Source organism: Streptomyces lacaronensis, from assembly GCF_047337785.1.
GTDB classification, from domain to species: domain Bacteria; phylum Actinomycetota; class Actinomycetes; order Streptomycetales; family Streptomycetaceae; genus Streptomyces; species Streptomyces lycopersici.
Window position 1 is genome coordinate 11,330,816 of sequence record NZ_JBLHDK010000003.1, and the last position, 455,627, is coordinate 11,786,442.

The following is a 455,627-nucleotide window of genomic DNA, read 5'->3' on the forward strand; positions in this document are numbered from 1 at the left end:
TCGTTGTTGGCCAGTGCCTGCTCCAGTCCGGCGCAGGCCGTCGAGGACTGTGCCGCGCCCTCGGTACTGGCGTTGCTGGTGGCGGCCAGCACCCCGGCGCCGGTGCCCGCCAGCGCCAGCGAACCGATCAGCAGGCCAAGCTTCTTCTTGCCGCTGAGCGTCCTTTTGCGTGTCATGTCGACTCCTTTTCGAGCTGTCCGCCATGCCATACGGGCGGATGCGGGAGTCGTCTCAGAGCCGGACGGAAATTTTTCGGGGAAATGTGGTTGAGAATTGAACGGCGGCGGGTTCTCCGGGCTCGACCTTAAAAGGGCCTTAAGGCTTCATGAAGCCTTAAGGCCCTTTCCGGCGGTGAGCCGATTTCATCAGTCCAGCCGCTGGTGCAGGAAGCCCAGCGTGCTCTGCCAGGCGGATGCCGCGGATTCCGCGTGATAGGAGGGGCGCTCGTCATTGAAGAAGGCGTGACCCGCGGGGTGGAGCCGGAAATCCGGCTCCACGCCGGACTCCTCCCGCATGACCCGGCGCAGCCGCTCCAGACCGTCCAGCGGAATGGTGTTGTCGTTCTCCCCGAAATGGCCGAGGACGTCGGCCCGCAGTCCCGAGAAGTCCGGCAGCTCGCCCTGGATGACGCCGTAGAAGGGCACCGCCGCGCTGACCCGGGAATCGGCGGCGGCCAGATACAGCACGAAGCCGCCGCCCATGCAGAAGCCGACCGCCCCCACGGTGGCGGAGGTGACCTCGGGCCGGCCGAGGAGATGGTCCACCGCCCCGGAGAGCAGCTCGACTCCGCGTCCCACCGGCAGTTCCTGCATCATCCGGTACGCCTCGTCGGCGTCATGGGCGACGCTGCCCCCGTACAGATCGGGCGCCAGCGCGACGAAGCCCTCGCGGGCCAGCCGGTCGGTGACATCGGCGATGTGATGGTCCAGGCCCCACCACTCCTGAATGACGATCAGCCCGGGGCCCCGCCCGGACGGCGGCAGCGCGAGGTAGCCGTGCGCGGTGGCTCCAGCGCTGGGGAAGGTGACGTTCTGGCGGGCGGGGGAGCCGGTCGGCTTCGGGGCCTCGGGCATGGCGGATCGCTCCTGTCGTACCGATCGTCGGTGGCCCCACCCATCGTAGGGACGGCCCGCGCCACCAGGGCGCGGCGCGCTGCCGCCACGGGCGCTCCTAGAGGATTCCGCTCGTGGCGCGGCGGTGGGTGGAGCGGCGGTCGTCGATCTCGGCCCAGCGGTCGCCGTAGATGTTCTCGGTGATGCCCCGGTCCCGTACGAAGTCATGCGGGAAGCCCAGTGGCACCGCGCTGACCTCGTCCAGCCGTGCCACCGCGGCGGCGTCGAGCCGGACGTCGACGGATCCGAGGGCGTCGGCGAGCTGGGACTCCCGGGTGACGCCGACGATCGGGATCACGGTGCCGGGGCGGCCGCGCAGCCAGGCCAGCGCGACCTGGGCCGGGGTCCAGCCGCCCTGTTCGGCGATCTCCAGTACCGCGGTGATGGTGGCCTCCTCGTTGTGTTCCGTGCGGTCGTCCCAGGTGCTGTGGGTGGTCAGTCGTCCCGGCTCGCCACGGCGGTACTTACCGGTGAGCTTGCCGCCCGCGAGCGGGCCCCACGCCAGCACGGCCTGGTCGAAGGCGCGCGCCTGGGGGAGGAGTTCGCGCTCGGGGGTGCGCTCCAGCAGGTTGTAGCGCAGCTGTGAGCCCGCGAAGCAGGTCCAGCCGCGCAGTTCGGCGAGCGTGCCGGCCTGGGCGATCTCCCAGGCGGGCCAGTCGGACACCCCGAGGTACAGCACCTTTCCGGCCCGCACCAGATCGTCGAGCGCCCGCATCACCTCCTCGACGGGGGTGAAGTTGTCCCGGGCGTGCACCCACAGGACATCGAGGCGGTCGGTGCGCAGCCGCTCCAGGCTGTCCTCCACCGAACGCACCAGGTTCTTGCGGTGATTGCCCGCCGCGTTCACATCGCCCTCGCGGGTCACGCAGGTGTACTTGCTGGCCAGGACGAAGCCCTCCCGGCGGCCCCCCAGCAGCTCGCCGAGGATGGCTTCCGAACTGCCGCCGGTGTAGTTGTTGGCGGTGTCGATGAAGTTGCCGCCCGCGTCCGCGTAGAGGTCCAGCAGCCGCCGGCTGGTCTCCTTGGCGGCCCCCCAGCCCCAGTCCTCGCCGAAGGTCATGGTCCCCAGGCTCAGCTCGCTCACCCGGAGGCCGGTCCTGCCGAACAGTGTGCAGCGCACGGTGATCCCCTTGCGTCGGTCGTGTCATGACGTGCGCCGACGCTAGGAGTTGAAGAGCGCTCCAGGGCAAATCGCCGGGTGTGGCGGCGACCGCCGCCACACCCGGCGAGGCGGGTCACGACACGGCCGAGGCGCGGATGTCGTGTCCGTCCGCGGTCAGACAGCGGCCCGTGGTCAGGTCGTAGCGCCAGCCGTGCAGGGTGCAGGTGAGCACCTCGCCCTCGATCTGCCCGAACCGGCCGAGGTCGGCGCGCAGATGGGGGCAGCGCCGCTGCACCCGCCAGCCGTCCAGTTCGATGTCCTGGCCGTCGTCCTGGCAGGAGTCGTAGTAGTTCTCCACGTACTCGATGCGCTCCATCGACAGGCACTTGAAGAACACATACAGGAATTCGTTGTACGGCCCGACCCGGGCGGCGGTGAACCGCATCGACAGCAGCAGACTGTTGGACCAGTCCACCTCGCGCCGCTCGATGTTGGTGGCCACCAGATCGGCCGCGGTGGACAGCGTGTAACGGCAGCGCTCACCGTCCCAGAGGCGGACCTCCCGCGCCGGGAAGTCGATCACGATCGGCACCTCGCCCACATCCAGCCGCGCCGGGCCGCCGACGCCCGCGCAGATCCGGTCGGCCCTGGTCAGCAGCGGCTCCCACCACTGCTTCAGCTCGGTCAGCAGCCGCTCGCGCGGCAGTGCGGGGGACCGTGAGGCGCGTTCGGCGGCGAGCGCGGGCCGCTGCCGACGGGCGAACTCCCGCAAGTACGCGGGCTTCTCGCCGAAGATGTGCTCGATCTCCGCCTCGGTGCAGCGGTGGGTGAGCTTGCACGCGGTGTCCTCCGGCTCCGCCACCGTTCCCGGCAGCAGCAGATGCGCCGCCACCCGCGGGCGCGCCCGGCCCAGCTGGCGCAGGAACTCCAGCTGGTCCACGAAGATGCTTTCCCCGTCCTGGCCGGTGCCGTTGTGCTCGAAGAGCTCGTCGTCGAGGAAACACGGCGGACCCGCGTTGGGGAACACATGCTTGGCTTCCACCGCGTCGATGTAGCGCAGCGCCCGGTCGAACTGCCCCTGCCGCTTGCGCGCGGCGAACTCCTTCCTGGCGGAGAGCGGCAGCTGGTACACCATCGGGTACCAGATCGCCCCGGAGAACTGGACGAAGTACGCGTCCACCTCGCCGAACGCCCGGATCGCCGCGATGTCCAGCGGATGGGCGTCGTTCTGGTTGAGCAGCACGGTCCGGCCGTCGTCCAGTGAGAGCGCGGAGTCGCCGATCGGGCCGTCCCCGGGGCCGGTCAGCGCGGTGATCATGATGCGCAGACCGTCGCGCTCGACCGGGGTACCGGAGGGGGCGCGGAGGAAGTTGGTGAAACCGAGCGCGCTCAGCTCGCGTTCCAGCTCATCGGTGGCGAAGGCCGGAAGCAGCACGGTGATGTCCTTGCGCACGTTCCGGCGCAGGTTTTCCGCGTCGAAGTGGTCGCGGTGCAGATGGGAGACATACAGATAGTCCGCCGCGCGCCCGTAGTGTGCCCAGTCCAGATCGGTGTTGTCCGGGAACGGAAACCAGGAGCCGAAGAAGGCGGGGTTGACCCATGGATCGCAGAGCACCGACCCCGCCGCGGTCTCGATGAACAGCCCAGCATGCCCAAGTCCGGTCACGCGCATACCACAGCACCTCAACCCGGTCGGTGATGTCCGATATCTCCACCGTGTCGGGATTCATGGCCGTGTGCATCCGCGGCTGCGCTTGCCGGGTGGTGCGATCCGCCACCCGGGTCATGTCGGTGTCTTCGCCGTGAGACGGTGGGCCCGAGGGTCGTCCGCCGCTCCGGCGCGGATCCCGGAAGGCGCCCTCCACGCGGGCGAAGGGTGCGGATGAGGGGGTCTGGGTGGTGCGGATCACGTTGGTCACGCCCGCCGTCAACGCGGCGCTGCGGCAGGTGCGGTTCGACGACGCCCCGCCGGACGCGGCCGGGTTGCGCCGGGCCACGGCGGCGGCCGCTGCGCTGCCCCACCACGACATGGCGTTCACCGCGCCCTCCGAGCGGTGCCGCGGTACCGCCGCGGCCCTGGGGCTCGACGCCGCCGTGACGCCGGAGCTGGGCGATCTCGATGTGGGCCGCTGGCGGGGCCGTTCGCTGGACGAGGTGGGGCAGGAGGCGCCGGAGGAGGTCGCCGCGTGGCTGTCCGACCCGGCCGCGGCGCCGCACGGCGGCGAAACGCTGCTGGAACTGGTGGAGCGGATCGGGGGCTGGCTGGAGGCGCGGCGGGAAGGTCCGGCTCCGGCGGCACCGGTCGCACCGCCCGCCCCCGCCGGTGAGACGCACCGGGGGAGTCCGCCCCCGGCCGCGCCGCCCCCACCGCCCGCCCCCGCCCGTGAGGCGCGGCTGCTCGCCGTCGTGGAACCGGCCGTGGTCCGGGCCGCGCTCGTCCACGCCCTAGGCCTGCCCGCGCCCGCCTTCTGGCGGCTGGACGTCGCCCCGCTGACCGCGACGGAGCTCGGCGGTCGCGCGGGCCGGTGGAATCTGCGCTGCGGACGCCCGCTGGCGGGGAGGCGCGCCGTAACGAGGGGATGCGCGCCGTGACGAGGGAGGCGCGCCGTGACGAGGGGAGCGCGCCGTAACGAAATGATCTCTCCGATGGCGTGTCACCACCGGATGCGCTGTCGTGTCCTGATGGCCCCCACCACCAGGCTCCGCCCCGCCACCGCCACCCTCTGTGCCGCCGCGCTGGCGCTGCTCACCGCATGTGGCGGTGGCGGTGGCGACGATGAGACCAAGGGCGGCGACGGGGCCGGGAAGAGCACGGCCGCACCCGTCGTCACCCCCACCGCGACCGCTCCCGTCCCCCGGGGCAAGGGCAGCGCCCTGGCGGACGACCTCAATGGCGACGGCCGCCCCGAGCTCGGAATCCCGATCGCCTCCGACGACGAGGGGCTCGGCGGCCTGCGCCGTATCGCCTATGTGTACGGCTCGGCGAAGGGCCCCGACCCCGCCGTCCGCACCGTGCTCGGCCGGGACGACCTTTCCCTGCCCGCCGGCGCAGGGTGGCAGGGCACCGCGGGCGAGATGGACTCCGCGACCACCGCCGACCTCGACGGCGACGGCTACGCCGATGTGATCGCCACCGCCACCAAGGAGCGCGACCCGGCCAGTAGCGAGCGCGTGCACATCACCACCCGGACGCTGCCCTACATCGCCTGGGGCGGCCCCGACGGGCCACGCCGGGGAACCCCCGCCACCCCGGTGCGGCTGGCCGACGCCGACGACGGCCTGGAGAACTCGCGGCCCCTGGCGACGGGCGACTTCAACGGGGACGGGCACCACGATCTGGCCGCCGTGCGCCAGAGCGGCAAGGACTTCCATGTCCTGTACGGACCGTTCGGCCGCGACGGCGAGGCGGCCCGTACCGAGACGTACGCCAACCCCCTCGGCCCCAGCGGCCAGATCGCGGAGCTGTACGCCGACGCCATCGACGGCGACCGGCCGACCGATCTGGTGGTGCATGAGCAGGGCGACGACGACCAGACGAAGTCCGCGCTGCTCACGGCGGGCCCGGACGGCCTCGCCACCACCGGCCGCACCCTCCGCAAGGGCAACGCGATCGCCTTCGGTGACTTCGACGGCGACGGGAAGCGGGATGTGGCGGTCGCCGACACCGGCAGCCGCAATGACGAACCGGGCTATGAGACCGAACCCGCGGACGTCAGCCAGTCGGTGAGCGTGTACACCAAACGCACGGCCGGCTCGGTCCCCGAGCCGATCAGGATCCCCGCCCTGGGTGGCGATGTGCTCGCCGCCGCCGACACCGACGGGGACGGCACCGACGAACTGGCCGTCTCGCTGCGCACCGGCGGCACCGAACTGCTGACGATCCGCCCGGACGCCCCCGGAGAGATCGCCCATCGCCGCACCCTCGACCGCACCGTCCCGTCGCGCGTGGACGGCCGCGCGGTGCCGAAGAAGCGGCGCGCCGTCCGGCTCTACGGCGCCGGGGACTTCGACCACGACGGCAAGGACGAGGTCGTGCTGGCCTGGGGGCCGGACCCGCTCTTCGCGCTCTACGGGGAGAAGCCGCAACGGTTCTGGGTGACCGACGGCACCGACGACAAGGTGGTGTTCACCAGCGCGCCTTATGGCAAGGACACCTCATGAGGCCGCAAGGAACCCTACTGTGGGCGTCAGTCGGCTGGGGAGGGGGAGGCGGATGACGGCCGGGGGAACCTCCGGTGAGGACGAGCGGGGGAGTGGTCCGGAATCGCCCCGAGGGACCGTGATCGGCGGCCGGTACGAGCTGCGCGGGCGCATGGGCAGCGGCGGCATGAACCTGGTCTGGGACGCCTACGATATGACGCTCGGTCGCCCCGTCGTCGTCAAGGAGCTGTGGCCGGGCCTTGATCCGGACCCGGAAGCGTACCGGCGGCGGGTCGAACGGTTGCGCCGTCTGGTCCGCGTCCTCGCCGCGACCGTGCATCAGCACCTGGCCGCCGTCTACGACCTGGGCGAGAGCGACGGCCGGGTCTGGATCGTCATGGAGCGCGTCGGTCGGCGTTCGCTGGCGGATCGGCTCGGCGATCGGGGCGGGCGGTTCACCGTGCCCGAGACGGCCCGGACCGGCCTGGAGGTGCTGCGCGGATTACGCGCGCTGTACGCGGTGGGCGTGGCCCATGGGGACGTCAAACCGCAGAACATCCTCTTCCGCCCGGATGGCACCGCGGTGCTGGTGGACCATCTCGGCCTGGTCTTCGCGGACGAGGGCAGCATGCCTGGCACCCCCGGCTACATGGCACCGGAACGCCTCACGTCCCTTTCCTCTTCCTCTCCGGCGACCGGAGAAGCGATGCTGAGGGCCGACCTGTGGTCACTGGGGGCGACCCTGTACCAGGCCGTCGAGGGCCGCGCACCGTTCGAGAGGGCGTCGGCGTTCGAGGTGATGCACGCGGTGCTCAACGACCCGCCGCCGCCCATGAGATACGCGGGTCCGCTCCGGCCGCTGATCGAGGGTCTGCTGGTCAAGGATCCCGAAGGACGGCTGACGGCCGAGCAGGCCGAGGCGCTGCTGCACGATGTGGCCCGGGGCGAGCCCATGTCCGCCCCCAGGGTCGAGGCAATGCCCCTTCCGGCCCCTGCGGGGGCAGCGATGCGGTCGGCCCCCCGGGCGAGCGGCGCGGGCAGCGGAATCCTCGCCCCTGTCGCGGCCGTGCTGGGGGTCCTGCTCGCCGTGACGGGGGCGGTGGCCCTGCCCTCAGTGAGCCCGGGCTCCTGGGACGACGTTCCGGGATGGGTGGGGCCCGGGTGTCTCGGCCTGCTGTGGCTGGGGCTCGCGGCGCGCGGCTTCGCGTCGGCCAGACAGCGGGACCGGCGGGCGCGCTGGCTCGACGCCCTGCGCCCGGACGCGGCGGAGGCGGCTGCCCGCCCAGCCGGGCCCTGGCAGGCGCTGCGCGAGGGATATCTGGCGTCCCTGGCGATCCCTCGGACCCCGGCCCGGCGGGCGCGACGTCCGGTCGAGCGAGAGATGGAGCGGGACATGGCCGACTTCCTCACCGCGCTCGGTCCGCCTCCGCCACGGTCGGCCGGCCAGGACCCCGCACCCCGCCCGGACCGCCCGGGGGAGGCCCCGTGACCGAGAACACGAGTGAGAACCCCGCGCCGGGCAGCCCGCCGGAGACGGCGGTGCCCTGGGGCGACCGGCTGCCGGTGGAACAGGCCAAGGAGTGGGAGGCGGTCAGGCCCGGCACGGTGGAGTGGATGCTCACCGAGCTCCAGCGGGAGCGTGAGCACCGCCGCCGCATGGACTGGGTCCACACGGGGCTGCAGGCGTTCGGCTCGCTCCTGGGCGCGGGCACGGTCGTGGCGTACATCTGGGTGGCCACGTACTTCCTCGCCCACGACGCCGCCACCCAGGGCGCGGCCATCCTCGGCGGCGGCACGGCCGCCCTGGTCGGGGGGTTCCTCGGCAAGCGCTACGGCGACCGGCGCTGATCCCGGGAGCCGCGGTCCGCCCCACCGGGATCCGTGGCTCCGGCCGTGGAGTGAGCAGGACGTCGCTTCCTTACGTATGAGGGGGTGGGCCTTCGCCGTCCGGGGCCCCCGGCTGGATCGACGTAAGGAGACAGGGTGGTGAAGCACATGCGGCGCGGCGTGCGCCGGGTCGTGCGGTTCGCGGCTGTCGGGGCACTGGTCTGTGGCGGGGTGATGGTCTCTCAGGCCGGGCCGGGCGGATCGGCCCACGGGACGACCGGAAGCGACGGTCCGAGAGCCCTGAGCGCGGACCGGACGGACGATGTGGGCGGACGGCTGGTGTCCGCACTCGGCGCCTCCCGTACGGCGGGCAACTGGATCGGCGCCGACGGCCGCCCGGTGGTCGCGGTGACGGACGATACGGCGGCGGACGAGGTCAGCCGGGCCGGGGCCACCGCCAAACGGGTGCGCTACAGCATGGCGGACCTGGACTCCGCGACCGAGAAGCTGCGCTCGGCGCCCCGGGTGGCGGGCACCGCCTGGATGGTGGACCCCAAGTCCAACCAGGTGGTGCTGGTCGGCGACAGCACCGTCTCCACCGCCCGCTGGTCGCAGATGAAGGACCTCGCCGCGGAGGTGGGCGGCGAGGTGCGCGCGCAGCGGACGGAGGGCTCCTTCACCACCAGAACCGCCGGTGCCTCGCCCATGTTCACCAACGGCAGCCGCTGCTCGGCCGGTTTCAACGTCACCAACGGCCAGACCGGTTTCATCCTGACGGCGGGACACTGCGGCCCCAACGGCACCCCTTGGTTCACCGACGGCACCGGCTCGACCCGCATCGGCACAACCGTCCAGAGCAGCTTCCCCGGCAATGACTTCTCGCTGGTGCGCTACGACAACGCCTCACTCGACCAGCGCAGCGTGGTCAACGTCGGTGGCGGCCAGACGGTGCGGGTCACCGGTGTGGCCGATCCGGTCGTGGGCCAGGAGGTGTTCCGCAGCGGCAGCACCACCGGAGTGCGCTCGGGCAAGGTGACCGGGCTCAACGCGACGGTCAACTACCCCGAGGGCACGGTCACCGGGCTTGTCCAGACCACCGTGTGCGCCGAGCCCGGCGACAGCGGGGGGCCGCTCTTCGCGCAGGGCGTGGCGCTCGGCGTCACCTCCGGCGGCAGCGGCGACTGCGACCGTGGCGGGGTGACCTTCTTCCAGCCCGTGACCAAGGCGCTGACCGCGCTCGGGGTGTCCATCCCGGGCGCCAAGGCCCAGAGTCCCGACCCGGCCATCGCCTCCGGCACATCCGGGAGCTCAGGGGTCGACGACGGCGTGTCGACGCTCGACGACGTCGTGGCGTACGCCCAGGGCTTCGGACCCGGTCTGGTGGTCATCGTGGTGGGGTTCGTGGGACTGCTGTCGACGCTGACCATCCGGCCCCGGCGGCGCCGCTACCGCGGCTACTCCACCGGCTGGGGGTGAGCCGCCCCGGTGGCCTCCCGGGGCGGTGGCAGCGGGCAGACCGCGATGCCCCGCTCGAGGAGGCTGCCCATGACGAGGAGACCGCCGAGCGCACACACGCTCGTGGCCATCCGGTACGGGGTCCGGCGCCGCACCAGATGGCGGACGACCCGGCCGTCGGAGCCGATCGCCAGGGCGCGCACCGTGCGCCGCGGGCGGGGGCGGAGCCGGGTGGCGACGGGCACCGCCGCCCTTCTGAGCGGGGCGGGCGCGCGGTGCAGCAGATCGAGGGCAGGCTCCCGTGGCGCGGCTATGGCCACCCAGATGACACCGTCGGGGCCACGGGTGAGATTGTCCGGGAAGCCCGGCAGATCGCGGAGGAGAAGGTCCCGTGTCCCGGCCCGGCGGCCGGTCAGCCACAGCCGGCTGATCCGGTAGGCACCGCTCTCGACCACGGCCACATACGACTCGTCGGCGGCGAGGGCGACCCCGTTGGCGAACCGCAGCCCGTCCAGCACCACCTCCGGGCGGCCGCCCGGCCGCAGCCGGAGCAGCTGCCCGGTGGCGGTGTTCTCCAGGATGTCGCCGAGCCAGTCCTCCAGGCCGTGGCGGCGGCTGGACACGGTGAAGTACACCGTGCCGTCCGCCGCCGTGGCGACATTGCTGCAGAACCGCAGCGGCCTGCCGGCCACCTCGTCGGCCACCACCCGTACGGACCCGTCGTCCGGCCCGACCCGCAGCAGCCCGCGCCGCGCGTCGCAGACCAGCAGCCCGCCGTCGGGGCAGGGGACGAGCCCCAGCGGCCGGCCACCGGTGTACGCGAGCACCTCGGAGCGGACCAGCTCATGGTCCGGCGACAGCGTCAGCCGCCGGACGGCCCCGTCCGCGGTCCCGGTGAGGATCCGGCCCTCCGCGTCGACGGCGACATGTTCGGGCCCGTGCGCCTCCGGCGCCAGCACCCGCGGACAGGGCAGCGGTTCGGCCGGTACGCGGGACCGTGTCCGCGTACCGGCTCGCTCGCGCGGCATGGGCTCATACCGCCTTACGGGCCCTGGCGGCCCTGATGCACCGCCGCATCTCCTCGGCGTAGGGCAGCACCACACAGGCGCCGATGCCGAGCCCGATGGCCGCCAGATAGCGCACGGGCAGCGGATTGTCCTTGGGCAGCAGCTTCCAGTCCTCGGGCCGGTCCCCGCCGCGCAGCGCCGCCCGGACCTGGTCCCAGTGCAGACAGCAGGTGAACGCCATCGCCGACAGCGGCAGCACCTCCAGGAAGCTGTGGATGTGCTGCTCCACCGGGCGCACCTCGCGCTCCCCGGTGGCCAGGCTCACATCCCACAGCGCGGTGGCACCATGGGCGACGGCCGCTCCGCCCATCACCGACAGCACCAGCGGATTGACCCGGGCCAGCAGCCCCATCGCCACGGGGACACCGGCCTCCGTCATCATCAGGGCGTGGATCGCCGACTCCTTCGTGCCCGACGTCTCCTCGATCCTGGTCCGGCGGTGCATCAGCCAGTCCGCCACCGCCGGGACGAACCACAGCGGCATCACCCCGTACATCAGGAACCGCCGGTTGGCGTCCTCGACGTCCACGGCATCGCGCGGCACCTCCAGATCGCGTGGCCGCCGCCACCGCCGCCACGCACGGGTCACCGGGATACGGGAAAGAGTCATCTCGCCTCCAGCACGACGTCGGAGAAGCCGGGTGCCCTCTTCGTATCGCGGACAAACTGCCGCGGGAGGCTTCCACCCGTCCGGCGTGGCGCCGCTCGGCGTGTGGCCCGGCGGCTCACTCGCCGGCCCCTCAGCCGTCACCGGCCTCGAGGGCGACGATGCGCTGGGCGCCGTCCGCCGCGCCGGGATGACGGCTGGTGAGGTCCAGCCGCAGCCGTGAGGTGCGCACCGGGTCGAAGGTGATGACGGTCGGGGTGTCGGAGGCGGTGGCCCAGGCGATGGACGCCCCGCGCACCGGGACGTACGCGTGGCCGTTCCACGCGGACACCTCGACCGAGGCCGGCAGGGTGTGCGTGGCGTCCACGGTGAAGGACACCTCGACACGGCGCAGCCGCCGCCTTCCGCTCCAGGTCACCGAGACCCAGTCGGCCTTCCGGGCGCCGTCGAAGGCGGGGAGCAGCGCCGTGGCGGGCTTGCGGAAGGCGTTGGACCAGCCGGTGGCCGGATCGCCGTCCAGCATCGCCGAGGGCAGGGTCGTCGGCGCGCCGGAGTAGCTCGCGTCGGCCAGTGGGTGGTGCGGAGCACCGGGGCCGGGGTCGGGCGCGAACGGCGTGGGGCGGGTGACCGGCTCCGAGGTCCCGCCGGTGGCGCGGACGGTGGCGGTGGCGGTGCGCAGCCCCGCCGAGCGGGCGGTGACGGTCAGCGGCCCGGCCTCGGTGCCGGCGCGGACGATGGCCAGGGCCTTGCCGTGGAAGGCGGTGCGGGTGCTCGCCTGGTAGCGCTCGGCGCTCTCCTGACGGCCGTTGTCGACCCCGGCCAGGGAGCCTCCGGTGACCTTGAAGGCGATCAGATGATCGGCGTCCGGCACCACCACACCCTCGGCGTCGACGACTTCGGCGGTCAGGAAGCACAGTGAGCGGCCATCGGCCTCGACGGTCTTCCGGTCGGGGGTGAGCCGTACGGCGTGCGGACGTCCCGCCGTGCGCAGCACATCGGTGGCCACCACCCGGCCACCGCGCCGGGCCACGGCCTTCAACTCGCCGGGTGCGAACGGCACCTTCCAGGTGAGGTGGAGCTTTCCGGCGCTGCCGCCCGGGCTGGTGTAGCTGCCGGGGTAGGGGCCGGAGGTGACGGTCTTGTCGTCGCCGGTCGGCTCGGTGGTCTCCAGGTAGGTACGGCCATCCGTGGTCTTCTTGGTGTCGAACTCACGGACGCCCAGCGATCGGCCGCCCAGGAACAGCTCCACGGTGGCGACGTTGGAGTAGGCCCACACCTCCACGGTCTCTCCCGGCCGGTGGCCGGTCCAGTCCATGGGGACCAGATGGACCATCGGTTCGCTGGTCCACTGGCTCTTGAAGAGGTGGTACATGTCCTTGGGGAAGCCCGCGGTGTCCACGGCGCCGAAGAACGACGCCTTCACCGGGAACACGTCGTACGGCGTGGGCTCGCCGATGTAGTCGATGCCCGACCACAGGAACTGCCCGGCGAAGAACCTCCGGTCCCGGTCCTTCTTCAGCCCGTACTCGCCGCTCATCGTCCAGGAGGCGAGGTTGTTGTCGTAAGCGGAGGTCTGGCGCCTGCCGGGGGTGTGGTTCTCGCCCGTGTTCAGGTGCTCGGGCTCCTGATAGGCGCCGCGGGTGGAGGTTTCCGAGGAGGATTCGGACTCGAAGAGGAACAGCCGCGGGTACCGGGCGTGCAGGGCGTCCACCGAGGCGGCGGTGTTGTAGTTCAGGCCCAGCCCGTCCAGCTTGGCCAGCATCAGATCGGCGGGGGAGCCCTCGGCGGGCAGCGCGCGGTACTTGTCCGAGCCGATCACCACGGGCCTGGTGTCATCGGCCGCTCGCACGGCGTCGATGAGCCGCTGGGCCATCCCCAGCCCCGGGGCGCTGGTGGAGTCGGGGATCTCATTGCCGATGGACCACATGACGACGGCGGGGGAGTTGCGGGCGGCGCGCACCATCTCGGTGATGTCCGCCTCGCAGTGCTCGTCGAAGAAGCGCCCGTAGTCATAGGTGTTCTTGCCGGTGCGCCAGCAGTCGAACGCCTCCACCAGCATCACGATGCCGAGCCGCTCGCAGACCTCGATCAGCTCGGGCGCGGGCGGATTGTGGGAGGTGCGCACGGCGTTGACGCCCACGCTCTTCATGATGGTCAGTTGGCGCAGCAGGGCGTCGGCGTTGACGGCGGCGCCGAGCGCGCCCAGGTCATGGTGGAGATCGACGCCCCGGAGCTTGGCGTATCGGCCGTTCAGTGAGAATCCGCGCTCGGGGTCGAAGGTGGCATGGCGGAGCCCGAAGGGGGTGCGGTACCGGTCGGTGGTGTCCTGGCCCACCCGAAGTTCGGTCTCCAGGACATAGCGCCGCGGGGTGTCGAACGACCACAGCCGCGGCCGGTCGATCCGCAGCTCCTGGGTGGCGGTACGGGTGTCACCCGCCCCGACGGTGAGGGTGGAGTGTGCCTGGACCACCATGTGCCCGTCGGGGTCCTTGACCGTGGAGACCACGGTCACCGGCTTCCGGCCGTCCGACTCATTGACCACGAGGGTCCGCGCCCGCACGGTGGCGTGTCCGGCGCGCAGGGTGGTGGCCAGGCCGGGGGTGGTGAGGTACGTGCCCCACCGGGCCACATGGACCGGGTCGGTGACCTGGAGCCGGGCGTGGCGGTAGATGCCGCTGCCGGAGTACCAGCGGCTGCTGGGAAGCCGGTTGCGCACCTTGACGGCGAGGACGTTGGGGGTGGCGCCGTCGGTGTGGGCCACTTCGGTGAGGTCGAGGGCGAAACCGGTGTATCCATAGGGGTGCTCGCCGATGAGCCGTCCGTTGCAGTACACGGACGAGTCCATGTAGACACCGTCGAATTCGACGAAGATCCGCTTGCCCTCGAGGGCGCGCGGCAGGGTGAAGGTGGTGCGGTACCAGCCGAGGCCGCCGGGCAGGAAGCCGGTGCCACCGCTGGTGCCGTGGTCGGTGGTGGGAGTGAGTTCGATGCTCCAGTCGTGCGGAACCGCGACCTCGCGCCAGGCCGAGTCGTCGTACGCCGGGTCATGAGCGTGTCCGTACGCGCCGGTCGGGTCGGTGATGTCGCCGGGGTTGACGAGGGTGAACCGCCAGCCGTCCGTGAGCGGGACGGTCCGGCCTCCCATGGCGCGGGACGCGGTGGCGGACTGGGCGGGAGCGGCCGTGACGAGTGCCCCGGCCATCGGGGCGGCGGTGCCTGCGATCAGTAACGATCTGCGAGTGACCGCCATCGCGATCCCCTTTTCTTCGATTGTGTGGTGTGCAACGGCTTGTTGTGCAAGGGCTTGCGTGGTTGCTCGGGCCGTTGATCGACCACAACAGCCCGTTGCGCACCAGATTCTGACAGTTTCAAACAGGGAACTGTCAAGGGTCCCGCACGGGCTTGCGGAATGGGCTCAGCGCCCCAGCGCGCTGCTGTCGAGGTGGCGGAGCAGATCCGCGGGATCGCGGTAGATCTCGTCCGCACCGGCCTCCGACAGCGTCTCCGGGGGAATGCCACCGGACTGGAGCGCGATACAGCGCACCCCGGCCTTCACACACGCCACGACGTCCCACACGGTGTCACCGACGAAGACCGCGTCCCGGGCAGGCACCCCGGCCTGTGCCAGGGCCTGCTCGACCGGATCCGGCGCGGGCTTGCCCTCCTCGACGTCGTCCGAGCTGAGCACGGCCCCGATGGCCTCGTCGGCGCCGATCGTGGCACGCATCGCGGCGAGTTCGTCCTGCGAGGCGGAGCTGGCCAGCACCAGGAACCAGCCACGGTCGGCCAGGGTGCGCAGCAGGTCCGAGGCGCCGTCGAGGGCGGGCAGCCGGGGGAAGTACTCCGCGTACAGGCTCTTGTGGGCGGTGCTGATCCGCTCGTCCCCCGACCGGTTCCGGTCCTCCGGCAGCAGGCGGTCCATGAGCTGGTCGGAACTCATGCCGATGGTGTGGTGGATCTCCCGCATGCCCACCGTGTGCCCCGCCTGCCGCATCGCCTCCCACCAGGCGACGGTGTGCAGATAGTTGGTGTCCACGAGCGTGCCGTCAACATCGAACAGCGCGGCCCGGCGGCCACGGGCGTCCTGGTCCGAGGTGCGTTCGCTGCTCATCGTGTCTGCCCTCCCGGGGGAGTCGTACGAACGACGAGGTGGCCCCCGCCCGCGGCGGGGGCCACCTCGTCGGAAAGGGGACTGGCCGGCACTCAGTAGTCGTAGTGATGGTGGTGCCGGTGATGGTCAGGCTCCTCGACCACCGGGGGCGCCACGGCGCCCGGCTCGACAATGCGCCGGCGCTTGTAGACACTCACATACGCGCATGTGCCGATGACGCCGACTGCCATCAGGATCAGCCCGACCAGGTGGACATTGAAGCCGTTGGCGTTCCAGTCGGTGGCGAAGGTGAGAATCCCTCCCACCGCGATCATCAAAATGCAACCGCCGAGGCCCATCAGTTCTGCCTCCGTACATGAGTTCGCTGTCGTGGGCTGGTTTTCACCGAGTACCCAGGCCCGCCGGGGCCAATCTCACGCCCCGCCGTCCTCGCGCTCCACGGCGGCCACCGTCTCCTCCAGCGCCTGGCGGTCCGCACGCGCCTTCGCCCGGTCCTTGGCCGAGGCGTCGGTGACATCGAGGAAGACCTGGTCGGCGTGCGGCCAGAGCTCCGCCATCGCCGTCTTGACGCGCACCAGGACCTTCTCGACCTCCTCGCTGTCGAGTCCGGGAACGAGATCGACCCGGGCCGCCACCAGCGTCGAGTCATTGCCCAGACGCATCGTCAGCAGCGTGGCCACGGTGTCGATCTCCGGCTGCCCCTCGAGGAACCGGCGGAGCTCCCGGCGCTGGGCCGGGTCGATCGACTCGCCGATGAGCCGCCCGCGCGACTCCCTGGCCAGCCGGTAGGCCACATAGACCAGCAGCGCCCCGATCAGGAAGGAGGCCGTGGCCTCGTAGGCCGCCTGGCCGGTCACCATGTGCAGCCACATGCCGAGCAGGGCGAACACCACGCCGAGACAGGCGGTGGAGTCCTCGGCCAGAACGGTGCGCAGCGTGGGGTCGTCGCCCCTGCGCAGCTCGGCCGTCATGCCGCGGTCCGCTTCTCGGGCGTGCCCGCGCACCTGGACCAGCGCCCTGACCAGCGACGAGCCCTCGGCGATGAGCGCCACGCCCAGGACCGCGAGGCCCACCAGATAGCCGCTGTGGTCCTCGGAGCTGCCCGCGCTCAGCGCCTCGGCACCCTGGAAGAAGGAGAAGCAGCCGCCCATGACGAAGATGCCGACGGCGGCCAGCAGCGCCCAGAAGTAGCGATCCTTGCCGTAGCCGAAGGGGTGCTGTTCATCGGGGGCCCGCTTGCTGCGTTTGAGGGAGGCGAGCAGAAACACCTCGTTGAGGCTGTCCGCGACGGAGTGAGCGGCCTCCGAGAGCAGCGCGGGGGAGCCGGCGAAGATTCCGCCGACGGCCTTGGCCAGCGCGATCACCACATTGGCGCCGAGCGCGACGAAGACGGTGACGGCGGTCCTGGAGTCCTGGCCCTGCCGCGCGCCGGATCCGTCGGGCCCGTGGCCCCCGTCCGGCCCGTTCGGCGCGTCTGGTGCGTCCCGCGCGTCCGGTGCGAGCGAGGTCTCCGGCGGGTCCGGCGTACGCGGCGTACGCGGTGTTCCGTGCCGGTCGGGGGAGTGCCTGATGGAACGGCTCATCGGCGGGAAACTCCGTAGGCGGGAAGTCCGTGCCGTCCTGGTGGCCCTCTCCGCCGGGGCGGCCGGACGGCCTGTCCCCTTCCCGTGTGTCCCGATGTCGGGACCTCAATCGTGACACGCCCGCCCGGGGAAGCGCGCCCCGCCGGATCCATCCGGTCCACGGGGCGCGCTCGGATGGGGTCAGCCGGCCGGGGCGTTCGGGGACGCGGGCACCTTCGGCAGGTCGCTGAAGATGTCGAGCCCCATGGCGGCGGCGATCAGCAGACCGATCACGCCCAGCGCCACCGCTCCCCAGGCCACCGCGGTCACCCAGGGCGCCCCGGCCGTGACGGGCCGCCGCTGCCGCAGCAGCACCACGGCGGCGATCACCACGGCGGCCAGTGCGAAGAGCCCGTTGACGAGGGCCGTGGTGTGCCACGGAGTGCCGTACACCGCGGAGATCTGATCGGCGGCCGACCCGGACTGGGCCTTGATCTGGCCGGTCAGCTGCTTGCGCTCCTGGAGCATGGTGCCGAGCCAGGTGCCGGAGAGCGAGGCGAGCCCGAGGCCCGCGGCGACGACCGAGGCGGCGCCGGGGACGATGCCCGGTGTGGTGGCCGGGGGAGGGGTCGCGATGTCGTCGGCGGGGTCTGATGCTTCCAGCAGGTCCGGGGTCTCCTCCGGGTCCGGGGTTTCCCGCTGGTCCGAAACAGCGTTCGGGACACCCTCCGCCGTGGCTTCCTCGGCTTCTGCGGGCTGCGCTGCGGTGTCGGTCGGTTGGTCGGTCTTGGTGGTGTCCATGTGCCGCAACCGTACGGACCGAAGATGAAAACTCACTGAGAAAGCGATGTCCTTCGGCCGGCGGCACCGGCCGGGTGGTGGCCGACCGCGCCACATACCCTGACCGAAGGGTCTCACCGATGGCCGGGACCCCCCTCGAGTACGACGGGAGCACCCCGTGGTCTCCTCCACCTCTGGCGGCGCCGCCCCCGACGGCGGGGCACGGCACCGGCTGCGCGCATGGCTGCTGGAGGGCCTGACCGACATCGCCAAGCGCCAGCCCGGCCCGCACGCCGAGCCGGAGGGAGCACACCAGGGCCGGCCGTGGTGGCGGGTGATGTGCCTGACTGGTCTGGACTACTTCTCCACCCTCGGCTACCAGCCCGGGATCGCCGCCCTGGCGGCCGGGCTGCTCTCCCCGCTGGCCACCGTGGTGTTGGTGGTGGTGACCCTGGTGGGCGCGCTGCCGGTGTACCGCAGAGTGGCCGGGGAGAGCCCGCACGGCCAGGGCTCGATCGCGATGCTGGAGCGGCTGCTCACCTTCTGGAAGGGCAAGCTGTTCGTCCTCACCCTGCTGGGCTTCGCGGCCACCGACTTCCTCATCACCATCACCCTCTCCGCCGCCGACGCCACCGCCCACCTGGTGGAGAACCCGCATCTCACCGCGACTCTGCGCGGCCACGAGGTGGTCGTCACCCTGATCCTGGTGGGAATGCTCGGCGCGGTGTTCCTCAAGGGGTTCACCGAGGCCATCGGGATCGCGGTGGCGCTGGTCGCCGCCTATCTACTGCTCAACGCCGTCGTGGTGACGGTCGGGCTGTGGCATGTGTTCACCGCGCCCCATGTGATTCCCGACTGGTCCCAGGCGCTGGTCGCCGAGCGCGGCAGTCCGCTGGCGATGGTCGGCGTGGCGCTGGTGATCTTCCCGAAGCTGGCCCTCGGCCTGTCCGGGTTCGAGACGGGCGTGGCCGTCATGCCGCATATCGAGGGCAAGCCGGGTGACACCGAGGAGCGGCCCGCCGGACGCGTCCAGGGCGCCCGGAAGCTGCTGACCACCGCCGCGGTGATCATGAGCGTCTTCCTCATCACCTCCAGCTTCATCACCACCCTGCTGATCCCGCAGCGGGCGTTCGAACCGGGCGGCGAGGCCAATGGGCGCGCCCTGGCCTATCTCGCCCATGAGTACCTGGGCTCGGCGTTCGGCAGCGTCTATGACGCCTCCACCATCGCCATCCTCTGGTTCGCCGGCGCCTCGGCCATGGCCGGACTGCTCAATCTGATGCCCCGCTATCTGCCGCGCTACGGCATGGCGCCCCACTGGGCGCGCGCGGTCCGTCCCATGGTGCTGGTGTTCATCGCCATCGCGTTCCTGGTGACCTGGCTCTTCAAGGCGGATGTGGACGCCCAGGGCGGCGCCTACGCCACCGGGGTGCTCGTGCTCATCACCTCGGCCGCCATCGCCGTCACCATCGCCGCCCGGCGCGCCCGGCAGCGCGGCTGGACCATCGGCTTCGGTGCCATCTCGCTGATCTTCCTGTACACCACCGCGGTCAACGTCATCGAGCGGCCCGACGGCGTCAAGATCGGCGCCTGCTTCATCGCGGGCATCATGGCCGTATCGCTGCTGTCCCGGGTGGCGAGGGCGTTCGAACTACGGGTCACCAGCGTGACGTTCGACGCCCTGGCCGAGCGATTCGTCCGGGACACCGCCCACCGCAGGATCCGTTTCATCGCCAACAAACCGGAACGCCGCGACCTGGCCGAGTACCGCGAGAAGCAGCACCAGATCCGGGGGGACAACGACATCCCGCCCGCGGACGACATCATCTTCGTCGAGGTCACGGTGGCCGACCCGTCCGAGTTCGAGAGCGAGCTGCGGGTGTGCGGCGAGGTGGTGCACGGCCGCTACCGCGTGCTGACCCTGCAGAGCGCCACCATCCCCAACGCGCTGGCGGCGCTGCTGCTGCGGGTCCGGGACCTGACCGGGCAGCGCCCGCACATCTACTTCGAGTGGACGGAGGGCCATCCGCTGGCCCACTTCCTGCGCTTCTTCCTCTTCGGTCAGGGAGAGGTCGCCCCCGTCACCCGTGAGGTGCTCCGCGAGGCCGAGCCCGACCGCGGCCGCCGCCCCCACGTCCACGTCGGCTGAACGGATCCCGCCGAGCCGGTGGCGGCGGCCATGTCAAGGCCCTGTCGGGTCTGTCAGGGCGCCACCGGCTCCGGCTCAGGGTCCACGGCGGGCAGGCTGTCCATGAACGAGCTCACCGAGAACACCGCCCGCCCCGGCCCCGGCGGGCCGTATCCGGGCGGCGAGGACAGCCCGAAGTCCTCGAGCGTCGCCCGGTAGGTCTCCAGCAGCCGGATGTGGTACTCCAGCGGGGCGCCCTGCGGATTCTCCTTGCCCAGCGGTGTCGTCGGCTCGGGGCACCAGGTGGTGAACCGGGGCACGACCCCGTGCGACATGAAGAACCGCAGCCCCTCGGCGGTGGAGTCGATCGCCTCGGCCACGGACGCGAAGCCGAGCGGCTGGGCCATCTCCACGCCCGCCACGAAGTTGGGGATCACATTCCGGGCGCCGAACACCTCGGCCGAGTCCAGGATCCGGCGGTGCCACTCGTCCCGGCCGATGTAGCGCTCCTTGCCCGGGCAGTACAGCTCGAACAGCCGCCGGTCCCACACCTCGAAGTTGGGGTGGTAGATCCGCACCCCGTAGTCGTGGAACCGCTGGACGTCTTCCTTGGGCAGCGCCTGCGCCACCACCTTGCCGATCCACCGGCCCGGGAAGCGCTCCTCGATGGCCTTCGCGTACTGACCGTAGAAGTCGGCCTCGTCACGGCCGCCCACATGCGAGGTGATGGCACCGCCGGTGAGGGTGTACGCCTGCGAGGTGCGGGCGGTGTCATGGCGGTCGATGATCTCCAGCGCCTCCAGCACCTCCTCGACCGGCTTCACCCCGGTGTACGGGCGGCCCGCCGCCTTGTGCTGACGCCAGTTGTGGTTGATGTCGCAGTACTGGCACTCCTCCTTGGCTCCGAAGTACTGGCACACCCGGAAGACCGTCAGATAGACCAGATAGCCCCACTGGATGGTCGGCGCGACCTCCATCACCGACTTGCCGTTCGACAGGGTGTGGCGGTAGTAGTCCGGCATCGGCGGCAGCCCCACATCGGCGATGCGCGCACCGTCCAGATACAGCCCCAGCGCACCGTCCTCCCCGGCCCGGACCACATACGGCGACGCGGGGTTGACGCGGACGGACACCACGGTGCGGCGGAGCTCGTACGGCCCGCCGGTGAGCACGATCTCCTCGGGCGGCCGGTTGAGGGCCGCGGCCCCCAGCTCCGGCAGGGTGCGGTGGTCGAACGAGAAGATGAAGTACGACTTCGGCTTGACGTCGCCGTCCTCGTTGCCGCTGAGCGCGGATTCGTCGAAGGCCATGCCGCCGCGCAGCAGGTCCTCCTTGAGCACGGCCTCCCGGGGCACCTGGGGGAAACGCCCCATCAGCCCCTCGATCAGCGCGGTTCGTCTCTCACTCGACATCTGCTGCACCATCCCCCTGGCTCCGTACGGATGCGGTGTGGTTCCCCCGCGGGTCTCTGTGCCGCTGAACACCATAGATCAGGGCGGATGTTCGACTCCAGGGCGCACGCCCCGAGCCCCCCGCGTGTCCGCCCCCACGCCCGCCCGAGTCCGTCCGATGGGCGCTTCGGGGCCGGCCGACCTACGGTGGAAGGGCCATGGCTGTCAACCGGCTCGGCATGGTCGTCCACCAGGCCCGCCCCACCGCCGTCGCGGCGGCCCGCACCGCCCGCGCATGGGCCGCTGCCCATGGCATCTCCTGCTTCGAGCTGGACGTCTGGCGCGGCGACCAGCCCCGGCGCAGCGCCCAGGAGGAGTCGGAGGCGGCCGGCCACCCCGATCTGATCGTCACCTTCGGCGGCGACGGCACCTTTCTGCGCGGTGCCCGGCTCGCCGCCAGGAACGGGGCCGCGGCGCTGGGGGTGAACGTGGGGCGGGTCGGCTTCCTCACCGAGATCAGCGTCGACCAGGTGGAGGACGCGCTGAACGCCGTCCACGAGGGCCGGGCCACGATCGAGGAGCGCATGCTGCTCACCCTGCGGGCGTCCCGGCCGCTGGAGATGCCCGAGGGCATGGAGGCGCTGCTGCGCTACGGGCGGGGTCCCGTACCGCCCCCGCCCAAGGTCCGCCCCGGCCGCGGCGGCCCCGAGGAGGCAGGCTGGGGCATTCCGCTGGACGTCAACGCCGTCAACGACGTGGTCTTCGAAAAGCTCGCCCGCGATCGCCAGGCCGGTCTCGGCGTGTATGTGTCCGCGCAGCTGCTCGCCTCGTACTCGGCCGACGCGATCATCGTGGCCACCCCGACCGGCTCCACCGCCTACAGCTTCGCCGCCGGCGGGCCGGTGGTCTCCCCCTACCTGGACGCGGTGGTCTTCACCCCGGTCGCCCCGCACATCGCCTTCGACCGCACGGTGGTGGCCGCGGTGGACGAACCCGTCGCCGTACGGGTGCTGCCGACCTCGGGGCAGGTGGCGGTGAGCCTCGACGGGCAGCTGCGCGGGGTGCTGGAACCGGGTGACTGGGTGGCGGCCTACCGGGCACCGGTCCGGCTGCGGCTGGTACGGCTCGCGCCGACGCAGTTCTACCACCGGCTGCGGGACCGCTTCCGGCTGGCCGACTCGCCCGCCGCCGACGTGGCCCCGCCGTTCTACCGCCCCAGCTCCCCGATCCCGCCGGACCTGGCACATCTGCGGCTGCCCCCGGTGCCCGACGACCCACCGGAGCCGGGGCCGGACGGCCCACGCTGAAGATGCGGGGCGCACCCCCCGGTGCCAGGCTGAGGGGTGTGACAGCTCACGCGTTTCACAGCGACTTCGCGCTGCGTGTCAACGGTGCCGACCGCGCCCTCACCCTCGACCACCGGGTGACCCTGCTGGACGCCCTCCGCGAACACCTGGCGCTGACCGGGGTCAAGAAGGGGTGCGACCACGGACAGTGCGGGGCCTGCACCGTCCTGATCGACGGGGAGCGCGTCAACAGCTGTCTGGTGTTCGCCGTGGCCGCCCAGGGCCGGGACATCACCACCATCGAGGGCGTGGCGGGGCTCGCCGCCCCCGAGGAACTCCACCCGTTGCAGCGGGCGTTCCTGGACCACGACGGCTTCCAGTGCGGCTACTGCACACCCGGCCAGATCTGTTCCGCCATCGGCGCGCTCAGCGAGGCCGCGCGCGGCTGGCCCAGCCATGTGACGGAGGACATGGCGGCCGGGGTCGGCGCGCCGGATGAGCTGGACGCCGACGAGATCCGGGAGCGGATGAGCGGCAACCTGTGCCGCTGCGGGGCGTACCCCGGCATCGTGGCCGCCATCCGCGAGGTCGCCGGGGCCGACGGCGGCGCGGCGCCCACCCGGGCCGGTGCGGCGGGAGGGGCACGATGAAGCCCTTCGGCTACGAGCGCGCCACCGATCCCCAGGCCGCCGCCACGCTCGTGGCCGACTCCACGGAGGCGGTGTACCTGGCCGGGGGCACCAACCTGGTGGACCTGATGAAGCTCGGGGTGACCGAGCCCGCCCTGCTCGTCGACATCACCGGGCTCCCGTACGACACCGTCGAGCACCGACCGGACGGCGGTGTGCTCATCGGCGCGCTGGTCCCGGGCAGCCGCCTCGCCGGGGACCCGGGCATCCGCGAGCGGTTCCCGGCGCTGGCCGAAGCGCTGCTGTCGGGGGCCTCCGGGCAGCTGAGGACCGTGGCCACCACCGGTGGCAATCTGCTCCAGCGGACCCGCTGCGTGTACTTCCAGGACGTGACCAAACCCTGCAACAAGCGGCGGCCGGAGACCGGCTGTTCGGCCGTCCAGGGCCTCCACCGCGACCTGGCCGTGCTCGGCACCTCCGACTTCTGCGTGGCCAACCACCCCTCGGACATGGCGGTGGCGATGGCCGCGCTCGACGCGGTCGTCCATCTGCGGCGGGTGAACGGCAGCCCCCGTGCGGTGCCGCTCAACGACTTCTATCTGCTGCCCGGTGACACCCCGCACCGCGAGACGGTGTTGCAGCCCGGCGACCTGATCACCGGTGTCGAGCTGCCACCGCCCCCCGGGGGCGCCGCCATGTCCTACCGCAAGGTCCGCGACCGCTGGTCCTACGCGTTCGCGCTGGTGTCGGTGGCCGCCGTCGTGGCCACCGAGGACGACGGCACACTGCGGGAGATCCGGCTGGGGCTCGGCGGAGTGGGCACCCGCCCCTGGCGGGCCCGCGAGGCCGAGCGGCTGCTGACCGGGCGGCAGCCGGCCGAGGAGCGCCTGCGGGAGGCGGCCCGTGCCGAGTTCGCCCCGGCGCGCCCGCTGCCGCAGAACGCGTTCAAGATCGACCTAGCCGTGGACGTCATCACCGCGGCCGTGCGCGACCTCGTGGGAGGGCAGCGGCGATGACCACGCTCCAGCGGACCGTGGGCGCGGAGGTGACCCGCGTCGAAGGACGCGAGAAGGTCACCGGTGCCGCGCTCTACGCGTACGAGTACCCGGTGCCGGACGCCCTGTACGCGTGGGCGGTGCAGTCCACCATTCCACGTGGCAGGGTGCGCGCCGTCGACACCGTCGGGGCGCTGTCCCTGCCGGGCGTGGTGGCCGTGCTCGACAGCCGTAATGTGGCCCGGCTGCGCCCGACCGACACCCCCGAACTCGCCGTTCTGCAGTCCCCGGAGGTGGCCTACCGCGGGCAGATCGTGGCGGCCGTGGTGGCGGACACCTTCGAGACGGCCCGTCAGGCGGCGGCCGCCGTACGGGTCGAGTACGACGTGGACGACCACGACGCCGAGCTGATGGACGGCGATCCGCGCATCTTCGTCCCCGAGACGGTCAACGGCGGCTATCCGGGGCACACGGAGACCGGCGATGTGGACGCCGCCCTCGACGCGGCGCCGGTAGTCCTCGACGCCACGTACACCACACCCCCCGAGCACACGGCCACGATGGAACCGCATGCCACCATCGCCGTCTGGGACGGGGACACGCTCACCCTCTACAACGGGGACCAGGGCCCCTGGATGACGGCCGCCAGGGTGGCCGAGCTGTTCGGCCTGCCCGAGGGCGCCGTCCGGATCGTGGCCGACCACACCGGCGGCGGCTTCGGCTCCAAGGCGATTCCCCGGCCGCCCACGGTGCTCGCCGCGCTGGCCGCCCGCGCCGTGGGCCGCCCGGTCAAGGTGGCGGCCACCCGGCAGCAGATGTTCACCATGGTCTCGTACCGCACGCCCACCCTCCAGCGCATCCGGCTCGGCGCCGAACGGGACGGCAGGCTCACCGCCATCTGGCACGACGCGCTCCAGCAGAGCTCCACGCTGACCCCGTACTGCGAGCAGACGGTCACCTGTACCCGCGTCATGTACGCCGCGCGCCACCGCCGGACCACCCATCGCCTGGCGCAGCTGGATGTGCCGACGCCGTCGTGGATGCGGGCCCCCGGCGAGGCGCCCGGAATGTTCGCGCTGGAGAGCGCGATGGACGAGCTGGCCGTGGCGCTGGGCATGGACCCCATCGATCTGCGGGTGGCCAACGAGCCGTCCGTGGACCCCGGGACCGGCCACCCCTTCAGCAGCCGCAATCTGGTGGCCTGTCTGCGGGAGGGCGCGGCGCGCTTCGGCTGGGCGGACCGCGACCCCGCGCCGGGGGCCCGCCGGGAGGGGCACTGGCTGCTCGGCACCGGAGTGGCGGCGTGCAACTACCCCGCCCTCACCTGGCCCTCCACCGCGACCGCCCGCGCCGAGCCCGGCGGAGGCTTCACCGTACGGATCGCCGCGGCCGACATCGGCACCGGCGCCCGCACCGCGCTGACCCAGGTGGCGGCGGACGAGCTCGGGGTGGGGATCGACCGGGTCACCCTCGACATCGGCCGCAGCGCCTACGGCCAGGCACCGTGGGCCGGCGGCTCGATGGGCCTCAGCTCCTGGGGATGGGCGGTGTCCAAGGCGTGCCGGGCGCTGACCAAGCGGCTCGACGAGGTCTCCGGCACGATCCCGCCCGGCGGACTGGAGGAGCGCGCGGACACCGCCGAGGACGTCGAGGCGCGCCGGGCGTTCTCGCGCCACGCCTACGGCGCCCAGTTCGCGGAGGTGCGGGTGGACGCCGTCACCGGCCAGGTGCGGGTGGACCGGCTGCTGGGGATGTTCGCCGCCGGACGTGTCATCAACCCCCGGACGGCGGGCTCGCAGCTGCGCGGCGGCATGTGCATGGGGCTGTCGATGGCGCTGCACGAAAGCCTGGAGACGGACCCGCGGTTCGGCGACTTCGCCAACCACGACCTCGCCACGTATCACATCGCGGCCAACGCGGATGTGCGCGATGTCCAGGCGCACTGGCTCGAGGAGAACGACGACGAGCTCAACCCGATGGGCAGCAAGGGCATCGGGGAGCTGGGCATCGTCGGCACGGCGGCGGCGATCGCCAACGCGGTGTACCACGCCACGGGGGTGCGGGTCCGCGATCTGCCGATCACGGTGGAGCGGGTGCGCGCGGGGCTCTCCGCGGGCCTGCCCGCCGGGTTCTCCGCCGGGCCGTCCGCCCGCTGAGCGGCCGCCCGGGAGCCGTCGCGGTTCCCGGCTCCGTGACGGCTCGCGGGGTGTCCCGCGGTGACGGCGCGGGACACCCGGTCGCGTGGGATCAGCCGTTGTCGGCTGCCCCACCGGCGCCGTCCGCGCCCGCGCCGTCCCCGGCGGCCCCGGAGCCGTCAGCGGCGCCGCCGTCCGCCGCGCCACCGTCGTCCGCCGCGCCGCCGCCTCCGGCCGCACCGCCGTCGCCGATCTTCGCACCGACCGCCTCCAGCGCGGTCGTCACCGGCTGGAAGAAGGTCTCACCGCCGGAGGTGCAGTCACCGCTGCCGCCGGAGGTCAGGCCGATGGCCTGGCCGTCCGCGCTGAACAGCGGGCCGCCGCTGTCGCCGGGCTCCGCGCAGACATCGGTCTGGATGAGCCCGCTGACCGTGCCCTCGGGGTAGTTGACCGTCGCGTCGAGACCGGTGACCGAGCCGTCGTTGAGCCCGGTGGTGCTGCCCATGCGCTGCACCTGCTGGCCCACCGTGGCCTCGCCCGCCCCGACGATGTCCACGGTCTGGTCGCCGGTGTTCACCGTGCTGGGGGCCTCGGTGTTGGCGTCGTCGTAGGTGACCAGCGCGAAGTCCCCGTCACCGGGGAAGGTGGCGTCCTGCACGGTGCCGATCGCCGCGCCGTTCTGCGAGTCCGACCACTGCTCGGCGGCGACGCCGCAGTGACCGGCGGTGAGGAACGCCGGGGCGCCGCTGTCCGTGGTGACGTTGAAACCGAGCGAGCAGCGCGCACCGCCGCCGAAGATGGCGTCGCCGCCCGCGACGAAGGGCTTGAACTCGCCCGTGGACTTCTTCAGGGTGGCCATGCCGTCGCCCAGCGACTTCACGGTGGACTCGAGGGTGTCCCACTTCGCCCCGGTGACCGTGGAGTCAGCGGTGACCCGCAGCTCATTGGTCTTGGGGTCCACCGACCAGGAGGTGCCCGGGATGGTCGCCTTGGTCTTGAGGGTCTTCGCGGCGGTCTGCAGCGCCTTGGTGCTGTTGTCGACCTCTCTGGCCACCGCCCCGGCGCTCTTGACCTGGACGTTCACATTGTTGTTGTCGCCGACGACATTGACGATGACCTGCTGCTTGTCCTTGTCGTAGTAGGCCCCGCCGAACGCCTCGCCCAGCTGCGAGGCGAGCTCCGCGGCGATGTCCGCCGCCGACGCGGCGTCCACTTTCTTGGGCTGCGCCGCCTCGGTCTTGTCGTCCTGTGAGGCGTTGGCGTTGGGCAGGATGATCGCGGCTGCCGCCACGGCGGCGGCCCCGGCCCCCGCGAACACGATCTTTCGCTTGGGTACCCGTTTATGGCTCAACTCATGACCTCCTGTTGGGGGGTTACGGGATCCGCTCATCCACGACGAGCACGACCCGGCAGTGGATACGGGCGGCGCGCGCGTTGTGTTCAGAGTGATTTAGGAGATCTTTACGGGGCCGTCTCCAGCCGCCCGGTTCCCGGCGGCCCCTGCGCGGTGACCGGGGCGGCGATCAGCTCGTGCCACTCGGGCGCCCGGTGGCAGGCCGCCGTGCGGCCCCGGCCCACCGGGGCGGGTACGGGCGCGGTGCGGCAGGCGTCGGTGACGAACGGGCAGCGGTGGGCGAAGACACAGCCCTCCCGCGCCGCCCAGACGGGCGGTTCGGCCGACGGGCGCAGCGCCGCCGCGCCCGGCCCGCCCTCGGCGCGTACGCTCGGAGCTGAGGCGATGAGCAGCGCGGTGTACGGATGCAGGGGTCGGCCGAACACCTCCCGTACGGGGCCGTGTTCCACCACCCGGCCGCGGTAGAGCACCGCCACCCGGTCGGCGATGCCCGCCAGTGAGCTGAGGTCGTGCGAGATGACCACGACGGCCATTCCGCGCTCGGTGCGCAGCCGGTCCAGCAGCCGCAGCACCCGGTTGCGGTTGGAGGCGTCCAGGGCGCTCACCGGCTCATCGGCGATCAGCAGCCGGGGCCGGGTGACGATCGCCCGCGCGAGCAGCACCCGCTGGCGCTGACCACCCGAGATCGCGCCCGGCAGCCGATCGCCGAGCCGCGCCGCGTCCAGGCCCACCGTCTCCAGCGCCTCGGCCACGCGGGCGGCGATGTCCGTGTCGCCGAGGTCCCCCGCCACGGCGAGCGGTTCGGCCACGGCCCGCCGGACCGTCAGCTCCGGGTCCAGCGCCCGCAGCGGATCCTGGAACGCGTAACTCAGCTGCCCCGAACGGCGGAACGCGCGCAGCGCGCGCCCCCGCAGCCCGGAGATCTCGCGCCCGTCGAAGACCACCCGCCCCGAGCGCGGAGGGACGAGCCCCACGGCCGTACGGGCCAGTGTGGTCTTGCCGGATCCGGTCTCCCCGATGACCCCGACGATCTCCCCCTCGCCCACGGACAGCTCAACCCCGTCCAGCACCGGCCGCGCACCCCGCCGGCCGAAGGCCACGGTCAGCCCGGAGAGCTCCAGCAGCTCGCTCATACCGCCACCTCCCGGATGGAGCGCCCACCGGCCCGCGACAGATCGAGCTCCTCGACGCGGACACACCGCACCCGCCGCCCGTCCGCGGTCTCCCGCAGCGGCACCGGACCGCTGAGGCACTCGGATGCGGCGAACGCGCAGCGGTCGGCGAACCGGCAGCCCGGCAGCCGCGCGCCCACCTCGGGCGGCGCGCCGGGGATCACCTCCAGCTCGCGCCGCTCCCAGTCGCCGACCGTGGCCACGCGCAACAGCGCCTCGGTGTACGGATGCAGCGGGTCGTTCAGCACCCGCTCGGCCGGGCCGTCCTCGACCAACTCCCCGGCGTAGGCCACCAGAACGCGGTCGCACACCTCGGCGATCACCGCCAGGTCGTGGCTGACCAGCAGCAGCGCCAGATCCTGCTCGGCGCGCATCCGGGCCAGCAGCTCCAGGACCTCGGCCTGGACCACCACATCCAGCGCGGTGGTGGCCTCGTCGGCCACCAGCAGATCCGGTGCGCAGGCCACCGCCACGGCGATCAGCACACGCTGGAGCATTCCGCCGGACAGCTCGTGCGGATGGCGCCGGGCCACCTCGGCGGGGTCGTGCAGCCCGACCGCGTCGAACAGCTCGACGGCCCGCGCATCGGCCCGTGCCCGGTCCAGCCCGAGCTTCACCCGCAGCACCTCGGTCAGCTGACGCCCCACGGTCAGCGAGGGGTTGAGATACGAGGCGGGGTCCTGGAAGACGGCGCCCACCCGGGTGCCCCGTACGCGGTCCCACTCCCGGCGGGACAGCCCGGTCAGCGCCTCACCGGCCAGCGCGATCTCGCCCTCGGACACCGCACAGCCGGCGGGCAGGAGTCCGAGCACCGACCGGCAGATGAGGGTCTTGCCGCTGCCGGACTCGCCGACCAGGCCGACGGCCTCACCGCGTCCCACGGTGAAGGACACATCGCGTACGGCCGTCAGCCGCCCGGACGAGACGGTGACGCCGAGCCCCTGGACCGACAGTGCGGCTGACGGGCCGGTGGGCGCGCCGGGCGTGGCGCGGTCAGACGACGGGGAGTGTGGCATCGGCCCGCTCCTTGGTGGTGTCGGGGGATTCGGCGGTGGCGGCGGGGGAGCCGGTGGCCGGGTCCGGAGCGCCGCCGGGCAGCAACTCGCCCGCCCCGGCGTCCCGTACGGCGTCGGCCAGCAGATTGAGCGCACCGGCGGTGAGGACGATCAGCGCGGCCGGGAACACCGGCGCCCAGATCTGCTGGGTGAGGAAGCCAAGATCGGTGGCGAGCATGCCTCCCCAGGTGGCGGCGGGCGGTTGCACACCGACCCCGAGGAAGGTCAGCGAGGAGACCACCAGCAGACAGGTGGCCAGCGCGTGGGCGGCCGTGACGATGACCGTGGGCAGGACCTTGCTCCAGATGTGGGTGCGCAGCACCCGCCCCACCGAGGCGCCGAACAGCTCGGCCGACTCCACGTACTGGGCGTGCCGCAGACTCAAGCCGGCGGCGCGGGTCATCCGGAAGAACAGCGGGGCGTAGAGCACCCCGAGCGCCAGCATGGCCTGGTGCATCCCGTTGCCCAGCGCGCCCACCACCGCGATGGCGAACACGGTGAACGGCAGCGTCATCAGCGCGTCGACGGCGCGCTGCGCGAGCCACTCGCCCACTCGCCCCATCCACAGCGAGGCCAGCCCGGTCGGCACCCCGACCGCCATCGCGGCGGCCACCGCCTCCACGGCGCCCGCCACCGAGCGGCCACTGCCCTCCAGCAGCCGGCTGAGCACATCGCGGCCCAGGTAGTCGGTGCCCAGAAGATGGCCGGGGCCTGGCCCGCGCAGCATGTTCCGGGGGTTCTGGGCCAGCGGGTCATGGGGCGCGAGCCAGCCGCCGAACACCGCCAGCAGCGCGATGGCCAGCAGCACCAGCAGCGCCACCTTCGCGGAGGCCGGCCGCCACGCCCGTCGCAACGTCCTCATCGGCGCGTCACCTCCCGGCGCCGGGCGGCCGGATTCAGCGCGAGCAGCGCCGCGTTGACGGCCACATTGACCACCAGCACCACCGCGATGGTCACCAGCAGCGTCCCTTGGATCACCGGGATGTCGTGCTGCTCGGCCGACTGCAGGGTGAGCTGGGCGAGCCCGGGCAGCGCGAAGATCTGCTGGGTGACCACCGCACCGCCGAGCAGCATCGGCACGCTCATTCCGAGCGCCGTCAGCGCGGGTCCCGCGGCGTTGCGCAGGGCGTGGCCGAACACCACCCGCCGGGCGGGCAGTCCGCGCATCACCGCGCCCGTCACATAGTTCTCCCGCAACGTCCCCACCAGCGAGGTGCGCAGCTGACGGGCGATGGCGGCCGCTGCCTCCAGGCTCAGCGCGAACGCGGGCAGCACGGTGTACCGCAGCCACTGCGCGGGGTCCATGTCCAGCGGCACATAGCCACCGGACGGCAGCCACCCCAGCTTCAGCGAGAACACCGTGACCAGCGCGATGGCCACGACGAAACCGGGCAGGGTGCCGAGCAGCGCGCAGAGCGCGGTCACGGCGCGGTCCAGCCGTCCGCCCGCCCTGAGCGCGGCGGCGACACCGGCGGCCCCGCCCAGCACCACGGCCATCAGCAGCGCGAGCCCGGCGATGGACAGATCCACCGGAATGGCCTGCCGGATGCTCGTCGCCACCGGGACCGTGGTGAACCACGAGCGGCCCAGGTCGCCGGTGAAGGCATGCCCCAGCCAGGACACATACTGCTCCCACAGCGGCCGGTCGAGGCCGAACTGATGGTTCATCCGGGCGATGTCGGCGGGCGTCGCCGTCTCGCCGAGCACGGCCGCCGCCGGATTGGCCCCGGAGAGCGCGCCGAGACCGAAGGTCAGCGCGGAGGACAGCAGGAACACCGTGCCCGCCGTGGCGAGGACCCGGCCGAGCGAGCGCGGGAGACGAGCCGGGCGTACGGCCTTGCCTCGCGTACGCGCGAGGTGTGCGGCGAGCGCGGTCATCCGGCCGTCACCCCCTCGAACCGCTGCACCACCGGCAGCGAGGGGATGGCGGAGACGGAGGACGTACGGGCGAGGGCGCGCGGCACCGTGTAGAGGAACACGTTCGGCATCGTGCGCACCGCCACCGCGGTGGCCGCCCGCAGCACCTCCGGATAGCGCGGCGACTCCAGCGGCGTGCGGCGCACCGCGGCCACGGCCGCGTCCAGTTCGGGCGTGGTACGGCGGGAGGGGTTCATCAGCCCCTCCGCGCCGAAGAGCACCTGCATCGCCTGCACCGGGGACTCCCGCCCGGCGAACTGGTCGATGTACAGGGCGCGCGAGTGCTGGACGTACACCACCTGCGACGCCCGCGCCTCGGGGATGACCTCGATCCGGGCCCGGAACCCGACCCGGTTCAGCTGCGCCTGCAACTGCTCGGGCGCGCCCTGCGGCTGCGCGGTGGTGATGGTCACCTCGACACCGCCGTGATACCCGGCCTCCTTCAGCAGTGCGCGCGCCCGCTCCGGATCGTGCCGGTACACCGCGCCGAGCGACGGGTCGAAGCCGGTGTAGCCGGGCGGGAAGGGCTGGTGATCCACCTCGCCATGGCCGAACTGCTCGCTGTCCAGCAGGGCTTGGCGGTCCACGGCGTACTTCAGGGCCTTGAGGACGGCCGGGTCGTCGAAGGGCTTCATGGAGGTGTTCACATCCAGGACGCGCACCACCATCGACGGAATGAGCTGCACCGTGAACCCGGCCTCACGCGCCGCCTCGACCTGGCTGAACGGGATCTGGGCCACATTGAGCCGCCCGGACTGGAGCGCGGCGAGCGCCGTGGTCTCATCGGGCTTGGGAAACGCCTCGAAGCGCTCGACGGCGATGTGCTCGGCGTTCCAGTAGCCGGGGTCGCGGCGCAGGCTCGCCATGGAGTTCTGGGTGTACGACACCAGCCGGAACGGGCCGTGGCCGACCGGTCTGGTGGCCAGCCGGGCCTCGTCCTTCCCGAACGCGCTGGGGCTGACCACCATGCCGGTCTTCCCGGCCAGCAGCGCGGGCAACTGGTAGTCGGCCTCGGTGAGTTCGAGGACCACGGTGTGCGGGTCGGTGGCCCGCACCGTGTCGATGGTGGTCAGCTGGGAGGCGATCAGGGACTTGGGGTGGCTCTTACCGCGTTCGAGGCTCTTCCTGACGGCCTCGGCGTTCACCGGTGTGCCGTCGGAGAACCGCAGTCCCCGGCGGAGGGTGAAGGTGAGCCGCCGGCCGTCGTGGGAGTAGCGCCAGGAGGAGGCGAGCGCGGGTTTGGCGCCGCCCTCGGCATCGAGTTGGGTGAGCCCGGAGTAGACGAGCGACAGCAGATGGACGTCCCAGCCCTTGGAGGAGAACACCGGGTCCCAGGTGGAGGGCAGGTCCCAGCCCCAGCGCAGGGTCTCGCCCCCGCCGCCCGCGCCGGTGGTCGCCACCCCGCCGCAGGCGGCCAGCAGCAGGGAGCCACCCGCCCCCAGGGCCAGCCCGAGCATGGAGCGCCGGTCCGGTGCGGGGGTCGGAGCGGGGCCCGGTGGCGGATCGGGCGGACGGCGGACGGGAGGTGGCGGGGTGGCGGGAGTCATGGCTGGACGTCGCCTTTCGTGGTGTCAACTCCCCCCGGCCGCAGGCGGATTTACGGCCGTGCACGGCCGCACCCGCCAGCGAGGGCACGCGGACGGGCAGCGGTCGGGAAGGCCGGAAGCGGTGGGCCCGGGAGGAAACGAGGAAAACCAGGGGGGGGACGAGCGACACAAGGCGCTCGGGACGCGGCGGACCGTGGCGGATCGCGGATCGCGGAACGGGAAAGGGGCGATCAGCGACAGATGGCGCTGGCGGTGCGCCGGAAGTCCACGTATCGGCACACCACACCGGGGTGCGTCGTCAGCATGTCCCCATGGTGAGGGGCGGGGACCGGTGAAGTCAATGGACACCTTTCGGTGTCTCATTCGCCAAGACGGCTACGACCTGGGGATTTTCGACTCCGCGGTGGCGATGAGCGCCGGATGGGTGGCCGCCTCGCCCGGGTGCAGCCACAGCGGTCCGCCCGCCGTGTCGACCCGTACGGCCGCGGGCGGGGGAGTGGTTCCGCCGGTCAGCAGGGACAGATCGGGCCCGGTCAGGCTGCGGTACTTCGCCAGGGCCTCCCCGGGGCCGATCGGTGCCGCCTCCCAGAGCTGACGGGGAGCCACCGTGCGCAGCGCCGCCAGGTACTCGGGCACGCTCCGCCACCCCGGCGCGGCCACGCGTCCGCCGGGGCCGGAGAACACCAGCGTGGGCAGCGCGTAGCGCACCCCGTCGTCGGTTTCCTTCACCCCTGTGCCATGCGGCCCCGAGGCGTGGAAGGCATGCGCCTCCGGGATGGGGTCGCGGGCCTCGGCGTGGTCCCGCCGGACGGCCGCCACCACCTCCGGATCGCCCAGCTCGGCTTCCAGCCGCCCCACATCGACACCGTCCAGGCCGGTCAGGGCGCTTCGCACCCGCTCCGCCGTATCGGCCGGAGTGCCCAGCACGAACGTGGTCTCGCGCAGCCGCCGCAGCACCCGCTCCGCGGCCGTCGCGCCCTGTCGCTCGGCCGCCTTCGCGGCGAGCGAGGCGGGCCGGCTGGTGGCCGCCACCCAGTGCAGCCGGTGGGCGTAGGGCGCCCGGGTATGGCGGGCGATATCGGCGATGTAGCGGCCGTACCAGGCGGTCTCGGCGGCCGGATCCGGTGCCGGGTCGTCGTCCTCGTCGAAGAGGATGCCGAACACCCGGCGCCAGCGGGCCCGCCCCGCGGTGAGCGCCCGCAGCAGCCGGAACGCGGGCTCGGAGCCCCACGCCCACGGGCAGGCCGGATCGGTGTACTCCACGATCTCGACGGCCCCGTCGCCGTCCGCCCCGGGGTGCCGGAGGCGGTCAGGGCGTACGGACGTCATGCGGCCAGCCGTTCGCGGACCAGATCGCTCAGGGCGGTGGAGGTCAGCACCTGGCGCACATGCGCCTCCATCCCGCGCCACACCCCGGGCAGTCCGGCCGCCGGACCGCGGTAGCCGAGGTCGTCCAGCCGCTCCCCGCGCAGCGTCAGGAACGCCCCGTCCACCGCCAGCACGATGTCCGCGAGGCTGGTCTCGGCGGGGTCGCGGGCGAGCCAGTAGCCACCCTCGCAGCCGCGCTGGCTGCGCACCAGACCGGCCTGGCGCAGATCGCGGAAGACCGCCTTGAGGAACCGGAAGGGGATGTCCTGGGAGGTCGCTATCGCCTCACACGTGAGCGGCCTGCCGGTGTCCGCGGCCAGCTCCGCCAGCGCCCGGACCGCGTAGTCCGCCTTCGCCGAGATCTGCATACGGCCATTATGCAGCGTGGATTTCACGGTGTTGTGCCTGGTGAGCGAAAGGACATCTGTTGACATCCATTGCCGGGGCTTTCTACGGTCAGTGGCATGACGACGCCCGGCGGCGACCCCGCGCAGCAGCACGACGCGTTCCATCCGCATCTGAACGCCACCGCCCCCGACGGTCCGTTGCGGTCGCGTCTGCACCACATCCGCACCGAGGACGTCGACCCCGGCACCGCCCAGACCGAGGGCATGCGGCGGTTCGCCGCGATCAGCGGCCAGTCGGTGGGGTCCGAGCGGCTCTGGATGGGCCAGACCCATGTGGCGCCGGACACCGCCTCCGCCAACCACCACCACGGCGAGTCCGAGACGGCCATCTTCGTGGTGCGGGGCCACCCCGAGTTCGTCTTCGCCGAGGAGCGGGACGGACACGTCGAGGAGGTCAGGCTGCGCACCCGGCCGGGCGACTACATCTTCGTACCGCCCTATGTGCCGCACCGGGAGGAGAACCCGGACCCCGACGACGAGGCGGTGGTGGTCATCGCCCGCAGCACCCAGGAGGCCGTCGTGGTCAACCTGCCCCAGCTGTATGTGCTGGAGCGCGGGGAGTAACCGGCCGCGCGCACGGATGGCCGCATCGGACCGGCCGGCCGTGCATCCGCCCCGAGCTCGTGGGTAATCGCCTCTGCTGTGCCCCCTCCATCGACGAAAGGAGCGGCATCGTGAGCGACGACCGGCGACCGGAGGAGCGCGAGGAGCGGGGCGGGATCCCCAGGGACCTCCCCGACCAGCAGGCGCAGGACGGGCCCGACCACCTGGATGTGCCGGGCGCCGGCCATGAGCCGGACGATGTGGACGACCTCCCCGAGACGGATGAGTCCGGCACCGGACGGGAGGGGAGGCCGCAGACCGGGAGTGTGCACCCCGAGCAGCCCGTCCCGGACGAGCCCTCGGGGTGAACGCCCCGGGTGCGACGGGGGCGGGTCAGGTACCGGCGGGGCGGGCGCGGACATGGATGCGCTCGCCCTGCGCCCCGAACAGGGAAAGGAACTCCACCGGCTGGTCCCCGGCGTTGGCGAAGCCATGGGGGGTGCGGGTGTCGAATTCGGCGGCCTCACCGGCCGTGAGCACCAGATCGTGCTCACCCAGCGCCAGCCGTAGCCGCCCGGAGAGCACATAGAGCCACTCATAGCCCTCGTGCACCCGCTGCTCCAGCGGTTCATCTCCCCTGCCCTGCGACCGGGGCGGCATGATCTGCTTGTACGCGTGCAGCCCGCCCAGATAGCGGGTCAGCGGGACGAACGTCTGGCCGTGCCGGGAGAACGGCCGTGGATGGACGCGGGGATCCCCGGTGGCCGGCGCCCCCACCAGCTCGTCCAGCTGCACTCCGTACGCCTTGGCCAGCGGCAGCAGCAGCTCCAGAGTCGGCTTGCGCTGCCCCGACTCCAGCCGCGACAGGGTGCTCAGCGAGATGCCCGTCGTCTCGCTGAGCTGGGAGAGGGTGGTGCCACGGGTGCGCCGCAGCGCGCGCAGCCGGGGTCCTACGGCGGTCAGCACCTCGGTGAGGTCTTCGTCAGCCATATCTTCATTTGCCACCCCGGCAAAGAAGTTTGTCAAGTGGCCACGGCCGGACGCACTCTCTTGACCCGACGAAGGGAGCGCATCCGACATGACCACCAAGCCGCATGACATCTCGCCCGACACCACGCACGGGGAGTTCTGGGACACCTTCTACAGCGCCGAGGACCGCGTCTGGAGCGGCAGGCCCAACGCCGCCCTGGTGCGCGAGGTCACCGGGCTGGCCCCCGGCCACGCACTGGATCTGGGCTGCGGCGAGGGCGCCGACGCCATCTGGCTCGCCCGGCAGGGCTGGCGGGTCACCGCCGTCGACGTCTCCCGGGTGGCCTTGGACCGCGGCGCCGGACACGCGGCGTCGGAAGGTGTCGGCGACCGCATCGAATGGCAGCCGCACGACCTGTCCGAGTCCTTCCCGGCCGGCACCTTCGACCTGGTCTCCACCTACTTCCTCCACTCCTGGCTCGAGCTGCCCCGGGAGCGGATCCTGCGCAGCGCCGCGGACGCCGTCGCACCGGGCGGCGTGCTGCTGATCACCGGACACGCCGGATTCCCGTCCTGGGCGAAGGACCCCGATCCGGACATCCACTTCCCCACCCCCGAGGAGGTGCTCGCCGGGCTCGACCTCGCGGAGGGGGAGTGGGACGTCCTGGTCAGCGAGGCCCACGAGGAGAAGATGACCGACCCCGAAGGAAAGCCGGCCACCCGCGTCGACAACACCGTGAAGGTCCGCCGCCGCTGACGGGGAGTTCCGGCCGCCGACGGGGAAGCGTCCCGCCGAACTCAGGAAGCGCCCCGCCGCCCTCAGGAACCGGCTGACGAACCGGTGCGCCGGAACGCCCAGTCCATGCGTGGCTCCACCAGAGCGCGCAGGACCCGTCGCACCGGTTCCGTGCACAGTGCGGTGATCATGAGCACCGCGGCCGCCGTGACGGTGAGCTCCCCGAGCGGGGTGTGCAGCCACGGATGGTCGTACCAGTCCCAGAACCGGGACGACTTGATGATGAAGCCGTGCAGCAGATAGCCGTACAGCGTGCCCGAGCCGAGCGCGGTGAACCAGGTCCGGCGCCCCGGCACCCAGGCCAGGAAGCAGGCCGTCAGCACCAGCGCCAGACCGAAGAGGGCGGGAGTGGTGAGCAGACCGGCCCAGGACGGTACGCCGTCCAGCTTGGCGACGCTCTTGCGGTGGTAGAACCACTCCGCGTCCATCCAGGGCGCCACCGCGTACGCCGTGCACAGGGCGAAGGCCGCCACCGGAAGGGCGACCAGCCGGGCCCGCCGGGTCCTCAGCCGGGTGAAGTGGTCCGGGCGCAGGGTGAGCCCGACCACGAAGAACGGGAGGAACGCCAGCACCCGCTGGAGACCGAGATCCCCGCCGGCCTCCGGTGAGATCGAGGCCAGCGCGGCGACCGCCAGCGCGACCGGCACCGGATGGCGCAACGCGAGCCACAGCGGGGTGGTGACCCGCCAGATGAACAGCGCGGCCAGGAACCACATCACATACCAGGGGTCGAGCAGGCTGATCGGATAGCCCGGATCGTCCTGCGCCCAGCGGTAGAAGAGCGTGTACGCCACCTCGAAGACCAGGTACGGCACGACGACGCCCGTGAGCAGCCGCTTCACCCGCCCCGGCGCCATGTCGAAACTCCGCGAGAAGTAGCCCGATATGAGGGCGAACGCGGGCATGTGGAACGCGTACACCGTCAGGTAGATCGCGGTGGCCGCCCGGCTGCCGTAGGTGAGCGGCTCCCATGCGTGGCCGCACGCCACCAGCACGATGGTGAGGTACTTCGCGTTGTCGAAGTACGGGTCGCGCGTCCGGCCTCTGGACGCGCCGCCATCGCGCGGCCGTGGCGCGGTCGGTGGTGCGGTCACACGGGCGGCGGTCTCCTGCTGCACAGATTCTCCCGGACACCTTTGATCGAGCCGACAGTCGAATCCTGGTCGTCTGCCCCGCTCTGCTCCTCTCATGCGGCCCAGGACTCGCATCCCAGTACGTGCGGCCCGGCCGCGGCGTTCACCGGCGGGCGGCATGTCCCGGGGATCCCCTGCCGGCCTCGGTCTTCCTCCTCAGGACACGGGGAGCCGGCCGAGCGAGGTGAGCTCGGCGTGTGCGGAGGCGAACAGCAGGGCGACGGCCAGGGCGCCCGGGTCGGGGACGCCGCGCGAGTGGTCGCCGGTGTAGCTGGCGCGCCCGCGGCGGGCGCGTAGATCGGTCGTGGAGCGGGCGCCCCGGTGGGCCGCCACCGCGGCCACATGGAGCGCGTGCGCGGGGTCGGCGGTGGGTTCGCAGGAGGCGAGGGCCCGCGCGGCGGGGACGAGGGCGTCCACCATCGTCTTGTCGCCCACCTCGGCCTCGCCGACCCGCTGGATCGCGGCCGCGCCGGCGGCGGTGCCGAGGGCCAGCGCCGCGGTTCCGGGTGGGTCGGCCGCCATCCCCAGCGCGTCCGCGAGCTCCTGGAAGAGCAGCCCGAACAGGGGACCGCTGGTGCCGCCCACGTCGTCGAGGAAGACCCGCGCGGCGGCGTCCAGCGGCGCGTCCGGGCCCCGCCGGTCCCGCTCGCCGTTCCCCGCGCCCGCCGCCAGGGCGTCCAGCGCGCGGCGGACACCGTCCATCCCGGTGACCAGATTGGCGCCGAAGTCCCCGTCGCCCGCCTTCTGGTCGAGCGCGGTGAGCTCGGGCTCCACGGAGCGTACGGTGGCGGCGAACCGTGTCATCCAGTCCATGACGGCGGTGTGGGTGAGGCCCTTGGGGCCGGGCTGGTCGGGCATGAGCGGGGCAACTCCTCGGGGCGGTGGCGGGGTCACGGGGGCCGGACGGATCACAGGGGCCAGGCGGGGGTGCGGGCGGGGGCGTCCCACAGCCGCAGCGCCTCCGCGTCGGTGGCGAACAGGGTCAGCGAGAAGCCCCGCATGTCCAGGGCGCTCACGAAGGTGCCGGTCAGGGACCGGTCGAGGCCGACACCGCGGTCGTCCAGGGCCTTGGCGACCGCGTGGCGGATGCCGTACAGCTCCAGCGAGGTGATCGAGCCCAGCCCGTTGACCAGGGCGAGAACCCGTGTCCCGGCGCTGTCGGGCAGCGCGGCCAGCAACTGGTCGGTCATGGTCTCGACCAGCTTGCCGAGCGGGGCGTGCGGGGTGGTTCCCTCGGCCCGCTCGCCGTGGATGCCGACCCCGAACTCCAGGACGTTGTCGGGCAGGGTGAAGGCCGGTGTCCCGGACTGGGGCGTGGTGTGGGCGGCCGCGGCGACGGCGAGGCTGCGGGCCCGCCGGGTCACATCGGTGCCGAGCGCCACCAGGTCCTCAAGACCGCGCCCCTCGTCGGCGGCGGCGCCGAGGATCTTCTCGACGATCAGGGTGGCACCGGTGCCGCGGCGGCCGACCGCGATGTCGTCGGAGTCGGTGGCGAGGTCGTCGTCGATGAGGAGACGGGTGCAGCGGATGCCCTCATGGGCGAGGCGCTCGGCGGCGATGCCGAAGTTGATGCGGTCGCCGGTGTAGTTCTTGACGATGTGCAGCACCCCGTCGGCCCGGGCGACGGCCCGGCTGGCCTCGAAGATCTGCCGGTTGTGGGGCGAGGCGAAGATCCGGCCGGGGCAGGCGGCGTCCAGCATCCCCGTACCGAGGAAGCCGGAGTGCAGCGGTTCATGGCCGGAGCCGCCGCCCGAGACCAGCCCGACGCGGCGGGTGGGTGCGGTGTGGCGGGTGCGGAAGTATCCGTGGTCGGGGTTGTAGGCGACGAGATCGGCATGGGCGGCGGCGAAGCCCGCGAGCGCGTCGGGAACGAGAGACTCGGGCGAGTCGCGGAAGTACTGGGGCATGGTCTCGGCTCCCTGGGCGAGTGGGGCGGACGGGGTGGACTCGGCGGTCGAGCGCCGTCTCGGCGGTACGAGGGCTCAGGCACAGATAGTCGCCGCGACCCGGCGGCGGGGTGCTCAGGCTGGACAGCAGCGGGACCCCAACGGCCTACTGGCATACGCCGGTCGGGTACTGACGGGGGCCGGGGAGGGCTCGGCTCGTGTGCCGACGCGGCGGTGGAGAGCGAATCGTGTGCCGAGGCGGAGGGGCGGGGTAGGGATCGCCGGACATCCGGCACCACCCACAAGGAGCCACCCATGTCCCTCGATGACTTCGAGCGCCACCCCCTGCTGTTCGGCCCCAGCCCGATCCACCCGCTGGACCGGCTGAGCGAGCGTCTCGGCGGGGCGCGCGTCTGGGCCAAGCGCGAGGACTGCAACAGCGGACTGGCCTTCGGCGGCAACAAGACCCGCAAGCTGGAGTACCTCGTCCCCGACGCGCTCCGGAAGGGCGCTGACACCCTGGTGAGCATCGGCGGTGTGCAGTCCAACCACACCCGCCAGGTCGCCGCGGTGGCGGCGAGGCTGGGGCTGCGGGCCGTCCTGGTGCAGGAGAGCTGGGTGGACTGGCCCGACTCGGTCAACGACAAGGTGGGCAACATCCTGCTCTCCCGGATCATGGGCGCGCGGGTGAAGCTGGTCGACGCCGGATTCGGCATCGGCTTCAAGGACAGCTGGACCCGGGCCCTGGAGGACGTCCGTGCCGCGGGCGGCACGCCGTATCCGATCCCCGCCGGGGCCTCCGACCATCCGCTGGGCGGTCTGGGCTTCGCCAACTGGGCGCGGGAGGTCCGGGAACAGGAGCGGGAGCTGGGGGTCTTCTTCGACACCATCGTGGTGTGCAGCGTCACCGGCTCCACCCAGGCGGGCATGATCGCGGGCTTCGCGGGCCAGGACCGCCCCCGCCGGGTCCTGGGCATCGACGCCTCCGCCAAGCCCGCCGAGACCCGTGCCCAGGTGGAGAAGATCGCACGCGAGACCGCCGGGCTGATCGGCCTCGGCCGGGAGCTGCGCGATGAGGAGATCACCGTGCTGGAGGGCTGGGCCGGGAACCTCTACGGCGTCCCGGTCGACTCCACCCTCGAGGCGATCCGGCTCACCGGAAGCCTCGAAGGGGTGATCCTCGACCCGGTCTACGAGGGCAAGTCCATGGCCGGGCTCATCGACCTCGTCCGCGACGGCGACATACCCAAGGACTCCAACGTGCTCTACGCCCACCTCGGCGGCCAGCCCGCGCTCAACGCCTACAGCGGCGCCTTCCGCTGAGAAGTCCGCGTAGAAGTCCGCAGAGAAGGAGGAACGGGGGCGATGGACGGCCTCCGCCGGGGTACCCGATCCACGCCAACCCCGTGGCCTTCCCATCCCCGTAAGACCAGGGAGCCAGGGTGACGGATATGAACACCGGGAACGACCGGCACGCCGGAGAGGCCGCGCCCTCCTACGGCCCGCTGTCGGGCTGCGTGGCGCTGGTGACCGGCGCGTCCAGCGGCATCGGAGCGGCCACCGCCGTGGCGCTGGCCCGGCAGGGCGCCGATCTCGCACTGGTGGCCCGCCGTACCGAACGGCTGGAGGACCTGGCCGCCACCGTGCGGAAGGAGGGCCGCTCCGGTGCCGTCCTCACCGCCGATCTGCGGGACACGGCGCAGGCCCGCCGGTGTGTCGAGGACGCCGTCGAGCAGTGCGGACGGCTCGATGTGCTGGTGAACAACGCCGGCTCCGTGGTGCCCGGCAAGGTCGAGGAGAGCGACCCCGAGGGCTGGGAGCGGATGCTCGACCTCAACGTCAGGACCGTGCTGCACACCTCCCAGCAGGCGCTGCCGCATCTGCTGCGGACGGCGTCCGACGGCCCGCGCGGGGTGGCGGACGTGGTGAACGTCAGCTCGGTGGCCGGCCGGCTGGCACGTCCCGGCAACGGCGTCTACTCGGCCACCAAACACGCGGTGGGCGCCATGAGCGAGGCCATGCGCCAGGAGGTGACCGCCCGCGGTGTCCGGGTGGGGCTGATCGAGCCGGGCATGGTCGCCACGGAGCTGACGGCCGACAGCGCGATCGCCGCCGCCGGGCGCGGCATGCCGCGCGAGTCCTGGCTGCACCCCGAGGACATCGCCCGTGCGATCGCCTTCATGGTCACCCAGCCCGCGCACGCCGCCATCAACGAGATCATGGTGCGCCCCACCGCCCAGGAACACTGACCGCACCGCCCCGACCGCCCCGTCGCGCCGTGCGTGACGGGGCGGAGGCGCACCGCCCCGACCCTCGCGGAGGAAGCCCGCGCAAGGGATTTACAACGTTGGAAATTCTCTCTAGCGTTGCGCCACGCAGGGCCCGGGCCCCTCTCCCCCTTCACCACTCCTCCCGAGGGAGCGTGCATGACCACGCCGTACCGAAGACACCTCCTGCCCACCCTGCTGACCCTCCTGGCCGTCCTGGGCTCGCTCCTGACCGTCCAGGCACCCCCGGCCGCGGCCGCCTCCGGGACCCTGCTGCGCGACGGCACCGGCCTCTACCCCCGCGCCCTGCGCCTCCAGCACAACGGCGCCGCCAACGGCCGCGTCCTCGCTTCGGTGGTCACCTTCCGCGGCTCGGACGGGCTCGGTGCCATCTACGAGAGCACCGACGACGGCGCCACCTTCCGGCAGGTGGGCGAGGTGGCCGACCCCGAGGCGTCCGGTGGACAGGGCGAATGCTGCGCCACCCTGTACGAACTGCCGCGGGCCGTCGGCGCCATGCCCGCGGGGACCCTGCTGTGGGCGGCCTCCATCGGCCAGGACGAGCCGGATCGCCGGATGGCCATCCGGGTCTTCCGCAGCAACGACCAGGGCCGCACCTGGTCCTATCTGTCCACCGTGGCCACCGCCCCGAACACCAAGGGACTGTGGGAGCCGGAGTTCTCCATCGACTCCGGCGGACGGCTGGTGGCCCACTACTCGGACGAGACCGATCCCGCGCACAGCCAGAAGCTGGTCGCCGCCCGAAGCGCCAACGGGATCACCTGGACGGGCCACCACGCCACCGTGGCCAGCAACCTCGCCTCCGACCGGCCCGGAATGCCCATCGTGCGCAAACTGCCCGACGGCCAGTACTTCATGGCGTACGAGATCTGCGCCGCCCAGGGGCAGTACTCATGCGTGGTCCACTACCGGACCTCGTGGAACGGCTGGGACTGGGGCGACCCCGCTCACCTCGGCTACCGTCCCGAGACCGCCGACGGGAAGTACTTCACCCACACGCCGAATCTCGCCTGGGCCCCTGAGCCGGGAAATCCCCGGGGCAAGCTGTTCCTCGTCGGCCAGGTCCTGAACAACGCCGACGGCACCACCGCCACCGGCAGCGGTGCCACCGTCTGGACCAACAGCAATGGCGGCACCGGAGCCTGGCGTTCGATCCCGGCGCCGGTGCGGGTGGATTCCCAGGTGGTCGACTGGTGCCCCAACTACAGCTCGGCGCTGCTGCCCTCGGCGGACGGCAGCCGAGTGCTGGAGATCGCCACGGACTACGTGGGCACCGTGTGCAAGCCGTTCTACGCCACCGGGGGGAGCTGACCCGGCGGAACGCCCGCTGAGCGGTGCGGTGAACAGCGCGGCGCTCAGCGGCGCGGTGTTCACCGGGCCGCGGATCCCCCGTCCGGCCGTTCGGGGCCGGCGCCCAGCATGGTGCGTACGACCGTCTCCACCAGGGCGTCGGCCTCGGCACGCGTCGGTGTGCCGAGCCGTTCGTCCAGCAGCAGTGTGCTCAGCCCGTGGGCGAGGGCCCAGATCCCGATCCGCAGCGGCTCGCGCCGTTCCGGTTCCGCGACGGCCGCGATGCGCTCCGCCACGATGGCGATCGCGGCGTCGGAGGCGGCGATGGTGTCGGGGTGGCTGCTGCACGCCTGCCCGAACATCAGGCGGTACACCCCGGGGTGGTCCAGCGCGTAGTCGACCGCCGCGCACGCCATGGCGATGACCTCGGCGCCGGGCTCCTCCCCGGGGGCGACCGCGGCGAGGCGTTCGCCCAGCTCCGTGAAGCCCCGGGTGGCGAGGGCGGCGAGCAGCGCCTCCTTGTCGCGGTAGTGGCGGTAGGGGGCGTTCGGGGAGACCCCGGCGTGCCGGGCGACCGCCCGCAGCGACAGCTCGCCCGGGCCCTCGCTGTTGAGGAGCGCCAGAGCGGAGTCCAGCAGGGCCGCTCGCAGATCCCCGTGGTGGTATCCCGAGCCAGTGGATGTTGACAGTGTCCACACCTCCATCCTTCAATGTGGACATCGTACACATCGATGCGGGCCGGTCCGTGGGGACGCGGCCCGCGCACAGGAGTGCCCGATGACCGAACGACTCGCCCCGCCCGCCCAACGCCCCTGGCTGTGCCTGTGGGGCGGCGCCGCGGCGTCCTTGCTGTCCGTCGGCGGCCGGTTCGACGTGCCCCTGGCCGCATGGGTGGCGCCGCTGTTACTCCTCCGCTTCCTGCGCCACACCCGCCCGCTCGTGGCCCTGCCCGCGGTGTTCGCCGTCACGGTGGCGTCGGCCGCGGTGTGGATGGCCGAACTCGCCGTACCCATCACCTGGCTCACCTTGCTGGGCGATGTGGCCTTCGGAGTGGCCTACGGTCTGCCGTATGTGGCCGACCGGCTGCTCGGCCCGCGCGCCGGCACCCTCGGCCGGGTGCTGCTGTTCCCCGCAGCCGCCATGTCCGTGGAATTCCTCCTCGGCACGTACGGCCCGTTCGGCACCGCGTACGGCATGCGGGCCGCGTCCCAGCACGCGAGCACCGCGCTGCTGCAGATCACCGCGCTGACCGGGCCGTACGTCATCGCCTTCGTCATCGGCGCGGGAGCGACGATCGGCAATCTGGTCTGGGAGCGCGGGCCGCACCGGCCCGCGCCGCGCTGGGCCGCCGTCTACGCCACGGCCGTCGCGCTGATCGTCGTCGGTGGACAGCTCCGCACGATGTCCACGGACACGGGCGGCGACACCGTCAAAGTGGCCGGCGTCAATCCGAGCCACGCGGCCATCGACGCCGAGACGGCGGTGCACGGCGCCTCCCGGCTCGCCGTCACCGACCCGCGCCGCGTCGACCGGGCCGATGTGCGCCGGGCCATGCGACCGCTCCTGAACGACCTCTTCCGCCAGACCGCCCGGGCGGCTGCGGCCGGAGCGCGGATCGTCGTCTGGTCGGAGAACGCCGCGCGGGTGGCCGACGAGGACCACCGCGCGTATCTGCGGCAGGCATCGGCGACAGCGGACGCGCACAACGTCTATCTCCTGGTGGCCGACCTGACCTATCTGCCGGACGCGCCCCACGGCAGGGACGAGACCCATCTCTTCGGCCCCGACGGCAGGAAGCTGTGGGACTACCAGAAGGCCCGGCCCATCCCCGGGCTCGAGATCTACACACCCGGCGACGGCCACGTGCCCGTCGTCGACACCCCGTACGGCCGGCTGGCGAACGTCATCTGCTACGACGCCGACTTCCCGGCGGGCAATCACATCGACGCCGACATCGTCTTCGTCCCCGGCGGCGACTGGCCCGAGATGGGGCGCACCCACACCGCCATGGCCGGGCTGCGCGCGATCGAGAACGGCTACGCGCTGGTCCGGCAGGACTTCAACGGCCAGTCCAGCGCCTACGACGCCACCGGACGGCTGCTGTCCACGCAGGACACCACGGCCGACGCGGGCGTCTGGTACGCCGACATTCCCATCCACGGCTCGCGCACCCCGTACTCCCGCACGGGCGACATCGTCTCCTGGGCGGTGCTCGCCGGCACCGTGGCCGCGGCGGTGGTCCTCGCCGGGCGCGTACGTCGCCACCCCGCTCCGCCATCCGGGTCAGCCTCCTCCGCGCGGGCGTCCGCCGTTGGCCCGGGCAGGTGACGGACACCGGCCGGGCCATGACCCGAACGCCGTACGGCGGTGGCCGGGGGAGCGGACCCGGGACACCTGCCGCGACGTGACCACCCCACCCCGTACGGCCGTCGCACCGCACCCCAAGCCACGCCGCTGACCTGCGCCGACGGTCGCGGCAATGGCGGGGTCGCGGGGCAACGCACGGACGGAAGGCGGGCGTCCGGAGCCACCTTCCGAGGCGCCGGACGCCCGCCATCCGGCCGACGGCACGGGCCGGGTGGGTGCTCGACCTGCCCCGCCCCGGATGACAGCGTGGCCGACATGGAGCACAGCCCAGGACCGCAAAACGTGCGCGCGAGGCTGCTGCTGGCCAGCGCCACCATGCTCTTCGTCGAGCTGGCGCTGATCCGGTGGACCGGCGCCAATATCGTCCATCTGAGCTATTTCTCGAACTTCATCCTCTTGGGCTCGTTCCTCGGGATCGGCCTGGGATTCCTGCTGCCCGCCGACCGTGGGCAGTGGCTGACCCGCTGGGCGCCCGTCCCGCTCGCCGTTCTCGTCGTCCTGGTGCGCGAGTTCCCCGTGCAGGTGCGGCAGACCAGCGGCGAGGTCATCTACTTCACCGCCGTGAAGACGACCGGTCTGCCCCAGTGGGTGACCCTGCCGGTGCTCTTCGGGCTCACCGCGCTGATCATGATGGCCATCGGGAAGATGACGGCCGATCAGTTCCGTCGGCTGCCGTCGCTCGAGGCGTACCGCTTCGACCTGCTGGGCTCGCTCACCGGCTCGGTGTCCTTCGCGCTGCTGTCCTGGCTGCGCGCACCATCGGTGGTGTGGGGAGTGATCGCCGCGGCGGCGCTGCTGACCCTCGGCGGCCTCCGCAACACCATCAGATATTCGGTGCCGCTCGCGCTGATGGTGGCCATCCTGGCGCTGGAGACGGCGGCCAGCGGCATCTCCTGGTCCCCGTACTACAAGATCGAGGTCACCAGGCCGACCTCCGGCAGCCGGGACTACAAGATCTCCGCCAATGGCGTACCGCACCAGTCCATCGCCCCGCTGAAGGTGCTCGGACGCCCCGACTCCCCGTACGAGCAGCCCTACCGCGAGACCCCGCGCAACTCCCACCGCCGGGTGCTCGTCATCGGGGCGGGCAACGGCAACGACGTGGCGATGGCGCTCGCCCACGGCGCCCAGCGGGTGGACGCGGTGGAGATCGACCCCCGACTGCAGGAGATCGGCGCGTCACTGCACCCGGCCCGGCCCTACGACAACCCCCGGGTGCACGTGCACATCAACGACGGCCGGGCCTTCCTGGAGCGCACCAAGACCCGCTACGACCTGGTCGTCCTCGCCCTGCCGGACTCCCTGACCCTGGTGTCGGGCGCGAGCAACCTGCGCCTGGAGAGCTATCTGTTCACCCGGCAGGCGTTCGAGGCGGCACACCGCCACCTCGCCCCCGGCGGTGCGTTCGCCATGTACAACTACTACCGGCAGAACTGGCTCATCGACCGGTTCGGCTCCTCGCTCACCTCCGTCTTCGGGCACGCTCCCTGCATCACCCACTACGGAGGCAAGAAGGCGGCCATCCTGGTGGCCGGTGTCACCTCCGGCGACCAGTCCTGCACCGCCTCCGCGTGGCGCCCCTCCGGCCCGGTGCCCCCGGCCGCCGGTGACGACCACCCCTTCCCGTATCTGCTGCACCGCACCATCCCCACCCTCTACATCGGGGTCCTGGGCGCGATCCTGCTGGTGACGCTGGTGTCGGTACGGCTGACCGGGGTCCGGCTGAGGCGCACCGCCCGCTACGTGGACATGTTCCTGCTCGGCGCGGCGTTCATGCTGCTGGAGACCAAGAACGTGATCGGGTTCGCCCTCTACTTCGGCACCACCTGGCTGGTCAACGCGATGGTCTTCGCGGGGGTGCTGCTCGCGGTGCTGTGCGCGGTGGAGGTCCGGCGCAGGCTGCGCCGGGTCAATCAGCTGGTGCTGCGACTGATGCTGTTCGCCAGCCTCGCCGTCGCCTGGCTGGTCCCGTCCGATGTGGTGCTGGGGCTGCCCTTCGCCCCCCGGCTGGCCGCCGCGATCGCGCTGGCCTTCGCCCCCATCTTCTGCGCCAACCTCATCTTCTCCGACCGGCTGGCGGCGGCCGCCGACCCCACGTCGGCGTTCGGCGCCAACCTGCTGGGCTCCCTGTTCGGCGGTACCCTCGAGTATCTGGCCCTGCTCACGGGCTATCAGGCGCTGCTGCTGGTGGTGGCGTTGCTGTACGCGGGTGCCTGTGTGGCCATGCGCTTCACCCGCCGTGGCCCCGGTGACGTCGCCACCCAGGAACCCCTCACCGTGCAGACGGCGCCACGCCCCTGAGCGCCCCTTTCCCAGCCGCCCCCGGCCGCCTTCCGGCCGGGGGCGGCCGCGTGCGTGACGCGGGCCGCCGGATTCCTGGCGCGGGCCACCGCGGTCACTCGAACATGACGTAGTCCGGGCGTGGCCGCAGGGCCAGCACCTCCTCCGGGGTCATCAGCCGACTCCCCTCGGTGTCCTCCTCGTAGAAGAGCTTGAAGCCGGTGCGCACGCCCTCGGGCTGATTCCTGACCAGCTGCCGCCAGGTGTCCCGCTTCATCCCCGGCGAACCTATGCCGTCCGCGCTCTTGATGAACACCACCCCGGGCTGTGGGCGCAAGCCGGACTGGTCGCTGACGACGGACACGGCCACCTGGTGGAAGACGAGCGGCTTCTGCGGCAGATCGTGTTCGTCGACGAGCCCGGACAGATAGCGGGCCACATCGGTGAGCTCCTTGCCGCTGGTGTGGCCGTAGGTGTCTCCCGGCACCTCACCCGGACCCATCTCCCACTCGGGGTCCAGGGCTATGCCGACATCGGGGTGTACCAGCCATTCGCGCAGCGCCTTGACCTCGCCGAGGACCGAGGCCCGGCCCGGCTGGATGTTCAGCAGCAGCAGGGCGCGGTGGCGCTTGGCCGCGTCGTGGAAGCGGCGGATCGTGTCGGAGGAGGTGCGTGAGCGGTAGGTGCCGTCGGGGCCCGCGGTGCTGTTGGCGACGGTCGCGAGGAGTTCGAGCACCGGCTGTGGTTCACGGTCCGCGGCGTAGGCACGGGCGGTCTTCTCGATCTGTCGCACCCGGTCGTCGAGGTCCCCGACGCCGAGCCGGCCGAGCGCGGCGGCCCCGGGCAGCCCGCAGTAGCCCACCAGCCGGTAGCGGGACAGCTCCCGGCCGCCCCGCGGCAGCTCGGGCCGCGGTTTCGGAGTGGGGGAGGGAGAGGGCTTGGACGGCGTGGCGGACGGGGAGCGCCGCGCCTTCGTGGACCCCTGCGGGTCCGCTCCGGAGGTGGAGCCGGCCGACTCCTCGCCGCAGCCGGCGAGCAGGCCGAGCCCGGCCGCCGCGGCCACCGAGAGCATGCCGCGCCGGCTCGGTGGCGGGGACCCCGACCCGCCGCCGTCGCCGTGCCGTAGGGCGTCCTGCCCGGCCGATGCCCCGTCGGCCGTCGGCTTTCCGGATGTGCTGTGAGCCACGTTCCCTCCGTCCGCGGTGCCGGGCCGATGGACCGGGCACCGGTCTGTTGTGCGGGCCGATGGGTTGTCCGTGCCAGGCAGCCTGTCCGGTATGACGAAGGCGAAACGGAATAGTGTCCACCGGGCGGAGGGCATGCGTCGCTTTCAGGCCGGGCAGGCGCACAGTGGCTGGGTACGGGACGTTCGTACAAGGTCGGCGAGGTCGCCGACCGGCTCCAACACGTTCTGGAATACGTCCCCTTGGCGCTCCTCGGGGTCGAGTCAGCCGACTGGTCCGGGCGGGCTCAGACGGCGGATCGGCGCGCCCTGAAGGTAGGCGCTGATGTCCTCCACCACATCGCCGTAGAACCGCTCGTAGTTGCCCCGGGTGACATAGCCGAGATGCGGGGTGGCCAGCAGATTGGGCAGCGTACGGAACGGATCGCCCGGCGGCAGCGGCTCCCGCTCGAACACATCGACGCCCGCGCCCGCGATCCAGCCGTCCCGCAGCGCCTGCGCGAGCGCGGTCTGGTCCACGATGGCGGCGCGGGAGGTGTTCACCAGGAGTGCCGTGGGACGCATCCGCCTCAGCTCCGGCGCGCCCAGCAGCCCCCGGGTGCGGTCGCTGAGCACCAGATGCACCGAGACGATGTCGCTGGTCTCCAGCAGCTCCTCCTTCGAGTCCGCCGCCCGGACCTCCTCCGCCTCCGCGCGCCCGGCCGTCAGGTTCTCGCTCCAGGCCGCCACCTCCATGCCGAAGGCCCGGCCGACCCGCGCCACCTGGGCGCCGATCCTGCCGAGCCCCAGCAGCCCCAGACGGCGGCCGTACAGCTCGGTGCCGACGGTGCTCTGCCACGGTCCGCCGTCCCGCAGCGCCGTGCTCTCCGGCACCAGATGGCGGGCGAGCCCCAGGATCAGCGCCCAGGTGAGCTCAGCGGGCGGTTGCGAGCCGCTGCCCGTGCCGCACACGGTGACGCCATGGCGGGCGGCGGCCTCCAGGTCCACCGACGCATTGCGCATTCCGGTGGTGACCAGCAGCTTCAGCCGTGGCAGCCGGGGAAACAGCGACGCGGGGAAGGGCGTGCGCTCCCGCATGATGACCACGATCTCGCAGTCCCCGATCGCCTCGGCGACCGCGTCCTCACCGGCGATGTGCTCATGGATTGGCACCACGTCCACCGCGTCCAGCACCCCCGACCAGTCGGCCGCCGACAGCGCCACGTCCTGATAGTCGTCGAGCACGGCGCAGCGCAACTTCATGGGACTACCTCGACTACCTCGGTTTCCTCGGACAGGTACGGTGTTTCTACCACCCATGTGATGGCACCCCGGAAACGGGGGCCTGACACGTCGTCACCGCGTTTGCGGCGCCACCCTTCCGGATGACATCGGACGCACGGGCGCGGTGCCACAGACGTGTTTTTTCACCGAAAGTTGGCCTCTCATGGGGTGCTGAGACATGTGTGGTTGTTTTGCGTAGTGGCACACAGGGCACCGCACACCACTGACAGCAGGCATAATCGCTGCTGCGATGGGCGCAGACGCCCAGAAAGGGGACGAAGTGAAGTGAACGCGTTGAGCGCGGACAGCAGTGTCGGTTCGACCATCGAGGTCTTGGAGGCCGAACTCCCTCAGCTGCAGAAGCAACAGGAGGCACTCAAGGGTGATTTGGAGGCCGTCACCAAGCGGCTGGAGGCGGTCAGCACCGCCCTGAGCAGTCTTCAGTCCCTCTCCACCTCCGCGGTGCCCGAGCAGGGCGGCAACGGAGCCCCGGTGGCGGAGCCCGTGGCCCAGCCGGCCGCGGAACCGGCCACCGAGGCCACGGCCGAGGCCGCCGCGCCGGAGTCCGCCGAGGACACGGCCACCACCGGCCGTACCTCCGCCGCCACCCGCAAGGCGGCCATCGGCCGTCAGCGCAGTGGCGGCAAGGCGGGCAAGGCCCCGGCCACCGGACGGGGCACCAAGGCGGCGGCCAAGAAGACCGCCGCCAAGAAGACCGCCGCGAAGGCCGCGGCGAAGGCTCCCAAGTCCGCCAAGGCCACGGTGAAGGCCACCAAGGCCACGGCCAAGAGCACCAAGGCCGCGGAGAAGCCGGCGGAGAAGGCCACCAAGGAGACGGCCACCACCTCCGAGCGCTCCACCGGGCTCGCCGACAGCGTGCTGACCGCGCTGCGCAAGGCCGGCCGCCCCATGCGGGCCTCCGAGGTCAACGAGGCCCTGGGCCGTGAGGAGTCCCGCACCAATGTGAACTCGGTGCGCAACACCCTCGAGCGGCTGCGCTCCTCGGACCGGGCCCAGCGCTCCGGCCGTGGCCTGTACGAGGCCACGGCCACCAGCTGAGGGGTGCCGTCAGTTCACCGCCACCCATGTGTAGCGGTGTTCGGGACGGCCGGTGTCCCCGTACTTGAGCGTGAGGCTGATACGGCCCGCATGCTCGAGGTACTTCAGATAGCGCTGGGCCGTGGAGCGGCTGATGCCGGTGCGCTCCGCCACTTCATGGGCGGAGAGCGGGTGGTCGGCCTGGTCCAGGACCCGGCGTATGAGGTCGACGGTGGGCGCGGAGTGGCCCTTGGGGAGGGCGGGACCGGAGGTGTCGGCGGCCGCGAAGGCGCCGAAGATCCGGTCCACCCTCTCCTGACCGGTCTCGCCGCGCCCGCCGACGCCCTCGAGGGTGCGGCGCAGTCCCGCGTAGCCGTCCAGCTTGGCCCGCAGCCCGGCGAAGCTGAACGGCTTGACCAGGTACTGGAGTGCGCCATGGCGCATGGCGGCCCGCACGGTGGCCACATCACACGCCGCCGTCACCATGATGACGTCGGCGTGGTGGCCGAGCTGGCGCATCCGGCGCACCAGGGTCAGCCCGGTCTCGTCCGGCAGGTAGTGGTCGAGCAGGACGAGGTCGACCGGGGTGCGTTCGAGGGTCGCGAGGGCCTGGGCGGCGGTATGGGCGCGGGCGGTGACCCGGTAGCCGGGCACCTGGGCCACATACGCAGCGTTGATCTCGGCGACGTGGAAGTCGTCGTCCACGACAAGAACGTCGATCATCGTGACTCTCCTGCTGCGGTGAACTCATGAGTGGGTGTGTCGTCCCCGGTGAGGGCCTCGGGCAGGACGACGGTGAACACCGCCCCGCCACCCGCCCGGGCGGTGACCCGGGCCATTCCTCCGTATCGCTCGGCCAGCCGCCGTACCAGGGCCAGCCCGATGCCCCGGCCGCGCGGCGACACCGCGGCGGACCCGTCGTGGGCTTCGGGGCCGTCCGGGGAGCCGGGAGGGGCGGGCCGCTTGGTGGACCAGCCCTCGGTGAAGATTTGTTCGCGCATCCCGGGTGGCACCCCCGGACCGGTGTCGCTCACCCGCAGCACGGCGGTGGTGCCCTCGGCCCTGAGCTCGACCTCGATCAGCGGAGTGGGCGAGCGGTGTGCGGCCACCGCGTCCAGCGCGTTGTCGATGAGGTTGCCGAGCACGGTCGCCAGATCGCGCGGATCGACCACCCGCCCCGGCAGCAGCGTCGCGGGGGAGATGCGCAGGGCGACCCCGCGCTCGGCCACGATGGCCGACTTGCCGACCAGCAGCGCCGACAGCATCGGATCGTGCACCCGTTCGGAGATCTGCTCGGCCGAGGCGCGCCGGGCGTTGGTCAGCTCGGCCACGAACTGCGCCGCCCGCTCGTGCAGTCCGAGCTCCAGCAGCCCCAGCAGGGTGTGCAGTCGGTTGGCGTGTTCGTGGTCCTGGGCGCGCAGCGCGTCCAGCAGCCCGCGCGTGCTGTCCAGCTCGCGGCCCAGCAACTCCAGCTCGGTGCGGTCCCGCAGTGTCGCCACCGCCCCGCCGTCCTTGGTCGGCATGCGATTGGCCACCAGCACCCGGCCGCCGCTGACGGTCAGCAGATCCGCCCCGTCCACCCGCCCCGCCAGCACATCGGTGGTACGGCCCGGGGGCAGTGACTCCTCCAGGGTGCGGCCGGTGGCGTCCGGGTGGATCCCCAGCAGCCGTCCGGCCTCGTCGTTGACCAGGCGGATCCGGCCCTGCCGGTCGAAGGCCACCACCCCTTCGCGGATGCCGTGCAGCATCGCCTCCCGCTCGTCGAGCAGCGCCGAGATGTCGGCGAACGCCACACCGTGGGTACGGCGGCGCAGTTGGCGCGAGACGGCGATCGCCGCGAGGACACCCACCGCGAGCGCCGCTCCCGCGTACAGCAGCAGCCGGGGCACCGCCGCCAGCAGCTGGTCGCGCACGCTGCCGTAGCCGATGCCCACCGACACCGCCCCGATGATCCGGCCGTCCTCGGCCCGCAGCGGCACCTTGGCGCGGGCCGAGCGGCCGAGCGTCCCCACGTCGATCTGGAGGACCTCCCGGCCGGAGAGGGCCTCGCGCGGATCGGTGGAGACGTGTTCGCCGATCCGGGCGGTGGTGGTGTGCGACCAGCGCACCCCCCGGGAGTCCATCACCACGATGTACAGCGCCCCGGTGGACCGGCGGATCCGCTCCGCCGCCCGCTGCACCGGACCCGACGGGGTGGGCTTGGTGGCGGCGAGGTCGCGGGCGATGTCCGGATCGGCCGCGGTGGTCTGGGCGATGGCGAGCGCCTGGTGCATCGCCTGGTTGTCGATCTCGGAGCTGAGCGGGGCCAGGAAGAGCGCGGTCGCCAGCACCATCACCCCGGCGGTGATGGACAGCTGCGCGGCGAGCACCTGACCGGAGACACGCCGGGGCCATCGGATACGCATGATGGGCCCCCTGTCTCCCGTCTCGAGGTCCCGTGTGGTCCCGTACGCGAGCGGTAGTACTTCGTCCGTTTATGGTGCTGTGAAGGCACCGTAAAGGCGCCCGGGGCGTATGCCCAGTCTCCGTAGCGTTTTCGTTGCGCGGGCGCGAGCAAAACGAGCAGAACGCGGTTTGTGAGCGCAAGGGCGCGTTGTGCTCACAAGACTGCCGCTGTGGCGCGGGTCACTCCTACCCTCCCGGCCATGAGCAGCCACACCAGCCCCGCCATCGAGCTGCGGGGAACGAGCAAGGCGTTCCGGACACCGTCCGGGGCCCTCCACACCGCGGTGAGGGATCTGGACCTGACCGTCGGGCACGGTGAGTTCGTCGCCGTCGTCGGACCCACCGGCTGCGGCAAGTCCACGACACTGACGCTGGTCAGCGGGTTGGAGGAGCCCACTGAGGGCGATGTGCTGGTGGCCGGTGAGCCGGTCCGTGGCATCGCCTCCAACGTGGGCTTCGTCTTCCAGCAGGACGCGGTTTTCCCCTGGCGCAGCGTGCTGTCGAATGTGATGGCCGGTCCGCGCTTCCGCGGTGTGCCCAAGGCGGAGGCGAAGGAGCGGGCCCGTGAGTGGCTGGCCCGGGTCGGCCTCTCCTCCTTCGAGGACCGCTATCCCCACCAGCTCTCGGGCGGCCAGCGCAAGCGCGTGGCGCTCGCGTCCACCTTCGTCAACGACCCCGAGATCCTGCTGATGGACGAGCCGTTCTCGGCGCTCGACGTACAGACCCGCGCGCTGATGTCGGACGAACTCCTGGAGCTGTGGGCGGGGACCGGCGCGTGCGTCGTCTTCGTCACCCACGACCTGGAGGAGTCCATCGCCTTGGCCGACAAGGTCGTGGTGATGACGGCCGGACCGGCCACCGTCAAGGAGGTCTTCGAGATCGACCTGCCCCGGCCCCGCAAGGTGGAGTCGGTGCGGCTGGAGCCGCGGTTCGTGGAGATCTACCGGGAGATCTGGTCCTCGCTCGGCGAAGAGGTCCGCATCACCCGCGAGAGGGGTGCCGTCGATGCCTGAGACCATCTCCGCCACGGCCGCCCCCGCCGTCGGCAAGACACCCGGTACCGAACGTTCCAGGGCCCGGGCGCGCGCCGCCCGCAACCGCGCCATCCTCGTCCAGTCCACCCGGGCCCTGGTGCTCCTCGGTGTCATCGGGCTGTGGGAATGGCTGGCCCGCGCCTCCGTCATCGACCCCTTCAACTTCTCGATGCCCTCGAAGATCTGGGAGCAGCTCAAGCAGTGGGCGCTGCACGGCACCGCGCAGGGCTCACTGTGGGAGCAGATCTGGTACACGCTCTACGAGGCGCTCCTGGGCTGGGGCATCGGCGTCGTGGCCGGTGTGGTCCTGGGGATCGCGTTCGGCCGGATCGCCTTCCTCGCCGATGTGCTCGGCCCGTACATCAAGGTGCTCAACGCGCTGCCGCGCATCGTCCTCGCGCCCATCTTCCTCATCTGGTTCGGCCTCGGTCCGGCCTCCAAGGTGGCCTCGGCCGTCGTCCTGGTCTTCTTCCCCGTCTTCTTCAACGCCTTCCAGGGCGCCCGGGAGGTCGACCGCAATCTGGTGGCCAACTCCCGGATCCTCGGCGCGAGCAACCGCCAGGTCACCCTCCAAGTGGTGATTCCCTCCGCAACCTCATGGATCTTCACCAGCCTCCATGTCAGCTTCGGCTTCGCCCTCATCGGCGCCATCGTCGGCGAGTACATCGGTGCCACCAAGGGGCTCGGCCTGCTGGTGTCCTCCTCGCAGGGCACCTTCAACGCCGCCGGTGTGTACGCCGCGATGGTGATCCTCGCCGTGGTGGCCCTGCTCGCCGAGGGGCTGCTGACCTTCCTGGAGAAGCGGCTCTTCCGCTGGAAGCCCGCCCAGCCCGGCGAGGACCGCTGAGCCCCGCCTCCCTCTTCCGGGGTCCCGCTTCAGCCTTCCGGGGTCCCGCCTTCAGCCCCGCCTCCCCCTTCCCGGCTCCCGCTTCAGCCCCGCCCTCCTTCTCCCCGCTCATCACCGCTCACAAGGACGTGACCTCATGCGCAGCAGTGCCAAGTTCTCCGCGGCCGCCGTCGCCGCGGCGCTCGCTCTCACCACCCTCACCGCCTGCGGCGGCGACTCCAGCGCCTCCGGCGGCGAGGACGGCAAGGTCAAGATCATGGTGGGTGGCCTGGACAAGGTCATCTACATGCCCGCGATGCTCACCCAGCGGCTCGGCTACTTCAAGGCGGAGGGCCTCAAGGTCCAGCTGCTCACCGAGCCCGCCGGGGTGCAGGCCACCACCTCGCTGGTCGCGGGCGATGTCCAGGGCGTCGTCGGCTTCTACGACCACACCCTCGATCTGCAGGTCAAGGGCAAGCAGGTGGAGTCCGTCGTCCAGCTCGCCCAGGCCCCCGGGGAGGTCGAGGTGGTCTCCAACAAGGCGGCGGGCGAGCTGAAGTCGCCCGAGGACTTCAAGGGCAAGAAGCTCGGTGTCACCGGGCTGGGCTCCTCCACGGACTTCCTGACCAAGTACCTCGCGGTCGACAGCGGAGTGAAGACCAGCGAGTTCACCCCGGTGGCGGTCGGCGCGGGGCAGACCTTCATCTCGGCCCTCAAGCAGGGTTCCATCCAGGGCGGTATGACCACCGATCCGACGGTCGCCCAGATCGTCGAGCAGAAGATCGGCAAGGTCCTGATCGACATGCGCACACCGGAGGGCTCCAAGCAGGCCCTCGGGGGCCTGTACCCCTCCTCCTCGCTGTACATGAACGCCGACTGGGTGAACGGCCACAAGGACACGGTCCAGAAGCTGGCCAACGCCTTCGTGAAGACCCTCAAGTGGATGTCCACCCACTCGGCCGAGGACATCGCCGCCAAGATGCCGAGCGACTACGCGCAGGGCGGCGCCAAGCTTTACGCGGAGGCCATCAAGAGCACCCTGCCGATGTTCACCAAGGACGGGGTGATGCCGGCGGACGGCCCGGCGACTGTCGAGCGCGTGCTCAAGGCGTTCAACCCCAATCTGAAGAACGCCACGGTGGATCTGAAGAAGACCTACACGACTGAGTTCGTCAAGAAGGCGGGCTAGGGGCCAGGGGTTTCCGGCGGATCGTGAGGCCTGCGGCGGGCTGCTCCCCTCCCCGCCCCTTCCCGATACTGAGGCTCCGCCCCAGACCCCGGGCCGGGGCTCCGCCCCAGACCCCGGGCCGGGGCTCCGCCCCAGACCCCGGGCCGGGGCTCCGCCCCAGACCCCGGGCCGGGGCTCCGCCCCAGACCCCGGGCCGGGGCTCCGCCCCAGACCCCGGGCCGGGGCTCCGCCCCAGACCCCGGGCCGGGGCTCCGCCCCTGGGCCCCGGGGTCCAGGGGGCGGAACCCTGCCACGCGGCGGAGCCGCATATCGATGCCGCGGGAAAGGGCGGGGTGGGGAAAGACCGCCGGAGACCCCGTAGGTCCCGGGGCCGGTTGCGCGGATTGACAGTGCCGTGCCCGTGGCGGGCGGATGTTTTCTCCCTGGTTCACGAAGACGCGCCGGGTGGCCGGGCGGAAGGCTGTGCGGCGTCACTCCGCATCCCTTCCGAGGAGGAACACCGCATGACCCGACACGGAAGCAGACGCGTCACCGCGCTGCTGGCCTGTACCGCGGCCCTCACCGGTGCCGCCCTCAGCACCGGCGGGGCCGCTCAGGCGGCGGCCCCGGCAAAGGTGTCGACGGCGACCACCTGCACCGACCCCAAGACCGGCGTCCCGCTCACCGCCACCATCGAGGGGGACAAGAACGCCAATGCCATCTGGGGCACACCGGGCAGCGTCGTCAACGCCTTCTCCGGGGACGACTGGGTCTTCTCCGACCTGATCAGCACCTCCGCCGTGGTCTGCCTCGGTGACGGCTCGGACAACTTCAACCCCAGCGACCCGACCAATGTGTCGGTGGGGACGTACTTCGGCGTGAGCGGCCAGAACGGCAACGACAACATCACGGGGGGCACCGGCAACGACTACCTCTTCGGCGACAGCCCCGACAACGCGTCCCACTCCGGCAACGACACCCTGATCGGCGGTCCCGGCTACGACGTGGCCAACGGCGGCCCGGGGATCGACCGGTGTGACGCCGAGGTCGAGATCAACTGCGAGCTCTGAGGACGGGCGGCCGCGGGGGCGGCCGCGGGGGGGTGCCTCTATGTCTTTCGTCAAGCGAGGCGGGGGGTTCTGGGTTCGTAGAAGGTGCCGTCGCGGAGCATGGCGAACAGCACGCTGATGCGGTGGCGGGCCAGGCGGAGGAGGGCTTGTGTGTGGGTCTTTCCTCGGGCCCGGCACCGGTCGTAGTAGGAACGGGAGGCGGGATCGTGCAGGGCGGCGAACGCGGACAGGAACATGGCCCGTTTGAGCTGTCGGTTGCCGCCTCTGGGCGCGTGTTCGCCGTGGATCGAGGTGCCCGACGACTTCGTTGTCGGGGCGAGGCCGGCGTAGGAGGCCAGGTGGGCGGCGGTGGGGAAGCTGGTGCCGTCGCCGACGGTGACCAGCAAGGTGGCGGCGGTCCTGACCGCGACCCCCGGCATCGAGGTCAGGACCTGGGAAAGAGGGTGCTCCTCCAGGAGGGCCGCAATCTGCGCTTCCAGAGCTTGCCGCTGTTCGTGAACGGCGGCGAGCGAGCGGGCCAGCGAGGGGATCACGACGTCGAGGGTGCCCGTGCCGGGGACGGTGACGGTCTGCTCGTCGAGTGCGTCGAAGACTTCGTCGATCAGGCGCTGGGCCATGCGTGGGGCCTTGGGCCGGATCACCTCGATCAGTCTGCGTCGACCGGCCTTTCGCAGGGCGGACGGGGATCCGTAGCGTTCCAGCAGCCAGGTCACAGCATGGTGGTCCAGGCGGGGTCCGAGGACGCGCTCCAGGCTGGGGTGGAACTGGGTGAGCAGGCCGCGTATCCGGTTGGAGGTGCGGGTGGCCTCGGCTGCCAGGTCCTGGTCGAAGCCGACCAGCACGGTCAGTTCGGCGGTGATCTCGTCGGTCACCTGAAGCGAGCGCAGGGTGTGCGGCATGGTGCGGGCTGCGTCCGCGATCACCGCGGCGTCCTTGGCGTCGGTCTTTGCCTCTCCCGGGTAGAGGTCGGCGATTCGCCGCATGGACAGGCCCGGCAGGTAGGCGACCTGGCAGCCGGTGTCCCGGGCGACCGTCAGGGGCAGGGCTCCGATCGAGGCGGGCTGGTCCACGATCACCAGCACGGTGCCGAACTTCGCGGCCAGCTTGTCGAAGACGGCCCGCAGCTTGGGCTCGCTGTTGGGCAGCTGCTTGTCGAAGACCTTCTTGCCGGCCGGGGTGAGGCCGTGCCCGTGGTGGGCGCTCTTGCCGACGTCCAGGCCGAGGAAGACGCCCACGTCGTCGATGTCGTCCAACCCATCCTCCCAAAGCGGGGTTCGTGCGGTGCTGGCCAGGGCTTCGGGGCCGTACGCGCGCATCCACGTTATGCAGACCTGCCGCCCGCAAGCGGCCTGGCGTTGCGCCAGGCCGGGCGGTAGTCGGACCTCTCATCAGCGTCTCCAACGGCACCCCTCGGGTCCGGTGACACCACCCCCCAGGTCATCCCTTCGACAGGGGGGAACAGTCATGCCGGGCCCGGAGGCCAGCGGTCCCCTTGCAGGACCACGAAGAAGATAACGGGGGGCTCGTAGGCCGCCGGGGGATTCCCGGGCGGCCTACGTCCCGTCAACGCGCCTGCCTCATGCCATCCAGGCGCCGGAGGCGGCCCTGGCGACCACGGTGCTCAGAATGCGGACGCCACGGGCGGATCCCGGGTCGACGTCGGTGAGCCGGCGCACCCGCTGGAGACGGTAGTCCAGGGTCCGCGGATGGATGTTCAGCGCGGCGGCGGTGTTCCTGCGGTGCATGTCATGGGCGTAGTACGTCTCCAGGGTGGCGAGCAGCTCGGGTCCGCGGGCGAGGGTCCGGGCCATGCCGGACAGCCAGCCGTCGATGTCGCGGTCCTCGGCGACGGCCAGTTCGACGAAGACATCGGCCAGGGTGTGCGGGCGGCGGGGCACGGGCTGGAGCGGAGCCGCCAGACTGATGCGCCGGGCACGGGCGTACGCATCGGCCAGCGCGCGGACACCGCCCCTACTGGTGCCGACCGCACAGGGCCGCGCCACCGCCTCGCCCGCGTCGCGCACGAAGGCGAGCGCCCGGTCCCGCGCCGCCCGGTCGCCTGTCGGCCCGGCCGTATCAGGGGCGCGGTCCTGACCGGCGGGCACCAGGGCCACCAGCTCCTCCGCCCTGGGCCAGGCGATCGGCATCCGGTGGCGGGTCAGGAGGGCCTCGACGATCGCCTCGCGCCCTCCGGCGGCCGGGGCCGGACGTCCGGGGACGCGGACGACCACCACCTCGTACGACGCGGCCGGGCTCATGCCGACGGCGCGGGCGAGGCCCGGGGCCAGTGAGTCGTCGGCGAGAAGGGCCGTGGTGAGGGCGCGCACCCGGGCGACGAAGGGGAGGCGGCGCTTCTGCTCGGCCGCGTGGCCGCGGGTGTAGGCGTCGATGCCGCGGGTGCCCTGCGTGGTGAACCAGACCATGACCCGCATCAGTTCATCGGTGTTCTCCGTGCCGGACGCCTCCTGGATCTCCCGGAGCATGAGGTTGGTGTGCAGACCGAGGACCCGCCGCCGGGACGCGGCGGACATCCCCGTCCTGGCCCGCGACGCGCCCATCGACGCTATGTGGTCGAGGTCCTCCTGGGTGAGGGGGGTTCCCTCGGGGGCTAAGTCCAGGGTGCGGCGTCTGAGCCAGACCGCGTAGTCCAGCGCCTCGGCTCGTCGCCGGCCGTCGTGCTCCACGAACCGGTACTCGGGGATCTCCTGTCCGTAGACCTCCACTTCGTGGCGCGCGTCGTCCAGGGTGCGCCGGGCCAGCTCGGCGAAGAGATGACTTCCCATCGGGCGGTGCCTCCGTCAGTCGTTCGGGAACTCCCGCGGGACCGCACGGGGACAACTCCCGCGCGGAGGCGGTGCTCCACGCGGCGTTCCCGAGATCGGATGGGTCGGGGCCGAGCATGCCACCACTCGCCGTCGGACGGTCGGCACGGACGGCATCGGGCGCGCGGAAATTCACCTCGCGGCCGTCCGATCGACTCACCCCGCGGCCGTCCGGGCGGCTCACCCCGCGGCCGTTCCCGCGACCGCGTCGGTCAGCCGGACGGCTGCGTCGTCGGCGAACAGCCCGCGGCCCGCCGCTACACGGCGCTCCCGCCACGCGGAGGGCTCGGTGAGCGCGTCGAGCAGCCGCACCAGCTCCCACGAGTCCCGCGCGTGGTCCGAGAGCCCCAGCGCGGCCATCCGCCGGACGCCCTCGCGGCCATGGCCCGGGATGGGGCGGTAGCCGATCACGGGCACCCCGGTGGCCAGCGCCTCCAGCGCGGTCTGACCGGCCGCGTTGTCCACCACTGCCCGTACGGCGGCCAGCAGACCCGGCATGTCCGGCTCCCAGCCGAGGGCCGCCACCTCCGGGTGGCGCGACAGCTCGGCGCGCAGCCGCTCGTCCCGACCGCACAGTACCACCGGCAGATACCCCGCCCCCGACACCAGCCGTGCGGTGTCCGCCACGCGTGTGCCCGCGCCCCACGCCCCCACGGACAGCAGCACCGGCGGCCGCCCGGGCGCGAGCGCGCCCAAGCGCCGTCGCCACCGCGCCGCCCCCCGCGCCGGGCCGAAGAAGCGCGCCGCCACCACCGGCCCGGTGGCCACCGACGGGCGGCCCAGCGCCCGACGCACCGTGTCCGCGGCGTCCGGTGTGACACACAGATGCAGATCGTTGCCCGGGTGCAGCCACTGGCGGTGCACCGCGAAATCGGTCACCACCACCGCGCTGGGCACCCCCAGTGCCCCGCGCGCCCGCAGCCTGCCGGTCAGCTGCGCGGCCAGATGGAACACCGGGACGACGACGTCCGGCCGCTCCCGCTCCACCAGCGCCAGCAGCCGGTCCTCGGCGAGCGCGGCCAGCGGGGCGCTGCCCGGCCGGGGGCCCCTGCCGGGGCGGAAGAACGCCCGGTAGACGCCCTCGTACAGCACCGGGGCGCGGCGGATGGTCGTCCGATAGAACGAACGCAGCCCCGCCCCGGTCCGGTGCGGCAACAACTCCAGCACATCCACCCGGCCGGCCCCCTGACCACGGTCCTCCAGCCTGCGGACCAGCTCGGCGGCGACCGCGTCATGTCCGGCTCCCATCCCGGCGCTGACAACGAGAAAGCGTGCCGGCAGCGGGTGCATGACCACCTCCGATGGTGCGAGGCGCGGCTCCTCATGGCTCACTGGAGGTATCCGCTCCGCATGCCGTCAAACCGCGCGCTCGACGGCCGGGGACCCAGGACCAGCGGCCGGTCGGCGGCGAGACAGGGAGATGCCATGATCCGCCCCCTCCCGGACACACCCCTGGATCGCGGCCGGGTGCGGGACACCGGGCATCCGGCAGACACCGGGACGAGGGTCGCGCTGGTGACCGGCGCCTCCTCGGGCATCGGGGCCGCCATCGCCGACCGGATCGCGGCCGAGGGCGGATGGCGGCTGCTGGTCAGCGGCCGCCACCGGGAACGGCTCGACCGTGTGGCCGCCAGGACGTCGGCCCTCGCCCTCCCCGTCGATCTGGCCGCGCCGGAGGGCCCGGAGGCGCTTGTCAGGGACGCTCTCCATGCCGCCGGACGGGTGGATCTGCTGGTCGCGGGGGCGGGCGTGGGCTGGGCGGGACCCTTCGCCACCATGCCGCCCGCCGCCATCGACCAGGTGGTACGCGTCGATCTGCTCGCCGCGATGCGCCTGGTCCGCATGGTCGTCCCCCGGATGGAGGCCGAGCGGCGCGGGCACATCGTGCTGATCGGCTCGGTGGCCGGGACCGTCGGGGTGCGCGGCGAGGCGGTGTACTCCGCGGCCAAGGCCGCGCTCGGCGTCTTCGCCGACGCCCTGCGCCACGAGCTGGGCCGGGCCGGTGTGCGCGTCACCCATGTGGTCCCCGGTGTGGTGGACACCCCGTTCTTCGCCCGGCGCGGCGCCCCGTACACCCGTCGGCTGCCCCGTCCGCTGCCGCCCGAGCGGATCGCCGACGCGGTCTGGGACGCGGTCGAGCACGGGCGGGACGAGGTGTACGTACCGGCCTGGATGCGGCTGCCGGCGGTGGTCCGGGCCCTGACCCCCCGGCTGTACCACCGGTTGGCCACACGCTTCGGGTGATCCCCGGTGAGCGCCCTGACCGTCGTACTGGCCCTGCTGTCCGCCCTGGGCAACGGCGCGGCCTCGGTACTGCAGCGGCGGGCCGCGATGGATCAGGCCCGGGAGGAGGGGGGCGACGGCGGGCCGGTGCGGAACCTGCTGCGGCTGGCGCGGCTGCTGCGCCGCCCGTTCTGGCTGGCCGGTCTCGCGGCGATGATCGTGTCGGCGGTGGCACAGGTGGGCGCGCTGGCGGTCGGGCGGCTCTCGGTGGTCCAGCCGCTGCTGGTCAGCGAGCTGCTGTTCACCCTGGTGGTCGGCAGTGTGGTGTTCCGCCACCGCCCGGACGGCCGGACCTGGCTGTCGTTCGTGATGCTCGCCGCCGGGCTCGCGCTCTTCCTGGTGGCGGCCGACCCCTCCAGCGGCTCGCCCACGGCACTGGGCGGCCGCTGGATGCCCGTGGGAGTGGTGGTGGCCATCGTCGTGGGCGCCCTGATCGCGGTGGCCCGGGTGCTGCGCGGGGCCGCGCGCGCCGTCGCCCTGGGCAGCGCCACCGCCGCCTGCTTCGCCTGCACCGCGGCGCTGATCAAGGAGCTGACCGGGCGGTTCGCCGGTGGGGTGGTGGCGGTGCTCACCGACTGGCCGCTGTACGCGGTGTGCGCCGTGGGACTGCTGAGCTTCCTGCTGCTGCAGAGCACCCTGCGCGCGGGCACCCTGGCCGCCTCGCAGCCCGCGCTCACCCTCGGCGACGCCCTGGTCAGCATCGCGCTGGGCTGGGTGCTGTTCGGCGAGCGCGTCGAGCTGGGGCTGCGCATCGTGCCCGAAATGGCCGGGATCCTGCTGATGGCGGCGGGAATCGTGGGCCTGACGCGCTCGCCCGCCATGTCCGGCGCCTGGGACCAGGCCGTCCCCGAACCGCCGCGGAACACCGGCACACCACTCCCCGGCGGGCGGAGCGGACCCGGCGGCGAGGGAACACCATGAGCGTGCGCCACCCCTCCGGTGTCCTGGTGCGCAACGCCGCGCTGCTCGTGGCGGCCGCGCACATCGCACCCGCCGGTACCTGGCTGTCCGGGCCCCGGCGCGCCCTGTTCCCCGCCCTGGCGGGCCGTGGCCGGCGTGACCATGTGGCCCTCACCTTCGACGACGGTCCCGATCCACGCACCACCCCGCGCTTCCTCCAGGTGCTCGACGCGCTCGGTGTCCACGCCACCTTCTTCGTCCTGGGGGACGGCGTGACGCGCTTCCCGCACACCACCCTGGAGATCGTCCGCCGGGGCCATGAACTCGCCGTCCACGGCTGGACCCACAGCCGCCCCTGGCTGCCCACGGTGTCCCGGGACGCCCACGAGGTGGCCCGGGCCGCCCGAGCGATCCGGCTGGCCACCGGCGCGGTGCCGCGGTGGTACCGGCCGCCCTACGGCATCCTCACCGGCGGCCGCTGGCTGGCGGCGGCCCGGGCCGGACTCACCCCGGTCCTCTGGTCGGCCTGGGGGCGCGACTGGACCGAGGACGCCACCCCGGGGTCGGTGACCGCCGCCGTACGGCGCGATCTGCGCGGCGGGGCCACCGTTCTGCTGCACGACACCGACCGCGCCGCGGCCACGGGCTGCTGGCGCGCCACACTGGCCGCGCTGCCCGCTGTGGTGGCGGAGTGCCGGGCCGCGGGGCTGGAGGTGGGGCCGCTGGCCGAGCACGGGGTACGCCGATGAGCTCAGCCGTCGCGCAGGCGGGCCATCTTCCGGGGGTCCACGATCCGGTCGAAGTCCTCGGCGCCTATGTGGCCGCTGGCGATGGCCGCCTCGCGCAGGGTCGTTCCCTCGGCGGCGGCCTTACGGGCGATCTCGGCGGCCTTGTCGTGGCCGATCCGCGGGGACAGCGCGGTGACCAGCATCAGCGAGCGGGCCAGATACTCGTCGATCCGCTCGCGGTTCAGCTCGATGCCCTCGACGCAGTACGCGCGCAGCTTCTCGCAGGCGTCGGCGAGGATGCGGGCGGAGTGCAGGAAGCCACTGATGACCAGCGGTCGTGCCGCGTTGAGCTGGAAGTTGCCCCGGGTGCCCGCGTGTGCCACGGCGGCGTCGTCGGAGAGGACCTGGACGCACACCATCATCATGGCCTCGCACTGCGTCGGGTTGACCTTGCCGGGCATGCTGGAGCTGCCGGGCTCGTTCGCGGGCAGCGTCAGCTCCCCGATCCCGCCGTGCGGGCCGGAGGCGAGCCAGCGGATATCGTCGGCGATCTTCATCAGGGGGACGGCGAGCCCCCGCAGCCCGGCGGAGGCGGCCACCATGGTGTCCACACCGCTCTGCGCCGCGAAGAAGTTGGACGCCACCTTGAACGGATGGCCGGTGGCCACGGCGATCTCCCGGGCCACCGCCGGTCCGAAGCCCTCGGGGGCGCCCAGACCGGTGCCGACCGCCGTGCCACCGATGGCGAGCTGGTACAGATCCGGCAGCGTGGCCCGCAGCCGCTCCAGCGCGTCGGAGAGCTGGGCGGCGTAGCCGGACCACTCCTGCCCCACGGAGAGGGGCACCGCGTCCCGCAGGTGGGTGCGGCCGGTCTTGACGATGTCGTACCAGGTCCGGGACTTGGCGGCGATGGCCTCCTGGAGCAGGCTGACCTGCGGCAGCAGCGGGTCGTGCAGGACGCGCACCGCGGCGATGTGCATGGCCGTGGGGAAGGTGTCGTTGGAGGACTGGCCCAGATTGACGTGGTCATTGGGGTGCACCGGCTCCTTGCTGCCCACGACGCCGCCGACCAGCTGGATCGCGCGATTGCTGATGACCTCGTTGACGTTCATGTTGGTCTGGGTGCCGGAGCCGGCCTGCCACACATACAGCGGGAAGTGGTCGTCCAGCGCGCCGGAGACCACCTCGTCGGCCACATGCGCGATCAGATCCGCCTGCCACCCCGCCAGCCGCCCCTCCCGGCCGTTGACCAGCGCGGCGGCCTTCTTCACATAGCCGTACGCGTGGTAGACCGCCTTGGGCATGCGGTCGTCACCGATCGCGAAGTGGACCAGGGCCCGCTGGGTCTGGGCGCCCCAGTACCGGTCGGCCGGGACCTCGACGGTCCCCAGCGCGTCCGTCTCCCGCCGGGTGCCGGTGGCGTCGATGCGGGTGGGCAGGTCCCGCCGCACCCTCGGGGTGCCCTGGGCGCCCCGGCGCCGGTGGGGCGTGTTCATCGCGTGCTCTCCCTGACGGATGGCAGCCCATCCATACGCACACTCCGCATCACGGCTGTGGCCCTCCCCGCCAGTGTCGCTCCGCACCGCCCCGGCCGCATCCGGCCGGGGCGGCCGCTCGGGTCGCATCCGGCCGTTGGGTGGGTGTCCTGCCGTCCTGCCCCTCTCCCTCGGCTACATCGCCTTCGCCGTCCGCGCCGGGGCCGTCACCGTCACCTGAGTCATCTGACCCCGGCCATCAGCCCAGCCCTCCGGGACCTCAGATCCGGGTGCGCAGCCGGATGAGGGTGCCGTCCGCGTCGGCCTGCATCTGCACCACGTCGCACAGCATGCGGACGCCCCACAGCCCGAACCCGGGCTCGGAGTCGGCCGGCGGGGCGAAGCCCCACAGCGCGTCCGGGTACCAGTGGCCGGGCCCGGAGATCTCGCAGACCAGATCGCCGTCGTGGACCCAGGTGCTCAGCCGCGCCGGGGCCCCGCCGTGCCGGATCGCGGTGGTGGACACCTCGCTCACGGCCGCGACCATGTTGCGCAGCGCGTCATGGCCCATGCCGTGCCGGCTCGCCCGCTCGGCCACGAAGGTGCGCACGGCGTCCAGATCGGTCGAGACGATCGACACGGACTCGGCCGTGCGCGGGGCGGACGGCAGGGGGCGCCGGTCGCAGGTGGCGCTGAACGGGCCGGGGTCGGTATAGGCGTCGCTCTTCTCCGGCCCGTGGCCGTCGATGATCTCGGGGTGGGTCTGGCGCGCGTAGGCGAGGATCTCGGGGTGCAGCAGACGCCGGTCGTAGCAGCAGATGGCGCGGGCGCCGGAGTGGGCGAAGGCCGCGTTGACGATCGACTCGTAACGCGCCCACTCCACCACCTCGAGCGGGGTGCGGCCCTGCCACACCGGTTCGGCGATCACCCGGACCCGGCGCGGCTTCTCGGCCCTCACGAAGGAGTCATAGGCGGCGATGGTCTTGACCGGGTGCTGGTACCAGCTGAGCGCCTCCTCGAACTGCACCGCCTTGGCATCCTGCCCGAGCGCGTCCCGCAGCGCGTCGATGTTGGAGGTGGCCGCGACGACGGCCACGGCGTCGTCCGCCTCCAGGCCTTCGCGGAGGAACGGGACGCAGATATCGACCACTTCCTCCTCGTCGCGGTAGAGGAATCCGCGGTGCATCATCGCATCGCGGTGGTCCGCGACGGGGCTGCTCGGGCTGGTCATCGGGCCTCCCTGGGGCTCGGCCGGCGAAAACACGCGGTGCGTCATCGAATTTCCGGACGGTATAGCGCAGTCTGCCACTTCCCCGGCCCGGTGCGCAGCCCGTTCCGGCCATACATGGACGGCGTCCTGACGGTGCATTAGCATCCTCGGGCGTGACAGAGCTGAAGAACATCAACGCAAATGGACTTGATTTCGGGTATTTCGAAGCGGGCCCGGCCGACGCCCCATTGGCGCTCTGCTTGCACGGTTTCCCGGACTCCGCGCACTCCTGGCGCCATCTGCTTCCCGCGCTCGCGGACGCGGGCTACCACGCGGTGGCGCCCTTCATGAGGGGCTACGCGCCCAGCGGCGTACCCGCCGACGGCGCCTACCAGGTGGGTGCGATCGCCGCGGACGCCAACGCGCTCCACGAGGCGTTCGGCGGTGACGGCGACGCCGTGCTCATCGGCCACGACTGGGGCGCCATCGCCGCGTACGGCGCCACCGGCAGCGCCCTCGAGCGCTGGCGGCGCGCGGTCACGATGTCGGTGCCCCCGCTGGGCGGGGTGCTGGCCGACTTCTTCAACTATGACTACGGCCAGTTCAAGCGCTCCTTCTACATCTTCCTGTTCCAGACGCCGCTGGCCGAGGCCGGGGCGGCGGCGCACGACATGGCCCTGATCGACGGTCTGTGGCGCGACTGGTCGCCCGGGTACAAGGACGCCGCCGAGGACATCGCGCACGTCAAGGAGAGCCTGCGGGACCCGGCCCACCTCGCCGCCGCGATCGGCTACTACCGGGCGCTGTTCGACCCGTCGCGCCATGTGGAGGCGTACGCGGCCGAGCAGGAGGCCGTCACCCGGACCGGGGAGGTCCCCATCCTCTATCTGCACGGTACCGACGACGGCTGCATCGGCGCCGATGTCGTCCAGGGGGCCCCGGACCACCTGCCCGCCGGCTCGCGGATGGAACTGGTCGACGGCGCCGGGCACTTCCTCCACCTGGAGCGGCCCGAGCGGGTCAACCGGGAGGTTCTGGCCTGGCTCGCCGGGTGACCGGGCGGCCCTGGGCGCGCCCCATGCCGCCATATGGCGTGTGACCAGGGCTTTTCCAACGCGGAACGCGACGCGGCCGCAGCGGGACCCCGACCGGGGCGGACCCGGTCGAGCCGCCGCGGCCGTCGCTTTACCGCCGGTATACCGCCGCTGATCCGCCCTCTTCCATGCTGGACGCATCGCTACAGCCGCCCGGTGGGGACGCGTCTGGAGAGGGCCTGTGAACGTCGACCAGCAGCATCAGCCTCATGTCGAGGACGAACCCCTCTACGCCTGGAGCACCTTTCAGCTCTGCGGCGGGGTGGAGGGGTCCGGCCCGAGCGGCACCTGCCGGGCCGAACGCACCGCCCGTGCCTGCCTCGAAGCGGCACTCCAGGCCACCGCGGCCCACTCCGGGGCGTACTCCTGGGGCCAGCTCAGCCGGGTGTCCGCGGATGTCGACCAGCCCTTCCACCTGTGGGCGCGGGATCCGGTCGCCTGGGCCGAACCGGGGCCGAGGAAGACGGTCACGTGGCGTCCGGGCGCGGCTCCGCACCCGCAGTGATCCGGAACCGTCGGCGGTGAGGCGAGGCAGTGCTAGTGGTAAGGGAATCACGATGAAGAGCAGCGGACCCGGCATCGGGCTCAGGACGAGGGAGTGGCGGCCGGCCGACCACGGACGTCTTGCGGTCAGCGAGGCGAACCCGGCCCGGGTCTACAACTATCTCGTCGGCGGCAAGGACAATTACCTCGCCGATTACGAGCAGGCTCAGCGATTTCTCGGTGTCGCACCGGAAGTCCGCGATACCGCGCTCTCCAATCGGAGATTTCTGCACCGCGCCGTCCGTCATCTCGCCGCCAATGGAATCAGCCAATTCCTGGATATCGGCGCGGGATTGCCGGCGACCCCGAACGTGCATGAAATCGCCCAGGCCGTGAATCCCCGGGCCCGGGTGGTCTACGCCGACAACGACCCCATTGTGGCGAGCCACGGCCAGGCCCGGCTCTCCGTCTCCGGCACCACGATGGTCAAGGCCGACATCCGCTCGCCCGAGGACCTCCTGGGCCATGAGGAGCTGCGGCGGCTGCTCGACCCCGCACAGCCGGTCGCCGTCCTGCTGACGCTCGTCCTCGACTACATCGAGGACCTGGCGAACCCCGTCGGCATCGTCCGCCGGCTCATGGACTGGGCCGCGCCGGGCAGCTGTCTGGTTCTCTCCCACACCACCGGTGACTTCACGCTCGACACCGACCGGGACTGGGGGGTCATCAGCTTCGAGGACCCGGTGTCCCTGGTCGCCCGCGACCATGCCGGGATCATGGAGTTCTTCGCCGGGCTCGACCTGCTCGCCCCGGGCCTGGTGCAACTGCCCTCGTGGCGTCCGGGCATCGGCGCCGAGTCCGACCCGAGCCGGGTGTGGGCCTACGGCGGGGTGGCCCGCAAGTCATAGCCCCCCAGGCCCTTTACTCCACGTACGCGCCGGACCCGCCTCAGCGCGGGCCGGGGCCGATCTGCAGGGTCATACAGGCGGGGAAGAGCCCGCTCCAGGTGTGCCCGCGCCAACTCTCGTACGTACCGGGGCGCTTCCACACCGGCAGGGCCTGGTCCATATGGGCCCGGCCCTCGGGGAACCTGCCCTGCTCCATATAGGTGATCCCGATCTCGTAGAGGGCGAAGCCCTCATGGTGGATGTTGCCCGTGCGGCGGGCGTACTCCAGGCTCTCCTTGAAACAGGTCAGGGCGTCCTCGGGGCGGCCCAGGCCCCGGTGGGCCCGGCCGAGGTTGCCCAGGCCGATCACCTCGGCCGGCAGATCCCCGGCCTCCCGGGCGAGGGTGAGCTGCCGCTCCTGCACCGTGATGGCCTCCTCGTACAGGCCCAGTTCGCACAGCGCGTCCGCGAGATTGCACGCGGTGCGCAACTCGCCCTCCCGATGGTCCAGTTCGCGCCAGATCTCCAGCGCCGACTCCAGGGTGGTCCGTACCTGGTCATAGCTGTGCTGCAGCCAGTACGCGGCGGAGAGGCCGTCCAGCGCCCACGCCTCGCTCTCCGGGTCGCCCAGGCGGCGCGCGGTCTCGACGGCCAGCTCGTTGATCGTCTGGAGATCCTGGGCGTGGGCCCGGGGGAAGAGGAACCACTGGAGCGCCCGCACCAGCCGCAGCCCCAGGCGCGCGATCGCCTCGGGCTGGGCGGGCTCGGCCGCGTGGGCGACGGCGGCCAGCAGATTGGGCAGCTCGTCCTTCAGCCAGCTCTCCGCCTCGTCCTGGCCGCCCAGCGGCACCGCCGGGCCCTCGGCCGGGTGCCGGGGCCAGGGGCGGAGCGGGTCGAGCAGGGTGACCGCCTGCTGGGCGGTGGCCGCGTAGCAGGTCAGCGCCCGCTCCAGCGCCGCCGTGCGCTCCACCTCGGGCTCCTCCTCCGCCTGCTCCGACGCGAACAGCCGCAGCAGATCGTGCATGTGGTAGCGGACGGAGTCCCGGCTCTCCAGGAGCTGGGCGTCGACCAGCCGCTCCAGCGCGTTCTCGGTGCGGTCGGCGGGCAGGTCCAGCAGCGCGGCGGCCACCGGCAGGCTCACGTCGTGCCCGTGCACCACGCTGAGCAGCCGGAAGGCGCGGACCGCGTCCAGGTCGTCGGAGCGACGGCCGAGCAGGAAGCCCTCGTAGCTCACCTGGAAGCTGACACGGACGGCCAGATCGCCGAAGCGCAGCTCGTCCAGTCGGCCCCGGGCGTCGGTCAGCTTGGTCACGAGGGTGCGCAGCGGCCACGCGGGGCGGGCGGCCAGCCGGGCACCGGCGATCCGCAGCGCCAGCGGCAGCCAGCCGCACAGCCGGGTGATCTCCTCCGCCTCCGCCGGCTCGGCCCGCACCCGCTCCGCGCCCACGACCCGCTCCAGCAGCGCCACCGCCTGGTCCTGCGGGAGCACGTCCAGATGCAGATGGGTGGCGCCCTCCAGGGTGGTCAGCATCTCCCGGCTGGTGACCAGGGCGGCGCAGCCCGGCCCGGCGGGGATCAGCGGCCGCACCTGGTCCACACCGGCGGCGTTGTCGAGGATCACCAGCAGTCTCCGGCCCGCCGCCAGCGAACGGAACTGCGCGGACGCCTCGTCGGCGTCGCTCGGCACGTTGGAGCCGTCCACGCCGAGGGCGCGCAGGAACCGGCCGAGCACCTCACCGGGGTCCAGGGCCGACTGTCCGGCGGTGGCCCCGTACAGATCCACGTAGAGCTGCCCGTCGGGGAAGCGGTCGGCGAGCTGGTGAGCGGCGTGGATGGCCAGGGTCGACTTGCCGACCCCGCCGGTGCCGTCGATGGCCGCGAGCACCACCGACCGGCCGCCCTCGCCCGCCTCCGGGTCCCCGGCCGCGTCCATCAGCGCCTGGATCACCGCGATCTCGCCGTGGCGCCCGGTGAACGCGGGGCTGGCGGGCGGCAGTTGGCGGGGTCCCCGGTGGGCCTTACGGGCAGCGGCGGCGGGGTCGGGCCGGTCCGCCTCCGGGGCGGGCGCGGCCATCAGGGAGGCGTCGGCGTTCAGGATCCGCTCGTGGAGGTCGCACAGCGGCGGAGTCGGCTCGACCCCCAGCTCCTCGCTCAGCAGCCGGTGCAGATCGCGAAAGGCGGCCAGGGCATCGGCCTGCCGCCCGGACCGGTACAGCGCCAGCATCAGCCGGCCGCGCAACTCCTCGCGGAACGGATACTCGGCGGTCAGCGCCTCCAGCTCACCCAGGACGGCCGTATGGCGCCCGCACCGCAGGTCCGCGTCGATCCGGGCGTCCACGGCCTGTAGCCGGCACTCCTCGAGCCGGGTGGCCTCCGCCGTCACCGCCGGGGCCGGGGGCACATCGGCGAACGGGGTGCCGCGCCACATCGCCAGCGCCTCGCGCAGCCGCTCCGCCGCCGTCTCGGGCGCCTCCCGGTCGAGCGCCCGCCGCCCCTCCTCGACCAGTTGCTCGAAGCGGTGGGCGTCGAACTCGGCGGCCTCCACCGCCAGCCGGTAGCCCTGTGCCTTGTAGCCCTGCTTCTCGGTGATCAGGGTCTGCCCGGCCTCGTCGCCCAGGGTCTGGCGGAGCCGGGAGACATAGGTCTGCAGCAGCTTGGTGGCGCTCTGGGGCGCCCGGTCCTCGCCCCAGAGCTCGTCCAGGAGCCGTTCGGTGGAGACGGTCTGGTTGGCGTGGCACAGCAGCACCGCGAGCAGCGTCCGCCACTTGGCCGGCCCCAGGGAGGCCCACCCCTCGCCGGTGCGCAGCTCAAGCGCCCCCAGGACCCGGTATCGCACCCGTCCCCTTCCATCGGCTCGTCAACTGACCACTCCGCAATGGTTATACCTCCGATGTGGCTACTGCCGTGCATCGTTCCATCCGCCGGGAACAACCCCGCGCCGGGTACGGGCTCGCACGGATGGCCGAAAATCACCGCACCGGCGGCCGTGGCGGAACGGCCGGGGTCAGAACGGCCGGTCGCCCTCGATGGCGACGCGCTCGGCGACCCGGCGGTGCGGGGCGTAGTCGTTGACCGCGTAGTGCTGTGTGGCGCGGTTGTCCCAGAACGCGATGTCGCCCGGCTGCCAGTGGAAGCGCACCTGGTACTCCGGGACGTGCGCCTGCCGGCACAGGAAGCTCAGCAGCCGGTCGCTCTCCTCGCGCTCCATCCCGGTGATCCGGGTGGTGAAGGAGGTGTTGACGAACAGCATCCGCCGGCCGGTCTCCGGATGGGTGCGCACCACCGGATGCTCCACCGGCGGGAACATCTCCTGAAACGGGGCCAGCCGCTCCGGTCCGTAGAAGCGGACGAAGCCGGGGATGACGTCGTGGACGGCGGTGGCGCCGTCGACGCGCTCCTTCACCTCCGCCGGGAGGTTGTCGTACGCCGCCGCCATGTCGGCCCACATGGTGTCCCCGCCCACCGGCGGCACCTCGCGCAGCTGGAGCACGGCGCCGAGCGCGGGCCGGGTGCGGAAGGTGACGTCGGTGTGCCAGACGTTCTCGAAGGTCGGCGTGGCGCCGGAGGCCTTGTCGAAGCGGACCACATCCTCGCTGGATCCGGCGGCGAGCAGCGGATTGGTCTCCAACTCGCCCCAGTTACGGGCGAATCCGCGCTGCTGCTCCGAGGTGAGGTGCTGACCGCGGAAGAAGAGCACCTTCCACTCCAGCAGGGCCCGGTTCAGCTCCTCGCGCAGCGCGGGCTCCAGCGGCCGGGACAGGTTCAGGCCGCGGATCTCGGCGCCGATGACGCGTCCGAGGGGCACGATCTCGAACCGCTCGTACGGACGCTCCTCCCACCCCTCGGGCAGCCGTCGCAGAACGCGCGCGCCCTCGTACATGCCGTCCGGCGGGATGGTGGCCTCGCGCAGAGTCGTGGGTGGAGTGTCGACGACGGTCATGGCGTCTCCTCATGCGTGACAGCGGGCAGGGGGCAGGCGGGGGTGGGGAGGTGCCCTCGTGCCGCAGGGGAGACCACGGGAGTGTCGTCCTGAGCGTCGCGATGTCCGGATCGTCAGGAGGATGACCGGCGATCGCGAGAGGAATGACCGGCGTGGCTTCGGGGGCGCGGGGGCGGTGGCCGCGGGACGCGGAGAGTCCCGGTCAGAGGCCCGAGCGCTCACACCCGGTCCGGTCCGGGGCGCGTAGAAGTCCCGTCGCGTCGAACCGATGCCTGATCATGGCGGCAATTGTGGAATCCGGGCTGGTGAGATGTCAACGGGGAGTGTGGTGGGTGTGCACGGGCTCACCCGGCGGGGCGCTCAGCGGCTGAGGCGGACGCCAAGGCGGTGCGGGCGCGCTCGACCAGGGCCCGGCCGGCCGGACCGCTCGGGCCGTCCGCCCGCCAGGCGAAGGCCAGCCGCCCCCGCAGGGCCGGCCGCTCGATGCGGACCGACCGCAGCCGGTCCGACCGCGCCTCGGCGAACGCACCGGGCAGGATCGCCGCACCCAGCCCCCGCTCGGCGAGCTGCGCCAGCACCTCCGGATCGCTGGCCTCGAAGGCGATGTGCGGGGTGAAACCGGCGGCCGCGCACGCCTCGTCGATCCGGGTGCGCAGCCCCGTGCCGCGCGGCAGGCTGATCAGCGCACGGCCCCGCAGGGTGTCCGGCGAGATGGCCGAGTGCGCGGCGAGCTCATGGTCGGGGCCGACCGCGGCCACGATCGGCTGATCCGTGATCACCTCCAGCTCGATACCGGCCGGGGCCGTGGCGCCCACGCTGACGATCGCCGCGTCGAGCCGTCCCGCGCGCAGACCCTCCAGCAGCTCGTCCGAGGTGGCCTCGGTGAGGGTGATCTCCACCGCCGGATGGGCGTCGTGGAACTCCGCCAGCAGTCCCGGCAGATCCACGCTGTGCGAGGTGACCGTCCCGACCGCCACATGCCCGCGCAGCAGCCCGGTCAGCTCGTCCACCGCGAGCCGGGCGCCCTCCACCGCCGCGAGCGCGGCCCGCGCGTACGGGAGCACCGCCGCGCCCGCCTCGGTCAGCCGCACCGAGCGGCCCGAGCGGTCCAGCAGCTGCTCGCCCAGCTCGCGCTCCAGCCGGCGGATCTGTGCGCTGACCCCCGGCTGGGCCACATGCACCCTCTCCGCGGCCCGGGTGAAGTTCCGCTCCTCGGCCACCGCCACGAAGTACTCAAGCTGCCGTAGCTCCATAAGCGCTGATTCTAGCAACCAGACCAACCATCTCTTGGACTTCTGGCCGCGCCCGCCGGAGGGTGGAGGCGGAGATAAGGAGTCGACCATGACCGAGACCCGTGCCCGCGCCACCACCCCCGAGGATCTGGCCCGGCTGTTCGTGGAGCGTGCCAACGCCGGGGACGCCGAGGGGCTGGCCGAGCTGTACGAGCCCGACGCGGTGCTCGCCTACCCGCCGGGTGCCACCACCGTCGGGCGCGGGGCGATCCGCGCCGTCTGCGAGCGGATGCTGTCGCACGCCCCGCGCCCCTTCCAGGTGGAGGAGGCGCTGCCGACCGTCCGCCACGGCGATCTGGCCCTCACCTCGACCCGCCCCGCCGACAACACCGGCGGCCGGGTGCAGGTGGCCCGCCGCCAGCCGGACGGCACCTGGCTGCGCGTCATCGACCGCCCCGAGATACGCCCCGAGGACCGTCCCGAGATCCGTCCCGAGGTCCCCTCCGGGGCCCGCCCCGAGGCCGGAGCCGAGTGATGCGTGTGCTCATCGCCGGGGGCGGGATCGGCGGGCCGGCCACCGCCCTGAGCCTGCACGCCGCCGGGGTCGAGACGGCGGTCGTGGAGAGCGCCCGCGAGATCCGGCCGCTCGGCGTCGGGATCAATCTGCTGCCGCACGCGGTGCGCGAACTCATCGAACTGGGCCTCGGCGACGAGCTGGCCGCCATCGGCGTGGCCACGGCCGAGAACGTGTACTGCGACCGGTTCGGCAGGCGGATCTTCACCGAGCCGCGGGGCCTGGCCCAGGGCTACCGCTGGCCGCAGTACTCGGTCCACCGCGGGGAGCTCCAGCGGCTGCTCCTCGCGGCGGTCCGCGAGCGCCTGGGCGCGGACGCGGTCCGCACCGGGGCGCGGGTGGTGGGATTCGACGACTCGGGGCAGCGGGGCAGTGTGCGCGTACGCGTGCTCGACCGGGCGACGGGGACGGTCGGGGAGACGGCCGCGCGGGCGCTGATCGGCGCCGATGGGCTGCACTCCGCGGTCCGCGCCGCGCTGCACCCGCAGGACGGCCCGCTGTTGTGGTCGGGCATCCGGATGTGGCGGGGCACCACACGAGCCGAGCCATTTCTGACCGGGCGGTCGATGGTGATCGTGCGCGACGGGGACGCCGAGCTGGTCGCGTATCCGATCGGCGGCGGCCGGGTCAATTGGGTCTGCCAGGTGCGGATGTCCGAACCCGGGCCGCTCACCGGCGACGCGGCCTGGAACCGGGCGGGGTGGCTCGCCGATGTGCTGCCGTACTTCGAGGACTGGCGGCTCGGCTGGCTCGATGTGCCCGGTCTGCTGACCGGCTGCGACGAGATCCTGGAATACCCGATGGTCGACCGGGAGCCGCTGCCGTGGTGGGGGAGCGGCCGGGTGACCCTGCTCGGCGACGCCGCACATCCGATGTATCCGGTGGGGGCCAACGGCGCGTCCCAGGCCGTCGTGGACGCCCGCGTCCTCGCCCGCGAACTCGCGCGGGCGGACGATGTGCCCACCGCGCTGGCCCGCTACGAGACCGAGCGCCGCGAGGCGACGGCGGCCGTCGTACGGGCGAACCGGGCCATGAACCGGGCCGGTGCCCGGACCCCCGAGGAGCTCGCCCGCGTCACCGACACCTACCGGGACACCACGGGAGGCGATGTGCGCACGCTCAACGCCCGCCCCTCCCTGAGCTGCCGGTGATCCCTCCGACCGGGCGGGAGCGGTACGCCACCTGGGCCGGGCGGGGCCGCATATCCACGGCGCCGACCCGGCCCGGCCGTTGGCCCGGACACCAGCGTTGGCGCCCGTCTGACACCGCGCTTAGCGTGGACATCAGAGAGCGGTCTTCACGAGACGGTCCGATGCGATCGATGTGCCGGACCACTCCTGGTGCGGGAGGTCGGGAATGGACTCCGTCTCCTTCCTTCTGGTGGCCGTCATCCTCACGGCACTGGCCTTCGACTTCACCAACGGCTTCCACGACACGGCCAATTCGATGGCCACGTCCATCGCCACGGGGGCGCTGTCGCCCCGGCTCGCCGTCCTCGTCGCCGCGGTGCTCAACCTGGCCGGGGCGTTCCTCTCCACGGAAGTGGCCAAGACGATCTCAGGCGGCATCGTCAAGGATGCCAAGGTCTCCCTGGCCATGATTTTCGCGGGGCTGATCGGGGCGATCCTGTGGAACATGATCACCTGGCTCGCCGGGCTGCCGTCGAGCTCCTCGCACGCCCTGTTCGGCGGGCTGATCGGCGCGGTGTGGGTGGGCGCCGGGGGATCCGCCGTGCGCTTCACCGCGATCGTCCAGAAGATCATGATTCCGGCGGTCGCCTCACCGGTGGTGGCCTGTGTGGTGGCCATGCTGGCGACCTATCTCGCGTATGTGATCACCCACCGCGCGGCCGCCCCCGTGGCGCGGAAGGGCTTCCGGGCGGGCCAGGTGGGATCCGCGTCCCTGGTGGCCCTCGCCCACGGCACCAACGACGCGCAGAAGACGATGGGAGTCATCACCCTCACCCTCATCGCCGGTGGTGTGCTCGGCCATGGCTCGGGGCCACCGTGGTGGGTGGTGCTCAGCGCCGGTCTGGCGATCTCACTCGGCACCTATGTCGGCGGGTGGCGGATCATCCGGACCATGGGCAAGGGGCTGACCGACATCCAGCCCCCGCAGGGCTTCGCCGCCGAGACCAGCGCCACCGCGGTGATTCTGGCCTCCTCGCACCTGGGCTTCCCGCTGTCCACCACCCAGGTGTGCACGGGCAGCATCCTGGGCGCCGGGCTCGGCCGCAGGCTGGCCCATGTGCGCTGGGGGATCGCCGGGCGGATCGCGGTGTCCTGGCTGCTGACCCTGCCCGCGGCGGCGGCCGTGGGAGGGGTGGCGGCCTGGGTGGCGGGCCAGGGCAACACGGGGGTGGCCCTGGTGGCGGGCGTCGCCGTCGCGGCGGCGGTCGCCTTCTACGCGCTCTCGCGGCGGCGCCCGGTGAACCCGGACAACGTCAACGAGCCGCGTGTCCCCGAGCCCGCCGGGCGCACCCTGGACACGACCGTCTGACCGGCTGCGACCCCGAGAAGGAGGTGATCCGTTTGGGCACTACCTGGGGCACGATCGGCGGGGTCTTCGGGGTCAGCCTCGGGGTCACCGTCCTGGTGGTGGTGTTGTTCTCCCTGGGCGTCACCGCCTGGGCCCGCGCCGGTGGCGGCACCCCGCGCCACGGGGCTCGCCGGGGCCGTCCCGACACGGTGGCGGCGGCCGCGGCGGTGGTGTGCTTCGCCGCGTGCCTGGCGATCGCCGCCTATGGAATCGAGCTGATCATTCCCGGCTGACTCCGCTTGCGACAATGGAACGCCACCGAGCACCGCCCCGCACCGCGGTGCTCCTGTCCACTCGGGAGACCACGCACGGTGTCAGATACGACCGAACCCCCCTCCGCCGGCCCGGCCGCCGCGGACCGCCCCGCCCTGCGGGCCGACTGCGCCAGCTGCTTCGGGCTGTGCTGTGTCGCGCTGCCCTTCGCGGCCTCCACGGACTTCGCGATCAGCAAGGACGCGGGGGAGCCCTGCCGCAACCTCCGGGCCGATTTCCGCTGCGGTATCCACTCCCGGCTGCGCGAGGAGGGCTTCCCGGGCTGCACGGTCTACGACTGCTTCGGCGCCGGGCACAAGGTCTCCCAGCTCACCTTCGAGGGCCGCGACTGGCGGCGGCACCCCGGGACGGCCTCCGAGATGTTCGCCGCCTTCCCCGTCATGCGCCACCTGCACGAGCTGCTCTGGTACCTCACCGAGGCGCTGGCCCTGCCGGCCGCCCGGCCCGTCCACGGTGCGTTGCGCGAGGCGCTGCGGGAGACCGAGCGTCTCACCCTCGGCAGCGCCTCCGAGCTGCGGGAACTCGATGTGGCGGCCCACCGCGACCGGGTCAATCAGCTGCTGCTGCGCACGAGCGAGCTGGTGCGGGCCCGGATCCCGGGCAAGAAGAAGAACCGCAGGGGAGCCGATCTCATCGGCGCGGACCTGAGGGGAGCCGATCTGCGGGGCGCCAACCTCCGAGGCGCCCGTCTCATCGCGGCGAACCTCACCCGGGCCGACATGACGGCGGCCGATCTGATCGGGGCCGACGTCCGGGACGCCGATCTGAGCGCGGCCGACCTGCGGGGAGCCGTCTTCCTCACCCAGGCCCAGCTGAACGCGGCCAAGGGCGACGGCGCCACCCGGCTGCCCCCGTCCCTCACCCGCCCCGCGCACTGGTGACCCCGCCTCGCCGGCGCGCGGTGTGCGACCCTGGCTGCCATGTCCGACACCGCCGACGCGCCCGTGATCCGCAGCGATGAGCCCGGATCGTTCGCCCGGAGTGTGCTGGCCGAGCGCCATCCCGCACTGATCGAGAAGGTGCGCGACGCCTTCCCGTACGGCCCCGGGCAGCACCGCGCCCTCGACGCGCTGCGCGACAACGCCGCCGAGGGCACCATCGCCCCGCTCCCGCCCACCGCGTACGACCACGACCGGTGGGCGGTATGGGGCCGGGAGCACTTCGGCCGGTCCTGGTTCGACGTCCCGTTCCTGTGGGCGGAGAGCTACTTCTACCGCCGGCTCCTGGAGGCCGTGGGCTACTTCGCGGACGGACCCTGGCGGGGCGTCGACCCGTTCCGCCCCTTCAAACAGGCCGAGCTGGACACCCCCGAGGCCGAGGCCGAACTGGCCACGCTCGACGACATCCTGCGCAAACCCGCCGGGGAGCAGGCGGACGCGCTGGTGCACGGCTCACTCTGGGGCAACCGCGCGGACCTGGGCTTCCGCATCTCCTCATCGGCCGCGGACGCGCCTGGCGCCGACACTCCGCCGCTGGTCGCGGACGACTCGGAGGCACTGTGGTCGCTGCTGCCCGCCGGCTCCCCGGCCACGCTGTGCGTGGTGGCGGACAACGCCGGGCGGGAACTGCTCCCCGACCTCGTCCTCATCGACCATGTGCTCCACCACGGGCGCGCCGAGCGGGTGGTGCTCCAGGTGAAGCCGTATCCGTACTACGTCTCCGACGCCACCACCGAGGATGTCGTCGACTGTCTGCGCCGTCTGGTGCGGGCGGAGGGCGCCGCGGCCGGAACCGGCGGACGGCTCTGGGCCGCCATGGGCGACGGGCGGCTCACGGTGCGGGCGCACGACTTCTTCCGCGCCCCCCTGCCGTACGAGGAGATGCCCGGCGATCTGCGGAGCGAGTTCGCCGGGGCCACGCTCACCGTCATGAAGGGCGACCTGAACTACCGCCGCCTCGTCGGCGACCGGCTGTGGCCCCCGACCACCTCCTTCGCCGACCGCACCGGGTACTTCCCCGGCCCGGTGGCCGCGCTGCGCACCCTGAAGTCGGATGTCGTCGTCGGGCTCGACGAGCGGACCGTGGCCGCGCTGGACACGCACGAGGACCACTGGCGCACCAGCGGGGCCCATGCGCTGATCCAGGTACGGCGGTGAGGCGCGCTCCCCTCGGCCCGGGAGAGCCGAGGGGAGCGCGGTGGGCCGGGGACCGTGGTCCTCAGCCCCTGCCCCTGCGTCAGCCGCCGATGGCGTTGATGCAGGTGCTGCCGATGCTGACGTCACCGGTCGGGGCGGCCGCGGACGTGACGGCGGTGGTGCCGGTGGCGGTGTCGCAGTCGGTGCTCTGGAAGATGAAGCTGGACAGGTTGAAGGTGGTGGGAACGTCGCCGCTTCTGTCGGCGCTGCCGCCGTAGCCGTTGGCGGCGGCGGTGCCGGTGCCGAGGAGCGCCAGGGTGCCGGCGGTCGCGGCCAGCAGGGCGGCCTTCTTCGCGATCTGCATGGATTCCTCCGTGTCGGGTCGCAGAGCGAGGTGTCTGACGATCAGATTTAACGAAAGATGCCGGGGGCAGTCGGGTAAGCGCACCGGAGAGTGCCCTGTTCGGCGTACCGGGCAATCGGGTTGAAACATGCGCGCTCCCCTCGGCCCGGGAGAGCCGAGGGGAGCGCGGTGGGCCGGGGACCGTGGTCGTCGGCCTCTGTCCCGGCGTTATCCGCCGATGACGTTGGCGCAGGTGCTGCCGATGTTGAGCTCACCGGTCGGGGCGGCCGCGGACGTGACGGCGGTGGTACCGGTGCGGGTGTCGCAGTCGTTGCTCTGGAAGATGAAGCTGCTGACGTCGAAGCTGGTGGGAACGTCGCCGCTTCTGTCCGAGCCGTGGCCGTTGGCGGCGGCGGTGCCGGTGCCGAGGAGCGCCAGGGTGCCGGCGGTCGCGGCCAGCAGGGCGGCCTTCTTCGCGATCTGCATGGATTCCTCCGTGTCGGGTCGCAGAGTGAATAAACTGACGGTCCGATTTAACGGAGAGTCCTGGGGGAATGCGCTCAGCACACCGGAGAATGGGCCATCCGGCGCACGTAATCGCCCTCCGGTGTCAGTTGAGGCGGGGTGCCGTCCTCAGCATGTCCCCTCCGAGCGGTCCCACAGGGGTTGTCGGTCGCGGATGGCAGTATCGGGCGGGTACGCGGTCCGCCCCCGGAAAGTGAGCCCTCGCATGGTGCCGTCCCCCCGTGAGCTCGCCGATCTGCCCTTCGCGGACCATCTGCGGCCGTTCGACGGGAACTTGGCGGAAGGGGGCGACTACGACACCGTTCATCTGGACGGCGACGCCTTCGACGGGGCGGTGTGCGACCACGCCCGGTTCCTCGAGTCAGCGTTCTCCTCGGTGACCTTCACCGGGGGCCGCGGCTGCGGGGCCCGGTTCAATGAGGTGTGGCTGGACGGGGTGCGATGGGTGGGCACCGATCTGGCGGACACCGACTGGCTGGACGGCGAGCTGGGCGGCTGTGTGCTGGCCGGTCTCGAGATGTTCTCCGCGCGGCTGCACCGGGTGACCTTCCACCGATGCAAGCTGGAATCGGTGAACCTCCGCACCGCCACCCTGCGGAACGTCACCTTCGTGGACTGTCTGCTGCGCGATGTGGACCTCGGCGCCGCGGGGCTGACGGAGGTGGCGTTTCCCGGGACGGCGCTGGAGGGCGTGCGGTTCGGCAAGGCGCGGATGGCGAGGGTCGATCTGCGAGGTGCCACCCGGCTGGAGATCGCCGACGGTTATGACGCGCTGGGCGGCGCCACCATCGGCAGCGGGCAGTTGATGGAGCTCGCGCCGATGCTCGCCGACGCCCTGGGGATCACGGTACGGGACGGTGGGGCCGCACGGTGAGGCACGGTGAGCCCCCCGTCCCACGGTGACCGAGGTTCACTGGGGGACCAGCCAGGGCTGCTGCGGAAGCGGGCTGCCCGTCTCGATCAGCGACTTCAGATTGGACAACACCGCGGCCCAGCCACCGGCCGCCGCGGTCCGCTCGGCCTCGTCGGCCAGGTTCTCATGGGTCACGGTCAGCCGGACGATGTCGCCGTGCGGCTGGATGTCGAAGGTGACCTGGGAGGGCTCGGCGGTGACATCGGCGTCGGGCGCGGCCCAGGTGGTCACCAGCCGGGTGGGCGGTGAGCTCTCCACGACCGTGCCGACGACATCGGCGGTGCCGGAGCCGTCCGTCCGCTGATGCTCCCACGGGGAGCCGACCTGCCAGTCCGACACATTGCTGTGGCCCCAGTACTCGGCCGTGAGGTCGGCGTCGGTCAGCGCGTGCCAGACCTTCTCCGGTGTGCTCTCGATATAGATGACGTACACGAACGCCGGCTTGTCGGCCATCGCTTCCTCCGCTTGTCGCTTCACCAGGCTCAGCGCCCGCAGTCGCGGGCGCTCGAACTTGTCGATCCAGCGCTCCTGGATCTCATTGAGGGGGACGGGGTTGAGGTAGTGGAGTTTTTCGCGGCCCCGCCGGACCGTGCTGACCAGATTGGCGGCCTCGAGGACGGCCAGATGCTGGGTCGCCGACTGGCGGGTCATCTCCAGCCGCCGGCACAGCTCGCCCAGCGTCTGGCCGTTGTGCTCATGCAGCCGGTCCAGCAGATACCGCCGGGTCTGGTCGGCCAGCGCCTTGAAGACCTTGTCCATCTCTGAGCTCACACCGAACGTTATGCAGGTGATTGCCTGCATGTCAATGCGGGCGGTGCGACCGCCCCCGTTCCCGGTGATTTCGCGCTATCGCCTGCGGATCGCGCCGTGGATGAACGCCGCCTGCCCGGCGTGCTGCAGATCGTCCGAGACCACGCTGACCAGCCGGACGCCGAGGGTCACCGCCGGGGTCCACCGCTCGTCCACGATCCGGTCGAGATCGGAGTCGCGCAGGCCCCGCACGAACGCCAGGGTGTTCTCGTGGACGGCGTCGTAGTACCCGGTGAGCAGCTCGGCGTCCGCCCGCACCGCCGCCACGTCCCTGCTCCGGTGGCCGTAGCCGGTGGCCTCGGGCGGGAACGGCAGACCGAACCGCTCGGCCCAGCCCTCGGACGTCCACAGCTGCTCGGTGCCCGCGGCGTCGGCGATGTGGTCGTCCTGGACCCGGGTCAGATGCCACACCAGCCAGGCGATCGAATTGGCCCCGCTGTCGAGCCGTACGGCCAACTCGTCCTCCGAGAGCCCGTCCACGGCCGACCGCACCTCCTCGCGTACCCGCTCGAACGCGTCGGCCAGCAGATCAGCGCTGTTCATTCGCGGCTCCCTCGCTCGTGGTTACCCCGGCCATGGTCGCACCCCGCGGCCCCGGCCGCGGGGTGCCGACTCGCCGGACGCGGCTCACACGGGCGGGACGAGGGTGAAGTAGCGGTCGAGCACCGCCTGGTCGCCGGTCACCTTGTCGAGCCGGTCCGCGGGCAGCCGCTGCCACAGGAACAGCATCAGGTCCGACGCGGTCCCGGCCAGCTCGACATCGCCGGACGCCACGTCGGTGTCCTCGGCCGCGGCGCCGGTGGTGAGCCGTACGTCGTCGCCGTCGAAGCGGACCGTCCACCGGCCCGGACCGTCGGTCCGGCGGAACCGGAAGCGCTCGCCCGCCCCGGGCGGGGCCTCCCGCCACGCCCGCCGGGCCGGGGCCATCACCTCGAAGGTCTGGGCCACGGCGTCCACCGCGAGGTCGGGCTCCACCGGCCGGGCCCGCCCGCCGACCGCCCGCTCGGCGTCCCAGCGGTGCAGGGCCGCCTCGATGGTCTGCATCCGCAGCCAGAAACCCGCGGTCCGCTCCGCTGACCACGTCCACACCGCCAGCCCCGGATCCTCGCTCCGGAACAGCGCCTCGAGCCGTGCGGCCCCCTCGGCGAACCAGTCGACGAGACTCACCGGCATCGGCCCGTGATGCGGCCCGCCCGTGGGCGCCGGCCAGCCCTCGCGGTCCTCGGGAAGCTCGAAGAGGGTGGGGTCCGTGATGTCCGGCTGCCGGTCGAGCCGCTCCCGGATGACGCGGGCGACCAGGCGATGCACCCCGCCCAGGTGCAGCACCAGATCCGACATGGTCCAGTCGGGGCAGGAGGGGATCAGCGGCGCGTCCGCCCCGTCGGCGACGCCCCGGGCCGCCTGCTCGAACGCCACGATCTCACGGTGGAAATGGGCTGAATAGTCCATGGGCCGCACTCTGCCAGGCCGCGACCACCTCTGCCATACACCGCCCGGCCACTCGGTACGCCTTCGCTGTCGGCAGACCGAATCGGCCCCCGGCGAAGCGGCACGGGCCCGGCGCGCCGCCAACATCACCGGCAAGGTCCTGGTCTGTGTGGGGTCCGTGGCCCGCCCGGGGCTCGGCTACCACCGGCCCTCCGCCGAGCGGGCTTGGCGGGCCATGCTCGACCTGTTCGACGAGGTGTTCCCGGCCATGGTGTGAACAGCGCACGGCCCCTATCGTGAAATGCCATGAGAGACCAACTGCGCTTACCCCCGGCAAAGTTGGCCGCGGCCGCCACGGTCACCGCCGTTCTTCTCGCCGGATGCGGCGGCTCCGACGAGGACTCCGGCGCCGGGGGCGGGCCGGAGAAGAAGACGATCACGGTCGCCGGACTGCCGCTCGCGGATGTGGCCGCCCTGCACATCGCCATGGACCGCGAGCTCTTCGAGAAGGAAGGGCTGAACGTCCGCGTCCAGCCAGTCCAGCAGAGCGTCCAGGCGCTGCCCGCGCTCGCTCACGGCCAGGTGGACGTCATCGGCGGCGCCAACTTCGTGACGTTCCTCCAGGCCCGTGAGAAGGGCACCTTGGCGACCCGGGTGCTGGCCGAGGGCGCGCGCAACGCCCCGCACATGATGGAGGTGCTGGTGCCCGCCGACTCCAAGATCAAGGAGCCGCGGGACCTCGAGGGCAAGAAGGTCGCGGTCAACATCCTCAACAACATCCAGTCGCTCACTCTCAACGCCGCCCTCGGCAAGGCCGGAGCCGGCCGGCCCGAGTACCGGCAGGTGCCGTTCCCGCAGATGGGCTCGGTGCTGGAGCGGGGCCAGGTGGACGCCGTGCACGCCGCCGAGCCCTTCGCCACCGCGCTCAAGCGCGAGCTGAAGGCCCGTACGGTGGTCGACGGCAACGCGGCACCCGTCGCCGGACTGCCGCTCAGCGGCTATGTCACCACCGACAGCTTCATCGACAAGTACCCCAAGACCGCCGCCGCCTTCCAGCGAGCCATCTCCGCCGCCCAGGCCGTGGCCGCCAAGGACCGTGGCGCCGTGGAGAAGGCGCTGCCCGGCTATACGAAGATCAAGCCGGCCGAGGCCGCCGCCATCGGCCTGCCCGACTACCCGGCCACCTCCAGCGCCGCCCAGCTGAAGCGGCTCATCTCCCTGATGCGGACGCAGAAGCTGCTCTCCAAGGACCTCGACCCCGCCGCCGTCCTCTACCAGCCCGCCGAGTGAGCCCCGCGACGGCCGGGCGGGCCGGGCGGAAGCGCACCGGGCGGACCAGGAGCGCGCTGCTCGGCGCCGTCGGCGTGCTCGTGGCCTTCGCCGCCTGCGAGGCCCTGGGCCGCTCCGGGATGGTGCGGAGCGCCTTTCTGCCGCCCGCCTCCGAGGTGCTGGTACGGGCCGTCGAACTCGGCGGCGACACCGCCTTCCTGAACGGCGTCGGCGCCACCCTGGAGGCATGGGCCACCGGGCTCGCCCTCGCCTGCGCCCTCGCGATCCCCCTCGGGCTGCTGCTGGGCAGTGTGCCGGTGGCCGCGCAGGCCACGCGGGTGCTGATCGAATTCCTGCGCCCGGTGCCGTCGGTGGCCCTCATCCCCCTGGTGTCGCTGCTGCTCGGCGCCGGAAGCGAGACCACGGTCGCCCTCGTCACCTACGCGTGTGTCTGGCCCGTGCTGTTCAACACCGTCTACGGGCTCGGCGAGACCGATCCACTGGCCAAGGACACGCTGCGCGCCTTCGGCTTCGGGCGGGTCGCCGTCCTGTTGATGGCCGGTCTGCCCTCGGCCGCCCCGTTCATCGCCGCCGGGGTGCGCATCGCGGCGGCCACCGCCCTGATCCTCGCCGTGGCCAGCGAGATCCTCGCCGGATTCGGCGAGGGTCTTGGCACCTTCATCGCCCAGGCGGGCATGGCCACCGACGGCACCCGCGATGTGCTGGCCGGAGTGGTGTGGGCGGGAACGCTCGGCCTCCTCATCAATCTGGCGCTCACCGCGGTCGAACGGCGGCTGTTCCCCTGGGCGCCCGAGCACCGCGGGAGCCGTGCGTGACCGCGCCGGCCACCCCGCTCGGGGCCGCGCGGCGGCTGCCCCGGACCCTCGCGCTGCGGCTCGGTGTCCCGGTGGTGGCGGTGGTGCTGTGGCAACTCGCCGCGCGGGCCCGCGGCAGCGTGTTCTTCCCGACGCCCGCCCGGATCGTCGACCACGGCTACCACCTGTGGTTCTCCGGCCCCGCCGAGCGGGCGTTCCTCACCGACGCGGCGGTCCGCGATCTGCTGCCCAGCCTCGGCCGGGTGCTCGCCGGATTCGCCCTCGCCGCGGCCGGTGGCATCGTGCTGGGGCTCGCTCTGGGCCGCTCGCGCACCGTGTACGCGCTGTGCGATCCGGTCCTGCAGTTCGCCCGCGCCGTGCCCCCGCCCGCGCTGGTGCCCGTCTTCGTCGTGGTCTTCGACCTCGGCACGCCGATGCAGCTCGCCTCCATCGTCTTCGGCGCCATCTGGCCCGTACTGATCAACACGGCCGAGGGGGTCCGCGGCATCGACCCACTGCGGCTGGACGTCGCCGCCACCGTGCGGATGCGGCCGGCCGAGCGGATCGTGCTGCTCTATCTGCCCGCCGCGCTTCCGCGCATCTTCGCCGGGCTGCGGCTGAGCCTGTCGCTCTCGCTCATCCTGATGGTGTTCTCGGAGCTGCTGCCCGGCACCGCCGACGGCATAGGCTTCTCGCTCACCGACGCGCAGACCCGCTCCGATCTGCTCACGGTGTGGGCGGTGATGGTGCTGCTCGGCGCGCTCGGGCATCTGCTCAACAGCGCGCTGCTCGCCGTCGAGCGCCTGGCTCTCGGCAGACACCGCGCGGCGCACCGCACCTGACCACCCGTACGCAGGACACGCCCCATCCAGCAGAGGCAGGACACGCCCCCACACCCAGCAGAGGAGGTGGCCCCATGGCCGGGCCCACCGCCCACCCCCCGACCACCACGGTCCGAGAGGCGGTGCTGGCACTGTGCCGCGCCACCGGGATGACGACCGTCTTCGGCAACCCCGGCTCCACCGAACTGCGGATGTTCCGCGACTGGCCCGAGGACTTCCGCTATGTGCTCGGTCTGCACGAGTCCACCGCCGTCGCCATGGCCGCGGGCCACGCCCTGGGCACCGGGCGCGCGGCGCTGGTCAGCCTGCACTCCGCCGGGGGAGTGGGCCACTCCCTGGGAGCGGTGTTCAACGCCTACCGGGACCGGGTGCCGGTGGTGATCATCGCGGGGCAGCAGTCCCGTGCGCTGCTCCCGCTGCGGCCCTTCCTCGGCGCCGACGAACCGGCCCGGTTCCCGCGCCCTTATGTGAAGTTCAGCAGGCAGCCGGAGCGGGCCGCCGATGTGCCCGCCGCGCTCGCCGAGGCCCACCGCGTCGCCATGAGCCACCCCCGGGGCCCGGTCTTCCTCTCCGTACCGGAGGACGACTGGGACCGCCCCGCCGAGCCGGTCGCCCCGCGCACCGTGCACGGCGGCTACACCGCCGACCCCGCCGCGCTCACCGGCCTCGCCCGAGCACTCGACGCCTCGGCGCGCCCCGCGCTGGTCGTCGGGCCGGGCGTGGACGACGAGCGCGCCGTGCGGGAAGTGGCCGAACTGGCCGAGCGGCTGCGGGCCGCGGTGTGGATCAGCCCGCTCTCCGGACGCTCCGGCTTCGACGAACGCCACCCGCTCTTCCAGGGGTTTCTGCCACCCGTCGCCGACCAGCTGGCGGAGCGGCTGGCCGCCCATGACGTGGTGGTCGCGCTCGGCGCCCCGCTGTTCACCTACCACGTGCACAGCGAGGCCCCGCCGCTCGCCGACGGCACCGAGCTGTACCACCTCGACTGCGACCCGGCACAGGCGGCGTGGCTCCCGGTGGGCACCAGCATCGTCACCACCCTCCGCCCCGCCCTGCGCACCCTCACCGAACTCGTCCGGCCCGCCGACCGGCCCGCGCCACCGCCGCGGCCCGCCCCCGAGCCGCTACCGGCCACTTCGGCGGAGGAGATCTCCCCCGAGCTGGTGATGGACCTGCTGCGCGAGCGGCTGCCCCGGGACACCGTGCTGGTGGAGGAGACCCCCAGCCACCGCGACGCCCTCCACGCCCGCCTCCCCATCAGCGGCGAGGGCCGCTTCCTCACCACCGGCAGCGGCGCGCTGGGCTGGGGGCTGCCGCTCGCGGTCGGCCGCGCCCTCGCGGACGGCGAACGTGTGGTGTGCGTCGTCGGCGACGGCTCGGCGCTCTACTCGGTGCAGGCCCTGTGGACCGCGGCCCGGCACCGCGCCCCGGTGAGCTACGTCCTGCTCGACAACGGCGGCTACAGCGCGGTCAAGGCGCTGGGCCACCGCATCGGCATCGCGCCCGTGCCGGGCACCGACATCGGCGGCGTCGACTTCGCCGCGCTCGCCGGGTCCTTCGGCTGCCCGGCCGAACGTGTGGAGCACCCCGGCCACCTCCCCAAGGCCCTCGACCGGGCCCTCGCCCTCGGCCGCGACGACGGCCCGCTGCTGCTCCAGGTCCACGTCCCCGCCGACGACTCCCCGGCGTACGAGCCCTGGGCCCGGTGAGGCGGGCATGCTGCGGATCGACCGACTCAGCCATCGCTACGGCGACGGCCCCGATGTGCTCCAGGACATCGAACTCACCGTCCCCGACGGGCAGTTGCTCACCCTTGTCGGCCCGTCCGGCTGTGGCAAGTCCACCCTGCTGCGCTGCGTCGCGGGCCTCCTCCGCCCCTCCGCCGGGCGGATCACCCTGGACGGGGAGGTGGTGGACGGCGTCCCGGACCGGCTCGGAGTGGTCTTCCAGGACTACAGCCGCTCGCTCTTCCCCTGGCTCTCGGTGCGGGAGAACGTCGCCCTTCCGCTGCGGCGGCGCGGACTGCCCCGCGCGGAACGCCACGCGGCGGCGGTGGCCATGCTGGAGCAGGTGGGCCTGGCCGACGCCGCCCGCCGCCACCCCTGGCAGCTGTCCGGCGGCATGCAGCAGCGTGTCGCGCTCGCCCGCGCCCTGGCCGCCCGGCCCGCGCTGCTGCTGATGGACGAGCCGTTCGGCGCGCTGGACGCCCAGACCCGGGAGGATCTGGAGGATCTGCTGCTGCGGCTGCACCGGGCCGAGGGAATGACGATTCTGCTGGTCACCCATGACATCGACGAGAGCGTCTATGTGGCGGACCGGGTGGTGGTGCTGGCTCCGGGGCCGGGCCGGGTGCGGGCGGACCTGCCGGTGGCGCTGCCCGCCGAACGCGACCAGATCGCCACCCGGGGGCTGCCGGAGTTCATCGCGCTGCGGACGGAGGTGGGGCGCGCGGTCCGCCAGGGCGCGGCCACGACCCCACCTCCTGGCGGCTAACGCAACGTCAGCCAGTCCACGGCGGCCACCCGGTGGCCACCCGTGGCGACGAGATAGACGTCATGGGAGCCGGTCACCGTACGGGGGAGACGCACCGAACGCTCCCGCCACTCGTCCGTGCCACCGGTCCCGCGCACCGGAAGCGTGGCCGCCACCGGTCCTTCGGGTGAGTCCAGGCGCAGTCGCAGGGCGCAGTCCCCGCAGCCGCCGGACGCCAGCCGCACCGTCAGCGTGTCCGCGCCCGCGCCGAACCGCGCGCCCCGGAAGCCGATCGCGTCCCCCGTTCCGAGGACCGAGGTGGCCGCCTCGCCGCGCTCGACGCCCCGGACCACCCCGGCGCGCTCCGCCTGGAGAGTGGCGGTCGCGTCGGGGCCGTCGGCGTAGAGCCGGATCTCGTTCACCGCCCACGGGTTCTCGCCCGGCTGCGTCAGCTCGATCCGCAGATAGCGGGCGGTGCGCTGCCCGAAGACCGCGTCCTGAGTGAAGGAGCGGCCGCTGACCCGGGCCACCGGCGTCCCCCAGTGCTCACCGTCGCCGCTGACCGAGACGGTGAAGCCGGAGGGGTGTCCGGTGGCGTCAAGACCCGCGTCGATCGCCAGCCGGCCGAAGGTCTTCGCGGTGCCGAGATCCACGGTGAGGGACTGACCGGCGGCCTGGGGAGCGTCCCCCTTCCACTGGGTGGTCTGCACCCCGTCCACGGCGGCCGAGGCATCGGCGCCCCCCGAGGCGGTCGCCTTCCAGCCGTCGTTGCGGACCCGGGTCTCACAGCCCGCCAGCCGGCAGCCGGACGACCAGATGGGCTCGCCGTACTCGTACGCGCCCTGGTCCGGTCCGTCGCCCCGGACCTCGCCGGTCACCCCGTCGACCTTCTCGCCCGCGTCGATGGCGGGGGAGTCCGCGCGCGGCCAGAGTTCGCCGTTGCGCGCGTCGGTGTAGCGCGGATCGGTGGGCGGCAGCAGGTTGTTCCGTACGACGGGGGCGGGGTCGCCGGGGCCGGAGATCTCCATCGGTGTGAGCGCCACGTCGTTGCTCACATACGTCCCCGTGGCGTCGGTCGCACCGCTCAGCCGGACGGCGGCGGTGGAAACGCCCGTGCCGTACGAGGAGTTGTGGTCGCGGTTGCCGAGGCTGACACTGCTGTGGCCGTTGAAGAAGGTGCCACGGGTGCCGGTGTTGTACGCCACGTTGTGGTGCAGCAGGAAGTTGCCGGAGGAGTTGTCGATGTAGTAGCCGACCTGGCCGTCCGCGTCATGCACGGTGTTGTGGTCGACGCTGGTGCCCTTGGCGTCCAGATTGCAGCACACATAGAACGGGCTGCCGTCGCGTGAGGTGCGCATCGCCTCGGAGAGGTCGTTGTAGGCGATCCGGTTGTCGTGGAAGGGCACACCGTTCAGCTGCCAGGCGGTGTCGATACTCGCGCGGCCGGTGCGGCGGATGGTGTTGTGGGTGACGGTCTGGCCATTGCCGTTGACCTCGATACCGGGGGTGTAGCTGCCCATCCAGCCCACGTCGTGGATGTAGTTGCCGGTGACGGTGTTGCCACTGCCGCGCAGCAGCACACCCGTGCCCGCGGAGTAGCCGATGTCGCTGTCGCGCAGGGTGTTGCCCTGGCCGAGGATCTGGACACCGGAGTTCAGCACCCGCGAGGCGACGATGTGGCCCTCGCCGGGCGGTATGGCCAGTTCGTCGTCGCGTGGCATGGGGAGCGTGGAGAACTCCGAGATGTAGCGGGCCCGGAGCCCTTCGACCAGCACACCGGTGCTGTCGGTGCCGGTGCGCAGCGAGGTGCCCCACAGATCGAGGCCGCGGACGGTGACATGGGAGCTGTGCGAGAGGTCCACGCCCCAGCTCTGGTACTTCGCGGTCACGGTGTGGCCCGCGACACCGCCCTTGGGCGGGACCAGATAGAGGCGGCCCGCGTCCTTGTCGTAGTACCACTCACCGGGCTGGTCCAGCGTGGCCTTGGCGCCGACCAGGTAGTAGTTGCGGTAGTTCTGGTCGCCCATGCACAGCGGGGTGCAGCGGTAATTGCCGCCCTTGAAGTCGAGGGCGCCGTCCGACGTGGCGGTCACGGTGCCGGTCTGCTGGCTCCACGGGTTGGAACCGGCCCACAGATGGACGGTGGCGCCGGTGAAGTCGCCGTCCGGCAGATCCGGGTCGTCGATGTGCTGATCGGTGGAGGAGCGCTCGGCCACCGCCCAGGACGGATTGAGCGGATCGGAGCCGGAGTTGGGCCAGCGGCCCTCCATGGCGCGCTCGCCGTCCAGGAACAGCGCGTTCTCGCTGCGGTCGAGCGGGAGGTCCACATCGGCGGCCACCAGACCGCCGCCCGCGTCCTTCCACCCGGTCACAGCCCGCGTCCCGTCCACGGTGACCGGCCCGTCCCCGTACGCCGCCAGGGTGACCGGGGCGTCGGCGCGGCCCGAGGGCGGGGCGACCCGCTCACGGTAGTTCCCGCGGTGGATCAGACAGGTGTCCCCGGGCCCGACCTGCTCGGTGCAGCGGCCGATGGTGCGGAACGGATGGCGTGAGCTGCCGCTGTCGTGGTCGGCGCCCCAGGTGGCGACGTGATACGTACGCCCCTGCTGCCCCTGCCCGCCCTGCGCCGTCGCGGTGCCCGGTAATGCCGCGGTGAAGACGGCCATCGCCGCGGCGACGGCCAGGGATATGCGCCTGAGCGTGGATCTCATCTACCGCCTCCAGTGTTCAGGGTCGACCGAAACTTAGGAGAAACATCGGATGAGGTCAACGGATGGAGGCGAATTCAAGGTTAGGATTGCAGAGATTCTGCGAGACAGATCCGATGTCTCTTTCCGTAAGTCGACTTATTGACACCCTCGCTCGCGTCGTAGCGGGGGCCGGGCATGGAGATGGCGGCGGCGGTCACCGGCGCTCCGCGCGCGGGACGGCCTGGTTACTGCCATTCGCCGGGGCGTACTACAAGGCCAAGGACCGGCTCATGTGAGTCACTGTGTGGTCAGCCGTCCTCGGGGAGATACGGGCCGGTGAGCGTGACGCCGGCCCGTACCAGGGCGTGGGCCAGCTCATCGCCCGGGGGCTGCTCGCTGACCAGCACGTCGATGCGGCTGAGCGGGCAGATCAGGGCCAGCGCCCGGCGCTCGAACTTGGCCGAGTCCGCCAGCACCACGACCCGGGACGCGGAGTCCATCATCTCCTGGATCATCTGGGCCTCCGGGATGTTGGACACCGAAAGTCCCGAGGCGCTGACCCCGCCCACCGCGATCAGGGCGGTGTCCGCGCTCACCCCGGCGGTGTCGGGGAAGCGGATCGGGCCGATGGTGACCAGCGCGGTGGTCCGGCAGCCGCCGCCGAGGACGAACAGATCGCGCAGGGACTGAACCGGGACCATCCCCGGCACCCGCAGATTGTTGGTGACGATCGTCAGCCCCCGGTGGCCGCCGAGCGCGGCCACCGCCGAGAGCACCGTGGTGCCGCCGTTGACGAGCAGCGTCTCATTGTCCCGCACCAGACGGGCGGCGGCGGTTCCGATGGCCTCCTTGGCCTCCCGGCGCTCGTTCATCCGGCCCGTCACCGGGCTGTCCGCCGTGGCCAGTTCGCCCCCGGGCACGGCCCCGCCATGGGTGCGCGCCACCAGCCCGCGCGCCGCCAGATGGTCCAGGTCCCGCCGTACGGTGTCGACCGAGACGGCGAACTCCTTCGCCAGCTTCTGATCTGCGCCCTGGACCATCTCTCGGACTTCGCCGAGCTGCTGGCCCCGGACCCCGGGACGGTGAGCTTCGCGGATGTGGTCCGGGCCAAGGACGCCGTGATCCGGGCCGTCGCGCCCAGCGTGACCGCCGTACTCCTCGACGCCCACTACGGCATCGGCCATCTGACGGCGAGTGGCGCCCTGCCCCGCGACGTCGGTCTGATGGCCAGCATCGAGGACGAGGACTACAGCATCCCCGAGGGGCCGCGCCGCACCCGGCACCGCGAGGGGTGGTCCACCCGGCAGATCAAACTGGCCGGTACCGATGTCGCCAAGCTGCTGTGGTGGTACCGCCCGGACGGCGACCCGGCCACCGCCGAACACCAGCGCCAGGTGGTGCGCGACCTGGTCGCCGAATGTGCCGAGCTGAGCCTGCCCCTGGTCGTGGAGCCCATCTGGTATCCGCTGCCCGGGGAGGACCCCGGCTCGGCGGAGTGGAAGGAGCGGCGGGTCGAGGGCATCATCCGCTCCGCCGTGGACGCCGACCGGCTGGGCGTCGACATGCTCAAGGTGGAGTTCCCGGGCTACGTGGACACCGAGCAGGGGCGGGAGCGTGCCGCGGCCGCCTGCAAGGAGCTGGACTCCTCGGTACGGGTCCCCTGGGTGATCCTCTCCGCGGGGGTGGGCTACGAGGACTTCCGTACCCAGGTGCGGATCTCGGCGCAGGCCGGGGCGTGCGGCTATCTGGCGGGGAGGTCGATCTGGCGGGACGCGGTGTCCACCCATGACCCCGAGGGGCGCGCCAGGGGTATCGAGCAGGCCAGGGGCCGTTTGGACGAACTGAACGCGGTCATCCGTGAGCACGGCAGGCCGTTCCTGCCCGGACGCTCCCTCGGGCAGGCGCTGGACCGCCTGCCCGAGGGATGGTTCCACGACTGGCACCCGGCCGTCTGACGCCCGTCGCGGCCCCGTGACGGGGGCGGTGGGCGGCCCTGACCCGCCCACCACCCCGCGGTTCGCCCAGGCCCCCGCCGGGCTGACCACGCTGCCGGACGGCACCCGGCTGTCCGATGCCGTGGCCGCCGACCCCGGCGCCTGGCTGGGCCCCGAGCACACCGGGGCGTACGGAGCGGACACCGCGCTGCTGGTCAAGCTGCTGGACGCCGGGCAGCGGCTGCCGCTGCACAGCCACCCCGACCGCGCCTTCGCCCGGGCCCATCTGGGCAGCGCCCACGGCAAGACCGAGGCGTGGTTCGTGGTGGACGCGGCCCCGGGCGCGGAGATCCGCATGGGTTTCACCCGCGATGTCACCGCGGACGAGCTGGCGGGCTGGGTGGAGCGCGGAGATACGGAGGCGCTGCACGACGCCGTGCACCGGGTGCCGGTGGCCGCGGGGGACGCGCTGCTGTGCCCCGCCGGGATGCCCCATGCCATCGGAGCGGGCGTGCTGCTGGTGGAGCTTCAGGAGCCCACCGACTTCTCCGTCCTGCTGGAGTGGGAGGGCTATGCGATCGACGGCGCCACCGAGGGCCATCTGGGACTGGGCTTCGGCCGCGCACTGGCCGCCGTGGACCGCGTGGGTGTCGACGCCGCCGCGCTCGCCCGGCTGCGCGGACCCGGCGCGGGTGTGGTCTCCGGCGCCAGTGTGCTGCCACCGGAGGCCGGGAGCTCCTTCCGGGCCGAGCTGTGCCGGGGCGAGCCGACGGCCGCGCTGGACCCGGGCCTCTCGGTACTGGTGGTCCTCGACGGCGCCGGGACGCTCGGCCATGAGCGGGGACGTCCGCTGGCCGTGAGGGCTGGGCAGACCGTGCTGATTCCGTACGCCGCGGGGCACACCGAGCTGTCCGGGCCGGTGAGCGTCCTGCGCTGCCGCCCGCCCGCGCCCGGCACGGCCGGCTGATCGGCGTTCTCCCAAGGGCCCGGCCTCCGGCCGGGCTCTTCAGTCAGTTGCCTTATTTAATTCACGCGTTTTAGAGTGGCCGCGACAGCTCACAGGAACCACGGAGACTGGAGGCCACGGTGACCGACGCACGCACCGTCCGCTCCGCCGGGACCCGCGAGGCCATCATGGCCGCGGCGGAGCGGCTCTACGCCGAGCACGGCCTGGTCGCGGTGTCGAACCGGCAGATCAGCGAGGCGGCCGGGCAGGGCAATGTCGCCGCGGTCGGCTATCACTTCGGCACCAGGGCGGATCTGGTGCGCGCCATCATGCGCAAGCACTCCGAGGCGATCGAGGAGATCCGGCAGCGGATGGTGGAGGAGACCCGCGGCAGCGAGGAGGTCCGGGACTGGGTCGCCTGCCTGGTGTGCCCCGCCACCGAGCACCTGGCCACCCTGGGCGTCCCCTCCTGGTACGCCCGGTTCGCCGTCCAGGTGATGACCGACCCCGTGCTGCGGGCGATCGTCACCGACGAGGCCCTCACCCGGGAGCCGTTGCGGGAGACCCTCTACGGCCTGGGCGGCTGCCTGGACGCGCTGCCCGCCGAGGTGCGGGCCGAACGCGGCGACATGGCCCGCCAGTTGATCACCCACGCCTGTGCCGAACGGGAGCGTGCCCTCGCCGAGGGGACCAGTACGCGCCAGCCGTCCTGGGACGACACGGCCGGCGCGCTCACCGACGCCATCACCGGTCTGCTGCTCGCCCCCGTCACCCGTCGTTCCCCAGCCAAGGAGGCCCGGACATGAAGATCACCGTCGACGAGGAGAAGTGCTGCGGCGCGGGCCAGTGTGTGCTCATCGCGCCCGAGGTGTTCGACCAGCGCGAGGAGGACGGCATCGTCGTGCTGCTCGACGCCGAGCCCGCCGACGGACACCATACGGCCGTCCGGGAGGCCGCGAGCGTCTGCCCGGCCGCCGCGATCCGGCTGAGCGAGTCTCCGGACTGATCAACGCGGGCCCGCTCCCGACCGACCCTCGGAGGAAGACCATGACCACCTCGCCCGTGGCCGACGACGCGTCGGCCGAGATCCCCGACTTCCCCCAGCCGCGCGCCGCGGTCTGCCCCTTCGACCCGTCCCCGGAGCTGCGCGGGCTGGCGAGCTGGGGCCCGCTGACCCGGGTCCGCTCCTGGAACGACAGCACCCCCTGGGTGGTGACCGGCCACGCCGAGCAGAAGACCCTGCTCTCCGACCCCCGGCTCAGCGCCGACTTCTCCCACCCCGGCTTCCCGAGCCCCGTTCCCCACACCGGCGGCGAACGGCCATCCACCGACCTGAGCTTCGTCGGCATGGACGATCCGGAGCATGCCCGGCTGCGCCGCATGGTCAGCGGCGCCTTCACCATCAAGCGGGTCGAGGCGATGCGCCCGGTCGTGCGGGAGATGGTGGACGACTTCATCACCCGCATGCTGGCCGGACCGAAACCGGCCGACCTGGTCCAGGCGCTCGCGCTGCCGCTTCCGTCGCTGGTCATCTCCGAGCTGCTGGGCGTCCCGTACGCGGACCATGAATTCTTCCAGACCAACAGCAAGGTTCTCGTCTCCGCCGTGGCCACGCCCGAGGAGCGGGCCGCCGCGCACACCAACCTGTACGGGTATCTGGACCAGTTGGTGGGGGAGAAGCTCGCCCGGCCCGGTGACGATCTGCTCTCCGGGCTCGCCCAACAGATCACGGCGGGCGAGCTGACCCGCCGTGAGGCCGCCGCGATGGGTGTGCTGCTGCTCCTCGGCGGCCACGAGACCACGGCCAACATGATCACCATGGGGACGCTGCTGCTGCTCCAGCACCCCGAACAGCTCGCCCGCGTCCGCGAGGCCGACGACCCCAAGGTGATCGTCTCCGCGGTGGAGGAACTCCTGCGCTACCTCAGCGTCGTCCACCTCGGGCGCCGCCGGACGGCACTGGAGGACATCGAGATCGCCGGCCGGACCATCCGGGCGGGTGAGGGGGTGATCCTCCTCGGCGAACTGGCCAACCGGGACCCGGCCGTCTTCCCGGACCCGGACCGGCTGGACATCGGCCGGGACGCCCGCCACCACCAGGCGTTCGGCGCGGGCACCCACCACTGTCTCGGTCAGCCGCTGGCCCGGATGGAGCTCCAGGTGGTCTACCCCACCCTGTTCCGCCGCGTCCCCACCCTGCGGATGGCGGCGGAGGTGGCGGATATCCCGTTCAAGTACGACGCGGTGATCTACGGGGTGTACGAACTCCCCGTCACCTGGTAGCCGTTCCGGCTTCGGGCTTGAGCAGCGGCGGAACGGCCGGGACCTCCGGCGCGGCGCCGATGTCCCCGGGCGTCAGCATGAACTCCTCGGGGTAGGCGTCGCGCCGGGTGCGCCGTGCGGGCTCGCTGGTGCGCCACATGTACAGGCACCGTGCGCACTGGAGCACCTCCCAGACGCCGGGGACGGGGGAGCCGGTGATGTGCTCGATCGTCTCGTGGGCACAGCGCGGGCACAGGGAGGCCGGGCGCGGGGGAGTGGTGTCGGACATCCGAAGTCCTTCCATGAGGTGGGGTGGGGTGGTGTGCTCAGCGGGCGGAGGTGAGCTGCCGCAGCCGGGCCAGCCACTCGGCCGTCTCGGGCAGATCGCGCACCTGGGTCCCGTAGTTGCCGCGGTTGTCGGGGGCGACGGGGGTGGTGGCGTCGATGACGAGCTTGTCGGTGATACCGGGCGTGATGGCCTGCGGGGCCAGCTCCAGCACCGACAGATTGGGGATCCGCACCAGATCGCCCGCCGGGTTCATCTTCGTGGACAGCGCCCACATCACCTGGGGGAGGTCGAACGGGTCGACGTCCTCGTCCACCACGATCACGGTGGCGGCGTAGCCGAGGCCGTGCGGCGTGGTCAGCACCCGCATGCCGACGGCCTTGGCGAAGCCGCCGTAGCGCTTCTTGGTGGACACGATGACCACCAGCCCGTGGGTGTACATCGCGTTGACCGCCTGGACCTCGGGGAAGTCGCGGCGCAGCTGCTTGTACAGCGGCACACAGGTGCTGGCCGCGATCAGATAGTCCACCTCGGTCCACGGCATGCCGAGGTAGAGATGCTCGAAGATCGGGGCCGTGCGGTAGGAGATCCGGTCGACCCGGATGACCGGCATGTTCCGGCCGCCGGAGTAGTGGCCGGTGAACTCGCCGAACGGCCCCTCGATCTCCCGCTTGCGGCCCTCGACGACGCCCTCGATGACCACTTCACTGCCCCACGGCACGGGCAGCCCGGTGAGCGGGGCCCGGGAGACCGGGGCGGGGGCGCCGCGCAGGGCGCCGGCCAGCTCGTACTCGTTCTGCTCGTACTCCATCGGGGTGGAGGCCACGATGGAGATCACCGGCTCGTTGCCGAGCGCGATGGCCACGGGCAGGTCTTCGCCCCGCTCCTCGGCGGTGTGCAGATGCTGGGCGATGTCATGCATCGGCACCGGCTGGATGGCGAGCGTGCGCCTGCCCTTGACCTCGATGCGGTAGATGCCGACGTTCTGCTTGCCGCTGTGCTCGGGGTCGGCGGGGTCCTTGGAGATCACGGCCGCCTTGTCGATGTAGAAGCCGCCGTCGCCGTCGTTGAGCCGGATCAGCGGAAGCACCCGGAAGATATCGGCGTCCTCGCCCTCCAGGGTGTTCTCGGCCCACACCGGGTTCTCGCGCCACTCGGGGGCGACCGGGAAGGTGTCCCAGCGGCGGATGAACTCCTCCACCTGCTCCTTGGTGCCGGTCTCCTTGGGCAGCCCGAGCGCGAGCGCGTGATTGGCCCAGGAGCCGTGCACATTGAGCGCGATCCGCGCGTCGGTGAAGCCCTTGACGCGGTCGAAATACAGGGCGGGGGCGTGTCCGCCCAGGCGCGGGGCGGCGTTCGCGGCGGCGGCGATGTCCGGCTCGGGCATCACCTCGTCGTCGATGTGCAGCAGCTGCCCCTCCTTCCGGAGGGCGTCGAGGAAGCCGCGGAAGTCGTCGTAGGCCATGAGAACTCCAAGTGGGGGAGGGGCGGGGGGAATCAGGCGGCGGTGGGCTTCGGGCCGCGGGCGGCGCGCATGCCCGCCCACCGCTTGGCGGCGGGCGCGGGCAGGTCGAACTGGTCGAGGAGGCGGGCCGTGAGGTGGTCGACGATGTCGTCCACCGACCGGGGGTGGTTGTAGAAGGCGGGCATGGGCGGGACCATCCGCACGCCCATCCGGGAGAGCGCCAGCATGTTCTCGAGGTGGATCTCGCTGAGCGGGGTCTCCCTCGGTACGAGGACGAGCCGGCGCCGCTCCTTGAGGACCACGTCCGCGGCGCGGCCCACCAGCCCGTCGGCGTAGCCGGCGCGGATCCCGGCGAGGGTCTTCATCGAGCACGGCGCGATGATCATGCCGTCGGTGCGGAAGGAGCCGGAGGAGATGGTGGCGCCCTGGTCCTCGGGGGAGTGGGTCACATCGGCGAGCCCGGCCACCTCACGGGCGGACTTGCCGGTCTCCAGTTCGATCGTGGTACGCGCCCAGCGGCTGAGGACCAGATGGGTCTCCACCTCGGGCAGCTCGGCCAGCGTCTCCAGCAGCCGGACGCCGAACACGGCCCCCGTTGCTCCTGTCATGCCCACGATCAATCGCACGGCGGCGCGCTCCCTCGGCTGCTCTCGGCGGAATGCTCTCGGTGAAGGGGGAAGCGGTGACCGCAGGGACTCTTTCGGTCACCCGTTCACCACAACGCACTCCACGCTAGATGCGGACCAGGGCACACCAGTCGTACACTGAAGACGCGCTATGGACAGAAACGGACACCGTGATGTCACCGAGGTTCCGTTCCGGCCCTCCGTGGGAGCCCCGCCGGGAGCGGCCGTCCTGGACTTCCCCGGACTCGCCGCCCGCGCCCGGAGCCATGGCCTCGATGTCCACGCCCCGATGCGGCTCGCCTTCCACCAGCTGATCACCGTGCGCTCCGGGACGCTGCGCTGCTCGGTGGACTTCACCGAACACGAGCTGACCGAGGGCGGCTGGATGTGGGTGCGCCCCGGGCAGATCCACCAGTTCCGGTCCGCCCTCGGCGCGGCGGACGGCGCCGCCGTGCTCTTCCCGCCCGGCTATCTCGGCGCCGCCACCGCCGCGGTCGCCCGGCTGGACCGGCCCGCGTCCCGGTCCCCCCTCGTAGTGCCCGAGGGCGCCGATGCCGAGGCCGTCCGTGGCGTCCTGGACCTGCTGGAGAGCGAGTACCGGACGGTGTCCGGGCCGCTGGAGGCGCATGTCGAGGTGGTGCGCCACCTCGTCGCCGTCCTCGTGCTGCGGCTGGCCCATCTGCCCGGCGTCCAGAGCGGGGACACGGCGGGCAGCGAGGCGTTCCGCCGCTTCCAGCGGGCCGTGGAGCGCGACTACACCCGCAGCCACCGGGTGGAGGACTACGCGGACCGGCTGGGCTACAGCGTCCGCACGCTGACCCGGGCCACCCGCGCCACCGTGGGTTGCGGTGCCAAGCGGTTCATCGACGACCGGGTGCTGCTCGAGGCCAAGCGGCTGCTGGTGCACACCGATCTGTCCGCCACGGCCATCGGCGAGCGGCTGGGCTTCCCGGACGCCACTGTCTTCACCAAGTTCTTCCGGCGGCGCTCGGGCGAGACCCCGGCCGGGTTCCGTGTCCGCGCCTCGGGCGCGCGGCGCTGACGGCCCGAGCGCCACAGGGGATGTTGACGGCCCGAGCGCCATATGTGATGGGGAGACGCACCGCGCGCCCGCCCGGCGGGGAGCCGGACGGGCGCGCGACGGGGGACCGGTGGCGGAGGCTCAGTCCGCCGAGAGCGCGGGGTCGCTCATCCCCGCTCGGCCGGTCTCCACATGCCCCGCCAGCCGGCGCAGATAGCCGCTGTCGTGGTCGGAGGCCACCGACAGGTCGTACCACTGGTGGCTGCCCCCGGTCCGCGCGGTGTGCACCACCCGCGCGCCCGGCCGGAGCCGGTAGTTCGCAGGCTTCTCCTTGTGGTAGCCGTCCGTGACGGTGAGCCGCACCGTCGTGTCGCCCTGGTTGACGAGGGCCAGCTCGACCTCACCGGTCGCCCGGTCGTGACGGGCGCTCACCTCGGGGCCCTCCCCGGTGGCGTGGCCGGTGAAGTGGCGCAGGAAACCGGCCGGACCGTGCACCTGGAGGTCATAGGCGCCGTTGTCCGCCGAGGAGCGCTGCCAGCTGCCGGACAGCCGCTTGCCCGCCTCGACGGTGTAGCCCCACGGCCCGCCCCCATGGCTCGCGGAGGTCACGTGGAAGTGCGCGGCGGTGCCCTTGCCGTGGTGGACGAAGTCCACCCGCAGACCGCCGTCGGCGCCGGTCGTGGCATCGGCCGACAGGTCGTACGGCAGCGGCCTGGCAGGGCGCAGCCCGGACTCCTGCCGGGGCAGCGAGGGGTTCGCCGGGAGCGCCGGTACGTAGTCCGGGTGCCGCTCGTTGTCCTTGGGCCGGTAGCCGCTGGTGTTCGGCAGGGCCGGGAACTTCACATCGGTCCGGGAGAAGTCGAAGGCCTCGGTCAGGTCACCGCACACCGCCCGCCGCCACGGCGAGATGTTGGGCTCCTCGACGCCGAAGCGCCGCTCCATGAGGCGGATGACCGAGGTGTGGTCCAGCGTCTGCGAGCACACCCAGCCGCCCTTGCTCCACGGCGACACCACCAGCATCGGCACCCGCTGCCCCAGCCCGTACGGGCCCGCGGGCTGCGAGGAGGAGCCGGGGTACAGCTCCCCGGTGGTCTCCACGGTCGAGGCGCCCCGCTTGGCGGCGGGCGCGTACGGCGGCACCACGTGGTCGAAGAAGCCGTCGTTCTCGTCGTAGGTGATGAGCAGCGCGGTCTTGCTCCACACCTCGGGGTTGGAGGTGAGCGCGTCCAGTACCTGGGCGACGTACCAGGCGCCGTAGTTGGCGGGCCAGTTGGGGTGCTCGGTGAAGGCTTCGGGGGCCGCGATCCAGGAGATCTGCGGCAGCTTCCCGGCCTTCACATCGGCCCGCAGGACGTCGAAGAAGCCGTCGCCGTTCTTGGCGTCGGTACCGGTGCGGGCCTTGTCGTACAGCGGGTCGCCGGGCTTGGCGCCGCGGTACTGGTTGAAGTACAGCAGCGAGTTGTCGCCGTAGTTGCCGCGGTAGGCGTCGTCGATCCAGCCCCAGCCGCCCTCGGCGTCGAGCCCGTCGCCGATGTCCTGGTAGATCTTCCAGGAGATCCCGGCCTTCTCCAGGCGCTCGGGGTAGGTGGTCCAGCCGTAGCCGGCCTCCGCGTTGTCCAGCACCGGGCCGCCGCCCTTGCCGTCATTCCCGGTGTAACCGGACCACAGGTAGTAGCGGTTGGGGTCCGTGGAGCCGATGAACGAGCAGTGATAGGCGTCGCAGATGGTGAAGGCGTCGGCCAGCGCGTAGTGGAACGGAATGTCCTCGCGGGTCAGATACGCCATGGTGGTGGCCGACTTCGAGGGCACCCACTTGTCGTACGCGCCGTCGTTGAACGCCACATGGCCGTCGCCCCAGCCGTGCGGCAGGTCCTGAAGGAATTGCAGCCCGAGGTCGTTCACCTCGGGACGGAAGGGCAGGACTTCCTTGGAGCCGTCGGACTGGTGCCACACCGGCTTGCCGCTCGGCAGCCGCACCGGCCGCGGATCGCCGAATCCCCGTACCCCGCGCAGGGTGCCGAAGTAGTGGTCGAAGGAACGGTTCTCCTGCATCAGCACGACGATGTGCTCGATGTCCCGCAGGCTTCCGGTCCGGCGGTTCGCCGGAATCTCCGCGGCGCGCGCGATGCTGGCGGAGAGGAGGGACATGGCCGTGCCGGTACCGGCAAGTTGCATGAATCTTCGACGGTCTATGGAGGTCATGACGCTCCGGTCTCCTGTGGCGTTCGAAGGGAAGCGGGGGGAACGGTGCAGTCTCTTCCGCCAAGACGGTACGGACAACGGCAGATGGGCGAAACGGCGGGAAAGCCTCCGTAAATCTTGATCGTGGGCCGAATCCTTGTCGCGGGCCCTCCCACATGCCCATACGGCCACGAACCGGACCGGTGTGACGTACGACGCACCGGGTGGACCGGCATCCATGGAGACGAACTCCGTTTCGCTGTGCCGAGGAAGGGCACGCGGACAGTGTGCTTCGGACCGGAGGCACGCCACGGGAGCAGCCCGGCTGCGGAAGGCGTGTTCACGGTCGCCCGAGTTGTCCGGATTGCCAGAACCTGTGGTGACACCGACGACAGCCGAAGGGAGACCGCCCATGACGTCCGCACGAGCGCACCCCCGCACACACCCCAAGCACACCCACGACGACGCCCCCGACACCTCTGCCGACTTCCGCCGGATCGCCGACCTGCCGGACGGTCAGGAGAAGGAGGCCCTGCGACAGGATGTCGTCCGGGCCTGGATGCCGATGGCCGAGCGCATCGCCTCACAGTTCCGCAACCGCGGCGAAAGCCCCGAGGATCTGCGGCAGGTCGCCATGGTCGGCCTCGTCAAGGCGGTCAAGCGCTATGAGCCGGACCGGGGTTCGGCCTTCGAGAGCTACGCCGTCCCGACCGTGGTCGGGGAGGTCAAGCGGCACTTCCGCGACCACATGTGGGGCCTGCACGTCCCGCGCCGGGTCCAGGAGCTGCGCAACCGGGTCCGCACCGCCATCCAGGAGCTGACCCGCTCTCCGGACGACCGTTCGCCCAGCGTCAAGGACATCGCCCGGCACACCGGTATGACCGAGGAGGACGTCCTCGTCGGCATGGAGGCGCTCGACAGCTTCCGCACGCTGTCGCTGGACGCCGCACTGCGTGGCGCCGACGACGGCTACGCACTGGTGGACACCCTCGGCTCCACCGAGTCCTCCTACGAGCGGGTGGTTCAGCGCGAATCCCTCAAGCCGTGCCTGCGCAGGCTTCCCCCGCGCGAGCGGGAGATCCTCTACCTGCGGTTCTTCTGCGACGAGACCCAGAGCCGGATCGCCGATCGGCTCGGCATCTCCCAGATGCATGTCTCCCGGCTCATCAGCCGCACCTGCGCCCGTCTGGGTCAGGAGGTCGGCGCCCGTGCCGCGTGACGCCCATGCCCCCGGCGGCCACGGCCGCGTGCCCGGACGCGGTGTGCGGGGCGCGCCTCAGCCGCCGCCGCGTCAGCCGCCCGGCCCCGCCCCCCGCTGCTCGGCGCATACGACGCACAGCTCCGCGTGGGGCAGGGCCAGCGCCCGCTCCCGGCCCTGAGGCCGGCCGCACCGCGTGCAGATCCCGAAGGATCCGCCGCGCAGCTGGTCCAGCGCCGCGACGGTCCGCTCCAGCAGGGCCGCGTCCGTCTCCGCCCGCGAGTGCAGTTCCCTGAGGGTCACGGCCTTGGCCCCCGTGTCCGCGGCGTCGAGATCGCAGTCCGCGCGCAGCGCCGCCGCGGTCTCCTCGTTCCGGGCGAACTGCGAGCCGCACGCTCCGCCTGCTCCGACAGCCGGGCCGTGGCCTCCTCCAGGTCCCCGGGCCGCAGCGGGCTCTCGCCCGTCTCCGCTCCGTTCATCCGCCGCACCTCCCTGTGCGTCCGCCCCTCCGGGTCCCCACCCCGGCCACGGTCACTCATGGCGACGCACGCCTATCGTTGAGGTATGCACGACACGGCGGTGAGGCTGTTCCTCTGCGGCGATGTGATGCTCGCCCGCGGTGTCGACCAGATACTGCCGCATCCGGGCGATCCGGAGCTCCACGAGCCCTACATCCGCGATTCCCGGGCCTATGTGGAGCTGGCCGAGGAGGCCAACGGCCCGATCCCGCGCCCGGTGGACTTCTCCTGGCCCTGGGGCGACGCCCTGGCGGTGCTGGACGAGGAGGCGCCCGAGGTGCGGGTGGTCAACCTGGAGACGAGCGTCACCCGCAGTGATGAGTTCGCCCCGGGCAAGGACGTCCACTACCGGATGAGCCCGGACAACCTCCCCTGTCTGACCGCGATCCGGCCCGATGTCTGCGTCCTGGCCAACAACCATGTGCTCGACGGCGGCCGGCGTGGGCTCGACGAGACGCTCGACTCCCTGGCCGCCGCCGGGCTCCGGGTGGCCGGAGCGGGCCGTGACGCGGCCGCGGCGCGGCGCCCCGCCGCCGTCCCGGCCGGGGACCACCGCCGGGTGCTGGTCTTCTCGTTCGGCGCCGCCTCCAGCGGTATCCCGGGCCGGTGGGCCGCGGCCGAGAACCGGTCCGGGGTCGACTTCCTGCCCGAGCTGTCGGACGCCTGCGCGTACGCGATCACCGTCCGCGTACGGCGGCTGAAGCGCCCCGGCGACCTCGCCGTCGCCTCGGTCCACTGGGGCGGCAACTGGGGGTACGGCATCTCACCGGATCAGATCCACTTCGCCCACGCCCTGATCGACGGCGGTGTGGACCTCGTCCACGGCCACTCCTCCCACCACCCCCGCCCCCTCGAGGTGTACCGCGGCAAGCTGGTCCTCTACGGCTGCGGCGACATGGTCGACGACTACGAGGGCATCGGCGGCTATGAGCGGTACCGCGACGATCTGCGGCTGCTCTACTTCCCCGAGCTGGACCCGGACACCGGCCGCCTGGTGAGCCTGCGCATGGTGCCCCTGCGGTCACGGCGGATGCGGCTGGAGCGCACCGGCCACGACGACGCCGCATGGCTGGGCGCAACCCTCGACCGGGTCGGGGCCTTCCTCGGCTCGCACATCGACGTCGGGCCCGACGACGTCCTCACCCTGCGCGGGGCATGACCCCGCCGGGTCAGACGATCTTCCAGCGCACCAGTCCGCCCAGCACCAGCGCCCCGGGGATCAGCGGCAGCCACACCGTGATGAAGCGGTACGCCAGCACCGTGGACGTGGCCGACTCGACCGGCGCCCCCGCCGCCACCAGCGCGATGACCAGCGCCGCGTCGACCGAGCCGATACCACCGGGGGCGGGTACGACGGCGGCCACCGCCGTGGCGGCCAGATACGCGAGCATCACATGCGCCGGCCGCACCTCGAGCTCCAGCGCCAGCGCGACCGCCACCAGCCCCGTCGCCTGGAGCAGCGGAAACGCCAGCGAACCACCCCACAGCGCCAGCGCCCTGGACGGCCGCATGTGCAGCGAACGGGCGTCGGCCAGCGCGGTGCGCAGGAACGTCACCACGAGCCGGCGCACCGGACGGATCAGGGCCACCCCGGCCACCAGCACCCCGGCCGCCGCCACCACCCCGGCCACCACCCTCCCGCTCACCGGCTCCGGGAGCAGCGGGCCAAGCCGCAGCGCCTCGGGAAACGCCACGAGCAGCACCAGCAGCAACCCCACCCGGGCCGTGGCCTCCGCCAGGAAGTACAGGGCGAGCGCCGCCGAGGAGCGGGCGGGCGGCAGCCCGCAGCCCGTCATGAACCGGATGTTGACCGCGCCGGCGCCGATCCCCGACGGCAGCAGATGATTGGCCGCCCCCGCGGCGAACTGGGTGGCGAACAGCCGCCTGGCCGGCAGCCGCTCCAGTACCGTGCCCTGCCGGGCGAACGACACCGCCACCCAGCCGAGCCCGGTGGTCGCCACCGCCGTCAGCAGCCAGTACGGATTGGCGGTGAACATCTGACGGGCGCCGGAGCCGATCAGCGAGCGGTGCTGGACCACCCAGACGGCCACGACGAGCAGCGGCAACAGACACAGCATCTGGCGCAGCGGCAGCCGCCGGTACAGGGACCGGCGCTCCGTCCGCTCCGCGGGCCGGTCCAGGGGCTGCCCCGCGGGGCGCGGCATCGCTTCAGGCATCGGTCCGGACACTCCTGTCGGTCATGGGATACGTGCCGGATAAGGCTCTTGGCTCAGCATCGTCGCGGAGCGCGCGCCGCGCAGCGGGAGCGCGATCAGCAGGCCGAGGCAGATCCACACATAGGTGTTGCTGCCGAGGAAGCCGTCCACCCCGGTGGAGTCGAACCGCCACAGCCACACCACACTGCTGCACAGCAGCACGTACACCACCGCACCGACCTGGAGCAGCAGCCTGCGCCGGGCCGGTGGCTCGTCCGGCCGCAGCCCGCTGTCGACCAGCACCGCCAGGGCCGGAATCAGCCACACCAGATGGTGCACCCAGGTGATGGGGCTGATCAGACAGGCGGTCACCCCGGTCAGCGCGAAGCCCGCCCGCTCGTCCCCGACGGCCACCGCGGAGCGCACCCGGCGCGCCCAGACGGCCAGCACGGCGAGCACCCCGACCGCCCACACCACCCCGCTCGGCGGCACCGGATCGGCCAGCCGGGCCAGCACCCCTTCCCACGACTGGTTGGAGACGTAGGAGAGCACCCCGATCCGGTCGGTGTCCCACAGCGCCTCGGTCCAGTAGACCCGCGAGGCCCCCGGCGCCACCGCCAGGGCCAGCAGGGTGGCGGCCGCCGCGGTGCCCGCGGCGGTCGCGGCCGCGCGCCACCGCCGGGTGATCAGCAGATAGCCGATGAAGATCGCCGGAGTGAGCTTGATGGCGGCGGCGAGCCCGATACCGCAGCCGGCGAACCGGCCACGCCCCGTGGACAGCAGCCAGGCGTCGAAGAACACCAGCGCCAGCAGCAGCAGATTGACCTGCCCGAAGCTGAAGGTGTCCCGCACCGGCTCCAGCAGGACGAACAGACAGGCCGACACCACGAAGGCGAACCACTTGTTCCAGCCGTGCCGCCGGACGATCGGCCCGATCAGCCAGGTCAGCAGGGTCGCCGAGGCGGCCACGTTGAGCACCATGCTCAGGGTGATCGCGGCCGGCCAGGTGAACAGGGCCATCGGCAGCATGCACAGCGCCGCGAAGGGCGGATAGGTGAAGCCGTAGTCCGCCCCGTCCGCGCCGGGGATGGTGAAGTCGTAGATGCGGCCGTCCCGCATCCAGTGGCCGACGGCGTCGTAGTAGACGTTGAGGTCGAACCAGTGCCGGTGCAGCGGGACGAAGGCCAGGAACAGCGCCACCGCCACCATGAGGGCGAGCGCCAGCACCAGCCGTCCGCGTGAGGTGGTGGGCCCCGTCATGCCGAACGCTCCGATCGGTGGCCGCCGGGGACGGCGGGCAGCGCGTCGCCGGTGGCGAACCCCGGCGCGTGCCGTACGCACCACAGCGCGCACACCGCCAGCGCACCCCCGCACACGGCGTACGTCAGCTGTCGCGAATCCGGCGCGAACCCATTGGGCAGCACGGCCAGCGCGAGCACCCCGCTCCCGGCCACCACCGCCTTGCGCACCGTTCCGCCCGGACCGGCCGCGGCGACCACGAACAGCCCCCACAGCACATACCAGGGCCGGATCGCCGGGCCCAGTACGGCCACCGCGATCAGGCTCAGCCCCAGCGCGTACACCGGCCGGGGGCGGGGCGGGCGCAGCCAGGCGGCCCCGATGGCCACGGCGGTGGCCAGCAGCCCCAGACCGTGCCACGCGGGCGCGGCCAGTGGCGCCAGACCGCTGCCGACGGCCTCCAGCAGGGCGCCGGTGGCGCGGCCGAGCGTGCTGGTCAGCGCCCAGTTGTCCGGTGAGGCCGGGGTGGTGAGCGCGGAGATCCAGCCGTAGCCGGTGCCGGTCACGGCCGTCGCCACCCCCGTGGTGGCCAGGGACAGCGCGGCGGTGGCCGCCACGGCGCCGACGCGGCGCCCGCGGCCCTCCACCCGGCGCGCCCACAGTGTGGCGACCGCCAGCAGCCCCAGCGCCGCCGGGGCCTTGACCAGGGCGGCGAGCGTGACCAGCACCGCGCCACAGGCCGGCCATCGGCCCGTCGCGGCCACCAGCCCGGCCCCGAGCAGCCCGAGCATCACGGCATCATTGTGCGCCCCGCCCACCAGATGCAGCAGCAGGAGCGGGTTGAGGCCGCCCAGCCACAGGGCGGCGCTCGGGTCGTTACCGCAGCGGCGGGCCAGAACGGGCAGCGCGAGCACCATCAGCGCCACCCCGAGCAGCGCGATCAGCCGCAGCCCGATCACCCCGAGCGACGGCTCGGCGCGCGAGGCGTGGGCGATGGCGGATTCGAAGGCCAGCGAGACCGGGCCGTACGGCGTCGGGGTGTGCTGCCACACCGGCGCCACCTCGTCCGCCAGCGGCCCGCCGAGGCGGATGGGGCCGTGGGTGTAGACGTCGATGCGGGCGTGCACCATCGCGCCCTGGGCGAGATAGCTGTACACATCCCGGCTGAACAGCGGCGGACCGGGCAGCAGGGGAGCCGCCCAGGTGGCGAGGGTGATCAGCAGCGAGCGGGGGCCGGGCGGCTTCGGCCCGCGCACCTCGCGCCCCAGCAGCCACCACGCCGCGATCAGCAGCACCAGCCCGAAATAGGTGCTGATCAGCCCGAGCGCCTCTCTTCCGGAGTCAGGGGTGAGGGCGTCCCCCACCGGTAGCGCTCCCGCCGTCGCGCCACCCGCTGCCAGGGCCACCGACCCGGCGAGCCCGAGGAGCCGGCAGTGGCCAGGAGCGACGGCGACACGTTGGAGGAGAAGGCGACGGACCAGCACCCGGCCAGCCTCGCGAGAGCGCATGGCCGGAAATTGACGCCGCGGTCACCGCAGACTGGCCGAGAGGTGTCGGCCGGGCCACACCGCCTGGGGAGCGGGCAGGATCGATGCCCACGGTGCCCGGTCAACCACGAGTTGACGCAGTTTGCGCAGCTCGCACGGGCTGTTCCAGCCGAGCACCCCGACCACCCGGCCCCGGTGTCCATAGGCGACGACGAAGTGGCCACCCTCCAGCTCGCCGTGGAGCACGGCCAGTTCGGCGTCGGCGGGAAAGATGCCGTACGCCTGGATATGAGCGTCGTACTGATCGGTCCAGAAGTACGGCACGGGGGCGAACGGCTGGTTCTCGCCGAGCACATTGTGGGCGACGGCCCGCGCCTGTTCCGTGGCGTTCAGCCGGTGTTCCAGCCGCATCCGGCAGCCGAAGTGGTTGTTGTGCCACGAGGCGACATCACCGGCCGCGTAGACGCCGGGCGCCGCACGGCAGGTGGGATCGCATTCGACACCGTTGCGCAGTTCGAGGCCGGATCCGGCCAGCCAGCCGATCGCCGGGGCGGCACCGATGGCGACCACCACGACATCGGCGTCCAGCAGTGTGCCGTCGGTGAGTTCGAGACCGGTCACCCGGCCACCGGATTCGAAGAACCGCCGCACTCCGGTGCCACAGCGCATGGACACCCCGTTCTTCTTGTGCAACCGCCCGACCAGAGCGGCTATCCGGTCGCCGAACTGCCGCCGCATCGGCACCGGCCGGGGGTCGATCATCGTGACGTCCAGCCGCATCCTGCGGGCCGCCGCCGCGGCCTCCGAGCCGAGGAAGCCCGCGCCGACCACCGCCACCTTCACATCGGGTTCGCGGCGCAGATCGGCGCGCAGGGCGAGGGCGTCGTCGAGGGTGCGCAGCAGATGCACCCCGGCCAGATGGTGGGCGCCAGGCAGGCTGTTGGGGGTGACACCGGTGGCGATGACCAGGGCGTCGTAGGAGACGCCGGCGCCGCCGTCCAGCACCACCCGGCGGGCGTCGGTGTCCAGACCGGCGGCGGATCTGCCGAACAGCAGCCGCGCGTCGAGGGTGGACAGCTCCTCGTTGGTGCGCAGCTTGATCCGGTCCGGCTCCCAGGTGCCCGCCAGGATCTGCTTGGACAACGGCGGCCGGTTGTAGGGAGTGTGAGGCTCGTCGCCGATGAGGGTGAGCCTTCCGTCGTACCCCTCGGTGCGCAGTGTGACGGCCGCGGTGAGCCCCGCGACCGAGGCACCCACGATCACGACGTTCCGCGGTGCGCTCACTGGTCGGCCAGTGCGATCGCCAGGGCGGGGCAGACGGCGGCCGCGTGACGGACGTCGTCGTGCAACTCCGCCGGCGGGCGGTCGTCGAGGAGTACGGCGAGACCGTCCTCGTCCCGCTGGTCGAACACGTCCTGGGCGGCGAGGACGCACTGCCCCGAGGCGACGCATTTGTCCTGATGCAAGGTCACCTGCATGGCGTTCTCCGGCGCTGGGGATCAACGGAAGGCGGTTACCAGACGAATGTTCGGTAACGGGCGGAAGGGAGGCTAGTTCTCCCGCGTATCCAGCACAACACGCTGCGCAAGAAGCTGGCCACGGAGCGAGACATATGAGCCTGGCATGTGCGCCCCGAACAGGCCGACCGGCCGGTCCGGGAAGATTGTGCAAAAGACCAGGTCACACCCGGGTCCACGGGCCGGGGACCGCTTTTGCGCGGGATGGGGCATCAGCGGCTCACATGGCGGAAATACGCAGGTTACGAAAGTTCCGCATTGCTCACGTACGGTTCGAAGAGCCCACGATTTCCACCACACGGAGGATCCTTGCGCGCGCGCCGCACACCGCCCGACTGGCTGACGCACCCCCTGCGCGGGGTACGGGCGCTACGGGGCCCCGTGCCCTGGGCGGCGGTGGTCCGCGGAGCCCTCGGCGTGGGACCGGTGGTGGCCCTCGGCGTGGCGTCGGGACACACCCCGTTCGGGATGCTCGCCGGGCTGGGGGCGATGTTCGCCCATATCAACGACCGCCCCGCCACCCGTGCCACCCGCGTCGTGCGCATCGGCCTGCCCGCCCTCGCCGGGGCCCTCGGGCTGCTGACCGGGGCCTGGCTCGGCACGCTGGGCCTCGGGATCTGGATCGCGCTCGCCCTCGCCGCCGTCGGACTGGTCTCCGGCGCGATGAGCGCCATCGGCCCGGTCTGCTCCTCCGCCGGGGTGCAGCTGATGGTGCTCGCCGTCGTCGGCGCGGGCATGCCCCTCCCGGTGTCCCCGCCGGCCCGGGCGGGCCTGTTGCTCATCGGCGCCGCATGGGTGATCGCCATGGCCGCGCTGCTGCCACGCGCCATCCCCTCGCGCCAGGCCGCGCCCTCCGGTGAACGGGAGGCGGTGGCCGCCGTGTACGACGCCCTGGCCGACCTGATGACCGCGGTCGGCACCGACGACGGCCAGGCCGCCCGGCGCAAGCTGACCGCCGCCTACGACGCGGCATACGAAGCCCTCTACGCCCATCGGCTCCCCCTGCACCGCGTCGATACGGAGGAGCGGCGGTCGCGCGACCGGCTGGCGGTGGCCGGGGCGCTCAGCGAGGGCATCCTGACCCTCCTGTGGGAGGACGAACCCGTACCCCAGCGCATCGCGCGCACCCCCGCCCAACTGGCCCGCTCGGTACGGACCGGACTGCCACCGGGCCGGCTGCCCGCCCCGGTGCCCGACACCGCGGGCAATATGGCCATGCACCGGGCCGTGCTGCTCGCCGCCCGGGTCTTCGACGGCGAACCGGCGCCGCCCGTCGGCGCGGTGGTCCCCGGCCACCGGCAGCGGCTGCGCCGCGCGCTCGGTCCGGCGGGCCGGGAGTACGCCGCCCGGGTGGCCCTGTGCGTGGGCGTCAGCACCGCCCTCGCCCAGCAACTGCCGGGCGCGCACTGGTACTGGCTGCCCGCCACGGCCGCGTTCCTGGTCAAGCCCGACATGGGCCCGCTGGTCTCGCGGGCCCTCTCCCGCGCCCTCGGCACCGCCGTGGGCGTGGCCGTCTTCGGCGCCCTCGCCACGCTGCTCGCCCCCGGCGCGCGCGCCCCCGGCATCTGGCCGGTGGCCGTCGCGGCGGTCTGCTCCGCGCTGATCCCCGTCTCCGTACGCCACTTCGCCCTGCAGACCGCCGTGCTCACCCCGCTGCTGCTCTCCCTGGTCTACCTCGGCGGCGACACCGACCCCGGGTTCACCCGGCTCGCCGACACGCTGCTGGCCTGCGGTGTGGTGCTGGCCGCCGGGGCGCTGCCCGGGCTCGGCGGCCCGCGCGCCCAGGTGTCGGTGCGGCTGTCGCTCGCGGTCCGCGCCACCCGCGACCACCTCGACCGGGTGCTCACCGCCGAGGCGCCGTACGCCACCCGGCTGCGGCTGCGCCGCGAGGCCTACCGCGCGCTCGCCGACGCCCGCCGCGCGGTGGAGGTGGCCAGTGCCGAACACCCGCCGTTCGGCCGGGACCTGGCGGCCTGGGCGCCGGTTGTGCTGGCCCTGGAGAAGATCGTGGACGCGGTCACGGCCTGCGGCGTGCGGCTCGACCAGGGCGCCCCACAGCCCGATCCCGCCCTCGCCGCCCGGCTGCGGGCCGCGCTGTCCGACCTGGCCGACGCCGTCGCCACCCGCCGTCCCCCGACGGACCTCGTCCTGCCCGCGGGGGCGGCGGTGGGCGACTGCGCGACCATCGCCGATGTCACCGCCGGGCTGCGCACGGTGCGCGACCTGGCGGCCCGTTGACCTCGTTCACCTCACCGGCGGCCGCCGGTTGCCGGTCACCTCACCGGCGGCCGCCGACCGCTCACCTCCCCGGCGGCGGATTGCCCGGCGCGCAGAGCGGCACACCGTCCTGCCACGCACCGCCCTTGAGATAGATGTTGCTGATCCATCCCTGGCGGTCGGAGAGATAGCTCCAGGCGTCGTTGGTGTAGCCCTCGGACGTCACCTGCTCCGCGTGGACCTGGCACCGGACCCGCACCTGGCTCGGACCCTGAAGCGTGGTCACGGCCGGTGAGCCCTGCGCGGGGTCCCGGTGGACCCGTACGTCATCGCCCCAGGTGTTACGGAAGTCGACGTTGTCGCCGTAGCCCCCGCCCTGGTCGGTGTCGCATTCGGGAATGCCCTCCAGCCAGGCGCCGCCCCGGATGTAGATGTTGGACACCCACGCGTTGCGGTCCGGCAGATGGGCCCAGGCGTTGTTGGTGACACCGTCCGCGGTGACCTCCTCGCCCCGCGCCTGGCAGTCGACGCGCACCGTCGTCGGCTTCGCCAGCGCGTCCGTCGCCTGGGCCTTGGAGGACGGACCGCTGCGCAACGTGACATCGGAGCCCCACGTCTGGCGCTGCGATCCGGCGCCGTCACCGGGCGGACCGCCCTGGCCCGGGTCCCCCTCACACTCCGGGACACCCGGAATCCACTCCGGCCCCTTCACATAGATGTTGCTGACCCAACTGCCTCCGTCGTCCGGCAGATGCGACCACACATCGCTGGTGTAGCCCTCGGAGGTGACCCGCTCGGCCCGCCGCTGGCAGTCGACGCGGATCCCCGTCGGGCCGGGGAAGGTGGAGTGCACAGCCGACCCGATGGACGGTTCGGTGTGGGTGCGCACATTGGTGCCCCAGGTGGATTGGGGCGCGTCACCACCGCCGCCACCACCCGCGCCACTGATCCGCACGGCACCGGTGTAGTCGTCATGGCTGCGCAGCGGGGCCACCCGGATCTTCTCATCGGACTGCGGGGCCTCGGCGATCTGCCCGTTGCCCAGATAGATCGCGGTGTGGTGGATATTGCCCGCGGTGCCGAAGAACACCAGATCGCCGGGGCGCAGCGCGCCCTCGCCCTGCCCAGCCGTCATCCGAACCGGCCACGAGGCGTTGTACATCTGCTCCGCCGTGCGGTCGCCCAGCACGTCATAGCCGGTGGCCTTGTAGAACGCGTAGCGGACGAAGCCCGAGCAGTCGAAGCCCTTGCGGTTCGGGTCGTTTCTGCTCCGCTCCGGGTCCGAGGAGTCCACATGGCCGAAGGTGGCCCCCGGCGGATTCGCCCCGTGGCCGCCGCCCCAGGTGTACCAGGTGTCGGCCCCGATCACCGCGCACGCCTCCTTGATGGCCGCGGCGCCCGTCGCGTCGGTGTCGCCGTGCGGTGCGCAGGACTTGTCGTTCGGGTCGTTCGGCGGCGCCGGGGGGTCGTCCGGCCGCCCCTGTGGGGGCGGTGGAGTGTCCGGCGGGTTGGTGTCACCGGTCCCGGGGGCCGGTGGCGGCCCCGGTGGCACGGTGTTCCGTTCCGCCTGGTGCGTCAGCGCGGATTCCACCGCCTGGGTGCCGGTGGAGCCGGCGCCGCGCGCGTAGTCGCCGTGCGGCCCCTCGCTGTCCGCGGCCCGTTTGGCGATGTCCACCCAGTCCCCGGGCAGGGTCTGACCGGGGCGGTTGCAGAACTGGTCGTCCGTGCGGCAGATGTCGTGGTACCGGCCGTCACCGAGGAAGCCGGAGAAGGTCTCCGGCACCGTGGCCCGCTGCAACAGCCCGCCGTCGGCCGCCTGGGCCTCCGCCGTGCCGAAGTCCGGCGTCACGGTCCGCATCTGACCGCTCTGCGCCATCCCGGCCTGGCCGTTGCTCCGGCTGGGATCGGCGACGTTCACCACGGCGGCCACGGCCTCCTGATTGGCCTGGAGCAGCGGATCCTGCATCGCTTGCTTCATCAGATGGGCACCCATGGAGTACCCGAGCAGGATGAGGTTGGTGCCCTTGCCGCAGGTGGTGTTGTACCAGCTCACCTCCTGGGCGAGCTTCTCCTTCCCCAGCCTCAGCGACTCGTTGTAGCCCGGCTCCCAGGGCCAGTACTGCAACGCGTTCGCGGGGTAGGAGAGATTGCGGATGTCCACGGTGTCGTCCGACCGCGGATTGCCGTCCGGATCACGATCGGCGGTGCCGATGCCCTTGTCCTTCAGAGCGTCGGTGATCCCGCCGATGTACTGGCTGTTGACCGGGCTGCCCCAGGGAGCACCCGGCCCGGCCGAGGCGTCCGCGCCATAGGCGGAGATGATCACCCACGGCTTGCAGACGGTCGGCTGAGGCGGCGCCGGATCGGCGTGGGCCTGCTGCGGGATCCCGAGCAGCGCGCCCAGCAGGGCTCCGACACCGAGGATCCCTTGGACAACGCGCCCTGTTCTGTGTCCCATTCTTCTGTGTCCCATTGACGGTCTCCCCCAGTTCGCGCTCGTCTCACGCTCGTTGAGAGTGCTCGCTGCGCACGCTCTCAGCGGCATAAAGGGGCCGTAAAGCGGCGGCGGACCGGGGTTTCAGAATGGGTCGTCGTTCTTCACGCCGGGGTCATCGATCTCACCGTGCTGTCATCGGGACGTTCCCGGCGATGAGTTGGCGGGCGCGGTGGCTCCTTTAGCGGGCGGCATCACGCGGACCGGGGCCGCGGGGCGTTCCAGAGGTGGTGCATGGCGTACGAGCGCCAGGGCCGCCAGCCCTCGGAGTCCTCCAGATGGGCCCCGGCGCCGCGGGCCCCGGCCCGTACGGCGACATCCGACTCCAGCAGCACATCGGGGTCGCTCAGCGCGCGCATCCTGATGTAACCGGACGTCCAGGGGCCGATGCCGCGCAGCCCCAGCAGCTCCTTCTCGGTCCGGTCGCGGTCGGCGCCCGCGTCCAGCCGCACGGTGCCGTCCGCGAGCGCGCCGGCGAGCGTGCGCAGCGTGGCGCGGCGGCTCTCCGGCATGCCGAGCTCGGCGAGCGGCGCCTCGGCGAGATCCTCCGCACGCGGGAAGAGATGGCTGAGCCCGCCGTCGGGCCGCTCCAGGGGCTTGCCGTACGCGGCGATCAGCCCATCGCCCAGCACCCGCCCGGCGGCCACCGAGACCTGCTGGCCGAGCACGGCGCGAAGGGCGAGCTCATGCGGGTCGGCGGTGCCCGGCGAACGCAGCCCCGGCCGCGCGGCCACCAGGGGCGCGAGCGCGGCATCGGCGCCGAGGCGCTCGGCGACCGCGTACGGATCGGCGTCCAGGTCGAACAGGCGCCGGATCCGCTGGATGGCGGTGGTCAGATCACGCAGCTCGGTCAGGCGCAGCCGGCACTCCAGCCAGCCGTCGCCGGGCCGCTCGTCGACCTCGACGATGGCGCAGGCGTGCGGCAGCCGCAGGGTGCGGCGGTAGGTCCGGGCGCCCGGCGCGCCCACCATCTCCTCCAGGCCGGTGAGGGCACGCCGGGCCAGATAGTCGAAGACCTGCGTGGTGTCGTACGGACCGCGGTAGGCGAGCCGCAGCGGCACCCCGGCCGTTGCGCCGTTGGTCCCGCCGTTGGTCCCCAGCACTCCGCCGGGTGCCCCCGCGGGCCCGGACAGGGAGGACTTCCCCGGCCGGGCGGCGCGCAGTTCGGTGGGGGTGGCGGCGTAGATCTCGCGCAGGGTGTCATTGAACTGCCGGACGCTGGCGAACCCGGCCGCGAACGCGATCTCCGAGGCCCGCAGGGCGGTGGTCTGCAGCAGGATCCGCGCGGTATGGGCGCGCTGGGCGCGGGCGAGCGCCACCGGCCCGGCGCCGAGCTCGGTGGTCAGCTGCCGCTGCACCTGCCGGGCGCTGTACCCGAGCCGCGAGGCGAGCCCGGACACCCCCTCCCGGTCCACCACCCCGTCCCCGATCATCCGCATGGCGCGGCCGACGGCGTCCGCGCGCGCGTTCCAGTCGGCGGAGCCGGGCACGGCATCCGGCCGACAGCGGCGGCAGGCCCGGAACCCCGCGCCCTGCGCGGCTGCCGAGGTCGGGAAGAACCGGACGTTCTTGCGCCGGGGCGTGGTGGCGGGGCAGCTCGGCCGACAGTAGATCCCAGTCGTGGTGACACCGAAGAAGAACTCGCCGTCGAACCGCGCGTCGCGGCTGCACACCGCCTCGTACCTGCTGTCGTCGCTCATCACACCTCCACTGTGCGCCCTGGACGGGGGGCGCGCTGGCGGAAATCGGACATGGCGCTCGTGGCGGCGCGCGGCGGCGCGGCGGCCGGGGCAAGAGCGGGGCAGGGCCGGGGACGGGACGGGGCAACCGCGCAGCCGTGGGGGAGGGGCGTGCGCGGGCCGGTGCCGCGGGGTGTGCGGCGAGCGGCAGGGGCTTCGCCACCAGGCCCCGGGGTCTGGGGCGGAGCCCCAGTTGAGGGAAGGGGCGGGGAGGGGATCAGCCCGCCGCAGGTGTCACGATCCGTCGGACATTCCCCGGCGGAAGCCGAGGACGATGACGTTGGGCAGATCGCGGTGGTCGTGATGAGCCTGGGCGATCCCCGCGAGGGAGGACCGGCCCAGTGCCTGGTAGGCACCGGCCAGCAGATCGCGGCCCAGCGCCGCCGGAGGTCCCCCGTGAGCCTGGCCGAACCCGCGGGGTCGTCGAGCAAGGGGTAGAGGGCCTGGGCGAACCGGAAGCCACCGGACGCGCGGTGCACGGGCCGCTCCGGCGCGGTCTCGCCGGTCACGAGCGCACCGGCACCGTCCAGGGTGGCGAACCGCCCGGGGCCGGCCGGCCCGGCCGCGCTGTCGTACGCGTGCACGTAGCCGCCGCCGGTCTCGTCGCGTATCGCCTCCAGCGGGGTGTGCGCGCTGGTGTCGATGTCACCGCCGTCACGGGTGTAGCAGGAGGCCACTCCGTCACAGGTCGATCCGTCGTCGGACCACAACCCGTGGTGCGGCCCGTCCGACTCGCCGTGCGGAAAGGTCGCCGTGCGGAAAGGTCAGGAACTCGGGCGGGACCCGGCCGGGGTCAACTCCGGCGCACTCGACTCCAGTGCACTCGACGACGGTTGTACGGAGTCGGGCCGCCGATGGTAAATTCGGCGACGTGACTGCCGGGTCGGCCATGGGCCACGCACGAGTGAGGCGCCCGGCCTCGGCGTGAGCCCGAGGCGGGCCAGAGGCCCGCCCCTTCCTCCGTGTCCTTCCTCCCGGCGCCCGAACGTGGCGCCTGTTCCAGCGGATTCCACGATGCGGAGACACCACCACAGATGCCACACCACGCCCAGCCCCAGCACGACTCCGAGCCCCCGGCCACCGCCGTCCAGCTGAATCACACCGCCGTCTACGCCCACGACCGGCAGTTGTCCGCCGAGTTCATCGCCGCGATTCTGGGGGTGGAGGTCGGAGCGCCGTTCGGCCCGTTTCTGCCCGTCGATCTCGGCAACGGCGTGACGCTCGACTACTACGAGAAGCGCGACGAGCCCATCCAGCCGCAGCACTACGCGTTCCTCGTGCCCGATGAGCGGTTCGACGCGATGATCGCACGTCTGGAAGCGGTCGGCGTCACCTACTACGCCGACCCCAACCACACCGATCCCGGCCGGATCAACCGTCTCTTCGGTGGCCGTGGCGCGTACTTCGACGATCCCGGCGGCCACAACATGGAGATCATCACCCGTCCCTACATCCGCCCCTAGCCAACCGCTCAGCAATCCGCCCGTAGGCCAGTCGAACCCGTCTGCCGCCGGGCGGCGTCCACTTCCCGCCGCCGTCCATCAGGCGTTTTCCCGCGGATGAGCGAGTGCCACCCCTGGCCGGGCCATGATCCGATGCCCCCTAGACTGTCTCGCAATCCTCACGTTGATCGGAGCACGACATGCGTCGCCTTGCCCTTGCCCTCCTGGCATGTTCAGCCCTCACACTCGCCGGGTGCGCGCAGGACTTTGACCGGGGCCCTGATGGGACAGTCAGCGACAAGGTCAAGGACGGAAAGAAGTTCTACCTGGTCGTCGATCCGGCCAAGGGCGGCGAGGGGAAGAAGTTCCGGGTCAGCAAGTACGACTACCACGACTGCAACCGTGGCTCGAAGTACCCCAAGTGCGTTGACGACTAAGGGCGATTGAGCCTGAGTGTACTCATCGTCGGCCCCGGCCGTCCGCGGTAGGGGCCGACGATGCCTTGGTTTCAGACGTCGGCCGGGGTGGCCGCGTCCGTCGCCGTCTGCCGCAGCGCGTGGCGGCAGGCCGCGATCGCTGGGTGGCGGCCGCGGCCCCGGCGTACCGCGGTGAAGACACGGCGGGTGCGTTGCCCGCGGGGCAGCTGTCCGCGTGGCCCTGCTCGACGAGGCGGAGATGGATCAGGAGGTCCGTGGTCTCGAACCGCGCACCGGGCTCGAAACCGGCGTTCCGACACAGGGTCATGGCCCAGTGGCGGGCGGCCGTGCCCTCGGGCTCCATGGCCCAGCCATGACCGGCGAGCGAGCGCAACGACGCCGTGGGGCCGCCCCTGGGGCCCGGCCCGCCGTTGTTCCGCCCACCGGCCGGTGCGGGCAGTGCGAGGTGGAGGGGGTCGTCGAGCAGATCCTCCTGCTCCACTGCCGTTCGCGCAGCAGGCTCAGCATGCCGGGCACCAGGGCGAGGGGGCCGTCTGGACCGAGGCGATGCGCAGGGTGCCGGTCAGATCGGTGAGGGAGGTGGCGATGTCCGCCTCGGCGTGCTCCAAGCGCTCCAGCACCGCCTCGGTATGGGCGACGAGGATCTCCGCCTGCTCGGTGAGCCGCACCCGCCGGCCCACCGGCTCCAGCAGCCGGACACCGGCCTCCGCCTCCAGCTGGGACAGCTGCTGGGAGATGGACGAGGGGCCGTAGGAGAGGGCGGACGCGACGGCCGCGAGGGTGCCGCGGAGCTTGAGTTCACGCAGCAGACGCAGTCGGTGCAGGTCGAACACGGGGTCCCGCTCTCCTTGTTGTGAAGGGCTCGCCATTCGTCAGCCCTCCTGATGAATATAGATGGGAAACATTCGCTGGACCGACGCGAGGTGCGGGCCGCACGCTGGCTACGTGCCCGCATACGTTTCCTCCTCCGCCGAGCCGCCGTGGTTCGCCCGCCCCGCCGCCCGGGCCTGGACCTGTCCGCCCGCCCCCACCGAGGTACGGGATTTCCACGCCGCCCTGTCCGGTTACGCCCCCACCTCGCTGACCGAACTCCCGTCAGTGGCCGCCGAATTGAGGGTCGGGCGGGTCTTCGTCAAGGACGAGTCGTGCCGTTTGGGCCTGCCCGCCTTCAAGGCCCTGGGCGCGTCCTGGGCCGTGCACCGCGCCCTCGACGCGCGGGCCGCGCGCGGCGATGCCACAGTGCCTGTCACCCTGGTGAGTGCCACCGACGGCAACCACGGCCGCGCCGTGGCCCGGACGGCACGTCTGCTCGGCCACCGCGCCCGGATCCTCGTGCCACGAGGTGTCCATCCGGAGGCCGTGGCGGCCATCGCCGCGGAGGGGGCGGAGGTCTCCCGGGTCATGGGCGCGTACGACGAGGCCGTGCGCCAGGCGGCCGGGGCGGCCGCCGCACCGGGCGCGCTCCTGGTCCAGGACACCGCCTGGCCCGGCTATGAACGGATACCGGGCTGGATCGTGGAGGGCTACTCCACCCTCTGCGCCGAAATCGACGAGCAACTCGCGGCCGCCGGAGCGGGGACGCCCGGCCTCATCGCCATCCCGGTGGGCGTGGGGTCGCTGGCCCACGCCGTGGTCACCCACTACCGCGGTCGCCCGGCCGGGCCGCCCACGGCGCTGCTGTCGGTGGAACCCATGGCCGCCCCGTGCGTCATCGAAAGCCTCATGCGTGGCGAACCGGTCAGCGTCACCACCGGCGAGACCATCATGGCCGGACTGAACTGCGGCACTCCCTCCAGCATCGCCTGGCCCCATCTGCGCGACGGGCTCGACGCGGCCATCGCCGTCCCCGACGCCGCGAGCGCCCGTGCGGTCGGCGATCTCGCCCGGCTCGGCATCTCCAGCGGCCCCTGCGGCGCCGCCTCGCTCGCCGGACTGCGCGCCGCGCTCACCGGCGACGGCGCCGACGAGCGCCGCGCCGCACTGGGCCTCGGTCCCGCCTCAACCGTGGTGCTGCTGAGCACGGAGGGCGGCGCGGCCAACCCCGCCACCACCACCGCGGACAACTGACAACCCATTCGCGTCCGACCACCCAGTGGAGAACGAACATGACCGGCCCCACCCCCGACACGATCAACGTCAACGGCCACCGACTCCGGCAGTCGCTGATGGACCTCGCCGAGATCGGCGCGTACGACGACGAGCACACCGGTCTGCGCGGGGTGAACCGGCCGGCCCTCACCGACTCCGACGCCGCCGGGCGGCGTCAGGTCATCGCATGGATGGAGCAGGCCGGGCTGACGGTCCGGATCGACGGCGCCTACGGCGAACTGCGCGCCACCGTCGGCCACTTGGCCGTCCGCCCGGACCTGACCGACATCGTCCCGGCCCGCGCCGAGCTCACCGTCGACCTGCGCAACCCCGACGATGCCCGGATGGCCCGCGCCGAGGACGATCTCGCGGCCTTCCTGCGCGCACCCTGGAGGACGGCACGCCGGGGCTCACGCTCACCACCCGGCGCATGGCCAAGACCGCGTACGTCCCCTTCGACGAGCGCGTCCAGAAGGTCATCGCGCAGGCCGCCGACGACCACGGCCTGGAACACATCTCCCTGCTCTCCGGCGCCGGACACGACGCCCAGGAGATCGCCGCGCTCTGCCCCACGGCCATGATCTTCGTACGTGGTGAGTACGACGGCATCAGCCACAACCGCCGCGAGCACTCCACCCCCGAAGCGTGCGCCCACGGCGTCGACGTCCTCGCCACCACCCTCCTTCGACTGGCCATGCGAGGCCCGTCCTGACGGGCGCGCCGGTCAGGCGAGCATCGTGGCGAAGCGCCGCGCGAAGAGATAGGCGTCGCCGGGCCAGCGGGCGGAGAGGTAGGTGCCGTCCTGGACGACGAACGCGGGGGTGTCATCGGTGGCCGTGCCGCGCCGCCGCAGCTCGATGGGCCCGCGTTCGAACTGGGCGGGATCGTCCAGGGCGGCGACGACCTCGTCCTGGACGTAGGCCGGGTAGGTGCGGTAGTAGCGGCCACGCCGCCAGGCCGTGAGGTAGTACGCGGTCCGCTCCATGTAGCCGGGCAGACAGGTGGTGCGCCGGTCGGCGAGGACACTGCGGCCGGTGGCCGGGTCGCGGGTGCGGGCCAGGGCGAGCACGCCGTGGCATATGGCGCCCACCGGGCGGTCCAGCCGCCAGAACTCCGCGATCTTCTCGCGCAGGAGCTCGGAGCCGAGGTACTGGCGCATCCCGGGCGCGTGGCCGCCGGGCATGATCAGCCCGTCGTACGCCTCGGGCCGGAGGTCCGCCCACGCCACGGGGTGGCGGAAGGCGGTCTCGCCGGTCAGCTGCTCGTAGAACTCCTTGGGTTCGGGCTCCGCGCCGAGTTGCCCGAAGAGCACTCCGGTGAGCAGCAGCGGATCGGCGGCGGGTGGACCGTCGCCGTGTTCGGTGGCGAACACCACCTCATGGCCGAGGTCGGTCAGCAGCTTCCAGGGCACGGCCACCTCGGTGACGTCGAAGTCCCGGTCGGGCAGGGGGAGGAGGATACGCACGAGGACTGCCTACCACAGCACCGGCGCCCCGCCCCGGCGCGTCTTCGTGCCGGGGCAGGGGGTCCGGGTCGGGTGCTGGATCACTTCCAGATGGAGTCGACCCACTCCGGGTGGTCGATGAATGGGTTCCGGTTGTGCTGGAAGCTGTCGTAGATGACCTCGTTGCGGTTCTTCTCGAAGTCGTCGGGCGGGTCCTCGGCGCTCCACTTCTTCAGCACGGAGAGACGGCCGATGTTGGGCGCGGAGCCGTTGTCGACCTTGTCGTTGGGCTCGAGGTCGGGGAAGCCGTCGTCTCCGTCGTAGCGGACGGCCATATAGAGGATCATCCGGGCGATATCGCCCTTGACCTGGTCACGCGGTTCGAAGGAATCGTCGTCGGTGCGGTTGCCCGGGGCGTCGGGCACCTCCTCGCCGCCGTCGTCGAAGTCCTTGTTGCCGCGGGTGCTGTTCACCTTCACATTGGCCGGGCGCAGATGGTGCAGATCGGTGCCGGGCCCGGTGGCGGTGCCGAAGTCGCCGTGCGACTTCGCCCAGACGTGCTCGCGGTTCCAGTCGTCGGGGTCGCCGCCGCTTGCGTCCTTGGCCTGGGAGCGGCCGGAGTAGAGGAGGATGACGTTCGACGGGTTGTCCGGGTCCTCGTCCGTGGACTTCAGCGCGTCCCACACCTCGTCGTAGGACAGCTTGGTCTGCTCGCTGATGATCGTGTGCAGCGCCGCCTTGAGCTCCGGGCCGCTCTTGCCCGTCGCGTCCTGGTAGTAGTCGTCGGGGGCCTGCACGGCCGTGGGCCGGGTGGTGTCCGCCGTGGCCGGTGTGTTGGCGGCGGCGACCGAAGGGGCGGCCACACCGGCCGCGGCCACGACGGCCAGCAGGGGAAGGCGCCGTGACCGGCGCGCGCGATGAGTGGACATGATGTGGGGGGTGTCCTCTCCGAGACGAGTACCCGGGCTGCCAACTGGCGCCGCGAGTACGGACGTTCAAGCACAAGCTCTCGGAGACTCGCATGTGTGACGCCCGAACGCGTGTACGCGATGTGCCCGTTCCGCGTGAATTCGGTGAACGCCCTGGGGCCACGGAGAGGACCGACCGACGGGTCTGCCGTCGGGCCGGATCAGCGGAGCTGGCAGTATCGGCGTATGGCTGAACAGATCATCGCCGCGTGTGACGGGGCATCGAAGGGAAACCCCGGGCCCGCGGCCTGGGCATGGGTCATCGCGGGCACCGACGGCGAGGTGGAGCGCTGGGAGGCCGGGCCGCTGGGCACCGCGACCAACAATGTCGCCGAGCTGACCGCGCTGCGAGAGCTGCTGGAGTCCACCGACGCGGGTGTGCCGCTGGAGGTGCGCATGGACTCCCAGTACGCGATGAAGGCGGTCACCACATGGCTGCCCGGGTGGCGGAAGAAGGGGTGGAAGACCGCCTCGGGGTCGCCGGTGGCCAACCGCGAGCTGGTGATGCGCATCGATGAGCTGCTGGACGGCCGTACGGTGGAGTTCGTCTACGTTCCGGCGCACCAGGTCGACGGCGACCCGTTCAACGCGGCCGCCGACCGGGCGGCCAGCCACACGGCCCGTACCCAGCAGCCCGTGGGCACCTCGCTCGGCTCCGCCCTGCCACCGCCCGAGGCCCGGACGGGGACGCGCTCGGCCGGTCGTGGTGGCACGGCGCGCCCGCGTACGGCGGCGGCACAGGGGCGGGGGAGCGGCACCGGCTCGAAGAGGGGCACCGGCTCCAAGGGGTCCATCAAGGCGAAGTTCCCCGGCCGGTGCCGCTGCGGTACGCCCTACGCCAAGGGCGAGAGCATCAGCAAGAACCCCGACGGCTGGGGCCATCCGTCCTGCGCCACCTGAGCCACGAGGTGGATCAGGTGGCGAGAGGGTGGATCAGGGCGGGGAGAAGAGCGCGGGGAAGCGGGGTGCGAGCCAGGGCTTGCGGCCCCATGTGAGGACGCGGCCCCTGGCGACGGCGCTCCACGGTCCGAGGCGGCCCAGCGCCATGAGGAGGAAGGCCACGGGCTCGGTGAGGATGGTGCAGTCCGGGCGGCTCGGCGGGCGCGGTGTGACGGTCACCGCGCCGTCGGTGAAGGTGGCGCCGAAGCAGGCGCCACCCCTCAGGTGGATGGCGTAGCGGGCGGTGAGCCCGGCGGCGGCGGTGGTGTCGAGCACCCGTGGCATGGCCGTGGTGAGAAAGGGCAGGGTCAGCTCGACCCGGGCCCGGTTGAGCATATGCGGGCTGCCCAGTGCGCGGGCGAGGTCATAGCCGTGGCCGAGCATATGGGTCAGCAGATACGACCCCAGTACCTCCAGGCTCATCGGGCCCATCGGCGTGACCAGTCCGCCGTGTGACCCGTGTGACGCATTTGACTCGTGCGACGCATTAGACGTGGGCCGGGCCGCCGCCCGGAGGAAGGCGTCGGCCTGCTCCACGATCATGGTGGCCAGCGGCTCGGCCCGGCGCTCGGCGAACGCGGCGAGCGCGCGCTGGTTCGCCTCCGCCAGCCCCTGCGGTGTGCCGTCCCCGTAGCCGCGTTCCTTCCCGTCCGCGAGGTGTGCCATCAGCTCATTGGCCTGCGCCAGATGCGCCGCCGCCTCCCCGACCGTCCACCGCGACCCGGGCACCGGAGCCCCGGTGTCGGACGCGCCGCGCAGCGTGGCGGCGATGTCGGCCGCGGTGGCACGAATCGCCTCGTCCAGCCCCGTGGGCCACGTGCCGCCGCTGCTCTGCCCGTTCACCGATTCCACGCGCCCTCCCTGCACCTGGCCGGGAAGATCCCCCGGGGCACGTACGGTGCCACGTGTCCCACGGTCGCCGGTATCGCATCGCGGGTTACGGTGTCAGTACGATCCTGCCGAACACCTCGCCGGTGTCCATCTTCCGGTGGGCCAGTGCGGCTTGCTCCAACGGCAACAGCTCGTGCACCACCGTACGCAGTTCGCCGCGGCTCGCGGCGGCGAACTGCCCGGTCCGCACGGCACGTCGATCGGGCTCGGCCACGGTGGCGGCGCTGAAGGCGGCGAACGACATCGACTTCTGGAACGCCGCCATCATCGTCATGCCGAAGTCCTCCGGTGGCATGCCTCCGACCGCGCCGACGGCCACCATGCGACCGTTCGGATTGAGCTTGGCGAAGAAGGACGGCAGGTCCGCACCGGCGATGACGTCGATGATGACGTCGTAGCCGGAGGGAGCGTCGTCGCCGCCCTCACCGGAGCGGTCCAGCACATGGGTGGCGCCGAGCTTGCGCAGCCGATCGCCACGCTCGGCCGACGACGTCGTGACCGCCACCGCCCCGGCACCGCCACGCGCCGCGAGCTGGACCGTCATGATGCCGAGGCTGCCGGCCGCGCCCCGCACCAGCACCGACTCGCCGGGAGCGAAGTGGGCATGGGACAGGCCGAAGTGGGCCACGATTCCGGAGCTCCCCAGCGTCACCGAGTCGACGGCGGAGAGGCCCGCGGGGAGGGGGAGGATCTCCTCGACCGCGGCGATCGCCTGTTCGGCATAGCCGCCGTTTACGCCGGTGAACGCCCACACGCGCTGACCGACCCATGACGTATCGACGCCGTCGCCGACCGCGGTCACGGTGCCCGCCACCTCGCTGCCGGGGATATGGCCTTCCCTGAAGCCGTAGCCGGTGAGGGTCCCGCGGCGGATCACGGCATCGGAGCCGCCGACACCGATCGCCTCATTGGCGATCAGCACCTGACCGGCGGCGGGGGTCGGAACGGGGAGGTCGATCACTGCCAGACCTTCGGGAGGTCCGAACGCCTGGATCGCGACTGCCTTCAAGGTCGTCTCCTTGCTCTGGGATGGACGGGGGTCGGTGGGATCCACCGGATCGGTGATCGACGTAATCGATCGGAACCGGCCCGAGGGACGCTAACGGACGCACCCGTCCACTTTGGCTAAAGTGAGAGCGGTGACCGACCGTTTGCCTCACACCCTGCGCTCCGACGCCTCGGACAACCGGGAGCGCATCATCGACGCGGCCCGCGCGCTGTTCGCCACCGAAGGGCTGAAGGTGCCGATGCGGGAGATCGCCCGGCACGCCGGGGTCGGCCCCGCCACGCTGTACCGCCGTTTTCCGACCAAGCAGATGCTGGCCACCGAGGCCTTCACGGACGAGATGCGCGCATGCCGCGCCATCGTCGACAAGGGGCGTGCCGAGCCGGATCCGTGGCGCGGCTTCTGCCTCGTGATCGAGAAGACCTGTGAGCTGCACGCCCGCAGCCGGGGCTTCACCGAAGCCTTCATGTCGACCTTCCCCGATGCGATGGACTTCGTCGCGGAGCGCGAATACACGCTGAGGTCGATCGCCGAACTGGCCCATCGCGCAAAGGACACCGGCCATCTGCGCCCCGACTTCGTCCTGGACGATCTGGTCCTGATGCTCATGGCGAACAGGGGCATCCACACCACGTCGAAGGCCGCCCGGGTCGCGGCGTCCCGGCGCTTCGCCGCGTTCGTGATCCAGGCCTTCCAAGCCTCGCCGCAGCACTCACCGCTGCCGCCGGTGGCACGCTTGGCACCCGCGGCACCCGCAGCACCCGCGGCACCAGGCAAGATCACATGAGGACACGACTCAGGGCCTACCGGCCCGCGTAGTGTGCCGGCGGTCGGCCGCCGCAAGACCGAGGAATCTGGAGGGCCGGGCCTGGGCCTGTGGGACAGGGCGCTTGATGCCGCGGGGGTCGGCGATCCCCATCTGCGCGAGGACTACGCGCGCGGCAGCGGAAACTGGTCGCGGGCTACCGGCGCGGGCCCGTCGCGGAGCGCCGGGCCTGCGCGGAGTGGGTGAAGGAGGTACGTGACGGCCTGGCCGGTGGGGAAAGCGACCATGCCGCCGTACGGCCGCTGCTGCACACCGTCTCGGCGTATCCCGGGATGCGCGGCCGGGTCGAGGACTTCCTCGACGCGGCCGCCATGGAGCTGGAGTTCACCGGATTCGCCACCGAAGCGGACTACCAGCGCTACGTCGACGCCTATGCGCTCCCGGCGTTCATGCTGATCGCGGGTCTGATCGCCAGGGAGGATCCGGCAACCCCCGTCACCCGCGTTGAACACCACACCTCGTCAGGAAGCGCGCGCCTCGCTGGGCTCACCCGCGTCGGCGGTCGCGTCCGTGGTGACAGCGGAATAGAAGACGGACCTCTTCTGCTTGGTGCGGTGTGCTTGCCCCTTGGCGACAAGCGATTCGAGAGTGCCGCGCACGACCGTGGGCTTGATCTCGCGCTTCGGAAAAGCCTGGTTCAGCGCCGAGGTCACCTCGGCCGCGGAGCGGGGCTCGCCGTGCTGGGCGAGGTCATCACGCACAAGCTCCCGAAGCGTGGGCACTCCCGTTTCCCGCACCCGCTGACGACGCGGACGGCTCCCGCCCGACTCCGCCCCCTTCCGCCTGTCACCGGCCGCGGCCTTCTTCCTCGTTTTGCGCGTGGCGGACACCGCCGCGACCTCTCGTTTCGCGGACGAACCATCCCCGGAGCCACTGACGCCACCGTCCTCCGTCGCGCCACCGGCCGCATCGCCACCAAGGGTCTGCCGCATGCCGAGCAGCAGCGCCCGGTTGTCTTCCAGCGTCGCCAACTGTCCTTGCAGTGCCGCGATTTGAGAGCTGAGGCGCTCGTGCTCGGCGGAGTTGCGTTCCAGATCGGCCGCGACCTGAGCCGCGTACTGGGACTTCAAGTTGGTGCTCTCGGCAGGAGTGTCCACTACGAGCTCCCTCATCTGGGCCCATTGCACGTTGGTGGTGGATGGTACATCCGGGTGAATGCCACGTGGGGCTGATCCCGTCGCTGAGCTGGGTCTGTGGTCACTGGCCGAGCACAGTCTGACGTCCCGTCCGCGGGCGCCCGCGTTGCGACGACACACCTCCGGGCCGAGCGCGGTCACACTCGCAACCGGCACACGGCGTGTGCCGCATAGGGCAGACTGCGTGCGGCATCATGATCACTCGCCGTTCCCGCACCGGCTCGGTGATCGGCGCGCCAACCGGCCGAGTACGTGAAAGGAACCACGGATGACCTTGGACGCACGACCGATACGCACCGGCGCGGACTCAACGGCGGGCGCGGTGGCGGATGACCTCCCGGCCACGATGCGCGCCGCGCGGTTCGACACGGCAGCGGGCACGTTGACGGTCGAGGATGTGTCCGTGCCGCGGCCCGGAGTGGGCGAGGTCGTGGTCAAGGTGGCCGCGTGTGGCATCTGCCAGTCGGACCTGAGCCAGCTCGACGGCCATATCCCGCCCCTGCTGCCGGTGGTCACCCCCGGACACGAGGCGTCGGGCGTGGTGGCGGCGGTCGGCGACGGCGCCGGGCACTGGAAGGCGGGGGACCGGGTGGTCCTGGGCGCGGGGAAGGCATGCGGGACGTGCCCCGCCTGCCGGTTCGGCGGTGGCACGAACACCTGTGAGAACCTCCAGGTGATGGCCTTCCACTACGACGGGGCCTGGGCCGAGTACGTCCTGACCGACGCCACCACGCTCATCGCCGTGCCCGACTCCGTACCCCTGGAACACGCCGCCGTGCTCGCCGACGCCGTCTCCACCCCGTACGGCGCCATCGACACCGCCCAGCTGCGGTCCGCCGAATCCGTGGGCATCTGGGGGCTGGGAGGTCTGGGCACCCACCTCGTGCAGCTCACCCGCGTCTGCGGAGCCTCCCCGATCGTCGCCCTCGACCCCCTGCCCGCCGCCCGCGAGCGCGCCCTCGCCCTGGGCGCCGACTTCGCGCTCGACCCGACGGACGGTGACACCAGGGCCACGCTGAAGGAGATCACGGGCGGCAAGGGACTGGACGTCGCCTTCGACTGCGTCGGCCGTACGCCCTCCTTCACCCAGGCGGAGCGTGCCCTCGGCCACCGGGGCCGCCTGGTGCTCGTCGGCATCTCGCCGGACCCTCTGGCCGTGGGCCCGGAGCTCCACTTCGTGCGCAACCGCCATACCGTGATCGGACACACCGGATATCGCATGGAGCATCTGGAGGATCTGGTCGAGCTGACCGCCCGGGGGCGTCTGGACATCTCCGGGTCGGTCAGCGCGATCCTGCCCCTGGAGGAAGTGAACGAGGGCATCCGGCGGTTGCGTGAGCGGGAGGGCAACCCGATCCGCATCCTGCTGCGGCCCTGAGCGCGAGGCAGCGGGCCAACGGCCGGGCTCCGCGGTGGCCGAAGGCCGCGGACCCCGCTCAGGTCCCGGCCGCCCGGGCGGTCTGGTCGACCCGTTCGCGTACCCGGGCCAGGAATGCCCGCACCTCGGCGGCGGGCAGTGGGATCGCGGAGGAGCGGGGGCGCTCGAAGCTGTCCACCGCGGCCTCGATGAGCGGCCGGAACTCCTCCTCGGCCAGGGCGACCTCCCGCGCCGCGGCGCGCTTGGCCAGCCAGCGGCCGGTACGGCAGAACACCACCGAGCGGCAGCCGTTGAGCACACGGTTGTCCGCGAGGTGACCTTCTCCGTCGCTGTGCTCTCGGACGGAGGCCCGGATCGCGGTGAGCAGATCCGGGCGGCCCGGTGCGGCGATCACCTCCCGGGCCGGGCGGCCGAAGAGTGTCAGCCCGGTCTGATGGGCGACGGAGCGGTCGATGGCGTACCAGAACGCCGGGGACCGCGCCGCGTCGAAGCCGGCCCGGTTGGGCAGCAGCGGGCCGGTGTTGAGGTCCAGGAGGTACCCGGCCGCACCGGAGGGATGGCGGACGAAATCCGTTCCGTAGACCACCAGTTCCAGCCCCGCCGCCGGGCAGGGCAGACGCGGGTGGGCGAGGGCCCCGGCCAGGTCGGGCAGGGCCGATCCGGGCAGCGACGGCTCCACGACGACCGTCACATCGACGTCGCTGCGCCCATGCCGGTAGTCCCCGAGCGCGAGGGAACCGACCGCGAGGACACTCACCAGACGGGGCCCGCACACCGTGCGGGTGCGCCGGACGAGTTCTTCCAGATAGGGCCGCAGTTCGGTGGGAAGGGACCGCGGCTCCTCGCGCGTGTGGGCCACGTGCCCAGTATCCCCGGTGTGAGACGCGTGGACGGCCGTGGCTCGGTACCGCCGCTGGCCGTGTGTGCCGGGTACTTCATGGTCATCCTGGACGTCACGGTCATCGACGTGGCCGTGCCCGTGATCGGCCGGGAGCTGTCGGCCTCGCTCACCGGCATCCAGTGGATCACCGACGGGCCGTGCCACCGGCGTGGCGCTCGGTGGCACCCTGCTCGCCATGGCCGCCGACTACAGCGAGGGGCTGCGCGCCAGCATGGCCATCGGCGCCCTCGCCCATCTGACCGCCGCGGGGCTGGCATGGTTCCGCGTACCGCCCAGGCCCGGGAGCGAGGCACCTGACGCGGAGGCCCACGCGGGCCGATACACGTCACCGACCTCCTACTCGGCTCCCCCGGCAAAGCCATAATGAAGCCCGCGGCCCGGGACCGGCAGTCCCGCGGGCAGCCGGGAACCGGAGAGTTCGGGCACGGCGACGGCGTCCCAGTCCACGCCACCGTCCGCGAGGTGCGGGCCGAGGCCGACCGAGCCCACCTCCGCGCCGTCCACATAGGCGGTCAGGGTGGGTTCGCCGCCGATGCCGCCCTCGGACAGGGTGAACCACTTGTCGCAGGCCCAGCGGATCTCATCGGCGTCGGACGCGACGATGGTCGCGCTGTGCCGCACCGATCCGCTCCATGCCTCGTCCTCCATGACGTAGAAGCTGTACGCGTGCTCCGCCGCGGGCTTGTCACCGACACCGAGAAGCACGGCCAACTCGTCGAGCCCCGCCCCCGTGTGGCGGGTGGGACCGGCCGCGCGTATCCGGGCGTACAGCTTCTCCGCCTCGATGTGCCGCCGTTCGACGGTGCTCTCGTCCTCCCCGTACCACTTCATCACGTCGGGGTTCATGTCCAGACACGCCTCCCAGTAGGAGATCTGCTGGGCAAGGCGCCCGGTCAGCAGGGTCAGAGCCTCGACATCATCGGGGCGTGCCGCCACGGCGGCGCGCAGCCACCGCTCTTCGGGCCAGGTCGGTTCGCCGTCCCCGGGCTCGGCCGGGTCCGCTGCCGTCAGGCACAGCAACCGCCCCAGCCGGAGCGCGGCCTGGGCATCGCCCGCGGCCGCCGTGGTCCGCAGCCGTATGAGGGTCTCGTCGGTGGTCGTCATGAGACGACGCTACGCGCCACCACCGCGCGGTGAACGGGTTGTGCCCGGAGAGTCAGACCATGGCCGGCAATCCGGGCAGCAGCTTCTCGAGCGTGATGGGGAAGTCCCGCACGCGCACTCCGGTGGCGTTGAACACCGCGTTGGCCACCGCCGCCCCGGATCCGCAGATGCCCAATTCACCGATGCCCTTCGCGCCGAGGTCATTGGCCTTGTCGTCGTACCCCTCGAGGACGACGGCCTCGATGTCGGCGGGGATGTCGCCGTGGACCGGCACCAGATACCCCGCGAAGTCCCGGTTGACGAAGGCGCCGGATCGCGGGTCGACGACCGCCTCTTCCTCGAGGGCCGCGCCGACACCCCAGATCATGCCGCCGATCAGTTGCGAGCGGGCCGTCTTCGGGTTGAACACACGGCCCACCGAGAACACGCTGAGCATCCGCCGCAGACGGATCTCGGCGGTGTCCGCGTCGACACCCACTTCGGCGAAATGGGCCCCGTAAGTGTTGATCGAGTAGTCCGAGTAGTTCGGATCGTCGCCCATGAAGCGGGTCTGGCCCTCCGCCTCCACACCGTCGGGATGGTGGCGCGCGACGATCTCGCGCAGCGCCTCGGACGCGTCACCGATGGCCACGTCGCCGTCGGAGAACACCGCCGCTGAGGGATCCTGGCCGTGCAGCGGGGAGCGTGTGTCGCCGCAGGCCGCGTCCAGCAGCTTCGTGCGCAGGGCCGCGCACGCCCGGTGCACCGCGGTGGACGAATTGGTGGCGCCCCACGAGCCGCCGGACCCCCAGCTGGAGGGATGATCCGAACGCCCGAGGTCGACCCGAACCCGTTCCAGCGGGAGGCCGAGTCCCTCGGCCCCGACCTGGGTGAGGATGGTGTAGGTGCCCGTGCCGATGTCGGTCATGTCCGTCTGGATCACGGCGGTGCCGTCCGGCTCCAACCGCACCCGCACCGTCGTCGGCCCCTGGAAGTGCCCCCGGATGGCGGCCGACATGCCGTAGCCGATCAGCCACCGTCCCTCGCGCACACTCGCGGGTGTGGCCGGGCGGTTCTCCCAGCCGAACCGGCGCGCGCCTTCGCGCAGGCACTCCACCAGGTGCCGGTCGCTGTACGGTACGTTCCGCTCGGGATCCACGGTGGGCTCGTTGCGGATCCGCAGCTCGACCGGGTCCATCCCGAGCGCCTCGGCCAGCTCGTCCATCGCCGACTCGACGGAGAGCATGCCCGGTGCCTCGCCCGGCGCGCGGACGTCCGTCCCGCGCGGCAGGTCGAGCGCCGTCAGCCGGTGGCTGGTCAGCCGGTGGGGCGCGGCGTAGAGGCTGCGCACGGTGGCGGCGGTCTGCTCGGCGTACTCGACGTCGGGGTTGGTGTGCATGGTGACGTCGTGGGCGATCGCGGCCAGCCGTCCATCGTGTCCCGCGCCCAGCCGGACCCGCTGGTTCGACGTGGGGCGCATGCCCACGAGCTGGAAGACCTGCTGGCGGGTCAGCGTGACCTTGACCGGCTGGCCCAGTGTGCGGGCGGCGAGCGCCGCCAGGATCGTCTCGGAGTGGATGCCCAGCTTGGAGCCGAAGCCACCGCCGACGAAGGGGGTGACGACGTGCACCCGCTCCGGGTCCATCATCAGCGTGCCGGCGACCGAGTCCCGCGCCGCGTCGGTGATCTGGCAGCTGACGTAGACGACCAGATCCTCGCCGCGCGGTGCCACCATGGACGCGTTCGGTTCGATCGGCATCGAGAACTCGTACGGGGTCGTGTACCGCTGGTCGACCTTGACCTCCGCGCCGGCGAACCCGGCGTCGAAATCGCCGACCGCGGTGTCGGTGGGGAGACCGGCGTTGACCGTCTTGGGGATGTAGGTGTCGTCCTCGAACTCGCCGAAGTCGAAACGGCCCCGCCCGGCGCGGTATTCCACCTCGACCAGGTCGGCCGCGTCCCGGGCCTGCTCGAAGGTCTCGGCGACGACCAATGCCACCGGCTCTCCGTAGAAGTGGATGTCCGGGCCGGTCAACACCGGCTGGGCGCGCCAGTATTCGAAGGAAATGGACTCGTCGCGGGGGCCCTGCGCCGGGGCGTTGAGGTGGGTCATCACCAGCTGGACACCGGGCGCGCCTTCCGCGTCCTCGGTGTCGATGCGGGTGATGCGGCCCTTGCCGATCGTCGCGCCGACGATGAAGCCGTAGAGGGGCTGACCGGCCTCCCAGTGCTCGTAGGCGTAGGCGGCCCGGCCGGTGGCCTTCAGCGGGCCGTCGACGCGGTTCACAGCTTGCCCGATCATCTCGCCTCCTCAGCTCGCCCCGGCCGCTTGCGCCAGCGTGCGGCACAGCGTGCGCTTGGCCAGCTCGATCTTGAAGTCGTTGTCACCCCGCCCGACCGCGCCGCGCAGCGCCGCCTCGGCGGCGGCGCGATAGGTGTCCATCGTGGCCGGACGGTCGGTCAGCGCGTCCTCCGCCTCGACGGACCGCCACGGCTTGTGTGCCACCCCGCCGAACGCCACCCGCGCCTCCCGGATCGTTCCCTGGTCGGCCGAGACGACGGCCGCCACCGAGACCAGCGCGAACTCGTACGACGCCCGGTCGCGCACCTTGCGGTAGATCTGCCGGCCCGGCAGGGGCGGGGGCAGCAGAACGCCCGTGATCATCTCGTCGTCACCCAGCACGTTCTCGATGTGCGGCGTATCGCCCGGCAGCCGGTAGAAGTCCGTGATGGCGACGCGCCGCACCGACCCATCGGCCCGGAGCAGCTCGATCTCCGCGTCGAGCGCGGTCATCGCGACGGCCATGTCCGAGGGGTGGGTGGCGATGCAGGACTCGCTCGCGCCGAGGATGGCGTGGATCCGGTTGAAGCCGCCGATCGCCGCGCATCCCGATCCGGGGTTGCGCTTGTTGCAGTCCGCGGCCGTGTCGTAGAAGTAGGGACAGCGTGTGCGCTGCACCAGATTTCCCCCGGTGGACGCCTTGTTGCGCAGCTGCCCCGAGGCGCCCGACACCAGCGCCTCCGACAGCACCGGATAGCGGGTGCGCACGCGGGGATCGGCCGCCACATCGGAGTTCCGCGCCTGGGCGCCGATGCGCAGTCCACCGTCCGGCAGCTCCTCGATGTCCCGCAGCGGAAGCCGGCTGATGTCCACCAGATGGCTGGGGTATTCGATGTCGAGCTTCATCAGGTCGAGCAGATTGGTGCCGCCGCTGATGAACTTCGCGCCCGGCTGGGCGGCCGCGGCGACGGCGGCCCGTGTGTCCGTCGCCCGCTCATAGGTGAAGGACCTCATGTGGCGCCTCCCTCCGCGCTGCCGCGGATGGCCGCGACGATGTTCGGATAGGCGGCGCACCGGCAGATGTTGCCGCTCATCCGCTCGCGGATCTCGTCGTCGGTCAACGCGACCCGGGGCGAGGACACGTCGGTGGTGACATGGCTGGGCCAGCCCGCCTGCACCTCGGCGAGCATGCCGACGGCCGAACAGATCTGGCCGGGGGTGCAGTAGCCGCACTGGAAGCCGTCGCACTCGACGAAGGCCCGTTGCATGGGGTGCAGATGGTCGGGATCGCCCAAGCCCTCGATCGTCATGATCGCGTCGTCCTCGTGCATCACGGCGAGTGTCAGGCAGGAGAGGACGCGCCGGCCGTTGATCAGTACCGTGCAGGCGCCGCACTGCCCGTGATCACACCCCTTCTTGGTCCCGCTCAGGCGCAGATGTTCGCGCAGCGCGTCGAGCAGCGAGGTCCGCGGATCCACCTCGAGCTGCCGCACCTGATCGTTGATGTTCAGCTTGATCGCCGAGGGTGGGGCCATCTCGCCCTGGCTCCGCCTCATGGCGTGCGTATCCGAAGCGCTCATCACGGCCCGCCTTCCTCGCTAGGTGCAGGTGTCAGCCCGGATATGCGGCGCGACTGCCCGTCACGCTCCCTCTCTCCAGCCTCTCGCAAGAAGGCGGACGTCGCACCGCGAGAAGGTTGGTGACGATGTGTTGTTCGTTGATGACTGACCGTGTGTCGGCGTCGTGGTGTGCGACGGCCGTCCGCGGCCCGGCGACCGCAGGTGTAATGCGGGTGCCTCTCGGGCACCCGCGCCCCGGAAGGATCACGCCTGTCAAGAGAGCGGGCCCGGTCCGGACACCTGGCCGGGACTGCGGAACGGAAGGCCATGAGCAGCGGTTTCATGGGTCCGGGGGACTTCGGTCCAGACCCGTTCGAGGAATTCATGACACGGTTCCTCGGCGGCGGACCGCGCCCCGGCCTCCGCCATATCGACATCGGCCGCCTGATGAGCGACCCCGCCCGGCGACTCGTCGCCGACGCGGCCACCTACGCCGCCGAGCACGGCAGTGCCGATCTGGACACCAAGCATCTGCTGCGTGCGGCGCTGGCCGCCGAGCCGACCCGGGGGCTGCTGGCGGGGGCGGGTGCCGACACCGACGCGCTGGCCGCGGAGATCGACCGGATGAGCGGCGAGGGCCCGCGGCGCACCCAGCTGTCCGTCACCCCCGCGGTCAAGCGCGCCCTGCTGGACGCACATGAACTGGCCCGTGCGAACGGAGCCTCCTACATCGGCCCCGAGCATGTGCTCGGGGCGCTGGCCGCCAACCACGACTCCACGGCCGGCCGCATCCTCAACTCCCTGCCCTTCGACCCCGCGGCGGGCCGGGGCGGACCGCGGAGCGCACCGGGCCGGCCGTCGGTGAGCAGGGCATCCGGGCAGCAGTCCGGCCGACCGCAGAACACGCCCACCCTCGACAAGTTCAGCCGCGATCTGACCGACCTCGCCCACGCGGGGCGGATCGACCCCGTCATCGGCCGCGAGGAGGAGATCGAGCAGACCGTCGAGGTGCTGTCCCGCCGGGGCAAGAACAACCCCGTACTGATCGGCGACGCCGGTGTCGGCAAGACCGCCATCGTGGAAGGGCTCGCCCAGCGGGTGGCCGAGGGAGACGTCCCCGACATCCTCCTGGGCCGCCGGGTGGTCGCCCTGGACATGTCCGCGGTCGTCGCCGGCACCCGCTACCGAGGTGATTTCGAGGAACGGCTGAGCGGCATCATCGACGAGATCCGCACCCACTCCGAGGAGCTGATCGTCTTCATCGACGAGCTGCACACCGTGGTCGGCGCGGGCGCGAGCGGCGCCGAGGGCGGTTCCATGGACGCGGGCAACATGCTCAAGCCCGCCCTGGCCCGTGGCGAACTCCATGTCATCGGCGCCACCACGCTGGAGGAGTACCGCCGCCACATCGAGAAGGACGCGGCGCTGGCCCGGCGCTTCCAGCCCATCCTGGTCCCGGAGCCCTCAGCCGCCGACGCGGTGGAGATCCTGCGCGGTCTGCGCGACCGCTACGAGGCCCATCACCAGGTCCGTTTCACCGATGAGGCGCTGCTCGCGGCCGTGGAGCTGTCCGACCGCTACCTCACCGACCGGTTCCTGCCCGACAAGGCCATCGACCTGGTGGACCAGGCCGGCGCCCGGGTGCGGCTGCGCTCGCGCACCAAGGGCACCGATACCCGCACCCTGGAGCGCGAGGTCGAGCAGCTGACCCGGGACAAGGACCAGGCGGTGGCCGCGGAGGAGTACGAGCGGGCCACCGAACTGCGCGACCGCATAGGCGAGTTGAAGCGCCACATCGGGGCCGACGGCGGCACCGAGCCCGACGACGGGCAGGGCCTGGAGGTCACCGCCGAGGACATCGCCGAGGTGGTCTCCCGCCAGACCGGGATCCCCGTCAGCAGCCTCACCCAGGAGGAGAAGCAGCGCCTGCTCGGCCTGGAGGAGCACCTGTCCGAGCGGGTGATCGGACAGGACGAGGCCGTGCGTGCCGTCGCCGAGGCGGTGCTGCGCTCCCGCGCCGGTCTCGCCGACCCCGGCCGCCCCATCGGCAGCTTCCTCTTCCTCGGCCCGACCGGCGTCGGCAAGACCGAACTCGCACGGGCGCTGGCCGAGGCGCTGTTCGGCAGCGAGGACCTGATGGTCCGGCTGGACATGAGCGAGTACCAGGAGCGGCACACCGTCAGCCGGCTGGTCGGCGCCCCGCCCGGATACGTCGGCCACGAGGAGGCCGGGCAGCTCACCGAGGCGGTGCGCCGCCGCCCCTATGCGCTGCTCCTGTTCGACGAGATCGAGAAGGCGCATCCGGACGTGTTCAACACACTGCTCCAGGTGCTCGACGACGGCCGGCTCACCGACGCCCACGGCCGTACGGTCGACTTCCGCAACACGGTCGTCGTGATGACCAGCAACCTCGGCTCCGAGGCCATCGGCGGGCGCGGCGCCCTCGGCTTCGGGGCCACGGACGCCGAGACGGACGAGCAGGCCCGGCGCGAGCGCGTCCTGCGACCGCTGCGCGAGCACTTCCGCCCCGAGTTCCTCAACCGCGTCGACGAGATCGTGGTCTTCCGGCAGCTCACGGACGAGCATCTGCGCCAGATCACCGATCTTCTGCTGGAGGAGACCCGCCGTCGGCTGCACGCTCAGGACGTCACCGTGGAGTTCGCCCCGGAGGCCGTCGACTGGATCGCGCGGCACGGCCATGAACCCGCGTACGGTGCCCGGCCGCTGCGCCGCACCATCCAGCGGGAGGTGGACAACCGTCTGTCGCGACTGCTGCTGGACGGTGAGATCTCGTCCGGCGACCGGGCCCGGGTGGAGGTCGCGGACGGACAGCTGGTGTTCCACACCGACACCACCTCGAACGCCGGGCAACTATGACGCTCACGGTGTGCCGCGAACGCCGGGCCGTGCCCGGCCGCTCTTCCGCCGTATGGTGGGAAGAGTCCACCGGGGACGGCGCCTCGAACGGGGTGTCGGGCCGGGGGAGCTGGCGCGCCGCAGGCGGAAAGGAGCGCATCGGACATGGACCAGCAGAACCCGCACCCTGACCGCGCCCCCGGGCCTGCCGGGTCTCCTGAGGCCCCCGGAAGTCCCGGATCTCCTGGATCTCCCGCTCTTCGGCCGAGCGTGGGCGTGCCCCCGGGCGAGACCCCACCGGCCGAGGGCGGCCTGTCGGAAGCGGGCCCCCGCGAGACGTACAACCCCACGAAGGGCTGGTCGAAGGGGCCCACGATCGTCATTTGGCTCTTCGTGGCGCTGTTCGTGACCTTCTGCATCGCGTTCGCGGTCGCCGTGCTGGGGTGATCCGGGACGAGCCGGGGTGAATGCGACCGGCGGCTCACGTCGCCGCATGCCACGGCCCCCGGGGGCGAAGCCCTCGGGGGCCGTCGGAGATCTTTCCGATCTCTCCGTCAGCGGATCAGCTGCCGAAGCGGGCCTTCAGGAGCTGCTTGCCCAGCTCGGCTCCCTTGCGGCTGTCCGCCTGGGCCTTGCGGAACAGCTTCGCGACCTCGGTGTCCTTGTCCCGTTCCGCGTCCTGGATGTAGGTCTCCATACGCAGCGCGTTGCTCAGGCATGCCTCGACGTACCAGACGAGGTTGTAGTCCTTGTCCTTCGTGCCGGTGACCTCGCCGGTCTCGGCGGTGTGGGTCATGGTGTCTCTCTCCTTTCCACTGACTGGCGGCCGAGTGCCCCTGATGGCCCGGGTGATGCATGGATCGGCTGCGCTCGCGCCGCTGATCGCGGGTGATGTTCGCCCTTCGGAGTGGCTGGGAACACAGGGGTGGACGCGAAGGAGGCCAGGCTGATGCACGACGACCACGAAGCGCCCGGAAACGGCGGCCGTGAGGCCCGGTCCGGCCGTGTGGAGAGCCGCGAGGAGCGGGCCGACCGGAAGTGGGCCGAGTTGCTCCAGGAGGTCAGGGTGACGCAGACGGGCGTGCAGATTCTGTTCGCGTTCCTGCTCACGGTGGCCTTCACCCCCCGCTTCCACGACCTGGGCCAGGTGGACCGGGCCATCTATGTCGTGACCATCCTTCTGGGGGCGGCGGCCACCGGCGCGTTGATCGCACCCGTCTCCTTGCACCGGATCGTCACCGGACGCCGGCTGAAGCCGGAAACGGTGGACTGGGCCTCCCGCTTCACCCTGGCCGGGCTGGTGCTGTTGCTGTGCACGGTGGCGTCGGCGCTGCTGCTGATCCTGCGTGTCGTCGTGGCCGATGCCACCGCGTTCTGGCTGGCGGCCGCGGCCCTGCTCTGGTTCGTGATCTGCTGGTTCGTACCCGCGGCGTGGCTTTTCCACCGCTCGCGCAAGGAGCGCTGAGCAACGGTTTTCTCCGCAGGTGGGAGGGCACTCGTCCGGCATGGATCACACACAGGCTCCGATTCTGGAGGCCCTGGCTCGCTACCACGAGAGTGGGGCCCTCCCGTTCACGCCGCCCGGGCACAAGCAGGGCAGGGGCGCCGACCCGGAGGTCGTCAAGATCCTGGGGGACGAGGTGTTCCGCGCCGACCTCCTCGCCTTCGGCGGCCTTGACGACCGGCTGGGATCGGGCCGTGTGCTGGAGCTCGCGGAGGAGCTGATGGCGGACGCGGTGCGCGCCGAGCACACCTTCTTCTCGACCTGCGGCAGCTCGCTCTCCGTCAAGGCGGCGATGCTGGCGGTGGCCGGCCCGCACGAGACCCTGCTGGTGGGCCGGGACGCGCATAAATCGGTGGTCGCCGGCCTGATCATCTCCGGTGTCCGGCCGATCTGGGTGGAACCCGAATGGGACGGTGCCCGCCATATCGCGCATCCGCCGTCGGCCGCGTCGTTCGAGCGGACATTCGAAGAGCACCCGGAGGCCAGGGGAGCCCTGGTGACCAGCCCCACTCCGTACGGATCCTGCGCCGACCTGGCGGGGATCGCCGAGGTCTGCCATCGGCGTGGCCGTCCGCTGATCGTCGACGAGGCGTGGGGAGCACATCTGCCGTTCTGCTCCGAGCTGCCGAGCTGGGCCATGGACGCGGGTGCCGACGTCTGCGTGACCAGCATCCACAAGATGGGCAGCGGTCTGGAGCAGGGCTCGGTGTTCCATCTCCGGGGCGACTTGATCGAGCCGGCCTTCCTGAAGTCCTGCGCCGGTCTGCTCGGCACCACCAGTCCGTCCGTGCTCCTCTACGCGGGAATGGACGGGTGGCGTCGGCAGATGGCGCTGCACGGCGAGCGACTGCTCGGCGCGGCTCTGCGCCGGGCGCATGCGGTGCGCGACGAGATCGCGGCCATTGACGGACTGCACGTGGACGGGCCCGCGGACTACGCGGGTCCCGGTCTGGGCAGTGACTTCGATCCGTTTCCGGTCGTCATCGACCTGACCGGTCTCGGGGTCAGTGGCTATCGCGCGGCCGACTGGCTCCGGGAACAGCACGACGTCAACGCCCATCTGGCCGACCACCGGCGGATCAGCACCCAGCTCACCCACGCCGACGACCCCTCGACGACCGGAGCGCTGCTGACGGCGCTGCGCGAGCTGGCCGACCACGCGGGGGATCTGCGGCCCTCCCCCGAGGTGGCCGTGCCGACGCCGGACGAGTTGCGGATGGAACAGTCCTGTCTGCCGCGGGACGCCTACTTCGGCGCCACGGAGGATCTGCCCATGGCCCGTGCGGCGGGCCGGGTGGCGGCCGAGATGATCACCCCCTACCCGCCGGGCATACCGGCCGTGCTGCCCGGCGAGGTGCTGAAGCGGCCGGTCCTGGACTATCTGCGCTCCGGGCTGAAGGCCGGGATGAACCTCCCCGACGCGGCCGACCCCCGGCTGGACACCATTCGCGTCCTGGTCAAGGGGCCCGGAGCCGACTGACGCGCGGGCGCCGACCGGTGGGCGGGCACGGGTCAGCTCGAGGCGGGGTCGACCAGGACGTAGTCGGAGGGGAGCGGCCGGTCCCCGAGGCGGGCGCGGAGGATCTCCCATGGCAACCGGATCCACGGCCACGGGACATCCGCCGGGGCGAGGCGCGGGCTGAGCGGGTGGCATGGTCCGGTGACGTTGCCCGCGCCGCGATTGCGGCAGGTGGTAAGGGGAACCCGGCCCACGAAGGCGAAGCCGAAGGCCACCACGACACAGGCGGACGGAGCAGAAGGAACGGTGAGCGACACGCACCCCGCGACGACGACCCGGCCGCTGCCCTTGCCCACGGCGCGGGGAGAGGTGTCCGGCGCGCTCGTCGACGCCCTCGTACGCGAGCCCGGCGGGGCGACGCTGCCCGGCGGCCGGTCGCTCCGGGCGGCCGACCCGTACGGCGACGATCTGCAGCTCGCGCTCTATGTGTGCTACGAACTCCACTACCAGGGCTTCTCCGGTGTCGACGACGCATGGGAGTGGGATCCCGAACTGCTCCGGACGCGGCAGACGCTGGAGCGGCGCTTCCTGGACGCGCTGCGCTCCGACGCCACCACGCACGACGACCCGGGCGCCGCCGTGTCCGGGCTGCTGGTGGAGCCCGCCGACGGGACGGGAGTGTCGCACTTTCTCCGGGACGAGGGCGAGCTGTGGCAGATGCGTGAGTACATCGCGCAGCGGTCGCTCTACCAGCTCAAGGAGGCCGACCCGCATGTGTGGGTCCTGCCACGGCTGCGGGGCCGGGCCAAGGCGGCGATGGCGGCCGTGGAGTACGACGAGTTCGGGGCCGGGCACGGAGACCGGGTGCACGCGGAACTGTTCGCCGCTCTGATGGCCGACCTGGGTCTGGACCCGACGTACAACCACTACCTGGACGCCACGTCGGCGCGGATGCTGGCGGTGGTCAACATGATGTCGCTGCTGGGACTGCGCAGGGCGCTGCGCGGCGCCCTGGTGGGCCACTTCGCCACCGTCGAGATCACCTCCTCGCCCGCCTCCGACCGGCTGGCCCGGGCCCTGCGACGGCTGGGCGCGGGCGAGGCGGCGGTGTTCTTCTACACCGAGCACGTGGAGGCCGACGCCGTACACGAGCAGGTCGTACGCCATGAGGTGATCGACGACCTCCTGAAGCGCGAACCCGGGCTCGCCGCGGACGTGGCGTTCGGCGTCGATGCCACCGTTTTCCTGGAGGACCGCTTCGCCGACGAGGTCCTGGACACCTGGCGGAAGGGCCGGTCCTCACTCCGCGTCCCGCTGTGACCCCGGCCGCCCCACCTCCTCGGACTCCGGCCCGGGTGCCACAGCCCGGGAGGTGCGGCCCGGCAGGGCGAGCAGTGCCACGGCCGCGCCGGTCAGGGCGGCCGCCACGCCGACGCTCATCGTGACGGACTGGGCGTCGGTGAAGGCCGAGCGGGCCGCCTCGGCCAGTGCCTCGCCGTCCGCGCGGCCCCGGGCGTGCGACAGGGTGGCGCCGAGCGAGGACACCGCGTCCTCGGGCAGACCGTCCGGCAGCTTGCCCCGGTAGACGGTGGCGAGCAGGCTGCCCAGCCCGGCCACGCCCAGGGCACTGTTGGATTGCATCCAGCACTGTAGGAGCGGTGGAGCGGTGACCGCAAAGGGGTAGGCTGCGGGCTCGTGAGCGCGAAGCCGGACGGGAACAAGGGGACGGACGCGGACCAGGGGAAGAAGCTGCTGGACAGCGCACCGGGAGCGGTGTGGTTCCGCGCCGGGAAGACCTCCCGCCCACGGCCTCAGCTGTCACATGAGCGAATCATCGCCACCGCCGTCGAGCTGCTGGACCGCGACGGTGTGCGGAAGCTGAGCATGCGCCGGCTCGCCGAGCGGCTCGGCGCCCACGCGACCAGCCTCTACTGGCACGTGGCCACCAAGGACGACGTCCTGGACCTCGCTCTCGACGCGGTCTTCGCCGAACTCGACCTCCCCGAGCGGCACAGCGCCTCATGGCAGGACGACATCGAGGCGTTCATGACCGGCCTGCGCTCGGCCCTGCTTCGCCACCCATGGGCCGGCGCCCTGGCCAACTCCCGCCCGCTCATGGGGCCCAACGCCCTGCGCTGTTCGGAGTTCGCCTACACCGCGCTCACCACCGGCGGCTTCGAAGGGGTCCACCTGTCGTCCGCCGCGGCCACCATCACCCACTATGTGATCGGCTCCGCCTCCTCCGAAACCGTGTGGCAGCAGCGTTCCGACGAGGCGGCGACCCGCTCGGCCGTGGACGCCCACATCCGCGCCCACATCGACGAATACCCCACCCTCGCCGGACACTTCCCGCTCCTGGAGGAGGACGACTGGGACTCCCACTTCCACCGCGGTATGCGCCTGCTGCTGGCCGGTCTGGCGTCCCCCGAAGCCCAGGAGCGGCCATGACCGCCTCGGCTGCGACGCTGATCGAGGCGGCCCGGCGCCTCGCCCACGAGGTGCTGGCGCCCGGCGCCGAGGCCGCCGACCGCGAGGGTGTTTCCCCAGCCGCGATCGGCGAGGTCAAGAGGTCCGGGGTGCTCGGGGTGAGTGGCCCGGCGGCGTACGGCGGGGCGCAGGCGCCGGACGCGGTGGCCCGCGAGATCGCCGAAATCCTGGCCGGGGCGTGCTGCTCCACCTACTTCGTCCAGGCCCAGCACCACAGCCCGGTCAGGATGCTCGCCGCCTCCGACTCCCCGGCACGCGAGCGGCTGCTGCGGCCGCTGTGCGACGGCACGCTGCTGTCCGGTATCGCCTTCTCCCATCTGCGGGCCTTCCCCCGCACACCGGTGCGGGTCACCCGGGTCCCGGGCGGCAGGCGCTTCGACGGCCGGGTGCCGTGGTACACCGGCTGGGGCCTGAACGATGTGATGCTGCTCGCCGGGGTCACCGACGACGGCGATGCGCTGTTCGCCGTCGCGGACGCCCGTGAGCGGCCCGGTCTGCGGCCCACACCGCGGCTCGAGCTCGCCGCGCTGACCGGCACCCGCACGGTCGGCCTGGAGCTGGACGGCCTGGTGGTGCCCGAGGAGGCGGTGGTCTGGAGCCGCCCCTACGAGGAGTGGGCGGTCGCGGACCGGCCGAAGAACACCAACCCCAACCCGGCCGTGTTCGGCGTGGCCGGCGCCGCCCTGGACCTGCTGGAGGCCGCCGGGGACGCGGAGGCGAAGGAGACGGCGCAGGTGCTGGGCGAGCGGCTGCGCGAGGTGCGCCGGGAGGCGTACGCGCTGGTGGACGAGGTTCCCCCGGGCGAACGCCTGGCGGACCGGCTCGCGGTGAAGACCCGGGCCTACGACGTGCTGCGCGCCGCCACCACCGCGGCGATCGTGGCGGGCGGCGGCCGGGCCTTCGGCCTTGGCAGCCCCGCCCAGCGGCTGGCCCGGGAGGGCCTGTTCCTGGTGGTGCAGGGCCAGACCGCCGACGTCCGCAGCGCCCACTTGCGGGCCCTGCGCGGCTGACCCGCCCCTCTACTCCAGGCCGGAGGCGCCGGGGATCCCCCGGGTGGCCGTGTCGTCGAGGTTCCGGCCCAGCAGCCGCGGGATCTCCGTGCCATGCCGCAAGGTACCCGCTTCGAGGGAGCGCCGGGCACCGGTGTCCAGCTCGTGCCACGGCAGCGGATCCGCGACCAGGACTCCCAGGTCGAGCGTCACCCGGTGGCCGTGGACGTCCCACAGGAGCAGATGAGTGGCGATCCGGCCGTCCCGCCACACCCCGACCAGGGCGTCGATGCGCACCCGGCGGACGCGTACGAGGCCCCGCACCGTCAGCCGGCCACCGCCCGCCGTCACCCGCGGTGGCCGCGGCACCGTGAACACCGCCACCGCGAGCAGGGCCCACAGATCGGCCCGCGCCACGGTGAGCCCGCCCGAGGCCCAGTCGAGCACCGTCGTCACCCCGGCGAACGCCGGCGCGAACCACACCGCCCACCGCGCCTCCGCACGCCGTCGGCGGCCACGGGCGTCCGGGCGGGCCGGCCCATCAGCCGTTCCATACCGGCACGCCAGGCCGGGCGCAGGGCGGGTGGGGCGCACCCTGACGCTCCCCTTACGCGGCCCTCACCACCTTCGGCGGGACTCTTGCGCCCGGCCGCCGTGTCTCACGCCGCGAGCTCCTTGCGGATGCGGTTCAGCATGAAGGCGGAGGACTCCCGCGCCCGTTCCTCCCAGGCGAAGACGCAGGACGTGGCGACACCGTCGAAGTTCAGCTCGCGGAGGGTGCCGAAGAAGGTGTCCCAGTCGACCTCGCCCTGGCCGATGTCCAGGTGCTGGTGGATACGGGCCGGCGTGCCGGGCGGGTTGAGGATGTAACGCAGCCCGGAGGAGCCCTTGTGGTTGAAGGAGTCCGCGATGTGCACATGCTGGAGCTTGTCGCCCGCGTAGGCCATCATCGCCGCGATGTCCGCCGTCGGCTCGGCGCCGGAGAGGTGGAAGGTGTGCGGAGCGCAGTAGAGGTAGTTCACCCACGGCTTGTTGATGGCGCGGACCAGGTTGACCGCGGGGGCGTTCTCCTCGCAGAAGTCGTCCGGGTGGGCCTCGAGGTTGAGGGCGATGCCCTCGCGTTCGAAGAGCGGCAGCAACTCCTCCAGCGAGCGCCAGAAGGCGGCCTCGCTCTCGGCGGCGCGCTCGGGGCGGCCGTTGAACTCCGAGTTCATCAGCGGGCATTCGAGGTCGGCGGTGATCTCGATCATCCGCTTCCAGTAGCGGACGGCGGTCTGCCGCTCGGTCTCGTCGGGCGAGGACCACTTGTACAGCGGCAGCACGGAGGAGAGCTGGACACCGTGCGTGCGCAGGGCCCGCTTCAGCTCCGCGACGCGCTCGTCATCCGCCCGAGGGTGGAGGAAGAACGGCATGAAGTCGTCGCGCGGGGACAACTCGATGTATTCGTAGCCGAGTTCGGCGACCGTGCGCACCATCTCTTCGAGCGGCAGCGCGCGGAGCATATAGGGGTCGAGTGCGATTTTCACGAGGTGGCTCCGTAGAACGCGGGTCGGGGCTTCATGTCGACGGTGATGACCTGTCCGCCCGACTCCAGGGACTGGACGGCGGCATCGGTGATGACGGTGGCGGCGTAGCCGTCCCACGAGGACGGACCGGTGGGTTCGGTGCCCGCCGCGACCGAGGCGATCCACTCGCGGAACTCGGTGTCGAAGGCATCGCCGAACCGGCCCTTCCAGTCCTGGAGTACGCCGGTGCCGTGCCGACCGGCGGCGCGGATGCCGACGGCCGCCGGGTCCGGCAGCCTGACCAGGCCGTCCTCGCCCACGGTCTCGCACTGGATGTCGTAGCCGTACTGGCAGTTGACGAAGACCTCCAGGTCGATGCGGACACCGTTCGCCGTCTCGAAGAGCATGATCTGAGGGTCCTTGAGATGGCTGAACCGCTTGCCGGTGGCGCGCGGGGTGATCACCTGGACGGAGCTGATCTCGTCGTCGAGCAGCCAGCGCAGTACGTCGATCTCGTGCACGGCCGTGTCCTGGGCCGCCATCGCGGAGACGTAGGAGTCCGGCACGGTCGGGTTGCGGTGTGCGCAGTGCACGATGAGCGGAGTGCCGACGGCGCCCGAGGTGAGCACGTCCTTCATCTGGCGGTATCCGGCGTCGAAGCGGCGCATGAAACCGACCTGCACGAGGTGGCGGCCGTGGGCGCGCTCGGCCTCCACGATGCGCAGACAGTCCTCGGCGGTGGTGGCGAGCGGCTTCTCGCAGAACACCGGCTTGCCCACCGCGATGGCGTCGAGAACGTGTTCCGCGTGGGTGGGGCCCCAGGAGGTGACGAGGACGGCGTCCACGTCGGGGGAGTGGATCAGGTCGCTGCCGGTGGGCGGCGTCGCGGCGCCGATACGGGAGGCCACCTCGGTGGCGCGGGCCCGGTCGATGTCGGTCACGGCGGTGACCGCGGCACCGGTGATGACCTCGGTGAGCCGCCGGATGTGGTCCTGGCCGATCATTCCGGCGCCGATCACACCTATACGTACGGTCATGCTGGATTCCCTGTGAATATGAGGAGAGCGGGTCAGAAGAAGCGCGTCCGGAGCTCGGCCCCGAGCACTGCGAGCTGGTGACCATGCCCTCGGTGACCGCCGTCCCTGACGTCCATGGCCGCCTCCTACCGGTCGAGGGTGGGGCGTCGGGTTCCGGTGAGGCCGCAGCCGGCCAGGTGCTCACGGGTGCTGACGGCGATGGGGAGTGGCACATCGGGCGCGCACGGGTACAGATCCTGCTCGACGATGACGAACAACTCGGCGTCGAGAGCGGCGAGTTCACCCACCACATCGGCCGGGTTCGGCACCCCCGCGGGCGGGGAGACGCACACGCCCCGCTTCACGGCCTCACCGAAGGAGAGGTTCTCGGCGGCCACCTGGGCGAGCACGGCGGGATCCATCTGCTTGATGTGGACGTAGCCGACGCGCTCGCCGAAGCGGCGGATCAGATCGAGGTTGTCACCGCCGCCGTAGGCCACGTGTCCGGTGTCCAGACAGAGGTTGGCGTATCGGCCGTCGGACTCGTTCAGCAGCCGTTCGATCTCCGGCTGGGTCTGGATATGGCTGTCGGCGTGCGGGTGGATCACCAGACGTATGTCGTACTCGTCCAGCAGGAGCTTGCCCAGCCGGTCGGCCGACCGGCCGAAGCCCGCCCACTGCTCGGCGGTCAGCTCGGGCGGCTCGGTGTACTCACCGGTCTTCTCGTCCCGGAACATGGGCGGGATCAGGACCAGGTGGTGCGCCCCCGCGGCGGCGGTCAGCTCGGCCACTCCACGCACATGGGCGAGCATCTCGTCCCAGGCGTCGGGGCGGTGCAGCGCTCCGAACGCGGTGCCGCCGGAGACCCGCAGACCGCGCGCGTCGAGCTCGGCCTCAAGCCGCCGCGGGTCGGTGGGCAGGTAGCCGTACGGGCCGAGCTCCAGCCACTGGTAGCCGGCCGCGGCCAGCTCGTCGAGGAAGCGGGTGTACGCCACCTGCTGATCGTCCTCGGGGAACCAGACGCCCCAGGAGTCGGGGGCGGAGCCCAGGCACAGGTTGCCCGCGGTGGTGCGGAGAGGGGATGGCGCCGTTGCCATGGCGTTGTCCTTCTGCGGAGGGGGGGAGGACGGGGTCGCGGATCGGGGAGAACAGGGCTGGCTGGCGCGCTCTACTAGCGCGCTCTAGGCGAGTACGATGGCCGCTGTCCGAATGTCATGTCAATAGCTTGTTGCCGGGGGATTTCACGACTGCCCGTAAGGTGGGGCCGCGTCGGAGGGTGGTCACAGGTGGAAACATCGGGCAGGCAGCGGCCCACCATGGCGGACGTCGCTGAGAAGGCGGGCGTGTCCCGGGCACTGGTCTCGATCGTCTTCCGCGATCAGCCGGGGGCGAGCCCGCGGACCCGCGACCGGGTGCTGCGCGTCGCCGACGAGATCGGCTACCGGCCCGACAGCGCTGCCCGGCTGCTGGCCCGTGGCCGCAGCCGCACGCTCGGCGTGATGTTCACCGTGCGCCAGCCCTTCCACGCCGACCTCGTCGAGGGCATCTACCCCGAGGCCGAGCGGCTCGGCTACGACGTCCTGCTCTCCGCGACCGCCCAGGGGCGTGGCGAGGACAAGGCCGTCGAGGCGCTGCTCGGCCACCGCTGCGAGGCGGTGATCCTGCTCGGCACCGACGCACAGCCCGTGGACCTCGACGCACTGGGACATCGCACGGTCGCCGTCTCCGTCGGCCGCCGGGTGCCCCACGCCCGCGTCGACAGCGTGCACACGGCCGAGGGCAAGGGTGTACGGCAGGCCATGGAGCACCTCGTCGGACTGGGCCACCGCGGGATCGTGCACATCGACGGCGGCCGCGGACCGGGCTCGGCCGAGCGCCGCCGCGCCTACCGGGCCGCGATGCGCCGCCATGGCCTGGAGCGGGAGCTACGGGTGATCCCGGGCGAGCATACCGAGCAGTCGGGCATCGACGCGGGGCGGTTGCTGCTGGCCGAGCGCGATCACGGCCGGCCCCTGCCAACGGCGGTCCTCGCGGGCAACGACCGTTGTGCGATGGGGCTGTTGATGACCCTGGCGCAGGCGGGCGTCGAGGTTCCGCGCGATCTGTCGGTCGTGGGCTACGACGACAGCCACCTCTCCCATCTGATGCCGATCGGCCTGACCACGGTCCGCCAGGACGCGGTGGTCATGGCCGAGTACGCGGTGCGGTTCGCCGTGGAGCGGCTGGAGAACGCGGTCTCGGAGCCGAGGGAGGCGGTGCTGGACCCGAAGCTGACGGTACGGGGTACCAGCGGACCGCCCCCGGGTGGGTGAACGCGAGGCGGGCTGGCCGAAGTCGGTGATCAGCTCGTGGAACAGGTCGTGCACGGCATGGGCGGGCTCGTCGGTCCGCGGCCCCGCCTTCACCGTGCGCTGCGCGCCCCGGGACACCATCATGTTCCAGGTGGCCATCGCCATCGGCGGCGAGATCGTCCGCCCCGGAGACGTGGTGCGCGCGGACGCCGACGGGGTCGTGGTGGTGCGCCGCGAAGATCTGACGGACGTCATGGCCAAGTCCCAGGCGCGGCAGGTCTACAGCTTCTCGAAAGGATCGTGGTTCGCGAGCAGCTTCTCCACCCGCGCCTGATCGACCCGGCTGACGATCTGCCCGGCCTCCTGCCGGTCCCGGATCACCTTGGCCAGGGTGAAGGCGGAGGTCACCAGGTAGAGCACGGAGATGGCGAGGAAACCGCGTACCCAGGCGTCGGCGCTCAGCTGGAAGATGCCGACGGCGGTGGCGGCCATGGCGACGGCGAAGGACGCGATCGCCTGACCGTAGAACGCGGCCGTGCTCTGCTGCTTGACCGGAGTCTCACTCATGCGGACAAGGATGGGCGGATGCGGTCGGCTCCGCATCCGTCCGGATACTCAGGTACGTACTCAGACATCGGGCGCCGTCAATGGGGTTGGCGCAGCCCCTCGATGAGGAGTGCGACCAGTCGGCGTGCGTCATAGCCGGGGTCGTGCTCGGCGCCGATGCAGAGGTTGCCGACGCCGCGCATGAGCTCGTACGCCTTCAGGCCGGGTCGGATCTCACCGGCGTCGGCCGCCGCGTCGAGCAGCTGGGTGCACACGGGCAGGAGGCGGTCGATGAAGTACGAGTGCAGCGTGTCGAAGCTCGTGTTGTCGGACCGCAGCACGGCGGCGAGGCCATGCTTGGTGACCAGGAAGTCGACAAAGAGATTGATCCACTGACCCAGCGCGGCATGCGGGGTCGCGCCGCTCGCCAGCAGGGCCGGACCGGCCTCGGCGCAGGCCTCGACCTGGTGCCGGTAGACGGCGATGATCAGGTCTGCCCGGGTCGGGAAGTGGCGGTAGATCGTGCCCACCCCGACACCGGCCTTGGCCGCGATGTCGCGCACCGGCGCCTCCACGCCCGAGGTGACGAAGACCGAGGCGGCCGCGTCGAGCAGGGTCTCCTGGTTGCGCCGGGCGTCCGCCCGCTTGGAACGGGCCGAGGGCCCCGCGCCCTTGTCGCCGTCGTTCACCGCGCCGCTCCCTCCACTGCCGGACTTGCCAACCGGAACAGCGTTCCGTATCTTTACCGGAGCCAGGTTCCGTTTGCTTATGATGCCAGAGCAGGGACCCGGCGACCAAACCGCGCATTGCCGCCGCGCAATGCCGTCACGCTTCCCCGCAGTGGAGGAACACGGTCATGCAGTACCGCACCTTGGGCCGCACCGGTGTGCAGGTCAGCTCGCTCGCGCTCGGCGCGATGAACTTCGGGAGCATCGGGCGCACCACCCAGGACGAGGCCACCGCCCTCGTCGACGCCGCTCTCGAGGCCGGGATCAACCTCATCGACACCGCCGACATGTACAGCGCCGGCGAGTCGGAGGAGATGGTCGGCAAGGCCATCGCCGGCCGCCGCGACGACATCGTGCTGGCCACGAAGGCGGGCATGCCCATGGGCGACGGGCCCAACCACCGGGGCAGCTCACGCCGCTGGCTGGTCACCGAGCTGGACAACAGCCTGCGCCGGCTCGGCGTCGACCACGTCGATCTCTACCAGATCCACCGGTGGGACCCGGCTACCAGCGACGAGGAGACGCTGTCGGCGCTCACCGACCTCCAGCACGCGGGGAAGATCCGCTACTTCGGCTCCTCGACCTTCCCCGCCTACCGCGTCGTCCAGGCCCAGTGGGCCGCCCGCGAGCACCGCCTGAGCCGCTATGTCACCGAACAGCCCAGCTACTCGGTCCTGCAGCGCGGAATCGAGCGCGACGTACTGCCCGTCACCGAGGAGTACGGGCTCGGCGTGCTGGTGTGGAGCCCGCTGGCCTCGGGCTGGCTGTCGGGCGCCATCCGCGCGGGCCGGTCCGTCACCACCAGCCGCTCGGCGATGATGCCGGAGCGCTTCGATGTCACCACCCCCGCCAACCGGGCCAGGCTCGACGCCGTCGAGCAGCTGGCCAAGGTCGCCGACGAGGCCGGTCTGACCATGATCCAGCTCGCGCTCGGATTCGTCACCGCGCATCCCGCCGTGACCAGCGCGCTCATCGGCCCCCGCACACTGGACCATCTGCACGCGCAGCTGGCCGCCGCCGACACCGTGCTCCCCGCCGATCTGCTCGACGCGATCGACGCGATCGTGGCCCCCGGCACCGACCTCGCCGCGCACGAGAAGCACGACACTCCGCCCGCGCTGCTCGACCCGTCACTGCGGCGCCGCTGACGGGTCCGGCGCCACCTCCGTCCGGGCCCGGGTGAGCGCGGCGACCGCTTCCCGTGCATCGTCCGCGTGGAACCGGAGCGTACGGGCGACGCCCCGCCGCCCGAGGGGCCGTACGAACGGCACCGGCTCCGTCAGCTCCACCGTCACCGTGGTCTGGCCGCCCACCGCGAGGTCGAGCACCCCGTCCGGGCCCAGCCGCACCAGCCGTCCGTCCGGATAGCGCCGGTCGACCCGGGCGGCGGCGATGGTGGCGGCCGGAACCCGCAGGTCGAACAGTGTGCCGTAGCGGATGCGCAGCGAGCCGTCGGACCCCACGACATGCGGCCGGACCACACAGGCCGCGTGCAGGGCGAGGACCAGCACCACCCCGTACACATCGATGACGAGCAGAACCGCGTGCACCACCGGCCAGGGGATCACCAGGGCCAGCCCCACCGTCTCGATGACCGACACGAAGATCATCCCGTACATCATGGCCGTCTGGGGCCCGGTGTAGGCGACGGCCAGCGCCCCCTCGGGGACCTGGTGGCGGCGGCGCAGCACCCACAGCCCGAGGCTGTGCAAGGCCCGCGCCTCATGCCGGACGAGCCGGCGGGCGACCAGCGGGATCATGGCCTCCGCCACGCCTTTCGCCCACATCGCCGCCCGTGCGAACGGCCGGTTCATGACGCCCTCCCGCCCCGTCGGACGGTCAGCTGCTCCATCACCCGGCGCACCACCTCGGCCTGGGCGGGCGAGTAGTCGTCGAGCAGCGCCTGCTCGAAGCCGGTCGCCGTCGGGCCGCTGTCCGGGATGGCCGCCAGCACCTCGTCCGGTACGGCGGCGGACACCTCCTCGGCCAGCGGCGCGATCCGGGGATCGTCCGCCGTGGCCTCCTCCAGTTCATCCAGCCGCTCGTACAGCGGGAGCACGGCGGGGTCCCCGGCCAGCGGCCGCAACGCCGCGTACACCGCCTCCCCGCCGATCATCCCCTCGAGCAGCACCAGGTGCTCGCGGTCCTTGGCGGCGGTCGGCGAGGAGGTGGCGGGCGCCACCTTCAGGAGCTCCACGAGCGCGGGGGAGAGCGCTGCGTCCGCTGTGAGCGGGCCGTCCAGCAGCGCCGCCAGCACCTTGCGGCGCTGCTGGATCTCGCGTTCCTGACGGGCGAGATCGGCGTCCAGCTCGCCCAGCACCTCGGCCAGCTCACGCCCGGCGTCGTCCGCGAGGACGTCCCGCACCTCGTCCAGGGCGAGCCCGAGCTCGGTCAGCCGCCGGATCCGGGCCAGCAGAACCGCGTCCCGGAGGGTGTAGACCCGGTATCCGTTGGCGCGCCGCTTGGGCTCGGGCAGCAGACCGATGTGGTGGTAGTGCCGCACGGTCCGGGATGTGACACCGACGAGCGTGGCGATTTCTCCGATGCGCATGTGGCCAGTAGAAACCCTGCCGCTGCGACAAGGTCAAGCGCGTCCGCCCGGCGGTCCCTCGACGGCGCCGACATCGGGGCGGCCGCGGTAGAGCGGGGCGCCACGGTAGTCACGGCCACCGTTGTCCGGGATGACGGTGCCGGTGCCGATCAGGGGTGAGCCCGGCCGGGGAGCGAAGCCCAGCGCGGTGCCCAGTCGCGGTCCGCTGTCGGCCGTGCCGCACGGCCCGGACACCTCCGGGTTCACCAGCAGCGGGTCGCCCGTGCGCGCGGTGCGGTCGGTGGCGGGGACGGGCAGCGGGGCACCGCCGTAGAAGTTGTTGGCGTAAGCGATGGTCGGGCTGGTGGTCAGGCTCGCGTCGGCGACCTCCGAGGAGAAGGCGTTGTCGCGCAGAAGTGGTCCAGCCGCCGCGCGTTGTCGCCCGAGACATGGATACCGCGCAGATCCCGCAGATTCTCGCCCGGAGTCCCGGTCGCGGGCGCCTCGTTGCTGATGTCCAGATCGCGGATCTCCCAGTACTCCTGGTTGAACAGCCGCACCGCGTCATCGACGGTGCCCTCCCCGCGGACGCGCGGCTTGGGCCCCGTGCCATAGCCGCCGATGACGATCGGACGGTTCCTCTCGCCCGAACCCTTCGGCCACAGTTGGCCCTTCCAGGAGCCACCGGCGTTCAGCAGGATCCGGTCCCCGGCCCGGAAGGTGGTCCGGCCGACGCGGTCGAGGCTGCGCCAGGCCCCGGCGGCGCTGGTGCCCGGCGCCCCGTCGTCCCCGGAGCGGGAGTCGACGTAGTAGGTGGTGCCCTTGGCCGCCGGGACGGTCCGCGTGGTCGGTGCGGTGTGTGCGGCGGCGGGGTGCGCGACCAGCGTGGCCACGCCGAGGGCGGCGGCCGCGAGAAGGCCGAGCGGCCGTCGGCCGCGTCTGACGGATCGTCGTCCAGATGTCATTCGTCGAAGAGAAAGCGCTGTCACACGGGGTGTCAAGAGTCCGCCCCACCGGTCGCGGCCCTCCGGCGGCGACCCGTGTAGGGGGCAACGGGACGGTAGCGTAAGGAGGTCCACATACGGCCAGGTGCGGCGAGAGCGCATATCCGGGAACAGTGAGGGAGCCTTATGCGGCACGAGATCAGCCCCGAGCCCATTCTTGAGGTCGGGCTCGGCTTCATGGCGTCGAAGGCGCTGCTCACCGCGGTGGAACTGGATCTCTTCTCCCGGCTCGCCGAAGGCCCCCGCACCGGCGGTGACCTGGCCGAGGCGCTCGGACTGCACCCGCGCGGCGCCGCCGACTTCCTCGACGCGCTGGTGGCCCTCGGATTCCTGGAGCGATCCGAGGGCGTGTACCGCAACAGCCCGTCCGCCGACACCTTTCTCGACCGTGGGAAGGCCACCTATGCGGGCGGCATCCTGGAGATGGCCAACAGCCGGCTGTATCCCTTCTGGGGGTCGCTCACCGAGGCGCTGCAAACCGGGAAACCGCAGAACGAGCACAAGCACGGCGGCGAGGTGTTCGACGCCATTTACCACGACCAGGAGGGTCTTGAGCGATTCCTGCACGGAATGACCGGGCTCAGCATGGGCAAGGCGATGGTGATAGCCCAGCGGTTCCCCTGGGCCGACTACCGGACCGTGCTGGACGTCGGCGGAGCGGTGGGCTGCGTCCCGGTGGCGGTGGCCCAGCGCCACCCCCATATGAGCGGCGGTGTCTTCGAACTGCCCCGGGTGCGGCCCGTGTTCGAGAAGTACGTGGCGTCCTTCGGCCTGGAGAACCGGCTCAGCTTCCACGGCGGCGACTTCTTCACCGATGACCTGCCCGGCGCCGATGTGATCGTACTGGGCCAGATCCTGCACGGCTGGGGCCTGGAGGAGAAGCGGCTGCTGCTGAAGAAGGCGTACGACGCGCTGCCCGACGGGGGAGCGGTCCTCGTCTACGACGCCATCATCGACGACGACCGCAAGGAGAACACCTTTGGTCTGCTGGCCAGCCTGAGCATGCTCATCGAGACCCGGTCCGGCTTCGAGTACACCGCCGCCGACGGCCGCGCCTGGCTGGCGGAGACGGGGTTCAGCGGCAGCCGGATCGAACCGCTGACGGACGGCTACTCCATGCTGGTGGGCATCAAATAGCGGTCACCTGACCGCCCCGCCCGGCGCCGGGACCGACCCGGCGCCGGGCCTGAGCCACTAGAAGCGGTAGCGCAGAATCCGGCCCACATCGCGGAAACCGGGCAGACGTGCCATCACCCGCATGCTCATCCGGCCGGAGGCCGGCATCTTCTCCACCCCCGGCATGTCCACGCTGCGCACCGCGTCGAGGCAGGTCAGCCCCGGATGCCAGCTCTCGACCTCATGAGGGTCGTCCAGACCCCAGTGGAGGGTGGCGCCCGCGTTGCGCACCGCGGGGACCATCTTCTGGAGCCGGATGCCCAGCGGCCCGTAGACGTCGAAGAGCAGCTGGCCGCTGGGGAACCGCTCGGTGATCCGCTGGATCAGCCGCTTGCCCTCCTCCTTGCGCAGATACATCGTCAGCCCCTCGGCGACGACCACGGTGGGCCGGTCGTCCGGCACCTCGCGCAGCCACGCCTCATCGGTCACCGAGGCGCCGACCATCTCGTAGGTCCCCGACGGCTCGGGAAGCAGCCGCCGGCGCAGATCGATCACCTCGGGGTAGTCGATGTCGAGCCAGCGCACCGACGACGGCGGGTCGAGGCGCTGTACCCGGGTGTCGAGACCGCATGCGAGATGGAGCACGGTCGCCTTCTGATGCTCGGCCAGGAACTCCATGGCCCAGTCGTCGAGCTGTTTCGCCCGCAGGGCGATGCCGACCGCCGTCGTGTCCGTCATCCCCGTCTTGCCGAAGTCGTAGGCCACGCGCTCCACGGCCTCCCGGGCCGCGTGGTCGTGCAGGATGGAGTCCGGTGAACGGCTGTCCACCGCCCTGCCGTACAGCGTGGCGAGCAAGGTCTCCTGAGCGCCGCTGAGAGTGATCTTTTCGCGATCCATGGTTCCTCGTCGATGTGGGGGTACCGGACGGACCATTCCGTACGGTTGCGTAGGGAATGGGCAGAACCCGTGTCCGTACGGTCCCACGTTCCCCCCGGCAAAAGCGACCGGCCTCTGGGCCATTCGAGTTCATCCGGCCAACATCGGGTGGATGAGCGCCGGTGAGCGTCAGTGGCCCTCGCCGTCGTCCCGCGTCAGCCACAGATCGGGTCCGAAGACCTCGTAGTGGATCGCCGAGGGATGCACACCCCGCTCCAGCAGCTGGGTCCGCACCGACCGCATGAAGGGCATCGGCCCGCACAGATACGCCTGGACGCCGTCCGGGATCTCGATGCCGGACAGATCGACGAGGCCGGTGCGCTCGGCCGGCCAGTCGCCTTCGGGCCGCTCGTACCACGTGTGGACGGTGCCCCGCGCCAGCTTGGTGACCAGCCGTTCCTGGTCGGCGCGCAGCGCGTGGTCGGCGGGGGAGCGGTCGGCGTGGACGGCGATGACCGGGGCCTGGTGTCCACCGGCCGTCAGCTCCTCCAGCATGGCCACCATCGGGGTGCAGCCGATCCCGGCGGAGGCGAGCAGCAGCGGTGTGTCCGTGGCGTCGAGCACGACGTCGCCGTAGGGCGCGGAGACGCTGAGCTCGTCGCCCTCGTGGACATGGTCGTGGAGATGGCCGGAGACCTCACCGGCCGGGCCCTCGCCCGCGTGCTCGCGCTTGACGGCGAAGGAGCGCACCGTGGCGCCGGGGCCGTTGGTCAGGCTGTACTGGCGGATCTGCCGCGCCCCGTCGGCCAGCTCCACCTGCACCGAGACGTACTGGCCCGCCTTGAACGCCGGGGCGGGACGGCCGTCCGCCGGCCGGATCCGGAAGCTGACCACATCCGCTGTCTCCCGGACCCGCTCGACCACCTCCCACTGCCGCCAGGTCCCGCCGGCCAGCACGCCCTGCTCCGCGTACAGCCGCCGCTCGATCTCGATCAGCGCGTTGGCCATCAGCCAGTAGACCTCGTCCCAGGCGGCGGTCACCTCCTCGGTGGCCGCGTCGCCGAGCACCTCCGCGATGGCGGCGGACAGATGACGGTGCACCACCGGATACTGCGCGGCGCCCACCCCGAGCGAGGCGTGCTTGTGGGCGATCCGGCTCAGCAGGGCGTCGGGGCGGGTGCCCGGCCGCTCCACCAGGGCGGTGGCGAACGCGGCGATGGCGCCCGCGAGCGCCTGCCGCTGAGTGCCCGCGGCCTGGTTGGCCCGGTTGAACAGATTCCGCAGCAGTTCGGGGTGGGCCTCGAAGAGCTTCCGGTAGAACAGCTCGGTGACGGTGCCGATGGCCTCACCGACGGCGGGAAGCGTGGCGCGGACGGTCTCGGCGGACTTCTGGGAGAGCATGAGCGGGCCTAACTGGTATCTCAGATTCGCATTCAACGGCATGGGTGAACCGGGCATGGTGACCTCCGTGTCAGCACGGCTCGGCGGGTCGGGATCCGGGCTCCGTGATCTGGACGACGCCCTCACGGGGCGTGACCCGGGCGACGCCCTCACGGGGACAGCCCGGGTGCGCGCCCGACCAGCCCCAGCAGCACCGGGCCCGTCGGGGACGCCACCAGATCGTCGACCGTGAGGGGATCGAGCGAGGCGAGGAACGCCTCCTGTGCCCGGCGCAGCGCCATCCGCAGCCGGCAGCCCTGCCGCAGCGGACACGGCACATCCCCCTCGCAGTCGACGACATCGCCGACCCCCTCGAACTCCCGGACCAGCTGGCCGACCGAGGCGGTGCGCCCGGCGGCGGTGAGCGTCAGCCCGCCGCCCCGTCCGCGCCGTGTCTCGATCAGGCCCAGGTGCTGCAGCCGGGCCGCCACCTTGGCCAGATGGCTGTAGGGCACCTGCATCTCCCCGGCGACCTGCCGGGCGGTGCAGGGCTCGGCGCCGGTGACCGCCAGCCGCATGATCGTGCGGAGCGCCAGGTCCGTTGACTTCGTCAGCCGCATGGCGGCAGATTACGTTAATACGAATCTGAGATGCAATTTATGGGGTGGGTGCGGCGCCGGTCAGGCCTCGCCGGGCGGCCGCCCGCGCAGCGCCCGCGTCACCGACCAGGCGACGGACACCATGGGCACGGCCACCACCGCCCCGACCACCCCCGCCACGATGGATCCGGCGATGACCGAAATCGCCACCACCACCGGATGGAGCCGCACCGCCCAGCTCATCACCAGCGGATGCAGCACATGGCCCTCGAACTGGCCGACCGCCACGATCAGCAACAGCACCACGCCCGCGATGGCCGGACCCCGCCCGGCCAGGGCCACCACCGTCGCCACCGCCAGCGCGATCGGCGAACCGATCAGCGGGACGAACGTCGCGAAGAAGACCAGCAGCGTCAGCGGCAGGGCCAGCGGCACCCGCAGCAGGAAGAGGGCGATGCCGACCAGCGTCGCGTTGGAGGCCGCCACGACGATGATGCCCCGGGTGTATCCGGCGAAGGTGGTCCACGCCGCCCGCGCCGCCCGGTCCCACGGGGACCGGGCGCGCTCGGGGAGCTGGCCCCGGAACCACTGCCACATCCGGTCGCCGGAGTGGATGAAGAAGATCGAACAGAACAGGGCCAGGAACACCGCCGTGCCCGCCTCCACGACCCGCCCCGCACTGCTGAGCGCCCTGCTGATCAGCGCCGCGCGATGCCGTGACACAAAGGCGGTGACCTTGTCGTGGGCCCCCGACAGCACACCGTGCCGCACATGGAACGGCGGCCCCTCCAGCCACCGCTCGATCCGCCCGATCCCGCCGCGCAGCTCACCCACCAGCCGGCCCGCCTCCGCGGCCGCCGCGTTGCCCACCAGCGCCAGCAGCCCCAACACCGCGAACAGCGTGCCGAACACCGCCAGCGCCACCGCCAGCGGCCTGGGACACACCCGCGCCAGCAGATCGGCCAGCGGCCGCAGCAAGGCGGTGGCCACCAGCGCCAGGAACACCGCGATCGCGACGAGCTCGAACCGGCCCAGCACCGTGAACGCCAGGTAGACGGCCACCCCGATGACCATCAGACGCCATGCGTACGCGGCGGTCAGCCGCAGACCGGGATGGACCCGTCCGTCCTCGTCCCCCGCCCGGCGCACCGCCGCCGTCAGGGCCGCGGAGCCGGAGCGGCGGGCCCGCGCCATCGCCCGCGAGGCCCGCCCGGCCGGTCCGCCGGCCACGCCACGCCGAGGGCGTGCGCCCCGCCCTCCCGGTCGCTCGGGCGGGGGAGGAGAGTCGCTGCTCACGTCGGCGCCACCGCCTTCTGCGTCCCGGTCCTGCGCGGCGGAAGAGGATGGTGATTCATCCCGCTACGTACAGATTCAATCAGGGTGGCCGTCCGGGCGCCGGACACCTCTCCCCGGCGCGGCGGCCCGTCCTCCCCCGGCGCGGCGGCCGTCCTCGCCCCCTGCCGTTCCGCATCCGTGCCCGCCTAAGATCGCCCTGGTCACCCGCTCGCCAAGGCACTCTGCAAGGAGCCGCTCGTGACATACGACATCACCGCCATCCGCGCACAGTTCCCCGCGCTGAAGGCCGGGTCGGCCCACTTCGACGGCCCGGGAGGCACCCAGACCCCGCTCCCCGTCATCGAGGCCGTCTCCGACGCGCTGGCCAACCCCCTGGCCAACCGCGGCCACCTCACGGCGGGGGAGCGCAACGCCGAGGCCCTGGTCCAGTCGGCCCGGCAGGCCATGGCCGATCTGCTCGGCGCCGACCCGGCCGGGATCGTCTTCGGGCGCAGTGCCACCGCCCTCATCTACGACTTCTCCCGCACCCTCGCCAAGACCTGGTCGCCGGGCGACGAGGTGGTGGTGTCCCGGCTGGACCACGACTCCAACATCCGCCCCTGGGTCCAGGCCGCCGAGGCCGCCGGGGCCACCGTGCGCTGGGCCGACTTCGACCCCGCCACCGGCGAGCTGACCCCCGAAGACATCGGCGCCCAGCTCGGTGACCGCACCCGGCTGGTGGCGGTCACCGCCGCCTCGAACCTGATCGGCACCCGCCCGGACATCCCGGAGATCTCCCGGCGGGTGCACGCGGCCGGGGCGCTGCTCCACGTGGACGGCGTCCACTACGCCGCCCACGCCCATGTCGACATCCGGCGGCTCGGAGCCGACTTCTTCGTCTGCTCCCCCTACAAGTTCCTCGGCCCCCACCTCGGCGTGCTGGCAGCCGGCCCCGAGCTCCTGGAGACCCTGACCCCGGACAAGCTGCTCCCCTCGACGAACGCCGTTCCCGAGCGCTTCGAATTCGGCACCCTGCCCTATGAATTCCTCGCCGGGACCCGCGCCGCCGTCGACTTCCTCGCCACCCTGGACCCCGGCGCCGAAGGCAGCCGCAGGGAGCGGCTGGCGTCGTCGTTCGCGGCCCTCGAGGAGCACGAGGCCACGCTGCGCGGGCGCATCGACGAGGGTCTGGCCGCCCTCGACCCGCTCACCATCCACTCCCGGGCCGTGGACCGCACCCCGACCGTGCTGCTGACCATCGACGGCCACGACACCACCGACGCCTACCGCTACCTCGCCGGGCGTGGCGTCGACGCCCCCTCCGGTTCGTTCTACGCGGTGGAGGCATCCCGCAGGCTGGGCCTGGGCGACACCGGCGGACTGCGCATCGGCCTGGCCCCCTACACCAGCACCGAGGACGTGGACCGGCTGCTGGAGGCGCTCTCGGACTTCCTGCGCGCTCCGGCCCCGCGCGGCTGACTCACCACCCGGCGCTCACCAACCCGGCGCTCAGGGTCCGGTCTCACTTCCCGGCGGCGTCCCCTCCGAGGAGCCCCGCCACGAGTCCGCGGGCATGCGCGGCGTCGAGCCCGGCGGGGCGGAAGAGGATGCGGTACATCAGAGGCGCCACGACATGGTCGACGACCGTCTCGACGCCGGGGGTGTCCTCCCCGCGTCCGGCCGCGCGGGTCAGGATGACATCGACCTGGTCGGCGGCGTAGGCCGAGCACTGGCCGGCGTTGCTGCCGTCCGGGTCGCCGAGCAGGGCGTCGCGGATGTAGGCACGTCCGGCCGGAGAGGCCATCTCGTCGAGGAACTGCTCGGCCCAGGCCGTCAGATCGGACTCCAGGCCGCCGTGGTCCTGGGGCGTGGTGTCGGGCCGCAGACGCTCGACCGCCACGTCCGACAGCAGTTGGGTGAGGTCTCCCCAGCGGCGGTAGATCGTGGAGGGGGTGACGCCCGCGCGCTGGGCGATCAGCGGCACCGTGAGACCGTCGCGGCCCACCTCCGCCTCCAGTTCGCGCACGGCGGTGTGCACCGATGCCTGGACCCGGGCGCTGCGCCCCCCGGGGCGCACCATCTGCCTGCTCATTCATCCCACTTTAAAGCAAATCTGTTGCTTCTGGGGAGGCGGTGCGCCCCGGGGCCGCTCAGTGGACGCGTCAGGCCGCGGGTGCCAGTTCGCGGACCGGCCGCGTCCGCTCGTAGGCGTGACCGACCCGCAGGAGCACGCCCTCCCCGAGCGGCCGCCCGAGCAACTGCATGCCGATCGGCAGGCCGGCCGTGTCATGGCCGACCGGGACGGACAGCGACGGCACTCCGGTGAGGTTGGCGGGGGCCGAGAGGCGCACATAGGCGTCGGAGACGGCTTCGACGGTGCCGTCCGGCCAGGTGATCGTCTCCTGACCGGACGGCACCGCGGTCGCCGGGACCGTCGGGGCGGCGATCACGTCGACGTCCTCCAGCATGCGCGCCCACTCCCGCCGCATCAGGGTCCGGGAGCGCTGGGCGCGCAGATAGTCCCCGGCGGGCATCAGCTCGCCCGCCTCCAGCAGGATGCGCACATCCGCCTGGTACAGCTCCGGTGCCGCGCGCAGGGTGCGCTCGTGGTACGCCGTGGCCTCCGGCACCATCAGGCCCCACTGAGTGGCCTGGATGTAGCGGGTCATGGGGATCTCGACCTCGACGAGGCGGGCGCCGAGGGCCTCGAGGCGCTCGACGGCCCGCCGGACCGCGGCCGCCACCTCCGCGTCGACGTGCTCGAAGTAGTAGTTGCGCGGCACGCCGACGCGCAGTCCCGTCAGATCCTCGGCCGCGCCCGGCCGGTAGTCCCGCGCGGGGACGGCCAGGGAGGCGGGGTCGCGGGGGTCGTGCCCGGCGAGGACCGCCAGGACCAGGGCCTGGTCCTCGACGGTGCGGGTGAGGGGGCCGACGTGGTCCAGCGACCACGACAGGGAGGTGACGCCGTGGCGGGGGACGAGGCCGTACGTGGGCTTGAGGCCGACGACCCCGTTGAGCGCGGCGGGGACGCGGATGGATCCGCCGGTGTCGGTGCCCAGGGCGAAGGCCGCGGTGCCCGCGGCGACGGCCACGGCGGATCCGCCACTGGAGCCGCCCGCGACCCGGCCGGTGTCCCAGGCGTTGCGGGTCTGCGGAGTGGTCAGCCCGTAGGCGAACTCATGGGTGTGGGTCTTGCCGACCAGGACCGCGCCGGACGCGCTCAGCCGGGCGGCGACCGTGCTGTCCGCCTGCGCGCGGTGGTCGGCGCGGACCCGGGAGCTCGCGGTGGTGGCCACACCCGCGACGTCGATCAGGTCTTTCAGACCCATCGGGATGCCGTGCAGCGGGCCGCGGAGACGGCCGGCTGCGGCGTCGTCCGCGGCCTCGCGCGCCGCCCGGCGCGCCCGCTCCGCCGTCACCGTGGCGTAGGCGTTCAGCTGGGGTTCCAGCCGCTCGACGCGGTCCAGGACGGAGTCCACCAGCTCGACGGGGGACAGCAGGCCGGCCCGGATCGCGTCGGCGGCCGCGGTGAGGGACAGCTCATACGGCCGCATCGTGCCGCTCCTCTCCCGCGCGGTAGGCGGGGGCCGGCGGGGTGTCGCCGAAGTCCAGCTCGCGCAGGACGGCGACGACGGCGTGGACGTGGTTGGCGGTGGCCGCCGCGGCGGTGTGGCGCTCGGCCGGCAGCGGGAGCCCGGCGCGTGCGGCCCAGCGGGCCGCCTCCGGAGGGGTGAGTTCTGCGGCGGACAAGGTGTCTCCCTCTACGAGGTCTCATCGAGATAAAAGCTAAGCGTTTGCGTTAGTCGACTGTAGGGCCTACGGTGCCTTAAGGCAAACAGATTGCGTTTAGAGAGAGCGGGCCATGCACACACCCCAGGCCATCGACATCCCCTTCTGGACCGTGGGCGACATCGCCGTCCACCGCGTCGACGAGGTGCTCCTGCCGCCGCGGACCGGGCCATGGCTGCTGCCCGACGCCACCACGGACGTGGTCTCGCGACAGGACTGGCTGCGCCCCGACTTCGCCGACCAGGACGGCACCCTGCGCATCGCCAGCCACAGCTTCGCCTTCGAGGTGGGCGGGGCGCGGGTCCTGGTCGACACCGGCATCGGCAACGGCAAGACGCGGGCCAACCCGGCCTGGCACGGTCTGCGGACCGACTACCTGGAGCGCCTGACCGCCGCCGGGTTCCCTCGGGAATCCATCGACCTGGTGATCCTCACCCATCTGCACACCGACCACGTCGGCTGGAACACCCACGAGGTGGACGGCGCATGGGTGCCCACCTTTCCCCACGCGCGCTACCTCACCTCCCGCACCGAGCGGGAGTTCTGGGCGGCCTACGACATGGACGAGCCGCGCACCCAGATGTTCCTCGACTCCGTGATCCCGGTCGAGGACGCGGGACGGCTCGACCTGGTCGACGTCCCGGACGAGGGCACCGAGGTCATCCCCGGACTGCGGCTGATCCCCACCCCCGGGCACACCCCCGGCCATATCGCCCTCCAGCTCGACGGCCGCGACGAGCGGGCGGTGATCACCGGCGACTGCGTCCACCACCCCGTCCAGCTCGCCCACCCCGTCATCGGCTCGTGTGTCGACATCGCCCCCCGGCAGTCCGAGGCCACCCGCCACAAGCTCTTCGGCGCCCTCGCCGACACGGGCACCCTCCTGCTCGGCACCCACTTCCCGCCGCCCACCGCCGGTCATGTCATCACCCACGAGAACGCCTACCGGCTCTCGCCCGTGCTCCCCGGCGCGCGCTGACGCGCCCTCCGCGGGTGGTGGTGTTCGCCTGGATGTTCCCGTAGGGGAGGTATTGGGGCCGGGGCGGTGCGACGGGCAGGCTCGTGGGTGCTGTGCCTGTTCCGTATGGGGAGGGGTCTGATGTGGCCGGTGTGTTGCCGCGTGGCGATCGGCTGCCGTCGTTGACGGGGCTTCGCTTTCTGCTGGCCGGAGTGGTGTTGGCGGGCCATGTGCTGACGCTGGGCAGATTCTTCGAGGACCAGGGGGTCTATGAGGCCGCCGACGCCTCGTCCATGGCGAGCGCGGCGGCGGTCTCCTCGTTCTTCCTGCTCAGCGGTTTCGTATTGGCGTGGAACGCCTCTCCGGCCGACACCGCCGTCCGGTTCTGGCGCCGCCGGCTGGTGAAGATCTTCCCCAACCATGTGGTGACCTGGTCGCTGATGCTGGGCCTGCTCATGGCCACGGGTACCGCCGCGCTGCTTCCGGTGCCGGACCCGGGGCTGGGGGAGGCGGTCCGGAATCTGCTGCTGGTGCACGCCTGGGTGCCGGACATGGCCGATTTCAGCAGCGTCAATCCGGTGACCTGGTCCATCTCCTGCGAGGCGTTCTTCTACCTCCTCTTCCCCCTGCTGATCCGGCCGGTGCGCGCGCTCCCGGAACGGCTGCTCTGGCCGGTGATCGCCCTGGTGGCGGCGCTGGTGGTGACCATGCCGCTGGCGGCGATGGCCGTCACCGACGAGGCGGCTCCCGGGAGTTGGTCGCCGCTCTCGACGGAGCGCTGGTGGCTGATCTACTTCTTCCCGCCGGTGCGGCTCCTGGAGTTCATCCTCGGACTGCTGCTCGCCCGGGCGGTCCGGCTCGACCGCTGGCCGACGCTGCGTCCGCGGTGGCCGCTGCTCGCCCTGGCGGGGGTCTTCGCGGCGCGGACGGAGCTGCCGGAGGAGTACCTGTGGGGAGCCGCGACCTGTCTGCCGATGGCCGCCCTCATCCCGGCCATCGCCGCCCGCGACATCGAAGGGCGGGAGAGCCTGCTCGGGCGCCGTGGCCTGGTGCTGCTCGGCGAGGCGTCGTTCGCGCTGTACATGGTCCACTTCCCGCTGCTGTACGAGATCCGGGTGCTGCTGGACCGGCGGACGTTCGACACGGTGACCGCCGCGCTGTTGTCCGTGGCGGTGTCGGCGTTCTGTGTGGCGGTGTCGCTGCTGCTGTGGCGCGGTGTCGAGGTGCCGATGATGCGCCACTTCGCCCGCCCCCGCGGCCGTTCCGTACCGACCGCCGGTACCGCGCCCGGCGACCAGACCGCGCCGCTGCGCCAGCAGGACCCCGCGCCATGACTCGGGTAGCCCGTTCGCATCGCTCAGCCTGACGACGTGGCGACGCGCACGCGGTGGCTTTCGCCGTCGGAGAGGAAGGACGCCAGTTCCCGGCCCTCCTCTCCGACGGCCGTACGGTCCGCCGGGGAGAGGCGGCCCAGCGGGGTGACGCACACGGTGGCGGCGTCGACCCTCCAGGTCGCGGCGACCCGGCCGTCCACCAGCACCACCCGCTCCCCGGCGACCGACAGGCCGCGGTGGGCGTCGTCGATGATCCGGCCGCGGTCGTGGTAGCCGAGGATCGCGTTGTCGAACGCGGGCAGGAACCGCACCGGCGCGGGGGTATCGGGATCGGGGCGTGGCGCGTCGGGGAGGTCGAACAGCACCCGGCCGCGTTCATCGCGGAAGGTGACCAGTTGCTCCCGTATCGCCGCCACCGCGGCCGGGAGCCCGGCCAGGCCGCACCAGGCGCGCAGATCGGCCGAGGCCGCGGGGCCGAAGGCGGCCAGATAGCGCCGTACGAGTGCCTGCCCGACCGGGTCGGAGCCGTCGGGGGCGGGCGGGTCCACGTGTCGGCCCAGCCAGGAGGAGAGCAGGACGTTGCGTACCCCTCCCCGGGAACGCCACAGCCCGCGCGGCGGCGTCTGCACCACCGGGACGAGGGCGGCGATCAGCATCTCGCCCAGTGCCCGCGGCGCCGGGGCGGGCCAGCGGTCGGCCAGCGCCCGCACCAGCTCGGCCATCGAGCGGGGCTCGCCGTCGGACATCACCGCCCGGCCCGCGGCGGCGAGTTCGTCGAGGTCCATCCCCTCCAGCTCACGGCGGTAGGTCCCGAGCACCCGCTGGCGCAGCATGGCGTCGTGGCGGGCCCGCCAGGCCACGATGTCATCGGCGGTGAGGAGATGGACGGTGCGGCGCATGAGGTGGGCGCGCACCACGCTTCGCCCGGTCAGCAGGTCGGAGAGGACGCCCGGGTCGAAGGCGCGCAGCCGTGACCAGAGCCCGGTGAACGGCTCCTGCGGTTCCTGCGCCTGCATGCCACACAGATGCGCGACGGTGTCGCGGACCGGTAGGCCGGCGCGATCGAGCAGCAACTGCCGGGCGAGCGTGGCACGGCCCAGCGCCCGGTTGCCGAGAACGGTCATCGTGCCACCGCGGCGCGTTCGTCGGCCGATCGCCGCCGTAGCGCCGGGCGTTGGACGGACGGCGGGGCGCAGGACACATCGAGCGGGCCGAGGTCGGTTCCGGGCGCCACGATCCGGTCGATCCGGTCGAGGGTCTGATGCCGGGGTACCCACCTCATCCGCGCGTTCCGCACCGTGGGCCCGCCCTTGCGGTAGCCGGCGGTGAGCAGGCCCATCGCCGGCGGACTCCACACCAGTACGCCCATGCCGTAGCGCCGGCGGACCGGCAGGACCTCCCGCTCGATGGCGCGGTTGAGGATGGAGTACGGGGGCTGCTCGGTGCGGAAGCGGTGCAGTCCGCGCCGGTCGGCGACCCACTGCGCCTCGACGATCTCCGAGGCCGGGAGGCTGGAGGACCCTATGGCGCGCACCCTGCCGCCGCGCACCGGATCGGTCCGGGCGGAGAGCGTCTTCAGTGCCTTGCCCACGATGTCCTCGGACTTCCCGTGGGGTCCGTACACATCGGCGGTGTCGATGAAGGTGATCCCCGAGTCCAGCGCCCGGTGGATGATCCGGACACAGTCGTCGTGATCGGGGTTGCCCGCCTGGCCGAACATCATGGTGCCCAGGCAGCAGAGGCTGACCCGGATACCGGTCCGCCCCAGCTCACGCGTTTTCACAGTCGCGCCGTTCCCTTCGGTTCCTTGGTCCTTGGGTTGCGGAACCGTGCCGGTGACGGCCGCCATCGGCACGGTTCCGAGGAGATCCGGTCGGCGGTCAGCCGGCCTTCCGCCCGTCGAGCGACTCGCGGATGATGTCCGCGTGCCCGGCGTGCTGGGCGGTCTCGGCGATGACGTGTATCAGCACCCGGCGCACGCTGTGCACCGCCCCCGGCTCGTTCCAGGGCGCCTCCGGCAGCGGATGCGTCGCCGACAGATCGGGGACGGCGGTGATGATCTCCTCGCTCCGGGCGGCGACCTCCTCATAGCGCTTGAGGATCCCGGCCAGCGTCTCACCGGGCAGCATCTGGAAGTTGTTCTGGTTGTCGATCGCCCACTGCGGGATCTCATGTGCGGTACCGGCCGCGAGGTCGGCCCAGGTGACACCGTCGGGCAGGTCGAAACGCAGCGCCGAAGGGCCTTCGAGCACGAAGCGCAGCCATCCTTCCTCGATGGCCGCGACGTGCTTGATCAGCCCGCCCAGGCACAGCGTGCTGGCCGTCGGACGCTCTCCGGCCTGCTCGTCGCCGAGCCCGCGCACCGTGTTGGTGAGGGCAGATCGCGCGGCGGCGAGCTCGGCGAGCAGATCGGCCCGCTCGCTGTCGAGCTCGGAGGAGGGCATGGTGATGGCGGTCACGGTGATCGGGTCCTTCTGGTCGTACTGGTTGCTCTGACGCAGACAACGGTCGCAGGGGAAGCGGACAGGTTGTGGCCGCTACTCGGAGCAGAATGGGAGTCATGCCGAAGACCTCAGCGCGACTGCTCTCACTGCTCTCGCTGCTCCAGGCGCGCCGGGACTGGCCGGGGCAGCTGCTGGCCGAGCGGCTGGACGTCAGCCCGCGCACCGTGCGCCGCGATGTCGACCGTCTGCGCGAGCTCGGCTACCCCATCGTGGCCGCCAAGGGCCCCGACGGGGGCTATCGGCTCGGCGCCGGTACGGAGCTGCCGCCGCTGCTGTTCGACGACGACCAGGCCGTGGCCCTCACCGTGGCGCTGCAGACCGCCACCGCCACCGGGGCGGGGATCGAGGAAGCGGCGGCCCGTGCGCTGAGCACCGTCCGGCAGGTGATGCCCGCACGGCTGCGCCACCGCGTCGACGCCCTCCAGGTCACCGCCGTCGACGACGGGGGCGTGCGGCCGAATCCGCAGGTCGGCACGCAGGCGCTCATGACCCTCGGCGCGGCCGTCCGCGCCCGCGAGGCGCTGCGCTTCGACTACGCCCCCGTGTCCGCACCGGGTGCCTCCGACGCCGACCCCGCCGCCACTCCGCCGCGCCGGGTGGAGCCACACCACCTCGTCACCCGGGGCGGGCGCTGGTATCTCGTCGCCTGGGACCTCGACCGCGACGACTGGCGCACCTTCCGGGTCGACCGGATCACCCCGCGCACCCCAACGGGCCCCCGCTTCACCCCGCGCGATGTGCCCGGAGGGGATGTGGCCGCCTTTGTCGCGAGCAGGTTCCAGGGCTCCGACGGCTCGGGCGGCTGGCCGTGCCGAGGCGAGGTCATCCTCGCCCTGCCCGCCTCCGTCGTGTCCACCTACACCCGGGACGGAGTCGTCGAGGAACTCGGCCCGGACCGCTGCCGACTCGTCCTGGGCGCGTGGTCATGGCCCGGACTGGCCGCCACCATCGGCAGGTTCGACGCCGGCATCGAGGTCATCGGGCCGCCCGAGCTGAGGGAAGCCTTCGCGCACCTGGCCCGCCGCTTCGCCGACGCGGCGGCGGGCGGACCCGCCGAGCCCACCACGCCACCCCGGAGCCGCTGAGCGACGCGCGCCGCACCTCGTGCCTCAGGGCGCGGCGTCGAGGTCCACCTCGAGGCTCTCGGTCTCGGACCAGAACCCGTCGTCCGCGTCCTGAAGCCGGGACGCCGCGTGCCTCAGATGGAGCAGCGCCGCATCGCGGGCGGCATCCGGGTCGCGGGCCTCGATGGCGGCCAGGATGGCGTGGTGCTCCTGCCGGACCGCTTCGAGGAAGTCGCCGCGGCGCGCCTCGTTCGCACGCGTGACGCGGATTCCGCCGCGCAGCACCTCGCCGAGGTAGCGCAGCGTGGAGAGCATCACCGCGTTTCCGGTCGATTCGGCGATGGAGCGGTGGAAGACGAGATCCTCGTCCACGCCGTCGCCACCGGCCGCCACCGCCGTGTCGATGGCCTCCAGGGCCTGCCGCATCCGGGCGAGGTCGGCCGGGGCGGCCCGGGTGGCCGCGAGGTACGCCGCCTCGCCCTCGATGGGGCGCCGCACCTCCACGATCTGCCGCACCTTGGACTTGGTGTCCTCGGCGGTCTCCGCCTCCAGATCCAGTGGCCGGGTGCGGCGCGGCATCACGAACACGCCGAGCCCCTGACGGGGTTCGACCAGGCCCGCGTTGCGCAACCGGGACACGGCCTCGCGTACGACGGTCCGGCTGACGCCCAGCTGCTTGACCAGCTCCACTTCGGTCGGGAGCTTGTCGCCCTCGGCCAGCCGTCCGGACTCGATCTCTTCCGAGAGTATCGCCGCGACCCGATCCGCGAGCCGCACGGGACCGCTCACCTTGGAGAACATGGTCTTCAGTTTATCGGCCCCGTCCCGGTCGCCCGGCCGCTACGGAGTGTCCGGCGGACCACGCGACTCCGCCGCGTGGCAGGGGCTTCGCCCCTGGACCCCGGAGTTTGGGGCGGAGCCCCCCACGCGGCGGAGCCGCAGATCGATGCTGCCGGGAAGGGACGGGGCGGGGACAGCCCACCGCAGGCGTCGAGATCCGCCGGACACCGCTAAAGGTGCGCACCGTCCACGACCGCGTCGGCGTGGTCTTCGGCGTAGGCGCGTACCACCGAGGCGAAATCCGGGTCGGGGGCCAGCCCGAGCGCGGCGGCGCGTGCGTTGTCGAACACGGCGGGCCATGAGCCGACGATGGCCTCCACATCGGGGTCGGGCGCGATCGTCACCAAGTCGGCGACGGCGTCACCGGCCATCTGCCGCAGCGTGTTCAGCATGTCGGCGACCGAGACCGTGAGCGCCGGAAGGTTGACCGGCACCCCGCCGTCGATCCGGCCCGGCCCGGCGCCGCGCTCGGCCTCCGCGACGCGGAGGAGGCCCTCGACGGTGCGCCGTGGCGAGGCCAGGGCCACCCTCAGCTCGGGGTGGACCGGGCAGATGGCCGGGAGGCCCGCGAGCGGCTCGCGGATGATGCCGGACAGAAAGCCGGAGGCGGCCGCGTTCGGTTTGCCCGGCCGTACCGACACGGTCATCAGCCGGGCGACGCGCCCGTCCAGGAATCCGCGGCGGGTGTAGTCCGCGATCAGCTGCTCGCAGACGAGCTTCTGGATCCCGTAGCTCGACCGCGGTGTGGGCAGGGTGGACTCGCTGACCACCGGTGGCAGCGGCAGCGCGGGATCGGAACCGTAGACGGCGACGCTGCTGGAGAACACCACCCGTGGCATCGGACCGCCGGCGGCCGACTGGGCCCGCGCGGCCTCCAGCACCGCGCGTGTGGTGTCCACATTGGCGCTCATACCGAGGTCGAAGTCGGCCTCGCACTCGGCCGATACCGCGGAGGCGAGATGGATCAGCACATCCACCGGCTCCGCGAACACCTCGTCAAGGCGCTCGGCCAGATCGCCCTGGACGATGTCCACGAGGGGGTCGTCCGCCGCCGAACCAGGCGGCGGCGCCACGCGGTCGGCGAGCACCAGCCGGTCGATCGGCGCACCGCGGAACGTCCGTGACGTGAGCAGTGCGGCGGCGACCCGCCGGCCCAGGAAGCCGAAGCCACCCGTGATGACGATCCTCATGCGTTGTCTCCTCGGGAGTCGTGGCGCCAGCCGAGCCCCTCGCTCGTACCGGCGCGGGGGAGGTACTCACAGCCGATCCACCCGTCGAAGCCCAGGTCGTCGATGACGCCGAACAGATGGCGGACGTTCAGCTCGCCCCGGTCGGGCTCATGGCGATCGGGTACGCCCGCGATCTGCAGATGGCCGACCCGGCCGGTCGGCAGGTCACGGCGCAGGGTCGTGGTGAGGTCGCCCTCGACGATCTGGCAGTGGTAGAGGTCGAGCTGCACCTTGAGGTTCGGGGCCCCCACCTCCCGTACCACGGTGTGCGCTTCGGACTGCCGGTTCAGGAAGTAGCCGGGCATGTCACGGCCGTTGATCGGCTCGATCAGGATGTCGACGCCCGCCGCGGCGGCCCGTTCCGCGGCCCAGGCGAGGTTGGCCAGATAGGTGTCGCGGTGCTTGGCCGGATCGCCCGGTCCCACCAGCCCGGCCATCACATGCACTCGCGGGCAGCCGAGCTCCGCCGCGTATTCCAGGGCCCGGCCGATCCCGGAGCGCACCTCCGCCTCGCGGCCGGGCAGCGCCGCGATACCGCGCTCGCCGGACTCCCAGGCGCCGGGGGGCGCGTTGAAGAGCACCTGCCTCAGGCCGTGGTCGTCGAGCACGCGGCGCAGCTCGGTGGCGTCGTACGCGTAGGGGAAGAGGTACTCGACGGCCTCGAAGCCGTCCGCCGACGCGGCGGCGAAGCGGTCGAGGAAGTCGTGTTCGGTGTACATCATGGACAGGTTCGCGGCGAACCTCGGCATGCTGGCTCCTGCGTTCGGGCCGGGACGTCCCGGTCAGCGGTTGACGACCTGCTTCTTGGTGGTGAGCACCGCGGCGGCGCCCACGACCAGGGTGAACGCCAGGACGTGCATCGGGATCGACGCCGAGCCGGTGGCGTCCTTGAGCGCGCCGATCATGTAGGGGCTGACGAAACCGGCGAGGTTGCCCACCGAGTTGATGATGGCGAGGCCCGCCGCGGCCGCGGTGCCGCCCAGGAACGCGGTGGGGAGCGACCAGAACAGCGGGGCGCAGGTCAGCACCCCGGCCGCGGCCACGGACAGCGCGGTCAGGGACAGCGCGGTCGATCCGTTCCACACGGCGGACAGTGAGAACCCGACGGCGCCCATGAGGCTCGGGACGACCAGGTGCCAGCGTCGCTCACGGCGCTTGTCCGCCGAGCGGCCGAACAGGTTCATCGCGACGAGCGCTGCCACGAACGGCACGGCGCTGAGCACACCGATCGCCACGTTGCCCTCGATGCCGGTGGACTCGACGAACGTGGGCATCCAGAAGGTCAGGGCGTACTGGCCCATCACGAAGCAGAAGTAGATGAGGCACATCAGCCACACCCCGGGCTCACGGAAGGCGTCCGGGACCCGGCCGTGCACCATCCGGTGCGCGCTGGGCCGACATGAACATCGCGATCACCCGGGCCCGGCGGTGCGAGGGGAACCAGTAGGTGCAGTAGAGGATCACCCCGGGGTAGAACCCCGCCTCCGCGGCGCCGAGCAGAAACCTCAGCACATGGAAGGTCGTCTCGTTGGTGACGAACATGAACGCCGCCGAGACCAGGCCCCAGCTGATCATGATGCGGGCGATCCAGGTGCGGGCCCCGACGCGTTGCAGCATCAGGTTCGAGGGCACCTCGAGGAGGAAGTAGCCGATGAAGAACAGGCCCGCCCCCAGGCCGTACGCGGCCTCGCTGAACCCGAGGTCATCGGACATCTGGAGCTTCGCGAAGCCGACGTTGACCCGGTCGAGGTAGGAGGCCACGTAAGCCAGGATGAGGAAGGGGACGATGCGGCGTACGACCTTGCGGTAGACGCTGTTCTCGCGGGCGAGCGCGGGCGTCTCGGCCGCCACTGCGGGCATGGGCATGACGGAATCCTTTTGCGGCTCAGGGATTCTGCGACGGGGACGGGGAAGGGGGCGGGGACGGGGGAGCGGCAGGTCACCAAGCGGCGCCGAACGTGGTCCTCAGTTCGTCGATCGCGTCGGTGGTGAGAGGCCCCGGTCGACGGTCGGTCAGGAGCCAGAGCCGTGCCGTCTCCTCGAGTTCTTCGAGGACGGCGAGGGCGGCGGCCGCGTTCGGACCCCAGACCACGGGGCCGAGCCGGTCGAGCAGGACGGCCCTGATCGGCGTGTGGCTCGCCAGGTGGTCGGCGATCCGGGCGGTCACCAGGTCGGCCACGCGCGGGTCGCCGGGCCGGTGGTAGGGGATGAGCGGAACGTGCCCCACCTTCATCACGAAGTACGGCGTGATGGGCGGGAGTACGTCGTCCTGGCTCCACACCCCCGCCAGGGTGAGCGCGACCAGGTGGGTGGAGTGGGTGTGGATGATGAACCGGGCCGTGGGGTCGGCCGCGTAGATACGTCGGTGGAGGGTCAGGGTCTTGCTCGCGCGGTCGCCCGTGCGCTGCTCACCCTGGGCGTCGACCAGCGCGAGGCGGTCGCGCTCGAGGAAGCCCAGGGCGGCGTCGGTGGGCGTGATCAGATGGCCGTCGCCGATCCGGGCGCTGATGTTCCCGGCGCCGGCGTGCACATAGCCCCGGTTGAACAGGCTGGTGCCCACCCGGACGATCTCGTCGCGTGCCTCGTCCACGGCGGTGTCGAGGAGCTCGGTCATGAGACCTCCCGGTCGAGCAGGGCGAAGGAGTCGGTGAAGAACCCGGGACCACCGAAGTTGCCGGACTTCAGCGTGATGTGGAGCGTGTCCCCGCCGGGCAGCGCCGCCGCGCACCAGGGCACACCGGGGTCGATCTGAGGCCCGATGCGCAGTCCGGTGATGCCGAGCGCCCGGACGACCGCTCCCGAGGTCTCGCCGCCCGCGACGACCAGTTGACGCACACCTCGCTCCACCAGGCCCTCGGCCACACGGGCCAGGGCCCGCTCCAGCAGCTCGCCGGCCTCGGCGGCACCGAGCCGGGTCTGGACGGCGCGGACCGCCTCGGGCGCCTCGGTGGAGTAGAAGAGGACGGGCCCGTCGTCCAGACGCGCCTCGGCGAAGGCGAGCGCCTCGCCGGACACGTCCTCACCGGCCGCGACCCGAAGCGGATCCACGCTGAACGCGGGACCGCCGGTGCGCAGGAACTCCTGGACCTGCTGGTTGGTGGCGGCGGAGACCGACCCGGAGATGACGGCCCGGTGGCCGCCGGGCGCCGGCAGCCGTGCGGCGGCGTGGGACGGTGTGAACCCCCAGTTCGCGGGCAGCCCGATGGCCAGGCCCGAACCGGCGGTCACCAGGGGCATCCCCTGGACCGCCGCGCCGAGGCGCACCAGGTCGTCGTTGGAGACCGCGTCGACGATGGCGATTCCGGTCCGCTGCTCGCGCAGTTCGTCGATCCGGGCCCGGATCGACGTGGCATCGCGGCCGACCACCGTGTGGTCGATCAGGCCGACCGCTCGTGTGGTCTGCGCGCCGAGGACCGAGACCAGATCGGGGTCGGTCATCGGGGTGAGCGGGTGATGGCGCATACCGCTCGCGCTGAGCAGTACGTCGCCGACGAAGAGATGCCCCTTGAAGACCGTGCGCCCGTTGTCGGGGAACGCGGGCGTGGCGATGGTGAAGTCGGTGCCGAGCGCGTCCATCAGGGCCTCGGTGACCGGCCCGATATTGCCGGCGGGTGTCGAGTCGAAGGTGGAGCAGTACTTGAAGTAGATCTGCTCGGCACCCGCGGACCGCAGCCAGGCGAGGGCCCGCAGCGACGCGTCGACGGCGTCGGCGGCCGGAGTCGTCCGTGACTTGAGCGCGATGACCACGGCGTCCGCGTCCACCGGCCGCTCGGCGCCGGGCGGCGGTACGTCGATCAGCTGGACCACGCGCATGCCCGCCCGCACCAGGTTGTTGGCCAGGTCGGTGGCGCCGGTGAAGTCGTCGGCGACGCAGCCGAGTCGGATGCCCATGTCAGGCCCCCACCGGCTGGGGCAGATCGATCCCGGGGAAGATCTTGATGACCGCGCTGTCGTCCTCGGCGCCCAGGCCGGACGCCGACGCCTGGAGGAACATCTGGTGAGCGGTGGCGGCCAGGGGGAGTGGGAACCGCTCCGGACGTGCGGCATCGAGGACGAGCCCCAGGTCCTTGACGAAGATGTCGACCGCGGAGAGGGGCGTGTAATCACCGGCGAGCACATGCGCCATCCGGTTCTCGAACATCCACGAGTTGCCCGCGCTGTGTGTGATCACCTCGTAGAGCGCCTCGGCCGGGACACCGGCCTTCAGACCCAGCGCCATCGCCTCGGCCGCCGCGGCGATGTGCACGCCCGCGAGCAGCTGGTTCACGATCTTGACCTTCGAGCCGAGCCCTGCCTGCTCGCCCAGCCGGTAGACCGTGCTGCTCATGGCCTCCAGCACCGGGTCGGCGACCGCGTACGCCGCGGCGGGGCCCGACGTCATCATGGTCAGCTCGCCGGCCGCCGCACGCGCGGCGCCACCGGAGATGGGGGCGTCCAGGTAGAGCGCACCGCGCTCGGCCAGACGTCCCCCGAGCTCCGCCGACCAGCCCGGGTCGACCGTGGAGCACATCACGAAGACGGCCCCCGGGCGGAGCCGGTCGGCGGCCCCGTCGGCGCCGAACAGCACCGACTCGACCTGTGCCGCGTTGACCACGACACCGACCACGACGTCCGCCGCGGCCGCCAGGCCGCCGGGGGAGGCGTACGCCGTCCCTCCGTCGCGGGCGAAGCCCTCGGCCACCTCCGTCCGCAGATCGTGGACCCCGACGTCGTAGCCCGCCGTCCGCAGACTGCGCGCCATGCCGAGTCCCATGGCCCCGAGCCCCACCACGCCCACGCGCGGTCGCGCCGGCCTGTCCTGGTCGCTCATGCCCCTCCTCGTCCTTGCCGTGTGTATGGGGGAGCGCCGCCGCTTGCCGTGGTGTCCGGAGCGCGATCGGCCCCGGCCGGCTGCGGCGATCGGGTCATATGATGACCTGAAGACAAGGCTCCCGCATACCGTGACGTCCGTCACATGGGATGAGATGTCGGGTGGATGGGCGCATGCCATGTGTCCGACCGCCCGCCTCACGGAAAGGTGACCGCGGGAGCGATGTGCCGGGTTCGGCATCTTCTGGGGATGAATGAGTTATATCCCGGAGGGAGATGCCAGGCATAAGCACATCGGGATTTCCGAGCGCGCTGTGCGGTGGCTAGCGTGAACCCCGACGCCGCCAATGGTGGATTCGAGTAAGCGGGTGGATCGGGGGAGTGGGATGCGGCTGCTCGTGAAGCGGTCATCCGATCAGGTCAAAGGGCAGATCGCCGTTCCGACCTCGAAATACCACGCGCATCGCGCCCTGGTCCTGGCGTCGCTCGCCCCCGGGACCAGCCGCATCGTAGGGCTGTCGAACGCGCAGCACATCCGGCACACCATCACCGCGCTGCGTGGCCTCGGTACACGTATCGACGTGGACGGGGACGACTTCCTCGTGCACGGGGGTCCGTACCGGCCGCTGCGATCGCGGGTCTCGGTGGGCAGCGCTGGTACGGCGCTGTATTTCCTCACCGGGCTCGCCTCTCTCGCGAGCGCGCCGGTGACCATCGTGGGGCAGAAGTCCTTCCCCCGGCGTCTGATGGGCCCGCTGCTGCAGGCCCTGTCCGATCTCGGTATCGACCTCGATTCGCCCACCGGCGGCCCGCCGATTTCCGTACGGCCGCGCCGCCCGAAGGGGGGCCGTACGCGTATCGAGGGCATTCTTTCGCAGTGGATTTCCGGATTGCTCATGGTGGCGCCGTTCGCGACCGGGCCGAGCACCATCACCGTGGAGGGCGAGTTCAACGAACGCTCCCATGTGGATCTGACGGTCCGGATGATGCGGCGGTTCGGGCTGCGGGTCGATGTCTCCGGGATGGGGCGGCGGTTCGACATCGAGCCCGGCCAATGCCCCACCCCGGCAACCGTGGTGCTGCCTCCCGATGTCGGCGCGGCGGCGTTCGGCCTGGCCGCGGCGGCGCTGCACCCGGCCGATGTGCTGTTCCGGGGGCTGCCCGCGCTCCCCGTGGACCAGGTGGACCACCCCGAGGCGGATCTGCTGAACACCGTCGCCGGGATGGGCCTGCCGATGACGGCCGACCCGGCGACCGGCATGGTGCGCGTCCGCCACGACGGGATCAGACTGCGCCCCGCGCGGGTCGACTGCCGGGCGGCGCCCGACATCCTGCCCGCGCTGGCCGTGCTCGGGGCGCTGGCGGCAGGCACCACCGTGTTGGACAACGTGGCCCATGTCAGGCTCAAGGAGTCGGACCGGGTGGAGGCGATGCTGCAACTCACCAGGATGGGCGCCCGGATCGAGCAGCGCGGTCAGCGACTGCTCTGCCACGGTGTCGAGCGGCTCACCGGGGCCGAGCTGTCCTCGTTCAACGACCACCGCGTGCTGATGTCGCTGGCCGTCGCGGGCACGGCGGCCGACGGTGAGACCCGGCTCACCTACCCGAACGCCTACCGCGGCTCCTATCCGCGCTTCCTCGAGGAGATGAACGGCATCGGCCTGAGCATGTCGGTGGAACGGGACCGGGCGCCGGACCGGAGCCGCACCCGGACCCCCGCCCTCGCTGCCCCCGCGAAGTGATCACCCGTCGGACCGTGAGCCGCGCGCGGAACCGGTGTCGTCGTGCGGCCGGTCCGGAAGGTCGGTGGCGCACAGGCGCAGGACCCGCTCCCGCAGCCATCGGTGGGCGGGATCGACGGTGTTCCTGGGATGCCAGTACATCGACTCGACGAGCCGGGGCAGCGGCACGTCGAGCGCCACGGTCCGAAGACCGATACTCGGGCCGAGCTGGTCGAACAGGCGCCGCTGTATCACCGCGACCATGCGGGTGCCGGGGAGCAGACATGCCGCGTTGGTGAAGTTGTCGGTGGCGGCGACGGCCCGGAGGGGCAGACCGAGTCGAGCGAGTACGGTGTCGGCGATCGTGGGCTGCGGGCCCCCGATCTGGACGTACGGCAGGGTGCAGAGCTGATCGGAGGTCAGGACGGCACCGACCTCGGGGTGGTCCTGGTCCACCACGGCCACGAACTCATCGGTGAACAACGTGGCGCTGGAGAACGTCTCCAGCTCCTTGTCCTGGATCATGGGCGGCCAGATGACCAGATCGCACTGGCCTCTGCGGAGCTGGTCGACCATGCCGTGGTTCAGCGGGGCGACCTTGATCTGCACATGGGGGTAGGCGGTGTCGATCTCCCGCAGCAGCGGCCGCAGCAGAACGATGGCCACATAGTCGCTCGCGGTCACGGTGAACATCCGGCGGTCGGTGGTCGGGTCGAAGGCCGCGTTGGCACCCACCACCTCCCTGATCGCCTCCAGCATCTCCGTGACCGGCTGGACCAGCGACTCCGCGAAGGGAGTCAGCACCATGCGACGGCCGTCCCTGACCAGCAGCGGCTCATTGAAGTGGCGGCGGAGCTTGGCGAGCGAGGTGCTCATCGAGGGCTGGGTGACCTCGACGCGCTCCGCCGCCTTGGTCACACTCCGTTCCATCAGCAGGGCGTGCAGCGGGACCAGGAGGTCCATGTTGAAGTTGCTGAGGGACGGTGGCATCGCTCTGAGTCCTCGTCATGATCGGGCCTGGAACGGGCAGCCGAGGCGAGTCCTGTCCGATCAGGAATCCGGTTCGCGGCGCGTGACGACGGAACCGTACTACGGATGGCACCCCGGCGCAGACGCAGGCGCCGGGGTGCCATTCCGTGCGGAGGTGACGACGCGTCAGGACATCAGGTTGACAGGACCAGCTTGGCCTTGTGGCCGCTGACCGACCGCACCCCGATGCTGAGGTTGTTGAGCCTGACGGTGCCGCCGGGCTGGTGCTGCCGCTCAGGCGCGCGCCGCCCGAAGTGGTGGCCGCCATCTTCACGGACCGGGAGCTGATGTGGGTGATCTGCAGCTTCCCAAACCCGACCCCGGGATGTGGCGGCGGGCGCGTGGCCGGACCGGGTTCCGGTCACCCCCATGCGATCCGGGCGGCGACCGGCAGGTGGTCGCTGCCGGTGGCGGGCAGGGTGCGGATGTCGCCGACGGTTGCCGAGCGGGCCATGACCTGATCGATCCGGGCCAGCGGGAAACCCGCGGGGAAGCTGAAGGCGAAGCCCCGCTCCGCCACGTTCAACCGCGAGGTCAGCGGGGCCAGCCCACGGTCGTCGACCGTGCCGTTGAGATCGCCCAGCAGGATCACCCGATCGCGCTTCTCGGCGGCGATGGCCTCGCCCAGCAGACCGGCGCTCTCATCACGCCAGGAGGACGCGAGGCCGCTGGCCCGGATGCGCACCGACGGCAGGTGTGCGACATACGCCGCGATCTCGCCCCGCGGAGTGCGGACGGTGGTCCGCAGTCCGCGATTCCACCCCTCCGCGATCCCCTGGGGTTTGATGTCCAACGGCCGGGCATCGGCGAGCGGATGCTTGGACCAGAGCCCGACGGTGCCCCGGACGGCGTGGTACGGGTAGTCCGGGGCGAGGGTCCTCTCGTAGACCGGCAGCGCGCTGGGCACCAGCTCCTCCAGCGCGATGAGATCGGGCTCGACGCCGGCCAGGGCGCGGGCCGTACCCGCCGGATCGGCGTTCTCATCGCTGACGTTGTGCTGCACCACCACCAGGTCACGCGGGCCGGGCTCCGCCCCGGGCAGGAACAGTTCGCCGAAGAGATACGTCCACGCCGCCACCGGCAGCAGCAGCGCCACCAGCGCGAGAGCCGAACGGCGCAGCAGCGCCAGACCGAGCAGCACCACGACCACCACGCCGAGCCACGGCAGAAACGCCTCCAGCAAACTGCCCACGTGGCCCACGGAGTTGGGCACCGCCCGGTGGAACGCCAGCAGCCCGGCCGTCAGCACCGCCAGTGCGGCGAGCACCCGCCCCCGCGTCCAGGGCGACCCGCTCCGCGCGCCCCCCGTCGCGTCACCCCACGGGGCCCACCGCACCACCCAGCGCCCGGCCCGCCGGGCCATCCCCGCCCGCACCGGCGCCGTCGTACCGCTGTCCACCTGCTCCACCATGGCTTCCCATCCGTGGCTTCCCATCCGTGTGATTCCGCCCCTCAAGACGGGCCACCAGGCGCATCGGTTTCCGTTCCCGGGGGTGGCGGGGCACGGGCCACCGGATATTCCGGTGACGGTGGCCCACCCGCTCCCTAGGATCGGGCCCTGTGCTCTCCCGTCCGTCCTTCATCGGCGACGAAGCGATCGCGCATGCCATTGCCGCGCACTGGCTGCCGGAAGTCGCCGAGGTCGCGTATCTGCCCTGGGGTTTCGGCGCGCACCACTGGCGGGTGGCCGGTGGCGGCACGACCCTGTTCGTGACGCTGGACCAGCTGGAGCCGCGGCACACCGAGGCGACGCTGGAGGCCGCCTACGCGGGAGCGGCGGCACTGGCCGCGGCCGGTGTGGACGTGGTGTGCGCGCCGTTGCCCGCCCGGTCGTCCGGCCGGTTCACCGTCGGCGTCGAGGCGGGCGCGCTGAGCGTGACGCCGTGGCTGGACGGGCGCAGTCCCACCGAGGAGGAGGCGAGCCGGCCCCGGCACGTCCGCGAGGTCGAAGCCGCGCTGGCCACGCTGCACCGCGTCACACCGCCACCCGGTCTGCGGCACTGGACTCCCCAGGTCGGCCCCGGGTTCGCGGGCGAGCTACGGGCCCGGACCGCGCGGCCCTGGACGTCCGGCCCGCTGGCGGAGGAGGCGCGGGCCGCGATCGCCGCACACGATGCCGCGATCATCCGCTGGACGGACCGCTACCTCGAACTCGCGGACCTCGCCCACTCCCGCCGGGACCCGTGGGTGACAACCCACGGCGAGCCGCACAACGACAACCAGGTCGTGGGCGGGTGCGGGCTGAAGCTCGTCGACTGGGAGTCGCTGGCCCTCGCGCCACGCGAGCGGGACTACGCCGATCTGCTCGCGGCCGGTGCGGGTGACCGTCTGCGCCCCGACCCGGCGATGGTCGAGCTGTTCGCGCTCGACTGGCGCCTCTCCGAGATCGCCGAGTACGCGCGCTGGTTCGCCGCCCCGCACACCGGCACGGACGACGACCACACCGCCCTGGAAGGGCTGTACGAGGAACTGGGGCAGGTCACCGCGCCAGGGCGGCCCGGGCCACCCTGACCGCCTGCCCGGCGTAGCCGCGGCCGAACAGCACGGTGTGCACCAGCAGCGGGAAGAGCTGGTGCGGTCCGACGCGGTCGGCCCAGCCCTCGGCGAGCGGCGCCACCTCCTGGTAGCCGTCCAGCACCTGACCGAGATGCGGGCAGCCGAACAGGTGGAGCATCGCCAGATCGGTCTCCCGGTGGCCCCCGTGCGCGGCCGGGTCGATCAGCCACGCCTGCCCGTCGGCGCCCCACAGGACGTTGCCGTTCCACAGGTCGCCGTGCAGCCGGGAGGGTGGCTCGGCGGGTCCGGCCAGCTCGGGCAGACGCTCACATGCGCGTTCGATCACCTCGGCCTCGCCGTGGCGCACCGTGCCGTCGTCGACGGCGCGCCGCAGATAGGGCAGCACCCGGTGTTCGGCGTACCAGCGCGGCCAGTCGGCGCCCGTGACGTTGCGCATCGGGGCCATGCCGATGTACGCGTCGGTGGGGCCGTCGGGCGGCGGGGCGCCGAAGGCGGGCGCGCCGACGGCGTGCAGGGCGGCCAGGTCGCGGCCGAACCGGGCCGCCGCCCGGGCGCTCGGCCGGCCGACCGGCACCTGGTCGGTGACCAGCCAGTGGCGGTCGTGGCCGTGCACCGCCGGGACGCGGACCGTACCGGCGTCGGCCAGCCAGCGCAGCCCCGCCGCCTCGGCCTCCACCGCCCCGGGATCGTCCCCCCGCTTGACCATCACCGTCCGCCCGCCGTCGAGGGTGACTTCGGTGAGCATGGCGGACAGCGGCCGTCGGCGGGTCGCCGGACGGCCGGTGAGGCGGGCCGCCGCGGCACCGGGATCCTCGCCCGTCCCGGCCTCGGCACGGGCGTTCATGAACCGAGGCGCTCGCGCACCCAGGCCAGCAGGCCGGGCACCGAGGCTTCGATCATGGCCAGCACCTCGCCGAACCCCTCCGGGCCGCCGTAGTACGGATCGGGTACGTCCAGGTCACCGGTGGCATCCGGGTCGAAGGACCGCAACATCCTGACCCGGGACGGATCGTCGACCAGCCGGCGCAGTGCCTTCTCGTGGCCGCGGTCCATCGCCAGGAACAGTTCGGCGTCCCGGTGCCCGGCCCCGATCTGGGCCGCGACATGCTCGACCGGGTAGCCGTGCCGTGCCAGCAGTTCGCCGGCCCGTTCGTCGATGGGCTCACCGGCGTGCCAGGGGCCGATACCGGCGCTGCTGACCCGTACCGCGCCGTCGAGTCCCGCCCGGCGCAGATGCTCGGCGAAGACCAGCGCGGCGGACGGCGACCGGCAGATGTTCCCGCTGCAGACAAAGCAGATGTGCACGGCCACCAGGGTAGGGCCTGGCTCCGTGGCGGCGCAGGGGGCGGGCCACCCGGGGAGACCCCGGCTCACCCCGCCCATGGCTTGTCCACCAGCGGTGTCCGGAGCCACCCCACGTCTCCGGTGCTCTCATCGGGCCTCAGCTCCAGCATGTGGCCACCGGGCCGATCCGAGGCCCGCGCGATCGCGCGCACCAGCTGCTCGGCGAGATCGGAACCCTCGGTGTCGGCCAGGTCGTCGGCCGGCGCACCGGCCCGTACGTCCTGGCGGACCTCTTCACCGCCGTGGAGGGTCAGGATCAGGTGCTGGGGTGTCTTCTTTTCCCATCTGACCTGCTCGATGATGTCGGCGCGCACCATCCGGCCGCCGAACGTCGCGCTGTTGACCCGCACCCACACATCGGGCGTCATCGCGGTCCTCCCTCGCACCGGCGCCGATGGTCCTCCTCGCTCCTTCCCGTTGTACCGGACGGAGCCCGGCGTCAGGCGCCGTGGTCCGCGAACGGACCATCCGCGGCGAAGGCCAGCGTGGCGAAGCGTTCCCCGATACGGCGGTGGGTGGCCGCGTCCGGGTGGAGTTCGTCGGGCAGCGGCAGCTCTACGGCGTCGGCCTCGCCGTAGAGGTCGCGGCCGTCCAGGTAGTGGAGGTGGGGGTCGTCGGCCGCCCGCTGCTTGACGATCCGGGACAGCTCATCCCGGATGACGCCCAGCGTCAGCTTCCCGGCGGCGCGCTCGGCGGGGTCGCCGGTGGCCAGGAACCGCAGCCTTCCGGCGCTGAGCGCGCTGAAGTCGAAGGCCGCGGGGCCGGGCGTGTCCTCGTGGATGGGGCAGAGGATGGGGGAGACGACCAGCAGGGGCGTGGTGGGATGCCCCTCGCGGATCGTGTCGAGGAAGCCGTGCACCGCCGGGCCGAAGGCGCGCAGCCGCATCAGGTCGCCGTTGACCAGATTGATGCCGATCTTGATGCTGATCAGGTCGGCGGGGGTGTCGCGCATCGTCCGTGCGGTGAACGGGTCGAGCAGGGCGCTGCCGCCCAGGCCCAGATTGACCAGTTCCACGCCGCCGAGCGAGGCGGCGAGCGCGGGCCAGATGGCGGTGGGGCTCGCGGCGTCGGAGCCGTGGCTGATCGAACTGCCGTGGTGCAGCCACACCTTGCGGCCCCGGTCCGGTACGGGCTCGACGGGGGCGTCGGTGCGCAGGGCGACGAGCTCGGTGGTCTCGTTGTGCGGCAGCCAGATCTCGACGTCCTTGGCGTCGTCGGGCAGGTCGGCGAAGCGGAGGGTCCCGGCCGGGCCGGGGTGGCTCTCGGCGGTCCCGGTGGCCAGGTCGATGGCCAGGGTGTTGCCGCCGGTCACCGTGGACTGGGCGGTCAGACGGCCGTCGACCAGCAGGTCGTAGACGCCGTCCGGGCGGGGCGGGGCGCCCGCGTAGACCCGCTTGGTGGGCAGCGTGTCCAGTTCGACGGCGGTGGCCCGGGTGCGGAAGACCAGCCGTACGCCGGACGGCTGGGCCTCCGCCATGGCGAGCTGCCCATCGGCGCACTGGGCGCGGGCCCAGGCGGGCAGCCGGTGCGGAAGCAGTCCGTGCGCGGTGCGCTCCAGGTCGAGGGCGCCCCGGAGGATGTCGGCGGTGATGGGCGTGGTGATCCAGTGGTGCTCGGTGGTGTGCATCGTTCCGGCCTGTTGATCAGGGATGTGGGTGGGGAGCGCGCGGACGCGCGAGGAGCGATACCCGCCTCGTCAGGGCGCGGGCCAGTTCCGCAGCAGGGCGTCGAGGGCGTCCAGGGTCCGCGACCAGCTCTCCTGGCTGTCCGGGGCGCTGTGGCTGAACCCGCCCGCCATCTCGAGGCTGACGAAGCCGTGGAAGACGCTGCCCAGCAGCCGGACCGCATGCGTCTGGTCCGGTTCGGCCAGGTCGTAGCCGCGCAGGATCGCCCGGGTCATCTGTGAGTGCCTGACCCCGGCGCTGGCGGCCGCCGCCTCCGGGTCGAGCCTGAGCCGAGCCGCGGTGTAGCGGCCGGGGTGCTCGCGGGCGTAGTCGCGGTAGACGTTGGCGAAGGCGGTCAGGGCGTCCTTCCCGGCCCGTCCCGCCAGGGCGTCGGCGGCCCGGTCGGCCAGCTCCTCCAGGGCGAGCAGGGCGATCCTGGTCTTGAGGTCCTGGGAGTTCTTCAGGTGCGAGTAGAGACTCGCGACCTTGACGTCGAACCGCCTGGCCAGCGCCGAGACGGTCACCTGGTCGAAGCCGACCTCATCGGCCAGCTCCGCCCCCGCCCGGGTCAGGCGTTCCGTGGTCAGTCCTACCCGTGCCATACCCGTCCTCTCCTCGGCCAGAACCGATTATGTATTTGCCTAGAACCTTTAGGCAAATTAGCGTGCGGCTCATGAAGCCGATGACCGAGCAAGAGATCCGTGCCGCGTTCGTGAACTGCACCAAGGGCGAGACCAAGCGCCTGTCCGTCCCGCGTGACCTGGCCGACCGGCCCTGGGACGACCTGGACTTCCTCGGCTGGCGAGATCCGCAGGCCCCCGGCCGTGCCTATCTGGTCACCGTGCTGGACGGCCGCCCGACCGCCCTCGCGCTGCGCTGCCCGGGCCCCGCCTCCTGGCAGGCGCGGCGCAGCATGTGCTCGATGTGCCTGACGGCCCACACGGGCGGCGTGTCCCTGATGGTGGCGCCGAAGGCGGGGAAGGCCAGGCAGCAGGGCAACTCGGTGGGCGCCTACATATGCAGCGACCTCGCCTGCTCGCTGTACGTTCGCGGCAAGAAGGACGCGGGCGCCGGATCACGCCCGCAGGAGTCGCTCACCCTGGAGCAGAAGATCGAGCGGACCGTGGCGAACGTCGCCGCGTTCCTCGCCAAGGTGACCGCGTAGCTCATATCGCCGGGGGCCATGTCACGCCCCGTTCAACGGCGGTGCCCCGCACGCCGCGGCGTGCGGGGCACCGAGTAGGGCGGACGTCAGCCGCAGTTGGTGTTGGCCTTCTCGAAGCGCACACCGTCGATCCAGCCCCACCAGTCCACGCAGGTGCCCCGTGCGTTCGTGTAGATGGGCCCGGCGTAGGAGCGGTAGTCGCCGCTGTCGTAGATGTCGTGGATCTCCGTGTCGCTCCGCGAGAGGTAGATGGTCATCGGAACCGGGTCACCGGCGACGTTCCGGATCGCGACCAGGCAGTTCTTGCCCGTGGCGGAGCTGTAGGTGAGATACGCCGTGCCCTTGTCCCCGACCTCGGTGGAGTTGACGATCGTATAGCCGGAGCCGCAGGCGCCGTTGTACGCCGCGTGCGAGGGCGCCGCGGAGGCCGCGGGCGCGGCCACCATGAGGGCGGCCGCACCGGCGCCGGTCGCTGCCGCGACGGCAAGGGCGCGCTTGATGTACGTCATGGGTGGGTCCCCGTTCGTGTGATGTCGGTGCTGTCGGTTGAAGTGCCGTGGGTGGATTTCCCGGTCATTACGACCCGTCACCCCGCCCTTGAGTTGCCCCCGTGCACCGTTACGGCTCTGTCCCCACTGTCACCATCGTGTAACGGGGCGCTCGCGCAGGAAACGCAAGCCGAAAAGAGCCTGAAGGCCACCGGGCGACCAGTCGAAGAGACATCGAATGTTGTGGTGTTTCGGTGGAGGGGATGGGGGTGTTTTCTGGTCCTTCTCCGGCGCCTTCGCCGGATGGGCTGTCGTTGCTGGATGTGGGCGTCCCCGGCGGCGCTTCCGATGACGCATCTCTCTTAGACTGTGCCGGTCCCCAAGTTGATCGGAGCACCATATGCGTCGCCTTGCCGCCGCTCTTTTGGTAATGACCGCTTTTGCCTCGCTCGCCGGCTGCGCGCAGGATTTCGACCGGGGCCCTGACGGGCAGGTGACCGACAAGGTCAAGGACGGGAAGAAGTTCTATTTGGTGGTCAAGCCGACCAAGGGGGACGGGGAGAAGAAGTTCCGCGTAAGTAAGTACGACTATCACGACTGCAATCGGGGCTCGAAGTACCCCAAGTGTGTTGACGATTAATCAGTTCGTCTTCGCCGACGAGTTCGTCGTCACCACCGATCGCCGGGTCGGTCGTCCCTTTCGGCCGACCCGTTTGCGATAGGAGTGGTTGAGCGTGCGATGAAGCGTGCGCTGCGCAGAGCGATTGGGATAGGGTCTGTCCGGAGGTGAGCCCTGTGCCCGCTGAGGACGCGTTGTTCGGCGCTGTTGACGCGCTGCTGGAGCAGGTCGGCCAGGACGATCTGCCGACCCCCGCCGAGCGCAAGAGGCTGCGTGAGGCCGCGGGGCTGAGTCAGGCCGAGGTCGCCAGGGCGCTGGACATCCGCCGGGAAGCGGTGGGCAATTGGGAATCCGGCAAGACCGAGCCGCGGCAGCCGAAGCGCGCCGCCTACTCCCGGCTCCTGAAGGGCCTGGCCGACCGCTTCCCTGCCCCGGCCGCGGAGTCGCCGGGTCTCCCCGCTCCGGCCGTGGAGGAGCCGGGCTTCCCCGCTCCGGCCCCGGCGCCGCAGCGGGTCCGCCCACCCCGGCCGTCGACATCGCGGCGCCCGGACGCGGCGCGGCAATCCGCGACAGCGTCAACGACAGCGGGAGCCAAGACCGCCACCGCCGCCACCCCCGCCGTGGACCCGCGCTTCGCCAACGGCCCCTTGGCGGTCGTGGACTTCGGGGAGGGCCGGCTCGCGGCGTACTGCCTCGGGGGTCTGATCCTGGACGTCCCGGCCACGTCCCTCTCCGCTCTGGTGGAGTGGACTCTCGCCGAGGCGCGCCTGGGCGCCCCACGGCTGAACCGCAACGGCAGGGACGCCGACCCGGTGCTGGTACTCACCGACGCCGCCGCGGTGTGCCTCGGCCTACCGGCCCGGCTGACCGACGAGGAGCGGCGGGCCGGGAGGCTGTCCGAGGGCCACAAGGTCCTCGATCAGCTGGAGAAGGCGGACTGGCGGCTCACCCGGCGCGGACTCGGCCCGTGGGCGCGGATCTACCGCCCCGCCGAGGGCCCGCGGCGCGCCTGCGTCCAGCTGTGCGTCCTGGGCTGGGACGCCCTCGACGCACGCTCCTGGGGTGAGGCCGCGCAACTGCCGCCCGCCGATCTGGCGCAGCTGCTGGGCACGTACGCCGACCGCGTCATGACCCCCTGCGGATCCACCGCCGTCACCGGCCTGGAGCTGATGACCGCTCTGCACCCGCCCACCCGCGCCGGTGAGCCGGACGGCAGCGGACGACGGCACAGCGAGCACAACCCCGGCTCCCTGGGCTCCCAGCCGGTGCAGTGCGCCCCGCCCGAAGCCCCGGACGGCCACCCGCTCCTGGCCCACCTGCCACGCTTCCACCAGCGCACCCCCGAAGAAGTTCTGGTGGAGGAGGCGTATGACTGGGCGCGGCCGCTCACCGACGACGAGTGCGCCAAGCGCTATGTGGTGGGCATCGACGTCAACATGGCCTTCGCCGCGGCCGCCAACGGCACCGTCTTCGGCCTCGGCGCGCCCGTGCACGCCAAGCAACCGCCGTTCGACCCGAAGATCCCCGGCTCATGGCTGGTGGACCTCTCCCACGTCGAACTGGATCCGCGCCTGCCGAGCCCCTTCACCCCGACCGGGGAGCGGCCGTCGGGACCCGCCTGGTACGCCACGCCGACCGTCGCCTACGCCGTCGAACTCGGCTACGGCGTCGCCCCCGTCGAGGCGTACGTCCGCCCGGACAACGGCCGCTATCTGGACGCCTGGTACACACGGCTGCGGGACGCCTACATCGCCACGATGGCCGACCTGGGGGTCACCACCGGCATGGCGCCGGGGGAGTTCCTGACCGCGATGGACGGTCACCGGCAGGCCGACCCGCGGATGGCGATCGTCCTCTCCGCGATCAAGGCGACCGTCAAGGGCGGCATCGGCAAGCTGCGCGAACGCCCCCGTGGCGGTGGCTGGCGCCCGGGTCAGCCGTGGCCCGCGCTCCAGCGCCCGACGTGGCGGCCCGACATCCGTGCGGCGGTCATCTCCAAGGCGCGGATCAATATGCACCGCAAGCTTCTCAAGACGGCGGCGGCCACCGGTCAGTACCCGGTGGCGGTCCTCTCCGACTGCGCCGTCTACCCCTCCGACGGACCCAGCCCGCTCGACTTCCTGCCGCACAAGGACGGCAAACCGCTGCCGGGCGGCTTCCGGATCGGGGTGAGCCCGGGAATGGTCAAGCACGAGGGCACCCAGACGACTCTGTGGGCCGAGGGCGTGCGCGAGGAGCACGGCGATGACCTCAACCTCGCCCGGTACATCAAGGACGGCCACGTCACCGCCCCGGACAACGGAGAGTAGGGACGACGATGGGCAAGCTCGCGGAGAGCCTGGACAAGGCGGTGGAAGGCTCCTTCACCCGTCCCATCCCCAAGTCGGCCGGTGCGCGGATGCGGTATCTGGTCAAGCAGCTCAAGGGCAGCCGGCCGGTGGCCGAACTGCTCGGCATCTCCCAGCGCACCGTCGAGCGGTACGTCAAGGACCAGCTCAAGCGGCCCCGTAAGCCCCTCGCCACCCGGATGGAACGCGAGGTGAGGAAGCGGTGGCAGCCGCAGGTGCGCGCCAGGGCCAAGAAGCAGGCCGCCACCACCGGCGGCATCGTCCTGGACACCCGCGCCCGCTTCGGCTTCACCGCCGCCCCCGGCACCACCGATGACGCCCGGCTGCGCCACATCACCCAGGCGCTGCCGCCGCGGTACGCCGCACGCCTCTTCGACGCCCGGGAAGAGGGCGCCGCCGAACAGCGGCTCCGCGACATCGCCGCCGAGGGCCTGCAAGAGATCTACTTCAAGGACCGTGGCCGCCGGGCCCAGGGCCTGCTGGTGGAGTTCACCGACATCGACTACATCGAGATCGACCTGTGAGGAGCGGTGGCTGTCACCGTGGGCCGTGACGACCCTCCCGTCGGGCTCTGTCGGTGCTCCCGTCTACATTCGCCACATGACTGAGCCCTCCTACCTCGCCGCCGTCCGGGAGTCCTACGACACCGTCGCCACCGCCTACGTTGAGCGCGTCAAGGACCCCGCCGAACTGGATCCGCTGTCGCGCGGAATGCTGGCCGCGTTCGCCGAGCTCGTACGGACGGCCCGGCGCGGCCCGGTGGCGGACCTGGGGTGTGGGCCCGGCAAGGTGACGGCACACCTGGCCGGGCTCGGGGTGTCGGCGTTCGGCATCGACGTGTCGCCGAAGATGGTCGAGCTGGCCCGAAAGGCATATCCGGACCTGCGGTTCACCGTGGGGTCGATGACCGCGCTCGAGCTCGGGAACGATGAGCTCGGTGGCATCCTGGCCTACTACTCCACCCACCACACCCCACCGGAGCTGCTGCCCGTGGTGTTCGCCGAGTTCCACCGCGCCCTGGCGCCCGGCGGGCATCTTTTGCTGGTCGGCTTTGTGGGAGACGACGAGCTGCTGCGTCCGACGCGGGCGTATGGCGGGCATCCCGTGTCGTACGTGTCCCATCTGCTGCCACCGGATCGGCTCGCCGAACTCCTGGATCGGGCCGGGCTCGACGTCACCGCACGGCTGGTACAAGCGCCCGACGAAGGCGTGAAGCGGACGGTGGCCAGCTTCGTGGCCCGCAAGCCGGAATGACGCGGTCAGCGGCGGCCCAGTACCTCGGCGACGCGGATGAACCCTTCCGTGCCATGGCCCAGCCCGATGGCGCGGCGGGTCATGCCCTCGGCCGCGCGCATCACCCCCGCGTCGATGCCGTGCCCCTCGGAGGTGTGGACGATATGGGCCATGGACGATACGCCCGAGGTCATCGGGTTGCCCTCACCGGAGAAGGTGCCACGGTCCATCTCCTCCGCGGTCTCTTCGAACAGCGGCGGAAGGATCGCTCCGATGCCCTTGGCGAAGGGCGCCAACTCGCGGGCGCTGATCCCCTCCGCCCGCGCCACCGCCAGGGCGTGCGCATAGCCCGCCATCGCCGTCCAGAAGATGTCGAGCAGCGCGATGTCGTACGCCGCCGCCCGGCCGATCTCCTCGCCGAGGTGGGTGTGGGTACCGGCCAGCGCCTCCAGCACGGGTCGGTGTTCCTGGTAGAGCTCCGCCGGGCCGCTGTGGAGGAACACCGAGGCAGGCGTTCCCATGGTGGTGGTCGGCGTCATGATCGCACCGTCGAGGTATCGGATGCCGTGCCCGGCTGCCCAGTCCGCGGTGTCCCGGGCCCGGTCCGGAGTGTCCGCGCTCAGGTTCACCACAGTGCGTCCCTTGAGCGCGTCGGTGACCGCGTCGCGCCGCAGGATCGCGTCCGACGCGTCGTAGTTCACCACACACACCACGGTCAAGGCGCTTGCGGCGACGGCCTCTTCCGCCGAGGACGCGCCAACCGCGCCCCGCTCGATCAGCTCCCGATCCCTGCCCGGGGTCCGGTTCCAGACCGTGATCCGCAGCCCGGCGTCCAGGAACGCGGCGGCCAGGGCGCGGCCCATCGGCCCCAGACCGAGCACGGTGACGGCAGACTCTTCGGAGTACATGGACATGGTTCAACCCCCAAATGGATATACGCGTACATAGCGCGAAGGAAATAGAGCGAAGATGACACGCAGCCGTGCTCAGGACACCAATGTCTGCGGAGTGACCGCCGCGATCTCCGTGATCGACGGCAAGTGGAAGACCGCCCTGCTCTGGGCGCTGGAGTCCGGCCCGTATCGCCCCGGTGAGCTACGCCGGCGGCTGCCGGGACTCAGCGAGAAGGTTCTGACTCAGGCGCTCCGTGAGATGGAGACGGACGGGCTGGTGCACCGGGAAGTCCACGATGTGCTGCCACTGAAGACCGTGTACTCCCTCACCGCGTTCGGCCGCGACCTCTCCGAGGCATTGGCCCCCCTGTCCGATTGGGGACACCGTCGCCTGGAGAAGCTGGCCGAGGCCCAGTCGGCACCCTGACGCAACGCCACCTCCGTGTCATCCGATCCGGCGGTCCTCCGACCGCCCACCACCAGATTCGCCCGGCCGTGCGCCGGTGCCAAGTACCCACAAATAAGTGGGTACCGCGGATGACACGGGACCGGTGGGGTCCTGGGGGTCCTGTGCGCGTGTCGTCTGTGTGTGCCGGGTCAGATGTCGTGCGGTCGCGCGATGTCCCGGGCCGTGCGGGCAGCCCTCGCCTTCCCCGACTCGGTTTTCCGGCTGACCGTGTGCCGCGGGGCGTCGGCTCGAGACCTTCGACGCCGGACGACAGTGGGGCCTCTACTCAGGCACCCCCTCAACCAGAAGAAGCCGCCGTTCCAGGGCTGTCTTCCGGACCTTGAGCGCGTCCGCATACTCAGAGGACGCGTACCACGCCTTGGCCCGATCCGCATCCGGGAACTCGACGACGACCACCCGCTGAGAAGAGGGCCAGATACCCTCCATGTGCCAGGTGGCGTGCGGTCCCACTTGGCCCTGGGACAGGAGCCGAAAGGGCCGTACGCCGTGGCGGGAGAGACTCCGGACCGGTGGCTGGCGGAGCGGGTGGCCGACGACCTGGGCTGCGGTACCCGCGGTGTCGGCGAAGCGGAGGCGGCCGACATCTGGGGGGAGTTCGGTGCCCTGATCATGGCGTCGTCCAGCGGTTGCCGGGCCCCACGGACCCGTCACCCACCGGACTGGCGAGCCACGCCACTCCGACATGCCGACCATGGTCGGAGAACCTCGCCGGTGAGAGCCGGCCGCCGCTCGCCCATAACCGCCTGGTGCGGCTACCGGCTCGGCGGGATTCGGTAGACGGAGACGTGGGAGCGCGACTCGGCGGTGAATTCGCCGCCGGACCAGTCCGCGTGCCTGCTCTCCAACTCGAATCCCGCCAGCTGGGCCATCAGATCGAGTTCGGCCGGCCAGATGTAACGGTGCGGGCTGCGGGTCAGCCGGGCCTGCCGGCTGTCGTCGAACCGGAAGTGGTGGGAGACGACGTGCTGGCGCAGTACGTCGTAGGTGTCCAACCCGATGTAACCGGGCTCGGTTTGCCAGACGGTGGCCGTCTGCCCCGGCGGGAGCTTGCGCAGCTCGGGCACCCAGAGCTCGATCACGAACCTGCCGCCCGACTCGAGGTGGCGGGCGGCGTTGCGGAAGCACTCGACCTGCTCGGCCTGGGTGAGCAGGTTGGAGATGGTGTTGTAGACGAGATAGACGAGCGTGAACTCCCCGGGAGCCACGGACGTCGCCATGTCGCCCACGATGACCGGGATCGTCGCTTCGCCGGCCCTGGTGCGCAGTTGCCGGATCATCGGACGCGACAGCTCGATACCCGTGACGGGGACACCTCGTTGGGCGAGCGGGACGGCCACCCGGCCGGTGCCGATGGCGAACTCGAGCGCCGCTCCGCCGTCTGCGAGCTCGGCCAGGCGGTCCACGGTCGGCCTCAGGATCTCGGGCGCGAACATGCCCGTGCCGGGAGTGTCATAGCGCTGCGCGGCGTCGATGTCCCAGATCTCCTCCTGGTTCATGCCGTCACCCTTCACCGCCGGGGTACGCGGTGTCCACCGAATTTGCCCCCGTGGGCCCGGGTCCGGCCGTGCCCATGCGGCCGGCTCCGCGCTCGACCTTCACATCATCCCCACACAACACCGTTCGCGCACTGGGCTGCCGCGGGCACCCGGCCGGGGTCGCCTGCTGAGGAAGGGGCCCTTCGTCGTGATCGTTGTAGCGGTCTCAGTGCTGCCCGCGCTGGTTTTGATGTTGCTGGTCATGGACCGTGTCGAGGACTGGCTGTCCGGGTCGTCCTCGGCCCCGCCGCACGCGCGCGAGCGGCGTCATCTGCGGTTGCTTCCCGGCGGGGCGCGGGTGTCGGGCTCCCGGCCGACGACCGCGTCGTCCGAGCGGCGGTCGAAGGCCGCCTGAAGCCGGTGGCCGGGGGTACGCGTGGCGGGCCTTGCCGCTTCACCTGCCGCCCGCCCGGGTGGGGACGAGGCCGGTGGCGGAATCCGCCCCGCCCGGCTCATCCAGCGGGCCTCGGCTCGGCGTTCCCGGAGTGAGCGAGGAGGCGCCCGAGCCAGCGGGTGCGGGCGTGGCGTGCGTCCTTGCTGATGGCCGCCTGTGGCGCCATGCCGTCGAAGCCGTGGTACGCGCCGGGCCATACGTGCAGTTCGGCCTGGCCGCCGGCCTGGGCCGGGTCGCGGCGTCCCGCTCCTGCCTGGCCGCGAGGTTCTCCGGAGTGACCGGCTCTCTCGGCCCGTTGCCCAAGGACTCCAGCGCGACGCTCGGCTCGGGGTCGAACGGAGGCACCGCCATCGGCCTCGGGACAGAAGGTCTGGTGCGGGGGAGATCCATACCGCGCATCCAGACATTCGGCGCCGCTCGGCGATACCGATGGTCACGGCGGCTCGTGCGTCCGTCGCGCGTCCGGTACGCCGCTGGTCCCGGCCCCAGGAGATCGTGGACGGTAGCATTTCGCCCGCGGGCCGCACGAGGGGTCGGCCGTGGCCGGGGGGAGACGTGGAGAGCACCGGGCAGCACAGCGACTCACTCGTCGTGCTGACGGCACTGGACGTGGAGTACGAGGCGGTCCGGGCACACCTGGTCGATCCGCGGCCGCGACTCCACCCGGCGGGCACCCTGTTCGAGGTCGGCCGGCTCGACGGTACGCCGTGGCGGGTGGCGCTCGCCGAACTCGGCGACGGCAACCAGGGCTCGGCCGTACTGACCGAGCGGGCGATCACCATGTTCGGCCCGCGCGCCGTGGCCTTCGTCGGGGTGGCGGGCGCCCTCAAGGGCGATGTCCAGCTCGGGGACGTCGTCATGGCCACGCATGTGTACGCGTACCACGGCGGCAAGGACGAGGACGGCGAGTTCCACTCCCGCCCGCGGGTCTGGCCGGTGCGTCAGGAACTCGACCAGCTGGCCCGCATGGCCCGCAGGTCCGGTGCGTGGACCGAGTTACTGCGGGACCGCCCGCCCGGCGCCGCCCGTCCGGCCGTACACCTCAAGCCGGTGGCCGCCGGTGAGGTCGTCCTCAACTCGGCGGACTCGCCCCTGAGACGGCAACTGCGCCGGAACTACCAGGACGCGGCCGCCATCGAGATGGAGGGCGCGGGCGTGGCCCAGGCCGCCCATCTCAACGCCGCGTTACCCGCCCTGATCGTCCGCGGGATCAGCGACCGGGCCGATGGCAAGAAGTACGACGCGGACGCCGAGGGCTGGCAGTCCCGCGCGGCGCGCCACGCCGCCGCCTTCGCCTTCTCCGTCCTCCGTGAACTGCCACCCGGCGGCGGCCCCGCCGTCACACCTGGGCCGGTGACGCCCACGGACCCGGCACCGGAACGGTTCCCGGAAGGTCCGACGCCCCCGCCCCCAGATGCGGGAACCCCACCTGACACCGGACCTGCCGCACATCGCCAACTCCTCCGCTGGGCAAGGAGGTTCTCCGACGACCTGGACCTCGTGGACTCCCCGCGGCCGGACGGTGACACCGGCTCCCCACCGCAGCTCAGCGGCGGGCTGTATGTGCGGCGCGCCATCCAGGACCGGGTGGTGGAGGCCCTCTACGACGATGATCCGAAGGCGGTCCTGGTGACGGGGGACGCCGGGAACGGGAAGAGCAGCCTGCTGTGGGGCCTCGCCCGGGACCTGACCGTTCTGGAGGACGCCGAGGTCTTCCTGGTGAACGCCGCCTGGCTGCTGCGCCGCCTGAGCGGCACCTCGGCAACGCCCATGCTGGCCCCCGCGACCGTCGTGTCCGGGGCCACTCACGCCCGGACGCGGGGGCGTACACCCGTCGTGCTCCTCGACACCGCCGATCTGCTGCTGCACGACGACCACCACGAGATGACGCTGCTCGACCTGTGCGAGGATCTCGCCGCCGCCGGTGTCCGCCTGGTGCTGACCTCCCGTCCGGAGGAGGCGAACCGATTGCGCGCCGGCTTCCTCCGGATGTCGCTCGGCCCCTACGACGACGGCGAGATCCCCCACGCCATCCGTGGCCATGCCGCGCTCTACTGCCCCGACGCCGTCCCCCGGGACGACGGGGCACGGGTGCGGACGCTGATGGAGCCCGTGGCCCGCGGACTGCCGGTGCGCGAGGTGTGCCGAAGCCCCCTCCAGCTGCGGCTGCTGTTCGAACTCGCCCGGGACGACGGGGCGTTCCCCAGCGCCGAGATCGACGCCACCGGCCTGTACCGCCGCTACTGGGACCACCGGGTCGTCACCGACCGGCGCCAGCACGGCAACCAGAGCGCCACGGCGCCGGAGGATCTCTCCTCGATCACCGGCGCGATCGCCGTCGTGCTGATGTCGGCCGGCCGTACCGAGCTGTCACGCGAGGATCTGGTCGACCGGCTCACCTCGCCGCACGGCGGCCCCCGCCCCGCGTGGCCGTACGAACCCGCCCGCGTCCGGTCGTCCCTGGATCTGCTGCTCGACCGGGGCGTGCTGGGCAGGGGAGCCTCGGACGGCGTCCACTTCTTCCACCAGACCATGTTCGAGTACGCGGCCGCGCGCGGCCTGCTGCACCTCACCGGCGGGGCGTGGGCGCTGCTGTCGCTGTGCGAGTGGATCGGGTCCCATCCCCGTGACTTCTTCGTCGGGGCGATCCTGGAACAACTCCTCATGCTCGCCGCGGGGTCCGAACGGTATCGCGGCCCGGTGCGGGACACGCTGATCCGCATGGCGGCGCACGAGGACGCCATGATCCTGCACACCGTCGCCGTGGCCGTCGCGGCCCGGAACCCGGCCGTGGGCGTGCCCGTCGAGCCCCTGCTCGCGACGGCGCCGCACGGCGTCGCGCGACGGTACGCGGTGCTGGCCCCGACCGTGCGCGAGACGGACGTCGACGCCCTGCTCCCGCAGCTCCACGGGCTGTGGGAGAGGCAGGAGCCCAGCTTGCAGGAGGCCGTGCTCGAAGCGCTGGAACGGCTGGCCGCCCAGAACTCGCTCGCGGTCCACGCCGCCCTCGCCGACTGGGGCTGCGTACGGGAGCTGACCCGGCGCCGTGCGGCCGGCGCGGGCCTCGACGTGCTGCCTCGGCTGCTCGTGCTGACGTCACACGTCGATGTGGCGTCAGCCCGGACGGGCCTCATGGAAGTGCTCGACTTCGCCCTGACCCGGGGGCTGTCGGAGCTGGCGTCCGGCGTCATGACCCTCTGGGCACGGCACTGGGAAACACTGGGCTCGGTGGAGTGGGCCGCCGCCGTCCAGGAGCGTCTCCAGCGTGTGCGTCCCGCCCGGAAGTCGTACGATGTCGAGCTCTTCCAAACCGCCCTGGCCAGGGTGCTTGCCGCCTCCTGGACCCACGACCACGGGCTCCCCGGTGACCACGGACTCCCGGTCGGCGACGCCGACGGCCCCGACACCCCCGGCGGCGGTCCCGCAACCGCCCCCCACCCCTGGATGCGCCGCCTCGACACCGCGGTGGCGCTCCTCGAAGCGGACGACCACGACACCGCGGGCAACGCCGGACTCATCGCCGCCACGGCCGTCCTGACCACTCTGCCGCACGGCCACTGGGCCATCGAGGCCACCTTGGACCGCTGTCTGGCGATGACCGGGCCGGGAGCGCCGCACGCGCTCCAGCACCGGATGGTCTTCCCGCTGCTGCTCAGCGCCGACTGCGCCGCCGCGGAACGTCTCGTCCACCGGCTCGCTGCCCTGCTCAAGGCGCTGCCCTGCCCCGAGAACCAGCCGGTCACGCCCTCGCAGCGGCTCGCGCTGGTGGCCCGCCGGATCCTCGCCCACCGGGACGTACCCGCGCAGCGTGTGCGGCAGGTACTGGAACTCTCCGGCTGGGACGCCGACTCCGAGCTGTGGCTCTCCCGGGACGGCCTGGCCACGCTCCTGCTGCCGGCCGCGCTCGGCGGTCACCCCACCGCCGTGAGCAGGATCGAGAAGGCGACGACCGCTCCGGCCACGGCCCGGAGCCTCGTCCGTCAGTCCCTGCACCGGGCGGTCACGGACGCCGGGCTCCACACCGAACGCCACATCGGTCTGCTGGTGAACCTGTCGCTCATGGACGCCGACACCGTACTCCTGGAGGCCATCACCACCGGCCGGGCCAAGAAGGGCACGGGTCCGCTGCCGCCCCTCGCCCATGAGCGGGTGCTGACCGCGCTACGGGCATCGGCATCGGCCCTCGCCGGGCTGATCGCGGACGAGATCGCCGAGGGCAACAGCGGAAAGCGACAGCGCCAGGCGCTCACGCTCTGGGAGTGCTCGGTGTCCGCCGACGTCCTCCCCGCGCCCGGCCTGACCGAACTCCTGCCCCGGTACCGCACCTTCTCCGACCAGAAGACCCGGGCGGCCTTCCTCGGGCTGGTGGGAACCGTCGCGGCGCTCGAACCCGCCCAGTACACCACGGCACACACCTTCCTTTCGGAGCTGGTGTTCGACGCCACCGGAGCCATCCCCGTCCTCGACGACGCGTCGGCCGCCACCCGGAACGCCGCCCGCAAGGCCCTGCTCCAGGCCGCCTGCGAGTCCGGCCCGCTCACCCCCACGGCCCTCACCACCGCCCTCGACCTGGCCTTCGCCCCACCGACCGACGCCGGACTGATCAGTGGGCTCGGCCAGCTGGTACGGCGGCTCAGCGCCGCTCACGGCGCGGCACCCGCCGCCGAGCTGCTGATCCGTGTCATCGGCGCGGCCGTGGCCTCACAACAGGGCCGCGCCGCGGAGAACCACCTCGCCAAGTCCCTCCGTGGCGCGATGGACAGCATCTTCGACCGCGGCTCGCCGGCCGTGTACCGGAGACTGTGGGAGCACCTCAAGGAGCGCGGCCCGGAGGACGACGCCGATCGCGTGGTCTTTCCGGAGCGGTACGCCCTGGGGCTGGTGAGCTGCGCGATCCGCCGCTCGTACGCGACAACGCGCGAGGACCTGGAAGCACTTGTCGCCGATCCACGGGTGCCGCGGCCCACCAAGATGTGGATCAGCGACCAGCTCAGCGTCCGGTCGCGGGAGCACACCGAACACGACCTCAGCTGGGTGCTCGGTGGCCGGACGGCCCGGCGGCCAGTGGCAGGATGCTCGCGGTAGTCGTCATCGAGGTCACGGGTGCGCGCGGGGCCCCGTTCGATCGCGGAAGCCGAAGGAGCCCGATGAGCCGGAAGAACCACCATGTCGTCGTGCTCGTGCTCGACGGTGCGAAGCCACTCGACGTCGGTATCCCCGCGCAGGTGTTCTCCAACAGGCCGAGCATGCCCTACGAGCTGCGGGTGTGCGGCGCCGCGCCCGGGCCGGTGACCGGTGGCGAAGGACTCTCATACCACGTGGCCGAGGGGCTCGAGGCGTTCGAGCACGCCGACACCGTCTTCATCCCCGGCTACCGGGAGCCGGCGACCACGGAACCACCGGCGGCCGTCGTCAGCGCGCTCATGGCCGCCCACGAGCGTGGCACCCGGCTCGCGGCCATCTCCACCGGGGCGTTCGCGCTGGCGGCCACGGGCCTGCTCGACGGCAAGCGGGCGACGACCCACTGGCACTACACGAGGGCTCTCGCCCAGCGGCATCCGCTTGTGCGGGTGGACGAGAACGTGCTGTTCGTGGACGAGGGCGACGTGCTCACCTCGGCGGGCGCGGCATCCGGCATCGACCTCTGTCTGCACCTGGTGCGGCGCGACCACGGCGTCGGGCTCTCCAACCATGTGGCGAGACGGCTGGTGGCGGCGCCGTATCGCAGCGGGGGACAGGCGCAGTACGTGCCCCGGAGTGTGCCCGAGCCGCTCGGCGACCTGTTCGCGAGTACGCGGGAATGGGCCCTGGCGCACCTCGCCGAGCCGCTGACGCTCGAAGCGCTCGCCCGCAACGCGCGGGTGTCGGCGCGCACCTTCTCCCGGCGGTTCGTGGAGGACACCGGCTACACGCCGATGCAGTGGGTGCTTCGGGCGCGCGTGGACCTGGCGCGTGAACTGCTCGAACGCACCGATCTGAGCGTGGAGCAGATCGCCGACCGGGTGGGGCTCGGCACCGGCGCGAATCTGCGTCTGCACTTCCACCGCATTCTCGGCACCTCCCCGACGGAGTACCGCCACACCTTCTCGGCCTGAGCCCTCTTCCGGGCGCCGTTCATGTGAAGGGTGCGATGGCTGTGGCGAGATCCTTGCGTGTGGTGGCGATCATGCCGCTGTCGGCCGGGGACCGGGATGCCGACGATGGGGGCGGAAACGAAAGGAATCTCCATGACCCGCATCGCCATCAATGGATTCGGCCGCATCGGACGCAACACCCTCCGGGCCCTGCTCGAGCGCGACAGCGACCTCGAGGTGGTCGCCGTCAACGACCTCACCGCCCCCGAGTCCCTCGCCCATCTGCTCAAGTACGACAGCTCGCTCGGCCCCCTCGGCCGTTCCGTCGAGGTCGACGGAACCGACCTCGTCGTCGACGGCCGCCGCGTCAGGGTGCTCGCCGAGCGCGAGCCCGCCGAACTGCCGTGGGCCGAGCTCGGCGTCGACATCGTGCTCGAGGCCACCGGCCGCTTCACCGCGGCCGACGCCGCCCGCGCGCACCTCCGCGCCGGTGCCCGGCGAGTGCTGGTGAGCGCCCCCTCCGCCGGTGCCGATGTCACGCTCGCCTACGGCGTGAACACCGATGCCTACGACCCCGCCGAGCACGTGATCGTCTCGAACGCCTCGTGCACCACGAACGCGCTGGCCCCGCTGGCAGCCGTACTGGACGACCTGGCCGGTATCGAGCACGGCTTCATGACCACGGTGCACGCCTACACCCAGGAGCAGAACCTCCAGGACGGCCCTCACCGCGACCTGCGCCGTGCCCGCGCCGCCGGGGTGAACATCGTGCCCACCACCACCGGCGCCGCCAAGGCCATCGGCCTGGTGCTGCCGAACCTCGACGGCAAGCTGTCGGGTGACTCGATCCGCGTACCGGTGCCGGTGGGCTCGATCGTGGAGCTGAACACGGCGGTCTCCCGGGACGTCAGCCGCGACGAGGTGCTCGCGGCCTACCGCGCCGCCGCCGATGGCAAGCTCAAGGGCATCCTCGACTACTCCGACGAGCCGCTCGTCTCCAGCGACATCACCCGCCGCCCGGCGTCGTCCATCTTCGACGCCGCCCTCACCCGCGTCGACGGCAAGCACATCAAGGTGGTGGCCTGGTACGACAACGAGTGGGGCTTCTCGAACCGCGTCATCGACACGCTCGAACTGCTCGCGCGGGACTGAGCGCGCCGGCTGACGACCGACCGTGAGGGGCCGTGAGGGGCCGGCACCCACCGGCCATCGTGTGGGGCCGGCACTCACCGGCCCTTCACCAGGTGTCCGCGCCCGAACCACGTCTTCATTCAGGCGCGGTCCGCGCCCCGGGGAGAGGGCCGGGTGCGTGTCGCGTGGATGGAGCCGAGCAGATGCAGCGCCTCCGCGCTGCCGCTTCCGGGCTCCGCGTGGTAGATGACGAGTTGTTGGCCCGGGGCCTCCCGTACGTCGAACGCCTGGTAGCCGAGCGTGAGGGGGCCGACGTCGGGGTGCAGGAACCGCTTGGCCTCCTGGGTCTTGCCGCGCACGGTGTGGCTGTCCCACAGGCGCGCGAAGTCCGCGCTGTCCTCGGTGAGGGTGGCCGCGAGCCCGCGCAGGCGCGGGTTGTCCGGCTCGTAGCCCGCCGCGTGGCGCAGATTCGCGACGGTGGCCTGGGCCGCCCGGTCCCAGTCCTGGTAGAAGGTGCGGCCCGCGGGGTCCGCGAACACCATGCGGGCCAGGTTGTCCGCCGGGTGGAACGGCGAGTAGAGGGCGTCGGCCAGCGCGTTGGTGGCGAGGATGTCCAGGGTCCGGTTGAGCACGAAGGCGGGTGTGTGCGGATAGCCGTCCATCAGCTGCCGCAACCCGGGACTGACCTGGTCGGACGCGCGGGCGGCGGGTTCGTCGGGCACCGTGCCGCCGAGCCGGTACAGATGGTCCCGGGCGTCGCCGTCGAGGCGCAGCGCGCGGCTGAGCGCGTCGAGCACCTGCGCGGAGGGACGGCGCTCCCGGCCTTGTTCCAGGCGGGTGTAGTAGTCGGCGTTGACACCGGCCAGCACCGCGACCTCCTCACGGCGCAGCCCGGGAACGCGGCGGGTGCCGTGGCTCGCCATCCCGACCTCTTCGGGCCGAAGTCCTGACCTGCGGCTCCGCAGGAATTCTCCCAGGTCGTTGTCACCCATGCCGCCAGGCTACGAAACGCCGCGACCGGCTGCCTGGGTGTGCCGCACCCAGGCAGCAGACGTCCTGTCCGGCCCATGGGGCGCCGCCCGGACCCGATGGCGCGGGACACCCCCGCCGCTTTTGAGGCGACCGCCGCGTCATTTTCTCCATGTAGTGCTATACGAGATATGACCGGAATGGCGAAAACACTCCATGAGCACGAATGGAACGGGCAATTCCATTAGTGCTCATTCTCCGGCTTGTGACTTGCGTCACAAGCGCATCGTCAATGGATCACATTTTCGTATCCCTGTGAAACGATGCCTCGGTGCTGGCCTCGAAGTAGCTCATCGCGAGACATCAACGATCCACCGGTCGACCCGAATCCATATCGGGTGGCAGTACGGCAAATGACTTCTTCAAGTTCTGGCCAGCCGTAACGGGGAGGCGAGAATGCCGACGATGATTGTTATCGGGTACAGAGGCGATCTCGATCAGGCACTGCAGCGCCGCGGCATTGATCCTTACTATATTGTCCAGGCGCCGGCGAGCCCGCCGAAAAGTCGAAGATTCACCCGGGTCGCCGACATGGAGAACGCCCAGGAAATCTTCCGAGCGGTGCTGTCCGCGGACATTGGCGATGTGGCCGGGGTGCTGAGCGTCCATGAAATGGGCGTATTCGGGGCAACCTACTTACGGCAGCAGCTGAACCTTCCCGGGAATGCCGATTCCAGGACGGCTCTCCACTTCCGGGACAAGTACCTCCAGAAGAGCATGCTGCCGCCCCGGATCAGGCGAGCGCTCTGCCGTCATGTGCCGATGGGCACGTCGTTCACGGAGCTCGCCGACGATCTGGGAGAGGTCTTCGTGGTCAAGCCGGCGACCGGGGCCGGCGCTCTCCGTACGAACATCGTGCGCACCCCGGAAGAGTACGCACAGGCCCTGACGCCCTTCACCGGTCGGTCGGATGTCGAGGTCGTCGCCGAGTCCTTCATGGACGCTCCGGAGGTCTACCTCGACGGCGTCTGGGAAAAGGGAGACCTTCAGTGGTCGTCCATGAGCGGCTATCACGCCTCACCGCTCAGGGCCGTGCAGGGCGGCATCCTGTCCGCGTATGTCCTGGACCGGAAGCGGCATTCCGTCTTGTTCCATGAGATGGAGGCGATGGCCGGTCAGGCGCTCACCAGCCTGAACGCGCCCGACTGTGTATTCCATATGGAAGCGTTCACGACAGAAGAAGGGCTGACCTTCGGCGAGTGTGCCATCCGTCTCCCCGGAGCGCTGTCCCCTCAGGTCAATCGGCTGACATACGGCGTCGATCTCTTCGACGTTGAAATCAGTCTCGCGCTGGGGGAGGGGGCGACCCGGGCCCTGGGCGACCAGCGGATGCCGGAGCGCTTCCATGGATATATTCTTCTGCGCCGCGCAGGCGGGTGCAATTTAACCCAGAGTGACTTTGAGCGAAACTTCCTTTTCGATGAAATCGTCTATGATTCATCGCCTGATGCGCCGGTCGGGCCGTATGGCCGCGTGGGACAGGCCATCGTCTCCGACCCGGATGAGCTGAAACTGCAGAGGACGATCGAGGACATCGTGCGGTTCAACGAGGTCGGATCCACTTGATCTGACGGCCGGTCCGACCGAGCCACCGGCCCGGGCCACCCCGGCGCCGACACAGTCGCGTCCACCTCGATCACACGTTCCGCGGGCGCCGAGCTCCGCCCGCCCCAGCCGCGTTCGGCCGCGCCCCCACGATCCGCACCACCGCCGATGGCGATGTCAGAGCCCGGCCCCGGTGCCCTTCCCCGGTACGGCGTCGCGCCCCCAGCCCTGCTCGCCATGGTGTTCCGTCCCTTCTGATCGGAGGACTTCGCCCATGCCGGATCAACGTCATGCTCCGACACTCCCGAGGCTGCTCGAGCGTGCGGCCCGCGACACGACGCAAGGCATCGCGTTCATCGGCGGCCCGTTCCTCTCCTACGCCGAGTTGCGGGAGTGCGCCTGCCGGATCGCGCAAGGGCTGCGGGAGCGCGGCACCGCCCCGGGCGACCGAGTGCTCATCGCGGCCGGTGATCCGGAGATCTTCTTCCGCGCCTTCTGGGGATGCGTACTCGCCGGTGCCGTGCCGTGCCCGGTCGCACCGCCGGCCGACCCTTCCCGGTGGCGTGCCCAGCTGGAGCATCTGCGCACGCTTCTGGTCGACCCGTTGGTGATCGTGTCCAAGACGGCTCACGGAGAGCTGCCCGAGGTCGGGCTGCGGTCCGTGACGGTCGAGGAGCTGAGCCATGCGGCGGCCGAACCCGATCAGCTCCATGTGCCCGCGCCGGACGATCTCACCCTGCTGATGCTCACCTCGGGATCCACCGGATCGAGCAAGGCGGTCAGGCTCACCCACGCCAATCTGCTGGCGGCGCAGGCGGGTAAGGCGGGGGCGCTGGGACTCGGGCCCGACGACACCTCGTTGAACTGGATCTCGGTCGACCACATCGCCGCGATCGAGGCGCATCTGCTGCCGATGTTCAACGGCGCCGCTCAGGTCATGACGGTGCCGGCCACCGTGCTGGGCGACCCCGTGGAGTTCCTCAGGCTGCTGACGGCCCATCGGGTGAGAGTGACGTTCACCCCCAACTTCCTGTTCGGGCAGATCAACCAGGCGCTCGCCGGGCGGCCCCCGTCGCGGCAGGAGGTGGACCTGTCACAGGTGCGGCACATCATCTCCGGTGGTGAGGCCACCGTGACCGCCACCGTACGGGCGTTCCTGGACACGCTCGCGCCCTACGGACTGCGCGGAGACGTGATCGTGCCCGCGTTCGGGATGACCGAGACCTGCGCGGGCAGTGTGTTCAACCGCGACTTCGCCACCCGTGACCTGGAGACGGAGTTCCCCCCGCTGGGCCGCCCGGTGCAAGGCCTGCGGATTCGCGTCACCGGCGACGACGGCGCGGTGCTGGCCTCCACCGACCGGCCCGGCGCGGCCGAGGCGGGGGAGGTGCAGCTGCACGGCCCGATGGTCTCCGGCGGCTACTTCGGCGATGAGCGGGCCACCGCGCAGGCTTTCACCGCCGACGGCTGGTTCCGCACCGGAGACCTGGGCCACCTCGACTCCGAGGGCCGGTTGATGCTGGTCGGCCGCAGCAAGGACTCCATCATCATCAGCGGTGTCAACTACTACAGCCACGACCTGGAAGCGGTCCTGGACGAGCTGGACGGGGTGAAGCGCGGCCACGTCGCCGCGTTCCCGATACGGCCCGAGGGAGCCGACACCGAACAGCTCGCCATCGCGTTCGTCCCGGCGGGCGACCCCGCCGACGAGATCGCGGTGTACCGGGCCATCGTGGCGATCCGCAGCTCCACGGTGATGCACTGGGGGTTCCGCCCGCAGCTGATCCTCCCCGTCGCCGAGGACGAGATCCCCCGTGGCAATCTCGGCAAGACCCAGCGGTCGCGGCTGCGCGCCGCCGTCGAGAACGGGAGCCTGGACGAGGCCGCCCGCCGGTCGGACGAGATCAGCACCCGCTTCCTCGGCGGCCATGTGGCGCCGGACGGCGAGGTGGAGACCGCACTGGCCGAGATCTACGCCCGCGTCCTGGACACCAAGGCGGTGTCGGCCACCGCCAGCTTCTTCGACCTGGGCGGCACCTCGCTGGACGTGCTGCGGCTCAAGCTGGAGATCCAGGCCGCGTTCGGCATCGAGGACGTGCCCATGTCCACGCTCCTCCAGGCGCCGACCGTACGAGCGCTGGCCGGCCGCCTGACCGCAGGGCAGGGCGCCGGCGGCGACGCCACCTACGATCCGCTGGTGCCGCTGCAGATCACCGGGGACGGGACGCCGCTCTTCTGCGTCCACCCCGGTCTGGGGGAGGTGCTGGTGTTCGTCAACCTCGCCAAGTACTTCACCGGCGAGCGGCCGTTCTACGCGCTGCGGGCCCGTGGCTTCGGGCGGGGGGAGACCCACTTCGGATCGTTCGACGACATGGTGTCCACCTACGTCGAGGCCATCCGGCGGGCGCAGCCCAGCGGCCCCTACGCCGTCGCGGGGTACTCCTACGGCGGGGCGGTGGCATTCGAGATCGCCAAGCGGCTGGAAGCCGACGGCGACAAGGTCGACTTCGTGGGCGTCTTCAACCTGCCACCACGGATCTCCGACCGCATGAACGAGATCACCTTCACCGACGGCGCGATCAACCTGGCGCTGTTCCTCGAACTCATCGACGCCACCGACATCGAGCGGCTGACCGCCACCCTCCGGCCACTGCCCGAGGCCGATCAACTGGCCCATCTGATCGACCATGCCCCGAAGCGGCGGCTGACCGAACTCGACCTCACCCTCGAACGGTTCGCCGACTGGGTGCACCTCGCACAGAGCATGGTGCACCTGGGCCGCGGCTACGAACCCTCGGGTTCGGTCGGGCGGGTGAAGGTCTTCTACTGCACTCCGCTGCGCGGCACCAAGGAGGAGTGGCTGGACCACCAGCTCCGCCACTGGGACGAGTTCACCCGCGGCCCCAACGCCTATATCGAGGTCGACGGGGAGCACTACACCCTGATGAGCCCGCAGCATGTGCACACCTTCCAGGCGACCCTGCGGCACGAACTGGCCCGCGCGCTCGGCTGAGGACCGGCAAAGGCAACCGCTGACACCACCAGGAGCGGCCGATCATGCAAGGCAAGAAGATACTCATCACCGGCGGGACCGGACAGGTCGCGAGGCCCGTCGCCGCATCGCTCGCCGTCGACAACGAGGTGTGGTGCCTGGGCCGGTTCGGCGACCCGCACGCCCGCAAGGCGCTGGAGGAAACGGGCGCCCACACCGCCGTCTGGGACATGGCCACCGATGACCTGGAGGGCCTGCCGAGCGACTTCACCCATGTGCTGCACTCGGCGGTGCACCGGGGCGACGGCAAGGACTTCGAGGACACCGCGCGCGTCAACGCGGTCGGGACCGCACGGCTGATGACCCACTGCTCCGCCGCCGAGTCGTTCCTGTACGTCTCGTCCGGGGTGGTCTACAACCGTGCCGATCGGACACATCGCTACCGGGAGAGCGATCCGCTGGGCGGGGCGGCGCCGTGGCTGCCGACGTACCCCGTCGCCAAGATCACTGCCGAGGGGGTGGCGCGCGGTCTGGCCGAGACGCTCGGACTGCCGACGGTGATCGCCCGCCTCAACATCGCCTACGGCCCGTACGGCCACGGCGGCGTACCCATGATCCTGTTCAACCAGATGCGCGAGGGGCGGCCGTGCGCGGTGCCCCGCGAGGGCCAGAACTACTGCAATCTGCTGCACACCGATGACGTCGTGCGCCAGGTGCCACTGCTGTGGGACGTGGCGCGGGCACCCGCGCGGGTCGTGAACTGGGGCGGGGACGAGGAGGTCGGCATCACCGATCTGCTGGAGTACCTGTCCGCGCTCACCGGAGTGCCGGTGCGGCTGGACCGTGGCGACTACAGCCGGGAAACGGCCATCTTCGACCACGACGTCCGCCGTGGCCTGATCGGCGACTGCACCATCGGCTGGCGGGCCGGTATCGCCGGCACCGTGGCCGACCTGTTCGAGGAGTACCGCGACCGCGTCGCCGCGCACCTGGACGCGCACGGAGCCGGGACACCCCAGTGACCACGAGGAGTGGAGAACGAGCATGCGCAGGTCCGCAGATATCGACGCGCTTCAGCATGTGCTGTCCGCCGCCCTCGGGTCCCCGGACCCGGTGTGCTCCTTGGGCCGACTAGGCCAGGGCGCGGGCGCGTTCGCCGCCGTGGACCCCGCGGTGCTCGAGCGCCCCACCCTGGTGGGCGGCGGGTCCCCGTACCACCCGACCACCCCCGCCCCCACCCGCCACGCCCTCGATGAACTGGTCCGCCGCGCCGAGACACTGGGCGTGCCCCAGATCCTGGTGCCCAACGTGCGCCGCAGCGACGACACCAGCGCGCTGCGGGCGGCAGGGCTCGTTCCGATCGCCACCGAGAGCGAGTGTGTCGTCCGGCTGACCGCGGAGGTGGACGAGACCCTGCGGACCCGCATCGGCGCCGGACAACTCAACGACCTCCGCCGCCGCGACCGCGAGGTCTCCCTCGAGGTGACCTGGGAGCGGATCCGGCTGAGCGAGCTGTCGGGAAGTCCCTGGGCGCGAGACGCCTTCGTCACGCTCCACCAGTGTCAGGCCGAGCGCCACGGCGGCCACGACAACCTGTACAGCGCCGACGCCCTCGACGCCCTGGCACACGGCCCGTTGGCGAATCGCACCGAGCTGCTCGTGCGCCGCAAACAGAACGCCGTGGTCCAGGCCGGGCTCATCACCACGTCCCACAACGGCCGGGGGATCTACTCCCTCACACAGGCCATCGACCACGACGACCCCGCCGCACGGGACGACCTCTTCGCCGCGTCCGTGTACCGGCTGTACCTCCACGCCCGGCGCTCCGGCCTGGAGTGGGTCCACCTCGGCCGGGGAGACGTCCCGCGCATGCGCCGCCTCGGAGCCGATCTGTTCGTACCCCTCGACCACTGGCTGCGCGCCCCCGGCCTCGCCTCCCCGGAGGAGGCGGGAGCGGAACACCCGCTGTCGGAGTACGCGGCTCCCCCCGTCACGGGGGTGCCGGTCCCGGGCCCGGCCCGCTTCCGCCAGGTGCCACGATTCGACACGATCGACCTGTCCAGCAACACCAACCCGTTCCTGGGCGCCGCGGGCGAGTACCCCCACCTCGACACCACAGAGCTGGCCGGCACCTACCTGGCCACGATCGCGACCCTGCCCGGCCACGAGGGCGTGGACGCGCTGAGCGCGGACCACCTGCTGTTCAGCAGCGGCTCGGTGGACGGCGTCATGCTGCTCCTGGCGGCGCTGGCGTCACCCGGTGAGCGCGTCTGCGTCACGCCGCCCACCTTCCCGCTCTACGGCCACTTCGCCCACCTCCTGCGCCTGCCCGTCGTCGAGGTGCCGCTGCACGGCGACGACCTGTCCCAGCTCGACACCGAGCGCATCCTGGCGGCCGATCCACGGGTGACCATCCTGTGCGACCCCAACAACCCCGTCGGGACCAGGCTCGACCCGGAGCAGGTCCACGAGCTGGTGGTTCGCGGCCGCGGGCTGGTGGTGATCGACGAAGCCTATGTCGAGTTCAGCGAGAAGCCCTCGTACGCCCGGCTGATCGCCCAGCACGACAACCTCATCGTGCTCAGGACACTCTCCAAGGCATGGGGGCTGGCAAGCGCACGCTGCGGAATCGCCCTGGCCCAGCCCGGCATCATCGACGCACTGCGCCGGGTGCAGGTGCCCTTCGGGTTCACCAACGCCTCCCAGCACGCCGTGCGGGACCGGCTGACCGATGTACGGCGGGTGCTCGCCGGTATCCGGCGCATCCGTGCCGAACGTGACCGGATGGCCTCGGCGCTGACCGGGCACCCCGCGGTGGCCCGGGTGTTCCCCTCGGAGACCAACTTCCTCTTCGTCCGGCTGCACAAGCACGAGCGCGTGATGGACCAGCTTCGGGGCGCGGGCATCGTCGTCGCCGACACCGGGCGGGTGATCCCGGATACCTGCCGTATCACCATTGGCGATCGGCGCGCGAACACCGCTCTGCTGGAAGCACTCTCCTCCGCTCTGTGAGTCATGTCGTTCAGCGAAAGGATCCCGCTCGTGGGTAAGGAATCCCGCTCCGAAATCACTCTGTCCAGCACTGTCGTCGCCGAGGGTTATGCCCGCTGGAGCCCGCAGCTGCACAAGGAATTCGACACCAACGCCCATCATGGGCGGATCGGCCAGACGCTGGTGAAAGAGACCGATTCATTGCGCATCTGGGAGACCCACCTTCAGCCGGGGGAGCGAATTCCCGTCCATCGGCATGTGCTGGACTACTTCTGGATAGCCCTGACAGACGGGCGGGCCCGCCAGCACTCGAGCGATGGCACCACGCATGAGATCTCTTATGCCCGTGGACAGTCTCAGCATTTCTGCTGCGCCGAGGGGCGATATCACCTGCATGACCTGAAGAACATCGGCGATGACGTTCTGTCGTTCCTGACCATCGAGACAAAGGGCGGGCCGAACGAGCCCATTCAGCTCCCGAAGAATTGAGGAACGCCGGCCCGCGGGGCGCACGCACCCCGCGGGCCGGCGGCTCAGCTCCCCCTCTTGGTGATCACGAACCGGTCCATGACCAGATAGTCGATCTCAGTGGCGAGGAAGCACTCCAACGCGTCCCGCGGTGAGCAGACGATGGGCTCACCGGCCACGTTGAAGGACGTGTTGAGCAGGCAGGGCACATCCGTCCGCGCCGTGAAGGCGCGCAACAGCCGGGCGAGGGCGGGGTTCTGCCGATCGTTCACCGTCTGGGCCCGCGCCGTGCCGTCCACGTGACAGGCGCCGGGGATCCGCTCCTGGTACTCCTTCCGCACCGGGAAGACGAAGGTCATATACGGGGACGAGGTCTTCTTGCCCATCGAGAAGACGCGGGGGGCCTCCGACTCGAGGATGACGGGCGCGAACGGCCGGAAGGGCTCCCGGTGTTTGACCCGGAGATTGATGATGTCCTTGATGTCGGGGAAGGCCGGGTTGGCGAGGATGCTGCGGTTGCCCAGGGCGCGCGGCCCGAACTCGCTCCGGCCCTGGAACCAGCCCACGACGTTCTTCCCGGCCAGCAGCTCCGCCGTCCGGTCGGCGATGGAGGCGGCGTCGGGCTCCTCCCGCCACTCGACGCGGTCCGCGTACTCCGCCAGCGCGTCCTGGACCTGCCGCTCGTCGTACGAAGGCCCCAGGTAGGGGGTGGTGACCGCGTCGGCGGGCCGGTTCCTGAGACCGGCGGCGTACACGGCCGCGCCAATGGCGACCCCGGGATCGCTGGCCCCGAAGCTGACCTGCATACCGGTGAACGGCGACCTCTCGAGCATCTTCGTGTTGGCCACGCAGTTCAGCGCCAGCCCGCCCTCGAAGAGCAGGGTGTCCAGGCCGGAGGCCGCGGTCAGCGCCCGCACCTGATGGGCGGTGACGGCCTCGACCATGTGCTGTGCCAGCCCGGCGACCTTGACGCGGAAGTCGAACTGCTCGCGCTTCTCGCTGTCGCCGCCGAACAGGTCGTCGAACAGCGCGTAGTACGCCGATATGTCCCGGGGAGTGGAGATGGTGTACGAGCCGTTCTCGTGCAGCCGCACCACGCGCTCGAGCAGCGGGTTGTGCCGCGGCGGCGGGCCGTACGCGGCCAGGCCCATGACCTTGTACTCGTCGTTGTTCGGTACGAACCCCAGATAGCGGGTGATCCGCCCGAACGCCACCCCGAGCGAGCTGGTCATGGGGACCGCGCTCTCGTCGAACTGGCGGACCACACCGTTCCGCAGCTCGCCCATGACGGAGGACAGCGTCTCCGCCCGGCCGTCGCTCACCAGGAAGGCGGCGTCGCCCCCGCCGGCCAGGTAGGCGCCGCACATGAGATGGGCCAGATGATGGGGCACCAGGGTGAGCTTGTTGGGATCCAGCTCGTAGCCGGTGCGCTCGGTGAAGTCGTGGTACACCGCGTCGGGGCTGAGCATGCCGGTGTAGAGCTCACCCGTGCTGCGCAGGGCGTCGAACTTGGCCGCGACCGGCAGGTCGGAGTCGCATATCCCCGAAATCATCTCCTCGGCCACCGTCGACGAAAACCGCCAGGGGAAAGCGAAAACGTCCACCTGGTCGAGGTCGACACCGGCGGAGTTCAGACACCAGCTGATTGCGTGCGCCGGGAAATCGGAGGTCTTCTTGACCCGGCTCAGTCGCTCCTCCTCGACTGCCGCCACCACCTCGCCGTCGATCACCAGAGCCGCCGCGGCGTCATGACCCACCAAAAGATTACGACCGACACCAGTCGCCCCGTAGAGACGCCCGAAAAGCTCCGCACCTCTGCTGAATCCGTTGTAACCGAGTACGATCACTGGCTCTCAGCCTCCCAAGCACGACAGTATCGGCGGAAGAACAGGCTACTCGCGCCGGATACTTGAGGGATAGGCATGATGCACAAGCAGATTGTGGATTTCCTTCCCGGGGATACGGCGGACCGGGGAGAATTCCGCACCGAATGCTTGGCGGGTCCGGACCGCGGCCGGGCGCGGCCCTCGTTACGTATACTTTTGGGCATGTTGAGGTTGGAACGGCTCCGGGCCGACCACGCGCCCACCCTGCTGGCCTTCGAGCGCGAGAACCGGGAGTACTTCGCCCGGTCGATCTCGGACCGGGGGGACGCCTACTTCGAGGAGTTCGCCTCCCTGCTGCGTGCGCGGCTCGACGAGCAGGACGCCGGTGTGTGTCACTTCCATGTCGTCGTGGACGACCGGGGGGAGTTGGTCGGCCGCGTCAATCTCGTGGACGTGGAGGAAGGGGACGCCGAACTCGGCTACCGCATCGGCGAGCGCGCCGCGGGCCGGGGGATGGCAACCGCCGCGGTGGAAGAGGTGTGCCGCCTGGCCGCCACGGAGTACCGGCTGTCCACCCTCACCGCGTACACCACCCTCGACAACGTGGCCTCCATGACCGTCCTCGGCCGCAATGGATTCACCGTCGTGGCGGACGCCACCGTTGGCGGACGCCCCGGCCTGCGCTATCGCCGACGGCTTGGCGTGGAGCCCGGTTGACGCCGGTGAGGCGCGCCTGCCGGGTGCCGTGTTTCCGGCAGTAGCGGTGGCCCGTCCGGGCCGCGGTGAGACGTGGCTGATACGCACACACAGCGGTGGCGCCCCGCGCATTCGGTCGATCACGGCCGTGTCGGGGCCGGAATTCCGGCACTCAGGACGGGAAGTGCGCGCACCTGGCCTCGTTGCCGGGCGATGACCGAGGTGGGCCGTGTCGAGGCCGGGCAGTACCGGCCGCGGTCGCGTACGGATGGCGCTGCCTTCGCCAAGGCGGCCGTCCCACAGTCGTGGAAGACGTTCTGCGTCCCGCCCGGGTCCGCCAGTGGCCGGCGGAACGCGCGGGCGGAGAGCTGGTCATCGAGGCGGACGACATCGCGCCACCCCGTTTCGCGTTCCTCGGTGTCCGCTCGTGCGACCTGCGGGCCATCGCCGTCCAGGACCGGATTCTCACCGCCGGGCCGCACCCCGGCCCGGTCTATCGGGGCATGAGGTCCGGGGCGTTTCTGGTGGCGGTGGAGTGCACCGAGCCCGGTGGGACCTGCCTCTGCGTCTCGATGGGCACCGGTCCCGCCGCCGGGCCCGGGTACGACCGGGTGCTGACCGAGCTGGTCGATGACGATGGGCACCGGTTCTGGATCCGCGCCGGCAGCACGGAGGGGGTCGAGATCCTTGCGGAGCTGCCCGGCGAACCGGCCCGGGAGGCCGTCTGCCGGGCCGCCGCGGGCGCCGTCGCCTCCGCTGCCGAGCGGATGGTCCGGGCGATGCCGGACACCGACATGCGGCGGCTGATGGCGGAAACGCTGGAGGCACCCCGCTCTGCCCCGGATCTGCTGAACGGCGCGGCCCTCGGGTGGCCGGAGGACACCCGCAGGCCGGACACTGGAAGGGGAAGAACCGCCGGAACGCCGCACGGAGGAGGTACTCCCGTGTCCGAGACTCCCCATATCGTGAGCGATGTGATGACCCGGACGGTGGTCGCCGTGGGGCGTGAGGCGTCGTTCAAGGAACTGGTGCAGACGCTGGACCAGTGGCGGGTGAGCGCCATGCCGGTGCTGGAGGGCGAGGGCCGTGTCATCGGCGTCGTCTCCGAGGCCGATCTGCTGCCCAAGGAGGAGTTCCGGGACAGCGATCCGGGCCGCTTCGAGCAGCTGCGGCGCCTGCCCGACCTGGCGAAGGCGGGGGCGGTGACGGCGGAGGAGCTGATGAGCTCCCCGGCGGTGACCGTCCACCCGGACGCCACGCTGGCCGAGGCGGCCAGGATCATGGCCGTAAGAGGGGTCAAACGGCTTCCCGTGGTCGATGCCGAGGGCAAGCTGCTGGGAATCGTCAGCCGGGGCGATCTGCTGAAGGTCTTCCTCCGCTCGGACCAGGAGATCGAGGAAGAGGTCCGCCGCACGGTGGTGTCGTACCTCCTCCATGGCAGCAGTGTCCATGTCCAGGTGCGGGAGGGAGTCGTCACGCTCGGCGGGCAGTTGCGCGACACCGCACTGATCCCCGTGGCCGCGCGCCTCGCCCGGGCGGTGGAGGGAGTTGTGGACGTGGAATGCCACTTCCGGGGCGTCGGACCGGAGGAGGCGGAGCACACGTCCTGAGGAGGATTCCTCCACGGACGCGGGGCCGGGGTTACGGCTCGATGTCCAGCACGTCGTGGACCGGCCGCCCGGGGGGTCTGCGTCCCCGGAGGGCCATACGCGTCTACGCCAACGTGCGCCGGTTCCTGCTCTACGCCCTCGCCGGAGGAACGGCGGAAATCCTGGTCATGCTCCTCGGCCCGTTCCTCGGCATGCCCCTGCCGCCGCTCCCCGCCCAGATCCTGTGGATCAACCTGCTCACCCACGGACTCCCCGGGGTGGCGCTCGGAGCCGAACCCGTCGAGCCGGGGGTGATGCGCCACCCACCACGCCCGCCCGAGGAGAGCGTCCTGGGCGCCGGACTCTGGCCGCGGCTCCTGGCCATGGGGGTCTTCGTCGCCGGTGTCACCCTGGTCGCCGCGATCTGGGCCCGGGAGGCCGGACGCCCCCTGGCAGTCCGTGACGTTCCTGGTCCTCGGGGCCACCCAACTCGGTGTCGCGCTGGGCTCCCGCGCCCGCCCCGGCAGCCTCGCCAACGCGTTCCTGCTGCTGGCCGTGGGGACGGCCCTGGTACTGCACGTGGCGGGCGTCTATCTCCCGCCCCTGCGCGCCCTGTTGGGCACGGAGCCATTGCCCCTTGTCGACCTCGCGGTTGGCGGCGCAGCCTCACGGCCCCGCCCCGGTGGCCCAGGGAAAGCCCGGGGTACGCCAGGTCTCGCCCGCCGTGGTGATCCCCAGCCCCTCGTGGCCGTCCAGCGCCTCGACCCAGTCACGGGCCCCGGCGCCCATGGCGAACGCGGCCGTGGCGTAGGCGTCGGTCCGGGTGAGGCCGCGGCCGGTCAGCGTGAGGGAGGCCAGGGCGGTGGCGGGCTCGCGGGTGTGCGGGTCCAGGATGTGCGCGCCACGCTCGGCCGTCCCCGAGGTGGCGACGGCCAGATCGCGACCGGTGACCACCGCGGCCAGCTCCCCGGGGCGGGTGGGGTGGGCGATGCCGATCCGCCAGGGTGTGCCGGGGGCGGCCTCGCCGCGCAGCTGAACGTCGCCGCCGCCGTTGACGCTGGTGTTGTGCGCGCCCGCCTCGTACAGCATCCGTGAGGCCTTCTCGATAGCCCAGCCCTTGACCATCCCGGAGGGGTCGAGGCGGCCGCCGGGGGTGTGGCTGAACCAGCCGCCGGTGGTGTGCGCGACCTCCTCGCACAGCGCGAACACCTCGGCCACCTCCGGCGCGTACCGCTCCGGGACCGGCTCGGCGCGGTCCAGGCGGCTGATCACGCTGCCGGGGCGGTAGGTGGAGAAGACCTCGTCCACGTGGTGCAGCCAGGCCACGGCCTCCTTCAGGGCCCGGCGGACGGGTGGGGTGACCGGATCGCGGAGGTCGAAGGAGAACACCGTGCCCATGGCGTGCTCGACGTGGCGCGTTCCGCGCACGGGGGCGGACGCCTCAGACACCGGCTCTGTCCAGTGCGCTCTGCAGGGACCTGGCGTACCCCTCGCTGGTGTAGGTGGCACCGGAGACCGCGTCGATGTGCGCGCTCTGGGCGCCCAGCGCCTCCTGCGTCAGCCGGGGCACGGCGTCGGCGGCGATCTGCTGGGAGCGGGGACGGTCGGACGGCGTCCGGAGCGCCTTGACGGCGGTGATCCTGCCGTGGGAGAGCGTGACGGACACCTGGACCGGTCCGTACGAGGTACTGATCACGCTGCCGGTGTACGTGCCGGAGGCGCCTCCGCCCGAGGGCTTGTGCCCAGTCGGCGCGGGGGACGGCGACGCTCCCGGTGTCCCGGAGGAGGGTGGCGACGCCGCCATGTCCTGGGCCGGGTTCTGGTGCGGTTTGAGCGACAGCAGCAGGATCACTCCCGCCACGGTCGAGACGGTGGCCACGGCGGCCTTGCGCACGGCGGATCTCCTTCGGACGCGGTGCGGATCGGACTCAGAACGCGAACGACTCGTGGTGGACACGGCGGCGCTCCACCCCCGCCTCGCGCAGGGCGCACAGCGCGGCCTCCGTCATGCCCGGTGGGCCGCACAGGTAGACGTCTCGTTCGGCGATGTCGGGCACCAGACCGCGCAGTGCCCCCGCGGTCAGCGGAGAGGAGTAGGCGGCCGGCTCGTCGACGACGTAATGGACGGCCGCCCCGCGCTCGGCGGCGAGCGCGTCGAGCTCGCCACGGAGGGCCAGATCCTCGGGGCGCCGGGCCCGGTAGACGAGGATCACCTCACCGGGCAGCGTCTCGAAGAGGGCCCGCAGCGGGGTGATCCCGACGCCGCCACCCAGCAGGAGGGTCTTGCGGGCGCGGCGGCGGCGTGCGGTGAAGGCCCCGTACGGGCCCTCCGCGAAGACCCGGGTGCCGGGTCGGAGACGGGCGAGGGCCGCACTGTGGCCACCGGACGCCTTGACCGTGATCCGCAGATACGCGGGGTGCGGAGCGGCCGACAGGGAGTAGGGGTTGGCGGCCCACCACATGCCCCGGGTCAGGAACCGCCACCGGAAGAACTGGCCGGCCTCCGCGCGCAGCTCCGCCAGCCCGCTGCCCGACAGATAGACCGATACGACGCCCGGAGCCTCGGGCCGGACCTCGGAGACGTACAGCCGGTGGCGCAGCGCCCGGCGCACCGGGACGGCGAACCGGTACCAGGCCAGCAGCGCCGCCACCGCGATGTAGAGGGCGTACCAGACCAGCTGGGCGGGGCGGTATCCGGTGAAGTCGGCCCCGTCGGAGAGCTGGTGCCCGAAGACCAGGAAGACCGCGAGATAGGTCGCGAAGTGCAGCAGGTGCCAGGTCTCGTAGGGGATGCGACGGCGCACGGCGCGCGCGGACACCATCGCCGTGATCAGGAACAGCGAGAAGCCGATCGTCCCCTTGAGCAGGTCCGGGTAGTGGAGGACCAGGGTGGTGGCCTCGTCCACTGCCCCGGTGTGCGATTCCAGCGAGTACCCCCAGATGATCAGCAGGACATGGGCGCAGGCCAGCGAGATCGTGTAGCGGCCGCCCAGGGCGTGCCAGCGGGCCAGCCGGTCGGTGCCGATGGCGCGGTCCAGCAGCGGTACGCGCGCCATCAGCAGCAGGAGGATCGCGCAGGCGTAACCGGCGAGCAGCCCGGTGATCCGCCCCGCGCCGGTCAGCCAGCCGGCGGCGCCGACGACCGAGGGGGTGTCGTTCCACCACAGCGCCAGGACGGCGGCGGCCCCGCCCCAGATCGTCACGTGTGCGAGCATCGGGACGGGGCTGGGCGGGCGCGGTGCCGACCGGGACGGGCGGGCCATGGCCGGGACCGGCGGCGTCGTGCTGCTCATGGGAGTCCTCTCGGTGATGTGCCCGGTCAGCGTCACCGGCGAAGCTCTGAGGACCCTCTGAACCCGGGCGGACGCCTTCGGATTCAGAGGAAACTCAGAGGAAGGGGGTGCCTGGCCACGGCGCACCGCGAGGGATGCTGGACGCATCATGGATACGCACACCACCGGCCGTTTTCTGCTGCGCCCTGACGGCGCCCGGGTCCGCGTCCTCGTCGTCGACGACGAGCCCGACCTGACCGAGGTGCTGTCGGGTGCGCTGCGCTACGAGGGCTGGGAGGTCCGTACCGCCGCCGACGGCGCCTCCGCGCTGGACGCCGCGCGGGCGTTCCGCCCGGACGCGGTGGTGCTCGACTGGATGCTGCCGGACACGGACGGGCTCGCGGTGCTGCGCGCGATGCGGGCGGAGCTGCCGGATGTGTGCGTGCTGTTCCTGACCGCGCGCGACGCGGTGGAGGACCGGATCGCAGGGCTGACGGCGGGCGGCGACGACTATGTGACCAAGCCGTTCAGCCTGGAGGAGGTGCTGGCCCGGCTGCGCGGACTGCTGCGCCGGGCCGGGATGGCGCGGGAGCCGGGCGACGACCGGCTGGTGGTGGCGGACCTGGTGATGGACGAGCAGGCGCGGGAGGTGAGCCGCGGGGGTATGGCCGTGGAGCTGTCCCGCACCGAGTTCGAGCTGCTGCGGTTCCTGATGCGCAACCCCCGGCGGGTGCTGTCCAAGGCGCAGATCCTGGATCGGGTGTGGAGCTACGACTTCGGCGGCCAGGCCCATGTGGTCGAGCTGTACATCAGTTATCTGCGCAAGAAGATCGACGCAGGGCGGGCGCCGCTGATCCACACGGTGCGCGGGGTCGGCTATGTGCTGAAGGCGGAGCTTTCATGAGGCGGCCGCTCACCAGGGGGCTGTCGTGGCGTCCGCCCCGTACGCTGCGTACCCGGCTGACCGCGGGGCTGGTGGTGCTCCTGGCGGTGGCGAGTCTGGCGGTGGGGCTGACCACGGTGTTCGCCCTGGAGGGATTTCTGGTGCGCCGGCTGGACCAGCAGCTGACGGCAGCCGGAGGCCGGTTCCCGGCCAGCCTGGAACACGATGAGCGGCACCCCGATGTCGACAACGCGCCCGACACCCGCGGTCAGTCGGACCGCACCTTCGGCGCCCGGCTGCTGCGCGGCACGACGACCGACGCGGCGGTGGTGCGCGACCAGACAGACGCCGCCGTACCGCTGACCGGCGCCGACCAGCGGGTCCTGGCGGGGCTGGCGGTGGACGGAGACGGCCACAGTGTGCGTCTGTCCGCGCTCGGCGGCTACCGCGTGGTCGCGGTCCACGGAGACGACGGGGATGTCCTGGTCACCGGGCTGCCGCTGCGTCCGGTGGAGGAGACCGTGCACCGGCTGGAGCTCGTGGAGAGCGTGGTATTCGGCAGCGCGCTGCTGGCCACCGGGGTGGCCGGGGCGCTGTGGGTACGGCTGTCGCTGCGCCCGCTGCGACGGGTGACCACGACCGCCGCCGGGGTGGCCGAGCTGCCGCTGGCCAGTGGTGAGGTGGCCATGCCGCCGCCGGTACCGGACACCGATCCGCGCACCGAGGTGGGCCAGGTGGGCACCGCGCTCAACCGCATGCTCGGCCACGTCGGGGACGCGCTGGCCCGTCGCCAGGCGAGCGAGGAGCGGCTGCGGCACTTCGCCGCCGACGCCAGCCATGAGCTGCGAACCCCGGTGGCCTCGGTCCGCGGCCACGCCGAGCTGGCGCTGCGCCATCCGGGCCCGGTGCCGGATGACGTGCGGAGCGCGCTGGAGCGGATCCAGGCCGAGTCGGAGCGGATGTCCACGCTGGTGGACGATCTGCTGCTGCTCGCCCGGCTCGACGCGGGACGGCCGCTGGCCCGCCGACCGGTCGATCTGACCCGGCTGGTGCTGGACGCGACGGGCGACGCACGGGCCGCCGGGCCGGACCACCGCTGGAGGCTGGAGCTGGCCGAGGAGCCGGTGACGGTGCTCGGTGACGAGCACCGTCTCCAGCAGGTGGTGGGCAACCTGCTCACCAACGCCCGCACCCACACCCCACCCGGCACCCGGGTCACGGTCCGGCTCGCTGTGGCGGAGGGCGACGCCGAGCTGACGGTGGCGGACGACGGGCCGGGCGTCCCGGACGCGCTCCAGAGCGAGGTGTTCGAGCGGTTCGCGCGCGCCGATCCCGGCCGTTCGCGGGCGGCCGGCGGAACGGGACTGGGGCTGGCGATCGCGCAGGCCGTGGTCGCTGCGCACGGTGGCACGATCACGCTGACCAGCGGTCCGGGCGCCACCGTCTTCCGGGCCCGGCTCCCCTGCCGTACCGCGGCGTCCGATCCGGGCCGAACGGGCCGAATGGGCTGAACGCGGCCTTCGCGGGTCACAGTCTGCGAAGGCCCTGCGAGGACCCCTTCTCAGTCGTCTACCGGGCCCATCGGGAAGACGGCCAGCTCGGCCTTGCCTCGATGGAAGCCCTCGTCGGAGAGCGGTTCCAGGGCGGCGGCGAGCCAGCGGTTGGGAGATGCGGCGGAAGGGCTCACGCTCGTCGCCATGCAGGTCGAAGCCGCCCTCGGCCGCACGGTTCCGGCTGATTCGGTACGCGCCGTCGCGTGAGCGCAGATGCCCGAGCTGGAACGGAGCCTCGGTCATTCATAGTCGAGGAGCCGACTGGTGCTCACGGCGCGCCCGAGCGGGCCCGTGCGGGCGTCGCCGTCGCCCAGGTAGCCGGACACGGCCTCCCACGGAAAGTGCAGGAAGGTGTTGGGCTCCTCCCTCTGGACGTGGTGGTGCGGACCCACCTCGGACCCACCGGCACCGGCCTGTCGGCCCATCGGTCGGTGCCGGAACGCCCCGCGCGGTGCCCTGAAGGGGCGGGATCACTCGCACCGCTTCTGTGCTCCTCTTCACACTCTCCTCGCTTCCAGTAATTTATTAGGACGTCCTAGTATCTCTTCAGTCGGCGCCTCTGACCTGTCTGGAAGGCCCTCATGAGTGATCTGCACCGTCCCGTGCATCCCGTCCGCCTGGTTACCGCTTCGGCGCTGTTCGACGGGCACGACGCGTCGATCAACATCATGCGACGGATCTTCCAGTCCCAGGGCGCGGAGGTGATCCACCTCGGTCACAACCGGTCGGTGCGGGAGGTCGTGGACGCGGCCCTGGAGGAGGACGCCCACGGTGTCGCGGTCTCGTCCTACCAGGGCGGCCATGTCGAATACTTCGAGTACCTCGTGGAGTCGCTGCGCTCGCAGGGCGCGGAACACGTCCGTGTCGTGGGCGGTGGGGGCGGTGTGATCGTGCCCGAGGAGATCGACCGGCTGCGCCGCAGCGGAGTGACCATCTTCTCTCCCGAGGACGGGCAGCGGATGGGCCTGGCCGGGATGGTCAACTCGGTGGTGAAGGACTGCGACTTCGGGCTGTGGGACCGTCAACCGGCCGATGTGGCCGCCGTGCTGGCAGGCGACCGGTTCGCGATCGCCCGCGCCATCACCGGCGCCGAACTCGGTCGGCTGCCGCAGGACTTCCTGGAGCAGTTGCGCGCCGCGGCCGGGGCGCGGACCACCCCGGTGCTCGGCATCACCGGCACCGGCGGTTCGGGCAAGTCGTCGCTCACCGACGAGCTGGTGCGCCGTTTCCGTGTCGATCAGCAGGACAAACTGCGGATCGCGGTGATCGCCGTCGACCCGACCCGTCGCCGTGGGGGAGGGGCGCTGCTCGGCGACCGCATCCGCATGAACTCCCTCGACGGCAACCGGGTGTTCTTCCGGAGTCTGGCCACCCGCGGCAGCCGTGAGCTGCCCGAGCACCTGTCCGACGTGATCGATGTGGCGAAGGCCGCCGGGTTCGACCTGGTGATCGTGGAGACGCCGGGTATCGGCCAGGGCGACGCGGCGATCGTGCCGTTCGTCGACACCTCGATGTACGTGATGACGCCCGAGTTCGGCGCCGCCTCGCAGCTGGAGAAGATCGACATGCTCGACTTCGCCGACGTCGTGGCGATCAACAAGTTCGAGCGGCGCGGCGCCAAGGACGCCCTGCGCGACGTGGGCCGTCAACTGGTCCGCAACCGCGAGGCGTTCGCCATGCGGCCCGAGGACATGCCGGTGTACGGCTCCTCGGCGGCCACGTTCAACGACGACGGCGTCACCGCGCTCCACCAGTATCTGAAGACCGCGCTGGCCGAGAAGGGCCTGCCGCTGTCCGAGGGCACCCTGGCGCCGGTCGACGTGCGTCACTCCTCCGGTATCCGGCGGGTGGTTCCCGCGGAGAGGGCGCGCTACCTCGCCGAGATCAGCGAGACGGTCCGCGGGTACCACGCCGAGACCGGTCAGCTGGTCGAAGCGGCAAGGCGGGTGCAGCGTCTGGAGGCGGTCACGGCCGAGCTCGTCGAGGCGGGGTCCGACGCCGGGAACGTGCGGTCGCTGCTCGAGGACGCCCGCAGGCAGCTCCCGTACGACATCACGGAGCAGATCGCGAACTGGCCCGCCGTCATCGCCTCCTACTCCGGCGATGAGCAGGTCGTGAAGATCCGGGACAAGGAGATCCGCACCAAGCTGACCCGCGAGTCGCTGTCCGGCAACAAGATCCCCCGGGTCGCCCTGCCCCGCTTCACCGACCACGGCGAACTGGTGCGGTTCTGGCGCGGAGAGAACCTGCCCGGCCACTTCCCCTTCACCGCAGGGGTGTTCCCCTTCAAGCGCGACAACGAGGACCCGGCGCGGATGTTCGCCGGCGAGGGCGGCCCGTTCCGCACCAATCGCCGCTTCAAGCTGCTCTCCGAGGGCCAGCCGGCCACTCGCCTGTCCACCGCCTTCGACTCCGTCACCCTCTACGGCCGCGACCCCGATGAACGCCCCGACAACTACGGCAAGGTCGGCACATCCGGCGTCTCGGTGGCCACGCTGGAGGACATGAAGGCGCTCTACGACGGCTTTGACCTCGTCGCGCCCACCACCTCGGTCTCCATGACGATCAACGGACCCGCGCCGACCATCCTGGCCTTCTTCCTCAACACCGCCGTCGACCAGCAGATCGACCGGTTCCGGGAGACCGAGGGCCGCGAACCGTCGCCCGAGGAGACGGCCGAACTCCGTGCACACGCCCTGGGAAGCGTGCGCGGCACGGTGCAGGCCGACATCCTCAAGGAGGACCAGGGCCAGAACACCTGCCTGTTCTCCACCGAGTTCAGCCTGCGGATGATGGCCGACATCCAGGAGTGGTTCATCGCCCACAAGGTCCGCAACTTCTACTCGGTGTCCATCTCCGGCTATCACATCGCCGAAGCCGGCGCGAACCCCATCAGCCAGCTCGCCTTCACCCTGGCCAACGGCTTCACCTACGTCGAGGCATACCTCGCCCGGGGGATGCACATCGACGACTTCTCCCCGAACCTGTCGTTCTTCTTCTCCAATGGCATGGACCCCGAGTACTCCGTCCTCGGCCGGGTCGCCCGCCGCATCTGGGCCGTGGCGATGAAGGAGAAGTACGGCGCGAACGAGCGCAGCCAGAAGCTGAAGTACCACGTCCAGACCTCCGGCCGCTCGCTGCACGCCCAGGAGATGGACTTCAACGACATCCGCACCACCCTGCAGGCGCTCATCGCGATCTACGACAACTGCAACAGCCTGCACACCAACGCCTACGACGAGGCGGTCACCACCCCCACCGAGGACTCGGTCCGCCGGGCCCTGGCCATCCAGCTGATCATCAACCGGGAGTGGGGTCTGGCGATGAACGAGAACCCCCTGCAGGGGTCGTTCATCATCGACGAGCTCACCGACCTGGTGGAGGAGGCCGTACTCGCCGAGTTCGAGCGGATCAGCGAGCGCGGCGGCGTGCTCGGAGCCATGGAGACCGGCTACCAGCGCGGCCGTATCCAGGACGAGTCGATGCTGTACGAGCAGCGCAAGCACGACGGCACCCTGCCGGTCATCGGCGTCAACACCTTCCGCAACCCGCATGCGGACACCGCCGAGCCCGACGCCATCGAGCTGGCGCGCGCCACCGAGGAGGAGAAGAAGTCCCAGCTCGCGCGCGTACGGGATTTCCAGGCCCGCCACCAGGAGACGGCCCATGCCGCGCTGGCCGCCCTCAAGGACGCGGCTGTGAGTGACCGCAATGTCTTCGCCGTCCTCATGGACGCCGCCCGGGTCTGCTCGCTGCAGCAGATCACCGACGCCTTCTTCGAGGTCGGCGGCCAGTACCGCCGCAACGTCTGACCAGCCCAGCAACACCACCTACGCACCGGATAGGATCTCAGATGGATGCCGTTACCCGTCTCGGCGTCGTCGGCTGCGGCCTCATGGGCTCCGGCATCGCCGAAGTCGCCGCCCGCCACGGCCTCGATGTCCGTGTCGCCGAAGCCACCCCGGACGCCGTCGAGGCGGGCCGCCGCCGTCTGACCGCCTCCCTCGACGAGGGCGTACGGCGTGGCAAGCTCAGCGAGGAGCAGCGAGACCAGGCACTGGCCCGGCTTTCCTTCAGCCACGACCTCAGTGACCTGGCCGACCGCCAGTTCGTCATCGAGGCCGTCGCCGAGAACCGCGACATCAAGACCGACGTCCTGCGCGCCCTGGACAAGGTCGTGGAAGACCCGGCGGCGATCCTGGCCACCAACACCTCCTCGATTCCCATCGTCGACCTCGCCGTCACCACAGAACGGCCCACCCAGCTCATCGGCATGCACTTCTTCAACCCGGTGCCCGTGCAGCAGCTGGTCGAGGTCATCCCCGCCCTCACTACCAGCCAGGAGACCGTGCAGCGCACCCGCGACGTCGTCCAGCGGCTCGGCAAGCAGGCCATCCAGGCCGCCGACCGCTCCGGCTTCGTCGTCAACGCCCTCCTTGTGCCCTACCTGCTGAGCGCGGTGCGCATGGTGGAATCGGGCTCGGCACGGCCGGACGACATCGACCGGGGCATGGAACTCGGCTGCGCCCACCCCATGGGGCCGCTCCGCCTCCTCGACCTCATCGGCCTCGACACCGCCCAGGCGGTAGCCGAGTCGATGTACGAGGAGTTCAAGGAACCCCTGTACGCACCGCCCGCCCTGCTGCGCCGCATGGTCGCGGCAGGGCACCTCGGCCGTAAGAGCGGTCGTGGCTTCTACATCTACGACGCCTGAGGCGCCGGGGGCCAGCTCGACGGTTCCGTGTTCGAGCAGATTGTCCGGCCGTCCGGGCGGCTCGGGGGGGAACCGCTCGAGATGGCGGTCGTCCAGTGGGCAGACGTTGTTCCGACCGGCCGCGTCCGCCTCGAAGGTGCGGAGCATGCTCACACCGTCGAAAGGCTCCGGAGGAAGCCGAGGAAACCGCTCGATCCCACATCCGCGCGACGACCGATCGCCTGGAGAGTCTTCGGTGAACGCTCCGTGTCAGCGGCTCCGCTCGCGCAGCCGGTGCGGATGAGCCGGATACACGCCGAGGACTCGCACTTCCGAAGAGAAGAAGTGCAATTCCTGAAGGGCGAGGTCCACACGCGGATCGTCGGGATGTCCCTCGACCTCGGCGTAGAAGCCGCTGGCGTTCAGGCCGGCGCCCATCTGGTAGCTCTCGATCTTGGTGAGGTTCACGCCACTGCTCGCGAACCCACCGAGGGCTTTGTACAAGGCGCTGGGGACGTTGCGCACGCAGAAGAACAGACTCGTCATGGTCGGTTCCTCCGTGTTCGGTGGCACGGTGGTGTTTCGGGAGAGGACGACGAATCGGGTGGTGTTGTCGGGATCGTCCTCGACCTTCGACTTCATGACCTCCAGGCCGTGGAGAGGTGCCGCCGCGGGTGGGGCGAGCGCTGCGTGCCCGGCGTCGCCCAGCTCGGCCACTTCACGGGCCGCGCCCGCCGTGTCGTCACTGACGACAGTGCGCCAACCGCCCTCGCGCAGAACTTTTCGGCACTGCCCCAGGGCATGGATGTGGCTGCGTACGTACACCACCTCGTCGAGGGGCGTGCCAGGAATGCCCATGAGGTCGAAGCGGATGGGCAGGAAGTACTCAGCGACGATGAAGAGGCCTGACTCGGGGAGTAGGTGATGCACGTCGGCGACACGGCCCGCTGCCGAGTTGTCGATGGGAATCACCGCCATGTCAGCGGTGCCGAGCGTCACGCTGTCCAGGGCCTGCTCAAACGTGGTGCACGCCAATTCCCCGGCTCCCGGAAACAGAGTGAGGGTCACGGTCGCAGAGTTGGATCCCGGCTCGCCCTGGTATGCGACGGTTGTCACGTTGCCACTTTCTGCCGTGGAGATCTGTTAGTGCACCTCAGGCCACATCCTAAGCCACGGCATCGACCAGCTGGGACGGTGGACGGCAGGCACCGAGGATGTCGGCCGCGAGTACGGTCCGGGTGAGCAGGCCGAGGCGCCACGGCAGGGTGTGGTAGTCGCCGCTCGCGGCCGGATGCTTGCCCTGGTAAGGCACTGGAGTTTGCAGCCCCGTTCGGGAACTGGGCCAGGGACACCGCCATCGCGACGGCGGCCAACAGCTCGAGCGCCCACGCTCGGGGGTCGGCCACGTGGCCCATGTCGGCCACGTCGGTTCGGAAGGTGTGCCTGGGTGGTATGGGTGCTGTCTGCGGTGCCCGGTTCGCGTGGCACGCACAAGCCACGTTTTCGCCGACGGCGCGCGCGATATCAGTGGATCAACGCGCGCTTTCTGGCGCGGAGTTCGGACACATAGCCCGCGCCGATGGCGAGCAACACACCGGACAGCGCGAGGAACAGGGTCATCCAGTTCATCCATGCGTAACGGGGATCGCTGGAGTAGGCCGTGCCGTCGTCGAGGACGCAGTCGAAACGCAGCGGCAGGTAGGAGGACCGGTGATGGGAGAGGTGCCGAACCGTGTCCGGGTCGAAGCCCTCGCGGCATGCCGGAGCCGGCACTGAGTCGGCGCCGTTGTTGAACTCCTGCTCGGACGTGAGAACGGCGAAGAGCCCCAGGGTGTAGACGGACGCGGCGGCAGCGGCAGCCAGCCATGCGCCACGCTGCATCAGATGCACCGGCCACGGCTGGGGCCGCCCCGGAAGTGCCATCGCGATGACGCCGACCAGGGCGATCAGCGCGCCGAAGGCACATAACGCGGAGATGCCGAGACCCACGATCATGACCTTTGCCCTCCACCTAGCAACCCTGAAACGCCATCGGGGCCTACCCGCCCGGGGACTGGACGTATCCGCCGCCGGCCTCATTGAACCGCACGATTTCCTCGATTGTCTGCTGGAGTTTCAGCTCATCCTGGTCGGATACGATGGCCTGCCCCACGCGGCCGTACGGGCCGAGCGGCGTGTCGGGTGACGAGGAATACTGGATCTCGTCGAAGCGGAAGTTGCGCTCGAAATCCTGTTGAGTGAGACTTCCGCTCTTCGGGCGGCGTAGCAGGATGTATCCGTAGAAGCGATCCGGGTCACCGCTGTTCAGTGGCTCGGACAGCTCTTCCCCCAGTGCGAGGCTGATCTCGACGTCAAAGAGGTCGACGCCGAATGTCAGCTTGTTGACCTGAGGGGACAGCGCGCCCGGGAGGCGGATGGCACACTCGCCGAACGTCAGCCCCGCGTCTTCCGTGAACGCTTCCAGATGGAATACGCAATCAGGTGCGTCGAGGCTTGCGAGTACCTGCCCGGCGAGCGTCTCCGCTTGCTGGAACAGCGTCGAACAGCGCCTTCTGTCCAAGATGTGGGCGGCCAGGACGCCGCCTTGTACGGCACTCAGCGGTGAGGTGTGGTTGCGACTCATGGACGACCACTGGAGATCGCCGTCCTTCCAGATGCCGTCCATGTAGACTTCCGAGGCGTCGATGAAGGACTCGGCGACGACCTCGACGTCCGACTGCCCGGTGAACAGGGTCAAGGCTCGCTCGTACTCTTCCGGGGACCGGACGATGGCCGTACGGAGGGCGCCGGCTCCGGTCGCCGGTTTGACCACGAAGACCTCTCCCAGATCGTCGGCGAGATCCTTGAACGACGTGCCCACGGAGACGTATCGGCAACGCGCTCGCCTGACGTGGGGCGGCAGCTTGCTCTTCTGCAGGTACTTGTCCCGGAAACGCAGAGTGGTCATTGAATTCGTATTGCCGGGAAGATTCAACTGCTGCCGCAGATAGGCCGCTCCGAATACGCCCATCTCATGTACGGTCAGTACTCCGGCCATATCGTCGAGTCGCGCGGAAAGTACTGCTCGCAATATTTCCTGGGCGTTCTCCATGTCGGTGACGTACTTGACGCCCCGGCCCTGCGGAGGGTTCACCGGCGCCTGCACGATATAGAAGGGCTCCAAGCCTCGGCGCCGCAGTGCCTCGTCCAGCCCGTCCCTATACCCGATGACAATCATCGTCGGCATTCGTGTCTCCCCCGATTACAACCAGCCAAAACTTTGAACATCATTCCACGGGAATGCGGAAGCGGAGCCTGTGATGTAGGTCACGGGTCAATCTTCGCGGTGGGGGTCGCTGTGCGTGCTTGTCATCGGAGATCTCCGTGGAACCCGCCGGGCAGGACTCGTTGGAACCCGCCCGGCGGGACGTGACTTAAGGCTGATGCGCGATGTCCGGCCTCCGCCTGGTGACCGGCGTGGTCCGGGTCGAGACCGGTACCGGCGGACGTGGCAGTGGGGTGCGCGGCGGCAGGGACCGTGGGCGTGGCCGTACGGCCCCTGCCGCCGAGAGGCGCCGGTCAGCTCCCGGCGGTGAAGGACAGCAGGTCGTCCAGGCCGCGCTTGCCGACCTCGTTGGCGATGACCAGCCGCTGGATCTCGGAGGTGCCCTCCCAGATCCGGTCCACCCGCAGCTCGCGCCACAGCCGCTCGACCGGAACGTCCCGCATGTAACCGCGGCCGCCGAAGATCTGCACACAGCGGTCGACGATCCGGTTGGACGCCTCGGAGGCGGCGAGCTTGGCGGTGGCGGCCTTGGCGTGCAGGGTCTTGCGGTCGCCACCCTGGTCGAACTCCCAGGCCACCTGGTGGGTGAAGGCGCGGTTGGTGGCGATCTCGGTCACCGAGTCGGCGATCATGCCCTGGATCAGCTGACGGTTCATCAGTACGTCCCCGCCCTGCTCACGCTCCTTCGCCCAGTCGACGGCCAGCCGCAGCGCGCGCTCGGCGGCGCCGATGGTGCGCGCGGCGATCATCAGCCGCTCCTCGGTGAACCAGTCCCGGGTCAGGTCGTACCCCTCGCCGATCCTGCCGAGGACGGCGTCCTGGCCGACCCGGACGTCCTGGAAGAGGAACTCGGGGTGTTCGTAGACGAAGGTGTGGGTGTAGCGCGGGGTGCGCTTGACCGACACGCCGGGGGTGTCCTTGTCGACGAGGAACATCGTCGGCTCGTTGTCCGGCTGTACGTAGGCCAGGACGATGAGGAAGTCCGCCGCGTCGCCCACGGTCACGAACCACTTCTCGCCGTTCAGGACATAGCCTTCGCCGTCCCGGGTGGCCGTGGTGCGGATCCGGGAGGGATCGGAACCGGCGTGTTCCTCGGTGATGGCCACGGCATCGCGGCGGCGGCCCTCGATGTCCGGGACGAGGTAGCGCTCGCGCTGCTCGGGAGTGCACGCGCTGAGGCAGTTGGCCGGACGCCACACCGCGTCCCACAGGGCGTTGGTCAGCTTGCCCAACTCGTCCTGGACGACGACCTGTTCGAGGATGGTCAGGCCCGCGCCGCCCCACTCGGCGGGCATGTTGATGGCCTGGAGGCCATGGGCCAGCACCTCCTCGCGGATGGCGGCGTGGGTTTCGGGCGGCAGACCGTTGTTGGCCTCGCACTCGTCCTCGAACTGCATGATCTTGCCGGTCAGGCCGGCGGCACGCTGCTTGAGTTCGAGCAGACGGGGGCTGAGGGCGAATTCCACGGTGTTCCTCCTGTTGATGTGGCGCGGGGGAGAGCTGTTGTGTGCCGGGGTCAGCCCAGGACGATGCGGGCGTCCAGGCCCTGGCATCCGCGCGGAGTGGCGAGCAGCGGATTGACCTCCAGCTCGGCGATCTCCGGGTGGGAAGCCGCCACGTCGGTGATGGCGGCGATGGTGTGGGCGAGTGCGTCGAGGTCGACGGCGGGCCGGCCGCGTACGCCGTACAGCAGGGCGGCGGAGCGCAGCCGGTCCAGCAGCTCACGGGCCTGTCCGGGGGTCAGCGGGGCGAGGGCGAAGTCCACGTCGCGCAGCACCTCGGTGGTGACCCCGCCGAGGCCGAGCATGGTGACCGGCCCGAAGCGGGGGTCGCGCCGGACGCCGGCGATCAGCTCGACACCGTCGCGCGGATCCGCCATGGCCTCGACGCAGTACCCCGGCGGGGACAGCCGCTCGGCCATGTCGGCGACAGCGGTACGGACCGCCGTGTCGCCCTCCAGCCCGAGCGCGACACCCCCGGAGTCGGACTTGTGCAGCAGGCCGAGCGCCTTGACCACGACCCTGCCGCCGATCTCACGGGACGCCGCCACGGCCTCGTCCACCGACGTGACCAGGCGCGCCGCCGGGAAGTCCACACCCGCGGCGCGGATCAGCTCGCGTGCGCTCCAGTAGCCGTCGTCCGTGACCGGTGGCGCCGGGGTGGGCAGGGGCCACAGCGCGGGGTCGGCGGCGGTGCGCCGGGCCAGCATTCCGAGGCTGCGGGCCGCCTCCTCGATGGCGCGGAAGACCGGGACGCCGCGCCGCTGCAACTCCTCGGCGGCATCGCTGTAGGGGTACATGGTGTGGACGGCCACCGGCTTGCAGCGGTCGCGCACCAGCTCGCCCATCTCGGCCGCGGTCTCGACCTCGGCGGCGGCGAGGGCGGCGCTGTACTCGCCGTAGCCGCCGAAGTATCCGGTGATCAGGACCGAGTCGGTGCCCGGCGCATCGAGCAGATCGCCCAGCACACGGGCGAAGGAGGTGACGTCCTTCTCGCCCATGCCCGCCAGGTCCACCGGGTTGCCCACCCCGGCCGACGGCGTCAGATGGTCACGCAGCCGCTGCGACAGCTCGGGGTCGAACTCCGACACGGACAGCCCGTAGCGCTCGGCCAGGTCACAGGCGACCGAGGCATGGCCGCCGCCGTCGGCGAGCACCGCCACCCTGCGGGCGGGGGCCGTGCCGAACAGGTGCAGCGCCTCCAGCAGGCCGGCCATCTGCCGGGGGCTGGCCACCCGGTCGATCCCGGCGGCCCGGCAGGCCGCGTCGATCACCGAGCTGTCGCTGACCAGCGCCCCGGTGTGCGACTTGGCGCCGCGTACGGACGCCTCGCTGGCGCCGACCGTGAGCAGCGCCACGGGCTTGCCCATGGTGGTGGCCTCGGCGGCCGCGGCCACGAAGTCCCGTCCGTCGCCGAAGTCCTCGCTGTACACCGCGATCAGCTTGGTCTCCGGATGCACGGTGTAGGCACGGATGAGGTCGGCCACGGTGAGATCGGCCTGATTGCCGAGCGAGGCGAAGCGGGAGAGGCCGAGCCCCCGCTCGGAGAGGATCCGGCTGAGCTCCAGGGCCATGTTGCCGCTCTGCGAGATCAGGCCCACCGAGCCGGGCGGCAGCGGATTGGAGGACAGATACAGCTCGCTGCCGCTGTCCAGGACGCCCAGGCAGTTCGGGCCCAGCAGCACGGCCCCCGCCTCGCGCACCCGCCGGGCCAGCGCCGACTGCCGCGCCTCGCCCTCCGTGCCGAGCTCCGCGAAGCCCGCGGTGATGCCGACGATGGCGCGCGCCCCGGCGGCGAGCGCGTCCTCGACGGCCGACTCGAACCCGGCCGCCGGGACGGCGATCACCGCGAGGTCGGCGCGCTGGGGGAGTTCGGCCATGGAACGGTAGGCGCGTTCGCCGAGCACCGGTTCACCACGGCGGTTGACCAGGTACACCGGGCGGCGCCCCCGACTGCGCAGCGCCTGCACACTGATCCAGTTGCCCCACTTGGTCTGGTCGTTGCTGGCTCCGACGACGGCGACCGCGTTCGGTGCGAAGAGCGGTCCCAGGTCGCGTCCGGGAACGCGCCGCTCAGTGGCGGAGAGGCTCATGGGTTGTCCTTAGGGGACGAGTCCGGCGTGGTGAGGTGGTGGGGTACGTCGGGTACGGGGTGACCGGCACCCCAGGCATCGGCTCCGCCGTCGACGGCGACGGTCGTGCCGGTGATGTACGAGCCCTGCGGGGAGGCGAGGAAGGAGATGAGGCCGGAGACGTCCTCGGGCCTGCCGAGCCTGCCGAGCGGCACCGACCTCTCCCAGCGCTCCCGGTCCTCCGGTGTGTAGTGGTCGTCCAGGCCCCCGGTGGCGATGGTGCCGGGGGCCACGCACACGGTACGAATGCCGTACCGGCTCCACTCCAGGCTGGGCCCGGCCGCGAGGTTCTCCACCGCGGCCCGCGCGGAGGCGGCATGGGCGAAGCCGGGGATGCCGCGGCGCGGGGAGAAGGCGATGAAGAACACCGCGCCCGAGCGCCGCGGAATCATCGCCCGGCGGGCGACCTCGCGGGTCATCACCCATGTGGCGTCGACGGCGAGCCGGTGCACGGCCCGCCAGCCGCCCGGGCCGATCTCCTCGGCCGGCGCGGAGAACTGTCCGCCCGCGTTGTTGACCAGGACGTCGATGCGTCCGTACGCATCGAGCGCGCGGTCGACGACCGCGGTGACGCGGGACTCCTCGCGGATGTCCGCGAGCACCGTGACGCAGGAGCCGCCGAGGGCCTCGATCTCCTTGGCGGCCTCCGTCAGGGGCTCCGGGCGGCGCCCGCAGATCACGACGCGCGCGCCGCCGGCGGCCAGGTCCAGGGCGGTGGCCCGGCCGACGCCGGTGCCCCCGCCGGTCACCAGCGCGACCTTGCCGGTGTGGACATCCGGCCGTAGTCCGCTGACCGGCGGCACGGGTTGGTCAGTGCGCACAGAGCCTCCTCGAGCCGTGTGCCGAAGGTAGGGGCGCCAAAGGTTTGACTGATGCGTCAGTTAGCCCTCTCGTCGAGACCGGCGTCAAGGGGTGGCGACCAGAAATTCCCCGTGGCGGAAGGGGGTTCATCGCGGACCCGGGACTTGCCCAGAAACTGACGCGTCAGTCAGAATGGCCGGACGCTGGGCGCCGGCGCAGTCGGGGAACCAGGACCCAGGACCACGGGGAGACGATGTGACCACAGGGACGAAGGCCGAGCCCAGGAGCGATGAGGACCGCAGGGCGAGAATCCTCGACGCCACGTGGCAGCTGATCGCCGAGCGCGGCTTCCACGCCGTGCGCATCGCCGACATCGCCAAGGTCTGTGGTACCAGCACCGGCACGGTGCACTACTACTTCCCCGGGAAGAACGACGTTCTGGCGGAGGCCCTCAAGTACTGCGTCGACCGGGCGTTCGCCCGCCAGTCAACCCGACTGCGCGCCGTCCACAACGCACACGAGCGGCTGCTGAAGCTGATCGACATGCAGTTGCCACGGGTCGGCCAGGTCCGGGACGAGTGGGCCATCTGGCTCCAGTACTGGGCCGAGGCCACGATCCGCCCCGAATTCCGCCCGGCCCACAACGAGTACTACGCACGCTGGCAGGAAACCGTCCGCAGGATCGTCCAGCGCGGCCAGCGGCAGGGCATCTTCCGCGCGGACGCCGACCCGCACCTCGTCGCCCTGCGCCTGACCGCCCTCACCGACGGCGCGGCCATCCAGGTGCTGACCGGAGTTCCCGGCATGACCATCGGGACCATGCGCGAGCTCCTGGTGGATTTCGTCCACCAGGAGCTCGTGGCAGGCACACGCTGAGCCGGACACGGCACGAGGCCGCACGGCATCCCGGACATCGTCATCACCCATGACGCCTATGGCGGGCTGACCGGCCATCCGGACCATGTCCACACCCACAGGGTGACCACGCTCGCGGTCGAGGCCGCCGGGCTGGACCGGCTCTACCCGGACACCGGTGTTCCCTGGCGGCCGAGAGCCCTCTACCTGGCCACGCACCCACACTCCGCCGCACGGGCGCTGGGCGCCCGCCTGGTCCGGGATGGCAGAGCGATGTACAGCGTCCCCGACGAGTGGGTCAACGCAACGGTCGATGTCCGTCCTGGCTCGACCAGAAGATCCGGACCCACCTCACGTAAGTGGCCCTCACCGACGGGGGATGCGGTGAGGGCCACCCACAGTCTGGCACGACAGAGGCGCGGAAGCGCACGTTCCGAGCGAGACAGGCGCATATATCTACAACCGGAACTCGACGGCCCGCACGACGGCGGCGGTCCCGGCCACCGTCACGGTGATCACCTGGACGCCCACCTCGCGTCCCTTCACCCGCGCCGCTCGACCGGGCCGACCATGGCGTCCAGGCCGCCTTGCGCGGCGAACGTGTTGGCGGCGGTGGTGAACGGGGAGCCCGGTGGCCGAGCGTGCTGGCGCCCCGGAAGCGGTCCCGCCGCGGCCCGTGGACGGCCTTGGACGGAACGTGTTCGAGCTCGGCGCATGGAATGCCGTATTGGGGTTATCTGTCTCTTTACGGATATATCCTGACGAAAGGCCTGTTATGAAGTTCGCGGTCATCGGCGGTACCGGGCTCATCGGGTCGCAGGTCGTCAAGAATCTGAAGGCCGCCGGGCATGAGGCGGTGCCGCATTCGCCATCCACGGGAGTCGACATCATCAGCGGTCAGGGGCTGGATGAGGCGGTGGCGGGGGCCGATGTGGTCGTCAACCTTGCGAACTCCCCGACCTTCGACGAGGCCTCCCTGGCCTTCTTCCGGACTTCGATGGACAACACGCTGGCCGCGGCCCAGAAGGCCGGTGTCGGCCACTTCGTGATCCTGTCGATCGTCGGCGTGGACCAGGTGCCGGAGCTGGACTACTACCGGGCCAAGGCGCTCCAGGAGGAGATCCTCGCGGCCGGGCCGATCCCGTACTCGATCGTCCGGGCGACGCAGTTCATGGAGTTCATGGACGCCACCATGTCCTGGACCGCCGACAGCGAGACCGTGCGGCTGCCCGCCACGCCGATCCAGCCGATCGCCGCCAAGGACGTGGCCGCGGCGGTGACGGATGTGGCCCAGGGTCCCCCGCTGCGCGGCATTCGCAACATCGCGGGACCCGAGGTCTTCCCCCTGGACGAGCTGGGCCGGATCACCCTGGCCTCCAAGGGTGACAACCGCACCGTCGTCACCGACCCGACCGCCGGCATGTTCGGCGCCGTCAAGGGCGATGTCCTCACCGACACGGGCGCCGACCTCGCCCCGACCCGCTACGCCGACTGGCTCTCCTGACCCGCGCGCGCCGCTACGGGGTGTCCGGCGGGCCATGCGGCGGAGCCGCGTATCGATGCCTTCCCCTCCCCGTCCCTTCCCGTTACCAGGGGCTTCGCCGTGGGCCCCGGGGTCTGTGGGGGCGAAGCCCCTCCATGCGGCGGAGCCGCGTATCGATGCCGCGAGAAGGGGCGAGGAGGGGAGCGGCCCCCGTCGCGACCGGCCTATGCGGTGAAGGGCCCGTGGTCGACGAAGCGGTGCAGCTGGCGGGCGAAGGTCTGGGCTTCGTCCGGTGGCCAGGAGGTGAGGGAGTCCTCGATGTGCGCGGCGAGGCGCTGCCGGGTCGTTTCGACCGCCGCTTGCCCGGTATCGGTCAGGGCGAGCAGGGTGGCGCGCCGGTCGGCGGGGTCGGGCTCGCGGCGTAGCAGACCGGCTTCCTCCAGGCGGGTCGCGCGGCGGGTGACGCCGGAGCGGTCCAGGCCGATCTCGTCGGCGAGACCGGCGGCGCTGCGCGGGCCGGTGCGGGCGAGCCCGCTGAGTACGGGGTAGGTCACCTCGTCCACGGCCTCGCCCAGGCCCTCGGTCAGGCGTCGGTAGATCTGTTCACGGGTGCTGCGCTTGAGCAGCGTTCCCAGCGCGTCGGCGATCTCGTGTCCCACGTCGGTCGGCATGACTCAAGCCTAGCGTGCGCGACGCACGCAATATGCGGTACGGTGCTAGTGCGTGCTCGGCGCACGCAGTTTTGGACCTCCGAAACCGAAGGACACCGTCATGGCCACCGCCGCCTCCGCCCAAACCTCCCGTACCGACATCACCACCGCCCTCACCGACCTGCTCTTCACGCCCGGTCTCGAACTGGCCGAGGCCGCCGACCGGCACTTCGCCCCCGACTACCGTCAGCGCACCGACGGCCGCTGGGACGACCGCGGGGAGTTCATGGCCCACATCGCCCACCTGCGCACGGTCGTGGCCGACGGATCGGTTCAGGTCCTCGACGAGCTCGTACAGGGCGACCTGTACGCGGACCGTCATGTCATCGACGTCGTCAAGACCGACGGCTCCACCGTGCGCACGGAGGTCTACCTCTTCGCCGAGTTCGCCCCTGACGGGCGGTTCCGCCGCATCGAGGAGACCACCCTCATGCTCGAGGGCGCCGACGCCGACCGGAACCTGGGCAGCGCTCGCTGAGGCCGCTGGACCCCGTAGCGCCGCGGCGGTACGGGGCCGCTGTCTCCCCTGTGGGGGAACGGTGGCCGGGGCCGCCCGGGCCGTGCGGTGCCGCGGCCGAGCCGCCCAGCGGGGGAGCGGGCCACCAGCTGCCGTGCCAACGGTGGAGCGGCCCACCGGCTACCCTGATCTCCCACTACGCCCCATGGAGCACGCGTCCTGCGAGAGAATGACCCGAGCGAAGGCGTCCCGACCGGGGGCCGCCGACCGTCACACCGTATGCGGGAAAGGGAACTCGGAGATGAGCGCACAGCCCGAACACCCCACCGACCGCAGGATCCCGGCCATCCCGAACACGATCAACGGCATCGGCGACGCGCTGACCGGAGCGAACCGGGCCCAGTTCTACGCCGAGGTGCTGGCCGCCGAAGAGGAAACCGTTCCGGGCGTCATGCGCAAGTGGTGGAAGGCGGCCATGCTCGACCGCGCCCCCGGCGCCGCGGAAAGCCGCTCCCACGCCGCCGCCGGCACCCGCCTGGTCTCCGTGGACGATCTCGCCGACCGGCTGGAGGGAATCACCCGATGAGCCCCCGGCCGCGCGGCGGCTGGACGGCGTGGACCGAGGAGATCCCCGCCCGGACACTGCTCGACATGCCACCTGACCTTTCCAAGAAGGTGGTGAACTTCCTGAGCGCGCTGGCCCTTGAAGTCGGTGGCGCGCTCGACCGCGACCGACAGCCCCCCGGCGATCCCATGGACGACCTCGGCGCCCGGTACAGCCTGCAGATCGGCGGCGAGCCGGTCGTCTTCGAATACGTCGTCGTCCCCGAACTCCGTGAGATCCGCGTCCCGGTATTGGTCTGGTTCCGCTGATCTCCCGAGGGGGGCCCGGCGGGGCCGGGTGCTGACGCGGGCCCCTTGCCGCCGCCTTCCCGGCCTACTTCGATTCGACTCGTCCGAGCGGGCTGGGACCGGCCGCCAGCGCGTCGCACGCCGTCTGCCACGCGGAATCGCCGGGGTTGAGCTGGGTACGGAGGTAGGCCCAGGTGAGCCGCTGGACCGCGGACACGCGCTCGGGGCTTTCGTCCGTGGTCTCGGCGACGTCATAGCCGGAGACCCCGCCGAGCCCGTGCTCCGCGTCGTGCAGCGTGAGCAGGGACTTGGGGCCGGGGGAGAGGAAGTACGGATCGGTGTGCCACTCCGGGCCCCGGACCGTCAGGTGGGGAGAGGCGTCCTTGTCACCGGCGACCACGAGCGCGGGCGCGGTCATCTTGGAGAAGTCCGTGGTCAGGAAGAAGGGGAAGTTCTCGGCCGTGGACTCGGTGAGGGCATCGCCGCCCCTGCCGGGCGCGGCAAGCAGCACACCCGCCGTGATCCGGGGCTCGGCCAGGTCCACTTCCGTTCCGTCCTCCGGATCGGTGAGCCGGGCACCCAGCAGCAGGCTCGCCGTGTGCCCGCCCATCGAGTGCCCGGCCACGGCCACCTTGCTCCGGTCAACGCGCCCGACGAGCTGTGGAACGGCGGCCTCGATCACATCGAGTTGGTCGAGGACGCGCGTCATGTCCTCGGCCCGCGATCGCCAGAACAGCGGCGCGCCGGGGGTGTCGGGGTCCAGGGTCAGCGTCCGTGAGCTCAGATGGGTGGGCTGGATCACGACGAAGCCGTGTGCGGCCCAGAAGTTGGCGAGCGGGGCGTATCCGTTCAGCGAGGAGAGGTGGTTCGAGTAGCCCTGGCCGTGCGAGAGGAGGATGACCGGCAGGTCGGCCCCGGTCACGGGCGCGGAGACGCGCACTTCCAGGTCCACCGCTCGGCCGGGAGCCGGCAGCACCACGGGGCTGATCGAGAGGACGGGAGTGGGCGAGCCAAAGGCGTCGGCCGCGTATGTCGATTCACTCATGAGGTGCGCGTATCCCTTCAATGGCCTCTGCCGCCGGTCCCGTTCGGCCGGGGCGGGTGAGGCGATCAGGAGCGTCCGGCTTCGGGCAGCGCCGAAAACGGATCGTCGTTCCGATTAATGTACGGAGCGACGTTCCGTTTTGTCAAAGCGGTTGACCGCGAAGTGTGCGCGACGGACTCATCGACGATCCGGGCGCTGCGGGAGTCCACAGCCGCCTCCACGAGTTCCCTCCACCGCGCGTCGGCGATGTGCGGCTGCGGCCGCAGCAGACTCACCGCCGCGCCGTCCAGCTCCGTACGGCCGTTGGTGCGGTACGGCGACGGCTGACCCGCCACCGTGTGCCAGCGGCGCCCGGTGTCCAGTCAACTGGTCGGCGCCTGGGTCGGCACACCAGATCGCCCCCGCCGGGAAGCCGCCGACGGCCTCGGCGCGCGCCGCCACGAACCCCTCCGGCACGCCCCGATCCTCGGCGGCGACGGGCCGTACGGCGGCGGCGAGCCGGGCCTTCTCCGGCGGCGCCGCGGGCGCGTTGGTGGCCACGCTCACCACGTCCGACCAGCGCTCGCAGCTTGGCGGCCGTACCGGCGCCCGCCCCGGCCGCCGATCGGGGCGGGCACGCCGGGCCGTACGCTCGATCCGACGGAGAATGTCTGGTCAGCCGGGTGAGGAACAGCGGTCGGAGGAGCGATGTCAGGCGCATGTTGTGCCCCCACGTCCGGGGGCGGCGAGGAGATTCCCGGAGCGCCCGCCGTGCGGGTCCGGGCCCCGGAGCGGGACCGGGCGCAGGGGCTGCGCGCCATGCTGCGCATCCCCGGAGGGACGTATTCGATGGGAGGTGACGACGCCGACGCGTTTCCCGAGGACGGTGAGGGCCCGGTCCGGGAGGTGCGGCTGTCACCGTTCCTCATCGACGCGACCACCGTCACCAACAGGCAGTTCGCGGCGTTCACGCGCAGCAGCGGCTACCGGACCGACGCCGAGCGCCACGGCTGGTCCTTCGTGTTCTACGCACTCGTCCACCCCGACGCCCGGCGCATGGTGCGCGACGGCACGGTGGCGGAGGCGCCCTGGTGGCTCGCGGTCGACGGGGCGTGCTGGCGGGCCCCCTACGGGCCGGGGTCGTCATGGACCGAGCTGTCGAACCACCCCGTCGTCCACGTCTCCTGGCGCGACGCCTCCGCCTATGCGGCGTGGGCGGGCAAACGCCTGCCCACGGAGGCGGAGTGGGAGATGGCGGCGCGTGGCGGCCTGGAGCGCGCCCGCTACCCCTGGGGGGATGAGCTCCTGCCTCGGGGACAACACCGCTGCAATATTTGGCAGGGACAGTTCCCGCAGGTCAACACCGGTGACGACGGGTATCTGGGAACCGCGCCGGTCAAGACCTACCGAGCCAACAACTTCGGCCTGTACAACACGTCCGGCAATGTGTGGGAATGGTGCTCCGACTGGTGGAGCACCACATGGCACGCGGCCGACCGCCCGGAGACCCGCCGGGACCCGGCCGGACCTCCCACCGGGGAGGCGAAGGTGATCCGCGGCGGCTCCTATCTGTGCCACGCGTCGTACTGCAACCGCTACCGCGTCGCCGCGCGCACGTCCAACACACCGGACAGCAGCACCGGCCACATGGGGTTCCGCTGCGCGGCGGACCTGCCCCCGTCGCCCTGATGGATCGCTGACGGAGCCCTGACGGACCGCTCCCGACCGCCTCCGCCCTCAGGGATCGGGGCCGCGCCGGGACGGTGCGGTGATCGGCCCTGGTGAGGGGCGGGTTGGCAGGCGAACCGCCGCCCGGAGAGGGACGCACAGACACGGGGTGGCGGTGGTCGGCACATGGTTGACACGGGGGCATGAGCAGGCCAAACTTGCACCCAACCTACTGGTAAGACCAGTTAACTGGAGTCTTCTTCGGGACGGCCTGTCGGCCGCGTCAAGTCTTCGGACTCCGCCCGTCCGACCGCCGCGCCGCTCAGCAGATGTCATGAGTGCGGACCCGCTGCCGGCACAGCGCACGTTCGAATCTCCATGCAAAGGAGCGTCCTGGATGACCAACGCCTCTCCGCGTCCGCCGTCCGCGAACGGTACTTTCCAAGGCAAGATCGGCACGACCTACGAGGAGTCCACCCCGTGGTGGCCCGATCAGCAGGCGCCCCCCGAGGACACGCCCAATGTCGTGGTGATCGTGCTCGACGACGTCGGCTTCTCCGACCTCGGCTGCTTCGGCTCGGACATCGACACCCCGGCCATGGACGCCCTCGCCACCGGCGGCCTTCGCTACGCGAACTTCCACACCACCACGCTGTGCTCGCCGACCCGTGCTTCCCTGCTGACCGGCCGGAACCACCACTCCGTCGGTATGCGCATGCTGTCCAACTTCGACACCGGCTTCCCCAGCGGCCGCGGACAGATCACCAAGTCCGCCGCGATACTGCCCGAGGTGCTGCGCGACGCCGGCTTCAACACCATGGCCGTGGGCAAGTGGCACCTGGCGCCGATGGAGCAGACCACCGCCTCCGGGCCGTACACCCAGTGGCCGCTGTCCCGCGGGTTCGAGCGCTACTACGGATTCCTGGAAGCCGAGACGGACAGCTTCTATCCGGAGCTGTTCCACGACAACCACGCCGTGGATCCGCCGAAGAGCCCGGAAGAGGGCTATCACCTCAGTGAGGACATCGTCGACCGGGCGATCGAATTCGTCAGGGACCAGACGTCGGTCACTCCGGAGAAGCCCTTCTTCATGTACATGGCGTTCGGCGCGGCGCACGCCCCGCACCAGGCCCCCCAGGAATACCTGGAGAAGTACCGGGGCCGGTTCGACCACGGTTGGGACGTCGAGCGCGCCACCCGCCACGCCCGCCAGATCGAACGGGGCATCCTGCCACCCGGCACCGAACTGGCGCCGCACAACCCCGGGGTCCTTCCCTGGGACGAACTGCCGGAGGACGAGAAGAAGCTGTCCGCACGCCTCCAGGAAGCCTACGCGGCGATGGTCGACCACACCGACCACCACATCGGCCGGTTCATGGAGTTCCTGGAGCGGATAGGCCGGATGGAGAACACCATCACCATCCTGCTCTCGGACAACGGGGCAAGCCAGGAAGGCGGGCAGCAGGGTTCGCTCAACCCCACCGCATATCAGAACGGTTTGCCCGAGGACTTCGAGGAGATGCTCGCGCGGATCGATGAGATCGGCACCACACGCGCTCATGCCAACTACCCCTGGGGGTGGGCACAGGCGGGCAACACGCCGTTCAAGCGCTACAAGCAGAACACCCACGAAGGCGGCGTCCGCTGCCCGCTCATCGTGCAGTGGCCCCGGGGGCTGCCGCGTACCGGCGAGATCAGGCAGCAGTTCCACCATGTCACCGACATCGCCCCGACCCTTTTCGAACTGCTCGGTCTGGAAGCTCCCGCGAGCTACAACGGCATCCCGCAAATGCCGATCCACGGTGTCAGCATGGGCTACACCTTCGACTCGCCGACCGCGCCGACGCGCAAGGAAGCCCAGCACTTCGAGATGTTCGGGCATCGCGCGATCTGGCACGACGGCTGGAAGGCCGTCGCCTACCACGAACGCGGAACGTCCTTCGACGCGGACCAGTGGGAGCTCTACCACCACGACACCGACTTCTCGGAATGCAACGATCTGGCGCAGGCGCGGCCCGAGCAACTACAGAAGATGATCTCCCGCTTCTGGGTGGAAGCAGGAAAATACGATGTGCTGCCGCTGGACGACCAAGGATTCGCCCTCCGGGCGAAGATTCCGCGTCCCGGCTCTCCGCGCAAGCGCACCACCTTCACCTACTACCCCGGCATGGCCCATCTGCCCGGTGCCGCGGTGCCACCGGTGATGAACCGCGCACACCGCATCACCGCGTTCGTCGACCGGGCCACCGCGTCGGACGAAGGTGTCCTGGTGTCCCTGGGCAACATCAGCAGCGGATACGTCCTGTACGTCAAGGACAACCGGCTGGTCTACGAGTACAACTTCCTCGGCACCCGGTACACGGTGACCTCGGAGGAAGAACTCCCGACCGGCCCGGCGGAGCTGACCTTCGAATTCGTCAAGACCGGTGACATGCGGGGCGTTGGACACCTGTACGTGTCAGGAAGGCCGGTCGGCGACGAGGTCATTCCGCGGGTCCTCCCGCACTTCTTCGGATGGCAGGGCCTCGACGTCGGCCGGGACACCCTGTCGCCCTCCTCACCGAGCTATGACGGCGAATTCGCGTTCACCGGAAAGTTCGAGAAGCTCGTCTTCACGGTCGCGCCGGACGAAGAGGGCGAGGAACCCTTCGAGCGAATCGACTGATTCGCTCCCGCTCACCTCCTCCAGTTCCACGCACCCAAGGAGCAGCGATGACACTTGCGCCACTTTCCCTCGACGCGGTCAGGCGAGCCGCGGAGAACGCCGGCCTCACGATGGACGACGACGAGCTTCGGATGATGCTCACCCTCGGACAGGGCGCGCTCCGGGCGTGCGAGCGGCTGGATGAGGTGAGCGGCCACCAACCGCCGGTCCGCTACCCCAGGGCGGGGTCGCAGCGGCCGGACGCGAAGGACAATCCGCTGAATGCGTGGGCAGTCCGCTGCGATGTGCGAGGGGCTGCCACCGGGCGGCTGGCGGGCCGGACCGTGGCGCTGAAGGACATGATCCCGGTGGCCGGCGTTCCGATGGGCGGTGGGTCCCAGCTGCTGCGGGGGCATACACCCTCCTACGACGCGACCATCGTCACCCGGGTACTTGACGCCGGCGGCCGGATCACCGGCATCGGGACGACAGAAGACCTGTGCCTGTCGGGTGCGAGCGTCTCCTCCGCCGACGGGTTCGTCCGCAACCCGTGGGATACCTCCCGATCCGCCGGAGGCTCCTCCAGCGGCGTCGCGGCACTGGTCGCCAGTGGTGCCTGTGACATCGGAATCGGCGCCGACCAGGGCGGTTCGATCCGGATCCCGGCCGCGCAGTGCGGTATCTACGGGCTGAAGCCCACCTACGGCCTGGTGCCTTACACCGGCTGCTTGCCGATTGATCCCAGCATCGACCACGTCGGGCCGATGGCGAGGACCGCCCGGGACCTCGCGGCGCTGCTCGAAGTGATCGCGGGTTTCGACGGCGGTCTCGACCCGCGCCAGCGGTCGCAGACCACCGTACCGGCATACGGCGAAATGCTCGGGGAATCGCTGCGGGGGCTGCGCGTGGGCGTGCTCGCGGAGGGATTCACCGCCGATGAAGCGCGGAGCGCCGTTGATGAGACCGTACGGGCGCGCGTGGCTCTGCTGGCCTCGCTCGGTGCCGAGATCGTCGACGTCTCGGCGCCGCTGCACTCCTACGCGATGGACATCCACTCCTCGGTGCTGCTGCAGGGTGGGGCGCAGTTCATGCTGAAGGGCAACGGGATCGGGCTGCCCGGCAAGGGTTTCTACGACGCCGAGGTGGCGTTGGCGGCGGCCCGCGGCCGGGCGCTCCACTCCGATCTGCTGTTCGCCAGCGTCAAATACGCGGCTGCCGTCGGCGGTTACCTGTGGGATGTCTACGGCGGCCACTACTACGCCAAGGCGCAGAACCTGGCGATACGCCTGCGTCAGCAGTACGACCGGCTACTCGAGGACGTCGACGTCCTCGTCCTGCCCACCGTCCGTACCACAGCGCCGCCGCTGCCCGATGCCGACGCCTCGGTGGTCGAGCTGACCGAACTGGCCCTCGACCCCGAACTCATCGCGAACACCTGTGCGTTCAACCACACCGGGCACCCCGCGTTGAACGTCCCCGCCGGTCTGGTCGACGGTCTACCGGTCGGCATGATGCTCGCGGGCCGCCACGGTGATGACGGGGTGGTCATCCGCGCGGCGCACGCACTGGAGCTGAACCACGGTCTGGCCGAGGCTCCGCCCGGGGGAGCGGCGGACAGCGCCGACGCCCAGCTCGCCCGAGCCTGACGCCGCGACCCGCGGGAGAACTCAGCGGCATGGTTCGTTCCCACCACTGGGCGGACGGCCCGCCCCCGGCCGACGGTGCCTTGCCCCTGGCACCACGGCCCGCGGGGCAGCCGTTGCGGGAGGGGATCCGTCGCGGCAGGACAGCCGCCGTACAGCCTTCCCGCAACACGCGGCCCCGGTGACCGCTCACCACAACGTACCGCTACACCCCCGGACGCGGTGCCTCCCATCGCACCCGACGCAGGCTGCGAGAAGGCTGATTCGCGCCGCGCGACTTTCGCCGTCCGGGCGGCGTCGGAGTCCTCACCGCCGAACAGGTGCATAGGTCCGCGCACGCCGGTCACCCGCATGCCGAAGCGAAGCAAGCACGGGAGTTCACCCGGGCCCGCGGTCGCGCGGTACTGAGCCGCCGCACGTCCGGTCAGTTGGGCGGCGTGAAGCGTCCGTCGATCGCCGTCCAGCCTCCGTCCACGAAGAGCTGACTCCCCGTGACGAAGGAAGACGCGTCAGAGGCGAGGTAGACGACGGCGCCGGCCAACTCGTCGGCCCGGGACCAGCGGCCCAGGGCGCTCTTGCTGGCGTAGGCCTCCGACCACTCCGGCACCGCCCGGATCTGCGCGGTCAGCGGGGTGTCCACGACGCCCGGGGCGATGGTGTTCACCCGCACACCCGACGGGCCCAGCTCGGCCGCCGCGGTTCGCAGCAGCTGGACGAGGCCGGCCTTCGTGGCCGCGTACACCCCCTGGCCCGGCTCGACGGCCACCGCGCGGATCGAGCTGAAGCCGATGATGCTTCCTCCGCCGCGTTCGGCCATGCCACGGCCGAACGCCCGGACCAGGTCGAAGGACGCGCGCAGATTGAGCGCCACGACCCGCTCGAATTCCTCCGTCGTGTAGTCGAGCAGGGTCTTGCGCACGTTCGTGGCGGCGGTGAAGACGAGCACGTCGACAGGCCCGATCTCCTCGGCGGCCCGTGCGACCGCCTTGCCGTCGAGCACATCGAGGGTGTACGCGACAAGGCCGGGGCCCATCGACGCCGACTCCTGGGCCGCCGTCAGATCGCGGTCGGCGCACACCACCGTGGCGCCGTGTGCGGCGAGGGCCAGGGCGCTCTCGCGGCCGATTCCGCTGCCCGCGCCCACCACGACGGCCTTGCGGCCGTCGAGCCTGAACAGGCGGGAGTAAGCGTCCAGCGCATCGGTGTGGTCCTGTGCTTGCAAGGTGGTCCTCACGGCTTCTTTGTGGTCGGGCGAATCACTGCCATACGGGTGACGGTGAGCTCTTCGATGGCGAACCTCGGGCCCTCCCGTCCGGCCCCGGAGTCCTTCACACCGCCGTACGGCATGACATCGGACCGGAATCCGGGAACCTCGTTGATGACCACTCCGCCCACCTCCAGGCGGTCGAGAGCGGCGAACGCGGTGTCGAGGGCGCTGGTGTAGACGCTCGCGTGGAGTCCGTAGCGCGAGTCGTTGACCAGGTCGAGGGCGGTCTCCAGGTCGGGGACGGACCGTACCGCGACCACGGGGCCGAAGACCTCCTCGTCCCAGACGGCGAGGGCACGGTCCACGTCGACGAGCACGGTGGGCTGGATCACCCCGTCGGCGACCCCGCCTCCGGCCGCCAGGGACGCACCCGCCTCCACCGCCTGTTCCACCCACGCGCAGACGCGCTCGGTCGACCGCTTGTCGATGAGTGCCGAGACTCTCGTCGCCGGGTCGCGGGGATCGCCCACGGTCACCTGGACCACTCGTTCCGTCAGGCGGGCCACGAACTCCTCCCGCACCGAGTCCACCACGATGACCCGCTGCACGCTGATGCACGCCTGGCCGGACCCGTAGTACCCGCCGCGTACCACCGCGTCGGCGGCGGCGTCGAGATCGGCGTCGGCGGCCACCACCAAGGCGGCGTTGGAGCCGAGTTCGAGCAGGACCTTGGTGGGTGCCGCGTCCCGGGCGATCTGGTGGCCCACAGCGGCGGAACCGGTGAAGGAGACCGCCCCGATCCGGCGGTCGGTGGTCAGCGCGACGCCCACCTCGGGGCCGCCGGTCACCAGCTGGACGGCGGCCTGCGGCGCGCCGGCGGCGCGCAGTGCCTCGCGGAGGAGGTGCACCAGCCACAGGGTGGCCAGCGGGGTCTGCGGGGCGGGCTTGGCGATGACCGGGCAGCCGGCGGCCAGTGACGGCGCGACCTTGTGCGCGGCGAGCAGCAGCGGGTAGTTGAAGCCCGCGATGCCCACCACCACGCCGATCGGTTTGCGGGTCCAGAAGCCGAGCAGCCCCTCACCCGACGGCAGCAGGTCCAGCGGCACGGTTTCCCCGTGCAACCGGGCCACCTCCTCGGCCGACGTCAGCAGTGTCAGCAGGGTGCGGTCCACCTCGACCCGGCAGTCGACCAGCGGCTTTCCGGTCTCCAGGACCAGGAGCCGTTCGAACTCCGCGCGCCGGGAGGCGATGGCCTCGTGCGTGGCGAGCAGCGCCGCTCTGCGGGTGTGCGAGGGGAGTCGTCCGACCTGTTCGCGGATCGCGAGGGCGGCGTCCACCGCCTGCCGTGCGAGACCGGTGTCCCCGACGGGGGCACGGGCGACGAGCGTCCCGTCGTAGGGGAAGCGGACGTCCTCGGTGGCGGGTGCCTCGACCCAGTGGTCGCCGATGGGAAGACCTTCGGGGAACTCCCTCCCCACGGGCGATTCGCCGACGGCGGGTTTGACATGGGTGGTCACGGTCGCTACTCCCGGTTGAGGTCGGCCGCCGAAACTCCGGACAGTGCCCTGTCCAGGGTCGGAGCGGCGGCGATCAGCCTGCGTGTGTAGGAATGCTGTGGGTCCTCGTACACCTGCTCAGTGGACCCGGTCTCCACGATCTGCCCGGCGTGCATGACCGCGACCCGGTCGCACACATGGCGGACCACGGACAGATCGTGGGAGACGAAGACCAGCGTGAGGGACAGCTCGTCGACGAGGTCGGCGATGAGGTTGAGCACCTGGGCCCGTACGGACACGTCCAGGGCGCTCACCGGCTCGTCGGCCACGATGATCTTCGGACGGGGGGCGAGGGCGCGCGCGATCGAGATGCGCTGCCGCTGGCCACCGGAGAACTGGTGCGGATACCGGCTCGCCGCGTCGGCTCGCAGGCCGACGGCCTCGAGCAACTCGGCCACCCGCTCCTTGCGGTTCTGATGCCCCTGCGCGACGAGCGGCTCGGCCACGATGTCGCCGACGCGCATCCGCGGGTCCAGCGCACTCATCGGGTCCTGGAACACGAGTTGGAGCCGCTCGCGGACGAACCGCAGTTGTCTCTCCCGGAGCCCGGTGATGTCCCGGCCGTCGATCGCGACGCTACCGCTGGTGGGTTGGTCGAGTCCGGCGAGGATCCGCAGCAGGGTCGACTTGCCGCACCCCGACTCGCCGACGATGCCGAACCGTTGCCCCTGGGGGACGGCGAAGCTGACGCCGCGCAGGGCGTGCACCGGCGGGCTGGGGCGGCGCACCGAGGCACGGGGCCGCCGGTAGTCGCGTGTGACGTCGCGGACGCTGATGGCGTCCACCGGGCCGGTCTGCGGCCCGGGCGCGAGGGGAGCGCTGGTCGGCTGCTCAGCCACGGCCGGCCTCCTGGTTCGTAGGTATGGCGGTCCCGCGTGCCCCGCTCTCGGCTACCGGGTGGAAGCAGGCGTAGCCGGAGTCCGGTCCGGTCGGTATCCAGTCCGGCCGGGTGGCGCATGCCTCGGTCGCGTGAGCACACCTGTTTCTGAACACGCATCCGGCGGGGAACCGGCCCGCCGGCGGAACCGATCCGGGAATCGTGGCCAGCCGGCCGCGGTCGTCGACAGCGGTCAGGTCCGACGCGCCGATCAGACCCCGGGTGTAGCGGTGCCGGGGGCGCGTGAACACCTCCTGGACCGGCCCGGACTCGACCACCCGCCCGCCGTACATGACCATGACCCGCTCGCAGGCGGTGGCCACCACGGCCAAGTCGTGGGTGATGAAGAGCATGGCCGACCTGCGGTCCTGGACGCCCCGCACGATCAGGTCGAGCACCCGCGCCTGCACCGTGACGTCGAGCGCGGTGGTCGGTTCGTCGCAGACCAGGAGCGCGGGGTCGTTCGCGAGGGCGATGGCCAGAACCACTCGCTGCCGCTGGCCTCCGGAGAACTGGTGCGGATAGGCGTCCACGGCGGCCGCGGGATCGGGGAGCCCCACCTGCGCGAGCAGGTCCACGGCGGCGGCCCGGGCGGACGCGCGGTCGGGCCTGGTCCGGTGGACCAGCAGCACCTCGGCGATCTGCCGTCCGACCTTCATCGTGGGGTTCAGGGCGGTCATGGGCTCCTGGAAGACCATGGCGATCTCCTTGCCCCGCACCCGGGACATCCGCGTCTCATCGGCACCCACCAGGTCGTGGCCGACTCCGGCGAGCCGCACCGAACCCGTGGCCCGGAGCCCCTCGGGGAGCAGGCCCATGACGCTCAGCGCGGTCAGCGACTTGCCCGACCCCGACTCACCGATCAGGCCGACCCGTTCGCCGGCCCGGATGGTGAAGTCGACATCTTCGACGAGCTTGCGGCCGCCCACCGTGATGCCGAGGTTCCGAACGGTCAGTACATCATCGGGGCGGTCGGGGGAGCCCTGCCCGGAAGCCGGTGCCGTGTCAGGTGCCGGGGTCATCGGTGGTCCTCCAGCTTGGGGTCGAAACGGTCGCGAAGGCCGTCACCGAGCAGATTGAATCCGAGCACCACCACCGCGATCGCGATGCCCGGAAACACGGCGAGCCGGGGGGCGACCGACAGCATCTCCTGGCTCTCCTGCAGCATCCGGCCCCAGGACGGGGTGGGGGGCGGGGTTCCGAAGCCCAGGAAGGAGAGCGCGGCTTCGGCGAGTACGGCGATGGCGAAACCGACCGACGCCTGCACGATGACGAGACTGCTGACGTTGGGCAGGACGTGCCGCAGGCCGATCGAGAACGGCCCGCGGCCCGCCGCGCGCGCGGCGACGACGTATTCGGCCTTCATGACCTGCAGCGTGCCGCCGCGGATCAACCGGGCGTAATGGGGTATGGACGCGATGCCGATGGCGACCATCGCGACCAGTGTGCTGGCGCCGTACACGGCGGCGAACATGATGGCCAACAGGAGCGCCGGGAAGGCGAGAAGCAGGTCGTTGCCGCGCATCAGCAGCTCACCGAGCCAGCCGGGCGCCATTCCGGCGACGATACCGAGCGGCACTCCGACCACGGCGGCGACCCCCACCGCCACGAAGCCGACGAACAGCGTGGTGCGCGAGCCCATCAGGATCTGGCTGAAGACGTCGCGGCCGAATTTGTCCGTGCCGAACCAGTACTCCAGCGACGGCTTCTCCAGCCGCGCCGAGGGGTTCACCAGAGTCGGGTCGTGCGGGGTCCACACGAAGGACAGCAGCGCCAGGCCGAAGACGACCATGACGATGAAACCGCCTACCAAGAGGCTGCCCGTCATCGGGCGGCGCCGTCGGCGGTCGTCGGGCGCCGCGGACGCGACGGCCGCTTCCGTGTCCAGAACAGTCATGACGCGCCTCCCCTGAGCCGCGGGTCGATCATCAGATAGATGATGTCCACCAAGAAGTTCACGAGCAGCACCGCCATTGCGATGATCATGACCACGTCCTGCACCATGATGAGGTCCCGGTTGGAGACGCTGTCCAGCAGCAGACTCCCGAGCCCGGGGATGACGAAGACCCGTTCGATGACGACGGCGCCCACCAGCAGCGTGGCGAGCTGCAACGCCAGGACGGTGACCACGGGCACCGCCGCGTTCCGCAGGCCGTGCCGCACCAGCGCCTGCATCGGGCGAAGTCCCTTGGCGCGAGCGGTTCGCAGGTAGTCCTCCCGGAGGACATCGAGCACAGCGCTGCGGATATAGCGGGTGAGCACTGCCCCCTGCACCATTCCGAGGGACAGCACGGGCAGCACCAGCTGCTTGAGGAACAGGACCGGATCCTGCACCGGGGGTGTCCAGCCGTTCGCCGGAAGCCACCCGAGCCCCACCGCGAACACGGTGATCAGGAGGATGCCCGCGAGGAAGGCCGGGACGGCCACGCCGGCTTGGGACAGGGCCGAGAGAATGAGCCCGGAGGGCCTGCGGTGCCGGACGGCCATGAGGATGCCCATGGGGACCGCCAGGATGCAGGCGAGCACCATGCCGGCGCCGACGAGCCACAGGGTGACCTGGAGCCGGTCGGTGATCTGCGGGCCGATCTCCGTGTGGGAGATGTAGGAGGTGCCCGGGTCGAAGGTCACCAGCCCGTGTACCCAGCTGAGGTACTGGGTCACGAACGGCCGGTCGAGCCCGAACTGCTCGCGAAGTTGCGCCACCGCCGTATCCGACGCGCTGGTGCCGAGGGCGACGCGGGCCGGATCACCTGGCAGCACCGCCATGAACGCGAACACCAGCACGGAGCTCACGACAAGGCTGACCAGGAGGACCGCGATCCGCTGGACTAGACGGACGATCATCGGTTGAGGCCGCCTTTCATGACCGGCCCAGGCCGGTGAGATCCATTGACTCGGAGACGTAGTTCACCGGCAGGCCGGTGATGTCCTTGTCCGCCACTGTCAGCATCGGCAGCAGGAACAGCCAGTCGGCCGCGGCGTCCTTGGACAGAAGCCGGGCAGCCGCCCGCATGTAGGTGATCTGCTCCTTCTTGGTGCCCTGGTCCGCCTTCTTTATCAACGCGCGGAATTCAGGGCTGTCGTAGCCGGTGTAGTAGCCCTTGCCCCCGAACACCGTCTGCATGTCTCGGGGCTCCAAATGGCCGATGATGGACATGTCGTAGTCGGCGTTCTTGAACACGGTGCTCAGCCAGGCGGCGGGGAACTCCAGCTGGTCGAGCTTGACCTTGAAACCGGCCTGTTCGAGCTGGCTCTTGACCACGGTGCCGCACGCGATGGCATAGGGCAGCGTCGGAATGCGCAGCCGCAACGTACGGCCGGCTTCGCCGGACTCCTTGAGGAGCTTCTCGGCCTTGTCCCGGTCGTACGGATACTGGCTGGTGAGGTTCTGGTACCACGGGTCGGTCGGAGGGACCATGCTGCCGATGAGCTTGCCTCGGCCTCCCCAGCAGGTGTCCATCAGGGCTTTGTGGTCGATGGCGTGGCGGACTGCCTGACGGGCCTTTGGGTTCCGCATGGGGCCCGATTTGTTGTTGAGGGAGAGGACCACCTCGGCGTTGGTCGAGCCCTCGATGACCTTGTACTTCGGATTGTTCTGGAACTGGAACAGAGTATCCGGGGACTGCATATCGTTGATCACGTTGATGGTGCCTGTGAGCAGCGCGTTGTTCAGGGCCGTCGGATCCTTGAAGTACTTGAGGGTGACCGACTTGAAGTGCGGTTCGCGCCCCCAGTAGCCATCACGGCGGGCCAGCGTGATCGAGTCGCCGCGGTTCCACCTCTTCACCACATACGGGCCGGTGCCCACGGGCTCAGTGGCCAGCTTGCTCACGCCGGTCCGGCTGAACATCGCGCCGACGCGGGTGGTCATCCGGTACAGCCAGTCGTTGCTCGGCCTTTTCAGGGTGACCTTCAGTTCGGTGGGCGACACCGCCCGCGCCGTGTCGACGACGTCCATCTGGGTCTTCTGTGCCACCGTCCAGTCGGACGGGACGCGTTCGATGGAGAACTTGGCGTCCTCGGCCGTGAACCGTGCGCCATTGCTGAACGTGGCGTTCTTCACCAGATGGAACGTGTACGTCCTGCGGTCCTTGGACAGGCTCCACGACGTGGCCAGCTGGGGCCGTATCTTGCCGGACTGGTCCAGTTTCACCAGGTTCTGGTAGACGTTGTAGAGCAGTGCCTGCGGAATGGCGTTACCCGCGGTTTTGGTGAAGTCGAAGTTGGCCGGCTCGGCGGTCAGGCCGATGTTCAGGGAGTTCTTCCCCGCGCTGCCGCCGGTTGCCGTGGAACCGGCCGAGCAGGATGCCAGCAGCAGGCATGCGAGCGTGGCTGCGACCGCCCCGGTACCTCGCGTCGGTCGCCTGTGATGTTTCATACGTTCTGTTCCTGGCCTTCCATCGCGTGCAGAACGGCTGATGCCACGTCCGCCGTGGTGGCGTTTCCGCCGAGGTCGGCCGTGTGGTGCTTGGTATCTCGCAAGGCGGCCGCCACCGCGTCGCGGACGCGGCGGGCCGCGCCGGTGTGTCCGAGGTCGTCGAGCAGCATCGCGCCGGAGAGCATGCAGGCCACCGGATTCGCCATGCCCTTCCCGGCGATGTCGGGCGCGGAGCCGTGGACGGGTTCGTAGATGCCCGGCACATCCGCGCCCGGCAGGACGTTGGCGCTGGGCGCCATGCCCATACCGCCGGCCAGCACCGCGGCGAGATCGGAGAGGATGTCGCCGAACAGGTTGCTGGTGAGCAGTACGTCGAGGGACCGCGGAGCCTGGATCATGCGGGCGGCCATGGCGTCGACCAGCACGGTCTCCAGCTCGACCTGCGGGTACTGTTCGCCGGCCTCACGCACCACCCGGTCCCACAGGGGATAGCCGTACCGCATCGCGTTGGACTTGGTCACCAGGCACAGGCGCCCCGACCGGCGGCCGGCCAGGGCGAAGGCATGGTGCGCCGCCCGCTCGATGGCGCGACGGGAGTGCACGGCGACCTCGATGCCGAGATCGTGCCCGCTCCCGGCGTGCGCCACCCCACCGGCGCCGACGTACTCGCCCTCGGTGTTCTCGCGCACGATCACCAGGTCCACGCCATCGGTGTCGCGCACCTTGGTGGGAACGCCGGGGAAGGCGCGGACCGGGCGGAGGTTCACGGCGAGGTCGAGTTGCTGCCGCAGGCCGATGATCAGGCCCCAGATCAGTTCGTGCTCCGGCACATCGGGTCGCCCGACGGCGCCGAACAACACCGCGTCCGTCCGTTTGACGAGGTCGGACGCGTCGGCCGGCATCGCCGCGCCCTGCCGGAGGAACCGCTCACCTCCCCAGTCGAACGAGGTCACGTCGAGCCGGTGTCCGTCGGCCTCCAGCGCCACCCGGAGCGTGGGCACGGTCGCCGCGACGACCTCCGGGCCGATTCCGTCTCCTGGAATGACCGCGAGCCGTACGACTTTGGTGTCCCGCGTCATGGACGCCACCTTCCGTTATCACTGGCCTGACCAGTAAGCTCACTTGGCAGGTACCGTGACGACTGAAGCTGTACTTGTCAAGGGTTCCGAACACCCTCGGGCATCGCGAGGGGGCCACCGCCCAGCGGTAGCTGGGAGAGGAGGAGAGTGAGAGTGCGCACGGAACAGGACCTGGCCACCATGCCGGCCGTCGAGATGCTGGCCGGATTCGCCGACGGCACGTTGTCGCCGGTCCAGGTCCACGACGCCGTCCAATCGGTGATCGAGGCGCGTGAGAGCGTGCTCAACGCGTTCTGGGTGCGGGATCCGGACGAATCCCGCAAGGCGGCACTGGCCAGCGAGGCCCGATGGGCGGCGGGGGAGCCGCTCGGGCTCATCGACGGGGTGCCCGTGACGCTCAAGGAGAACGTCGCCCGCAGGGGCGTCCCGATGCCCTCGGGCAACGCGGGGACGGAACCGGTCGTCCCCGAGGCGGACGCGCCCATCACCGCGCGAGTCGCCGAATCCGGGGGAGTGATACTCGGATCGACCGTGATGCCGGACTGGGGCATGCTCTCCTCTGGCGTCTCCAGCCGGCACGGCATTACGCGCAGCCCCTGGAACCCCGGCTGGACGACGGGCGGTTCCAGTTCCGGCGCGGGTGCCGCGGCCGCCGGGGGATACGGTCCGCTGCACGTAGGCACCGACATCGGGGGATCGATCCGGCTGCCGGGCACCTGGCTGGGGCTCGCCACGCTCAAGCCGAGTTATGGGAGGATCCCGCTGGACACCCCGTACCTCGGGCGTGCCGCGGGCCCCATGACCCGCACCGTGGCGGACGCGGCCCTGTTCATGCGTGTCCTGAGCCGACCCGATCCCCGGGACTGGTCGAGCCTGCCGCCGCAGGACATCGACTGGTCGGCACTGGACGGCGACGTGCGCGGACTGCGAGTGGGAGTGCACCTGGACGCCGGCTGCGGGGAGCCGTGCGACGCCGAGATCCTCGCCGCGGTGAACCGCGCCGCCGCGGTCTTCGAGGCGGCGGGAGCCGTGGTGGAGCCGGTCGGGGAGTTCATGACCCAAGAGCTCCTGGACGACCTGGATCTGTTCTTGCGGGTGCGGTCCTGGAACGACTTCCGCGCCCTGGAGCCCGAGGCCCGGCTGCGCGTCCACCCCCACGTCATCCGGTGGTGTCAGGGGGGCGCCGATGTGCCGGGCACCAGGGTTCTCCAGTGCTACCAGCAGATCATGGGCATCCAGGCGCGGACCGTGGCGGCGACGCTCCCGTACGATCTGGTGCTCTCGCCGGTGGCGCCGGTGGCGGCCTTTCCCGCCGAGCGGCCGATGCCCTTCGCGGGGGACGAGAAGACCATGGCCCACATCGGCTTCACCGCGCCGTACAACATGTCGGGCCAGCCCGCCGCGACCGTCAACTGCGGCTTTACGGCGGACCGCCGTCCCATCGGGGTGCAGATCGCGGGCCGCCGTTTCGACGATCTCGGCGTCCTGAGGGCGGCGGCATGGTACGAACGGAACCGGCCTGCCGAGGCGGTCCCGCATTGGCCGGACGACGCCGATGGGGCGCTCACGGGGGAGAAGACGACATCGACCACGCCCGAAGGGGAGAAGCCTTGAGCGACGGGGCACAGTTCCGGCAGGTCTCGCCGGTACGGCTCTACCAGCGCATCGTCGAGCAGATCGAGCAGGCGATCGTGCGCGGTGACCTGAAGCCCGGTCAACGGCTGCCGAGCGAGCGGGAGTTGGTGACGCAGTTCGGGGCCAGCCGTCCCACGGTGCGCGAGGCGCTGCGCGTGCTGGAGAGCGACGGCCTCGTCCGATCCCGCCCGGGTGATCCGAACGGCCCGGAGATCCTGCCCTACTCGTCGGCCGGCCTGACCAAGCAGATGACCCGGCTCGTCCAGTTCGACAATGTGTCGATGGCCGAACTGATCTCATTCCGCATGATCCTCGACGGGTCGGCGAGCTCGCTGGCGGCCCGGCTGCGGTCCGAGGAGGAGCTGTCCGCCATGGAACGGACGATCGCCGTCATGTCGGAGGCGATCGAGGAGGGGTACGAGGAGTTCAGCAAGGCCGACGTGGCGTTCCACGAGGCGGTGGCCGTGGCCGGCCGCAACTCCCTCATCGAGGTCTGCAACCAGGTGGTCAGGGGCGCGGTCCTCGCGCTGATCTCGGACAAGGTCGCCCATGCGCACAACAGCGCGGCGCTCATGCGGGAGTCGCTCCGCCACCATCAGGAGGTGCTCGAGGCGATCCGGGCGGGGGACGGCCAGGCGGCGGCACGCATCTCGCGGCGCAAGCTCTACGAGTACTACGCCGGCTACGTCCCCGAGGACGAGCGGGGGCCGCTGCTCGCGCTCGTGGAGGACGAAGAGAGCTGACCCCGCCGCCGCCCGCCCGGCGCGGGAGCCGCTTCCCTCAGTGCGGCGAGTGGCCGCCGTCGACGGCGAGCCCTACCCGCTCGGCGAGCGCGTGGACGGACGCGCTGTCGGTGACGTCCACCGGCTCTTCCCTCGCGGCCGGAGCCCGGTCCCCCACCACCACGGCGGTGCCTCCCGCCCGCAGCCGCGCGACCACGGCGGCACCGAGTACGACGCCTACTCCGGCGCCCTCGACGGGGAGCAGCGGCACCGGCTGGCGTTGCTGCTCGAGCCGGACGTGCGGAACTCGCGCGACCACTGAGCCCACCTCACCCGGCCGTGGCCGAATGCGCCGGCCACGGTGCGGGGCGAGGCGGGACGACACGCTGCTGCACCGCGTCGGCCACGTCCAGGAGCCGGTCCCCGGCCCCCGGACGGCCCAGCACCTGCAACCCCACCGGCATGCCGGACACCGTCCCGCACGGCCGGTGTAATGGGCGAGGAAGGTGTAGGCGACCAGCTTGCGGCGGGCGACCTCGGGCAGGACGTCGGGCGGACCGCCCGCGCCCTCCGGTGCGATCACTCCCGTGGTGGGCGTCACCAGGAAGTCGACGCCGTCGAGCAGCGTGTCGAGGTGGTCCGCGGCGGCGTCCGCGCGGCCCGGCGACTCCGAGTACTTCAGGGCATGGGCGCTCCGCGCTGCCAGGAATCGATGACGATCAGCGTCTTCGTCTGGAGTACACCAACCCCTTTGCGACGTAGACGATTGACCACTTTCTGCAGGTCATCGACGTTGTCGACATGCAACCTGACGAGCGCGTCCACATCGCCGGTGAGCGTCAGTACCTCGTCGACCTCCGGCAGCGTCGACGCGAACTCCACGATGTCGTGGATATCGGTGTCGCCCGTGAAGCGCAGCTCGGTGACCGCCTGAAGGCCCTGACCCAGCTTGGCCTGATCCGTGGTGATCGTGTAGCCGGTGATGATTCCCGACTCCTCCAGACGTGCGATGCGCCGGCGGACCGGCGCCGGGGAGAGCTTCACCAGGCGCGCGATGTCCCGAACGGTGCGGCGCCCGTCGGCTCGCAGCAACTCCAGGATCTGCAGATCGACCGAGTCGAGATGTACGGGTGCCGACATGCCGAAAGTGTAAGCAGCTCTTCCCGCAACGCTCACTCCGGACCAGGGCGGACTGCTCAAGAGGAGCGTGTTCCGCATCGCTGTGCACACTTTCGTTGTGCACGGACCGGGCCCCTGAAACGGTGTCCCGCATGTCAGCGTCGACACAGCCGGCAACCCACGTTGCCCCCTCCGAAACCGTGCGGCCAGGTAGCCACCAGGCCGGTGCCGTACTGCGACTCGATGTCCTCGCCACACCCCTGGCGGTCGCCCGGATCGCCTCGATCCTGGCCCACCGCCAGTTCGACGTCGTCACCATGGACATCGCCGCGCCCGTCGACGGGATGCGGCGGATCACCATCGAAGTGGACACGGCGGACGACATCCGATTGCAGCAACTCGTCAAGTTCCTGAACCGCTCATCCGACGTCGTCAAGGTCATCCGCCTCTCCGACGACATGTCGCACAACCGGCGCGGGGCATTCGTCACGGTCGCCTTCCCCGAAGGCCGGCTCGCCGAAGCCGTCGCCATCGCCCGGGCGTTCTCCGCCGAGATCGTGGAAGCCGACCGGACCCGCTGCACCGTCTTCACCGCGGCGGAGCCCGCCCGTGTCGATGACCTCGTCAAGGCGCTCTCCGGCTTCACCATCCGGGAGCTCGTGATGGCGGCGCCGCTGCGGATCGCGCGTCCGCTCCGGAAGCGCACCGCCGTGGACCGTGGCCACACCTGGGGGCAGCGATGAGTACGGACTCGGCACCTGTGGCGGCCCGCGCCGACGACGTCCTGCGGTTGGTCGATCCCGCCGGGACGCTGGACGAACGGGCGGCCGCGGGCATGCTCGACGTGACCGGTGAACTGGTACGCGGGCTGTACCGCGACATGGTGCTCGGGCGCCGATTCGACCAGGAGGCGTACTCCCTGCAACGCCAGGGTGAGCTCGGACTCTGGCTGATGTCCCTCGGACAGGAAGCGGCCCAGGCCGGGTCGATCCGCGCTCTTCGGGCGGACGACCGGGTCTTCCCGTCCTACCGCGAACACGTGGCGGCCCTGTGCCGCGGTATCTCACCGGCGGAACTGCTGTCGCAGTGGCGTGGCGCGAGCCACGGCTCATGGGACCCCGAGCGATATCACTTCCACATCTACAGCCTTGTGCTGGCGACGCAGACACTGCACGCGGTCGGCTATGCGATGGGCGTTCGGTACGACGCCGCCGACAGTGTCGTGCTCACCTACTTCGGTGACGGCGCGTCCAGTCAGGGGGACGCCAGCGAGGCGCTCAACTGGGCGGCGGTGACATCGGCACCCATCGTGTTCTTCTGCCAGAACAACGGATGGGCGATCTCGACACCCGCGAGCAAGCAGTACGCCGGCCCGCTGAGCGAACGTGCGAAGGGATTCGGACTCGACGCGGTGTCCGTGGACGGCAACGACGTACTGGCCGTCCACGCCGCCACGCGAGCCATGGTCGAGCGGGTCCGGGCGGGCGGAGCACCCGGACTCATCGAAGCGCACACCTATCGGATGTCCGGACACAGCACGTCGGACGATCCCAAGCGCTATCGCGACCACGCCGAGCTCGCCCGGTGGGAGGCACACGACCCGGTGGAGCGCGTGCGCCTTCTGCTCACGGCGCGCGGCTGGGCCGACGAGGACTACTTCGCCACGGTCGCGTCCGATGCCGAGGAGCTCGCGGCGACGACGCGCGGGGAGTGCCGTGCGCTTCCCGAGCCGTCCCTGAGCGACACCTTCCGCAACACCTTGTGTGAGGAGACCGAGGCCCTGCGACGCGAACGCGAGGGTTTCGAGACGTATCTGGAGTCCTTCCTGTGACCACGACGGCCACTACGACCACTACGACCACTACGACCACGATCGCCACGACGACCACGCTCGGACGCGCGCTGAACGAGGGCCTGCGGCAGGCGATGCGCGACGACGAGCGGGTGGTCCTGCTCGGCGAGGACATCGCCTCCCTGGGCGGGGTGTTCCGGGTGACCGATGGCCTCGCCGCCGAGTTCGGCGACCGTGTCGTGGACACTCCGCTGGCCGAATCGGGAATCGTCGGGACGGCGATCGGTCTGGCCCTGCGCGGGTACCGACCGGTGTGCGAGATCCAGTTCGACGGTTTCGTCTACCCCGCCTTCGACCAGATCGTCAGCCAACTGGCGAAGATGCGGGCCCGCTCCCGCGGGCTGCTGCGGCTTCCGGTCACCATCCGGATCCCGGTGGGTGGCGGGATCGGCGCGGTCGAGCACCACAGCGAGTCGAATGAGGCGTACTTCTGCCACACGGCCGGCCTGCGCGTCGTGGCATGCGGCCACCCCCAGGACGCGCACGACATGCTCCGCGCCGCGATCGCGTGTGACGATCCCGTCATCTTCTACGAGCCGAAGCGCCGCTACTGGGACCGGGCCGAGGTCGACCTCGGCCGCCCCGTGGACGGCGGCACGCTGGGGCGCGCCCGGATCCTGCGCGAGGGCACCGACGCCACCGTGGTCGCGTACGGGCCCGCGGTCGCGGTCGCGCTGGGCGTGGCCGAGGTCGCCGCCACCGAAGGCCGTTCGCTGGAAGTCCTGGACCTCCGCTCGCTGTCGCCGCTGGACACCACCGAACTGTGCCGCTCGGTGTCGAAGACGGGACGCGTCGTGGTCGTCCACGAGGCACCCGTCAACGTCGGCCTGGGCGCGGAAATCGCCGCGACGGTCATGGAGCACTGCTTCTACGACCTCGAGGCCCCCGTGGAACGCGTCGGTGGCTACAACATCCCCTATCCGCCGGCCCGAGCGGAAGGTGACTACCTGCCCGATCTCGACCGAGTTCTCGACGCCGTCGACCGGGTGTGTGCCCCGTGAACTGCCCGGCGAACCTCCCGGAGGACGCGATGCTCGTCACCAAGCACTTCCATCTCCCCGATGTCGGGGAGGGTCTCACCGAAGCCGAGATCCTCGAGTGGCGCGTGGCACCCGGTGACCGGGTCGGCGTCAACGACATCATCGTGGGGATCGAGACGGCGAAGGCGGCGGTGGAACTGCCCAGCCCCTACGCCGGGACCGTCACCGAGATCCTCTGTGCCGCCGGCGAGGCGGTGGCCGTCGGCGCGCCGATCATCGCGTTCCAGGTCGAGGACGACACCGCCCCGCGGACGGGACCCGAACCCGACGCCACACTCCAAGAGCCCGCCGCTCCGCCCGCCCCGGACGGTGCCCGGGACGAGCAGCCGTCCGCCCCCGCCCGCGAGCCCGTCCTGGTCGGCTATGGGCCGGCCCACGCCCGGACGGCGCGCCGCCCGCGCAAGAGCAGGCCCGCGCCACCGGCCGTCACACCGTCCAACGGGAAATCCCTCGCCGCCCCGCCGGTGCGCAAGCTCGCCCGCGACCTCGGAGTCGACCTGACCCTGGTGACTGCCACGGGCGCGTCGGGACGCATCACCCGCGAGGATGTCCACCGCCTCGCCGAGCAGCGGGCAACCCCGTCGAACGCCCCGGACCCCACCCGTGCCGACGTGGTGCGCACACCGATTCGCGGAGTGCGCAAACACACCGCGGAGGCCATGGTCAAGAGCGCTTTCACCGCTCCGCATGTCACGGAATGGGTCACCGTCGACGTGACGCGGTCCCTCAAACTGCTGAAGCGGGCACGCGCCGACAAGGCGTTCGACGGGGTGCGCCTGACACCGCTGTGTCTCGTCCTCAGGGCAGCGCTGACCGCCATCTCGCGGCATCCCGCGATCAACGCGAAGTGGGACGCCGAGGCCGGTGAGATCGTCCAGTACTCGGACGTCAATCTCGGCATCGCCGCGGCGACACCGCGGGGGCTCATCGTCCCCAACATCGCCGCGGCCCAGCGACTCTCCCTGCGTGAGATCGCCCTGGCGCTCACCGACCTCGTCGAGCAGGCCCGCGCCGGCAAGACGCCACCCGAGCGGATGAGAAACGGGACGTTCACGATCACCAACATCGGTGTCTTCGGCATCGACGGCGGAACACCGATCCTCAACCCCGGCGAGGCGGCGATCCTCTGCTTCGGCCAGGTGCGGCGAACGCCGTGGGAGCACAAGGGACGCATACGGCTGCGCGACACCACGACCCTCGCCCTGTCGTTCGACCACCGTCTCGTCGACGGTGAACTCGGTTCGCTCGTCCTGCGCGACACCGCCCGCTTCCTCGAGCGGCCGGACCTGATGGTTCTTCACCGCTGATCAGCCGTCCAGGACGTGAGGACGCGCAGGGCATCGTACGAAGCGCTGCCGGTCTCGTCGGTGAGGACCATGAGGCGCTGCCCCGAGCCGTCGGGGCTGCTCCAAGCGTGTGTAGTAACCGACGCTGATGGCCGCGAGCTGGGCGACCTCCCGGGCAGAAACGTGCCCTTCTTCCGGCGCGTGGCCCGCGCCCGGCGAGCGAGTCGAACACATAGATGCTGATGGCGTCGGCGCCACTCACGGCCAGGGCTGCGTCCGGCGCTTCGCGGATCCGGGCGGCCTCGCCGACGAGCCGCTCCCACTGCTCGGCGAGCTCGCGGTAGCGCTCACCCGCGACCGTCAGCCCGGTCCCCTTCGCTCCCCGTGCCCGGAGGACAAGACGCCGCCCCAGGCGCTTTTCCAGCCGTTCCAGCCGGTAGCTCACGGTTTGATCACGCTGTTCATCGTGTTCAACCTGGCCGAGGCGGCCGGCGCCGCACCGGCCTGTACATCGCGGCGGGCATCGGAACGGCCGGGCTCGCCGTCTCGTGGCGCATGGCGCCGGAAACCCGCCGGCTCAGCCTCGCCCAGCCGAGCGGGGCCGAGGAGCGGGGTCACGGACCGCGGCGGCCGGCCGACACCACGCGACCGGGCCGGCCGGCCCAATAGCCCCTCTGACACCACGCACCACAACGAGCAAGGAGACTCATGCCATCCCTCCCTTCCTCCTCCTTCGCCCATGTGGTGGTCGTCGGCGCCGGCATCCGGCCTGGCGGCGGCCGCGCCACGAGCTCGGCGAGACCCTGGCGGTCCGCTGGGGCGGAACGGTGCAGCTCGCACCCGGTCACGGCGCGGAACACGACCTTCTCCGCAGCGACCTGCGCCGACGGCTGACCTGGGGCAGCCCCTCCCGTGCCATCACCGCCACCGGGGCCAGGGAACTGCTCCGCTGTACCACAACGTCCACAGCGTCACCACGAACGCGGGTAACACCCGTGTACGCCCAGTACCAGCGCGCCGGGGCGAGCAGGCGAACCCTGAGCAACACCAAGGGCTGTCACACCCACACCGACTTCAACCGCAGCTTCAGCAACGCCCAGACCATCAAGTACCGCGTCTGCGTGAAGGTCGCCCTCGAACCCGACAACTGCAGCGCCTGGAAATGGGACACCACAGGCTGACCACCGCGGCGACCGGACGGGCCCGCCCCGCCCGGTCGTCGGTATGCCTACGGCTGAGCACCGCACAGCCAGCGCAGTGAGGCGAGACCCAATGCGGTCATCATGGCCACGATGTTGGGATCGGCGCCGGGCCCCGCCGAGGCAGCGGTCCGCAGGAGGAAACCGGCGTGCAGGGCGAGCACCTCGTTGATCCGGGCGGGGTCGAGATCGCGGGTCAGCGGGTGGTTCTCGGCGATCGGCCGCGGGTCCACGCCGCTGAGGGAGGCGCTCGACACCAGGGTGACCACGTCACAGTGGCGGGGGCCGATCCAGGCGTGCGGCCAGTCGACGACGAAGACACGGTCCCCGGTCAGCATGATGTTGAACGGGTACAGGTCTCCGTGCAGGAGAGTGGCGCCATCCAGCGAAGCGTTCACTTCCAGGGCGAGGAGTTGGTCGAAATGGCGGGCCGCCCACGGCGACAGCTCCTCGACCCTGCCCCTGACCGCGGCGTCGTCCGCCATCGCCGACCACCCTCCGAGGCGCGGTTTGCCCAAGATGTCCTCGTTCACCGGCGATGGTGTCAGGACCTCCGCCATATCGGTGACCGCCGCGAGCACTCTGTCGAGTTCCTCCCGCCGCCACGGCTGGGCGGGCAGATGTCCTTCGATCTCCTCGAAGGCCAGCACGACCCAGGTGCCGTCGTCGTACGCGTCGAGCAGCCGCGGCGCCGGCACCTCCCTGGGAAGCCGCTCGGACACGGCGATCTCCCGGCGGTGGAAGTCCGCCACCGCCGGTGCCACCAGTGAGCTGGCCGCCTTGATGAAGGCACGCTTGCCGTTCTCCAGACGCACTCGTGCGGCGAGACCTTCGGAAAACCCGCCCCGCTGGCTGACGGCATGGGCCACCGGGCTGCCGAGCAGCTGCCCGATCCGAGCCGTCGCCCCGCGCGGCATCGCCGCCCAGTCCATCCTTCGGCTGCCTGTGGCCTCGGGCAGGCCCAGGCTCGCCGAAACGGCTCTGTCGTCGGGATCACGTGTCATGGTCGGCTCCGAGGTCGCGCTTCACCGTTCTCCGCTCTCCGCCACCGCGTAACCGGGCACGGACGGCCATCGGACGGTCAGCACCACCGACTCTTCCTCCGCGAACCATGAATGGTCGACTCCGTGCCCCCACACGACGTAATCACCCTGCTCTTCCAGAAGAACGTCGCGGCCGGGGAGTTCCACGCGGAAACGGCCGCTGATGAGAACCAGGAGAGCCGTGCGTTCCTCGCCCCTCACCCACTCCGCTCGTTCGTCGCCACGAGGGTGGACGCCCCATTTGATCTCCACGGCCTCGCTGTGGCGCGGATCGCCGGCGTCCTTGAAGTGTCCGAGGAGCCACCCTCGGTCCAGTGCCGCATCCTTGCCCGCATTGCCCACATAAACGCTGTCGCTCACGGTGTCGGACGCTAGCAGCTCCTCGTGTGCGCCCTCGTGCGGTGTCTCGGTCCCCCGGCGCCCCCATCGTACGTCGGCCGGGGGCGGGGCCGGAGGACGGTGCCCAGGACGTGTGTCGTGGCGAAGTAGCCCGCCTCGCGGGAGTCGTAGCTGTTGTGGGTGTTGTCGCCCAGGAGGACCAGTGCCCCGGGCGGGACGGAGCCACCGGCGGCGTACGGCTCCGGGAGTGCTCCCGGGGGCGGCCGGTCGCCCGCCACCGCGGCCACACGCTTGATCATCCACTCTTGTGCCGTACCGACGGCCGCTCCCGCCTGGCTCGGGGTGGGTGAGGAGCGCCCGCCGTCCTCCTGTCGCACGACGACCACGTGCCCGACCGCGCACCGTCCGCCGCGCCGCACAACGACTCGCTCCCCGTCGCGGTACGTGGGTTCCATGCTCCCGCCCCGTACGGTCACGACCACGAGTGTCCGCCGCAGCACCGTTCCCGTGACGAGAGCCGCGCCCACCGCCATCCCCAGTCCCAGTGCCAGCAGACCCATCACACGGCCTCTTCCGGCGCTACCGGAGACTCCTCGGCGGAGAGCTGATAGCCACCGGCCTGGAGGGTGAAGAGCCGCGCGTACTCGCCGCCCGCCGCCATCAGCAGGGTGTGGTCCCCCCGCTCGGCGACCCGCCCGTCCTTGAGTACGACGATGATGTCCGCCTCCCGCAGCGCGCTGAGCCGGTGCGAGATCAGCAGGCTGGTACGGGTGCTCCGCTCGCTTCGCAGGGACGCGTGGATCTCGTGTTCCGCCTCCGCGTCGAGCCCGGCCGAGGGCTCGTCGAGGATCATCAGTTCGCGGCGGGTACACGCATCGCGCAGGAACGCCCTCGCCAGCGCCAGCCGCTGCCATTGGCCGCCGGAGAGGACCACGCCCGTCTCCGGGTTGCCCTTGTCCTCCTCCGTGAAGAACATCCGGGTCAGCAGGGTGTCGTAGCCACGGGGGAGCGCGGCCAACTGGCGGTCGATTCCGGCCCGTTGGGCGGCCTGACGCATCCGCTGGCGCGATCGGTCCCGATCCGCCAGCACGGTGAGGTCGCCGAGCGCGATGTTCTCCGCCGCCGTCATGTCGTACTGCATATAGTCCTGGAACACCGCGCCCACGCGCTCCCGCAACCGCGCCGGATCGACCTCGCGGATGTCCACGCCGTCCCACAGGATCGCGCCGTGCGTCGGGTCGTAGAACCGGCAGAGCAGCTTCACCAGAGTGGACTTGCCCGCCCCGTTGAGCCCGACGAGGGCCAGCGCACGGCCCTGCGGAATGTACAGGTCGACTCCGCGCAGCACCCACGGGAGATCGGGAGAGTAGCGGAACCAGACGTCCCGGAGCTCGATTCCATGGCGCAGTGCCGGCAACGGGCGGGGCCGGTCCGCGACCGGGAGGTCCGAGGTGGCCTGCGTCACCGCCGTGTAGTGGTCGAACATCAGCAGCGTCTGCTGGCCCTGCGCGGCGTCGCCGGCCAACGAGGTCAGCGCCCCCTGCACACCGGCGATCGCGGCCACGAACATGGTCACATCGCCCACCGACAGCGCCCCGCCGCGCGCCGCGAGGACCGCCCAGAGCAGTCCACCGCCGGAGACCAGCGCCGCCAGTCCGCCCAGCCCCGTCTGTACGGCGATTTCTCGCCGGTCCATGGCCCGCTTCGCGGCGTTGGCCGTACGCCGTTCCGTCAGCATCCGCTCGCGCAGAAACGGGCCGATGCCGAAGAGCCGGACCTCCTTGGCCGCCTCCACACTCGACAGCAGATCCGCGTAGAAGAACTCCCGCCGCTCGACCGGCCCGACCTCCCACAGCATCCGCGCCCGCCGCCGGGCCAGTGCCACTTCCGACCACAGCACGGGCACCCCCGCCACCAGCAGAATCCCGGCCATCACGGGGCTGACGAGGAAGAGCGAACCGAGGAAGCCACCGATGGTCGCCCCGGCGCGCACGACGCCCAGAATGCTCTCCGCGACATGAGTGGCCGTCTCGTGGCCCGCCTGCTGGGCCAGCCGCAGGCGGTCCAGGAAGTGCGGGTTCTCGAACTTCCCCAGCCCGACGAACCCGTCGACGGCGGCGAACAGCCGGTCCTGCATCTCCAGCCCCACCCGGCGGTCCAGCTCCGCTCGCGCGTATCGCATGGCCTGCGAGGCCACCACCGCCGTCACACCGAGGCAGGCCATCGCCGTACCGGGCCACAGCAGCGTGCTCGGGGCACCGCTCGCCAGATCGTCCAGGACCAGCTTCATCAGCCAGGCCGTCACCACCGGCAACGCGCTCACCAGCAGCGACAGTCCTATGTGGAGCAGCAGGGTGCCGGGGGCGGCGCGGGCGGTGACCGCGCAGACGGCGGCGAGCCGCCGCAGCGCGATCATGGCGCGTCCCGAGCCCCCGGAGGCGCGCCCCGAGTGTCCGGAAGGGGCGTCGGAAGGGACACGGTCGGGGTCCGCCGCCGACTCCTCGTGGCCGCCTCGCCCGCGCACGGTGCTCACACCGGAAGCGTCGGCCGGGACAGGTCCACCGCGTCGTCGGTGACCACGACATTCCCCTCGGCGTCCGGCGCGACCATGAGCACCGTGGGAAATGCCATGATCTCGAATGCCGCGCCCATGGGCTCCTCGTTGCGGGTCTGGGTCACGACCTTCGCCACCGATCGCAGTTCGGCGACCATGGGCGCGGCCAGGTCCTCATCGCCCACCACGGCGGCCAGCACCCGATCGCGTCCGCCGGGCATCGTGCGGGCGTACTCCATGAACTTCGGCAGCTGCTCCTTGCACGGTCCGCAGGTCGGCGTGAAGAAGCCCACCAAGGTGGCCCCGGTCATCATGGCGCGGCCCAACGGCTCGCCGTCCACGGTATGGGTGGCGAACTCACCCACCGGCTCGCCGAGTTCGATCGCCGAGCGTGGCCGGTCGACTGCCCTCGCCGCCAGCAGCTCGCCGTGCTCCCGCAGGCGCTTGATCACGCCCAGGGTGAGGATCAGGTCCAGCGAACACAGTGCCCCCACGAGCACCACGGCGCTGATCAGGACTGGCATGGTTCCTCCCGGATATCCCGGATGTTCCGGATCGCCTTCGGATGGTGTGTGCGCGCGTCGAATCGGGCATCTGCCGGGCCCTGGACGGACCGAAAAGCCCGGCCAGGTCGTCGAGTACGGTCACCAGGACACCCGCGACGAGCCCGGCCACCGCCGCCACGAGCGCTCCCGCCGCCGTCGCCGGTGCCGGGTCCGCCAGTGTCATCAGGCCGGCCGCCGCCGCGACGGCGGTCAGCACCACATTGCGCAGGAGGTGGCGGCGACCGAGCGGGGCCGCCGAGGCCCCGAAGCAGCGGCAGGCGGCGCCCGTTCCCCGCCGTATCGTGCGGGCTATCGCCGCCCCGAAAACGCTCAACAGCCCCGCCGCGAGGGCCAATCCGGCCACGGTGACGCCGTCGGACTCCACGATGAGCAGGGCACAGACCGCGCCCTCCGCGGCGACCACGGCCCCCGCCGCGGGTCCGACCAGCCGCGGTGGCACCACTCCCATGGCGGGCAGCGACTCCACGAAGGCCGTGAACCTGCCCCGCCCCGCAGACTTGCTCAGGAAGGCGATCAGGAAGACCACGCCGATCATGGCCCGGACCGCGATCACCAGATACTGCACGGCAACCCTTTCGATCGAGATAGGGGTGCGGGCTGGGCGTGAAGGCGGCCCCCGAATGCCCCCGTTGGCCACTCGGGGGCCGCCTGCCCGCTGTCGTTCAGCGGTGCGCCGCGTACGCCGTCGCCCAGGAGCAGACGGCGGTCAGCGCGGCCCTGCGTGGTGTCAGCAGCCCACGCAACCGGCGCAGTCGAAGCCCCCGGCCGAGTTCTTGCAGCACCGGGCGTTGCAGCTGCACGAACCGCCGTACTGCCGGTTGCACTGCCAGCATTGCGGCCAGCACTGCTTCACCTGCACGGCAGAGGCCTCCACCTGGGGAACGAACAGGCCGAGCAGCCTGCTGCCCATCGAGGTGAGCGTCCTGTACATGTCCACCCTCCTTCCGTCGAGTCCGGCCCGGCTCCGTGGACTGGGCGCGGGCCGATGTGGGGTCGAGCCGACAGACGGCGTCTGCCGACTCCGCCACCATCGCGATCCGGCGGGAAGGATGTCTTGTACGAATGCGACGCCGGGAACGCGCGGCCCTCACTCGGCGAGCAGAACGCTGGTGACCTGATCGGGCAGGAAGTCCAGCGGCTCGCCGGGCTTGGAGGACGCCCGACGGGTTCCGAACCGGCCCGGCGTGCAGCCGACCCGGTCCTTGAAGGCCCGGGTGAAATGGGCCTGGTCGTAGTAGCCCGCGAGGGCCGCGGCCTCCGCCCACGGCAGACCGCCGTCCTGAAGACGCAGCGCCGCCTGCAGCCGGAGCACCTGGGCGAACTGCTTGGGTGGCAGGCCCACTTGCTCGCGGAAGCGCCGCTCCAGCCGTCGGCGGCTCCATCCGGTCTCGGTGACCAGTTCCCCCACGCGAATCCGGCCGTGGGTGCGTCCCAGCCGCCGCCACGTCCAGACCACCTCGGGCGCGCACACCGGACCGGCCTGGGCCCGGGCCGCGAACACCCCGTCGAGCAGGGCGAAGCGCGATGCCCAGTCGCGGCACTCGGACAGGCGGCAGAGGAGACGGCCCGCCTCCCGGCCGAGGAGATCGGCCGGGTCCAGGTTGCGCTCCGCCAGCTCGGCCATCGGCACGCCGAAGAAGCGGAAGGCCGCGATCGGCGTCAGCATGACCGTCACGCCGGATAACTGGCCGGTGTGCTCGCCCAGCGTGGCGGTGGCCCGTAAGCCGTTGATCATCGAGGTTCCGGTGACGGACTGGCGCGGATCCACCGCGTCGGCGATCCGTACCGGCTCGCCGAACCCGAGCATCACCTTCACCACGCCGTCCGGCACCAGCAGCCGACATCGAGGCTGACGCGCACCGAATTGGAAGCCCCGGTATCCCAGCACATGCTCGCGCGCGGCGGCGCCGGGTTTCCTGGTGATCAGCTCTCGCGAATCCGCCGCACTCGATAAGGCCCTCGGCGAGTGCTTCTCGTGCATTTTGCTTCCCCCTCGTGTCCGTGGATCGGTCACATAAGGCCCATCGTGTCCGGCGCGGTGAGACGGGGACCACAGGGATCAGGCCAAAGCGGACGGCGGGGGCGAACCGTCTTGGAGCACGGATACAGGCCGCTGGGACCGGTTCCACCATCTGTCCGGCCAGGCGCCGGGCTCCACATCAGGCGCCGGCCGAGGGCTGCCCGGTCGCCTCCCTGCAAGCACGTAGGTAATCCAGCACCAGGGGACGGTGGTCGTCGGCACGCCGGGCGAGTGCGTACTGGCTCGGCGAGATGCCGCGCACCGGTCGGGTCACGACGCCGCCCAGGGTGATGAGCGGTGCGTTCCCGCTGGCCAGCAGGCAGACCCCGCGCCCGTCCACCAGCGCCTCGTACGTCTCCTCGGTGCTGGCGATCTCGGCGCCGACGACCGGTGGCCTGCCCTCACGGGCGTCCATGGCGAGCCAGTACTCCCGCAGCGCCCCGGCGCTCGGCGGCAGCGCGAGGAACGGCTCGTCCAGCAGATCGGCGAAGTCGACCACGTCCCGGGCGGCCAGGGGATGCCTCTCGGGCAGCGCGACCAGACGGGGTTCCTGGGCCACCACGACCCAGGTGTAGCGGTCCGGATCGGGCATCGGGAGCCAGACGAAGGCGAGGTCGCTGGAGCCGTCCGCGAGCCCCGCGGTCGGATCCTCCCAGTTCACCTGGCGCAGTTTCATACGGGCGTCGGGGTGGACGTCGGTGAACCGGGACCTGATCCCCGGCAGCAGACCGCCGCGGCCAGGGCTGGTGCTCATCCCCACGACAAGCGTCGCCCGCTGCCCGGCCTTGGCCTTCTCGACCGCTTCCCACGCGGCGTCCCACATGGCGAGCACCCGCTGGGCGTGCGGCAGCAGCGCGGCGCCCACCGGTGTGAGCCGGACGCTCCTGCCGTCCCGTACGAACAGCGGCGCGCCGAGCTGGCGCTCCAGCATCCGGATCTGCTTGCTCAGCGCCGGCTGCGAGACGAACAGCCGCTCGGCCGCGCGGGTGAAGTGCAGCTCCTCGGCCACGGCGGTGAAGTACCGGAGATCCCGTCCATGCACATCCATAACCATCGGTTATCACACCGGGTCTTGGACGGGCAAAGGACTTCTCCGCGAGAGTCGACCCCAAGAGCACAACACTTCCGTGAAGGGATGTCCGATGGGCAAGGTCTGGCTGGTGACCGGGGCGAACAGTGGCTTCGGCCGGGCGATCACCGAAGCCGCGGTGGCCGCCGGAGACGTGGTCGTGGCCACCGCACGCCGTGTGGAGGCGCTGGGCGACCTCGTGGCCGCGCACCCCGACCAGGTGGAGGCGCTGACGCTGGACGTCACCGATACCGCCGGTATCGAGGCCACCGTGCGGGACGTGGTGAGCCGTCACGGCAGGATCGACGTCCTGGTCAACAACGCGGGGCGCGGCCATGTCGGCGCGGCCGAGGAGACCACCGACGCCGAGCTGCGCTCGCTGTTCGACCTGCATGTCTTCGGCCCCGCCGCCCTGGTCAGGGCCGTGCTTCCCGCCATGCGGGCCCGGCGCTCCGGTGCGATCGTCCAGCTGAGCAGCATGGGCGGCCAGATGTCCTTCGCCGGATTCTCCGCCTACAGCGCCACCAAGTTCGCCCTGGAGGGATTCTCGGAGGCGCTGGTGGAGGAGGTGCGCCCGCTCGGCATCAAGGTGCTCATCGTGGAGCCCGGCGCCTTCCGCACCAGCCTGATGGACAACACCGGCGCCAGCGAGGAGATCGCCGACTACGCCGAGACGGTCGGGCCCACCCGGCGGATGACCCAGACCGCCGGGGGCGCGGAGCCGGGCGACCCGGCCAGGGCCGCGGCGGCGATCCTGGCCGCCCTGGACGCCGAGCGGACCCCCCTGCGGCTGCCCCTGGGCAGCGACGCGGTCGACGCGGTCCTCACCCACCTCGACGCCATCCGCTCCGACGTCACCACCTGGGAGAAGACCGCTCGCGACACCGCCTACCCGCAGTAGGCGCCACCTCGAACGCTCATCGTTGGGGAAGTGGTCCGTTCCCCGCTGGGCGGCGTACCAGCCCAGTGCGCGGACCTTGGGCTGGTGCGGAGTCGGCGGGAGCAAGGGCGCGGGCGCAGCCGTTGCAGGTTGGCTCACCAATGGTCGCGACGAAACACCGAAGCGTTACGAAACTCCCTGTCCGCGGTGCGGCAACCCCGTATCCCGCCCGGCGTAGGAAGCCCAGTGCCGAAAGTCCAGCCAGGAGTAGCAAGGCAAGACCGGATCTCTCGACCACCGAAAGCTCCGCGTTCCCTTCTCCGCGCCCGCGGCTACGCTCATCCCGTGATGCAGTCGTGGAAAGACCACGTCATCCGTCATCCACTGTGCGGCGCGGTGGAGTTGACGTTCGCATGGCACACCGTGCTGCTGCTCTTCGCCAAGGTGATCCTGCCCCCACTGGCGCCCTCCTGGTACCCGGACCTCGGCGCCACCCTGGTCAACGCCATCTGCGCCGCGGGGGTGTGGCTCGTGCTGTGGCGGTGGGGCTGGCTGGGTGTCTCCGGGGTAGCCGCGCCAGGCCGTCCGCGCCGCTGGTGGCTGGCCGCGCCGATGCTGCTGGTCGCCTGCTCGTACACCGTGGCCGGCCTCGACGGCAGCGCGACGGTGGTCGTCAGCGGCCTGGTGTCGCTGCTGTGGGTCGGCGTCAACGAGGAGATGTACAGCCGGGGACTCGTCCAGCAGACCCTCGGCCCACTCGGTCCGATGCGCGCGGCCGTCGGCGTCGCCGTCCTCTTCGGAGCGGGCCACATCCAGAACTTCCTGTTCTTCGACGCCTCGCTCGACGACACGCTGTGGCAGATGCTGTCCGCCGGATTCTTCGGCTTCACATGCGCCGCACTGCGCTATGCGATCGGCTCCATCTGGCCGATGGTGATCGTCCACGGACTCGACGACTTCTTCCAGATCCGCTCTCCCGGCTCGGCCCCGGACTGGTGGCAGGCGAGCGTGTACGCCTTCCACCTGGCGTACGGCCTGTGGCTGCTGCGCCGGTACGGTGCGGGCGGGTCGTACGAGCGCGCATGAGTCGACGTGTGAGTGGCTGTGCTCTCAGGGACGCCGTCGGTGGCGGGCGTACTCGTCGGCCAGGGCCCGGAAGGATTCCTTGGGCTCCCAGTGCCAGGGGGAGTCCGGCTCCGCCGGACGGTCCCGGATCACCTTCACCAGGCTGTAGGCGGCCATGTCCAGGTCGAGTCGCGGCTCGCGGCGGTGTGGGGCGTCGGGCGTGACGAAGGTATAGGCCATCGCCGCATACAGGTTCATCGACTCGAACACGTCGAGCACATCGGTCAGATACGCCGCCTGTGTGTGCTCGCTGCGCACCAGCCCCTTCCTGACCCGCGGCGGTGTCTTGGCGTAGTCGACGACGTCCCAGCCCATACCCCCCAGGCGGGGTGCGCCCTCGAAGGTGCAGCAGCCGAACTCGGTGATCGCGAGCGGCTTGCCGTGACGCTGGTATCCACGCAGCTCCTTGACGTGCCCGGCGCGGTTCGGAAACCAGCCGTAGTAGTCGATGCACACCAGGTCGAACAGGTCCCAGTCCACGTCCTCGTCCTGCGCGGCTCCGTACGACAGCGGCCCGCGGAAGACCGAGCGGCCGACGGCGGCGGCCCGTGCGGTGAAGCGGCGCAGGCGCCGGGCGGTCCGCACCGGGTCGTAGTTGCCCTTGACCAGGTTCTCGATCCGCTCGGTCGCGGTGGCGCCGGGCACGATCCCGGGGACGAACAGCATGAACTCACAGCCCACGTTCAGATGCACCCGTACGCCCTGCCGGCGCAGTCGTTCGGCGAATCGTCCGGTCTCCGCGAGGTGGTCGAGGATGTCCGAAGCGGGCACATCGCCGAGGGTCGGCTCCAGCCACACTCGCAGACCGCTCTCGGCCGCCTCGGCCGCGGTGCGGGTGAGCCGTTCGACGCCATCACCGGTGATCTTCACCGTGTCGGCGTGCAGTTGGCGGCGGATCACCCGCAGGTCGGTGCGGGTACGAGCCGCGCTCCACGCCGTCGCGGACGTCTCGCCTTCCCCCACTTCGTAGACGACCCCGCGATAACGCACCCCGCCCGGCCGGGCGTCTCCCGCCCGCTTCCGATCCGCCGGGGCGCCCGCGCTGTCGTGCCACTCCGTCGCGGCGGCGTACCCGGCGGGCAGTACCGCGCCGACGGCGACGGCCCCCGCGAGCCGCAGCAACCGCGCCCTGCTGACCTGGACTGCACCCATCTCGTTCTCTCCCGTCTTCCGGATGGCAGCAGCCTGCGGGAGCCACCTGGGTCGGCACCATTCGCCGACGGTCCAGGAGGAGGCGGCGGGAGCCAGACCGATGGCCAGGGGACGTCTGGCCAGTTGGCCGATGTGCCGCCCTTCGCGGCCCGCATACCCTCACCGTATGACCAACGGCCTCGACCTCGCCCGCCCGGCCGGGCGCACCTGGCGCGACCGGGCGGTGGACGCGGGACTCTGCTGCGCGGCCGTCTTCCTCGGCATGGTCGTGCTCGGTGTGGTGAGGGAGCAGGGCGATCCGCCGGGGTGGGCGGCGGAACTGGACCCGCTGCTGGGGCTCGTGGCCTGCTGTGCACTGTGGTGGCGGCGCGGTTCCCCGCTCGCCGTGGCGCTGATCGGGCTGCCCGCGGTGGCGCTGGCGACCAGCGCTCTGCCTGCCGGTGCGTTGATCGTCACCAACCTCGCGCTCCGTCTGCGCTGGCGGCAGGCGCTGCTGATGCTCGGTGCGTACGTGGTGTGCATGGTGCCCTCCGGTCTGCTGCTGTCGGGAGCGGCTGACGACCTGTGGCTCGACGCCGCGTTCTCGCTGGCCTACCTCCTGGCCGCCTTCGCCTCGGGCAGCGCACTGCGTTCCCGGCGGCTGCTCTTCGAGCGGCTGCGCGCGGACGCCGAGCGGGCCCGGGCCGAACACGAGCGCAGGCTCGCCGACGCCCGCCGCGGCGAACGCCAGGCCATCGCCCGCGAGATGCACGACGTACTGGCGCACCGCATCTCCCTGCTCTCCGTGCACGCGGGCGCGCTGGCCTACCGCACCCGGCAGGCGGAGGCGGGCGCCGGGCCCGCGCTGAGCAGTGCCGAGGTCGCCGAGAGCGCCGAGGTGATCCGGGGCAACGCACACCAGGCCGTGGAGGAGTTGCAGGAGGTGCTGCACCTGCTGCGGGCGGAGGGCGGCGGTGAGCCGGTGTCGCTGCTGCCACGGATCGCGGACATCGACGGTCTGGTCGCGGACGCCCGTGCCACGGGGCAGCCGGTGGACTTCCGTACCGAGCTGACCGCCGACGCCGTCCGCGCACTGCGGGGGCAAATTCACCGGACCGTCTACCGCGTGGCCCAGGAGGGCCTGACCAACGCCCGCAAGCACGCGCCCGGCACAGCCGTCAGCGTACGGCTGGCCGGAGGTCCCGGCGGCGGCCTCACGGTGGAGGTCCGCAACGGGCTGGCCGCCGCGCCACGCGCAGACGGGACGGTCCCGGGCACCGGCGCCGGTCTGACCGGGCTCGCCGAACGGGTCCGGCTCGACGGCGGCACCCTCGACCACGCCGCCGCCGACGGCACCTTCACGCTGCGCGCCCGGCTACCGTGGCCCGCGAGGTGACACGATGATCCGAGTGCTGCTGGCCGACGACGACCCCCTCGTGCGGACCGGGCTGAAGATGATGCTGCGCGGGGCGGGCGGTATCGAGGTCGTGGGGGAGGCGCCGGACGGCGCAGAGGTGGCCGCCGCCGTCCGTGAACACGCGCCCGATGTGGTCCTGATGGACATCCGGATGCCGGTCATGGACGGCCTCGCGGCCACCCGCGAGCTCACCCGGCGCGGTGCCCAGGCCCCGCAGGTGATCGTGCTGACCACCTTCGACGAGCACGGCCTGGTGCTGGAGGCGATGCGCGCCGGTGCCGCCGGGTACCTCGTCAAACACGCCGTGCCCGAGGAGATCGTCGAGGCGGTACGGCGGGCCGCCCGCGACGAGCCCGCGCTGTCGCCGTCCGCCGCGCGTGCCCTCATCCGGCACGCGGCGGGCGGACCGGACGACCGCGCCGAACGCGCCCGGCAGCGGCTGGCGTCGCTCACCGAACGCGAGCGCGAGGTGGCCGAGGCGGTGGCCGAAGGCCTGTCCAACACCGACATCGGCGCCCGCCTTCACCTTTCCCTCGGCACGGTCAAGGCCCACCTCTCCAGCGCCCTGGCCAAACTGGACCTGGACAACCGCGTCCAGCTCGCCCTCCTCACCCACGACGCCCATCCGCAACCCTGACCGGAGGGCGTACGGATCCGGCAGCCGGTGCGTCGAGGGTGGTGGCGGCCAGGCCCGCCGTGGCCAGGAAGGCTATGGAAGTGCTCCCACCCTAGGAGCGGGCCGAGGGGCCGACAACGCCCGGAGCGCGGGACCGTTCCGGCTGGTGGCAGCCGCTGCACGCGAGGTACGGATTGGTCGGGTCGCCGCACACCGTGCCACCGTGTCCGTGCCGACATGCCCAAGCCCCGCCGTTTGGACGGGAGTTGTGCCATCGAGATCAAATCACTGCTTTAATTGGGTAGCTGATCTTGAGTCCCGGCCCCTCGGAAAGGCAGCCTTGATGTCCCCGGTCCTCTGCTCGTCCCGCTCCCGTTCCGAGGTTCCGTTCGAGGCTGCCGACGCCGGTGTTCTCCGTGTCATGTCCAACTCCCGCACTCCGGTGTTCTGCACCGTGCACTCGAGTGGACGACGCCGGTACGGCTACTGGCAGCCGTACGACTCCGTCACCAACCGGGGAGGCTGCTATGTCGCACTGCCCACCCCCGTATGCGACAGGCTGTACTCCCAGGGGCGGATCACTCTCGGTGAGCCCCTGGTGGATCCGGCCAAGACCACATACCGCGTGTGGCCCGCTCATGGCCCGGTCGCGCCGGTGCGCATCCCGGTGGCGCCCCTGCCCGCGATGGCGGTGGCACAGGTGCTCGCCGCCTGAGCCGAGGTTCCGGGAAGCCGGCTCGGCGGTGCGGTGGTCGGCGGTGCGGTGTCGGCCGCCGGACCCGCCGGTCTCGCCGGTCTTTTTCGTAGTGCGGCAGGTCAGACGTAGAAGCGGGACAGACTCTGTACCACGGCAGCGGGCTTCGTGCCGCCGTCCACCTCGATCGTGCCGTCGACGGTGATCTGGACGCCGCCGGGTACGTCCTCGACCGAGGTGAGCCGGGCCACCAGCCGTATCCGGGATCCGGCCTTCACCGGTGCGGGGAAGCGCACCTTGTTCAGGCCGTAGTTCACCTTGGTGGTCACGCCCCGTACGTCCAGCAGTTGGGTGAAGAGGGGGATGAACAGGGACAACGTGAGGTAGCCGTGTGCGATCGGCGCGCCGAAGGGACCCTGGGCCGCTCGCTCCGGGTCGGTGTGGATCCACTGGTGATCGTCGGTGGCATCGGCGAAGGTGTCGATGCGGTCCTGGGTGACCTCGATCCACTCGCTGGTGCCGAGGTCCGCGTCGGCGAGCTTCTTGAGTTCGTCCAGGCCGTTGACGGTGATGCTCATGAATCGGCTTCCTGTTCAGGGGCGGGGGTGCCGTAGCGGTCGCGCACCCGGGACTTGAGGAGCTTTCCGGAGGCGGTGCGCGGAAGTTCGTCCGCGATCACCACCGACTTGGGGATCTTGTACTTGGCGAGCCGCCCGGACAGTGATGCCAGCACCTGCTCCGGGTCGAGTTCGGCGCCCGCCGCCGGGACGACGACCGCCCGGGGCGCCTCGCCCCATGTGTCGTCCGGGACGCCGATCACCGCGCACTCGGCGATGCCCGGGTGGGCGAGGAGGAGATCCTCGATCTCGGCGGGGTAGACGTTCTCGCCGCCTGAGATGATCATGTCCTTGATCCGGTCGACGATGTACACATAACCGTCTTCGTCGACCCGGGCCGCGTCCCCGCTGCGGAACCAGCCGCCCGCGAACGCGGCCTCCGTCTCCTCGGGCAGCCCCCAGTAGCCGGACATCACATGTGGTCCGCGCACCACCACTTCGCCGGTCTCGCCGGTGCCGACCGGGGTGAGATCGGGCCGTACGACCCGTACGTCGCTGAAGAAGTGCGGTACGCCTGCCGAGCCCGCCTTGTCGGCGGCGTGCTCGGCGTCCAGGAAGAGGGTGCCGGGCGCGGCCTCGGTCATGCCGTAGCCCTGGAGGAAGGTGAGCCCGCGCTCCTGGTAGGTGGCGATGAGCGGGGTCGGCACCGGGGATCCGCCGCAGGTGAGGATGCGGAGCGAGGACAGATCGGCGTTCGCCCAGCGGGGATGCCGGGCCACCTGGCCGAACATCGTCGGCACTCCGAACATGAAGGTGATGCGATGCCGTTCGATCAGGTCGAGGGTCGTTCCGGGGTCGAAGGCCTCCACCAGAACGCAGGTGCCGCCCTTGAGCAGTACCGGCAAGGTGATCATGTTCAGGCCGGCGGTGTGGAAGAGCGGGGCGGACACCAGGGCGCGCTCGTCGGCGAACAGATCGTGGTCGACCAGCACATTGACGGCGTTCCAGATGATGTTGGAGTGGGTGAGCATCGCGCCCTTGGGGCGGCCGGTCGTCCCCGAGGTGTACATGATGAGGCAGGTGTCGTCGGGGGAGACCGGTTCATCGATCGGCTCGGTCGGCGCGGCCGCCAGGGTCTGTTCGTACGCGTCGCCGATCTCGAGGCGGATCCGTACATCGGTGCCGGCCGGCAGTCCTGCGACGAGTCCGGTGTGTGCCTCGCCGTGGATGAGGGCCTTGGCGCCGGAGTCGGCGAGCTGGTAGGCGATCTCGGGGCCGGTGAGCCGGGTGTTGAGGGGGACGAAGACGGCACCGAGGAGGCCGGCGGCGAACAGGGTCTCCAGATAGGCGGGGTGGTTGGGGCCGAGGTGGGCGATGCGGTCGCCACGCCTGATGCCCCGGGCGCGCAGGGCATGGGCGAGGCGGGTGGTGCGGATGTGCAGGGTGCGGTAGTCGGTCGACTGCTCGCCATGGATCAGGGCCGTGCGGTGCGGGGTCTTACGGGCCCGGCGTGCGGGCCATGACCCCAGTCCCTCGTTGCGCATCCGACACCCCTTACGGTTTGGTCAGGCCGAGCAGCCGGGCCGCGTTCTCCTTGAGGATCTTCGGCTTGACCGCCTCCTTGATGGAGAGCTTGTCGAAGTCGGCCAGCCATCGGTCCGGGGTGAGCACCGGGAAGTCCGAACCGAACAGCACCTTGTCCTTGAGCAGTGTGTTGGCGTACTGCACAAGCTGCGGCGGGAAGTACTTCGGCGACCAGCCGGACAGGTCGATATGCACGCCGGGCTTATGGGTCGCCACCGCCAGCGCCTCGTCCTGCCAGGGGAACGACGGATGCGCCAGGATGATCTTCAGATGCGGGAAGTCGGCGGCCACGTCGTCCACATGGAGCGGGTTGGAATACTTCAGGCGGATGCCGCCCCCGCCGGGCACACCGGCGCCGATGCCGGTCTGGCCGGTGTGGAAGAGAGCGATGGTGCCGGTCTCCTCGATCACCTCGTACAGGCCGTACGCCACCGAGCGGTCGTTGGGGAAGAAGCCCTGGACGCTGGGGTGGAACTTGAAGCCCTTCACGCCGTACTCCTCGACCAGCCGCCGGGCCCGCCGCACGCCCGCCTTCCCCCGGAAGGGGTCGATGGAGGCGAAGGGGATGAGGACGTCCGCGTTGGCGGCGGCGGCCTCGGCGACCTCCTCGTTCGGGACGGGCTCGGTGCCGGTGGCGGACTCGGCGTCCACCGTGAAGATGACGGCGGCCATCCGCCGCTCGCGGTAGTAGGCGGCCGTCTCCTCGAGGGTGGGCTTCCGTTTGCCCTCGACCTGGAAGTAGGCGGCGGAGGCGTCGTGCAGATCGTCGTCCAGGGAGGAGTGGCCCTTGGAGGACACCTCCGCGTGGGTGTGGACGTCGATGGCGACCAGATTCCGGAGGTCCATCACGCCTCCGGGGTCTTCGGTGCGGGGATGCCCACCGATTGCGGCTCGGCGCCGATCGATGTGTGCCAGGCGTCGGCGAGGGCCTCGGAGGTCCAGCCGCCGTCGGCGTAGGCGGTCCGAATCTCCTGCGGATGCGACCAGAGCGCCACCTTGTCGCCGCCGATGCCGACGCACTGGCCGGTGATGCCGCGGGCGGTGTCGGAGGCCAGGAAGGCAACGATGGCGGCGCAGTCCTCCGGGGTGCCGAATCCCTCACCTTTGCGCAGGAAGTCCGGCAGCGGTTCGCCGTTCCTCAGGGCCTCCACATACGGGGCGAAGGCGGGAATGGTCTCGGTCATCGCGGTGGCGGCGACCGGCACGATCGCGTTGACGGTGATGTTCGCGCGGGACAGTTCCATGGACCAGGTGCGGGCCATGGCGGCGATTCCGGCCTTGGCGGCGGCGTAGTTGGTCTGACCGAAGTTGCCGCGCTGTCCGGCCGGGGAGCCGACGAGGACGAGCGTGCCGCCCTCGCCCTGCTCGCGCATGCGCACGGCGGCGGCGCGGGCGCAGGTGAAGGTGGCTCGCAGATGGGTGGTGATGACCGCGTCGAAGTCCTCGTCGGTCATCTTCCAGAGCACCTTGTCACGCAGGATGCCCGCGTTGGTGACCAGGACGTCGAGTCGGCCGTACTCCTCGACGGCACGGCCGACCAGCCGCTCGGCGGCTTCGGCGGAGCCGACCGGGACCACCTCGGCCACGGCGGTGCCACCGGCCTCGGTGATGGACTTGACGGCCTGTTCGGCCACGGCTTCGTCGACGTCGTTGACGACCACGGACGCGCCGTGGGCGGCGAGGGCGTGTGCGTAGGCGAGGCCGAGGCCCCGGCCGCTACCGGTGACGACGGCGGCCTTGCCGGTCAGATCGATGGTGGGCACGAGCGGGTCCCTTCGCATGGGTGCGCCTGTCCGGCGCGGAGTGCGGCGGCGAGATCGAAGCTAAGCGCAATAATTGGTGTCGTCAACAGTTGTTGTCCACCTCGGGTGCGCCATGCTGGACTCTGCGCACGAGACCCACCCCTCCGGGAAGAGCCGAGACCGGCGCCCCGGGGCCGAGACCAGGGAGCCCGCCATCGCCCGCCGGCACACCGACCCCCCGCCCCCCATCGACGCGGACGAACCGTGGATGCGGGCGCTGCACGCGGACACGGGCTATCTGCTGTATCGCCTGGGCTTGCGCTCCGGCCAGCTGTTCAACACCTTCCTCCAGGAGTCGGGGCTACGGCTGCGGCACTACGCCGTGCTGCGCTACCTCGCCACCTGTGAGGGCGCCTTGCAGCGAGAGCTCAGCGCCCGGCTCGGCTATGACCCGAGCGCGATCGTCGGCCTGGTGGACGACCTGGAGAAGCTGGGCTTCGCCGAGCGCCGCCCCGCCCCCGACGACCGCCGCAGCCGCGTCGTCGTCCTCACCGAGGACGGCCGCGCGTTCCTCCGCGACACGGATCAGGCGGGCCAGCGGGTCACCGACGAACTGCTCACCCCGCTCGCTCCCGCCGAACGGGAGGCGCTGCACACGCTCCTGGTGCGCGTCGCCGGGGACGGGCTCGCCTGACGCTGCCGCGTGTGCGCGGGCCTCGTAATGTATGCGTGTGACCGCTCCAGCCCTCCGCCCCCAGTCCCTCCTGCTCAGCTTCCTCGGTGACGAAGTGCTGGGCCGTGGGGTGTGCGTGTACACGGGGAGCGTCATCGAGGTGTTCCGGCGCGCCGGAGTCGGAGAGCAGGCCACCCGGTCCACCCTGACCCGCATGGTCGGCCGTGGCCTGCTGAGTCGTCGGCGTGAGGGCCGGCGGACCTACATCGGCCTCACCGACCGCTCGGAGGCGATCCTCCGTGACGGCGAGCGGCGCATCTGGAAGACGGGCGCGGTCAACCGCGAGTGGGACGGCACCTGGACCCTGCTCGGCTTCTCGCTCCCGGAGTCCTGGCAGCGCCAGCGGCACGATCTGCGCTCCCAGCTGACCTGGGCGGGCTTCGGCGCGCTGTTCAGCGGACTGTGGATCGCGCCGGGCGAGGTCGACGTCTCCGAGATCGTCGCCGAGTTGGGCCTGGCCGCGCATGTGAAGGTCTTCCGCGCCCACGCGGACGCCGGCATGGACATCGCCGAGATGGTCGACGACACCTGGGACCTGCGCGCACTGGGCGCCGGTTACCGGGACTTCGACGCGTCCTGGCGGCCGTACGCCTCAGGTGGCGTGGACTTGGCCGGAGAGGACGCCCTCGCGCTGCGTCTCCGATTGACCGCCGAGTGGCTCCAGGTCATCCGCAGTGATCCCCGGTTGCCCGTACGGCACCTGCCGGAGGACTGGCCCGCGGCCGGGGCGGAGGAGACGTTCCGCGCGGTCCACGGCCTGTTGGAGGCGCCGGCCCGGGACGCGGCGCGCCGGTCGATCGAAACCGTTCCGGCGTAGCCGTCTTCCCGCGTGCCACACCAGGGCGTGCTCTCAGGCGAAATTGTGCATTGCGTTGACGGCTGCAAGAAATCAGCCCTACATTCCTCCACACCTTCGTTCAGCGCTGAGCACGCGCCCCAGGTTCCCCGCTCCGCAGCCGCCCACAAGGAGCCACTTCCATGTCTGCTCGCACCCGTCCGCGTGTCGCCCTGGCCGCCCTGGCGTCCGTCGCACTCGCCGTCCTTCCCTGGTCAGCCGCCCGGGCGGACCCGACGGCCACTGCCCACCTCACCGGCACCCTCGCCGACGGCGCCACCTGGATCGCGGACGTCCCCGACCGCTGGAACGGCACCCTGCTGCTGTTCAGCCACGGCTTCGGCCCCACCGTCGCCCAAGACGCCCCCTCCGACGCCGTACGCACCGAGTTGCTCTCCGAGGGCTATGCGATGGCCGGTTCGTCGTACGACCCCCATGGCTCGATGTGGGCCCTGAACAGCGCAGAACTCGACCAGTTCGCCACACTCGACGCCGTCACCGCGAAGATCGGCACCCCGCGGCGCACCCTGGCCGTCGGCCAGTCCATGGGCGGACTCGTCAACGCGCAGATCGCCCGCGACGGCGCCGGCCGTGTCGACGGCGCGCTCGGCCTGTGCGGCCTGGTCGCGGGCGGCACCGACCTGGACAACTACCAACTCGACGCCGAGTACACCATCGCTCGGCTGCTCCTGCCGGGGCAGGACGTCGATCTGGTGCGCTTCGGCTCCGCCGACGACGCGGCCGCCACCGCCGGGAAGCTCACCGACGCTGTCACCGCCGCGCAGGCCACCCCGCGGGGCCGGGCCCGGATCGCGCTGGCCGCGGCCTTCCTCAACCTGCCCGCCTGGGCGCCCGGAAGGGACCGGCCCGCCCCGGCCGACTGGGCGGGCCAGGAGGAGCAGCAGTACACATGGTTCGCGCAAGGCATCCTGTCGTTCGTCGAGGGCGGCCGGTTCGCCATGGAGCAGTCAGTCGGCGGCAACAACTCCTGGAACCGGGGCGTCGACTACGCCCGCCTGCTCGCCGGTTCCGCCCACGCCCCGCAGGTCCGCGCGCTGTATCGGACGGCCGGACTCGACCTGCGCGCCGACCTGACGTCCCTGACCCGGGGTGCCCCGATCACCGCCGACCCCGCCGCGGTCCGTACGGCGCGGCGCACCTCGTCCGCCGGTCAGGGCCTCGGCGTACCGCTGCTTGACGTGCACACGATCGCCGACAACCTCGTACCCGTGGAGCAGGAACGGCGGTTCGGCGACCGGGTGCGCACGGCCGGGGACGGCGCGCTGCTGCGGCAGGCCTACGTCGAACGGCAAGGCCACTGCGCGTTCACCACCGCCGAGACCGTGGCCGCCCTGCACGCGCTCGAACACCGCGTCGTCACCGGCCACTGGGACGGCGCCGCGACCCCGGCCGCGCTTCAGCGGTCCGCCACGGCGCTCGGCCTGGACGGCGCGGCGTACGCCCCGTACCGCCCGGCACGTCTGACGGTCGGCCGCGATCGCCCGGCGCCCCCCGCCCGCCACTGACGTTGGGACCCTCATATGTCCGACGCACCCGCCTCTTCCCCCTCCGCACAGCCTTCCGCGCATCCTTCCGCGCCCCCTTCCGCATCCCCGGTCCCGCGTCTCCCGCTCGGTACGCTCGTCGCCGGTTGTCTCGCCGTCTGCCTCGCCCAGATCGGCCTCGCGATACCGGCCACCCTCAACGGCCTGTTCCAGGAACACCTCCACCCCGTCGGCGCCCAGCTCACCTGGATCTCCGACGCGTTCCTGTTGCCCGTCACCGTCCTCGAACTCTCCTTCGGCGTGCTGGGCGACCTCTTCGGCCGCAAACGGCTTCTCGTCGGCGGGGCCGCGCTGGTGTGCGTGGGCGAGGTCGTCGCCGCGAGCGCGTCCGGCATCCATCAACTGTGGGCGGGGCAGGCGCTGGCCGGTCTCGGCGCCGCCGCGCTCTTCCCCACGTCGCTCGCCATGATCGCGGCCGGTACGCACACCGGTGCCCAGCGTGCCCGCGTCATCGCCCTCTGGGCCTCCAGCCTGTCCGCGGGCGGCTTCCTCGCGCCGCTGCTCGGCGGTATCACCGGCACCTACGGCTCGTGGCGCTCGGCGTTCGTGGTGGTCGCCGCGCTGGCCGCGGTCAGCGCCCTGGTGAGCCTGTGGCTCGCCGCCAACTCCCGGGCCCCGGAGGGGCGTTCGCTGGACATCGGCGGCCAGATCACCATCGGCGTCGGTCTGTTCGCCCTGCTGTACGCCGTCATCCAGGGGCCGACCGACGGCTGGGGATCGACCCCCGTGGTCGTGGCGTTCATGATCGCCGCGGTCTTCCTGGGCCTGTTCGTGGCCGCCGAGAGCCGGGCCCGCTCGCCCCTCCTGCGCCTGGACCTGTTCCGCGACCGTTCCTTCGCGGTCGCGTCGGTCGTCGCGGTGGTGGGCATGTTCAGCTTTCTGGGCACGGCCTACGCGACGAGCATCCGGCTCGGCCCCATCCAGCACCAGAGCCCGATGCGTACCGCCTTCGCGTTCCTGCTGCTCAACGGAATCACCCCGGTGCTCACCCCGCTGACCTCCCGGCTGCTGAACCGGCTGCCCGCACGGGCGCTGCTCACCTCCGGTCTGGCACTGATCGCCGCGGGCGACTTCCTGGCCGCCGGGCTCGACGTCGACGACCGGCGTCTGACCTCGCTGATCCTGCCGCTCGGCCTGGTCGGCATCGGCTTCGCCTTCACGGTGTCGTCCATCACCGCGACCGCAGTCAACACGGTGCCGCTCCCGCTCGCGGGCATGGCCAGCGCGGCCACCAACCTGCTGCGCGACTTCGGCTTCACCCTCGGCCCCGCGGTCGTCGGCGCCGTCGCGCTGAGCCAGGCGGCGTCCCGGGTGACCTCGTCGCTGGCCACCTCGTCGTCCCTGACCGCGGAGTCGAAGGCGGCGGCGCACGACGTGCTGAGGGAAGGCGGCCCGCTCGCGCTGAACTCCGTCCCCGCCGCCTCCCCGCCGGGCGCGGCCCGCGCACACGCTCTCGACGCCCTCGGCCACGGCTACGCGATCGGCTTCGTGGTGTGCGGCTCGGCCGCCGTGTTCTCGGCGCTGCTGGTGGTCACGGCTCTGCGGGGGCGCACGGCGGAGAAGAGCGCGCCGCAGGCGGAGGACGGTGTGCGACGGCGGCCCGCCGGAGAGTCTCAGCCGGCCGGTTGAGTGAAGCGGATGCGGTTGCCGAACGGGTCACGCAGGCCGCAGTCGATCCCGTACGGGCGCTCAGTGGGTTCCTCGGTGAACTCCACGCCTTGCGTCAGCAGGGTCTCGTAGGTCTTGCGGCAGTCGGGGGTGGTCAAGATGAGCCAGCCGCCCATCACACCCTTGGTCACCAGCTCACGGACCTGCTCGGCCGTCTCCTCCGACATCGCCGGGGCGCCCGGTTTCTCCAGCAGGATCTGCCGCTCGGGGTGACCGGGAACGCTGACGGCGAGCCAGCGCATGAAGCCCAAGTTGACGTCCGCGGCGACCTCCAGGCCGAGCTTGCCGACGTAGAAATCGAGGGCCGCGTCCTGGTCGAGGACGTAAATCTGCGAATTCACCACTGCGGGGACCTTGGGGTGCGCTGCGACGGTGCGGCCGGCCGCAGACGCTGCGGTGGGCGTTGCTCGGCCGCCCGCCCGCGGCACCGGTACTCCTCCACCGAGGGACTGGGGCCGGAGTAGATGTGCTGATCGGACAGGTTGGTTCTGGCGAGTCCATGTGGGATTGCACGACTTCTGTTGTCAGGCATTTCCTTACGGCGTAAGGTCACGCCTGACGCCGTCAGGAAATGCCTGACACGGAGGGGAAGGTGGCCGGATGCCGCCCGCAGCAAAAGACTCTGTGATCGCAGCGTGCTCGTTCTGCCAGAAGCGGAACACCGAGGTGGGGACGCTCGTGGCCGGACCGGGAGTGTTTATCTGTGATGAGTGCGTGGCTCTCTGCTCGACGGTGATCGAGGGGAGGCCCGCGGAGGGCGGACCGCAACTTGCCCCCTGGGACCAGGTGACGAGCCCCGAGGTGGTGCTGGCGAGTCTGCCGCTGATCGCAGCTGCCGGGGCGCAGGTCGAGCGGAACCTCGCTCAATGGGTGCTCAAGGCGCGTGCGCTGGGAGTGACCTGGGCGCGCATCGGGGAGACTTTGGGGATGACCCGCCAATCCGCGTGGGAGCGCTTCTCCGGCGAGGAATAGGGCTATCGAACGCGCTGGTCGTAGCCACTCGTTGATGGCCGCGACGAGGACGGCCCCCTCGGTGCCACGCCGCCGCAGGTAACGCCTGATGGAGAAGCAGCGCCCCTGATGTGCTCGGTGTGTCGCGGGGGCCATGGCCATGGCCTGAGCATGCCCCGGCCGACTGTGGTCACGTGGCTGGTCGCGATGGGGAGAGGTTCTGGTCGGCGGCCCAGGAGCCAAGGATGCGGAGCTGCTCGTGGGTGGGGGAGCCGGCCTGGGCGGTCCAGACGGTCAGATGCTGGTCGGGGTCGGTGTTGGCGGTGAGCGTGTCCCAGTCCAGGACGAGTTCGCCGACCACCGGGTGGTTGAGGGTCTTCGTTCCCACGGTGCGGGCGGCGACGCGGTGATCCCCCCACCACTGGGCGAACTGCTTGTCCCGCATCGACATTTCGCCTACCAATTCCATCAGTCGTGGGTCCTCCGGATACTGCGCGGCTTCCATGCGCAGTTGGGCGACGGCGATGTGGGCGGAGGTCTCCCAGTCGGCGTACAGGGCCCGCATGGCCGGGTCGGTGAAGATGATCCGGGGGTAGTTGCGGTGCCTTTCCGGGATGCGGGAGAAGTCGGTGACCAGGGCGGCGGCCAGCGCGTTCCAGGCCAGGATGTCCCCGCGTCGGCCCTGGACGATGGCCGGGGTGGCGGTGAGGTCGTCGAGCACGCGCTGTAGCTGGGGCTGGACCTTCTGCCGACCGCGGTGCCGGGTGCGTTTGGTGGTCTTGCCCGCGAGCTGGAAGAGGTAGCCGTGCTCGTCGTCATCCAGGTGGAGTACGCGGGCCAGGGTGTCCAGCACGGGCGCGGATGCCTGCATGCGGCCCTGTTCGAGGCGGGTGTAGTAGTCGGTGCTGATGCTGGCGAGCTGGGCGACTTCCTCGCGGCGCAGCCCGGCCACGCGGCGGGGTCTGCCGGTCTCGGGCAGTCCGACCATGCGGGGGCTCAGCTTCGAGCGGCGCTTCTTGAGAAATTCTCCCAGCTCGTTGAGGGGGACGTTGCCGGTCATGGTTCCCAGCATGGCAGGATCCCACCCGGGGAAGGGGGGAGATTTTCCTCCCAGGTTGTTTCCATCCCTGGATGGATTTCTCCGCTTTTCGCGCGTGCACTCGTGTGTGAGCTTCGACCGTGCGTGGCCGTGTCCAAGTCACGGCTGCGGCACGAGACCCTCGCGGAGAAGGAAGCACCACCATGCGTGGAGCAGTCATCCACGGCCCCGGCGATGTGCGCTTCGAGGAGCTGGACGACGCGAAGATCGTCCAACCGACCGACGCGGTCATCCGTACGGTCGCCACCTGTGTGTGCGGTTCGGACCTGTGGCCCTACCGCGGCCTGGAGTCCATCGGCGATCCGCACCCGATGGGGCACGAGTACGTCGGCATCGTCGAGGAGGTCGGCCGTGAGGTCACCGCCATCGAGCCGGGCCAGTTCGTGGTCGGCTCCTTCTCCACCTCGGACAACACCTGCCCGAACTGTCTGGCCGGCTGGCAGTCCAACTGCCTGAACCGCCAGTTCAATGAGTACCTGCCAGGTGGAGTTCGTCCGCATCGCCAACGCCCACGGCACCCTCGTCGCCACCGACGGCCACCCGGACGGCGAGTTCGTGCCCAGTCTGCTCGCCGTCTCCGACGTGATGGGCACCGGCTGGTACGCCGCCCTCGCCGCCGAGGTACGGCCGGCTTCACCTCCGTCGTCGTCGGAGACGGCGCGGTCGGTCTGTGCGGCATCATCGCCGCCAAGGAACTTGGCACCGAGCACATCACCACCATGCGCCGCCACGCGTCCTGCCAGAAGCTCGCCCTCGAATTCGGCGCTACCGACATCATCAGCGAACGCGGCGAAGTAGGCATCGGCCTGGTCAAGGAGCTGACGAACGGCATCGGTGCGGACGCGGTGCTGGAGCGCGTCGGCACCCCGAGGCCATGCGACAGGCACTGCGCTCGGCCCGGCCCGGCGGCAACGTCGGCTTCGTCGGCGTCCCGCACGAGATCTTCCAGTACAGCCCCGTGCCCCGTGCCGACAGAAGCCCCGACGTCCTGTCCCAGCGCCTGTACGACATGCACACGGACCGGACCGGCTTCCGCCACCACGCCGAACCCCTGCCCGACTGAGACCAGGACGACACCATGATTCCGTTCGCCCTCCGCGTCCTCACCCGCGCCCTACCGACCGCCGTAGTGCTGGCGGTGACCGCCTGCACTACTGACTCGAGGGGGGCCACCCCCTCTTCCTCGTCCTCCCCGTCGTCTCCCACCGGGCCTCGGCAGACGACGACAGCCCAGGAACCCATCGCACCTTCCGGCAGGAACACCGCCATGAACATCCGGCTCACCATCGACGGCCACTCGTTCGACGCCACCCTCAACGACAGCGCCGCCGCACGCGACTTCGCCACCCTGCTCCCGCTCCGCCTTGATCTGGACGACTTCCATCAAACGGAGCGGATCGCTTATCTCTCGCGCAAGCTGGACACCTCCGGCGCGCCTGAGGCAGCCCGGCCTCAGGCCGGTGATCTGGCATATTACGCACCCTGGGGCAATCTGGCCCTCTTCTACCGCGACGGCGACTCACCCTCCACCGGCCTGGTCATCCTCGGCCAGGTCGCCGACCGCGACACCGAAAGGCTCGCCACCGCCGACCACGTCACGATCGAAACCAGCTCCTGACCGGCTCACAGAGCCTTACCGCTGCCGGAGATGGCCAGTGACCTCGGCGTCAGCGTCTCCCACGTCGGCCTGCTGATCACCGCCTTCGCCATCGGCATGATCATCGGCGGGCCGACCATGGCCATGGCCACCTTGCGCCTGCCACAGCGCCAGACCCTGATCCCCTCGCCGTCACCGTAGCCGTCGGAGGTGTCGATGATGTTGATGCCTGCCTCGATGGCTGTGCGGATCATGCCGACGGTCTCGGCGCGGTCGGTGTTGGTCGGCGGCCCGAAGTTCGTGGTGCCCAGTGCGGTGCGTTGACCGACATGCCGGTCGCGCCGAGATATCTGCGTTCCATGGTTTCCCCTGTGTGCTTCGAAGACGCGGTTCGGTGAGCGGGGGTACTCAGGTCGCGTGGCTTGGCCAACATGCACGCATCGCGCCGCGTCGGCCGCGCGCGGCATGGCTGAACGGGCCTTGGCGCCGGTCGGCGCCGTCAGATGCTGAAGACGCGTTCGGCCTGGTCGCGGTCGGTGGTGTGGAGTTCCCAGTAGACGGGGGAGATCGCCTCGGGCGGGGCGACGGGGGCGGCGCTTTCGATGAGGGCGGCGCCGATGGACACATCGATGCCGACGTGGGCGGCCTGGATGCCGGTGCCCTCCAGTTCTTTGTGCAGGTTGACCGCCCAGTTGCGCAGGGCCGCCGCGGCGGCGTTGACGTTGCCGACCTCCGGTACGGGGTCGATCGAGCCGGCCCCGGTGGTGTAGAGCAGAGTGCCCGTACCGGCCTCGCGCATGGCGGGCAGCACCGCCTGGGTGGCGGCGATCGCCCCGTACAGCTGGAATTCGATCTCGTGCTGCACATGCGAGGGCTCGGTCTGGCTGGGGACGGTCAGGGCGGTGGAACCGAACGTGCCCGCCGGGGAGTACTCCAGGACGTCGAGCCCCCCGAAGTGTGCGGGGGCGTCCTGGAGCGCCTGAGCGAGGCCACCGCGGTCCAGGACGTCAGCGGGGAAGGCGGCAGCGGTGATGCCCTCCGCGGCGAACTGCTCGACGAGCGTGTCGAGCTTGGCGCGGTTGCGTGAGATGAGGGCGACGTCGAAGCCCTGGGCGCCGAAGGTGCGGGCGATGGCCGAGCCGAGCTGGGGGCCGGCTCCGACGATGGCGATGCTGGTCACGATGGATCCTTCCGTACTGCCTGAGTGGTGTGGTGTGGCGGCGGGCGCCGTGCGGCCGGGATGCCCAGCGGAGGCACATCCGGCCCCTCCACGGACAGGCCTATCCGGTGAGAATCGGAAAGGCCTATCCGTTTCTCCTCCGATAGCGTAACACCAGAAATGGATAGGGCATTCCGGTTGGTAGGATGGGGCTCATGACCCCCGCCGCCCCGCCCCCGGACAATGCGCCGCTGCGCAGTGACGCCGAACGCAACCGGGGGCGGATTATCACCGCCGCACGCACGGTGTTCCAGCGTGAGGGACTGGGCGCCTCGATGGCCTCCGTGGCCCGCGAAGCCGGCGTGGGAATCGCCACGGTCTTCCGGCACTTCCGCATCAAGGAGGACTTGGTCGCGGCCGTGTTCGGCGACCGCATGGACTCCTACGTCGCCGCCGTCCGCGAGGCGCTCGACGCCGCTGACCCCTGGGAAGGGTTCAGCACCTTCATCGAGGCCATATGCGCCATGCAGGCCGCCGACCGGGGCTTCGCCGACGTGCTGACCATGACCTTCCCTGCCGCTCAGGCCATGGAGGAGCGCCGCCAGGAGTCATACCAGGGGTTTTTGCGGCTCATCGCCCGCGCCAAGGACGACGGCCGTCTGCGTGCGGACTTCACCAGCCAGGACCTGGTCGTCCTGCTCGTCGCCAACGCCGGTGTCCTCACCTTCGCCGGCGACGCCGCCCCTGACGCATGGCGCCGATTCGTCGCCCTGATGATCCAGTCGTTCAAGGCACCCGCTCACGGCCCCCTGCCGGACCCACCCAACGACGACGCCCTGTACCAGGCCATGCTCCGCACCAGCGCCGCCGCACTGGCGACACCGTCACGCGGCACCTGAGAGCCACCCTGCCCCGGAGCGCTCGCGCTGCTCACGGCCAAGGACAGCAAGGGCGGCCGCGCTCCGCGACCACGGCGTCACCTGCGGCGCCATCCACACGCCCAAGGACGTCCCGGCCCAACACAAGGCCCGCCGCGCGTACGTGAACCGCGTCAGCGCCTTCGCGCAAGCTCACCAGCGGGCCGGGCCCGGGGAAGGTCCGGTGCGACTGCGCCCGGCCATTGGCCTGGCTCTTGATCTGGCGGCGGCAGCCGGGCTCATCTGCCAGGCGCAGGATGTGCACGGTCTTCGCGATCCGCCCGTAAAGCCGACAAGGGACCCTTGGTCACCAGCACGATGCAGGAATACCGGAGACACAAAGCCGGAGCACCGTGGAAGAGCTACGCGCCCGGTGACCACACCCGATGATCTCTACGGCTCCGATAGGACATTGGCGGAATACGCCAGACTTCTGCTCACGTGTGCAAACGCTTGATCCACGGGTGAGGTCCGTACGTCTGCGTGATCGCGGCGACGAGCCACCGCCGCTGCTGATCCGTGAGCCTGTGCAGTACCGTGTCGAAGTCCACCATTGCCAGCCTGAACATTGTGGCCAATTCGTCCAGAGGAGCGGGATCCCACCTGTCAAAGGGAGTCACGCCCAGACGGACGACGCGATGGGTGAAGATCTTGCACATGGCGGTGGCTGCCGCGCCGCGCCGCATGGTCATCGGCCCGCCCCGGCCTCGAGCCTGCGCCGGATTCGGTCGCGCGCCTCGGCGTCACCCGTATCGAGGTCGGTGTCGCGTATCGGGTGGTGGCGGCCGGCGGCCAGAATTGGGTGCCGGTCTGTGTGACCCAGCCGCAGTGTTCGATGCAGTGGACGACGATGCCGTCCTCATCTCGCTGGTCGAACACCTCCGGTGCGATCAGTACGCACTGACCGGCGCCACAGCAATTGGTTTCGTCCACATGGACCTTCACGTTATTCCTCGCTTCCTGCCGTCTTCTCCTGCGTCTCGTCGGCGGAGTGTTTCCGGGGTGGCTCACCAGCCCACGGGCACCGTGCGCAGGCCGCCGACAAGCAGTCCCTCGACACGTTGCAACTCCTGCGCGGGCACGGCCAGATGGAGCGTCGGCAGCTTCCGCAGCAGGACGTCGAGGACGACCTGGAGTTCGGAGCGGGCCAGGGTCTGGCCGAGACAGGAATGCGGCCCGGCGCCGAAGGTCAGATGCGGATTCGGGGAGCGGCTGAGGTCCATCTCGTCCGGATCGGCGAAGACCCGCTCATCACGGTTGGCGGCGGGCATGCTGCAGATGACGGTGGTCCCGCTGGGCAGGAGCCGGCCGTCCAGGTCGACGTCCTCACCGAGGTAGCGGCGCAGCCCGAAGCCCAGGTTGGCGTCGAAGCGCAGCGCTTCGTCGACCGCGGTGCGCACCAGGGAGGGGTCGGCCAGCAGCCGCTCCCACCGGGTGCGGTCGGCGAGCAGCATCGAGATCATCTTGCCGATCATGTTCGCGGTGGTCTCGCGCCCGGCGACGAGCAGCGCCACTCCGGTGTGCGGCAACTGGTCGTCGGGCGGCCCCTCGCCCTCTTCCGCGCTCTCCGCGATCAGCATGCTGAGCAGGTCCTCGCCCGCCTCGGCGTGCTTGGCCGCGATGAGCGTGGCCATGTACTGGTTGAGCTCGGTGTGCGCGGCCCGGGTCTCATCCGTCGTATAGCGGGTGACGTTCAAGAACGCGTCGGACCAGTAGAGAAGCGGTCCCGGTCCTCGGCGGGCACGCCAAGGAGATCGCAGATCACATAGACCGGGAATGGGAAACCGAGCGCGGCCTTGAGGTCCGCAGGCTGTCCGTGCTCGACCATGTCGTCGACGAGGGACTCCGCGGTGCTCATCATGCCGGGGCGCAGCGCCGTCATGCGCTTGGCGGTGAGGCACTTGCCCACCTGCCGTCGCCACCGCTGATGGGGTTCACCCCGGTCGGGGATGGCCGGCGAGGTGTCGCCGTTGGCCGCCGGGCCGCCCGCGCCGTCGGGGGCGATCCGGGCGGCGTTGTCCGTGGCGCTCGGGCGGCTGAAACGGGCGTCCGACAGCAGGTTTTTGACGTCGTCGTAGCGGGTCAGATACGTGGCCTTGTCGCCGCTCGGGAGCTCGGCGGTGGCCATCGGGCACCGCTCGCGCAGCCGCTGCCACTCGGCCGGGGGGTCCAGTGGGCCGTCGCCGGTCAGCGGCAGACGGATGTCCGGGTCGTGTCGGCTCATGTGAGACCTCCTGGTGGCGGTTGGGTGTTCCGGTCGGAGGACGCCGGTCACCTCCGGGCGCCGGGGCGCGGTGGTCTGGGCCGGGGAAGGGGTACGGGGATGCCATGGGGCCGTCGATGGACGCGGGGGCGCTAGACCTTGGGGGCGGGCACGTCCACGAGCGCGGACGGCTCGGCGGTCTCGTGGACGGCCGGGTCCGAGGTGGACAGCGGACGCCGGCGGGGGATGAACGCGGCCACCACGAAGGAGAGGAGGGAGGCTCCGGCGCCGATGGCCATGACGATCTTGAAGCTGTTCTCCGAGGGCAGTGCGTGGCCCGCGAAGTCGGTGGTCAGCTGCGCCAGGATGACCCCGGCGACGGCGCTGGCGGTAGAGGTGCCGATGGAGCGCATCAGGGTGTTGAGGCTGTTGGCGGCGGCCGTCTCGGACGGATCCACCGCGCCCATGATGAGCGAGGGCATCGCCCCGTAGGCGAAGCCCACCCCGGCGCCGATGATGCAGGACACCAGGACGAGCTGCCACACCTCGGACATCATCACGATGTTCAGGCCGTATCCGGCCGCCACTATCAGGGCGCCGGCCATCAGGGTGGTCTTCGGCCCCTTGGCGGCGGAAAGGGCCGCGGACACCGGTGCGCAGGCCATCATGACCAGGCCCTGCGGGGCCATGACCAGGCCGACGGTCAGCATCGACTTGCCCAGCCCGTAGCCGGTCGCCTCGGGCAGTTGCAGGAGCTGCGGAAGGACGAGGGACATCGCGAACATCGAGAAGCCGAAGGCCATCGAGGCGATGTTGGTCACCAGCACCTGACGGCGGGCGGTGGTGCGCAGGTCGACCAGGGGTGCGGCGATCCGCAGCTCGAAGAAGCCCCAGCCGATCAGTACGACGACGGCCGCGGTGAACAGGCCGAGCGTGGTGCCGCTGCCCCAGCCCCAGTCGGCGCCCTTGGAGATCGCCAGCAGCAGACAGACCAGACCCACGGCCATCCCGACGGCGCCCACCCCGTCGAAGCGGCCGCCCGTGCGGACCCCGGACTCCGGGACGAGGGCGAAGACCAGGCAGGTGCCGATGGCGCCGATGGCGGCCGAGACCCAGAACAGCGTCTGCCAGTGGAAGTTGTCGGCGATGAACGCGGCGGCGGGCAGGCCGAGGGCGCCGCCGATGCCGAGGGACGCGCTCATCATGGCGGTGGCGGTGCCGAGCCGTTCGGCCGGGAGTTCATCGCGCATGATGCTGATGCCGAGCGGGATGACACCGGCGGCCAGGCCCTGGAGCACCCGCCCGACGACCATCAACGTCAGGGAGTCGGACAGCGCGCACAGCACGGCCCCGGCCACCAGCAGGACCAGGCTGAGGAGCAGCATGCGGCGCTTGCCGTACATATCGCCGAGCCGGCCGACCACCGGGGTGGCGACCGCGGCGGCCAGCAGGGTGGCGGTGATCGCCCAGGCGGCGTCCGCGGCATCGGCGTGCAGCAGCGTCGGCAGCTCGGGGACGATCGGGATCACCACGGTCTGCATCAGCGAGACCACGATCCCGGCGAAGGCCAGCACCGCCACGACGACGTTCGGTTTCGGAGGCGCGGGCTCTCCGCTTCTGACGGGCTGGGCGAGGGCGTCGGGCATGGCGAGGAGCCTCCGAATAGCGGGAGTGAGTGGTGGACCGCCTGGCCGTTGGCGTGCTGTCGGACGGCCGGACTGAGCAAAATTTAACTCAGTCGATTGATTTAAATCGACTGTAGCAGAGCCCCGGACGCGGCGGGACAGGCCGGCGATCAGTCCACGGTGTCCCTGGTCAGTAGGCTGGACGGGCTCGCCTCTCGCCGTCCCGGTGGAGGACCCACGACGGTTTCGGGACCGGCCGTCGCGGATGCGGTGCGCGGTCCCGGTGAGGTGGCGGACGATGTCGGGCAGAGGGGTCCGGGAGGCGCAGGTCGAGGCGACCCGGGCGGCGATCCTGGACGCCGCGGAACGGCTGTTCGCCGAGCACGGGGTGCATACGGTCTCCAACCGTCAGATCAGCATCGCCGCGGGGCAGGGAAACACCGGCGCCGTCGGCTATCACTTCGGCACCAAGACCGACCTCGTCCGGGCGATCGCCGGCCGGCACGCGGGGGCCATCGCGGAGATCCGCACCCGCGTACTGGCCGAGGCCGGCGACTTCACCTGCGTCCGGGACTGGGCAGTCTGTACGGTGCGTCCCGTCACCGAGCACATGGCCGCCCTGGGAACCCCCTCCTGGTTCGCCCGGTTCAACGCCCAGGTGTCGGTCGACCCGGCGCTGTTCGAGGTGATGGTGGACGAGGACGCCCTCGTCTCCGCGTCACGGGAACAGTTGCGGGAGGTGCTCGACCGGTTCCTCCCGGATCTGCCCCACCAGGTGATCGCCGTACGGGTGCTGATGGCCCGCCACCTGATCGTGCAGATGTGTGTCGAGACCGAGCGGGCCCTCGCAGAGGGTTCTCCCACGGCCCGACTCAACTGGGAGGACACCGCCTCCGACCTGACCGATGCGATCACCGCCCTGTGGGAGGCGCCTGTTACGCGGCGCCCGGGAGGCGCGGCTGGCACGTGAGGACAGGCAGCGCGCGAGGGGCTCCGGCGTCGTGCGGAGCGGGCCACCGTGCCGCCGAGTCGTCTTGTTCCGCATGGTCGGTGCCGCGCGCCCGGGTGGTCAATGAGGAAAGCCCCCGGCCTCGTCCTGTGGCTGTCCGTACCCCAGCACGGAGGACGGCGGGATGGTCCATCGCCTGCTCGGCACACAAGCCTTGAACCATGACATGGCACCGAAACACCATCGTCCTGACCCTGCTCATGACCTTCGGCGCCGCGGCTCCCGTCGCTCCGGCCACAGCGTCACCGGCCACGTCACCCGCCGCCTCCGTTGTCGACGCGTTCGATCACGCCGCGCACCCCCTGAGGACCGTCGAACCGGGCGGTGACACCGGCGATCTGCGCGCCCTCGACCGAATGATCGGAGGCGCCCGGGTCGTCGGCCTGGGCGAGGCCACCCACAGTTCCCATGATTTCTTCGCCCTCAAGGCGCGCGTCTTGCGTCATCTCGTCGAGGCAAAGGGCTTCCGGACCTTCGCCCTGGAGGCCCCCTGGAGCACCGGCCTGCGCCTCAACGAGTACGTGCTCCACGGCAAAGGCGATCTCCGGGACATCATGCGGGAGGAGTTCCAGCGCGACTACCTGTGGTGGAACAACACCGACTATCTCAAGCTCCTCCAGTGGATGCGGGCGTACAACGTCCAACACCCGGACGACCCCGTCCGGTTCATGGGTGACGACATCGCCTGGACGGGACCCGAGGTGTACGACGAGATCGCGGACTACGTGGCCGCCACCGATCCCGGGGCGAGCCCACGCCTCGCCGAGCTCTACCGCGGTCTGCGGCCCGACGTGCCGACGGGTACATACATCGAACGGTATCTGAACAAGCCGTACCCCGAACGCCAGGAGATGGCCCAACGCACAGGCGAAGCACTGACGTTGGTGAAGCGCCAGGTGTCGAACACCAGCAGCGAGGCGCACGCCTGGGCCGTCCAGCAGGCGACCGCGATCGACCGGACCGCCCGCCAGTACGCCTTCGACTTCGACGATCCCGCCCAGGCCGCGCAGTCCATGCGCTACCGCGACCAGGAGATGGCCGCCAACGTCGTGTGGTGGCAGCGGCACACCGGAACCAAGGTGCTGCTGTCGGCGCACGACGCCCATGTCGGCTACGTGCCGAGCGACCCGGCTCACTACCCGAAGATGCAGGGCGCCTTCCTGCGCGAGGGTCTCGGCCGCGGCTATATGAGCGTCGGCCTGACCCTCGACCAGGGCTCGTTCAACGCCACAGGCCCGGATGACGCCATCCACCGCTGGACTCTGGGCCCTGCGGGACCGGGCACCAACGAGCAAACCCTGGACCGGGTCCACCTCCGCGACTACATCATCGACCTGCGCACGGTCGGGTCACCAGCCCATGAGTGGCTGACCCGTGCCCGGCCGACCCGCATCGTCGGCACCGGCTACCCGGACGGGCCGTACGACATCGCCCTCGCTCCCACACACGACGTCCTGATCCACCTCCACCGGGTGACGGCCGCACGGCTTCGGGACCGGTAGACAGACCGTGGCGATGGTTCAGCAACCCAGTGGCGACGACCGCCGCCATGGACACGGGGGCGTCTCGGATGTCGATGCGAACAGTGAGTCCGCAACGTCTCCGAGATGAGTGATGAGACGGGCAAACTCCGAGGACGACGGGGCAGTTGACGGATGCAGAAGGGGCTCTCCGGCGCGGCGGCCCATGTTCCTGGGCGGATTCGCCGTCGCGCAGGTCGCTACGGCGGCACGGGCGTGCGCCACGCGGTCACCCGGCGGGCTCCCGCACTCCAGTCGCGCTGAGCGGGAAAGAGAGTCAAGCGATGTGCGAGTACTGCGGCTGCCAGGCGCTGGAGTCGATCGACAGTTTTTCTGTCGCCGCGCGGAGCCGTCGCCGAGGCATCGGGCGCGCCGCGTCAGGCCGAGATCACCGCCAGCCCCTCCGGCGCTGTGACGTTCACCGTTCCGTCCGCCGCCGGCGTGATGTCCAGCCGCGCCCCGCCGACCTGGAGCCCCGTCACCGTCAGCGGGGCGTACGCCCCGGCGAAGGCGGGGGCCACCGTGACCGTGCCGCCCGGGACGTCCGCGTCCAGGCCGAGGGCCGAGCGCAGCACCAGCACCCAGAGGATGTGGCCGCCCAGGCCTGCGGGCGACAGGACGCGGGGTAGGGGGCGGGGTACGTTCCCGCGGTCCAGGAGGCGCTCCTCGACACGCTCGGCCGGCGCGACCTTGTCGAGCGCTCGGGAACGCCTGGACGGCGTGAGGAGGCCGCCGCCTGCGCCCTGCACGAGACCCCCAACCCGGGCGCCGGCGTCGACCATCCCGCCTGCGCAGGTCAGGGCCTGTGCTATGGTGCCGCGCCGACCATCCTCGACTGTGACGACCAGGGCGATCCCCTGGTAACGCTCTCGCCATCAACTGGCGACAACCTGGCTGCCGCCCAACACGCGGTGGACCTCTGCCCCCGAACGGGCGCCGAGGATTCGAGGACGACGGCCGCCACATCCCCGATCGTTGAGACGCCCTGTCAGTCACGGCGGTCTCGCCGTCAGCAGCCGCCATGCGGACGCGCCCGCCGAGGGGACCGGGATTCGTGCGGGGACTCCCTTACCCGACCTCGGAGGTACCACGGCGATGACGCCGACCGACCCCACCGACCAGAGCTCCGAAGCGCTCGCCCCGCCACCCGGCTGTCCCGCACATCGGAGCGGCGAGCTCCCGCACGGCGGGGACCAAGTCAGCCCTCTCGCCGTGCCCCTGAGCGGCCCCCGCTTCTACAACGAACCCAACCGTCTCTACCAGGAGATGCGCCACGAACACGGTGCGGTCGCCCCCATCGTGCTCGAGGGCGGCATCCCGGCGTGGCTGGTTCTCGGCTACCGTGAACTGCACCAGGTCACCGCCGACCCCGTGCTCTTCACCCGCGACTCCGAACTCTGGAACCAGTGGCACCGCGTCCCCGAGGACTGGCCGCTGGCCCCGCTGATCGGCCGTGGGCAGCCGTCCATCCTGTACACGACCGGTGAGCGGCACCGCGTGCGGGCCGCGATGATCAGCGACGCGCTGGAGTCGGTCGACCCCTTCGAGATCCGGCAGCACGCCGAGCGACTGGCCGACGAGCTGATCGACGGCTTCTGCGGCGAGGGCGGCGCGGACGTCATCGCCCGGTACGCGATGCCCTTCCCGGTGCGTGTCCTGGCGAAGATTTATGGCTTCCCCGACGAGCAGGGGCCCGGGCTGGCCGCGGCGGCCATCGACCTGGCCGACGGTGGCGACCTGGCCCAGGCGGCCCAGGTGCACCTCGCCGAGGCCACGGCGGCTCTGATGGCCGAGCGGAAGGCGGGGAACGGCCCCCGGGACGTTGCCGCCCAACTGGTCGGCAACACCCTCGGCTTCACGGATGAGGAGATCCTCCACGACCTGATCGTGCTGGTCATCGCGGGCCACACCCTGACCGCGGACTGGATCGGCAACTCGCTGCGGCTGATGTTCACGGACGAACGGTTCATCATGTCCCTGGCCGGCGGGCGCAAGAGCGTCTCGGAGGCCATGAACGAGGTGCTCTGGGAGGACACCCCCGCCCAGAACGGCGTCGGCCGCTGGGCGTCCCGTGACACCATCCTCGGCAACCGCCGGATCAAGGCGGGCGACATGGTGTGCCTCGGACTCGCCGCCGCCAACAAGGATCCGCAGATACGCCCCGACGGCTCGGGGCTGACCGGCGGCAACAACGCGTTCCTCTCGTTCGGGCACGGGGAGCACCGCTGCCCGGTCGCGGCGCAGGAGATCGCCGAGACCATCGCCCGTACGGCCATCGAGGTGCTGCTCGACCGGCTGCCCGATATCGACCTCGCCATCCCGGCCGAAGAACTCACCCGCCGTCCCTCCCCCTGGGCGCGAGGCATGACGACACTGCCGGTGCGCTTCACCCCGACGCCGGCGGTGAGCCAGACGGTCGGCTGACCCCACCCTCATCCCCGAGGGTGCCACGGCGCCTGTTCACCGAGCCCAACCACCGTCGGCACTGTGATCCGGCCCCCGACCTGCCCTGCCGCCCGGCGCCTCGCTGCCGGGCGGCAGGGCAGTACGCGGGCTACGTCGGGGGACGTAGGGCGCCTGTGACGGTCGGACCAATTAGCAGATCGGTTGTAGACCGCGCAATCCGTGAGACGCCGACGGTGGCGAATCCGCTTGTGGTGCCCGGGTCCATGGTGACGGGCCACGCCGGACTCTACGGTGTCGGCCACGTCTGGTGCTTCCGGCGCACAGCGGCGCGTCGGCCACCTCAGGAACACCGGGAGCGCCTCAACCGAAGGAGCACTTCCATGCCAGTCCCCCCACACCACGTACTGCCACGGAGCCGATGGAGCCGCGTCGCAGCCCGGCTCCTCGCCGTCGCCGCCCTCCTGCTCGGAGCCGTACTGGCCGGGCCAGCGCCCGCCGCGAACGCCTCGGTCACCCTCACGAAGGTGACCAACTTCGGGTCCAACCCCGGCGCGTTGAACATGTACGTGTACAAGCCGACGTCGCTGTCCGCGAACGCGCCCGTGGTCGTCGCGCTCCACGGGTGTACGCAGAGTGCCCAGGTCTACGCCGACAATTCGGGGCTGCCCGAGCTCGCGGACCGCGACAAGTTCGTCCTGGTGCTCGCGGAGACCACGATCTCGAACAACCTCAACAAGTGCTTCAACTGGTTCCAGACAGGCGACAATCGGCGCGACCAGGGCGAGGCCCTTTCGATCCGGCAGATGGCCGACCACGCCGTCGCGGCCTACGGCGGGGACTCCAAGCGCGTCTACGTCACCGGACTGTCGGCGGGCGGTGCCATGACCTCGGTCATGCTCGCCACCTACCCCGACGTCTTCTCCGCCGGCGCGGTCGTCGCGGGCCTGCCCTACGACTGCACCAAGAACAACAGCCCTTACCAGTGCATGAACCCCGGGCTCGACCTCAGCCCGAGCGAGTGGGCCCAGCGGGTGCGCGAGGCGTACCCGTCGTACGGGGGACCGTGGCCGCGCACCGCCATCTGGTATGGCGATCGGGACACGACGGTCGTGCCGCGCAACGCCACCGAACTGCGCGACCAGTGGACCGCGTTGCACGGACTGTCCCAGACGCCCACCCGTACCTCCAGCATCGGTCCCAACGCCACCCAGCACGACGAGTACGCGGCCTCCGACGGCACGGTGGCGGTCGAGGTCAACAAGGTCCCCGGCATCAACCACGGCACCCCGGTCGACCCCGGCACCGGCGCCGAACAGTGCGGCAGCACCGGCGCCCCGTACTTCCTTGACTCGATCTGCTCCAGCTACTGGATCACCAAGTTCTTCGGTCTCGGCGGCTAGGGCAGCGAGCGTGCTCCGGCTCGTCCACCACTCGAATCGGAGGAATCGGATGTTCCCACCCTGCGCAGCCACCGCCGCCCCGCTCCGCGGACGGCCCGGACGACGGCGTGCCGCTCTCGGGGCACTGTCACTCGCGGGCGCCTGTTCGCTCGTCGTCGCATCGGCCGCGGTGGTGCCCGCGGCCGGTGCGGAGGGGACACCGGGCGGCCGTTGCGCCGGATACGCCCTGCCGCACGTACCCGGCGCCGCCCACCAACAGGCCGACTGCCTGGACGAGTTGACCACAACCGGAACGGTGGCCTCGGGCCACACCGACCCGGCCGACTTCGCGGGACTCACCCCGGAGGATCTGCCCACGCCGAGCGGCGTTCCCGGGATCCAGATCGACGGCTACTTCCCCGGCACGTCGACCACCAACACCAACCACGGATGGAACCACGACGCGCAGTTCGTCATCCGGCTGCCCGACCACTGGAACGGTGGTCTGGTGGTATCCGGCACACCGGCCAACCGCGAGCAGTACGCCAACGACCGCGCCATCTCCGACTGGGTGCTCGCCCGCGGCTACGCCTTCGCCGCCACCGACAAGGGCAACACCGGCCCCACCTTCTACCGCGACGGTCGCAGGCCCGGTGACGCCGTCGCCGAGTGGAACGAGCGCGTCACCCAGCTCACGCGCGCCGCCGGAGCCGTCGTCGCCCAGCGGTACCACCGGTCCCCCGTCCGCACCCTCGCCACCGGCCTGTCCAACGGCGGCTACCTGGTGCGCTGGCAACTGGAGAACCACCCCGAGCTGTACGACGGGGGAGTGGACTGGGAGGGCACCCTGTGGCGCTCCGACGGCCCCAACCCGCTCACCTTCCTGCCGCCCGCGCTGCGCGCGTACCCGGCCTACGCCGCCGGTGGGGCCGGGGCCGAGGACGCCTGGAAGGCCATGCGCAAGGCCGGCTACCCGGCGGGTTCGGAGTTCCTGTGGCCGTACCACCACAGGGTCTACTGGGACCTGACCCAGCGCATCTATCGCGAGGAAGCCGACCCGGACTTCGACGGAGCGACCGAGGCGGGCACCCCCTACTGCGCCCCGGGCACTCCCGGCTGTGACGCCGACTACGACTACGCCACCCGGCCGCCCGCGGTCCACCGGGCCGTCGACCGCATCGCACTGACCGGACGCATCGGCAAACCGCTGATCACCCTGCACGGCACGCTCGACGTGTTGCTGCCCATCAGCGAGGACTCGGACGTCTACGCCCGCATGGTGCACCAGGCCGGTCGGGGCGCGCTGCTGCGCTACTACCGCATCGAGGACGGCACGCACGTCGATTCCCTTGTCGACGCCTTTCCTGACGAGCTCCGCCCGATGGTCCCCTGCCACCGCTCCGCCTTCGGGGCGCTGGAACGGTGGCTGGCCGGAAACGGCCGGCCACCGGCGGACCACACGGTCCGGCGCCCGGCCGACACGGATCCCGCGACACTGCTCACGAGCTGCCCGCTGGACCTGCGACCTCCGGGCGGCGCGTCTGCCACTGGGCCACGCACGGGCCGGCGGTGACTGTCAGCCGAACCAGGTGGCCCGGAGCACCACGATGCGCTCGGCGCGGCCTCGGCCGCGTGCGGCCGTTCGGCTGTCCGGGGATGCCGTTCGATCTCCACGGTCACCCCTCACAGGAAGGTGCCACGGTGGCCACGGCCTGGCGCGATGCGGGAAGACTGTCGGCGGGCCACGCGGTGAAGAGGCGCGGCGACGAGACCGGGGGGGGACCGATGACCGACACATCCGCCGATCAGCACTCGGAGGCAGCCGGACCGGTACACGTCACCGTGTGGGAGGACGGTGGAGCGGGCCTCCCGTCCGTCGTCCTGGTCCACGGGATCCTCACCTGGGGCGACGACGAGCAATACGGCTTCGCGGCACAGCGCCCGCTGGCCGACCGGCACCGGCTGCTGGTGATGGACCGCAGAGGTTATGGGCGCAGCCCGGACATCGCGCACAGCGACTGGTCGGTCGATGCCGAGGACATCGTCGGGCTCCTCGGTACCGGGGCCCATCTGGTCGGACACGCGTACGGCGGGGTCAGCGCGATGGCCGCCGCCGTACGCCGTCCCGACCTGGTCCACTCGCTCACCCTGATCCAGCCCGGCGCGCTGCGGCCCGCCGAACGCCATCCGGTCGTCGCCGAGGCACTGGCACGGGCCCGCGCGGCCACCGCGGAGCTGCCCGCCGACCTCACGCCCCAGGAGTTCCTGACCGCGGCTACCGCATCGGTCGGTATGGCGACACCGGAACCGACGCCGGCGCGGCTGCGCGCCGCGGCCGCCTCGATGGCCGAACGCCCCTGCTGGGACGCGGACATCCCCCTCGGGACGCTGGCCGAGGCGCCCTTCCCGAAGCTGATGATCTCCGGTGACTGGGACGGAGCGCCCGAGCAGTACCGAAAGTACGCCGGTGAGCCGCTGATCGCCTGCGCCGACTATGTCGCAGCGGCGATCGGCGCCGACCATCTGATCGTCCCCGGCTACTATCCCCACACCCAGCAGCCCGAACGAACCAATGCCGCGCTGCGGGAGCTATGGGACCACGCGCAGCGTGCGTGACCGCTTCGTGGGCATGGTGGTAGGCATCTCCCTGATGGAGACGCCCCTCAGATTCCGCGCGCTCCGAGCGGACATCGAACAAGACGCGGAAGCCACTCGCGGAGTCGTCGTGGTGCCGCTGATCGTGCAACTGGCCGCGGTCCGACCGTTCCTCCAGCAGCGCAGCAGCCGAGTGCTGGCCGGACAGCATCCTCCCTGCTCACGAGCCCATCACGCCTACGTCGGCCTCGAAGCGCTGAAGGTACCGGCCTTGATCGCCCTTGGTGCCATGGCCCTGGCTGCCCTCTAGGAGGCCTGTCTGACAATTGATCTCGCGGTGAGCAGGATGATCGTTTCAGTGTCCGGAGGTGACGGCACGCGTCAGCACCGGCAGGGCGGAGTAGCTGCCGGCGCCCGCGAAGCCGAGCGTGACGCGGCCGACCTCGCCCAGATGCGCCGCCTGCACGGTCCGTCGTGCGGCCGAGGCCTCGGCGAGCAGCCGCCGGGCGGGCTCCAGCAGCGCCCGCCCCGCGGCGGTGAGCTGCACGGACCGGGTCGTACGGTCGAACAGCCTTGACCCCGAGGTCCCGCTCCAGCAGCCGGATCTGCTGGCTCAGCGGCGACTGGGCGATGTGCAGCCGCTCGGCTGCCCGCCCGAAGTGCAGTTCCTCGGCGACGGCGACGAATCCGGAGGTGACGTAGCTCCACGCACCCGACCATGCCATCCTCACCGCTCCAAGAGAACTGAGGCCGTATCAAATGAGTTCGGCCGAGGCCGGTTCCCGGTAGAATTCATAACGCCCCGGGAACACCGGTGTGAAACGAGTGTGAAGAAGGTTTCGGTTGGGCTGACCCGGCAAGGGGGAGCCTCATGAGTTACCCCCATGACCGCGTAGCGGATAACAGTCAGTACAACAGCGATGGAAATCGCCCATACCATGCCGACCCTGCCGGCTATCCCGCCGCCAATCGGCGTCGGGTGGGCAATGGAGGGGGTCTGGGTGCAGACAGGACAGCGCTGGTCATTCACACCCTCGCAGACATTGCCGCGGGTTTTCTGGCGTTGTGGATCCTGCTGTACATGCTCGACGCGAATCAGGCGAATGTCTTTGTCGACTTCGTACACGGTGTAGCGGACTGGCTCGCCGGCTGGTCACAGGACATCTTCACGATGGACACGGAATCCGTGCGGGTCTTCTTCAACTACGCACTGCCCGCGGTGATCTACCTGGCGATCGGGCACGGCGCGGCGGCCTGGGTGCGACGCCTCTGACGCCGCACGCTCGGCGGCCGGTACCCCTATCTCGTGCCGAGGGGTGCCGGCCGTCGCCGTGTTCGGGGTGGACAGCCGCTCCGAATCGTGTGGTGACCAGGGGCGATGCCCAGCGCGGACGATGTCGGCACCTGGGGTCGGCAAGGGGTGTCAAGGAAGGCGCGGGCGGATAGCGGGTACCCGCCCGCGCCACGCGCCCTGCTGTCCCTGAACCCGGGGGGGACCGGAGATCGACCAGGGAGGGCGCGCGCCGACGACCAGTCGGCAGTACCTACAGCGCCGGACCGTAAACGCGTGTTACTCCTGGCCGATTTCGCCCGGCGCACCCCGCCCGATCCTGGCCGAGTAACACGATCCGCGCCCTCGGCGCTGTAGGTAATGGCGCCGTCGGCACCGCCGTGGAGTGGTGGGTGTGGAGCCATGCCCCCGCCGTACGCGGAAAATCCCAGAACGTCACCACGCAAGAGCCGGAGGCCCACCGAGAGTACACACAGACAATGTCCGAAATGCAGAGTGGTCGCAGGGCCTTCACATGCGCAGCCACAGCTGATGGGAAATATCGGCTGTGCACTTTTCGCTGCCCGCCTTGGAGTTGTATATCGAATTGGAAACACTCCGGGGCGCATCCCTTCCTCCATTTGCATTTCAGCCGGACGAGGAATGCACACTGTCGGGCATGCACCCAAGGACAGACAGCAGAAACCCCGACTTCGCGCACCCCTCTGGATGGGGAAACCCCGCGCCGGGCAACGACGGCACGCCTCCACCGGATGACTTTCCATACGAGGAGCACGGTGGTGGGCACCGCGGCAGGCCGCACCGCCGCCGTGGCAGGACGGTCCTACGTGTCCTGGTCGCCTTGGTCGTCGTTCTGCTGGTCGTCTCGGTGGCAACGTACTTCTGGGCCGACTCCGAGCTGCGCAAGGAAGTAGACCTCAGCAAGGTGGTCGACCGCCCCGGGACGGGGGAGGGCACCAACTATCTGATCGTGGGATCCGACAGCCGCGAGGGCATGTCGGACCAGCAGAAGAAGGACCTGCACACGGGCTCCGCCGACGGCAAACGCACGGACTCGATGATGATCCTGCACGACGGCGCGTCCGGCCCGACACTCATATCGCTGCCGCGCGACTCGAACGTGACCATCCCGAAGTTCCGCGGCTCCGAGTCCGGGGAGATCAAGGGCCCGCTGGGCGACAACAAGCTGAACGCCGCGTACTCCATCGACGGCCCACAGCTCCTGGTCCGCACCGTCGAGTACAACACCGGCCTGCACATCGACCACTACGCGGAGGTCGGGTTCTCCGGCTTCGCCAACATCGTGGACTCCATCGGCGGCGTCGACATGACCCTCGACAAGGGCTTCAAGGACAAGTGGTCCGGTGCCGACTTCGACGCGGGCGAGCAGACGCTCAACGGCCAGCAGGCACTCGCGTTCGTCCGCACCCGGCACGCCTTCGCCACCAGCGACCTGGAACGCACCAAGAACCAGCAGAAGTTCCTCTCCGCGCTGGCCGGCCAGACCGCGACGCCCGGCACGCTCCTGAACCCCTTCAAGCTCTACCCCACCATGGGGGCCGGACTCGACACCCTCATCGTCGACAAGGACATGAACCCCTACTACCTGGCCAAGATGTTCTTCGCCATGCAGGACGTCACCGGCAGTGACGGCAAGTCGATGAACATGCCCATCTCCGGCAGCGTCGGCGGCAACCTCCAGTGGGACAAGGCCAAGGTCAAACAGCTTGTGCAAGAGCTCAAGAGCGATGAGCCGGTCACCGTGGCCGACTCACGGTGATCCCCGCCGAGCGGGGGCCGGACGGCCCCCGCTCGGCATCACCGCCCGTCCGGCGGACGAGATCCATTGGCGTCCGGCGAACCGAAATACGGCTCCGTCCGCGGTTCCGTGAATCCCCGGGGCACGGCACGGGCATGATGGTTCGGTGCGGGAAGAGCTGATAGTGCGGTTACGCGGTTCGTGGCAGCGGACCGAACCACCTGACAGGGAGCTGGTCCGGACCGCTCTCGCGCCGTTCGGCGCGGACCTCGTCGAGGTGATGCCGGGCGAGCCGGGCGACCTCCGAGTGCTGATCGTGGTGCCGGAGACGGCCGACCTGATCGCCCTCGGCTCGGCGGTGGCGGGCGTGCTGGCACTGCCGTCGCCCCGGATCACCTTCGAGCGCGCGGTCTCCGAGGTCCGGGGCATCGCCGGGCGCGGCTACTCCTGCTCCTGCGGCGGGGTCGACGGCGATCACACCGCGGAGTGCCCGAGAGCGGCCGGCACATGAGCTGGCGGCCACCCGTCCCGATGGGCTACCTGGACAGCATCCAGGCGGTCGGCGGGTTCGCCGCCCCGCTGCTCGCCGGGGGAAGCTTCACGCTCGCGGTGGTGGCGCTGCAGTCGGCCCCGGGCCCCGCGGGCGTCAGCCGATGGCCGAACGCCTCCCTGGCTCTGTTCGTCCTGTCCGGTCTGCTGCAGATCGCAACCATTCAGGCGACGGCATGGGCACGACGTTATATGTGCACCCCGGGCGACCTCCTGGAGTGGTTCCCCGGTGAGGAGACCGACGGGACTCCCAGCCCCTTCCTGATCGGTATGCAGGAGAGCCATCTGCGACAGGCCCAGCACTGGGCGAACATGGCACGCGGCTTCTACCACGCGGGGATCATCGCGCTGCTCGCCGGGCTGTTCGTCATCTGCGTGCCACGAGGACAGCCGACCGGCGGCCGCTGGACGGTCCTCGCCGTCTGTGCGGCCGGCATCGTGGGGGAACTCGCCTGGCTGGTCAGGGCCACCTTTCTCGATCGCGCGATCCGCCGCGACGCCTGGCTCGGCATGGCTGTCCTGCTCACCATCCTGGTGTCGGTGTCCGCGACCGGCGTCTGGCATGGCTGGCCGGTACGTATCGGGGGCGCCGCCTGCCTCCTGCTGTGCCTCCTGCCGCTCGTCCTGCGCCGATCGGTCACCTCGGCCTCGATCACCTCGGCGCTGAGCCTGAGTCTCGGTGTGATCGCCCTGTTCTTCCGTATACCTCAGCCGCTCGTCGTGATAGCGCTGGCGCCGGCTTTCTTTCTCGGAGCCCACACGTTCGTGGACCTCATCCGCCGTCAGCGCGCTGTGAGCGGGTGACCAGACGTCACCGGAGACGAACTGATGGACACTCACGCGCTCCAGGAACTCATCGCCTGCGTCAATCGGGTGACCGGGACCGGCGACGTCGGCCTCACCCTCGCGGACGAGATGGCAAGGCCCCTCTCGGCTGTCTGGCAGAGCTGGGACGACGCCGACACCGAGTCGTCCCAGGTGCTGGGTGTCTTCCTCTTCTACCGCTATCTTGCGGCGCACGACCGAACCGACATGCTCATGGCCATCCGGACGCTCACCCCCTGCCTCCTGTACTCGGACATGGCCCTGCCGCCCGACATGCTCCCCTTCCTCGCCGACTACGGCGTCTGCGAGGCGGAACGGCTGCGCGAGGACGCCCGCAGCTCACCCGATCCCGCACGTGCCGAGCGTGCGGCGTTCGCCTGGCAACGCATCGTCATGGCGACCGAGGGCGACCATCCGCAGCGCGAGGAGCGGGAGCGGGCTCTGCGGCGGGCGCTGCGACTGCTGGCCGCCCGGCGCGGTGACACCGCCCACCTCGACCGGGCCGTCGCCGCGGCACGCGCGGGCCTTGTCCCGCATGGCCACCGGGACCGCCTCGCCACCTGTCATGAGCTCCTCCTGGCGCTGGAAGAACGCTACGAGGCGACCGGGAACGCGGAGGATCACGAGGCCGCGCTGCGGTGCGCGGAGGAGCTGGCCGCATACGCACATACCTCGGCGCGCGACGCCGTCGGATGTTCCCTCCTCTTCTCCTTCGGCGAGAAGCTCTATCAGCGGTTCCTGCGCGATCCCAACACCGCGGATCTGCGCCGCGCCATTGGCTTCTTGCAGGATTCGGTCGAGTTCCCCGGCCCGCACCTGCCGACCCGGCTGCTGGTCCTGTCGCGCGCCCTCAGCCTCTGGTCCGCTGCCGCCCGGGACCCCGGCATCGTGACCGAGGCGATCGCCCGGGCCGAGCAGGCCGAGGAGCTGGCCCTGCGGAACCACCAGGACTACCCGCTCATCAAGTGGCAGATCGCCTCGCTGTACTTCGCGCGCTACCGCACGACCCACTCCGGCGACGACCTCGACCGGGCCGCGGCAGCGATCCTCGAGGCCACCCTGTGCCTGACCCGTGAGCTCCAGATCACCGCTCTCCAGTCCGATATCGTATTCGCCCAGTACGAGCGCACGGACAACAGCGAACACCTCTTGAGAGTCCTCGACCTGAGGGAGCGCGTACTGCGCAAACTCCCCGAAGATGACGACTTTTCCCGGGCGGACGCCCTCTACGCGCTCAGCCAGGCCCAGATGCACTGGTACCGGCGGATGGGCTCCTTCTGGCACCTGGACAACGCGGTCGACAACGGCCGCGCCGCCCTTGACCTCGTGGCCACGACCGACGTGCGTCGCCGCCAGAAGTTTCTGTGCGGGCTCGGCAACGTTCACATGGCGCGCTTCACCATGCGCAGTGAGCGAGATGCCCTGCCCGAGGCGATCGACCTGTTTCGGGAAGCCATCGCCGACGCTCCCGACCGCTGCCTGCCGCTTGCCCTGCTCGCCGCCGCCCTCGGGTACCGGTACGACCTGACACGGGACATCGCCGACCTCGACGAGTCCATCGCCGCGGGTGAACGCGCCTTGGAGTTCGCCTCCGCCCACCAGCGGGCGGACATTCTGCTGGATCTCAGCGTCGCCCGCCGGATGCGCTTCGGCGGCACCGGCGACGCCACCGATCTCGACCATGCCAGGGCGGGGCTCGCCGAGGCGCTCGCCCTCCCCACTCTCTCGGCCAGAAAGCGGATACGGATCGGTCTGGAGCAGGCTGAGCTGGCGTCCCTTTCCTCGGGGCATCCCGCGGAGAGGCTGTCGGCCTTCGAGGCAATCGTCGAGCTGCTGCCCGAGGTCGGTCTGAGCAGCCCGTACTACGAGGACCGTGAGCACATGTTGTCCGTTCACGCCGGCCTGGGTGCGAAGGCAGCCGACGCCGCGGTCGCTGCCAACCGCCCTGATCGCGCCCTGGAACTCCTGGAAAAGGCGCGCGGCATCCTCGCCGACACCGCGCCGACGCCAGGATGGCGCGGCACTCGGGCCACCACCGCCCGCCACCTGTGCCGCAACGCCACCCGTGGCCCGATCGTCACAGTCAGCGCGATCGAGACCGGCGGTCTGGCGTTGCTCGTCACACCGTCGGGTGTCCACCCCGTCCCCCTGCCCGGCCTCAGGCTCCACAAGGCCAGGGCCCGGCACAAGGCTCTCAAGATGGCCCTCGCCTCCGGTACCTGTGAGGACGTCCTCGACGTCCTCACCTGGCTCTGGCACACGGTCGCCCGCCCCGTGCTGGAGGCGCTGAAGGCCGCGGGGTGGCAGGGGTCCCGCCTCTGGTGGTGCCCGGCGGGTGTGATGTCCCTCTTTCCCCTGCACGCCGCGGGCGACGGTCACGACGGTGTCATGGACAGAGTGGTGTCCTCGTATCTGCCCGCCGTCCGGTCCCTGCCCGCCGCGCGCCGGCGCCCCGCCTCCCCGGGCGAGGCCCTCGTGGTGGCCATGAGCAGAACTCCCGGCCAGGCTTCGCTGCCGGGTGCCGCGTCCGAGGCGAACAGCCTCTCCCGCCTGCTCTCGGCCACGGTCCTGCACAACGAGCAAGCCACCCGCGACGCCGTACTGACGGCTCTGCCCAGTACTCGGATCATCCATTTCGCCTGCCATGCGCAGGCCGACACCCGCGAACCCATCCGCAGTCGGCTGCTCCTCCACGACCAGCCACTCACCCCGGGTGACCTGCCGTTCGGCCTGGACGCCGACCTCGCCTACCTGTCCGCCTGCGCCACCAGCGATGTCATCTTCCTGGGCGCCGATGAAGCCATGCACATCACCGGGGCCTTCCATCTGGCGGGCTTTCGCCATGTCATCGGCACCCACTGGCGGATCGACGACCTGGCGGCGGCCGACATCGCCGACCACTTCTACACCGTCATCGCGGCCCATGGCCCCGACCACGCCGCCCACGCCCTGCACACGGCCACCGCGGAACTGCGTCGCGCCCACCCCGACAGACCCGACCTCTGGGCCTCCCACCTCCATGTGGGCCCCTGACGCCGGATCGGGTACAGGGTCCGCCCCGCTTCGGGGGCTCAGCGGGTGAGTCGCGGCCATACATCGGTTGGCTGGCGCCTTCCATCTCCTCGATGCCGTTGAGCGGCCCAACTCACCTGCGGATATGGATCCTTCGGAATTCTGATACGTCGGAGGTCTTCCCCTGGCCCTCATATGGCCTGCACCATGCCGGGTAGTTCACCCACGGATATGGGAGGCACATACGTGACCCCGACAACAGGGAATGGGATCTCTCGCAGAGGAGTGATCGGCTCGGCGGCCGCAGCCGGCTCGGCGGTCGCGCTCGGTGCCGGAGGGCGGCTCACCGGTTCGGGTACCGCCTGGGCCGCGTCCCGGGAGTCCGGCGGGTCGGGAAGCCTGTCCGAACGGCTGGCCAGGGCGGCCGCTCCGCGGTGGCGGCGGATGCCCGGCGACTGGAAGGACGGCCCCTTCCTCGGCAACGGTCTGCTCGGGGTGAACGTCTACCGGGGAGCCACGGCCAACTCCGTGAAGGTGATGGTCAGCCACAATCAGGTACAGGACCAGCGACCCCAGTGGGCCGCCACGTACGGCTACTCCCGCCTGCCCATAGGGCATTTCGACCTCACGCTGGCAGGCGAGGTGACCGGGGTCGACTGGACCCTCGACCTGTGGGACGCCGAGCTGCGCGGCACCGTCACCACCACCCGGGGCAGCGTCCGCTTCTCGATGCTGGTGCACAACGCCCGTACCGCGCTGCTGATCTCCACCCGGCCCAGCGCGGGGGAGGAGAGCGCGGCCTGGTCGTTCACATGGATGTCCGCCACCTCGCCCCGGACGAAGGGCAAGCCCGCCGACTACACCGGCAACCCCGACCCCCGCACCGGCTCCACGGGCGCCACCCACTACGTCGAACAGCCGTTGATCGCCGGGGGTGGGTGGACCACCGCCTGGCGGGAACGCCGAGCCGGCACCGGCAGGCTGCTCGCCGCGCATATCGTCTACCGCTACCCCGACGACCTCTCGAAGACCACCGAGCTCGCCGTGGCCGAGGTGGCGCGCACCCTGGCCGAGGACCCGGACGACCTGGTGCGCGAACACCGCGGCTGGTGGAACCGCTTCTACGAGCGCAGTCTGCTCTCCGTACCCGACAAGCGGATTCAGGACTTCTACTGGATCCAGCTCTACAAGGCCGCCTGCGCCACCCGCGCCGGAGGACCCTCGATGTCCGAGTGGGGACCCTGGTACCCGGAGACCGGCGGGAGCTGGACCGCGGTGTGGTGGAACCTCAACGTGCAGATCGCCACCTGGCTGATCCAGGGCTCCAACCACCTCGAACTCGACTCCGTCACCTCCACCTTCAAGAGCTTCGAGAAGAACCTGCCGCTGTCCCTCCCGCCCGAGATCCCGAACGAAGAGATCTACGCCCTGTCCCACCCCTCCGACTGGACGCTGCGCCCCGGCGCCCACACCGTCGGCGTCCCGGGCACCTCCACCAAGACCGACAACAACGGCAACCTCTCCTGGGCCATGCACAACGTCTGGCTCAGCTACCGCCACACCATGGACACGCGCATCGTGCGCGACGTCCTCTACCCGATCCTCGTCAAAGCGGTGAACTACTACGACCACTTCCTCTACGAGGGCGGTGACGGCAAGCTGCACCTGCCGCTCACCCGCTCCCCGGAGTACGCGGACGCGGTGGACTGCACCTACGACCTCTCCCTGCTCCGCTGGGGCTGCGCCACGCTCCTGGACTGTCTGCGCATCCTCCGCACCGACAACCCGCGCGCCGGGCGCTGGCGGGAGATCCTGCGCCGTCTGGTCGACTATCCGCGCGGCGCGGACGGCGTCCTGATCGGCGCCGGCACACCACTCGCCGACTCCCACCGCCACTTCTCCCACATGCTGTGGCTGTACCCGCTGCACGAGCTCACCTGGGACCGGCCGGCCGACCGGGACATCATGCGGACCACGTTCGACCACTGGACCGAGGACCGCAGCCTCTGGGCGGGGTACAGCTACGCGGCGGCATCCTCGATGGCCTCGCGGATGGGGCGGCCCGAGGACGCCCTCGACTTCCTCACCACCTTCACCGGGAACCTCTTCGACGAGTCCTACATGGACTGCTACATGACCGCGAACACCATGTACGCGGAGGACACCAACCTGGGCATCGAGAGCCCGCTGACCACGGCCCAGTCGATCCTCGACATGGGCATACAGAGCCATGGCGGCGTCGTCCGGGTCTTCCCCTCCGTCTCACGGCGCTGGCCCGACGTCTCGTTCCAGGCCCTGCGCGCCCAGGGCGCGTTCCTGGTCGACGCGGACCGCTCCGACGGCAGGACCCGGTGGGTGCGGGTCCACAGCGAGGCGGGTGCGCCACTGGTGCTGCAGCACGGCATCGCCGGCGCCATCGACGTACGGGACGAGCACGGCCGCCGGCTGCGGTACCGGGAGACGGGGCCCGGCCGTATCGAGATCCCGCTCGGCCGGGACGAGACGGCCGTCGTCGCTCCGCGCGGCGCCCACCCGGACCTACGGCCGCGCGACGTACCGGCCGTCGGCGACGCGAAACCGTGGGGGCTGCCGGACTGAGCCGGGTGCCTCGAGGAATCAGGTCTGGTCTCTTCCCCACTGAAGGCCGGCACCGGCTGAAGTACGCTGTCGGCGCACTTCCGCGCCTGAAGCACGGCTCGGGCCGGCGCCCGGCCGGCCCGCACGCGAACGGAGAGAACAGCGCACATGGACGTCAGTGCCTACCTCGAGGCCGTCTACGGCAATCTCCACCGCCGGGATCCCGCAGAAACGGAGTTCCATCAGGCAGCACACGAAGTCCTGCAAGCGATAGGACCCGTGCTCCAGGCCCACCCGGAGTACCTGCACGCCAGGATCGTGGAACGGCTCTGCGAGCCCGAACGACAGCTGATCTTCCGGGTCCCGTGGGTGGACGACCAGGGCACGGTGCAGGTCAACCGCGGCTTTCGGGTGGAGTTCAACAGCGCCCTCGGCCCGTACAAGGGCGGACTGCGGTTCCACCCCAGTGTCAACCTCGGCATCGTCAAGTTCCTGGGTTTCGAGCAGATCTTCAAGAACGCGCTCACCGGAATGGCGATCGGCGGCGGCAAGGGCGGTTCGGACTTCGATCCCAAGGGCCGCTCGGACGGCGAGATCATGCGTTTCTGCCAGTCGTTCATGACGGAGCTGTACCGGCATCTGGGCGAGCACACGGACGTGCCCGCCGGGGACATCGGAGTCGGCGGCCGTGAGATCGGCTACCTCTTCGGCCAGTACAAGCGGATCACCAACCGCCATGAGTCCGGCGTTCTGACCGGCAAGCCGGTCGGCTGGGGCGGATCGCACGCCCGCACCGAGGCCACCGGCTACGGCGCGGTGTTCTTCGCCCAGGAGATGCTCGCCACGCGCGGCCAGGACTTCGACGGACGACGGGCCGTGGTCTCCGGATCGGGCAACGTGGCCATCTACGCCATCGAGAAGGTCCACGCCCTCGGCGGACGGGTGGTGGCCTGCTCCGACTCCTCCGGTTACCTGGTCGACGAGGACGGCATCGACCTGGAACTGCTCAAGGAGATCAAGGAGGTGCGCCGCGAGCGGATCTCCGCCTACGCCGAGGCGAAGTCGACCGCGCGGTTCTCCGCCCGGGGTTCGGTGTTCGACGTGCCGTGCCAGGTGGCGCTGCCGTGCGCGACCCAGAACGAGCTGCACCAGCAGGACGCCACCGCGCTGACGAAGAACGGTGTGCTGGCCGTGGCCGAGGGCGCGAACATGCCGTGCACGCCCGAGGCGGTCGAGGTCTTCCGCGGCGCGCGGATTCTGTTCGGTCCCGGCAAGGCCGCCAACGCGGGCGGGGTGGCGACCTCCGCACTGGAGATGCAGCAGAACGCGTCCCGCGAGAGCTGGAGCTTCGAACGTACGGAGGACCAGCTCGCCACCATCATGCGGCGGGTGCACGCACAGTGCCGCGCCACCGCGGAGACCTACGGCGGCGACGCCGACGACTACGTGCTCGGCGCCAACACCGCGGGCTTCCTCCGCGTCGCCGAGGCCATGACCGCCCAGGGGGTCGTCTGACCTGCCCCCGACAGGACGAGGCGGGAGCCGCATGCCGATATGACGAGGCGGGGGCCGCACGACGTGTTGGCCCCCGCCATGACGTGTTGGCCCCCGCCGGGCCACCGGCGCGCCGAGACGCTCCGAGGTACCGCTACGAGGCCGGCGGTCCGGTCCAGTCGGCGGCCACATGGCCGATGCGCACCCGCTGCGGGTGGTCGCCGACCGACACGGACGCGGTCTTCTCGCCCGTCGCGAAGTCGATCGCGGTGACCCGGTCGGCACCGCTCTCGGAGACGACACACGAGGTGCCGTCGCCGCTCACCGTCGCCCAGTACGGCTTCGAGGTCGGCACCAGGGGGCCCTCCTGGAGCGATTCCCGGTCCACGACGGTCGCGTAGTCGTCCATCGTCCCGGCCACGCACAGCTTCTTGCCGTCGGGGCTCATCGACAGGCCATGGTGGCGGGAGTCGTTGACCCAGGTGGTGCGGTCCTCACTGGTCTCGGGGTTCTTCGGGAGGGTCTTCGCGCGGGTGATCTTGTCCTTGGCCACGTCGTACTCCAGGAACCCGTTGAAGAAGGAGACCTGGAAGTAGAGCTTGGACTCATCGGGGGTGAAGGCGACGGGCCGGACGGCGTCGGACAGGTCCTTGCGGCCGAAGGCGTCGAGCCGTTCGCGCATGTCGATGACCTTGACCTGCTTGAACGTTTTCGTGTCGACCACGGTGATGTGCCGGTCGCCCTTCGTCCAGTCCATCGACGGATCGTCCAGGTCGGTGTTGACCTCGCCGATCGACATGTTCCAGAGATACTTGCCGCCGTCGGTGAAGACGTTCTCATGGGGCTTGTCCCCGGCGGAGAACGAACCGAGCTGCTTCCCCGTCTCGATGTCGAGGACATGCACCGTGTTCGACGTCGAAGCCGACACCGCGACGCGTTTGCCGTCGGGGGACACGGCCATGTGGTCCGCGCGGAATCCCGACACGGGGAAGCGCCAGTTGACTTTGCCGGTCGTGACGTCGATCGAGACCACGTCGGCGAAGCTGGGCCGGGAGACGACGATGGCGGAGCCGTCCGGGGTCGAGTACATGTCGTCCACGAACTGGTCGTGCCCTTCTCCCGGCCCCAGCCGGATCCCCAGGAAGAAGGCGAGCTTGATGGGGTTGAGGTAGATCTCGGTGAGCCGTTGGTCCTTGTCCGGTATGACGTTGATCCGGCCGATCCTGGCCAAGTCACCGGTGGACTTGATGACGTCGGCGGTGCCGTCCCAGTTGTTGCCCACGAACATCACTTCCCGCAGGCCGTCCGCCTTCGGCTGTGCGGAGGCGCTCACCGCCGTGGAACCGGTCATGGCCAGCGCCACGGCGGCGGCGAGGGAGAGGATCATTCGGGTGGAGCCACGGTGCTCGGGAGGCATGGTCACTCCATTGGAGGTGATGGGGGTCTGTCATCGTCGGGGCGCCACCTACTGGAAAGTAATGAAGGTGGACGCCTCTCACAAGAGCTCTGACGGCAAAAAATGACACTCTCTCAACTTCATGGAGGAAGGTGGCACCCTTCGCCCGGCCGAGCCCCCCCACGACGCGAGAACCCCGCAGCGCTGCGTCAATGGTCCCGCCACGCGGCTGGAGTCGTCAGCAGGGCACGTGCCAGTCCCGTTTGAAGCTTCGCGAGCCCGCGTACCACCGGAACCGTCGTAGCCAGCAGCGCGACCCCGAGTCGGCCAACCACGAGCGAAGACAGGCCATGCGGGCCGTCGCGGAGAAGGCGGCCGACCCCGGCTAGGACGACTCCTGGCCGCCGAAGGACACACGGAGGCTGCCGTCCGTGGCGAAGGACCACTTCAGCGCGCCGGTGTAGGACGAGCACCGGGATCCGTTCGCCCCGGACCAGAACTGGTTCGAACTGTCGGCGTCACCGATGATGCGGTCCTTCGTCCCGCTGCTGCCGTCGCGGCACGACACATTGTCCCGGAACACCGAAGTGCCGCCGTCGAACGAGAAGTTGCGCTGCCCGTTGTCGATGCCGACGTTGCCCGACACCGACATATGGCCGGGGTTGCTGTTGTAGGTGAACCCGTGCTTGCCGTTGTGGTAGGCGATGCTCCGCCGGACGACGTGGTCGACGGCGATGTCCGAGCCGCCGAGCTTGTAGCCGTTGCGGTCGCCGTTGGAGTTCTGGGTGCCGTCCGAGAGGGTGCCGTTGCCATAGGCGAGGGAGTCCTCGATGGTCACCGGGCCGATGGGGCCGGTGTCCTTCTTGGTGTAGAGGTCCCAGCCGTCGTCGATGTTGTTGTGGGACACGTCGTAGCGGAACACGTTCCCGGAGCCGACCGTGAGCTTCGCGGCGAATCCATCGGCGTCCTCGCCGTCGGAGTCGGCGTTGTCATGCGACTCCGAACTCACGACGAGGTTGTTCGACGGCCACTGGTCGTTGGGGGTGCTGGAGGCGATGCGGGAGATCTGGAGCCCGGTGTCACGGTTGAAGCGGGTCACCGTGCGCTCGATGACGTTGTTGCTGCCACCGACGAAGATTCCGTTGTCACCGGCGCGTTCGACCGTGATACCGGAGACGTGCCAGAACGACCCGTTGAGGGCGAGCCCGCGGTTCGCCGAATCCTCGCTCATGGCCGAGAAGTTCAGCACCGGGGTCTCGCCGGGGTAGGCGACCAGCTCCTTGCGGGCGCTCGACGTGCCGTTGTTGCCCGGTGCGATGGTGACCGTCTGCGAGAGGTTGTAGGCCCCGCCGCGCGCGTAGATCGTGCCGCCCGGGGTGATGCGGGTGATCGCCGAGGCGAGTGTGGTGGGAGAGGACTCCGTCCCGGGGGCGTCGGCACTGCCCTTCGGCGACACGAATAAGTCATCGGCGTCGAAGGACGCGGACTGCGCCCGCGAGACGGGCGGATGGACGGCGAGCAGACCCGCCGACGCGACCAAGGCCGCCGCCGCGGCGACGAGGCCGCGAGGGAATGTCCGAGAGTGCTTCATGGCGCTGAGACCTCCTGATGTGGGGGAGCTGCCGTGGAGACGACAGACAGCACATGAGAGCGGTTGCTGACCGCATCTCATCGTCAGAGCCCATAGACGTACGCATTTGATGAGTGGCGGTATCAGCAATGCGAGTCGGAAAATTAGCAAGCGCTTGCAGACAGGTCAATGTCCCTCACCAAGATGGCGGTCGACCTTCCGGGCTTGTCGTGCGCCAGTTACAGTGGTGGGTTGGGAGCGCTCCCATGCTCTCGTCCTCTTCGAGGATCGGCGCGGCTGTCACAGGTGTGGTCTAGCGTGCGAGATATGGACCTGGACCTTGCGGGACGACGGGCGATGGTGACGGGGAGCAGCGGCGGTATCGGTGCCGCCGTGGCCCGGCGACTGGTCGACGAGGGGTGCGCTGTGCTGGTGCACGGCCGCGACCCGGCGCGCGTCGGCGACGTCGCGGAGCGGCTTCGCGCTGTCGGCGGGGTGGTGGACGTCGTGCTGGGGGACCTCGCCGATGAGGCCGCCGCCGGGACGGTGGCCGAGCGGGCCCGGGAGTGGGGCGTGGAGATACTGGTCAACAACGCCGGCCCCTTCGCCGAGCACGACTGGGAGTCCGCGGAGCCGGCGCTGTGGCTGGACGCGATGAACGGGAACGTCGTGTCCGCGGTGCGGATGATCCGGGCCCTGGTGCCCCAGATGCGCGAGCGCGGATGGGGAAGGGTGGTCAATGTGGGCAGCAGGGCCGCGACGACTCCGTTGCCGAACATGGTCGAGTACTCGGCGGCGAAGGCGGCCGTGGTCAACATGACGACCAGCCTGGCCCGGCATCTGGCCGGATCCGGCATCACCGCGAACACGGTGAGCCCCGGTGTCATCGTGACGGACGGCATGCGGCAGATGTTCGAGGACGGAGCGGCCGCACGAGGCTGGCCGGAGCAATGGACAGAGCTGGAACCGCTGGTGGTGGCGGAATACGCCCCGAACCCGGCGGGCAGGCTCGGCACCGCGGCGGATATCTCGGCGGTGGTCGCGTTTCTCGTCAGCCCGCTGGCCGGATACATCAACGGAATCAATCTGCGCGTCGACGGGGGCATCGCGCTGGTGCCGTAAGTCCGGCCGACCCCCACCGCATGATGCCCGCCCGCGCACGGCCGGCCTGTCTGAGAAGGACTCCAAGGACATGAACACCACCCCCCGTATCGCGATCGTCGGCGGTGGCCCGGGCGGCCTCACCCTCGCGCGCATTCTTCAGGCAGGCGGCATCGACGCGGTCGTCTACGAGCGCGAGTCCGCCGACACCGCCTGCGCTCAGGGCGGCGCCCTCGACCTGCGCCCCGAGTACGGCCTGCACGCGCTGCGCGAGGTGGGGCTGGAGAACGACTTCTGGGCCCAGGCCCGCCCCAGGGGTCTGGATATGAAGATCCTCGGCAAGGACGCTACGGTCCATCCCCAGGACGTCACCCCCGAAGGGGACTCGGGCCGGCCGGAGATCGATGGCCGCGCCCTGCGCGACATGCTCCTCGACGGCCTTGCCCCCGGCAGCATCCGCTGGGGCCACAGCCTCGGCACCGTCACCGCCCTGGAGGGCGGCCGTCACGAACTCCACTTCGAGGGCGGCGCGGTGGAGACCTGCGACCTGCTCATCGGGGCGGACGGCATCTGGTCCCGCGTCCGTCCGACGCTCACCGAGGCCGAGCCCGTGTACTCCGGGATCAGCTGCATCGAGATCGGTGTCCCCGAGGCCCACCGCACCCAGCCGGCCCTGGCCGCACTCGTGGGGCACGGCAACATGTTCGCGCTCCAGGAGGACAAGGGCCTGATGGCGCAGCGGGCCGCCGATGGCCGCCTGCGCATCCACATCGCCTTCCGCGTACCCGAGGACTGGCTGACCACGAACGGCATCCCCTACCACCGGCCCGAGCGGGCCCGCGCCGCGATCCTGGAGCACTTCACCGACTGGGCCCCGCAGTTGACGGACCTCGTCCGCCACTGCGACGACACGATCGTGCCCCGCCGCCTCTACGGCCTTCCCCCCGGCACCAGTTGGCCGACCACACCGGGCCGCACCCTGCTGGGTGATGCCGCCCATGGCATGGTGTCGTTCTGCTGGGGCGTCAATCTCGCCATGCGGGATGCCGCCGACCTCGCCCGGGCCGTCATCGGGGCCGGTGACGACCTTACGGCGGCGATCGCCGCGTATGAGAAGACCATGCGTGAGCGTGCGGCGTCCATGGCCAAGGAGCTGGCGGAAATCCCGGATGCGGGGAGCGGTCCGCACGGTGTGCTCAATCTCGGCGATTTTTTCCGGCGGATGGCCACCCATGGACGGCGGGGGAGCCGGCCGGCGGCCTCGACAGGGCGGAGCCTGCCGCCCGTCGTGGCGGATCGGCCCACCAAGATCGACCTGAATCTGCTGATCCCGCTGAGTGCGCTCCTTTCGGAGCGGAGTGTCACCAGGGCAGCCGAGCGGGCCTTTGTCAGCCAGCCCGCGATGAGCACGGCACTCGCGAAGCTGCGGCGGCACTTCAACGATCCGCTGCTGGTCAGGGCCGGTCGGGCGATGGTCCTCACCCCGCTCGCGGAGTCACTGGTCGACCCGGTCAAGGAACTCCTGGGCGGGATGTACGGGGTCCTGGACCGCACGGAGGAGTTCGATCCGGCCACCAGCACCCGAACCTTCAACCTGGTCGCCGATGACTACGTGACCATCGTGATGCTGCGTCCGTTGCTCAGCGAGCTCAGCGAGGTGGCCCCGGATGTGCGGGTCAGCGTCACCGGGGTGCACACCGGCATGTTCGACCGGTTACGCCGCGGCCAGTCCGACCTGCTGATCTGGCCGCCGAACGTGCTGGCCGACGAGCTGACGTCGTTCTCCCGTGGCGATCTGCCCCCGGATGAGCTGGTCGCTGTCGTCGACGGTGACCATCCCGATGTGGGCCCGAGCCTGAGCCTGGAGGAACTGGCCGAGCTCCCCGGTATCGGGATCGGCTCGCAGGCCACGCCGTCGTCGGGCTTCACCTTCGGCGAGGGCGGCGTCTCCGGCCGGACAGTGGCGATGAGCGACACCTTCGTCGGCGCGGCCTGCCTTGTGTCCGGCACCCGGATGGTCGCGGTGATTCCCCGGCGGCTCTTCGAGCGGCTGGGGCATGCGATGGGCCTGCGGGCCGTGCCCCTGGAGCCGGTGGGAGAGCTGACGGAAGCGATGTACTGGGATCCCCGGCACACCGCGGATCCGGCGCACCGCTGGCTGCGCGAGCGTATCCAGGAGATGGCGGCACGAGGGTGACCCCACGGCTCACATACATGGATGTGGGCTGTTTGTGTGATACGTCCGGTATCCATGGCGCGGATGGCCATGATCGATGCCAGTTGCCTTCCGGGCGATCAGTGAGCTGATTAGCGTCTCCGGTCAAGGCGGCGAACACCTTTCGCTGCCACTGACTCGGCGATGGATCTGGTTTCGCCCAGCGGCATTCCGCTCGCATGGGACGTATTTCCCGGACGAAATCCTCTCGCCGCTTGTCCTGTCTCGCGGGGAGGAAAGGTTGGCTGGGTCCGTCGTGCCTTCCACGGGCGCTCACGCGTCGGTGCCGATCGCGATCACAGGTATCGCCTGCCGTCTCCCCGGTGGCCGGAACCCGGAGGAATTCTGGCGGCTGCTCTCCGCCGGGGACCATGCGGTCGACGGAACCGCGCACGGGCGCTGGAGCGCCGGAGAGGCCGTCGAATCAGGCGGCTTCCTCTCCGAAGTGGGCCATTTCGACGCCGAGTTCGCCGGAGTCACCGCTGCCGAGGCGGCCGCGATGGATCCACAGCAGCGGCTCGCGCTCGAACTGGCCTGGGAGGCGATGGAGTCCGCACGGTTCGTGGCGTCACCCCTTCGCGACAGCCGCTCGGGTGTGTACCTGGGGGTGTCGTCCGACGACTGGTCCGCCGTCACCCGTGCCCGCCGCACGGCGGAGGACCGCTACACCCTGACGGGCACCCACCGCTCCATGATCGCCAACCGGGTGTCGCATCTGCTGCGGCTGGGCGGCTCGAGCATCACCGTCGACTCGGGGCAGTCCTCCTCCCTCGTGGCGGTGCACCTGGCCTGTGACAGCATCCGCCGCGGCGAGGTCGACCACGCCTTCGTCGGCGGGGTCAACCTCAACCTCGCCCCGGCCTCCGCGAGGGCGGTCGACGCGCTCGGCGTCCTCTCCCCGGACGGCCGCTGCTACACCTTCGACGAACGGGCGAACGGCTATGTGCGCGGCGAGGGCGGCGTCATGATCGTGCTCAGGCCGCTCGCCGACGCGCTGTTGGACGGGAACCGCGTGCACGGCGTGATCCTTGGCAGCGCCGTCAACAACGACGGTGCCGGTCGAGCGAATCTGACCACACCGGACCGCGCGATACAGACCGATGTGCTGCGCGCCGCCTACCGGGCCGCGGGCGTCGAACCGGATGCGGTGCAGTACGTCGAACTGCACGGCACCGGGACCAGGGCCGGTGACCCGGTCGAGGCGGCCGCGCTGGGAGCGGCACTCGGCTCCGTACGGCCGGAGGGCACGCCCCTGCGGGTCGGCTCGGTGAAGACCAACATCGGCCACCTCGAAGGCGCGGCCGGAATCGCCGGGCTGCTCAAGGTGGTACTGGCCCTCACCCACCGCCGGCTGCCCGCGAGTCTGAACTTCGCCCGGCCCAACCCGGCGATCCCGCTGTCCGAGCTGAACCTGCGGGTGCAGACCGCCACCACCGCATGGCCGGACGAGGACCGGAGGCTGGTGGCGGGGGTCAGCTCCTTCGGTATCGGGGGCACCAACTGCCACGTCGTGCTCGCCGAGCCGCCCTCCGCCGAGCCGCCGCCATCCGCTGCATCCCCGGTGGTGACGCCGTGGGTCCTGTCCGCCCACAGCCGACAGGCGCTGCGCGGTCAGGCGGAACGCCTCCTCGACCATCTGGACCACCACGATCCGTCGCCCGCCGACGTCGGACACTCGCTGGCCACCACGCGCACGCTCCTCGAACACCGCGCCGTGGTCTTCGACCGGGAGGAGCTGGCGGCACTCCGGGAGCAGCGGCCGGGCCCGGTGCTCGGAACGGCGCGGGAACCGGGGCGGACCGCCTTCGTGTTTCCCGGTCAGGGCTCCCAGTGGTCGGGTATGGGACGGGCGCTGCTGGAGGAGTCGCCGGTGTTCGCCGCGCGGATGCGCGAGTGCGCTCGGGCCCTGTCCCGGTTCGTCGACTGGGATCTGTTCGACGTCCTGCGCGAACCGATGACCGGCGACGATGTCGTGCAGCCGGCCACCTTCGCGGTCATGGTGTCGCTGGCCGAACTGTGGCGATCCCACGGGGTGCGGCCGGACGCGGTGATCGGGCATTCGCAGGGCGAGGTCGCCGCCGCTGTCGTCGCCGGGGCACTCAGCCTCGAGGACGCCGCACGTGTCGTGGTGGCGCGCAGCAGGGTTGTCGAGGCGATCAAGGACCGGGGCCGTATGGGTCTGGTCGCCCTGCCCGCGGCCGACGTCGAGCCGTTGCTGCCGGACGGTGTCGCGATCGGTGCGGTCAACGGCCCACGTTCGGTGGTGGTGTCCGGCGACACCGAGCCGGTGCGGGACCTTCTGGAGTCCCTGTCGGCCCGGGGGGTGTGGGTGCGCACGGTGCCGATCGCGTACGCCTCGCACTCCGCGCACGTGGCGGACATCCGGCCGGCACTGCTCGATGAGCTGGCCGCCGTCCGCCCCACCCGCTCCGTGGTCCCGTTGCTCTCCACCGTCACCGGGGACTGGGCCGACGGCACCGGACTCGACGCCGAATACTGGTATCGCAACCTGCGGGAGACCGTGCGGTTCGAAGCCGGTGTGCGGGCGCTGACAGCCGAGGGCTTCACCGGGTTCATCGAGTGCGGCCCGCACCCGGCCCTGGTCATGCCGGTCCAGGAGACCGCCGGGTCCGAGGCCGTCGTCGTGGGTTCGCTGCGCCGTGACGACGGCGGCATCGGGCGCTTCCTGCGGTCGGTCGCCGAGGCCCATGTGCGGGGAATGGAGGTGGACTGGCGGCCCGCCTTCCCGGACGGCCGGCCGGTGGACCTGCCCACCTACGCGTTCCAGCGCAGCAGATACTGGCTCGGCGAGCGGACCGGCGAGCCGACCGACGGGTCGGCTCACGAGTCCGCCGCGGGGGCACCGCGCGCGTCGCGGCAGACCGCGGAGCAACGGCGTGACACCGCGTTGCACCTGGTGCGCGAGCATGGCGCCGTTCTGCTCGATCGGGACGATCCGCGGTCGCTGGCCGCGACGGAGACATTCCGTGACCTGGGCTTCGACTCGCTGACCTCCGTCGAATTGCGCAACCGGCTCGTGGCGGCGACCGGCGTACCGCTCTCCTCCGCCGTGCTGTACGACCATCCGACCCCCGCGGCGCTGGCCGAGCACCTCGCCGGCCGGCTGGGCGGTGAACGTCCCCGGGCCGCCCGGCCGGCGGTCGCCGCCGGCCCGGCGGCGACGGACGACCCCATCGCCGTCGTCGCCATGAGCTGCCGGCTGCCGGGCTCGGTGACCTCGCCCGAGGACCTGTGGGACCTGGTGGTGCGGGAACGCGACGCCATCGGCGGATTCCCCGCCGACAGAGGCTGGGAGGTCGCCCCCGGCAGCACCGCCACCCGGCAGGGTGGATTCATCGACGGCATCGACCAGTTCGACGCGGCCTTCTTCGGCATCTCCCCGCGCGAGGCCACGGCGATGGACCCGCAGCAGCGCCTTCTGCTGGAGGGCACATGGGAGGCGCTCGAACGGGCCGGAATCGTTCCCGAGAGCCTGCGCGCCACCCGGACCGGAGTGTTCGTCGGCGCGACGGCCCAGGACTACGGGCCGCGCCTGCACGAAACCGCGCACGGCGCCGAGGGTTTCCTGCTCACCGGCACCAGCCCGAGCGTGCTGTCCGGTCGGGTGGCCTACACGCTCGGTCTGCGGGGGCCCGCCGTCACCGTGGACACCGCGTGCTCGTCCTCGCTGGTGGCCGTGCATCTCGCCGTACGGTCGCTGCAGCAGGGGGAGTGCTCGCTCGCCCTGGCCGCCGGGGTGACCGTGATGTCGTCCCCGGGCATGTTCGTGGAGTTCAGCCGCCAGGGCGGTCTCTCACCGGACGGGCGCTGCAAGGCGTTCTCCGCTGGGGCCGACGGCACCGGCTGGGCCGAGGGGCTGGGCGTGCTCGTGCTGGAGCGACTGTCCGACGCCCGGCGCAACGGCCATGACGTTCTCGCGCTGATCCGCGGCACCGCCGTCAACCAGGACGGGGCCTCCAACGGGCTCACGGCCCCCAGCGGGCCGGCGCAGGAGGAGGTCATCCATCAGGCCATGGCCCAGGCCCGGCTGGCGCCGGACGATGTCGACGTGGTCGAGGCGCACGGCACGGGCACCGTGCTGGGCGATCCGATCGAGGCGCACGCCGTTCTCGCCACCTACGGTCAGGACCGGGAACACCCCCTGCTGCTCGGCTCGCTCAAGTCGAACATCGGCCATACGCAGGCCGCCGCCGGGATCGCCGGGGTCATCAAGATGGTGCAGGCCATGCGGCACGGCATCGCGCCGAAGACCCTGCACATCACCGACCCGACCGCGCATGTGGACTGGTCGGCGGGGACGGTGCGCCCGCTGACCGAGGCCGCGCCGTGGCCGTCGCGCGGCCGCCCGCGCCGCGCCGCCGTCTCCTCGTTCGGCATCTCCGGGACCAACGCCCATATCGTCGTCGAGGGCGTCCCCGCTCCCGATCCGGACCGGACTCCGGAGAGCGGCAGCACCATGCCGCTGCTGCTGTCCGGGCACACCGGGCAGGCGGTGGTCGACCAGGCACGGCGACTGGCCGTGGCGCTGGCCGGGGCCGCCCCCGACGACGTCGCCTTCTCGCTGGCCACCACCCGGCAGCACGGGCAGCACCGCGCGGTCGTCGTGGGCGGGGACCGCGACGCGCTCCTCGCGGAGCTGGGCTCCCTCGACGCCCACGACGTGTGCACGGCCTCGGCCGGTGCGCTCGCCTTCCTCTTCACCGGCCAGGGAAGCCAGCGCGGCCGGATGGCGGCGGAACTCCACGCGCGGTACCCGGTGTTCGCCGAGACGTTCGAGCGCGTGTGCGCCGGATTCGACGAGCACCTCGATGCCGGGCTGAAGTCCGTGGTGTTCGAGGGATCGGATCTGCTCGACCGGACCGATTACACCCAGGCGGCGCTGTTCGCGCTCGAGGTCTCCCTGTTCCGGCTGGTCGAGAGCTGGGGACTGCGGCCCGACTACCTCGTGGGGCACTCCATCGGTGAGCTCGCCGCCGCGCATGTGGCCGGTGTGCTCGGCCTGGCGGACGCCGTGACGCTGGTGGCCGCGCGCGGCGAGCTGATGCGGGCGCTTCCGGGCGGTGGCTGTATGGCCGCGATCGCGGCGACCGAGCAGGAGGTGCTGGCCCAGCTGCCGGGGGCGGACGGGCAGGTGGAGATCGCCGCCGTCAACGGGCCGCGGGCCGTGGTGATCGCCGGGGACGAGCGGGCCGTCACCGGGCAGCTGCTCCACTGGGAGCGGCACGGCCGCCGCACCCGCAGGCTGCGGGTCGGTCACGCCTTCCACTCCGCGCGTATGGAGCCCATGCTCGCCGACTTCCGAGCGGTCGCGGAGAAGCTGACCTTCCACGCACCGGCGATCCCCATCGTGTCCAACGTGACCGGCCGGGTGGCCGCCGACGGCGAGCTGTGCTCCCCGGAGTACTGGGTGCGGCATGTGCGCGCGGCCGTGCGGTTCGGCGACGGTGTGCGGTGGCTGTACGACCACGGCGTCACGGACTTCCTGGAGCTCGGGCCGGATGCCGTGCTGACGGCGCTCGGGCCGGAGTGCGTCGACGGCGACGCGCGGTTCGTGCCCGCGCTGCGCCGTGACCGCCCGGAGGCGGCCACGCTCACCGAGGCGGTGTCGAGGCTGTACGCACACGGTGTCGCCCTCGACTGGACAGCCGTGTTCGAGGGCACCTCGGCACGGCGCACACAGCTGCCCACCTATCCGTTCCAGCGCAGGCGCTACTGGCTGGACCGGCCTCCCGGCGCCGGTTCCTCGCCGGGCGCGGTCGGGCTGCGCCCGGCCGGGCATCCCCTGCTCGGTGCGCGGATCGCACAACCCGACGGCGACGCCGTGGAGTTCACCGGTGTGCTGTCCACGCATACGCATCCATGGCTGGCCGACCACGTCGTGGGCGGCACCGTGCTCGTCCCCGCCACCGCCTTCCTCGAGATGGCCGTGCACGCCGGGGGCGTGACGGGCTGTCGCACCGTCGAGGAGCTGGTGATGCTGGCGCCACTCGCCCTGCTGCCCCACCAGAGAGCCGAACTCCGGGTGAGGGTGCGGGAGAAGGACGCCGACGGGCGCCGCGCGCTGAGCGTGCACTCCAGGCCGTCGGACGGCGACGCCGAGTGGACGCTGCACGCGACCGCCGCCCTCGTCCCCGCGTCGGCCGCCCCCCAGCGGGCCCCCGGCCCCTGGCCGCCGGAGTCCGCCGTCGAGTCGTCCACGCGGGAGCTCTACAGAGGCCTGGCCCGGTGCGGGCTGGAGTACGGCCCGCGGTTCCGGCACGTGCGCCGTGTCTGGCGCGCCGACGACGAGGTGATCACCGAGGTCGAACTGGACGTGGATCTCGCGGGGCGGGCGGGTGAGTTCGCACTGCATCCGGCGCTGCTCGACGCGTGTCTGCACGGTGCCGGTGCGCTCGGCCTCTTCGACGGCGGGAGACTGCCGTTCTCCTGGCAGAAGACGGCCGTCCACGCCACCGGCGCCGCCGCCGTCCGGGTCCACATCAGGCGCACCGGCGAGGACACGGTGTCGCTGAGGGTCACCGACACCGCCGGGGGAGCGGTCGCCGACGTCGAGGCGCTGAGCGTCCGCACCGCCGCCCCCGTGGCGCACGGCGATCCGTTCCTGACGGTCGACTGGGCGCCGGTCGCTCCGGCGGCCGAGACGTTCCGCGTCGCCGTGCCGGACGACGGCGATCTCTCCCGGTGCGCGGAGGAGCGTCCGGACCTCGTGGTGGTGGCGGTGCCCCCGGAGGCGGACCCGGCACTGCCCGGCGCCGCCCACGCGTCGGCCGCCGGTGTGCTGGAGCTGGTGCGCTCGTGGATCACCGACGAGCGGTTTGCCTCGGCTCGGCTGGTGCTGGTGACGCGGTCGGCGGTGGCCACCCGGGACGGCGAGGAGGTGCCGGGCCTCCCGCAGTCCCCGGTGTGGGGTCTGGTGCGTACCGCGCAGCGTGAGCACCCCGGCCGGTTCGTCCTGCTCGACCTGGACGTGGACATCGAAGCCGCGCGGGGCGTCCTGGACGTGCTGCCGCCGGACGAGCCGCAGTTGGCGGTGCGGACGGGAACGCTCCTCGCCCCTCGGCTGACGCGCGGACCCGGGCCCGTCGCCTCCCGCGGCTGGAACCCCGACGGCACCGTGCTGATCACCGGCGCGTCCGGAGGGCTCGGCCGGCTGGTCGCCCATCGGCTGCTCACCGAGCACGGCATGCGCCATCTGGTCCTGGCTGGCAGGCGGCCGGTGGACCTGGAGGGGTTCGGCCCCGGGGTCAGCTGGCTGCCCTGCGACGTCACCGACCGCGATGCGGTGGCCGGGCTGCTGGCCTCGATCCCGGCCGAGCACCCGCTCACCGCGGTGGTGCACGCGGCGGGCGTCCTGGACGACACCGTGATCTCCGGGCTGACCGCCGAGCGGCTGTCCTCGGTACTGCGGCCGAAGGTGGACGGGGCCTGGCACCTCCACGAGTTGACCCGGCACCTCGCCCTCGACGGTTTCGTGCTGTTCTCCTCGGCGTCCGGCGTCCTCGGTGCCGCCGGACAGGCGAACTACGCCGCCGGCAATGCGTTCCTGGACGCCCTGGCCCAGCACCGCGCGGCCCACGGGCTGCCCGCCACCTCGCTCGCATGGGCCCCGTGGGAGGACACGGGCATGGCCGCCGAGCTGTCCCGTGCCGACCTCGACCGGCTGGCGGACATCGGCATGCCCGCCCTGTCCGCCGAGGACGGCTTGGCGCTGTTCGACACCGCGCTGCGACGGGACACCCCGCTGCTGGTGGCGGTCGGGCGGAAGGCCGGACAGCCGCGGTCCTTGTCCGGTGACCCGGGGCCACTGGCGCGCGGCCCGGTTCCGGCCGCGTCGAGGACACGGCCCGGGCCGGACGCCGCACCGCTCGACCTGGTGCGGCGGGAACTGGCCGGCTGCCTCGGTCAGGACCCCGACGAGGCGATCGACCTCGACCGTGGTTTCCGGGAACTGGGTGTGGACTCACTGATCGCGGTCGACCTCCGCAACCGGCTGAACCGGGTCACAGGACTCACCCTGACCCCCACGGTCGTCTTCGACCACCCCACTCCGCAGCGGCTGGCCGCCCTGATCGCACAGAAGATGGCGCCCGCCGCACCGCGGCCGGTGGACGAAGTGGCGTTGCGCAGGGCTCTGGCCACGCTGCCGGTGGCACGCCTGCGCACCGCGGGGCTGCTGGACCCCCTTCTCACGCTGGTGGCCGAGTCCTCCGCCCAGGCCGCGCCCCCGAACGGCGCCGACGAACCGGGCGGTCCCGACGGGCCGGACGCCACCGGCGAGTCGGGTGGCCTCGACGAACTGGACGGCCTCGACGAGCTGGACGCGGACGACCTGGTCAGGCTCGCCCGTCGCAGCCTGGAATCCTGAGCGAGCCGGGAGACGACACCGATGAGCGAATCATCCGCTGCCGCGGTCACCGACGCGTTGCGCGACAGCCTCCGCGAGGTCCAGCGGTTGCGCAGGAAGAACCACGACCTCACCGCCGCCGCGAGTGAGCCCCTGGCGATCGTGGGAATGAGCTGCCGCTACCCCGGTGGCGTCCGCTCGCCCGAGGATCTGTGGGATCTGGTCGCGCGGGGAGGCGACGCCGTCACCGAGTTCCCGGTCGACCGGGGCTGGCGGCTGACCGAGCTCTTCGACCCGGACCCGTCGCACCCCGGCACGTCCTACTGCGACCAGGGTGGGTTCCTGCACGACGCGGCCGCGTTCGACGCCGACTTCTTCGGCATCGGCCCGCGTGAGGCGCTGGCCATGGATCCGCAGCAGCGGCTGCTGCTGGAGGCGTCCTGGGAGGCGCTGGAACGCGCCGGACTCGTCCCGGGCACACTGCGCGGCAGCCGCACCGGAGTCTTCGCCGGAGTGATGTACCACGACTACGGACCCCCGCTGGAACACACCGCGGGCGCGGTCGACGGGCACCGGCTGACCGGTACCACGGCCAGCGTGCTGTCCGGCCGCGTCGCCTACACCCTCGGTCTCGAAGGGCCGGCGGTCACCGTGGACACGGCCTGTTCCTCGTCGATGGTGGCGATGCACCTGGCCGCGCAGTCACTGCGCGCCGGTGAGTGTTCGCTGGCGCTGGCCGCCGGGGTCACCGTCATGGCCACGCCCGGCACCTTCGTGGAGTTCTCCCGGCAGCGGGCGCTGTCCCCGGACGGCCGGTGCAAGTCCTTCGCCGAGGCGGCGGACGGCACGGGCTGGTCCGAGGGCGTCGGGGTGCTGGTGCTCGAGCGGCTGTCGGACGCGCGTCGCCACGGCCACCGGGTACTGGCCCTGATCCGGTCGACGGCGGTCAACCAGGACGGCGCGAGCAGCGGGCTCACCGCCCCCAACGGCCCGTCGCAGGAGCGGGTGATCCGGGCCGCGCTGGCGAGCGCCGCCCTGTCCCCGGCCGATGTGCACGCCCTCGAGGCACACGGCACCGGCACCAGGCTGGGCGACCCCATCGAGGCCCAGGCCGTACTGGCCACCTACGGACAGAACCGTGTCCACCCCCTGCTGCTCGGGTCGCTGAAGTCCAACATCGGCCACTCCCAGGCGGCGGCCGGGGTCGGTGGCGTCATCAAGATGGTGATGGCGCTCCAGCACGACCAGCTGCCGAAAACACTGCATGTCGACCGGCCCACACCGCTGGTGGACTGGGACGGCGGCGCGGTCCGGCTGCTCACCGAGCCCGCCCCCTGGCCGGACACCCGGGGCCCGCGCCGCGCCGCGGTGTCCTCGTTCGGCATCAGCGGCACCAACGCCCACGCCATCATCGAACAGGCACCCCCGGCCGAACCCGCGGAGCCCGCACCGGCCACGGCACCGCTGAGCCTGACCAGCGTGCCGCTGCTGGTGTCCGGACGCACCCCGGAGGCGCTGAGGGCACAGTCCGGCCGGCTGTCGACGGCGCTGACCGACGACACGGACCTCACCGCGTTCGGCGCCTCGCTCGCCCTCACCAGGACCGCGTTCGAACACCGCGCCGTGCTGCTCGGCCGGTCGGCGCGGGAACTCCGCGCGGGGCTCGCCGCGCTGGCCCGCGACGAACCCGACTCCAACGCCACGCGTGCCACGGCGGGCCCGCGCAAGGTCGTGTTCGTCTTCCCGGGGCAGGGCCCGCAGTGGGCGGGGATGGCGGTGGACCTGCTGAGCACCTCGCCGGTCTTCGCGCGGGCGATGGCCGACTGCGAGCGCGCCCTGGCCCCCCATGTGGACTTCGCGCTCATCGACGTGGTGCGTTCCGGGGAGTTCGAGCGGACCGAGGTCCTGCAGCCGGTCCTGTTCGCGGTGATGGTCTCGCTGGCGGCGCTGTGGAAGTCCGTCGGGGTGGTGCCGGACGCGGTGATCGGCCATTCACAGGGCGAGATGGCGGCCGCGGTCGTCGCGGGCGCGCTGTCCCTGGAGGACGCCGCCCGCGCGGTCGCGCTGCGCAGCAAGACCATCGCCGAGGGCCTGTCCGGCCGCGGCGGCATGCTCTCGGTCAGCCTGCCCCTGGACGAGGTCCGGTCCCGCCTGGAGGGCTTGGAGCGGGTGAGCGTGGCCGCGCTCAACGGCCCCACGTCCACCGTGGTCGCGGGCGACCTCCCCGCGCTCGCCCGGCTGGAGTCCGCCCTGTCGGAGGAGGGCGTCCGGTCGCGGCGGGTGCCCATCGACTACCCGTCCCACTCCGCCCACGTCGAGACGATCCGGGAGCGGGTGGCGGAGCTGCTCGCCCCGGTCCGGGCCACCGCCACGGCCACGGCGTTCATGTCCACCGTGACCGGGGACTGGATCGACCCGGCCGAGCTGACCGGGGAGTACTGGTACCGCAACCTTCGCAGCCCCATCCAGTTCGAGCCGGCCGTCCGGGCGCTGCTGGCCGCCGGCTTCGACACCTTCGTGGAGTGCGGCCCGCACCCGGTGCTGCTGGTCGGCATCCAGGAGACCGTCGACGACGTCGGCGCCGGGGCGGCGGTCCAGGGCACCCTCCGGCGTGAGCGGAACGAGTCCGACTGCTTCCTCGGCTCACTGGCCGCCCTGCACGCGCACGGCGTCGCGGTCGACTGGGCCACGGTGTTCGCCGGGGCCGGACACGAACCCGTCGAGCTGCCGACGTACGCCTTCCAGCACCGCCCCTACTGGCTGCCGAGCGGCGGCCCGGCGGATGTGCGGACGGCGGGCATGACGGCCGTGGACCACCCGCTGCTGGGCGCCGCGGTGCGCCTGGCGGACCAGGGTGACACCGTGTTCACCGGGGTGCTGTCCGCCGGTGCGCATCCGTGGCTGGCCGATCCCGCCGGTGTGGATGCCGCACTGCTGGAACTGGTGGTGCACACCGCGGCCGAGGCCGGTTTCGACCGGGTCGACGTCCTGCGCCAGGTGGCCCCGCCACGGCTGCCCGGCCCCGGCGTCCTCCGTGTGCAGGTGCGCGTGGGCGCCGACGGCGCCATCGACGTGTTCTCGCAGCCGGACGAGGAGACCCCGTGGACCCGCAACGCGACGGCGAGCGCCGTCGCCGCGCCCCCGGACACCGGGGCCGGTCTCACCCGGTGGCCACCGGCCGACGCCGAAGAGGTGAGCCCGCCGGACGGCTCGTCCCCCCTGCTGGAGCGGGTCTGGCGCGCCGGTGGTGAGGTGTTCGCGGAGGCCGGTCCGGAGCAGGGGAGCGAGGCGGAACCGTACGGTCTGCACCCGGAACTCGTCACCGCCGCGCTGAGCCTGGTGGCCGCCGAGAACGAGACGCCCGTCCAGTGGCACGGCGTACGCCTGCACGCCGCCGGTGCCGCATCGGTCCGCGTCCATCTGCTGCCACTCGGCGAGCACACTCACGCGCTGCGGATCACGGACGGTACCGGCCGGCCCGTGTTCACCGTCGAGTCCGTGACGCTCGCGGCCGTGGACACCGCACGGGCCCGCCGCCACGCGCCGCTGCACCGACTGGAGTGGACGGCCACCAGACTGCCCGTGGCGGAAGTGGGCCGCTGGGCCCTGGACGGTGCGGACGAACACGGGCTCCGCGCCGTCCACACCGGCATCGAGCGACTGCCCACGGCGGACGGGCAGGCGGACGTGGTGCTCGCCGCCTTCGGACCCGGCCACGAAGCGCCCGGTCACGAAGCGTCCGGCCACGAAGAGGAGGACACCGCCGCCCGGGCCGAGGAGGCCACCTCGCGGGCGCTGAACCTCCTCCAGACGTGGCTCGCCGAGGAACACCCCGCCGGCGCGCGGCTGGTCTTCCTCACCCGCCGGGCCGTGTACGGCGGCACCGAACTCCGGGACACCGCCCAGGCCGTGGTGTGGGGGCTGGTGCGCACCGCCCAGACCGAACACCCGGACCAGTTCCTCCTTGTCGACCTCGACGGCACCGAAGCGTCCCTGCGCGCACTGCCGGGCGCGCTCGCCTCGGGGGAGCCCCAGATCGTCCTCACCGAGGGGAACGCCCGCGTACCGCGGCTCGTCGCCACGCCCGCCGTGGACGGCACACCGCCGGTCCTCACCGGAACGGCGCTGATCACGGGCGGAACCGGTGCGCTGGGCTCACTCGTCGCACGACACCTCGTCGCCGAACACGGGGTACGGCACCTGCTGCTCACCGGGCGTCGGGGTGAGGCCGCCGAGGGCGCCGCCGGGCTGCGCGCCGAGCTGGAGTCCATGGGGGCCGAGGTCACCATCGCGGCCTGCGACGCCGCCGACCGCGGCGCACTCGCCGCACTGCTCGCGTCCCTGCCCGCCGACCGGCCGCTGACGGCCGTCGTGCACGCGGCCGGAATCGTCGACGACGCCGTCATCACCTCGATGACGGACGACCAGGTGGCACGGGTGTACCGCCCGAAGGTGCGGGCCGCGGTCAACCTCCACGAACTCACCCGGGGCGCGGAGCTGAAGGTCTTCGCGCTGTTCTCCTCGTACTCCGGCCTCGTGGGCAACGCCGGACAGGGCGCCTACGCGGCGGCCAACGCCTTCCTCGACGCACTCGCGCAGACCCGGCGCGCACAGGGTCTTCCGGGCGTGTCGATGGCCTGGGGCCTGTGGGCCGAGCGCGGCGGTGTGACCGCCCACCTCGCCGAGGGGGACCTCGCCCGGCTCGCCCGCGCGGGGATCGACCCGCTGACCGCGGACCACGGGCTGGCCCTCTTCGACACCGCGCTCAGCGCCGGCCACCCGGTGACGGCTCCGGTGCGCCTGAACCTCTCCGCACTGCGCGCACAGGCAGGCGCCGGCACCCTGCCCGCCCTGCTGCGCGGACTGGTCAGGGCCCCGGCGCGCCGGGCCTCCGACACCTCGGCCCAGCGGCCCTCCGCGTTGGCGGAACGGCTGCGGGAACGCCCCGAGTCGGAGCGGCCGCGGCTGCTGCTCGACGTGGTCCGTGACGAGGTGCTCACCGTGCTCGGGCACACCGAGTCCGGCTCGCCGGACCTGACCCGCCCATTCCGTGACCTGGGGTTCGACTCACTGGGCGCCGTCGAGCTGCGCAATCGCCTCGGCGCGCGCACGGGGCTGCGACTGCCCACCACCGTGGTCTTCGACCACCCCAGCCCGGCGGCGCTCGCCGACTATCTGCTGGCCGAACTGCTGGGCGTGGCAGCCGAGTCGGCGGAACAGCCGACTGCCGTGGCCGCGACCGACGACCCGATCGCGATCGTCTCGATGGCCTGCCGCTTCCCCGGCGGCGTGTCCTCCCCCGAGGATCTGTGGCGGCTGCTCGACGAGGCCCGTGACGTGCTGTCGCCCTTCCCCGGGAACCGGGGCTGGGACCTGGACCGCCTCTACGACGACGACCCGGACCGGGTGGGCACCAGCTACGCCCGCACCGGTGGCTTCCTGCCCGACGCCGACCGCTTCGACGCGGCGTTCTTCGGCATCTCCCCGCGTGAGGCGCTGGGCATGGACCCGCAGCAGCGGCTCGTCCTGGAGTCCGCGTGGGAGCTGTTCGAACGGGCGGGCATCGACCCCGAGGCCCAGCGCGGCAGCCGCTGCGGGGTGTTCATGGGCACCAACGGTCAGGACTACGGCGCGGGGATCGCCCCCGGGGCCCTGGACGCCGAGGGCTACCTGCTCACCGGGACCGCGGCGAGCGTGCTGTCCGGGCGGCTGTCCTACACGCTGGGCCTCGAGGGGCCCGCGGTCACCATGGACACGGCCTGCTCCTCCGCGCTGGTCGCCATGGACGCGGCGGCCAAGGCACTGCGCGCCCGTGAGTGCACGCTCGCGGTGGCGGGTGGCGTCACCGTGATGTCCACCCCGCACGCCTTCGTCGAGTTCTCCCGGCAGCGCGGACTGGCCCCCGACGGACGCTGCAAGGCGTTCGCCGCCGCGGCGGACGGCACGGGCTGGTCCGAGGGGATCGGCCTGGTGCTGCTGGAACGTCTCTCCGACGCCAGGAAGAACGGCCACCAGGTATTGGCCGTGGTCCGGGGGACGGCCGTCAACCAGGACGGCGCCTCCAACGGGCTGACCGCGCCGAACGGCACCGCCCAGCAGCGCGTCATCCGGCAGGCCCTCGCCGACGCCCGGCTGGCCCCCTCCGAAGTCGACATGGTCGAGGCGCACGGCACCGGTACGGCGCTCGGCGATCCGATCGAGGCCGGGGCACTGCTCGCCACCTACGGCCAGGACCGCGAGCGGCCACTGCTGCTGGGCTCGGTGAAGTCCAACCTGGGCCACACCCAGGCCGCCGCGGGCGCCGCCGGAGTGATCAAGGCGGTGCTGGCGATGCGGCACGGCGTCGTCCCCAGGACGCTGCACATCGATGAGGTCACCGGGCATGTGGACTGGTCGGCGGGCGCGGTGTCCCTGGCGACCGAGCCGACGCCGTGGCCCTCGGCCGGCCGGCCCCGGCGGGCCGGGGTCTCCTCGTTCGGGATCAGCGGCACCAACGCCCACGTCATCCTCGAACAGGCCCCGGCCGGGACCGTGCCTCCGCCTGCGCCTCCCACGGTGTCCACCCCCGTGGTGCCGTGGGTGCTCTCCGCCCGTGGCACGGCGTCCCTGCGGGCCCAGGCCGCCCGTCTGCACTCCTGGCTGACGGCCCGTCCGGAGCACTCCCCGGTCGATGTCGCCTGGTCACTGGCGACCGGCCGGTCGCTGATGGAACACCGTGCGGTGCTGGTCGGCGACAGCCGCGAAGACCTGATGGCACAACTGGCCCACCTCGCCGACGGCGAGCTCACCGGCGGCGCCGGCCGGGCCCGGCGACAGCGTCTCGCCATGGTGTTCTCCGGGCAGGGGAGCCAACGGCCCGGTATGGGACGGGAGTTGTACCACGCGTTCCCGCGGTACGCGGCCGCGTTCGACGCGGTGTGCGCCGAGTTCGACCGCCACCTCGCACTGCCGCTGCGCCATGTGGTCCTCGGCACCGACGACGAGGTCCTCGATCGCACCGAGTACACCCAACCGGCCCTGTTCGCGATGGAAACGGCCCTGTTCCGACTGGTGGAGCACTGGGGAGTCGCCCCCGATCTGCTCCTGGGACACTCCATCGGCGAACTCACCGCGGCACACGTCGCCGGCGTCCTGTCACTGCCCGATGCCTGCGCGCTGGTCGCCGCGCGGGGCCGGCTCATCCAGGCGCGGCCCGCGGTCGGGGCGATGGCAGCGATCGAGGCGTCCGAGGAGGAGATCGTGTCCGGCCTCGGCAACGGCGTCGAACTCGCCGCCGTCAACGGGCCGTCCGCCGTGGTGATCTCCGGGGACGCCGCCGAAGTCGACCGGGTCCGCGAGCACTGGCGCTCGGCCGGGCGCAAAACCAGCGGGCTGCGGGTCAGCCACGCGTTCCACTCCGCTCACCTGGACGGCATGCTGGACGAGTTCCGCACCGTCGCCGAGAGCGTCCGCTACCGGGCACCGGCCGTCCCCGTGGTGTCCAACCTGACCGGCAAGGTCGCGAGCGACGAGGAGCTGTGCTCCCCGGAGTACTGGGTGCGGCATGTGCGAGGATGCGTCCGTTTCGCCGACGGGGTGCGCTCGGCCGAGGCCGAAGGCGTCACCGCGATCCTGGAGCTCGGACCCGACAGCATCGCCGCCGGCATGGCCGAGGACAGCGTGTCCGATCCGGGCTCGACGGTCGTCGTGTCCGCGCTGCGCCGTCACCACGACGAGGTGTCCGCTCTCACCGGAGCGCTCGCCGAACTGTCCGTGCGGGGTGTCCCCGTCGCATGGTCCTCGGTCCTGGCCGGCCGCGGAGGCGGTCGCGTCGATCTGCCGACCTACGCCTTCCAGCGCGAGCGCTACTGGCCGGCGCGCGACACGGCCGGGGGGCCTGCCCAGGCCGCCGCCACGGAGTACACCACGGACGTCCCGGAGCCACCTGACATCGAGCCATATGGGGTTCCGGAGCCCCCTCTCGCCGAACGGCTGGCACCTCTGACCCGGGCCGAGCGGGCCGGTCTGCTGCTGTCGGTCGTCCGTCAGGACGTCGCCGCGGTGCTGGGCCACCGCACCGCCGCCGAGGTGGAGCCGACCGTGTCGTTCGCCGAACTGGGCATGGACTCCCTGGCCGCGGTCCGGCTGCGGAACGTGCTGGCCAGGCGCGCCGGCGCCGAACTGCCCACCGCCATCACCTTCGACCATCCCAGCGCGGCGGCGCTGGCGGAGTACCTGGACACCGTCGTCCTGCCCGACGACCGGCAGCGGATCGACGCCGTGTTCCACCGGCTCGACGACGTGGAGTCCGCCCTGCCCGCCGTACGCGCCGACCGTGCGGCGCGCTCCCGGCTGGCCGCCCGGCTGCGGAGCCTCAGCAGCCGGCTCGACGACCCCGGCGAGCTCGACGAGGTGGACGGCGTTCCCGACGAGGAGCTGTTCCGGCTGATCGACGAGGAATTCGAGCTGTGAACGTGACCCTGTGCGACGGGCCGGGTGCCCGTGGCCGCGCTACCCGGGCGCCCGCCTTCGACGCCGCGCCGTCCGATGTGTCCGACGAGGAGTTGGGTGTCCGATGAGTGAGCAGAAGCTCCGTGACTACTTGAACCGGGTCACCGCCGACCTCAAGCGCACCCGCCGGTCGCTGCGCCGCTACGAGGCCATGGCCACCGAGCCGATCGCCGTCGTCGGCATGGCCTGCCGCTACCCGGGCGGTGTGCGCACCCCCGAGCAGCTGTGGGAGCTCGCCGTGTCCGAAGTGGACGCGATCACCGAGTTCCCCACCGACCGCGGCTGGGACCTGGCCTCGGTCCGGGACCGCGTGGCCACCGAGGCCAGCGGGTTCCTGCGGGACATCGACCGGTTCGACGCCGAGTTCTTCGGGATCAGCCCGCGGGAGGCGGTCGCCATGGACCCCCAGCAGCGGCTGCTGCTGGAGACGTCATGGGAGGCGGTCGAGCGCGCGGGCATCGCCCCGGACTCCCTGCGGGGCAGTGACACCGGCGTGTTCGTGGGCACCTGCGCCCAGGACTACCCGGAACTGCTGCGGGACACCGTCGACCAGGTCGAGGGCTACGTCGGCACCGGCAGCGCCGCCAGCGTCATGTCGGGCCGGATCTCCTACACGCTCGGGCTGGAAGGCCCCTCCCTGACGGTGGACACGGCATGCTCGGCGTCCCTTGTCGCGCTCCACTCGGCCGTGCGTGCGCTCCGTGCCCGGGAGTGCTCGCTGGCGCTGGCCGGAGGCGTGGTCGTGATGACCACGCTCTCGCCCTTCCTGGAGTTCACCAAACAGGGCGGCCTCGCCCCCGACGGCCGGTGCAAGTCGTTCTCCGACGACGCGGACGGCACGGCATGGTCGGAAGGGGCGGGAATGCTCGCCCTGCAACGGCTCTCCGACGCCCAGCGCGACGGCCACGAGGTGCTGGCCGTGATCCGCGGCTCCGCCATGAACTCCGACGGCGCCTCCAACGGCCTGAGCGCACCGAACGGCACCGCACAGCAGCAGGTCATCTGGAGCGCGCTGGAGAACGCCGGGCTCGCGCCCTCCGACGTGGACGCCGTGGAGGCGCATGGCACCGGGACCAGGCTGGGCGATCCGATCGAGGCCGGGGCGCTGCTGGCCACCTACGGTCAGGACCGGCAACGTCCCCTGTTGCTGGGCTCGTTGAAGTCGAACATCGGCCACTCCCAGGCGGCGGCCGGGGTCGGTGGCGTGATCAAGATGGTGGCGGCGCTGCGCACGGGAGTGCTGCCCGGTCTGCTCCACTTCTCGGCGCCGTCCTCGCGTATCGACTGGGCGTCGGGCGCGGTCTCCCCGCTGGCGCACACGACCGACTGGCCGGAGACCGGCAGGCCACGACGTGCCGGAGTGTCGTCGTTCGGTGTGTCCGGCACCAACGCGCACATCATCCTCGAGCAGGCGCCGGAACCCGGGAGGCCCGAGCGGCCACCGCTCGCGCCGGACGAGCGGGTGGTGTGGCAGCTGTCCGGCAGGAGCCTGCCCGCGCTGCGCGCCCAGGCGCGAGCGCTGGTGGACCACCTGGAGTCCCGGCCGGACCTCGCCCCGGCCGACCTGGCCTACTCCCTGGCGACCACACGTACCCGGTTCGAGCACAGCGCGACCGTGGTCGGGGACCGGAAGGCCGCCTGCACCGCCTTCGAAGCCATGGCCCGTGGCGAAGAACCGGGTTCCTTGACGCTGTCCGCCGCCCAAGTCACCGACTCCCGGCCGGTGTTCGTGTTCCCGGGGCAGGGGTCGCAGTGGGTGGGCATGGCGGTGGAGTTGTTGGGGTCGTCGCCGGTGTTTGCCGAGGCGATGGGTCAGTGTGCGGTGGCGCTGGCGCCGTTTGTGGAGTGGTCGTTGGTGGATGTGTTGGGTGATGAGGTGGCGTTGGGGCGGGTGGATGTGGTGCAGCCGGTGTTGTGGGCGGTGATGGTGTCGTTGGCTGAGGTGTGGCGGTCGTTTGGTGTGGTGCCGGCTGCGGTGGTGGGTCATTCGCAGGGGGAGATCGCGGCGGCGTGTGTGGCGGGGGTGTTGTCGTTGGAGGACGCAGCGCGGGTGGTGTGTGTGCGGTCGAGGCTGATCGCACACGAGCTGGCCGGAGGTGGCGGGATGGTGTCGCTGCCGCTGCCTCTGGCCGAGGTGGGGGACCTGATCGCGCCGTATGGCGATGGGCTTGTGGTGGCGGCGGTGAACGGTCCGGAGTCGGTGGTGGTGTCGGGGACCTCGGAGTCGGTGGCGGCTTTGGTGGAGCGGGAGCCGCGGGCCCGGCGGATCGCGGTGGACTACGCCTCCCACTCCCCGATGGTGGAGGGGATCCGGGACGCGGTCCTGGCAGGGCTGTCATCGGTGCGGCCGGTCGCCGCCGAGGTGCCGTTCTATTCGTCGGTGACGGGCGGCCGGGTGGACGGTGCCGAGCTGGGCGCGGAGTACTGGTACACCAACCTGCGCGAGCGGGTGGACTTTCACGGCGCGGTGTCGGGGCTGGTGGCGGGCGGGTTCCGGGTCTTCCTGGAGATGAGCCCGCACCCGGTGCTGACCACGTCGATCGAGGAGACGGCGGAGACCGTCGCGCTGGGCACTCTGCGACGTGGCGAGGGAACACTCGACCGGATCCGCCTCTCGCTCGCCCTGGCGCACCAGCACGGGGTCCCCGTGGACTGGAGCGCCGTCTTTCCCGACGCCACTCGCGTGGAACTGCCCACGTACGCCTTCCAGTACCGGCGGTACTGGCCTCGTGCCGGTACGGCCGGGGTGGACGTCACCGCGGCGGGCCTGAGCGTTCCGGAGCATCCGCTGCTCGGGGCGGGGATCGAGCTGCCCGGTGACGACGGCCACCTGTTCACCGCCCGGCTGTCGCTCGCAACCCACCCATGGCTGGCCGACCACGCCGTGGCCGGGACGGTGCTGCTGCCCGGAACCGCCCTGCTGGACATGGTCATCCACGCGGGCGACGAGGTCGGTTGCCACCGGGTCGACGAACTCGTACTGGAGAAACCGCTCGTCCTGCCGGAACAGGGGAGTGTCCAGGTACAGATCCACGTGGACCGGCCCGCCGCCGACCACCGCAGGACCGTGCGGCTCTTCGCCCGCGGTGGAGCCAACTGGACGCAACACGCCTCCGGCACCCTGTCCACCGGTGAGCACGAGGGCGGCGACCCCGCATCCGCGACCACGTCCTGGCCGCCCCCGGGCGCGGACAAGATCGAGCCGGCGGGGGTGTACGACGCTCTCACCGAGGAGGGATACGGCTACGGCCCCGCGTTCCGGGGCCTGAGCGCCGCATGGCTGACCGAGGACGGCGTCTGCGCCGAGGTGGCGCTCCCCGAGCACGAGCGGGCCGAGGCGGGCGCCTTCGGCCTGCACCCCGCGCTGCTGGACGCCGTCCTGCACACCACAAGCCTGCTGGGCAGCACCGGTGTGCTGCCGTTCGCCTGGAGCGGAGTGCGCCTCCACGCGAGCGGGGCGACCTCCCTGCGGGCCCGGCTGCGCGGCATCGGCCCGGACACCGTCGAGCTGACCGTCGTCGACCCCGCGGGCGCACCGGTGCTGACCGCCGAGTCCCTGGTGCTGCGCCGGTACACCGCTGTGGACTCCGTCGTCGACGCCCCGCTGTACCGGCTCGCCTGGCGGCCCGTGCCCGCCGACCCGGACCATCCCCGTACCGTCGTCGAGCTCGACCCGCGGACCTGGGCACTGCCCGACGCGGGCGCGGGTGCCGACGCGGCCGTGGTCCGCCTCGGCCCGGTGGGCGACGGAATGCTGCCCGCCACCTACCAGCTCACGGCACGGGTGCTCGACCTGCTGCGGGCATGGCTGGCCGAACCACGGCTTGACGAGGTCTCGCTGGTCTTCGTGACCGAGGGCGGCGTGGCCGTCGGCGACGAGGACGTCGTGCCCGCGGTGGCGGCCGCCCGCGGCCTGATCCGGTCCGCGCAGACCGAGAACACGGGCCGGTTCGTCCTGGTGGACACGGACGGGCCCCATGTGCCGGACGAACTGGTCTCGCGCGCGCTTGCCAGTGGAGAACCCCAGCTCGCGGTGCGCGACGGCGCCCTGCTCGCCGCCCGGCTGACCGAGCCCGGCACGCTGACGCCACCGGCCGGCCCGTCATGGCGGCTGGAGACCACGCGGAAGGGCAGCCTCGACGACCTCGCCCTGATCCGGTGGCCCCGCGCAGAGGAACCGCTCGGACCCCAGGAGGTCCGGGTCGATGTCCGAGCCGCCGGGGTGAACTTCCGCGATGTCTTCGACGCGCTGGGCATGAACCGGCGTGCGGCGACCCCGCTGGGGGCCGAGGTGTCCGGTGTCGTGCTGGAGACCGGCCCCGAAGTGACCGGTCTGCTCCCCGGAGACCGCGTGTTCGGCCTGACCGTCGGCGCCTTCGGACCGCTGACCGTCACCGACCACCGGCTGCTCGCGCCGATGCCCGACGACTGGACCTTCGCACAGGCGGCGTCGGTGCCCGTCGTGTTCCTCACCGCCTACTACGGTCTGCTCGACCTGTCCGAGGTGCGTGCGGGACAGTCCCTGCTGGTGCACGCGGGCGCCGGCGGCGTCGGCATGGCGGCCATCCAACTCGCCCGGCACTGGGGTCTTGAGGTCTTCGCCACCGCCAGTGAACCCAAGCAACACATGCTGCGAGGGCTGGGCGTTCCCGATGACCACATCGCCTCCTCGCGCACCCTCGACTTCGAGCGGCGCTTCCTGGAGGTCACCGGTGGCCGGGGCGTCGATGTCGTACTGAACTCGCTGGCCGGCGAGTTCGTGGATGCCTCGCTGCGGCTGCTGCCCAGGGGCGGGCGGTTCGCCGAGATGGGCAAGACCGACATCCGCACCGAGGTGCCGGACGGGATCGGCTACCGCGCCTTCGACCTGGCGGAGCTGGAGCCCGACGCCGTACAGGAGCGGCTCACGGCTCTGCTCGACCTGTTCCGTGCCGGTGTGCTGAAGCCCCTCCCGGTGTCCGCATGGGACGTACGGCGCGGACGTGAGGCGTTCCGGTACATCAGCCGAGCCCAGCACATCGGCAAGGTCGTGCTGACCATGCCGCGGCGCTGGAACCCGCGGGGCACCGTCCTGATCACCGGTGGCACCGGCGGCCTGGCCGCGTCACTGGCCCGCCACCTGGTGACCACACGGGGCGTACGGCATCTGCTCCTCGTCAGCCGGAGCGGACCGGACGCGCCCGGCGCGGCGCGGCTGGTCGCGGAGCTGGCCGAGCACGGGGCCCAGGTCCTCGTGCGCGCCTGCGACGTCGGCGACCGGACGGCACTGGCGGACCTTCTCGCCACCATTCCCGCCCAGCACCCGCTGACGGCCGTCGTACACGCGGCCGGGGTGCTCGACGACGGCGTGATCCAGTCGATGACCCCCGAACGGCTGGCCACCAGCCTGCGCTCCAAGGCCGACGGCGCCTGGCACCTGCACGAGCTGACCCAAGACCTCGGCCTCGCGGCGTTCGTGCTCTACTCCTCGGCCGCCGCCGTGATGGGCAGCGCGGGCCAGGCCAACTACGCCGCCGCCAACGCCTTCCTCGACGCCCTCGCCGCCCACCGCAGGGCCGCGGGGCTGCCCGCCACGTCGATCGCGTGGAGCCTGTGGGCCGAGGCGAGCGGCATGACCGGCGCGCTGACCGCACGGGACATCGACCGGATCGCCCGCTCCGGGCTGCCCGCGCTGTCCACCGACGAGGCACTGGCCATGTTCGACGCGGCGGTGGCGCAGGACGAGCCCGCGGTCGCCGGGATGCGCCTGGACCTGCCGACCCTGCGGGCCGCCGCGTCCGCACCGCACATCCTGTGGGCACTGACCGGCACGACCGGCCGCAGGCACGCCGACACCGGAGAAGGCGCTCTCGGTGACCGCCTCGCCCGGATGAGTCCGGCGGACCGGGTCGCCGAGCTGACCAGGCTGGTGCGCGCGCAAGCCGCCGCGGTGCTCGGCCACCCCGACGACCGGTCACTGGAGGCCGACCGCCCGTTCAAGTCGCTCGGCTTCGACTCACTGACCGCCGTGGAACTGCGCAACCGGATCGGCACCCAACTCGGCCTGCGGCTGGCCGCCACCATCGTCTTCGAGCACTCCTCGCCCACCGCACTGGCCGAGCACCTGTCCTCCCGCATCGGCGGCGACCGGCCCCAGGAGAATCCGGTGCTCGCCGAACTGGCCCGGCTGGAGGACGCCTTCGCCCGGTTCGACGGCGACCCGGGGGTCCGGGAGCAGGTGATGCGCAGGCTGTCCGCACTGCTCGTGACCGACACCGAGACCCAGGACACCGATCTCGGCGAGGCCACCGACGAGGAAATGTTCGAGCTGCTCGGTAAGGAGTTCGGTATCTCATGACCAGCACAGAGGCCAAGCTGCGGCACTTCCTCAAGGAGACCACCGAGGACCTCCGGCGCACCCGGCGCCAGCGGGACAAACTCCTGGCCGCGCGCAGCGAACCCATCGCGATCGTCGGCATGGCCTGCCGGTACCCCGGCGGTGTGCGCAGCCCCGAGCAGCTGTGGGAACTCGTCGAGTCCGGCGGTGACGCGATCACCGGCTTCCCCACCGACCGGGACTGGGGCGAGGTGCCGTCGAGCACCCGCTCCGGCGGATTCCTGCCCGACGCGGCCGAGTTCGACCCGGCGTTCTTCGGGATGTCCCCGAGGGAGGCGCTGGCCACCGATCCGCAACAGAGGGTGCTGCTGGAGCTGGCCTGGGAGGCGCTGGAGCGCGCCGGGATCGTGCCCGGCACCCTGCGCCAGAGCCGGACCGGTGTGTTCGTCGGCGCGCTGCACCAGGACTACCAGTCGGTACTCGACCAGGTGCCCGATCTGCCTCCCGGGTTCTCCGCGACGGGCAACGCGTGCAGCGTGATGTCCGGACGCATCGCCTACACCCTGGGCCTGGAAGGCCCGGCGGTCACCATCGACACGGCGTGCTCCTCGTCGCTGGTCGCCCTGCACCAGGCCACGCTGGCGCTGCGGTCGGGGGACTGCTCCCTGGCCCTGGCGGGCGGGGTGACCGTGATGTCCACACCGTCGGCCTTCATCGACTTCACCCAGCAGGAAGGCCTGGCCCCCGACGGCCGCTGCAAGTCGTTCTCCGACGACGCCGACGGCACCAGCTTCTCCGAGGGCGCGGGCCTGCTCGTCCTGGAGCGGCTGTCGGACGCCGAACGCAACGGACACCAGGTGCTGGCGCTGCTGCGGGGCTCCGCGGTCAACTCCGACGGGGCCTCCAACGGCCTCACCGCGCCCAATGGCTCCGCTCAGCGCCGAGTGCTCAGCGGCGCACTGGACAACGCCGGTCTGCGCCCGTCCGACGTGGATGTGGTCGAGGCGCACGGCACCGGGACCAGGCTGGGCGATCCGATCGAGGCCGGGGCGCTGCTGGCCACCTACGGTCAGGACCGGGAACGCCCCCTGCTGCTGGGCTCGTTGAAGTCGAACATCGGCCACACCCAGGCGGCGGCCGGGGTCGGCGGCGTGATCAAGATGGTGGGTGCGCTGCGGCACGGGATCGTCCCGGCGACGCTGCACGTGAGCCGGGCGAGCTCCCGCGTGGACTGGGCGGACGGCGCCATCGAACTGGCCACGGCCGCACGGCCCTGGCCGGAGACGGATCGGCCACGTCGCGCCGGAGTGTCGTCGTTCGGCATCTCGGGCACCAACGCGCACGTGATCGTCGAGCAGGCCGCGCCACAGCCGCAGGTCTCGTCGAAGTCCCGGGCGGAGCCCCCGGGGGAGGGGCCGAGCCCGTGGGTGCTGTCCGGCCAGGACGCGTCCGCGCTGCGCGAGCAGGCGAGGTTGCTCGACGCGCATCTGAAGGGCCGCACCCTGTCCGCCCGGGACATCGGCGGTGCACTGGCCCTCTCGCGCACGCACTTCGCACGGCGGGCCCTGGTCACCAGCCCTGAGGGCCTGCGCGCCCTGGCCGAGGGCGAACCGTCCGCGGACCTGGTGCGGGGAACGGCACTGTCGGCGGCTGGTCCGGTGTTGGTGTTTCCGGGGCAGGGGTCGCAGTGGGTGGGGATGGCGGTGGAGTTGTTGGGGTCGTCGCCGGTGTTTGCCGAGGCGATGGGTGAGTGTGCGGTGGCGTTGGGGCCGTTTGTGGAGTGGTCGTTGGTGGATGTGTTGGGTGATGAGGTGGCGTTGGGGCGGGTGGATGTGGTGCAGCCGGTGTTGTGGGCGGTGATGGTGTCGTTGGCTGAGGTGTGGCGGTCGTTTGGTGTGGTGCCGGCTGCGGTGGTGGGTCATTCGCAGGGGGAGATCGCGGCGGCGTGTGTGGCGGGGGTGTTGTCGTTGGAGGATGCGGCGCGGGTGGTGTGTGTGCGGTCGAGGCTGATCGCGGAGAGGCTTGCGGGGCACGGTGGGATGGTGTCGCTGCCGCTGTCTCTGGCCGAGGTGGAGGGTCTGATCGCGCCGTTTGGTGGTGGGCTTGTGGTGGCGGCGGTGAATGGTCCTGAGTCGGTGGTGGTCTCGGGTGCGTCCGAGGCGGTGGCGGTTTTGGTGGAGCGGGAGCCGCGGGCGCGGCGGATCGCGGTGGACTACGCCTCGCATTCGCCCGCGGTCCAGGACCTTCGTGAGGAGTTGCTGGCGGCCCTGGGGCCGATCGCTCCGGCGGTGGGTACGGTCCCGGTCCACAGCTCGGTGACGGGTGGTCCGATCGACGGGTCGGTCATGGACGCGGAGTACTGGTACACCAACCTGCGCCAGCCGGTCGACTTCACCGGGGCCGTGTCGGCCCTGCTCGGGGCGGGCCGCCAGGTGTTCCTGGAGATGAGCCCGCACCCCGTACTCACCATGAGCGTCGAGCGAACCGCGGAAGCCGCCGGAGCGACGGCCGCCGCCCTGGGCACACTGCGGCGCGGCGAAGGTGGTCTCGGCCAGTTCGTCCGTGCGCTGGGCACCGCCCATGTGCACGGAGTGCCGGTCGACTGGAGTGCCGTCTTCCCCGACACCACTCATGTGGACCTGCCCACGTACGCCTTCCAGCGCGGTCGCTTCTGGCCCACGGATCCTGTCGGCACCGTCGATGACACCCCGGTGGCCGAAGGCCCCCAGGACATGCTGGACCTGGTCCGCGGGCATGTCGCCGCCGTGCTCGGCCATCGACGGGCCGCCGATGTCCCGGCCGACCGCGCCTTCTCCGACCTCGGACTCGACTCGCTGACCGCGACCCAGCTGCGCACGGCCCTCAGCGACGCGACCGGGCTCGACCTGCCGATCAGCCTCGCCTTCGACCACCCCACACCGGCCGCGGTCGCCGCGTTCCTGACCGGGGCCACCGACACCCCGGTCCGGCGTACGGTCGCCGCGGACGACGGCGATCCGGTGGTCATCGTCGGCATGGCGTGCCGGTACCCCGGTGGCGTCGCGGACCCCGAAGGGCTGTGGCGTCTCGTCGTGGACGAGCGGGACGTCGTGTCAGGGTTCCCGACCGACCGGGGCTGGGATCTCGACCAGCTGATGCTGGCCAGTACGACCACGCAGGGCGGATTCCTGCACGACGCGGCCGGGTTCGACGCCGAGTTCTTCGGCATCAGCCCGCGTGAGGCGCTTGCCATGGACCCCCAGCAGCGCGTGCTGCTGGAGACGGCGTGGGAGGCGGTGGAGCGGACCGGGATCGACCCGAGCACCTTGCGCGGCAGCGCGACGGGCGTGTTCGTGGGCGCGTCCCAGCAGGACTACCTGGGCGCGGCCGACGGGGAGCACGCGGGACTCGGCGGCCTGGTCCTCACCGGCAAGATGTCCGCCGTGCTGTCCGGCCGTATCGCGTACACGCTCGATCTGAAGGGACCCGCGGTCACGGTGGACACCGCGTGTTCCTCGTCGCTGGTGGCGCTGCACATGGCCGCCCAATCCGTGCGCAGCGGGGAGAGCGGCCTCGCCCTGGCGGGCGGTGTCGCCGTGATGGCGACGCCGTTCGCCTACCAGGAGTTCACCCATCAGGGCGGCCTGGCCGCGGACGGCCGGTGCAAGGCGTTCTCGGCGGAGGCGGACGGGACCGGCTGGGCCGAGGGCGCCGGGCTCGTGGTGCTGGAACGGCTGTCCGCGGCCACCCGCAATGGCCACCGGGTGCTCGCCGTGCTGCGTGGTTCGGCGGTCAACCAGGATGGCGCGTCCAACGGTCTGTCCGCTCCCAACGGGGTGGCGCAGCAACGGGTCATCCGGCAGGCGCTGGCGAACGCGCGCCTGCGCCCGCAGGACGTCGACATGGTCGAGGCGCACGGCACCGGCACGGTGCTCGGCGATCCCATCGAGGCCAACGCCCTGATCGCCGCGTACGGCCAGGACCGTGAACAGCCGCTGTGGCTGGGCTCGATGAAGTCGAACATCGGCCATGCCGCCGCGGCGGCGGGCATCGGCGGCGTGATCAAGACGGTGTCCGCCCTGGCGCAGCGGCTCATGCCACGCACCCTGCACGTGACCGAACCGGCACCCACCGTGGACTGGCCGGCCGGGGTCCGGGTGCTGACCGAAACGCTGGCGTGGCCGGAGACCGGCAGGCCACGACGTGCCGGAATCTCCTCGTTCGGCGTGTCCGGCACCAACGCGCACCTCATCCTCGAACAGGGGCCCGACCGCCCTGACGAGGCCTCTTCCGCTGACGCCGGGCCGACCGGGGTGCCCTGGCCGCTCTCCGCGCGCACCCCCGAGGCCCTGCGGGCGCAGGCGGCCCGACTGGCCGACCACCTCCGTGATCGTCCTGGTCTGCGTCCGGTCGACGTGGGCCTGTCGCTCACGACTTCGCGCACCGCTCTCGCCTGCCGCGCCGTGGCGTTCGGCCCGGACGACCTCGACCGGCTCGCCGCCCAGGACCAGGCCATGCGCACTCTCGACTCCCGGCCGGTGTTGGTGTTTCCGGGGCAGGGGTCGCAGTGGGTGGGGATGGCGGTGGAGTTGTTGGGGTCGTCGCCGGTGTTCGCGGAGCGGATGGGTGAGTGTGCGGTGGCGTTGGGGCCGTTTGTGGAGTGGTCGTTGGTGGATGTGTTGGGTGATGAGGTGGCGTTGGGGCGGGTGGATGTGGTGCAGCCGGTGTTGTGGGCGGTGATGGTGTCGTTGGCGCAGGTGTGGCGGTCGTTTGGTGTGGTGCCGGCTGCGGTGGTGGGTCATTCGCAGGGGGAGATCGCGGCGGCGTGTGTGGCGGGGGTGTTGTCGTTGGAGGATGCGGCGCGGGTGGTGTGTGTGCGGTCGAGGCTGATCGCGGAGAGGCTTGCGGGGCACGGTGGGATGGTGTCGCTGCCGTTGCCTTTGGCCGAGGTGGAGGGTCTGATCGCGCCGTTTGGTGGTGGGCTTGTGGTGGCGGCGGTGAATGGTCCGGAGTCGGTGGTGGTGTCGGGGACCTCGGAGTCGGTGGCGGTTTTGGTGGAGCGGGAGCCGCGGGCGCGTCGGATCGCGGTGGACTACGCCTCGCATTCGCCCGCGGTCCAGGACCTTCGTGAGGAGTTGCTGGCGGCCCTGGGGCCGATCGCTCCGGCGGTGGGTACGGTTCCGGTCTACAGCTCGGTGACGGGTGGTCCGATCGACGGGTCGGTCATGGACGCGGAGTACTGGTACACCAACCTGCGCGAGCCGGTGAACTTCCATGGTGCGGTGTCGGGGCTGGTGGAGGGCGGGTTCCGGGTCTTCGTGGAGGTGAGTCCGCACCCGGTGCTGACCACGTCGATCGAGGAGACGGCCGAGATCGTCGCGCTGGGCACCCTGCGACGCGGCGAGGGAACACTCGACCGCGTGTACCGGGCGCTGGGGGAGGCGTTCGCGCACGGCGTTTCCGTGGACTGGCGGCCCGCCTACCCCGGCGCCCGCGTGGTCGACCTGCCCACGTACGCCTTCCAGCACCAGCACTTCTGGGTCACCTCACCCGGTGACCGCACGTCCGTCACGGACCGCTGGCGCCACCGGATCGACTGGTCCCCGCTGCCCGAGCCCCGGGCCGCAGCCGAACCGGGACGCTGGCTCGTGCTCGGCGCGACCGGCACCGCATGGACCGACTCGGTCGTACGGGCGCTCGGCGAACGGGCCGTCCAGGTGTCCGCGGAGGCACCGCGCGCGGAGCTCGCCGAGCGGCTGCGCGCTCAGCCGCCCGCCGACGGAGTCCTTCTCACGCCCGGGACTCCCGTGGAGGCCGCGGCCATGCTTCAGGCCCTCGACGACGCCGGACTGGCCACGCCGACCTGGATCGCCACCCGCGCCGCGGTGGCCGTCGGCTCCGCCGACCCCCAGTCACGGGTCGACCAGGCAGGGGTGTGGGGGCTGGGCCGCGTCGCCGCCTGGGAGTACCCCACGCACTGGGGCGGCCTGGTCGATCTCCCCGAGGAGCTGGACGAGGCGGCGGCCGCCAGGCTGCGGTCCCTGCTCGCCGAGGAGAAGGCCGAGAACCAGGTGGCGATCCGGTCCACCGGGCTGTACGGGCGCAGGCTCGTCCACGCGGCTCCCGAGGCGCCCGCCCGCGCCTGGACCCCTGAGGGAACGGTCCTGATCACCGGTGGCACCGGCGGGCTCGGAGCGGAACTCGCCCGCTGGGCGGCGGGCCGTGGCGCCGACCACCTCATCCTGCTCAGCCGTCGCGGGCCCGACGCGCCCGGTGCCGGGGAGCTGCGCGAGACGTGCGAACAGGCCGGTGCCCGCGTCACGTTCGTAGCGGCGGACGTCGCCGACCGGGAGCGGATGGCCGCCGTGTTCGACGAGCATCCGGTCACCAGCGTCTTCCACCTGGCCGCAAGCCTCGACGACGGTGTGCTGGACACGCTCACGCCCGACGGCTTCGCCACGGTCGCCAGGGCCAAGGTGCGCGGGGCCCAGGTGCTGGACGAGCTGACGCGCGGTCGCGGCCTGTCCGCCTTCGTGCTGTTCTCCTCGATATCCGGGGTGTTCGGGGTGCCCGGTCTCGGCGCGTACGCGGCGGCGAACGCCATGCTCGACGCCCTGGCCGCCTCCCGCCGGGCGGCCGGTGAACACGCCCTGGCCGTGGCGTGGGGCGCATGGGCGGGCGAGGGCCTGGCCACACATGTGGTCGGCGACGAACGGCTGCGGCGCATGGGCCTGACCGCCATGCCCGCCAAGGCCGCACTGGTCGCGCTGGAACACGCGCTCAACCGCGAGGACGCCACCGTCGCCGTGTTCGACGCCGACTGGGACCGCGTGCCCTCCCACACCCGCGACGGCCTCGGCACCTTGCTGCACGAGCTGCCCGAGGCCCGCCGCCCGGCGGCCGTGGCCAGGCCCGACGCGACCGACCTGCGCACCCTGATCGCCGGCCTCGACGCGGCGCAGCGCACCGCGAAGCTGCGTGACCTCGTCCATGCCGAGGTCGCGGACGCGCTCGGTCACGACGACGCGGTGGCAGTCGACCCGCGCCGTGCCTTCAGCGAACTCGGCTTCGACTCGCTCACTTCCGTACGGCTGCGCAACCGGCTCACCGAACTCACCGGCCTGAGCATGCCCGTGACCGTGGTGTTCGACTTCCCCACCGTGACCGAACTCGGCGAACACCTCGCCGGACGGCTCGGCGCCGACGGCCCCGACGCCGGGGAACTGCTGGCCCGCCTGGAATCCCTGCTCGACGAGGCGGAGCCCGACGAGCTGGGCACCCTGCTGGGCGGTATGGAGGCACTGCTCAGCAGCCGACGCCCGCGAGCACTCGCCACGGACCACTTCGCCTCGGCGAGCGACGAGGAGATGTTCGGCTTCATCGACCAGGACTTCGCCTAGGCCCGCCTCGCCTCGCTCATGCCCCATCCCAAGGAGACTCCCGCGATGACCGCTGTCGACAACCAGATCCACACCTACCCGTTCGGCCCGCAGCTCGGACTCGACGAGGACCCCGCCTACGAACAGGCCCGCCGCGCCGGGGCGCTGACCAGGGTGCAGATGCCCTACGGCAGCCCGGGCTGGCTGGTCACCCGCTACGACGACATCAAGGTCGTGCTCTCCGACCCCCGGTTCAGCCGCACGGCCACCCTGGGGAAGGACATCGCGCGCAGTACGCCCGCGATCGAGACCGACATGTCCATCCTCTCCATGGACCCTCCCGACCACACGAGACTGCGCAGGCTGGTGGCGCAGGCGTTCACCATGCGCCAGGTCGAGCAGCTGCGCCCGGCGATCGACGAGATCATCAATGACCTGCTCGACCGGATCGAGGCGGACGGCACCACGGCGGACCTCGCCCAGGCACTGACCTGGCCCCTGCCGGTGCGGGTGATCTGCCGACTGCTCGGTGTGCCGATCGGCGACCACGCGAGGTTCGCCCAGTGGACCGACGACATCATGTCGGTGGTCTCCACCGACCTCGAACTGATCGTCAAGGCCAGGGACGGCCTCATCGCCTACCTCGCCGAGCTCATCGCCGAGCGCCGCGCCGCCCCCGCCGACGACCTGCTGAGCAGGCTCATACAGGCCAGGGATCAGGACCAGCGGCTCAGCGAACAAGAACTCGTCGTCTTCGGCATGACCCTGCTGCTGGCCGGACACGAGACCACGGCCAACCAGATCGGCAACTTCCTCTTCCTGCTGCTGAGCCGGCCCGAGCTGTGGCAGCGGCTGGTCGACGACCCGGGGTTGGTGCCTCAGGCGGTCGAGGAGCTCCTGCGGTACACCCCGCTGGCCACGGCGGGCAACTTCCCCCGGATGGCCATCGAGGACGTCGAGCTGGGCGGCACCCTTGTCCGGGCGGGAGACGTGGTGATCGTGCACGTGGCCGCGGGCAACCGGGACGAGACGGTCTTCGAGCACGCCGACCGTATCGACTTCGACCGCGACGCACGGGCCCACATCGCCTTCGGCCACGGCGCCCACCACTGTCTGGGCCACCAACTGGCCAGGGCGGAACTCCAGATGGTGCTCACCACGCTGGTGCGCCGCTTCCCCCGGCTGCGCCTGGCCGTCCCCGCCGACGAGGTGCCGTGGCGGATCGAACGACTGGTGAACGGCGTCAGCGCGCTGCCGGTCACCTGGTGACCCCGCGACCACGGCAACCCAACACAGCACACGCGACCAAGGACTCGGGCGGATGGCTGACCACGACAAGCTTCGCGAATATCTGCGGCTGGCGACCTCGGAACTGCACACCCTGCGCACCCGGGTGCGCGAGCTGGAGTCCGCGGCACCCGAACCGCTCGCCATCGTGGGTATGGCCTGCCGGTATCCCGGCGGGGTCCGGACCCCCGAGGACCTGTGGGAGCTGGTGGCCGGCGAGGTGGACGCCACCTCGGACTTCCCCAGGGACCGCGGATGGCGGCTCGACCCGGGTGACAGCCTGACCGAGCGCGGGGCGTTCCTCGACGGGGCGGGCGATTTCGACCCGGCGTTCTTCGGCGTCTCACCGCGCGAGGCGCGGGGGATGGACCCGCAGCAGCGACTCGTGCTGGAGGCCGCCTGGGAGGCGCTCGAAGACGCCCGCATCGTCCCGGAAACGCTGCACGGCACGCGGACGGGGGTGTTCGTCGGCGCTTCCCACCAGGGCTACGACACGCTCGCCGACGATGCGTCGGAGGTCATGATCGGCAATGTGTCCAGCGTGATATCCGGGCGCGTCGCCTACACACTCGGCCTGAACGGTCCCGCGCTCACCGTCGACACGGCCTGCTCGTCCTCGCTGGTGGCGTTGCATCTGGCGGGCGAGTCGCTGCGCCGCGGGGAGTGCGATCTCGCACTGGCCGGTGGTGTCGCGGTCCAGGCGGTCCCCGCGCTGTTCGTGGAGTTTTCGCGGCAGCGGGGGTTGGCGGTGGATGGTCGGTGTAAGTCGTTCGGGGAGGGTGCGGATGGGACGGGGTTTTCTGAGGGTGCGGGGTTGGTGGTGTTGGAGCGGTTGTCGGATGCGGTGGCTTGTGGGCGTCGGGTGTTGGCGGTGGTGCGGGGTTCCGCGGTGAATCAGGATGGGGCGTCGAATGGGTTGACGGCGCCGTCGGGGGTGGCGCAGGAGCGGGTGATTCGGGCGGCGTTGGCTTCGGGTGGGTTGTCGGTGGGGGATGTGGATGTGGTGGAGGGGCATGGGACGGGGACGGTGTTGGGGGATCCGATTGAGGCGGGTGCGTTGGTGGGGACGTATGGGCGGCGGGTGGGTGGTGAGCCGTTGTGGTTGGGGTCGGTGAAGTCGAATATCGGTCATGCGCAGGCGGCTGCGGGTGTGGCTGGTGTGATCAAGATGGTGATGGCGTTGCGGTGTGGGGTGTTGCCGCGGTCGTTGCATGTGGATGTGCCGTCCTCGAAGGTGGAGTGGGGGGCGGTGCGGGTGCTGACGGAGGCGCGTGCGTGGCCGGTGCTGGACCGTCCCCGCCGCGCCGCCGTCTCCTCCTTCGGGGTGTCCGGCACGAACGCGCATCTGATCCTGGAACAGGCCGAACCGGAGCCCCTCCGGCAGGACCCGGTCGACGCCGGGGTGCTGCCGTTTCCGCTGTCGGCCCGCAACGAGGCCGGGGTCCGGGAGCAGGCACGGCGGTTGCGTGAGCACCTGAAGCGCCATCCCGAGGCCGTTCTCGGGGACGTGTCCCACTCGCTCGCCACGACGCGGACCATGTTTCCGCACCGCGCGGTACTGGTCGCGGCGGACCGTAGCGAACTGGACGAACTCCTGGGCGCCTGCGCGGCCGGTGAACCCCGTGGCGCGGTGGTCACCGGGAAGGCGATCTCCGCTAGCCGACCCGTGTTGGTGTTTCCGGGGCAGGGGTCGCAGTGGGTGGGGATGGCGGTGGAGTTGTTGGGGTCGTCGCCGGTGTTCGCGGAGCGGATGGGTGAGTGTGCGGCGGCGTTGGGGCCGTTTGTGGAGTGGTCGTTGGTGGATGTGTTGGGTGATGAGGTGGCGTTGGGGCGGGTGGATGTGGTGCAGCCGGTGCTGTGGGCGGTGATGGTGTCGTTGGCGCAGGTGTGGCGGTCGTTTGGTGTGGTGCCGGCTGCGGTGGTGGGTCATTCGCAGGGGGAGATCGCGGCGGCGTGTGTGGCGGGGGTGTTGTCGTTGGAGGATGCGGCGCGGGTGGTGTGTGTGCGGTCGAGGCTGATCGCGGAGAGGCTTGCGGGGCACGGTGGGATGGTGTCGGTGCCGTTGCCTTTGGCCGAGGTGGAGGGTCTGATCGCGCCGTTTGGTGATGGTCTGGTGGTGGCGGCGGTGAATGGTCCGGAGTCGGTGGTGGTCTCGGGGACGTCGGAGTCGGTGGCGGTTTTGGTGGAGCGGGAGCCGCGGGCGCGGCGGATCGCGGTGGACTACGCCTCGCATTCGCCCGCGGTCCACGGCCTTCGTGAGGAGTTGCTGGCGGCCCTGGGGCCGATCACCCCCGCCGTGGGTACGGTCCCGGTCCACAGCTCGGTGACGGGTGGTCCGATCGACGGGTCGGTCATGGACGCGGAGTACTGGTACACCAACCTGCGCGAGCCGGTGAACTTCCAGGGAGCGGTGTCGGCCCTGCTGGCCGATGGCTACGGCGCGTTCGTCGAGCCCAGTCCCCACCCGGTGCTGACCTCGGCCGTCGAACAGACCGCCGGGGACACCGAGATCGCTGTCGTGGGCACACTGCGCAGGCAGTCCGGTGGCATCGCGCAGATGCTGCGGGCCGCGGCGCAAGGCTGCGCCCTCGGAATCGACGTGGACTGGAGCGCGGCGTTTCCGACCGGTGTCCGGCAGGTGGATCTCCCCACCTACCCGTTCGCCGACGAACGGTTCTGGCTGGACGGCGGCTCCGCCCGTGGTGACGTGTCCGCGGTCGGCCTGGCACCGGTGGACCATGGCCTGCTCGGCGCGAAGACCGACATGGCGGCCTCCGGCGAGCTCGTACTGTCCGGGTCGCTGTCGCTCGCCTCGCACCCATGGCTGGCCGACCACACCGTGCGCGGCTCGGTGATCCTGCCCGGTGCCGCCTTCGTCGAGCTGGTCGTCCGAGCGGGCGACGAGGTGGGCCGTCCGGCCGTCGAGGAACTCACCCTTCACGCGCCGCTGGTCATCCCGGTGGACGGGCGGGTGGACGTGCAGGTGGCGGTCTCCGCCGACGGCCATGTCCAGGTCCACTCCCGGACAGCCGGATCGGACTGGACCCACCACGCGAGCGCGGTCACCACCGACCGGCCGGGCGAGGTGCCGGTCTGGCGGAGCTGGCCGCCGGAACCGGCGGAAGCGGTGGACATCGAACGGTTCTACGAAACCCTGGAGGACAACGGCCTGGACTACGGGCCGGCCTTCCGCGGTGTGCGGGCCATGTGGCGGTCGGCGGACGCGTACTACGCCGAGGTGGCGCTGCCGGACGAGGTGCCGGAGGCCACGTTCGTACTGCACCCCGCGCTGCTCGACTCAGCACTGCAGGTGATGGCCTTCGCGGCGGCGGAGCCCGGCCGTACATCCCTTCCCTTCGCCTGGTCGGGGATCTCCGTGCACGCCTCGGGAGCCCGGTCGTTGCGCGTGCGCGTCGCCGCGACGCGGGCCGGGGACATCTCGGTGCTGGCCACCGATCCGGCGAACGCGCCGGTGGTCACCGTGGACCGCGTACGCTCCCGGACGCTCAGCGCCGACCAGCTGGATCCCCCGCTGGCCGGACTGCTCTCCCGCCTGGAGTGGACACCCGTGGAAGCCGGCCTGCCGGCCGTCGATCACGGCCCCACCGTGAGGTACGAGTGCGAGGTCGCGGACTCGCCGATCGAGGTGGCGAACCAGGTGCTGGAGGCCGTCCAGGAGTGGCTGCGGCACGAGGGCCGGCCGGACTCGCGTCTGGTCGTGCTGACGCGTGGCGCGGTCTCGACCGGCCCCGACGATCCCGTCTCCGCCATCTGCCAGGCACCGGTGTGGGGGCTGGTGCGCTCGGCGCAGGCCGAGCACCCTGGGCGGCTGGTCATCGTCGACATCGGCGACGGGTCCGAGGATGCCCTCCGCGCCGCTCTCGCGACCGGTGAGCCACAGCTCGCCCTGCGCGGCGGCGCGATCCTGGCCCCCCGGCTGGTGAGTGCCCGGGGCGAAGGTGACCTCCCGCGCATTCCGTCCGACGCGACGGTCCTGGTGACCGGTGGAACCAGCGGCATCGGCGCCCTGGTGGCCCGCCATCTGGCCGTGCGGCACGGGGTCCGGCACCTCGTACTCGTCAGCCGGTCCGGACCGCGGGCCGATGGCGTGGCCGAGCTGATCGCCGAGCTGGGGGAACTGGGCGCGCGGGCCGAGGCGGTTGCCTGCGACGTCGCCGACCGGGACCAGGTCCGCGCGGTGCTCGAGGGCATCGACGACTTCCCGCTCGCCGGTGTTGTGCACGCCGCGGCCGTACTCGACGACGGTGCCGTCACCTCGCTGACCCCGGACCGGCTGCGCACCGTCGCCGCACCGAAGGTCCACGGAGCGCTGCATCTGCACGAGCTCACCGAGGGCATGGACCTGCGGCTGTTCGCCTTGTTCTCCTCGGCGGCCGGAATCCTGGGCTCCCCGGGGCAGGCGAACTACGCGGCGGCCAACGCCTTCCTCGACGCACTGGCCACCCAGCGGCGTGCGGCCGGTCTCGCCGGGCACTCCCTCGCCTGGGGCCTGTGGGAGCAGGAGACATCGCTGACCGCCCCGGTCAAGGCCACCCGCCCCGGGGCCGCGGTCGGCGCCCTGTCCACGGCCGAGGGCCTCGCGCTGTTCGACCGTGCGCTGGCCGGTACCGACCCGGTGGCCGTGCCGGTCAGGATGGCGCCGGTCGCCCGTGGCCCGGTGCGACCGGCGGCCGCCGCGGTGGTCGCCGAGCCGGACTTCGCCGTGCGTGTGGCCGCGCTGGGTCCCGCCGAGCGCGGACGCGAACTGCTGAAGCTGGTGCGCGAGCAGGCCGCGGCGATCCTCGGGTTCGCCGGGCGTGCGGAGATCGACCCGCGGCAACCGTTCCTGAAGGCCGGGTTCGACTCCCTCACCGCCGTCGAACTGCGCAACCGGCTCAACACCATCACCGGTCTGCGGCTGCCCGCCACCACGACCTTCGACTTCCCGACCCCCGAGGCACTCGCCGGGAAGCTGGCCGCGGAACTGGCCTCGGCCACCAGCCCCGAAGAGGCGCTGCTGGCCGCCCTGGACCATCTCGAGTCGGTACTCGCCGCGGCGTCGACCGACGAGGCGCTGCGCACCGTCCTGGCCGACCGCGTGGCGAAGCTGCACACGCGCGGCAACGCCGAGGACCGGCATTCCGCCGCGCGGCTGCGGGATGCCGGCGCCGACGAACTCTTCGACTTCATCCACAACGAGCTCGGCATGAAGTAGAGCCGTTCCCCGCCCTCTCAGACCGTCTCACGGAGATCTCCCGCTTATGCCGAACGAGGATGAACTGCTCAACCACCTGCGCTGGGTCACGGCCGAACTGCACGAGGCCCGTAAGCGCCTGAAGGAGCACGAGTCAACCGCGCGCGAGCCCCTCGCGATCGTGGGCATGGCCTGCCGGTATCCCGGCGGGATCAGCTCACCGGAGGAGCTGTGGCAGCTCGTCGCCGACGAGCGCGACGCCATCACACCGCTGCCCACCGACCGGGGCTGGACCCTGGACGGGCTCCTGGACGACGACCCCGCCAGCCGTGGCAAGTCCTACGTCGGACACGGTGGCTTCCTCACCGACGGCGACTGGTTCGACGCCGAACACTTCGGCATCTCGCCCAGGGAGGCGCTGGCCACCGACCCGCAACACCGTGTGCTGCTGGAACTGGCGTGGGAGGCCCTGGAACGGTCGGGCATCGCCCCGGATTCGCTGCGCGGCAGCCGGACGGGCGTGTTCACCGGGGTCATGTACCACAACTACGTCGACCGCCTCACCGGCGTCCCCGACGAGCTGGAGGGATACCTCGGCACCGGCAACTCCGGTGGCGTCGCCTCCGGCCGTATCGCCTACACCCTGGGCCTGGAAGGGCCCGCCATGACCCTCGACACCACGTGCTCGTCCTCGCTGGTGGCGTTGCATCTGGCCGCGGAGTCGCTGCGCCGCGGGGAGTGCGATCTCGCGCTCGCCGGCGGAGCGACGCAGATGTTCACGCCTGCCGCCTTCGTGGAGTTTTCGCGGCAGCGGGGGTTGGCGGTGGATGGTCGGTGTAAGTCGTTCGGGGAGGGTGCGGATGGGACGGGGTTTTCTGAGGGTGCGGGGTTGGTGGTGTTGGAGCGGTTGTCGGATGCGGTGGCTTGTGGGCGTCGGGTGTTGGCGGTGGTGCGGGGTTCCGCGGTGAATCAGGATGGGGCGTCGAATGGGTTGACGGCGCCGTCGGGGGTGGCGCAGGAGCGGGTGATTCGGGCGGCGTTGGCTTCGGGTGGGTTGTCGGTGGGGGATGTGGATGTGGTGGAGGGGCATGGGACGGGGACGGTGTTGGGGGATCCGATTGAGGCGGGTGCGTTGGTGGGGACGTATGGGCGGCGGGTGGGTGGTGAGCCGTTGTGGTTGGGGTCGGTGAAGTCGAATATCGGTCATGCGCAGGCGGCTGCGGGTGTGGCTGGTGTGATCAAGATGGTGATGGCGTTGCGGTGTGGGGTGTTGCCGCGGTCGTTGCATGTGGATGTGCCGTCCTCGAAGGTGGAGTGGGGATCGGTGCGGGTGCTGACGGAGGCGCGTGCGTGGCCGGTGCTGGACCGTCCCCGCCGCGCCGCCGTCTCCTCCTTCGGGGCGTCGGGCACGAACGCGCACCTCATCCTCGAACAGGCCGGACCGGAACCGGCCGCGCGGCCCGGGGCACCGAGCTCCGGCACCGTGCCGTCCCGGCCGGACAACGCCGTGGTGCCGCTGGTGCTCACGGCCAGCACCCCGGCGGCACTGCGGGCGCAGGCCGGACGGCTGCTCGACGTCGTCGACCACGACCTGACCGACCTCGCCCGTGCGCTGAGCACCACCAGGGCCACACTGCGCACCCGCGCGGTGTCGGTGGTGAGCACCGTCGCCCAGGCGCGCGCCGCCCTGCGTGCCGTGGCCGACGGACAGCCCAGCGCGGACGTCGTCACCGGCACCGCGCGTGCCGGGGCCCACGATGCCGTGTTCGTGTTCCCGGGACAGGGATCGCAGTGGGTGGGCATGGCGGCGGAGTTGTGGGAGTCGTCGCCGGTGTTCGCCGAGGCGATGGAGGAGTGTGCGGCGGCGCTGGCGCCGTTCGTGGACTGGTCGCCGGCGGATGTGCTGGGGGATGAGAAGGCGCTGGGGCGGGTCGATGTGGTGCAGCCGGTGCTGTTCGCGGTGATGGTGTCGCTGGCGCGGTTGTGGCGGTCGTTCGGGGTCCGGCCCGCGGCGGTGGTGGGGCATTCGCAGGGGGAGATCGCGGCGGCATGCGTGGCGGGGGCCTTGTCACTGGAGGACGCCGCGCGGGTGGTGTGCGTGCGGTCGAGGCTGATCGCACAGGAGCTGGCCGGGCATGGCGGGATGGTGTCGCTGCCACTGCCCCTGCCCGAGGTGGAGGACCTGATCGCGTCCCGGGCCGCGGAACTGTCGATAGCGGCGGTCAACGGCCCGCTCTCGGTGGTCGTGTCCGGCGCGCCCGGGGACCTCGACGACCTGATGTCCCACTGCGCCGAAGAGGACGTACGGGCCCGGCGGATCGACGTGGACTACGCCTCCCACTCCGCGCAGGTCGACATCCTCGCCGATGAGCTGCTGCGCGCCCTGGACACCATCACTCCCCGCCAGGCCACGGTGCCGTTCTTCTCCACGGTGACCGGGCGGTTCGAGCCCACCGCCGCGCTGGACGCCGCGTACTGGCTGCGGAACCTGCGCCGACCCGTTCGACTCGACTCCGCGGTACGTGGCCTCGCCGATGCGGGCTTCGACACGTTCATCGAGGTCAGCAGCCATCCCGTGGTACTGCCCGGGGTGCAGGACACGCTCGCGGAGATGGACGTCACCGCGACGGCGGTGGGCACGCTGCGCCGCCGGTCCGGTGGCATGGACCAGTTTCTGCGTGCGCTGTCCACGGCGTTCGCCGGCGGCGCGACGGTGGACTTCGGCCCGCTGTGGGCACACCGCCCGCCCGCCTTCGTCGACCTGCCCACCTACGCCTTCCAGCGTGAGCGGTACTGGCTCACCGACGCCGGAGGCGGCGACGTGTCCACGGTCGGCCTGGCCGGTGCCGAACACGGCCTGCTCGGCGCGGTGCTGGAGGTCGCCGAGACCGGGAGCACCGTGCTGACCGGCTCGTTGTCCGTCGATTCCCACCCCTGGCTGGTCGATCACACCGTGCTCGGCTCGGTGATGTTCCCCGGCGCGGGCTTCGTGGAGATGGTGCTCAGGGCGGCGGACGAGGCCGACTGCGGGCGCGTCGGGGAACTGACCCTGCACACACCGCTGGTGTTCGAAGGCCATGAGCGGGTCGACGTCCAAGTGGCCGTCGGAGGCGACCGCGCCGGACGCCGTGAGGTGACGGTGCACTCGCGCGCGGCAGGCACCTCGACGGCATGGGTGCTGCACGCGACCGCGACCGTGGCCCGCGAACCCGCCCCGGCACCCCCGGGCTGGGAGGCATGGCCACCCCCGGGCGCCGTCGAGGCGGACCTCGGAGACTTCTACGACGCCCTCGCGGCGGACGGCCTCCGGTACGGGCCGATGTTCCAGGGGGTTCGACGGGTGTGGCGCGACGGGGAGGTGCGCTACGCGGAGATCGCCCTGCCGGAAGGGGCCTCCCCCGAGGGCTTTGTGCTCCATCCGGTCCTGCTGGACGCGGCGCTCCAGGTGATGGCGCACGGCAGCATGGCGGAGGGCCAGACGTTCCTGCCGTTCACCTGGTCGGACATCTCGGTGTCCGCCTCCGGCGCCCGCGCGCTGCGCATGCGGATGGAGCCCCGGGGCGACAGCGGTGTGTCATTGCTGGCCACCGACTCCCGGGGCCTCCAGGTGCTGGCCATCGGCGAGGTCGTCACCATGAAGCTCCCCGCGGGCAGGCCGATGTCCACCCACCGCGGTTCGACCGCGAAGCTGCTGCGCGTCGACTGGGTACCGGCGCCCGTGGACACCTGGGCACAGGCGCCCGCGGACACCTCGTCCCCGCCGAGGACGGCCGTCCTTCAGGGTCGGCCGGGGTCCGTGGAGCCCGCCCCGTCCCCCTTCGACGGTCTCGACGCCCACCCGTACGCCGGGCTGGACACGCTGGCGGCCGCGATGGGCACCGGCGCCGCGCCCGATGTCGTTCTGCTGCCTCTCGTGCCGCGGTCCGGCGACGCGGTGGCCGACGGGTACGAGCTCACCGGACTTGCCATGGACGCCATCCGGACCTGGCTGTCCGACGACACGTTCGCCGCCGCGACGCTCGCGTTCGTGACCAGGGGAGCGTTCCCGGCCGGCCAGCGCCGGGGGCCCGATCCCGCCTCGGCCACCGCCGCCGGGTTCATCCGTTCGGCGCAGAGCGAGCACCCTGGGCGCTTCCTGGTCATCGACCTCGATCCCGACGCCGATCCGCCGGTGCTGCCGCCCGCCGCCGTCATCCCCGGTGACGAACCCGTCGTCGCCGTGCGGGGCGACGGGCTGTTCGTGCCCCGCCTCGCGGAGCACGCCCCCCTGCCCGCCCTCACCGCGCCCGCGGACGCCGAGGCGTGGAGCGTGGACCTGGACTCCGCCGACACCCTGGAAGACCTGGGCATCGTGCCCGCGCCCGACGCGCTGGCGCCGCTGACGGGGGGCCAGGTCCGCCTGTCCGTACGCGCGATGGGCGTCAACTTCCGGGAAGTCCTGGTCGCGCTCGACGTCGTGCCCGGTGGGGACCGGCCCGCGGGCGGCGAGGCGGCCGGTGTGGTCACCGAGGTCGGGCCGGGCGTCACCGGCTTCTCGGTCGGCGACCGGGTGATGGGGCTGGTCACCGGCGCCTACGCCGGACCGGTCGCCGTGGCCGACCACCGCACGCTGGTACCTCTGCCCACCGGGTGGACGTACGCCCAGGGAGCGGCGGCGCCGGTCGCCTTCCTCACCGCCTACTACGGGCTGACCGACCTCGGAGGCGTCCGGCCCGGTGACCGGGTGCTGATCCACGCGGCGGCCGGCGGCGTCGGCATGGCCGCGGTGCGGATCGCACGGCACCTGGGGGCCGAGGTGTTCGCCACGGCCGGCCCGGCGAAGTGGTCCGAGGTGCGGGCCGCCGGTGTCAGCGCGTCCCACCTGGCGTCCTCGCGGACCACACGGTTCGAGAGCGCCTTCCGGGAGGTGCTCGGGGAGCACCGGATCGATGTCGTACTGAACTCGCTGACCGGCGAGTTCGTCGACGCCTCCCTGCGGCTGACCGCCGAGGGCGGCCGGTTCCTGGAGATGGGCAAGACCGACATCCGCGACGCCGACGAGGTCGGCCTGCGCCACCCCTCGGTGCGCTACCGGGCGTTCGACTTGGTCCTCGACGCCGGTGCCGACCGGATCCAGGCGATGCTGGCCGAACTGGCCGCCCTGATCGGGCAGGGGGCGCTGACCCCGCTGCCGGTCAGCGCGTGGGACGTCCGCCGTGCCGCGGAGGCGCTGCGGTACGTCAGCCAGGCGCGCCACGTCGGCAAGGTCGTCCTCACCGTGCCCCGGCCGTGGGATCCGGCGGGGACGGTGCTGCTCACCGGCGCGAGCGGCACGCTGGGCGGCGTACTCGCCCGGCACCTGGTCGCCGAGCGCGGGGTCCGGCACCTGCTGCTGCTCAGCCGCCGGGGGCGGGAGGCGGAGACAGCCGCCGCGCTGGAGGCGGAGCTCACCGCCCTCGGCGCGTCCTCGGTGACCTTCGCGGCCTGCGACGTCGCCGACCGGGAGGCGGTGCGCGGCGTCCTGGCCGCGATACCGCCACAGCGCCCCCTCACCGCCGTCGTGCACGCCGCCGGTGCCCTCAGCGACGGTCTGGTCGGCTCGCTCGGCCGGGCGGACGTCGACGCGGTGTTCCGCCCCAAGGTCGACGGCGCCGCGGTACTCGACGAGCTGACCCGGCCGGACGACCTCGCGGGCTTTGTGCTGTTCTCCTCGGCGGCGGGCGTCACCGGCAACGCCGGTCAGGCGAACTACGCCGCCGCCAACGCGTTCCTCGACGCACTGGCCGAACGCAGGGCCGCCGAGGGCCTGCCCGCCCAGTCGCTTGCCTGGGGGCTCTGGGCGGACACCAGCGATCTGACCGCGACCCTCGGCGAGACCGGCCGGGCGAGAATCGCCCGCTCCGGTGTCCGCGCCCTGTCCGCGGTGGCCGCGCTGGACCTGTTCGACCAAGCGCTCTCCCGCGACGAGGCACTGCTGCTGCCCATCGACGTCGACCCGTCCGGCGAGACGGAACCGCCGCCGCTGTGGCGCGACCTGGTACGCCGTCGGGTACGCCGGGTGGTCGCCGCGGCACCCGTCGCCGAGACCTCGACCGCCGACCTGCTGGCCGATGTCCCCGCCGCCGAGCGGGTACAGGTGCTGACCGACCTGGTGTGCGCGCACACGGCCGCCGTGCTCGGGCACGACGCCGACCGGGTGGACCCGCTGAGGGCGTTCGGCGAGATCGGTTTCGACTCGCTCAGCGCGGTCGAACTGCGCAACCGCCTCAACGCGGCGACGGGGCTCCGGCTGCCCGCCACGACGGTGTTCAGCAACCCCAACCCCCAGGCACTGGCCCGGAAGCTGGCCGCCGAGCTGTTTCCCGAAGCCGACGCGCCCGAGACCGACGCGCCTCAGGCGGACGCGGCTTCGGAACAGGCCGGGGAGGAGCGAACGCGCGACGGGGCGCTCACCGACGTGGACATCGACGGCCTCGGCGTGGAGGAGCTGATGTCCCTCGCGCTCGGCACGGCCGAACCGCACACCTCCGAAGGATGACCGACATGACCGTCTCACCCGACCGCCTCGTCGACGCGCTGCGCTCATCGGTCAAGGAGGCCGAGCGACTGCGGGAGCACAACCGGGAACTGACCGAAGCGGCCACGGAGCCGATCGCCGTGGTGGCGATGGCCTGCCGGCTGCCCGGCGGCGCCGACTCGCCGGAGAAGCTGTGGCAGCTGGTCGACTCCGGCACGGACGTGCTCACGCCCCTGCCCCGGGACCGGAACTGGGACCTGGAGTCCCTCAGCCCCTTTGTCACGGACGCGTACTTCGTCGACGACGTGGGCGGATTCGACGCGAACCTGTTCGGCATCTCCCCCCGCGAAGCGGCCGCGATGGACCCTCAGCAGCGGCTGCTGCTGGAGGCCTCCTGGGAGGTGTTCGAACGTGCCGGATTCGCGCCCGACGCCCTGCGGGACAGCGGCACCGGCGTATTCGTCGGCGCCGGACCGGGCGACTACCTGATCCGCCTCCTGGACAACCCGGACGCCGCGGAAGGCTATGTCGCCACCGGTACCGCGCCGAGCGTCACCTCCGGACGGATCGCCTACGCCTTCGGCCTGCGCGGGCCCGCCGTCACCGTCGACACCGCCTGCTCCTCGGGCCTGGTCGCCCTGCACCTGGCCACCCAGGCGCTGCGCACAGGCGACTGCTCGAAGGCGCTGGTCGCCGGCGTCTCGGTGATGTCCGCGCCATACGGCTTCGTCGAGATCGCCAAGCAGGGCGGCCTGGCCGCCGACGGCCGCTGCAAGGCGTTCGCCGACGCCGCCGACGGCACCAACTTCGGCGAGGGCGTCGCCGCGGTGCTCGTCGAGCGGCTGTCCGACGCCCGGCGGCTCGGACATCCGGTACTCGCCGTGGTGCGCGGGTCCGCCATCAACCAGGACGGCGCCTCCAACGGGCTGTCCGCGCCGAACGGCGCCGCGCAGGAAGAGGTGATCCGGCAGGCACTCGCCGACGCGGGGGTACGCGCCGACGAGGTCGACGCCGTCGAGGCGCACGGCACCGGCACCACCCTGGGCGACCCGATCGAGGCGGACGCCCTGCTGGCCACCTACGGCCGGAACCGCGAGCACCCCCTGTGGCTGGGCTCGGTGAAGTCCAACGTCGGACACACCCAGTCGGCCGCCGGTCTGGTCGGCCTGATCAAGATGGTGCAGGCGCTGCGCGCGGGCCGGCTGCCGAAGACCCTGCATGTCGAGCGGCCCTCCCGGCACGTCGACTGGTCCACCGGCCCGGTGCGCCTGCTGCGCGAGGCCCGGCCATGGCCCGCCGCCGACCGCCCGCGCCGGGCCGGTATCTCCTCGTTCGGGATCAGCGGGACCAACGCGCACGTCATCGTCGAGAGCGTGCCCGCGCCCGAGGAGCGGCCCCGCGCCGAGCTCTCCGGCCCGGTGCCGCTCATCCTGTCCGGCAGGACCGACAGCGCCCTGCGGGCCCAGGCGGCCCGGCTGCGCGCGCGTCTGCTGGAGCGCGAGGAGCCGCTCGCCGATGTCGCGTTCACGCTGGCGACCACGCGTGCCCGGTTTCCGCACCGGGCCGTGCTGCCGGTGCGGAGCCGTGGAGAGGCGCTCGAGGCGCTGCACGCCGTCGCCCTGGGAGAGCGGGCGCTCGGTACCGGACGGCCGCCCCGCCGGGAGCGGGTCGCGTTCGTCTTCCCCGGTCACGGCTCCCAGTGGACCGCGATGGGCGCGCGGCTGTGGGACGAGTCACCGGTGTTCGCCGAGGCCATGCGGGAGTGTGAGAAGGCACTGTCCGCATACGTCGACTGGTCGCTGCGGGAGGCGCTGTCCGACGAGCGGGCGCTGGCCCGGGCCGAGGTCGTACAGCCGGCGCTGTGGGCGGTCATGGTCTCGCTCGCCGCGCTGTGGCGCTCGTTCGGTGTCGAGCCCGCCGCGGTGATCGGCCATTCCCAGGGCGAGATCGCCGCCGCCTGCGTCAGCGGTGGCCTGTCCCTGGAGGACGGCGCCCGTGTCGTGGCGCTGCGCAGCCGCCTCATCCACGAGCGGCTGTCCGGACGCGGCGCGATGATGACGGTGATGGCCTCGCCGGACCGCGTACGCGAACTGCTGGCGGACGGCGGGAACGACGCCGTGTCCATCGCGGCAGTCAACGGGCCGCAGAACGTGACCATCTCCGGTGACCCGGCGGCGCTGGACGGCATCGAGCGCCGGCTGTCCGCCGCCGGGATCATGCGCTGGCGGCTCGCCGGGGTGGACTTCGCCGCCCACTCGCCGCATGTCGACGGGATCGAGGCCGATCTGCTGGCGGCGCTGGCACCGGTCCGGCCCCGCCCGGGGAAGGTGCCGTTCTACTCCACGGTGACCACCTCCCGCCTGGACACGGAGGAGCTGGACGCCGGGTACTGGTGCCGCAACCTGCGGCGGACGGTGAACTTCGCGGACACGGTGGACGTCCTCGTTCGGGACGGACACGGGCTCATGGTCGAGGTCAGCCCGCACCCGGTGCTCGCGCACATCACCGCCGCGGGCCCGGTGCTGGACACCCTGCGCCGTGACGACGGCGGGCTGCACCGGATGCTGGCCTCGCTGGCCGCCGCCGACCTGCACGGCCTGCCGGTGGACTGGACCGCGGCGCTGCCCGAGGCCCGCGCCGTGGACCTGCCGACGTATCCGTTCCAGCGAGAGCGCTACTGGGTGACCCCCGCGGAGCGGACCACCGGGGACCCCGCACCGGCGGCGAGCCCCCTCGACCGGCTGCGGTACCGGACCGACTGGACGCCGCTGCGGCTGTCCGCCGATCCGGTACTGTCCGGCACCTGGCTGGTCGTCACGGACCGGGCCGACGCCTGGTCCGACAGCGTCCTCGACGCGCTGCGGCGGTACGGCGCCGAGGTGGTGGTCCGGGCGCCGGGCGAGCTCGGCCTCGCCGCCCTCCCCGAGCCGGCCGGTGTCCTCGCGCTGCTGGCCCACGACGAGGACCCCGAGCCGGACCACCCCGCCGTCCCCGGGGGCTTCGCCCGGACCGTGCGGCTGCTGCGGCAGTTGGGCGCGGCGGGCGTCGAAGCACCGCTGTGGTGCGTGACCAGGGACGCGACACGATCCCCGGCGCAGGCGATGACCTGGGGATTCGGCAGGGTGGCCGGGTTCGAGCGGCCGCGCGCCTGGGGCGGTCTCATCGATCTGCCACAGCCGCTGGACGACACCGGCCAACGCCGGATCGCCGCCGTGCTGTTGGGCGACACCCACGAGGACCAGGTCCGCATCGACCGGAACGGAGCGTTCGGGCGGCGGATCGTGCGCGCCCCCGCGCCCCCGGAGAGCGGAGGGGACTGGCAGGTCCGCGGCACCGCCCTGGTGACCGGTGGCACCGGCGGGCTCGGCAGGCATGTCGTGCGCTGGCTGGCGGCCGAGGGCGCGGAGCGCGTGATCGTGGTGAACAGGCGCGGGACCGACGCTCCCGGCGCGAGCGAACTGGCCGCGGACCTCGCCGACTCGGGGACGCGACTGAGCATCGTCCCCTGCGACCTGTCCGACCGCGCCGCCCTCGCCCGAGTGATCGACTCCATCGACCCGGCGACACCGCTGCGTACCGTGGTGCACACCGCCGCCGTACTGGACGACGCCGCGATCGACGCCCTGACCATGGAGCAGTTCGACCGGGTCTTCGCGGTCAAGGCACGGGGCGCGGCCAATCTGCACGAGCTCACCCGCGACCTGGACCTCGACGCGTTCGTGCTGTTCTCCTCGCTCGCCGGCACGGTCGGCGCCGCGGGCCAGGGCACCTACGCACCGGCCAACGCCTACCTGGACGCGCTGGCCGAACGGCGCCGGGCCGAGGGGCTGCCGGCCACGTCGATCGGCTGGGGCGTGTGGGCCGGGGACGGGATGGGCGACGGCCCCCTCGGAGAGGCCGCGCGACGGCACGGAGTACCGGGAATGTCCCCGCGGGACGCGACAGCGGCGATGCGGACGGCGGTGGAACACGGTGACGCCGCGATCGTGCTGGCCGACATCGCGTGGGACCGGTATCACACGGCGGTCACCGCGTCCCGGCCGAATCCGGCGCTCTCGCGGATCCCCGAGGTCAGGGCGCTGCTCACCACTCAGACCGCTCCGGCGGAGGCGACCGACCCGCTCGCGGTCGTCCGCGCCCAGACCGCGGCGGTCCTCGGCTACGCCTCCGGGACGCGCGTCGAGCCGTACCGGCCGTTCAGCGAACTGGGATTCGACTCGGTGACCGCCGTCGAGTTCCGCAACCGCCTCAACGCCGTGACGGGGCTGTCCCTGGTGACCACCGTGGTCTACGACCACCCGACGCCCGCCGCGCTCGCCGACCACGTGCGCGCGGAGCTCGGCGGCGGCACTCCGGACGGGTCCCCGGCGAACCCGGTGGCCGGCCCGGACCTCACCACCGATCCCGTCGTCATCGTCGGAATGGCCTGCCGCCTTCCCGGCGGCGTCACCTCGCCCGACGAGCTGTGGGACCTGCTGGCCGAGGAACGCACCACGGTGGGACCGCCGCCGCCCGAGCGGGGGTGGGACCTCGCCGCCCTGCCCGCGGACTGTGTGACCACGGCCTCCTACCTGGACGACATCGCGGCCTTCGACGCGGAGTTCTTCGGGATCTCCCCCAGGGAGGCCATGGCCATGGACCCGCAGCAGCGGCTGGTCCTGGAGACCTCGTGGGAGGCGCTGGAGCACGGCGGCATCGCGCCCGGCAGTCTGGCCGGCAGCCGCACCGGTGTGTTCCTCGGCAGCACCGGCCAGGACTACTACGCGCTCCTGACCGGGGCCGCGGCCGACAACGCCGCCGGTCACGCGGGCACGGGCAGCGCGGGCTCGGTGCTCTCCGGCCGGGTCGCGTACGCGCTCGGACTCGAGGGACCCGCCGTCACCGTCGACACGGCGTGCTCCTCCGGTCTGGTCGCCCTGCACCTGGCCGCGCAGTCCCTGCGGAACGGCGAGTGCGCCACGGCGCTCGTGGGAGGGGTGACGGTCATGACCACCCCCACCGGCCTGGCCGAGTTCTCCCGCCAGGGCGGACTCGCCCCCGACGGCCTGTGCAAGGCGTTCTCCGACTCCGCCGACGGCACCGGATTCGCCGAGGGCGCGGGCATGCTCGTACTGCAGCGGCTGTCCGACGCCCGTGCTGCGGGACGCCGCGTATGGGCCGTGGTGCGTGGTTCGGCGATCAATCAGGACGGGCTGTCCAATGGCCTGTCGGCGCCCAACGGCCGTGCCCAGCGGGAGGTCATCCGCCAGGCCCTGGCGAACGCGCGCCTGTCCGCCGGGGCCGTCGACGTGGTCGAGGCCCATGGCACCGGGACACCACTCGGCGACCCGATCGAGGCACACGCCCTGCTGGCGGCCTATGGGCAGGACCGGGCACGGCCGCTGCTCATCGGGACGCTGAAGTCCAACATCGGCCACACCCAGGCGGCCGCCGGCGTCGCGGGCGTGATCAAGACGGCGCTGGCCCTGCACCACGGCACGGTGCCCGCGACCCTGCACGCCGGCACGGCGTCGTCCCATGTGGACTGGACGGCGGGCAGCGTCGAACTGGCCCGCGGCAGGACCGCGTGGCCCGACACCGGCGCACCGCGCCGGGCCGGGGTCTCCGCGTTCGGCATCTCGGGCACCAACGCGCACGTCGTGCTGGAAACGGACGCCCCACCGCCCACCGAGCCACGGGCGACCGGGGAGACGGCGCTGATCCCGCTGGCCGTGTCCGGCCGAGGGCCGGAAGCCCTCGCGGAGCAGGCGAGGCGGCTGTCCGTGCTGCTGGACGGCGGGACCGATCCGGTCGACATCGGCTGGTCGTTGGTCACCACGCGCTCGCAGCAGTCCCATCGGGCCGTGGTCCTCGGCCGGGACCGCGCCGAGCTGGCCGCCGGACTCACCGCGCTGGCGAGCGGCGCCTCCGCACCCTCGGTGGTCTCCGCCGTGACCGCCGGCCAGGATCCGCGCCCCGTCTTCGTCTTCCCCGGCCAGGGCTCCAGCTGGGCGGGGATGGGACGCGCGCTGATCGAGTCCTCGCCGGTGTTCGCGGCCTCGATGGCCGAATGCGCGCGGGCGATCGCCACCGAGGCCGACTGGGACCTGCTGGAGGTGCTCGGCGAGGAGGACATGCTGCGGCGGGCCGACGTCGTCCAGCCCGCCCTGTTCGCGGTCATGGTGTCGCTGGCCCGGCTGTGGGAGTCCTACGGCGTGACCCCGGCCGCCGTGGTCGGGCATTCCCTCGGTGAGTACGCCGCCGCGTGCGTGGCGGGCGCGCTGACGGTCGAACAGGCGGCGGTCGCGGTCGTGCGACGCGGCCGCGTGATCGCCGACCGTCTGTCCGGTGATCAAGGAGTGCTGTCCGTTCCGGTCGCCGCCGAACACGTGCGCTTCGACGGTGTCGAGATCGCCGCGTTCAACGGGCCGTCGTCCACGGTGGTCGCCGGGACCAACAGCGCGCTCGAGCGCGTGCTGGAAGCCGTACCCGCGGCCAAACGAGTGCCGATGGACTACGCCTCGCACACCTCCGCCGTCGAGGCGGCCGAGGACGCGCTGCTCGGAGAGCTGGCCGGACTGGGCCCGAAGGGCGTCGGCATCCCGTTCTACTCCACGGTCACCGGGGGGAAGCTGGACACCGCGGCCCTCGACGCGCACTACTGGTACCGCAATCTGCGCAACCCGGTGCTGTTCGAGACCGCCGGCCGCCGGCTGATCGAGGACGGGCACACGGTGTTCATCGAGATGAGCCCGCGCCCGCTGCTGGCGGCGGCCCTCCACCAGACGGCGGAAGCGCTGGACCAGCCCGTGCACACCGTCGCCTCGCTGCGCCGCGACGACGGCGACATGGACCGCTTCCTGCGCTCGCTCGCCGACGCGCACACCCACGGGGTGGCCGTGGACTGGAGCCCCGCGCTGCCCGGTGGCAGGGCCGTCGCGCTGCCGACGTACGCCTTCCAGCGCAAGCGGTTCTGGCCGACGGCCAGGCCACCGCGGCGCCCCGGCCAGACACACCCGCTGCTGGGCCCCGCCGAAGAGCTCGCGGGCTCCTCGGACGTGGTGTTCACCAGCACCCTCTCCACCCGGACCCACCCATGGCTGGCCGACCATGTGGTGCGGGACTCGGTGCTGCTGCCGGGCACGGCGTTCCTGGAGATGGCGGTCCGGGCCGCGGACGAGACCGGCTGCCACAAGGTCGCCGAACTCGTCCTGGAAGCGCCGCTGGTACTGACCGGCGGCGACACCCGGATCCAGCTGACCGTGCACGGCCCCGACGCGTCGGGGGACCGGCCGTTCTCCGTGCACAGCCGGGGCGAGCACGACTGGGCGCGGCACGCCACCGGCCGGCTCTCGGCGCCGGCGTCGCCGGTGCCTCCGGGGACACTGCTGTTGCCGCCCGACGCCGAACCGGTCCCACTGGACGCCTTCTACGGTGAACTCGACGGCGCCGGCTACCGGTACGGCGAGTCGTTCCGCGGCATGCGCGCGGCCTGGCGGGCGGGTGACGAACTGTTCGCCGAGGTGGCCCTGGCCGACGCGGTCCCCACCGACGGGTTCCAGCTGCATCCCGCGCTGCTGGACGCCGCCTGCCAGGCGATGACGCTGGCCGGCGGGGACGAGCCGGGGCTGCCGTTCCTGTGGTCCGATGCCGAACTGCACGCACATGGCGCACGGGAGCTGTTCGTCCGCCTCGCCCCGGCCGGACCCGACGCGATGTCGATCACCGCCGTCGACCACGAGGGAACGCTCGTGTTCCGCGCGGGCCGGCTGCTCACCCGGCCGTTCGCCCGGCCGGGCACGGGCGCCCTGCCCGCGGACTCGCTGTTCACCGTGGACTGGGCGCCGCTTCCGGAGCCGGAACCCGCCGCCGACCGGGAGTGGGCGGTGCTCGACGGCCCCGAGGCCGACCACGGTCTCGGCGTTCCCGCGTTCCCCGAGCCGTCCGCCGTGCCCCCGGGTACGTCGATCGTGCTGACGGCCGCCGACGCGTCCTCACTGCACCGGATCCTGGCCGCGGTGCAGGCCGTGATCACCGCCGACCGCCCCGAACCGCTCGTGGTGCTGACGCGTCACGCGGTGGCCGTGCGCCCCTCGGACGAGCCGGTGCCCGACCGGGCCGCGGTGTGGGGGCTGCTGCGCACCGCGCAGTCCGAGCACCCCGGACGGTTCGTGCTGCTCGACAGCGACCGGCCCGTGACCACGGCCGACCTCCGCGACGCCCTGGCGACCGGCGAACCGCAGGTCGCCCTGCGGGGTGCCGACCGGTACGCGCCACGGCTGACCCGGCGGCCGGCCGCGCTGGAGCCGCCCGCCGGCGAGGCGTGGAACCTCACCGCCTCGCCGACCGGCAGCCTGGACGATCTCGCGCTGACCCCCCGTACGGTCGAGCCGCTGACCGACGGGCAGGTCCGCATCGCGGTCCGTGCCGTCGGGGTGAACTTCAAGGACGTGTTGATCACCCTTGGCATGGTGCCCGGTGACCTGACCCGGCTCGGTGTGGAGGCCGCGGGGGTCGTGCTCGACGTCGGCCCCGGCGTGCGCTCCCTGCGCCCCGGCGACCGGGTGTTCGGCCTCGCCGACGCCGCGTTCGGCTCGACGGCCGTCACCGACCAGCGTCTGCTGGCGCGGATGCCCGACGGCTGGGGCTTCGCCCGGGCCGCGAGCGTGCCCGCCGTGTTCCTCACCGCCTATTACGCACTGCGCGATCTGCTCGGCCTCCAGCCGGGGCAGCGGATCCTGGTGCACTCGGGCGCGGGCGGTGTCGGGATGGCGGCGATCCAGCTCGCCAGGGTGTGGGGCGCCGAGGTGTTCGCCACCGCGAGCGAGCCCAAACAGGATGCCGTCGCCGGACTCGGAGTCGCCCGGGACCACATCGCCTCCTCCCGGACGCTCGACTTCGAGCGGACCTTCACCGAGGTCACCGGCGGCAAGGGTGTGGACGCCGTGCTGAACTCGCTCGCGGGCGAGTTCGTGGACGCCTCACTGCGGCTGCTGCGCCCGGGCGGCCGGTTCGCGGAGATGGGCAGGACCGACATCCGCCAGGACGGACCCGCGGGCGTGGAGTATCTGCCCTTCGACCTGTCGGACGCGGGGGAGGAGCGGATCGGCGAGATGCTGGCCGAACTGCTCACCCTGTTCGACACCGGGAAGCTGGCGACCCTGCCCGTCACCACATGGGACATACGCCGGGCCCCGAGCGCGTTCCGCTATCTGAGCCAGGCCAGGCACGTGGGCAAGGTCGTGCTGACCGTCGGCCGGGACCTCGACCCGGGCGGCACCGTGCTGCTCACCGGTGGCACCGGCGGACTCGGCGCGTCGCTGGCCCGGCATCTCGTACGGGCACGCGGCGTGCGCAGCCTGGTCCTGGTGAGCCGCACGGGGATCGACGCGCCCGGGGCTCGCGAACTGCGGGACGAACTGACCGGGGCCGGCGCCTCGGTCACCGTGGCCGCCTGCGACATCGCCGACCGCGTGGCACTGGGCCGGATCCTCGACGCCGTCCCGGCGGCGCACCCGCTCACGGCCGTGGTGCACACCGCGGGGGTGCTCGACGACGCGACCATCGGCGAACTCGACGCCGACCGGCTGGAGACGGTGCTGCGGCCCAAGGTCCGGGGCGCGCGCCTGCTGCACGAGCTGACCCAGGACCTGGACCTCAGCGCGTTCGTGCTGTTCTCCTCGGCCGCGGGCGTGTTCGGCGCGGCCGGGCAGGGGAACTACGCCGCCGCCAACGCCGTACTCGACGCCCTCGCCCAGCACCGCGGGGCGCGGGGCCTGCCCGCGGTGTCGATCGACTGGGGGCTGTGGGACCTCCCCAGCGCGATGACCGCGGGGCTGGACCACGCGCGCTTCACGCGGTCGGGCCTGCTGCCACTGGCCGAGGAGCAGGGCCACGCGATCTTCGACCATGTGGCCACCGGCGGGGACGCCCAGGTCGTCGCCGCTCGGCTGGACCTGGCGGTGTTCCGCGACCTGCCGGACCCGCCCCGGCTGATGGCCGGGCTGGTGCGCGGACCGCGCAAGGCGGCGGGCACCACCGCCGCGAGGCCGGCACGCACCGAGGAGGGGCTGCTGGAGACGGTGCGCGCCACGGCGGCCGACGTACTCGGCTACGCGGGCACCGAGGAGGTCGACCCGGCAGGGCTGTTCGCGGAGCTGGGCCTGGACTCGCTGACCGCTGTCGAACTGCGCAACCGCCTCGCCTCGGCCACCTCGCTCAGGCTGCCCACCTCGATCGCCTTCGACCACCCGACTCCGGCCCGGCTCGCCCGGCACCTCCTGACCCGGCTGAGCGTCGAACCCGCCGTGGCGACGGCGCCCGCACCACCGCCGTCCGACCTGGTCGCCGACCTGTGCGCGACGGCGTTCGAGGCGGGCGACGGGAAGCGGGCGTTCGACCTGCTGCGCACGGTCGCCCGCAACCGCCCGACCTTCCGCACCGAACCGGGCACCCCCGCCTTCACCCCGCTGGGGTCGGGTGCCGAAGCCCCCCGGCTGGTCTGTCCGACCCCCATGGTGCCGCTGGCGGGGGCCTACACCTACGCCCGGTTCGCCTCCGGGTTCCGGGGCAGCCGCGCGGTCGACGTCCTGGCCACCCCGGGATTCCTCGACGGCGAGCCACTGGCGGAGTCGGGGGAGGTCCTGGCCCGGGTGCAGACCGAGCGGGTCCTCGCCAGGACCGGGGACGACCCGTTCGTCCTGGTGGGGTATTCCTCGGGAGGGCTGCTCGCCCTGGCGATGGCCGCTTTGCTGAGCGAACGCGGCGCACCGCTGCGGTCGGTCGTCCTGCTGGACACGTATCTGCCCTCGCCGGAACGGATGGACGAGTTCGTCGCCGCGCTGATGCGCGGTATGACGGACCGCCGCGACGTCGTGCGGGGCCTGACCGGTACCGGGTTGTCGGCGATGGCGTGGAACTGCGATCTGTTCGCGGAATGGTCCGCGGCGCCGCTGCCGGTGCCGGTGCTGTCCGTACGGGCCGACGTTCCGCTGCTGGCCGGTGACGGTTCCGCGCCGGTCGTCGCGCGTGCGGATGTCCGCACCACGGCCGGTGATCACTTCACCCTGCTGGAGGAGCACGCCTCGCGGACGAGTGCCCTGGTGGCCGAGTGGCTGACCGAGGACGAGCACACGGCGCTGTGAGGCAGGCGCGGCGCCGCCTCGTCCAAGGTGATACACACCGGTGGCGGAACTGCCTTGGGGCAGTTCCGCCACCGGCGAATCCTGGGTAAACGCCTGGCGTTTGCTGGTTCGCCGCCGCTATGCCCGCGGTGAACCGGAAGATGTGGAAGGGGCCGTTCCCGCGGGTGTCCGCGTGCGCGGGCCTCCCCCTGCCGGGCGCCATGCCGGCGGGCATGACCGACCCCTGGGAAAGCGGCGCGCGTATGTCGGATGACCTTGGCAATATCGATCTCAACATTCTCATCGCCCTGGACGCTCTGCTGGCCGAACGCAGCGTGACAAGGGCCGCGGAGCGGGTCTTCGTAGGCCAACCGGCGATGAGCTCCTCGCTCGCCCGGCTGAGGAGCCATTTCGGAGATCCGCTGCTCGTCAGACAGGGGCGGGGGATGACGCTGACCCCGTTGGCCGAGTCGCTGGTGCGGCCCACGCAGGAGGCCCTGGCGGCGGTTCAGGCCGTCATGGGCGCGAGCAAGACCTTCGATCCCGCCACCGGCCCGCCTCGCACCTTCACCGTGATCGCCAGCGACTACGTCCAGACGGTGCTGATCAGGCCCATTCTGCGCAAGGTGGAGGCGGAATCGCTGAACATCCGCGTCAACACCTTCCCCGCGCAGGCCGACTTCATCGACCAGCTCCGCCGGGGACAGTGCGATCTGCTGATCTGGCCGACCAGCCTTGCCCAGAATCTGTCCGGCTTCTTCAGCGAGACGCTGTTCACCGACGAGTTCGTGGTGGCCGTCGACGAGAACCACCCCGGAGTGGGTGACACCATCACCGTCGACGAGCTGCGACAGCTGCCGTTCCTCGGCGTCAACGGGCCGATGACCTCGATCGTGGAGTCCCACTTCGACCGCCTGGGCGCCCGGCTCCGGGTCGCCGCCGACGTCGGGGGCTTCGCCATGGCCCCCCATGTTGTGCCCGGGACCCGTCTGGTCACCGTGTTCCAGGGGCTCCTCGCGGATGAGGCCGCGGGGTCGGGGCTCAGGACGATGCCGCTGCCGGTGCCCATGACCACGCTGACCGAGGCCATGTACTGGCATCCCCGTAACAACCAGGACGCCGCCCACCGCTGGTTCCGTCACCAGCTCCTGGAGTTCGCCGAGGAGCTCAGGCTGTGAGCCGCCGCTTGCGGATCAGGGTGATGCGGCCCGCCATGGGGATCAGCGACATCTCCACCCGAAGAACAGGGTGTTGTCCACCACGATGAGGCCGGTGTCGCCGACGAGGGTCGGCGACCGCTCGTAGTAGTCCGGAAGACCCCGCTTGTCGGCGCCGAAGTCCGCGGCCGGTCGCCGACGAGGTCGTCGGGGAGCTCGCGCGCACCGGCGAGCGGCTCAGGCATCGGCGGGCTGCCCGGCGTCGCGCAACCGCAGCACAAGGGCGGTCATGGCCCGCACGGTGCGGAAGTTGTCCCGCTTGAGGTCGTCTCCCAGGATCTGCACCGAGAACGCCTGCTCCAGGTGGACGACGAGCTCCATCGCGAACATCGACGACACCAGCCCGGAGGCGAAGAGATCCTGGTCGGCGGGGACCTCCGCGTTCACCCGGCCCGAGACGAACCCCGCGATCCCCTGCTCGATCCCCTCAGCGGTGATGGCCTGGTCCGCACTCATGAAAGCACCCCTTCGTAGTCATAGGAACCGCGCCCCTCTTGCGGCCCGGATCGCCGCGGCGCACCTTCTCCCGCAGCAGGTCACAGGGGGCGAAGGCGGTATCTCCGGTCCGCTCGGCAAGCAGCCGGAGAGCGTCCGCGAGATTGTCGAGCCCGATCAGATCAGCGGTGCGCAGCGGCCCGCTCGGATGGCCGAGGCACCAGCTGCCGGGCGATTTCCGCCTCGGCGGCGCGCAACACGTCGTCCGAGGCGTCGACGAGGGTGACGTCCACCCCACGGCCCAGTGCCAGTGCGGTGATGCCGCACCCCATCACCCCCGCGCCGAAGACGGCTATCGTGTCCGGGCGCGGATTCGCCGTCACTCTGCCTCCGTGATTCATCCCGTTCGGTGTGCCATGACGCTAGTCGGCTGATCGATCACCCCGGAAGGCAACTGGTATCGATCAAGGGCATCGGCGCCAGGGATACCGGACCTATCGAGCAAACCGCCCGGCATGCGCATACCGGGCCTCTCGGGGCGCGCATGGAAGGCTCCTCTAGGATCTTCGGCATGGCGAAGCGCGCGGTCCATCGGCGGGCCCAGAGGATAGTGGGCGAGGAGCCCGTGGCCCTGGTCTGGTGCGAGATCCACAAGCCCATTCCCACGCCGCCCGAAGAGGTACACCGCGCCGCGGGCAGGGGGCGGCTGAAGCCGGGTCACCACTGGCTGCTGTACGTCGGTGCCGTGGTGTTCTTCTTCGTCGTCGTCCCGGTGATGCTGCTCGACAAGCTGGGCACCGGCCGACGTGACCGGCCGAACGCCCGCCCCTCCGCCTCCGGCCGCAGTCGCAGTCGCGATCGCGGACAGGATCCGACGAACCACGTCTTCGACGGCGACTGGAGCCTGACGGCGGGCCAGTTGCTCCTGCGCTGGTACGGGCACTCACCCAACCCCAAACGCCTGGTCATGCTGGCCCGCGATCGCGTCTGTATCGCCACGTCCCCTCGCCGTCGGCTGTCGCCCACCAAGGCCGACGACTTCCGGATCGTCGCGGAGTTCCCCCTCGACCAGGCCCGCGTCGAGGGCGAGGCGGGCCAGCCGCGCGGATTCGCCACGTTCCGGCTCCGCTTCGCCGACGGCTCCTGGCTGGAAGTGGGACGGCTGGGCGAACCCGAGGACGCGGACCACTTCCTTCGCACCATCAACGGATGATCAACCATCATGGCCATCTCTCATTCGCCCCTGTCCCGCGACGACCGGCGCACCGAGCTACGGGAGTTCCTGCGTAGCCGCCGGGCCCGGGTCTCCCCGGCCGATGTCGGCATGCCCGACGGTGGCCGGCGGCGTACGCCCGGTCTGCGGCGCGAGGAGGTCGCGGTCCTGGCGGGCGTCGGAGTGTCCTGGTACACGTGGCTGGAGCAGGGGCGCGACATCAAGGTGTCCGAGCAGGTCCTCGACGCGATCGCCCGGGCGCTGCTGCTTGGCGCCGCCGAGCGTGCCCACCTGTACCGCCTGGCCGGACTCAATCCGCCGCAGGCCCCCTCCGCGCCCTCGGCGGCACCCTCACCCGAGGTGCGGCGGTTGCTGGATGCCTGGTCACCGCGGCCCGGCTATGTGCGCGACCGACACTGGAACTTCACCGCCGTCAACGACGCGGCACGAGTGGTCTTCGGCTACGGCGAAAGCGACCACAACTGCCTGGTCTCCTTCTTCACCAACGCCCGCTACCGGGTGCTGCACCGGAACTGGGCCGAGACCGCGACCGATGTGGCGGCTGCCTTCCGGGCCGACGCGGCACGTTACCCGGACGATCCGGAGTTCGGCCGCATCGCCGCCGACCTGGCCGCGGTCAGCCCCGAATTCGCCGGGCTGTGGGCGCGCCACGACGTGGCCGAGCACACCAGCGCGGTGAAGGCGGTCGATCACCCCGACGCCGGGACGATGATCTTCGATGCCACTTTGCTGCCGCTGCCAGAGCACCCCGGGCACCATCTGATCCTGCACAACCCACGCCCCGGCACCGGCACCGAGCAGCGGCTGGAGACGCTGCTGCGGCAGCACAGCCTGGTGGTGCCACACCCAGGATGAGCGGGCACTGCCCGGGTCGCCGAGGTGCCCGCAGGATCGTGGACATGAACAACAGCAGCAGGCAGATGAAGGCAGTGACCATCCCCGAGTTCGGCGACGCCGAGGTGCTCCGCGTCGCCACCGTTCCCGTCCCCGAGCCCGGACCGGGCCAGGTCGCCATCGACGTGGCGTACGCGGGCGCCAACTTCGCCGAGGTTCTCTACCGGCGCGGCGTGGTCGACGTGCCGCTCCCCTTCGTGCCCGGTATCGAGGTGTCGGGGCGGATCCGGGCGGTCGGTGAGGGCGTCGAGGATCTGACCGTCGGGCAGCCGGTGGCCGCGCTCTCGATCGTCGACAGCGGTGGCTACGCGGAGGTGGTGGTCACCTCGGCGGACCTGGTCGTGCCGCTGGACGGCCTCGGTATCGGGATGGACGTCGCGGCGGCGCTGCCGTCCAACAGCACCACCGCGTTCCTGGTGCTCGACCGGGTGGCCCGGATCGAGCCCGGGGAACGCGTTCTGATCCATGCGGCCGCCGGCGGCGTGGGAAGCCAGCTCGGCCAGGCCGCCCGCTTGCTGGGCGCGGGCCACGTGGTCGGCACCGTCGGCAGCGCGGCCAAGATCGAGACCGCCAGGCGCTTCGGCTACTACGAGGTGATCACGCGGGACCGGATCGCCGAGGCCGGCGAGTTCGACATCGTGGTCGACATGGTCGGCGGCCCGGCCCGCCGGGACGGGCTGGACCGGCTGGCCCCGATGGGGCGCCTGGTGGTGATGGGCAACGCCTCCGGCGCCGAGGACGTCGGCATTCCGGCCAACGACCTGTGGTTCACCAACAGGACCGTCTCCGGCTTCAACCTGGCCGCCTTCTCGGCCGCCTTCCCCGAGGAGACACGCCGGGCGCTGCGCCGCGCGGTGTCGGCCGCGGCGACGGGAGATCTGCGGACGCGGGTCGAAACCCTGCCGCTGGAACAGGCCGTCGAGGCCCACCGCCGCATCGAATCGGGCACGACCACCGGCAAGCTGGTGCTCGAGGTCGCGGCGTTGTGACCCACGGCCGAGCATGTGCGGGTGTATCGCGCTCAGACGTCGGGACGCGGGTGTTCGACGGGAAGGCGGGCGGGCAGGCCGCGCAGCAGCGTGTCGGCGCCGAGACGGGTGGCGAGTTCCCGCATGGTGAGCGTGGTGAGGTCGCACCGCGGGGCGGTGGAGACGATCAGTTCACGGCTCAGCCGTGCGGGGCGCCCCCGTGCGGGGTGCGCGGTGCTCTTCGTTCCGCGATGCGCGCTCAAGGGCCGTCCTCGATGAGGCGTCGCAGCGAGGGGAGCAAGGCATCGAGGTCCTGGCTGGTTCGGAACGCGACGAGGGTGGTGCCGTCATCGTCCCTTTCCTTGGGGGACTGAGGCGTCGGGAAGAGAGCGAGGACTTCGCGCATCGCCTCGTCGACCTCTGCGACGGGGTCGGCGGACTCGCCCCGGAGCCATCGGCGCAATACGTGGTTGTGAGCCGCTACCACTGCCGCCGCCATGAGCTCGGCCCGAAGCGAGGCCGCCTCGGTGGGATCTCCCATCCAGTCCGCGATGAACTCGCGGAACAGTCGCTGGTACCGCGCCACGCTGGCGATCTCCCGGTCGCGCAGGGCGGCGACCTTACTGGTGAGCGCGTACCTGCGCCGCGCGAGGTCGCCCTCATCGATGTAGTGCAGCAGCACCAGGCGTACGGCGTCGGATACGGCGACCAGGGCGGTGCTGTCACTGGAGGTCGCCAGGCGGTCCCTGATCAGCTCCAGCAGCCGGTCATGGTCGGGGAAGATGACCGCTTCCTTGGACCGGTAGTGCCGGAAGAACGTCGTACGGCCCACTCCGGCCCGTTCAGCGATGTCATCGACGGTGGTCCGCTCGTATCCGCGTTCGTCGAAGAGAACGAACGCGGCGTCCGCGAGCCGGATCCGCACGGCTGGCTTGCTCATGACCACCCATCCTTCCTTGTCTCAGTACTCGGAGACCACTTGCCCCACCGGCGCGGTACTGAGTACCGTTTACAAGACATTCAGTACCATGGGAGGTTCCGGCGTGGATTCCGTTACACAGAGTGAGTCCGGTGTGCCGATCCAGCCGGCTGGGCGCTGACGGATCCGCCGCAATCAGCCAGAAGGGATCCATTCGGTGAGTGCCGAGCCCGAGGACGTGTCCGACATCGACATCCACACCACCGCAGGCAAGCTCGCGGATCTCCAGCGCCGTATCGGGGAAGCGACGCACGCCGGCTCCGCACGCGCCGTCGAAAAGCAGCACGCCAAGGGCAAGTTGACGGCTCGGGAGCGGATCGAGCTGCTGCTCGACGAGGGCTCCTTCACCGAGCTCGACGAGTTCGCCCGGCACCGCTCCACCAACTTCGGCCTGGACGGCAACCGCCCCTACGGCGACGGCGTCGTCACCGGGTACGGCACGGTCGACGGCCGCCCGGTGGCCGTGTTCTCCCAGGACTTCACCGTCTTCGGCGGCGCGCTGGGCGAGGTCTACGGCCAGAAGATCGTCAAGGTGATGGACTTCGCGCTGAAGACCGGCTGCCCGGTCGTCGGCATCAACGACTCCGGTGGCGCCCGCATCCAGGAGGGTGTGGCCTCCCTCGGCGCCTACGGTGAGATCTTCCGCCGCAACACTCGCGCGAGCGGTGTCATCCCGCAGATCAGCCTGGTCGTAGGCCCTTGTGCGGGGGGAGCCGTGTACTCTCCGGCGATCACCGACTTCACGGTCATGGTCGACCGGACCTCGCACATGTTCATCACCGGCCCGGACGTCATCAAGACCGTCACCGGCGAGGACGTGGGCTTCGAGGAGCTGGGCGGCGCCCGGACCCACAACTCCACCTCCGGTGTCGCGCACTACATGGCCGGGGACGAGAAGGACGCCATCGAGTACGTCAAGCAGCTGCTGTCGTACCTGCCGTCCAACAACCTCTCCGAGGCGCCGGTCTTCCCCGAGGAGGCGGACCTCGCCGTCACGGACGAGGACCTGGAGCTGGACACCCTCGTGCCCGACAGCGCGAACCAGCCGTACGGCATGCACAAGGTGATCGAGCGCATCCTCGACGACGCCGAGTTCTTCGAAACGCAGTCGCTGTTCGCGCCGAACATCGTCACCGGCTTCGGGCGGGTCGAGGGCCACCCGGTGGGCATCGTCGCCAACCAGCCGATGCAGTCCGCCGGCTGCCTGGACATCAAGGCGAGCGAGAAGGGCGCGCGCTTCGTACGCACCTGCGACGCCTTCAACATCCCGGTCATCACCTTCGTCGATGTGCCGGGCTTCCTGCCGGGCGTGGGCCAGGAGCACGACGGCATCATCCGCCGCGGCGCCAAGCTGATCTACGCCTACGCGGAGGCGACGGTCCCGCTGATCACGGTGATCACCCGCAAGGCCTTCGGTGGCGCCTACGACGTGATGGGCTCCAAGCACCTGGGCGCCGACCTCAACCTGGCCTGGCCGACCGCCCAGATCGCGGTCATGGGCGCCCAGGGCGCGGTCAACATCCTGCACCGCCGCACCCTTGCCGAGGCCGAGGCCGAGACCGGCGGCGACGTGGAGGCGACCCGGGCGCGGCTCATCCAGGAGTACGAGGACACCCTCCTCAACCCCTATGTCGCGGCCGAGCGCGGCTACGTCGACGCGGTGATCATGCCGTCCGAGACCCGTCGGCACATCGTGCGCGGCCTGCGTCAGCTGAGCACCAAGCGCGAGTCGCCGCCGCCCAAGAAGCACGGCAACATCCCCCTCTAGTCCGGACCGCTCCTACTGGCCTCGTTGAACGAGCAGACCCCGAGTCTTGGAGAAAGCAGCATGAACGACCTGTTGGAAAGAGCGGAGCAGGCCGGCGCCGTTGCGGCACCGCACGCGCGCGTGGCGCACCGGCTGACCGCGGCTGGGAACGGGCTGGAGTCGGCATGCTGACGAAGGTGCTGATCGCCAACCGTGGCGAGATCGCTGTCCGCGTGGCCCGTGCCTGCCGGGACGCCGGGATCGTGAGCGTGGCCGTCTACGCGGACCCGGACCGGGACGCTCTGCACGTCCGCGCCGCGGACGAGGCGTTCGCCCTGGGCGGTGACACTCCGGCGACCAGCTATCTGGTGATCGACAAGATCCTGAACGCCGCACGCGAGTCCGGCGCGGACGCCGTCCACCCCGGCTACGGATTCCTCTCCGAGAACGCCGAGTTCGCCCAGGCCGTCCTCGACGCCGGCCTGACCTGGATCGGCCCCCCGCCGCACGCCATCCGCGACCTGGGCGACAAGGTCGCCGCCCGCCACATCGCCCAGCGCGCCGGCGCCCCCCTGGTCGCCGGCACCCCCGACCCCGTCGCCGGGGCCGAGGAGGTTGTGGCCTTCGCCGAGCAGCACGGCCTGCCCATCGCCATCAAGGCCGCCTTCGGCGGAGGCGGCCGCGGCCTGAAGGTCGCCCGCACCATGGAGGAGGTCCCCGAGCTCTACGACTCCGCCGTCCGCGAGGCCGTGGCCGCCTTCGGCCGCGGCGAATGCTTCGTCGAGCGCTACCTGGACAAGCCCCGCCACGTCGAGACCCAGTGCCTGGCCGACACCCACGGCAACGTCGTCGTGGTCTCCACCCGCGACTGCTCCCTCCAGCGCCGCCACCAGAAACTCGTCGAAGAGGCCCCCGCCCCCTTCCTCACCGAAGACCAGAACGCCCAGCTCTACGCCGCCTCCAAGGCCATCCTCAAAGAGGCCGGCTACGTCGGCGCGGGCACGGTGGAGTTCCTGGTCGGCAACGACGGCACCATCTCCTTCCTGGAGGTCAACACCCGGCTCCAGGTGGAGCACCCGGTCACCGAAGAGGTCACCGGCATCGACCTGGTGCGGGAGATGTTCCGTATCGCGGACGGCGAGGCCATCGGCTACGACGACCCGCCGATGCGGGGGCATTCGTTCGAGTTCCGGATCAACGGCGAGGACCCGGGCCGCAACTTCCTGCCCGCCCCGGGCACCGTGACCTCCTTCGTGCCGCCCGCCGGCCCCGGTGTGCGGCTGGACGCGGGTGTGGAGTCCGGCAGCGTCATCGGCCCGGCGTGGGACTCCCTGCTGGCCAAGCTGATCGTCACCGGCGCCACGCGGAGGCAGGCCCTCCAGCGTGCGGCCCGCGCCCTGGCCGAGTTCCAGGTCGAGGGCATGGCGACCGCGATCCCGTTCCACCGCGCGGTGGTCAAGGACCCGGCGTTCACCAGCGAGCCCTTCACCATCCACACCCGCTGGATCGAGACCGAGTTCAGCAATGAGATCAAGCCCTTCGCCGCCCCCTCGGACGCGGAGGCGGACGAGGAGCGGGGCCGTCAGACGGTGGTCGTCGAGGTCGGCGGCAAGCGTCTGGAGGTCTCCCTGCCGTCCTCGCTGGGCATGTCGCTGTCCAGCACCGGCCATGCGGCGGGCGCCCGCTCCAAGCGGCGCGCGGCCAAGAAGTCGGGCCCGGTCGCTTCGGGTGACACCCTCGCGTCCCCGATGCAGGGCACGATCGTCAAGGTCGCCGTCGAGGAGGGCCAGGAGGTCAAGGAGGGAGACCTGGTCGTCGTCCTGGAGGCGATGAAGATGGAGCAGCCGCTGAACGCGCACAAGTCCGGCACCATCAAGGGCCTGTCCACCGAGATCGGCGCCTCCCTCACCTCCGGCGCCGCGATCTGCGAGATCAAGGACTGACGAACGCATCGGCCCGCCCGTCCTGGGCCCGGCGCCAGGACGGAGACCGTCTCCCTGACGCCGAATCCATGACCTCTCGACGTACCCCGCTGAATGCCCTGATCTGCCACATCCGTGACCGGGGCCGCCCTCGTTCCCTTCACAGAGCCGTTCCGCCGCACCCGGCAGCGGCCAGGAGAATTCGCCATGTCCCATACAGTGATCGAAACCGCAGGCAACGGCCCCTTCGCAGGGGACGGCGCCTCGACCGCCGCATCGCGGAATGACCCGGACCAGCGCAGTGGCCTCATCTCAGCAGGGGGGATCCGGGACGGGGCGCTGTACTTCCAGCGCTGCCGCTGGTGCCATACCGCGGTCTTCCGCCGCCTGCTGTGCCCTGTCTGCGGCTCCACCGACATGGCCGAGGAACGCAGTGACGGTACCGGCGTCATCCATCACGTCACCGTTGTCGGCCGCGGCGCGGGCAGGCCCCGCGCCATGGCCATCATCGACATGCACGAAGGGTTCCGCCTCCGCGCCAGGGTCAGCGCGGTGCCGCTGGCCAGGGCGTGTGTCGGAGCCCAGGTACGGCTGGGCTTCGGGCCGGAGCCACAGGAGATCGCCTTTCAGCTCTGCGACTGATAGTGGGCGGACGTCCGGTTCGCCGTCCTCGGGTACGACCTCGCCGTCGGCGTCGCGGAAACTCTCCGAACAGTCCGATGGCCGACTAGAATTTTGATCACGCAGTCGTCCCGCTGAAGTCGTTCCGGACCCCGCAGGGGTGAGTACGGATGACCGGTAGCCCAGGTGATGATTCCAACGCCATGACGCCGACCGGTGTCGGCAACGGCCCCGCTGTCTCCCGCCGGGAGTTCGACGCGCTCTTCGAGGCGGTCCGTACGTGGGGCCGCTGGGATCCGGTCGGCCGGGGCGCCTGGAACCGGGTGACCCCGGGCCATGTGCGGCGGGCCACCGCCCGGGTGCGGTCCGGGGCGGTCGTGCCGCTCGGCCTGCCCTGGAACACCCGGTCCGCACCGGACAACCGCGGGCCCGCCCTGCACCACATGACGGACCTCGGCGATGTGGAGGCTCCGGAGCCATCCGTCCACAAGGACTTCATCGCCGTGGACTACCACGGCAAGGGCGTCACCCACCTCGATGCCCTGTGCCACATCGCCTATCGGGGGCAGCTCTACGGCGGGCGGACGGCACGCGAGGCCATCGATGCCTCGGGCGCCCGCCATGGCGCGGTCACCGAGCTCGGCCCCCTCGTCACGAAGGGTGTGCTGCTCGACCTCCCCGCCATCTGGGGATCCGCCTGGCTGGAGCCGGGGCAGGCGGTCCACGCCGAGGACATCACCGCGGCCGAGAAGGCGCTGGATGTGAGGATCGGCGACGGCGACGCTGTGTTGCTGCGCTCCGGGCGCTTCCGCCGGCGTGCGGAACTCGGCGCCTGGGACGCCGACGCGGCGGGCGCGGGGTTGCATGTGGACGCCGTACCGCTGCTGGCCGAGCGCGGTATCGCGCTGCTCGGCGGTGACGGCGACAGCGATGTACGTCCTTCGCCGGTCGAGGGTGTGCACTCTCCCGTCCATGCGCTCGCTCTGGCCGCGATGGGGGTGCCGCTGCTGGACAACCTCGATCTCGAAGCGCTCGCCGTCGCCACCGCCGAGGCGGGCCGTTATGAGTTCCTCCTGGTCGTGGCGGCTCTGAATATTCCAGGTGGGACCGGCTCGCCGGTCAACCCGGTCGCGGTTCTGTGACCTGCCGCCTTCGTTGCCGCGTTATTGTCGAAAAGGGGATATTTTGGACCGATAACCGGGAGAGGCGTGATCCAGCGCGGCGCGGAACCGATTCTGGTGGGGCTCGCGACAGATGACATCGGGCCCGCATATCCGCGTGAGCAGTTCCTGGAGGGGGAGGCGGTCCAGGGCGGCGTCCAGGGAGGCGTGCGCAACCTCATCCTGAATTCATGGCAGCGCTGCCGGTCCCTGGGTCTTCCGCTGGGCGGAATGGAGCTGCCCTACCGGGAGGACGTCGACCCGGAGGGCCGGCTGGTCCGGGCGGCCGCTCCGGTGCTCGACCGGCTGCGCGCCAGGTTCGTGGGCAGCCAGATGAACATCTCGCTCGCCGACGGAAGTGGGATGGTGCTCCTGCGCCGCTTCGGCGATGAGTCGTGGGCCAGAACCCTCCCGGATATCCAGCGGGTGCCGGGATTCGTTTTCGCCGAGCGGTTCGCCGGTACCAACGGCATCGGCCTCGCGCTCGTGGAGAGGCAACTCATCCAGGTCTACGGCGCCGAGCACTTCGCCGAGCGCGGCCAGGCGAACGGCTGTCGCGCCATACCCGTTCACGACCCGTTCAGCGGGCGCGTCGAAGGCGTCCTGTGCCTCGGCTATCCGCGCGACGCCTCGCATCCCGCGCTGGACGAGGTGGTGTGCAAGGCGGCTCAGGCCATCGAAGGGCGTCTGCTGGAGGAGAGCTCGGCGCGCGAGCGCGCCCTGTTGCGTGCGTACCTGGGGGCGAGCCGCGCGCGGATGGGGGAGCCGTCGGGAGACGAGCAGGCCATCGGGTTGGACACGCTCGTCGAGCGGCTGCACCACCACGACCGGATGGTGATCAAGGAGAAGGCCGCCGAACTGCTCTCCCACGCACAGCGGGCGGCCACCGCCGTGTCCCTGTCCGACGGACGGCAGGTCACCCTGATGAGCTACCCGACGACGAGCGTGTCCGGAGTGGAGGGCATCGCCGTCGAGGCCGTATTCCACGATCACGTACCGCGAGCGCCCCTCACCCTCCCGCACCGTCCCGACATCCCTTCCCGCGCCGCGCCAGGCCCGGATGGCCCGGCGGCCGAGGCGGTCGGCGGCACGGTCGGTACCACGGACGGCCAGGCCAGAGAGCTGGTGCTGGTGGGCGAGCCGGAGGTGGGGAAGTACGCCCTGGCCGCGCGACGCCGCATGGAGCTGCTGTCCGAGGCCAGTGCGCGCATCGGCACCACCTTGGATGTGCGCCGCACCGCCCGGGAACTCGCCGAGACGGCCGTCCCGCAGCTGGCGGACTTCGTCACGATCGACCTGTCCGACGCCGTACTGCGCGGCGAGGAACCCCTCGACATCCGGAACGACCTGCGCCGTGCGGTGGTGCACGGCATCCACGACCGCTGCCCCTTCTACCCGGTCGACAAGCGGATCGACTTCCGTCCGACCACGCCTCAGCTGCGATGCGTGAACACCGGAATGGCGATTCTGGAACCCGACCTGGAGGTCGCCGCGGGCTGGCTCGCCCAGGACCCCGAGCTCACCGAGCGACTGCTGGCCCACGTCCGTTCCCTCATCGCCGTACCCCTGATCGCACGGGGCGTCGTCCTGGGCATCGCCAGCTTCTACCGCTCGCTCGACCCCGCGCCCTTCGGCGACGACGACCGTTCCCTGGCCCAGGAACTGGCGACCCGCGCCGCCCTCTCCATGGACAACGCCCGGCGCTACACCCGCGAGCACAACATGGTCCTGGCCCTCCAGCGCAGTCTGCTCCCCCACGGCGTGCCCGACCAGAACGCCGCCGAGGTGGCCCATCGCTATCTGCCCGCCGAATCGCGGGTGGGCGGGGACTGGTACGACGTCATCGCCCTGCCCGGCACCCGCTTCGGCCTCGTCGTCGGCGATGTCGCCGGTCACGGCCTGCACTCCGCCGCCACCATGGGACGGCTGCGCACCGCCGCACGCAGCTTCGCCGAACTCGACTTCCCCCCGGACGAGGTCCTCACCCACCTGGACAACCTCGTGGTACGCCTCGACCGGGAGGAGCACGGCGAGGGCGCGGCCGAGGGATTCGGCATCATCGGCGCGACCTGTCTGTACGCCGTCTACGACCCCACCTCGCAGCGGTGCACCATGGCCCGCGCCGGCCACCCTCCGCCGGCGCTGGTCAGCCCCGACGGCAGCGTGTCGTTTCCCGACCTGCCCGCCGGCCCCCCGCTCGGCCTGGGCGGACTTCCCTTCGAAACCGCCGAGATCGAGGTCCCCGAGAACAGCCAGCTGGTCCTCTACACCGACGGACTCATCGAGGATCGGCACCGCGACATCGACGTGGCCCTCGACCAGCTGCGCGATGCCCTGGCCCACCCTGAGCGCACCCCCGAGGACACCTGCCAGGCGGTCCTGGACGCCGTGGCCCCCGCCCACCCCGGCGACGACATCGCCCTCCTCGTCGCCCGCACCCACGCCCTCGCGCCCCACCAGATCGCCACCTGGGATCTGCCCGCCGACCCGGCCGTCGTCAGCGAGGTCCGTGCCGCCGCCGCCCGACGGCTCACCGACTGGGGTCTGGAAGAGGCCTCGTTCGTGGTGGAGCTGGTGCTCAGCGAGCTGGTCGCCAACGCCATCCGCCACGGCACCGGGCCCCTGCGGGTGCGGCTGCTCCATGACCGCACCCTGATCTGCGAGGTCTCGGACACCAGCAGCACCGCACCGCATCTGCGCCGGGCCGCCACCACCGACGAGGGCGGCCGCGGGCTGTTCCTCGTCGCGCAACTGGCCCAGGCGTGGGGGACGCGCCACACCCCGGACGGCAAGGTCATCTGGGCCGAGTGCGCCCTCGGTCCGCCCTGCGCCGGTCGGCTCGGAGCCGGCGGCCGGACGCCGGGCAGATGAACGAATGACCCGCCGACCGACCGCTGATCAACTGATCCGTTGGAGTAACAGAGCCCCGGAAGACCGCTGGATTCCGGAGATATGCCGGTCGGCCCCGCTACTGTCGTGGGTGAGTTCGCGACAGTTCGCCAGGCCGACCCGGAGATGTCCGTGCATGACGCCACATCGGTGAACGCATCCCCGGCCGCCCGACCGGACCCCCTCGTCCGCGTCCGGGGTCTCAGCAAGCGGTTCGGCGGGACCCTCGCGCTGGACCGCGTCGACCTCGACCTCCACGGCGGCAGTGTCCTCGCCCTCCTCGGCCCCAATGGCGCCGGAAAGTCCACCCTCATCAAGGTGCTCGCGGGCGTCCATCCCGCCGACGGGGGAGAGGTGACGGTGGCCGGGCACCCACTGGGGACCGAGGCCGCCGCTTCGAGCATGTCCTTCACCCACCAGGACCTCGGCCTCGTGGAGTGGATGACGGTCGCCGAGAACATCGCCTTGGCCACCGGGTATCCACGCCGCGGCGGACTGATCTCCTGGCGGCGGACCGCGGAGCGCGGCACGGAGATCCTGCGGACCGTCGCCGGGCAGCTTCCGGCCGGCGCCAGGATCGCCGACCTCGCCCCCGCCGAGCGTTCCCTGGTCGCCGTCGCACGTGCCCTCGCCACGAACGCACGGCTCATCGTGCTGGACGAGCCGACCGCCAGCCTCCCCGCCGCGGACTGCGCCCGGCTCTTCGGCGTCCTGCACACCCTGCGCGACCGGGGACACGGCATTCTCTACGTCACCCATCGCCTGGACGAGGTGTACGAGGTCGCCGACGCCTTCGCGGTGCTGCGCGACGGCCGCCTGGTCAGCCGGGGCCCGCTGGCTGACCACAGCCCCACCCGGCTGGTGCGGGACATCGTCGGCGACCAGCCGACCGGCTACCGGCCCGGCACCGCCTCCGCGGGCGGCCCGGCCGTGCTCACCCTCGACGGCGTTCGGACGGCACACTCCGGACCCGTCGACCTCGAACTGCGCGCCGGGGAAGTCCTCGGCCTGGTGGGCCTCACCGGCGCCGGGCACATGGAACTCGGCCGCGCCCTCGCCGGCGCCCGGCCGGTCCTCGACGGGCGGGCCCTGCTCGACGGCCGGCCGTACCACCCCCGTACGGTCGCCGCCGCCGTCCGCTCCGGCGTCGGCCTGGTGACCGGCAACCGAGTGGAGGAGGGCTGCGCCGCCGAGCTGACCGTACGGGAGAACCTGCTGGCCAACCCCCGCGCGGGCGGTCTGCCGGCGCTGCGCCGGCTCAGCCCCCGCCGCGAGCGCGCCGAGGCCACCGCCTTAATCGAACGGTTCGCGGTGCGCCCCCGGGACACCGAGGCCCCGATCGCCACCCTGTCCGGAGGCAACCAGCAGAAGGTCATGCTCGGCCGGTGGCTCCGGGTGGGCCTGCGGCTGCTGATTCTCGAGGAGCCGACCGCGAGCGTGGACATCGGCGCCAAGGCCGCGATCTACCGCCTCCTCGACGAGGCGCTGGCCACCGGCCTCGCGGTACTGCTCATCTCCACCGACTCCGAGGAGGTCGCGGGCGTGTGCCGACGCGCACTGGTGTTCGTCCGGGGCGCCGTGACGGCCGAGCTCAGCGGCCCGTCGCTCACCGCCGCGGGACTCACTCGGGCCGTCTCGGCGATGCCCGCGCACCGGACATGAGGGACCGATGACGAGCCCTCCTCCGCCACGGTCCCGGACGGGCCCGCTCGGCAGACCGGGCCGGGAGCGCGGCCGGGGCCGTGCGGGCGGGCATCTGATCGGCACCTACGGTTTGGTGGCCCTCACCGCCCTGCTGTTCCTGATCTTCTCCGTGACCCTGCCGCGCACCTTTCCGACCCTGGACACCATCTCCTCGATCCTGACCACCCAGTCGATCCCGGCCATCCTCGCGCTCGGTGTGACGGTTCCCATCGCGACCGGCAATTTCGACCTCTCCATCGGCTACGCCCTCGGCCTGGCTCATGTCATGGTGATGCGGCTCATCGTGAACGAGGGGTGGCCCTGGCCGTTCGCCTGCCTCGCGGTGATCATTGGAGGCGCCGTCGTCGGCGTACTCAATGGGGTCATCGCCGAGTTCGGCCGGATCGACTCCTTCATCGCCACGCTCGGCACCGGCAGCATGCTGTACGCCTGCACCGGTTGGATCACCGGCGGCGGCAGGATCGTGCCCGGCCCGCAGGGGCTGCCGGCCGCCTTCACCGACCTCTACGACTCCACCTTCCTCGGACTTCCGGTGCCCGCCTTCTATGTGCTCGCCCTCGCGGTCGCCCTGTGGCTCCTGCTGGAGCGGCTGCCACTCGGCCGGTACCTGTACGTCATCGGCTCCAACCCCCGCGCCGCCGACCTCGTCGGCATCCCCACCCGTACGTACACCATCTGCGCCTTCGCGGTATCGGGGCTGGTCGTCGGCTGTGCCGGGGTGCTGCTCGCGGCCCAGCAGCAGATCGGCAACCCGAGCGTCGGCATCGACTACCTGCTCCCCGCCTTCGCCGGAGCGCTGCTCGGCTCCACCGCGATCAAACCGGGCCGTCCGAACGCCCTGGGCACCCTCGTCGCGGTGGCGGTCCTCGCCATCGGGCTCGCCGGTATCGGTCAGCTCGGTGCCCAGTTCTGGGCCACCCCGCTGTTCAACGGCGGCACGCTGCTCATCGTGGTCGGCCTGGCCGGCTACTCCGCTCGTCGCCGGCTGCGCACCGGGGTCGGAGAAGCCTGACGTGCACCGCGACCGCGCCATCCCGCTCACCGCCGTCGTGCTGCTGGTGGCGACCGCCCTCACCGGCTGCGAACGCGGCTCGTCGGCCGGTCCCGGAGAGTCCACCGCGGGCCCGAGCGGCTGTCCCGCGGCCCTCACCAGGGCCAAGGCCGCCGTCAAGCGGGCCGAGCGGACCGATGTCCCCTGGAACGGTCCGGCCGGCGGCCCCACGGCGGTGCGCGGCAAGACCATCGCCTATGTGGCGCAGACGATGACCAACCCGGGGGTCGCGGGCGTCGCGAAGGGCGTACGGGAGGCGGCCAGGGTCATGGGCTGGAAGGTCCGGCTGATCGACGGAGGGGGCACCCCCGTGGGCATCCAGGCGGCGCTGAGCGAGGCGATCGCCCTCGAACCCTCGGGCATCGTCATCGGCGGCTTCGACCCCAGAGCGACCTCCCGGCAGGTCGCCCAGGCAAACGCCGCGGACATTCCGCTCGTCGGCTGGCACGCGGTCGGTTCCCCCGGCCCCAGCAAGCGCCCCGAGCTCTTCACCAACATCACCACCGAGGTCGAGGAGGTGGCCGGGATCAGCGCGGACTGGGTGATCGCACGGTCCAACGGCCACGCCCGGGTCGTCGTGTTCACCGACGACTCGATCCCCTTCGCGAGGAACAAGGCCGGGCTGATCAGAAAGGGACTCGCCAGGTGTCCGGGCGTGCGGCTGCTGGCCTACGCGAACATTCCGATCCCGGACGCCGGCAGCCGCACCCCGCAGGAGGTCTCCTCCCTCCTCTCGCGCTTCCCGGACACATGGGACTACTCCATCGCCATCAACGACCTGTACTTCGCGGACGCCGCCCCCGCCCTCCGGGCGGCCGGCAAGCGGGGCACCGGCCCACCCTTCAACATCGGCGCGGGCGACGGCGACCCCTCCGCCTTCCAGCGCGTCAACAGCGGGCAGTACCAGGCGGCCACCGTTCCCGAACCGCTGTCCCAGCAGGGCTGGCAGGTGATCGACGAGTTCAACCGGGCCTTCTCCGGCCGCGCCCCCAGCGGGTACGTCGGCCCCGTCCACATCGTCACGGCCGCCAACAGCGGCGGAGCCACGAGCTGGAATCCGCCCGGCTATCGAAGGGCGTACCGAAAGATCTGGGGCGAGTGACACAAGGGTCCCCGCTTCCACCGGCGGGCGGAAGCGGGGACCACGGGTGCGGCCGGGTCAGAGGGCTTCCGCGGCGCTGCGGAGGTTCTTGGCGGCCAGGGCCAGACCCTCGGTCCGGGAGTACGCGGCGTCCTCGTGCTCGATGTTGACGGCCATGTCGGGGTTCACCTCGGCGAGGGCGCGCAGGAACTCCGTCCAGAAGGGGACGTCGTTGCCGAGGCCGACGGCGACGAACTTCCACGCCGGGTTCTCGGGCCAGGCGTTGCACCAGAAGCCGTAGCCGGTGGGGACCTTGCCGGGGGCGTCGGCGGGGACACGGGTGAAGGAGGTGTCCAGGACGCCGCGGATGTCGGCGCCGGGGCAGAGCGTGGCGTCCTTCGCGGCGGCGTGGAAGACCAGCGGGCCGAGCCACTTGATGGCGGCGACGATGTCCATGCCCTGCCACATCAGATGGGAGGGATCCATCTCGGCCCCGACGTTGGTCGCGCCGGTCTCGTCGACGAGCCGCTTCAGGGTGACCGGGGAGAAGACGACGTTGTGCGGGTGCATCTCGATGGCGACCCGGACGTCGTTCTCCCCGGCGAGCGCGTCGATCTCCTTCCAGAACTCGACGGCCACGCCCCACTGGTAGTCCAGGACGTCCATGTAGACGCCGTCCCAGGGGTTGACGACCCAGGAGGGGTACTTGGCATCGGGGTCGGAGCCCGGGGTGCCGGACATGGTGACCACGTGCTTGACGCCGAGCAGGCCCGCGAGGCGGATGGTGCGGCGCAGGTCGTCGGCGTGTTTCGGGCCGACACCGGGGAGGGGGTTGAGCGGATTGCCGTTGCAGTTGAGGCCGGTCAGTTCCATCCCCCGGTCGGCGAAGGCCGCCAGGTACTCCTCGCGCGCGGTGGCCGAGGACAGCAGCAGGTCGACCGGGCAGTGCGGGGAGGGGATGAAACCGCCGGTGTTGACCTCGACCGAGGTCAGACCGTTCTCCTTCAGGATGTCCAGGGCCTCGGAGAGGGTGCGGTCGTGCAGGCAGGCGGTGTAGGCGCCGAGCTTGAGGGGCATGGGTACAACTCCTTACGGGCGTTTCAGACGGCGGGCGGAACGTCGACGGCGGTGCCGCCCCGCCGCGAGGACTCGACGACGGCCTGGATGATCTCCATCGTCCGCAGGGCGTCGGCGAACGTGGCGCACGGCGGCAGCGGTTCGGCCACGCCCGCGACCTGGTCGAGGAAGGCCCGGGCCTGGTAGGTGAACATCTCGGCGTTGCCGCCGCCCACGCCCGGTGCCTCCATCGGGTAACCACCCTTGAAGTAGGGGAGGTTCGGGCCGGCGATGATCTGGCGGGCGCCGCTCGGGCGGGTGTCGGGCTGTGCGTCGTCGAAGAGGTACTCGGCCGGGCGGTGCTGGTCGAACGCGGCCCGGCCGCCCACGCCCAGGACGTCGAAGGAGAGCCCGTTGGGCAGTCCGAAGGCGGTGCGCGAGACCGAGAAGGTGCCGACCAGACCGGACTCGAAGCGGACGGTGAAGGACGCGGTGTCCTCGTTCTCGACCGCGCCGAGCTCGTCCGAGACGGGCGCGGCGTTATGGCCGACGACCGCGCCCAGCGGCAGGGGTCGCTTGGGGATCTGCGTCGACAGCGAGGCACCGGAGACGGCGGTGATGGGGCCCGCGATGTACTCGGCGGTGTCGATCACGTGCGCACCGACGTCCCCGAGCGCACCGGAGCCGGGCCCGCCCTTGAACCGCCAGCTCAGCGGCCCCTTCGGGTCGGTCGCGTAGTCACACCAGTACCGGCCGCTGAACAGGGTCAGCTCGCCCAGTTCATCGCGCAGGACATGCTCGCGGATCGCGGCGATGGCGGGAGAGCGGCGGAAGGTGTACCCGACGGCGGTCACCACCTCGGCGCCACGCTCCAACTCGGCCATCGCACGGGCGTCCTCGACCGTTCCCGCCAGCGGCTTCTCGCACAGCACATGCTTGCCCGCCGCGACCAGCGCCTCGGCGATCGGGCGGTGCAGATCGTTTCCCACGACGATGCTGACGGCGTCGATCGTCGGGTCCTCGGCGACGGCCTCCCAGCTCGGCAGCGCCTTCTCATAGCCGTAGCGGCGGGCGGCGTCCTCGCCGAGCGCGATGTTGGCGTCGGCTATCGCGGCCAGCCGGACCGGCCGCAGACCCGCGTCGAAGACGGTGTTGACGTTGCGGTAGCCGGCGGCATGGGCGCGGCCGGCCATCCCGGCTCCGATCACCGCGACGGAAAGGGGCTGGGCGGACGTGGTCATGGCGGATGCCTTTCGAAACGAGGGAAAGAGACGAGGGAACCGGACAGCAGCGGGGATCAGGCGGCGTACTGCCGGCGGAATCGGGACTCGATGGCCACGCGATCTGGGGGTGCGGCCGGTCAGGAATGGGCGGCCAGGTATTCGTCGATCTTCTTCCGCATGAAGGCGGAGGACTCCCTGGCTCGTTCCTCCCAGGCGAAGACGCAGGCGGTCAGGGTGGAGTCGAAGCCGTGTGCGCGCAGTTCACGGAAGAGCTCGTCGAAGTCCACCTCGCCCTGGCCGATGTCGAGGTGCTGATGGATCCGGGCTGGGGTGCCAGGCGGGTTGAGGATGTAGCGGTTGCCCGAGGACGCGGTGTGGTCGAAGGCGTCCGCGAGGTGGACATGGGTGAGGAGGTCGCCCGCGTACTCGATGATGCCGGGCGCGTCGTCGCCGATGTGGAAGGTGTGCGGGGCGCAGTAGAGGAAGCCGACGTGGGAGTGGTTGATGCCCCTGATCAGGTTGATCGCGTCGTAACCGTTCTCGATGAAGTCGTCCGGGTGGGGTTCCAGCGCGAGCTTGATTCCCTCGCGCTCGAACAGCGGGAGCAGCTCCTCCATCGAGCGCCAGAACTGCGCCTCGCTGCGGTCCGGGTCCTCGGGGCGGCCGTTGAACTCCGAGATCATGCTGTCCACTCCGAGGTCCGCACAGATCTGGATCGAGCGCTTCCAGTACCGGACCGCGGCCTGCCGTGCGTCCTCGTCCGGGCCGGACCAGCGGAACAGGGGCAGCAGGGAGGAGACGCCCACTCCGGCCGTGTCCAGCGCCTTGCGGAACTTCCTTACGGTGGCGTCGTCGACACGGGGGTGGCGGAAGAAAAGGATGAAGTCCTCCCGAGGGGAGAGTTCGATCCACTCGTAGCCCAACTCGGCGACAACAGAAGGCAGTTCGAGGAGCGGAACGTCGCGGATCATAAACGGGTCGAGAGCGATCTTCATGGGGAATCCCTTCGGGGCGGGAGAACCTGGGGGGAGCGGGGCATGCGCGTCACCGGGTGCCCTTCGCGGCGAACTTCGCGATCGTGCCGACGTTGGACTTGTCGACGAAGGCCGGTCCGGTCAGCACCGGCTGCTCACCGCCGCCGCTGAAGTTGCCTCGATGGCGGAGACGAGTTCCTTGTTGAGGTCGAAGGTGGCGACCTTCGCCTTGCCACCGCCCTCGGCGTCGGGCTTGGCGAGGGTGACGGCGATGCCGTCGTCCTTCGGGTTGATCGCGTTCTGCACCAGGGGGTGCCGGCCCTGCCCGCGGAGACGTCGGCCGCCTCCTCCTGGGCCTTCCCGAACTGCTGGAGCACCCCGTGATGGTCAGCGCGGCCGCGGCGGCGACGGCCACGAGGCGCGGGGATCTGGCGGATCCCGGGGAACGGGGGAGAGATGTGCGGCTCATGCTGCGTGCACCTCGCTGTGCATCGGGGAGGGGAGGGTGGATCACCGGCCGCCGGTGGGGCGGACGCCGCGGCGGCTCCGGTCGGCGCGGCTTTGTTGGAACGACAGGACTAATTTAAAGCGCTTTAAGTCCTGGTACTATCGGCCGTGCCGCTTGAGGGTGTCAAGGGTGTCGCACAAGGGGATTCGCGCCGGGAGGCACAGGTGGAGGACGGTGGTTCCGGGCGTCATCAGAACGGCACGCCCAAGCGCCCCAGGCTGGAGGACGTGGCCGCGCGGGTGGGCCTGTCCACGGCATCGGTCTCCCTGGTGCTGCGGGGTGTGCCCGGCCCGAGCGAGCGGACCCGGCAGCGCGTCCTGAAGGCGGCCGCCGACCTCGGCTATCAGGTGGACCGCACCGCCAGCACACTGGCCAGCAGACGCAGCCGCCTGCTCGGCGTCATGGTCGACATCCACAGCCCGTTCCACGCCGAACTGGTCGAGCACCTGCACACCGCGGCCGAGGAGGTCGGCTACGACCTGGTCCTGAGCACCCTCACCCGAACCCGCGACGAACGGACCGCGGTGGACACCCTGCTGGCCTTCCGCAGCGAGGCGCTGATCCTGCTCGGCCCCACCGCACCCGCGGACGCGCTCGCCGTGCTCGACGGCAAGGCGCCCGTCATCACCGTCGGCCGCCGGATCGCGGACACCGCCCTCGACGTCGTACGCACCGCTGACGACGACGGCGTGAGTCAGACCATCGACCACCTGGTCGGACTCGGCCATCGCGAGATCGTCTACGTGGACGGCGGGAAGGGCGCCATCGCCACCGACCGGCGCCGTGGTTACCGCACCGCCATGCGCCGCCACGGCCTCGGCGACCACATCCGTGTGCTATCCGGAGACAACACCGAAGCGGCCGGCGAACGCGCCGCCCGCCACCTCCTCGACGACGGCCGACTGCCCACCGCGGTGGTCGCGTACAACGACCAGTGCGCCATCGGCGTCCTGGCCGCCCTCGCGCGCGCCGGAGTCGCCGTCCCGGGCGAGGTGTCCGTGGCCGGCTACGACGACGACACCCTCTCCCGGCTGAGCTGCTTCAACCTGACCACCGTCAGCCAGAGCGCCCGGGAACAGGCCCAACACGCGGTGACCGCCGCCGTGGAACGCCTCGACCAGGACCGCACCGAGCCCCGCGAGGTCGTCCTCACCCCGCGCCTCGTCGTGCGCGGCACCACGGCGGGGCGCGGATAGGGGAACACGGCGCTCGACGCGGCCGTCTGCCGCGCCCGCGCCCCCGGGCTCAGTCGTTCCATTGTTTGCGTGCGAACGCGGCCGATCCGGTCACCAGGGTGTTGGGGGGAACGTCCTTCGTGACGACGGCTCCGGCTCCGACCACGGCACCGCGTCCGATGGTGACACCGGGCAGAACCGTCACTGCCGCGCCGAGCCATGCGTCGGCTTCGACCGTGATCGGTGCCCGGGTGATGAATGCGCTCCGCTCGGAGGCCGGGAGAGGGTGGTCGGAAGAGATGAGGTTGCTCTTCGGGCCGATCAGGACGCCGTCGCTCAGGTGGATGCCGCCCTGGTCCAAGAAGGTGCAGCCCTGGTTGACGAAGACGTGCTCGCCGAAGTCGATGCCGAGCCCGTGGTCGGTGTAGAAGGGGGGATAGACGGTGACGGAGTCGGGGACGGGCCTGCCGACGATCTCGGACAGCAGGGCCGCGCGGGCGGCCTTGTCGTCGAAGGGCAGGACGTTGAGCCGTGACGTGAGCGTGGTCACGTGCTCGATCCGCTCGGCCACCCGCGCGAACTCGGCGGTGCGGACGTAGAGACGGTCTTGATCAGGCATGAGGATTCCTCACGATGGTGGCGTTCGGACCGCAGCCGTCGGATGGCACCCGTATAGCCGTCGGATGGCAGCCGTCGGATACGACAGTCCATCAACCAGAGGTTGACCGGAGCCATCAAAGCGATCCGAGCACGCCCGAATCAAACAACGATCAGGGCAGTCAGGATCAACACCTGGTTGTCCGCATAGGGTGCGCGCATGGATGTCATGGCCGTGCGCACCTTCGTCGCCGTCGCGGATGCGGGACAGTTCCAGGAGGCCGCCGCCGGTCTGTCGGTCACGCCGCAGGCCGTGTCCAAGCGCGTCGCCGCGCTGGAGCAGGAGCTCGGTGTCCGGCTCTTCACCCGTGACGCCCGTGGAGCGCGGCTCACCATCGACGGACAGGCGTTCCTGCCCCACGCCCGGACCTTCCTCCACTCCGCCGAGCGCGCCGTCGCGTCCGTACGGCCGGGCCATCGGGCGCTGCGCGTCGACGTGATCGGCCGCCAGCTCTCCCTGACGGGACTGCTGCGCGGCTTCCATCTCGCCCACCCCGAGGTCGAACTGGACGTCGTGACGCTGTTCGACTCCGACACGGCCATCGCCGCGGTCCGGGACGGGACCATCGACGCGACGTTCCGTGCCGTGACCATGCCGGGCCGATCGTTGCCCCGCGGCGTGGAGGCCACTTCCGTCTTCGATGAACCACTGCACCTGTTCACCGGACCACGACACGAGTTCGCGAACGCCCCCGCGCTCACTCCCGCCCAACTCGCCGGACGACGGATCTGGATGCCCGGCAATCTGCCCGGCACCGAGTGGGCCGCGTACTATGAGGAACTCGCCACCACCTTCGGCGTCGTCATCGACTCGGTCGGCCCGGACTTCGGCATCGAGGCCCTGCTCGACACCATCGCCGGTTCCGCGACACTGGCCACCTTCGTCAGCGAACAGACCCCCCTGGTGTGGCCGGCCGGCCACGACCTGCGCCGTATCCCCCTCAAAGACCCCACCCCGCTCTACCCCCACTCGCTGATCTGGCGCACCCATGACCGCCACCCCTCCTTGGCCGCCCTGCGTCGCCATCTCACCGCCGCGTATCCCGGCCGCCCCAACAGCGGCGTCTGGGTACCGGAATGGACACGGCCGAAGCATTGACGGTCATTAGTGACCGCTGGCCACTAATGATGTCAGGGTCGCCTCACCTAAGTCGTCGGTGTCCTCTCGTTCCTCTTGAGAGGCCGGGGGTGCCCCCGCCTGGCTGGTCACCGCGTTCATGCTGGCCTCGGCGGTGGCGACGCCGATCGCCGGGCGGCCGGGCGATCTGCGCGGCCATCGCCCCGTCCTGCTGGCCTGCCCCGGATGCCTGGCGGCCGGCGACGCGCTGGCCGCGGCGGCCGGACCCGCGCCTGTCGCGCGGCCGTGGCCCCGCGCTCACGCATCTGGCCACCTTCATGATCAGCGTGGCCATGTTCGCGGCGGTCACGCTCATCCCGCGGTACGCGCAGACTCCGGTACGCGCGGGCTACGGGTTGGGGACGTCGGCCACCGGAACGGGGTTGTTGCTCGCGCCGATGGCCGTGGCGATGGGGGCGGCGGCGCCGCTGTCCACGCGGCTCGCGGCCCGCGTCGGCAGCAGGGCCGCGTTCCGGGCGGGCGCGGCCCTGGCCACGACGACGCTCGCGGCGCTCGGCGTGGCGCATGGCGCGCTGTGGCAATTCGCCCTGCCGCGGTCGCCGCCGTGGCCCTCGCCCTGTCGGCGGCGCTCCCGGGGAAGCGGACGCCAGATGGCCGGCGTCCGGCTCGATCGCCATCGAGGCTGTGCGCTGTCCGGCGAACCCGGCGAACCCGGCGGGACAGCGCACAGACGTGACGTGGGCCCCGACTAGCCTCGTGCCACCGCGATCGAGCCCTGGAGCCGTTCTCCCGCCTCGAAGACCATGTACGGCACTCCGTGGTCGGTGCCGAACGACGGCGCCGCCGACCTGCCGTTCTCCGGTGGCCCGGAGCGGGAGTTGTAGAAGACGCCCAGATGGCGACGGAGCGAGAAGTCCGCGCCCACCTCGGTGATCATGAGGTCGCCGCCGCTCTCCTTGTCCTTGTTGTAGACCACGTACGCGGAACCGTTGCGCGTGAGCAGGTGGGGGCCGCCGACGTTCACCGCGCCGACATCCGAGTGGCGCACCAGTGGGGTCTGGTCGAACTTCCAGTTCCGGCCGTCGGCTGACCAGCCCCAGCAGATGTCACGGTGGTCGGTGGTGTTTCTGTACATGAACAGCATCACATAGCGGGCTCCGCGCGACGGCAGATCGTGGCGGAAGACCCTGGCGTACGACGTCTCGGTGGTGCCCGACGGCATCATCGAGGCGGACAGGACGACCTTGTCGTACGTGAAGTGGACGCCGTCCCGGGAGCGGGCGAGCCGTGTCGTGGTGTTCTCGCCGTGGAAGTACAGCCAGAACTCCTTGACGTCCTCCTTCCACAGCACATGCGGTGAGGAGACATGGCTGACCGAGTAGTGCGGGGACCACTTGTTGGACACGATCGGGTTCGCCGGATACTCCGTGAACGGGCCCTCCAGCGAGTTCCCGTAGGCGAGGCAGATCCCGCCGGGCGCGTCGTGCGGCGCGTAGTAGAGGTAGTAACGGCCGAGCGGCGACGCCAGCTTGTCGTAGACGCCGCGCACGGTCGGGAAGATGATCTCGCCCGTCGGGTTGTACTTCAGCTGTGACGGCGTCAGCAGCGTCCGTACGTAGGTGTAGTCGGGGAAGCCTCCGGGCGCGGCCGACGCTCCTTGCGTCGACAGGCCGCCGAGGGTGAGCGCGGCGCCGGTGACGGCGGTCGCGCGCAGGAACATACGACGATCCGGGCCGGACTGCGGCTCTTGCATGATCGGCTCCTGAGGTCGGTTGCGGTGGAAGAGGTTGCTGTTGAAAGGGTTGCTGTCGGAAGGACGTCACAGTTGGGTCGCGGCGGTGACACACAGGCCCCCGAGCGCCACGGCCCACACATACGGCAGCGTCCGCACCATCACCTGCTGCGGTGAGACGCCCGCGTACTGGGCGGCCCACACGGTCTGGGTGCTGGTCGGGTCGGCGACGCCGAAGACCTGGTTGTACGAGGTGGCCATGCCGAGGACGGCGGTGGCCGGGTAGATACCGGTGGCGATGAGGACACCCGCGATGCCGGCGCCGAGGCCGAAGACATTGAGCGGGCCGCGGTACAGGCACAGCGGCACCAGCACCGTGAAGACCAGCACGAACAGCACCGCGTTCTGCGGGCTGACGGCCTTGACGAGCGGTTCCAGGGCGTCGACCGCGCCGGGCAGTTTCACCGCGGCGAGCAGGATGCCGATCGCCACGAACAGCGTGATCGGGGGCGCCGCCACCTCGAAACCGCCGTACAGGGTGCGCAGCAGCCGTCGGTTCATCTCGCGCGGCCGTGTCGTCGTCACCAGTGCGTACAGCACTCCCGCCAGCAGCGAGGGAATGATGGCCAGTTCGAAGCCCAGGGCCAGGACCAGCGGTACCACCGGCGTCAGCAGCGCGTACCACGGGGCGTCGCCGAGCAGCTGCCGTCGGCTGCGCGAAGTCGGCCTGCCCTCAAGCGACTTGAGCGACCAGGTGTGCTCCACGCCACGCCGCCGCGACTCCACCAGGACGTATGCGACTGCCGCCACCAGCGCGAACGGGAACAGCTTCACCATGAAGCCGCGCACGGTGTCCACGGGCAGTTCCAGCGCCGTGGAGAAGAACTGCCACACCGGCAGCTCGAACGGGACACCCACCGCGATGCCCATGAGGATCGTGCCGGCGGCCGTCACCTTGGGGATGCCCACCGCGATCATGGCCGGGATCCCGATGAGCCCGGCGAGCATGGCCGCGGGCGCGGACCCCGTCACCGTGCCCACGAGGGCCGACACCGCGAGGACGCCGAGCGCCACGAACACCGGCCGGTCGCCGCCGAATTCCACGATCTTGCGGACCAGGGTGGCCGCGATACCGGTCTCCTCCAGGAGCTTGCCGAGCCACGAACCGAGCAGGATCGCGACCATCGTGGCCGCCAGCGCGGGCGCGCCCTCCTGGAGCACCGTGTCGAGCACGCTGTTCTTCCCGGTCAGCGGCGCATCCGCGGCGAACGCGATCGCCACGGCGAGCAGCACCAGCGCGAACGCGGTGGGCAGCCTGCGGGTGAGCATGGCGGCGACGCCCGCCGCCATGAGGAGCAGAATCACGACACCCATTGATCCGTCTCGCTTTCGGAACACGCGGCGGCCAGCGCCTCGGTGAGCAGCAGGGGGCTGCGGCCGAGGCCGCAGGCAGCGCGGGCGTAGGCGTGCGCGGCGAGTTCGTCGGCGCCCGCGACGTGCGCGTACAGACGACGCGGCCCGAGCCGCAGCGCGGTGTGGCCGAGCGCCCGCTTGAACTCGGCCCGGACACGCGCGTGATGGAGCCAGGCGTGCGCCCGCTCGTGGGCGAGGGCCGCGGCCAGCACCGACCCCGCGGGAAACCAGTTCCGCCAGCCGAGCTCGGCGACGAGCCGTTCGGCGCGGTCGACCGTGTCGACGTACACCTCGACCACCGGCGGTCGCGAGCGGTACCGGGCCAGCAGACCGGCGGCGAGCCCGCCGTCCCGCTCGACCACCCGGACCGGCACCGGACCGGGACGCATACGGCGTCCGAACTCCTCGGCCGCCTCGGCCCATCGGCGCAGGACCAGCGGATCGCGGCCCTCGTGCGTGGGCGTCCCCGCGAGCAGCCGCACGGCGAGGTCCAGATCGTGGTCGAGGCCGTGGTCGCGGTCGTGGTCGCCACTCATGCGCGGGACTCCACGACCGCGACCACCGGCTCGTCGGCCGCGCGCGTACGCAACTCGCTGCGGGCCAGCGCGAGCAGCGCTTCGGGTTCGAGCACCCCGGACAGATCCGCGATCCGGCCGCCCACCAGCAGACGCACCGCGGGCGCCCGCACCCCGCCGTCGCCGTACGAGGTGGACTCCCGCACCAGCGAGGCGAGCACCTCGCCGGCCGCGCCCACGGTCGTCGTCCGCACCCGCGCGTCGGACACCCCGAGCCGCACCACCCCGTCCGCGTCCACGACCCGCACCGGCTGCCGCCCCGCCCGCAGCCGGCGCCGCACCTCCGTGCCGTACACCGTGTACGCGTCCGTGCCGGCCAGGATTCTCACCCGGGTCTCCTGCGCCTTGAGGCTGGTCGCGGCCGCGCGCAGCCGCTCGGCGTCATCGGCGCGGTGCGCCCGGTCCCGTGTGCGCAGTTCGGTCGCGCCGGTGGCGACGGCCCGTACGGTGCTGGTCTGCGGGTCGACCGTCACCTCGACCTCCACACCGTCGGCTGCGGCGCCCTGCGCGACGACCGCCCGCTCGGCCTCGGCGCGCACGGCGAGGATGTGCTCCTGGGTGGCGCCGGGGATGATCCGCTCGACCTGCTCGCGGACCAGCGCGAGCGCCACCCCGATCGGGCTGATGACCTCGTGGTGACGGGCGACGCGCCCTTCCAGACCGGCGGCCCGGGCCAGATGCGGGGTCACGGCCGCCGCTCCGCCGCCCCCGCCCACCAGGACAGTGGTCTCCCGGCCGAGCCGGTAGTCGCGGATCATCGTGTCCACGACCGCCCGCACCGACGCCGTCCCCGCGTCCAGCACGGCCCGCGCCGCGCCCGCCACATCCAGGCCGAGCAGGGCGGCGAGCGGGGCGAGTGCCGCCCGCGCCACCTCCGGGTCGCAGCGCGCGAAGTCGCCCTCGGGGACCCGGCCGAGCGCGTTCGCCGCGCACGTCATCGTCACGGCGAACCGGCCGCCCGCCGCGTCCAGGACCACATGGTCGTCGGGGTCGCCGTCCATCGGCCGCACCGTGCTGACCTTCGCGTCCCGCAGCTCGTCGAGCGAGGCGAAACAGGCGTAGGGAAGCCCCGCGATATGCGCGCTGCGCGGACCGACGCCCGTGACCTTCCCTCCGGAGACCCGCACCATGGATCCGCCACCGACACCGACGGTGCGCACATCCAGGGCGTTGAGGTACGACGCCCTGCCGAGGATCGTCGCGTGCCGCACCGCCACCTTGCCGCGTCGCACCACGCTGATGTCCGTCGACGTGCCACCCGTCTCCAGGAACACCCCCTCGCTGATCCGCTCCCGCATCAGCGCCCCCGCCACCCCCGCCGCCGGCCCCGACAGGACCGTCAGCAGCGGACGGCGCCGCATCTCGTCCAGTGACATGACACCGCCGTCGCACCGCATCACCATCAGCGGCGCGGTGACCCCCGCCTTGGTGATGGAGGAGTCGACGAGATCGGCCGTGGCCAGCATGCGCGGCAGGATCGCCGCGTTCACCACGGCGGTACGGGTCCGCTTGTGCAGCCCGTACAGCGATGTGATCTCGTGTGCCGCCGCCACCGGCAGTCCCGTGGACCGCGCCACGTCCAGCACGGCCTGCTCCCCTTCGGGCCGGTCCACCCCGAACGGCTCGGTGGCGACGATGACTTGGGCGCCCTCCTCCTGTACGCGGGCCACGGCAGCCCGCACCGCGTCGCTGTCGAACGGGTCCGCCACATGCGCGTACACCAGCGGAAGCCGCTTGCCCGGGGCGACTTCCAGCTTCCCGAACGCGGCGAGGCGCCGGGTGAACACGGCACCCGCCCCGGCGCCGATCCCGATGAGCCCGACCTTCGCCACATCGCCCTCCAGGAGCGCGTTCGTGGCCTGGGTCGTGCCGTGTGCCAGGAACGTGACGTCGGCCGGGGTGCGCCCGGCCTGTTCGAGGAGACGGTCGAGCGCCTGGACGATGCCGTGTGCGACGCCGTCCTCATGGTGGTGGCTGGTGGGCACTTTCACCTGGCCCACCAGTTCGAGCGTCGCGGCATCGACGGCCACGGCGTCCGTGAACGTGCCGCCCACGTCGATACCGACGCGGACGCGACGGTCAGGGGACATGTCAGGCACCTCCTTGTGCGTTGACGTGCGTATGTTGCCGAAGAGGGGGACCGGTCAGTAGCCGCGGACGTCGGGCCAGCTCCTTTGCACACCCGCCCGGTCCAGCAGCCGCGCGAACTCCTCGAACCGCTTGTCGTCCGCCTGCACCTGGTGCGGCTCCACGTCCTCGGCCAGGCAGTGCGCGGCGAGCGCGCCCGCGACCTCGCCGACGTTCCACTCCACGGGGTGCAGGCGGTAGCAGCCGTTGGTGATGTGCGTCGTGCCGATGTTCTTGCCGGCGGGCAGCAGGTTCCGCACCCGGCGCGGAACCATCGCGCCCAGCGGGATCTCGAACGGCACCGAGCCGATGTCGATATAGGTGTCCCCACCGGTCGAGGGGTGCAGATCGATGCGGTAGCCCCCGACCCCGACCGAGTCCCGGTAGTGCTTGGTGCCGTACGGGCCCACGACGTCGATGGCGACGTCCTGCTCGACGACGGTCGTCACCGCCTTGACGCGCCGCGACTCGCGTACATAGGCGGCCTTGGCGAGTCCATCCGCCGTGCCCGTCACATCGGGGCGGATGCGCAGTCCGGGGAACCCGGTGCCGCCGTCCGCGCGCGGCGCCTCGGTCTGCAGCCAGTACAGGACGGACAGCGACAACTGCCGTGCCTCACGCAGCGCTTCGGCCTCCTGGCCGATGAAGGGCTTCAGCCAGTAGTCGTTAAGGGGCCAGTTGACCAGCGTGATGTCCGAGTCGAAGGCCCCGGGCCGGTGCAGCTTGCGGGCCAGGATCCGGCGGAAACCCCACAGCTCCTTGTCCCCGGCGTCCGCGCTCTGGTCCGCGCTGACATCCAGCGGATCCAGCTCGGGGTTGGGCACGAAGGTGCGCGGGACGGACTCCAGGGTGCGCGGGTCGGGAGCCTCGAACCCGAGCAGTGGCCCCGGCCAGAATTCGGGGCGGTAGGCGCGCCAGAAGTCATACGTCCCGGGCCGGTCGATGGTGTGGTCCTCGCCCTCGTGGTGGGAGAGCGCGAAGCACACCGTGATGCCCTGCTGGTTGCCGGGCTGGGCCTGGGCGGGGGCGTGCGGCTCCCCGAACTCGGCGTGCGACTCGGCCCCGCTCGCGTGCTCCACACCGGCCAGCTCGAGCAGCTCACCGGTCTCGGTGGCGTCGATGACGTAGGGGGCGGCGACGGTGCGCAGGGTGCCGCCGCGCAGGTCCCGTACCGTGACGGCCGTGATGGCATCGTTGTCGTGCTCGGCGGAGACGGCCCGGTGCTCGGTCAGGACGGTCAGCAGCCCGGAGGCCCGGTGGGGCGCGAGCATCGCCTCCAGGACGGCGAGCGCGACGCGCGGCTCGTGGCACAGTTTGCTGACGCGCCCGGCGCCCGGGTTGAGTTCCGTGAGCCCGAGTGCTTCGCCCCGCAGCGGATACCACTGCCGGTAGTAGGCCCGGATGCCCTCGCGCAGTGCCCGGTACGTCGCCGTCGTGCCGAACCGCTCCACCCACGGGTGCTCGTCCGGCGGCACCGCCTGCGCCGTCAACTGCCCACCGATCCAGTCGGTCTCCTCGGTCATCACCACGCGCCGGCCCGCGCGGCAGGCGGCGAGTGCGGCGGCGACGCCGCCGAGGCCGCCACCGACGATCAGGATGTCTGGCTGGGGTATCACCGTGCTCCTCGTGTCGTGACTGAACTTCGTTCCATGGCCCCGGAGTTGCCCCGGTACCGGTCGCTACGGTGCCGCGGTCGCTACGGTGGCGGCACGGGCGGGCCCGCCGTCTCGCCCGCACGGAACTCGCAGGCCACCAGCGGCTCCCGCGCCTCCTCGCCGGTCACGAGCGCGGCGAGCAGCCGGACGGCCGCGGCGCCGAGCCGGTGCCGGGGGATGTCGAACCCCATCGGCACGGGCCGGGCGGCGAGGTCGGCGGGCGGGCTCCCGAGCAGCCCCAGCGAGACGTCGCCCGGGCAGCTGAGCCCGGCCTCCCGGACGGCGGCGTTCAGCGCCCGCCACGCCGCCCCCGTGTCGGTCTCCTCGGCCACGAACGCGGTCACACCGTCCGCGACCAGGGCCCGCACGCGCCGCGCGGTCAGCTCACGCGCCGGATCGGCGCAGCGCAGCACCGCGCCGGGGCCACCCGCGATGCCCGCCGCCGCCAGGCCGTCCAGGAAGCCCTGCTGGCGGTCCGTGGACGGGGGCGCGTCGTCGTCCTCCCGAACGAGCACAATCCGCCGGTGGCCCAACTCGGCCAGATGGGCGACGACTTCACGGCTGGCGCTGACATAGTCGGCGCCGACCCAGGCCAGCCCCTCCAGCTCCTCGCGGCGGCCCAGATGCACCACCGGAAACCCGTCGGCGACGAGCCGCTTCAGTTCTGCGCGCGGTACGTGCCGGCCGAGGAAGAGGCACCCGTCGGCCAGCCGGACCCGGCTCAGCGCGTCCGGTCCCGCGGCGCCCGCGCCACCGGTGCTCGACCCTGTGAACAGCACCAGGTCGTAGCCCCGGGCGGCCGCCTCCTGCTCCACGCCCACCAGAAACGGGTAGTACGAGTGCTGTACATCGGTCGGGAAAGTGGCGGTGAAGCTGAAGACGCCCAGCAGGTTGTTGCTGGCCGCCGCCAGCCGCCGGGCCGCCGGGTCCGGCACATAGCCGAGACTGCGGGCCGCGTCGAGGACGCGCTGCCGGGTCTCCTCGGAGATCGCGGCGGCTCTGCCGTCGCCGCGCGCCGACAGGACCAGTGACACCGTCGCCTGCGACACTCCGGCGAGCCCGGCCACTTCGGCCTGCCGCGGTCGTGACGTACGGCTGGCGGGACCGGGAATCCGTCCCGGTTTCGCCCGCTTCTTCGGCTGATCCACCCCTGACGTCCCCTCGCTCACCGATCCGTTAATGCGCATTACTAATGCGCATTAACGAACTCTGGCGTGAGCTTCACCCACCGTCAAGAGCCAGGACGGAACCATTCCCACGGGACGCACACCCCACGGAGCACGCGGCGATCACCGCCGCGCCAAGCCGACGCCGGTCGCGGCCACTCCCTCGCGCGAGGTCGGCACGGGACGGGAGGTCGGAGCGAGCGCGGCGTTCCTCCTGAGCGACCGCGCGAGCCACATCGGCGGAGCCGTCCTGCCGATCGACGGTGGGCTCTGCGCCTGAACCCCCGCCCGCGCGGGTGGCTACGATCGCGGCATGACGATCATGTATGAGTGGCGAGGTGATGTCGACAGTGCGGCCATTGAAGCCTTGCACGCCGAGGGTTTCGACCATCCCCCTCTGAACGTCGACTGGCTCGCGCAACTGCGTCGGCACAGTCTGGGCTGGGTCTGCGCACGCGAAGAAGACCGCCTCGTCGGATTTGTCAATGTCGCCTGGGACGGCGGCGTCCATGCCTTCATCCTCGACACCGTCGTGGCCCGCGGGGTGCGGGGGAGCGGTATCGGCACGGCGCTCGTGGCGGCGGCGGTGGATGGCGCCCGCGCCGCCGATCGCGAATGGTTGCACGTTGACTTCGACGACGAGCTGGAGTCCTTCTCCTTCGAATCCTGCGGATTCAAGCAGACGAAGGCGGGACTGATCGCTCTTTGACTCCTTGTCTCGGGCAAGCCGGATTTCGCCCTGCCGGGTGCGTGTTCCCGGATGAACCCGGCGAAAGGGCGGGGCGGATGGCCGGTCAGGTCCAGCACCGCGGTGCTGACCCGGTCCTCGAGACCAGCCCTGATGTCGTCTTCCACGGCAGCGGGGGCGGAGACGACGGCTGCGATGTCCCGTGCGTCGATCCAGCCCACTCGGCCGTCACCGGCGCAAGGCGAGTCCGGCAGCACGATGGCGGAGCCGAGGAGCACCACCCGGCGCACGCCGAAGCGTTGAGCGTCGGCCAGGAAGGGCCCGACCAGAGGCATCGGATCCACGCCGGCCACCGGCGGCACCAGGAATACCCGGTCCACGCCGCGCGGCGCGGCAGAATGGGCGGCCGGGTCTGCCGGCCGCTATCAGCACGGCGCTGCGCAGCGCGGCCGAGCGGGAGGCCGGGCTGTTGCGCATGCAGCAGGCGGGCGTCATCGTCAGCGACTACGCCACTCTCATGGTGGCGGCTCTGGCCGACAACGCCGCCCCTCAATCCGGCGCCCTCTACGCCGCCCTCGACAAGCCGTTCGCCGTCCTGGCAGGCAGGTCTCCGCCGCCTACCGAGCCTGGAGCCACCTGGGAACTCGTCCGGCCGATCATGTGGCTGCTTCGCGTCCGGATCGTTTATGCGGTGGGCATGGGACCGAGCTCCACCTGAGCACGCGCGGCCGCTGCCGCCCGCTGTCCCTGATCGGCACCGCGAGTCGGCGGGCTGACCGCATCGGTCCAGAGGAACGGGCGCGAGGCCACCCGAGAGGTGGCGGTCTCGAGACCCGTTGTCAGACCGCACCACTACGGTGGCGGGCGTTCACACACCCACCACGGGAGGCTGGCGATGGGCGCGAGCGGCTGGGACCACCTGACTCGGTACCAGGGCAGTGTCGAGGCCACGTTGGTCGCGGCGCAGAAGCAAGTCCTGGCGAGCGGCGACTACGTATGGCCCTGGGAAACCCGGGCCGAATACGGCGTCACGGGCGACGAGTCGTTGCCGCGACCGTCGTCGTTGGACGAGCTCAACGCGGCCAAGGAAACCGATGACTTCTGGGACGAGGGCACACACACGATCCTCGACATCGGCGAGGTGGTTCACACGGCCGAGCCACCCGACCCCTACGATCCCGACGACTCCGGGACGCTACGACCACTCCGGGACGAGCGCATACGGCACCACTTCGGCACCGACCGGCCGACGCCTGCCCAGTTCCAGGAACTGCTCGCCCGCGACCGGGACTGGTCGATCCAGCCGAACCTCGACCAGGTGCTGACCGACGAGTGTCAGATGAGGTGGACCGGCTTGTACGTCATCCTCTACACCGACGACGCACCCAGCCACGTGGGAATCTTCGGATACTCCGGGGACTGAACGGGGGCCAGGTCTGTCGTGTTCAGTCGGGGACTCGGCCCGTCAAGGCGCCCCGAGCGTTCGGGTGTGGGCGGGACCGGGTCCGGGCGGCGTTGACGCCGGTCGGCAGCGTAGGCGTCCGGTGTCAGGCACGCCAGAGAGGACTCAGAGCCTCACCGGACCCCAGGACATGGTCGGCGATCACAGCCTCGGCGCGCTCGCGGTCGGTGCCCAGGACCCGTCGAGCGTCATGCCCGCGGCTTCGGCGACCCGGGCGCGGGACTCCAGCAGCCGGGTGCGCAACGCCGGCAGGTCGACGTCGAGCAGTCGGCCGTTTCGCTTGACCGGCTTTCCGGCGATGAAGACGCTGTCCACCAGCCCGGGGTGACCGGCGGAGACCACCGTGCCGACGGGATCTGCGACCGGGAAGACCGTGAGGTCCTCGGCGTCGAGGAGGATGAAGTCGGCGTCCTTGCCGACGCTGAGGCTGCCCGTCCGGGCGTCGAGTCCACACGTGCGGGCGCCGTCCACCGTGGCGAATTCGACGAAGTCCCGCGCCGTGAGGCCGCCGTTCAGACCGCGCTGGACGGAGAACGCCGTGCGCATGGTGGCGAACATGTCGCCGCCGGCGGACGGGCAGTCGTCGACGGACAGAGACGGGCGGATTCCGGCGGCCAGCATGCGGCCGGTCTCGGGCCAGCCGAAGCCCATCTTCAGCTCGACGTCCGGGCTGATCGACACCGAGCAGCCCGCGTCGGCCATCATGGCCACCTGGTCATCGGAGATGCCGTTGCCGTGCACGAAGGTCGTGCGGTCGTCGAGCAGTCCGCGGTCACGCATGTCCGCGATGGGGCGCTCACCGCTGGGCCAGCCCGTGGCGGCGTGTACGTGGACGCTCACCCGCAGTCCGAGTTCCCGTGCCAGTGCGACATCGGCGGCGGTAGTGTCCATCGAGGTCCGCTGCGGACCGCGCAGCCCCAATGCCATTCCCTCGTCCGGCAGTTGGGATCGCACGCGCCTGACCTCGGTGGCGATCGACTCGTCGGTGACGCCCGCGCCGTAGCAGAACACCGAGTGGCCGGGCGCGTCACGCAGCGCCTGGATCGCGGCGTCGGCGTTCTCCGGGCGGTCGGAGCAGTGGAACCAGTCGAGCATGGTCGTGACGCCCGAGCTCAGTGCCTCGATCCGGCCCAGCAGGTTGCCCAGGTACACGTCCTCCGGCCGGTAGTGCGGCCGGAGCGTGCTGTGCATGGCGACGCCGTACTCGCGGAAGGTCCAGTTGGCGCCGATGCCACGGAAGGCGGTCTGCCAGGTGTGCCGGTGGGTGTCGACGAAACCGGGCATCACGATCTTGCCGCGGGCGTCGACGACCTCCGAGTCGGCCGCGTCCACATCGGCGTCGACCGCCGCGATCCGGCCGTCCTCGATGAGCAGGTCCCCCTGCGGGAGATTGCCGACGGCCGGGTCCATGCTGACCACCATGCCGCCGCGTACCAATGTCCTCATCGGTGAGCTCCTTCACGCAGTTGACGCATCAACTCTAGGATTATGGTGTTGATGCGTCAACTGTTTGGCTCCGGCGGGTAGGATTTCCGCCATGACGGAGATCCGCGACCTGGACCCCGAGGAGTGGGAGCTCTGGGGCGCTTGGACGCGCGCGCAGCGGCTGCTCGCCCAGGAGCTCGACCGTGCACTCCAGCGTGACTTCGGCATCTCGAAGGCCGAGTTCAGCGTGCTGATGACCTTGTGGCGCGCGGCCGGGCGCGAGCTGCGCGTCGGCGAGCTCTCCGAGTCGCTCGGCTGGGAGAAGAGCCGCGTCTCACACCAGCTGACCCGCATGGAGAAGCGGGGTTTCGTGGCACGGACCGAAAGCGGTGCCCACGGCCGCCGTACCGGGATCAAGCTGACCGCCGAGGGGCGTAGTGCCGTGGAGAGTGCCATCACCGGGCACGCCGGGACCATCCGCCGCCACTTCTTCGACCCGCTCACTCCGCAGCAGGCCGATGCCATCCGGGCATGGAGCGAGCAGATGATCGAACGCCTGGAATCGCACGGCGACGTATCCGCCTGACCACCATCGGTGACAGACGGCCATCGGAGACAGACGGCCATCGGCCACAGAGGTCCGTGATGCCGGCCAGGCGCCGGTGATCAGCTGCGGTCCTCGACGCTGCCGTCGGCGATCGCCCGGAACAGTTCGCGAGCCCGCTCGCAGAACCGCTCGACATCCGCGATGTCCGGCTCGTCGCCGTCCGCCAGCATCCGGGCCTGGAGTCGCTCGGAGCGCAGCCCGCCATAGCGGGCCCGCACCTCCGCGGTCACCGGCTGAACCGCGATGTGCAGGTGCTTGCGAGCGTCGGGGCCATGCGACCACATGCAGACGTAGGTCTGCTCAGGTCGGCACAACGTCTCTACGACGCGAGCGGTATCGCGCAGCAAGGGGCCGAGCTCCGCCGCTGCCGTGTCCTCGAGCTCCGCGATGGCCACGACGTGCTCCCGCGGACCGACGATCAAGGTGCCGAGATTCATCGGACCGACGACGTGGTTCACCACCCAAGCAGCGGTTTCATACAGGACACCGCCGGGCAACTCCCGGCGCCCGGCCAGCAGGTCGCACCCCAGACACCCCGTCACATCCACGCGGCCAACCTACACAGGGGCCGCGGCGATGAAGTCGACAGCCAACCTGGCTGACGAGGCCCCTGGCGCCCGTCCTGCTCGGCCTCCTTCACCGCGACCCCAGCACGGATAACTCACTCGGACGGAGTTGCGGCAACGCCGGATCGCGTCGAGGCTTCTCAGGAAGGGGTTGCACCGCTGGGCTCAGCCGTACCATCGGCCGCTTCCGGGGCGGCAGCCGAGTAGAAGACGGACCTCTGCTGCTTGGTGCGGTGTGCTTGGCCCTTGGCGACGAGTGACTCGAGGGTGCTGCGCACGACTGTGGCCTTGATCTCGCGGTCCGGGAGGACTTGGCTGAGGGCGGCGGTGATTTCGGCTGCGGAGCGCGGTTCACCGTGTTGGGCGAGGTCGTCGCGGATGAGGTCCCCGAGCGTGGGCATACCCGTCTCTCGCGCCCCCTTGGTCCGGCTCCTGCCGGACTCCGCCCCCTTCCTCTTTCCGCTGGGCGTGTCGCTTTTCTTCTTCGGCTCGCGTGCTGACGGCGATGCGGACTTCCGGGTGGGGGAGGAGCCGTCCGCCAAGCCGCTGACGTCGGTGTTGTCCTCGTCACCGGTGGCCTCGTTGTCGAGGGTCTGCCGCATGCTGAGCAGGAGCGCCCGGTTGTCCTCCAGCGCCGACAGTTGTCGTTGCAACGTCGCGATGTCGGCGCTGAGGCGTTCGTGTTCGGCTGCGTTGCGTTCGAGGTCGGCGGTGATCTGTGCCGTGTACTGGGATTTCAGACTGGTGTTGTCGGCAGGGGTGTCCATCACAAGCTCCCTCGTCTGGGCGCCTTTTCATGTTGGTGGATGGTACCTCTGCGCGACGGCTGCGCGGATACTGACTTCAGCGGGCAGGTGTTTACAGGTGTGCAGGTGACGCGTGCGTCGTCCACCGCACCCCTCTTGCGGTCGGAGGGCTCCGCCGAGCACTGCGGGCACCCACCCGCTTCCCGATACCGAACAATTCACCGCTTGCCAACCCGGTCACGTCCGGGATTGCCCGGACGCGTGCCGACAGGCGGCGAAGACACTGTGGCGAGTGGTGCGGGTCTTCACCGCATAGCTGTGCTCGCCGTCGACGTTTGTGGCATTCGAGGTCCTGGCTCGTCGCGGAGGAACATCTCGAAGGGCCCTCGTTCGCTCTCGTCTCCCCGGTGCTCGCTCAGAACAGTGCCAGGCCCTCGCCGCTGGTGTCCGCGATGACTGGCCGGAACTGGGCGGGGAGGTCGTCCAAGCGGTCAGGACCGGCCGCGGCGGCCACGGCAGGGGCCGTCTCGGCCAACCAGACACGAAACCGCTCGGCGGCTTCACGGTAGGGGACTCGCGCCAGGACACGGTGCTCGCCGGAGGGACAGAAATCGACTGCGACGGTGAGCAGACAGGAGCGGGGCGCGTTCTGACTGCCCGTCCAGGAGACGCGCAGGACACCGCAGGGCTTGCGCCCGCGGGGGGCGGGGTGGGTCGGGCGCAGCGATCGGCAGGCTATGTGGGCGGTCCATGCGGCGAGGTGCGGCAGGGGCAGGGTGGTGCGTGCGCGGCAGCCGGGGCAGCGGTGCCAGTGGCGAAGCCAGTCGTCGGCGTCGGTGTGGAAGAGGCGTGTGTAGCGGTTCGCCACGCGGATGTCGTTGCTGTACAGGTGGTCGGGGCGTTCCTGTGTGTTGCAGGACTGGCATACGGGGGCGCGGACGTAGTCGTGTTCGTGGCAGTGGTCGAGGACTGCGGCGGGCACGGTGCGGCAGACGGTGCACGCCCACCCGGCCACCCTGCGGGAGGTGCCGGGCTTCCTGCTGAGCACCGAGTACAGCTGGCCTTCCAGCTCTCCCTTGTACGGGCGCGGTGAGTCGGAGGGGCCCTCGGGGCTCGTCGTCTGCCGACCGCCGGAGTCTCGGGCCTGCCGGGGGTGGGAGGGCGGCTCGGCGACTGTGCTTGCCTGGCGGGTCCGCGCGGCGTGCACCCACTGCGTTTCGGTGTGCTCGGCCGTGTCGAGCAGCCTGACCACGGCGCGCGGCAGCCACCACGTCCGCTGCCTCCCGTCGCGGGTCCGCTCCACGAGTATTTGTCGCCAGTCGATCCCCGCCAGATGGTACGGCCGGCCGACTTCACGTCGTGCAGCCCGCTCGGGGCCGCCCAGCTCCTGCAGTTCCCTTGTGATGCGCCGGCGCCATCGCAGCGGCGTTTCCTCGTCGGACTCCTGCCTTGGCGCCCCACGAAACGGACCGATGCGGACCAGGTCCTGTCGATCCATCCCCACCGCGTTCAGTTCCGCGGCCGCCCGGCGCACCTCAGCCTCCGGAACACTCCACTGACCGCCGCTCGCCCTCACCGTCGCCACCACATGGCGGCCGAGCAGGACGTACCCCACCCGGGCATGGGCAGGAGAGCAGGTGAATGCCCCAGAAGCCGTCGGCACAGCACTGTCGGCCGTCAAATCGACCCACAGAGCGTCCGCGGCACCCAGGGTGATCAGGCCGTCCGTGCGACCGGGCATGACACGCTCTGACATACCGACAGGCTAACGGCCCGCAACGCGGCAACGGGTTCGGCCTCGCTCCAGTCCCGCGGCCGTCGCCAGCAGGTCATCCCCGAGCCCAAGCCCAGCTCATGGGCAGAGACTCCCGGCGGATCCCGGTGTACAGCACGAACCGGATCCCGCACAGCACCTTCCAGGATCCCGCACAGCACCTTCGGTCAGCATCAACGAAGAGGTGTTGTCCGGGCTCAAGGGCAGAGCCGACCGGCTCGCTGGCATCAGGCACGGCGGACTCCTTCAGCGACATCGACATCGACATCGCGTGGGTGGTGCCGGACGCGTGGTTCCCGGACTGCCCGGCTCGTGGGGTGGAGGCGCTGGGAGAGGTCGAGCCGGTGGACAGTGTGCGCAGCGACCCGGACTTCCACCGCTCCGACCGCCGCCGTCTGCTGTTCGTCCGCTTCGCAGGCGTGCCGTTGTTCTGGCGGTTTGATCTGGACGTCCGCACCGCATCGGCAGCGGATGACCCGCACAGGGCCTGATTCATGACACTCCCACCGCGGGCCGCGGCGGCCGCCCTATGGCGCCGATGTGCGTGTCGGGGCGTAGTCGGTCGCTGGAAGTGGCAAGGCGGGAGTGGAGGTGGCTATGGTCGTCCTCGTCGTGTGTCGACGGGCGCCTGTCTCCGGCGCCGTGGTGGCCAGGAGGGTCTGTGCGGTTGGTGTCGGATGAAGCGGCTGTGTTCGTGTTCCGGATGTGGCGGCGCGCGTGGGACTCGGAGCGGTGGGTGCCGGGATCACGGTTGCTGGTACAGCTGAACGACGGTGGGGGCGAGGTGCCGGAGCAGCTGTCATGGGTCACCGAGGACGGCGCGCAGTGCGCACTCGGCTTCTCACCGGACATGGTGAGCTGTTACGGCCATCGCCGCACCGCCGACGGTGACGTGGTGGAGGTCCGGGGCGAACTCGACGACCAACGAGACCCCGAGGACGGGGACGGTGCGCGCGGGTACGAGTTCGACACGCAGGTCGAGGACACCGGCGGTTGGCATCCGGCGGGACGGCTGCGGGTGCTTGTCGAGGACGGCGGCGAGGCGCCGGTACGGTGGGTGGCCTGGCACGACCGGTCCGGCAACGCGTGTTCGGTGGCGCTGCGTCCGGCGAGTGGGTCCGGCAACGCGGATGTCAGCGACCTGGTCACCGCCGTGGAGGCCAGTGCCGAGCACCGGGACGCGGGTGAGGTGGCTGCGAATCTCGTGGACGCATCGGCCAGCAAGTGGTTCGCACCCCAGAACCGTGCGTTCGTGGATTTCGCGCTGACCGAGCCGGTGCCGGTCGATCGGTACGTGCTGACCTCCGCCAACGACGCGCCTGATCGCGACCCGGCGGCATGGACCCTGTACGGATCCGCGGACGGGCGGTTGTGGCGGACCCTGGACACCCGATCCGGTCAGTCGTTCGCCCACCGGCACCAGTCGCAGGTGTACCGGATCGCCGAGCCGGAGTCCTATGACCGCTACCGCCTCGAGATCACCGGCAACAACGGCTCCCCGCACCTGCAACTCGAAGCCGTCAGGTTTCTCGTCGAGGGCAGCGGCAGTTTCGTCGGCTACCGCCAACGTGCGGGCCACTCACCCGTCGCCTACCGGGGCGTACGTGTCGTACAGGAGTCACCGGATATGCCGGCACAGTCGCTGCCCGAGGACGTGTCGGCATCCTCGAAGGCGAGCGCTCCCGTGTCAGTGCCGGGGTTTGCACCCGTGCCCTCAGCCGGCACCGAGCATTTCTTGTCACCCGGCACCGAAATGGTCGAGCCGTATGGGGGTGGGGCGGGATTTCGGTTCAAGATCCGCAACATGAAGATCGATGGCCAGGGCGACGTGGTGTACGTCCGCGGAGGCGGTTCACATGAGCTCAGTTTCGATGTGCTGCATGATTGCTCGGAGTGCGGAAACGCTATCAACCAGGTGATCATTGGGCTGGCGGGCCAGGATCGCGCCCAGGCGTCGGTATGGAACGGTAAGCAGCGCAGCGGGGGAGGCTTGAAGGTCGTCAATTGGGGCACGGACGTCGAGGCGATGGCGGAAGATAATCCGGGTCCGGCTGAGTGGGTCAATGTGTCGTGCGACATCGTTGTTCCCGACAAGCCCGGTACCTATTCGGTTCGAGCGCGTTACGCCCAGGCATATCAGGGGCGGTTGATGACTGCCGAAGGACGTACGATTCCCCAGCCCGAATACCAGGACGTGCTGGGTTGGTGGAAAGTCGACCGTCCGGATGGGCCCGGCCCGGAATCGACCATAGGCACCATCATCGTCGAGTCTTGAGGCTGCTGGTCCATCGTGCGCGTCGCGACGGAGTTGCGTGACGAGGCGAGGCCGTCGTCTCGTCGCCAGCCTGCCGATTTCGCCTGTTCGGGTTCGTCTCCGGCCAGGGCTGCCGTCGTGTGACCCGTGCACCGCACCCGGCGGCTCAGCGCCAGAGTGGTCCCTCCTGGGCCGTGCGCAGGTCTTCCTCGGCCGACGGCCTCACTCAAGCACGGCAAAACGCGGGGCCAACCGGTTTATGGCCTGGAGTCTCAGGTGATGTCGCCACCCAGATGGCAGCTTCATGCAAAGGGAACCGGCACGGGCAGCTGATCGTCATGCAGAGCATGCCTTCTGCTCTCATTCTTGGTTTCGACCCGCACGCAGTGCCTGGTATGGACGGGGACGCCATGCGCGCGGTCCTGGACAAGGAACTGGCCCGTTTTGGCGAACATGCCGTCGATGCTTCCGTGACGCTGATTGCGCCGGACGAATCAGCCGAGTCCATGGTGGTCGCGGCGCTGTCCGAACGAGACTGGGACGTCGTCGTCATCGGGGGTGGGATACGCAAGCCTGAACCTCTGCTGACGTTCTTCGAGCAGGTCGTGAACCTGGTCCGGCAGCATGCACCGGGGGCCGCTATCGCGTTCAACGCCAGCATCGGCGACAGCGTCGAGGCAGCCATGCGGTGGCTATGAGACCCAGCCCGGCGAAGATCAACTGGGATCTGGCAGAAGTCGGGCGTGACGTGGAGGCGGCCGCACGGGTTCCTCGTGTGTGAAGACGAAGGAATGGGCCCGTGCGGCCTTGTCCCATCCAGCCTTCACGGGTATCGCCCATGCGCATCTCGGCGGTTTGATTGAGGAGTTGGCCGCTCCATGGACTGCACGCTGTCAGTCCGCGCTGCAGGAGCGGCGAGGCGGAAAGCGCAGGCAGCAGCCGGGCGCCGGGCCGAAGCAGGACCTGGTGTTCACCGACCGGGTGCTGGTCACTGTGGTCCACCTGCGTCACCAACTCCCGTATGGCGCTCTTGCGGAGCTGTACGGCCTGGAGCGGTCCACCATCACCCGGGCGATCGGGGAGATCCGCCCGCTGCTGGCCGAGCGCGGCTTCGCCGCCCCCGATCGGCCCGGGGTGCGGCTGCGCACGCCGGCAGACGTGTTCGCCTACGTCTCCGCCGAGAACGTCACCTTGCGGACCGACGGCACCGAGACCCAGGCCCGCCGCCCCCAGGCCCACCGGCCTGGCCGGTGCGCGTTCGTCTCCGGCAAGAAGAAGCAGAACACCATGAAGACCACCACCATCAGCGACTCCCAGGGCCGCACCCTGTGGCCCGGGGCCCACCGGCCCGGCCGCATGCATGACCAGACCGCGATGCGCACCGAGGGCATCGCCGAGCAGTTCCGCCTGCACTCGCAGGTGAAGGCGGAGGTCGGCGAGGGCTACCGAGGGCTGGCCAACGAGTTCCCCGACCAGGTCAGCGCCCCGTCGAAGAAACCGAAGGAGGATGCCCCACTCGGCGAGCAGTAGGCCTGGCGCGAGATGCGACGCCGCCAGTCTTCAGCGCGGATCCGCGTCGAACACGCCAACGCCGAGCACAAGCAATGAGCACTGTGCATCGTGAAGTTGGAGGTCACGGGGCTGGTGTGGGCGCTTCTTGCCGTGCTCGCGCTGGTCGGTGGGTGGTGTCCACGTTGAAGATCGTCTGACCGGGCGGCTGAGGCCGTTCTCGGGTTTTGCTGCGTTCACCGTGGTGACGCTCCTACGATCGTTGAGGCCGACTCGGGTGGCCTTCACGTTGATCATCTTCTTAGCAGCTGTCCCACGCGTATGCCTGATGCCTTTGGCCCTACGCCCCGGGACCGGTCCCGGGTGGGCAGCGGTAGTAGTGGACAGTCGAGCCAACGGCTGATCACGCAGTTACCGCGCCCAGGGGGTGTACATGCCCATAGGAGCCATGTCGTTTTGCGTAGCCGCAAGTCAGACTGCATCCAGCCCCGCGCAGTGGGTGCTGATTGTCGCGATCATTCTGTTGGGTGTGTGCTGTGTTCTCGTGTTCGTAGGAGGACTGGGCTTCGGATGCCTCGGCACGGTCACGGCCGCGCTCTTCTTTCCGATCAGCCGCTTTGTTGCCACTTCCTTGGGGGCCAGTGGATTAACGGCCGGGTTGATCGGTGCGCTTATTGCGGAGATCGCGTTCCTGGTTTCGTGTGGGTCTGTCGCTGCGGTGCTCGACCACCGCGAGCAGCGGGAACGGCGGGCCGAGATGGCGTACTGGGAAACGTGGCGGAAGCGGCCTCGGGGCATGGGTGAGATGAGGGAGTATTGGAATAGCGGAGAGTGATCTACGGTCGGCCGCGTTTGGCGGCGGTTGAGGCACCTACTCCCGGGCGGGCACTTCGAGTGGAGCCTGAGCAACCGGTTTGCCGCTAGGCTCCGCCATGCCCAGTGAGACCGGTGCATCGTGAAAGCTGCACGTCAGATGGTCTGGTGTGCGTAGGTGTTGGGTGGCTCGGGCAGGTCCGGGGCGTTAGTCCAGCGACATGGTCATCCGTCAGCGCATGACTTCCCGGTTCGTCAGCACGAGCAGGGCTCGCACCAGCGCGGTCGCCCACTTCGGGTCGGTGCGGACCTTGGTGAGGACGCGCCAGTTCTTCAGATGGGCGAAGCCGTGCTCGATCGGGGCCCGCACCGCAGCCAGTGCCTTGTTGGACAGCTTCTGGCCGCGGGTCAGGGGCTGGTTCCGGGCCGCCTTGTAGCCGCAGATCACCGCAGGGTCGGCGTCAGGACGACCGTCGTCGAGGCCGACGAACCCCAGGGACCACGCCGCCACCCTTTCGGGCGATCTTCTTCAACGCGCGGTCCAGGCGCGGGGCGCGGTCTGCCAGCAGGCCGACGACCTCGCGCACCCACCGGCTCACGGTGGTGCGGTGCACCCCGTTCCCGCCGGCCAGATCGCCGGGCCGCTGGTCACAGCGCAGCACCGCCAGCACGATGCCGGCGATCTTTCCGGTGGGCAGCACCCGCCACCGGGAGCCGATCTTCTTCAGGTGGCCGCGTATCAGGTCGGCGAGATAGTTCAAGGTCGCGCTCGACAGCGGCAGGCGGGCGGTGTGGACAAGGCCGTCAGGGCCTTCGGCGAGACCGTTGTTTTTCTTCACACCAAACTCAACTGCCGCCGGGTGCCCACCAGTTACGGCTCGCTTACGCCGGTCACGGACGTGCGGTGAACCGCCCGTCTCCCCGCTTGTGCAGCCAGCCGCGATCGGCGAGCTTGGTCATCTTCGCCCGCAGCGGCTCCAGCTTGCCGCGCACCGAGGCGTCCAGGCCCAGCCGCTCGTCGACCGCCCTGACCTGCACCGGGCCGTCGGCCTCCCGCACGATCGCCAGGATCTTGCGGTAGTCGCCGGGCAGTGCGCCCTCATCGGCCGCGTCGCTGCGGTGCGGGACGAGCAGCACTGCCCGCCCGGCCACCTTCGCCGATACCGGAGCGCCAGCCTTGGCGTCGGCCTGAACCTGCTCGGCCAGGCGGTTCAACACCCGCTCTCCGCGATCGCCAGTTCGTCCCGCTCGACCTGGACCTTCTGAAGCTGCTTTGTCAACTCCTCGGCGAGGGCATCCAGTTCGCTCCGGCGAGCGGTGATCCACTGCCGTTCCTGCATCCCGGGCCCTCCCGCGATCTCCTGGCGTGCCGACCTGCCGACGGATCGTATGCGGGAGCAGGCCGCGGGCGCAGCCGAACCCGGCATCCCGCCGGAACCGGACCCGCCCGATGATCTACACCAAGGTCATCTGCCGCCGACCGGCGCGAGTACCCCACTCGTCATTCACACCAGACCCGCGACCTGCGACTTCACGATGCACACCGCTCAATGGCGCCCACTGCAACGCTTCCTCGGACCGCGCGAGCACTACCCAGCGACCCACCGTGCCATCGTCGGCCGCGCCGCCCCGCACGCCACCCGACGCAAGCCGAGCACCGAACCCGTGCCCGTCAGCATGACGGCCTGCTGAACCGCCCATCAGCCGAACGCTCAGGCCAGCAGACCCCGAACGCATTCACTCACAACCTCGTAAACCATGAGGGAGTGGGCCAGTGCCGGAATCGGTGCCCTGAACGGGGCATGGCGCAGCCGTTCAGCGGAGACGCGGTCACACCATGATCACGATCTTGCCGTGGACGTGGCGTCCGGCCTGCAGCGCCACGGCGTCACGGATCCGCTCGATCGGGAAGGTCGCGGCGATCGGCACGGTGATCCTGCCGGCGAGGATCGCGTCGGTGATCCCCTTCAGGGCGTCCGGACCCGCGTCCGTGCCGCCGGTCGCGCGCACACCGCCGGGAGGGTTGGGTCCCGCGGCGATCGTGGAGATCCGCTCAGGCGGTACGCCGAGCGCGAGCGCGGTCTCGGCCGTCTCGGTGCCGAACAGGTCGGTCGCGGCGGTCACCCCATCGGGAGCCAGGGTCCGTACCCGGTCCGCGAGCCCCGAGCCGTATGCCACGGGCTCGGCACCCAGCTGCCGCAGGAACGCGAAGGTGCTCTCCGAGGCGGTACCGATCACTCTGGCTCCGGCGTGCTTCGCGAGCTGTACGGCAAACACGCCTACCCCGCCGGCGGCGCCGCCTATCAGGACGGTGTCGCCGGACCGCAGGTCGATCGCCGCCAGAGCGGCGGCGGCGGTCAGGCCGGCCACCGGAAGCGTGCTCGCCACCTCGTCGCTGATGCCCTCCGGCGTGTGAAAGAGCGCCTCGGACGCCTCGGCGGACGTCTTGACCACCACGAAATCGGCGGCGGCTCTGCCCAGCGCGCCTCCGTAGACGCGATCGCCCACGGCAAAACCCGTGGCGCCGCCGCCGACCTCGTCCACGACGCCGGCGAAGTCGTATCCGAAGCCGGATGGCACGGTGACGCCGAACTGCTCCGCCACTTCGGGCAGAGAGGCAAGGAGCCAGTCCATGGGATTCAGTCCGACGGCCGCTACGCGGACACGCACCTCGCCCGGGCCGGCGTGCGGCTCCGAAACGTCTCGCAGTTCCAGCACCTCGGGGCCTCCGAACGCCTGATAGATGACGGCTCGGCTCATGGGTGGACCTCCAGTTGGGCAAACAAGCCCGTGATGGGACTTGGTCCCATCACTATACATGGGTGACGGGACCAAGTGCCGTACACTGTTGTCATGGCCCGATGGCAACCCAACGCACCGGAGCGACTCGCTGTCGCCGCCCTTGAACTGTTCGAGGAGCGGGGCTACGAGAACACGACGGTGATCGAGATCGCGGAGCGCGCGGGGCTGACGAAGAGCACCTTCTTCCGACACTTCCAGGACAAGCGGGAAGTGCTCTTCGGCGGGGACGCGATGGCCGGACTGCTCGCCGAGGGGATCGCCGCGGCTCCGGCAACCGCCAAGCCGTTCGAGGCGGTGGCTCATGCTCTGGACTCGGTCGGGAGGGAGGCTTTCCACCCCGCTCGCCGCGAATTGAGCGCCCGCAGACGGGCAGTGATCGCCGCCAACCCGGAACTGCGGGAACGTGAGGCGCTGAAGGGCCTCGGCCTCACCGCATCGATGACCGACGCGCTCAAGCGGCGCGGGGTTCCCGAACTGACCTCGTGCGTGGCCGCGGAACTGGGCGCGCTCGCGTTGAAAATCGCCTATGAGCGCTGGAGCGACACGACTGACGGTGACGACTTCGGTGACGTCGCGCGGCGCGCCCTCCGTGATGTGCAGGCATCCAGCACCCTGTGCTGACGCGGACAGAGCGGTGCGGCGGCCCGGATCGAAACGGACGAGCCTGAGCGTCACTGATGGCTGGGGAAACTCACGAGGGTCCCGACAGCGACGCGGGCGGCAGCTGCGGACAGTAGCCGTGCCCAGGGAGTTGTCCGTCCTCGGCGTGGGGATCTGGCAACTGGGGGTACATGCGCGTTCATGGTTTCCCATATTGAGTGGGCGGCGTTCTTTCCGTCGGCAATTTTGCTTGCTGCTACGCCTGGAGCCAATCAGTTGTTGATCTTGCGTAACGGGTTACGCCACGGTCCGCGTCCGGCGATCAGCGCCTCCATCGGGCGCTTTGCCGCGTTCGCGTTGATGGTGGTGGCGGTGGCAGCCGGGCTGGGTGCTGTATTGACCGCTTCCGAGGTGGCGTTCAACGCCGTCAAATGGTGTGGTGTGGCGTATCTGCTCTGGCTCGGGGGGCGGACGATGCTGACGGCGGTGCGAACGGACACTGCCCGGGGACGGAAGGCACCGGGAACTCGGCATGCGCCTGCGGAGGTTATTCGAGAGGATAGGGGCGAGCTGGCTTGGTGGCGGCTGGCCCGTCAGGAGTTCATCGTGGCGGCCGCGAACCCCAAAGCCGTTGTTCTGTTCGCTGTGTTCCTTCCGCAGTTCCTGGCCGACGGCGCCGGGGATGTCGCGGTTCCGCTTCTTGTTCTGGGCGCCGCGTATATCGGTGTGGAGTTCTGCTGCGCGTGCGGGTACGCCGCCCTCGGGGGGCGGCTGAGGGCGATGGGGCTCACTCAGCGGATCCGAAGGCTGCTGGACGCGCTGACCGGGGTGGCAATGCTGGGACTGGCCGGCTGGCTGGCAGTGGAAAACCGATAGCGGGCCGGCCCGTCCCGCTTGTCGCCGTATCAGCCGCCGGTTGTGGGTTGTGGGTTGTGGTCGGGAGGGTGGGAGTCCTCCTCCGGCGGCGGTAGGTGGCGGAATGGCTGTCTGGTGTCAGGGGCTCTGGGCAGTGACACTGTTCGTGGCGTGCGTCGCCGTGCCCTGTGTATCGCGGCGGAGGCTGGGGCGCTGCCCGGGGTGACCGGGTGGGGTCGGGCGTTTCAGTGTTGCCATGCCTCCGGCCCCGCCTATGCGACCGTCACCCTGCCGATCGAGACTGGCTTGCCGCCGGTGGACTGGCCCTTGGCCTTGGATCACCGTGGTTGGTCTCCGGTCAGCTCGGGAGCGTTGCTGGCATGCGGCGCTCGGGCTCAGCTGGTGTGAGCGGGGTTCCCGTCGCACTCCCTGGCTGCTGTCCGGCGCTGTCTCCCGGCCGGCAAGGCGTACCCAGCATGCGGGTCTGATACGACCGGGCTGAGGCATCGGGTTCGCCCTTTCTGGGGTCAGAGGCGTGGCCGGTGGACGACACGGGTGTCGGCGAAGTCCCAGAGGATCGGCAGGAGTTGTTCGGGGGTCTCGCTCTGTGGCATATGGCCGGTGCCTTCCAGCAGGCGGAATTTCGCGTCTGGGATGGCTTGTGCGTATGTGCGTCCGTAGTCGACGTCCACGACCTGGTCGCTCGCGCCCCATGCGACCAGGGTGGGATGGGTGATCTTGGCCAGGCGCTCGGGCAGGGTGGGGTCGGCCATGTGGTGCGGGCCCGCATAGATGTGCAGGGTGGCGCGGTTGGCGGCCATGACCGCGCGCTGTGCCTGGGTCAGTGCGCTGGGGTCGAAGCGGAATTTCGTGGGGTCGTGGAAGGAGAGTCGGGCGAGTTCGGCGGGGGTCAGGGAGAAGGTGTCGGCTATGGGGTGGCCGGGGACGGGGATGCCGACGGCGTTGACGAGGGTGACGCTGCTGATCCGGTCGTTGCCCAGGGCTGCCAGTTCGGCGGCGATCCAGCCGCCGATCGAGTTCCCGACGACGGCGACGTCCCGCAGGTCGAGTGTGTCGAGCAGGTGGGCGTATGCCCGGGCCAGGGTTGTGGTGTCGGTCAGCCAGTCGGGGCGGATGGTGTCGTCGAAGCCGGGGTGGACGGGGGTGATTACCCTGGCGGGTCGCTGTTCGGCGAGGAGGCGGGCGAACGGAGTGAGGGTCTGCGGGCCGCCGCCTCCGTGCAGGAGCAGAAAGGGGCGTCCCCGCTCGCCGTGGAGGTCGACGGTGATATCGAGGGTGCCCTGGTCGAGGGTGAGGGTGTGGGTGCCGCGGGTCATGTCCGTGTGCTCCTCGGGTTGATGAGTTTCAGGGGAGGTCGGGGCGTGGTCACGCGTAGTCGGTCGCGGGGACGGTGGCGTAGCGGCTCATGATCGCGGCCGTCGACTCGGGGGTCGGTTCCCGGCCGCTCGCGATCATGTTCCGCAGGTCGCGGAAGTACTGCACATACAGGTCCGGTGTGAAGGTGTTGAGCATCACCGCCGGCTCGTCGCCGAGGTTGGCGAAGGTGTGCGGGGCGCCGGGCGGGATCATCGCGAGCGTGCCGGCGGGCGCCGCGTGGGTGGTCTCCCCGGTGGTGAAGTGGACGGTGCCGGAGACGACGTAGAAGCCCTCGTCGTGCTGGGCGTGCCGGTGCTGCGGCGGGCCCTGGGTGTGCGGGGCGATGGTGATCTCTGCGATGCCGAGGCGGTGCCCGGTGGTGCTGCCGTCCTCGAGGACGCGTATCTGCGTCGGGCCGAGCTGGATGGTCTCGCCGTCGGCCGGGCCGACCACGGAAACGGTGCTCATTGCTCCTCCTTCGTGAGAGCTGGCTCTCATGAGAGTAAGGGGCTCCGGTTTCGTTATGCAAGCCGACTCTCATGAAGAGAGGGGGCTGCTATTATGTGGAGGGATCAACGGGAGGAGTCGCGTGATGACAGCGCAGACGGGTGCCGGCCGCACCAACCAGAAGCAGCGCACGCGGACGGCGATCGTGACGGCCGCCCGTGAACTCATGGGCACGGGCACCGAAGTGACCATGCCCGCGATCGCCCGCGCGGCCCTGGTCTCCGAGGCCACCGCCTACCGGTACTTCCCGGACCTGCCCTCCCTGATCAGCGAGGCCCTGGCCGGTGTCTGGCCACCCCCCGCCGAAGCGCTCGCACCGGTCGCGGACTCCGCCGATCCCGTCGAACGCACCGCCTACGCCTGCGAGTTCCTGCTGCGCGGCATCCTCGCCCGCCAGGGCTCGGTGCGGGCGATGATCGCCGCCACCATCACCCGGCCCCAGACGGTGACCACACGCCCCGGCATCCGCTTCGGACTCATCGACCACGCGCTCCTCCCGCTGGAGGACACGCTCGGCGCGACGGACCCGGACGCCTTCACCCAGCTCAAACGGGACCTCGCGGTGGTCGTGAGCGCCGAGGCGCTCTTCACCCTCACCGACCTGTGCGGACTCGGCCCCGACGAGGCCGTCTCCAGCGCCGTACGAACCGCGTCGACCCTCACCGAAGCCGCAGTGCGCTCGACCGCGTAGCGGCGGCGGACCGGCGCGGACGCCACCCCGGCCGGCCACCCCGGTCGTGAACGCCACCGGCTTCCTGCGGCAGGACGGGGGCCGGTCCGCGTTGCGTCAGGCTGCTCTCGCCCATACCGCGCTGATGGTGTACGTCGCGGCGTACGGGCTGTCGTATCCGCTGTAGGGGGCAGTGCGCGAGTACAGCGTCGGCCTGTGCGCCGAACTCGAGCATGATCGCCCGCTCGCTCCTTGTCGCGTTCGCGAATGGCAGTGACCACCGTGCACCTCATGTGCCGAGGTAACGATCACTCCGCTGATCTGGGGTTTTTGCGCTGGTTGGCATTGAAGCGCGCTTTTTTCTGACGATTCCCACACGTGTTCATGTCACACCATTTGCGAGTGCGACTTTGGCTGGTGTCGAAGAAGGCGGCTTGGCAGGTTGGCGATGCGCACAAGGCCAACCTTCCGTCTCGTTCGCCCGCGATGATGCTGATCGCGTCGGCGGCGATCACGCTGAGGGCATCTTCCACGCGGGAAGCCGAGCCGAGCCGCCATCGCCGCTTACCCTCGGGTGTCAGGATCGCCGCGGCCCGACCCTGAGCGCTGCAGTCATTGATGACTTGGACAGCGGACGCAGGGAGAGCGTCCTGGATCGCGGCGGCTGTCGCGGCGGCGTGAATCGACTCCCTCAGTTCCCGGGCGAGGTCGAGCTGGGCAGTGGTGCAGGAGTCCACGGTGAGGCCGTTCACCGCCAGCCAGTCGATGAGTCGGTGCGGCGTGGGAATGCGCTCCACGGCGTTGCCGTGACGCTCCGACAGGGTCCCCGTGAAGCTGGTCGCTAGCACGTTGCCAAGGCGGAAGTCAGGAAACCCAGCACGCATGGAACCACCTTAGCAGGTTGCGGTGTGGCTCGGAGGACTGCTAGAACCGTCTTAGCCGGTTCGCGATAGACCGTAGCCGGCTCCACGATGGCCAGGAGGTCTCATGCCCCGTCCAACCGGCGACGTGCAAGCATTTGAAGCCCACGCAACTGACGCTGACCTCGACGATCTGCGCGCGCGACTGGCCGCGGCGCGGCTACCGGAGGCTGAGACGGTCCTTCGCGCCGCGCCGGGCCCTCGCCGATGGGAACAGGGCGTTCCTCTCGCCGACCTCGTCGATGTCGTGAGCTACTGGCGCACCGAGTACAACTGGCGGTCGTTCGAAGAGCGCATCAACCGTATCGGCCAGTTCCGCACGACCATTGATGATCTGGGAATCCACTTCCTGCACCGCCGATCCGCGCGCGCAGATGCCACTCCTCTGATCCTGACGCACGGCTGGCCAGGCAGCATTGCTGAGTTCATCGATGTAGTGGACGAACTGGCAGATCCGAAAGATGCAGAAGCGCCGGCGTTCCACGTCGTGGCCCCGTCGCTACCAGGCTTTGGCTACAGCGACAAGCCGGCCACCACCGGGTGGGGAACCGAAAAGATCGCGGCCGCATGGGTGGAACTGATGGGAAGGCTCGGCTACAGCAAGTTCGCGGCCCACGGCGGCGACTGGGGAGGTAATATCACCACGGTTCTCGGCGGTAGGTTCCCGGCACACGTTCTCGGCATCCACACAACATTCGCGGAGGGACCGCCCGGTTTGACAACGGACGGGCTGACGGCGGTCGAGCGCAAGTGGACCGAGGAAACCCGCGATTTCTGGCGCCACCACGCGGCGTACGCGAAGCAGCAGGCGACCCGACCGCAGACCATCGGCTACTCGCTCGTCGACTCACCGGTCGGGCTTCTTGCGTGGATCCTTGACAAGTTCGCCGAGTGGTCGGACACCGAAGACAGCCCGTTCGAGACGATTTCCAGAGACAGAATTCTTGACGACGTCACCCTGTATTGGCTGACGCGGACCGGCGCATCGGCGGCCCGCATTTACTACGAAAGCCACAACTCGCTGGACCCCGAACTCCGGGTCGACGTCCCGTCAGCAATCAGTATGTATCCCCGCGACGTCGAGAAGTGTCCGCGCCCCTGGGCGCAGGAGCGGTACCGACAAATCGTCCGATGGAGGTCGCCTGAAAACGGGGGACATTTCCCGTCGCTGGAGGTTCCCGAGTATTTCGTCAAGGACCTGCAAGAAGGCCTCGCGGCGGTGCTGGCCGCTAATCGGTGAACGCGGCTCGGCGTTTCGGCACTCACCCGATCATAGCCTGATCCGGCTCAAGGCGTTGCCCGACGGCTTCCAGACCGAGTTCATCGAAGCGTCTGAACGGAGGATGGCCGGATCCGATTTCTATGGGCTCATTGCTGTCCACGTCCCGCCCTTCGCGACCTCTGCCCTTGTCTCAGGGGCTCATTGCGGCAACGCCCCGCTCGAAGGCGCTCACAGGCGCCATGGACGCTTTGGCGGGCTCCTTCGGCTCCGGACGCGTGATGCCGAGCTGCTCCAGGCGCTCGCGCTGCCCGGCCCGCCAGGGCCTCCCAGGCCTCCGGCGTTCGCTGCTTGGCCAACCACTTCCCGATGTCCATACCGTGAGTCGTGAACCCGGGCAGGGCCTCCGCCTGGCCCTCTTCGTCGGCCACCGAGTCCTCTCGCAGCGCACTTCACGCGCTGCGATCTCCAGTGTCACCGGTACCTCGAACAGCGCACCGGACAGATCAACCGTCTTTGCGCACACCACCGGCCCGAGCCACGACATCGCCGTGAATCGGGCCTGGGGGAACAGGGCGTCACCGGAGAACTGCGCCAGGTGGAACCAAGCGTCGCCGGAAAACTGTGTCCCCTCGAACCTGGCGGTGCCCGAGAACAGCGCCGCGTCGAACCGGGCGACATCGGTGAACTGCGCCTGGGAGAACAGAGCGCCACCGTGGAACTGGGCCAGGTCGAACCCGGCGACGCCGGAGAACCGCGCCCCGCCGAACCGGGCATCATCGGCGAACTGCGTCCGGTGAAACCGGGCATCGCCCGCGAACCGCGCCCCATCGAACCAGGCTGTGTCGGCGAAGCGCGCCCCCTCGAACCGGGCCTCCTCGCTGAAATCCGCTCGGCCGAACCTGGCGGTGCCGCGGAAGCGCGCCCCACCGAACCCGGCACTGCCCGCGAACCGCGTTCCACCGAACCAGACATCGTCGGTGAACCGCGCCCCGCCGAACCCGGCGGTGCCGGAGAAAAGCGCCCCCTCGAACCGGGCGTCGGCGGCGAACTGCGCGCCCTCGAACCAAGCGGTGCTGGAAAAGCGCGCGCTCGCGAACCCGACGCTGCCCAAGAAGTGCGCTCCGCCGAACCTGGCATCATCCCGGAACCACGTTTCACCGAACCTGGCAGCGCCCGCGAACCGCACCCCGCCGAACCAGGCGGCCTCGGCGAACTGTGCGTGGCGGAACAGGGCGCCGCCACAAAAGCGCGCACCGTCGAACCATGCGGTACCGGCGAACTGGGTGCCCTCGAACCGGGCGTCGTGGGTGAAGTGCGCTCCGCCGAATCTGGCGGTGCTGGAAAACCGCGCCCCGCCGAACTGGCTTGTGCCCGAGAACCGCGCCCGGTGGAATCCGGCTTCCTCCGCGAACTCCGCCCCTTCGAACCTCGCGGTACCGAAGTGGGGCTTTCCGGTGGTGGGATCTCTGAGGGCTTGGAGGAGAGCGTTGAGAAGTGGTGCGGTGAAGCGGGTGCCGCGGTGGTCGATGTCTGTGCCGGGGGTCAGACCGGTGAGGTATGCGTCGCGGTCGGCGCTGTTGAGGTGGGCCAGACACGCGGTTTGGCCAGGGACGTGGATTCCGGGGCAGCCGACGGGGTTGGTGGCGTCTTCGGCACCATGTCCGCAGTACGGCCAGGAGGGGGCAGACGGTGCGGGATGCGGGGGAGTGGTCATTGGCCTGGGAGCTCCGGGGGCTTTCACTCGTGGCGGGCTGAAGGGCTGTACCTGCTTGGGCGTATGATGCCGACTTTCTGCCTGGTGCGGCTTTCAGTCGAGGCCATCCTGATGGGAACGAGGGGCATGGCCCAAGTACGGGGCGACGACGGAGTCCTGCTGGCCGACTCTCGCACTTCAGATCCTGACCCGGTGTCTGGAGGCTGCCGACGAGGCGGTTGCCGAGCTGACGCAGGGCGGGGTTGTAGCCGGCCTTGCGGGCGCTTGTTTGTCGTAGTAGCGGCGGGCGCCGGGTGAGGCGCGCAGCGCGGAGAACGCCTGGGTGTGCAACGCGTCGGCGGGGCGGTTGTCGCGCACGAAGCGGGCCTGACGGTTGGCTCTTGCCCGAGGTCCGGGCGATGGAGTTGGTCCCTGCGCAGCGCGGTCTGGACGGTGGCCGCTTTCGCGTCGCGGTTGTGCCGGCGAGCGTGGGCCAGGACGGCGGTGATCTGGGTGCGGATCAGCTTTGCCCCGACTGCCGGGGTGGGCGCCTTGATCAGCAGCTCCAGCGCGTCTGTGCTGGTCAGCGTGAGGTCCGCGTAGGCGGTCAGGGCGGCGGGGAAGTACTCGCGCAGTGTGTCGCACAGCCGGGCAGATGGTGCGGTGGGCGTGTATCGCCGGGGGGCCGCGGGAGGCTCGCGCAGCTCCGCACACGGTGCCTGCCGACGATGCGCTCGACTGCCTCGGCGAGGTTGCCCAGCAGATGCAGGAAGTCGGCCACCTGTCTGGCCCGAGGGGCTCCCGCACAGGCTCAGTCGCGGAATGACCCGGCCCGGTCGCGGCCGAGGACCGTCACCTCGGGATGGCCGCGCAGTAGCGGATCAGCCGGAGCAAAGTGTCCTTGCAGGTCGAGATATACATCCGTGTGGACAGGCGGGTTCCCGGACGGCCGCCCAGTATTGCCTCGGACAGGCGCTCAGTCGGTGAGATCACCGGTTGCGGACGGTCCACCTGGTGCGCTGTGGTCGATGAGGCGCAGGAGGTTTGGGCTGGCATGTCGGAAGCGGCCAGTAGCCTCAGGCACCATGGGCATTCAGATCGATGTAGTGGTGGGTTATCCGATCAACGATGAGATGGAGAGGGTGCTCGGGATGGCCGAGGCGGTCGGCGAGCCCGTCACTGTCACGTTCATGTGGGAGGCACGTAAAGAGGCGGAACGTGCGGTGCTGGTGCCCGCGGCCACGCTGGCGCTCTGGGAACATTGGGCGCCAACCGCCTTCCCGACGAGTGGCGTTGAGGAAGGGGACCGGGCTGTGGTGGAGGAGCCGGAACTGGCCCACCCAGCGGAATTCGGCGCGTTCACGCTTTTTCGTCGTCGCGTAGGGCGGCGCACGGCGGTTGCTCGCGAAGGCGTGGTGGTCGCCGAGCTACTGGACCCCGACGAGGCGCACTGGCTCCAGGAGAAGGCCCGCACTGTCCGCCAGGGCTTCATGGATCCGAAGCAGAAGGCGGCGTTCGAGGAGTTCCTTGCCCGGCAGGCATCCCCCGGTGATCAGTGACGCGCCGGCTGAGGAGCGGGTGTGTCGGATGACCAGGCGTTCAGGAAATCGTTGATCAGGGGGTTGGCCTCGGCGGAGCGGGTTGCCAGGACGACGCGGACCGGGTCGATGCCCTCGATGGGCACGGTGGTGAGGCCGGGGCGTAGTTGGGGCCGCCGGTCGCCGGCGGCCAGGATCAATACCGTCCGCTCCTCGGCCACAAGGTCGAGCTTGTCCTCGAACGATTCGTAGTCGATCGGCGCGCTGCGAGCCGGAACGCCGTCCGGGCGCGGTTCCAGGCGGGCGAAATCGCTCCATTGCGGGACCGCGCTCGGGCATTGCGGCAGAACTTCTTCGCTGAGGTCGTCGACGGTCACCGATTCCTTTCCGGCCAGGCGGTGGTCTGTGGAGACGACCAGAACCCGTGGCTCGGTCCACAGATCGGTGAGGCGCAACCGGTCGGTGGGGAAGGGCAGCGGGGCGCGGGCGACCAGGGCGTCCACGCGGCGGTCGGTGAGGGCGTGGGCGTCGTTCCACTCCAGGTGGCGGGTGCGGATGCGGGCCGTGGGGTGTCGGTGCCGCAGTTGGCGTACGGCGTGGGTGATGACCAGGTCCTCGACGTAGCCGATGGTGAACTCGCGCGGGGTGGCGCCTTCGCGGGCGGTGCGCTCGGCTTGATGGGCTGCTTGGAGCAGTGCCTGAGCCTGCGGCAGGAAGGCGCGACCGGCTTCCGTGAGCCGGCTGCCCTGTGGGGTGCGGTCGAAGAGGCGCACGCCCAGATGTTCCTCGAGGCGCTGGATCTGGCGGCTCAGGGACGGCTGGGCGACGTGCAGCACCGCGGCGGCGCGGCTGAAGTTGGCGTGCTCTGCGACGACCGTGAAGTAGCCGACAAGCCGCAAGTCGAGGTCCGATCCGGGAACGCGCACGCTTGGAGCGTACCAACATGCAATGTGCGCATGACGGGTTGCAGATCAGGTCTTGGACGCCGTCGCCGGTCCGGGATTTGAATCGAGGTATGGAAAAGTACAGCGGAAAGCGCGCCCTCATCACCGGTGGCAGTAGCGGAATCGGCCTGTCGATCGCACGTCTGCTGGCGGCCGGGGGTGCTCAGGTGATGGTCACGGGACGCAAGGAAGCGGCGCTCGAAGCGGCGAGTAAAGAGGGGCTGGTCGCGGTTCGCAGCGACGGCACCTCAAAGGCCGACATCGATGACTTGGCGGGGAAGGTCGAGGAGGCGTTCGGTCAGCTGGACGCGGTGTTCCTGAATGCGGGCATCAGCGACTCGGTGTCGTTCGAGGCGACGACCGAGCAGACCTACGATGCCGTCTTCGCGGCCAACACCAAGGGGCCCTACTTCACCTTGCAGCGGCTGCTTCCGCTGCTTGCCGAGGGCAGCGGCGTGGTGCTGACCACCTCGGTCTTGAACGTGCTGGGGTATCCGGACCATGGTGTCTACGCGGCGAGCAAGGCGGCTCTCCGGTCGATGGCGCGTACCTGGGCTCGCGAACTGCTGCCGCGTGGCGTACGTGTCAATGCGGTGAGCCCGGGGCCGATCGACACAGGAATTCTGCACAAGAAGCTGCCCGTAGAGGTGGCGGACGAAATGGCGGCGGGTTTCGCCGCCCAGACTCCGATGGGGCGTATAGGGAATCCGGAGGAGGTCGCGCGTGCTGCCATTTTCTTCGCCTTCGACGCGACCTACACCACCGGCGCCGAGCTCGCGGTGGACGGTGGCGGCACCCAATTGTGACGCCGCCCGTTTGAACACCGCTCAGGATTGGGCGGTGTTCCCGCCCGATCTCGGTGTCGGATGCGGATTCCGACGGGGCGAGGGGGCGATTGACGCGTCGGGACGTCGTGACCGATTTGTGCATATCTGGGCGTCGCCCGGTCCGGGAGACCTCAGCGACACCGACGGCTGAGCGTGGTCGGCAGCACGGTGCGGAGCGCGCCCCGCCGACTGACGATCCAGACGTATGCGCCGGTGGACATGAGCAGTGACCATACTGAGGACTTCCAGGCATCCGTGCATCTGCTGGAACTCGGCGCGGTGCACGTGAGGCCGACTGCCTCGCAGTCGATGCGCTTTCACCGGACTCCCAAGCTGATCCGGCAGTCCGATCCCGAACTGCTCCACATGTCGTTGGTTGCGCGCGGGACCGTGGGCATGGTCCAGCACGGGCAGGAGACCACACACGACCCCGGTGACGTGTGTGTCCTTATCAGGGCGGGAGGGGGTCGGTGCCTTGCTGGCGCAGTTCCTCACCCGCGTCACGACGGACACCGCCTCCTTTCAGCCCTCCGACGGTCCCCGGCTTGGGAACATCGTGGTCGATTTGCTGTCCGCGCCGTTCGCCCACGAACTCCGTGCCGACAACGCCCTGACCCCGGAATCCCGTCGGTCGGACGCTGACGCTGCGCATTCGGGCCTTCATTCAGCAGCACCTGGCCGATCCCCAACTCACGCCGCGCGCGATCGCCGCCGGACTACTGGCAGAAGGTGCCCTCCGACTACTACTGGACGTCGAGCTGGAAGTGGCCTGCGAAGCTGCACAAGATCGGAACCTGACCTAGCTGAACGAAGCGTCCCGCACAGGGAGAAGGCAGGGCCGCGTACGAATGGATCCTCATCGCCCGCCAGGAGGTGCCCGCCAGGAGGTCCCCGGCCAGCCGTGACCAGCGTTCCGCTGGTAGCGGAGGACAGCGGTTATACCGGCGTCCGGGGACCGCTTCTGGGTGTCGATGTTCGGCGTCCGACGCGGTGAGCAGCGCGTCCGGTGGCGCCCCCGGAGCGGCGTTCCTGCTCGGCGGGGCGTAGCCGGACCTGGGCGTCCAGACCGCCGCTCGGCGTGGCGGCGCTGAGGGTGATCTGGCCGCCGGAGGCGTGGACCAGGTGGTGGACGATGGGCAGGCCGAGGCCGGTGCCGTCGTGGTGGGAGTCGGAGGCGCGCCAGAAGCGGTCGAAGGCGCGCTCCCGGTCGGCCGGTGGCATGCCGGGGCCCTGGTCGATGACGTGGAGTTCGGCGCCTGGCGCTCGATTGAGGGTGATGGTCGTGCCGGGCGGGGAGACCCGCAGCGCGTTTGCGATCAGATTGTCGATGATCTGCTCCAGTGCCCCGGGTACCGCCCATACCCGACCGGCCCCCGGTCCGGTGACGGCCACAGTGACGTGCTGTTCACAGGCGAGCGATTCCCACGTGGCGGCCCGGTCGGCGAGGACCGCGTCCAGGTCGACCGGCTCGGGGGCGGTGGCGGTGTTCTCCAGGCGGGCGAGGGCGAGGAGCCCGTGGACCATGCGGCTGAGCCGTTCGACTTCCTCGATGGTCTCCTCGAGGCTGGTGTGGGCGCGTGGGTCGAGGTAGGGCTCGAAGTTCTCCAGCCGTAGCCGCAACGAGGCCAGCGGGGTTTTGAGCTGGTGGGATGCCTCGGAGGCGAATCCGTGCTGAGCTTGTAGCAGGTGCTGCAGGCGGGTGGCGGTGTGGTTGAACGAGGAGGCCAGCCGGCGTAGTTCGGGCGGACCGGTGGCGGCGTCGGGCGGGTTGTCCAGGTGTCCGTCGGCGAGCTGGGTGGTGGCATGTTCCAGGGTGCGCAGGGGGCGGGTGATCCAGCGGGCCAAGGTCAACGCCACGAGGGCCACGACGGCCAGGACACACCCTCCGGCGACGACGAGAGCGAGCCAGATGCGGCGCTCCCGGTCGGTGACCATCGTCATCGGGTAAGTCACCTGGAGCGCGCCGCGGATGGTGGTTCCGGAGGAGCCCGGCATGGTCACCGCCAGGGCGTCACCGCCCTGTGCGTCCTTGCGGGTGGCGGTGGTGGCCTTGTTTCGCAGGGCGGCGGCGATGTCCGGCTGTCGGGATAGATCCGCCTCGATGGCAGTAGCACCTGCGGAGTCCGTGAGAAGGCGGCCGTCGCGGTCGACGACCACGACGCGAGCGCCGGTGTCGTCGGCGTACTCCCGCGCCAGCTCGGGCAGGGCCTCCAGGTTGCGCTTCTCGATGTTCTCCTCGGCGACTTCGGCCAGCATCGACGCGTCGCGTTCCACTCCCTGGGAGAAGCGGGATTCCTCCCCACGGACGTAGAAGTAGCCGAGCGGGATCTCCAGACCCACCAGCACGAGCAGTGCCAGCGCCAAGTAGCTCAGCAGCAGGCGGCGGGTCATGACACGGCCTTGGGAGGCGAGCCGTCGCCGGTCTGCCCGGCGGGGACGGTGAGGCGGAAGCCGACACCGCGCGCGGTGGTGATCCAGGCAGGATCACCAAGCTTACGGCGCAGGGCGGCGACGTGCGCGTCCAGCGTCTTGGTGGGTCCGAAGAAGTGCGGGTCCCATACCGTGTCCATGATCTGCTGCCGGGAGTGGACCGCGCCGGGATCCTGAGCGAGATAGGCGAGCAGGTCGAACTCCCGTGGAGACAGGGCCACTTCACATCCGCCGAGGCGGACCTCCCGGGTGCGCCGGTCGATCTCCAGCACCCCCAGCCGCTGCGGACCAGCTCCGGCCATGGACGCCGAAGGCATCTCGGCGGATACCGGGGCGTCCGCCGCCGGGGCCAGATGGCCGGCGGCGCGGCGGGCCACGGCCCGGATGCGGGCGACCAGCTCCCGCACGCCGAACGGCTTGGCGACATAGTCGTCCGCCCCGAGCTCCAATCCGACGACCCGGTCGGCTTCCTCACCCCGGGCAGTGATCATGATGATAGGGATCGCGGACCGGGCACGCAGACGGCGGCAGACGTCCAGACCGTCCATGTCGGGCAGCCCGAGGTCGAGCAGCACCAGATCGGGATCTCCCGCGGCTCCCTCGAGCCCGGCGGCACCGGTGCGCGCCCGGTCGACGGTGAACCCGTAGCGCGCGAGCCCTTCGGTGATCGGACCGGCGAGCCGGTCGTCGTCTTCGATCAGTAGCAGCCGCATGGCGAAAGGTTCGCACAGCTGCCCAGCAGCAGTCGCAGCGTTCATCACAACCTGCCAGCGCGCGGGGAAGCGGACGAGGCGACACAGCGATCGGGGGCACCCCCGCTGTCCGGTCGGCCCGCGGGAGTGACGGGCCGGCCGAGCAGCGGCAGCGGCGGCACGGCGATGGCGCGTCAGCCGCCGTTCTGCTTCTCCTCGGTGCCTTCCTGCTTGGTGTCGGTGACCGTGTAGCTCTTGTCGAGGTAGACCTCCACCGTCGTGCCGTCCGACTGCTTGACCTCCACCGCGTACATACCCGGCTTCTCGATGTCCTCCTCGGACTTCACAACCGTTCCGGGGAACTTGGCCAGTGCCGCCGCCTCCGCCTTCTTCTTCACCTCACCGGTCAGCGGTGGCTCCTTCTCCTCACCTGCCTCCTCCCCGGCCTCTCCTTCCACCTCGGCATTCCCGGCACCGTCGGCGCCCTGTGCCGACTGCTGCTGGTCTGCGGTCTTCGAACCACCGGAGTCGGAACCACCACCGCAGGCCACCAGGGAGAACATGAGAACAACAGCGGGAGCGGCGGCGGACAGGGCACGACGAGGCAATGCACGCATCAGGCGTCTCCAGAACAGTCGAATTACGGGGTCCGAAAGCCGGACTCCCGGGGGACCCACACGACCCTAGAAACACCTCACCCAGGCCAAGGCCAGCAAACGACAGGACCTGACCAGCAAATGACCAATCTTTCGCAGCCCCTGTCCCGCCGTCAGCTGCGCCTGATCGCGGCCGCGTACCGATCACCGCCTCAGCCAGTACGGATGATCGCGCGGTTTGCGGCGAGGTGGCCCTGGCGGTTTGGAAAGGATTGCGGTGGTGTGTCGAGGCCAGGAGGAGGAGCCGGGCGAGGCGGAGGAGCTTCGCCGCCTGCTGGGTGCCGCCCGGGATCGGGGCGCCCACACCCGGGAGCGAGAGCGTTGATTGTCGCGTTGACCCTGGTCGGCTACGCCACCGCCCTGGCGGCCATGGGCGGCCGGGTACTGCGCCTGGGCGGCTGGACGGATCGGGCACCCCGGCTGGGCATTACCCTCTGGTGGCGCTGGGCGTCTCCGCGCTTGCCTCAGCGGTGATGGCAGGCGTGGCGCTCATCGTTCCCACAGTGCACGGGAGCGGGGCACGGGAGCGGGGATCTGGCAGCGCTGCTCCAGTCGTGCATGAGGGCGCTCCGCGCGCAGTACGCCTCGCCCGGTGGAGCGGCTGCGGCGGCAAGCGGTGCGGTACTCGCCCTGGCTGTACTCGCCCGCGCCGCATATTGCCTGGCGGCCGCCCTGGTGCGGGCCGTACGCGAGCGGGCACGCCACCACGAGGTCCTGGACGTGGTTGCCTGCTGCGTTCTCGCGGGGCCCGAGCCCGGCCGTGGCAGCGTGGTCCGGGGAACAGGCTGGAGCCTTGAAAGACGGTGCAGCGATGAGAACGGTCCACCACCGCCCGGCCCCGAGCGCCGGGCGGCCCATGGACACTGGCCGTACAGCCGTCCTCGCCGCGCTCACCGTGCTGCTTCCGCTGCTGTGCCGGGACGCCCAGGGCGCCGACTTCGACAAGAAGTTCGCCAACATCCTGCGCGGCACCCACGGCAAGATCTTCGTCACCATCGCCCAGGTCCGCGCCAGCACCAAGAACTCCCACCGGCCTCGGCTCGCTCTGGCCCGACCCGCCACGCGGCTCACCCCCGGTAGCGCAGCAGCAGCATCGCGGCATCGTCGTGTGAAGGCCCCTCCACATGCTCCATCAGGTCCTGCCGCACGGCGGCCAGTGCCGCTTCCGGGTCAGGGTCCGCCAGTCGTCCCACCCGCTCGTCCAGCGGGTAGAAACGCCCTGAGCGGTCACGGGCCTCGGTGACACCGTCGGTGTAGAAGAGGATCTGGTCCCCGGGGGCGAAAGGCACCTGGTGTGGCTTCGGGCCCGGGGTCCTGTGCATACCGAGTCCAAGTGGCAGTGCCCGCCCTGGCGGCTCCAGATAGCGGATATCGCCGTTCGCACGTACGAACAGCGGCGCCGGGTGGCCGAAGTTGAGGAGTGTGATGCTGGCATCGTCCCTCACTTGGGCCAGGACCGCGGTCACGAACTTCTCCTGGGTCAGATGCCGCTCAAGAGCCCGCTCCAGCCGTTCACCGACAGCCTTGAGGTCCGGCTCGTCGTACGCCGCCTCACGGAACGCGCCGACGACCACCGCCGCGGTCTCCACCGCCTCCAGCCCCTTCCCCTGCACATCACCCATGATCAGCCTCACCCCGTCAGGCGAGGTCACCACCTCGTACAGGTCACCTCCGATACGGGCCTCGGCCACGGCGGAGGTGTACGAGACCGCCACCCGCAGCCGCCCCGCACCGCGCGGCACCGGCCGCAGCAGCACCCGCTGCGCCACCTCCGCGATCGAGCGGACACTCGCCAACTCCGCGTCCCGACGCTGTCGCCTGACGGCCGCCACCAGACCAGCACCCGTGACGCCAACCACCGAGAGCAAGGCGGTGTAGCCACGACGCGTGTCGAACAGGCCGTCGTACGCACCCAGTCCAAAGGAGAGGACAACAGCCACCGCCCCGATGACCGCCGTCCGGCGCCACCCTCCGGTCAGCCCCGCGAACGCGGGACCCAGCGACACCAGCGGCAGGAAACCCACCGCTGGGCCCGCGGTGAGGTCCACCGCGGCCACGACCGCCATCACGCCGAACGGCAGAGCGGACAGCAGCAGGGAGTCTCCTGGGTCTTTCTCCTGAGCCATGGACCACTCCAAATGCGTTGCAGGGCGCGTACGAGGCTTCGCGACGCTGCACAGACATGTCGGCCTCCACGACCCTATGCAAAATTCGCACTATTAGCTGTCAGATGCCGCGGACAACATCATCGGGCTCGTGTCCGTGGCCATGGCCACCGTGCGCCGCCTCAGGTACCCCTGTTTGACCTCATTCCAGCGCGCCGTCTGCCCGGCGGTGAGCCTGCCGCGCAGCTCGGCCAGTTTGAGGAGGTTGGCCTCGGCATCGCCGGTGAGGGTCTGGGCCTCGGCCCGGTAGTGGTCGTCGATGAGCGCTTCGAGTTCGGCGTCGTTCATGGCCGGGAGGACGTGCGCGGCGAGCTTGTTGGTGTCGCGGTAGGAGCCCTGCAGACGGAACGGCGGCTCGGTGCGGGAGGCGTCGGCTTGTGCGGCGGAGGCGATGTAGGCGCCGTTGACCGCGAGCACCGTCTTCTGGATGTGCAGCGGCTTGCGCAGGACGGACAGGATCTCGTCCAGCCCGGCCGGGGTGCACGGGTGGATGAGGCGGTCCGGGCCGTGCCCCTTCGTCGCCGTCGTCCGCCCGCGCGAGACGGACGAGCAGGTCGATGTCCCCGCGGTCCCGGGAGGCGAGGGGGGCCAGTACGGGATGTGAGGTGAGCGCGTTCTCGATGCGGCTGAGCGCGAAGAGTTCCTCCTTGCCGCTCAGGACATCACCGAGGTTCCATACGTCGGCCCGGTTGGCGAGCATGTCGGGGACGCGGAAGCGCTGCCCGGACTCGGTATAGGGGTTGCCGGCCATGCACACCGCGAAGCGCTTACCGCGCAGGTCGTACGTGCGCGCTTGGCCGTGCCGCACTCCCTCCACGCGGCGCTGGGCGTCGCCGAGGGGGATGAACTTCTGCAGCAGCTCGGGCGAGGTGTGCTGGATGTCGTCCAGGTGGAGGAGGACGTTGTTGCCCATCTCCAGCGCGAAGTTGATCTTTTCCACCTCGTGGCGGGCGGCGGCGTCGGGCGCCGCGACCGGGTCGAGCGAGTCGGTGCGGCGGCCGAGCGCGGGGCCGTCGACCTTGACGAAGAGGAGACCGAGGCGGGAGGCGACGTACTCCACGAGGGTCGTCTTGCCGTAGCCGGGCGGGGACAGCAGCAGGAGCAGTCCCTGGCTGTCGTGCGGCGGCCGTCTCCGTCGGCGCCGAGCTGCCGTGCCAGGTTGTCCCCGACCAGAGGCAGATAGACCTCGTCGACCAGCCGGTTGCGGCTGGCCCATCGGCATCTGTTCGAGATAGTCGATGGCCGCGTCCTCCAGGCTGTAGCCGTTGAGGTCGGTGCCGATGACCGCGATGATCCGGTCCCGGAACTCATCGCGCTTGGTGTAGAGGTCGGCGAAGTCCAACTGCTTGCCGACCGTCTTGAGCGCCTCGGAGAACTTCGCGTTGAACAGCTCCTGCAAGGTGCGCGGGTCACTGGCGCGCGCGGTGCCGATCGCCTGGGCGACCTTCACCACGTCTTCCCTGGTCTTGTTGACCCGTACGAAGAAGACGATGCGGATGTCGGCGCGGATGTTGTCCTGGCAGATCAGCCCCTCACGGCCGGTGCGGCCGATCTCGATGGTCTTCACCGAGATGTCCATCACCTCCGCCTTGTGCAGCACGGGCAGCACCACGGCACCCGTGAAGGTCACATCGACCTTGCGGTACTTGGAACGATCAGGGCCTGGCCCTGGGCCACCTTGCGGTACAGCCGGGTGACGGTGAGGAACACGACGAGTACGACGAGCAGGACGACGGCGATGACCACGCCCAGCCCTACGGTGATGGCATCCATCGGTGAGATCCTTGGCTGTCCGCGATGTGGGAAGAGATGTGGGGTGTTCAGACGGCCGGGCGTTGCGGGTCGAGCGCGCTGTCGAAGGGTGCGACCCGGAAGAATTCGCCGTCGGCGTCGTAGTCGAAGATGAGCGCGTGGGAGCCCGAGACCAGTCCGGCCTCATGGGTACGGACCTGGACGGTCGCGGTCGATCCGTCGTCGGACGTCACCTCGGCCTGACCGAAGTCGGCACTCACGCGGGAGGTGCGTATCACGCAGACGCGGCCCACGAAATGCTCGCGCGACGGCACCCGTTCAGGAGGCAGCAAGCGGTGGGCCAGGCGCCGCTGCAGTCTGATGCCGACCCAGGCCGCCCCCAGCGCGGCGGGCAGCACGGCGACCCGCAGCCAGCGGTGGTCGATCAGCGCATCCCCGGCCAGGGCCACGAACCAGGCAATGACGATTCCGGTGGAGACCATGGCGGTGACCGGTATTCCGGCGGTACCGGCGTGGACGCCGTCTCCCCCGTCGAAGGCGTCCACGCCGATCCCTCCCAGCAGCACCACAAGCCAGTACCCGGCCACGACGAGGAGCGCGAAGCTGAACAGGACCGTGGGAAACCCCAGCGCGGCCCGCAGGAACCCAGCCACAGCACCACCCCCGTCCCTCGTCTCGGTGCCACGGCATCGTGACACCGGGAGTCATGGCCGCACATTGCCGGATCCCGGCAATCTTCATGTGCTCCTGACGTCCTGTTAACGCGGGAACCGACCGGGCCCTGGGAAGCGTCTACAGCGGCTCCTGAGGCCACCCCAGCAGCCGTGCCCCCATCGCCGCCGTCTCCAGCGTGAAGCGCTGCAGCGCGTCCCCGGGGTCGTACCCGGTCAGGGTCTTGATCCGCTCCAGCCGGTAGGAGAGGGTGCGTACGCTGATCTTCAGGCGCCGTGCCGCCTCGGCGTTGACATAACCGGCCACCGCGCACGCGGTGAGTGTCTCCAGCAGCGGCCCGGCTCCGCCGCGCGACGTCGTGAGCGGGCCGAGCACCGTCCGCACCAGGTCGGACATGGCCGCCCGGTCACGCAACAGCACCGGGAAGACCAGCAGGTCGCCGGCGTGCAGAACGGGCCCTTGCAGCTCCAGCCGCTCGGCGAGCTCCAGGGCGCCAAGCGCCTCCTCGTAGCTGAGCACCACACCGCCCGCTCCTGGGTGCTCACGACCGACGGCCACCCACCGCGCCCCCAAGTGGCCGGTGCCGGGCCGTTCCGCGTACTTCGCGAAAGCGTCCAGGATGATGCGCTCACTGCTCGCGGCGACACACACCAGCCGCCCGTCCTTGGTGGTCAGGAGTACGTCGTGCTCACCGAACCGGGCGATCAGCTCCCGCTCGACGCGGCGCACCACCGGATGGACGTCGTCGTACGGCTCATCGCCCTCGGCGACGGCGACCGCGTGGGAGCCCGCCAGCCGCAGTCCGAACCGCTCGGCGCGCTCGGCCAGCCGCCCCAGGTCACTACGCCCGTACAGCAGATCGTCGATGAACTCGCGCCTCGCCGCCTCCTCCTGGCGTACCGCCAGGTGCTGTGCCCGCTCGTGCCCTTCCCCCAGCGCGCTGATCGCCGCGTCCACGGCGCCGAGCAGCGCGTCATCGGCGCGGGCCGCCGCGGCCGCACTCGGCGCCCGTGCGATGCCGGGCAGCGAACCCCAGAGTCTGCGGGTCTCGCCCAGATACAGTCCGATCAGCTCCCGCAGCCCGTACCCGGCCTCCGCCGCCCGCTCACCCAGCTCGCGCAGCGCGTCCAGCTCGGGCCGCCGCAACAGCCGGCCGGTCCCGGAGACATCGGCGAGCATGCCCGCGTAGTCCCCGAGGAAATGCCCGGGTATGCCGTCTCGTTTCACCTGTCCGCTCCTTCTGGTGCTTCCGGTCCAGGACCTGCACCACCCGAGTGGTTCCCGTGGCCGTTCCCGCGCCGGTCATCCGGTCTCCGGGGCCCCTCGCGCCACGGGGTTTCCGCCGAGGAGTTCGCCCAGGCCCTGGCGGGTGGTGGCCAGCACCACGCGGTCGTGCGGCTTCAGTACATAGCCGGGGTGCGGGTCCCATACCAGACCGGGCTCCCGGTCGGCGCCGTCGTACGGGAGCGCCGCGGCGAGGTCGCGCCGCCGGTCCGCTGGTTCTGCCGCGTCGAGCGCGATCACTCGCCAGGCGCCCGGTTTGAACGCTTCGGCGACGGTGCGGTCCTCCAACTGTGGGTGGCCCGCGACGTGCAGTGCGGCGAAGAGCAGCACTGTGCGTTCGACCGGTATGGCGCCCAGGATCTGGCGGCCCATCATGGCTCCGGCGAAGGCCGGTGCCGCGAGTGTCGAGACACTGCGGCTGCGGGTCAGGGCATGGGGGTGAGCGGCGCGCAGGGTGCGGTGGACGGCGGTGGCGAAGTGGTCGTCGTACAGACGCAGTGCCACCCGCAGGTCGGGTTTGACCGAGCGGGCGTACAGCGTCGCCTCCAGGTTGGTGATGTCGGAGCTGGTCAGCGCGAGCAGAGCGCGGGCCCGCTGAACCTTGGCGGCCTCCAGCACCCCTTCCTGGGTGACGTCACCGACGACGGTGGGCACCCCCAGCCGCCGGGCGAGCGGGATGCCTCGCGCTTCGGGGTCCTCCTCCACACACACCACGGGGATGTCCAGGTCACGCAGTCTCGCCAGGACACGAGTGCCCACCTTGCCGAGCCCGAGCAGGACGACATGGCTGGAGAGTCCGCGCGGCGGCCGGCGCAGCGCGGACGCGGTCCGGAAGGTGCCCAGCGCTTCGAGGGCGGCCGCCACCAATACAGGCAGCAGGAGCAAGCCGGTCAGCCCGGAGAGGAGCTGCAGCACCTTGCGCCCGGTCGGCTCGCCGAGAGCCGGGTCGTCGATGGCCAGCACGTCCAGCACCGTGAGATAGGCCGCGTGCAGGGGGTCCGCTCCGGTGAACCGCCACGAGGCGAGGGCAAGAGCGAGCACGGCGGTCACCATCCCGGCGACGGACCAGCGCAGCCGTCGGGAGAACAGCGAGGCGAGCGGCACCCTGCGGCTGCCGAGCCCTCGCGGTGGAAGGGGCGGACCGGTGGCGGAGACGGCTTCCAGCACCACCGTGCCGCGCCCGGTGGCGGCGGCGACCTCCGCGTCGCCGGGCAGCAGGCGCGGGCCTTCGTCTCCGCTGCTGTCCGAGCCCTCGCTGCCGCCGGGGTCGGTGGTGGTGGACGAGAGCAGCGCGAGGGTGCACAGCCCGGGGTCGGTCACCTCGTCGCGGCCGGGTGGGGTGCGCTCGGCCGCGTGCAGCAGCAGCCCGTCGGCCTGCACCACTTTCCGGGTGCCCGCGACGGCGGTGGCCGCGAGTGCGGGGGCCACGGTGTCGGCGTCGGACAGCACGGTCGTGGCGGCGTCCAGCTCTGCCGGGTCCATGCCGGGGTCGGCGACCACCGCGGCCTGGTCGAGCAGGTCTTCCAGGTGCTGGCCCAGTTTGCGGTTGTAGAGCCGGATCACCAGCCTCAGCCGGGGGTTGAGCCGACGGGCACGTAGTGCGGCGTGGATGTTGGTCTCGTCGTCGTCATGGACCAGTGCCAGTGCCGTGGCCCGCGCCGCCCCCGCCTCGGTCAGCACGTCATCGGCGAGGTCCGGCGCCTCCACGACCCGAACGCCGGTATCCGGCGCCTCGTCCGACGCGCCCTGGCGGGGGAGCGGCGCCCGTCCGACCGCCGCTGCCACGCGGCCGAGGAGGGCGGACGCGTGAGCGGGTCCTGTGGTCCGTGACCGTGTGGTCTCCCGTACCGGGGCCGCGACCGGAACCACGACCGTCACGTGAGTGCGGTAGACCTTGTGCAGTTCGGCCGCCAGGCGGTGGGCCAGCGCGTCGTCGCCGCAGACGATCATGTGTGGGACGGCGGGATCGCCGGGCGGCCCTTGAGGTGAGGAAGACACGATGGTGCAAGACCCCCGTCGGTCGGTGATGTCAGTGGTCAGCCGAGGGCGAAGTACCGCAGCCACAGGTACCCCGCCGAGAGGGTGACCGTCACGGCGGTGACGACCAGCCCGTACTTGGTGAACTGCCAGAAGGAGATGGGCTGCTGGTTGCGTTCGGCGATGCCCAGGACGACGACGTTGGCCGAGGCTCCGATGGCGGTGGCGTTGCCGCCCAGGTCGGCGCCCAGTGCGAGGGCCCACCACAGCACGTGGACGCCGTCGCCGCCACCGAAGCCGTGGGCCAGGTCGGCGGTGATGGGAGCCATGGTGGCGACGTACGGAATGTTGTCGACGACCCCGGAGAGCACGGCCGAGCCGAACACCAGCAGCATTGCCGCGCCCAGTTCGCTGCCCCCGGTGGCATCCGCCAGGGCGCGGGAGACCTCCCCGATGACGCCGGTCTCGATGAGCGCCCCGACCATGATGAACAGCCCGGCGAAGAAGGCGAGGGTCGGCCACTCGACCTCCTTCAGAACCTCGCCGGTCTCCACCTTCGAGATGGCGATGAGTATCCCGGCGCCGAGCAGGGCGACCACGCTCGGCGCGTAGTGCAGCACCGGATGTGCCACGAACCCGAAGACGACCAGGGCGAGGACCCCCAGGCCCTGGTACAGGAGCCGGTGGTCGCGGATCGCCTCGCGTTCCTCCAGCGCCATCACGTCGGCGGCGCGCTCCTCGTCGTACACCAGCACCTTGCGGAACATCACCCGGCACATCACCACCAGCACGGCGGTCAGGAGTACGGCGATGGGTGCCAGGTGGACCAGGAAGTCGTTGAAGGTCAGCCCGCCCCGGCTGGCGATGATGATGTTCGGCGGGTCACCGACCAGCGTGGCGGTGCCGCCGATGTTGGACGCCATCACCTCGGCGATCAGGAACGGCGCCGCGGGCAGCGCGAGGCGTTCGCACACCAGCAGGGTGACCGGGGCGACCAGCAGCACGGTGGTGACGTTGTCCAGCAGCGCGGAGGCGGCCGCGGTGATCACTATCAGCATCGTCATCACGCGGAAGGGCTTACCGCGGGCGCGTTTGACCGCCCAGATCGCCAGATACTCGAACAGGCCCGTCTGCCGCAGCACCCCGACGATCGCCATCATCCCCAGCAGCAGGAAGACGACGTTCCAGTCGATCCCGGAGCGCTCGTCGAAGAAGGCGGCCTTGTCGTCCGTGGCACTGATCGCGAGCATGGCTCCCGCCCCTGCCAGGGCGGCGGCCGTGCGGTGCACGCGCTCGCTGATGATCGCCACGTACGCGCTCACGAAGACCGCGATCGCCGCCCAGCTGTGCCAGTCGCTCATGTCACCCCAAGAAGACGTTCCAGCAGATGCGCGGCGGTGATCACACCGAGCAGCCGGGAACCGCCGCGCTCCCCGCGCTCACCCCGTTCCACCACCGCGATCAGCGGGCTGCGCTCACGCGCCATCAGCGCCGCGACTTCCAACGCGGTGTCATCCGGGTCCGCGACCGGTGGCTTGTGACGTTCCCTGGGCAGGCAGTCGGCCACCCGCCGTCCCGCCAGCCCCTGGCACAGCCGGTCCGCATGCGGCTCGTCGATCACCGCCGCGAGCGTGGGGTCTTCGATCACGTAGCCAGGCACCAGCAGCTTGACCAGGGCCGACCCGGGCAGCACGGCATAGGGCTCCGCTCCGTCGTCCATCACCAGCACCCCGGGCAGCCGTTGCTCGGCCAGCAGCCGGGCCGCGTCCAGCGCATCGCTGTCCAGACGCACCGACGGATATTCCACCGCCAGATCACGTGCGCGCATTGCCGTCCTCCTCCATCCTGGCCGCAGGCTCCGCGGCCCCGGCAGTCCGCTTCCCCTTGTGCTCATCGTCATCGTCGTCATCCGGTATGCCGACGAGGTCCTCGACATCGAAGAGGCGGGCGACGGGCACATCCGTGCTGCTGTGGGCGGCGATGGAGAAGGCGATGCACATCGCGATCAGGGTGTATGCCTCCTGGCCCTGCGGGATGCCCGACTGCAGCACCAGCAGCCCGTAAACGACGGAGGCGAAGCCCTTCGGGCCGAACCAGGCCGCCGCCAGCTTCTCCCGCCGGTCGAAACGCGTGCCGATCAGCGAGATCAGCAGCGACGCCGGCCGGATCAGAACGATCGCCAGAACCACCGCGACATACCCGCCGAACGGCAGGTCACCGAACAGCCGCGGAGTCAGCAGCGCCCCGAACACCAGCAGCGCCGCGAACTTGCTCAGCTCCGCCAGCGCCTCACCCAGCGGCTGGAACGCACGGCAGGAGCCCGGCGAGACGGAGGCGAGCACCGCGCCCGCCGAGAAAGCCGCCAGATAGGGGTTGGCGTGAGTGAGATGGCAGATGGCGTACAGGATCACCCCTGTCGCCAGCGGCAGCAGCGGCTGGAGCTTCGGCTCCGCGCCCAGCAGCCGGAACCGCACGAGCCCGTTCACGACCAGCGGCAGCACGATGCCCAGCGCCAGACCGCCGACCAGCTCCAGAGCGATCTTCGACAGCGACGCCTCCGCCGCATCCGAGGTCGGCCCGGCCGTCGCGATCAGCACCAGCACGACCGGCAGCGCCAGCCCGTCGTTGATCCCGCTCTCCACATTCAGCAACTGCCGCAACCGCGCCGGGACCTCCTTACGGCCCACGATCGCCGACGCGAACACCGGGTCCGTCGGCGCCAGCACGGCCCCGACCAGGAAGGACGTCGTCCAGTCCAGCCCGGCCAGGAAATGGGTGACCAGCGCCATCCCCACGAACGCCAGCGGCATTCCGAGCCCGAGGGCACGCGCCGGATTCCGCCAGGCGCCGCGCAACGCGGGGAACGACACATGCATGCCGTCGGTGAACAGCACCGCGAACAACGCCAGATCGGCCGTGACCGAGACGATCGGGCTGTCCGCCGTAATGTGGATCAGGCCCAAGGCCCCGTCACCGACGAGCGCGCCCGCGACGAGGAAGAGCAGCGAGGTGGAGAGCACGGAGCGGGCCGCCAGGCCCGAGACCAGCACCGCGATGAGGAGTGCGACGCCGAAAACAGCGATGAGCACCATGGGTTGTTCCGCCCCCGATCGGCAAAGAGAGTGATCCCCTGTTCGCCGACCAGACTTCCCGGCACTCCGCCAGGCACCTTACAGGAACCTGACGCGTTCACTATGGAATCTTGATCCCTACGGGTCGTATCGGCCCTTGGCGAAGCCCGCCCGGTACCCCGGGCGGGGCGGGTCACGGTGTGGCCGGGCGCCGCCTCCACGAAATGCAGGACTTCTACGCATTCATGCAGCGCGAGATGGCAGCGTTGATCGACAAATGGCGGGAACAGTACGACGCGGGTCGCTGACAGCGGTTCCTGGCCCGGTCTGACCAGCGTCAAGGCCGGTCCGGGACATGTCTGCGGCGATGCAGGAAGCGGGCGTGCGCGGCCTTGGTGTGGGTGACGACGCATGCACCTGCACACCGGGCTGCGGTTCGTGCGGATGATGACCGGCCCGGACACCACGATCCGCGTGTCCAGTCTGTCGCCGATCACCGTCCGCCCCGGCGGGACGCTTCACACCGCTGTCCTGCTTCGCCGACGACCTGCCCGGCACCCCGACGGAGCGCGCCGCGAACGGTACAACATGCGCTGAGCCGGACGGGCCGAGCCCCACGGCCACCGGACCGGCTTCTTCACCCGACCCCGCAGAGATCGGCAGGACGACGTCAACCCCTTCGACGACCCGGACGGCACATTCCTCGTCGTGGTCAACGATCACAACCAGCACGCCCTGTGGCCCACCTTCGCCCCGGTGCCCGACGGATGGCACGAGGCGCACCCGGCCGCACCCCGGGACGTGTGCCTGGACCACATCGAGCGCACCTGGACGGACCTCGCACCCGGCGGTCCGGCCCGGCCCACGGAGAGAGATCCGAAGCAGTCGGTGATGCCGCCCGCCGACTTGGATCGCCGCGGTCCACCATGGATGGTGGCCCTGATCCTTTTCGGCCTCGTCGACCTGACCAGCGCACCGCTGATTTACCGGTTCGATCCGTAGTACCATTTCGATAGGTAGATCCGAGGGTGTCACGAGGGTGTCACGACAGGAGGGCCGTCGCATGCCGGCAGCAGGCGAGACGGAGCGTGCCCCGAACATCGCCAAGAACGTATGGGACGCCGCAGGCCGCCGTGCCAAGAACGAAGGCCTCCCCCTTATCTGGGTGGCCTCCCGAGCCCTCACCGACTACGCCGCCGGGACTCTCGCGCTGCCGCGCACCTCTCCGAACCCTGAGGCGCTCAACCGGCGAGGCCGCACCATCTTCACCACTGATGCCGTATGGCACGCAGCCAACGAGCGCCGCACCAAGGACACGGTCCGGTCCATGTCCGCCCTCGTCGAGATCCTGCTGGACGCCTACGCCCGAGGCGAGATCCACACCCACACCCGCATGGTCACCACCGGCCAGCGCGATGCCCTCGCCTTCGCCGGCGCCCCCGGTGACCCCACGGGCGCTACGCGCTCCACACTGTCCGTAGCCTGACCACCACCACCGAAGGAACGCACTCATGACCGCCGCGCCGCTCGGCTCAGGGGCCGTGCCCCCCATGCCGGACAGGACGCCAAAAGCGCTCCGCGCCGCCATCGCCGAGCACGCGCCGCAACTCCTTGTCGACTTCGACCGGCATTGGCGTCGCGACATCGCCGATGCCTACGACCTCGCGCCGGTCCCCGCCTTCATGGCGCGCTGGTGGGGCGAATACGCCGTCTCCCGCGATCCGCGCCTGGAGGCGAAAGTGCACGCCCTGGAGGACGAGGCCGACCGGGAGCCCGACTACAGCCGCGCCAAAGCCCTCATTGAGGAAGCCGGGAACCTTCGCCGCCAGGCAGCGAAGGCGGAACCCGGCCAGTGACCGACGGTTTCATGGGGCCGCCCTGGCAAGCGGACTGGACCAAGAAGGCAGAGGAAGACCGCGACGCCCTCCCAGAAGCGGCCCGCACCCTGGTCTACGCCGCCCGTGCCGAACTCGTCACTGCCGCCGACCCCTACTTTCGGGGCATCGACACTGACCGGGACCTTCCAGCCGGGATGAGCGTGGAACCGGCCCAGTCCACCCGCCCGGGTGGTCAGCACGTCCTTTACTTCGACCACGGACGTGGCTGGCTGCGGTACCAATTCACCAGGAGAACCACCGACCCTCAGCTCGTGATCGAGGAGTGCTTCTGGCGGTGAGCCGACGGTGCCGAGAGGCGTGGTCCCGTCAGGCTCATTATGAGAATGCCATCGGCTGGTAACCGTCGCGGATGCCGTCACGACGGTCCGCCCAGGGCGCTCATGCACAGCGGCCGGACCGGAAGCGCGCCCAGGCATACCGGTCTGCTCCCAGTGCTGCTTCGTGCCCTTGGGGAGGGTGTGGTCCAAGGAGTTCAGGTCAGGCCCAAATAGCAGTAGCGCTCCGACGGCTTGGTATTCCGCGCATCGCCGGACCCCGATGGTCGAGCGGAGGCACAGACCGTGGGCATCCACCTGTGGTCCGCCTTGCACGGCCAACTTGCGCTCTGGCGGACTCCGCCCGGCCACCACAGCGACAGCGAAGCCATTCTGGCCGAGTTGGAGCAGTCACTGCTGCGACGGCTGACGCCTCGACCACGCGCTGGAGGAGCCCGCGATCTCGTCCAGGATCCCGTGCGCTGATCTCGTCCAGGACCCCGTGCGCCCGCAGCGACGCGCCCGACGGCGGCTTCCACGTCGGCCGCTCCGCCTGCGAGGTACTTGGCGATCACCGCCGAGAGCAGGTCGGCCTTGGTGGAGGAAGCGCCGGTACGGAGCGCCCACGGCCACCTACCCGAGGACCAGTGCTGCCTCCACCGCCCACGGCAAGGCACTCGCGGCCGACCGACTCGGCCCACCCCACCGTCGACCTGAGCGACGTGGCCGATTGGAGCGCCGCTGCCCGGTTGGCCTCTCGGCAACCGGTACTGACAACCCACCGTGGGCGATCGGCGGCGCGATGTGCGCGGCCCTGTGGTCCTGGTGGCCGGTGCCAACACCCGGCGGGCCCCCGGATGGGCCTCGGACGTTTCCGTCCGCCTCATCGGTCATGCGCACTGCGCAGCGGGCCTCTCCCCGGGGACCGGGGCGCCCGCGGCCGACTCATCCCACGAAGCGCAGTGCCTCGGGTGTGAGGTCCTTCAGCGTGGGATACCCGTCCACGGCCATGATCAGGTCCGCCTCCGCCAGGAGCGAGCGCAGCACGTGCGCGACGCCGTCGACGCCGCCGAGTGCCAGTCCGTAGCAGTACGGGCGACCGACCCCCACCGCGGTGGCACCCAGCGCCAGGGCCTTGATGATGTCGGCGCCCGTACGCACCCCGGAGTCGAACAGGACCGGCAGTCCATCGGCGGCGCCGAGCACGTCGGGCAGGCAGTCCAGACTGGTCAGCCCTCCGTTGGCCTGCCGTCCGCCGTGGTTGGAGCAGTAGATGGCGTCCACGCCGTGGTCCTTGGCGCGGCGGGCGTCGTCGGGATGGCAGACGCCCTTCAGCATCAGGGGCAGCCTGGTCTCCGACCGCAGCCAGTCCAGGTCCTCCCACCGGAACGGGCCACCGAAGATCGGCAAGGTGCGCACGGCTACCTCGGTCGCGTCCTCGCCGGGCTGCAGCCGCCTGCGGAAGACCGGATCACTGGTGTAGTTGCTCAGACAGCCGCTGGGGACCTGGGGGTAGTTCGAACCGGCCAGGTCTCGAGGCCGCCAGCCGGTGACCCAGGTGTCGAGGGTGACGGCGATGCCCCGGAAGCCGGCGGCCTCCGCACGGTGTACGAGACTCGCGGCCATCTCCCGATCCGGCGGCGCGTACAGCTGGAAGAAGCCCGGCGTGTCGCCGAGTTCTGCCGCCACCTCTTCCATCGGATCCGCCGACAAGGTACCGGCGAAAAAGGGAACACCGGTCCGCGCGGAGGCCCGCGCACACGCGAGGTCGCCGTGACCGTCCTGAGCGCACACCCCGATCACCCCGACCGGCGCCATGAACACCGGCGAGGGCAGCTTCACACCGCACAACTCGATCGACATGTCCCGTTCGGTGGGTGCCACCAGCATGCGCGGGTACAAGCCCCAGCGCCGGAACGCCGCGCAGTTGGCTCGCTGGGTGTGCTCATCCCCGGCGCCACCGGCGACATACTGCCAGACCTTCGGCGTCATCGCGGCCGACGCCTTCTCCTCCAGTTCCTCGAACGTCATCGGATATGGCGGCTGTCGGCCGTGCTGACCCTGGTCGTACAGCTCATCCTGGTATGAGGCGAATGTCGTCATGAGTCACTGGGTACCCGTACGTCTCGCGGATCTACCACCATCCGCGTACGGCGGTGCCACCGTCGGCCACCCACGGATCGGCATATGGGTGATCCAGCCGCCCGAAGTACCTTGGCGCAGGTCACCGTGCGGAGCCGTGCGTCCGGAGGAGATCACCAGTGGCGCCAGGGCAATCGGCGAGGTCGGACGGTTGCCCTGCCCACTCGGCCAGGTGGGAGCCACCATGAACGTCGAGGCCGCGAACCCGAACAGACCCAGGATCGACGGCACGGCGATCGGCGTGAGCAATACGGCTCCGAGCACTGCTGGAAAACGTGGAGTCAGTCTGCTGGGGAGCCGGAGTGAGGGCCGGTGGCCGGGGCTGGGGCGTGGGGTGTGGGGTGGGTCGTTGCCGCGTGGAGGGTGGTCGGCCAGTGGCGGGCAAGCCAGGCGCAGACCACGAGTTGAAGGGTGTGGTAGAGCATCAGGGGCAGTACGATCATGGCGACCCGGCCCGCCGGGAACAATACGGAGGCCATGGGCAGCCCGCTGGCCAGGCTCTTGGTGGCGCCGCAGAAGACCGCGGTCACCCGGTCCTCGCGGGGCAGGCACAACACGCGCGCACAGCGGTTGGCCAGGAGCAGGGCGACACCCAGCAGCAGCGCGCACAGTACGCCGAGGAGCGCGAGTCGCGCCGGTGACACGCGCTGCCAGATGCCGGTGGTCATGCCCCGGCTGAACGCCGAGTAGACCACCAGCAGAATCGAACCCCGGTCACAGACACTGATCACAGCGCGGTGCCGGCCGAGCCATTCGGAGATCCAGCGCCGCAGCATCTGCCCGGTGAGGAACGGCAGTAACAACTGCATGGCGATGTCGCCGAGTTGGCCGAAGCCGATCGGAATGCCGCCGTCCTCGGTGCGCTGGATCAGCAGGACCGCCAGCACGGGGGTGAGGACGACGCCCAGCACCGTGGAGAACGACGCCGAGCACACGGCGGCGGCCACGTTGCCACGTGCCATGGAGGTGAAGGCGATGGAGGACTGGACGGTGGAGGGCAGCACGGCCAGAAAGAGCACACCGGCGGTGAGTTCGGCGCCGAGCATCTGGTCCGGCAACAGCGCGATGGCCAGCCCGGCCAGCGGGAAGGCGATGAACGTCAGGGCCAGGACGGGCAGATGCAGGCGCCAGTGCCGTATGCCCTCCAGGGCGGCCGATGGGGAGAGCCTGGCTCCGTAGAGGAAGAACAGCACTCCGATCGCCACCTGGGTCAGCCAGGAGACGACCTCCGCTGCCTGCCGCTCGGCCGGGGCGAGGGTGGCGACACCGATGACGCTGAACAGCGCGACGATGTACCAGTCGACGCGGCGTGCCAGACAGCGCGCGGCGCGGGTGAGGGTCCGGGACATGCGCTCCTGCCTTGAATCCGGTGGCATGGGACCCGGGCCGGGCCGAGGCCGGGCCCGGGGTGAGGCCGGGGCCCGCTTACGGCTGATGTCGCGGGGTGCGGTCCCCTCCTGGCGGCACCGGCGTCAGACCGGCGCGTGTTCGTGGTGGCGGCTGATGTTCTTCTCCAGCAGGGCGAGGCACTCGGCGACACCGACGGTCTCCGGACCGGTCTGCGGGAGGCGGCCGTCGGCCTCCCGCAGTTCGGACAGTGCCCGGTCGATGGCGGTCTGGGCCGCGAACAGGCAGGGGGTGCTGTAGATGGCGATGTCCACGCCGAGTTCCGACAACTCGCTCAACGACAGCCGGGGCGACTTGCCGCCGGCGATCTGGTTGAACAGCAGGGGCTTGTCGCCGATGACGCGCCGT

379 protein-coding genes and 21 pseudogenes (2 of these 400 running past the window's edge) are annotated in these 455,627 nt (G+C 71.2%); 190 read left to right on the forward strand and 210 right to left on the reverse strand.

Going from position 1 to position 455,627, the window contains the following annotated elements:
- The 4 genes from ACMTAK_RS48550 to ACMTAK_RS48565 form a co-directional block, all read right to left on the reverse strand.
- A protein-coding gene (locus tag ACMTAK_RS48550; protein WP_413812105.1) for a hypothetical protein crosses the window boundary here: on the reverse strand, positions 1-176 show its 5' end (the start). 502 nt of this gene lie to the left of the window's left edge; only the first 176 of its 678 coding nucleotides appear in the window; it begins with the start codon at positions 174-176; its stop codon lies off the left edge, out of view.
- 189 nt (positions 177-365) lie between these two features.
- The gene (locus ACMTAK_RS48555; RefSeq protein ID WP_413812106.1) at positions 366-1,073 is read right to left on the reverse strand and encodes a dienelactone hydrolase family protein; all 708 of its coding nucleotides are present in this window, start codon (positions 1,071-1,073) and stop codon (positions 366-368) included.
- A gap of 97 nt (positions 1,074-1,170) precedes the next feature.
- The gene (locus ACMTAK_RS48560) at positions 1,171-2,232 is read right to left on the reverse strand and encodes an aldo/keto reductase (RefSeq protein ID WP_413812107.1); all 1,062 of its coding nucleotides are present in this window, start codon (positions 2,230-2,232) and stop codon (positions 1,171-1,173) included.
- A gap of 115 nt (positions 2,233-2,347) precedes the next feature.
- Entirely contained in the window at positions 2,348-3,886 is a 1,539-nt protein-coding gene (locus ACMTAK_RS48565) for a Rieske 2Fe-2S domain-containing protein (protein WP_413812108.1), read from the reverse strand.
- A gap of 224 nt (positions 3,887-4,110) precedes the next feature.
- Between ACMTAK_RS48565 and ACMTAK_RS48570 the strand changes: the two genes are divergently transcribed.
- From ACMTAK_RS48570 to ACMTAK_RS48590, 5 genes are all read left to right on the forward strand, one after another.
- Positions 4,111-4,806: a histidine phosphatase family protein gene (locus tag ACMTAK_RS48570; RefSeq protein WP_413812109.1), complete on the forward strand. Its 696-nt coding sequence runs from the start codon at positions 4,111-4,113 to the stop codon at positions 4,804-4,806.
- Between the two features lie 90 nt (positions 4,807-4,896).
- Positions 4,897-6,375, forward strand: a complete 1,479-nt coding sequence (locus ACMTAK_RS48575) for an FG-GAP repeat domain-containing protein (protein ID WP_413812110.1) — start codon at positions 4,897-4,899, stop codon at positions 6,373-6,375.
- Positions 6,376-6,427: 52 nt separating this feature from the next.
- A complete protein-coding gene (locus tag ACMTAK_RS48580) occupies positions 6,428-7,843 on the forward strand; it encodes a serine/threonine-protein kinase (RefSeq protein ID WP_413812111.1) in 1,416 nt (471 codons plus the stop codon).
- Positions 7,840-8,202, forward strand: coding sequence for a hypothetical protein (locus ACMTAK_RS48585; protein ID WP_413812112.1), 363 nt, complete (start codon positions 7,840-7,842; stop codon positions 8,200-8,202). The genes ACMTAK_RS48580 and ACMTAK_RS48585 overlap by 4 nt, the downstream gene beginning before the upstream one ends.
- 138 nt (positions 8,203-8,340) lie before the next feature.
- Positions 8,341-9,657, forward strand: a complete 1,317-nt coding sequence (locus tag ACMTAK_RS48590; protein ID WP_413813221.1) for a S1 family peptidase — start codon at positions 8,341-8,343, stop codon at positions 9,655-9,657.
- Here ACMTAK_RS48590 and ACMTAK_RS48595 read toward each other — a convergent pair.
- The 7 genes from ACMTAK_RS48595 to ACMTAK_RS48625 all read right to left on the reverse strand — a co-directional run bounded on the left by ACMTAK_RS48595 (position 9,636) and on the right by ACMTAK_RS48625 (position 17,784).
- Entirely contained in the window at positions 9,636-10,664 is a 1,029-nt protein-coding gene (locus ACMTAK_RS48595; protein ID WP_413812113.1) for an SMP-30/gluconolactonase/LRE family protein, read from the reverse strand. The two genes, ACMTAK_RS48590 and ACMTAK_RS48595, sit on opposite strands and share 22 nt — an antisense overlap.
- 4 nt (positions 10,665-10,668) lie before the next feature.
- Complete coding sequence (locus ACMTAK_RS48600) at positions 10,669-11,313, reverse strand: diguanylate cyclase (protein WP_413812114.1); 645 nt, start codon at positions 11,311-11,313, stop codon at positions 10,669-10,671.
- Between the two features lie 130 nt (positions 11,314-11,443).
- On the reverse strand, positions 11,444-14,560 hold the full coding sequence (locus tag ACMTAK_RS48605) for a glycoside hydrolase family 2 TIM barrel-domain containing protein (RefSeq protein ID WP_413812115.1): 3,117 nt from the start codon (positions 14,558-14,560) through the stop codon (positions 11,444-11,446).
- A 165-nt stretch (positions 14,561-14,725) separates the two neighbouring features.
- Positions 14,726-15,421, reverse strand: coding sequence for an HAD family hydrolase (locus ACMTAK_RS48610; RefSeq protein ID WP_413812116.1), 696 nt, complete (start codon positions 15,419-15,421; stop codon positions 14,726-14,728).
- A 92-nt stretch (positions 15,422-15,513) separates the two neighbouring features.
- Positions 15,514-15,759: a hypothetical protein gene (locus ACMTAK_RS48615; protein ID WP_262698236.1), complete on the reverse strand. Its 246-nt coding sequence runs from the start codon at positions 15,757-15,759 to the stop codon at positions 15,514-15,516.
- A 75-nt stretch (positions 15,760-15,834) separates the two neighbouring features.
- The gene (locus ACMTAK_RS48620; protein ID WP_413812117.1) at positions 15,835-17,004 is read right to left on the reverse strand and encodes a cation diffusion facilitator family transporter; all 1,170 of its coding nucleotides are present in this window, start codon (positions 17,002-17,004) and stop codon (positions 15,835-15,837) included.
- 180 nt (positions 17,005-17,184) lie between these two features.
- Positions 17,185-17,784: a hypothetical protein gene (locus tag ACMTAK_RS48625; protein WP_413812118.1), complete on the reverse strand. Its 600-nt coding sequence runs from the start codon at positions 17,782-17,784 to the stop codon at positions 17,185-17,187.
- A 157-nt stretch (positions 17,785-17,941) separates the two neighbouring features.
- On the opposite strand from ACMTAK_RS48625, the gene ACMTAK_RS48630 reads away from it, so the two are divergent.
- Entirely contained in the window at positions 17,942-19,912 is a 1,971-nt protein-coding gene (locus ACMTAK_RS48630; protein ID WP_413812119.1) for an APC family permease, read from the forward strand.
- Positions 19,913-19,965: 53 nt separating this feature from the next.
- Here the strand turns inward: ACMTAK_RS48630 and ACMTAK_RS48635 are convergent, their stop codons facing one another.
- A complete protein-coding gene (locus ACMTAK_RS48635) occupies positions 19,966-21,303 on the reverse strand; it encodes a radical SAM protein (protein ID WP_413812120.1) in 1,338 nt (445 codons plus the stop codon).
- 197 nt (positions 21,304-21,500) lie between these two features.
- Between ACMTAK_RS48635 and ACMTAK_RS48640 the strand changes: the two genes are divergently transcribed.
- From ACMTAK_RS48640 to ACMTAK_RS48655, 4 genes are read left to right on the forward strand one after another with little or no spacing between them, the layout of a single operon-like run.
- Positions 21,501-22,589, forward strand: coding sequence for an NAD(+)/NADH kinase (locus ACMTAK_RS48640; protein ID WP_413812121.1), 1,089 nt, complete (start codon positions 21,501-21,503; stop codon positions 22,587-22,589).
- A gap of 2 nt (positions 22,590-22,591) precedes the next feature.
- Positions 22,592-23,218 (forward strand): 2Fe-2S iron-sulfur cluster-binding protein, encoded by a 627-nt coding sequence (locus ACMTAK_RS48645; protein ID WP_413812122.1) that lies wholly within the window; start codon positions 22,592-22,594, stop codon positions 23,216-23,218.
- Positions 23,215-24,213 (forward strand): FAD binding domain-containing protein, encoded by a 999-nt coding sequence (locus ACMTAK_RS48650; protein ID WP_413812123.1) that lies wholly within the window; start codon positions 23,215-23,217, stop codon positions 24,211-24,213. The genes ACMTAK_RS48645 and ACMTAK_RS48650 overlap by 4 nt, the downstream gene beginning before the upstream one ends.
- On the forward strand, positions 24,210-26,348 hold the full coding sequence (locus tag ACMTAK_RS48655) for a xanthine dehydrogenase family protein molybdopterin-binding subunit (protein WP_413812124.1): 2,139 nt from the start codon (positions 24,210-24,212) through the stop codon (positions 26,346-26,348). Before ACMTAK_RS48650 ends, ACMTAK_RS48655 begins: the two co-directional genes overlap by 4 nt.
- 91 nt (positions 26,349-26,439) lie before the next feature.
- On the opposite strand, the gene ACMTAK_RS48660 is transcribed toward ACMTAK_RS48655, so the two are convergent.
- The 8 genes from ACMTAK_RS48660 to ACMTAK_RS48695 all read right to left on the reverse strand — a co-directional run bounded on the left by ACMTAK_RS48660 (position 26,440) and on the right by ACMTAK_RS48695 (position 35,108).
- On the reverse strand, positions 26,440-27,678 hold the full coding sequence (locus ACMTAK_RS48660) for a S1 family peptidase (protein ID WP_413812125.1): 1,239 nt from the start codon (positions 27,676-27,678) through the stop codon (positions 26,440-26,442).
- A 110-nt stretch (positions 27,679-27,788) separates the two neighbouring features.
- On the reverse strand, positions 27,789-28,814 hold the full coding sequence (locus ACMTAK_RS48665) for an ABC transporter ATP-binding protein (RefSeq protein WP_413812126.1): 1,026 nt from the start codon (positions 28,812-28,814) through the stop codon (positions 27,789-27,791).
- The gene (locus ACMTAK_RS48670; protein WP_413812127.1) at positions 28,811-29,869 is read right to left on the reverse strand and encodes an ABC transporter ATP-binding protein; all 1,059 of its coding nucleotides are present in this window, start codon (positions 29,867-29,869) and stop codon (positions 28,811-28,813) included. The genes ACMTAK_RS48665 and ACMTAK_RS48670 overlap by 4 nt, the downstream gene beginning before the upstream one ends.
- Positions 29,847-30,770, reverse strand: a complete 924-nt coding sequence (locus tag ACMTAK_RS48675; RefSeq protein ID WP_413812128.1) for an ABC transporter permease — start codon at positions 30,768-30,770, stop codon at positions 29,847-29,849. The genes ACMTAK_RS48670 and ACMTAK_RS48675 overlap by 23 nt, the downstream gene beginning before the upstream one ends.
- A complete protein-coding gene (locus ACMTAK_RS48680) occupies positions 30,767-31,786 on the reverse strand; it encodes an ABC transporter permease (RefSeq protein ID WP_413812129.1) in 1,020 nt (339 codons plus the stop codon). The genes ACMTAK_RS48675 and ACMTAK_RS48680 overlap by 4 nt, the downstream gene beginning before the upstream one ends.
- Positions 31,783-33,372: an ABC transporter substrate-binding protein gene (locus tag ACMTAK_RS48685; protein WP_413812130.1), complete on the reverse strand. Its 1,590-nt coding sequence runs from the start codon at positions 33,370-33,372 to the stop codon at positions 31,783-31,785. Before ACMTAK_RS48685 ends, ACMTAK_RS48680 begins: the two co-directional genes overlap by 4 nt.
- A gap of 375 nt (positions 33,373-33,747) precedes the next feature.
- Complete coding sequence (locus ACMTAK_RS48690; protein WP_413812131.1) at positions 33,748-34,701, reverse strand: DsbA family oxidoreductase; 954 nt, start codon at positions 34,699-34,701, stop codon at positions 33,748-33,750.
- The gene (locus ACMTAK_RS48695) at positions 34,698-35,108 is read right to left on the reverse strand and encodes an RrF2 family transcriptional regulator (protein ID WP_413812132.1); all 411 of its coding nucleotides are present in this window, start codon (positions 35,106-35,108) and stop codon (positions 34,698-34,700) included. Before ACMTAK_RS48695 ends, ACMTAK_RS48690 begins: the two co-directional genes overlap by 4 nt.
- 96 nt (positions 35,109-35,204) lie before the next feature.
- Here ACMTAK_RS48695 and ACMTAK_RS48700 point away from each other — a divergent pair, with 96 nt between their 5' ends.
- The gene (locus tag ACMTAK_RS48700) at positions 35,205-35,711 is read left to right on the forward strand and encodes a cupin domain-containing protein (RefSeq protein WP_413812133.1); all 507 of its coding nucleotides are present in this window, start codon (positions 35,205-35,207) and stop codon (positions 35,709-35,711) included.
- 110 nt (positions 35,712-35,821) lie between these two features.
- Complete coding sequence (locus ACMTAK_RS48705; RefSeq protein WP_413812134.1) at positions 35,822-36,058, forward strand: hypothetical protein; 237 nt, start codon at positions 35,822-35,824, stop codon at positions 36,056-36,058.
- A 25-nt stretch (positions 36,059-36,083) separates the two neighbouring features.
- Here ACMTAK_RS48705 and ACMTAK_RS48710 read toward each other — a convergent pair whose 3' ends face one another.
- Positions 36,084-36,680: a helix-turn-helix domain-containing protein gene (locus tag ACMTAK_RS48710; RefSeq protein WP_413812135.1), complete on the reverse strand. Its 597-nt coding sequence runs from the start codon at positions 36,678-36,680 to the stop codon at positions 36,084-36,086.
- An 88-nt stretch (positions 36,681-36,768) separates the two neighbouring features.
- Between ACMTAK_RS48710 and ACMTAK_RS48715 the strand changes: the two genes are divergently transcribed.
- Positions 36,769-37,416, forward strand: coding sequence for a class I SAM-dependent methyltransferase (locus ACMTAK_RS48715; protein ID WP_413812136.1), 648 nt, complete (start codon positions 36,769-36,771; stop codon positions 37,414-37,416).
- 62 nt (positions 37,417-37,478) lie between these two features.
- Here ACMTAK_RS48715 and ACMTAK_RS48720 read toward each other — a convergent pair whose 3' ends face one another.
- From ACMTAK_RS48720 to ACMTAK_RS48730, 3 genes are all read right to left on the reverse strand, one after another.
- The gene (locus tag ACMTAK_RS48720; protein WP_413812137.1) at positions 37,479-38,573 is read right to left on the reverse strand and encodes an acyltransferase family protein; all 1,095 of its coding nucleotides are present in this window, start codon (positions 38,571-38,573) and stop codon (positions 37,479-37,481) included.
- Positions 38,574-38,744: 171 nt separating this feature from the next.
- Positions 38,745-39,446 (reverse strand): DAK2 domain-containing protein, encoded by a 702-nt coding sequence (locus ACMTAK_RS48725; RefSeq protein ID WP_413812138.1) that lies wholly within the window; start codon positions 39,444-39,446, stop codon positions 38,745-38,747.
- A 50-nt stretch (positions 39,447-39,496) separates the two neighbouring features.
- Positions 39,497-40,495 carry a dihydroxyacetone kinase subunit DhaK gene (locus ACMTAK_RS48730; RefSeq protein ID WP_413812139.1) on the reverse strand — a complete coding sequence of 333 codons (999 nt, stop codon included), beginning with the start codon at positions 40,493-40,495 and terminating at the stop codon, positions 39,497-39,499.
- 294 nt (positions 40,496-40,789) lie between these two features.
- On the opposite strand from ACMTAK_RS48730, the gene ACMTAK_RS48735 reads away from it, so the two are divergent.
- From ACMTAK_RS48735 to ACMTAK_RS48745, 3 genes are all read left to right on the forward strand, one after another.
- The gene (locus ACMTAK_RS48735; RefSeq protein ID WP_413812140.1) at positions 40,790-41,797 is read left to right on the forward strand and encodes a 1-aminocyclopropane-1-carboxylate deaminase; all 1,008 of its coding nucleotides are present in this window, start codon (positions 40,790-40,792) and stop codon (positions 41,795-41,797) included.
- Between the two features lie 128 nt (positions 41,798-41,925).
- Entirely contained in the window at positions 41,926-42,723 is a 798-nt protein-coding gene (locus ACMTAK_RS48740; protein ID WP_413813222.1) for an SDR family oxidoreductase, read from the forward strand.
- A gap of 177 nt (positions 42,724-42,900) precedes the next feature.
- On the forward strand, positions 42,901-44,073 hold the full coding sequence (locus ACMTAK_RS48745) for a sialidase family protein (protein WP_413812141.1): 1,173 nt from the start codon (positions 42,901-42,903) through the stop codon (positions 44,071-44,073).
- Positions 44,074-44,132: 59 nt separating this feature from the next.
- On the opposite strand, the gene ACMTAK_RS48750 is transcribed toward ACMTAK_RS48745, so the two are convergent.
- The gene (locus ACMTAK_RS48750) at positions 44,133-44,750 is read right to left on the reverse strand and encodes a TetR/AcrR family transcriptional regulator (protein WP_413812142.1); all 618 of its coding nucleotides are present in this window, start codon (positions 44,748-44,750) and stop codon (positions 44,133-44,135) included.
- 79 nt (positions 44,751-44,829) lie between these two features.
- Here ACMTAK_RS48750 and ACMTAK_RS48755 point away from each other — a divergent pair, with 79 nt between their 5' ends.
- Together ACMTAK_RS48755 and ACMTAK_RS48760 are read left to right on the forward strand one after the other, a co-directional pair.
- The gene (locus ACMTAK_RS48755) at positions 44,830-46,380 is read left to right on the forward strand and encodes a nitrilase-related carbon-nitrogen hydrolase (RefSeq protein ID WP_413812143.1); all 1,551 of its coding nucleotides are present in this window, start codon (positions 44,830-44,832) and stop codon (positions 46,378-46,380) included.
- A gap of 321 nt (positions 46,381-46,701) precedes the next feature.
- A complete protein-coding gene (locus ACMTAK_RS48760; RefSeq protein WP_413812144.1) occupies positions 46,702-48,720 on the forward strand; it encodes a spermine/spermidine synthase domain-containing protein in 2,019 nt (672 codons plus the stop codon).
- Between the two features lie 94 nt (positions 48,721-48,814).
- Here ACMTAK_RS48760 and ACMTAK_RS48765 read toward each other — a convergent pair whose 3' ends face one another.
- On the reverse strand, positions 48,815-49,885 hold the full coding sequence (locus ACMTAK_RS48765; RefSeq protein WP_413812145.1) for a hypothetical protein: 1,071 nt from the start codon (positions 49,883-49,885) through the stop codon (positions 48,815-48,817).
- A 261-nt stretch (positions 49,886-50,146) separates the two neighbouring features.
- A complete protein-coding gene (locus tag ACMTAK_RS48770) occupies positions 50,147-51,124 on the reverse strand; it encodes a D-2-hydroxyacid dehydrogenase family protein (RefSeq protein WP_413812146.1) in 978 nt (325 codons plus the stop codon).
- 306 nt (positions 51,125-51,430) lie between these two features.
- Between ACMTAK_RS48770 and ACMTAK_RS48775 the strand changes: the two genes are divergently transcribed.
- Positions 51,431-52,204 (forward strand): prephenate dehydrogenase, encoded by a 774-nt coding sequence (locus tag ACMTAK_RS48775; RefSeq protein WP_413812147.1) that lies wholly within the window; start codon positions 51,431-51,433, stop codon positions 52,202-52,204.
- A 9-nt stretch (positions 52,205-52,213) separates the two neighbouring features.
- Here the strand turns inward: ACMTAK_RS48775 and ACMTAK_RS48780 are convergent, their stop codons facing one another.
- Both ACMTAK_RS48780 and ACMTAK_RS48785 read right to left on the reverse strand, forming a co-directional pair.
- Positions 52,214-52,906 (reverse strand): response regulator, encoded by a 693-nt coding sequence (locus tag ACMTAK_RS48780; protein WP_413812148.1) that lies wholly within the window; start codon positions 52,904-52,906, stop codon positions 52,214-52,216.
- Positions 52,903-54,588, reverse strand: a complete 1,686-nt coding sequence (locus ACMTAK_RS48785) for a sensor histidine kinase (RefSeq protein WP_413812149.1) — start codon at positions 54,586-54,588, stop codon at positions 52,903-52,905. Before ACMTAK_RS48785 ends, ACMTAK_RS48780 begins: the two co-directional genes overlap by 4 nt.
- Positions 54,589-54,828: 240 nt before the next feature.
- Here ACMTAK_RS48785 and ACMTAK_RS48790 point away from each other — a divergent pair, with 240 nt between their 5' ends.
- The 4 genes from ACMTAK_RS48790 to ACMTAK_RS48805 all read left to right on the forward strand — a co-directional run bounded on the left by ACMTAK_RS48790 (position 54,829) and on the right by ACMTAK_RS48805 (position 58,726).
- Complete coding sequence (locus tag ACMTAK_RS48790) at positions 54,829-55,641, forward strand: ABC transporter ATP-binding protein (RefSeq protein ID WP_044580123.1); 813 nt, start codon at positions 54,829-54,831, stop codon at positions 55,639-55,641.
- The gene (locus ACMTAK_RS48795) at positions 55,634-56,509 is read left to right on the forward strand and encodes an ABC transporter permease (protein WP_086881822.1); all 876 of its coding nucleotides are present in this window, start codon (positions 55,634-55,636) and stop codon (positions 56,507-56,509) included. Before ACMTAK_RS48790 ends, ACMTAK_RS48795 begins: the two co-directional genes overlap by 8 nt.
- Positions 56,510-56,645: 136 nt before the next feature.
- The gene (locus tag ACMTAK_RS48800) at positions 56,646-57,677 is read left to right on the forward strand and encodes an ABC transporter substrate-binding protein (protein WP_413812150.1); all 1,032 of its coding nucleotides are present in this window, start codon (positions 56,646-56,648) and stop codon (positions 57,675-57,677) included.
- A 503-nt stretch (positions 57,678-58,180) separates the two neighbouring features.
- On the forward strand, positions 58,181-58,726 hold the full coding sequence (locus tag ACMTAK_RS48805; protein ID WP_413812151.1) for a calcium-binding protein: 546 nt from the start codon (positions 58,181-58,183) through the stop codon (positions 58,724-58,726).
- Positions 58,727-58,776: 50 nt separating this feature from the next.
- On the opposite strand, the gene ACMTAK_RS48810 is transcribed toward ACMTAK_RS48805, so the two are convergent.
- From ACMTAK_RS48810 to ACMTAK_RS48820, 3 genes are all read right to left on the reverse strand, one after another.
- Positions 58,777-59,979, reverse strand: coding sequence for an IS110 family RNA-guided transposase (locus tag ACMTAK_RS48810; protein ID WP_413807255.1), 1,203 nt, complete (start codon positions 59,977-59,979; stop codon positions 58,777-58,779).
- A 324-nt stretch (positions 59,980-60,303) separates the two neighbouring features.
- Complete coding sequence (locus ACMTAK_RS48815; RefSeq protein WP_413812152.1) at positions 60,304-61,509, reverse strand: PucR family transcriptional regulator; 1,206 nt, start codon at positions 61,507-61,509, stop codon at positions 60,304-60,306.
- 219 nt (positions 61,510-61,728) lie between these two features.
- Entirely contained in the window at positions 61,729-62,838 is a 1,110-nt protein-coding gene (locus ACMTAK_RS48820) for an MGDG synthase family glycosyltransferase (RefSeq protein WP_413812153.1), read from the reverse strand.
- Positions 62,839-62,973: 135 nt separating this feature from the next.
- On the opposite strand from ACMTAK_RS48820, the gene ACMTAK_RS48825 reads away from it, so the two are divergent.
- Genes ACMTAK_RS48825 through ACMTAK_RS48835 form a run of 3 tightly spaced genes read left to right on the forward strand, consistent with a single transcriptional unit; the run spans position 62,974 to position 65,480 of the window.
- Positions 62,974-63,792, forward strand: a complete 819-nt coding sequence (locus ACMTAK_RS48825) for an SDR family NAD(P)-dependent oxidoreductase (protein ID WP_413812154.1) — start codon at positions 62,974-62,976, stop codon at positions 63,790-63,792.
- A 6-nt stretch (positions 63,793-63,798) separates the two neighbouring features.
- On the forward strand, positions 63,799-64,752 hold the full coding sequence (locus ACMTAK_RS48830; RefSeq protein ID WP_413812155.1) for a DMT family transporter: 954 nt from the start codon (positions 63,799-63,801) through the stop codon (positions 64,750-64,752).
- Positions 64,749-65,480: a polysaccharide deacetylase family protein gene (locus ACMTAK_RS48835; protein WP_413812156.1), complete on the forward strand. Its 732-nt coding sequence runs from the start codon at positions 64,749-64,751 to the stop codon at positions 65,478-65,480. The genes ACMTAK_RS48830 and ACMTAK_RS48835 overlap by 4 nt, the downstream gene beginning before the upstream one ends.
- A 2-nt stretch (positions 65,481-65,482) precedes the next feature.
- Here the strand turns inward: ACMTAK_RS48835 and ACMTAK_RS48840 are convergent, their stop codons facing one another.
- Positions 65,483-66,955, reverse strand: coding sequence for a class II fumarate hydratase (locus ACMTAK_RS48840; RefSeq protein ID WP_413812157.1), 1,473 nt, complete (start codon positions 66,953-66,955; stop codon positions 65,483-65,485).
- A gap of 73 nt (positions 66,956-67,028) precedes the next feature.
- On the opposite strand from ACMTAK_RS48840, the gene ACMTAK_RS48845 reads away from it, so the two are divergent.
- Positions 67,029-67,175, forward strand: coding sequence for a hypothetical protein (locus tag ACMTAK_RS48845; protein WP_413812158.1), 147 nt, complete (start codon positions 67,029-67,031; stop codon positions 67,173-67,175).
- 39 nt (positions 67,176-67,214) lie between these two features.
- Here ACMTAK_RS48845 and ACMTAK_RS48850 read toward each other — a convergent pair whose 3' ends face one another.
- On the reverse strand, positions 67,215-68,165 hold the full coding sequence (locus ACMTAK_RS48850; RefSeq protein WP_413812159.1) for an anti-sigma factor RsbA family regulatory protein: 951 nt from the start codon (positions 68,163-68,165) through the stop codon (positions 67,215-67,217).
- Positions 68,166-68,317: 152 nt separating this feature from the next.
- On the opposite strand from ACMTAK_RS48850, the gene ACMTAK_RS48855 reads away from it, so the two are divergent.
- The 3 genes from ACMTAK_RS48855 (at position 68,318) to ACMTAK_RS48865 (ending at position 70,629) form a co-directional block, all read left to right on the forward strand.
- Positions 68,318-69,199 (forward strand): alpha/beta fold hydrolase, encoded by an 882-nt coding sequence (locus ACMTAK_RS48855; RefSeq protein WP_413812160.1) that lies wholly within the window; start codon positions 68,318-68,320, stop codon positions 69,197-69,199.
- Between the two features lie 220 nt (positions 69,200-69,419).
- Positions 69,420-69,743: a hypothetical protein gene (locus tag ACMTAK_RS48860; protein ID WP_413812161.1), complete on the forward strand. Its 324-nt coding sequence runs from the start codon at positions 69,420-69,422 to the stop codon at positions 69,741-69,743.
- Between the two features lie 52 nt (positions 69,744-69,795).
- Entirely contained in the window at positions 69,796-70,629 is an 834-nt protein-coding gene (locus ACMTAK_RS48865) for an SAM-dependent methyltransferase (RefSeq protein WP_413812162.1), read from the forward strand.
- Positions 70,630-70,669: 40 nt separating this feature from the next.
- On the opposite strand, the gene ACMTAK_RS48870 is transcribed toward ACMTAK_RS48865, so the two are convergent.
- The 3 genes from ACMTAK_RS48870 to ACMTAK_RS48880 form a co-directional block, all read right to left on the reverse strand.
- Positions 70,670-73,444, reverse strand: coding sequence for an AfsR/SARP family transcriptional regulator (locus ACMTAK_RS48870; protein ID WP_413812163.1), 2,775 nt, complete (start codon positions 73,442-73,444; stop codon positions 70,670-70,672).
- Between the two features lie 168 nt (positions 73,445-73,612).
- Positions 73,613-74,548: a TauD/TfdA dioxygenase family protein gene (locus tag ACMTAK_RS48875; protein WP_413812164.1), complete on the reverse strand. Its 936-nt coding sequence runs from the start codon at positions 74,546-74,548 to the stop codon at positions 73,613-73,615.
- Between the two features lie 344 nt (positions 74,549-74,892).
- Complete coding sequence (locus tag ACMTAK_RS48880) at positions 74,893-75,801, reverse strand: LysR family transcriptional regulator (protein ID WP_413812165.1); 909 nt, start codon at positions 75,799-75,801, stop codon at positions 74,893-74,895.
- 88 nt (positions 75,802-75,889) lie between these two features.
- On the opposite strand from ACMTAK_RS48880, the gene ACMTAK_RS48885 reads away from it, so the two are divergent.
- The 6 genes from ACMTAK_RS48885 (at position 75,890) to ACMTAK_RS48910 (ending at position 81,261) form a co-directional block, all read left to right on the forward strand.
- Entirely contained in the window at positions 75,890-76,315 is a 426-nt protein-coding gene (locus ACMTAK_RS48885; RefSeq protein WP_413812166.1) for a YybH family protein, read from the forward strand.
- Positions 76,315-77,505, forward strand: a complete 1,191-nt coding sequence (locus tag ACMTAK_RS48890; protein ID WP_413812167.1) for a flavin-dependent oxidoreductase — start codon at positions 76,315-76,317, stop codon at positions 77,503-77,505. The genes ACMTAK_RS48885 and ACMTAK_RS48890 overlap by 1 nt, the downstream gene beginning before the upstream one ends.
- Positions 77,506-77,710: 205 nt before the next feature.
- A complete protein-coding gene (locus tag ACMTAK_RS48895; RefSeq protein ID WP_413812168.1) occupies positions 77,711-78,853 on the forward strand; it encodes an inorganic phosphate transporter in 1,143 nt (380 codons plus the stop codon).
- 23 nt (positions 78,854-78,876) lie between these two features.
- Complete coding sequence (locus tag ACMTAK_RS48900; RefSeq protein WP_413812169.1) at positions 78,877-79,125, forward strand: hypothetical protein; 249 nt, start codon at positions 78,877-78,879, stop codon at positions 79,123-79,125.
- Positions 79,126-79,203: 78 nt separating this feature from the next.
- Positions 79,204-80,046, forward strand: coding sequence for a pentapeptide repeat-containing protein (locus ACMTAK_RS48905; protein WP_413812170.1), 843 nt, complete (start codon positions 79,204-79,206; stop codon positions 80,044-80,046).
- A gap of 39 nt (positions 80,047-80,085) precedes the next feature.
- Positions 80,086-81,261, forward strand: coding sequence for a damage-control phosphatase ARMT1 family protein (locus tag ACMTAK_RS48910; RefSeq protein WP_413812171.1), 1,176 nt, complete (start codon positions 80,086-80,088; stop codon positions 81,259-81,261).
- Positions 81,262-81,340: 79 nt separating this feature from the next.
- Here ACMTAK_RS48910 and ACMTAK_RS48915 read toward each other — a convergent pair whose 3' ends face one another.
- Both ACMTAK_RS48915 and ACMTAK_RS48920 read right to left on the reverse strand, forming a co-directional pair.
- Positions 81,341-81,604, reverse strand: a complete 264-nt coding sequence (locus ACMTAK_RS48915) for a hypothetical protein (protein ID WP_413812172.1) — start codon at positions 81,602-81,604, stop codon at positions 81,341-81,343.
- Positions 81,605-81,811: 207 nt separating this feature from the next.
- Positions 81,812-82,069 (reverse strand): hypothetical protein, encoded by a 258-nt coding sequence (locus ACMTAK_RS48920; RefSeq protein WP_413812173.1) that lies wholly within the window; start codon positions 82,067-82,069, stop codon positions 81,812-81,814.
- Between the two features lie 244 nt (positions 82,070-82,313).
- On the opposite strand from ACMTAK_RS48920, the gene ACMTAK_RS48925 reads away from it, so the two are divergent.
- Positions 82,314-82,982 (forward strand): pentapeptide repeat-containing protein, encoded by a 669-nt coding sequence (locus tag ACMTAK_RS48925; RefSeq protein ID WP_413812174.1) that lies wholly within the window; start codon positions 82,314-82,316, stop codon positions 82,980-82,982.
- 36 nt (positions 82,983-83,018) lie between these two features.
- Here the strand turns inward: ACMTAK_RS48925 and ACMTAK_RS48930 are convergent, their stop codons facing one another.
- The 3 genes from ACMTAK_RS48930 to ACMTAK_RS48940 form a co-directional block, all read right to left on the reverse strand.
- Complete coding sequence (locus ACMTAK_RS48930) at positions 83,019-83,780, reverse strand: ArsR/SmtB family transcription factor (protein ID WP_413813223.1); 762 nt, start codon at positions 83,778-83,780, stop codon at positions 83,019-83,021.
- Between the two features lie 87 nt (positions 83,781-83,867).
- Entirely contained in the window at positions 83,868-84,374 is a 507-nt protein-coding gene (locus ACMTAK_RS48935; protein ID WP_413812175.1) for a mycothiol transferase, read from the reverse strand.
- A gap of 84 nt (positions 84,375-84,458) precedes the next feature.
- Entirely contained in the window at positions 84,459-85,280 is an 822-nt protein-coding gene (locus ACMTAK_RS48940; protein ID WP_413812176.1) for a maleylpyruvate isomerase family mycothiol-dependent enzyme, read from the reverse strand.
- On the opposite strand from ACMTAK_RS48940, the gene ACMTAK_RS48945 reads away from it, so the two are divergent.
- From ACMTAK_RS48945 to ACMTAK_RS48970, 6 genes are all read left to right on the forward strand, one after another.
- A complete protein-coding gene (locus ACMTAK_RS48945) occupies positions 85,279-85,536 on the forward strand; it encodes a hypothetical protein (RefSeq protein ID WP_413812177.1) in 258 nt (85 codons plus the stop codon). The two genes, ACMTAK_RS48940 and ACMTAK_RS48945, sit on opposite strands and share 2 nt — an antisense overlap.
- Before the next feature lie 29 nt (positions 85,537-85,565).
- Positions 85,566-86,549, forward strand: coding sequence for an ABC transporter substrate-binding protein (locus ACMTAK_RS48950; RefSeq protein WP_413812178.1), 984 nt, complete (start codon positions 85,566-85,568; stop codon positions 86,547-86,549).
- Positions 86,546-87,364 carry an ABC transporter permease gene (locus tag ACMTAK_RS48955; protein WP_413812179.1) on the forward strand — a complete coding sequence of 273 codons (819 nt, stop codon included), beginning with the start codon at positions 86,546-86,548 and terminating at the stop codon, positions 87,362-87,364. The genes ACMTAK_RS48950 and ACMTAK_RS48955 overlap by 4 nt, the downstream gene beginning before the upstream one ends.
- Positions 87,361-88,185 (forward strand): ABC transporter permease, encoded by an 825-nt coding sequence (locus ACMTAK_RS48960; RefSeq protein WP_413812180.1) that lies wholly within the window; start codon positions 87,361-87,363, stop codon positions 88,183-88,185. Before ACMTAK_RS48955 ends, ACMTAK_RS48960 begins: the two co-directional genes overlap by 4 nt.
- A 74-nt stretch (positions 88,186-88,259) precedes the next feature.
- Complete coding sequence (mdlC, locus tag ACMTAK_RS48965; protein ID WP_413812181.1) at positions 88,260-89,894, forward strand: benzoylformate decarboxylase; 1,635 nt, start codon at positions 88,260-88,262, stop codon at positions 89,892-89,894.
- Between the two features lie 7 nt (positions 89,895-89,901).
- Positions 89,902-90,678: an ABC transporter ATP-binding protein gene (locus ACMTAK_RS48970; protein WP_413812182.1), complete on the forward strand. Its 777-nt coding sequence runs from the start codon at positions 89,902-89,904 to the stop codon at positions 90,676-90,678.
- On the opposite strand, the gene ACMTAK_RS48975 is transcribed toward ACMTAK_RS48970, so the two are convergent.
- Both ACMTAK_RS48975 and ACMTAK_RS48980 read right to left on the reverse strand, forming a co-directional pair.
- Positions 90,675-93,368 (reverse strand): carbohydrate-binding protein, encoded by a 2,694-nt coding sequence (locus ACMTAK_RS48975; protein ID WP_413812183.1) that lies wholly within the window; start codon positions 93,366-93,368, stop codon positions 90,675-90,677. The genes ACMTAK_RS48970 and ACMTAK_RS48975 overlap by 4 nt on opposite strands.
- A 287-nt stretch (positions 93,369-93,655) precedes the next feature.
- Complete coding sequence (locus ACMTAK_RS48980; RefSeq protein ID WP_413812184.1) at positions 93,656-94,387, reverse strand: DeoR/GlpR family DNA-binding transcription regulator; 732 nt, start codon at positions 94,385-94,387, stop codon at positions 93,656-93,658.
- Between the two features lie 42 nt (positions 94,388-94,429).
- Between ACMTAK_RS48980 and ACMTAK_RS48985 the strand changes: the two genes are divergently transcribed.
- The 5 genes from ACMTAK_RS48985 to ACMTAK_RS49005 all read left to right on the forward strand — a co-directional run bounded on the left by ACMTAK_RS48985 (position 94,430) and on the right by ACMTAK_RS49005 (position 98,510).
- Positions 94,430-95,302 carry a tagatose 1,6-diphosphate aldolase gene (locus ACMTAK_RS48985; protein WP_413812185.1) on the forward strand — a complete coding sequence of 291 codons (873 nt, stop codon included), beginning with the start codon at positions 94,430-94,432 and terminating at the stop codon, positions 95,300-95,302.
- 28 nt (positions 95,303-95,330) lie between these two features.
- Complete coding sequence (locus ACMTAK_RS48990) at positions 95,331-96,248, forward strand: class I mannose-6-phosphate isomerase (protein WP_413812186.1); 918 nt, start codon at positions 95,331-95,333, stop codon at positions 96,246-96,248.
- A gap of 167 nt (positions 96,249-96,415) precedes the next feature.
- Positions 96,416-97,033 carry a TetR/AcrR family transcriptional regulator gene (locus ACMTAK_RS48995; protein ID WP_413813224.1) on the forward strand — a complete coding sequence of 206 codons (618 nt, stop codon included), beginning with the start codon at positions 96,416-96,418 and terminating at the stop codon, positions 97,031-97,033.
- A complete protein-coding gene (locus ACMTAK_RS49000) occupies positions 97,030-97,233 on the forward strand; it encodes a ferredoxin (RefSeq protein WP_262698309.1) in 204 nt (67 codons plus the stop codon). Before ACMTAK_RS48995 ends, ACMTAK_RS49000 begins: the two co-directional genes overlap by 4 nt.
- 41 nt (positions 97,234-97,274) lie before the next feature.
- Positions 97,275-98,510, forward strand: a complete 1,236-nt coding sequence (locus ACMTAK_RS49005; protein ID WP_413812187.1) for a cytochrome P450 — start codon at positions 97,275-97,277, stop codon at positions 98,508-98,510.
- Here ACMTAK_RS49005 and ACMTAK_RS49010 read toward each other — a convergent pair.
- The 3 genes from ACMTAK_RS49010 to ACMTAK_RS49020 are packed head-to-tail and all read right to left on the reverse strand — an operon-like array spanning position 98,500 to position 100,866.
- Positions 98,500-98,778 carry a non-oxidative hydroxyarylic acid decarboxylases subunit D gene (locus ACMTAK_RS49010; protein WP_413812188.1) on the reverse strand — a complete coding sequence of 93 codons (279 nt, stop codon included), beginning with the start codon at positions 98,776-98,778 and terminating at the stop codon, positions 98,500-98,502. The two genes, ACMTAK_RS49005 and ACMTAK_RS49010, sit on opposite strands and share 11 nt — an antisense overlap.
- A 37-nt stretch (positions 98,779-98,815) precedes the next feature.
- Positions 98,816-100,240, reverse strand: coding sequence for a non-oxidative hydroxyarylic acid decarboxylases subunit C (locus tag ACMTAK_RS49015; protein ID WP_413812189.1), 1,425 nt, complete (start codon positions 100,238-100,240; stop codon positions 98,816-98,818).
- A gap of 32 nt (positions 100,241-100,272) precedes the next feature.
- The gene (locus ACMTAK_RS49020) at positions 100,273-100,866 is read right to left on the reverse strand and encodes a non-oxidative hydroxyarylic acid decarboxylases subunit B (protein ID WP_413812190.1); all 594 of its coding nucleotides are present in this window, start codon (positions 100,864-100,866) and stop codon (positions 100,273-100,275) included.
- Positions 100,867-101,017: 151 nt separating this feature from the next.
- Here ACMTAK_RS49020 and ACMTAK_RS49025 point away from each other — a divergent pair, with 151 nt between their 5' ends.
- Entirely contained in the window at positions 101,018-101,908 is an 891-nt protein-coding gene (locus ACMTAK_RS49025; protein ID WP_413812191.1) for a helix-turn-helix transcriptional regulator, read from the forward strand.
- Between the two features lie 120 nt (positions 101,909-102,028).
- Here the strand turns inward: ACMTAK_RS49025 and ACMTAK_RS49030 are convergent, their stop codons facing one another.
- Complete coding sequence (locus ACMTAK_RS49030; protein ID WP_413812192.1) at positions 102,029-104,089, reverse strand: phosphocholine-specific phospholipase C; 2,061 nt, start codon at positions 104,087-104,089, stop codon at positions 102,029-102,031.
- Between the two features lie 391 nt (positions 104,090-104,480).
- Here ACMTAK_RS49030 and ACMTAK_RS49035 point away from each other — a divergent pair, with 391 nt between their 5' ends.
- Positions 104,481-105,287, forward strand: coding sequence for a SigB/SigF/SigG family RNA polymerase sigma factor (locus ACMTAK_RS49035; protein WP_413812193.1), 807 nt, complete (start codon positions 104,481-104,483; stop codon positions 105,285-105,287).
- Positions 105,288-105,359: 72 nt separating this feature from the next.
- Here ACMTAK_RS49035 and ACMTAK_RS49040 read toward each other — a convergent pair whose 3' ends face one another.
- Entirely contained in the window at positions 105,360-105,569 is a 210-nt protein-coding gene (locus tag ACMTAK_RS49040) for a TraR/DksA family transcriptional regulator (protein ID WP_413812194.1), read from the reverse strand.
- A 261-nt stretch (positions 105,570-105,830) separates the two neighbouring features.
- Here ACMTAK_RS49040 and ACMTAK_RS49045 point away from each other — a divergent pair, with 261 nt between their 5' ends.
- Complete coding sequence (locus tag ACMTAK_RS49045) at positions 105,831-106,943, forward strand: CapA family protein (RefSeq protein ID WP_413812195.1); 1,113 nt, start codon at positions 105,831-105,833, stop codon at positions 106,941-106,943.
- Between the two features lie 10 nt (positions 106,944-106,953).
- Here the strand turns inward: ACMTAK_RS49045 and ACMTAK_RS49050 are convergent, their stop codons facing one another.
- Genes ACMTAK_RS49050 through ACMTAK_RS49070 form a run of 5 tightly spaced genes read right to left on the reverse strand, consistent with a single transcriptional unit; the run spans position 106,954 to position 112,144 of the window.
- The gene (locus ACMTAK_RS49050; RefSeq protein WP_413812196.1) at positions 106,954-107,961 is read right to left on the reverse strand and encodes a lysylphosphatidylglycerol synthase transmembrane domain-containing protein; all 1,008 of its coding nucleotides are present in this window, start codon (positions 107,959-107,961) and stop codon (positions 106,954-106,956) included.
- Positions 107,962-107,982: 21 nt separating this feature from the next.
- Complete coding sequence (locus tag ACMTAK_RS49055; protein ID WP_413812197.1) at positions 107,983-109,200, reverse strand: glycosyltransferase 87 family protein; 1,218 nt, start codon at positions 109,198-109,200, stop codon at positions 107,983-107,985.
- Entirely contained in the window at positions 109,197-110,687 is a 1,491-nt protein-coding gene (mptB, locus tag ACMTAK_RS49060) for a polyprenol phosphomannose-dependent alpha 1,6 mannosyltransferase MptB (RefSeq protein WP_413812198.1), read from the reverse strand. Before mptB ends, ACMTAK_RS49055 begins: the two co-directional genes overlap by 4 nt.
- Positions 110,688-110,708: 21 nt before the next feature.
- A complete protein-coding gene (locus ACMTAK_RS49065; protein ID WP_413812199.1) occupies positions 110,709-111,950 on the reverse strand; it encodes an NAD(P)/FAD-dependent oxidoreductase in 1,242 nt (413 codons plus the stop codon).
- Complete coding sequence (locus ACMTAK_RS49070; RefSeq protein WP_262698324.1) at positions 111,947-112,144, reverse strand: ferredoxin; 198 nt, start codon at positions 112,142-112,144, stop codon at positions 111,947-111,949. Before ACMTAK_RS49070 ends, ACMTAK_RS49065 begins: the two co-directional genes overlap by 4 nt.
- Before the next feature lie 348 nt (positions 112,145-112,492).
- Here ACMTAK_RS49070 and ACMTAK_RS49075 point away from each other — a divergent pair, with 348 nt between their 5' ends.
- Positions 112,493-114,421, forward strand: coding sequence for an FUSC family protein (locus ACMTAK_RS49075; protein ID WP_413812200.1), 1,929 nt, complete (start codon positions 112,493-112,495; stop codon positions 114,419-114,421).
- Between the two features lie 61 nt (positions 114,422-114,482).
- Here ACMTAK_RS49075 and ACMTAK_RS49080 read toward each other — a convergent pair whose 3' ends face one another.
- Entirely contained in the window at positions 114,483-116,858 is a 2,376-nt protein-coding gene (locus ACMTAK_RS49080; protein WP_413812201.1) for an NlpC/P60 family protein, read from the reverse strand.
- A 230-nt stretch (positions 116,859-117,088) separates the two neighbouring features.
- The gene (locus ACMTAK_RS49085; RefSeq protein WP_413812202.1) at positions 117,089-118,594 is read right to left on the reverse strand and encodes an AlkA N-terminal domain-containing protein; all 1,506 of its coding nucleotides are present in this window, start codon (positions 118,592-118,594) and stop codon (positions 117,089-117,091) included.
- Between the two features lie 1,073 nt (positions 118,595-119,667).
- Here ACMTAK_RS49085 and ACMTAK_RS49090 point away from each other — a divergent pair.
- Together ACMTAK_RS49090 and ACMTAK_RS49095 are read left to right on the forward strand one after the other, a co-directional pair.
- Positions 119,668-120,096: a VOC family protein gene (locus ACMTAK_RS49090; protein ID WP_413812203.1), complete on the forward strand. Its 429-nt coding sequence runs from the start codon at positions 119,668-119,670 to the stop codon at positions 120,094-120,096.
- A gap of 179 nt (positions 120,097-120,275) precedes the next feature.
- Positions 120,276-120,512, forward strand: coding sequence for a hypothetical protein (locus ACMTAK_RS49095; protein ID WP_020874386.1), 237 nt, complete (start codon positions 120,276-120,278; stop codon positions 120,510-120,512).
- Between the two features lie 71 nt (positions 120,513-120,583).
- Here ACMTAK_RS49095 and ACMTAK_RS49100 read toward each other — a convergent pair.
- A pseudogene (locus ACMTAK_RS49100) lies at positions 120,584-121,345 on the reverse strand (LysR family transcriptional regulator).
- A 112-nt stretch (positions 121,346-121,457) separates the two neighbouring features.
- Between ACMTAK_RS49100 and ACMTAK_RS49105 the strand changes: the two are divergent.
- Positions 121,458-122,579 (forward strand): diaminopropionate ammonia-lyase, encoded by a 1,122-nt coding sequence (locus tag ACMTAK_RS49105; protein ID WP_413812204.1) that lies wholly within the window; start codon positions 121,458-121,460, stop codon positions 122,577-122,579.
- A gap of 451 nt (positions 122,580-123,030) precedes the next feature.
- Positions 123,031-123,312, forward strand: coding sequence for a M20/M25/M40 family metallo-hydrolase (locus ACMTAK_RS49110; RefSeq protein WP_413812205.1), 282 nt, complete (start codon positions 123,031-123,033; stop codon positions 123,310-123,312).
- A gap of 12 nt (positions 123,313-123,324) precedes the next feature.
- On the opposite strand, the gene ACMTAK_RS49115 is transcribed toward ACMTAK_RS49110, so the two are convergent.
- Both ACMTAK_RS49115 and ACMTAK_RS49120 read right to left on the reverse strand, forming a co-directional pair.
- Positions 123,325-124,065, reverse strand: a complete 741-nt coding sequence (locus ACMTAK_RS49115) for a type 1 glutamine amidotransferase domain-containing protein (RefSeq protein ID WP_413812206.1) — start codon at positions 124,063-124,065, stop codon at positions 123,325-123,327.
- 80 nt (positions 124,066-124,145) lie between these two features.
- A complete protein-coding gene (locus ACMTAK_RS49120) occupies positions 124,146-124,973 on the reverse strand; it encodes an endonuclease I family protein (protein ID WP_413812207.1) in 828 nt (275 codons plus the stop codon).
- A gap of 225 nt (positions 124,974-125,198) precedes the next feature.
- Here ACMTAK_RS49120 and ACMTAK_RS49125 point away from each other — a divergent pair, with 225 nt between their 5' ends.
- Positions 125,199-125,912, forward strand: a complete 714-nt coding sequence (locus tag ACMTAK_RS49125; protein WP_413812208.1) for a ribonuclease H family protein — start codon at positions 125,199-125,201, stop codon at positions 125,910-125,912.
- A 33-nt stretch (positions 125,913-125,945) separates the two neighbouring features.
- Here ACMTAK_RS49125 and ACMTAK_RS49130 read toward each other — a convergent pair whose 3' ends face one another.
- Both ACMTAK_RS49130 and ACMTAK_RS49135 read right to left on the reverse strand, forming a co-directional pair.
- Entirely contained in the window at positions 125,946-126,803 is an 858-nt protein-coding gene (locus ACMTAK_RS49130) for a maleylpyruvate isomerase family mycothiol-dependent enzyme (RefSeq protein WP_413812209.1), read from the reverse strand.
- An 85-nt stretch (positions 126,804-126,888) separates the two neighbouring features.
- Positions 126,889-127,851 (reverse strand): zinc-dependent alcohol dehydrogenase family protein, encoded by a 963-nt coding sequence (locus ACMTAK_RS49135; RefSeq protein WP_413812210.1) that lies wholly within the window; start codon positions 127,849-127,851, stop codon positions 126,889-126,891.
- A gap of 130 nt (positions 127,852-127,981) precedes the next feature.
- Between ACMTAK_RS49135 and ACMTAK_RS49140 the strand changes: the two genes are divergently transcribed.
- Together ACMTAK_RS49140 and ACMTAK_RS49145 are read left to right on the forward strand one after the other, a co-directional pair.
- Complete coding sequence (locus tag ACMTAK_RS49140; RefSeq protein WP_413812211.1) at positions 127,982-128,635, forward strand: TetR/AcrR family transcriptional regulator; 654 nt, start codon at positions 127,982-127,984, stop codon at positions 128,633-128,635.
- 221 nt (positions 128,636-128,856) lie between these two features.
- Positions 128,857-129,045: pseudogene (locus ACMTAK_RS49145) on the forward strand (squalene/phytoene synthase family protein); the annotation flags it as partial.
- 90 nt (positions 129,046-129,135) lie between these two features.
- On the opposite strand, the gene ACMTAK_RS49150 reads toward ACMTAK_RS49145, so the two are convergent.
- The gene (locus ACMTAK_RS49150; protein WP_413812212.1) at positions 129,136-129,771 is read right to left on the reverse strand and encodes a hypothetical protein; all 636 of its coding nucleotides are present in this window, start codon (positions 129,769-129,771) and stop codon (positions 129,136-129,138) included.
- Between the two features lie 307 nt (positions 129,772-130,078).
- Between ACMTAK_RS49150 and ACMTAK_RS49155 the strand changes: the two genes are divergently transcribed.
- Positions 130,079-131,188 carry a zinc-binding dehydrogenase gene (locus ACMTAK_RS49155; RefSeq protein ID WP_413812213.1) on the forward strand — a complete coding sequence of 370 codons (1,110 nt, stop codon included), beginning with the start codon at positions 130,079-130,081 and terminating at the stop codon, positions 131,186-131,188.
- A gap of 58 nt (positions 131,189-131,246) precedes the next feature.
- On the opposite strand, the gene ACMTAK_RS49160 is transcribed toward ACMTAK_RS49155, so the two are convergent.
- Complete coding sequence (locus tag ACMTAK_RS49160; RefSeq protein ID WP_413812214.1) at positions 131,247-132,047, reverse strand: aminoglycoside adenylyltransferase domain-containing protein; 801 nt, start codon at positions 132,045-132,047, stop codon at positions 131,247-131,249.
- A gap of 217 nt (positions 132,048-132,264) precedes the next feature.
- On the opposite strand from ACMTAK_RS49160, the gene ACMTAK_RS49165 reads away from it, so the two are divergent.
- Positions 132,265-132,453 (forward strand): hypothetical protein, encoded by a 189-nt coding sequence (locus tag ACMTAK_RS49165; protein WP_413812215.1) that lies wholly within the window; start codon positions 132,265-132,267, stop codon positions 132,451-132,453.
- Here ACMTAK_RS49165 and ACMTAK_RS49170 read toward each other — a convergent pair.
- The 4 genes from ACMTAK_RS49170 to ACMTAK_RS49185 are packed head-to-tail and all read right to left on the reverse strand — an operon-like array spanning position 132,426 to position 137,033.
- Positions 132,426-133,193, reverse strand: a complete 768-nt coding sequence (locus tag ACMTAK_RS49170; RefSeq protein ID WP_413812216.1) for a hypothetical protein — start codon at positions 133,191-133,193, stop codon at positions 132,426-132,428. The two genes, ACMTAK_RS49165 and ACMTAK_RS49170, sit on opposite strands and share 28 nt — an antisense overlap.
- 52 nt (positions 133,194-133,245) lie before the next feature.
- Positions 133,246-135,474: a molybdopterin cofactor-binding domain-containing protein gene (locus ACMTAK_RS49175; RefSeq protein ID WP_413812217.1), complete on the reverse strand. Its 2,229-nt coding sequence runs from the start codon at positions 135,472-135,474 to the stop codon at positions 133,246-133,248.
- 9 nt (positions 135,475-135,483) lie between these two features.
- Entirely contained in the window at positions 135,484-136,467 is a 984-nt protein-coding gene (locus ACMTAK_RS49180) for an FAD binding domain-containing protein (protein WP_413812218.1), read from the reverse strand.
- A complete protein-coding gene (locus tag ACMTAK_RS49185; RefSeq protein WP_413812219.1) occupies positions 136,464-137,033 on the reverse strand; it encodes a 2Fe-2S iron-sulfur cluster-binding protein in 570 nt (189 codons plus the stop codon). Before ACMTAK_RS49185 ends, ACMTAK_RS49180 begins: the two co-directional genes overlap by 4 nt.
- A gap of 306 nt (positions 137,034-137,339) precedes the next feature.
- Between ACMTAK_RS49185 and ACMTAK_RS49190 the strand changes: the two genes are divergently transcribed.
- Both ACMTAK_RS49190 and ACMTAK_RS49195 read left to right on the forward strand, forming a co-directional pair.
- Positions 137,340-139,889, forward strand: coding sequence for an ATP-dependent Clp protease ATP-binding subunit (locus tag ACMTAK_RS49190; protein WP_413812220.1), 2,550 nt, complete (start codon positions 137,340-137,342; stop codon positions 139,887-139,889).
- A 249-nt stretch (positions 139,890-140,138) separates the two neighbouring features.
- Positions 140,139-140,315 (forward strand): DUF6480 family protein, encoded by a 177-nt coding sequence (locus ACMTAK_RS49195; protein ID WP_191062898.1) that lies wholly within the window; start codon positions 140,139-140,141, stop codon positions 140,313-140,315.
- Between the two features lie 115 nt (positions 140,316-140,430).
- Here ACMTAK_RS49195 and ACMTAK_RS49200 read toward each other — a convergent pair whose 3' ends face one another.
- The gene (locus tag ACMTAK_RS49200; protein ID WP_413812221.1) at positions 140,431-140,664 is read right to left on the reverse strand and encodes a hypothetical protein; all 234 of its coding nucleotides are present in this window, start codon (positions 140,662-140,664) and stop codon (positions 140,431-140,433) included.
- Between the two features lie 153 nt (positions 140,665-140,817).
- Here ACMTAK_RS49200 and ACMTAK_RS49205 point away from each other — a divergent pair, with 153 nt between their 5' ends.
- Together ACMTAK_RS49205 and ACMTAK_RS49210 are read left to right on the forward strand one after the other, a co-directional pair.
- Positions 140,818-141,333: a DUF6328 family protein gene (locus ACMTAK_RS49205; RefSeq protein WP_413812222.1), complete on the forward strand. Its 516-nt coding sequence runs from the start codon at positions 140,818-140,820 to the stop codon at positions 141,331-141,333.
- Positions 141,334-141,373: 40 nt separating this feature from the next.
- The gene (locus ACMTAK_RS49210; RefSeq protein ID WP_413812223.1) at positions 141,374-142,852 is read left to right on the forward strand and encodes an aminotransferase class I/II-fold pyridoxal phosphate-dependent enzyme; all 1,479 of its coding nucleotides are present in this window, start codon (positions 141,374-141,376) and stop codon (positions 142,850-142,852) included.
- 32 nt (positions 142,853-142,884) lie between these two features.
- Here ACMTAK_RS49210 and ACMTAK_RS49215 read toward each other — a convergent pair whose 3' ends face one another.
- Entirely contained in the window at positions 142,885-143,148 is a 264-nt protein-coding gene (locus ACMTAK_RS49215) for a hypothetical protein (protein WP_413812224.1), read from the reverse strand.
- Here ACMTAK_RS49215 and ACMTAK_RS49220 point away from each other — a divergent pair.
- The gene (locus ACMTAK_RS49220) at positions 143,138-144,151 is read left to right on the forward strand and encodes an iron-containing redox enzyme family protein (RefSeq protein WP_413812225.1); all 1,014 of its coding nucleotides are present in this window, start codon (positions 143,138-143,140) and stop codon (positions 144,149-144,151) included. The two genes, ACMTAK_RS49215 and ACMTAK_RS49220, sit on opposite strands and share 11 nt — an antisense overlap.
- Here the strand turns inward: ACMTAK_RS49220 and ACMTAK_RS49225 are convergent.
- Positions 144,131-144,472 (reverse strand): hypothetical protein, encoded by a 342-nt coding sequence (locus ACMTAK_RS49225; RefSeq protein WP_413812226.1) that lies wholly within the window; start codon positions 144,470-144,472, stop codon positions 144,131-144,133. The two genes, ACMTAK_RS49220 and ACMTAK_RS49225, sit on opposite strands and share 21 nt — an antisense overlap.
- 54 nt (positions 144,473-144,526) lie before the next feature.
- Between ACMTAK_RS49225 and ACMTAK_RS49230 the strand changes: the two genes are divergently transcribed.
- Positions 144,527-145,279, forward strand: coding sequence for a TetR/AcrR family transcriptional regulator C-terminal domain-containing protein (locus tag ACMTAK_RS49230; protein ID WP_413812227.1), 753 nt, complete (start codon positions 144,527-144,529; stop codon positions 145,277-145,279).
- Positions 145,276-146,328, forward strand: coding sequence for an acyl-CoA dehydrogenase family protein (locus tag ACMTAK_RS49235; protein ID WP_413812228.1), 1,053 nt, complete (start codon positions 145,276-145,278; stop codon positions 146,326-146,328). The genes ACMTAK_RS49230 and ACMTAK_RS49235 overlap by 4 nt, the downstream gene beginning before the upstream one ends.
- Positions 146,329-146,337: 9 nt before the next feature.
- Here the strand turns inward: ACMTAK_RS49235 and ACMTAK_RS49240 are convergent, their stop codons facing one another.
- The 4 genes from ACMTAK_RS49240 to ACMTAK_RS49255 all read right to left on the reverse strand — a co-directional run bounded on the left by ACMTAK_RS49240 (position 146,338) and on the right by ACMTAK_RS49255 (position 149,925).
- A complete protein-coding gene (locus ACMTAK_RS49240; RefSeq protein WP_413812229.1) occupies positions 146,338-146,790 on the reverse strand; it encodes a hypothetical protein in 453 nt (150 codons plus the stop codon).
- Between the two features lie 176 nt (positions 146,791-146,966).
- Positions 146,967-147,833 carry a sugar phosphate isomerase/epimerase family protein gene (locus ACMTAK_RS49245; protein WP_413812230.1) on the reverse strand — a complete coding sequence of 289 codons (867 nt, stop codon included), beginning with the start codon at positions 147,831-147,833 and terminating at the stop codon, positions 146,967-146,969.
- The gene (locus ACMTAK_RS49250) at positions 147,830-148,849 is read right to left on the reverse strand and encodes a Gfo/Idh/MocA family protein (RefSeq protein WP_413812231.1); all 1,020 of its coding nucleotides are present in this window, start codon (positions 148,847-148,849) and stop codon (positions 147,830-147,832) included. The genes ACMTAK_RS49245 and ACMTAK_RS49250 overlap by 4 nt, the downstream gene beginning before the upstream one ends.
- Before the next feature lie 125 nt (positions 148,850-148,974).
- The gene (locus ACMTAK_RS49255; RefSeq protein WP_413812232.1) at positions 148,975-149,925 is read right to left on the reverse strand and encodes a TIM barrel protein; all 951 of its coding nucleotides are present in this window, start codon (positions 149,923-149,925) and stop codon (positions 148,975-148,977) included.
- A gap of 219 nt (positions 149,926-150,144) precedes the next feature.
- Here ACMTAK_RS49255 and ACMTAK_RS49260 point away from each other — a divergent pair, with 219 nt between their 5' ends.
- Both ACMTAK_RS49260 and ACMTAK_RS49265 read left to right on the forward strand, forming a co-directional pair.
- Complete coding sequence (locus ACMTAK_RS49260) at positions 150,145-151,140, forward strand: LacI family DNA-binding transcriptional regulator (RefSeq protein WP_413812233.1); 996 nt, start codon at positions 150,145-150,147, stop codon at positions 151,138-151,140.
- The gene (locus ACMTAK_RS49265; RefSeq protein WP_413812234.1) at positions 151,133-151,453 is read left to right on the forward strand and encodes an RraA family protein; all 321 of its coding nucleotides are present in this window, start codon (positions 151,133-151,135) and stop codon (positions 151,451-151,453) included. Before ACMTAK_RS49260 ends, ACMTAK_RS49265 begins: the two co-directional genes overlap by 8 nt.
- Here the strand turns inward: ACMTAK_RS49265 and ACMTAK_RS49270 are convergent.
- Both ACMTAK_RS49270 and ACMTAK_RS49275 read right to left on the reverse strand, forming a co-directional pair.
- Complete coding sequence (locus ACMTAK_RS49270) at positions 151,399-151,686, reverse strand: YiaA/YiaB family inner membrane protein (protein ID WP_413812235.1); 288 nt, start codon at positions 151,684-151,686, stop codon at positions 151,399-151,401. The genes ACMTAK_RS49265 and ACMTAK_RS49270 overlap by 55 nt on opposite strands.
- 77 nt (positions 151,687-151,763) lie before the next feature.
- A complete protein-coding gene (locus tag ACMTAK_RS49275) occupies positions 151,764-152,354 on the reverse strand; it encodes a TetR/AcrR family transcriptional regulator (RefSeq protein ID WP_413812236.1) in 591 nt (196 codons plus the stop codon).
- Between the two features lie 167 nt (positions 152,355-152,521).
- On the opposite strand from ACMTAK_RS49275, the gene ACMTAK_RS49280 reads away from it, so the two are divergent.
- Positions 152,522-153,541: an aldo/keto reductase gene (locus ACMTAK_RS49280; protein ID WP_413812237.1), complete on the forward strand. Its 1,020-nt coding sequence runs from the start codon at positions 152,522-152,524 to the stop codon at positions 153,539-153,541.
- Here ACMTAK_RS49280 and ACMTAK_RS49285 read toward each other — a convergent pair.
- The 4 genes from ACMTAK_RS49285 to ACMTAK_RS49300 all read right to left on the reverse strand — a co-directional run bounded on the left by ACMTAK_RS49285 (position 153,524) and on the right by ACMTAK_RS49300 (position 155,888).
- Positions 153,524-154,207, reverse strand: coding sequence for a hypothetical protein (locus tag ACMTAK_RS49285; RefSeq protein WP_413812238.1), 684 nt, complete (start codon positions 154,205-154,207; stop codon positions 153,524-153,526). The two genes, ACMTAK_RS49280 and ACMTAK_RS49285, sit on opposite strands and share 18 nt — an antisense overlap.
- Positions 154,204-154,944 carry a MerR family transcriptional regulator gene (locus ACMTAK_RS49290; protein ID WP_413812239.1) on the reverse strand — a complete coding sequence of 247 codons (741 nt, stop codon included), beginning with the start codon at positions 154,942-154,944 and terminating at the stop codon, positions 154,204-154,206. Before ACMTAK_RS49290 ends, ACMTAK_RS49285 begins: the two co-directional genes overlap by 4 nt.
- 33 nt (positions 154,945-154,977) lie before the next feature.
- A complete protein-coding gene (locus ACMTAK_RS49295; RefSeq protein WP_413812240.1) occupies positions 154,978-155,190 on the reverse strand; it encodes a hypothetical protein in 213 nt (70 codons plus the stop codon).
- Positions 155,191-155,291: 101 nt separating this feature from the next.
- On the reverse strand, positions 155,292-155,888 hold the full coding sequence (locus ACMTAK_RS49300; protein WP_413812241.1) for a hypothetical protein: 597 nt from the start codon (positions 155,886-155,888) through the stop codon (positions 155,292-155,294).
- A 165-nt stretch (positions 155,889-156,053) separates the two neighbouring features.
- Between ACMTAK_RS49300 and ACMTAK_RS49305 the strand changes: the two genes are divergently transcribed.
- Entirely contained in the window at positions 156,054-157,064 is a 1,011-nt protein-coding gene (locus ACMTAK_RS49305; protein ID WP_413812242.1) for a methyltransferase, read from the forward strand.
- Positions 157,065-157,121: 57 nt separating this feature from the next.
- On the opposite strand, the gene ACMTAK_RS49310 is transcribed toward ACMTAK_RS49305, so the two are convergent.
- The 4 genes from ACMTAK_RS49310 to ACMTAK_RS49325 all read right to left on the reverse strand — a co-directional run bounded on the left by ACMTAK_RS49310 (position 157,122) and on the right by ACMTAK_RS49325 (position 161,092).
- On the reverse strand, positions 157,122-157,940 hold the full coding sequence (locus ACMTAK_RS49310; protein ID WP_413812243.1) for a class I SAM-dependent methyltransferase: 819 nt from the start codon (positions 157,938-157,940) through the stop codon (positions 157,122-157,124).
- Between the two features lie 168 nt (positions 157,941-158,108).
- Positions 158,109-159,320: a globin domain-containing protein gene (locus tag ACMTAK_RS49315; RefSeq protein WP_413813225.1), complete on the reverse strand. Its 1,212-nt coding sequence runs from the start codon at positions 159,318-159,320 to the stop codon at positions 158,109-158,111.
- A 149-nt stretch (positions 159,321-159,469) separates the two neighbouring features.
- Complete coding sequence (locus ACMTAK_RS49320) at positions 159,470-159,919, reverse strand: RrF2 family transcriptional regulator (protein WP_413812244.1); 450 nt, start codon at positions 159,917-159,919, stop codon at positions 159,470-159,472.
- A gap of 60 nt (positions 159,920-159,979) precedes the next feature.
- The gene (locus tag ACMTAK_RS49325) at positions 159,980-161,092 is read right to left on the reverse strand and encodes an AI-2E family transporter (RefSeq protein ID WP_413813226.1); all 1,113 of its coding nucleotides are present in this window, start codon (positions 161,090-161,092) and stop codon (positions 159,980-159,982) included.
- 339 nt (positions 161,093-161,431) lie between these two features.
- On the opposite strand from ACMTAK_RS49325, the gene ACMTAK_RS49330 reads away from it, so the two are divergent.
- The gene (locus tag ACMTAK_RS49330) at positions 161,432-162,652 is read left to right on the forward strand and encodes a cysteine desulfurase-like protein (RefSeq protein WP_413812245.1); all 1,221 of its coding nucleotides are present in this window, start codon (positions 161,432-161,434) and stop codon (positions 162,650-162,652) included.
- Positions 162,653-162,695: 43 nt separating this feature from the next.
- Here the strand turns inward: ACMTAK_RS49330 and ACMTAK_RS49335 are convergent, their stop codons facing one another.
- The 3 genes from ACMTAK_RS49335 to ACMTAK_RS49345 all read right to left on the reverse strand — a co-directional run bounded on the left by ACMTAK_RS49335 (position 162,696) and on the right by ACMTAK_RS49345 (position 164,923).
- Complete coding sequence (locus ACMTAK_RS49335; RefSeq protein ID WP_413812246.1) at positions 162,696-163,265, reverse strand: TetR/AcrR family transcriptional regulator; 570 nt, start codon at positions 163,263-163,265, stop codon at positions 162,696-162,698.
- A gap of 70 nt (positions 163,266-163,335) precedes the next feature.
- A complete protein-coding gene (locus ACMTAK_RS49340; RefSeq protein WP_413812247.1) occupies positions 163,336-164,727 on the reverse strand; it encodes an amidase in 1,392 nt (463 codons plus the stop codon).
- Entirely contained in the window at positions 164,714-164,923 is a 210-nt protein-coding gene (locus ACMTAK_RS49345) for a hypothetical protein (RefSeq protein ID WP_413812248.1), read from the reverse strand. Before ACMTAK_RS49345 ends, ACMTAK_RS49340 begins: the two co-directional genes overlap by 14 nt.
- 112 nt (positions 164,924-165,035) lie before the next feature.
- Between ACMTAK_RS49345 and ACMTAK_RS49350 the strand changes: the two genes are divergently transcribed.
- Complete coding sequence (locus ACMTAK_RS49350) at positions 165,036-165,941, forward strand: MBL fold metallo-hydrolase (RefSeq protein ID WP_413812249.1); 906 nt, start codon at positions 165,036-165,038, stop codon at positions 165,939-165,941.
- Between the two features lie 122 nt (positions 165,942-166,063).
- Complete coding sequence (locus ACMTAK_RS49355; RefSeq protein WP_413812250.1) at positions 166,064-167,254, forward strand: acyltransferase family protein; 1,191 nt, start codon at positions 166,064-166,066, stop codon at positions 167,252-167,254.
- A gap of 23 nt (positions 167,255-167,277) precedes the next feature.
- Here the strand turns inward: ACMTAK_RS49355 and ACMTAK_RS49360 are convergent, their stop codons facing one another.
- The 3 genes from ACMTAK_RS49360 to ACMTAK_RS49370 all read right to left on the reverse strand — a co-directional run bounded on the left by ACMTAK_RS49360 (position 167,278) and on the right by ACMTAK_RS49370 (position 169,698).
- Positions 167,278-168,378 (reverse strand): winged helix DNA-binding domain-containing protein, encoded by a 1,101-nt coding sequence (locus tag ACMTAK_RS49360; RefSeq protein WP_413812251.1) that lies wholly within the window; start codon positions 168,376-168,378, stop codon positions 167,278-167,280.
- A complete protein-coding gene (locus tag ACMTAK_RS49365) occupies positions 168,375-169,037 on the reverse strand; it encodes an aldo/keto reductase (RefSeq protein ID WP_413812252.1) in 663 nt (220 codons plus the stop codon). The genes ACMTAK_RS49360 and ACMTAK_RS49365 overlap by 4 nt, the downstream gene beginning before the upstream one ends.
- A 97-nt stretch (positions 169,038-169,134) precedes the next feature.
- The gene (locus ACMTAK_RS49370) at positions 169,135-169,698 is read right to left on the reverse strand and encodes a DinB family protein (protein ID WP_413813227.1); all 564 of its coding nucleotides are present in this window, start codon (positions 169,696-169,698) and stop codon (positions 169,135-169,137) included.
- Between the two features lie 116 nt (positions 169,699-169,814).
- Between ACMTAK_RS49370 and ACMTAK_RS49375 the strand changes: the two genes are divergently transcribed.
- Positions 169,815-170,843 (forward strand): helix-turn-helix transcriptional regulator, encoded by a 1,029-nt coding sequence (locus tag ACMTAK_RS49375; RefSeq protein WP_413812253.1) that lies wholly within the window; start codon positions 169,815-169,817, stop codon positions 170,841-170,843.
- Between the two features lie 24 nt (positions 170,844-170,867).
- Here ACMTAK_RS49375 and ACMTAK_RS49380 read toward each other — a convergent pair whose 3' ends face one another.
- The 8 genes from ACMTAK_RS49380 to ltnD all read right to left on the reverse strand — a co-directional run bounded on the left by ACMTAK_RS49380 (position 170,868) and on the right by ltnD (position 177,701).
- Entirely contained in the window at positions 170,868-171,623 is a 756-nt protein-coding gene (locus ACMTAK_RS49380) for a FadR/GntR family transcriptional regulator (RefSeq protein ID WP_413812254.1), read from the reverse strand.
- Between the two features lie 209 nt (positions 171,624-171,832).
- A complete protein-coding gene (gene denD, locus ACMTAK_RS49385; RefSeq protein ID WP_413812255.1) occupies positions 171,833-172,852 on the reverse strand; it encodes a D-erythronate dehydrogenase in 1,020 nt (339 codons plus the stop codon).
- Positions 172,849-173,640 (reverse strand): 2-oxo-tetronate isomerase, encoded by a 792-nt coding sequence (gene otnI, locus ACMTAK_RS49390; RefSeq protein ID WP_413812256.1) that lies wholly within the window; start codon positions 173,638-173,640, stop codon positions 172,849-172,851. Before otnI ends, denD begins: the two co-directional genes overlap by 4 nt.
- Positions 173,641-173,673: 33 nt before the next feature.
- Positions 173,674-174,270 (reverse strand): MFS transporter, encoded by a 597-nt coding sequence (locus ACMTAK_RS49395; protein WP_413812257.1) that lies wholly within the window; start codon positions 174,268-174,270, stop codon positions 173,674-173,676.
- Positions 174,236-174,757, reverse strand: a complete 522-nt coding sequence (locus tag ACMTAK_RS49400) for an MFS transporter (RefSeq protein ID WP_413812258.1) — start codon at positions 174,755-174,757, stop codon at positions 174,236-174,238. The genes ACMTAK_RS49395 and ACMTAK_RS49400 overlap by 35 nt, the downstream gene beginning before the upstream one ends.
- A 73-nt stretch (positions 174,758-174,830) precedes the next feature.
- A complete protein-coding gene (locus ACMTAK_RS49405; protein ID WP_413812259.1) occupies positions 174,831-175,505 on the reverse strand; it encodes a class II aldolase/adducin family protein in 675 nt (224 codons plus the stop codon).
- Positions 175,502-176,782 carry a 3-oxo-tetronate kinase gene (gene otnK / locus ACMTAK_RS49410; protein ID WP_413812260.1) on the reverse strand — a complete coding sequence of 427 codons (1,281 nt, stop codon included), beginning with the start codon at positions 176,780-176,782 and terminating at the stop codon, positions 175,502-175,504. The genes ACMTAK_RS49405 and otnK overlap by 4 nt, the downstream gene beginning before the upstream one ends.
- 1 nt (position 176,783) lies before the next feature.
- Positions 176,784-177,701 carry an L-threonate dehydrogenase gene (ltnD, locus tag ACMTAK_RS49415; protein WP_413812261.1) on the reverse strand — a complete coding sequence of 306 codons (918 nt, stop codon included), beginning with the start codon at positions 177,699-177,701 and terminating at the stop codon, positions 176,784-176,786.
- A 385-nt stretch (positions 177,702-178,086) separates the two neighbouring features.
- Here ltnD and aroA point away from each other — a divergent pair, with 385 nt between their 5' ends.
- Positions 178,087-179,442, forward strand: coding sequence for a 3-phosphoshikimate 1-carboxyvinyltransferase (gene aroA, locus ACMTAK_RS49420; protein WP_413812262.1), 1,356 nt, complete (start codon positions 178,087-178,089; stop codon positions 179,440-179,442).
- On the opposite strand, the gene ACMTAK_RS49425 is transcribed toward aroA, so the two are convergent.
- On the reverse strand, positions 179,443-180,411 hold the full coding sequence (locus ACMTAK_RS49425; protein WP_413812263.1) for a LysR family transcriptional regulator: 969 nt from the start codon (positions 180,409-180,411) through the stop codon (positions 179,443-179,445). It lies immediately after the preceding gene.
- 400 nt (positions 180,412-180,811) lie between these two features.
- Positions 180,812-181,861: an endonuclease/exonuclease/phosphatase family protein gene (locus ACMTAK_RS49430; protein ID WP_413812264.1), complete on the reverse strand. Its 1,050-nt coding sequence runs from the start codon at positions 181,859-181,861 to the stop codon at positions 180,812-180,814.
- 149 nt (positions 181,862-182,010) lie between these two features.
- Between ACMTAK_RS49430 and ACMTAK_RS49435 the strand changes: the two genes are divergently transcribed.
- Positions 182,011-182,961, forward strand: a complete 951-nt coding sequence (locus ACMTAK_RS49435; RefSeq protein WP_413812265.1) for an aminoglycoside phosphotransferase — start codon at positions 182,011-182,013, stop codon at positions 182,959-182,961.
- Here the strand turns inward: ACMTAK_RS49435 and ACMTAK_RS49440 are convergent.
- The 5 genes from ACMTAK_RS49440 to ACMTAK_RS49460 all read right to left on the reverse strand — a co-directional run bounded on the left by ACMTAK_RS49440 (position 182,930) and on the right by ACMTAK_RS49460 (position 186,577).
- The gene (locus tag ACMTAK_RS49440; protein WP_413812266.1) at positions 182,930-183,811 is read right to left on the reverse strand and encodes a fructosamine kinase family protein; all 882 of its coding nucleotides are present in this window, start codon (positions 183,809-183,811) and stop codon (positions 182,930-182,932) included. The two genes, ACMTAK_RS49435 and ACMTAK_RS49440, sit on opposite strands and share 32 nt — an antisense overlap.
- On the reverse strand, positions 183,808-184,272 hold the full coding sequence (locus tag ACMTAK_RS49445) for a low molecular weight protein-tyrosine-phosphatase (protein WP_413812267.1): 465 nt from the start codon (positions 184,270-184,272) through the stop codon (positions 183,808-183,810). Before ACMTAK_RS49445 ends, ACMTAK_RS49440 begins: the two co-directional genes overlap by 4 nt.
- Before the next feature lie 65 nt (positions 184,273-184,337).
- Positions 184,338-184,679, reverse strand: a complete 342-nt coding sequence (locus tag ACMTAK_RS49450) for a hypothetical protein (protein ID WP_413812268.1) — start codon at positions 184,677-184,679, stop codon at positions 184,338-184,340.
- Positions 184,680-184,750: 71 nt separating this feature from the next.
- A complete protein-coding gene (locus tag ACMTAK_RS49455) occupies positions 184,751-185,938 on the reverse strand; it encodes a GDSL-type esterase/lipase family protein (protein ID WP_413812269.1) in 1,188 nt (395 codons plus the stop codon).
- 69 nt (positions 185,939-186,007) lie between these two features.
- Positions 186,008-186,577, reverse strand: a complete 570-nt coding sequence (locus tag ACMTAK_RS49460) for a TetR/AcrR family transcriptional regulator (protein WP_413812270.1) — start codon at positions 186,575-186,577, stop codon at positions 186,008-186,010.
- 71 nt (positions 186,578-186,648) lie between these two features.
- On the opposite strand from ACMTAK_RS49460, the gene ACMTAK_RS49465 reads away from it, so the two are divergent.
- Positions 186,649-187,140 carry an FBP domain-containing protein gene (locus ACMTAK_RS49465; RefSeq protein WP_413812271.1) on the forward strand — a complete coding sequence of 164 codons (492 nt, stop codon included), beginning with the start codon at positions 186,649-186,651 and terminating at the stop codon, positions 187,138-187,140.
- An 86-nt stretch (positions 187,141-187,226) separates the two neighbouring features.
- Here the strand turns inward: ACMTAK_RS49465 and ACMTAK_RS49470 are convergent, their stop codons facing one another.
- Entirely contained in the window at positions 187,227-187,640 is a 414-nt protein-coding gene (locus tag ACMTAK_RS49470; protein ID WP_413813228.1) for a spore-associated protein A, read from the reverse strand.
- Positions 187,641-188,028: 388 nt separating this feature from the next.
- Between ACMTAK_RS49470 and ACMTAK_RS49475 the strand changes: the two genes are divergently transcribed.
- The 4 genes from ACMTAK_RS49475 to ACMTAK_RS49490 all read left to right on the forward strand — a co-directional run bounded on the left by ACMTAK_RS49475 (position 188,029) and on the right by ACMTAK_RS49490 (position 191,849).
- Complete coding sequence (locus ACMTAK_RS49475; protein WP_037955849.1) at positions 188,029-188,268, forward strand: hypothetical protein; 240 nt, start codon at positions 188,029-188,031, stop codon at positions 188,266-188,268.
- A gap of 155 nt (positions 188,269-188,423) precedes the next feature.
- A complete protein-coding gene (gene tap / locus ACMTAK_RS49480) occupies positions 188,424-190,556 on the forward strand; it encodes a telomere-associated protein Tap (RefSeq protein ID WP_413812272.1) in 2,133 nt (710 codons plus the stop codon).
- Between the two features lie 8 nt (positions 190,557-190,564).
- Entirely contained in the window at positions 190,565-191,119 is a 555-nt protein-coding gene (tpg, locus tag ACMTAK_RS49485; protein WP_413812273.1) for a telomere-protecting terminal protein Tpg, read from the forward strand.
- A 76-nt stretch (positions 191,120-191,195) separates the two neighbouring features.
- Positions 191,196-191,849 carry a class I SAM-dependent methyltransferase gene (locus tag ACMTAK_RS49490; RefSeq protein ID WP_413812274.1) on the forward strand — a complete coding sequence of 218 codons (654 nt, stop codon included), beginning with the start codon at positions 191,196-191,198 and terminating at the stop codon, positions 191,847-191,849.
- A 5-nt stretch (positions 191,850-191,854) separates the two neighbouring features.
- Here ACMTAK_RS49490 and ACMTAK_RS49495 read toward each other — a convergent pair whose 3' ends face one another.
- Positions 191,855-192,742 (reverse strand): NAD(P)-dependent oxidoreductase, encoded by an 888-nt coding sequence (locus tag ACMTAK_RS49495; protein WP_413812275.1) that lies wholly within the window; start codon positions 192,740-192,742, stop codon positions 191,855-191,857.
- A gap of 55 nt (positions 192,743-192,797) precedes the next feature.
- On the opposite strand from ACMTAK_RS49495, the gene ACMTAK_RS49500 reads away from it, so the two are divergent.
- Complete coding sequence (locus tag ACMTAK_RS49500) at positions 192,798-193,148, forward strand: winged helix-turn-helix transcriptional regulator (RefSeq protein ID WP_210946670.1); 351 nt, start codon at positions 192,798-192,800, stop codon at positions 193,146-193,148.
- Positions 193,149-193,451: 303 nt separating this feature from the next.
- Here ACMTAK_RS49500 and ACMTAK_RS49505 read toward each other — a convergent pair whose 3' ends face one another.
- Both ACMTAK_RS49505 and ACMTAK_RS49510 read right to left on the reverse strand, forming a co-directional pair.
- Positions 193,452-193,883 (reverse strand): DUF1330 domain-containing protein, encoded by a 432-nt coding sequence (locus ACMTAK_RS49505; protein ID WP_413812276.1) that lies wholly within the window; start codon positions 193,881-193,883, stop codon positions 193,452-193,454.
- A 59-nt stretch (positions 193,884-193,942) separates the two neighbouring features.
- A complete protein-coding gene (locus ACMTAK_RS49510; RefSeq protein ID WP_413812277.1) occupies positions 193,943-194,686 on the reverse strand; it encodes a class I SAM-dependent methyltransferase in 744 nt (247 codons plus the stop codon).
- Between the two features lie 187 nt (positions 194,687-194,873).
- Between ACMTAK_RS49510 and ACMTAK_RS49515 the strand changes: the two genes are divergently transcribed.
- Entirely contained in the window at positions 194,874-195,080 is a 207-nt protein-coding gene (locus ACMTAK_RS49515; RefSeq protein WP_413812278.1) for a hypothetical protein, read from the forward strand.
- Between the two features lie 97 nt (positions 195,081-195,177).
- Here the strand turns inward: ACMTAK_RS49515 and ACMTAK_RS49520 are convergent.
- Positions 195,178-195,345, reverse strand: a pseudogene (locus ACMTAK_RS49520) (alpha/beta hydrolase); the annotation flags it as partial.
- A gap of 329 nt (positions 195,346-195,674) precedes the next feature.
- Here ACMTAK_RS49520 and ACMTAK_RS49525 point away from each other — a divergent pair.
- The 3 genes from ACMTAK_RS49525 to gap all read left to right on the forward strand — a co-directional run bounded on the left by ACMTAK_RS49525 (position 195,675) and on the right by gap (position 202,345).
- The gene (locus tag ACMTAK_RS49525) at positions 195,675-200,204 is read left to right on the forward strand and encodes a phosphorylase family protein (RefSeq protein ID WP_413812279.1); all 4,530 of its coding nucleotides are present in this window, start codon (positions 195,675-195,677) and stop codon (positions 200,202-200,204) included.
- Between the two features lie 62 nt (positions 200,205-200,266).
- Positions 200,267-201,214: a GlxA family transcriptional regulator gene (locus tag ACMTAK_RS49530; RefSeq protein WP_413812280.1), complete on the forward strand. Its 948-nt coding sequence runs from the start codon at positions 200,267-200,269 to the stop codon at positions 201,212-201,214.
- A gap of 132 nt (positions 201,215-201,346) precedes the next feature.
- The gene (gene gap, locus ACMTAK_RS49535; protein ID WP_413812281.1) at positions 201,347-202,345 is read left to right on the forward strand and encodes a type I glyceraldehyde-3-phosphate dehydrogenase; all 999 of its coding nucleotides are present in this window, start codon (positions 201,347-201,349) and stop codon (positions 202,343-202,345) included.
- 119 nt (positions 202,346-202,464) lie between these two features.
- Here gap and ACMTAK_RS49540 read toward each other — a convergent pair whose 3' ends face one another.
- Positions 202,465-203,316 carry a helix-turn-helix transcriptional regulator gene (locus tag ACMTAK_RS49540; RefSeq protein ID WP_413812282.1) on the reverse strand — a complete coding sequence of 284 codons (852 nt, stop codon included), beginning with the start codon at positions 203,314-203,316 and terminating at the stop codon, positions 202,465-202,467.
- A 433-nt stretch (positions 203,317-203,749) separates the two neighbouring features.
- On the opposite strand from ACMTAK_RS49540, the gene ACMTAK_RS49545 reads away from it, so the two are divergent.
- From ACMTAK_RS49545 to ACMTAK_RS49565, 5 genes are all read left to right on the forward strand, one after another.
- On the forward strand, positions 203,750-204,919 hold the full coding sequence (locus ACMTAK_RS49545; RefSeq protein WP_413812283.1) for an ATP-grasp domain-containing protein: 1,170 nt from the start codon (positions 203,750-203,752) through the stop codon (positions 204,917-204,919).
- A gap of 253 nt (positions 204,920-205,172) precedes the next feature.
- Positions 205,173-207,911, forward strand: coding sequence for an alpha/beta fold hydrolase (locus tag ACMTAK_RS49550; RefSeq protein ID WP_413812284.1), 2,739 nt, complete (start codon positions 205,173-205,175; stop codon positions 207,909-207,911).
- Between the two features lie 44 nt (positions 207,912-207,955).
- A complete protein-coding gene (locus ACMTAK_RS49555; protein ID WP_413812285.1) occupies positions 207,956-208,912 on the forward strand; it encodes an NAD-dependent epimerase/dehydratase family protein in 957 nt (318 codons plus the stop codon).
- Positions 208,913-208,934: 22 nt separating this feature from the next.
- Positions 208,935-210,902: a pyridoxal phosphate-dependent aminotransferase gene (locus ACMTAK_RS49560; RefSeq protein ID WP_413812286.1), complete on the forward strand. Its 1,968-nt coding sequence runs from the start codon at positions 208,935-208,937 to the stop codon at positions 210,900-210,902.
- Positions 210,903-210,932: 30 nt separating this feature from the next.
- Complete coding sequence (locus ACMTAK_RS49565; RefSeq protein WP_413812287.1) at positions 210,933-211,370, forward strand: cupin domain-containing protein; 438 nt, start codon at positions 210,933-210,935, stop codon at positions 211,368-211,370.
- Positions 211,371-211,414: 44 nt separating this feature from the next.
- Here the strand turns inward: ACMTAK_RS49565 and ACMTAK_RS49570 are convergent, their stop codons facing one another.
- Positions 211,415-213,196, reverse strand: coding sequence for a carbamoyltransferase family protein (locus tag ACMTAK_RS49570; RefSeq protein WP_413812288.1), 1,782 nt, complete (start codon positions 213,194-213,196; stop codon positions 211,415-211,417).
- Between the two features lie 201 nt (positions 213,197-213,397).
- On the opposite strand from ACMTAK_RS49570, the gene ACMTAK_RS49575 reads away from it, so the two are divergent.
- The 4 genes and pseudogenes from ACMTAK_RS49575 to ACMTAK_RS49590 form a co-directional block, all read left to right on the forward strand.
- The gene (locus ACMTAK_RS49575) at positions 213,398-213,892 is read left to right on the forward strand and encodes a GNAT family N-acetyltransferase (protein ID WP_413812289.1); all 495 of its coding nucleotides are present in this window, start codon (positions 213,398-213,400) and stop codon (positions 213,890-213,892) included.
- A 923-nt stretch (positions 213,893-214,815) separates the two neighbouring features.
- Positions 214,816-215,481, forward strand: coding sequence for a CBS domain-containing protein (locus ACMTAK_RS49580; RefSeq protein WP_413813229.1), 666 nt, complete (start codon positions 214,816-214,818; stop codon positions 215,479-215,481).
- A 191-nt stretch (positions 215,482-215,672) separates the two neighbouring features.
- A pseudogene (locus tag ACMTAK_RS49585) lies at positions 215,673-215,831 on the forward strand (cation transporting ATPase C-terminal domain-containing protein); the annotation flags it as partial.
- An 88-nt stretch (positions 215,832-215,919) separates the two neighbouring features.
- Positions 215,920-216,054: pseudogene (locus tag ACMTAK_RS49590) on the forward strand (hypothetical protein); the annotation flags it as partial.
- 72 nt (positions 216,055-216,126) lie between these two features.
- On the opposite strand, the gene ACMTAK_RS49595 reads toward ACMTAK_RS49590, so the two are convergent.
- Genes ACMTAK_RS49595 through ACMTAK_RS49605 form a run of 3 tightly spaced genes read right to left on the reverse strand, consistent with a single transcriptional unit; the run spans position 216,127 to position 218,753 of the window.
- The gene (locus tag ACMTAK_RS49595; protein WP_413813230.1) at positions 216,127-216,858 is read right to left on the reverse strand and encodes an FAD:protein FMN transferase; all 732 of its coding nucleotides are present in this window, start codon (positions 216,856-216,858) and stop codon (positions 216,127-216,129) included.
- A 43-nt stretch (positions 216,859-216,901) separates the two neighbouring features.
- Positions 216,902-217,354: an FMN-binding protein gene (locus ACMTAK_RS49600; RefSeq protein WP_413812290.1), complete on the reverse strand. Its 453-nt coding sequence runs from the start codon at positions 217,352-217,354 to the stop codon at positions 216,902-216,904.
- A 34-nt stretch (positions 217,355-217,388) separates the two neighbouring features.
- On the reverse strand, positions 217,389-218,753 hold the full coding sequence (locus ACMTAK_RS49605) for a ferredoxin reductase family protein (RefSeq protein WP_413812291.1): 1,365 nt from the start codon (positions 218,751-218,753) through the stop codon (positions 217,389-217,391).
- A gap of 148 nt (positions 218,754-218,901) precedes the next feature.
- Here ACMTAK_RS49605 and ACMTAK_RS49610 point away from each other — a divergent pair, with 148 nt between their 5' ends.
- Entirely contained in the window at positions 218,902-219,636 is a 735-nt protein-coding gene (locus ACMTAK_RS49610; protein ID WP_413812292.1) for a response regulator transcription factor, read from the forward strand.
- A complete protein-coding gene (locus ACMTAK_RS49615; RefSeq protein ID WP_413812293.1) occupies positions 219,633-221,126 on the forward strand; it encodes a sensor histidine kinase in 1,494 nt (497 codons plus the stop codon). The genes ACMTAK_RS49610 and ACMTAK_RS49615 overlap by 4 nt, the downstream gene beginning before the upstream one ends.
- Positions 221,127-221,176: 50 nt before the next feature.
- On the opposite strand, the gene ACMTAK_RS49620 is transcribed toward ACMTAK_RS49615, so the two are convergent.
- Both ACMTAK_RS49620 and ACMTAK_RS49625 read right to left on the reverse strand, forming a co-directional pair.
- On the reverse strand, positions 221,177-221,302 hold the full coding sequence (locus tag ACMTAK_RS49620; RefSeq protein WP_413812294.1) for a hypothetical protein: 126 nt from the start codon (positions 221,300-221,302) through the stop codon (positions 221,177-221,179).
- A gap of 105 nt (positions 221,303-221,407) precedes the next feature.
- A complete protein-coding gene (locus ACMTAK_RS49625; protein ID WP_413812295.1) occupies positions 221,408-221,593 on the reverse strand; it encodes a hypothetical protein in 186 nt (61 codons plus the stop codon).
- A gap of 156 nt (positions 221,594-221,749) precedes the next feature.
- On the opposite strand from ACMTAK_RS49625, the gene icmF reads away from it, so the two are divergent.
- Both icmF and ACMTAK_RS49635 read left to right on the forward strand, forming a co-directional pair.
- The gene (icmF, locus tag ACMTAK_RS49630; protein WP_413812296.1) at positions 221,750-224,980 is read left to right on the forward strand and encodes a fused isobutyryl-CoA mutase/GTPase IcmF; all 3,231 of its coding nucleotides are present in this window, start codon (positions 221,750-221,752) and stop codon (positions 224,978-224,980) included.
- Positions 224,981-225,021: 41 nt separating this feature from the next.
- Positions 225,022-225,882 carry a 3-hydroxybutyryl-CoA dehydrogenase gene (locus ACMTAK_RS49635; protein ID WP_413812297.1) on the forward strand — a complete coding sequence of 287 codons (861 nt, stop codon included), beginning with the start codon at positions 225,022-225,024 and terminating at the stop codon, positions 225,880-225,882.
- 249 nt (positions 225,883-226,131) lie between these two features.
- Here ACMTAK_RS49635 and ACMTAK_RS49640 read toward each other — a convergent pair whose 3' ends face one another.
- From ACMTAK_RS49640 to ACMTAK_RS49670, 7 genes are all read right to left on the reverse strand, one after another.
- Positions 226,132-226,977 carry a prephenate dehydratase gene (locus ACMTAK_RS49640; RefSeq protein WP_413812298.1) on the reverse strand — a complete coding sequence of 282 codons (846 nt, stop codon included), beginning with the start codon at positions 226,975-226,977 and terminating at the stop codon, positions 226,132-226,134.
- A 49-nt stretch (positions 226,978-227,026) separates the two neighbouring features.
- Complete coding sequence (locus ACMTAK_RS49645) at positions 227,027-227,173, reverse strand: hypothetical protein (protein ID WP_413812299.1); 147 nt, start codon at positions 227,171-227,173, stop codon at positions 227,027-227,029.
- A gap of 212 nt (positions 227,174-227,385) precedes the next feature.
- Positions 227,386-227,856 (reverse strand): hypothetical protein, encoded by a 471-nt coding sequence (locus tag ACMTAK_RS49650; RefSeq protein ID WP_413812300.1) that lies wholly within the window; start codon positions 227,854-227,856, stop codon positions 227,386-227,388.
- 43 nt (positions 227,857-227,899) lie between these two features.
- Positions 227,900-229,087, reverse strand: coding sequence for an ATP-grasp domain-containing protein (locus tag ACMTAK_RS49655; protein ID WP_413812301.1), 1,188 nt, complete (start codon positions 229,085-229,087; stop codon positions 227,900-227,902).
- 332 nt (positions 229,088-229,419) lie between these two features.
- Positions 229,420-230,592, reverse strand: coding sequence for an acyl-CoA dehydrogenase family protein (locus tag ACMTAK_RS49660; RefSeq protein ID WP_413812302.1), 1,173 nt, complete (start codon positions 230,590-230,592; stop codon positions 229,420-229,422).
- 50 nt (positions 230,593-230,642) lie between these two features.
- Positions 230,643-232,718, reverse strand: coding sequence for an acetate--CoA ligase family protein (locus ACMTAK_RS49665; protein ID WP_413812303.1), 2,076 nt, complete (start codon positions 232,716-232,718; stop codon positions 230,643-230,645).
- A complete protein-coding gene (locus ACMTAK_RS49670) occupies positions 232,715-233,578 on the reverse strand; it encodes an SDR family NAD(P)-dependent oxidoreductase (RefSeq protein WP_413812304.1) in 864 nt (287 codons plus the stop codon). The genes ACMTAK_RS49665 and ACMTAK_RS49670 overlap by 4 nt, the downstream gene beginning before the upstream one ends.
- Before the next feature lie 235 nt (positions 233,579-233,813).
- On the opposite strand from ACMTAK_RS49670, the gene ACMTAK_RS49675 reads away from it, so the two are divergent.
- On the forward strand, positions 233,814-234,434 hold the full coding sequence (locus tag ACMTAK_RS49675) for a TetR/AcrR family transcriptional regulator (RefSeq protein WP_413812305.1): 621 nt from the start codon (positions 233,814-233,816) through the stop codon (positions 234,432-234,434).
- Positions 234,435-235,188: 754 nt separating this feature from the next.
- Complete coding sequence (locus tag ACMTAK_RS49680; protein ID WP_413812306.1) at positions 235,189-235,917, forward strand: SDR family oxidoreductase; 729 nt, start codon at positions 235,189-235,191, stop codon at positions 235,915-235,917.
- 203 nt (positions 235,918-236,120) lie between these two features.
- Here the strand turns inward: ACMTAK_RS49680 and ACMTAK_RS49685 are convergent, their stop codons facing one another.
- Positions 236,121-236,567, reverse strand: coding sequence for a MarR family winged helix-turn-helix transcriptional regulator (locus ACMTAK_RS49685; protein ID WP_413812307.1), 447 nt, complete (start codon positions 236,565-236,567; stop codon positions 236,121-236,123).
- 100 nt (positions 236,568-236,667) lie between these two features.
- Here ACMTAK_RS49685 and ACMTAK_RS49690 point away from each other — a divergent pair, with 100 nt between their 5' ends.
- From ACMTAK_RS49690 to ACMTAK_RS49700, 3 genes are all read left to right on the forward strand, one after another.
- Positions 236,668-237,084, forward strand: a complete 417-nt coding sequence (locus tag ACMTAK_RS49690; protein ID WP_413812308.1) for a nuclear transport factor 2 family protein — start codon at positions 236,668-236,670, stop codon at positions 237,082-237,084.
- Positions 237,085-237,364: 280 nt separating this feature from the next.
- Entirely contained in the window at positions 237,365-237,649 is a 285-nt protein-coding gene (locus ACMTAK_RS49695) for a hypothetical protein (RefSeq protein ID WP_037955745.1), read from the forward strand.
- Positions 237,646-237,936, forward strand: a complete 291-nt coding sequence (locus ACMTAK_RS49700) for a hypothetical protein (protein ID WP_413812309.1) — start codon at positions 237,646-237,648, stop codon at positions 237,934-237,936. Before ACMTAK_RS49695 ends, ACMTAK_RS49700 begins: the two co-directional genes overlap by 4 nt.
- Positions 237,937-238,000: 64 nt before the next feature.
- Here the strand turns inward: ACMTAK_RS49700 and ACMTAK_RS49705 are convergent, their stop codons facing one another.
- Positions 238,001-238,960: an alpha/beta hydrolase family protein gene (locus ACMTAK_RS49705; RefSeq protein WP_413812310.1), complete on the reverse strand. Its 960-nt coding sequence runs from the start codon at positions 238,958-238,960 to the stop codon at positions 238,001-238,003.
- A gap of 687 nt (positions 238,961-239,647) precedes the next feature.
- Between ACMTAK_RS49705 and ACMTAK_RS49710 the strand changes: the two genes are divergently transcribed.
- The 3 genes from ACMTAK_RS49710 to ACMTAK_RS49720 all read left to right on the forward strand — a co-directional run bounded on the left by ACMTAK_RS49710 (position 239,648) and on the right by ACMTAK_RS49720 (position 244,897).
- Complete coding sequence (locus tag ACMTAK_RS49710) at positions 239,648-240,628, forward strand: formylglycine-generating enzyme family protein (protein WP_413812311.1); 981 nt, start codon at positions 239,648-239,650, stop codon at positions 240,626-240,628.
- 376 nt (positions 240,629-241,004) lie between these two features.
- On the forward strand, positions 241,005-243,272 hold the full coding sequence (locus ACMTAK_RS49715) for an arylsulfatase (RefSeq protein ID WP_413812312.1): 2,268 nt from the start codon (positions 241,005-241,007) through the stop codon (positions 243,270-243,272).
- A gap of 47 nt (positions 243,273-243,319) precedes the next feature.
- Complete coding sequence (locus ACMTAK_RS49720) at positions 243,320-244,897, forward strand: amidase (protein WP_413812313.1); 1,578 nt, start codon at positions 243,320-243,322, stop codon at positions 244,895-244,897.
- A gap of 421 nt (positions 244,898-245,318) precedes the next feature.
- On the opposite strand, the gene ACMTAK_RS49725 is transcribed toward ACMTAK_RS49720, so the two are convergent.
- The 8 genes from ACMTAK_RS49725 to ACMTAK_RS49760 are packed head-to-tail and all read right to left on the reverse strand — an operon-like array spanning position 245,319 to position 253,991.
- Entirely contained in the window at positions 245,319-246,116 is a 798-nt protein-coding gene (locus ACMTAK_RS49725; RefSeq protein WP_413813231.1) for an SDR family NAD(P)-dependent oxidoreductase, read from the reverse strand.
- Between the two features lie 8 nt (positions 246,117-246,124).
- Entirely contained in the window at positions 246,125-247,618 is a 1,494-nt protein-coding gene (locus ACMTAK_RS49730; RefSeq protein WP_413812314.1) for an aldehyde dehydrogenase family protein, read from the reverse strand.
- Positions 247,619-247,623: 5 nt separating this feature from the next.
- Positions 247,624-248,496, reverse strand: a complete 873-nt coding sequence (locus tag ACMTAK_RS49735; protein ID WP_413812315.1) for an ATP-binding cassette domain-containing protein — start codon at positions 248,494-248,496, stop codon at positions 247,624-247,626.
- Positions 248,489-249,556 carry an ABC transporter ATP-binding protein gene (locus ACMTAK_RS49740; RefSeq protein WP_413812316.1) on the reverse strand — a complete coding sequence of 356 codons (1,068 nt, stop codon included), beginning with the start codon at positions 249,554-249,556 and terminating at the stop codon, positions 248,489-248,491. The genes ACMTAK_RS49735 and ACMTAK_RS49740 overlap by 8 nt, the downstream gene beginning before the upstream one ends.
- Entirely contained in the window at positions 249,553-250,431 is an 879-nt protein-coding gene (locus tag ACMTAK_RS49745) for an ABC transporter permease (protein WP_209468799.1), read from the reverse strand. The genes ACMTAK_RS49740 and ACMTAK_RS49745 overlap by 4 nt, the downstream gene beginning before the upstream one ends.
- Positions 250,428-251,378 carry an ABC transporter permease gene (locus ACMTAK_RS49750; RefSeq protein ID WP_413812317.1) on the reverse strand — a complete coding sequence of 317 codons (951 nt, stop codon included), beginning with the start codon at positions 251,376-251,378 and terminating at the stop codon, positions 250,428-250,430. The genes ACMTAK_RS49745 and ACMTAK_RS49750 overlap by 4 nt, the downstream gene beginning before the upstream one ends.
- A 16-nt stretch (positions 251,379-251,394) precedes the next feature.
- Complete coding sequence (locus ACMTAK_RS49755; protein ID WP_413812318.1) at positions 251,395-252,912, reverse strand: ABC transporter substrate-binding protein; 1,518 nt, start codon at positions 252,910-252,912, stop codon at positions 251,395-251,397.
- Positions 252,909-253,991 carry an isocitrate/isopropylmalate dehydrogenase family protein gene (locus tag ACMTAK_RS49760; protein WP_413812319.1) on the reverse strand — a complete coding sequence of 361 codons (1,083 nt, stop codon included), beginning with the start codon at positions 253,989-253,991 and terminating at the stop codon, positions 252,909-252,911. The genes ACMTAK_RS49755 and ACMTAK_RS49760 overlap by 4 nt, the downstream gene beginning before the upstream one ends.
- 153 nt (positions 253,992-254,144) lie before the next feature.
- Between ACMTAK_RS49760 and ACMTAK_RS49765 the strand changes: the two genes are divergently transcribed.
- A complete protein-coding gene (locus ACMTAK_RS49765; RefSeq protein ID WP_413812320.1) occupies positions 254,145-255,605 on the forward strand; it encodes an amidase in 1,461 nt (486 codons plus the stop codon).
- The gene (locus ACMTAK_RS49770; RefSeq protein WP_413812321.1) at positions 255,602-256,369 is read left to right on the forward strand and encodes a FadR/GntR family transcriptional regulator; all 768 of its coding nucleotides are present in this window, start codon (positions 255,602-255,604) and stop codon (positions 256,367-256,369) included. Before ACMTAK_RS49765 ends, ACMTAK_RS49770 begins: the two co-directional genes overlap by 4 nt.
- 37 nt (positions 256,370-256,406) lie before the next feature.
- On the opposite strand, the gene ACMTAK_RS49775 is transcribed toward ACMTAK_RS49770, so the two are convergent.
- From ACMTAK_RS49775 to ACMTAK_RS49785, 3 genes are all read right to left on the reverse strand, one after another.
- Positions 256,407-256,667, reverse strand: a complete 261-nt coding sequence (locus ACMTAK_RS49775) for a hypothetical protein (protein WP_413812322.1) — start codon at positions 256,665-256,667, stop codon at positions 256,407-256,409.
- 10 nt (positions 256,668-256,677) lie between these two features.
- Positions 256,678-256,812 carry a hypothetical protein gene (locus ACMTAK_RS49780; RefSeq protein WP_413812323.1) on the reverse strand — a complete coding sequence of 45 codons (135 nt, stop codon included), beginning with the start codon at positions 256,810-256,812 and terminating at the stop codon, positions 256,678-256,680.
- Between the two features lie 214 nt (positions 256,813-257,026).
- Positions 257,027-257,488: an Lrp/AsnC family transcriptional regulator gene (locus ACMTAK_RS49785; RefSeq protein ID WP_413812324.1), complete on the reverse strand. Its 462-nt coding sequence runs from the start codon at positions 257,486-257,488 to the stop codon at positions 257,027-257,029.
- Between the two features lie 179 nt (positions 257,489-257,667).
- On the opposite strand from ACMTAK_RS49785, the gene ilvN reads away from it, so the two are divergent.
- From ilvN to ACMTAK_RS49815, 5 genes are all read left to right on the forward strand, one after another.
- Positions 257,668-258,210, forward strand: a complete 543-nt coding sequence (gene ilvN / locus ACMTAK_RS49790; protein ID WP_413812325.1) for an acetolactate synthase small subunit — start codon at positions 257,668-257,670, stop codon at positions 258,208-258,210.
- Positions 258,207-259,298, forward strand: coding sequence for a thiamine pyrophosphate-dependent enzyme (locus ACMTAK_RS49795; RefSeq protein WP_413812326.1), 1,092 nt, complete (start codon positions 258,207-258,209; stop codon positions 259,296-259,298). Before ilvN ends, ACMTAK_RS49795 begins: the two co-directional genes overlap by 4 nt.
- On the forward strand, positions 259,295-260,320 hold the full coding sequence (locus ACMTAK_RS49800; protein ID WP_413812327.1) for an alpha-ketoacid dehydrogenase subunit beta: 1,026 nt from the start codon (positions 259,295-259,297) through the stop codon (positions 260,318-260,320). Before ACMTAK_RS49795 ends, ACMTAK_RS49800 begins: the two co-directional genes overlap by 4 nt.
- 29 nt (positions 260,321-260,349) lie before the next feature.
- Positions 260,350-261,666, forward strand: a complete 1,317-nt coding sequence (locus tag ACMTAK_RS49805; RefSeq protein WP_413813232.1) for a dihydrolipoamide acetyltransferase family protein — start codon at positions 260,350-260,352, stop codon at positions 261,664-261,666.
- 806 nt (positions 261,667-262,472) lie between these two features.
- Positions 262,473-262,826, forward strand: a complete 354-nt coding sequence (locus tag ACMTAK_RS49815) for a hypothetical protein (protein WP_413812328.1) — start codon at positions 262,473-262,475, stop codon at positions 262,824-262,826.
- 47 nt (positions 262,827-262,873) lie between these two features.
- On the opposite strand, the gene ACMTAK_RS49820 is transcribed toward ACMTAK_RS49815, so the two are convergent.
- The 9 genes from ACMTAK_RS49820 to ACMTAK_RS49860 form a co-directional block, all read right to left on the reverse strand.
- Complete coding sequence (locus ACMTAK_RS49820; protein WP_413812329.1) at positions 262,874-263,848, reverse strand: aminoglycoside phosphotransferase family protein; 975 nt, start codon at positions 263,846-263,848, stop codon at positions 262,874-262,876.
- 21 nt (positions 263,849-263,869) lie between these two features.
- Positions 263,870-264,247: a cupin domain-containing protein gene (locus tag ACMTAK_RS49825; RefSeq protein ID WP_198274980.1), complete on the reverse strand. Its 378-nt coding sequence runs from the start codon at positions 264,245-264,247 to the stop codon at positions 263,870-263,872.
- 11 nt (positions 264,248-264,258) lie between these two features.
- Positions 264,259-264,786 (reverse strand): S26 family signal peptidase, encoded by a 528-nt coding sequence (locus ACMTAK_RS49830; RefSeq protein WP_413812330.1) that lies wholly within the window; start codon positions 264,784-264,786, stop codon positions 264,259-264,261.
- Positions 264,786-266,759: an ABC transporter ATP-binding protein gene (locus ACMTAK_RS49835; protein WP_413812331.1), complete on the reverse strand. Its 1,974-nt coding sequence runs from the start codon at positions 266,757-266,759 to the stop codon at positions 264,786-264,788. The genes ACMTAK_RS49830 and ACMTAK_RS49835 overlap by 1 nt, the downstream gene beginning before the upstream one ends.
- Positions 266,756-267,256: a TlpA disulfide reductase family protein gene (locus ACMTAK_RS49840; protein WP_413813233.1), complete on the reverse strand. Its 501-nt coding sequence runs from the start codon at positions 267,254-267,256 to the stop codon at positions 266,756-266,758. The genes ACMTAK_RS49835 and ACMTAK_RS49840 overlap by 4 nt, the downstream gene beginning before the upstream one ends.
- Positions 267,138-267,983: a MauE/DoxX family redox-associated membrane protein gene (locus ACMTAK_RS49845; RefSeq protein ID WP_413812332.1), complete on the reverse strand. Its 846-nt coding sequence runs from the start codon at positions 267,981-267,983 to the stop codon at positions 267,138-267,140. Before ACMTAK_RS49845 ends, ACMTAK_RS49840 begins: the two co-directional genes overlap by 119 nt.
- Positions 267,984-268,073: 90 nt before the next feature.
- Positions 268,074-268,277, reverse strand: coding sequence for a hypothetical protein (locus ACMTAK_RS49850; protein WP_413812333.1), 204 nt, complete (start codon positions 268,275-268,277; stop codon positions 268,074-268,076).
- A gap of 156 nt (positions 268,278-268,433) precedes the next feature.
- Positions 268,434-269,327 (reverse strand): helix-turn-helix domain-containing protein, encoded by an 894-nt coding sequence (locus ACMTAK_RS49855; protein ID WP_413812334.1) that lies wholly within the window; start codon positions 269,325-269,327, stop codon positions 268,434-268,436.
- A gap of 178 nt (positions 269,328-269,505) precedes the next feature.
- Positions 269,506-270,414 carry a LysR family transcriptional regulator gene (locus ACMTAK_RS49860; protein WP_413812335.1) on the reverse strand — a complete coding sequence of 303 codons (909 nt, stop codon included), beginning with the start codon at positions 270,412-270,414 and terminating at the stop codon, positions 269,506-269,508.
- Between the two features lie 94 nt (positions 270,415-270,508).
- Between ACMTAK_RS49860 and ACMTAK_RS49865 the strand changes: the two genes are divergently transcribed.
- Together ACMTAK_RS49865 and ACMTAK_RS49870 are read left to right on the forward strand one after the other, a co-directional pair.
- Positions 270,509-271,336 (forward strand): oxidoreductase, encoded by an 828-nt coding sequence (locus ACMTAK_RS49865; protein WP_413812336.1) that lies wholly within the window; start codon positions 270,509-270,511, stop codon positions 271,334-271,336.
- A gap of 327 nt (positions 271,337-271,663) precedes the next feature.
- The gene (locus ACMTAK_RS49870) at positions 271,664-272,401 is read left to right on the forward strand and encodes a CPBP family intramembrane glutamic endopeptidase (protein WP_413813234.1); all 738 of its coding nucleotides are present in this window, start codon (positions 271,664-271,666) and stop codon (positions 272,399-272,401) included.
- A gap of 24 nt (positions 272,402-272,425) precedes the next feature.
- On the opposite strand, the gene ACMTAK_RS49875 is transcribed toward ACMTAK_RS49870, so the two are convergent.
- The gene (locus tag ACMTAK_RS49875) at positions 272,426-273,592 is read right to left on the reverse strand and encodes an abortive phage infection protein (RefSeq protein WP_413812337.1); all 1,167 of its coding nucleotides are present in this window, start codon (positions 273,590-273,592) and stop codon (positions 272,426-272,428) included.
- Between the two features lie 166 nt (positions 273,593-273,758).
- Between ACMTAK_RS49875 and ACMTAK_RS49880 the strand changes: the two genes are divergently transcribed.
- The 3 genes from ACMTAK_RS49880 (at position 273,759) to ACMTAK_RS49890 (ending at position 276,319) form a co-directional block, all read left to right on the forward strand.
- The gene (locus ACMTAK_RS49880) at positions 273,759-274,967 is read left to right on the forward strand and encodes a sensor histidine kinase (protein ID WP_413812338.1); all 1,209 of its coding nucleotides are present in this window, start codon (positions 273,759-273,761) and stop codon (positions 274,965-274,967) included.
- A 4-nt stretch (positions 274,968-274,971) separates the two neighbouring features.
- Positions 274,972-275,625: a response regulator transcription factor gene (locus ACMTAK_RS49885; protein ID WP_413812339.1), complete on the forward strand. Its 654-nt coding sequence runs from the start codon at positions 274,972-274,974 to the stop codon at positions 275,623-275,625.
- 400 nt (positions 275,626-276,025) lie between these two features.
- The gene (locus ACMTAK_RS49890; RefSeq protein ID WP_413812340.1) at positions 276,026-276,319 is read left to right on the forward strand and encodes a hypothetical protein; all 294 of its coding nucleotides are present in this window, start codon (positions 276,026-276,028) and stop codon (positions 276,317-276,319) included.
- Between the two features lie 101 nt (positions 276,320-276,420).
- Here ACMTAK_RS49890 and ACMTAK_RS49895 read toward each other — a convergent pair whose 3' ends face one another.
- The 4 genes from ACMTAK_RS49895 to ACMTAK_RS49910 are packed head-to-tail and all read right to left on the reverse strand — an operon-like array spanning position 276,421 to position 280,202.
- Entirely contained in the window at positions 276,421-276,876 is a 456-nt protein-coding gene (locus tag ACMTAK_RS49895; protein WP_413812341.1) for a MaoC family dehydratase, read from the reverse strand.
- On the reverse strand, positions 276,873-278,399 hold the full coding sequence (menE, locus tag ACMTAK_RS49900) for an o-succinylbenzoate--CoA ligase (RefSeq protein WP_413812342.1): 1,527 nt from the start codon (positions 278,397-278,399) through the stop codon (positions 276,873-276,875). The genes ACMTAK_RS49895 and menE overlap by 4 nt, the downstream gene beginning before the upstream one ends.
- A 10-nt stretch (positions 278,400-278,409) precedes the next feature.
- Positions 278,410-279,285: an amidohydrolase family protein gene (locus ACMTAK_RS49905; RefSeq protein WP_413812343.1), complete on the reverse strand. Its 876-nt coding sequence runs from the start codon at positions 279,283-279,285 to the stop codon at positions 278,410-278,412.
- Positions 279,285-280,202 carry an SDR family NAD(P)-dependent oxidoreductase gene (locus tag ACMTAK_RS49910; protein ID WP_413812344.1) on the reverse strand — a complete coding sequence of 306 codons (918 nt, stop codon included), beginning with the start codon at positions 280,200-280,202 and terminating at the stop codon, positions 279,285-279,287. Before ACMTAK_RS49910 ends, ACMTAK_RS49905 begins: the two co-directional genes overlap by 1 nt.
- 247 nt (positions 280,203-280,449) lie before the next feature.
- On the opposite strand from ACMTAK_RS49910, the gene ACMTAK_RS49915 reads away from it, so the two are divergent.
- The 4 genes from ACMTAK_RS49915 (at position 280,450) to ACMTAK_RS49930 (ending at position 284,943) form a co-directional block, all read left to right on the forward strand.
- Positions 280,450-280,875 carry a MarR family winged helix-turn-helix transcriptional regulator gene (locus ACMTAK_RS49915; RefSeq protein ID WP_413813235.1) on the forward strand — a complete coding sequence of 142 codons (426 nt, stop codon included), beginning with the start codon at positions 280,450-280,452 and terminating at the stop codon, positions 280,873-280,875.
- A gap of 31 nt (positions 280,876-280,906) precedes the next feature.
- Positions 280,907-281,731, forward strand: coding sequence for a PaaX family transcriptional regulator (locus ACMTAK_RS49920; RefSeq protein WP_413812345.1), 825 nt, complete (start codon positions 280,907-280,909; stop codon positions 281,729-281,731).
- Positions 281,732-281,892: 161 nt separating this feature from the next.
- Entirely contained in the window at positions 281,893-283,275 is a 1,383-nt protein-coding gene (locus tag ACMTAK_RS49925; protein WP_413812346.1) for an alpha/beta hydrolase, read from the forward strand.
- 15 nt (positions 283,276-283,290) lie between these two features.
- A complete protein-coding gene (locus ACMTAK_RS49930; RefSeq protein WP_413812347.1) occupies positions 283,291-284,943 on the forward strand; it encodes an MFS transporter in 1,653 nt (550 codons plus the stop codon).
- On the opposite strand, the gene ACMTAK_RS49935 is transcribed toward ACMTAK_RS49930, so the two are convergent.
- A complete protein-coding gene (locus ACMTAK_RS49935) occupies positions 284,928-285,323 on the reverse strand; it encodes a VOC family protein (protein WP_413812348.1) in 396 nt (131 codons plus the stop codon). The two genes, ACMTAK_RS49930 and ACMTAK_RS49935, sit on opposite strands and share 16 nt — an antisense overlap.
- Before the next feature lie 259 nt (positions 285,324-285,582).
- On the opposite strand from ACMTAK_RS49935, the gene ACMTAK_RS49940 reads away from it, so the two are divergent.
- The gene (locus ACMTAK_RS49940) at positions 285,583-285,954 is read left to right on the forward strand and encodes a ClpX C4-type zinc finger protein (RefSeq protein WP_413812349.1); all 372 of its coding nucleotides are present in this window, start codon (positions 285,583-285,585) and stop codon (positions 285,952-285,954) included.
- Positions 285,955-286,123: 169 nt separating this feature from the next.
- On the opposite strand, the gene ACMTAK_RS49945 is transcribed toward ACMTAK_RS49940, so the two are convergent.
- Positions 286,124-287,005, reverse strand: coding sequence for a helix-turn-helix domain-containing protein (locus tag ACMTAK_RS49945; RefSeq protein WP_413812350.1), 882 nt, complete (start codon positions 287,003-287,005; stop codon positions 286,124-286,126).
- A gap of 170 nt (positions 287,006-287,175) precedes the next feature.
- Here ACMTAK_RS49945 and ACMTAK_RS49950 point away from each other — a divergent pair.
- Both ACMTAK_RS49950 and ACMTAK_RS49955 read left to right on the forward strand, forming a co-directional pair.
- A pseudogene (locus tag ACMTAK_RS49950) lies at positions 287,176-287,975 on the forward strand (zinc-binding dehydrogenase); the annotation flags it as partial.
- A 324-nt stretch (positions 287,976-288,299) separates the two neighbouring features.
- Complete coding sequence (locus tag ACMTAK_RS49955; RefSeq protein ID WP_413812351.1) at positions 288,300-288,650, forward strand: cyclophilin-like fold protein; 351 nt, start codon at positions 288,300-288,302, stop codon at positions 288,648-288,650.
- A 5-nt stretch (positions 288,651-288,655) separates the two neighbouring features.
- Here the strand turns inward: ACMTAK_RS49955 and ACMTAK_RS49960 are convergent, their stop codons facing one another.
- Entirely contained in the window at positions 288,656-288,883 is a 228-nt protein-coding gene (locus ACMTAK_RS49960) for a hypothetical protein (RefSeq protein ID WP_413812352.1), read from the reverse strand.
- Between the two features lie 245 nt (positions 288,884-289,128).
- On the reverse strand, positions 289,129-289,809 hold the full coding sequence (locus tag ACMTAK_RS49965) for an SDR family NAD(P)-dependent oxidoreductase (RefSeq protein ID WP_413812353.1): 681 nt from the start codon (positions 289,807-289,809) through the stop codon (positions 289,129-289,131).
- Positions 289,810-290,003: 194 nt separating this feature from the next.
- Between ACMTAK_RS49965 and ACMTAK_RS49970 the strand changes: the two genes are divergently transcribed.
- Positions 290,004-290,687 carry a TetR/AcrR family transcriptional regulator gene (locus tag ACMTAK_RS49970; RefSeq protein ID WP_413812354.1) on the forward strand — a complete coding sequence of 228 codons (684 nt, stop codon included), beginning with the start codon at positions 290,004-290,006 and terminating at the stop codon, positions 290,685-290,687.
- Between the two features lie 455 nt (positions 290,688-291,142).
- Here ACMTAK_RS49970 and ACMTAK_RS49975 read toward each other — a convergent pair whose 3' ends face one another.
- The 4 genes and pseudogenes from ACMTAK_RS49975 to ACMTAK_RS49990 all read right to left on the reverse strand — a co-directional run bounded on the left by ACMTAK_RS49975 (position 291,143) and on the right by ACMTAK_RS49990 (position 294,554).
- Positions 291,143-291,397, reverse strand: a complete 255-nt coding sequence (locus ACMTAK_RS49975) for a hypothetical protein (protein ID WP_413813295.1) — start codon at positions 291,395-291,397, stop codon at positions 291,143-291,145.
- A gap of 151 nt (positions 291,398-291,548) precedes the next feature.
- Positions 291,549-291,650 (reverse strand): annotated as a pseudogene (locus ACMTAK_RS49980) (ferredoxin); the annotation flags it as partial.
- A gap of 62 nt (positions 291,651-291,712) precedes the next feature.
- Positions 291,713-292,929 (reverse strand): annotated as a pseudogene (locus tag ACMTAK_RS49985) (cytochrome P450).
- Between the two features lie 131 nt (positions 292,930-293,060).
- Entirely contained in the window at positions 293,061-294,554 is a 1,494-nt protein-coding gene (locus ACMTAK_RS49990) for an MFS transporter (protein WP_413812355.1), read from the reverse strand.
- 277 nt (positions 294,555-294,831) lie between these two features.
- On the opposite strand from ACMTAK_RS49990, the gene ACMTAK_RS49995 reads away from it, so the two are divergent.
- Together ACMTAK_RS49995 and ACMTAK_RS50000 are read left to right on the forward strand one after the other, a co-directional pair.
- Positions 294,832-295,503, forward strand: coding sequence for a TetR/AcrR family transcriptional regulator (locus tag ACMTAK_RS49995; RefSeq protein ID WP_413812356.1), 672 nt, complete (start codon positions 294,832-294,834; stop codon positions 295,501-295,503).
- A 200-nt stretch (positions 295,504-295,703) separates the two neighbouring features.
- Positions 295,704-297,044, forward strand: a complete 1,341-nt coding sequence (locus tag ACMTAK_RS50000) for an erythromycin esterase family protein (RefSeq protein WP_413812357.1) — start codon at positions 295,704-295,706, stop codon at positions 297,042-297,044.
- 395 nt (positions 297,045-297,439) lie between these two features.
- Here the strand turns inward: ACMTAK_RS50000 and ACMTAK_RS50005 are convergent, their stop codons facing one another.
- The gene (locus tag ACMTAK_RS50005; protein ID WP_413812358.1) at positions 297,440-297,811 is read right to left on the reverse strand and encodes a hypothetical protein; all 372 of its coding nucleotides are present in this window, start codon (positions 297,809-297,811) and stop codon (positions 297,440-297,442) included.
- A gap of 346 nt (positions 297,812-298,157) precedes the next feature.
- On the opposite strand from ACMTAK_RS50005, the gene ACMTAK_RS50010 reads away from it, so the two are divergent.
- From ACMTAK_RS50010 to ACMTAK_RS50030, 5 genes and pseudogenes are all read left to right on the forward strand, one after another.
- Positions 298,158-299,486: a cytochrome P450 gene (locus ACMTAK_RS50010; protein WP_413812359.1), complete on the forward strand. Its 1,329-nt coding sequence runs from the start codon at positions 298,158-298,160 to the stop codon at positions 299,484-299,486.
- Between the two features lie 362 nt (positions 299,487-299,848).
- A pseudogene (locus ACMTAK_RS50015) lies at positions 299,849-300,865 on the forward strand (extracellular catalytic domain type 1 short-chain-length polyhydroxyalkanoate depolymerase); the annotation flags it as partial.
- A 52-nt stretch (positions 300,866-300,917) separates the two neighbouring features.
- Positions 300,918-302,420 (forward strand): 3-hydroxybutyrate oligomer hydrolase family protein, encoded by a 1,503-nt coding sequence (locus tag ACMTAK_RS50020; protein WP_413812360.1) that lies wholly within the window; start codon positions 300,918-300,920, stop codon positions 302,418-302,420.
- A gap of 212 nt (positions 302,421-302,632) precedes the next feature.
- A complete protein-coding gene (locus tag ACMTAK_RS50025) occupies positions 302,633-303,463 on the forward strand; it encodes an alpha/beta fold hydrolase (protein WP_413812361.1) in 831 nt (276 codons plus the stop codon).
- The gene (locus ACMTAK_RS50030; RefSeq protein ID WP_413812362.1) at positions 303,456-303,752 is read left to right on the forward strand and encodes a hypothetical protein; all 297 of its coding nucleotides are present in this window, start codon (positions 303,456-303,458) and stop codon (positions 303,750-303,752) included. Before ACMTAK_RS50025 ends, ACMTAK_RS50030 begins: the two co-directional genes overlap by 8 nt.
- A gap of 48 nt (positions 303,753-303,800) precedes the next feature.
- On the opposite strand, the pseudogene ACMTAK_RS50035 reads toward ACMTAK_RS50030, so the two are convergent.
- Positions 303,801-304,150, reverse strand: a pseudogene (locus tag ACMTAK_RS50035) (LysR family transcriptional regulator); the annotation flags it as partial.
- 163 nt (positions 304,151-304,313) lie between these two features.
- Here ACMTAK_RS50035 and ACMTAK_RS50040 point away from each other — a divergent pair.
- The 7 genes from ACMTAK_RS50040 to gdhA all read left to right on the forward strand — a co-directional run bounded on the left by ACMTAK_RS50040 (position 304,314) and on the right by gdhA (position 314,970).
- A complete protein-coding gene (locus tag ACMTAK_RS50040) occupies positions 304,314-304,715 on the forward strand; it encodes a hypothetical protein (RefSeq protein ID WP_413812363.1) in 402 nt (133 codons plus the stop codon).
- Positions 304,716-305,391: 676 nt separating this feature from the next.
- The gene (locus ACMTAK_RS50045) at positions 305,392-306,513 is read left to right on the forward strand and encodes an LCP family protein (RefSeq protein WP_413812364.1); all 1,122 of its coding nucleotides are present in this window, start codon (positions 305,392-305,394) and stop codon (positions 306,511-306,513) included.
- Positions 306,514-306,658: 145 nt separating this feature from the next.
- Positions 306,659-307,003, forward strand: a complete 345-nt coding sequence (locus ACMTAK_RS50050) for a hypothetical protein (RefSeq protein WP_413812365.1) — start codon at positions 306,659-306,661, stop codon at positions 307,001-307,003.
- Positions 307,000-307,845: a hypothetical protein gene (locus tag ACMTAK_RS50055; protein WP_413812366.1), complete on the forward strand. Its 846-nt coding sequence runs from the start codon at positions 307,000-307,002 to the stop codon at positions 307,843-307,845. The genes ACMTAK_RS50050 and ACMTAK_RS50055 overlap by 4 nt, the downstream gene beginning before the upstream one ends.
- A 24-nt stretch (positions 307,846-307,869) precedes the next feature.
- Entirely contained in the window at positions 307,870-310,899 is a 3,030-nt protein-coding gene (locus tag ACMTAK_RS50060) for a CHAT domain-containing protein (protein WP_413812367.1), read from the forward strand.
- Positions 310,900-311,124: 225 nt separating this feature from the next.
- Positions 311,125-313,476, forward strand: coding sequence for a glycosyl hydrolase family 95 catalytic domain-containing protein (locus tag ACMTAK_RS50065; RefSeq protein WP_413812368.1), 2,352 nt, complete (start codon positions 311,125-311,127; stop codon positions 313,474-313,476).
- Positions 313,477-313,623: 147 nt separating this feature from the next.
- A complete protein-coding gene (gene gdhA / locus ACMTAK_RS50070) occupies positions 313,624-314,970 on the forward strand; it encodes an NADP-specific glutamate dehydrogenase (protein WP_413812369.1) in 1,347 nt (448 codons plus the stop codon).
- Between the two features lie 133 nt (positions 314,971-315,103).
- Here the strand turns inward: gdhA and ACMTAK_RS50075 are convergent, their stop codons facing one another.
- Both ACMTAK_RS50075 and ACMTAK_RS50080 read right to left on the reverse strand, forming a co-directional pair.
- Positions 315,104-316,366: a YncE family protein gene (locus ACMTAK_RS50075; protein WP_413812370.1), complete on the reverse strand. Its 1,263-nt coding sequence runs from the start codon at positions 316,364-316,366 to the stop codon at positions 315,104-315,106.
- A 364-nt stretch (positions 316,367-316,730) separates the two neighbouring features.
- Positions 316,731-317,936 carry a right-handed parallel beta-helix repeat-containing protein gene (locus ACMTAK_RS50080; RefSeq protein ID WP_413812371.1) on the reverse strand — a complete coding sequence of 402 codons (1,206 nt, stop codon included), beginning with the start codon at positions 317,934-317,936 and terminating at the stop codon, positions 316,731-316,733.
- Between the two features lie 306 nt (positions 317,937-318,242).
- Between ACMTAK_RS50080 and ACMTAK_RS50085 the strand changes: the two genes are divergently transcribed.
- The 11 genes and pseudogenes from ACMTAK_RS50085 (at position 318,243) to ACMTAK_RS50135 (ending at position 377,017) form a co-directional block, all read left to right on the forward strand.
- A complete protein-coding gene (locus ACMTAK_RS50085) occupies positions 318,243-319,037 on the forward strand; it encodes an SDR family NAD(P)-dependent oxidoreductase (protein ID WP_413812372.1) in 795 nt (264 codons plus the stop codon).
- Positions 319,038-319,107: 70 nt separating this feature from the next.
- A complete protein-coding gene (locus ACMTAK_RS50090; protein ID WP_413812373.1) occupies positions 319,108-321,213 on the forward strand; it encodes a LysR substrate-binding domain-containing protein in 2,106 nt (701 codons plus the stop codon).
- Positions 321,214-321,487: 274 nt separating this feature from the next.
- Positions 321,488-329,617 carry a type I polyketide synthase gene (locus ACMTAK_RS50095; protein ID WP_413812374.1) on the forward strand — a complete coding sequence of 2,710 codons (8,130 nt, stop codon included), beginning with the start codon at positions 321,488-321,490 and terminating at the stop codon, positions 329,615-329,617.
- A gap of 117 nt (positions 329,618-329,734) precedes the next feature.
- Positions 329,735-337,801 (forward strand): annotated as a pseudogene (locus ACMTAK_RS50100) (SDR family NAD(P)-dependent oxidoreductase); the annotation flags it as partial.
- Between the two features lie 349 nt (positions 337,802-338,150).
- Positions 338,151-344,423 carry an SDR family NAD(P)-dependent oxidoreductase gene (locus ACMTAK_RS50105; protein WP_413812375.1) on the forward strand — a complete coding sequence of 2,091 codons (6,273 nt, stop codon included), beginning with the start codon at positions 338,151-338,153 and terminating at the stop codon, positions 344,421-344,423.
- A gap of 17 nt (positions 344,424-344,440) precedes the next feature.
- Positions 344,441-351,781 (forward strand): type I polyketide synthase, encoded by a 7,341-nt coding sequence (locus ACMTAK_RS50110; RefSeq protein WP_461773852.1) that lies wholly within the window; start codon positions 344,441-344,443, stop codon positions 351,779-351,781.
- Between the two features lie 45 nt (positions 351,782-351,826).
- Positions 351,827-353,029, forward strand: a complete 1,203-nt coding sequence (locus ACMTAK_RS50115) for a cytochrome P450 (RefSeq protein WP_413812376.1) — start codon at positions 351,827-351,829, stop codon at positions 353,027-353,029.
- Positions 353,030-353,117: 88 nt separating this feature from the next.
- A complete protein-coding gene (locus ACMTAK_RS50120) occupies positions 353,118-358,262 on the forward strand; it encodes a type I polyketide synthase (protein WP_461773853.1) in 5,145 nt (1,714 codons plus the stop codon).
- A 67-nt stretch (positions 358,263-358,329) separates the two neighbouring features.
- Positions 358,330-364,758, forward strand: a pseudogene (locus ACMTAK_RS50125) (type I polyketide synthase); the annotation flags it as partial.
- 20 nt (positions 364,759-364,778) lie between these two features.
- Positions 364,779-375,860: pseudogene (locus ACMTAK_RS50130) on the forward strand (SDR family NAD(P)-dependent oxidoreductase); the annotation flags it as partial.
- A 242-nt stretch (positions 375,861-376,102) separates the two neighbouring features.
- Positions 376,103-377,017 (forward strand): LysR family transcriptional regulator, encoded by a 915-nt coding sequence (locus ACMTAK_RS50135; RefSeq protein ID WP_413812377.1) that lies wholly within the window; start codon positions 376,103-376,105, stop codon positions 377,015-377,017.
- A 42-nt stretch (positions 377,018-377,059) separates the two neighbouring features.
- Here the strand turns inward: ACMTAK_RS50135 and ACMTAK_RS50140 are convergent.
- The 4 genes and pseudogenes from ACMTAK_RS50140 to ACMTAK_RS50155 all read right to left on the reverse strand — a co-directional run.
- Positions 377,060-377,128 (reverse strand): annotated as a pseudogene (locus ACMTAK_RS50140) (hypothetical protein); the annotation flags it as partial.
- Positions 377,129-377,233: 105 nt separating this feature from the next.
- On the reverse strand, positions 377,234-377,512 hold the full coding sequence (locus ACMTAK_RS50145; protein ID WP_413812378.1) for an acyl carrier protein: 279 nt from the start codon (positions 377,510-377,512) through the stop codon (positions 377,234-377,236).
- Positions 377,509-377,711, reverse strand: a pseudogene (locus ACMTAK_RS50150) (3-hydroxyacyl-CoA dehydrogenase family protein); the annotation flags it as partial. The pseudogene ACMTAK_RS50150 and the gene ACMTAK_RS50145, both read right to left, overlap by 4 nt.
- Positions 377,674-377,892 (reverse strand): 3-hydroxyacyl-CoA dehydrogenase NAD-binding domain-containing protein, encoded by a 219-nt coding sequence (locus tag ACMTAK_RS50155; protein ID WP_413812379.1) that lies wholly within the window; start codon positions 377,890-377,892, stop codon positions 377,674-377,676. The gene ACMTAK_RS50155 and the pseudogene ACMTAK_RS50150, both read right to left, overlap by 38 nt.
- A gap of 170 nt (positions 377,893-378,062) precedes the next feature.
- On the opposite strand from ACMTAK_RS50155, the gene ACMTAK_RS50160 reads away from it, so the two are divergent.
- From ACMTAK_RS50160 to ACMTAK_RS50170, 3 genes are read left to right on the forward strand one after another with little or no spacing between them, the layout of a single operon-like run.
- On the forward strand, positions 378,063-378,704 hold the full coding sequence (locus tag ACMTAK_RS50160) for a hypothetical protein (protein ID WP_413812380.1): 642 nt from the start codon (positions 378,063-378,065) through the stop codon (positions 378,702-378,704).
- A 9-nt stretch (positions 378,705-378,713) separates the two neighbouring features.
- Positions 378,714-379,580, forward strand: coding sequence for a helix-turn-helix transcriptional regulator (locus tag ACMTAK_RS50165; protein ID WP_413812381.1), 867 nt, complete (start codon positions 378,714-378,716; stop codon positions 379,578-379,580).
- A gap of 44 nt (positions 379,581-379,624) precedes the next feature.
- Positions 379,625-380,608: a quinone oxidoreductase family protein gene (locus ACMTAK_RS50170; protein WP_413812382.1), complete on the forward strand. Its 984-nt coding sequence runs from the start codon at positions 379,625-379,627 to the stop codon at positions 380,606-380,608.
- 32 nt (positions 380,609-380,640) lie between these two features.
- Here the strand turns inward: ACMTAK_RS50170 and ACMTAK_RS50175 are convergent, their stop codons facing one another.
- Together ACMTAK_RS50175 and ACMTAK_RS50180 are read right to left on the reverse strand one after the other, a co-directional pair.
- A complete protein-coding gene (locus tag ACMTAK_RS50175) occupies positions 380,641-380,850 on the reverse strand; it encodes a hypothetical protein (protein ID WP_413812383.1) in 210 nt (69 codons plus the stop codon).
- Positions 380,847-381,527, reverse strand: coding sequence for a TetR/AcrR family transcriptional regulator (locus ACMTAK_RS50180; RefSeq protein ID WP_413812384.1), 681 nt, complete (start codon positions 381,525-381,527; stop codon positions 380,847-380,849). The genes ACMTAK_RS50175 and ACMTAK_RS50180 overlap by 4 nt, the downstream gene beginning before the upstream one ends.
- Positions 381,528-381,723: 196 nt before the next feature.
- On the opposite strand from ACMTAK_RS50180, the gene ACMTAK_RS50185 reads away from it, so the two are divergent.
- The 8 genes from ACMTAK_RS50185 to ACMTAK_RS50220 all read left to right on the forward strand — a co-directional run bounded on the left by ACMTAK_RS50185 (position 381,724) and on the right by ACMTAK_RS50220 (position 393,762).
- On the forward strand, positions 381,724-383,334 hold the full coding sequence (locus tag ACMTAK_RS50185; RefSeq protein ID WP_413812385.1) for an acyl-CoA carboxylase subunit beta: 1,611 nt from the start codon (positions 381,724-381,726) through the stop codon (positions 383,332-383,334).
- Between the two features lie 167 nt (positions 383,335-383,501).
- Positions 383,502-385,256 (forward strand): acetyl/propionyl/methylcrotonyl-CoA carboxylase subunit alpha, encoded by a 1,755-nt coding sequence (locus ACMTAK_RS50190; protein WP_413813236.1) that lies wholly within the window; start codon positions 383,502-383,504, stop codon positions 385,254-385,256.
- Positions 385,257-385,442: 186 nt separating this feature from the next.
- Positions 385,443-385,877: a Zn-ribbon domain-containing OB-fold protein gene (locus ACMTAK_RS50195; protein ID WP_413812386.1), complete on the forward strand. Its 435-nt coding sequence runs from the start codon at positions 385,443-385,445 to the stop codon at positions 385,875-385,877.
- A gap of 149 nt (positions 385,878-386,026) precedes the next feature.
- Positions 386,027-386,998, forward strand: a complete 972-nt coding sequence (locus ACMTAK_RS50200) for a cyclase family protein (RefSeq protein ID WP_413812387.1) — start codon at positions 386,027-386,029, stop codon at positions 386,996-386,998.
- A 66-nt stretch (positions 386,999-387,064) separates the two neighbouring features.
- Positions 387,065-389,887: a SpoIIE family protein phosphatase gene (locus tag ACMTAK_RS50205; RefSeq protein WP_413812388.1), complete on the forward strand. Its 2,823-nt coding sequence runs from the start codon at positions 387,065-387,067 to the stop codon at positions 389,885-389,887.
- 144 nt (positions 389,888-390,031) lie between these two features.
- Positions 390,032-391,567, forward strand: a complete 1,536-nt coding sequence (locus ACMTAK_RS50210; RefSeq protein WP_413813237.1) for a sugar ABC transporter ATP-binding protein — start codon at positions 390,032-390,034, stop codon at positions 391,565-391,567.
- A 7-nt stretch (positions 391,568-391,574) separates the two neighbouring features.
- Positions 391,575-392,621: an ABC transporter permease gene (locus ACMTAK_RS50215; protein ID WP_413812389.1), complete on the forward strand. Its 1,047-nt coding sequence runs from the start codon at positions 391,575-391,577 to the stop codon at positions 392,619-392,621.
- Between the two features lies 1 nt (position 392,622).
- Positions 392,623-393,762 (forward strand): substrate-binding domain-containing protein, encoded by a 1,140-nt coding sequence (locus ACMTAK_RS50220; protein WP_413812390.1) that lies wholly within the window; start codon positions 392,623-392,625, stop codon positions 393,760-393,762.
- A gap of 57 nt (positions 393,763-393,819) precedes the next feature.
- Here ACMTAK_RS50220 and ACMTAK_RS50225 read toward each other — a convergent pair whose 3' ends face one another.
- The 4 genes and pseudogenes from ACMTAK_RS50225 to ACMTAK_RS50240 form a co-directional block, all read right to left on the reverse strand.
- Complete coding sequence (locus ACMTAK_RS50225) at positions 393,820-394,818, reverse strand: sugar phosphate isomerase/epimerase family protein (protein WP_413812391.1); 999 nt, start codon at positions 394,816-394,818, stop codon at positions 393,820-393,822.
- Positions 394,819-394,841: 23 nt separating this feature from the next.
- On the reverse strand, positions 394,842-396,038 hold the full coding sequence (locus ACMTAK_RS50230) for a Gfo/Idh/MocA family protein (protein WP_413812392.1): 1,197 nt from the start codon (positions 396,036-396,038) through the stop codon (positions 394,842-394,844).
- A gap of 119 nt (positions 396,039-396,157) precedes the next feature.
- Positions 396,158-397,015, reverse strand: coding sequence for a sugar phosphate isomerase/epimerase family protein (locus ACMTAK_RS50235; RefSeq protein WP_413812393.1), 858 nt, complete (start codon positions 397,013-397,015; stop codon positions 396,158-396,160).
- Positions 397,016-397,064: 49 nt separating this feature from the next.
- Positions 397,065-397,264: pseudogene (locus tag ACMTAK_RS50240) on the reverse strand (sugar ABC transporter substrate-binding protein); the annotation flags it as partial.
- Positions 397,265-397,666: 402 nt separating this feature from the next.
- On the opposite strand from ACMTAK_RS50240, the gene ACMTAK_RS50245 reads away from it, so the two are divergent.
- Positions 397,667-398,698, forward strand: coding sequence for a LacI family DNA-binding transcriptional regulator (locus ACMTAK_RS50245; protein ID WP_413812394.1), 1,032 nt, complete (start codon positions 397,667-397,669; stop codon positions 398,696-398,698).
- Positions 398,699-398,747: 49 nt separating this feature from the next.
- On the opposite strand, the gene ACMTAK_RS50250 is transcribed toward ACMTAK_RS50245, so the two are convergent.
- Complete coding sequence (locus tag ACMTAK_RS50250) at positions 398,748-399,296, reverse strand: DapH/DapD/GlmU-related protein (RefSeq protein ID WP_413812395.1); 549 nt, start codon at positions 399,294-399,296, stop codon at positions 398,748-398,750.
- A gap of 198 nt (positions 399,297-399,494) precedes the next feature.
- On the opposite strand from ACMTAK_RS50250, the gene ACMTAK_RS50255 reads away from it, so the two are divergent.
- Entirely contained in the window at positions 399,495-400,433 is a 939-nt protein-coding gene (locus ACMTAK_RS50255; RefSeq protein ID WP_413812396.1) for a LysR family transcriptional regulator, read from the forward strand.
- Positions 400,434-400,729: 296 nt separating this feature from the next.
- The gene (locus tag ACMTAK_RS50260; RefSeq protein WP_413812397.1) at positions 400,730-401,164 is read left to right on the forward strand and encodes an MFS transporter; all 435 of its coding nucleotides are present in this window, start codon (positions 400,730-400,732) and stop codon (positions 401,162-401,164) included.
- On the opposite strand, the gene ACMTAK_RS50265 is transcribed toward ACMTAK_RS50260, so the two are convergent.
- The 6 genes from ACMTAK_RS50265 to ACMTAK_RS50290 form a co-directional block, all read right to left on the reverse strand.
- Entirely contained in the window at positions 401,161-402,165 is a 1,005-nt protein-coding gene (locus ACMTAK_RS50265; protein WP_413812398.1) for a glycoside hydrolase family protein, read from the reverse strand. The two genes, ACMTAK_RS50260 and ACMTAK_RS50265, sit on opposite strands and share 4 nt — an antisense overlap.
- A gap of 66 nt (positions 402,166-402,231) precedes the next feature.
- Positions 402,232-403,518: a TRAP transporter large permease gene (locus tag ACMTAK_RS50270; protein WP_413812399.1), complete on the reverse strand. Its 1,287-nt coding sequence runs from the start codon at positions 403,516-403,518 to the stop codon at positions 402,232-402,234.
- Positions 403,506-404,093, reverse strand: a complete 588-nt coding sequence (locus ACMTAK_RS50275; protein ID WP_413812400.1) for a hypothetical protein — start codon at positions 404,091-404,093, stop codon at positions 403,506-403,508. The genes ACMTAK_RS50270 and ACMTAK_RS50275 overlap by 13 nt, the downstream gene beginning before the upstream one ends.
- Positions 404,090-406,222: a hydantoinase/oxoprolinase family protein gene (locus tag ACMTAK_RS50280; protein WP_413812401.1), complete on the reverse strand. Its 2,133-nt coding sequence runs from the start codon at positions 406,220-406,222 to the stop codon at positions 404,090-404,092. Before ACMTAK_RS50280 ends, ACMTAK_RS50275 begins: the two co-directional genes overlap by 4 nt.
- A gap of 54 nt (positions 406,223-406,276) precedes the next feature.
- Positions 406,277-407,875 carry an FAD-dependent oxidoreductase gene (locus ACMTAK_RS50285; RefSeq protein WP_413812402.1) on the reverse strand — a complete coding sequence of 533 codons (1,599 nt, stop codon included), beginning with the start codon at positions 407,873-407,875 and terminating at the stop codon, positions 406,277-406,279.
- An 80-nt stretch (positions 407,876-407,955) separates the two neighbouring features.
- The gene (locus ACMTAK_RS50290; protein ID WP_413812403.1) at positions 407,956-409,062 is read right to left on the reverse strand and encodes a LacI family DNA-binding transcriptional regulator; all 1,107 of its coding nucleotides are present in this window, start codon (positions 409,060-409,062) and stop codon (positions 407,956-407,958) included.
- A gap of 103 nt (positions 409,063-409,165) precedes the next feature.
- Between ACMTAK_RS50290 and ACMTAK_RS50295 the strand changes: the two genes are divergently transcribed.
- The 4 genes from ACMTAK_RS50295 to ACMTAK_RS50310 all read left to right on the forward strand — a co-directional run bounded on the left by ACMTAK_RS50295 (position 409,166) and on the right by ACMTAK_RS50310 (position 411,191).
- Positions 409,166-409,360, forward strand: coding sequence for an SDR family oxidoreductase (locus ACMTAK_RS50295; RefSeq protein ID WP_413813238.1), 195 nt, complete (start codon positions 409,166-409,168; stop codon positions 409,358-409,360).
- A gap of 33 nt (positions 409,361-409,393) precedes the next feature.
- A complete protein-coding gene (locus ACMTAK_RS50300) occupies positions 409,394-409,789 on the forward strand; it encodes a GNAT family N-acetyltransferase (RefSeq protein WP_413812404.1) in 396 nt (131 codons plus the stop codon).
- A gap of 448 nt (positions 409,790-410,237) precedes the next feature.
- Positions 410,238-410,486, forward strand: coding sequence for a hypothetical protein (locus ACMTAK_RS50305; RefSeq protein WP_413812405.1), 249 nt, complete (start codon positions 410,238-410,240; stop codon positions 410,484-410,486).
- Positions 410,487-410,663: 177 nt separating this feature from the next.
- Positions 410,664-411,191, forward strand: coding sequence for a hypothetical protein (locus ACMTAK_RS50310; RefSeq protein ID WP_413812406.1), 528 nt, complete (start codon positions 410,664-410,666; stop codon positions 411,189-411,191).
- Positions 411,192-411,371: 180 nt separating this feature from the next.
- On the opposite strand, the gene ACMTAK_RS50315 is transcribed toward ACMTAK_RS50310, so the two are convergent.
- Positions 411,372-412,676, reverse strand: a complete 1,305-nt coding sequence (locus ACMTAK_RS50315) for an amidohydrolase family protein (protein ID WP_413812407.1) — start codon at positions 412,674-412,676, stop codon at positions 411,372-411,374.
- 91 nt (positions 412,677-412,767) lie between these two features.
- Here ACMTAK_RS50315 and ACMTAK_RS50320 point away from each other — a divergent pair, with 91 nt between their 5' ends.
- Positions 412,768-413,241, forward strand: a complete 474-nt coding sequence (locus ACMTAK_RS50320) for a MarR family winged helix-turn-helix transcriptional regulator (protein ID WP_413812408.1) — start codon at positions 412,768-412,770, stop codon at positions 413,239-413,241.
- 80 nt (positions 413,242-413,321) lie between these two features.
- On the opposite strand, the gene ACMTAK_RS50325 is transcribed toward ACMTAK_RS50320, so the two are convergent.
- From ACMTAK_RS50325 to ACMTAK_RS50340, 4 genes and pseudogenes are all read right to left on the reverse strand, one after another.
- A complete protein-coding gene (locus tag ACMTAK_RS50325; protein WP_413812409.1) occupies positions 413,322-413,810 on the reverse strand; it encodes an HIT family protein in 489 nt (162 codons plus the stop codon).
- Between the two features lie 158 nt (positions 413,811-413,968).
- Positions 413,969-414,595: a hypothetical protein gene (locus ACMTAK_RS50330; protein WP_413812410.1), complete on the reverse strand. Its 627-nt coding sequence runs from the start codon at positions 414,593-414,595 to the stop codon at positions 413,969-413,971.
- 394 nt (positions 414,596-414,989) lie between these two features.
- A complete protein-coding gene (locus tag ACMTAK_RS50335; protein WP_413812411.1) occupies positions 414,990-416,330 on the reverse strand; it encodes an endonuclease domain-containing protein in 1,341 nt (446 codons plus the stop codon).
- A 47-nt stretch (positions 416,331-416,377) separates the two neighbouring features.
- Positions 416,378-416,484: pseudogene (locus ACMTAK_RS50340) on the reverse strand (IS5/IS1182 family transposase); the annotation flags it as partial.
- Between the two features lie 142 nt (positions 416,485-416,626).
- Here ACMTAK_RS50340 and ACMTAK_RS50345 point away from each other — a divergent pair.
- The 4 genes from ACMTAK_RS50345 to ACMTAK_RS50360 all read left to right on the forward strand — a co-directional run bounded on the left by ACMTAK_RS50345 (position 416,627) and on the right by ACMTAK_RS50360 (position 420,132).
- Complete coding sequence (locus ACMTAK_RS50345; protein WP_413812412.1) at positions 416,627-416,839, forward strand: hypothetical protein; 213 nt, start codon at positions 416,627-416,629, stop codon at positions 416,837-416,839.
- A gap of 170 nt (positions 416,840-417,009) precedes the next feature.
- Positions 417,010-418,623, forward strand: a complete 1,614-nt coding sequence (locus tag ACMTAK_RS50350; protein WP_413812413.1) for a hypothetical protein — start codon at positions 417,010-417,012, stop codon at positions 418,621-418,623.
- Between the two features lie 326 nt (positions 418,624-418,949).
- On the forward strand, positions 418,950-419,300 hold the full coding sequence (locus ACMTAK_RS50355) for a hypothetical protein (protein ID WP_413813239.1): 351 nt from the start codon (positions 418,950-418,952) through the stop codon (positions 419,298-419,300).
- Between the two features lie 169 nt (positions 419,301-419,469).
- A complete protein-coding gene (locus ACMTAK_RS50360) occupies positions 419,470-420,132 on the forward strand; it encodes a transposase family protein (RefSeq protein ID WP_413812414.1) in 663 nt (220 codons plus the stop codon).
- A 30-nt stretch (positions 420,133-420,162) separates the two neighbouring features.
- Here the strand turns inward: ACMTAK_RS50360 and ACMTAK_RS50365 are convergent, their stop codons facing one another.
- The 5 genes and pseudogenes from ACMTAK_RS50365 to ACMTAK_RS50385 form a co-directional block, all read right to left on the reverse strand.
- A complete protein-coding gene (locus ACMTAK_RS50365) occupies positions 420,163-420,408 on the reverse strand; it encodes a hypothetical protein (protein WP_413812415.1) in 246 nt (81 codons plus the stop codon).
- Between the two features lie 748 nt (positions 420,409-421,156).
- Positions 421,157-421,763 (reverse strand): annotated as a pseudogene (locus ACMTAK_RS50370) (transposase family protein).
- Between the two features lie 52 nt (positions 421,764-421,815).
- Complete coding sequence (locus ACMTAK_RS50375; protein ID WP_413812416.1) at positions 421,816-422,142, reverse strand: hypothetical protein; 327 nt, start codon at positions 422,140-422,142, stop codon at positions 421,816-421,818.
- The gene (locus ACMTAK_RS50380) at positions 422,136-422,264 is read right to left on the reverse strand and encodes a hypothetical protein (protein WP_413812417.1); all 129 of its coding nucleotides are present in this window, start codon (positions 422,262-422,264) and stop codon (positions 422,136-422,138) included. Before ACMTAK_RS50380 ends, ACMTAK_RS50375 begins: the two co-directional genes overlap by 7 nt.
- A 490-nt stretch (positions 422,265-422,754) precedes the next feature.
- Positions 422,755-423,684, reverse strand: coding sequence for an NADP-dependent oxidoreductase (locus ACMTAK_RS50385; RefSeq protein WP_413812418.1), 930 nt, complete (start codon positions 423,682-423,684; stop codon positions 422,755-422,757).
- Positions 423,685-423,777: 93 nt separating this feature from the next.
- Here ACMTAK_RS50385 and ACMTAK_RS50390 point away from each other — a divergent pair, with 93 nt between their 5' ends.
- The gene (locus ACMTAK_RS50390; RefSeq protein WP_413812419.1) at positions 423,778-424,347 is read left to right on the forward strand and encodes a TetR/AcrR family transcriptional regulator; all 570 of its coding nucleotides are present in this window, start codon (positions 423,778-423,780) and stop codon (positions 424,345-424,347) included.
- Between the two features lie 180 nt (positions 424,348-424,527).
- Positions 424,528-425,202 (forward strand): LysE family translocator, encoded by a 675-nt coding sequence (locus tag ACMTAK_RS50395; RefSeq protein WP_413812420.1) that lies wholly within the window; start codon positions 424,528-424,530, stop codon positions 425,200-425,202.
- 506 nt (positions 425,203-425,708) lie between these two features.
- Here ACMTAK_RS50395 and ACMTAK_RS50400 read toward each other — a convergent pair.
- Together ACMTAK_RS50400 and ACMTAK_RS50405 are read right to left on the reverse strand one after the other, a co-directional pair.
- Entirely contained in the window at positions 425,709-426,518 is an 810-nt protein-coding gene (locus ACMTAK_RS50400) for an alpha/beta fold hydrolase (protein WP_413812421.1), read from the reverse strand.
- Between the two features lie 49 nt (positions 426,519-426,567).
- Entirely contained in the window at positions 426,568-427,026 is a 459-nt protein-coding gene (locus ACMTAK_RS50405) for a cupin domain-containing protein (RefSeq protein ID WP_413812422.1), read from the reverse strand.
- A 124-nt stretch (positions 427,027-427,150) separates the two neighbouring features.
- Here ACMTAK_RS50405 and ACMTAK_RS50410 point away from each other — a divergent pair, with 124 nt between their 5' ends.
- Positions 427,151-427,756: a TetR/AcrR family transcriptional regulator gene (locus ACMTAK_RS50410; protein ID WP_413812423.1), complete on the forward strand. Its 606-nt coding sequence runs from the start codon at positions 427,151-427,153 to the stop codon at positions 427,754-427,756.
- Between the two features lie 287 nt (positions 427,757-428,043).
- Here ACMTAK_RS50410 and ACMTAK_RS50415 read toward each other — a convergent pair whose 3' ends face one another.
- Positions 428,044-428,619 carry a CGNR zinc finger domain-containing protein gene (locus ACMTAK_RS50415; RefSeq protein ID WP_413812424.1) on the reverse strand — a complete coding sequence of 192 codons (576 nt, stop codon included), beginning with the start codon at positions 428,617-428,619 and terminating at the stop codon, positions 428,044-428,046.
- Positions 428,620-428,722: 103 nt separating this feature from the next.
- Here ACMTAK_RS50415 and ACMTAK_RS50420 point away from each other — a divergent pair, with 103 nt between their 5' ends.
- Positions 428,723-429,895, forward strand: a complete 1,173-nt coding sequence (locus ACMTAK_RS50420; RefSeq protein ID WP_413812425.1) for an epoxide hydrolase family protein — start codon at positions 428,723-428,725, stop codon at positions 429,893-429,895.
- A 172-nt stretch (positions 429,896-430,067) separates the two neighbouring features.
- Here the strand turns inward: ACMTAK_RS50420 and ACMTAK_RS50425 are convergent, their stop codons facing one another.
- Positions 430,068-431,591: a pentapeptide repeat-containing protein gene (locus ACMTAK_RS50425; RefSeq protein ID WP_413812426.1), complete on the reverse strand. Its 1,524-nt coding sequence runs from the start codon at positions 431,589-431,591 to the stop codon at positions 430,068-430,070.
- Between the two features lie 1,064 nt (positions 431,592-432,655).
- On the opposite strand from ACMTAK_RS50425, the gene ACMTAK_RS50430 reads away from it, so the two are divergent.
- Positions 432,656-433,129 carry a hypothetical protein gene (locus ACMTAK_RS50430; protein ID WP_413812427.1) on the forward strand — a complete coding sequence of 158 codons (474 nt, stop codon included), beginning with the start codon at positions 432,656-432,658 and terminating at the stop codon, positions 433,127-433,129.
- Here the strand turns inward: ACMTAK_RS50430 and ACMTAK_RS50435 are convergent.
- A complete protein-coding gene (locus ACMTAK_RS50435; protein WP_413812428.1) occupies positions 433,123-434,034 on the reverse strand; it encodes a LysR family transcriptional regulator in 912 nt (303 codons plus the stop codon). The genes ACMTAK_RS50430 and ACMTAK_RS50435 overlap by 7 nt on opposite strands.
- A gap of 89 nt (positions 434,035-434,123) precedes the next feature.
- Here ACMTAK_RS50435 and ACMTAK_RS50440 point away from each other — a divergent pair, with 89 nt between their 5' ends.
- Entirely contained in the window at positions 434,124-434,858 is a 735-nt protein-coding gene (locus ACMTAK_RS50440) for an SDR family oxidoreductase (RefSeq protein WP_413812429.1), read from the forward strand.
- 240 nt (positions 434,859-435,098) lie between these two features.
- Positions 435,099-435,521 (forward strand): AraC-like ligand-binding domain-containing protein, encoded by a 423-nt coding sequence (locus tag ACMTAK_RS50445; protein ID WP_413812430.1) that lies wholly within the window; start codon positions 435,099-435,101, stop codon positions 435,519-435,521.
- A 294-nt stretch (positions 435,522-435,815) separates the two neighbouring features.
- Here the strand turns inward: ACMTAK_RS50445 and ACMTAK_RS50450 are convergent, their stop codons facing one another.
- The 3 genes from ACMTAK_RS50450 to ACMTAK_RS50460 form a co-directional block, all read right to left on the reverse strand.
- A complete protein-coding gene (locus ACMTAK_RS50450; protein WP_413812431.1) occupies positions 435,816-437,270 on the reverse strand; it encodes a sensor histidine kinase in 1,455 nt (484 codons plus the stop codon).
- Complete coding sequence (locus ACMTAK_RS50455) at positions 437,267-438,022, reverse strand: response regulator transcription factor (protein WP_413812432.1); 756 nt, start codon at positions 438,020-438,022, stop codon at positions 437,267-437,269. Before ACMTAK_RS50455 ends, ACMTAK_RS50450 begins: the two co-directional genes overlap by 4 nt.
- 173 nt (positions 438,023-438,195) lie before the next feature.
- Positions 438,196-438,618, reverse strand: coding sequence for a peptidase (locus ACMTAK_RS50460; protein ID WP_413812433.1), 423 nt, complete (start codon positions 438,616-438,618; stop codon positions 438,196-438,198).
- 360 nt (positions 438,619-438,978) lie between these two features.
- Here ACMTAK_RS50460 and ACMTAK_RS50465 point away from each other — a divergent pair, with 360 nt between their 5' ends.
- Positions 438,979-439,131: a hypothetical protein gene (locus tag ACMTAK_RS50465; RefSeq protein WP_413812434.1), complete on the forward strand. Its 153-nt coding sequence runs from the start codon at positions 438,979-438,981 to the stop codon at positions 439,129-439,131.
- A gap of 593 nt (positions 439,132-439,724) precedes the next feature.
- Here ACMTAK_RS50465 and ACMTAK_RS50470 read toward each other — a convergent pair.
- From ACMTAK_RS50470 to ACMTAK_RS50510, 9 genes and pseudogenes are all read right to left on the reverse strand, one after another.
- Positions 439,725-440,783 (reverse strand): PP2C family protein-serine/threonine phosphatase, encoded by a 1,059-nt coding sequence (locus tag ACMTAK_RS50470; protein ID WP_413812435.1) that lies wholly within the window; start codon positions 440,781-440,783, stop codon positions 439,725-439,727.
- 93 nt (positions 440,784-440,876) lie between these two features.
- Positions 440,877-442,028, reverse strand: a pseudogene (locus ACMTAK_RS50475) (AAA family ATPase); the annotation flags it as partial.
- Position 442,029: 1 nt separating this feature from the next.
- Positions 442,030-442,595, reverse strand: a pseudogene (locus tag ACMTAK_RS50480) (SPFH domain-containing protein); the annotation flags it as partial.
- Between the two features lie 47 nt (positions 442,596-442,642).
- Positions 442,643-443,227, reverse strand: coding sequence for a hypothetical protein (locus ACMTAK_RS50485; RefSeq protein ID WP_413812436.1), 585 nt, complete (start codon positions 443,225-443,227; stop codon positions 442,643-442,645).
- Positions 443,228-443,366: 139 nt separating this feature from the next.
- Positions 443,367-444,425: a PucR family transcriptional regulator gene (locus ACMTAK_RS50490; protein ID WP_413813240.1), complete on the reverse strand. Its 1,059-nt coding sequence runs from the start codon at positions 444,423-444,425 to the stop codon at positions 443,367-443,369.
- Positions 444,426-444,548: 123 nt separating this feature from the next.
- Positions 444,549-446,480 (reverse strand): potassium channel family protein, encoded by a 1,932-nt coding sequence (locus ACMTAK_RS50495; RefSeq protein ID WP_413812437.1) that lies wholly within the window; start codon positions 446,478-446,480, stop codon positions 444,549-444,551.
- Between the two features lie 86 nt (positions 446,481-446,566).
- Complete coding sequence (locus ACMTAK_RS50500) at positions 446,567-447,868, reverse strand: ArsB/NhaD family transporter (RefSeq protein ID WP_413812438.1); 1,302 nt, start codon at positions 447,866-447,868, stop codon at positions 446,567-446,569.
- On the reverse strand, positions 447,865-448,335 hold the full coding sequence (locus ACMTAK_RS50505; protein ID WP_413812439.1) for a CBS domain-containing protein: 471 nt from the start codon (positions 448,333-448,335) through the stop codon (positions 447,865-447,867). The genes ACMTAK_RS50500 and ACMTAK_RS50505 overlap by 4 nt, the downstream gene beginning before the upstream one ends.
- Positions 448,322-449,599, reverse strand: a complete 1,278-nt coding sequence (locus ACMTAK_RS50510; protein ID WP_413812440.1) for a cation:proton antiporter — start codon at positions 449,597-449,599, stop codon at positions 448,322-448,324. Before ACMTAK_RS50510 ends, ACMTAK_RS50505 begins: the two co-directional genes overlap by 14 nt.
- Positions 449,600-449,989: 390 nt before the next feature.
- Between ACMTAK_RS50510 and ACMTAK_RS50515 the strand changes: the two genes are divergently transcribed.
- The 5 genes and pseudogenes from ACMTAK_RS50515 (at position 449,990) to ACMTAK_RS50535 (ending at position 451,754) form a co-directional block, all read left to right on the forward strand.
- Positions 449,990-450,175, forward strand: coding sequence for a hypothetical protein (locus tag ACMTAK_RS50515; RefSeq protein WP_413812441.1), 186 nt, complete (start codon positions 449,990-449,992; stop codon positions 450,173-450,175).
- An 87-nt stretch (positions 450,176-450,262) separates the two neighbouring features.
- Positions 450,263-450,580 (forward strand): annotated as a pseudogene (locus ACMTAK_RS50520) (MbtH family protein); the annotation flags it as partial.
- A gap of 61 nt (positions 450,581-450,641) precedes the next feature.
- Positions 450,642-451,064 (forward strand): hypothetical protein, encoded by a 423-nt coding sequence (locus tag ACMTAK_RS50525; RefSeq protein ID WP_413812442.1) that lies wholly within the window; start codon positions 450,642-450,644, stop codon positions 451,062-451,064.
- 25 nt (positions 451,065-451,089) lie between these two features.
- A complete protein-coding gene (locus ACMTAK_RS50530) occupies positions 451,090-451,434 on the forward strand; it encodes a DUF6247 family protein (RefSeq protein ID WP_413812443.1) in 345 nt (114 codons plus the stop codon).
- Positions 451,431-451,754, forward strand: coding sequence for a hypothetical protein (locus ACMTAK_RS50535; RefSeq protein WP_413812444.1), 324 nt, complete (start codon positions 451,431-451,433; stop codon positions 451,752-451,754). Before ACMTAK_RS50530 ends, ACMTAK_RS50535 begins: the two co-directional genes overlap by 4 nt.
- Before the next feature lie 921 nt (positions 451,755-452,675).
- On the opposite strand, the gene ACMTAK_RS50540 is transcribed toward ACMTAK_RS50535, so the two are convergent.
- The 3 genes from ACMTAK_RS50540 to ACMTAK_RS50550 form a co-directional block, all read right to left on the reverse strand.
- Positions 452,676-453,833: an alpha-hydroxy-acid oxidizing protein gene (locus ACMTAK_RS50540; RefSeq protein ID WP_413812445.1), complete on the reverse strand. Its 1,158-nt coding sequence runs from the start codon at positions 453,831-453,833 to the stop codon at positions 452,676-452,678.
- Between the two features lie 320 nt (positions 453,834-454,153).
- Positions 454,154-455,221, reverse strand: a complete 1,068-nt coding sequence (locus tag ACMTAK_RS50545) for a bile acid:sodium symporter family protein (RefSeq protein WP_413812446.1) — start codon at positions 455,219-455,221, stop codon at positions 454,154-454,156.
- A 123-nt stretch (positions 455,222-455,344) separates the two neighbouring features.
- Positions 455,345-455,627, reverse strand: the final stretch of a protein-coding gene (locus tag ACMTAK_RS50550; protein WP_413812447.1) for an isocitrate lyase/PEP mutase family protein. 569 nt of this gene lie beyond the right edge of the window; 283 of the gene's 852 nt are visible here — the last part of the coding sequence; its start codon lies beyond the right edge, outside the window — the gene reads right to left on this strand; the stop codon is at positions 455,345-455,347.

What these genes read in the sequence shown, in the direction of transcription:
- ACMTAK_RS48555 (WP_413812106.1), bottom strand. Translation starts at nt 1,073, where the DNA reads ATGCCCGAGGCCCCGAAGCCGACCGGCTCCCCCGCCCGCCAGAACGTC.
- ACMTAK_RS48565 (WP_413812108.1), bottom strand. Translation starts at nt 3,886, where the DNA reads ATGCGCGTGACCGGACTTGGGCATGCTGGGCTGTTCATCGAGACCGCG.
- ACMTAK_RS48575 (WP_413812110.1), top strand. Translation starts at nt 4,897, where the DNA reads ATGGCCCCCACCACCAGGCTCCGCCCCGCCACCGCCACCCTCTGTGCC.
- ACMTAK_RS48580 (WP_413812111.1), top strand. Translation starts at nt 6,428, where the DNA reads ATGACGGCCGGGGGAACCTCCGGTGAGGACGAGCGGGGGAGTGGTCCG.
- ACMTAK_RS48595 (WP_413812113.1), bottom strand. Translation starts at nt 10,664, where the DNA reads ATGCCGCGCGAGCGAGCCGGTACGCGGACACGGTCCCGCGTACCGGCC.
- ACMTAK_RS48600 (WP_413812114.1), bottom strand. Translation starts at nt 11,313, where the DNA reads ATGACTCTTTCCCGTATCCCGGTGACCCGTGCGTGGCGGCGGTGGCGG.
- ACMTAK_RS48605 (WP_413812115.1), bottom strand. Translation starts at nt 14,560, where the DNA reads ATGGCGGTCACTCGCAGATCGTTACTGATCGCAGGCACCGCCGCCCCG.
- ACMTAK_RS48610 (WP_413812116.1), bottom strand. Translation starts at nt 15,421, where the DNA reads ATGAGCAGCGAACGCACCTCGGACCAGGACGCCCGTGGCCGCCGGGCC.
- ACMTAK_RS48615 (WP_262698236.1), bottom strand. Translation starts at nt 15,759, where the DNA reads ATGGGCCTCGGCGGTTGCATTTTGATGATCGCGGTGGGAGGGATTCTC.
- ACMTAK_RS48620 (WP_413812117.1), bottom strand. Translation starts at nt 17,004, where the DNA reads ATGAGCCGTTCCATCAGGCACTCCCCCGACCGGCACGGAACACCGCGT.
- ACMTAK_RS48625 (WP_413812118.1), bottom strand. Translation starts at nt 17,784, where the DNA reads ATGGACACCACCAAGACCGACCAACCGACCGACACCGCAGCGCAGCCC.
- ACMTAK_RS48635 (WP_413812120.1), bottom strand. Translation starts at nt 21,303, where the DNA reads ATGTCGAGTGAGAGACGAACCGCGCTGATCGAGGGGCTGATGGGGCGT.
- ACMTAK_RS48640 (WP_413812121.1), top strand. Translation starts at nt 21,501, where the DNA reads ATGGCTGTCAACCGGCTCGGCATGGTCGTCCACCAGGCCCGCCCCACC.
- ACMTAK_RS48645 (WP_413812122.1), top strand. Translation starts at nt 22,592, where the DNA reads ATGCGGGGCGCACCCCCCGGTGCCAGGCTGAGGGGTGTGACAGCTCAC.
- ACMTAK_RS48650 (WP_413812123.1), top strand. Translation starts at nt 23,215, where the DNA reads ATGAAGCCCTTCGGCTACGAGCGCGCCACCGATCCCCAGGCCGCCGCC.
- ACMTAK_RS48655 (WP_413812124.1), top strand. Translation starts at nt 24,210, where the DNA reads ATGACCACGCTCCAGCGGACCGTGGGCGCGGAGGTGACCCGCGTCGAA.
- ACMTAK_RS48665 (WP_413812126.1), bottom strand. Translation starts at nt 28,814, where the DNA reads ATGAGCGAGCTGCTGGAGCTCTCCGGGCTGACCGTGGCCTTCGGCCGG.
- ACMTAK_RS48670 (WP_413812127.1), bottom strand. Translation starts at nt 29,869, where the DNA reads ATGCCACACTCCCCGTCGTCTGACCGCGCCACGCCCGGCGCGCCCACC.
- ACMTAK_RS48675 (WP_413812128.1), bottom strand. Translation starts at nt 30,770, where the DNA reads ATGAGGACGTTGCGACGGGCGTGGCGGCCGGCCTCCGCGAAGGTGGCG.
- ACMTAK_RS48680 (WP_413812129.1), bottom strand. Translation starts at nt 31,786, where the DNA reads ATGACCGCGCTCGCCGCACACCTCGCGCGTACGCGAGGCAAGGCCGTA.
- ACMTAK_RS48685 (WP_413812130.1), bottom strand. Translation starts at nt 33,372, where the DNA reads ATGACTCCCGCCACCCCGCCACCTCCCGTCCGCCGTCCGCCCGATCCG.
- ACMTAK_RS48690 (WP_413812131.1), bottom strand. Translation starts at nt 34,701, where the DNA reads ATGACGTCCGTACGCCCTGACCGCCTCCGGCACCCCGGGGCGGACGGC.
- ACMTAK_RS48695 (WP_413812132.1), bottom strand. Translation starts at nt 35,108, where the DNA reads ATGCAGATCTCGGCGAAGGCGGACTACGCGGTCCGGGCGCTGGCGGAG.
- ACMTAK_RS48700 (WP_413812133.1), top strand. Translation starts at nt 35,205, where the DNA reads ATGACGACGCCCGGCGGCGACCCCGCGCAGCAGCACGACGCGTTCCAT.
- ACMTAK_RS48710 (WP_413812135.1), bottom strand. Translation starts at nt 36,680, where the DNA reads ATGGCTGACGAAGACCTCACCGAGGTGCTGACCGCCGTAGGACCCCGG.
- ACMTAK_RS48715 (WP_413812136.1), top strand. Translation starts at nt 36,769, where the DNA reads ATGACCACCAAGCCGCATGACATCTCGCCCGACACCACGCACGGGGAG.
- ACMTAK_RS48725 (WP_413812138.1), bottom strand. Translation starts at nt 39,446, where the DNA reads ATGCCCGACCAGCCCGGCCCCAAGGGCCTCACCCACACCGCCGTCATG.
- ACMTAK_RS48730 (WP_413812139.1), bottom strand. Translation starts at nt 40,495, where the DNA reads ATGCCCCAGTACTTCCGCGACTCGCCCGAGTCTCTCGTTCCCGACGCG.
- ACMTAK_RS48735 (WP_413812140.1), top strand. Translation starts at nt 40,790, where the DNA reads ATGTCCCTCGATGACTTCGAGCGCCACCCCCTGCTGTTCGGCCCCAGC.
- ACMTAK_RS48740 (WP_413813222.1), top strand. Translation starts at nt 41,926, where the DNA reads ATGAACACCGGGAACGACCGGCACGCCGGAGAGGCCGCGCCCTCCTAC.
- ACMTAK_RS48745 (WP_413812141.1), top strand. Translation starts at nt 42,901, where the DNA reads ATGACCACGCCGTACCGAAGACACCTCCTGCCCACCCTGCTGACCCTC.
- ACMTAK_RS48755 (WP_413812143.1), top strand. Translation starts at nt 44,830, where the DNA reads ATGACCGAACGACTCGCCCCGCCCGCCCAACGCCCCTGGCTGTGCCTG.
- ACMTAK_RS48770 (WP_413812146.1), bottom strand. Translation starts at nt 51,124, where the DNA reads ATGAAGTTGCGCTGCGCCGTGCTCGACGACTATCAGGACGTGGCGCTG.
- ACMTAK_RS48780 (WP_413812148.1), bottom strand. Translation starts at nt 52,906, where the DNA reads ATGATCGACGTTCTTGTCGTGGACGACGACTTCCACGTCGCCGAGATC.
- ACMTAK_RS48785 (WP_413812149.1), bottom strand. Translation starts at nt 54,588, where the DNA reads ATGCGTATCCGATGGCCCCGGCGTGTCTCCGGTCAGGTGCTCGCCGCG.
- ACMTAK_RS48790 (WP_044580123.1), top strand. Translation starts at nt 54,829, where the DNA reads ATGAGCAGCCACACCAGCCCCGCCATCGAGCTGCGGGGAACGAGCAAG.
- ACMTAK_RS48795 (WP_086881822.1), top strand. Translation starts at nt 55,634, where the DNA reads ATGCCTGAGACCATCTCCGCCACGGCCGCCCCCGCCGTCGGCAAGACA.
- ACMTAK_RS48800 (WP_413812150.1), top strand. Translation starts at nt 56,646, where the DNA reads ATGCGCAGCAGTGCCAAGTTCTCCGCGGCCGCCGTCGCCGCGGCGCTC.
- ACMTAK_RS48805 (WP_413812151.1), top strand. Translation starts at nt 58,181, where the DNA reads ATGACCCGACACGGAAGCAGACGCGTCACCGCGCTGCTGGCCTGTACC.
- ACMTAK_RS48815 (WP_413812152.1), bottom strand. Translation starts at nt 61,509, where the DNA reads ATGGGAAGTCATCTCTTCGCCGAGCTGGCCCGGCGCACCCTGGACGAC.
- ACMTAK_RS48820 (WP_413812153.1), bottom strand. Translation starts at nt 62,838, where the DNA reads ATGCACCCGCTGCCGGCACGCTTTCTCGTTGTCAGCGCCGGGATGGGA.
- ACMTAK_RS48825 (WP_413812154.1), top strand. Translation starts at nt 62,974, where the DNA reads ATGATCCGCCCCCTCCCGGACACACCCCTGGATCGCGGCCGGGTGCGG.
- ACMTAK_RS48835 (WP_413812156.1), top strand. Translation starts at nt 64,749, where the DNA reads ATGAGCGTGCGCCACCCCTCCGGTGTCCTGGTGCGCAACGCCGCGCTG.
- ACMTAK_RS48840 (WP_413812157.1), bottom strand. Translation starts at nt 66,955, where the DNA reads ATGAACACGCCCCACCGGCGCCGGGGCGCCCAGGGCACCCCGAGGGTG.
- ACMTAK_RS48850 (WP_413812159.1), bottom strand. Translation starts at nt 68,165, where the DNA reads ATGACCAGCCCGAGCAGCCCCGTCGCGGACCACCGCGATGCGATGATG.
- ACMTAK_RS48865 (WP_413812162.1), top strand. Translation starts at nt 69,796, where the DNA reads ATGAAGAGCAGCGGACCCGGCATCGGGCTCAGGACGAGGGAGTGGCGG.
- ACMTAK_RS48875 (WP_413812164.1), bottom strand. Translation starts at nt 74,548, where the DNA reads ATGACCGTCGTCGACACTCCACCCACGACTCTGCGCGAGGCCACCATC.
- ACMTAK_RS48880 (WP_413812165.1), bottom strand. Translation starts at nt 75,801, where the DNA reads ATGGAGCTACGGCAGCTTGAGTACTTCGTGGCGGTGGCCGAGGAGCGG.
- ACMTAK_RS48885 (WP_413812166.1), top strand. Translation starts at nt 75,890, where the DNA reads ATGACCGAGACCCGTGCCCGCGCCACCACCCCCGAGGATCTGGCCCGG.
- ACMTAK_RS48890 (WP_413812167.1), top strand. Translation starts at nt 76,315, where the DNA reads ATGCGTGTGCTCATCGCCGGGGGCGGGATCGGCGGGCCGGCCACCGCC.
- ACMTAK_RS48895 (WP_413812168.1), top strand. Translation starts at nt 77,711, where the DNA reads ATGGACTCCGTCTCCTTCCTTCTGGTGGCCGTCATCCTCACGGCACTG.
- ACMTAK_RS48910 (WP_413812171.1), top strand. Translation starts at nt 80,086, where the DNA reads ATGTCCGACACCGCCGACGCGCCCGTGATCCGCAGCGATGAGCCCGGA.
- ACMTAK_RS48915 (WP_413812172.1), bottom strand. Translation starts at nt 81,604, where the DNA reads ATGCAGATCGCGAAGAAGGCCGCCCTGCTGGCCGCGACCGCCGGCACC.
- ACMTAK_RS48920 (WP_413812173.1), bottom strand. Translation starts at nt 82,069, where the DNA reads ATGCAGATCGCGAAGAAGGCCGCCCTGCTGGCCGCGACCGCCGGCACC.
- ACMTAK_RS48925 (WP_413812174.1), top strand. Translation starts at nt 82,314, where the DNA reads ATGGTGCCGTCCCCCCGTGAGCTCGCCGATCTGCCCTTCGCGGACCAT.
- ACMTAK_RS48930 (WP_413813223.1), bottom strand. Translation starts at nt 83,780, where the DNA reads ATGGACAAGGTCTTCAAGGCGCTGGCCGACCAGACCCGGCGGTATCTG.
- ACMTAK_RS48935 (WP_413812175.1), bottom strand. Translation starts at nt 84,374, where the DNA reads ATGAACAGCGCTGATCTGCTGGCCGACGCGTTCGAGCGGGTACGCGAG.
- ACMTAK_RS48945 (WP_413812177.1), top strand. Translation starts at nt 85,279, where the DNA reads ATGGGCCGCACTCTGCCAGGCCGCGACCACCTCTGCCATACACCGCCC.
- ACMTAK_RS48940 (WP_413812176.1), bottom strand. Translation starts at nt 85,280, where the DNA reads ATGGACTATTCAGCCCATTTCCACCGTGAGATCGTGGCGTTCGAGCAG.
- ACMTAK_RS48950 (WP_413812178.1), top strand. Translation starts at nt 85,566, where the DNA reads ATGAGAGACCAACTGCGCTTACCCCCGGCAAAGTTGGCCGCGGCCGCC.
- mdlC (WP_413812181.1), top strand. Translation starts at nt 88,260, where the DNA reads ATGGCCGGGCCCACCGCCCACCCCCCGACCACCACGGTCCGAGAGGCG.
- ACMTAK_RS48970 (WP_413812182.1), top strand. Translation starts at nt 89,902, where the DNA reads ATGCTGCGGATCGACCGACTCAGCCATCGCTACGGCGACGGCCCCGAT.
- ACMTAK_RS48975 (WP_413812183.1), bottom strand. Translation starts at nt 93,368, where the DNA reads ATGAGATCCACGCTCAGGCGCATATCCCTGGCCGTCGCCGCGGCGATG.
- ACMTAK_RS48980 (WP_413812184.1), bottom strand. Translation starts at nt 94,387, where the DNA reads ATGGTCCAGGGCGCAGATCAGAAGCTGGCGAAGGAGTTCGCCGTCTCG.
- ACMTAK_RS48995 (WP_413813224.1), top strand. Translation starts at nt 96,416, where the DNA reads ATGGCCGCGGCGGAGCGGCTCTACGCCGAGCACGGCCTGGTCGCGGTG.
- ACMTAK_RS49000 (WP_262698309.1), top strand. Translation starts at nt 97,030, where the DNA reads ATGAAGATCACCGTCGACGAGGAGAAGTGCTGCGGCGCGGGCCAGTGT.
- ACMTAK_RS49005 (WP_413812187.1), top strand. Translation starts at nt 97,275, where the DNA reads ATGACCACCTCGCCCGTGGCCGACGACGCGTCGGCCGAGATCCCCGAC.
- ACMTAK_RS49010 (WP_413812188.1), bottom strand. Translation starts at nt 98,778, where the DNA reads ATGTCCGACACCACTCCCCCGCGCCCGGCCTCCCTGTGCCCGCGCTGT.
- ACMTAK_RS49015 (WP_413812189.1), bottom strand. Translation starts at nt 100,240, where the DNA reads ATGGCCTACGACGACTTCCGCGGCTTCCTCGACGCCCTCCGGAAGGAG.
- ACMTAK_RS49025 (WP_413812191.1), top strand. Translation starts at nt 101,018, where the DNA reads ATGGACAGAAACGGACACCGTGATGTCACCGAGGTTCCGTTCCGGCCC.
- ACMTAK_RS49030 (WP_413812192.1), bottom strand. Translation starts at nt 104,089, where the DNA reads ATGACCTCCATAGACCGTCGAAGATTCATGCAACTTGCCGGTACCGGC.
- ACMTAK_RS49035 (WP_413812193.1), top strand. Translation starts at nt 104,481, where the DNA reads ATGACGTCCGCACGAGCGCACCCCCGCACACACCCCAAGCACACCCAC.
- ACMTAK_RS49045 (WP_413812195.1), top strand. Translation starts at nt 105,831, where the DNA reads ATGCACGACACGGCGGTGAGGCTGTTCCTCTGCGGCGATGTGATGCTC.
- ACMTAK_RS49050 (WP_413812196.1), bottom strand. Translation starts at nt 107,961, where the DNA reads ATGCCTGAAGCGATGCCGCGCCCCGCGGGGCAGCCCCTGGACCGGCCC.
- ACMTAK_RS49055 (WP_413812197.1), bottom strand. Translation starts at nt 109,200, where the DNA reads ATGACGGGGCCCACCACCTCACGCGGACGGCTGGTGCTGGCGCTCGCC.
- mptB (WP_413812198.1), bottom strand. Translation starts at nt 110,687, where the DNA reads ATGCGCTCTCGCGAGGCTGGCCGGGTGCTGGTCCGTCGCCTTCTCCTC.
- ACMTAK_RS49070 (WP_262698324.1), bottom strand. Translation starts at nt 112,144, where the DNA reads ATGCAGGTGACCTTGCATCAGGACAAATGCGTCGCCTCGGGGCAGTGC.
- ACMTAK_RS49080 (WP_413812201.1), bottom strand. Translation starts at nt 116,858, where the DNA reads ATGGGACACAGAACAGGGCGCGTTGTCCAAGGGATCCTCGGTGTCGGA.
- ACMTAK_RS49085 (WP_413812202.1), bottom strand. Translation starts at nt 118,594, where the DNA reads ATGAGCGACGACAGCAGGTACGAGGCGGTGTGCAGCCGCGACGCGCGG.
- ACMTAK_RS49090 (WP_413812203.1), top strand. Translation starts at nt 119,668, where the DNA reads ATGCCACACCACGCCCAGCCCCAGCACGACTCCGAGCCCCCGGCCACC.
- ACMTAK_RS49095 (WP_020874386.1), top strand. Translation starts at nt 120,276, where the DNA reads ATGCGTCGCCTTGCCCTTGCCCTCCTGGCATGTTCAGCCCTCACACTC.
- ACMTAK_RS49110 (WP_413812205.1), top strand. Translation starts at nt 123,031, where the DNA reads ATGGCCAAGACCGCGTACGTCCCCTTCGACGAGCGCGTCCAGAAGGTC.
- ACMTAK_RS49120 (WP_413812207.1), bottom strand. Translation starts at nt 124,973, where the DNA reads ATGTCCACTCATCGCGCGCGCCGGTCACGGCGCCTTCCCCTGCTGGCC.
- ACMTAK_RS49125 (WP_413812208.1), top strand. Translation starts at nt 125,199, where the DNA reads ATGGCTGAACAGATCATCGCCGCGTGTGACGGGGCATCGAAGGGAAAC.
- ACMTAK_RS49155 (WP_413812213.1), top strand. Translation starts at nt 130,079, where the DNA reads ATGACCTTGGACGCACGACCGATACGCACCGGCGCGGACTCAACGGCG.
- ACMTAK_RS49165 (WP_413812215.1), top strand. Translation starts at nt 132,265, where the DNA reads ATGGCCGCCGACTACAGCGAGGGGCTGCGCGCCAGCATGGCCATCGGC.
- ACMTAK_RS49170 (WP_413812216.1), bottom strand. Translation starts at nt 133,193, where the DNA reads ATGACGACCACCGACGAGACCCTCATACGGCTGCGGACCACGGCGGCC.
- ACMTAK_RS49175 (WP_413812217.1), bottom strand. Translation starts at nt 135,474, where the DNA reads ATGATCGGGCAAGCTGTGAACCGCGTCGACGGCCCGCTGAAGGCCACC.
- ACMTAK_RS49180 (WP_413812218.1), bottom strand. Translation starts at nt 136,467, where the DNA reads ATGAGGTCCTTCACCTATGAGCGGGCGACGGACACACGGGCCGCCGTC.
- ACMTAK_RS49185 (WP_413812219.1), bottom strand. Translation starts at nt 137,033, where the DNA reads ATGAGCGCTTCGGATACGCACGCCATGAGGCGGAGCCAGGGCGAGATG.
- ACMTAK_RS49190 (WP_413812220.1), top strand. Translation starts at nt 137,340, where the DNA reads ATGAGCAGCGGTTTCATGGGTCCGGGGGACTTCGGTCCAGACCCGTTC.
- ACMTAK_RS49200 (WP_413812221.1), bottom strand. Translation starts at nt 140,664, where the DNA reads ATGACCCACACCGCCGAGACCGGCGAGGTCACCGGCACGAAGGACAAG.
- ACMTAK_RS49205 (WP_413812222.1), top strand. Translation starts at nt 140,818, where the DNA reads ATGCACGACGACCACGAAGCGCCCGGAAACGGCGGCCGTGAGGCCCGG.
- ACMTAK_RS49210 (WP_413812223.1), top strand. Translation starts at nt 141,374, where the DNA reads ATGGATCACACACAGGCTCCGATTCTGGAGGCCCTGGCTCGCTACCAC.
- ACMTAK_RS49225 (WP_413812226.1), bottom strand. Translation starts at nt 144,472, where the DNA reads ATGCAATCCAACAGTGCCCTGGGCGTGGCCGGGCTGGGCAGCCTGCTC.
- ACMTAK_RS49235 (WP_413812228.1), top strand. Translation starts at nt 145,276, where the DNA reads ATGACCGCCTCGGCTGCGACGCTGATCGAGGCGGCCCGGCGCCTCGCC.
- ACMTAK_RS49250 (WP_413812231.1), bottom strand. Translation starts at nt 148,849, where the DNA reads ATGACCGTACGTATAGGTGTGATCGGCGCCGGAATGATCGGCCAGGAC.
- ACMTAK_RS49255 (WP_413812232.1), bottom strand. Translation starts at nt 149,925, where the DNA reads ATGGCAACGGCGCCATCCCCTCTCCGCACCACCGCGGGCAACCTGTGC.
- ACMTAK_RS49260 (WP_413812233.1), top strand. Translation starts at nt 150,145, where the DNA reads ATGGCGGACGTCGCTGAGAAGGCGGGCGTGTCCCGGGCACTGGTCTCG.
- ACMTAK_RS49270 (WP_413812235.1), bottom strand. Translation starts at nt 151,686, where the DNA reads ATGAGTGAGACTCCGGTCAAGCAGCAGAGCACGGCCGCGTTCTACGGT.
- ACMTAK_RS49280 (WP_413812237.1), top strand. Translation starts at nt 152,522, where the DNA reads ATGCAGTACCGCACCTTGGGCCGCACCGGTGTGCAGGTCAGCTCGCTC.
- ACMTAK_RS49285 (WP_413812238.1), bottom strand. Translation starts at nt 154,207, where the DNA reads ATGAACCGGCCGTTCGCACGGGCGGCGATGTGGGCGAAAGGCGTGGCG.
- ACMTAK_RS49290 (WP_413812239.1), bottom strand. Translation starts at nt 154,944, where the DNA reads ATGCGCATCGGAGAAATCGCCACGCTCGTCGGTGTCACATCCCGGACC.
- ACMTAK_RS49300 (WP_413812241.1), bottom strand. Translation starts at nt 155,888, where the DNA reads ATGACATCTGGACGACGATCCGTCAGACGCGGCCGACGGCCGCTCGGC.
- ACMTAK_RS49305 (WP_413812242.1), top strand. Translation starts at nt 156,054, where the DNA reads ATGCGGCACGAGATCAGCCCCGAGCCCATTCTTGAGGTCGGGCTCGGC.
- ACMTAK_RS49310 (WP_413812243.1), bottom strand. Translation starts at nt 157,940, where the DNA reads ATGGATCGCGAAAAGATCACTCTCAGCGGCGCTCAGGAGACCTTGCTC.
- ACMTAK_RS49315 (WP_413813225.1), bottom strand. Translation starts at nt 159,320, where the DNA reads ATGCTCTCCCAGAAGTCCGCCGAGACCGTCCGCGCCACGCTTCCCGCC.
- ACMTAK_RS49320 (WP_413812244.1), bottom strand. Translation starts at nt 159,919, where the DNA reads ATGCGGCTGACGAAGTCAACGGACCTGGCGCTCCGCACGATCATGCGG.
- ACMTAK_RS49325 (WP_413813226.1), bottom strand. Translation starts at nt 161,092, where the DNA reads ATGGCGCGGGCCCGCCGCTCCGGCTCCGCGGCCCTGACGGCGGCGGTG.
- ACMTAK_RS49335 (WP_413812246.1), bottom strand. Translation starts at nt 163,265, where the DNA reads ATGAGCAGGCAGATGGTGCGCCCCGGGGGGCGCAGCGCCCGGGTCCAG.
- ACMTAK_RS49340 (WP_413812247.1), bottom strand. Translation starts at nt 164,727, where the DNA reads ATGCGGCCGTATGAGCTGTCCCTCACCGCGGCCGCCGACGCGATCCGG.
- ACMTAK_RS49350 (WP_413812249.1), top strand. Translation starts at nt 165,036, where the DNA reads ATGCACACACCCCAGGCCATCGACATCCCCTTCTGGACCGTGGGCGAC.
- ACMTAK_RS49360 (WP_413812251.1), bottom strand. Translation starts at nt 168,378, where the DNA reads ATGACCGTTCTCGGCAACCGGGCGCTGGGCCGTGCCACGCTCGCCCGG.
- ACMTAK_RS49370 (WP_413813227.1), bottom strand. Translation starts at nt 169,698, where the DNA reads ATGCCCTCCTCCGAGCTCGACAGCGAGCGGGCCGATCTGCTCGCCGAG.
- ACMTAK_RS49375 (WP_413812253.1), top strand. Translation starts at nt 169,815, where the DNA reads ATGCCGAAGACCTCAGCGCGACTGCTCTCACTGCTCTCGCTGCTCCAG.
- ACMTAK_RS49380 (WP_413812254.1), bottom strand. Translation starts at nt 171,623, where the DNA reads ATGTTCTCCAAGGTGAGCGGTCCCGTGCGGCTCGCGGATCGGGTCGCG.
- denD (WP_413812255.1), bottom strand. Translation starts at nt 172,852, where the DNA reads ATGAGGATCGTCATCACGGGTGGCTTCGGCTTCCTGGGCCGGCGGGTC.
- otnI (WP_413812256.1), bottom strand. Translation starts at nt 173,640, where the DNA reads ATGCCGAGGTTCGCCGCGAACCTGTCCATGATGTACACCGAACACGAC.
- ACMTAK_RS49395 (WP_413812257.1), bottom strand. Translation starts at nt 174,270, where the DNA reads ATGGTGCACGGCCGGGTCCCGGACGCCTTCCGTGAGCCCGGGGTGTGG.
- ACMTAK_RS49400 (WP_413812258.1), bottom strand. Translation starts at nt 174,757, where the DNA reads ATGCCCATGCCCGCAGTGGCGGCCGAGACGCCCGCGCTCGCCCGCGAG.
- ACMTAK_RS49405 (WP_413812259.1), bottom strand. Translation starts at nt 175,505, where the DNA reads ATGACCGAGCTCCTCGACACCGCCGTGGACGAGGCACGCGACGAGATC.
- otnK (WP_413812260.1), bottom strand. Translation starts at nt 176,782, where the DNA reads ATGGGCATCCGACTCGGCTGCGTCGCCGACGACTTCACCGGCGCCACC.
- ltnD (WP_413812261.1), bottom strand. Translation starts at nt 177,701, where the DNA reads ATGAGCGACCAGGACAGGCCGGCGCGACCGCGCGTGGGCGTGGTGGGG.
- aroA (WP_413812262.1), top strand. Translation starts at nt 178,087, where the DNA reads ATGCGGCTGCTCGTGAAGCGGTCATCCGATCAGGTCAAAGGGCAGATC.
- ACMTAK_RS49425 (WP_413812263.1), bottom strand. Translation starts at nt 180,411, where the DNA reads ATGCCACCGTCCCTCAGCAACTTCAACATGGACCTCCTGGTCCCGCTG.
- ACMTAK_RS49430 (WP_413812264.1), bottom strand. Translation starts at nt 181,861, where the DNA reads ATGGTGGAGCAGGTGGACAGCGGTACGACGGCGCCGGTGCGGGCGGGG.
- ACMTAK_RS49440 (WP_413812266.1), bottom strand. Translation starts at nt 183,811, where the DNA reads ATGAACGCCCGTGCCGAGGCCGGGACGGGCGAGGATCCCGGTGCCGCG.
- ACMTAK_RS49450 (WP_413812268.1), bottom strand. Translation starts at nt 184,679, where the DNA reads ATGACGCCCGATGTGTGGGTGCGGGTCAACAGCGCGACGTTCGGCGGC.
- ACMTAK_RS49455 (WP_413812269.1), bottom strand. Translation starts at nt 185,938, where the DNA reads ATGCACACCACCGAGCACCACTGGATCACCACGCCCATCACCGCCGAC.
- ACMTAK_RS49460 (WP_413812270.1), bottom strand. Translation starts at nt 186,577, where the DNA reads ATGGCACGGGTAGGACTGACCACGGAACGCCTGACCCGGGCGGGGGCG.
- ACMTAK_RS49465 (WP_413812271.1), top strand. Translation starts at nt 186,649, where the DNA reads ATGAAGCCGATGACCGAGCAAGAGATCCGTGCCGCGTTCGTGAACTGC.
- ACMTAK_RS49475 (WP_037955849.1), top strand. Translation starts at nt 188,029, where the DNA reads ATGCGTCGCCTTGCCGCCGCTCTTTTGGTAATGACCGCTTTTGCCTCG.
- tpg (WP_413812273.1), top strand. Translation starts at nt 190,565, where the DNA reads ATGGGCAAGCTCGCGGAGAGCCTGGACAAGGCGGTGGAAGGCTCCTTC.
- ACMTAK_RS49490 (WP_413812274.1), top strand. Translation starts at nt 191,196, where the DNA reads ATGACTGAGCCCTCCTACCTCGCCGCCGTCCGGGAGTCCTACGACACC.
- ACMTAK_RS49495 (WP_413812275.1), bottom strand. Translation starts at nt 192,742, where the DNA reads ATGTCCATGTACTCCGAAGAGTCTGCCGTCACCGTGCTCGGTCTGGGG.
- ACMTAK_RS49500 (WP_210946670.1), top strand. Translation starts at nt 192,798, where the DNA reads ATGACACGCAGCCGTGCTCAGGACACCAATGTCTGCGGAGTGACCGCC.
- ACMTAK_RS49505 (WP_413812276.1), bottom strand. Translation starts at nt 193,883, where the DNA reads ATGGTCGGCATGTCGGAGTGGCGTGGCTCGCCAGTCCGGTGGGTGACG.
- ACMTAK_RS49510 (WP_413812277.1), bottom strand. Translation starts at nt 194,686, where the DNA reads ATGAACCAGGAGGAGATCTGGGACATCGACGCCGCGCAGCGCTATGAC.
- ACMTAK_RS49530 (WP_413812280.1), top strand. Translation starts at nt 200,267, where the DNA reads ATGAGCCGGAAGAACCACCATGTCGTCGTGCTCGTGCTCGACGGTGCG.
- gap (WP_413812281.1), top strand. Translation starts at nt 201,347, where the DNA reads ATGACCCGCATCGCCATCAATGGATTCGGCCGCATCGGACGCAACACC.
- ACMTAK_RS49540 (WP_413812282.1), bottom strand. Translation starts at nt 203,316, where the DNA reads ATGGGTGACAACGACCTGGGAGAATTCCTGCGGAGCCGCAGGTCAGGA.
- ACMTAK_RS49545 (WP_413812283.1), top strand. Translation starts at nt 203,750, where the DNA reads ATGCCGACGATGATTGTTATCGGGTACAGAGGCGATCTCGATCAGGCA.
- ACMTAK_RS49550 (WP_413812284.1), top strand. Translation starts at nt 205,173, where the DNA reads ATGCCGGATCAACGTCATGCTCCGACACTCCCGAGGCTGCTCGAGCGT.
- ACMTAK_RS49555 (WP_413812285.1), top strand. Translation starts at nt 207,956, where the DNA reads ATGCAAGGCAAGAAGATACTCATCACCGGCGGGACCGGACAGGTCGCG.
- ACMTAK_RS49560 (WP_413812286.1), top strand. Translation starts at nt 208,935, where the DNA reads ATGCGCAGGTCCGCAGATATCGACGCGCTTCAGCATGTGCTGTCCGCC.
- ACMTAK_RS49575 (WP_413812289.1), top strand. Translation starts at nt 213,398, where the DNA reads ATGTTGAGGTTGGAACGGCTCCGGGCCGACCACGCGCCCACCCTGCTG.
- ACMTAK_RS49595 (WP_413813230.1), bottom strand. Translation starts at nt 216,858, where the DNA reads ATGGGCACGGTGTTCTCCTTCGACCTCCGCGATCCGGTCACCCCACCC.
- ACMTAK_RS49605 (WP_413812291.1), bottom strand. Translation starts at nt 218,753, where the DNA reads ATGAGCAGCACGACGCCGCCGGTCCCGGCCATGGCCCGCCCGTCCCGG.
- ACMTAK_RS49610 (WP_413812292.1), top strand. Translation starts at nt 218,902, where the DNA reads ATGGATACGCACACCACCGGCCGTTTTCTGCTGCGCCCTGACGGCGCC.
- ACMTAK_RS49615 (WP_413812293.1), top strand. Translation starts at nt 219,633, where the DNA reads ATGAGGCGGCCGCTCACCAGGGGGCTGTCGTGGCGTCCGCCCCGTACG.
- ACMTAK_RS49625 (WP_413812295.1), bottom strand. Translation starts at nt 221,593, where the DNA reads ATGGGCCGACAGGCCGGTGCCGGTGGGTCCGAGGTGGGTCCGCACCAC.
- icmF (WP_413812296.1), top strand. Translation starts at nt 221,750, where the DNA reads ATGAGTGATCTGCACCGTCCCGTGCATCCCGTCCGCCTGGTTACCGCT.
- ACMTAK_RS49635 (WP_413812297.1), top strand. Translation starts at nt 225,022, where the DNA reads ATGGATGCCGTTACCCGTCTCGGCGTCGTCGGCTGCGGCCTCATGGGC.
- ACMTAK_RS49650 (WP_413812300.1), bottom strand. Translation starts at nt 227,856, where the DNA reads ATGATCGTGGGTCTCGGCATCTCCGCGTTATGTGCCTTCGGCGCGCTG.
- ACMTAK_RS49655 (WP_413812301.1), bottom strand. Translation starts at nt 229,087, where the DNA reads ATGCCGACGATGATTGTCATCGGGTATAGGGACGGGCTGGACGAGGCA.
- ACMTAK_RS49665 (WP_413812303.1), bottom strand. Translation starts at nt 232,718, where the DNA reads ATGAGCCTCTCCGCCACTGAGCGGCGCGTTCCCGGACGCGACCTGGGA.
- ACMTAK_RS49680 (WP_413812306.1), top strand. Translation starts at nt 235,189, where the DNA reads ATGAAGTTCGCGGTCATCGGCGGTACCGGGCTCATCGGGTCGCAGGTC.
- ACMTAK_RS49685 (WP_413812307.1), bottom strand. Translation starts at nt 236,567, where the DNA reads ATGCCGACCGACGTGGGACACGAGATCGCCGACGCGCTGGGAACGCTG.
- ACMTAK_RS49690 (WP_413812308.1), top strand. Translation starts at nt 236,668, where the DNA reads ATGGCCACCGCCGCCTCCGCCCAAACCTCCCGTACCGACATCACCACC.
- ACMTAK_RS49695 (WP_037955745.1), top strand. Translation starts at nt 237,365, where the DNA reads ATGAGCGCACAGCCCGAACACCCCACCGACCGCAGGATCCCGGCCATC.
- ACMTAK_RS49700 (WP_413812309.1), top strand. Translation starts at nt 237,646, where the DNA reads ATGAGCCCCCGGCCGCGCGGCGGCTGGACGGCGTGGACCGAGGAGATC.
- ACMTAK_RS49705 (WP_413812310.1), bottom strand. Translation starts at nt 238,960, where the DNA reads ATGAGTGAATCGACATACGCGGCCGACGCCTTTGGCTCGCCCACTCCC.
- ACMTAK_RS49710 (WP_413812311.1), top strand. Translation starts at nt 239,648, where the DNA reads ATGTCAGGCGCATGTTGTGCCCCCACGTCCGGGGGCGGCGAGGAGATT.
- ACMTAK_RS49715 (WP_413812312.1), top strand. Translation starts at nt 241,005, where the DNA reads ATGACCAACGCCTCTCCGCGTCCGCCGTCCGCGAACGGTACTTTCCAA.
- ACMTAK_RS49720 (WP_413812313.1), top strand. Translation starts at nt 243,320, where the DNA reads ATGACACTTGCGCCACTTTCCCTCGACGCGGTCAGGCGAGCCGCGGAG.
- ACMTAK_RS49740 (WP_413812316.1), bottom strand. Translation starts at nt 249,556, where the DNA reads ATGACCCCGGCACCTGACACGGCACCGGCTTCCGGGCAGGGCTCCCCC.
- ACMTAK_RS49745 (WP_209468799.1), bottom strand. Translation starts at nt 250,431, where the DNA reads ATGACTGTTCTGGACACGGAAGCGGCCGTCGCGTCCGCGGCGCCCGAC.
- ACMTAK_RS49750 (WP_413812317.1), bottom strand. Translation starts at nt 251,378, where the DNA reads ATGATCGTCCGTCTAGTCCAGCGGATCGCGGTCCTCCTGGTCAGCCTT.
- ACMTAK_RS49755 (WP_413812318.1), bottom strand. Translation starts at nt 252,912, where the DNA reads ATGAAACATCACAGGCGACCGACGCGAGGTACCGGGGCGGTCGCAGCC.
- ACMTAK_RS49760 (WP_413812319.1), bottom strand. Translation starts at nt 253,991, where the DNA reads ATGACGCGGGACACCAAAGTCGTACGGCTCGCGGTCATTCCAGGAGAC.
- ACMTAK_RS49780 (WP_413812323.1), bottom strand. Translation starts at nt 256,812, where the DNA reads ATGCCGGTGGGGTTGCAGGTGCTGGGCCGTCCGGGGGCCGGGGACCGG.
- ACMTAK_RS49785 (WP_413812324.1), bottom strand. Translation starts at nt 257,488, where the DNA reads ATGTCGGCACCCGTACATCTCGACTCGGTCGATCTGCAGATCCTGGAG.
- ACMTAK_RS49795 (WP_413812326.1), top strand. Translation starts at nt 258,207, where the DNA reads ATGAGTACGGACTCGGCACCTGTGGCGGCCCGCGCCGACGACGTCCTG.
- ACMTAK_RS49805 (WP_413813232.1), top strand. Translation starts at nt 260,350, where the DNA reads ATGCTCGTCACCAAGCACTTCCATCTCCCCGATGTCGGGGAGGGTCTC.
- ACMTAK_RS49820 (WP_413812329.1), bottom strand. Translation starts at nt 263,848, where the DNA reads ATGACACGTGATCCCGACGACAGAGCCGTTTCGGCGAGCCTGGGCCTG.
- ACMTAK_RS49830 (WP_413812330.1), bottom strand. Translation starts at nt 264,786, where the DNA reads ATGGGTCTGCTGGCACTGGGACTGGGGATGGCGGTGGGCGCGGCTCTC.
- ACMTAK_RS49850 (WP_413812333.1), bottom strand. Translation starts at nt 268,277, where the DNA reads ATGTACAGGACGCTCACCTCGATGGGCAGCAGGCTGCTCGGCCTGTTC.
- ACMTAK_RS49855 (WP_413812334.1), bottom strand. Translation starts at nt 269,327, where the DNA reads ATGCACGAGAAGCACTCGCCGAGGGCCTTATCGAGTGCGGCGGATTCG.
- ACMTAK_RS49860 (WP_413812335.1), bottom strand. Translation starts at nt 270,414, where the DNA reads ATGGATGTGCATGGACGGGATCTCCGGTACTTCACCGCCGTGGCCGAG.
- ACMTAK_RS49865 (WP_413812336.1), top strand. Translation starts at nt 270,509, where the DNA reads ATGGGCAAGGTCTGGCTGGTGACCGGGGCGAACAGTGGCTTCGGCCGG.
- ACMTAK_RS49870 (WP_413813234.1), top strand. Translation starts at nt 271,664, where the DNA reads ATGCAGTCGTGGAAAGACCACGTCATCCGTCATCCACTGTGCGGCGCG.
- ACMTAK_RS49875 (WP_413812337.1), bottom strand. Translation starts at nt 273,592, where the DNA reads ATGGGTGCAGTCCAGGTCAGCAGGGCGCGGTTGCTGCGGCTCGCGGGG.
- ACMTAK_RS49880 (WP_413812338.1), top strand. Translation starts at nt 273,759, where the DNA reads ATGACCAACGGCCTCGACCTCGCCCGCCCGGCCGGGCGCACCTGGCGC.
- ACMTAK_RS49885 (WP_413812339.1), top strand. Translation starts at nt 274,972, where the DNA reads ATGATCCGAGTGCTGCTGGCCGACGACGACCCCCTCGTGCGGACCGGG.
- ACMTAK_RS49890 (WP_413812340.1), top strand. Translation starts at nt 276,026, where the DNA reads ATGTCCAACTCCCGCACTCCGGTGTTCTGCACCGTGCACTCGAGTGGA.
- ACMTAK_RS49895 (WP_413812341.1), bottom strand. Translation starts at nt 276,876, where the DNA reads ATGAGCATCACCGTCAACGGCCTGGACGAACTCAAGAAGCTCGCCGAC.
- menE (WP_413812342.1), bottom strand. Translation starts at nt 278,399, where the DNA reads ATGCGCAACGAGGGACTGGGGTCATGGCCCGCACGCCGGGCCCGTAAG.
- ACMTAK_RS49905 (WP_413812343.1), bottom strand. Translation starts at nt 279,285, where the DNA reads ATGGACCTCCGGAATCTGGTCGCCATCGACGTCCACACCCACGCGGAG.
- ACMTAK_RS49915 (WP_413813235.1), top strand. Translation starts at nt 280,450, where the DNA reads ATGCGGGCGCTGCACGCGGACACGGGCTATCTGCTGTATCGCCTGGGC.
- ACMTAK_RS49920 (WP_413812345.1), top strand. Translation starts at nt 280,907, where the DNA reads ATGCGTGTGACCGCTCCAGCCCTCCGCCCCCAGTCCCTCCTGCTCAGC.
- ACMTAK_RS49925 (WP_413812346.1), top strand. Translation starts at nt 281,893, where the DNA reads ATGTCTGCTCGCACCCGTCCGCGTGTCGCCCTGGCCGCCCTGGCGTCC.
- ACMTAK_RS49930 (WP_413812347.1), top strand. Translation starts at nt 283,291, where the DNA reads ATGTCCGACGCACCCGCCTCTTCCCCCTCCGCACAGCCTTCCGCGCAT.
- ACMTAK_RS49940 (WP_413812349.1), top strand. Translation starts at nt 285,583, where the DNA reads ATGCCGCCCGCAGCAAAAGACTCTGTGATCGCAGCGTGCTCGTTCTGC.
- ACMTAK_RS49945 (WP_413812350.1), bottom strand. Translation starts at nt 287,005, where the DNA reads ATGCTGGGAACCATGACCGGCAACGTCCCCCTCAACGAGCTGGGAGAA.
- ACMTAK_RS49955 (WP_413812351.1), top strand. Translation starts at nt 288,300, where the DNA reads ATGAACATCCGGCTCACCATCGACGGCCACTCGTTCGACGCCACCCTC.
- ACMTAK_RS49960 (WP_413812352.1), bottom strand. Translation starts at nt 288,883, where the DNA reads ATGATCCGCACAGCCATCGAGGCAGGCATCAACATCATCGACACCTCC.
- ACMTAK_RS49970 (WP_413812354.1), top strand. Translation starts at nt 290,004, where the DNA reads ATGACCCCCGCCGCCCCGCCCCCGGACAATGCGCCGCTGCGCAGTGAC.
- ACMTAK_RS49975 (WP_413813295.1), bottom strand. Translation starts at nt 291,397, where the DNA reads ATGACCATGCGGCGCGGCGCGGCAGCCACCGCCATGTGCAAGATCTTC.
- ACMTAK_RS49990 (WP_413812355.1), bottom strand. Translation starts at nt 294,554, where the DNA reads ATGCCCGACGCCCTCGCCCAGCCCGTCAGAAGCGGAGAGCCCGCGCCT.
- ACMTAK_RS49995 (WP_413812356.1), top strand. Translation starts at nt 294,832, where the DNA reads ATGTCGGGCAGAGGGGTCCGGGAGGCGCAGGTCGAGGCGACCCGGGCG.
- ACMTAK_RS50000 (WP_413812357.1), top strand. Translation starts at nt 295,704, where the DNA reads ATGACATGGCACCGAAACACCATCGTCCTGACCCTGCTCATGACCTTC.
- ACMTAK_RS50010 (WP_413812359.1), top strand. Translation starts at nt 298,158, where the DNA reads ATGACGCCGACCGACCCCACCGACCAGAGCTCCGAAGCGCTCGCCCCG.
- ACMTAK_RS50020 (WP_413812360.1), top strand. Translation starts at nt 300,918, where the DNA reads ATGTTCCCACCCTGCGCAGCCACCGCCGCCCCGCTCCGCGGACGGCCC.
- ACMTAK_RS50025 (WP_413812361.1), top strand. Translation starts at nt 302,633, where the DNA reads ATGACCGACACATCCGCCGATCAGCACTCGGAGGCAGCCGGACCGGTA.
- ACMTAK_RS50040 (WP_413812363.1), top strand. Translation starts at nt 304,314, where the DNA reads ATGAGTTACCCCCATGACCGCGTAGCGGATAACAGTCAGTACAACAGC.
- ACMTAK_RS50045 (WP_413812364.1), top strand. Translation starts at nt 305,392, where the DNA reads ATGCACCCAAGGACAGACAGCAGAAACCCCGACTTCGCGCACCCCTCT.
- ACMTAK_RS50055 (WP_413812366.1), top strand. Translation starts at nt 307,000, where the DNA reads ATGAGCTGGCGGCCACCCGTCCCGATGGGCTACCTGGACAGCATCCAG.
- ACMTAK_RS50060 (WP_413812367.1), top strand. Translation starts at nt 307,870, where the DNA reads ATGGACACTCACGCGCTCCAGGAACTCATCGCCTGCGTCAATCGGGTG.
- gdhA (WP_413812369.1), top strand. Translation starts at nt 313,624, where the DNA reads ATGGACGTCAGTGCCTACCTCGAGGCCGTCTACGGCAATCTCCACCGC.
- ACMTAK_RS50075 (WP_413812370.1), bottom strand. Translation starts at nt 316,366, where the DNA reads ATGCCTCCCGAGCACCGTGGCTCCACCCGAATGATCCTCTCCCTCGCC.
- ACMTAK_RS50080 (WP_413812371.1), bottom strand. Translation starts at nt 317,936, where the DNA reads ATGAAGCACTCTCGGACATTCCCTCGCGGCCTCGTCGCCGCGGCGGCG.
- ACMTAK_RS50085 (WP_413812372.1), top strand. Translation starts at nt 318,243, where the DNA reads ATGGACCTGGACCTTGCGGGACGACGGGCGATGGTGACGGGGAGCAGC.
- ACMTAK_RS50090 (WP_413812373.1), top strand. Translation starts at nt 319,108, where the DNA reads ATGAACACCACCCCCCGTATCGCGATCGTCGGCGGTGGCCCGGGCGGC.
- ACMTAK_RS50105 (WP_413812375.1), top strand. Translation starts at nt 338,151, where the DNA reads ATGAGTGAGCAGAAGCTCCGTGACTACTTGAACCGGGTCACCGCCGAC.
- ACMTAK_RS50115 (WP_413812376.1), top strand. Translation starts at nt 351,827, where the DNA reads ATGACCGCTGTCGACAACCAGATCCACACCTACCCGTTCGGCCCGCAG.
- ACMTAK_RS50135 (WP_413812377.1), top strand. Translation starts at nt 376,103, where the DNA reads ATGTCGGATGACCTTGGCAATATCGATCTCAACATTCTCATCGCCCTG.
- ACMTAK_RS50145 (WP_413812378.1), bottom strand. Translation starts at nt 377,512, where the DNA reads ATGAGTGCGGACCAGGCCATCACCGCTGAGGGGATCGAGCAGGGGATC.
- ACMTAK_RS50155 (WP_413812379.1), bottom strand. Translation starts at nt 377,892, where the DNA reads ATGAATCACGGAGGCAGAGTGACGGCGAATCCGCGCCCGGACACGATA.
- ACMTAK_RS50160 (WP_413812380.1), top strand. Translation starts at nt 378,063, where the DNA reads ATGGCGAAGCGCGCGGTCCATCGGCGGGCCCAGAGGATAGTGGGCGAG.
- ACMTAK_RS50165 (WP_413812381.1), top strand. Translation starts at nt 378,714, where the DNA reads ATGGCCATCTCTCATTCGCCCCTGTCCCGCGACGACCGGCGCACCGAG.
- ACMTAK_RS50170 (WP_413812382.1), top strand. Translation starts at nt 379,625, where the DNA reads ATGAACAACAGCAGCAGGCAGATGAAGGCAGTGACCATCCCCGAGTTC.
- ACMTAK_RS50180 (WP_413812384.1), bottom strand. Translation starts at nt 381,527, where the DNA reads ATGAGCAAGCCAGCCGTGCGGATCCGGCTCGCGGACGCCGCGTTCGTT.
- ACMTAK_RS50195 (WP_413812386.1), top strand. Translation starts at nt 385,443, where the DNA reads ATGTCCCATACAGTGATCGAAACCGCAGGCAACGGCCCCTTCGCAGGG.
- ACMTAK_RS50200 (WP_413812387.1), top strand. Translation starts at nt 386,027, where the DNA reads ATGACCGGTAGCCCAGGTGATGATTCCAACGCCATGACGCCGACCGGT.
- ACMTAK_RS50210 (WP_413813237.1), top strand. Translation starts at nt 390,032, where the DNA reads ATGTCCGTGCATGACGCCACATCGGTGAACGCATCCCCGGCCGCCCGA.
- ACMTAK_RS50215 (WP_413812389.1), top strand. Translation starts at nt 391,575, where the DNA reads ATGACGAGCCCTCCTCCGCCACGGTCCCGGACGGGCCCGCTCGGCAGA.
- ACMTAK_RS50225 (WP_413812391.1), bottom strand. Translation starts at nt 394,818, where the DNA reads ATGCCCCTCAAGCTCGGCGCCTACACCGCCTGCCTGCACGACCGCACC.
- ACMTAK_RS50230 (WP_413812392.1), bottom strand. Translation starts at nt 396,038, where the DNA reads ATGACCACGTCCGCCCAGCCCCTTTCCGTCGCGGTGATCGGAGCCGGG.
- ACMTAK_RS50235 (WP_413812393.1), bottom strand. Translation starts at nt 397,015, where the DNA reads ATGAAGATCGCTCTCGACCCGTTTATGATCCGCGACGTTCCGCTCCTC.
- ACMTAK_RS50250 (WP_413812395.1), bottom strand. Translation starts at nt 399,296, where the DNA reads ATGCCTGATCAAGACCGTCTCTACGTCCGCACCGCCGAGTTCGCGCGG.
- ACMTAK_RS50255 (WP_413812396.1), top strand. Translation starts at nt 399,495, where the DNA reads ATGGATGTCATGGCCGTGCGCACCTTCGTCGCCGTCGCGGATGCGGGA.
- ACMTAK_RS50260 (WP_413812397.1), top strand. Translation starts at nt 400,730, where the DNA reads ATGATCAGCGTGGCCATGTTCGCGGCGGTCACGCTCATCCCGCGGTAC.
- ACMTAK_RS50265 (WP_413812398.1), bottom strand. Translation starts at nt 402,165, where the DNA reads ATGCAAGAGCCGCAGTCCGGCCCGGATCGTCGTATGTTCCTGCGCGCG.
- ACMTAK_RS50270 (WP_413812399.1), bottom strand. Translation starts at nt 403,518, where the DNA reads ATGGGTGTCGTGATTCTGCTCCTCATGGCGGCGGGCGTCGCCGCCATG.
- ACMTAK_RS50275 (WP_413812400.1), bottom strand. Translation starts at nt 404,093, where the DNA reads ATGAGTGGCGACCACGACCGCGACCACGGCCTCGACCACGATCTGGAC.
- ACMTAK_RS50280 (WP_413812401.1), bottom strand. Translation starts at nt 406,222, where the DNA reads ATGTCCCCTGACCGTCGCGTCCGCGTCGGTATCGACGTGGGCGGCACG.
- ACMTAK_RS50300 (WP_413812404.1), top strand. Translation starts at nt 409,394, where the DNA reads ATGACGATCATGTATGAGTGGCGAGGTGATGTCGACAGTGCGGCCATT.
- ACMTAK_RS50310 (WP_413812406.1), top strand. Translation starts at nt 410,664, where the DNA reads ATGGGCGCGAGCGGCTGGGACCACCTGACTCGGTACCAGGGCAGTGTC.
- ACMTAK_RS50315 (WP_413812407.1), bottom strand. Translation starts at nt 412,676, where the DNA reads ATGAGGACATTGGTACGCGGCGGCATGGTGGTCAGCATGGACCCGGCC.
- ACMTAK_RS50320 (WP_413812408.1), top strand. Translation starts at nt 412,768, where the DNA reads ATGACGGAGATCCGCGACCTGGACCCCGAGGAGTGGGAGCTCTGGGGC.
- ACMTAK_RS50330 (WP_413812410.1), bottom strand. Translation starts at nt 414,595, where the DNA reads ATGGACACCCCTGCCGACAACACCAGTCTGAAATCCCAGTACACGGCA.
- ACMTAK_RS50335 (WP_413812411.1), bottom strand. Translation starts at nt 416,330, where the DNA reads ATGTCAGAGCGTGTCATGCCCGGTCGCACGGACGGCCTGATCACCCTG.
- ACMTAK_RS50355 (WP_413813239.1), top strand. Translation starts at nt 418,950, where the DNA reads ATGCCTTCTGCTCTCATTCTTGGTTTCGACCCGCACGCAGTGCCTGGT.
- ACMTAK_RS50365 (WP_413812415.1), bottom strand. Translation starts at nt 420,408, where the DNA reads ATGATCAACGTGAAGGCCACCCGAGTCGGCCTCAACGATCGTAGGAGC.
- ACMTAK_RS50380 (WP_413812417.1), bottom strand. Translation starts at nt 422,264, where the DNA reads ATGCAGGAACGGCAGTGGATCACCGCTCGCCGGAGCGAACTGGATGCC.
- ACMTAK_RS50385 (WP_413812418.1), bottom strand. Translation starts at nt 423,684, where the DNA reads ATGAGCCGAGCCGTCATCTATCAGGCGTTCGGAGGCCCCGAGGTGCTG.
- ACMTAK_RS50390 (WP_413812419.1), top strand. Translation starts at nt 423,778, where the DNA reads ATGGCCCGATGGCAACCCAACGCACCGGAGCGACTCGCTGTCGCCGCC.
- ACMTAK_RS50395 (WP_413812420.1), top strand. Translation starts at nt 424,528, where the DNA reads ATGGTTTCCCATATTGAGTGGGCGGCGTTCTTTCCGTCGGCAATTTTG.
- ACMTAK_RS50400 (WP_413812421.1), bottom strand. Translation starts at nt 426,518, where the DNA reads ATGACCCGCGGCACCCACACCCTCACCCTCGACCAGGGCACCCTCGAT.
- ACMTAK_RS50405 (WP_413812422.1), bottom strand. Translation starts at nt 427,026, where the DNA reads ATGAGCACCGTTTCCGTGGTCGGCCCGGCCGACGGCGAGACCATCCAG.
- ACMTAK_RS50410 (WP_413812423.1), top strand. Translation starts at nt 427,151, where the DNA reads ATGACAGCGCAGACGGGTGCCGGCCGCACCAACCAGAAGCAGCGCACG.
- ACMTAK_RS50415 (WP_413812424.1), bottom strand. Translation starts at nt 428,619, where the DNA reads ATGCGTGCTGGGTTTCCTGACTTCCGCCTTGGCAACGTGCTAGCGACC.
- ACMTAK_RS50420 (WP_413812425.1), top strand. Translation starts at nt 428,723, where the DNA reads ATGCCCCGTCCAACCGGCGACGTGCAAGCATTTGAAGCCCACGCAACT.
- ACMTAK_RS50425 (WP_413812426.1), bottom strand. Translation starts at nt 431,591, where the DNA reads ATGACCACTCCCCCGCATCCCGCACCGTCTGCCCCCTCCTGGCCGTAC.
- ACMTAK_RS50430 (WP_413812427.1), top strand. Translation starts at nt 432,656, where the DNA reads ATGGGCATTCAGATCGATGTAGTGGTGGGTTATCCGATCAACGATGAG.
- ACMTAK_RS50440 (WP_413812429.1), top strand. Translation starts at nt 434,124, where the DNA reads ATGGAAAAGTACAGCGGAAAGCGCGCCCTCATCACCGGTGGCAGTAGC.
- ACMTAK_RS50445 (WP_413812430.1), top strand. Translation starts at nt 435,099, where the DNA reads ATGAGCAGTGACCATACTGAGGACTTCCAGGCATCCGTGCATCTGCTG.
- ACMTAK_RS50450 (WP_413812431.1), bottom strand. Translation starts at nt 437,270, where the DNA reads ATGACCCGCCGCCTGCTGCTGAGCTACTTGGCGCTGGCACTGCTCGTG.
- ACMTAK_RS50455 (WP_413812432.1), bottom strand. Translation starts at nt 438,022, where the DNA reads ATGCGGCTGCTACTGATCGAAGACGACGACCGGCTCGCCGGTCCGATC.
- ACMTAK_RS50460 (WP_413812433.1), bottom strand. Translation starts at nt 438,618, where the DNA reads ATGCGTGCATTGCCTCGTCGTGCCCTGTCCGCCGCCGCTCCCGCTGTT.
- ACMTAK_RS50470 (WP_413812435.1), bottom strand. Translation starts at nt 440,783, where the DNA reads ATGGCTCAGGAGAAAGACCCAGGAGACTCCCTGCTGCTGTCCGCTCTG.
- ACMTAK_RS50490 (WP_413813240.1), bottom strand. Translation starts at nt 444,425, where the DNA reads ATGCTCGCCGATGTCTCCGGGACCGGCCGGCTGTTGCGGCGGCCCGAG.
- ACMTAK_RS50495 (WP_413812437.1), bottom strand. Translation starts at nt 446,480, where the DNA reads ATGATCGTCTGCGGCGACGACGCGCTGGCCCACCGCCTGGCGGCCGAA.
- ACMTAK_RS50500 (WP_413812438.1), bottom strand. Translation starts at nt 447,868, where the DNA reads ATGAGCGACTGGCACAGCTGGGCGGCGATCGCGGTCTTCGTGAGCGCG.
- ACMTAK_RS50505 (WP_413812439.1), bottom strand. Translation starts at nt 448,335, where the DNA reads ATGCGCGCACGTGATCTGGCGGTGGAATATCCGTCGGTGCGTCTGGAC.
- ACMTAK_RS50510 (WP_413812440.1), bottom strand. Translation starts at nt 449,599, where the DNA reads ATGGTGCTCATCGCTGTTTTCGGCGTCGCACTCCTCATCGCGGTGCTG.
- ACMTAK_RS50515 (WP_413812441.1), top strand. Translation starts at nt 449,990, where the DNA reads ATGCACCTGCACACCGGGCTGCGGTTCGTGCGGATGATGACCGGCCCG.
- ACMTAK_RS50525 (WP_413812442.1), top strand. Translation starts at nt 450,642, where the DNA reads ATGCCGGCAGCAGGCGAGACGGAGCGTGCCCCGAACATCGCCAAGAAC.
- ACMTAK_RS50530 (WP_413812443.1), top strand. Translation starts at nt 451,090, where the DNA reads ATGACCGCCGCGCCGCTCGGCTCAGGGGCCGTGCCCCCCATGCCGGAC.
- ACMTAK_RS50540 (WP_413812445.1), bottom strand. Translation starts at nt 453,833, where the DNA reads ATGACGACATTCGCCTCATACCAGGATGAGCTGTACGACCAGGGTCAG.
- ACMTAK_RS50545 (WP_413812446.1), bottom strand. Translation starts at nt 455,221, where the DNA reads ATGTCCCGGACCCTCACCCGCGCCGCGCGCTGTCTGGCACGCCGCGTC.